The sequence below is a fragment of the Aliirhizobium wenxiniae genome (assembly GCF_014201355.1).
GTDB classification, from domain to species: Bacteria; Pseudomonadota; Alphaproteobacteria; order Rhizobiales; family Rhizobiaceae; genus Neorhizobium; species Neorhizobium wenxiniae.
In genome coordinates, this window is record NZ_JACHEG010000002.1 from 284022 (window position 1) to 735617 (window position 451596).

Here is a 451596-nt window from a genome sequence, read left to right on the forward strand (position 1 = left end):
AGGCGTAACGGCGACGGATCGATGACATCCTTCAGCTCGTCGCGCAGCGCAAGTACGGCCGCCAGCGCATCACGATTGACCACGGCCTCCATGCGCGTCTCGTCTACAGAGATCGACAGGGATACCTGGATATTGCCGCGGGAAAAGGCCTCACCGACCATGCGGCGGGTGTCCGGCTCCAGCCGCTCGAGCCCGGGCGGCAGGCGCAGACGTGCATCCAGCCCCTTGCCGTTGACCGATCGCAGCTCCCAGACGAAGCGGCTGCGCCCGCTGACACCTTCGCTGCGGGCAAAACCGGTCATCGACTGCAATGTCATTCAATCTACTCCATATGCGTGCCACCGCTTGGCGCGGTGGCAAAAATCCTGGTCAGTTGCCTGTCGGCCTTTCGGCGTCCGCGCCGTCCGGCTGGCCGTCAACAACCTCTTCCGCCGCGTTTGCTGCAGCAGCGGTGCCTGCCTTGCGCTCGGCCTCGATCCTGCGCCAGCGCTTGACGTTGGCATTATGCTCTTCGAGCGTCGGCGCAAAGACGTGACCGCCGGTGCCGTCGGCAACGAAATACAGATCCTTGGTGCGCCACGGGTTAGCAACAGCTTCGAGTGCCGCACGGCCCGGATTGGAAATCGGAGTCGGTGGCAGCCCCTTGATCTTGTAAGTGTTGTACGGCGTCTCTTTCTGCAGGTCGGACCGGAAGATCGGGCGATCGGATGGTTTTCCATCACCGCCGAAGATGCCGTAGATGATCGTCGGATCGGACTGAAGGCGCATGCCTTTCTGCAGCCGGTTGAAGAAGACTGAGGCGACGTGAGCGCGCTCGTCATCCTTGCCGGTCTCGCGCTCGACTATCGAGGCCAGGACGACAAACTCTTCCTTCGTCTTGATCGGCAGGTCCGGGTCGCGGCGCTCCCAGATCTGGTCGATCAGCTTCTGCTGGGCAGCGTGCATCTGCGACAGGATTTCGGAACGGTTCGTCCCGCGGGAGAATTTGTAGGTATCCGGGCGAAGCGTGCCTTCCGCCGGCAGGTCGGCAGGAAGATTGCCTTCGAGGATTGTGTCCTCTCTCAGTCTCAGCGCCATCTGGCGGACGGTCAGGCCTTCCGGCATCGAGATCGAATAGAGGATTGACTTGCCGGATTCCAGAAGATCGGCGATCTCCTGCATCGTGGCATGGGCCTTGATCTCATATTCGCCGGCCTTGAGGCTACGGCGATTTTCGGCCGAACCGGCGTAACCGAGATTGACCGAGGTAACGTAACGGAAGACCCGTGCATCCTCGATGATCTCGTTGCGCTCAAGGCTTGTGGCGATCTCGGCAATGCCGGCGCCTTCGCGCACGACGAAATTGGTATTGGCTGCCAGAGGGCCAGGGCTGTGATAGCTGGACAGCGCGTAATAGAAGATCGCAGCGCCGGCGAGGCACACAAGCACGAGCATCGTCATCACGAAGTTGAAGAAGATGATGACCTGGCTGCGCGCCTTTTTCGAACGCCGCGGCGGATCCGGCACGCGTTCCGGCTTCAGGGCTTCGTTCGGTGATTTCGGAATGATCGGGCCGCGGCTGCTGCCGTTGTTGGCTGCATTGCCACCGCTGGGCGGAAGCTCGCCACCATTATCGGAATTGCTCAACCGCACCCCCCTTTGCACTAATCGGAATCATTGCCCGCTGTTTGGCCAAGCAATACGGCAAAAAGCAGGTTCAGAATATGATGTCGGCCAGACAGTAACGTCCAGCCGACGATGGAGGCGATCACAATTACGCGTCGTAACGCTTCAGAACGAGCGACGCATTGGTGCCGCCGAAGCCGAAGGAGTTCGACAGCGCGACGTTGACGTCACGCTTGCGGGCCTGATGCGGCACGAGATCGATTGCAGTCTCAACGTCCGGATTGTCGAGATTGAGTGTCGGCGGCACGATGTTGTCGCGGATCGCAAGCGTTGCGAAAATCGCTTCGACGGCACCGGCGGCACCAAGAAGATGGCCGATCGCCGACTTGGTCGACGACATGGAAACCTTCGAAGCCGCATTGCCGACCAGACGCTCGACTGCGCCGAGTTCGATCGTGTCGGCCATGGTCGAGGTACCATGGGCGTTGATGTAGTCGATGTCCGATGCAGACAGGCCGGCGCGCTTCAGCGCCATGGTCATGCAACGGAAAGCGCCATCGCCGTCTTCCGACGGTGCCGTGATGTGATAGGCATCGCCCGAAAGACCGTAGCCGACGACTTCGGCATAGATCTTGGCGCCGCGCGCCTTAGCGTGTTCGAGTTCTTCGAGAACAACAACGCCTGCGCCCTCGCCCATGACGAAACCGTCGCGGTCGCGGTCATAAGGACGCGATGCCTTTTCCGGATTGTCGTTGTGCTGGGTCGACAGCGCCTTGCAGGCGGCAAAGCCGGCAAGACCGATGCGGCTGACTGGAGATTCAGCGCCGCCGGCGACCATGACGTCGGCATCGCCGAATATGATCAGCCTTGCGGCATCGCCAATCGCGTGGGCACCGGTGGAACATGCGGTGACGACCGCGTGGTTCGGGCCGCGTAGCTTGTGCTTGATCGAAACCTGCCCGGAGACGAGGTTGATCAGGCGGCCGGGAATGAAGAAGGGAGAGATACGGCGCGGTCCTTTGTCGCGCAGCGTATAACCCGCCTCGACAATACCTTCGAGACCGCCAATGCCCGAGCCGATCATCACGCCGGTCATGATCTGGTCTTCATCCGTCTGAGGATGCCAACCGGCATCTTCCAGCGCCATATCGGCGGCGGCCATGCCGTAAAGAATGTAGGGATCGACCTTGCGCTGTTCTTTCGGCTCCATCCATTGATCGGCATTAAATGTGCCGTCGGAGCCATCGCCGACCGGAATCCGGCAAGCAATCTTAGCCGGCAGATCGTCAACTTCAAATTCGGTGACCAGTCTTGCACCGCTCTGGCCGGCGAGAATACGCTGCCAGGTAACTTCCGTTCCGCATCCAAGCGGTGATACCATGCCGGTACCGGTGATAACGACACGCCTCATCGCCAACAACCCACCCCGTATTTCATGATCCATTTGCTGAAACGGCCCGAACTAGCGGGCCGTCATGTGAGATCGATGCCCGCGAAACGCGGGCGATCGTCCCATATATGTCGTCGATTAGGCCTGTGCCTTCTCGATAAACTTGACAGCGTCGCCGACGGTCAGGATCGAGTCAGCAGCGTCGTCCGGGATTTCAACGCCGAACTCTTCTTCGAACGCCATGACCAGTTCGACGGTGTCGAGCGAATCCGCACCCAGATCGTCGATGAAGCTTGCGCCTTCAACAACCTTGTCGGCATCAACGCCGAGATGATCAATAACAATTTTCTTAACGCGTTCTGCGATATCGCTCATGTCGGTTTCCTCGACCTTTATCTTTCACCGGATACCCATTGAGGCATCCTCGTCCTGTTAAACCTTCAACTGCACCTTATCGGGTGCCGATGCCGGCAAACCCCGCCACCCCTTTTCCGGTTCCGTGCATCATTGCTCACGCAATATGACGACCTGAATTTCAGGGTGACTTTTCACAGTCATGGCCCGATTAACACGGTTTGACTGTTCCGAAAAGCCAGAATTTGTTCCCTCCCACAGCGCAGAACCCTTGTTCTCCACTGGTTTTACGAACAAAGCCCAGCAATCAGATCATTGCCATGCCACCATTGACGTGAAGCGTCTGGCCGGTGACGTAGCCTGCCTCGTCCGAAGCGAGATAAAGAACCGCCGCTGCGATGTCCGATCCGGCGCCCATGCGCTTCATCGGGATCGCGCCCATGATGGCTTCCTTCTGCTTGTCGTTCAGCTTGCCGGTCATGGCGCTTTCGATGAAGCCCGGAGCCACGCAGTTGACCGTCACGTTACGGGTGGCAATTTCCTGGGCGAGCGACTTGGAGAAGCCGATCATGCCGGCCTTCGACGCACAGTAGTTGGTCTGGCCAGGATTGCCGGTAACGCCGACGATCGAGGTGATGTTGATGATGCGGCCGTGGCGGCGACGCATCATCGGATGGGTCAGCTCTCGCGTCAGGCGGAAAACCGAAGTCAGGTTGACTTCCAGAACCGCATCCCAGTCCTCGTCCGACATACGCACGAACAGGCCGTCCTTCGTGATGCCGGCATTGTTGACGAGAATATCGACGCCGCCGAGTTCTGCTTCCGCCTTCTCACCGAGCGCCTTGACTTCGGCGCGGTCCGAAAGGTTTGCCGGGAAGATATGGACGCGTTCGCCTAGTTCTGCAGCCAGCGCTTCGAGCTTTTCGACGCGGGTGCCGTGCAGGCCGACGATTGCACCCTGCTTGTGGAGAAGGCGGGCGATCTCTTCGCCGAGGCCACCGGTAGCTCCGGTAACGAGAGCCTTACGGCCGGTCAGATCAAACATCTTTAAATCCTTTTCTTCAGCCGAGAATGGCAGCGATTGCCGCGTCGATATCGGCCGGGGTGTTGACGGCTATGCCAGAGATATTCTTGTCGATGCGGCGGGCAAGACCCGTCAGCACCTTGCCGGAGCCGATTTCATAAAGCGTGGTCACGCCGTTCTGACCGAACCACTCGACAGTTTCGCGCCAGCGGACCTGGCCGGTAACCTGGGTGACCAGCAGCTGGGCGATTTCCTCTGCGTCGGAAACAGGAGCGGCGCGCACATTGGCAACGACCGGCACGACCGGGCTCTTCTTCTCGACCTTGGCGAGCGCGTGACGCATGGCGTCGGCGGCAGGCGCCATCAGATCGGAATGGAAGGGAGCGGAGACCGCGAGCAGGATGGCGCGCTTGGCGCCCTTTTCGGTCGCAAGCGCTGCTGCCTTTTCGACAGCCGCCTTGGAGCCCGAGATGACGAGCTGTCCACCGCCGTTGTCGTTGGCGATCTGGCAGACGCCTTCAGCCTTCGCTTCGGCGCAGATTGCGTCGACATCGGAGTGTTCGAGGCCGATGATCGCAGCCATCGCCCCCTGCCCGACCGGAACGGCCGACTGCATGGCATCACCGCGGATGCGCAGAAGCTTCGCCGTATCCGACAGCGAGAAGGTGCCAGCGGCACAGAGCGCCGAATATTCACCGAGCGAATGACCGGCGACATAAGCGACCTTGTCGGCCAGTACGAGACCACGCGCTTCGAGAACCCGCATCGTAGCGATCGAAACAGCCATCAGCGCCGGCTGGGCGTTTGCCGTCAGCGTTAGCGTCTCTTCCGGGCCATTCCACATGATGTCGGAGAGTTTCTGGCCAAGCGCCTCGTCGACTTCCTCGAAGACCGCGCGGGCTTCCGGATAGGCTTCCGCGAGATCCTTGCCCATGCCGACGGCCTGGCTGCCCTGACCGGGGAACGTGAATGCAATGCTAGATGAATTGCTCATTGGGGGACGATCCTTCCCTTATGTTTTGCCTCTCCATTCACATTTGAACCTTGAGAGTCAAGGGCGACGCCCTGCGGCGGCCCTACCATTCCAAAGCAAATCGGCCCGGAGCGGTGGTTTGTCGAAGCCGTTTGAAGCGAAATCGCGACCGGGCAGACAAGTTGATCGCGTGATGCCCTTGCGATTCATCAACCGGGCGCTAAAGTCCCCCGCCTTGCCTTTCCTCCTCGGCCCCTCCCTCCCGGCCTCCTCATCCAGGACTGCATTGATGAAATATAACAAACTCGGCCGCACAGACTTTTCCGTGTCCGAAATCTGCCTCGGCACCATGACCTGGGGCACCCAGAACACCGAAGCCGAAGCACATGCCCAGATGGATTATGCCGTCGAACACGGCGTCAACTTTTTCGATACGGCTGAACTTTACCCGACAACGCCTGTCAGCGCCGAAACCTATGGCCGCACCGAACAGTATATCGGCACATGGCTGAAGAAGAGCGGCAAGCGCGACGATATCGTGCTCGCCACCAAGATCGCCGGCGCCGGCCGTCCGCATATCCGTGAGGGCCGCCCGATCGAGGCTGCCACCATTCGCGAGGCGGTCGATGCCAGCCTCAAGCGCCTGCAGACAGACCATATCGATCTCTACCAGATCCACTGGCCGAACCGCAGCCACTATCATTTCCGCAATTCCTGGGATTTCGATGCGACGACGCAGGACCGCGAAAAGTCCGTCGCCGACATCCTGGAAAAGCTGCAGACACTGGACGACCTTGTGAAGGCCGGCAAAATCCGCGCCATCGGCCTTTCCAACGAGACTGCGTGGGGTACGATGCAATATCTGCGCCTGGCGGAAGAAAAGGCACTGCCGCGCGTCGCTTCGATCCAGAACGAATATAATCTGCTTTATCGCACCTTCGATCTCGACCTTGCGGAAGTCGCGCATCACGGGGATGTCGGCCTGATGGCATATTCGCCGCTCGCTGCCGGGCTTCTGACCGGCAAATACCTGAACGGCGCCCGTCCGGAAGGTTCACGCGCGACGATCAACAAGGATCTCGGCGGACGCCTGCAGCCCAAGCAGGAACCGGCAGTGAAATCCTATCTCGAAGTCGCCGCAAAACACGGAATCGATCCGGCGCAGATGGCACTCGCTTTCTGCCTCAAGCGTCCGTTCATGGCTTCCGTCATCATCGGCGCCACATCGATGGAACAGTTGAAGGCCGATATCGGCGCCGCCGACATCACGCTTTCCGACGAGGCAACGGCCGATATCGCCGAAGTTCACCGGCACTACCCGATGCCTATCTGAGTATCGCCAATCGATGAAACGCCCCGGCTCGGTCCGGGGCGTTTCTCTTTGCAATTCGCCCGGACCTCAGGCGACCAGCGCTGGTGCGACGAATTCACCCGAGGACTGAAGGAAGCTGATGGAAGGTGCGAAAAAATACTCCCCGCCCATCAACGTAACGCTCTGCTGGAAATCGAATGTGGCAACATTCGGCGGCACCCGCCATTCGTCCGGCCATTTATTCTGCTCGTCTGTCGGAGCGTTAGGTGATTGCCCGATGACGACATCGATACCGACATTCTCTTCCGGAAAGCCAGGATTGTTGGCCCAGGCGCTCTGGGTGAACTCGAACTGCTCGTTGATATCAGCCATATAAGTAAGCCATGAAGAGCAGGCCGACACCGCCGGTAGGCCGGTCATCTTCGGCAAAGTCGGCGCCTTCCGGTCGCGGCGCGCGCTCGCCATAGGTTATGCCGCGTCGCGCCATGATGCGTGAACGGACGAAATTGCTGCCCGGCGTGCGCGGGTTGGTCTTTCGGATATGGGCCCGGAAGGGACACTTCGGACCATTTGTCCCCTCGTAATCGAAATCATTGGTCGGAGCGACACCAACCACCGGCCTGTCGGACAGGACGACAGGCGTCCCGTCTTCGAAGCGCCCGACCACGAGCGCGCCTGCACGCTCTCTAGCGTCATCGGCCAGGCCAAGCCTATCGGCCAGTTCCTCCTCCTGCTCCTTGAATTTCTTCACATTCTGCTCCAGCTTGCGGTAAACGAAATAGCTGCCACAGGAGAATGTCGTCGGATTGCCGGGATCAGGCACGATGAACTGCGACGGTTTGAATTCTTCAATCCAGGCACCCACGCGTTTCGGCTTGCCGTCATCGTCGAGAAAATCCTCTGCCAAAAACAGCGGCTGGCTGCGCCCATCAACATAGCCGAAATGCTCAATTCCCTCCCCCTTTTCATCTCCGCCCGGCTGTATTCGCCGCTGCGCCAGTCCAATGTCCCTCCCGAGAACAGTGGCGCCTCGCGTCATGAAAACCTCGTTCAGGTTTTCCGCGTACAGATCGACGAGAGCCGCGTCATCATCTGCAATCAGCACCATCGCATCCGGAGCGCTATTGGCTGGATCCCATGCCTGGCCGGTTTCCCAATCCTGGCTATCCGGGTCATTGATCGACGGAAACGGACCGGAGATGGTCGAAAACGTCATCGCGTCGAGTCTTCCCCTCACCCTCATGCCGGCGCGAAAGGCATGGTCGCCGGGAATATTGCTGCCGGAAATTCCGAGCTTGGCATATCCCGCAGCGCTCAGCATCACGCAGACCACAGCCCCGCCGCTCACTTTGGCCACACCGAATGCCTCCGCTTCGCGCAACTGCTCCAGCGCCGATGTGGTAACGAAGGAGAGATCTCGCAAAAGCCCCGAGACCTGCATTGGCGCCATGCCGTCGAAACTTAAAAATATATTCTGCGTATGGTCGCGCCCATGTCCCTTGAGAATATTTGCCTGAAGATCGGATAACAGCGACAGAAGATCTCCGTCCGTCGTCCAGCCTTTCCACTTTATCGGGTTGTCCAGAAGTGCCTGCAAGTTAGTCATGTCCCCAACTCCCTCAGCAAAACAGGTCAAATAATTTTGACCAATAACTTAAATACAACCTATGCGTTATTTCTGTCAAAGGAACTATTACCGCGAGCTTGAATTCAACAGCTCTTGCCTTTCCCGCAAAAATCCGTATAAGCCGCCCTGTTCGAAACACCCGGTCTTCTGGCTGGTGGCTGTACGGAGGGCAGGTTCGCTCAGGTGAACCTCAGGGACGAAAGCGTTCCGGCCTCCCGTGTCTCCGCTCTCGACCGTCTCGAAACAACAACTTTTCTTGCCGGCCTTTTGGTCATCAGGAGCAGTCGTTGAGGCTTAGCCGCCGAAACCGGGTGCAAAACAACCGCAAGAAAAGGCAAAGCTTACATGGCTCTTTACGAACACGTATTCCTTGCCCGGCAGGATATGTCCGCTCAGCAGGTTGATGCCCTCGTCGAACAGTACAAGGGTGTCATCGAAGCTAACGGCGGCAAGGTCGGGCGCGTCGAAAACTGGGGCCTCAAGTCCCTGACGTACCGCATGAAGAAGAACCGCAAGGCTCACTACGCTCTGATGGACATCGATGCTCCGGCTGCTGCCGTGCACGAAATGGAACGTCAGATGCGCATCAACGAAGACGTTCTTCGCTACATGACGCTTGCTGTCGAGAAGCACGAAGACGGTCCGTCTGCAATGATGCAGAAGCGCGACCGTGACGACCGTCCGCGTGACGATCGTGGCCCGCGCCGTGACTTCGGCGACCGTGGCCCGCGCCGCGAATTCGGCGATCGTCCTCCGCGTGAAGGCGGCTTCGAGCGCGCACCGCGCCCGTCCGCTCCGCGCGAATCCTAATTCTGGGTCTAAGGAGAAAACACAATGGCTGACGTATCCTCGTCCCCGGCACGCCGTCCTTTCCATCGTCGTCGCAAGACCTGCCCCTTCTCGGGCGCAAACGCACCGAAGATCGACTACAAGGACGTTCGTCTCCTGCAGCGCTACATTTCCGAGCGCGGCAAGATCGTTCCTTCGCGTATCACCGCAGTTTCCCAGAAGAAGCAGCGCGAACTGGCCCAGGCCATCAAGCGCGCCCGTTTCCTCGGCCTGCTGCCGTACGTCGTATCGTAATTCTGCATAGAGCAACTGCTTAGAAGGCAGATGCTCTAAGTGGCTCGACAAAGAGCAACTGACTTTTAATCAGTAGGTCAGTTGCTCATTCTCCCTTCCGCGTTGGGCGCGGATCGGAAACGAACTGCAAACCCCATGTTGGGGATGAAGTGCCTGTCAAAATGATTCAGGCCCGTCCCCTAACTGCTTGATCTGGCAGGACAGCGAGAGAATAATGAACAAGACACAGACAGTGCTGCCCACCGGCATTCTGGCCGGCGTCGTTGCCACCCTCCTCGTGATGGGTGCCGGCACGCAATCGTCTTTTGCAGCCGTTCTTTATGCCGCCTCTGCTCTTCCGATCTTCATCGCCGGCCTTGGCTGGGGCAACCGCGCAGCAATTACCGGCATCGTTACGTCGGGGATTCTCGGCGCAGTTCTCATCTCGCCGATCTTTGCCGTCACCATGGCGATCTTCACGCTGATCCCGGCCGGCTGGCTGTCGCATCTCGCCAATCTGGCGCGCCCGGCTTCCGAACTCGGCGGGCCTGACAACCTGCTCGCCTGGTATCCGATCTCAGATATCCTGCTGCATCTTTGCGGTCTGGTGACGATCGCCGTCATCGCGCTTGGCGTCGCCATCGGTTACGGACCGGAACTTGTCGGGCAGATCGTCGACGTGCTCGGCTCCGCACTGCAGACCCAGGAACCTGGCCTGTCACTCACCGTTGCCGATATCGGGCACCTGAAGGGCACGATGCTGCTCACGTTGCCGATGGTTCAGGGCGGCATATGGGTGATCCTGCTGTTTGCAGCCTTCTATTTCGCCGTACGCATCGTCTCGCGCTCGGGCCGCGCGCTTCGCCCGCGTGAAGACATGCCGTCGGCACTGCGCATGAACCGCCATGCGATCTACATTTTTCTCGCCGGCATCGTCATGACCTTCTTGGGCGGCGTACCTGCAATGGTCGGCGCCACAATCTGCGGTACCTTCGGCGCAGGTTTCCTGATGTCGGGTTTCGCCGCCATCCATTTCCGCAGTCAGGGCAAGGACTGGCGCCTGCCGGTCCTCGTGCTCGCATACCTCTCCTCCATGCTCGTCATTCCTGCCTTCGCGATCCTCGCTTTCGGTCTCACGGACACCCGCCGGACCATTGCGCTGACGCCGGCAAAGGGCGGCACGGATCAGAACACAACCAATCCAGACAATTGAGAACTAGAAAGGAACTCTAACATGCAAGTCATCCTGCTTGAACGCGTACCGAAGCTCGGCCAGATGGGCGAAACCGTAAAGGTTCGCGACGGTTACGCTCGTAACTTCCTGCTGCCGCAGGGCAAGGCACTTCGCTCCAACGAAGCCAACAAGAAGCGCTTCGAAAACGAGCGCGCAACGCTCGAAGCCCGTAACCTCGAGCGCAAGGGCGAAGCCCAGACGGTTGCCGACGCTCTGGGCGGCAAGACCTTCGTCATCGTTCGTTCGGCTGGCGAAACCGGTCAGCTCTACGGTTCTGTTGCTGCTCGCGACGTCATGGACGCACTGGCTGCAGAAGGCTTCAACGTCGGCCGCAACCAGGTCGACCTGAACCACCCGATCAAGGCTATCGGCCTGCACGAAGTCACCCTGCACCTGCATTCGGAAGTCGAGATCCAGATCTCGGTCAACGTTGCACGTTCGGCTGAAGAAGCTGAGCGTCAGGCCCAGGGCGAAAGCCTCACCTCCGCTGACGCCATCTACGGCGTTGACGAAGACGCACTGCGTCCGGAAGACTTCTTCGATCCGGAAGCTGACCGCGACGGCGACGACGAATAATAGACATTTCGCAGATCCGTCTGCGATGGCGCCCGGCCTCTCAAAGGCCGGGCGTTTTTTTGTCTCTTTTTCCGGGTAGGATAGTGCTTGCTCCGGTGAGTCGCGGACTGTTCGCGCCACTCCTGCGACGTCGGCCCGAATGAGGCACAGTCAACCGGATTCGTCGTTTCATTGTGTTTTTTGTTTCGCGTAAATAACGCTCGCTGTGGATATCTGTGGGTAACATCCGAAGGCAAAATGCACGGTTTCGGGGCGGTCCAGTTATCACTAGAACCGAGACCTTGAACGGACAGGACGGGTAGAAGATCATGAACGAAGTTCCGCGCAACATGGGGTCGCTCAGCAACAAGGATGCAGCGCCGCATTATCGCGAAGCGCCGAACAATATCGAGGCGGAGCAGGCGCTGCTTGGCGCGATTCTGGTCAACAACGATGCCTATTACCGCGTCTCGGACTTCCTGAAGCCGCCGCATCTCTACGAACCGCTGCATCGCAAGATCTACGAGGTTGCCGGCGACATTATCCGCATGGGCAAGACCGCCAACCCGATCACGCTGAAGACCTTTCTTCCGGCCGATGACAAGGTGGGTGATCTGACTGTCGCGCAGTATCTCGCACGCCTTGCCGCCGATGCGGTGTCGATCATCAATGCGGAAGACTACGGTCGGGCGATCTACGACCTGGCGCTTCGCCGGGCGCTGATCACCATTGGCGAGGATGTCGTCAACATCGCCTATGATGCGCCGCTCGACATGCCGCCGCAAAGCCAGATCGAGGATACCGAACGCCGCCTGTTCGAACTGGCGGAAACAGGCCGTTACGACGGCGGCTTCCAGTCGTTCAATGATGCCGTGGCGATCGCCATCGACATGGCGGGCCAGGCATTCGAGCGCGACGGTCAGCTTTCCGGTATTTCCACCGGCATCATGTCGCTCGACGGCAAGATGGGCGGCTTGCAGCGTTCCGACTTGATCGTGCTTGCAGGGCGCCCCGGCATGGGCAAGACCTCGCTTGCTACCAATATTGCCTACAACATCGCCGCGGCTTACGAGCAGGAAATCGCCCCCGATGGCTCATTCAAGGCCAAGAATGGCGGCGTCGTCGGCTTCTACTCGCTCGAAATGTCGTCAGAACAGCTGGCCACCCGTATCATCTCCGAGCAGACGGAAGTGTCGTCGTCAAAAATCCGCCGTGGTGACATTACCGAGGCCGATTTCGAGAAGCTGGTGGCCTGTAGCCAAATGATGCAGAAGGTGCCGCTGTTTATCGACCAGACCGGTGGTATCTCGATCGCCCAGCTTTCCGCCCGTGCCCGCCGCCTGAAGCGTCAGCGCGGCCTCGATTGCCTGGTGGTGGACTATATCCAGCTGATGACCGGTTCGGGCAAGTCGGGCGAAAACCGCGTGCAGGAAATCACCCAGATCACCACAGGTCTGAAGGCGCTCGGCAAGGAACTCAACGTGCCGATCATCGCGCTGTCGCAGCTGTCGCGCGGCGTCGAAAGCCGTGAAGACAAACGCCCGCAGCTCTCCGACCTTCGTGAATCCGGCTCGATCGAGCAGGACGCCGACGTCGTGCTCTTCGTGTTCCGTGAGGAATATTATGTAAAGAACATGGAGCCGCGGGATCTTGCCGATCCGAAATACCCGGAATGGGAAGCGCAGATGGAACGCGTGAAGGGCACGGCCGACGTCATCATCGCCAAGCAGCGTCACGGACCGACCGGTACTGTCAAGCTCGCCTTCCAGTCCGAATTCACCCGCTTTGCGGACCTCGCCGAACCGAGCTTCACCCAATACGAAGAGCCGTGATCGAACGGCCTCGCCGGCATTACACCGGCGAGGCTGCAAGTCGCGGGCTGGCTCAGGCCGCGTTGTAGAGCCGTCGTGTAACGAAGCCTGAACCGTTCAGAGCATTCAGGGTCTTGGCGATGGCAAGCACGGCCAAATCAGCCAGCGGCTCGATCAGCACGACCGACATATAGGCAATGCCGAACGTGCCGATCGCCATGAGATTTTCGCTTGCGAAACCGGCACCATAAAAGGCCCAGAACGCGACCCATGCGACGACACCGGCCTGATAGGCGGTGGATAGTTTGAGCGCCTGCAGATAGGTGAGATCGACGTATGCGGTTCCCGGCGCGATGATACGATCAGCCAAGGCTTTCACCGCAAACAGCGGTACAAGCAATGTTGTGACGTTCATTCCGTATTGCGGCAGGTCGGCCGGCGCAAAGAACAGTCCCTGTATCGCCAGACCAAGTGCCAGCCCGATCGCCGCCGGTGCTGCGCCGAACAGCAGGAACAATGTCGATCCGAGAATGAAATGCACCTCGGACACGCCGACCGCATAATGCGGCAGAAGTTCGAAGAAGGAAAAGACTGCTGCAGCGGTGATGGCCGTACGCGCGGCCAATGATGCGAGACCCTGTTGCCGAATCGTATCCTTTGCCAGCTTCAAGGTAAAAAGCCCCGCCCCTGCTGCAGTGGCGTAGCTCAGAATGATTTTGGCCCCGTCTACGAGGCCCGGTTCGATATGCATGTGTGCTCCTGTCCGTCACACCCGACGGTCGTTGATTGATAAGATGCACACGGTCGGTCTCCTGACTCACGGGTCGATGCCTTGTCGAACCTTCCCATGGCGCGAGGCCACAGTGGTGTTTCGCAAAGCTCGCCGCTCACAGTCGCGGGGGCGGTCGGGTTCAACAGATGCTGCCCTTGTTCCCATGCGGTCAACGGATGTCGGCCGCACCATGTGCGGGAATGGGGTAGCAATTTCCCGCAGAGGCAGCAAACAACCGCAGCCGAAATCGCACCAATCTACCGCTGTCATAGGGTCGCATGCAGCAAGACTGGGTCATCGGCGTTGCTACGCGCACTCCTGGGCCTTCAGCCATTTGCGAATGCGCGCCCTTGCATTGGCATAGGGCGACGCGGTGTTGAACTGGATCATGCGCCCCTTGGTCCACTTGCCGTACCAGCCCTTGCCGTAAAGCTCGTCATCTGACCGGTTGCTGATTGTCGAGACCAGTTGCTCTTTCACCGTCCTCAGTCGTTCCAACCGCTCGGGCCAGTCCAGTGCGTCATGGTCTGCATAGAATTTTTGGGCAAGCGGCCCCAGTTCGTTCCACTTGAACCCCGTCTCCGGAAAATCGACCGCCTCCCCCCGGTCATCCCGATCGAGCCATTTCAGCACCAGTTCGTTCCAGCCGATGAGGTATGCGACGAGATCGGCCGGGCTCATCATCGAGCCTGCCATGTGGCCTTGCATAGATGCCTCCCTCGCCCGGGCCTTCTGAACGCGGGCAAGATCGTCCCAAAGCCTGTTGAAGGTCGTGGAGACCGCCGCAAGAAGTTCCTGCCTGGAACCGGGTACAGCCATGGAGCGCCTTCGTATGCGGTTCAGATACAGCATCTAAGCTACGCCTCTGCGCACGGGATATGAAGCCGTCCGGCTGTCGCAGCCGGACACCGATCCTAGGATTGCTGCACTATTATTGTGGTGTCAAAAGCCTGTACGGAGAACCTTATTCTTCACCCGCGGCCTTTTTCCAGCCGGCAAAAAGGTTAGGATCGGCCACTCCGCCTTTCAAAAGCATATTCAATTGAGACCGCCATGACAGAACAGACCGATTTTGACAGCGACGAAACCTATCCGGATGATTTCGATATCGCGCCCGTGAGATTGACGGTCGATCTCGGCGCACTTGTCGACAACTGGAAGGAAATGGCGCGCCGCTGTGGAAAGGCTTCAACCGCCGCAGTCGTCAAGGCGGATGCCTATGGTCTCGGGCTTGAGGACTGCGGTACCGCGCTCTATGAAGCCGGCGCACGGGATTTCTTCGTCGCCGCGGTGCAGGAAGGCGTAACCTTGCGCACCTACGCGCCGGATGCCCGCATCTACGTGCTTTCCGGCATATGGCCGGGCCAGGAACGGATGTTTTACGAAAACGATCTGGTCCCGGTGATCATCTCCGAGGAACAGTTGGCCTTCTGGATGTCGGTCACCGCCGAACATGGCGACCATCCCTGTGCGCTGCATATCGATACCGGCTTCAACCGGCTCGGCCTTCCAGCGGAAGAAGCGATCGCCTTTGCCGAGGATGTCTCGCGGCCAGCAAGTTTCTCACCCGTTCTCGTCATGTCGCATCTTCACAGCGGCGATTCGCCGGCCTCGCCGCTCAACCGATCACAGCTTGAGTCTTTCCAACGGGTTGCTGCGGCTTTCGAAGGCGTTCCGACAAGTCTGTCTGCTTCCGCAGGCATCTTTCTCGGCCCGGAATATCACTTCGACCTTACCCGTCCCGGCATTGCCGCCTATGGCGGCGAGGCGGTCAACGGCATGAAGGCGCTTAAACCCGTGGCCAAGGCGGAGGCACGCATCATCCAGATCCGTGATGCGCCGTCCGGTTCGACCGTCAGCTACGGCGCCACCCATCAGCTGTCGCGCAACAGCAGGCTTGCCGTTGTGTCGGCCGGTTATGCCGACGGCTACCTGCGTTCGCTGTCCGGTTCCGGCGTACCGCTTCGGGCTGGCGGCGCACCCGGCGCTTTCGGCTTCATCGCCAACAGGCGCGTGCCCGTGATCGGCCGGGTCACGATGGATCTGACGATCTTCGACGTGACCGACGTTCCCGAAAACGAAATCCGCACCGGTGACTATATCGAACTGTTCGGCCCCAACATTGCGCTCGACGACACCGCACGCGCCGGCGGCACGATCGGTTACGAACTTCTGACTGCGCTCGGGCTGCGTTATGAACGGCGCTACATTTATCCGGACGATTGATATCACCGCCGTCTTGTCATCACCTGCCAGTTTCGCTTAAAAGGCCATTGGTTCCGCTTTTGTTCTTGCGGGTATCCAAGGTATTCAAGGCGGCGATCAAATCTATGGCAAAAACCAAAACCCAATTCGTGTGCCAGAACTGCGGCACGGTCCACAGCCGCTGGGCCGGCAAGTGCGATGGCTGCGGCGAGTGGAACACGATCGTCGAGGAAGACCCGATGGGCGGCATCGGCGGCGGCCCCGGCAAGGCGCCGAAAAAGGGCCGCGCAGTGGCGCTGACCACTCTGTCGGGCGAGACCGAACAGGCTCCGCGCATCTTCACCGGCATTTCCGAACTCGACCGCGCCACCGGTGGCGGCTTCGTGCGCGGTTCGGCGGTGCTGATCGGCGGCGATCCGGGCATCGGCAAGTCGACGCTTTTGATGCAGGCAGCCGCCGCCCTTTCGCGCCGCGGCCACCGGATCATCTATGTATCGGGCGAAGAAGCGGTTGCGCAGGTGCGCCTGCGTGCACAGCGCCTCGGCGCGGCGGATTCGGATGTGCTGCTTGCCGCGGAAACCAATGTGGAAGACATCCTTGCCACGATTTCCGAAGGCAAGCGCCCCGATCTCGTCATCATCGATTCCATCCAGACACTCTGGAGTGATACGGCCGACAGCGCTCCCGGCACCGTTACCCAGGTGCGCACCGGTGTGCAGGCGATGATCCGCTTTGCCAAGCAGACGGGAGCGGCCATGGTTCTCGTCGGGCATGTGACGAAGGAAGGCCAGATCGCCGGACCGCGCGTCGTCGAACACATGGTCGATGCCGTGCTTTATTTCGAGGGCGATCGCGGCCATCACTACCGCATCCTGCGCACAGTGAAGAACCGCTTCGGACCGACCGACGAAATCGGCGTGTTCGAAATGTCCGATAACGGATTGCGCGATGTCTCCAACCCGTCCGAACTGTTTCTCGGCGAGCGCAATGCCAAATCTCCGGGGGCAGCCGTCTTCGCCGGCATGGAAGGCACGCGACCGGTTCTGGTCGAGGTGCAGGCGCTGGTGGCGGCCACTTCACTTGGCACGCCGCGCCGCGCTGTGGTCGGCTGGGATAGTTCGCGTCTCGCAATGATCCTTGCCGTGCTCGAAGCTCATTGCGGGGTCAGGCTCGGTCAACACGATGTGTACCTCAACGTTGCCGGCGGCTATCGCATTTCGGAACCGGCAGCCGACATGGCCATTGCTTCTGCACTCGTCTCCTCGCTCGCCGGCACGGCCCTGCCTGCCGATTGTGTTTTCTTCGGCGAAATCAGCCTTTCAGGCGCCGTTCGCCCCGTATCTCAGACATCACAGCGCCTGAAAGAAGCGGAAAAGCTCGGTTTTGCCGGCGCGATGTTGCCGGCCACTTCGGCGGAACTGCCGAAGAATGGCAGCGCGCGCTGGACGATGATCGAGGACCTTCCCGATCTTGTCGCCCGCATTGCCGGATCCGCCAAGAAACTGGGGAAAGGCCATGAAAATGCCGGAGAAGATGATTGATCTTCCGTTAATGAGTTGGCTGATGTAAGACACTGCGCCCAATGCTGGAATGCCGGGCGAAAATGCCGGCTCCCCCGGCAGGTGTGGAACGGCAGGTTCTGGAGTAGAGTTTACATGCCCATTACGATCTTCGACGGTGTTGTCATCGGCGTCACCCTGTTTTCTGCGGTGCTTGCCATGGTCCGCGGCTTTTCCCGCGAAGTGCTGTCGATCGCCAGTTGGGCCGGCTCGGTTGCCGCCGCCTATTATCTTTATCCGCTGGCCGTGCCTTACGCGGAAAAATACACGTCCGATCACCGCATCGCGATTGCCGCGTCTGCCGGCGTGATCTTTCTCATCGCACTGATCGTGATCTCCTTCATCACGTCGCGGATTGCCGATTTCATCATAGACAGCCGCATCGGCGCGCTGGACCGCACGCTCGGTTTCCTCTTCGGGGCTGCCCGCGGCATCCTGCTGCTCGTCATCGCCACCGCCTTCTGGAACTGGCTGGTGCCGGTCAAGGCGCAGCCGACCTGGGTGGTGGACGCCAAGTCGAAGCCTTTCCTCGATACGCTTGTCGGCCGTCTGGAAGCCGTATTGCCCGAGGATATCGAACCGCAGATCCGTGCCCGCATCACCGGCAAGGAAGAAGCGCCGGCCGATGTTCAGCCCGGCCAGGAACTGCCGCCGGTAGGCGACGCACCTCAAACAAATAATTGACGCTGTGTTGCGCTTGATGCAGCGCAATTCGTCACCATTTGTGGTATGACTTGAATTCAGGTAGAGAGCGGGCTGGCACCGGGGACGAAATTCCCCGGCCGGCCTTTCCATTTTAAGATCAAGGGCACAGGCTCACGATGGACCAGTCGGCTTCACAATCCTTCGACATCAACCATTCCAACGAATGGGAAGACGATACGCTGCATGAAGAATGCGGCGTGTTCGGCATTCTCGGCCATCCGGATGCGGCAACGCTGACGGCACTTGGTCTGCATGCCCTTCAGCATCGTGGCCAGGAAGCCGCCGGTATCGTTTCCTTCGACGGCCTGCGCTTCCATTCGGAACGCCGCATGGGCCTCGTCGGCGACCATTATACGGACCCGGCGACGCTGGCGAAGCTGCCGGGCAACATCTCCATCGGCCACGTCCGTTATTCGACGACCGGCGAAGTGGCGCTCCGCAACGTGCAGCCGCTGTTTGCCGAACTGGAAGTCGGCGGTATCGCGATTGCCCATAACGGCAACTTCACCAACGGCCTGACGCTTCGCCGTCAGCTGATCGCCGGTGGCGCCATCTGTCAGTCGACCTCCGATACCGAAGTCGTCCTCCACCTCATCGCCCGCTCCCGCTATACATCGACGGCCGACCGCTTTATCGATGCTATCCGCCAGATGGAAGGCGGTTATTCGATGGTGGCGATTACCCGCACCAAGCTGATCGCCGCCCGCGATCCCACCGGCATCCGCCCGCTGGTCATGGGCGAACTCGACGGCAAGCCGATCTTCGCGTCGGAAAGCTGCGCACTCGACATTATCGGCGCAAAATTCGTCCGTGACGTCGAGAACGGCGAAGTCATCATCTGCGAAATCCAGCCGGATGGCTCGATCTCGATCGACGCCCGCAAGGCCGGCAACGGCCAGCCGGAACGCCTCTGCCTGTTCGAATATGTCTATTTCGCCCGTCCGGATTCGGTCGTCGGCGGCCGCTCGGTTTATGTCGCGCGCAAGAACATGGGCATCAATCTCGCCAAAGAAGCTCCGGTCGATGCCGATGTCGTCGTGCCGGTTCCCGATGGCGGCACGCCGGCGGCGCTCGGTTATGCTCAACAGAGCGGCATTCCGTTCGAATACGGCATCATCCGCAACCATTATGTCGGCCGTACCTTCATTGAGCCGACGCAGCAGATCCGCGCTTTCGGCGTGAAGCTGAAGCATTCGGCCAACCGGGCGATGATCGAAGGCAAGCGCGTCGTGCTGGTCGACGATTCGGTCGTTCGCGGCACCACGTCGCTGAAGATTGTGCAGATGATCCGCGATGCCGGCGCCAAGGAAGTGCACCTGCGCGTTGCCAGCCCGATGATCTATTATCCCGACTTCTACGGCATCGATACGCCGGATCGGGAAAAGCTGCTCGCCAACCAGTATGAAAGCCTGGAAGCGATGTGCAAATACATCGGTTGTGACAGCCTTGAATTCCTGTCGATCAACGGCCTCTACCAGGCCGTCGGCGGCGAGGATCGCAATGACGCACGTCCGCAGTTCACCGACCACTATTTCACCGGCGACTACCCGACCCGTCTTCTCGACAAGGACGGTGAAGCTGTGGGCCGCAAGGTCTCGCTGCTTGCAAGCAACGGCTGAGCCTTAAGGAACGGGTGAGGCAAGCTGCCGCACCCGTTTCCAATATCGGATAAACGCTTTAGAAGGCTGCGGAAACGCGGCCTTCTTTTTTGCCGCAATGACAAGGGACAGGGAGCGGGACATGACGATTGACCTCAAGGGCAGGATTGCGCTTGTAACCGGCGCATCGCGCGGTATCGGCTATTTCACGGCAATCGAACTGGCAAAGGCGGGCGCGCATGTGATTGCCTGCGCTCGCACGGTCGGCGGGCTGGAGGAGTTGGATGACGTGATCAAGGCTGCCGGCGGCTCGGCGACGCTCGTCCCCTTCGATCTTTCCGACATGGAAGCGATCGACAGGCTGGGGGCATCGATCTATGAGCGCTGGGGCAAGCTCGACATTCTCGTTGCCAATGCCGGCATTCTCGGTGTCATCGCACCGGTAGCCCATGTCGAGGCGAAGACCTTCGATCGCGTCATGACCACCAATGTCACCTCTATGTGGCGGCTGGTCCGGTCGCTGGAGCCACTGCTCGTCAAGTCCGACGCTGGCCGCGCGATCCTGCTTTCTTCGGGTGTCGCGACCAATCCCCGCGCGTTCTGGGGCGCTTATGCGATGTCGAAGGCGGCGGTCGAGACCATGGGCCGGATCTGGGCCGAAGAAATGGCGCATACGCCGCTGAAGATCAACATGGTCAACCCGGGCGCCACCCGCACTGCCATGCGCGCCCAGGCCATGCCTGGCGAAGACCCGGAAACCCTGCCGCATCCTTCAGAGGTCGCCGCAAAAATCCTGCCGCTCGCTTCGCCCGAAACGACCGACAGCGGTCGCCTGTTCGTCGTGCGCGAGAACCGGTTCGTCGATTACCGGCTGCCGGAGTGAAGAAAGCACGGCGCGATAAGATCCGGCATGACTTTGGCTGCGGCTCCCCTAACTTGATGACGCAGACCTGAAACATCACACCATGCCGGAGACTTGTCCTTGCCGTTCGAACATTTCTCGCTTGAACATCTGATTTCCCAATATGGCGTGCTCGCCGTGTTTCTGGGGGCAGCCTTCGAAGGCGAGACGGCGGTATTTCTTGGCGGAATTTTCGCTCACCGGCATTTCATGTCCTGGTGGGAAGCGGCGGCGGCTGCAGCAATAGGTTCATTTGCGGCGGATCAGGCGTGGTTCTTCGCCGGGCGTTATGCCAACCGGCTGGCACTGGTTCAACGCTTCCTGAAAACCGATGCGGCACAGAAGGTCAGTCAGCTTCTCGAAGCCCATCCGACCGGCTTCATCCTCGCCTTTCGCTTCATCTATGGCATGCGAACGGTCAGCCCGATTGCAATCGGCCTAAGTTCCGTGCCGGCGCTTCGCTTCGTGATCCTCAATTTCATCGCGGCCGTGGTCTGGGCAGTGCTGATCACCACGATCGGTTATCTGTTCGGCAATGCGGTGGAGATGCTGTTCGGGCGATTGAAGCTGCATCTCCATATGCTGATCGCCATCGCCGCGATTGCAGTCATCCTCGCCGCCCTCGCCTATCTCATCCGCCGGCAGATGCGCGGAGGGTCAGCCACGCGATGAAGGGGTTGCCCTTCCTCATCCGGCTTTCGTGAGACCGGCTGCCACAAGCGGCTCGATCAGCAGGCAGGCGTCATCGACCAGCCGTTTCGACAGCGCCGGATGTTCCTGGTCGAACTGTCTTATCGCTTTCAATGCATAGAGCAGCATCCAGGCGCGCTGATCGACATCGGACGGTATCGAGCTGCCATCGACGAGCGCCAGCACAGCCGTCAGCTTCTCCAGCATCTGGCGGCGCAGGCCGGCGCGGCGAAGCGAACCGTCCTCGCGGGCATCGGCCAGAACAAGAGCCGCCGCCCTCTCCGTCTGAAGCCCGCGCATCATCGCCACCAGTGCCCGGGCAACCTCGCGAGCCGATGCGCTTGCGGCAATCGCCACCACCTTTTCCAGCTCGTCGGTCAGATGCGCGCCATACCGGTCCATGATCGCCTGGGCGAGCGCATCCTTTGTCGGGAAGAAGCGGTAAAGCGAGCCGATCGCCGTGCCCGATTGTGCGGCCACTTCCGACATGGTCACGGCTCGATAGCCAAGCGTGGCGAACAGGCCGATCGCGGTTTCGACGATGGCCGCCACCCGTTCGTGACCACGTTTACGCTTGGGTTCCACCGCCTTTGGCGGCTTCGCGGTTGACATTTGCGAGGCGATCCTCAAATAGGAGTTATGCGAGTACATCCTCGCATAACATGATGCAGACCTCTCGTCATCCCGCCGCGGGATTATCCCGCGCCGCCCTGCCGATCCGGCCTGTTGTTCATCTTGCACGCATCCGACCCGAATTTGCGAAAGACGTCACATGCTCGCACTCGATCCCAAAACCACCGCGCTTGTTCTCATCGATCTGCAGAAGGGTATTCTCGCCATGAATACGGCGCCGCATGCCAGCGCCGATGTTCTCGCCAGAGGCCGCCAGCTGGCGGATGTCTTCCGCAAGGCAAATGCGCCGGTGGTTCTGGTCAATGTCGATTTCGGCCCGGACTTCGGCGATGCGCCGCGCGGCCTCACCGATGCCGCTGCCGGTCGCGACTATCCGGAGGACTGGACGGTGCTGGCCGAAGGCCTGCAGCAGCCGGGAGATCTCATCGTGACCAAGCATCAATGGGGTGCCTTCCACGGTACCGATCTCGACGTCAAGCTTCGCCGTCGCGGCATTCGAACCGTCGTGGTCGCCGGCATCGCCACCAATTTCGGTGTCGAATCGACGGTCCGCGCCGGTTGGGAGCATGGCTATAACATGGTCGTTATCGAGGATGCCTCGACCGGCGTTTCGGCCGAATTGCACGAGATGGCCTTCAAGTTCATCTTCCCTCGCATCGCACGCGTAACAACAACCGCGGACCTCTCACTTGACTGATCGCCCGATATCCGAGGAGCCCGACGACGTGTCCTCAAACCACCGCTGGCTGAGGCAGGCCGCGGCCCTGCCGCCGGCGGCGCGCTGGCTGGTCCTTGTGGCAGGCTCGCTGCTTATCGGCTGGCTTCTCGAACTCCTGCATCTGCCGGCCGCATTGCTGCTCGGCCCGATGGCAATGGCAATCGCCATGGCGTTGTCGGGCATGAGTTTCCGCATGCCGAAGCTGGCGTTCAACGGCGCTCAGGCGGTCATCGGGGTGATGATCGCCTCCAACATGCCGCCGTCGATCTTCTCGGAACTGGCGGCCCAATGGCCGATCTTCGCACTCGGCATCCTCGCCACCGTGATCGCTTCGGCGGCGCTCGGTGCGCTGATGGTCCGGGCGCGGATCTTTCCGGGCACGACGGCAGTATGGGGTTCTTCGCCCGGCGCCGCCTCTGTCATGGTGCTGATGTCCGAAAGCTATGGCGGCGACATGCGGCTCGTCGCCTTCATGCAGTATCTGCGCGTCGTCTGCGTGGCGCTTGCCGCGACCATGGTTGCGCGCCTCTTCGGCGTTACGCCGGCCGCCTCACAAAGTATCGACTGGTTCCCTGCCCTTTCCCCTCTTGCCGTTCTGGCAACCCTGGCCGTTGCCTTCGGCTCGGCCTGGATCTGCGGCCTGATGCGCGTTCCCGGAGCATCGTTTCTCGGGCCGCTGGCCGGCTGTCTTATCGCCAAGTTCGGCTTCGGCATGCCGCTCGTGCTTGCGCCATGGATGCTCGCCATTGCCTATGCCCTGGTCGGCTGGGCTATCGGCGGGCGGTTCACGCGCGAGGTCGTCGCTTATGCTGCGCGCAACTTCCTGCGCGTGCTCGGCTCGATTATCTGTCTTCTTCTGATCTGCAGCGGGTTTGCCGCCATACTCGTATTTTTCGCCGGCATCGATCCCTTGACGGCCTATCTGGCGACCAGCCCCGGCGGGGCCGATTCGGTCGCCATCATCGCCGCCTCGACCAATGTCGACGTGCCCTTCGTGATGGCGATGCAGATCGGTCGCTTTCTTGTCGTGGTGCTGACCGGGCCGATGCTCGCCAAGGCGATCGTGCGCCATATGTCTGGTTGATCAGACGGCTCTTGTGCACTTGACCAAACAGCCGGCACACGCCATAACCGACCCCATGAAAACGACGATTTCCATTTGTGGGAACATTATCCGCTAGCGTTCGCGCTGGTCCGGCCGTTTTCGTCTCTCGAAAAGCCTTGAAGACAAACGCCCCGGTCCGGTACCGGCCGCGGCATGTCTGGCTGACCTTGGGAGAATTTTTCGATGAGCGCCACGCTCAAGCTATACAATACCTTGATCCGCGAGAAATCGGTGTTCCAGCCGATCGATGCCGACAACGTGCGCATGTATGTCTGCGGCCCGACGGTCTATGATTTCGCCCATATCGGCAATGCCCGCCCGGTCATCGTGTTCGACGTGCTGTTCCGGCTGCTCGGCCATGTTTATGGCGAGACCCATGTCACCTATGCCCGCAACATCACCGACGTCGACGACAAGATCAACGCGCGGGCGCTGCGCGATTTTCCGCATCTGCCGCTCAATGACGCGATCCATGCGGTGACGGAAAAGACGGCGCAGCAGTTCCATGCCGATGTCGCGGCGCTGGGCTGCCTCGAGCCGACCATCGAGCCGCGCGCCACCGACAATATCACCCAGATGATCGATATCATCGAAAAGCTGATCGCCCGCGGCCATGCCTATGTGGCGGAAGGCGAGGTGCTGTTCGACACCAAGTCGATGACGGATTACGGCCAGCTTTCCAAACGCCCGCTCGACGAGCAGCAGGCAGGCGCGCGCGTCGCCGTCGATGCGCACAAGAAGAACCCCGGCGATTTCGTCTTGTGGAAGCTGTCTTCCGACAACGAACCCGGCTGGGAAAGCCCCTGGGGTCGTGGCCGGCCGGGCTGGCATATCGAATGCTCGGCGATGAGCGGCCGTTATCTCGGCGAGGTGTTCGACATCCATGGCGGCGGGCTGGACCTGATCTTCCCGCATCATGAAAACGAGATCGCCCAGTCGCGTTGCGCCCACGGTACGCAGGTAATGGCGAATGTCTGGATGCATAACGGCTTCGTGCAGGTCGAAGGCAAGAAGATGTCGAAATCCGACGGCAACTTCATCACCATCAACCAACTCCTGGAGACCGACACGTTCGGCGGTCGCAAGTGGCCGGGCGAAGTGCTACGGCTTGCGATGCTGATGACGCATTACCGCGAGCCGATCGATTTTTCGGTGAAGCGGCTCGAGGAGGCCGAAAGGCTTCTGGCCAAATGGCCGGCGGTCGACCCGTCCGAGATCCCGGCAGGCACCGCCCCCTGCCCGATCGTGCTCGAGGCGCTTGCCGACGATCTGAACACAGTGGCCGCCGTACAGCGTATCCACGCGCTGGCGCAGGAAGCCAATGCCGACAAGACGCTTCTGCCGATGTTTGCCGCCAGTGCCGCACTTCTCGGTGTGCTGCCGAAGAAAACGGAAGTCGACGAAGCGCTTGCGGGTGCCGTCGATGCGCTGGTCGCCATGCGGCTCGAAATGCTGAAAGCAAAGAACTTTGCCGAGGCAGACAAGATCCGCGACGAACTCTCGGCCAAGGGCATCCAGCTGAAGGACGGCAAGGATGCCGCAACCGGCGAGCGGGTCACGACCTGGGAGCTGAAGCGGTAGGATGGTTACGGCAGCGGCAGTTGTTACCCCCCTCTGCCCTGCCGGGCATCTCCCCCACAAGGGGGGAGATCAGCAGGTGGCACCGTCTCTGCTTAAAAAAGACTATAGTGCCGTGTTCGCCTCACCGCGAGAGGAAAGCTGCAATCTCACCCTTGGATTGACGTGGCGGGTTCGCTACTCTCCGATCTCCCCCCTTGTGGGGGAGATGTCCGGCAGGACAGAGGGGGGTGATCTCCACTGCGCAGCAGAGCTCAACGAGGAGCATGACATGCCGCATGCCCCTGTTCCGCCCAAGCTTCGCAACAATGCCAAGAGCATGCGCAAGGTGATGACCAATGCGGAGCTGAAGCTCTGGAACGCCATCCGCGCCCATCGCCTGATGGGCCTCGGCTTTCGCCGCCAAGTGCCGATTGCGGGATACATTGCTGATTTCGCGTGTCCTACTCATCAACTTATCATCGAGGTCGATGGCTCGCAGCACGGCAGCGATCACGACCTCGCTTATGACACCGCAAGAACGCAGCGCCTGCAAAAGGACGGCTGGACGGTTTTGCGTTTCGGGAACGACGATGTCTTGACGGATATCGACAATATCTGCCTGCATATCCTCAAGACAGTCGGGGAGGCATGATGATGACCCAGATCCATACCGGTGGCTGCCAGTGCGGGGCGATCCGTTATCGTGCGGAAGGCGAGATAGGCTTTCCGCATGTCTGTCACTGCCGCATGTGCCAGAAGGCGGCGGGGAGTTATTTTCTGCCGTTCGGCGGCGTTCTGTATGAGAATTTCAAACTCACCCGCGGCGAGCCGGCATGGTTCAGGTCCTCCGACACCGTGCGGCGCGGCTTCTGCCGCGATTGCGGCACGCCGCTGTTTTACGACGGCGGGCACGATCATGTGAGCATTACGCTCGGCTCCCTCGATGCTCCGGAAACCGTAAAGCCGGACATGCAGACCAATCTCGAGTGCAAGATGCCCTGGTTCGGCGAGCTTGACGGCCTCCATCATGAGCCCGGCATGGATACGACGCCGGAACAGGCTGCCGAGATTGCCAAAGGCAGCCGGCAGCATCCTGACCACGATACGCAACATTGGCCCAAAACGGCATCGGAGCTCTGGATTTGACCCATCACGTCCATACCGGCGGCTGCCAGTGCGGAGCTGTGCGTTTCGTCATAGAGGGCAAGCCGAGCCAATCGTCGATCTGTCACTGTCGCATGTGCCAGAAGGCGTTCGGCGCCTATTACGCGCCGCTGATCTCGACACGCGGCGCAAGTTTTCGCTGGACGCGCGGAATACCGAAACAGTTTCCGTCGTCGAACCATGTCGTGCGCGGTTTCTGCGGCAATTGCGGAACGCCGCTAACCTATGAGGCTGCCGACGGGCTTGCCGTTTCCGCCGGTGCGCTGGACGATCCTTCGGCGCTGCCGCCATCGATCCAATATGGCGTCGAGGCGAAGGTGCCGTTCGTCGATCACCTCGGCGCGCTTCCGGCGCACCACACGATGGACGATATCGCGGAAGCCCCCTTCCTTGCCGATATTGTTTCCAACCAGCATCCCGACCACGACACGGAAACCTGGCAACCGGTTCCAGCCTTAGGCGGAACCAACAAGGAGGATGAGGCATGAGCGAGACGACAGGAACTGTTGCCCCAAGAACCGGCGGATGCCAGTGCGGCGCCGTGCGCTTCAGGATCCATGGCGAACTCGGCCGCGCCTCGATCTGCCATTGCCGCATGTGCCAGAAGGCCTTTGGCGGTTTCTTCGGACCGCTTGTCGGCGCGCCTCAGGACGGTCTTGAGTGGACACGTGGCGAGCCGACCTATTTCCAGTCGTCGGTCAATATCGACCGCGGTTTCTGCAAGCGCTGCGGCACGCCGCTTACCTATCGCCACCCGCAAGGCATCGAGATTGCCATCGGCGCTTTCGACGAGCGCGATGATCTGGCGCCGCAGGTTCAGGTCAACCACGCCTTCCGGCTGCCCTGGGTCGAAACGATCTTCGATGCGCCGGTGCATGGAGACGTCGATTATTACGACCGGCAGGAGCAGATCATCTCCTTCCAGCATCCAGACCACGATACCGAAAACTGGCCCGAGAAAGGCTTGCATCTGTGACCGACATTCTGCGCACGCTCTATCCCGTCTCCGCTCCCTACGGCACCGGCACGCTGGATGTCGGCGACGGGCACGTGATCTACTGGGAACGCCATGGTCGCAAGGGCGCAAAACCCGTCGTTTTCCTGCATGGCGGACCGGGCGGCGGGATAACGCCGATCCAGGCACGCCTGTTCGATCCGGAACTTTACGACATCCTTCTTTTCGATCAGCGCGGCTGCGGTCGCTCGACACCGCATGCGGGGCTTGAAGCCAACACGACATGGCATCTGGTCGCCGATATCGAACGGCTGCGCGAAATGGTCGGCGTCGACAGATGGCAGGTCTATGGCGGTTCCTGGGGATCGACGCTGGCGCTTGCCTATGCCGAGACACATCCCGAGCGCGTCACCGAGCTTCTCCTGCGCGGCGTCTATACGCTGACGAGGCCGGAACTCGACTGGTACTACCAGTTCGGCGTCTCTGAAATGTTCCCCGACAAGTGGGAGGCCTTCGTTGCGCCCATTCCAGAAGCCGAGCGCCACGAGATGATGGCCGCCTATCATCGTCGTCTGACTGGCACCGACCGCGCCGAGCAGATCGCCTGCGCCAAGGCGTGGAGCGTGTGGGAAGGCTCGACCATCACGCTTCTGCCGGAACCGGACCTGGCGTCGAAACACGACGAAGACCATTTCGCGCTCGCCTTCGCGCGGATCGAGAACCATTTCTTCGTCAATGCCGGCTGGCTGGATGAAGGCCAGCTCTTGCGGGATGCGACAAAACTTGCCGACATTCCCGGCGTCATCGTGCATGGCCGCTACGACATGCCCTGCCCGCTCAAATATGCCTGGCAGTTGTCGAAGGCCTGGCCAGACGCGGATTTCCACATCGTCGAAGGCGCCGGTCACTCCGTTTCCGAACCGGGAATTACCGACCGGCTGATCCGCGCGACGGATCGGTTTGCGGGAAAAATGTAGCTTCGGCTGAGCTCTGTGGCAGCCCCTCATCCGGCTGCCGCCACCTTCTCCCCGTTCATAGGGGGAGAAGGGATCCGCCGCTCTCTCACCGCCTGGCGCTCCGTCGCGTTGGGCATGTCCCCTTTCCCCGCCTGCGGGGAGAGGGTTAGGGTGTGGGGCAGCTTCACACATAACAACCAGCTCCATGGGAGGAGCATCGATGACGACCCGAGACCGCATATACCTCTTCGACACGACCCTTCGCGACGGGCAGCAGACGCCCGGCGTCGATTTTTCCGTCGAGGACAAGATCGCGATTTCGGCCATCCTGGATGAATTCGGCTTCGAATATGTCGAGGGCGGATATCCCGGCGCCAATCCGACAGACACAGCCTTCTTCACCGACAAGCGCACGGCAAAGGCAAAATTCGTCGCATTCGGCATGACCAAGCGGGCCGGCATTTCCGCTTCCAACGATCCGGGGCTTGCTACGCTTTTGCAGGCCAAGAGCGATGCCGTCTGTTTCGTCGCCAAGAGCTGGGACTATCACGTCAAGGTCGCGCTTGGCTGCACGAATGAAGAGAACCTCGCCTCCATCCGCGAAAGCGTCGAAGCGGCAAAGGCTGCGGGCAAGGAGCCGCTGGTGGATTGCGAGCATTTCTTCGACGGCTACAAGGCCAACCCGGAATATGCGCTTGCCTGCGCCCGCACCGCCCATGAGGCTGGAGCGCGCTGGATCGTGCTATGCGACACCAATGGCGGAACGCAACCGAACGAAGTGCGCCAGATCGTCTCCGCCGCCATCGCGGCCGGCATTCCCGGTGCGTCGCTCGGCATCCATGCGCATGATGATACCGGTCAGGCGGTTGCCAATTCGCTTGCCGCCATCGAGGCAGGCTGTCGTCAGGTGCAGGGCACGCTGAACGGCATCGGCGAACGCTGCGGCAATGCCAACCTGATCACGTTGATCGGCACGCTCTGTCTGAAGGAGGCCTATGCCTCCCGCTTCGAGACCGCGATCGACCCGGAGCGCCTGTCGGGGCTGACGCGCCTGTCGCATTCCTTCGACGAGCTTCTCAATCGCTCGCCCAACCATCAGGCACCTTACGTCGGCGCATCCGCCTTCGCCACCAAGGCCGGTATCCATGCCTCGGCGCTGCTGAAGGACCCGCGCACCTACGAGCATGTGACGCCGGACAGTGTCGGCAACCTGCGCAAGGTCATGGTGTCGGACCAGGGCGGCAAGTCGAACTTCATCAATGCATTGAAGCGCCGCGGCATAGAGGTCGCCAAGGACGATCCGAAGCTCGATCACCTGATCTCAATCGTCAAGGAACGCGAGGCGTCGGGCTATGCCTATGAGGGGGCCGATGCGAGTTTCGAACTGCTCGCCCGTCGCACGCTCGGCACGATCCCCGAATTCTTCTCGATCGACGGTTTCCGCGTCATGGTCGAGCGCCGTTTCGACAGTCTCGGGCGCATCAAGATCGTGTCTGAAGCCGTGGTGAAGATCGTCATCGACGGCGAGAGCCATATGTCGGTGGCGGAAGGCGACGGCCCGGTCAACGCGCTCGACCTGGCGCTCAGAAAGGATTTCGGCAAGTACCAGAACGAGATAGACGATCTTGTTCTGGCAGACTTCAAGGTGCGTATCCTCAACGGCGGCACCGAGGCCATCACCCGCGTCCTGATCGAATCCACCGACGGAAGCGGCGTGCGCTGGTGGACGGTCGGCGTGTCTGAAAACATCATCGATGCGTCGTTCCAGGCGTTGATGGATTCGGTCATCTACAAGCTGATGAAGAACCGGGAACTGGCGGGTCGGATTGCAGCGGAGTGAACTCTACCGCCGCAAGACATCCGCCAGCGATGCGACAGCGATTGCCACAGTCGTATAGGCCTTGTTCAAGTCCGGGGAGCTCTTGCCGAGTTCCAGCAGGCGCGCCTGAGTGGCGTCGAGCACCTTGAAGGCGTCGGCTCGGGTGGCCTCGTGGCTGTCGGCTTTAGTCGCTGCGTAATAACGCCGTGTCTTGAAGCGCGGATTGGTGCCGGGTTTGACTTCCAGCCTGTCCTGATCGCCGTCAGCATTGGAATTTATAATCGGCGTGACCGATACAGCACCGGATCTGAGTGCCTCGCGCATCGGCCCGTAATCGCCATGATACGGCGTGCGCCGCGAGGTCAGTTCCAGTCCCTGACGAATACAATCCAACCGATAAACCGGAGAGGCCGCCATGCACTCGTTGCGCACCGAGCTCAGATCCCTGACGATGCTCTGCGTGACAAGACCATTGAGGCTCTGGTCGTAATCCGACGCCCCGTCACGGCCTTCGGCGCGGGCATCCTGCGCATGGACCGACGGCGTCATGGACATGGATTGAACCGACGCCATCAAGATGAAGAACAGAAAACCCCGAACACCCATTATCGCCCCTTCCGATTGCCATCGGAGCCTCATCCGTGCCCCCGCACATTCGACGCCCCCACATGATGCTTAACCTATCGACGCGACAACCGGAACGGTTTTCGGGCGGCGTAAGAGGCGCCGCCCGAAAACAAGAGCATCCTACTTGAGCAAGGTCCGGTCGAGAAAATCATTCATCAGCGGCGCGATCTCGTCGAGCTTGTCTTCAAGGGCGAAATGGCCGGTGTCGAGGATATGTATCTCCGCATCCGGCAGATCCTTCAGATAGGGATGAGCGCCCTCTTCCGGGAAGATGAAGTCGTTCTTACCCCAGACGATCAGGGTCGGCGGCTTGCGGTCGCGGAAGAACTGCTGGAACTGCGGATAGAGCGGCACATTGGTGCGGTAGTCATAGAACAGGTCGAGCTGGATATCGTTGTTGCCGGGCCTGTCGAGCAGAGCCTGATCCTGCAACCAGTTGTCAGGGCTGATGCGGGAGATATCCTTCACGCCGTCGGTGTACTGGAATTTGGTGGCGTCCAGTGTCAGCAATGCCGCCTGAACCTGGCGATCCTTCTCGGAGCCGCTTGCCCAATAGGTCTTGATCGGATCCCAGAACGCCTTCAGGCCTTCTTCATAGGCATTGCCGTTCTGCACGATCAGCCCAGTCACCCTTTCCGGATGCTTCAGCGCCAGCCGGTAACCGACCGGTGCGCCGTAATCCATCACATACATGGCGTAGCTCTTCGCTCCGAGCTGACCCATCAGGTCGTCTACCATGTCGGCATAATGGGCAAAGCTGTAGGCGAATTTAGTGTGGTCGGGGGCATCGCTGTAACCGAAACCCGGATAATCGGGCGCAATCACCCGGTAACGGTCGGCAAGCAGCGGGATCAGGTTGCGGAACATGTGTGATGAGGTCGGGAAACCGTGCAGGAGGAGCACGACGGGGCCATCCTTGGGGCCGGCCTCGCGATAGAACATGTTTACGCCATCGACGGTGGCGGTGCGGTAATGCACGGTGACAGGTACAGAGCCAGTCTTATTAAATTGAGTCATTTCAGTTCTCCAAGTTGTTGACATTACAATCGAAACTTTCGACGTTGACGCAGGTCTTTCGACCGGCGGCATGAGTGTCCGGCACAGCCGGCAGACGGGGAGACGATGGACCGCATAGAAGCCATGTCGATGTTGATCGAGGTTGCCGACACAGGCAGCTTTTCAGCCGCCGCCAGGTCACTCAACGTCCCGGTCACCACGCTTTCCCGCAAAATCTCGGATCTCGAAGCGGCGCTGGGGGCGAAGCTCCTGGTCCGCAGCACCCGCAGGATCAACCTCACCGATGCCGGCAGCAGTTACCTTGCCGCCGCCCGGCGCATCATCGAGCAGGTCGAGGAAGCCGAACGCGAGGCTGCGGGCGAGTTCACCGTGCCGAAAGGCCGGCTCACCATCACCGCGCCGATCCAGTTCGGCCAGTTGCATGTCTTGCCGGTCGTCACCGACTTCCTTGCCCGTTTCCCGCAGATCGACGTCAGCCTTCTCTTGCAGGACCGGAACCTGCAGCTCGTCGAAGACCATATCGACATGGCCGTGCGCATCGGCCGGCTGCCGGACAGCTCGATGATCGCGACTTCGGTCGGATCGGTCCGCATGGTGGTCTGCGCCAGCCCAAGGCTCATCGCAGCACAAGGCATGCCGGAGACCCCTCAGGATCTTTCCCGGTTCCCCTCGGTCACGATCGAGACACCGCTCTCCCAACCCGGCTGGCAGTTTCACCAACCGGGTGACCGGTCGCCTTTCTCGATCTCGCCCACCCCTCGCCTGTCGGTCACCACGGTCGAGGCGACATTGCAGGCGGCGATCCGCGATACCGGCGTCATCCGCCTGTTCCACTACCAGGTCGCCGATGCGGTGCGGGCCGGTGACCTGAAGATCATGCTTGAAGACTACGAGATCGATCCGGTACCGGTGAGCCTGATCCATGCATCGCGGGGACAGATGCCGCTGAAGATGCGCAGCTTTCTCGACTTTGCGGTTCCGAGATTGCGAGCCGTCTTTCCGATCCGGTCTTAGGCTGCTCCCACCCCTGCCCGAAGCGCTGCATTTTCCTTTTCAAGTTCGGCGAGGCGCTCCTGAAGCGGACGGACGGCGGCTGCGACCTCCTTTTCGGTGAAGCGTGGCGTGATGTGCTGCGGGCAATTCCAGTCGAAGGCTTCCAGCCGCACCTTGAAAATGCGCTCCGCCTTGCCGCGATAGCCGGCATCGGTAACGAGAGCGGTGATTGCCGGGTCTTCATCCAGCGCCAGTTTCTCGACATGCGCATAGATCTTCAGCCGGGCGCGGCGCGGGTAATCCATCAGGAAAAGGCTGGCCTTGTCGCTGGCGGCCAGATTGCCGGTGGAAATATACTGGCGATTGCCGCGATAATCTGCGAAGGCGAGCGTGCGGTCATCGACGACCTTCAGGAAACCTGCCGGCCCGCCGCGATGCTGGATATAGGGCCAGCCCGTTTCGGAAACGGTGGCCATGTAAAAGCTGTCGCGCTCGGCGATGAAGGCCTTTTCGCCCTCGGTGAAGCGGTCCATCTTGCGGTCACCGGAAAAATCCGACCAGAACTGGTCGATGCCCATTTCGGCTTGCGCAGCCCGCACACTCGGCGTCGAGGCGATATCGAGAAATCCGTAGGACATGGCGTTCTCCCTTAAAACCTGAACCGTGGATCGATGATGATCCCATTTGGTTCGTTGGGAGAACTATGCCTCTTTTCACTCGATGCCATAATCAGGCGATTTTGGAGACCATCTCTCCGAAAAATGGATAGATGAAATCAGGGCTCGTCGAAAGACAGACCCCAGTCTTTCTCGCCATACCACTCTTCGCCTGTCGCCTCCTTCTTCCAGCGCAGGCTTCTTACCTTGCGCAGGCCCCGCGCCCGGAAAGCGGCCTCCAGCCCGGCGTGACGACCTTCCGGCACCGGTCGCGTGCTTTCACCCCAGATGAAGGAAACGATCTGCAGGAAATGCGCGCCAAAGCCTCGAGCCTGACGGTCGATCATCAGGTATCCTGCATGACGGGTAAAACCGGAGCGGCTTTTTTCGATCGCCGGAATGCCGAGCGGGAAGATCAGGCGACCATAGGGCGCGAGTTTTTCGATCCAGGCCTCGGGCGGATGGTCGAGCGCGAAATTGGCGTAGATGACATCGGCTTCTTCCTTCGGCCAGTCGAAGGCGTCGCCCTGTACCACTTCAACATTTTTGTAACCGGCGAGATTGGCCTTCGCTCTTTGCGCCAACGAAGCATCGTATTCCACGCCGATCACCCGACCGGACGGGCCGACGAGTTCGGCCATGATCGCCGTGTAATAGCCGACGCCGGCCCCCATATGGACGACCGTCTCGCCCTCGCGAATCTTGAAGGCATCGAATGCCGCCGCATGCAGCGAGGGTGAACCGTTATTGATCCCCTTTTCCGTCTTCAGCCCGACAAGCACGTCCTGATAGAGCACGATCGGATCGGTCGAGGCGACGGGGCGGTATCCACCACTATAGACATCATCGAATATCCAGGGCGGCGGACCGACATAGTCCTCGCGCGGCACGCGCGCAAAAGCGGCAAGCAGGCGCTCATTGTCGTCCACGCCAGCCTTGGCGAGAAGCTGGAGCGCATAGTTGCGACGATGCGCGGGCTGGTCTTCCAGGCTCATATGTCATTCTCCGGTCTGTATCCATCTGCCGCACTCCCCTCTCGATCGGATTTGCGAGCCCGCTTCGCGCGATAGTGGCAAGATGGATGACTTGTCTCAATGCAAGGTTCAAAGAAATGAATTGGTAGCACAGGGCACGATCCTGTAATTGCGCCATGATAATTACAAACAACAATTACAACAGAATGCCGGAAGCACCCCATGGCCACTGAAAACGCTGCGTCCCCCGCCGACACCCCTGTTGCGGTCAATGAAGATACGCCGCGCGGTTTCGCCTTCGGCCTGACGGCCTATTTCATGTGGGGTTTTCTGCCCTTCTACCTGAAAGCGGTGGCTCATCTTCCGCCGATGGAGGTGCTGGCGCACAGGGCGATCTGGTCCGTCCCTGTGGCGGGTATCGTGCTCGTCATTCTCGGACGTTTGAAAGATGTCCGGGCAGCGTTCGCCAATCCGCGCATGCTCGGCATGGCCTGTGTCACCGCGACATTCATCACCCTCAACTGGGGCGTCTATGTCTGGGCGGTTGCAGCAGGACACGCGCTCGATGCCGCTCTCGGCTATTTCATCAACCCGCTGTTCAGCATCTTTCTTGCCGCCGTCATCCTGAAGGAAAAACTCGCGCCTTTGCAGATGGCGGCAATCGGCCTTGCGGTCGTGGCGGTCGCCATCCTCGCCTGGGGCGCCGGCGGGCTTCCATGGGTATCGCTGGCGCTGACCTTCACCTGGGGCATCTATGCGCTTTTGCGCAAGACGCTGCCGATCGGCCCCAACCAGGGGTTCTTTCTCGAAGTGCTTTTGATCAGCATTCCGATGCTGCCTTATGTCATCTGGCTCGAAGCGACCGGACAGGGCCATTTCCTCGGTGGAACCGGTTTCGACATGGGCATGCTGGCGCTTTCCGGCCTGGTGACGGCGGGGCCGCTGATGATCTACGCCAACGGCGCCAAGCTGCTCAAACTGTCGACCATCGGCATCATGCAGTATATCGCGCCTACGATGATCTTCCTGATCGCGATCTTCGCCTTCGGTGAACCCCTGAGCACGATAAAGCTTACAAGTTTCGTGTTGATCTGGGCGGCACTGGCGCTCTACACCGTCGCCATGCTGCGACAGTTGCGCGGCCGCTGATTTTCAAGGACAAAATTTCATGCAGATGTCAGACATTCCCTTCGGCACGACCGACTGGTCGAGCATCGAACCGACCGTGCACAAGGGCGACACGGGTCATTCGACCTGGCGGACGCAGCATTTCGGCGGCATCCGGGTGCGGATGGTCGAACATTCGCCGGGTTATCTTGCCGATCACTGGTGCGAAAAGGGCCATATCCTTCTGTGCCTGGAAGGCGAAATGACAACGGAACTTGCCGACGGGCGGGTCTTCGTGCTGACACCCGGCATGAGCTATCAGGTTGCCGACAAGGCCGAGCCGCACCGCTCCTCGACCACGACCGGCGCAAAACTGTTCATCGTCGACTAAGACACGCAAACGGGGCGCATAGCGCCCCGCCGAACCTTCCGTATTGCCGTCTCACAGCTTTGAAATAACGGCCTCTTCACCCTTGGAAGACGCCGTGATCTCGTCGCGTTCCAGGATTGCCGGAACGATATCGTCCACCTCCTGAATGACCAGCGGCTGTACTAGATGGGCGCGGTGGATGAAACCCTCGCCGCGCATGTGATTGACGAGCGACAGCATTGGATCCCAGAAGCCGCCGATATTGGCAAAGACCATTGGCTTTTCATGGCGACCAAGCTGGCCCCAGGTCATGATCTCTACGATCTCCTCCAGCGTGCCGATGCCGCCGGGGAGCGTAACGAAGGCGTCGGAGCGCTCGAACATCTTATGCTTGCGCTCATGCATGTCCTTGGTGATGATCAGTTCGTTCAGCTGACCAAGCGAATGGCGGGTCGCCTCCATGTCGACGAGGAATTCCGGGATGATGCCAGTCACTTGGCCGCCATTTGACAACACGCCGGCTGCGACAGCTCCCATGATACCCTTGGTGCCACCGCCATAGACGAGCCGCAGACCATGTGCGGCAATCGATTTTCCAAGCGCGCGGCCGGCAGCGATATAGGCAGGGTCACGGCCAGGCTGGGAACCGCAGTAGACGCAGATGGATCGTATTGGCACAGTTTTCTCCGTTGGGCATTCAAAGGTGCGACAGTTGTGGCCGCACCACACAAAATTGACGGGAAAATCCCGCAAGAGCAAGGCTTTATGACGTGAAAAGCTTGTTAAGAAGGGTGGAAAGAGCTAATCGGTAAAGTAGCGGAAACTCAGGCCTGATGAGGCAACAGACGATGAAGAACCGTGCCGGCTGGCTCGCACTGATTGTACTTGCAATTGCTTCGCTGCTGATGATCTTCGTTGTCATGCCGAGGATTAACCAGGAAAGCAAGCCAGTCGCAGCCGCGATCAATGCTGCCGGCGATGCGGTCAAGGATGCCGTGACCGAGGGCAACAAGCCTCCGGAAACCGCAAAGGCCGAGGCACAGACGGCTGCTCCATCTTCTGCCGCGTCAGCCAATGCGCCTGAAGCCGCCGCTGCGCCACAGGCTGCGTCCAACGATACGCCGACATTCGATGTGCTTCGCGTCGAGCCTGATGGCTCCGCGGTCATCGCCGGCCATGCAGCACCGAATTCCACACTTGAGATCACCAACGGCACTTCCGTCATCGCCAAGGTCAATGTCGGCCCGAGCGGTGATTTCGCCGCCGTGCTGGACAAGCCGCTTCCGCCCGGCGACCATCAGATCGTGCTCAAGGCAACGGGCAAGGACGGCAAGGTCTTCACCTCGGAAGAGATCGCAACTGTTTCCGTGCCCGCCGACAAGAGCGGCAAGCTTCTCGCCATGGTGACAAAGCCCGGCAAGGCAAGCCGCCTGATCGCCGTTCCGGAAGAAGCCGGCAAGGTTGCACCCGCTCCGGCAGCGCCCCAGCCTGCGACAGGCACCGAGGCTTCTGCCACCCCCGCCGCTTCCCAGTCCACCGATGTTGCTTCGGCCCCGGCTTCAGGCACCACTGCCCCGGCGGCAGCACCTGCCATGTCGAGCGAGTTGCAGATCACGGCGGTCGAAATCGAAGGCTCGAAAATCTTCATTGCCGGCGTCACGAAGTCTGGCCGTCAGGTTCGCGGCTCCGCCGACGGCTCGGTTATCGGCCAGGCCCAGGCCGGTGGTGACGGACATTTCGTCATCGACGGAAACGCCAACCTCACCGTTGGCGATCACCGCATCGCCGTCGAAGCGCTGGGCAGCAACGGGCAGGTTCTGGTCCGTGTCGAAGTGCCGTTCAACCGGCCGGCAGGCGATCAGGTTGCGGCCATCGCGTCGCCCGCTCCGGCAAGCCCGGTCACCGTTGCCGATGGCGGCGCCTTCGACAATCTGCGTGGACAGGTGGCCAAGGCCTTCTCGCTGCTCAAGAACCTGTATGAAGCCGGCAAGGTTCCGACCCTCGAAAGCATGACTGCTGCCCGTTCGGCAACATCGATCGCGCTGCAGTCGCTTGGCGAATACAGGCTGCCGGCCGGTGCTTCCATCAATGCGACAGAAGCTGTCGGCGTCACTGCCGGCCATGCCAATGCGGCGCGCAAGGCGCTGGAAGACCTGCCGCGTGACGTGGCAGCGGTCGGTGCAGCCCTCGACAATCTGACCAAACTGATTGCCGAAACGGTCGGCCCGGCACTGGCGCAGCAGTTCGGCGGCGCACCGCAGACAATGGCTTCGTCCGATGGCACGCGCACGTTCCAGCAGGCACCGCTGACACAGAGCAACAGCAACTCGGTCATTATCCGCCGTGGCGACACGTTGTGGCAGATCGCACGGCGCGCCTATGGCCAGGGCGTGCGCTATACGACGATCTATCTCGCCAACGAGGAACAGATCGCAAATCCGGACGTCATCCAGCCCGGCCAGATCTTTGGCGTGCCAGAACAGTTCCGGCCGGATTCTGAAGAACTGCATCGCGAACGGCTGCAACATCACAAGGGCTGATCGGCGCGCATCATCGATTTTCTCCGGCCGGCGGTCACAACAGGATCGTCGGCCGAAGTGTTTCTGAGAACATGCAGTGCAGAAACGGATTGAGGGTCGAAGTGTGGTTTGCGGAACTTTCGCACTCCCGCTTGCGCAGGAAAGCGGGGACGGCGGAAGGTTCTTTGAAAAAATCTTCGGAGCACACCCAATCCCTTAGCGGTTCCGTCGACACCTCTTCATCCCCGCCCTCACCGTCAAGCCGATAATCAAGTCGTCATCGGATGGGAACCGGGCTCGCGAACCGGCCTCCTTCATAACGGGTTGCCACTCGGTCTCCGGTGATGGTCGCGATTGCGATCCAACGGGAACTGACAAGTCCCGCAGGATCAAATAAGCCGGCCGGGGCAGGCGGAAAGCCTGAAATACCAAATACCCGATACCCCACCGCCTGCCCCTTCCCTTTTCACCGAACCGGTCTTGCCGGTGCGGCGGTACGCGTTTGCCTATTGATGGCGGCAGAGAATTGCGAGCCCTGATCAGCTTCGCGCATGCCAGCCGCGGGAACCTCGGCTGATTGAAATGCCCGAATCGATTGACGCCAAGCCGATATTTTTCGCGAGGACAAAATGATTTCCAGCATCAGTTCCAGCCAGATCTGGTCACGACAGGTCGTATTCAAGGCTTTCAACGACACGTCGGGCAATCCAGAAAATCCGACGCCCGGCTCATCGGCCGCGTTGCTATCCCGTTTATTTTACTCGGAAAGTTCCGATGAAGACGATGATTATGGCTATGAGAGCGAGCTTTCCTCTCGTTTCGGATCAATCCGGCAAACAGCAGGTGAAAACAGCTCGGATCAGGATGTCGAGGGAACAATCGACGATATATCCTCGAATGCCTTCATGAAGGCGATGCAGCAGAAGCTCGATGTACTGAAAGCCAGCGAAGATACATCTGCTATGGCCGAGACAATGCAGGCTGCGCTTGAAGCTGGCCAGTTGACGATCACCAATGTTGTTACCGGAGAGCAGGTCATCGGTCGCGATGTTGCCATTGGCGATACGATATCGGGTGAGATCACCCAAGTCGCAAAGTCCGAATGGAGCAGCTTTCTCAAGGAAAACCTGTTGCGCGATCCTTACGGACTTTATGTCCGTAACGACGATTCCAGCCATATAGATAAGGCAAGCGGGGCCAGTTCGTATTTCGGCATGATCGGCGAGACGCACTATTACCTGACATGGACGGCAACGCCGAATTACTGACACCGACCACGTGCGCACACCAGGATTGACAACTCCGGCGGCGGCTGGAACACAGGCTCCGTCGCCTGCCTGAAACAGAGCCTATGGGGAGTTGTCGTCATGCTGCGCTCGCTCTTTCTCACGATCGCGTTCTGTTTGCACGCCACGAATGCACTTCAAGCGCAAGAAGCGCAGGAGAACGTTATTCTCTCCGTAGAACGGGACGTGGTGCGATGGGCCGCTGTCTACAAGATGCAGCCGGCGCGAGAGGATGATCCCTATTTCCACGTTCGTGTCTTCGAACATAGGAAAGGTTGGCAACCTTGGAAATTCAAGCAGCTCATCTTCCATATGGCCGTTACACCAAAGGCGCTGGAGGCCAGCCGCATTGACGGTCAGGCCAAAATCTACAACTACAAGGATGTTGAGATCCGCGCGGCTTATCGCCGCTGGCTGGATGGTTCCGAAGCGCGCACCAACGTTCCCATCTGCGATACGAATATCCTGAACTGTATTGCAAGACTGCCGTAACGCAGCGTTTCATACCTTCCTTAGTGCACTGTCACCTGAGACGGGCCTTCGTATCTGAGCGGCTCTGATACCCAACGGTGTCGGCCAGCGTGCATCTCGATGGAACGCCCAGTCCTTGACATCCTCTGATGTCGGTTTCTCTTTGAGGCAGGCCTCCTTCAACTGCGTTGGCATTAGGTGGCCGCATCAGGATTTGTCAGCAGCCACTCGCTTATCGCTTGCCGAATTTATGGAAGCATCTGTTGTCGACGCGACAGCAAGCTGTGGTCGCTCTCGCTCTCATAGGATTGCCAAATTGAACAAAAAAATCACATTCAGAGCAATTTCGCGCATCGCTCTAATCAACGTTTTCATCGCTGTTGGACTATTGTCGGTCTCTCCTGCTTTCAGTTATGCGCAGGATGCGCCACGACCGGAAATCGCAAAACATGTAAATGCGTATGCGGGCTATGAGGGCACGCGGGTCTGGGTTTTGCGCATTGGACCACGCGAAAACAACACGGCAATCGTCCAAATCGGTGGCGTCGATCACCCGTTCGATATGAAAATAGTTCTCTCGCATGTCGAGGAAACTGCCAAGGACAAGCGATACAGTGTCGAGAATGCAGGAAAGAAGTTTGTTCTGCTGATAGTCAACGACTATGGCGGCGAGCTTTATTTGCCGGAAACGTCGAAAACCGTTTCCTTGCGCTACGACGACAATCTTTCGCAAAGCTCGAATGCAGAACACTTTCTGACCGAGTATCTGAACCAGTCAGAATGATGGCACTGCAACTGACGAAAGCTCACACGATTATTTTCCCGCTAGGTGTTTAGCGGGAAAAGGCATGCAAGGGTCAAGCACTGGTGGCTCGCGCTGTTTGCAAGCGTCACCGATTTATAGGGAGTAAAGGCCCGACGCCAAGAGTACCGCGGCAGCCAGAAAAACCGGAACCGACCAGTATTCCATCCGGATGAAAAACAGGTCGTGTCGCGCGCCCGGCAATCCTGTCCTGTTGAGATAACGCCCGAGCTTCCAGTTGAGCAAACCGGCCACGAGAAAGATTGCGACGAACTCGAAAATCTTCGTCCAGTCCGGCAGCTGCAGCGTTTCCGTCACCCAAAGCGCGGCGAAAAGCCCGGCAAAGATTACAACTCCGATAAGAGGGATGGTGAGAAGGCCCCATCCGCGCCAAATAAAAACCATTTCAGTCCATCCAATTCCATCAAATCCGGTTTTCCTGCCCTCGTATGCGCAAATCGCGTCCGGCAGGGGAAGCAACGCCTAAGGCATGGCCGGTGTCTCAGCGGCTCATTGAAGCTCTGCGAGAATATCGTCGTAGAGCTTGCAGGCGCCATTCGGATCAGTTGCGGTCTGAGCCTGCCCGGCCGTCATCTTCTGGGCTACGGCTGCAGCTTTCTGCGGATCCTTGGCTGTCAGTTCCTGCATCTTCTGAGAGACCTCAGTGGCCTTTGCCGTCAGATCTTCTGCAGTGCAGGCGAAGGAGGGAGTTGCCGCGATAATAAGAGCGGCGGTCAGGAGGTACGTTTTCATGTTATTCCTTATCAAATCCCCCGTTGCAAACGGGGCGCCGCGGTGGAATTCGCGCGGCCATTTTCCGGTCCATGTGCGGAGGCAAAGCCACCGAAGCCCATATGGGGCGGCAATCGTTATAGGATGGTAGCTGCTGACGGGCGAATTCTTGCGGCCCCTCGATACGTTCGTTGAGGGCTGGGATCGCATCAGCACTTTCGAGCCCATTCGGTGAAAGCCCCGAAACCACCCCATTTCCAGCGGAAACACCCGGCCCGACATTGCATCTGCAGGCTTCGCCGCCTATGTGCCGGGTGGCGCATTTTTCCCGCGCGCCCCGGAGACCTGCATGTCAGATAAAAAGAAGATCGTTTCGGCGGATGACGGCAATCCGCTCGGAACACTTGTCAACCTGTGGCCCTATATGTGGCCGACGGGCCGTGCAGATCTCAAGGCGCGGGTGCTCTGGGCAACGTTTTTCCTGATCCTCGCAAAGCTCGTGCTGCTGTCGGTTCCCTATTTCTTCAAGTGGGCGACCGACGCGCTGAACGGCAAGCTGGACATGGTCGGCCTTCTGCCCGCCTTCCTGCTCGGCGCCGTGGTGCTGGTCATCGCCTACAACTTCACCCGCATCCTGCAGGTGGGACTGAACCAGTTGCGTGACGCGCTGTTTGCCTCGGTCGGCCAGCATGCCGTACGCCAGCTCGCCAACAAGACCTTCGTGCACATGCACCAGCTCTCGCTGCGCTTCCACCTGGAGCGCAAGACGGGTGGCCTGTCGCGGATCATCGAGCGCGGCACCAAGGGTATCGAAACGATCGTCCGTTTCACCATTTTGAATTCGGTGCCGACGTTGATCGAGTTCGTGCTGACGGCCATCATCTTCTGGGCGGCTTACGGTTTCTCTTACCTCGCCGTCACGGCTATCACCGTTGCCGCCTATATCTGGTTCACCATCAAGGCCAGCGACTGGCGCATCGCCATACGCCGGACGATGAACGACAGCGATACCGACGCCAATACCAAGGCGATCGACTCGCTTTTGAACTTCGAGACGGTCAAGTATTTCGGCAATGAGGAGATGGAGGCCAAGCGCTTCGACGTGTCGATGGCGCGTTACGAAAAGGCCGCCACGCAGGTCTGGACCTCGCTCGGCTGGCTCAATTTCGGCCAGGGCGTGATCTTCGGTCTCGGCCAGGCCGTCATCATGATCATGTCGGCGCTGGCGGTCCAGCGCGGCGAGCAGACGATCGGCGATTTCGTCTTCGTCAATGCGCTTTTGATGCAGCTGTCGGTGCCGCTCAACTTCATCGGCTTCGTCTACCGAGAAATCCGTCAGGGGCTGACCGATATCGAACAGATGTTCGAGCTTCTGGAAGTCGAAGCGGAAGTGAACGACCGGCCGGATGCCAAGCCGCTCGCGCTCAACGCGACGGGAACGCAGAAAGGCGCGATTGCCTTCAAGGACGTCCGATTTTCCTACGATCCCGAGCGGCCGATCCTCAAGGGCATCTCTTTCGAGGTGCCGGCCGGCAAGACGGTTGCGATCGTCGGCCCGTCCGGTGCCGGCAAATCGACGATTTCCCGCCTACTCTACCGTTTCTACGATATTCAAGACGGCTCGATCACCATTGACGGCCAGGATGTGCGTGACGTGACGCAGAGGTCGCTGCGCGCGGCGATTGGCATGGTTCCGCAGGATACGGTGCTATTCAACGATACGGTCGCCTACAATATCCGTTACGGCCGGCCGAACGCCGGTGATGCCGAGGTGCAAAAGGCAGCCGAGATCGCGCAGATCGACACTTTCATCAAACAGCTTCCCGACGGTTATGAAACCAGGGTCGGCGAACGCGGCTTGAAACTTTCCGGCGGCGAGAAGCAGCGTGTGGCGATCGCCCGCACGATTTTGAAGGCCCCGCCGATCCTGATCCTCGACGAGGCGACGTCTGCGCTCGACACGACGACTGAACATGAGATTCAATCGGCGCTCGACAAGGTTTCGGAAAATCGCACGACGCTTGTCATCGCCCACCGGCTTTCGACCGTCATCGGCGCCGACGAGATCATCGTGCTGCGCGCCGGCGAGATCGCCGAACGCGGCACGCATGCGGGCCTTCTGGCAGAGGGCGGGCTCTACGCGTCGATGTGGAACCGCCAGCGGGAAGCGACACAGGCGGAAGAACATCTGCGCCAGGTGCGCGAAAGCGACGATCTGGGCGTGGTCATACGCGGTGCGCCGGCAGCAGAATAACGAGTCTCAACAGAAAGTTAGGCCGAGTCGATGAAACGACGGATGAATTATTCCTGGAAACGGATGGCGGTGGCGGGCAGCCTCGTGCTCGCCTACCTTCTCGTGCTTACCTTCTGGGGCTCACCGCTTCTGGCGCTGACGACCTGGCTCGGTCTCGTCGATCCGGCGAAAATCTGAAACCCCAGCAAGCCGAGGGGCGCCCGCCGGGCAACTGGACCGATGCTGTGAAGGCTACCTGCCGGATGGCAATCTACCAGCCAAGACATGGAACACCTGCCTTAGGCTGGGTCTTGCCAACCGGAATGCTTTCGCGTCGTTCCGGCGCAAACTCCGCCGTCTCGCATAACACGAATGTCGTCTTGTCGGAGCGGCGCGGAGATTTGCCACCACCATAGATTTGCGCTGCCGCATGCAGCAGCTGCGCAAATTCCGGCGTGGAAATGCCATCGGCCCGCCGAAGCTGGGCGATCAATGGGTCGGATAATACATCTTCGATGGTCAGGTCGCGTTTCATGGTTTTGTTCCTCTATCAAAACCTGTACACGGGGCGGACTACAGTCACATTGCAAAACTACGGCCAAAAAGCGGCATTTTCGATGTGGCAAATTCTCCCTATGCGGGAAATCGCGTGTCAAATTCACGCAGGCCATCACATCATAAAAGACCTTGGTATCGATCCCGGATCAGCCTTCGGCTGAAGGACAGCCGAGAAAACGCAAAAGGCCGCCAACCGGGCGGCCTTGGTCAAGAAAAGGGCGGCGGTAGTGAAGGTAGCGGAAGCCGGATCCGCTCGACAGAAAGGCGTGCTCCGAGCGAGGACGAAACCTCAAGCCCGGTCTTTCGCCTAGCGGCGTGACGAACCGAAACGCATGCGTTCGCGGTAGCGACGCTGGCTCCAGACCGTATAGACCACTGCGGCGATCACGATCGCAATATCCACCGCTGCTATCAGGCACCAAGTAACGCTCATTTCTCCAACTCTTCCGTGTTCCAGCCGAAGCGAATATACGAAAAGTGCTCCCAACAATGGTTTAAGCGCATCCGTAACATTCGACTTTGATGTAAGTCAGCTGCCTCCTGACCGACTTTTGTGACAACCATATGAAAATCGAAGCAAAAGCCATGCCATTTTGCTGCATTGCAGCAAAAATCTGATTCACCTTCATATCCGGCAACGTATCCGCCGCGTGATGGTTGCAATCCCCATACGGTTTGGTGAGGAACACGGAACCGCATTGCCGCGAATACCGTTTTTCGATAGTCAGTGCCGCTAACACAGGACTTTACGCCCCAGGGAGAAACAGTTGATCAACCTCTTCGACACCATCCGCAACACGCTCGTGCCGATCCACAAGGAAGGCTACGTCTTCGTTGCGATCTTTTTTGTCGTGTCACTGATCCTTGGTTATTTCGCCGAACCGCTGTTCTGGATCGGCCTCGTGCTGACGCTCTGGTGTGCCTATTTTTTCCGCGATCCCGAGCGCGTCGTGCCGCAGGATGACGATCTTATCGTCAGCCCGGCCGATGGCCGTATCAGCCATGTCGCCATGGTCGTTCCGCCGGTGGAACTGGGCCTCGGCTCCGAACCGCTGTTGCGCATTTCCGTTTTCATGAACGTCTTCAACTGCCATGTGAACCGCTCGCCGGTCCGCGGTGAAGTCAAGGTAATCGAATATCGCGCAGGACAGTTCGTCAACGCGGAACTGGACAAGGCAAGCTCGGACAACGAGCGCAACGGCCTCGTGATCGAAAGCCGTCACGGCAATGTCGGCGTCGTGCAGATCGCCGGTTTCGTGGCGCGCAGGATTGTCTGCTGGGTCAAGCCCGGCGAGCCGCTCAATGCCGGCGAACGTTTCGGCCTGATCCGCTTCGGATCGCGCCTCGATGTGTTCGTGCCGAATGGCGGACAGGCGCGTGTGTCGATCGGACAGCTTGCCATTGCCGGCGAGACGGTGCTGGCTGAATTCGGCTCGACCAAAGGCCCGTCGCTCGGCCGTCGCAGCTGATAGATCGCATCAAGGAGAAAACGGATGATGGATATGCCCCCAGGAGAGCCGAACCGCTCGACCGACGAGGCCCGCGGTCCACGTCTCAGGGAAATCCCCATCCGCTTGATGGTGCCGAACCTCATCACGGTTCTGGCCATCTGCGCGGGCCTGACGGGTATCAGGCTCGCCTTCGAGGCACGCTACGAGCTGGCCGTCGCCATGGTTCTCCTGGCCGCCTTCCTCGACGGCATTGACGGGCGGATCGCACGTCTGCTGAAGGCAACGTCGAAATTCGGCGTGCAGATGGATTCGCTTGCCGACATCATCAATTTCGGCGTCGCTCCTGCTCTCGTTTCCTACGCATTCCTGCTCGACGGCGCCCGTTCGCTCGGCTGGATAGCGGCGCTGCTCTATGCGATCGCCGCGGGCCTGCGGCTGGCACGTTTCAACGTGATGGAAGATCGCGGCATCAAGGCGCCCTGGCAGTCGGAATTCTTTGTCGGCGTGCCAGCGCCGATGGGAGCCTTGTTGATGCTACTGCCGGTCTATCTCGGTTTCCTTGGCGTCGAACGCACGCCGTTGTTCATCTACGGCAGCGTCGTCTACACGGTCGGCATCGGCTATCTCCTGGTCAGCCGCCTGCCGGTCTGGTCCGGCAAGTCGAGCAAGATCCGCCGGGACATGATGTTTCCGATCATGCTTCTCGTCGTTCTCTATGTCGCGCTCCTGATGAGCTACACATGGGAAGTTCTGTCGGTCACCGTCGTCGCCTATCTCTGCGTGCTGCCATTCAGCGCAAGGGCATGGAAGCGACGCTATGGCACAATCACCATCGAAGACGAACGCACGCACGTCTGACGCGTATCACGAAAACAAGGCACCCGCTGCAATGCACTGAAATTGCTGCATTGCAGCTCCCGCCTGCGGCAAGTTGCCACGCGTAGACTCACCTCATCGAAAAGCGGCGGATAAGCCTTTATTCCGCCCCTATTGCCGGTGATTTCCCGGCGCCCCGCAGCACAGAAGAATCATGCGGGTGAAGTGATGAGGATAAAGACGTGAGCAATACCCCAAAGACCGAAAAGCCGGAACCGAAGCCCGACTTCACTGCACATTTCCGCCCGCTCGGCATCAAGGCCGTTGCAGCAGCAGCCATGATGCTGAAGCGGAAGCCGAAGCTGACACCCGTCCGGTAAGCTGCTCAGAATTCGCTGAGCGCACTCCACAGGAGACCGAGCGCCAGTGCGCTCATGACGAGGCCGATCAGGCCGTCCAGAACCCGCCAGGCGGCGGGTCGGGCGAAGATCGGCGCCAGAAGACGGGCGCCGTAACCGAGCCCGAAGAACCAGACGAACGAGGCGGTGGCAGCACCGGCCCCGTAAGCGAGCCGTTCATGTCCTTCGAAGCCTGCAGACAGGCTTCCGACGAGCAGGACGGTGTCGAGATAGACATGCGGATTGAGGAAGGTGAAGGCAAGGCAGGTCAGTACCGCCGCCTTCAGCGACAGGCTTTCCGTTTTTCCCGCCACCATGGCCGCGGGCCGCAAGGCGCGCTTGAAGGCCAGCGCCGCATAACTTCCCAGAAATATCGCGCCGCCGATCGTAACCAGCAGGATCAGCGTTTTCGATTGCGACACGATCGTGCCCATGCCGCCGACGCCGGCTGCAATCAGCGTCGCATCCGACAGGGCGCAGATCAGGCAGAGCAGGAAAACATGCCGGCGCAACAGGCCCTGGCGCAGGATGAAAGCGTTCTGGGCGCCGATCGCAATGATCAGCGAGCCCCCGAGGGCAAAGCCGGACAGGCCGGCTGACATAAGATTCATTGAAAAATTCCGATGATGGGAAGAACTGGAAGGACGGGATCCGCCTAGAAAAGCGACATCTGGGAAGTGTCCTTGCCGGGTTTCGGAGGCTTGTCCTCAAGCTCTGCGACGGCAACCGGCTTTTGCACATCCGGTCCCATGTTGGAAACCTTGTTGACCAGATCCGAGACAGGGATCGCCTCGAAGAATTCGTCTTCGACCGGCTTCAGGAGATCGGCGACCTGCCGCGGCTCCTGTGTCTTGCATTCCAGCCAGCGCTCGAAATCTTCGGGCCGGATGACGACCGGCATCCTGTCATGAATGCCACGGAACGCCCGATTGGCTTTGGTCGTCATGATCGCCGCTGTATCGACTTCCGATCCGTCGGCCGATGCATAGGTTTCCATAAGGCCCGCGAAAGCGATGACGCCGCCATTCTTCGGCCTGATCCAGTAGGCCTGCGAACTCATCCCGCTTTCCTTCGGCGGACGCTTCCACTCGTAGAAACCGGAGGCCGGAACGAGGATGCGGCGATGGCGCATGGCGGCGCGGAAGGAAGCCTTGTCGATCGCCGTTTCCGAGCGGGCGTTGATCAGCAACGGAAAATCCCGCATGTCCTTGACCCAGCCGGGGATCAGCCCCCAGCGCGCAAGCGTTGCCCGCCGGTCCGGCAGGTTGCTGCCCGGCTGGCGATCGGCCTGGCCAACCACGAGAATGGGCTGCGTCGGCGCGATGTTGAACCGCGGCGGAAAATCGTCCTCGAAATCGGCGACACCAAGAGCGCCGAGAACCTCGTCCGGCTTGTGGGTCAGGGCATAACGTCCACACATGGGATCTAGATGGCACCGGGTTTGAGAGCGGTCAAGAAATTCAGGCGAACAAATCAGGCGCTGCGCGGGCCGAACAGGATGATCGCCCCACCGACGAGGCAGACGACGGCGCCCGTTATATCCCAGCGATCGGGCGAACGCCCCTCGACACCCCAGAGCCATAAAACCGAGGCGACGATGTAAATGGCGCCGTAAGCCGCATAGGCACGCCCCGCCGCCTCTGCCGGCACGAGCGCCAGCGCCCAGGCGAAGGCTGCCAGCGACACCATTCCCGGCGCCAGCCAGAGCGCCGACCTGTCGAGTTTCAGCCAGGCCCAGAAGGCAAAACAACCGGCGATTTCGGCAAGCGCTGCGAAGGCGTAAAGGAGATAGGTTTTCATGATTTTATTCGAAATCCTGACGCTTCACGTCCTGAGCCATGTGCAGCACACGTAGGATCACGATTCGATCTACGTAGGAACGATAATAGATACAGCGTTGCCGATAGGGTAAAGCCCGCAATCCCGGAGAAATATGGTCGCGAGGTGAGCCGGTGTAATCGGCCTCTGCAATCCAGATAATCTTTGCCGTCAGGTCCGTCAGGAATTCCTGTGCATAATAGGGGCTGGAAGCAGCAATGAAACGCCTGATGCCGCGCAGGTATCCACGAGCCAGCGGAGAAACGACAAGCAGCTTTACCCGCCTACCGCTCTTCGTCATCGTTCATTACATCCGCAAGCAAAGCTTGATGAGTTTCATATTCGATACCAAGGCCGCCTTCGATCTCGGCATCGGCGGAATGGATTGCCTGACGAAGCGACTGCATACGCATCTCGTAGTCGGCAAGCATACGAATACCCGCTCGAACGGCCTCTGTTTCCGTACTAAAACGGCCATGTTTCACAAGATCTGCCAAGATGCCGTCATAGGCATCACCAAGGGAAAAGGTCTTTGCGCGCGCCATGGGATGCTCCTTGAAACCGGCAATATGGCATTTTACAATACTTTTACAATATCGCTTTGTGCTTCTATGATCTTGCGATCGCCTCACCAAAACGTTTCCAGTAATGGACAACCTCACCATGCACCTCTCTCCCCAAGCCGCCTCTTCCGCAATCCTTGAACGTGACGGGCGCTTCCTGCTGATCCGGCGGAAGAACCCACCCATGGCCGATCTTTTCGCCTTTCCCGGCGGGCGGGCGGAGCCGGGCGAGGCACCGGCGGATACGGCGGTGCGGGAATTTTTTGAAGAAACCGGCATTCGGGCGCGCAATCCGGTTCTCTTCACCACCTACGATCTAAAGAGCGAGAAGGATGGCGGAAGCCATTTCTTTCTTTCGGTCTTCAGGATCGAGGCCGATCATGATGTCGAGGCGGTCGCCGCCGACGATGCCGCCGATCCCGGCTGGTACACGGCGGAAGAGATCCGCCGCCTGCCCTGCCCGCCCAGCGTTCGCGATTGCGCCGAAAGGCTGGCGGCGCTCGCGGCCGACCGGTAAGATCGACGCGCCGGATCATGCCGAATCATGGACAAGCGAATCGGTGCTCCGACCCGGACACGAACCCAAGGAATTCCGTTTGAAATCCGCAGCCTGCTTCGCCCTGCCGCTTTTTCTTATCATCGCCTCGCCGCTTGCCGCGCAGGCGACGAAGAAGCCTGCGGCCGAGACCAAGGCTCCGGTTCAGCAGCAGGCACCGGCCGAGACCTCCCTGCCGGCGCCTTATGATGCCCAGCTTTTGCGGCTTTCCGAAGTTTTGGGCTCGATCAGCTACCTGCGCGAATTGTGCGGCGCGCCGCAGGAAGACTGGCGCCGGACGATGCGGCAGCTGCTCGATTCCGATGCGGCAAACGAGCCTGCGCGGCGGGAGCGGTTGACGGCCGCCTATAATCGTGGATACCGCTCCTTTGCTGCCGTGCACACATCATGCACGCTTGCGGCGCGCACGGCGGAAGAGCGATACCGTAACGAAGGCGCAACACTTGCGACGGAAATAACCTCGCGCTTCGGAAATTAGCGGATTATTTACCTCTTTCGTCAGGAAGGCGTGTCGTTTCGATAAAAGGCTGATAAAGTTCTTAACGGCGCAGTAATCAAATCGGCCTCATTGGCCGGCACCGAGGAAAGTTCAGTATGCAGTCAGGCCGCAACGAAATCGATGACATGATCGTCCACGAAAAGATGCAGGTCGCGCTCGAGTATCAGAACGACGCCTGGGCAGACGGACGCGCAGACGGTATCGAGCCGGAAATCATCGCAGACGCAGCAATCGCCTTCGCCATGCGCGAAACGATCCGCCAGCGTGGCGAAGAAGGTGCGGAGGCCCTGCTCGAATCACTTCGCCAGCGTATGCTGGCCGGCGAGTTTTCTCCCGAACGCAACATCCAGTAATATCCGAGCTTCCCATGCGGAACGCGACTTTCAAACCCGTTATGATCCGGCTGCTGGCAACGGCGGCTATATGCTGCGTTGCTGCAAACGCATTTGCGGTTTCGGACGCAAGCATGGCGCCTGCCGCCGAGGATATCAGGCCCCAGGAAACGCCCCTGATGCAGGCGTTTGAAGGCGCTGCAGAAACGCGGCCGGGACTTGCGGAGAACCAGGCGCCGGCAGCCGATGATAAAAGCGTGCCCAAGAGCGATGGGACCGATGCCAACCCGACGCAAGCTGGGTCGACCAATGCTGCCGCCGATCAGCCCTCGGCACAGATCATCCGCGACCTCTCCACCCTGCCCGCGCCGGTCAAGGCCATGCGCGAGAGGCTGGTGGAGGCGGCTGCTTCCGGCGACATAGAACGGCTGCGGCCATTGATCGAAGGCACGCCGAAACCGCCGCAGATCATGAATAACGAGAGCGACGATCCGATCGATACGCTGAAGAACTTTTCCGGCGACCCGGAAGGTCAGGAAATTCTCGCAATCATGCTCGATATTATGGCAACAGGTGCCGCAAGGGTCGATGCAGGGACGCCGGACGAGGCCTATGTCTGGCCCTATTTCATCGGCAAACCGCTTTCCGAACTCACGGCGCCGGAACGGGTCGAGCTGCTGCGTATCGTCACCGCGGGTGATCTGATGGGTATGGAAGAGACCGGCAATTACAATTTCTACCGCCTGGGCATTTCGCCGGACGGACAGTGGAAATTCATGGCCGGCGGCGACTGATATCGCCGGCATGGCGATCGGGTTGATCGTCAAACCGGCATATTTGGGGTTTTCGAACACGATCTTTTTCGAATATGGAGGATGCGGCTCAAGTTTGGCTGCTTCCTTTCCGGCGCTCTGTCGCCAAACCACATTCCAGAGATGCCGTAATGCTTTCCCGTTTCTTCGCCTATTACCGCCCCTACAAGGGATTGTTCATTCTCGATTTCAGCTGCGCGGTCCTGTCCGGCCTTCTGGAACTCGGCTTTCCCATGGCGGTCAAGCTGTTCGTCGATCGGTTGCTGGTGACGCAGGAATGGTTCCTGATCGTGCTCGCGTCCATCGCACTTCTCATCTGCTATGCGCTGAATACCGGCCTGATGGTGGTGGTCACCTATTGGGGCCACATGCTCGGCATCAATATCGAGACCGACATGCGCCGGGAAGCATTCAACCACATGCAGAAGCTTTCCTTCCGTTATTACGACAACCACAAGACCGGGCATCTGGTCGGGCGGCTGACCAAGGATCTGGAGGAGATCGGCGAGGTTGCGCATCACGGGCCGGAAGACCTGTTCATCGCCATCATGACCTTTATCGGTGCCTTGGCGCTGATGATCTCGGTCAACTGGAAGCTCGCCTTGATCACCGCACTGGTGGTGCCGCTGACAGCCTGGGTAACCAGCCGCTACGGCGCGCGGATGAGCGCCAATTTCCGTCGGCTTTTCGACCGGGTGGGCGATTTCAACACCCGGATCGAGGAAAATGTCGGCGGCATGCGGGTCGTGCAGGCCTTTGCCAACGAACCGCATGAACGGGCGCTTTTCGAGCGCGACAACCAGAATTATCGCCGTGTGAAGCTCGAAGCCTACAAGATCATGGCTGCCAGCACCTCGCTCAGCTACATGAGCATGCGCCTGACGCAGATGATCGTGATGATCGCCGGCGCGTGGTTCGTGCTGCAGGGTGAATTGACCGCCGGCGGCTTCATCGGCTTCCTGCTGCTCGTCACCGTGTTCTTCCGTCCGGTCGAGAAGATCAATTCGGTGATCGAAACCTATCCCAAGGGCATTGCCGGTTTCCGCCGCTTCACCGAGCTTGTCGATACCGAGCCGGATATTGCCGATGCGCCGGATGCGGTAGCCGTCGGTGCGCTCAAGGGCGCGATCGACTATAATGGGATTTCCTTCGGCTACAGCGCCGACAAGCCGATCCTCAAAAATGTCAGCCTGTCCATCCAGCCCGGCGAGACGATCGCCTTTGTCGGCCCCTCGGGTGCGGGAAAGACGACGATGTGCTCGCTTCTGCCGCGTTTCTACGACGTCACGAGCGGCTCGATCACGATCGACGGCGTGGATATCCGCAAGATGACCAAGGCGTCGCTGCGCCAGCAGATCGGCATCGTGCAGCAGGACGTGTTCCTGTTCGGCGGCACGATGCGGGAAAACATCGCCTACGGCCGCCTCGGTGCCAGCGATGCGGAAATCATGGATGCAGCGCGCCGGGCCCGTCTCGAAGACATGATCGCCGACCTGCCGGACGGGCTGGACACGGTTGTCGGCGAACGTGGCGTCAAGCTTTCCGGTGGCCAGAAGCAGCGTGTGGCGATCGCCCGCATGTTCCTGAAAAACCCGCCAATCCTGATCCTCGACGAGGCAACCTCGGCACTCGACACGGAGACCGAACGGGCGATCCAGCGTTCGCTGTCGGAACTTGCCGTCGGGCGCACGACGCTGATCATCGCGCACAGGCTTGCCACCATCCAGGGCGCCGACCGGATCGTCGTGATCGATGAAAGCGGCATTCTGGAACAGGGTACGCATCAGGAACTGATTGCGCGTCGCGGCGCCTATAACCGCCTGCACTCGGCCCAGCACGGCGGCTGACGAAAAAGCCGTCACGTTCGGCGTCAGATTCGCCACGGTTGAAGATGCGTAAAAAACTTGATAAAATAGGGATAGTTTTCTCGTGGTCATTTGCACGAGGGTGGAGCCGCGGGGTCGGAGCATGACGTTTCAGCCGAGAATGCGTAATCAGATCGAAGGGTTTTCGGTTCTGGGCGGATTGCGTCGGCGATACTGGAACGGAATTACCGCCGACCTGTGGGACGTGGAATGCGCCACCTACGCCGGCGGTTACTACGTTGCGCGTGATCCTCGCCTGTTCATCCTTCTCGACCAGCGTGGCCAGGGCCGACCGGCATTGAAGCGCACTCCGAGGGAAACCGGGCTGATGCAGGATGCCAGCCTCAGCCCGATTTCCTACATCCCGGCCGAAATGGATCTGTGGATCGACATCAAGGACGTGCAATATGTCCGCCATCTCGACATCCATTTCGAAACCGACACGATGAGCCGCAGGCTGGGCGACAATCTCGACCCGCGCCGTCTTAAAGACCCGCAGCTCGTCTTTGCCGATAGCCGCGTCATGGCGCTTGCCGAACTGATCGCCGCCGAGATCGCCAATCCCGATCCGCTGCACGATCTTTACGGCGACGGGCTGGCGCTGGCGCTGCTGATCGACGTGCTGAAGCTCGCCAAGTCGGAGCCACGCAAGCGCGGTGCATTGGCACCTTGGCAGTTGAAGCGGGCGAGCGAATTCATCGAACAGCATTGCCTGCGCAATATCAGGCTGGAAGAACTGGCGGTGCTGACCGGACTGTCACAGTCGCATTTCTCGCATTCCTTCAAGGCTTCGACTGGCATGGCGCCGCACGAATGGCAGATGAATGCGCGGCTTTCCCGCGCCAAGGACATGCTGAAATCCGGTGACCAGCCGCTGACGGAAATCGCCGCCGAGACGGGGTTTTCCGACCACGCGCATTTTTCCCGCGTGTTCCGCAAGCATATCGGGCTGGCGCCATCGCAGTGGAAAAAGTCACAGTCGGAATAAAACATCCGAGCAAACGCGCGACGGCCGGAACTTTGCCCAATATCGTTCAAGTCCCGCGCATCAGAACAAGCGTCAACAAGAAATCTGAGTTAACCACTCATCTTATGATTTTGCCGCGGGAAAAGCGGCGCGAGTGGGGCAAATAATGAAGAAAACCATCAAGTCTTCCGCCATGAGAGCGGGTGTCGTAAAGGCCGGCCTTTGGGCGGGCGTGGCTGCCATCGGGCTTGCTGCCGCCTGGAGCGCACAGGCGCAGGAGGCCGGAAGCCAGAGCAGCACGACACTTGCACCGATCGTTCTTCAAGGTGAAAGCGAACAGGGCGGCACCGGCCCGGTCAAGGGCTATGTCGCCAAGCAGACGACGACCGGCTCGAAGACAGATACGCCGCTGAATGAAATCCCGCAGGCTGTCTCAGTCGTCGGCCGCAGCGAGCTGGATGACCGCGCTGTCGTCAACAAGGTCGATGAAGCGCTGCGCTACACGCCAGGCGTTGTCGCTCAGCCTTACGGTACAGACCCCGATACGGACTGGTTCTACGTGCGTGGCTTCGATGCCAGCCAGACGGGTCTATACATGGACGGCCTTAACCTTTTCGGTTACGCCTTCGGCAATTTCCAGATCGACCCGTTCATGCTGGAGCGCGTCGAAGTGCTAAAAGGGCCGGCCTCGGTTCTCTACGGCGGCGCCAATGCAGGTGGCGTCATCAATCTGGTGCGTAAGCAGCCGACGGACGCCCCTTATTATTACACCGAGATCGGCATCAACAGTAACGGCAATGCCTTCACCGGCTTCGACTTCTCCGACAAGCTGGGTGACAGCGGCGTCTACAGCTATCGCCTGACCGGCAAGCTTGCCGGCGGTGAAGGCTATACGGATTATACCAACGACATCCGCGGCTTCATCATGCCGCAGCTGACCATTTCACCGGACGACGCCACCAAGTTGACCGTTTTTGCCTATGCGGCAGGTCTCAACCAGCGTCATACCGGCAACGGCTTCCTGCCCTACGAGGGCACCGTCGTCGACGGCCCGTTCGGCGGCAAGATCTCCCGTCGCTTCTTCCCCGGCGAGCCGGATATCGATAACGGCCACTACGACCAACAGATGCTCGGCTACGAACTGGAGCACGAGTTCGAAGGCGGCTGGAAGGCGACCTCGAACTTCCGTTACAGCCATCTCGATAAGTGGGAGCATTTCGTCTACCCCTATCTCTACACGGCAACCGGCGACCTCAACCGCATCAACTTCTCCGGCGACACGAGCGTCAACAACGTTGCCTGGGACAATCGTATCGAGAACGATTTCGATATCCGCGGCGCGAACCACAAGATCATGGTCGGTGCCGATTACCGTTACTATCACATCAAGAACATCCAGAACTCGACATTCGGCGCAAGCACGATCGACCCGACGGATCCTGTCTATGGCCTGCCGCAGACACCGGCCGGAGCTCTCTACAACCAGGATGCCACGATGCATCAGGTCGGTATCTATGCGCAGGACCAGATCCGCTTCGGCGGCGGCTGGCTGGTGACACTGAACGGCCGCTTCGACTATATCGACAGCGATTTCAAGGATAAGCTGCCGGTTACCGCCTTCGATGCTGACGACAGCTACAAGGATACCGATCACGCCTGGAGCGGGCGTGCCGGTCTCGCCTACGAATTCGACAATGGCGTGACGCCTTATGTCAGTGCCGCAACCTTCTTCAATCCGCAGATCGGCATGGGTGCGTCCGGGCCGCTCAAGCCGGAAGAAGGCCAGCAGTACGAAGCAGGCGTCAAGTACGACCCGACCTTCATGGATGCCTCCTTCACCGCCTCGGTCTTCCATATCAAGAAGCGCAACAACACGGTTTCCGTCGGTTTCGCTCCTTGGGTGGACCAGCTCGGCGAAGTGGAATCCAAGGGCGTAGAACTGGAAGGCAAGGTCAATATCGACGAGAACTGGAAAATCCTCGGCTCGCTTGCCTATACCGACATGGAAGTGACAAAGAACGATCCGAACCCGGCGCTCATCGGCAAGTCGCCCTATATCGTACCGGACTGGACGGCATCGCTGTGGGCCGACTACACGGTTACGACAGGTGCGCTAGCAGGCCTCAGCCTCGGCGCCGGCCTGCGTTACAAGGGCGAATCATGGGCTGACGAACTCAACACTCTCAAGGTTCCGTCCTCGACCGTCGTTGACGCCGCGATCCGCTACAAGAAGGATGACTGGACGGCTTCGCTCAACGTGACCAACGTGTTCGACAAGGAATATGTCGAGGCATGCGGCGGTGTCGGCGCTTGCGGTTACGGCGATGCCCGTACGTTTACTGTCAAGCTCAGCAAGGTCTGGTAACCCGACCAAGCGAACCACTAAGTTGACAAATCCGGTTGACTTAATCAGGAAGGCCCCGTTGGGGCCTTTCTTTTTGTCTTCGCCACCCCTCATCCGCTTGGAGGAAAGATCGTGAACGCAGCTGCATTTCCGCATCGGGATTTCGTTCTGACCGGCACGGCCATTCCGGTCGATGCGGAAGACATGCTTGCAGAAATCTGCGAGCATTTTATCGACCATGCCGAGGTTTTTCGCGACGGCGATCATGTGACGCTGTCGAGCGAGATCGGCGAGGCCTATATCTCAAAGGTCAGCGAGCAGCTCGACATCCGGCTTGCCTGCTCGACCGAAGACATGCTGTCGATGACGCGCGGGATCATTGCCGAACATCTGTTCATGTTCGCCGGCGACGATCCGCTGACGCTCGAATGGGCAGACCAGCCGAAGCCGGAAAAGCTTGCCAATCTGAGCGAGATTACCGTGGTCTCTGCGGAAAATGTGACGCCAAGGATGCGGCGCCTCACCGTCTCCTGCGCGGATACCGCCCGTTTCGATACCGCCGAAGGCTTGCATGTGCGTCTGCTGATGCCGCCGAAGGGGCGTGAGCCGATCTGGCCGGTGACGCTTGCCGATGGCCGCATCGGCTGGCCGGAAGGCGAAGACGAGATTGCGGTGCGTTATTACACGATCCGCAGCATCGATCTCGAGCGCCGCGAGATGGTGATCGATTTCGTCGTGCATGACGATTGCGGCAGGCGCATGCCGGGTGCCGAATTCGGCCTCACCGCACAGCCGGGCGACCGGGCTGCACTGCTCGGCCCCGGCGCGGGCGGCATGCCGGAGGCGCGCGATCTGCTGCTTGCCGGCGACGAGACCGCACTTCCCGCGATCGCACGGATGATCGAACTCGCCACGCCTGAGATGAAAGTCCATGCGATCATCGAGGTGGCGGACAAGGCAGAGGAACAGGCGCTCGTCTGTGCTGCCAAGGATTTTTCCATCGAATGGCTGCATCGCGATGGCGCGGAGCCGGGCACGGCGAAATTGCTGGAACCGGCGATTGCCGCGCGGCTTGAGACGCTCGGCCCGGAGACATTCGTGTGGGCTGCGTGTGAAAAGACGGAAGCGCAGGCAATTCGTGCAAGGCTGAAGGATGGCGGCCTCGACCGAACGCGGATGAGCTCGATCACCTACTGGCGTCGTGGCCATACGGACTGAGCGAAACGCATTCGGCTTGCTCCGTTCACCACGAAGACTTATCTCCGTGGTGAGTAGAGGGATTCCCGTTCCATGACCAAAGCCTATCTTCCGACCCGCAGCCTGATCCGCATTTCCGGCAAGGATGCCCAGGATTTCCTGCATTCGCTGATCACCACCGATGTCGAGGGACTACCGGAGAACGAGGCGCGTCCCGGCGCGCTTCTGACGCCGCAGGGCAAAATCCTGTTCGATTTCCTGATCTGGCGGGATGGCGAGGTTTTTGTCGTCGAGACCGAGGCCGGGCAGCGTGATGCGCTGATGAAACGGCTGATGATGTACAAGCTGCGTGCGGCGGTCGATCTCGCGGCCCTGCCAGATAATGGCGTGACGGTCTTCTGGGGCGACGAGACGGATCAGGGTGCGGTCGTGGATAGCGCATTCGTCAAGGCAGGCATCTCGCTTTCGCGGGCACCGGGCCAGCATGCCGATGATACGACTGAGGCCTATCAGGCGCTCAGGATAAAGGCCGGTCTGGTCGTCTCCGGCGAGGACTATGCGCTGCAGGACGCGTTTCCGCATGACATCCTGCTCGACAAGAATGGCGGGCTTTCCTTCCGCAAGGGTTGTTATGTCGGCCAGGAGGTCGTCTCGCGCATGCAGCATCGCGGCACGGCTCGCCGCCGTGTGGCGCATGTGACAGCCGAAGTCGCGCTTCCGGCAGCGGGCACCGAGATTACGGCAAGCGGAAAACCTGTCGGCACGCTGGGATCGGTCTCGGATAAAAACGCGCTTGCCATCGTGCGGATCGACCGCGTCGGTGATGCGGTGGCCAATGGCGTGCCGCTTCTGGCCGGCGATGTGCCGGTGACGATCGAACTGCCTGCATGGACCGGCCTCACCTTCCCTGCCGAAACCGAAGGGGCCGAGCCTTGAGTGCGACAACCAGCGCGCGCGCTTGGCAGCGCATGCTTTCGGGCCGGCGGCTCGATCTGCTCGATCCCTCGCCGCTCGATGTCGAGATTGCCGATATTGCCCACGGGCTTGCCCGCGTTGCCCGCTGGAACGGCCAGACGCGCGGCGACCACGCCTTTTCGGTCGCCCAGCATTGCCTTGTGGTGGAAGAAATCTTTCGCCGCTGCAACGAGGCTGCGTCTTTCGAAGCGCTGCAGATGACGCTTCTGCATGATGCACCGGAATATGTGATCGGCGACATGATCTCGCCGTTCAAGTCGGTGGTCGGCGGCGGCTACAAGACGGTCGAAGCGCGGCTGGAGGCCGCCGTGCACATCCGCTTCGGCCTGCCGCCGCATCCGAGCAAGGACCTGAAGGTGCTGATCAAAAAGGCCGATACGGTCGCGGCCTATTTCGAGGCGACCGAGCTTGCCGGCTTTACCACGGCCGAAGCGCGCAAATTCTTCGGCCAGCCGCGCGGCATTACCCGCGAGATGCTGCCGCTTCAGCCGCTTTCGGCCGTCGAGGCGCAGGCGCTGTTCATTGCAAGGTTCGAGGCGATCGAGGCGGGACGGACGAAGGCGGTGACCAAGTGAGCACTATCGTCGTCTGCCCGCTTGCCAGCATTGCCGAGACCGCGGTTCGCCACGGCGCAAAAGAGATGGTCAGCCTGATTGCCGAGAAGCAGGACTTCCATCGGCCGGGCGTTATCCGCGCCGAGCGGCATCTGAAGCTTGCGATGAACGATATCGGCTTTGCCGGCACCGGCGGGCTGATTGCTCCGAGCGAGGCGCATGTCGCCCAGTTGATAGAATTCGTCCGTGACTGGGACCAGTCGGCACCGCTTATCGTACATTGCTGGATGGGTGTTTCCCGTTCTCCGGCTGCCGCCGTCATCGCCATTCTGGCGCTCAATCCGGATGAGGATGATGCTGCCCTGGCGCAGCGCCTGCGCAAGGTCGCCCCCCATGCGACGCCGAATACAAGGCTGATCGAAATTGGCGACCGGATGTTGCAGCGCGATGGCCGGCTGGTTGCAGCGATGAAAGCTATAGGACGCGGCGCTGACACCGATGGCCGCGCTTCGTTCTCGATAGAATTGAATAGGTAAATTCTCCAAATAGTTGAAAACACTGCTATCTTCAAAGAAATACGGAAAACCTTCCGCGATTTCCTTGACCTCCTTGAGCTTTGCGCCAATTACGGGCCGAAGTGAAAAACAGGAGTTGTTTACGGAATGGATCAGGCATCCGATTTTGTCGTCGCGACACGAACGGCGCTTGCCCAGCTGACGGCCCTCGCCGTTCAATATTCCTTCTCCGTCATCGGCGCGCTCATCCTTCTGGTGCTTGGCTGGCTGGTCGCGGGGCTGCTCAGCCGCTGGGTCTATAACGGCCTGTCGCGCATCAGCGGTATCGATGCGACGCTTTCGCAGTTCTTCTCCAATATCGTGCGTTATGCAGCGCTGATCCTTGTCGTCGTCATGGTGCTCGGCCAGTTCGGCGTACAGACGGCATCGATCCTTGCCGCACTCGGCGCGATCGGCCTGGCCGTCGGCCTGGCGTTGCAGGGCACGCTACAGAATATCGCCGCCGGCATCATGCTGCTGGTGCTGCGTCCCTTCCGGGTCGGTGAAAGCATCGAGACCGGGTCCGTTACCGGCACGATCGTCGATGTCGGCCTGTTCGCGACCGAGTTGAAGACGGCAGAAGGGGTCTATCGGCTGGCGCCGAACTCGACGCTTTGGAACGTGCCAATCACCAATTACAGCCGGCTTGCTTCCCGCCGCCACGAAATCACCATTTCGATCGGCGCGGACGAGAATGTCGATGTGACCGAAAGCAAGCTCGTCAATCTGGCGGCAGCGGACAAGCGCGTGCTGAAATCTCCCGCACCGACCGCGTTCATTTCCGATTTCGACGCGGGCAGCGCCAAGATTACACTGCGATACTGGATCGGCAGCAAGCAGTGGTGGGAGGTCAGCCGCGACATGACCAAGGCCGTCAAGCTCGCTTTCGGCAAGGAGCCGGAACCCGAGGTGCCTCAATCGCCCGAGGAGGTCACGGTCTAACAGGGATCCCTATCCATCGTGTTGCGTGACAGAGTACCGGCCGAGCGGACCTCCGCTGCCCTTTTCAGGGCACGGACGAGCCGGAGCCAGGCACAGACGATGGCGAGGATGTATCGGGTCCGGTTACGAGGACTGGACCCGATACCTTTTGGATCTATCCGATCGTGACAACGGCTTTTTGACGAGCGTCATTCTTCAGACACTCACAATCCAGACATTGCAAACCTAGTCATGGCCTGTGGAAGGCCAACTCGGCCCCTTTTTTCGCCGGGTCGATCCTCTACATTGACCTCGCCTGGCGCTGCGACATTCTCGCACCGGCATAGGGGGAGTAAACGTGTTCTTGATCGATATCCTGCTGGTCATCCTTGTCTTCTTTCTGGTGTCGCAAAACCGAAAGATGTCTACCCGTGTCGACGGGGTGGAAACGGAACTTGCGGCTCTCAAGCAGATGATCTCGGAAGGCGGGCTCGGCCCGGCTCTCGCACCACAGCCGGTGCGACAAGAGGCTGCCGACGCGGTTCTGGAAGAGATGCGAGCCGAAGAGCCGGATGCCGTGCAGGCAGCCCAAGCTGATGAGAACACCCCGGAGACGACGGCTGCCGAGACCGGGGCCGACGAAACGATATCGGAGCCACCTCGTCCGGTCCGCGAAAAACCGTCACGGGAAAATCTGGAAAGTTATCTCGGTGCCCGCTGGCCGGTCTGGGTCGGCGGCGTGGCGCTGGCATTTGGCGGCATCTTTCTCGTACGGTATTCGATCGAGGCCGGCCTTCTAGGTCCGGCGGCACGGCTTATGCTGGCGTCACTTTTCGGCCTTCTGCTGATGGCCGGTGGCGAGATCGTGCGGCGGAAAGCACTGCCGAAGATTTCCGAAATCTATGCCAATGCGATGATCCCCGGCGCGCTGACGGCAGCCGGTGCGGTGACGCTGCTGGGAACGGTGTTCGCGGCCTATACCTTTTACGAGTTCATCGGCTCCGGCACGGCCTTCGCGCTGCTGGCGCTGGTCTCGTTTGCGGTGATTGCGCTGTCCTTGCTGCACGGGCAGGCGCTTGCGGGTCTCGGCCTGCTCGGTTCGCTCGTCACGCCGCTTCTGGTAACGACGGACGCGCCGAACGCCAATGCGCTGTTCCTCTTCCTCGGCATCACCTGGCTTGCGGTCAATGCCGCCTCGCGCATTCGCCGTTGGACCGTCGTTCCGATGCTCGCCAATATCGGCACCGGGCTTTGGGTGCTGGTCTATGCCGCAATCGGCACGGGTTTCGATCCGCTGCCGCCCACGCTTACCATGCTGGTGATGATTGCCGGCACGATCTTCCTCTGGCCAGGCCAGCAATATTCCGCAGCCGCCGGCACCGGCTGGGCTTCGCTGCTGAAACGGCCGCCGCTGAAGATCACCCTGTCGCTATCGATCATGATCGTGCTTTGTGCGCTCGCCACCGTTGCCAGCGGCACCAGCACGGGGATCGACCCGCAATTCGCATTCCTGGCAGTCATCGCCACGCTTGCGGCACTGGGTGCGGCTCGCGCCTATGCATTCTGGCCGACCATCATGTCGGCCGCAGGTGCGGTTCTCGGCACGTTGATCACTGCACTTTCGCTGCTCGATTATATCGCGCCGGAAGGTCTGGACGGCACGCCGATCCCGCTTCCGCTTTCCGGTAACGAGATTGCGGTCAGCCTGCTGCTCGGCGCGATCTTTACCCTTCTGGGTTTCGCTGCCCTGAGGCGCTTCCGCAGAGAGGAAAAGGAATTCTCTATCGCCTGGGCCCTGCTGATGGGAGCGATGCCGGTGACGCTCGGCTTCATCTCCTTCCTCAACTTCGGCAACTTCTTCCGAGACTGGACGCATGGGCTTTACGGGCTGGCTATCGGTGCGGCTCTCATTGCCGCCGCCGAATGGCTGTTCCGGAAGGGTGAAGACGACAGGATCGACTGGCCGGCCAATCTTGCCGTCGCCGGATCGTTTGCAGGCCTGACGCTGGGGCTGCATGCGCTGACCAACGGCATCGTCACCACCGTTCTCGTATCGGTGCTCGGCTTTGCCTATCTCATGGCCATGCGGGTTCGCGCATGGCCGGCGCTGCCATGGATGATGGCGGCAGCGATCGTGATCGTCTTCGGCCGGATTGCCTGGGAGCCGACGCTGATCGGCGCCAACAGCCTCGGCACGACGCCGTTCTTCAACGCGCTTCTGATCGGCTACGGCATCCCTACCCTGCTTGCGATCGTCTCTGCCTGGCTTTTGCGCGGTTCTTCCGATTTCCGCGTGCGCAACATCATGCAGGCACTCGCCTCGCTCTCGGCGCTGATCACGATTGCGGTTCTCGTGCATCACGCGATGAACGGCGGAAAGCTTTCCGGCGATGTGCCGACGCTCGGTGAACAGTCGATCTATACGCTGATCACCATCGGCTTCTCGGGCATCCTGATGACGCTGGACCTGAAAACTCCCTCGCCGGTCTTCCGTTTCGGCTCGATGATCGCCGGCGTGGTGGCGACGGCGAATGTGCTGTCGCTGCATGTGTTTGCGCTCAATCCGTTCTTCTCGGGCGAGGACACCGGGCCGTGGCCTTTCGTCAATCTTCTGCTGCTCGGTTATCTCCTGCCGGCTCTCGCCTACGCGCTCGTCGCCTATCTGGCGCGCGGACGGCGGCCGGTGCCTTATGTGGCGATGCTTGCCGTCTCGGGCGCCGTGCTCGGTTTTCTCTGGGCAACGCTTTCGGTGCGGCGCTTCTGGCGGGGAACCAATATCGCCGACTGGAAGGGGTTCATTCCCGGCGAAACCTATACCTATTCGGTCGTCTGGCTGATCATGGGTGTCGGGCTTCTGGTGCTCGGCTCGAAGCTTGACGCCAAGAGCATCCGGCTTGCCTCCGCCGGACTGGTGCTGATCGCGGTGTTGAAAGTGTTCCTGATCGACATGTCGAACCTCGAAGGTATCTTGAGGGCGCTCTCCTTCATCGGGCTTGGTGCGGTGCTGATCGGGATCGGGCTTTTCTACCAGCGGATATTGGTGAAGAAGAGCGACGAGCCTGATACCGATTCCAAGGAAAGCACTGCATGACCCTCACCCTCGCCGCCGCGTTTGCCCCTTACGAAGAACTGGCGCGGCAGCTTATTCCGCACGCCACCGATAGCGACGACGGAAGCCACGACATCGCTCATATCCTGCGGGTGTTCAGGAATGCCTTGCGCATCCATGCGAAGGAAGGCGGCGATGGTGAGGTTCTGGCCGCCGCGGTGTTGCTGCATGACTGCGTTTCGGTGGAGAAAAACTCACCGCTGAGAGCACAGGCCTCGCAGCTGGCGGCAGACAAGGCCAGCGGCATTCTGGCCGGCATGGGCTGGGAGACGGCAGCGATCGAAGCGGTCGCACATGCGATCACGACCCATAGCTTCTCTGCCAATATTCCGCCCGAAACTGTCGAAGCGAAGATCCTGCAGGATGCGGACCGGCTGGACGCGATCGGCATGGTGGGTGCGGCGCGTTGCTTCTACATTGCCGGACGAATGGGGTCGGGCCTTTATGACCCCGCAGATCCGCTTGCCAAAGAGCGGGCGCTGGACGACAAGAGTTTTGCCATCGACCATTTCGAGGTCAAGCTGTTCAAGCTCGCTGACGGGTTTCAGACCGCGGCCGGGCGTGCGCTGGCCGGTGAGCGGAACGAGCGGCTGAAACAGATAAGGGATATGTTCCTGGACGAAATCCAGGGCTGAGATCCGGGAACAGCAGTTGAGGACGATATGATGAAGGTCGCGGAACTGAATTTCTACCCCCTGAAGAGCGGCCGCGGCATCTCGCTCGATCAAGCGGTGATGACGCTCGCGGGCATTCCCGGCGACCGGAAAATGATGGTGGTCGACCCGTCCGGCCAGTTCATCACCCAGCGGGAATTGCAGGAACTGGCGCAGGTGGAAGTCGAACCGCGCGATGTCGGCTACCGGTTCGCGGTCGAGGGCAAGGGGGAGATCCTGGTTGCGATTCCGCCCACTGATCGGCGCATGGACGTCGTCGTGTGGAAATCCCCCGTCAGCGCCGCGATCGCCGATGACGGGGCGAATGCGATCCTTTCCACCTGGCTCGGCCGCGAGGTAAAGCTCGCCTTTTTCGACGAGAAGGCCGAGCGCATTGCAAGTGCGGAATGGGCGGGGCCGGATACGCCGGTGACCTTTGCCGACGGTTATCAGGTGCTCGTCACCACGACCGGTTCGCTTGCAGCGCTTAACGCCGATATGGCGAAAAACGGTGAAGGCTCCGTGGGAATGGACCGGTTCCGTCCGAATATCGTGCTCGACCATGACGGGGCCTGGGACGAGGACAACTGGGAAGGCATCGAGATTGCCGGCATCCGGTTCGATTTCGTCAAACCCTGTGCCCGCTGCATCATGACCACGCAGGACCAGCAGACCGGTTCGCGCGAAGGGCCAAGCCCGATCCCGGCGATGGGCCGCATCCGCATGTCGGGCGACCGGCGGGTGCCCGGCCCGCTGTTCGGCTGGAATGCGGTGCCGCGCAGCGAAGGGACGATCAGGCTCGGCGATGCGGCGACGATCACCGGCACGCGCGATGCCTGGGCGATCAAGCGGCGGGCCTGACGCCGCACAGGGCGAAATTCCAGGGCAGAGCGTTCCGGGGACTGCGATAGGCGTCTTGACGCATGGCAGCCATGCGGAATGATATGTTGCCTGCATGGCGTGCTGACGGCCAAAACGGCTGCATTCTCAAAAAACAAGATTCGGGCCTTGCGTTGCCATCAAGCTTCCTGGGCGCTTTCTGACCGGAAAACGCTCAAGAGCTTTTATTCATGACACCACGCACCCAAGGCCTGTTCTTCGCGCTGACCGCGGTTTCGATCTTCGCGGTTCAGGACGGCATTTCCAAACATCTCGGCCAGGCCTATCCGCCGGTTTTCGTGGCGATGATCCGCTACTGGTTTTTCGCCGCCTTCGTGCTGGCTCTGGCGACCCGCAATCAGGGCGGAATCAGGCAAACGGCGAAGAGCAGCAGGCTGGTGCTGCAGATCATCCGCGGCGCGCTTCTCGTCTTCCAGATCGTCGTGTCGATCTATTCCTTCGCCAATGTCGGGCTTGCCCAGACCCATACGATCTTTGCAGCGGCACCGCTGGTGGTTGCCTGCCTTTCGGTGCCGTTGCTCGGCGAAACCGTCGGATGGCGCCGCTGGGCTGCTATCGGCGTCGGCTTCATCGGCATTCTTTTGATCATCGACCCGCTGCATGCAAGCTTCAGCGCCAGCATCATCGTGCCTATCACCTGTACCCTGATGTTTGCGCTCTATTCGGTTCTGACGCGTATGGTCAGCAGGACCGATACGTCGCAAACCAGCTTCTTCTATACCGGCATTGCGGGAGCCGTAGCGATCACGTTGATCGGGCCGTTCTATTGGACGACGATCACACCCGACTACTGGTTCTGGATGCTAGCGCTCTGCGTTACCGGCATGACCGGACACTATCTGCTGATCCGCGCCTTCGACGTGCTCGATGCGGTCGTGGTACAGCCGATTTTCTACTGGCAGACCGTGCTCGTCTGCCTGATCGGTACGTTCATTTTCGGCGAGGTGATGAGCTGGAACATGATCGGCGGCTGCGTGATCGTCATCGGTGCCGGCCTGTTCACCATCCTGCGCGAGGCGCAGCTCGGCAAGCGCCGTCCGCCTGTCCAGCCGCCGGGGTCGCTGTAAAAAGGGTCAACCGGTCGAGCGACGGTTTCAGTTGAACAGGCTGAGGATATTCTGCGGCTGCGAGTTGGCGATCTGCAGGCTTTGCAGCGCGAGCTGTTTCTGCGTCTGAAACGCCTGAAGACGCATCGACGCTTCTTCCATGTCTGTATCCACGAGACGGCTCACGCCGCTCTCGACTTCGTCCATCATCTTTTGCGAGAACGCCGCCTGCATCTCGATGCGTTGCTGAATCGCTCCTAGCATGGCTCCGCTATCGATCGACTGGCTGAGCATGTATTCCACCCCTTCGATATATTCGTCGATGGTGAAATTGCTGGTGGTGACATCAATCTCGGAAAGATCGAAGCGCAGCGTGAATGGTGGATCCGGCCGGAACGAGCTGATGTAGAAATCCACCGCCTTGTTGCCATAACCCGGATAGATCGCCTGATCCGCCTGGAATGTCAGACGGTTGCCTGAGACGGATACGGCAAGGCCTTCGAAACCTGGAACGAGATAGTCGACAATCGTCTTTAGATCGGCAGCACTGCTGATCCGGCCGTCGGTTGTTCCAAGTGCTGTATCAACGGCCGTCCGATCAATCACGAAAGTCTGGAGCGGCGCGTTATCGATGCTCAGGTCAAATGAGATCGTCGCGTCCAGCATCACCTTGAAACTCCAAAGAAAATTCATCGAGGAGCTGGTGATCATGTTGTCATGGTCGATCCGTGGCACCGAATCGAGGCCAAGCGTGCGCTCTGTCACCGTTGGTCCGAATGTGCTGGTTATGCCACTGATATAGATGCTGGATCCAACATTCGGAGAAGTTTCCAGTGTGCGGATTTCGTAATTGTATCCATCTGTGGGCGACGTCGCCTGCGTGCCGTAGACGTCTGCGTAAGCGTTGGCGCCGACATTGGTGAAAGCCTGCTGAATGACCGTGCGCAATTGAAAGACATTGTCTATCTCGCCGTCATTCGTCCCAAGTGCCGCATCGATAACACTCTTGTCGATCGTGATATGGAAAGACATGCCAGCAGATTCGGGGCTGTTGTCGATAAGCAGATCGAACTGCACCGAATCGGTGGTGCTGAAGGTGATCGGTCCGTCGAAATAATGGTCTTCATGCCCTTCGTGATAGAAGCTGCTGGTGCTCATTCCACCGAGCGGCATGTAATAATCCAGATCGTCCTTCTGCAGGATGCCGCCGCCGAAATCGTTCAGCATGCTGGTTTTTCTCAGATCAACCTTGCTTGTGTTGATCGTCGTCGCACCGTCCACGTTGCGCGTGAACGAATCCACGACGACATCGTCCAGCTCATTGATATTGTTGATGTGATCGCCGGCGTAGGTCTGCAGATAATTGATGCCGCTGAAGCTGGAGGACCTGACGATGCTGTCGGCCTGCTTGCTCAACTGAGAAATCTGGTTCTGGATCTGAGCCTTGTCGACACTGTCTTCCCTGGCGGTGACGAGTGTCGCCTTCACATCGGTCAGCAGATCAATTATCGCGCCGGTGCCAGCATAAGCGGTATCCACCTTCGCTGCACCGACACCAAGCGCATCACTTGCAGCGGAAATCGATTTGTTGTCGGATCGCATGGTGGTCGAAATCGCCCAATAGGCGACGTTGTCGGAAGCCACCTTCACCCGGAGGCCGGAGGAAACCTGTTCCTGGGTTTCATTCAATCCAGAAGAGACTGCCCGCAGCGTCTGAAGCGCCGACATGGCGGAAATATTGGCTAAAATACTTGTCATGACGTACCGGATAAATCGATTGAAATATGGCGTCGTCATGAGCCGAATCGCGGAAATCGCGAGACTTGAATTTTGTCAGTTATGGTTAACGAAATCTTGCCAATTGGCAAGCCTCGATCCTTCGTACGTAATCGTACGAACTTGGCTAGGCGCGTGTCCGAGCGCTCAATTCGAGCCCGGCGCCATCAATTGCGCTGATGGATGACGTTCGCAAAACTCGTTTCACCAACGCGTGATGAGAGTATATGAACATCTTCCCATTATGGAGGACACCCATGTCTCAAGCTGCTCCCGTTTCCGCTCGAGCGACGATGCCCTGGCTTATTATTTGCGCCGGCGCGCTCGTTGCGCTTCTGACATTCGGGCCACGTTCGGCCATGGGTTTTTTCCAGCTGCCGATGCTCGCCGATACAGGCTGGGACCGCACGACCTTCGGGCTTGCCATGGCGATCCAGAATCTTGCCTGGGGTCTGGGCCAGCCGGTCTTCGGGGCGATCGCAGACAAATGGGGCACTGCCCGGGTCCTGACCTTCTCGGGTCTGCTTTATGCGGCGGGTCTGGCGCTGATGTCGACAGCGCATTCGGAGAGCATTCTCTATCTCTCAGGCGGAGTAATGGTGGGGCTTGCGGTAGGTGCCGGATCGTTCGGCACGATCCTCTCGGCTTTCGCCCGCAACGTGACGCCCGAACAGCGCTCGTTCGCTTTCGGCATCGGGACTGCTGCAGGGTCTGCCGGCATGTTTCTCTTTGCACCGCTGAGCCAGGCCCTCATCTCCACTTATGGATGGTCGGACAGTCTTGTCATCATGGCCGTGATGATGCTGGCAATCCCGCTGCTCGCCATTCCGCTGCGCGGCAATTCAAGCTCGGGAACACAGTCACAAGCCGCGTTCAAGCAGACCGCCGGCGAAGCTCTGAGAGAGGCGTTCGGCCACAAGGGATATCTGCTTCTGACCAGCGGCTTTTTCGTTTGCGGCTTTCAGGTGGCCTTCATCACGGCACACTTCCCGGCTTACTTGCGCGATATCGGTATCGATGCCCGTTATGCGGTGATCGCCATGGCGCTGATCGGCTTCTTCAACGTCATCGGTTCGCTGTCGGCCGGGGTGATCGGCCAGCGATATTCGAAGCCCTATTTCCTTGCCTATATCTATCTCGCGCGCTCTGTTGCGGTGACCGCCTTCCTGCTTTTGCCGCAGACGCCGCTTTCGGTGATCATCTTCGCCATCTTCATGGGGCTTTTGTGGCTTTCCACCGTGCCGCCGACGAACGGGCTGGTGGCGATCATGTTCGGCACACGGCATCTCGGCCTGCTGGGCGGGCTCGTGTTCCTGTCGCATCAGGTCGGTTCATTTCTCGGCGTCTGGATGGGCGGTACTCTTTATGACCAGCTCGGCTCCTACGATACCGTCTGGTGGTTCGGCGTGGCGCTTGGAATCTTTGCCGCGATCGTCCACTGGCCGATCCAGGAAAAGCCTGTCGACCGGCCTGCAGCAATACAGCCGGCGGAATAAGAGTCAGCCGACCTGACGATCCACGGGCGGCGCGGAGAGCGCCTTCAAGGCTGCCTGAACGAACCCTTCACGGGCATCGTTCGCGGTGATGCCGCGCGGCTCGTAGACATGCCGGTGAAGGAAGAACTGTGTAAGCCGGAACGCTGCCAGCATGCTCTCACGATCCGCTGCGGGTTTTGGCCCCTCCCCGAGGAATGCCGGCAGGGCCAGCATACGATCGGCATACGGGGCACCGGCCTCGCCGCAGACCGCCCGGCCGCTTTTTGGCGATACATATTTGAGGTTCTGCCGCACCCCGGTCGCAGCACATTCGGTCAGATCGAGGCCGTAACCGAGGTCATTCAGGACTGCCAGTTCAAACCGGACAAACAGTTCACCCGCATCGGCGGGATCATCCATCGTGTCGAGAATGATATCGAGCGCATCGAAGAGATGCGGGTGCGGATCGCGCTCAGGCAAAAGGCGCAGCAGTGCCCCCATGGCCTGCACACCGTAGACGGCGGTGGCGGTCTCCATCAGTTTTGCGGCCCTAAGCCTCACAGGTTCGAGCTTCAGTTCGCCCAGATGCTCGTCGAGCCTTGCGCGCCAGACGGCTTCGACCCGATTTCCCGGCTGCAGGACCGGCTGCATGGAGCGAGAGCGGCCAGAGCGGACAAGGCCCAGATGGCGACCGCGCTCGCGCGTCATCAACTCGGCGATGACGCTGGTCTCGCCATGCCGCTTGACACCAATAATGATCGCCTCGTCCTGCCACTGCATCGATGCTTGAAGTCCTTTCCGAACCGATTCAGTTCTACCGCATAAGTCTTTCAGATTGAATCGGTTTCGCGATCTGCAACACATCTCGAAAAACTGCGATCGGGTGTCATCTCCATTGGAACAAATTGACCGTCAGCGGAATTCTCTCGCCAAACAAGAACGGGTTCAGGGAGCTCCCATGAGACATATCGTTTTCGCTGCCGCCTTGGCATCTGCGGCACTTGCCGGTTTCCTGCCGGCAAATCCGGCTGCGGCGCAATCACCCCAGCTGGAACAGGCCTGCATGGCGGTGGCAAAGAATTTCCTGCTGGTTCCCTCGCTCAAGACCGGGATCGTGCAGTCCTTCCCCGAACTCGATCCACCCGGCGCGCGGCTGACCTATTCCACCCGCGAGGATGCAAAGCCGACAGACTATAACAACGAGATCGAGTGCCAGTTCGACAAGGCGACGCCGCCCTTCGGGCTGGTGCGCTTCTGTATCTCTAAAACCTGCTATGGCCCGGGCGAGCAGGAACCCGACAATCGCCGCCGCTTCGAGGAAGTCAAGGCGCTGATGGCGCGGCAAAAATAACGGCAAGCGCCGGCGGCACGCCAATCGTTGCCGCCGGATTTACCTTTTTGGGTCCATCAATTCTCGGCCCGTCGGCCAAGCGCTCCCAGCGCCGAAGTCAAATAACGTTCAGCCAAGGCATGGCGGCGGCGCTTGGCAAGCTTCAGCGCCTCCATACAATGCGAAGCCAGCGGATCCGCGTCGTTAGACTTCACACCGTTTTCCTCTGCGGTCACCAAACCGGTATAGATCGACGGCATGCCTTCGCCATTGCGCAGGCAGCGCCCCTGCCCCGTGACGACAATGCTCTTTCCGCTCGGATGACTGATCTTGTAGGTCTGGTGACACGGCTTGCCGGAGACGATGGTCTCGTGCAGCGCCTTGGCCACGCGCGGCATGTCGTCTTCCGCAACATGCTTGATCACCTGCTCGATCGGAGCTCCGATCTCTAGCTCGTGAGGCGGAATACCGTAGATATAAGCGAAAACACTGTCGGCGAAGACTTTGTTTTCGCCTAGATCCCAGCTGAAGAACCCGACAGCGTCCTTCAGATCCACGCCCTTGTCTCGTCCCGTATATTTGCTGGTGGCCATGCGGCTCGCAATCCTTGTGGCGCTTTTTTTCCATCCCTAATCGCCACAATCTGAATCAGACTGGTGACAAATCAGATCAAAGTTCCACAGTTGCGCCGTGTCAAGTTCACCGCGTATAGTTGTGCGCATATATAGGATATATCACGTTTGCCTGTGGACTATATACATGCACATCGGGCGTACCTGAAGGAAATCAAGAGCACGGAAGGTGAGATAAATCTTTAGTTTATCAACCTTTTGGGAATTCCAGGCCCATCTCGCGGAAGCGTTCCGGGTCATCGCCCCAGTTCTCACGAACCTTGACGAACAGGAAGAGATGCACCGGCTGCTCGAGAATTTCGGACAGTTCCTTGCGTGATGCCGTCGAGATTGCCTTGATAGCTTCACCATTCTTGCCCAGCGCGATCTTCTTCTGGCTGTCACGCTCCACATAAATGACCTGCTCGATGCGAACCGAGCCATCCTTGCGCTCTTCCCACTTTTCCGTCTCAACGTGAGAAGCATAGGGCAGTTCCTGATGAAGGCGCAGGAACAGCTTTTCGCGGGTGATTTCGGCTGCCAGCTGGCGCATCGGCAAGTCGGAAATCTGGTCCTCGGGATAATACCAGGGGCCTTCCGGCAGGGTCGTGGCGAAATAATCCATCAGGTCGTCGCAGCCGGAGCCGGTGGTGGCCGAGATCATGAAGGTTCGCTCGAAATCCACTCGCTCATTTGCCGCTGCGGCAAGCGCCAGAAGGTCCTCGCGCTTGACCTGATCGATCTTGTTCAGAAGCAGGATCTTCGGCTGACGGACTTCCTTGAGGCCTTCAAGAATGGTCTCGGCATCACCGCGGATGCCGCGCTCGCTGTCGATCAGGAGCGCGATCACGTCGGCATCCTTGGCGCCGCCCCAGGCGGTCGTCACCATGGCGCGGTCGAGCCTGCGGCGCGGCTTGAAGATGCCGGGCGTATCCATGAAAACGATCTGGGCATTGTCGTGAATGGCGATGCCGCGGACGATGGCGCGGGTCGTCTGCACCTTGTGGCTGACGATCGAAACCTTGGCGCCGACGAGCCGGTTGACCAGCGTCGACTTGCCGGCATTGGTAGCGCCGATCAGCGCGACGAAGCCGGAATGGGTCGGGCCGCCGGCAGCTTCATTTTCTTCGCCGGCAATGTTGTGGTCTTCGGTCATATCGATCCAATCAATCCTGGCTCTTCGGCCAGATGCCCTCGCGCTCGAGGAGCTTCGTTGCGGCAACCTGCTCGGCTGCCCGTTTCGACCGGTCGGTGCCGGTTTCGGGCGCGACGCCCTTGATTTCCACCGTCACCGTGAAGCGCGGATCATGATCCGGTCCGGAGCGGTCGTCCACCCTGTAGGACGGGGTGGTATTGAATTTCGCATGCGCCCATTCCTGCAGCTCTGTCTTGGCATCGCGCCGCGCAGCATCGGGCTTGCTGGCACGATCCTGCCAGTAACGCAGGATAAAAGCACGGGCAACTTCCAGACCACCATCAAGATAGAGCGCAGCGATGAGGCTTTCCACCACGTCGGCACGAACATTGAGCATGCGCTTGCCGGTCAATTTCTTGACGTCGGCGCCGGTGCGGATGAAACGGTGCAGTTCCAGCTCATCGGCGACGGTGGCACAGCTTTCCGCGCTGACCAGCTGGTTGAGGCGCACCGACAACTCCCCCTCTTCCGCCGAGCGGAAGGTGGTGAAGAGAAGTTCGGCGACACACAGGCCAAGCACGCGGTCGCCGAGAAACTCAAGACGTTCGTAATTGGCATTCTTGGCGGTGCCGGTGCTGGCATGGGTCAGCGCCCGGTCAAGCCATTGCTTGTCGGCGAAGACATGACCGATCGCCGTTTCCAGCTGGCCTCGCTCTTCCGCCGACAATTGTTTCATCTTCATCAGTTGACGCCCTTGAACAGACGATCCCAACGCATGTTGGACGGCCACTTCCAGATTTCGCGGAACGAGGTGTCGTTGCCGAGCGAGAAGAAGATGACGCTGGCGCGACCGACCAGGTTTTCAGCCGGTACGAAACCGACGTCGAAACGGCTGTCGAGCGAGTTGTCGCGATTGTCGCCCATGAAGAAGTAATGGCCTGCGGGAACGTTGAATTCCGGCGTGTTGTCACCGCGGGAATTGGGGATCTGGTCGAGCGTGTCGTAGGTCTTGCCGGTGTCGAGCGTTTCGCGGAAGACCGGAACGTTGGAGCCGGGATCGAGGCGATAATCTGACGTGAAGCTGCCGTCAGCCTGCTTCGGAACCGCCTGGCCGTTGACGTAGAGAATGCCGTCACGCATCTGGATCTTGTCGCCCGGCAGGCCGATAAGACGCTTGATATAATCGATATCCGGCTGCTGCGGCAGGCGGAAGACGATGACGTCACCGCGCTTCGGCTCGCTGAATTCCAGAATACGGCCATCGAACAGGTCCGGCGAGAAAGGCAGCGAATATTTCGAATAACCGTAAGCGAACTTGTTGACGAAGATATAATCGCCGACGAGCAGGGTCGGCATCATCGAACCCGAGGGAATCGTGAAGGGCTGGAACAGGACAGTACGGATGACCATAGCGAGCAGCAAGGCCTGGATGATGACCTTGATATTCTCCCAAATGGCATTCGGCTGCTTCGTCTCGGCTTTGTCGGACACGTCAAAAATCTTTCTATCTCGGGGCGAGTGGCTGAACTGTCTAAACGCTTAGCCAAGCCGCGGCAATGGTGGCGAGATTACTAAACGTTCATGCATTGTCGGAAGCATGCATTTCCGCGCCGGCATCAGGTGGATATCGGTTTCGCCTCGATGATCACGAAGGCCTGGGCATAAGGATATTCATCGGTGATGGTGATGTGGATGACGGGCTCATGGCCGGCAGGGATCAGTTCGGCGAGCCGGTCGCCGGCACCGCCGGTCAGGACCATTGTGGGCTTTCCGCCGGGCAGGTTGACGACACCCATGTCCTTCCAGAACACGCCATTGGCAAGCCCCGTCCCCAATGCCTTGGAACAGGCTTCCTTGGCGGCAAAACGCTTGGCGTAGGATTCGGCCCGGTTCTTGCGGCGCTCCGATTTTGCCCGCTCGATCTCGGTAAAACAGCGGTGGGTAAAGCGTTCGCCGAACCGCTCTATGGATTTTTCCACGCGCCTTATGTCGATGAGGTCGCTCCCCATGCCGATAATCATCAAGCTGATCCTATACCTAAATTGCCGATCCGGTTTCGGCTGACTTGAGGCGTCTTGCCCTCTCCGTCAAGCGGCCGAGGCGACGATCGCGAAAACCACGCACGGCAAGATAGGTCACGGCATAGAAGAAAAGCGCACAGAGCAGGCCCAGAGGCAGCGAGCCGACAAGCATAGGCTCAAGCACCGGTCCCCAGAGCTGAGAGACGTCAAGATGGGCGAACAGGGCCTCAAGATCGATATGGCGCGAGGTCGGCTCGGCGCCAAGCATGAACTGCCCCACTTCCCAGGTCAGCGGCCAGATGATCGGACAGGTCAGGGGATTTGCGAATGTGGTGCCGATTGCGGCGGCGATCATGCTACCGCCAAAAAGCCAGGCGATCGGGATGGCAAACAGGACGTGAAATCCGAGAAAAGGTGTCCATGCACTCAGGACGCCGACCGCCACGCCAGCGGCGACGGCATGGGGAGAACCGCCGATGCGCATGACCTTGAGGCGATAATAACCGAGCGTACGGCGAAACCCTCTTTTCGGAACGAACATCCCGAAAAGCCTCTGACTGAGTGAAAGAGGAGTACGACGGCGAAACGGCATTCCAGTTAACCTGTCCAATCGATCCGGACAGGGCCGGCCGTGCTGGCTATATGATCAAGCGATACTATAGCGGAAACCGAAAATCGTGGCGAATTTGGGGATGAAGATCCACGCCGACCTTAAGCCAGCGCCGGGAAACCCCAAAGGGTCGCCATCAGGCTGTCACCCTATCCAGCATCTCGTGCCCCGGCTCACTGGCCAAAGGCACGACTACGGTCAGACTTAGAACTGCGACTTGCGGAACATGCCGCGGTCGACCTGGCGCATGCGGTACTCGAGATCGATCCGATCACGCGATTCATTGAGATAGGCCATTTCACGATCCTGGGCCGAGGGAACGCGCAGGGCGCGTGCAAACTTGCGTACTGTGTCAAACATCGTCTTATCTTTCGTTCCTATTACTTTGCTGCTGCTAAAATACGACTTCCCGAGCTCTTTTACCAACGCCTGCGAAGCGATGCAGACTTGCTCCCAATGCATGGCAAGCGCTTTGACAGCCGTCAAACTGACCAAATAACCGGCGACAACGAGCGCAGCACGGCAAAAATGTTCAAAAAACAACCGCGGGAGCCGGCAAGCCCCCGCGGTTGGACATATCGTCGCAGTCAGAAGAGCAGATGCCCCCTAGTACATCTCAGGCCTGACGCTCAAAACTCTTCCCAGCTGTCGCTCTTGAGTGCCGTGTTGCCGGAGAAGGCACCTGCCAGCTTGCGGCCCAAAGCGCGTGCCGGCGAAGCGGTGGGCGTTTCATCCACCTGCGCAGAGCGCACAGGTTTGGTCGGCACCCTTGCCGAGCGTTCTGATAGGGCTCCGGAAAGCCTGAACTGCGCCAGCAGGGCATTGAGCGATGCAACGTCGCGGGCGAGACCGTGACTTGCCGCCGTCTGCTCCTCGACCATTGCCGCGTTCTTCTGCGTATCCTGATCCATCGTATTGACGGCTGTGTTGATCTGCTGGAGGCCCGAGGATTGTTCCTGCGCACTCTCCACGATGGCGGCCACGTGCCGGTTGATCTCCTGGACCTCCGCCACGATCATCTCCAGCGCCTTGCCGGTCTCGCCGACCAGATGCACGCCGTTCTGGACCTGATGGTTGGACGCGGTGATCAGTGTCTTGATCTCCTTGGCGGCATTTGCGGACCGCTGGGCCAGTTCGCGCACTTCCTGTGCGACAACGGCAAACCCCTTGCCCGCCTCACCTGCACGCGCGGCCTCGACACCGGCGTTCAGCGCCAGAAGATTGGTCTGGAAGGCGATGTCGTCGATGACGCCGATGATGTTACCGATCTCGCCGGACGACCTCTCGATCTCTTCCATAGCCTTGACAGCGCTGCGCACGACTTCACCCGACTTTTCGGCACCTTGACGGGTACGCGTGACAAGCGAGCCTGCCTCGGTGGCGCGGCGGGCTGCGTCCTTCACCGTGGTGGTGATCTCTTCTAGAGCGGCAGCCGTTTCTTCGACCGAAGCGGCCTGCTGTTCGGTGCGCTTGGCGAGATCGTCGGCAGCGGAGCGGATTTCCGCCGAACCGGCCTCGATGCTGCGGGCGTTGCCTGCAACCTGCTCAAGCGCTTCCTGGAGCTTGGAGGCAGAGGCATTGAAGTCGTTGCGGACGCCATCGAGCGCCGTGGTGAACCGCGCTTCTATACGATGCGAAACATTGCCATCGGACAGCTGGCTCAGCGCCTCGGCGAGACTGTCGACGGCAAACTTGACGTCGGCGGCTTCACGCGCCCTGGCGGCTTCACGCTCGATACGTTCCTTTTCCGACAGGCTACGATTGTCGTCGGCTTCCTGTTCAAGCCGAATGCGCTCCAGTGCATTGTCGCGGAAGACGGCGACAGCTTCGGCCATCTGGCCGATCTCGTCCTTGCGGTCGAGACCAACGATCTCAGCTTCTGTTTCGCCGACTGCAAGCGAAGCCATACGCTCTCGAAGCTGGGCCATCGGTGCCGTTATGCCCGCCTGAGCGATCATCATGGCGGCCCCCATAGCCAACAAGATGCCGGCAACCATGCCGCAGATCGCGTAAAGGATCGTTGACGAAACGGACGCCGACATTTGGGCGGCACCGTTGTTGAGGATCTCCGTCATGGCAACGTTATTGGCGGCGAACTTTAATGGCAATGCAACGATCACCCCGTCGAGCTTGGCCGAGAAATCATGAACTCCAGCCGCATCACCGGCAACGTAAGCTTTCAACAGGCCATCACCAACCGCCTTCAGATTGTCGACACCGACAAGCAATTCATCGATTGCCTCTTTACGGCTTGGGACGATCGCGGGGATTTTGGTCAGGCGATCACGCGCTGCGGCAAATTCCTGACCAAAGCGCTCAGACAGTTCCTTGAATTTTTCGGACTTGGGGTCCTGCACGAGCGCACGCCCCAGCCAGGTGGTTGACGTCCACATGCCGGCGGCAGCGCGCGGGCTCAAGGTCGCTGCGTTGCTTTCGTTCTGCAGGAAGTTGGAATAGGCGCCGTTGGCAGCGCTGAATTTGCTTGTAACGTGCAGTAGGCCAGTCAGAGAAATGATCCCAAGGATGGCAATCGCCATCAGAAACTTGGTCTTGATCCGTAGATTTTTGAGCATAGGGAAACCTCGATACGTGCTGGAAAATCCATGCGAGAGGACAGATGTACGAACGAACGCAGGAACCGCCGGACGAAGGCGGCGCGTGTCATACGCGCAAAGAGCGGGGCGCTTCTCAAATTTCCCGGAACAATATGTAGAACTTCCGGCTATAATAAACCGTTACGTTTCGATCATCGGAATCCTGTTCCGATAAAAAACTGCAACATGCGATTGCCGCCGCCCCCATAATCAACCACGAACATGCGACCTACCGGCAGCGAGACTGCGTTGCTCACCAAACGAAAGCGGCCGAAGACACCATGTCCCCGGCCGCGACCGCTTATTTCGGAGATAGCGGGTTGCAGAAACCGCTATCGATCAGACACTCAGAACTCTTCCCAGCTGTCGCTCTTGAGTGCCGTGTTGCCGGAGAAGGCTCCTGCCAGTTTGCGGCCCAAAGCGCGCGCCGGCGAGGTAGTGGGCGTTTCGTCCACCTGAGCAGAGCGCACAGGCTTGGTCGACACCCTTGCCGAGCGTTCTGACGAGGCTCCGGAAAGCCTGAACTGAGCCAGCAGGGTATTGAGCGATGCAACGTCGCGGGCGAGACCGTGGCTTGCCGCCGTCTGCTCCTCGACCATTGCCGCGTTCTTCTGCGTATCCTGATCCATCGTGTTGACGGCTGTGTTGATCTGCTGGAGGCCCGAGGATTGTTCCTGCGCACTCTCCACGATGGCGGCCACGTGCCGGTTGATCTCCTGGACCTCCGCCACGATCATCTCCAGCGCCTTGCCGGTCTCGCCGACCAGATGCACGCCGTTCTGGACCTGATGGTTGGACGCGGTGATCAGTGTCTTGATCTCCTTGGCGGCATTTGCGGACCGCTGGGCCAGTTCGCGCACTTCCTGTGCGACAACGGCAAACCCCTTGCCCGCCTCACCTGCACGCGCGGCCTCGACACCGGCGTTCAGCGCCAGAAGATTGGTCTGGAAGGCGATGTCGTCGATGACGCCGATGATGTTACCGATCTCGCCGGACGACCTCTCGATCTCTTCCATAGCCTTGACAGCGCTGCGCACGACTTCACCCGACTTTTCGGCACCTTGACGGGTACGCGTGACAAGCGAGCCTGCCTCGGTGGCGCGGCGGGCTGCGTCCTTCACCGTGGTGGTGATCTCTTCTAGAGCGGCAGCCGTTTCTTCGACCGAAGCGGCCTGCTGTTCGGTGCGCTTGGCGAGATCGTCGGCAGCGGAGCGGATTTCCGCCGAACCGGCCTCAATGCTGCGGGCGTTGCCTGCAACCTGCTCAAGCGCTTCCTGGAGCTTGGATGCCGAACTGTTGAAGTCGTTGCGCACTCCATCGAGTGTTCCCGTGAAAGGCTGCTCGATGCGATAGGAGACATCACCGTTGGAGAGCTGGTTTAGTGCCTCGGCGAGATTGTCGACTGCATATTTGACGTCGGCCGCTTCGCGAGCCTTGGCGGCTTCGCGTTCGATGCGTTCCTTCTCCGACAGGCTACGATTGTCATCGGCCTCCTGTTCGAGACGCTGACGTTCAAGCGCGTTGTCGCGGAAAATAGCGACGGCTTCGGCCATCTGGCCGATCTCGTCCCTGCGGTCGAGACCGTCGATTTCAGCTTCGGTCTCGCCGGCGGCGAGAGATGCCATGCGTTCCCGCAAACGCGCCATCGGCGTGGTGACGCCCTTCTGCGCGATCAACATGGAGAAGGCGATTGCAACGGCAATCCCGATTAACATGCTGACGATCGTGACCCGAATTGCGTCGGTAACACGCGCATTGAGCTGGTCCGAACCATTCTTGATCAGATCCGCCATGGCAGTGTTGTTGGCGCCCGACTTTGCCGAGAAATCGATGGTGGCCTGTTCGAGCTTGACCGTCATGCTGTCGAACAGTGCCTTGTCACCGACGGCATGGGCCTTGATCATTTCGCCGCCGATCTGCCGCATGGCGTCTATGGCGCTCACCAACTCGTCGATTGCGGCCTTTCGGCTGGGAACGATGGCCGGGATCTGCTCCAGACGGCCGCGGGCGCCGCTCAACTCGTTATTGAAGCGGGCAGCGAATTCCGTGAATTTGTCAGACTGTGGATCCTGGCTTACGGTACGGTTCAGCCAGTTGATAGCCGTCCACGCGCCGGCAACACCACGAGGCCCATAGACAGCCGCAGTGCTCTCGTTCTGGAGGAAGTTGTAATATGTGCTGTTCGCCTCTTCGAAGCGTAGAGTGACGAAAGCCAGGCCTGCCAGCGAGATGAACGCCAGGATCGCAATCGCAATCAGAAATTTGGTCTTTATTTTTAGGTTCTTGAGCATCGGATACCTCCACAACGCGATGAACTCAGCGCATTGAGCCGAGAACCGGGCTTGGTTCTCGGAGACACTATGCGCAAGTCTATTTGCTGCAGCACCAGCCGCCGCGGGATCCCGCGCTTGGCGCAACAGTGCGGACTCCCGACGAAAGAGCCAACCAAACAGGAGCCGTCCAACCATGTGATCTGGAGGAACGACGCACATCATGCGCGCTTGAGAGCAAGGGGGTATCTCGAATGTCCCGGGCAGAGCATAGAACTCGGTCCGATAATAAAATCTTACGTTGTATCGAATTTTATAAAACTCACGGCAAAATGCCGCACCGTCCGTTCAAACGCCTGTCTTGATACCAGTGAAAGGCGACTTCGGAGAGATTTACCTAAAGGAAAGGCCGCAGACGGGTTGCCTGCGGCCTTTCGTGATCTTGAGAATGGATCGTCCTCAGGACGAGCTGGGCTTAAAACTCTTCCCAGCTTTCGTTCTTGACGGCAGCATTGCCGGAGAAGGCACCGGCCAGCTTGCGGCCGAGAGCGCGTGCCGGTGAGGCGGCAGGCGTTTCGTTTGCCTTCACTGCACGGACGGTTGACTTGTAGGTCTGTACCGACAGCTTGAACTGGGCGAGAAGAGCGTTCAGCGACGCAGCATCGCGAGCAAGACCATGGCTTGCAGCGGTCTGCTCTTCGACCATGGCAGCATTCTTCTGAGTGTCCTGGTCCATCGTGTTGACCGCGGTGTTGATCTGCTGCAGGCCTGAAGACTGTTCCTGCGCGCTCTCTACAATCGCGTTGACGTTGCGGTTGATCTCCTGGACTTCGCCGACAATCGTCTGCAGTGCCTTGCCGGTTTCGCCGACGAGATGCACACCGTTCTGGACCTGCTCATTCGACGCATTGATCAGCGTCTTGATTTCCTTGGCGGCGTTTGCGGAACGCTGGGCCAATTCGCGAACTTCCTGAGCGACGACTGCAAAGCCCTTGCCCGCCTCACCCGCACGCGCGGCTTCAACGCCGGCATTGAGCGCCAGAAGGTTGGTCTGGAAGGCAATGTCATCGATAACGCCGATGATGTTGCCGATCTCGCCGGAGGACTTTTCGATCGCCTCCATGGCCTGAACAGCCTTCTGGACGACCTCGCCGGACTTTTCTGCGCCCTGACGGGTGCGGGCAACGAGGTTGCCTGCTTCGGTGGCGCGGCGGGCAGCATCCTTCACCGTGGTGGTGATCTCTTCCAGAGCGGCTGCAGTTTCTTCGACGGAAGCGGCCTGCTGCTCGGTGCGCTTGGCAAGATCGTCGGCAGCCGACTTGATCTCGGCCGAACCGGCCTCGATGCTGCGGGCATTTTCAGCGACCTGTTCGAGTGCACCCTGCAGCTTTGCAGCCGAGGCGTTGAAGTCACCGCGGACACCATCAAGCGCTGCCGTAAACGGCTGCTCGATACGGTAGGAGACGTTGCCATCGGAAAGCTGGCTCAGTGCCTGGGCGAGATTGTCGACGGCGAATTTGACGTCGGCAGCTTCGCGGGCCTTGGCGGCTTCGCGCTCGATGCGTTCCTTTTCCGACAGGCTGCGGTTGTCGTCGGCTTCCTGTTCAAGGCGGGTGCGCTCGAGAGCGTTGTGACGGAAGACTTCGACGGCTTCAGCCATCTGGCCGATTTCGTCCTTTCGGTCGAGACCATCGATCGCAGCGCGGGCATCGCCGGCGGCAAGCGACGCCATACGTTCACGAAGGCGCGCCATCGGAGCGGTGATACCCTTCTGGGCGATCGTCAGTGCCAACACGATAGCAACGGCGATACCGATCAGCATGCCGATGAGAGCAAGCTGGATTGTGGAGGAAACCTCATCGGACAGCTTTTGGGCACCGTTCTTGATGAGATCGGCCATCGCGGTATTGTTTGCACCCGACTTCGCCGACATGTCATTGGTAATCGCTTCGAGCTGCTGAGACAGGGTGTCAAAACGGGTTCTGTCACCCGAGACATGGGCCTTCAGGATTTCTGCGCCGACGGACTTGATATCGTCGATGCCCTTCAGCAAATCACCGACAGCGGACTGACGGCTCGGGACGATTTCGGGAATCTGCGCGATGCGTGCGCGGGCGCCTGTCAATTCCTTGTCGAAACGGCCGGAATATTCGGAAAATGCGCTGGACTTAGGGTCCTGATCAATGGCCCGGTTGAGCCAATTCACTGCTGTCCACATACCTGCCGCGCCACGCGGGCCGAAGGTAGCCGCCATGCTCTCGTTCGAGAGAAAGTCTGAATATGATTGATTTGCCGCGCTGAAACGCTGGGTCACGAATAACAGACCGGCAAGCGAAATGACGCCAAGGATGGCGATCGCCATCAAAAACTTGGTCTTTATTTTTAAGTTCTTGAGCATGGGGGGACCTTCTCAGGAAGACTGAAAACACGCATTCGGGGGAGGAGGAAAATGCAGGAACCGTTTTTTTGACGGCGCGCGTCATGCGCGTGGAGGATCGACAAGGCGATCTCTGTGTGCTTGTCGCACCCTAGGGCGAATTTCATAAAAAAATCTTACATTTGCTGCATTGCATTATAGTTTTTGACAAAGGCGAGAAAACTGCCCCTCCTTTCCGATTATCGGCCTTCATGCCTCCTTAATCATGGGGGGAGAATGCATCAGATTTATATTGCACCGCACAATGTTGCGACGTTAACAGGGCACCAAGGCGATGATTGCCGCCTCCCGCAGAGCGGGCAGATTGATATGAAATCAACGACTATTATCGAAGGAATTTTCCCGTGGATCTTAGCCGCCGCAACCTCATGACATTCGGTGCCGTCGCAGCCGCAACTGCCGTCACCATCAAAAACGCCTCCGCCCAGGCGATCAGCTTCACCCCCTCCCCGATCTACCCCGATCCGGCCATTCAGGTTCTCGACCCGAGCTTTGCGAAATACCGTGTTGCCAGCGCTTCGCTGGAACAGGTTGCCACCGGCGCTCGCTGGCTGGAAGGTCCGGTCTATTTCGGTGACGGCAAGTATCTGCTGGTCAGCGATATTCCGAACAACCGCGTCATGAAGTTCGACGAAACGAACGAGACATGGAGCGTGTTCGACGCCAATTCGAACTATGCCAACGGCCATTGCCGCGACCTGCAGGGCCGCCTCATCGCCTGCGAGCATCTGACCCGCCGCGTTACCCGCACCGAGCATGACGGCTCGATCACGGTTCTTGCCGACAACTACAAAGGCAAGAAGCTGAATTCGCCGAACGACATCGTCTGCAAGTCAGACGGCTCGCTGTGGTTCACCGATCCGCCATTCGGCATCGGCGGCATGTGGGAAGGCGAAAAGGCGGACCCGGAACTGCCGCACTCCGTCTACCGCATTTCCGCCGAAGGTGAACTGTCGCTGATCACCGACGAACTCAAGGGCCCGAACGGGATCGCCTTCTCCGAAGACGAGAAGAAGCTCTATATCGTCGAAGGCCGCGCGCAGCCCTACCGTATCGTCTGGGCTTACGACGTCTCGAAGGACGGCAAGACGGTTTCCAACAAGAAGGCGCTGATCACCGCCGACGACAATGGCGGCCTCGACGGCTTCAAGGTTGATGTCGACGGCAACCTTTGGTGCGGCTGGGGCTCGTCCGGTGCTGCCGGCGCAAAGCCGGAAGAGCTGAACGGCGTGAAGGTGTTCAACAAGGAAGGCAAGGCGATCGGCTTCATCAAGCTGCCGGAGCGCTGCCCGAACCTCGTTTTCGGCGGCAAGAAGAAGAACCGCCTCTACATGGCGTCGAGCCACTCGGTCTACGCACTTTATGTCGAGACCCGCGGCGCCGTCTGATCGCCTTTACCAGCATCACTGAATTGAGAAACGGGCCGGAGCAATCCGGCCCGTTTCCATTTCACCGGATAGCAAATGTCAGCCGGAAGCCGTTTTCGGGGTGACAAGCCGGGATTGCGCCAATAGGAGACATTCTCACATTCTGCAGATCATGTATTTTCAGATGATCGACGCCTTTCCTGAGCGGAACTCCGGGCGCAGATGAATAAGTCCCCAGGCATTTCAACAGATCGAGGGGAGAACGGTGCGCGCCTGATAACCATGGCTTGGCTTGAGCCATCGGACGCCACCAGTGAAGAGGAGGTAGTTGGAGCGGATACCAGACCCAAAACAGGATGAACCCTGATCGGTCCGAGACGCTGACCAAGTGATCTTGATATAGCCATCCGATATGCGAGCTGCCGATCCTGCGGTTTCAAGCTGATATTTCAAACGAGGACAATTTGATGAACACCGGAAACATGATCCGGTCGCTGGCCGTTGCGGCCTGCGTCCTGACGCTTTCTGCATGCGACGAAAGCAAGACCAGCAATAAAGAACAGAACCAGCCATCTGCCGAACAAGCTGAAGTGCTGAAATACAACGCCTATGTCGAAGTGGCGAACTCGTTCCAACGCTCCTATGCCAAGGAGCTGGCGACCTTCCAGAGCTATGTCCAGCCCGTGCTCGAGGGCAAGGACAAGAACGACAACCTGTTCTACTCGACCAACAATCTGGACAGGCTCAAGAACGCCCTTGCCAAGGCACGTGAGATGAAGCCCGACATGGCCGAGCTCGACGGTTCGGCGGATGCGTATCGCGACGCGGCCGAAAAGGCCGAACCGCTCGATCGGGACATGGGCAATTATATCGTCGCCAAGACCTATCTGAGCGACAAGGGCGCGCATGGGCGCGAGATCCAGCCAGCCTTCATCGCCGCCATGGAAACTCTCGCCGCAGCTCAGGGCAATTTTATCAGCGCCATCGACGCCAAGGACCGCGCCCGGATCAAGGCCGAGTTCGAAAGTGCGCAGAAGGATACGCGCGACTATTTCCGCATCGGCATGATCTACCATATCAAGGAAAGCATGGACGCCGCCGATGGTTTTCTGCAGGGCAAGGGGCTGGGCGACAGGAAGGATACGCTGAAGACTTCCCTCGATCAGTTCAACGCGATGGCAACGGGTTACGACGCCAAGGTGCGCGAGAAGAACAATGCCGGATGCTCGTCGATGATGCTCAACGTCAACGCCTATCTTGCCACCGGCCGCCAGATCATCCTGCGGACCGAAAACGGTCGTTATCAGGAAGACAAGAAGGCGCAGTTCCAGATGATGTCGGCGGAACGGCAGGACGCAACGCAGTTGCTGCAGGACTATAACAACGTCATCAACGCGATCAATTTCAACAAGTGCTGACGCGACGTGGCGTCATGGGCGCCGCATCTCCCTGTTGATGAAGAAACCTTGCGGGCCGGAGCGATCCGGCCCGTTCGCGTGCATGGCGGAAGATTTGAGGGCGATGCGCAGACAGCGGGAATAGCCGTGATATGTTTGAGACATGGACCGTCTACCGTAGAATCGTCACATTGAGCGGTTCCAAGCTTTGCAGCTTGACGATCGCAAGCTGCCAGACCTATGCCAAACATGACCTTCAGCCTGCCTTCAGAAATCCCTTCTATCCTTTAAAGCCTATCCCCAAGCTTCGGAGCTGCCATGAGCGTGAGTTGGACTGATGCCGCCATTCTTGGACTTGTCCAGGGATTGACCGAATTCCTGCCGGTTTCCTCCAGCGCGCATTTGCGCATTCTCGGCGAATTCCTGCCCTCGGGCACCGATCCTGGCGCCGCATTCACGGCCATCACCCAGCTCGGCACAGAGACTGCGGTTCTCGTCTACTTCTGGAAAGACATCATCAATATCGCCACCGCCTGGCTACGTCAGGTGTTCAGGATCGGCGATTACGACAAGGATGCGGCCCGCATGGGCTGGCTCATCATCATCGGCTCGCTGCCGATCATCATCCTGGGGCTTGGTTTCAAGGACCAGATCGAACACGGCTTGCGCAACATGTATATCACCGCCGTGATGCTGATCGTCTTCGGCCTGATCCTGGGCTGGGCTGACCGCATCGGCAAGAAGAAATATGCGCTTAGGCAGCTGATCTGGCGCGACGGCATCATCTTCGGCTTTGCCCAGGCGATGGCGCTTATCCCCGGTGTCTCCCGCTCCGGCGGAACGATCACTGCCGGCCTTCTCCTTGGCTACACGCGCGAGGCGGCGGCGCGTTACTCGTTCCTGCTCGCTGTTCCTGCCGTGTTCGGCTCGGGCTTCTACCAGCTTTTGAAGACAATGGGTGAAGACACGGCGGTAGCCGCCGGCCCCACCGCCCTTGCAACGCTAATCGCCTTCGTTGTCGGGTACGGCGTCATCGTCTGGTTCCTGAAGCTCGTGTCGACCAAGAGCTACATGCCGTTTGTCTGGTACCGCCTGGTGATCGGCGTGGCACTGCTTGGCTTGCTCGGCTTCGGCTATGTCAGCCCGATCTGAGGATGAGCGAGATATTCAATGATTTGGGGGCGCAGTGGCGCCCCTTCGCATTTGGATGGCTTGGACAGGTAGTGCCGTCAGCCGAGGCGGCACCACCCGTCTACACACCGGCGTGATGATCGCTGTTTTCACAGCATTTTTTGAATTTAAGCAACTCATCATTCATCTATTGTCGACTAGATCATGCGGAAGAGATGCAATCCGTATGAGGTCATAGCATGTTGAAGGTCAGTCGAGCAGGTGTGCTGGCCATCGCGCTGGCTAGCTCCCTGGCCTTCCTGCCTCCGTTCAACGGCATGCTGAGCGATGGAATACGCTCACTGAAAGACATGCTGGACACAAGGCCAGAGCAGCGGGTGCTGTTCATCGGCAACAGCCGGACATTCTACCACGCGATGCCCTTCATGGTGCGCTCGATTGCCGATTCGGCGGGATATCCGGAAAAGCTGCATGTGGAAATGGACGCACAGCCCGGTGTGAGCCTCGAGTATCACCTGGAGAGCGGCAATACGCAGGCCCAGCTCGAGCGCCGATGGGATCATGTCGTGTTGCAGGTGTTGAGCAGCGACCAGTACAGCGCCGAGAAGGCCAATGGGGCATGGGACACCGCCGCAGCGATGATCAAGGAGGTGCAGGCCAACGGGTCATCGCCTGCCATGTTCGTAACCTGGAGATACACCGACCAATGCACCCAGGGAGCGGGCATGCCACAGACGGCAACCGGCATGACGCCGGCGGGCTATGCCAACATGCATGTGAACATCCAGCAGCAGCATGCGCGCCTGGCCGCCCTGACCGGGGTCGATCTGGTCAATGTCGGCCTTGTCTGGGAGGAACTTCAGGATCGGCCGAGAGATTTCAGACTCTACGATGATTGCAACCATCCCTCGATCTACGGCAGCTATCTGTCGGCATTGATGTTCTACGGTTATTTTTCCGGAGACGAGGTTACGGATGTAAAATTCAAACCGGATGAAGTTTCATCCGAGGATGCGAAAATGCTTCGCACAATCGTCTCTCAATATTTCAAGCAGAAATCCAAAGATCACACAGCATCACTTGAGGCTGTTACCTCCCGATAAATTATCATCCCGGGACAATTCTACGAGATTCCCCCAGATATATACAAATTCAGCGGCCGCATTAAGAGACATTAAATTGTATTCTGCTTGCATGAAACCGGCTGGGGAACCATTTCATGACAGAGACTAGACCGGGCGGGCGACGGCACGACCTCGATGCGCTGCGTGTGATGAGCTTCGGTACACTCATCATCTACCATACGAGCCTGATATACGGCACCAAGCCGTGGCTGCTCAATGCGGCTGAAGGCAGCCGTCTGATCGACCTGATCTCCATCGGCTCCCATCCGTGGCGTATGAGCCTGTTATTCTTCATCTCCGGGCTCATCACGACATCGTTGCTCAAGCGGAAATCTATCGCGCAATTGCGCAGCGAGCGGACCCGGCAGCTTCTGTTACCATTCGTGCTGGGCATTCTCTTTGTCGTTCCGCCCCAGATGTATTTTTCAAATCCCGACGCGTTTTCCGAGGTATCCTACCTGGAATTCTGCACGCTCTACCTGGTGTCCGGCGCACCGCTCGGGCACATGTGGTTCCTCGCCTACCTGTGGATCTATGCGTTCCTCTGGCTGCTCGTCTTGCCATCGATCAGCCGATATCTGCCCAAGATATCCACTTGCTTTGCGTCGTCGCTGCAAGGTGCATACCTATATTTGATACCGATCCTGTTTCTCGCGGCAATCCGGCTTTTCCTCTATCCAATATTCGGTGAAACACTGATCATCGCCACCGACATCTACTCGCATCTCCTCTATTTTTCGATGTTTGCCGCGGGCGCATTGCTGATGGATGAACCGCGCTTCTGGCAGGAGATCGATCGGCAGAGGTGGAGAAGCCTTGGCCTATCGGCCATTTCCCTGCTGATCATCACGACAATCGTGGTGTCAGTGCCTCGCGAACAGTGGCCCGACGCAATTGTCACGTCGATGCGGATCCTTCGGTCGATCTTTCAATGGAGTGCGATCATCGCATTGCTGGCATTCGCCGCCCGGATTGCCAACAAGCCCAACCGCGTTGTTACCTACCTCAACAAGTCGGTCCTGACTTACTATGTCGTGCATCAGACCGTGATCGTGATTATCGGGTATTATGTTGCTCAGGCCGGCATGCTGAATATGCATTCCTTCCTTCCGATTGCCGTAGCAGTGACCGCCACTTGCCTGGTCATCGGAGAATTGCAAAAGTTCACGATGAGATATCTGAAGGCCATGGCGACCAAGATCGCAACCTCCTTACGGATAGGCGCCAAGCCCTCTTCGTCCGGCGCGACCAGCTGACACGCGCCTCTTCAGACGAGATTTGCACCACAAGGCGTCCCCGCGGCTTGCCTCAATCATAAACCCGCTTCAGATTGGCCACGCAGTCCAGTTCTTTCAACTGCGAAAGAAGTTGGTTGAGCTGACGCAGGTCCCAGACTTCGATTTCCATCGCGATCTCGGAAAAGTCGTCGGCGCGATTGGAGCCCATGGACATGGTGCGGATATTGATGTCGAGCGCACCGATCGTCTTGGCGACGGTTGCGAGCGTGCCGGGTTCATTGATCGTGTTGATCTCGATCTTTGCCGGGAAGCGTGACTTGTTGGCTTCGTCGAGATCCCAGCGGACATCGATCCAGCGTTCTGGCTCGTCGTCGAATTTCTGCAGCGCAGGCGCCTGGATCGGATAGATGGTAATGCCTTTGCTCTTGCCTGCATCCATGATGCCGACGATGCGATCACCGGGGACCGCGCCGCTCGGGGCGAAACGCACCTGGGTATTGGCGGCAAGGCCGCGGATCGGCAGCAGCGTCGCCACGAGATCTGCAGCCTGGGCATTTTCCAGATCGGTCTGGGATTTCGCCGGCAGCTTGAACATCATGCCGGTTGCACTCGGGACGTTGAACCAGCCCTGATCGGCTGCTGGCTTCACGGTTACGCGCTCGTCCTTGTAATCCGGGAAGACGGCGCGCAGCACGTCGAGCGAGGAAAGTTCACCGCGACCGACAGAGGCGATCGTATCCTCGACATCCTTCTGCGCCAGACGGTGCAGCGCCGGCTTCAGCGCGTCGCGAGAAAACGTCTTGCCGGCACGCTCGAAGGTGCGCTCCAGAATGCGGTGACCGAGGCCGGCATATTGCTTGCGGATCGCCATGCGGGTGGCGCGGCGGATTGCCGAGCGCGCCTTGCCGGTGACGACGATCTCTTCCCAGGCGGCTGGCGGAACCTGGACGCCGGAACGGATAATCTCGACTTCGTCGCCGTTATTCAAACGCGTGACGAGCGGCATGATGCGGCCGTTGATCTTGGCGCCGACGGTGGTGTCGCCGATATTGGTGTGCACCGCATAGGCAAAGTCGATCGGGGTTGCGCCGCGTGGCAGCGCGATAAGCTTGCCCTTCGGGGTGAAACAGAAAACCTGGTCCTGGAACAGCTCGAGCTTGGTGTGTTCGAGGAACTCTTCAGGATTATCACCTTCGGCCAGCGATTCGATCGTGTGGCGCAGCCAGGAATAAGCGTTGCTCTCCTTCGGCAGAAGCTCTTCGCCTTTGGCCGGTCCCTTGCCTGCAACAGACTGGCCGTCCTTGTAGAGTGTATGAGCGGCGATGCCGTATTCGGCGATTTCCTGCATCAGCTGGGTGCGAATCTGCAGCTCGATACGCTGGCGGGACGGACCGACGATGGTGGTGTGGATCGAACGGTAATCGTTCTGCTTGGGGTTCGATATGTAATCCTTGAACCGGCCCGGAACGACGCGCCAGCGTGTGTGAACGATGCCGAGCGCCTTGTAGCAGCAGGCAACGTCGTCGACGATGATGCGAAAACCGTAGACATCCGAGAGTTGCTCGAAAGAGAGCGACTTCGACTGCATCTTGCGGAAGACGGAATAAGGTTTTTTCTGCCGTCCCTTGACGAAAGTTCCATTCAGGCCGTTGGCGACCAGAAGCTCACGCAGCTCATCCTCGATCTTCTTGATCAGGCCTTCATTGCGGGCCGACAGATCCGCCAGACGCTGTGTAACCGTCTCATAGGCTTCCGGGTTGATGTACTGGAAGGACAAATCCTCCAGTTCGTCACGCATGTCCTGCATACCCATGCGGCCAGCGAGCGGCGCATAGATATCCATCGTTTCCTCGGAAATGCGCGCCTTCTGCTCGGCCTTCATGTGGTCGAGCGTGCGCATGTTATGCAGACGGTCGGCGAGCTTCACCAGCAGGACGCGGACGTCATCGGAAATGGCGAGCAACAGCTTGCGGAGGTTCTCGGCCTGCTTGGCCTTTTTCGACACCAAGTCGAGGCGTTTCAGCTTGGTCAGGCCTTCGACGAGCCGACCGATATCCTCGCCGAACAGTTCGTCGATTTCGGCGCGGGTGGCTGTCGTATCCTCGATCGTGTCATGCAGAAGCGCGACCGCGATGGTCGACTCGTCGAGATGCATGTCGGTGAGGATGGCCGCTACTTCGAGCGGATGGGAAATGTAGGGATCACCAGAGGCGCGCTTTTGCTGGCCATGCTTCTGCATGGCGTAGACATAGGCCTTGTTGAGAAGAGCTTCATTGGCGTCGGGCTTGTATTTCTGAACCCGCTCAACAAGCTCGTACTGCCTCATCATTCCCGGAAATGCCCTTCAAATACGGTGTGGCGACAAAAGAAAATGGCGCGCCAACCATCGGTTAGCGCAGCCATCATAATTGAGACAACCAGATTAGGGCGATAGGATGAACGATACCTTGCCGCAGCGCACTATCATTCCGATCGGAGCGATTATTCCGACCATTTTATCCAGGCCAAGCGGATATGGATCGAAATCCGCTCAGGCACACTATACCAATCAGTAGTCGTCGCTCTTTTCCGGCGGAACCAGACCTTCGATACCGGCCAGCAGTTCTTCTTCCGACATCTGGTCGAAATTGACGGTTTCCGGAGCATCTTCATCTTCAGAATCGGAGGCAACCGATACGCCGCCAGCGGCGATAAGAGCCATAGCGGCCGGATCGGGCTCAGGCTCATCAATTTCAACATGCTTCTGCAGCGAATGGATCAGGTCTTCCTTCAGGTCGTCGGGAGACAGGGTCTCGTCGGCGATCTCGCGAAGGGCGACGACCGGGTTCTTGTCGTTATCGCGGTCGATGGTGATCGCGGCGCCCTGCGAAATCTGGCGAGCGCGATGGCTTGCGAGCAGAACCAGCTCGAAACGGTTGTCGACTTTGTCAATGCAATCTTCTACTGTGACACGGGCCATTGCCTGTCCTTTGCGGTCCTGGATTTCCGGAATTGATACGCCCGATACAGCCATTGTGCGGGAAATTCAAGTTTTTCCTAAACCCGGGGCCAATCGAGTGGTGAGTTACGGAGCGTTTACTGAGGAGAAAACGCTCCATTCCAAGGCGCAAAGCACTGACAGCATGATCTCTGTCAAAGCCTGGCGGCAAAGAAACGGGTGAGGTTAACCTGTTTATCCGGATTCTAAATCCGGCAAGCGCTGCGCCCGAGAACTCATAGTCGAATGGTCCGCGCCTTGGACATAAGACTAAAGTGCTTGGGATGGAGGAATATATTCAATCAGCACGTGCTTGGAATATTGCGAATCGTAACTTACATGACAGATATATGAATAGTTCGTAATGTAAGAATTATTCCGATATCGTCGGTACATATTTCGTTTTACCGATCTGCTCGGAAAACGGGCATAAAAAGGGATGGAGACATATGTTTGACCCGAGAGAGAAGATTGCTCTCTTTATCGATGGCGCGAATTTGTACGCCGCCTCAAAAAGCCTCGGCTTCGATATCGATTATCGAAAGCTTCTGAAGGCTTTCCAGAAACGCGGATACCTGCTTCGAGCCTATTATTACACGGCGCTGATCGAGGACCAGGAGTATTCCTCCATCCGCCCGCTGATCGACTGGCTGGACTATAACGGCTACAAGGTCGTGACCAAGCCCGCGAAGGAATTCACGGATAGTCTTGGCCGTCGCAAGATCAAGGGCAATATGGATATCGAACTGGCCATCGACGCGATGGAACAGTCGGAAACTGTCGATCATCTGGTGATTTTCTCCGGCGACGGCGACTTCACCAATCTGGTGGAAGCGTTGCAGCGTCGTGGCCGTAAGGTTTCGGTCGTCTCGACGATGCAGACGCAGCCTCCGATGATCGCCGACGACCTACGCCGTCAGGCCGATCACTTCATCGACCTGATGACGCTGAAGGCGGAAGTCGGCCGCGATCCGAGCGAACGCGCGGTACGCCCGACCGAACCCACAGAGCCGGCCGACGCGTAACTGTCGAAGCAGACATCATTAGAAAAATAGGCGCCCGTTTTTCGGCGGCGCCTATTTTTGTTTCGGGCTAGAAGAGTCTCATGCTGTTTCAACGCCCTTCCGACGATATTCTTTATGATGCGCTGATCGCCCGCGATCCTTCCTATGAAGGGTTTGCCTGGGTTGCAGTGAAGACGACCGGCATTTTCTGCCGCCTCACCTGCCCTGCCCGCAAGCCGAAGCGCGAGAACTCAACTTTCTATGAGACGATCGCCGAGTGTCTCGAAGCGGGTTTTCGCCCCTGCAATCGATGCCGGCCGATGCTGAAGCTTGGCGAGACCGATCCAGTGGTGACACGGCTGATCGATGCGCTGGACGCCGATCCGCTACGGCGCTGGAGCGAAGACGACGTGACTACCTTAGGCGTTGATCCGTCAACCGTGCGGCGCGCCTTCAAGCGGCAATTCGGCATGAGTTTTCTGGAGATGGCGCGGCTGAGACGCATGGGCAAGGCCGCAGAAGTGCTGAACGATAGCGGCAACGTCATCGATGCCCAGCTCGATGCTGGCTACGGTTCCGGTAGCGGCTTTCGGGCCGCGATCGCAAAATTGTTCGGGGAAGCACCGGCGAAACTGCGCGGCAAGGCGCTGCTGCGTGCCGACTGGATCGATACGCCGATCGGCCCGATGATCGCGATCGCAGACACGCATGCGCTGCACATTCTGGAATTTGCCGAGCGCAAGGCTTTGCCCGCGGAAATCCGCAGGCTACAGAAGGCGAGCGGCAGCAGCATCGTGACGGGACGGTATCCGCCGATCGACGAGATCGAGGCCGAGCTGAAGGCCTATTTTTCCGGCGAAAACAACGGGTTCAAGACGCGTCTTGCCGAGCATGGTTCGCCGTTCCAGCGGCAGGTGTGGCAGGCGCTGCGAGAAATCCCCGCCGGAGAGCTTCGCACCTATGGCGCACTCGCGGCCGACATGAACATGCCCTCCTCCACCCGCGCGGTCGCAGGCGCCAACGGCGCCAATCAGATTGCCATCGTCATTCCTTGCCACAGGGTGCTTTCAGCCGATGGCAGCCTGACCGGCTATGGCGGCGGCCTGTGGCGCAAACGCTGGCTGATCGAACATGAACGCCGAATGGCGGAAGGCTATCCGGCAGAGACCGCGGCTCGCTGATCTCCGTTTGACTGCGGACGGCTGCCCGACTTTGTCGCCCGGAAGATGGCCTCGACGACGAGCGACAGCGGCAGGCCGATGAAGAGCGGGATGAAGAAATAGATCACCCGGAAGGCGACCAGCGAGCCGATCGATGCCTGATCGCCCATGACATGCCGGACGGTCGCCTCCAACACACCGAGGCCGCCTGGCGCATGGGTGATGAGGATAGCAACATTGGCGAGCACGAAGGCGGTTGCGGCCTTGAGATAACTGACATCGGCGCCCGCCGCCATAACCTCGCGCAGGCAGGCAGAGACGAAGGCGAAGTTGATAGTGCCGATGACCACCTGAGCGACGGCAATCTTCCATGTGGGCATCTGGAAGGTCCAGCTACGGATTTTCAGTGGCGCGCGCAGGAAGATGGCGAGTGCGATATAGAGCGCAGTTGCGAGGAGACAGCCTGCGCCGATGGCAATCACGACCTCCTGCTTCAGACGCAGCACTGCGGCAGCATCCTGCGGGTTAACCACCATGACGATGCCGGCAAGCACGGCCATGCCGAGCCCTACCGTGACGCCCGAGAGCAGTACGATCTTCGCTACATCTTCAGTCGTCATGCCCCAATGGGCATAATACCGATAACGCAGGGCACCGCTGCTCAAACCCGACATGCCGACACTCTGACCGATGGAGAGCGCGATGAAGGAAGCGAGTGCGATCTTGGGATAGGGCAGATCGTTCTTCACATAACGCACGCCGCACCAGTCAAAGCCGGTGAGGCAGAGATAGGAGCCGAAGGCGAAGAGGAGCGCCAGAGCCAGATTGGCAGCTGGGATATCGCGGACCGACTGGACGATCTCGGAGAACGAGTGCTCGCGAAAAACCTGATAAAGGAGCCAGGCAGCAAGGCCGAAGCCCACAACCAGCATGAGGTAGGTGAAAAACTGCTTCTTCGTCATTATCCGCTTGCCCGCATGAACGTGCGGGGAAACGGTGGGGATGAGGTTTGGTTCCGATTGGACAGGTACGGATGCGGAAGCAGTGACCAAGCTGCGCCAGTGTCAGCCCCTGCCCCTTCCCCGTAGACGGGGCAAGGGAACGTTCTCTACTCGACATTCGAGAGAGGCTGAGGCGGAGCAGGTTTTGACCTTCTGCCCGTTATCACGGGGAGAAGGTGTCGACAGGCGGATGATGGGCCGGAACCCGGTGCAGAAAGTCTCTGGCCGATACAGCCGTCAGCCGCCCTTCAGCAGCCGCGACTTCTGGCGGTTCCAGTCGCGTTCCTTCTCGGTCTCGCGCTTGTCATGCAGTTTCTTGCCCTTGGCGAGCGCCAGTTCCAGCTTGGCACGGCCGCGGTCGTTGAAATAGATCTTCAGCGGTACGAGCGTCATGCCTTCGCGGTTGATGCCGTTGCGAAGACGGTTGATCTCGCGCTTTGACAACAGCAGCTTGCGACGGCGGCGCGGCTCGTGGTTGAAGCGGTTGGCCTGCAGATATTCCGGCAGGTGGCTGTTGATCAGCCAGATCTCGTTACCTTCGTCAGACGCGTAGGATTCCGCGATATTGGCCTTGCCATCGCGCAGGGACTTGACCTCGGTGCCGGTCAGCATGATGCCGGCCTCGTAGGTGTCGATGATTTCGTAGTTGAACCGAGCCTTGCGGTTTTCCGCAACGATCTTGTTGACTACGCGCTGGCTGCCTTTGGGTGCCATCAGACGAATTCCATTCCGCTTTATCCATAAAAGAACCCCGCCCAAAAGCGATGAGCGGGGTTCAGACATTCATATAATGCGGCCAGCAGCGAATGTGAAGCTTATGCGTCAGCGCAGCCGACGCTTAAAACCTCAGTTCAACAGGCCCGCATGGCGCAGCGCGGCATCGATTGCGGCTTCGGTTGCGGGCTCAAGCTCGGAGACCAGGGGCGAGCGCACGGTGCGCTCCATGCCGCGCAGCTTGCTCAGACCGTATTTGGCACCGCAGAGGCCCGGCTCCATGAAGATTGCCTTGTGCAGCGGCATGAGACGATCCTGGTATTCGAGCGCCTTCTTGTAATCTCCGGCCAGCGTCGCCGCCTGGAATTCAGCACAGAGGCGCGGCGCGACATTGGCTGTGACCGAAATGCAGCCGGCACCGCCATGCGCATTGAAACCGAGCGCAGTAGCATCCTCGCCGGAGAGCTGGATGAAATCGGTACCGCAGGAGATACGCTGTTCCGAGACGCGCTCGATCTTGCCGGTCGCATCCTTGACGCCGACGATGTTCTTATGCGCCTTGGCGAGCTTTCCCATGGTTTCCGGGCTCATGTCGATGACGGAACGCCCCGGGATATTGTAGATGAAGATGGGCAGGGAAACCGCATCGGCGATTGCCGAGAAATGGGCGAAAAGCCCCTTCTGGGTCGGCTTGTTGTAATAGGGCGTGACGACAAGCAGAGCATCGGCGCCGGCCTGTTCTGCGTGCTGTGCCAGCTCGATCGCTTCTGTCGTATTATTGGAACCGGCACCAGCGATGACCGGCACGCGCTTGGCAGCGACCTCCACACAGAGCTCGACCACACGCTTGTGCTCATCATGGGAAAGAGTCGGCGATTCACCCGTCGTGCCGACCGGGACGAGGCCCGAGCTGCCCTCTGCAATCACCCATTCGACATGATCTGCAAATGCTTTTTCATCGACAGCCCCGCCAGCGGTGAACGGCGTTACGAGCGCGGGGATCGATCCCTTGAACATGCAAAACTCCCAATGGCCGCAGTCCATGCTTCGGCCGTAATCAATGACTAAGGTGGCGCACCATAAAGCGGAGGCAGATCGCCGACAAGCGCAAGCTCACGGGAAACTGATCACCGGCCATCGCTCATCGATGCGTATTTTAGAGGTCGTGGTAAGGTTTCGTTAATGCCACCGGAGCCTAATGGGAGAACCCGATAGGGGTATATGTCTTTTTCGCGAGTCGCCGGATGAAGAAGCCCGCTCTGATCCTCACCTTAGGATTGAGTGCAGCCAGCATATCGAGCCTTGTGCTCGCCCAGAGCGATGGCGCTGGCAGTGGCATCGTGCCGCTTCCCTTTGCCCGGCCGAACGCACCGATAAGCGTGCCTGTGCCAACGCAACCGGGCTCCCAGGCTATTCCCACGCCAACGGCCATGCCGATCCCCGAGATTACCGGCTCCATTCCGAGACTCGACCGACCGCTGGCATCTTCTGCACTGAAAACCGGTCTAGACGCGCTTTCCGGCAATGATGCGGCGCAGGCGATTGCTGCACGCGACAGCCTGCCGGCAGGCTCACTCGACCGCAAAATCCTCACCTGGGCGATTGCCAGTTCGGGAATGAAGGATGTGCCCTATCGTGAGATTGCTGGCGCTTCACGCGAGCTGACCGGCTGGCCGGGGCTCGGCGGATTGCGCGAGCGGGAAGAGCGCGCGCTTTATCGCGAAAACCCGCCTGCTCCAGCCGTGCTTTCCGCCATGGGCAATTCACGCCCGCAGACGCCGGAAGGTGCGATGATCCTTGCCCGAGCGCAGACGGCAGCCGGTAAAACCGCTGAGGCCGCCCGGACCCTGCGCGGTCTGTGGTCTTCCGAAACACTCGATGTGGCGACCGAAGACAAGTTGCTTGGCGAATTCGGCGGGATGTTTACCGCGGCCGATCACAAGACCCGCATGGACTATCTCATGTATCGCGGCCGCGTGGCGCAGGCAAAGCGGTTTTCGGGTCTGGGCAATGCGCAGTCGCTTTACAACGCGTGGGCGGCCGTTGCGAACAATGCCAGGAATGCCGATGCGCTGATCAATGCCGTTGCAGGCTCGTGGACGAGTGATCCCGCGTATCTCTTCGCCAAAATAGAATATGCAAGGCGACAGAACGATTATGCCGGAGCGGCAAAGCTGCTTGAGCGCATACCGCGCGATCCTGCAAAACTCGTCTATCCGACGGAATGGTGGAACGAGCAACGGATCGTCTCACGCGGGCTTGCGGATCTAGGGCAGTTCAGCACCGCCTACAGGCTGGTCGCAAATCATGTGGCGCAGTCTACCGTCGACCGCGCCGATGCGGAATTCCATGCCGGATGGTATGCGCTGAGAGCGCTTCGGGACCCGACCATGGCGGAGACACATTTCCGCAAGATCTACGAGGCCTCCAACCGGCCGCTTTCCGCGTCGCGGGCGCTCTACTGGCTCGGTCGATCGGCTGAGGCCGGCGGACCGGGAGAGGCGCGTAACTTCTATGAACAGGCGGCGCGTTATTCCGGCACGTTCTACGGGCAGTTGGCTGCCGCAAAGCTCGGCAAATCAACGCTCGATGTAAGCTACCCCTCCCCCACGGCGCAGGACCGTGAGCGCTTCGCTTCGCGTGAGGTGGTCCGTGCCATCGCGCGGCTTGACGCTGTCGGCCATGACCGGCGATCAGCAGCACTTTATGCAGCACTCGGCGAGCAGATCGACAGCCCTGGCGAACTTTCGCTTTTGACCGCACGCGCGGAAGCACAAGGCGACCATGCACTGTCGCTGCGAATCGGCAAGTCGGCTTTTTCCCGTGGCGTCGATGTGGCGGCACTCGCCTATCCGATCGGTGTCATTCCGGCCGGCGCCAATATTGCCGGTTCCGGCAAGGCGCTTGCCTATTCGATCGCAAGGCAGGAAAGCGCATTCAACCCGGCAGCCGTTTCCGCAGCGAATGCCCGCGGCCTTCTACAGCTTTTACCAGGGACGGCACAGGGCGTTGCCAAGCGGCACGGGATGAGCTTCAAGGCGGACCGGCTGACCAGTGACGCTGGTTACAACGCCACACTTGGTGCGCATTATCTCGGTGAGCAGATCGACGCTTTCGGCGGCTCCTATGTACTGACCTTCATAGCTTACAATGCCGGGCCGAAGCGTGTGCCGGAATGGATTGCTCGTTATGGTGATCCGCGTGGCAAGTCGCTCGAAGAGGTGATCGACTGGGTTGAACGCATCCCCTTCCCCGAAACGCGCAACTATGTTCAGCGCGTGCTGGAGAATTATCAGGTCTACAAGACCCGGCTGGGGCAGAAGGCGGATATCGACGCTGACCTCAGATTTGGCAGGCAGTGAGGCCGGAAGCCCTAAACAGTCGTGCCTTCAGTTCTCGGACGGTTCGATGGCAGGACACCCTGATAGCGACAAAAAGCCCGGCCAAGCCGGGCTTTTCAACTTCTGTCGATCAGAAATCCCGCTGCAGACGCAGGAAGCCGTCGAAACGGTCGCCATCGCCATAACCGGCAGTGTCGATGTCAACATTGTTGTAGTTGAAGGTCGCCTTAGCCAGGAGGTTCGGCGTGACCTGGTAATCCGCCGTCACGCCGACGCGCCAGGCACTGCCGCCCGTATAATCGTCGCTCGTGGGAATGATGTTATCCCAATACTGAACGCCGGGCGTGAGCTTGAACTTTTCGGAAACAGCGAAGGCGTACTCGGCGCCAATCGTCCATTCCGAATAATCCCAATAGCGGGTCGGGCCGGAAGAATAGACACCGAAAACACCCAGCTTGCCGGGTCCGATCTCGGCGGACAGAGTGGATGCGACGACGCCGTCTTCGTGGTCGAACTCATAGGCGCCGAACAGATCGATGGAAAACGCGTCAAACTTGCCGCCTACCAGACCGCTGAGACCGATCTCATCGGCACTGCCATCGGCGTCCGTCTTCCAGCCGGCCTGCGAATTGAAGAAATCAGCCTGTCCGTAGGCCGTGAATGCTCCAGATTCGAAAGTGTAGCGAATGGAATTGTTCAGCGTATCGCCGCCAATATAGTCCCCGAAAATATCGGTTGCGCTGCCCGAAAGCGGGCCTTCGTCCGACAGCACGGTCTCACCCGGCAGGCCGGTATCGAAGTAGTTATAGAAGTAACCGATACGGAAACCGCCCAGCTCGATATAGGTCTCGTTCAGCGCGAAGTCCGAGCTGTCGGAATTGTTGTTAGCGCGTAGCGTGACGCGGGAGCCGAGGGCGCCAAATTCGGTGTCGGACTTAGCTTCGAACCGGAGCTGCGCACGCGTATTGGTGCGATAGCCGGCGTCATCGTCGAGTTCGACCGCGCCAGCGCTTGTATCGATGTCGTAATTGCTGCGGCCATCCAGCTGCAGACGAATATAACCGCCGATCTTGAGACAGGTCTCGGTGCCGGGGATATAGAAATAGCCGGTGCCGAAAGCATCGCAGACGCGGACATATTCCAGCGGCTCCGGCTCGGCGGCGACAATGGCGTCAGCGGCGTGGGAAACAGAAGAAGCAACAAGGCTTGCTGCCGATGCGATGAGAAAACTGGTCAGCTTCATTGGGATTTCCTCGGTGAGCTGCATTCGCATATTGAGCAAACGCTACTCGCGATCAGAATAAGCGCAAGCGGCTTCTTATATGCAGATCCACTACATCACGCAGTTGGAAACTGACAGTTACCAATTTATCACGGACGAATTTCGACGCCGCCATAACGAGAAAAGCCCGGCGCGAGGCCGGGCTTTCCAGGTTAGATCCGAAAACCGGATTAGAACGAGCGCTGCAGACGCAGGAAACCATCCCAACGGTCAGCAGAGTCAACGTCGTTGTCAACGTCGGTATAGTTGACAGTTGCCTTGGCAGACAGGCCAGTGGTGATCTTGTAGTCAGCCGTGATACCAGCGCGCCATGCATTGCCGCCGTCGAAATCGCCATCGGCGTCGAGAACAACGTTATCCCAGTACTGGATGCCCGGTGCGATGGTGAACTTGTCGTTCACGGCAATCGCGTATTCCGCACCGATCGTCCACTCAGAGGCGTCGAAGTAACGGTTTTCGCCGAAGGAGTAGGCAGCGAAGACGCCGAGCGAACCCGGGCCGATTGCAGCCGTCAGCGTGGAAGCGAGAGCGGCATTTTCGCGGTCGAAGTCGTAACCAGCGAAGAAGTCGAGTGTTACGCCACCGAACTTGCCGGTGATGACGCCGTTGATGCCGATTTCATCCTGGCCGCGACCGGTGCCTGGTACGTCGTCCTTCCAACCGTCCTGCGAGTCGAATGCATCGACCTGACCGTAGACGGAGAAAGCGCCGGCGTCGTAGGTGTAACGGATGCCGTTGTTCAGGGTGTCGCCACCGAAGCCACCGTTACCATACGGACCAGCGTCGGAAAGAACGGTTTCGCCCGGAAGTCCGGTATCGAAGTAGTTGTAGAAGTAACCAACGCGGAGGCCGCCGAGTTCGATGAAGGTTTCATCGAGGAAGAAGTCGTTGTTGGCCACAGACGTTTCATAAGTCGTAAAACCGCCACCGACAGCATCCGGGATTGTGACCGAATAGGTGTTCGAGCTGTTGGTGTTAGCTTCCAACGTCATGGTCGCAGTCAGCGTGCCGTACTCGGTGTCAGACTTCGCGTCCAGGGTCAGGTGACCACGGGTGTTGGTACGGTAACCGCCTTCACCACCAAAGTCGTCATCGCTACGTGCGTCGATCTGGACGCGGACGTAACCGCCGATCTTGAGGCAGGTCTCGGTACCCGGAATGTAAAAATAGCCCGTTCCGAACGCGTCGCAAACGCGAACATATTCCAGCGGCTCAGGTTCGGCAGCGACGATAGCATCGGCAGCCTGGGCGACAGTGACGCTTGCAAGCGCCGCGGTCGATGCGATGAGAAGGCTCGTGATTTTCATTGTGGGGTTCCCCGGTCAACTCTAGGCTTTACAACCGTCAAGTTACAGGCGGGCGGCGGATGCTTACAAGCATTTCTGCATCTGCGACCGGTGAACATCAGGCAGTTGCAACGTGGTCGTTACTTATTTGTCACAAATTTGACGAGTAAACCGGACTCAAAGCCGCCTGTCCGTGCATTTTCATCCACTAATTCTTGCTGGAATTCTGCGACTGCATCCGAATCAACAGAAACAAAAAGCCCGGCGCAGGGCCGGGCTTTTCGCTCATATCTGAAAGATCAGATTAGAAAGAACGCTGCAGACGGAGGAAACCATCCCAACGATCAGCAGAGTCCGTACCGGAGTCTACGTCGGTGTAGTTGATGGTTGCCTTGGCAGCGAGGTTGGTGGTGATCTTGTAATCAGCCGTTACACCAACGCGCCATGCGTCGCCCTGATCGCCTTCGCCGTCGGCGAATACGATGTTATCCCAGTACTGAACGCCAGGAGCGATCGAGAACTTGTCGGTGACCTTAATGGCGTATTCAGCGCCGATCGTCCACTCGGAAGCGTCGAAGTAGCGGTTGGCACCAGTCGAGTAGGCAGCGAAGACGCCGAGCGAACCCGGGCCGATAGCAGCCGTCAACGTGGAAGCGAAGGCAGCTTCTTCACGATCGAAGTCATAACCAGCGAAGAAGTCGACGGTTACGCCACCGAACTTGCCGGTAACAACGCCGTTGATGCCGATTTCGTCGTCAGAACCGTTGTCGGTCTTCCAACCAGCCTGCGAGTTGAACGCGTCAACCTGACCGTAAACCGAGAACGAACCAGCGTCGTAGGTGTAACGGATGGAGTTGTTGAGCGTGTCGCCGCCGAAGCCGCCGCCACCGAAGCCAGGGCCGCCGTCAGAAAGAACGGTTTCGCCCGGAAGGCCGTTATCGAAGTAGTTGTAGAAGTAACCAACGCGGAGACCGCCGAGCTGCAGGTAGGTTTCTTCCAGGTAGAAGTCGTTGTTAGCCTGCGAAGTGCTGTAGGTCGTAGAACCAGCAGTCGGATCGGCCGGATCATTAGGAACCGTCACCGAGTAGCTGTTCGAAACGTTGGTGTTTGCGCGAAGAGTAACCTTCGAGGACAGCGTACCGAACTCGGTGTCGTTCTTTGCTTCAACAGCGATCTGGCCGCGGGTGTTGGTGCGGTAGCCGCCCTGCTGACCGTTCAGGTCGAAGTCCGAACGACCGTCAACCTGTACGCGGACGTAACCACCGATCTTGAGGCAGGTTTCGGTGCCCGGGATGTAGAAGTAACCGGTGCCGAAAGCGTCGCAAACGCGAACGTATTCCATCGGCTCGGGCTCAGCAGCCACGATAGCGTCGGCAGCCTGTGCGCCAGAAACTGCTGCGAGGGCAGCAGCGGAGCCGAGAAGAAGGCTCTTGATGTTCATTTTTGACCTCCAGTCAAAGTTACGTATGGGTCTAGGTCTTGATTTACCGAAGGACAAAAATTCCTTGGGCCCATCCCCGTGTTCTTAAAGCTGACGAACCACCGCCGCGCTTCGGAGTTGAAAATACAAATCGCCGTGAGCTGCGCAATGCCGAACTGTGGATGAGTGAGAGTTTAAAGGCAGCTTCACAAAACCATGTTGCCGAAAGGACACAAAACCGCAGTCAGGGGTCATTAAAAATTTAGTTTTCGTTAAGAAAGCGGTTTTGTGACAGCAACTTAGGGACAGGTCACATTCGAATACATAGCTTCGCGAGAATGTTGCCGACAGGCAACACGCATAACTCGCAGGCGCTTCGTGCGCTCACGCTAATGATCCAAGGATTTCATGAAGGATAGTGGCGGAGAGGATGGGATTCGAACCCACGATACGCTTTTGACGTATACTCCCTTAGCAGGGGAGCGCCTTCGACCACTCGGCCACCTCTCCGGTGCGGCCTGATTATTGCGGATAAATCCCGAATGCAAGGTCTTTTAGCAAAAAGTGGCGTCGCAGGCTGGGGATGAACCCCAGCCGCAGCATTATTTCGGTGCACAGAGGACGAATCTACGAGATTGCCGGCTCAATAACCCGAGCCTGCCGGGCCTGCGCCCGGGCCGCGGCCGTAACGGCCGGCAAGGTTTTTCAGCGTCGCAGCAAGCTCGGTGACGTCTGCGCCAACGGCAACAAAGCTTGCACCGAGTTCGAGGTAACGACGGTTGAGTGTTTCGTTGAAGGTCAGGATGCCTGCGGGCTTGCCGGCGGCGATGATTCGGCCGATCGCCGATTCGATGACGTCCTGCACTTCCGGCGCCTCGATTCGGCCGAGGTAGCCCAAGTCGGCCGAAAGATCCGCCGGGCCGATGAAGACGCCGTCAACGCCGTCAATCGCGGCAATCGCCTCGAGATTGTCGATGGCGACACGCGTTTCGGCCTGAACCAGCAAGCAGATCTCGTCATCGGCTGTCTGCGCATAATCGGGAATGGCGTTAAAGCCCGAGGCGCGTGCGACGGCGGCACCGAGTCCGCGCGTGCCGCGCGGAGGATAGCGCACAGCCTGAACCAGTGCTTTCGCCTGTTCAGGCGAATCGACCATAGGAATGAGGAGCGTTCGCGCACCGGCATCCAGCAACTGCTTGATGAACCAGGTTTCGCCTGAAGGTGGGCGCACGACGGGTTCGACGGCAAAGGGAGCCAGCGCCCGCAACTGGGCGATAATGCTGCGCAGATCATTCGGCCCGTGTTCCGAATCGATCACGAGCCAGTCGAAGCCGGCGCTTGCGGCAATCTCCGCCGGAAGCGCCTCGCCGGTATTCAGCCACAGGCCGATCTGCTGGCGGCCGGCACTGATCGCGGCCTTGAAGTCATTCTTCGGTACCGGCATTTCTCCTCCTATGCCTTTTCGTCACAAATCACGGCCCAAAATAAGGGCCATATAGAATCAGGATAACAGCAACTTGAGATCAGTGGCCGGATCGGCCAGCTGGGATCTGTCCGGGTTGATGCCGGTTTCCAGCATCTTCTTGCCGGTTACATAGGCCTTCGCATCATTGATCGCATCGACAGCAATCAGCGTGCCGCTTCGGAAATACCAGACCGAGACGGCTCCCTCGCGGCTGCCTGCGCGCACCAGCGTCTCGTCATAGCCGAGATTAAAGCCGGCGATCTGCAGCTTCACATCATACTGGTCGGACCAGAACCATGGTTTTGGCGCATAGGGCTTGGCGTCGCCAGCAAGCGTCGCGGCGACCGATTCGGCCTGGTCGACGGCGTTCTGCACCGATTCGAGGCGAATACGTCCTTCTTCCCACGGCAACAGGGCGCAATCGCCCATGGCGAATATCGAGGGATCGGAGGTGCGGGCGAATTCATCGACTATGATGCCGTTTCCGACATCGAGGCCGCAATCCTGCGCCAGACGGTCGTTCGGGGTGACACCTATGCCGACGATGACGAAATCCACATCGATGACCGTGCCATCGGAAAGCTCGGCGGCACGTACTTGGTCATCCTCGCCGATCAAGCGGGTAAGGCCGGTCTTTTCGCGAATCACGACACCGCGCTCTTTATGTATCGCGCGCATGATGTCTGCAGTCTCCTTCGAGGCAACACGGGCGAGGATACGGTCGGCCATTTCGATCAGCGTCACCTCGAGACCGAGATGGCGTGCAACGGCCGCCGCTTCCAGCCCGATATAACCGCCGCCGATTATCAGCAGGCGGCGACCGGCCTTCAGTTCATCGGCCAGCCGATCCGCGTCACGCTTGTCGCGGACAGTATATACGCCCTTAAGTTCGCCGCCGATGCTGGCAGGCAAGGTCCGCGGGGTGGAGCCCGTCGTCAGCGCCAGGGTTTCATATTCGAGCACCGAACCATCCTGCATGCGGACGGTCTTTTTCTCGCGGTCGATTTCCTCGACATAGGTGGAGAGCCGGACTTCCACGTCGTTTTCGGCAAACCAGTTATCCGGGCGAAAGGTCAGGCGATCGAAACTCATCTCGCCAAGAAGGTATTTCTTGGAGAGCGGCGGCCGCTGGTAGGGATAAACCTCTTCGGCGCCGATCATCGTGATGGGCCGCGTATCCTTCAATGCCCGAAGTTTCGCAGCAAGCGCAAAGCCCGCCTGCCCTGCCCCGACGATTACCAGCCTGCCTGTCACTCGCTTGCTCCATTCCTGTTCGACCGCCAAGAGATAGCACCTCGAACGGCCGCAAAGGCGTATCGTCGCGACGCCTAGGCGTCAACAACGCGACATTGTGTCCAGTACGCGGGAATGAGGCGAATAAGGACACCATAGATCGAGAAAAATTTACCAATCAACTTTAGAATGCATCAGAATTGCAGGAATAAAATCATATTCGTGGGACGAGTCAGGAGGATACCATGGCCCCATTGATGAACGGGACCGAAACTCAGGAGCCGGCAGGCCTGCGCCGTGTCTTTGAAAAATTTGCGATCGATCGACCGGGCAAGATCGTGCTCGTCGAACACCATTTAAGCACCAAGACGAGTATTCGCTGCCTGATCCGTACGATCTCCCTGCAGGGAGCAGAGCTTGAGGTCACCCCGCACATTCCGGTGCCATCTCATTTCTTCCTCGCCATCCTGGGCATACGCGACGAGATCGGATGCACGGTCATGGCGCGAGAAGAGGAGAAGGTGACGGTAGGCTTCAACATGCTGATCAACCCCGAATTCCTGCATCACGTCATTCGGTTGAGCTTCGAAACGAGCCACTGAGTCGGAATACGGAGTTGGTGCCGCAGGCGGCTCCGGCAAAAATCAGCGCCGCGCTCGGCGCCATCCAGCCGCCTGGGCATCCTCCTCGGAGCAGAACCAGCGCTCACCATACTGAGGGCTGATCCTTGTTTCGTCGTAATATTCCTGCCCGGGAACATGATAAATGCGCTCACCGGAGTTGATCGAGATATTGCCCTTGATCCGGCATGACGTGCCGATATTCCCCTGTGGGTGACGTGCAATCCCCGGAAATAGTGTATGCCCGCCCGTGGCGAGGAAAGTCACCGTCGCTGCTCCGAGAACAATCAGCACGAATTTGCTCATTCAATAAGGATGGGCCGAAAAGATTGATTGCTCGCTTCAGCAATCCCTAAAATTGCACTTCACAGAAACAAAACCTGAAGATGCACAGAGGCGTCCGGCATTCCGCGAATCATCGCCCAGAGGGCTGACGGTCGAACTCCTGCCCTTGCACAGCAGCGAAAGCTTTCTATTGTGTCCCGGCTTTCAACCGGACTTATCCCACATGCCTGCATTTTCTCGTTTTACCCCGCTGATCAATTCACTGCCCTCGACCGTGCCCTTTGTCGGCCCGGAAGCGCTGGAGCGAAAGAGCGGTGCGGTCGTCAAGGCGCGTATCGGCGCGAATGAAAACAGTTTCGGCCCCGCGCCATCCGTGATCGCCGCCATGACGGAAGCCGCGACGGGGATCTGGAAATATGCAGATCCGGAAAATTTCGACCTCAAGGCAGCACTCACCGCACATCTCAACTGCAAGCCGGAAAACCTGGCGATCGGCGAAGGTGTCGACAGCCTTCTCGGCCAGATCGTGCGGCTCGTCATCGACCCGGCAGCAGCTACGCCGATGCCCGTGGTGAATTCCTTCGGCGGTTATCCGACCTTCAATTTCCACGTCGCCGGTTTCGGCGGCCGACTGGTCACCACGCCTTACGTGAACGACCGGGAAGACCTGAACGGGCTGCTCGACGCCGTGCGCCGGGAAAATGCGCCGCTGGTCTATTTCGCCAATCCGGACAATCCGATGGGCAGCTGGTGGGAGGCCGATGAGGTCGTGGCCTTTGCAAAGGCACTGCCGGAAACCACGCTTCTCGTGCTCGACGAGGCCTATTGCGAAACGGCACCGGCAAGCTCGACGCCGTCGATCGAGGCGTTGATCGGCATGCCGAACGTCATCCGTACGCGCACGTTCTCGAAGGCTTATGGAATGGCTGGCGCACGCGTCGGTTACGCGATCACGACAGAAGGCACTGCGAAAGCCTTCGACAAGATCCGCAACCATTTCGGCATGAACAGGATAGCCGTTGCAGGCGCAATCGCGGCCCTGAAAGACACGGCCTATCTCGGCCAAGTGGTCGGCAACATCAAGGCATCGCGCGAGCGCATCGGAGCGATCGCGGCCGCCAACGGCCTCAAGGCACTGCCTTCGGCCACCAATTTCGTCGCGATCGATTGCGGACGCGACGCGGCTTACGCCCGCGCTATTGTCGATGGGCTTTTGGGCCACGGGGTCTTCATCCGCATGCCGGGTGTCGAGCCGCTCAACCGCTGCATCCGCATCAGCGCCGGCCAGGAGACGGACATGGCGCTGCTGGAGGCCGCGTTGCCCCAGGTTCTGAAATCGCTTTAATAACAAAGGCCGGGCACAAAAGCACCCGGCCTTTTCATTTCGATCCCCGACGCCTGCCGATATCAGACGACGCCGCCATTGGTATAAAGCGTCTGGCCGTTGACCCACCAGCCATCCGGGCTGCAGAGGAAGGCAACCATGGCGGCTATATCCGACGGTTCGCCAATACGGCCGTGCGGGGTGCGCTGGGCAAAACCGGCAACCTGCTCATCCGTCTTGCCATCGAGGAAGAGCGAGGTCGCGACCAGTCCGGGCGCGATCGCGTTGACGGAGATCTTTCGGCCGGCCAGTTCCTTGGCAAGGATGTTGGCATAGATTTCCATCGATCCCTTGCTGGCCGCATAGGGACCATAGGTCGGCGAACGAAGCTGGACGATGCTCGACGAGGTGGCGATGATCCGCCCGCCGTCGCGCACACGCCGGGCCGCTTCACGCAGCGTGTTGAAGCTGCCCTTGACGTTGGTATCGACCATCTTATCGAAATCCTCGTCCGACATGTCGCGGAACGGGGCGAGGTGCATCACGCCGGCATTGGCAACGACGACATCGACGCCACCAAATTCGCGTTCGGCAACATCGAACAGGCGACGCACCGCCGTCGGTTCGCGAATATCGGCCTGCTCCCAGACCGCCTGCCCGCCTGCCTTTTCGATATCCCGCACGACAGCGGTGGCAAGATCGTGATTAACCCGGCAATTGACCACCACCTTGAAGCCGTCGGCAGCAAGGCGCCTGGCGGTTGCCGCGCCGATGCCGCGAGAAGAACCGGTGACGATCGCCACCTTGTCGGCTGTCTGGAACTGCTGGGCCTGAGCGGTGCCGGACGCCGCAGCAGCAGCGGCAACGACGGCCGGGGCGATGGCGGCTGCGGACAGAACAGTCCTGCGCGAGAGTACCGACTTCTTCGAATTATCGTCCATGATGAGCTTCCCTAGTTGCTGCGAGAGCTAGTGTTTTCAGGGCAGACGGGAGCGTTCCGGGGAGATGCCTGCCCGGTTCGTCACGCCTGCATTTTTCGGCATCACCTTGTCGTCGCATGACGATACGGCGTGCAGTACAGCCATGCGCGGATTGCGACGGCGGTACGCACTCACAGTTATTGACTAACTCTCTTTTGGAAAGTAGGCACCTGAAAGTACTGGACTCACCCGGAAGAAAGAAATGGGAAAACCGAACGAATCCGTGTTCACGGCCGAGGAACTTTTTCGTGCGCAGTCCTACAAGGCCCGCGACTATCCAAAAAATGTCGCGCCGGGCGTCGAGAACATGGCGCGGGAAATGATCTCGGGCTTTGCCGACAAATGGACCGTCGTCATCCTCGATACGCTTTGGGATGAAGGGACCTTGCGGTTTTCGGAACTGGCCCGGCATGTGGAAGGCATCAGCCAGAAAATGCTGACCCAGACATTGCGACGGATGGAACGCGACGGGCTGGTCATCCGCACGCTTCATCCCTCGGTGCCGCCGAAAGTGGAATACAGGCTATCGCCGCTCGGCCTGACGCTTGGCGCCGCCTTCTGCAATGTATGGATCTGGGCGGTGGAGAATCACGACGCCGTTCACGAAGCGCGCAAGACCTTCGACCGGAAAGACTGACCGGAACACCATAAGCAGAAAACCGCGCCGGCCTTGTTTCTGCCGGTCGCGGTCAAGGATATCGCGACATCCGAAGCGGACGCGCCTTTGTTCTATCCGACCGCCCTCTCGCGGGGCGGTAAAAAATTGTCGTGCTCAGTGCACCGTCATCCATTCGCGGGCGGCGCGCAGTGCCTCCGCAAGCTGCATCTTCGTCAATTGCGGGGTCAGATCGGCACGCAGTTCGGCGGCGCGGTCGGAGCCCTTGATGGCGGCAATATTCAGCCATTTGTGGGCGGACACGAGGTCGATTTCGACCCCGCGGCCCGTTGCATACATCAGTCCCATATCGCAGAAGACTTCTGCGCGGGCATCGCCACCCATGGTGGCCATTTCAGTCGTCGAAATTTCAAAGCGTGCCATCGGTTTTGATCCCTGTTTAAGACCTTGTTTCTTCTTCTGCCCTGTTCATCATTCCCTTCCAGACCACCGTCTTATGCGGCTTTGTTAATCCATCAGGGTGGCGGTTTTTCCCGCTCGTTTGATGAGACCAATATGATCCCAAGATTCGAAAATCCGACTAAAAAGAATGCTTAACTTGCGGAAAACAAAGTTCAAATGCTTCGTAAATTTGAGTTTTCGTTAAGCACTACAATGCCTGCATGTTAAGGGTTTTCGGCTTTCGTTTACGATACGTTAGGATTTCGATCGAAACCCTTTGTTAGCCATGCTTTCCGCTTCCGTTTTCAGAAAAGAGAAAGTCCGCCCCCACGCGGGCCGGCTGAAAACATCTGAAAACGGGCACACTGCCAGCTTTCCGCAACTTTACCTTTACGTACTGGTAAGCTAATTTAGATGCGAGGCTTCGATTGCTGGAGGGCTTTCGGACGCTGCAATAACGAGGATCTGAGGAGGGATCTCATGCTGAAGACTTTTGTCGCGGCTGCGGCATTGCTGGTGAGTGCTGCGGCGGGCCACGCCGCGGAGCCGATCGAGGGTAACTGGAAGACCCAGAGTGGCGCGACCGCCGAGATCGGCAAATGCGGATCGGCTTATTGCGTAACGCTGAAAACCGGCAAACATGCCGGCAAGCAGATCGGAAAAATGTCCGGCACCGGCGACGAATATTCCGGCGAGATCACCGACCCTGATAACGACAAGACCTATAGCGGTTCCGGCTCCGTCGCCGGCAATACGCTGAAAATGAAGGGCTGCGTGCTGAAGGTTCTGTGCAAGTCACAGACATGGACGCGGCTCTAACCTAATCCCGATACGATCGAAGCCGGCTGTCATAGCCGGCTTTTTTCTACCCGGAAGCTGGAGCCCAGCCCGTTAACAACCCTGAACGCCAGATGAAACGGGCTCTCAGCCTTCATACAGGCGGTTGCCATTATTCTGCCCTCATTGAGCCAGGAACCGATCGGAGCCTGGCATTACGGGAGCAGGATCATGACGACCATTGCACGCCGCCTGACCATCGTCACTTTGATGATGACGGTCTTCGCATTGTCCTTTGCCGCACTTGCTGTGCACCCGTCCAAGCGACCGTTGGGTTTCAACATCAGCACGGGCGGCCTGTGTGTCTACTCCAACAGCGGCGAATGCGTCGCCACGCTTTGAAGAGGCACAATCAAGGTGAAAAGAGGGACGGTGATCGCCGTTTGATTGTCATGGAGTTCTCCTTATAATGGCTCATGAACACACGAATCTCTCCCTTTTCTCCGCTTTCCTACATCAGCCCGAGCGCGGTGGAACCGCAGGCTTTCGACAATGCCGAAGCGGCCGTCGATGCCCTGACCGCGCTTTATGAGCGTAATACGAAATTCCTGATCGACAGTTTTGGCGCGCTGGCCAAGAGCGGCACGATGACCGGCCGTTATCGCGCCTTCTATCCGCAGGTCTCGATCGAAACGACCTCGTTCGGCCATGCCGATTCGCGGCTTTCATACGGCCATGTCGCGGCCCCCGGTATCTACACGACGACCGTGACGCGGCCAAAACTGTTCCGCCATTACCTGATCGAACAGCTGGATCTGTTGATGCGCAATCACGGCATTCCCGTCACCGTGTCGGAATCGACCACGCCCATCCCGCTCCATTTCGCATTCGGCGAAGGCGCGCATGTGGAAGCTTCGGCCGGTCACGCGATGGCCGATATCCCGATGCGCGACCTATTCGACACGCCGGATCTCACCAATACCGATGATCTGATTGCCAATGGCGAATATGAAGCTCCGGCGGGAGAACCGGCGCCGCTTGCACCGTTTACCGCACAGCGCATCGATTATTCTCTGGCTCGCCTCAGCCACTATACGGCCACGGGTGCCGAGCATTTCCAGAACTTCGTGCTGTTCACCAACTACCAGTTCTATATCGACGAATTTGCTGCCTGGGCCCGCAAGCTGATGGCCGAGGGTGGTGGCGGCTACACAGCCTTCGTCGAACCGGGCAATGTCATCACGCTTGCCGGCAAGGATACGCCGGAGACGACGCCGATTACCCGCATGCCGCAAATGCCGGCCTACCATCTGAAGAAGGACGACCATTCCGGCATCACGCTGGTCAATATCGGCGTCGGCCCTTCGAACGCGAAGACCGCCACCGATCATATCGCCGTGCTGCGGCCGCATGCCTGGTTGATGGTTGGCCATTGCGCCGGGCTTCGCAACAGCCAGCGTCTCGGTGACTATGTGCTTGCCCATGCCTATGTGCGCGAGGACCATGTGCTGGACGACGACCTGCCGGTGTGGGTGCCGATCCCGGCGCTGGCGGAAGTTCAGCAGGCGCTGGAAAGCGCCGTCGAGGAAGTGACCGGTTATGAAGGTTTCGAGCTGAAGCGGATCATGCGCACCGGCACGGTCGCGACGATCGACAACCGCAACTGGGAACTGCGCGACCAGCGCGGGCCGGTGAAGCGGCTGTCCCAGTCGCGCGCTATCGCACTCGATATGGAATCGGCGACAATCGCGGCCAACGGCTTCCGTTTCCGCGTGCCATACGGAACGCTGCTTTGCGTTTCCGACCGTCCGCTGCATGGCGAACTGAAACTGCCGGGCATGGCGACCGCCTTCTATCGCACACAGGTCAGCCAGCATCTGCAGATCGGCATCCGCGCCGTGCAGAAGCTCGCCGCCATGCCGACCGAAACGCTGCATTCCCGTAAGCTCAGAAGCTTCTACGAGACAGCGTTCCAGTAATAATTCCAGCCACCATGCCCATGGTGTATGATCTCAAAATTCATACACCATGGGGTCAGCATGCGCGCCAATATCGAACTGGATGACGACTACGCTCAGATCACTCATACCGCGCGAAGTTGTCCTGCTCTGCGATGTCATCATGATGGAAGTGCTTCGGGGGCACGGGACAGTCATCAGGCCCGTTGGATGGAACAGGATTTCCGGGATTTCCCCATCGTGCAGATATTGTCGGCCGAATTGGCGACAACGTTGCGTGCCGATGGCCGATCATCTCGGTTTGAAATTGGCCTGATCCGTTACCTGTTCCCCCTCGCAGCAAACAGCGACAGCGCCGTGCCCATCAACGAAGAAACAATGACGAGAAGGTGGGTGTTGACGGCGGCCTGAGCGAGGTCTTCGAAAGCAGGCCCCGAGGCTGCGGCACCGAAGGCGACGGCACCGGCGCTGATGCCGGCGGGATAGGTGCCGACACCGGCGGGCGCATGGACCGGCAGGACGGAGGACAGTTCCCCTCCGAGCGCACCTCCGAAACCGGGCGCCATCGAAATGCCTCCGAGCAGGCCGAGCACCCAGGCAAGGACTGCGATCTTGGTGAACCAGTTGATCAGCGTTGCGCCCCAGGCCCTCGCAAAGGCTGCGGCATCGACGGGAAGGCCCGCTTCAACTTCGGCAAGCAGTCTTTCAGCCTTTGCCGGCAGTATCTTTGCAGCAAACCGAAGGCCGATGCCGCGCAGGGCAAAACCTGCGACCGGCAGGACAAGGAAGCAGAACCAAAGCGCCCAGGCCCATGACGAATGATGCTGCAGGACCAGACCGATGCCGGCTGCGGCGAGCAGAGCATGAAGATCGAAAAGCCGCATGACGAAAAGAGCGGCGGTGCTTCTTGCCAGCGACAGGTCGAACTCGCGTTTCATCAGCAGCGGAAAGCTTGCCTCGCCCGAACGGAAGGGCAGCATGATGTTCAAAAGATTGTGCACCTGGGTGAGGCGCAGCAGCGTTCCGAAGCGGCCGCCGGTCTCTGTCGGAAAATAATCATAGATGCGCCAGGTGCGCAGGACATAGGTGCCAAGCAGTGCCGCAAGCGCGAGGAAAGCCGAGCCGAGGCCGGCACCTTTCCATAGAGCCAGCACGGTCGCCCAGCCCCAAACCCACTGTATGAAGATCGCATAAAGCACGACGGTCGCCAACGTCAGCAGCGTCATGGCGTTACGAATTATCCACGCTCTCTGGCTGGCAACGGAATAATTCTTCATATAGTAGGTGGCCCCAATGCGATAAATTCGGGTCTATGCGACGATGCTGCGCCATGGCGCGCCGCCCGTATAAGCCCGCACTTCTAGGAGAAACACACGGTGGGTACAACAGCAGAGTCAGTCACCCGCCTCGTCGAGACGACCAGCCCGGTCGAATTGTCGCTGGTCGTGCCGCTTTTCAATGAAGAGGAAAGCGTCGAGCCGCTGATCGAGCGGATCGCGACGTCGATGGCCCGTTATGCAGCCTCGTGGGAACTGATCCTGGTCGACGACGGCAGCACGGATGCCACGATCGCCAATGCGCGGAGAGCCCTCAATCGCCCCGGCCTCGACCTGAAGATCGTTGCTTTGCAGCGCAATTTCGGCCAGACGGCCGCCATGCAGGCAGGCATCAACCAGGCAGAAGGCCGGCTGATCGCAACGCTCGATGGAGACCTGCAGAACGATCCCAAGGACATCCCTGCGATGGTCGCCGAACTTGAGCGCCGGGAACTCGATCTGCTCGTCGGCTGGCGCCAAAACCGTCAGGACGGCCTGCTTTTGCGCAAGGTTCCATCCTTCATCGCCAATCGGCTGATAGGCCGCATCACCGGCGTGCGCCTGCACGATTACGGCTGCTCCCTGAAGATTTACCGTTCGGCGGTCATCAAGCAGGTGAAGCTGATGGGCGAAATGCACCGTTTCATCCCTGCCTGGGTCGCCGGTGTCGTGCCGAGCTCGCGCATCGGCGAAATGCCGGTAACGCACCACGCCCGCCAGCACGGCGTATCAAAATACGGTATTTCCCGGACGTTCCGGGTTATTCTCGATCTCCTGTCGGTGATGTTCTTCATGCGCTTCAAGGCGCGGCCGGGACATTTCTTCGGTTCGCTCGGCCTTGGCCTCGGTGCGATCTCGGCACTGATCCTGTTCTACCTGTTCATAGACAAGTTCATCATGGGCAACGACATCGGCACCCGACCGCTGTTCCTGATCGGTGTGATGCTGTTCCTCTCGTCCGTACAGATGATCACGACAGGTATTATCGCGGAAATGATAGCCCGCACCTACTACCGCGAGGATAGTGCCCTCAGTTATATCGTCAGAGAAATTTACCAGGCAGATCCAACCGCCGAGTGAAGTTTCGCCCGGGACGACGATTATCCGGGCCGGCCTCACGGATCACGACGCATTCTTGCTGGAGTCAATCTTGCCGAAAATTTCCTCGCCAACCCATGTGCAAGGCGCACCGGTTTTCGCCGACCGGCTCCGTTCCGGACAGACCTTGACCCTGGTGCTTGCCGCCTATTTCGTTGTCCAGGTCGTCTTACGCTTCATTCTTCCCCATGGGCTGGAACTCGACGAGTCCGAGCAGGTCTATGTGTCGCAATGGCTGCTTGCCGGCTATGGCGCGCAACCCCCCTTCTATAACTGGCTGCAGCACGGCGCGATCCAGATTTTCGGCATCTCGATCATCACGCTTTCGGGCATGAAGGCGCTGATGCTCTTCCTGTCCTATATCTTCTATTATCTCGCGGCACGGCAGGTGCTGGAAGACAAGCGGCTGGCGGTCGTTGCTGCACTCGGGCTTCTCACCATTCCGCAGGTCTCCTTCGAGGCGCAGCGCGACCTTTCACATACGGTCGCTGCCATTTTCGGCGCATGCCTGTTTCTTTTTACCCTGCTGAGGGTCATTTCCCGGCCAACGCTTGTGGCCTTCCTGCTGTTCGGTATTGCCATCGGCATCGGCGGCATCACGAAATACAATTTCGCGGTCCTGCCGGTTGCCGCCGGACTTGCCGTGCTGATGGACCGCGACATGCGCCGCACGATGCTTTCGTGGAAGCTGATACCCGCCGGGGTTCTGGCTCTGGCGATCGTCGCACCGCATGCGCTATGGCTTGTCGACAATTTCAGCGATGCAAGTCAGAGCACGCTCAAGAAGCTCGGCGGTGACGATGCAGGCCTGATCGGCGGGATTGCCAGCGGCCTGGGCTCACTGACGATCGGCTTTTTCAGCTTCACTGCGCTCACGCTGATCATCTTTGCAGCCGTCTATCGCGAGCACCTGAAAGCGATCGTCAGCGCTCATAGCCGCTGGACGCGGCTTGTCGGCCGCATTCTCGTGCTTTCGCTCGCGCTGATCGTGCTGATGATCCTGTTTGCCGGTTTCGAGAATGTGCGTGACCGCTGGCTGACGCCGCTTCTCTTGGCCACACCGCTCTATCTCGCGCTGAAGGTGGATGCTGCAAAAATCCCGGTCGAGGTGAGTTTCAAGCGGCTCTGGGGCGTGGCTATCGTCATCATGCTGCTGATCCCGACGGCGCTGGCGCTTCGTGCCAATATGGGCCGCATCAACGGCAATTACGGCTATGTCAACATTCCGTTCGCGGCCCTTTCGAAGACCGTTGCGGAGAAGGCTGCAGGTGCCAACACAGTCGTCGTCGCCTCGGACAGGCAGCTTGCCGGCAACCTGCATTTCAGCCTGCCCGAACAGCCGGTTGCCGTGGAGCCGCCGCCGCCGGGACTGAAGAACCGGCCGCTTACGGATTTCGACCGGGTCGTTTTCGTCTGGCGCACGAAGGATGGCAGCATGCCGGTCGCCTTCGACAAGGAGTTTTCCGGGTATCTGCTTGAACAAGGGATCACCACCGCACCGCAGGATGTCGCGATCGTCGGCTACCCCTATCAATGGGGCCGGCCGATGGACCAGTACCGCTTCGGTTATGCCGTCATGGACCTGCCGCGTTAAAACCTATTCCTTGACCGTATCGCGCAGGTGATCGAGCGCATTTCGCAGTTTGTCGATCACCTCGTCGATTTCCGATCGCGTGATCGTCAGCGCCGGCGAGGCCAGCATACGGTCGCCGGTGGCGCGCATGATCAGACCGTTCTCGACGCAGTGATTACGCACCAGCGTGCCGATATCGTCCGGCTTTGCGTAACGGCGGCGGGTGGATTTGTCAGCGGCAAGCTGCAGTCCGCCGATCAGACCAATACTCTCCGCCTGACCGACCACTTCGTGATCCTCAAGGCTTGTCCATGCCGAGGCGAAATACGGGCCGATATCGTCGCGTACCCGCTCGACCAGGCCTTCCTCCTCGATGATGCGCAGGTTTTCGAGTGCTGCGGCGGCAGCGACCGGATGGCCGGAATAGGTATAGCCGTGGGCGAAATCGCCGAATTCGCTGATCATCACTTGCGCTACGCGATCCGAGACCAGCACGCCGCCGATCGGCAGATAACCCGAGGACAGCCCCTTGGCGATCGGCGCGAGATCCGGTTCGACGCCAAAATGCTGGTAGCCGAACCATGACCCGAGACGGCCGAAACCGCAGATTACTTCATCCGAGATCAGGAGGATGTTGCGGGCCTTGCAGATGCGGGCAATTTCCGGCCAGTAGGTGTCCGGCGGAATGATAACGCCGCCGGCGCCCTGGATCGGTTCGGCTACGAAGGCGGCAACGCGATCCTCGCCCAGTTCGTCGATCTTGGCTTCCAGTTCTCGGGCCATTTTCAGGCCGAATTCGGCAGGCGTCAGATCGCCGCCATCGGCATACCAATAGGGCTGGCCAATATGGTGAACGCCTTCGATCGGCAGGTTGCCCTGTTCGTGCATGTGCTTCATGCCGCCGAGCGAGGCACCGGCGACGGTGGAGCCGTGATAGGCGTTCTTTCGGGCAATCACCTGAGTCTTTTCCGGCTTGCCCAGCGCCTTCCAGTAGACGCGGGCGATGCGGAACCAGGTGTCGGTCGCTTCCGAGCCGGAATTGGTGAAGAAGACGTGGTTCATTTTACCACCGGTCTTCGAAGCGATCTTCTGGGCAAGCAGCGTAGCCGGTGGTGTCGTGGTGCCGAAGAAGGTGTTGTAATAGGGCAGTTCCTGCATCTGCCGGAAGGCAGCGTCGGCAATCGACTTGCGGCCGTAACCGACATTGACGCACCACAGCCCGGCAAAGGCATCGAGATATTTCTTCCCCGTGGAATCGTAGATATGGACACCTTCCGCGCGCTCAATGATGCGCGTGCCTTTGGCGTTCAGTTCCTTCATGTCAGAAAAGGGATGGATGTGGTGGGCGGCATCGATGGCTTGAAGATTGGAAATGCCAGGATTGGAAATGGCCGGCTTGTCGTTCATCGCGTCGCTCTCCTGAAGATTGTGCGACCAATTCTTATCGGCTACGAACGAGGTTCCGCAACCGTTGAGATGATGCTTCATGACCGATCGCATTGAGCCCCATACCGAAATCCTGCTCGTCGGCATGAACGGGGATCTGCGCGGCAAACGCATTCCGAAATCGAAGGAAAAGAAAGTGTGGGACGGGCTCGTTCGGCTGCCTTCCTCCACCCAGTCGCTCGACATATGGGGCGACGACAATGACGATATTACCGGCCTGTCTCTGACCATCGGCGACCCCGACGGGCAGTGCGTTCCAGACTCGCGCAGTGCGGCACCGATGCCATGGGGACCTGAAGGCTCAAGCCAAGTTCTGGCGACGATGCACGAGATGGATGGCTCTCCGAGCTTCATGGACCCGCGCGCCATTCTCGCCAGTCTGCTGAGACGTTTCGAGGAACGCGGGCTGACACCGGTGGTGGCGACCGAACTGGAATTTTACGTGATGCAGGACGACTGGCGTGAGACCGGCCGCCCTCGTCCGCCTGAAAAGCTGATGTACAAGGATCAGCCGAACGGCTTCCAGCTCTATGACATGGGCGCCGTCGATGCGCTGGACGAGTACCTGCAGACGGTACGCCACTGGGCCAAGCTTCAGGATATCCCCGCCGACGCGACGACGGCGGAATTCGGCCCCGGCCAGTTCGAGATCAATCTTCTGCACCGGGCCGATGCGCTGGCTGCCGCCGATGACTGCATCTATCTGAAGCGCATTGCCGAACAGGCCGCGCGAAAGTTCGGGATGAAGTCCACCTGTATGGCCAAGCCCTATGGCGATCAGGCAGGCTCCGGCCTGCATGTGCATGCCAGCATCATCGACCGCGACGGCAACAATATTCTCGATGCCAAGGGCGGCGATCCGGTGAAATTGAAATCCGTCACTGCGGGCATGCTGAAGACGATGCGCGATGCGCAGCTGATCTTTGCGCCCTTTGCCAATTCCTATCGCCGTTTCCAGCCGGGATCGTTTGCGCCGGTCGATATCGACTGGGGGTTCGGCCATCGCGGTACGGCGGTGCGTATCCCGGATGCCAATGGGCCGGCAGCGCGTGTAGAGCACCGGGTCGCTGGCGCGGATGCCAACCCCTATCTGCTGCTCACCGCCATCTTGGGTGGCATGCTTATGGGATTGGATGAGGTGCTCGATCCCGGTCCGGCAACAGAGCCAGGACAGGAACCACCCGAAGGCACAAAGCGACTGACGCATGATTTTCTGACCGCCGTCGAGGATTTCTCCGTCTCACCCTTCATCAAGGACGTGTTCGGAGAACGCTACCGGAAACTCTATGGCGATACGAAGCGTAAGGAGGCGATCACCTATCTGCGCACGGTAAGCGATTTCGATTACCAGACTTACCTGCCGAGGATCTGATGAGGTCGTGCTCGAAGAATGCGCTCGGGCGAAACGTTAGACTTAACGTATGTACCTCTTATTGCTCCCTAACTCTGACAAACAGCAAGAATACGACCAGTCTTTAATCGTTTCATTCAGCCCTCGTTAAAATTCCGACCTCTAATCACATCCCTTATATTTGATTGGTTTAGGGGTGGGGCATGCGCGTTATTCTGGCGAAATCGATACTGATCGGAATATTGGCCACGCTTGCCTCGCTTGGCCTGTCTTTTGCGATCGTGCCGCATCTTGGCGGACAAGTGGCCGGCGCCGGACTGATCATGACAATCGTCTGCCCTTTCGTGATCTCCATTCCCGCCTCTCTCCTGCATCTGTGGCAGGCAGACCGGATCAGGCGCGCCAAGGCGGAGACGACCGAGGCTCTGGAAAAGCTTGCAGTCGCCTATGAAGACTTAAAACAGCTTGCTCGCCATGACGGGTTGACCGGCCTGCTCAACCGCACCGCATTTCTCGATGAGTTGGCCTCCCTCAGCCGGCAGGGAGTGACGGGCGGCCTGATGTTTCTCGATCTCGACTACTTCAAGTCGATCAACGACCGGCACGGGCACGCCACCGGCGACGAGGCACTGCGCCTGACGGGCGATCTGCTGGCGGCCCACCGGATGGAACAGCGCGACATCTCCGGCCGGCTGGGTGGGGAGGAATTCGCGCTTTTCCAGGTGGGACTGACATCGAAGGCGCTGGCACGGCGCTGCGAGGATGTCCGGCAGGCGATACAGGCAATCGACCTGCGCTCCTCATCCGGGGCCCGCATTCCGCTTTCGGCCAGCATCGGAGCACTGATGTGCAGCCCCGGATTCGATCCGGACGATTGCCTGAAAGGGGCCGACGAGTATCTCTACCAGGCAAAATCACGCGGGCGAAACCAGGCTGTCGCGTCGATATAAGCATCGCAAAAGTCCCCATTCGCGCCGGCCCATCTTGCTGATATAAATCGCAGGTACGGATTGTCGCACCGGTCTGTACGGAAGGCGACAGCGTCGTTGAGGACGTTGGCCATGGACATGATATTCGCATTTCTCCGCACCACATTCGCCGCCATCGTCGTGACGATCGCCCTTGGCGGTTCTGCCATCGCGGATGACACGCCGCTCAAGATCATCGTCCATCCCGGCCAGAGCGAGGCCGATGTCGAGCAAATCCTCGATTTCGCGGCACGAAGCGGCAGGCCTGTGGCGATCGAGGTCGGACAGGCGACAACGGTTTCACCCGGGACCGGAACGACTGTGCCGGCAGCGACAGCAGGCAATGCCAGCACAACGTCGGCGACATCCACGCAAATCACATCCACCCAAGCTAAATCCCAGGCACCCGCATCTTCGCCACCACCGGCACCTGCAGCAGCCGCACCCTCGCCTGCCCCTATGACACCGACGCCCGAAATGATGGCGACAGACATGGGCATGGCGAAGTGGAGCCAGTTTTCCGCTGCCTTCATGCGCGGCGCGACGACAGCTCTCTCCGGCGTCGGCAGCCTGCCCACGGCGATGGTGATGGCAGACGAAAAGCTGACCGAGGAAGGCAGCAGCCATGGCCGGGTCCTGTTTCTTGCGCTCTCGACGATCGCAGCCGCGGCCGCCGCGACACTCATTCTGCGGCGTCTGATCGCGGCTGCATTCACGCGGGAAGTGCCGCAGGGTGGGCGAATGACCGGGATTATCGGTCAAAGCCTCAGGCGAATGATCGGAGATCTCGCCTCGGTGGCGTTTTTCCTCGTGGCCACGCGTTTTGTGTTTGATCTGCTCGGACCGCAAGGGGAAGCCACGACCCGCATGGTGAGAAGTATCTTGACGGCCACCATCGTGGCGTCGCTCTATGTCTCGCTTGCGCGGCTTTTGTTCAAGAGAAACTACCGCGGGCGCAGTCTGGTGCCGATCAACCGGCCGGAATGGCATTTCCGAATTCTGGTGACCTACGGCCTGATCAGCGCGGCGATTGCCGAAATGGCAAGGCTTGCAGGCGCTATCGGGATAGACAGCCTGATTATCGACGGCTGGTTCCTGACCGGCAATACGCTGCTGACACTGTTGAAGCTCTACTGGTTCATCGGTGGGCGCAACGATATTCGCGACGCCTTCATCAGCGACAATCCCGGCATCGTACGTCGGGTGGCCGGAAATCTTCTGCCGGAATTTTACGTCGTGACGGCGCTGGCGCTGTGGTTGATCTGTGTTCTGTTTGCCGGAACGCCGAACAGCGCCCGCTGGATCTTCGCCGCCGGCACGACCCAGATGGCCCTGCTGGCGCTTCCGATCCTTGCGCTCGGCGCGCATGCGCTGGTCGACGACTTCACCCGGCATCATGAGCGGGTTCACGGCGCGGGCCTGGCTTCCTCGCTTCTGGCCAGCCTCAGGGTGATCTGTGCCGGGGCGGTGTGGATAGGCGGCCTGCATCTGATCACCGCCATATGGTCACCCTTCATGGGCGGACAGGCAGCGGACGCGACGAGCTGGATCCTCTGGCTAGAAAGGCTGAGCTTTGCGGTCGTGGCAAGCTGGGCGGTGGCGAGTTTCATCTGGCACTATTCGGAAGCGCTTGCCCCTTCGCCGGCCATCATGCTGCCGGGCCATGAGGACCAGAACGAGAAACGCCAGACCAGCAGGCTCTCGACGGCGATGCCCGTCGTGCGCAATCTGGCGCTCGGTGCGGTGCTTGCCGTCGGCGCGCTGGTCATATTGAGCGCTCTCGGGGTGAATGTGGCGCCGCTTCTTGCAGGCTTCGGTGTGCTGGGCCTGGCGCTCTCCTTCGGCTCGCAGGCGCTGGTGAAGGATATCGTGTCAGGCATCTTCTTCATCGCAGAGGACGCATTCCGCATCGGGGAGTATATCAGCACCGGCAGCCAGCAAGGCACGGTGGAGCAGATCGCCATCCGTTCAGTCAGGCTTCGCCATCATAACGGGCCGATCCATACGGTGCCCTTCGGCCAGATCAGTTCGGTCAGCAATTACAGCCGTGACTGGGGCACGATCAAATTCCAGCTGAAATTCGAGCGGGAGAGCGATCCCGAACTGATCCGCAAGACGGCCAAGAAGGTCGGCATCGCCATGCTGGACGATCCGGAATTCGGGGCCGATTTCCTGGTCCCCCTGAAGATGCAGGGCATTCAGGACATTACCGAAACATCGATCGTAGTGCGCTTCAAGTTCACCTCGCTGCCGGGCAATCCGAGCATCATCAAGCGCGAGGCGATCAAGCGGCTGATTTCCGCCTGCAAGGCTGCGGGGCTGGAATTTGCATCCAATGCCGTCACGGTGAAATCACGCGGTGAGATGCATGACGATGCAGCTGCAGCGACGATGCTTCAGCCGCTGGCACCGGTCGCATCGTCTGCATGAGGCCTATCAGATGCCGCTGCCCTGCTGTTCGGTGATCTCCTTTTGCGGGATCTGGTCGACAAGAACCTTCAATTCGCCGGCATGGATCTTCAGCAGGATGTCGCGATCCATCGGCAGGAGTTCGCCGTCGATGACGCAGCGGACATCGTTGCGGTGGCGGGGGAAATGCAGTTCCAGCTCGGTCACGGTCATCGCCGTCACCGCCTCGTTATCCTTCAGACGTCCACGCAGGATATCGAGCGTGAGTTTTGCGACGCCGGCAGGTGTCAACGGATCGGCAATGTAGAAGCCGAGATGGCCGCGCGTGACATCGTCGGCATACATCAGCGCATCACTGCCGAATTCGTTGTTCGACACCGAGATCGCCGAAACGCGGCGGACACCTGTCTTGCCCTCGGCGTTGAACTCGACCTCGAATTCCGGCGGATTGAGCATGACGCCGATCGCGGCGCGGGTGCTGGCGCGGATTTTGCCAAGGCGAGAGGCATAGCTCATCGAGTTCCGATAGCGCACCATGCGGGCATGCAGGCCGGCGGAGAACTGATGGACGAAGCTGCGGCCATTGGCGCTGGCGATGTCGACATCGCGGACATGCGAATGGGAAAGCGTGTCGATCGCATCCCAGATATCCAGCGGGATTTTCAGCGAACGAGCAAATAGGTTCATCGTGCCGGCGGGAACGATGCCGAGCGCGATTCCGCTTTTCCAGGCAATCGAGGAGGCGGCCGAAATCGTACCATCGCCACCGCCGGCGATCAGGCCATCAACGCCGTTCATGGCGGCGGCCCTCTCCATCGTCTCGACAACCTTGTCGCCGGACACGACGTGGCACTCGATCTCATGTCCCGCCCCTTCGAACGCTCTCAGCGCATGGGCGCAATAGGCGTCCATGTCGGTGGTTCGAAAGGTGCCGCCATCGCGGTTGAAGACTGCATAGAGATTCATGAAATATCCGGTTTGAAATTCGGGCGGCGAGACAACGGGTGGATCACGAAATGGTTGCGGGACGCGGTCTTATCAAGAGCGTCGCTTTGACAGATGAGCAGAAGATATGCCGAACGCCTATGAAAATTTGACGAAATACAATGTTCATCTACCGCACTGCACAATGACGTGGTAGGCTGATAGCAGCGGTCGGATTTGCGACCGCAACGGCCAATCGGGCGGGACGGTTCCTGCCTGTCCCATTCTTCAAGACGATCCGACATCATGACCGACAGCGTACATTCCATGGATGCCGCACGCGCTTCATCCAGCCATCAGACCCTATCTCCCCTCGCCGTCCTGCTGATCACCTTCGCGCTCGCGGTGGGTGGCTTCGGTATCGGTACCGGTGAATTCGTCATCATGGGGCTGTTGCCGGACGTGGCGAAGACCTTCGAGGTCAGCATCCCTATGGCAGGCTATGTCATCAGCGCCTATGCGCTGGGCGTCGTCGTCGGTGCGCCGATCATCGCGGTGCTTTCGGCACGGGTGCCGCGCCGCACGCTGCTGCTCTGGCTGATGGGCGTATTTGCGGCGGGCAACATCCTGTCTGCCATGGCGCCAGACTTCTGGAGCTTCACTTTCCTGCGCTTCCTGACCGGCTTGCCACACGGCGCCTATTTCGGCGTCGCATCGCTGGTGGCAGCGTCGATGGTGCCGCCGAACAAGCGCGCACGCGCCGTCGGCCGGGTCATGCTGGGCCTGACCATCGCGACACTTTTAGGCACGCCGCTTGCGACGTTCATGGGCCAGCTTCTTTCCTGGCGCGCCGCTTTCTATCTGGTCGGAGGCATCGGCGCCCTGACGGTCGCGCTGGTCTGGTATTTCAAGCCGAAAGATAAGGTGCAGGAAGGTGCGAGCATCCTGCGCGAACTCAGCGCATTCGCCAAACCGCAGGTGTGGCTGACGCTCGGTATCGCAGCCGTCGGCTTCGGCGGCATGTTCTCGGTGTTCAGCTACATTGCCTCGACGACGACCGAGACGGCCGGCCTGCCGGCGAGCATGGTTGCAGTAGTGCTGGCGCTGTTCGGCATCGGCATGAATGTCGGCAATATCGTCGGATCGCGGCTCGCCGATATCTCGCTGAAGGGTACGATCGGCGGTTCAATGGTGTTCTACATCATCGTGATGCTGGTCTTCGCCAATTTCGCGCAATACCCGATCGTGCTCTATGTCACCGTCTTCCTCGTCGGCTGCGGTTTTGCACCGGCACCTGCACTGCAGACACGCCTTATGGATGTTGCGGCCGATGCGCAGACGCTCGCCGCCGCCTCCAACCACTCGGCCTTTAATATCGCCAATGCACTCGGTGCAGCCCTCGGCGGTCTGGTGATCTCCTGGGGCTGGGGTTTTGCGGCAACCGGTTATGTCGGCGTATTGTTTTCGCTGCTCGGGCTTGGCGTATTTTCCGTTTCGATCTGGCTTGAGCGCAAGACCGGCCACGCCTGAGATCTTCCTTCCCAGGATTTGACTGGGCCGTACCGTGTGCGGCCCATCGCTCCTTGCGCCACGCCCAAGTCCGCGCCATCTCTAGTCCTCGATACAGCAAGGGAGATGATCGATGCGCGCCGTGGGTTTCAACCAGAACCAGCCGATTTCATCCGAAACAGCACTGGTCGACATCGACCTGCCGATGCCGGAGGCCAAAGGGCGTGACCTGCTGGTCGAGATCAGGGCGATTTCGGTCAATCCCGTCGATACGAAGACCCGCAAAAATGCCGTTCTCGAACCCGGCCAGTACAAGGTTCTGGGCTATGACGCGGCCGGTGTAGTCAAGGCGGTCGGCCCGGATGTCAAACTCTTCAAGCCGGGCGACGAGGTCTATTACGCCGGCGCGATCAATCGCCAGGGCACCAATGCCGAATTCCATCTGGTCGACGAACGGATCGTCGGGCCTAAGCCGAAGACGCTGAGCTTCGAACAGGCCGCCGCACTGCCGCTGACCGCGATTACCGCCTATGAGACGTTGTTTCATCGGATGCGGGTTCAGGACAAGGTGGCGAGCGCGTGGAACGCCGTCCTTCTGATCGGCGGCGCAGGCGGTGTCGGCTCGATCGCCATCCAGCTTCTGCGCGAGCTTTCAGACGTCACCGTGATCGCCACCGGCTCACGGCCCGAGACGCAGGACTGGATCAGGCAGCTCGGCGCGCATCATGTCCTCGACCATTCAAAGCCGCTTGCCCGACAGATCGCAGAACTGGCGATCGGTGCACCAGCCTTCGTCTTTTCGATCACCGAGACATCGCAGCATATCGGCGACATTATCGAACTCATCGCGCCGCAGGGCCGTCTTGGCCTCATCGACGATCCGAAGGAGCCGGTCGACGTGCGCCAGTTCAAGCGCAAGGCACTGTCGATCCATTGGGAAACGATGTTTGCCCGGCCAGTTTTCCAGACGGCGGACATGATCGAGCAGCACAAGCTTTTGAGCCAAGTGGCGGAACTGGTCGATGCCGGGAAGATCAGGACGACGCTGTCCGACGTCCTCGGTCCGATCAATGCGGCCAACCTCAAGGCGGCACATGCCCTAATCGAAAGCGGCAAGACCCGCGGCAAGCTGGTTCTCTCGGGCTTCTGACGACAAAGCCGGCCTGCATCGGCGGCGGCGTATACTTACCAAAACGCAAATTTCTCGCTATGATTGTCCCCTTGAGCCTAGGGGGATATCATGGCTACGTCACAGACATCATCATATGGCAATCCCAACCCGATCAGCGCGCTGACAAGCTCCACCTGGTTCGGTTATCTGGCGCGCACCGTCCTGACCTTCATGTTCTGGGCGAGCGGGCTTTCCAAGCTGATCGATTTCAATGCCGGGGTCGCCGAGATGGCGCATTTCGGGCTGGAACCGGCCGTCGCCTTCAATATCGCGACGATCATCACTTAGCTCGGCGGCTCGATCCTGATCATCCTCAATCGTTGGACATGGCTTGGTGCGGGGGCGCTGGCCGTCTTCACCGCGCTGACGATCCCGCTGGTTCACCACTTCTGGACCATGGAAGAGCCGTTCAAGACGATCGAATTCTATGTGGTGATGGAACATATCACGGTGATCGGCGCGCTGATGGTGGTCGCCTGGAAAGCCCGGACCTGAAATGCAAAAGCCCGCCGCGATCACTGCGACGGGCTGCCAGAAGTCAGAGTGTCCGAGGCTTAGGCCTGGATGACGACAACCTTGGCGCCGACCTGAACGCGGTTGTAAAGGTCGATCACGTCGTGGTTCATCATGCGGATGCAGCCGCTCGACATGGCGTGGCCGATCGATTCCGGCTGGTTGGTGCCGTGCAGGCGGAACATCGTATCGTTACCGTTGCGGTAGAGATACATGGCGCGGGCGCCGAGCGGGTTGTTCGGGCCGCCCGGGAGGCCACCGGCGAGCTTGCGGTAACGCTCCTCGCGGCGCTGCATGTTGGGGGTCGGGGTCCAGGACGGCCATTCGGCCTTGCGGCCGACATAGGCATTGCCGGAAAGAGCCATGCCGGCGCGACCAACGCCGACGCCGTAACGGATCGCCTGACCGCCGCCTAGGACGTAATAGGCACGCTTGGCCGGGGTGTCGACCACGACGGTACCAGGTGCATAATTGCCGGAGAAGGCGACCTGCTGGCGGCGCAGTTCCGGTTTGATCTTGTCGATCGGTACGCGGTGAAGGGGGAACTCTTCTTCCGGCAGGGCAGCGTAATTGTGCTGCTCGTTATAGGTCGAAGCGCAACCGGCCAGCAAAAGAGGCAAGCCAGCCAGAAGGCCGCGGCGTGAAATCGGCATGATCGTGTCCTTGATGCGTCGAAAAGATGACGCAAGCTAAGGACGTTATGGTTAATGCTTCGCTAATGACGTGTGTCGCCGAAGCCTCGGCTGGTAACAATCGTGTTGATGTCACTCGTCTTCGCAGGGCCATGAGGGCGGCGTCTTTAATCCCTCCGGCAGCTGCGTCCTGTCGTCTCCGCAAGCCAGCGCGATCTGGTCCTGTTCGAGGCCTGTCGCCTTCGACAGGTCAACCCCTTCGATGCGGGTCAGGAAAAGGAAAGCATTGGTGAAATCGACCGGCCCGCTCATATCGACATTATGGAAGGTCGCGCGGGAGAGATTGACCAGCGCGAAGCGGGTGTTCGCCAGCTTTGCCTTGTAGAAGATCGCCCGCCCAAGCTCGGCCTTGGTGAAGTCGACATTGGTCAGGTCCGCGTCGGAAAAATTCGACCGCTGCATTTCGGCCGAAACGAAACTCGCGCCGGAAGCAGAAATGCCAGAAAGATTGCTGCGGTAACCTTCCGCGCGCTCGAAACTCGCACTTGTCGCATCGGAACCGGCAAGTGAGGCACGCACCAGCATGGCCTTGCTGAAATTAGATTTCTTGAGGTTGGTGCGGCTGAGATCGGTCATGCTAAAATCAACGCCGGAGAGATTGGCTCCCTCAAAATTGCTGTTGTCCAGCATAAGCAGCCGCTTCTTGCAGTTGCTCCAGTCAACACCGGGCGTCGGATAGGCACGGCAATCGACCGCCGCCGCTTCACCCGCAACGAAGAACGCCGGCATGATCGCGATCGCGGCGAAGAAAAAAACACGCCTGATGGCCCCGATGACGGAGGCGACGCCGAAGACGATATCTCTGTTGCTCATCACATGCTGACCTGTTGGCGCGAAAGAAGCCGATTTTCCTATCCTGAACCATACCTATTCTTCTTTCACGCGACACGAAAGAGATAGGCGATCAGCCAGATGTGATCAGATATAAGAATGAACTCAGCGTTACCAAGGTCTTTTCATCCCCGGATAATAACCGGCAGATGAAACTGACAAACGGCAACTTAAGAGTTGCCATTCATCATCGATGTTGCACGAGGCATTCTCGCAACCGGACCGAAGATCACATGTTCGGATAGACCGGTCCCTCGCCTCCCTGGGGCGGTACCCAGTTGATGTTCTGGTTGGGGTCCTTGATATCGCAGGTCTTGCAGTGGACGCAGTTCTGGGCGTTGATCACGTAGACCTCTTCCCCATTCTGCTCGCGCCATTCGTAGACCCCGGCCGGACAGTAGCGGGCAGAGGGACCGGCATAGACGTCGTGCTCGGAGCGCTTCTGCAGATCCATATCCTTGACCTTGAGATGGACCGGCTGGTCTTCCTCGTGATTGGTGTTGGACAGGAAGACGGAAGACAGTCGGTCGAAGGTCAGAACACCATCCGGCTTCGGATAGTCGATCTTCCTGTGCTTCGCCGCCGGCTCGAGCGACTGGGCATCGGTCTTGCCGTGTTTCAGCGTGCCGAACAGCGAGAAACCGAACAGCTGGTTGGTCCACATGTCCAGACCGCCGAGCGGAATGCCGATCAGCGTGCCGAATTTCGACCACAGCGGTTTGACGTTGCGGACGCGCTTCAAATCCTTGCCGATCGGGCCTGAACGCCATTCGTTTTCGATCTCGACCGGCTCGTCATTGGCGCGGCCGTCGGCAATTGCAGCCGCGATCTTGTCAGCGGCGAGAATGCCGGAGAGCACGGCGTTATGCGAGCCCTTGATGCGCGGCACGTTGACGAAGCCTGCCGAGCAACCGATCAGCGCGCCACCGGGGAAGGAGAGCTTCGGCACCGACTGGTAACCGCCCTCGGTTATTGCCCGAGCGCCATAGGAAATGCGCTTGGCGCCTTCGAAAGTCGGCGCGATTGCCGGATGGGTCTTGAACCGCTGGAATTCCTCGAAGGGGAAGAGATAGGGGTTCTTGTAGTTCAGGTGCAGGACGAAGCCGACAGCAACGAGATTGTCTTCCAGGTGATAGAGGAAGGAACCGCCACCGGTCTTCATGTCGAGCGGCCAGCCAAAGGAATGCTGGACGAGACCCTGTTTGTGGTTCTGCGGCTTTACCTCCCACAGTTCCTTGATGCCGATGCCGAATTTCTGGACATCGCGATCCTTTTGCAGATCGAACTTCTCGATCAGCTGCTTGGCGAGCGAACCACGTACGCCCTCCCCGATCAGGGTGTATTTGCCGAGCAGCGCCATGCCGCGGGTATAGTTCGGGCCTGGCTCGCCATTCTTCTCGATGCCCATGTCGCCGGTGGCGACGCCGATCACATTGCCTGCATCGTCATAAAGCACCTCGCTTGCGGCAAAGCCCGGATAGATCTCGACACCGAGTTCCTCCGCCTTGGTCGCAAGCCACCGACAGACATTGCCGAGCGAGACGATATACTTACCGTGGTTGTTCATCAGCGGCGGCATGGCGAAGTTGGGCAGTCGGACGGAGCCTGCTGGCCCTAAGAACAGGAACTGGTCGTCGGTGACCTTGGTCTTGAACGGATGCCCCTCCTCGTCCTGCCAACCCGGCAGGAGCGCGTCGATGCCGACCGGATCGACCACCGCGCCGGAGAGAATATGGGCGCCGACTTCCGCGCCCTTTTCCAGCACCACGACGGTAAGATCAGGATTGATCTGCTTCAGCCGGATTGCAGCGGACAGGCCGGCCGGGCCGGCACCGACGATCACGACGTCGAATTCCATCATCTCCCGTTCGGGAAGTTCCATCTCTTCGCTCATTCCATATGCCTCCGCCTTGGCGGGATCCCCTTTTGTCACATTACTCCTTGGCAAATGCCAGGAAGGTTGTCGAGCCGAGATGCGACACCGACTGACCAGACACGAAGACCCACTCCCTTATCTGCAGGACAAATAACGTTTACGTCAACGTCAAAATGCCACACAATCCTCCAAGCCCTTGTTGTCATACAACCTGACAAGTCGCAAGCTCTCTTCGAGACGGGATATCCGTAAAGTCAAACCGCACCGCAAGCCAAGGCCTCATGCACCATTGCGTCCTAAAGCCGCCCCGCTTCGTCCGACGCCTGGTCGAGCCGATCAGAGGCCGGATCAGGCTTCCAATGTGAGCCGCGGCCATTATAACCGCATGCACAGACAACATCGTCACAGGAGAACGGAATGGATCTGGGAATTTCGGGCAAAAGGGCGCTTGTCCTCGCCTCTTCGCGCGGCTTGGGCCTCGGCATCGCAACGGCGCTCGCCAATGAAGGCGCCAATGTTCTCCTGGTGGGGCGTTCGGGCGACAAGCTTGCCGAAAATTGCAAGACGATCAACGCAGCCGGCAAAGGCAAGGCCGATTGGGTCTGGGGCGACCTTGCCGACGATAATTTCGTCGAGGCCATGGTTGAAGCGGTCAAAGAAAAGCTCGGCGGCATCGATATCCTCGTCAACAATACCGGAGGCCCGACGCCCGGCGGCACGCAGGACATGAGCGCCGACAAGCTGGACACCTTCTTCCAGTCAATGGTGCTCAGAGTAATTTCGCTCACCAACGCGCTTCTGCCGCAGATGAAGGAACAGGGTTGGGGCCGCATCCTGACCGTCGCTTCTTCCGGCGTCATAGAGCCGATCCCGAATCTCGCCCTTTCCAACACGCTGCGCGGCGCGCTGGTCGGCTGGAACAAGACGCTTGCAACCGAAATCGCCGGCTCCGGCGTCACCGTAAACATGCTGCTTCCGGGCCGTATCCTGACGGACCGTATCGAGGAACTGGACGGCGCCAATGCCAAGCGGCTGGGCAAGAGCCTTGAAGAAATCCGCGAAGCTTCGGTAAAGACCATTCCGGCCGGTCGCCTCGGCACGGTCGAGGAATTCGGCGCGGCGGGTGCCTTCCTGTGCTCGGAACCCGCAAGCTACATTACCGGCACGATGCTGCGCGTCGATGGCGGCGCGGCAAAGTCGCTCTGAAGATATCGGGCCCGGTGAACAGCCGGGCCTTTTCATCTGCGGAGGTCGGTTTGCCGCATCCGTGACCGCCACCCGGCATTGATGGCAGCCGCATTCGCCATATCTTCCTGCCTATGGAAGGACATGAGAGAGCGGCAATGCGTTTGATCAGGCTTATCGCCGGTATTTTCGGTTTTCTCGTCGGCGTCATCGGGCTTGTCTGGATCGGCCAGGGCACAGGCGTGTTCCCCTACCCGCGCTCCAGCTTCATGATAAACCAGACGCCCTGGATCTTCTGGGGATTGCTGGCAACCGTCATCGGCGTTCTCATCGTCTGGGCATCGCGCCGCTTCCGGATCTGACGGGCTTCGGCTATCATCTGATTCCGGCGCGGCCCGCGCCTCCCCCCTCCGACCGGGAAAGCAGATTTCATGCCGGGCACTGGCGATTTCAACCGACTGTCCGGGCAGCTGCAAAAGGAGGGATTGCGAATATTGCTCGCATCAGGAGGTTTTCGTCGATGAAACTTTCGGCACCCATCTATCACCTGAAGCGCAAGGCCAAGGCCCTGTCGCGCCAACAATCCATTCCTCTCAATGCCGCGCTCGATCGTATCGCACGCGGCGAAGGCTGCGAAAGCTGGAGCCTGCTTGCGGCGCGCCATGCCGCGGCGTCTCCGGCCAGCGAACTGTATCAACAGCTGAAACCGGGCGATCTTCTCCTGATCGGCGCAAGGCCGGGGCTCGGCAAGACGCTCATGGCGTTGGAACTGGCGATCGAGGCGATGAAGACAGGCAGCCGCGCCTTCTTCTTCACGCTGGAATATACGCAGGCGCAGATCGCCGACCAGTTCCTGCGACTGGGAACGGAGCTTTGCCGTTATGGCGACCGGTTCGTTTCGGATTGCTCCGACGGGATCAGCGCCGATTACGTCATCAAGGCCGCGGAAGATGCTGCCCCCGGCACATTGATCGTGATCGACTATCTGCAATTGCTGGATCTGCGGCGCTCGACGCCGCCGCTCGATCTACAGGTTTCGGCACTTCAGTCCTTCGCAAGATCAAGGGGGCTGGTCATCGTCTTCGTATCGCAGATCAGCCGAAGCTATGATCCGCAAGGGAAGCCGTTTCCGACGCTGGAAGACGTGCGACTTGCCAATCCGCTGGATCTGGCCGCATTCGACAAGACCTGCTTCCTCAACGAAAGCGGCGTGCGTTTTCAGGCAAACGCCTGACAGAATATGCGAGCCGGGTCGATACTCCCGGCTCGCATCCGATTTCAATTCGGCCGACCGGAAGCCAGTTTCGGCAGATCCGCAATCAGGCCGTCACGAACGGTGAAGCTGATCGGCTGATCGGTATGCCGCTTGTTATCCAACAACATGCGGGCAAACACGACCTTTTTGCCGCCCTTCTCTGCCCAACCGACGAACCAGCCGAGCGGGCGGTTGCGATCCGGCTTGCCCTTGGCATCACGCAGCCATCCAGCGCCCGTCTTGCCATGAACAGTCCAGCCGTCGCCGGCCGCAAAAGTCGGCACGATCGCCTGCGTCATCGTCACGGCCTTTGCCGAAATCGGTAGCTTGCCGGTGATGAAGCGCCGCAGGAAACTCACCTGCTGGTCGGGCGATATTTTCAGCGATGAACTCAGCCAGGATTCCGTCAGCCCGTCGGTTCCGCCCGGTCCGCCGGCAACATCGCGGTTGCCGTAGTCGAAGCTGCGGACATAGTCGGCAAAGGCCTGTTTGCCGAGGCGGCGGGTGATCTCCTGCGAATACCAGACGATCGAGTCCTTCTCCCATATGGTCGGATCGGTCGCCTTCCGCTCCCGCTCGGAGCGATTGAACTTGGCCTGGTATTCCCAGCGGGGATTATGATCATCCACAAGAATACCCTTGTCGTATCCCATCATCGCCAGCGGCAGCTTGAAGGTCGATTGGGGATAGAAGGCCTGATCACATCCGCCCTGCCGGTGGATGACCACGCCGGTATCGACATCCAGAATGACGGTGCAGTGCACCGGCTCGGCGGCGCGAGCGGGGGCCGAGACAGAAACGGCGGCAGTGGTGAAAAGAGCGAGAAAAGAGAGCGTTCCGGGGTTCACGGCAGATCAACTCCATGCATTCGACAAGAGCCTTGCGATAGACATGAGCGACCCGGCCAAAACATGGCAGAGCAGGCATCCGGACCATGCCTTCAACAACATGAGAAATCTATCATTCAATCATATTTTCAGATGCTTAAATATTGATTTTATTTGTTCTTCGCGCGTTGAAGCCGCTTCAATCCGAAGCTGCTAGAGGCCGCTCCGCATTCGTTAACAGCGGAGAATATAGTGTTTCTCGAAGGTATTTTCGGTGGCGGAAGCCAATCCGGTTCACCGAGCCAATCATCGCCATCGTCCGGTTCTTCCGATGTGAAGGACGACGAAACGACGACTGGTAAAAACAACACGGCACCATCAAGCGGCAGCCAGTCCGACACAGTCGAAAACTACTCACCGGAAGAAACCGATGACGGCACCTATGGCCCGATGCCGCCTGCCGAAGCGGGAACGGACGAGCCGGTAGACGAGAGTGCCTCTCAGCCTGCGGACGAGGCCGAGGTCGAGGCAGCCCATGCGGCAGACGGCGATGTTCCAACCGATGAAGCCGTCGCCGAGCACTCCACCTCTGATGAACCTTCGGCACCGACCGAGGACGATAGCATGTCGGGCAGCGAGCCTGATGCGGACGCATCTGCCGGTCAGGTGGACGGTTCAGCGTCAACAAGCGCACCCACGGCAGGTTCGGGTGTCCGTGATTTCGTCACTCCGCTGCTGGCCGATCTTCAGGCGATCAGCCAGCGTTCCTCCATGAAGGCCAATGAGGACGTCTCCGCCAGCCAGCGGCGCGCTGCGGCCAATGTGCATGACCAGATGATCCGGCAGATGCTCGACCAGATCTCGGCAACCGGCACCAGCGGTTCCTCGACACAGCTGTTCAAAAGCAAGGACGCCGAACAAACGCAATCCCTGCAGGCCCGCTGGTATGCCGAAGCCTGACCGACCCGATCAAGATCGGGCCGAAGCAAGGGGCGCAGCATCTGCGCCCCTTCTGCTATCGGGAAATGTAATCGATGTCTGCTATCGGCCCGAAGCGGACAAAGGATGTCATGTGGACGTAACTGTAAGTTGCTTTAACCAGACATGATGCACCAAGATGACCTCCCCGTAACAGATGTGCTGATCCATCAGCTTTTAGAGAGGCACACGCCTCAGTGGGCTAACTTGCCTTTGGATCGGGTAACTTCGTCCGGCACCGATAATGCGTTGTATCGCATTGGCGATGAATTAGTCCTTCGGATACCGCGAAGAGAAAGTGCGGCCCTTTTGGTTTCAAAGGAGCTGGATTGGTTACCTCATCTCGGGGGATTGCCCTTGATGACACCAACCCTCCGGTATCGAGGGCGCGTTGATCTTGGTATGGATTGCGAGTTCGGAATATTCGATTGGATGGCGGGGAACATCGCCATCCCCGCAAACATCGCAGACGCCGACGAGGCTGCAATCTCATTGGCAAACTTTTTGAAGGCTCTCCATCTTAAACCAACGGCAGGCGCACCGATTGCAGGGCCAATCAATAAACTACGAGGCATTCCTCTCGCAGAGATATCTGAGCGCACCCTTCCGGCTATTGAAATAGTGTCGGATGAAATCGATGCAAAAGTGGCTGTGGAACTTTGGAACGAAGCCCTCGCGGAGAAATATGACGCCCCACCCGTATGGTTGCATGGCGACCTCAAGGCAGACAATCTTCTGACCGTTGGCGGAAAACTGGCGGGGGTTATAGACTGGGGTCTATCTGCGGTAGGAGACCCTGCGGCCGACTATGCAACCGCGTGGTCTTGGATGCAGCCATCTGCCCGAGATGGCTTCAGGAGCGTTTTGGGCTTGAGTGAGGGCGAATGGCTTCGGGGCAAAGCTTGGGCATTGTATGGAGCGGTGATTGCGCTGAGCTATTACCGTGGCGGCAAGAACGAACCGCTATGTGAACAATGCCGACTTACGCTGTCGCGTTTGGACCTGATGTGTTGACCGCTCGTGGCGCCTAGCGGACATCCACTTCTGGCTGAATTTACAATCGAACCCGCCAGCGCCGCAGCGCTCACGATTGATGGCGTCCGGCACGTAATTCCGCATCTCCCCCCCTTCCCGCTTGCTTTGGCGCCTAGCCTGTGGCATCAGGCGCGCTCTCAAAAAGGGCGAGGCAGCGGCTTCGCCCTTATCGCGTCCGGGAGCGTCCCGGCTCAATCATTTTTGCAGACCACAAGGAGCACGGCCATGGCACGGGCGCTCGGGCTTGATTTCGGCACGACCAATACCGTTCTGGCGCTGGCAGACAGCGGCAGCACTACCCATTCGATGCAGTTTTCGAGCAGCGCCGGCGAGACGGATTCGATGCGCACGGCGCTCTCCTTCATGAAGGATGCCCAGCTCGGCGCTCAGGCACTAAAGGTCGAGGCCGGACAGGCGGCGATCCGCCAGTTCATAGACAATCCGGGTGACGCCCGTTTCCTGCAGTCGATCAAGACCTTTGCCGCAAGCCCGCTCTTCCAAGGGACGCTGGTCTTTGCCCGTCGTCACACGTTCGAAGACCTGATGGAAGTGTTTCTCAAGCGGCTGAAAAATTATGCGGACGGCCATTGGCCAACAGAGGTTTCGCGTCTGGTTGCCGGCCGGCCGGTGCATTTTGCCGGCGCCAGCCCGGACGAGAAGCTTGCGACGGATCGCTATAACGAGGCGCTGACACGGCTCGGTTTTCCCGAGATCCATTATGTCTATGAACCGGTCGCAGCCGCCTATTACTTCGCCCAGACCCTGAAGACCGACGCCAATGTTCTGGTCGCCGACTTCGGCGGCGGTACGACGGACTACTCGCTGATCCGCTTCGAACGCGTGGCCGGCAAGCTGACGGCCAAGCCGATCGGCCATTCCGGCGTGGGCATTGCAGGCGACCATTTCGATGCGAAGATGATCGAACATCTGGTGGCCCCGGAAATTGGCAAGGGCACGTTCTTCAAGAGTTTCGACAAGCTCTTGGAAGTGCCATCGAACTACTACGCCAATTTTGCGCGCTGGAACCAGCTGTCAATCTTCAAGACGACCCGCGAGTTCAACGACCTGAAGTCGCTGGTGCGCTCGGCGATCGACCCGGACAAGCTGGAACTGTTTATCGAACTGGTCGAGCATGACGAAGGTTATCCGCTCTATCAGGCGATCTCGGCCACCAAGATGGCGCTTTCTTCCGCGGAAGAAGCCGAGTTCAATTTCGCACCGCTCGGCAGGGCCGGCAAGAAGATAGTCAAGCGTGCGGATTTCGAGACCTGGATCGCCGACGATCTGGCAAAGATCGAAGGCGCACTGGACGATGTGCTGACCAAGACGAATACCGCACCGGCCGAGGTCGACAAAGTGTTCCTCACCGGCGGCACCTCCTTCGTTCCCGCAGTGCGCCAGATCTTCACCCGGCGTTTCGACGCATCGAAGATCGAAAGCGGCGGTGAGCTTCTGTCGATCGCTCATGGTCTGGCTCTGATCGGAGAGAGCGAGAATGTCGGTGAATGGGCGGCGTAAGGCTTTCCTGCGAAGTTCGGCTTCGTTAAGGTGAAAGCATGAACGCCGCCTCAGACCTCAATCCGGCCGAACTTGCCGCGCTTCTGCATTTTTATGCGGATGCGGGCGTGGAATGGCTCGTCGACGACGAACCTGTCGATCGGATTGCCCAGTTCGAGGCGCAGAAGGCGGCAAGGGCTCAGGCAAAAGCCCCAGCGAGTGCCAGGGAGCGCAGTCCGCAGGACGGCGCATCTTCGGCTTCGAATGGTGGGAGTGCGCCCTCGCGGCGGCCGGGTGCTGCCGCCCCTCCCCCGGCAACCACGGCACCGGTCTCCGTGCCGGCCGGGCAGGCGGTGGAAGCCGCGCGTTCGGCGGCGAATGGTGCCGGCTCACTGGCCGAGCTGAAGACGGCGATCGAGACATTCCACGGCTGCAACCTGAAGAACAGCGCCCGCTCGACTGTGTTTGCCAGCGGTGATCCGACTTCCGGGATCGCGATTATCGGGCCGATGCCGAATGCGGACGATGATCGAGATGGTGCCCCCTTCTCCGGTCGGGCCGGAGATCTTCTCGACCGGATGCTTGCAGCAATCGGCCTTTCGCGCGAGGGCGTGCTGATGACCAATGTCATTCCCTGGCGCCCGCCGGGAAACCGCATGCCGTCGGCGGCCGAGATGGATATCTGCCAGCCTTTTATCGAGCGCCAGATCATGCTTGCCCGGCCAAAGGCGCTGCTGCTGCTCGGCAACTTCCCGGCCCGCTTCTTCATAGGCGGCAATGGCACGATCCATACGATGCGTGGAAAGTGGCAGACCGTGAGCTTTGCAGGCATGGAAATCCCTGCCCTTGCGACATTCCATCCGCAGGAGCTTCTTGCCATCCCTGCCAACAAAGCCCTGACCTGGCAAGATCTGTTGGCCTTTCAACACGGGCTTCAATAGCCGAAATTGCACATATTTCATGCAATCAAGCTGACGAAATGCAATTTATTACCATTATGTGAAGCAACCCATGCGAGAAACGCATGGCAGCGTGGCGTTCTGCCACATTGCTGAATCGGTGCATTTTAGCAATATTACTAATGTCTTGGGAGGGACCCAGACACAAGGACTAGACCAATGACCACCCGCTTCCGCCCGATCCATTCGGGTTTTGAAACACTTCGCGCCGCAGGCGTCGGCCCGCGCTCCACGCAGGGCTATCACAGGTTCGGCTCGGCAACCAACGAGCAGATCACATCTCGCGCCATGGTGCGCCCGGGTGGCGTTTCCCGTCCTTCGGCCATGTTTGCCGATTTTCGCGAACGTTGAGGAGGATGTGCGATGAGATCGATATTTAGTCCTCTTCGCACTCTCCGTGAAAACTTGCGTCAGATAAACGCCGCCGTAAACGCATCTCGTGAATTTTCCGAGGCAAGCAGGACCCGAGGCGAAGCGATCGGTTCCGTCAGTCCGCTTTCCGGCATCCCGCTCTGATTTTCAAATCCCTGGTTCTCATGCACCCGGCGGAGAGGCTTTGCGCGCGGCCCTGCGCTCCAGCCCAAGCTGGTGTTCGCGGTAGATGATGAAGATACCGGCCGAGACGGTGATTGCGGTACCAATCAAGGTATTGATCGCCGGGATATCACCGAACAGCGTGTAGGCAATCGCAATTCCCAGAATGATTGACGTGTATTCGAAGGGCGCGATCGTCGAGACGTCCGCGTGACGATAGCTTTCCGTCAGCAGGATCTGTCCTAGCCCTCCGAAAAATCCCGAGGCGATCAGGCATAGGCGCGCGTAACCACTCAGGGAAGACCAGCCGAAGGGCAGGCTGATGATCGAGAAGATCGCCGCGGTCAGCGAGAAATAGAGCACGATTGTTGCGGTCTTTTCCGTCTGAACGAGTTGGCGTACCTGGATCATCGCAAAGCCGCCCATGACGGCTCCCAAGAGCACTGCCATCGCGCCCATTGCCTGCTCTGACCCCATGCCATCACCACTGAACATGGTCATCTTGGGCCATGAAATGATCACCACGCCGACCATGCCGATAGCAACCGCGGTCCAGCGATAAAGCCTGACGGTCTCCTTGAGAAATACCGCGGCAAAAATGACGGCGATTAGCGGCATAGAATAACCGAGTGCAATTGCGTCGGGCATTGGCAAATGCACCAGGCCATAAAAGCCGCATATCATGCCCATGATGCCGAGCACGCCGCGCTTGAGATGACCCGACAGGCTATTCGTATGGAAGGCGTGAAACAATTCCCGCCGAAAAGCCAGATATCCCATGATCGGAACAAGCGCGAAAGCCGATCTGTAGAAGGTGACCTGCCCCGCGGGGAGATCCGGCCCGGCTGCCTTGATGCAGGTCTGCATCATCACGAATACGACAACAGACAATACTTTCAGCATAATCCCGTGCAGGGGATTTCGGGCATCGGGGGCCATAAGGGAACTCATTGGGGTTCAGGCCTTGGGCCTTGATCCGGAAGTAGGCGGGGTGGATTCGCAAGGACATTAACGCAAAAGTGGAGCGCCGTGTGTGAAAATTGACGAAAGTTCGCCAGTGCGCCAATCGACGCAGCCGACAGCCAGATTTGCGATCTTTTGCCTACAGCCCCGAAATAGCGCTGTATGAAAATCGATCACTATACTGACAGTGCGACACTTTATTTTAGCCGCGGTTCAACAATCGTTTAGCATTGAATGTAAATATGCCCGCGGCGCGGGGGCCAAACCAGTCTTTTCGGGGACAGGTCTCACGTCGTCACGTCCAGTCGTTAAGCCGTTTCAGGAAACATCATGCGAACAGATACGGGCCAGATCGTGCATCTGGCGGATTACCGCCCCACTGACTTTGTTCTGGAACGGGTCGACCTGACGTTCGAACTCGATCCGACCAATACAAAGGTCGAGGCCCGATTGATCTTCCATCGGCGCGAAGGCGTCGACGCATCGCTGCCGCTGGTCCTGGATGGTGACGAACTTAAGCTTTCCGGCCTGCTGTTCGACCAGAAGGAAATGCCGGCAAACCAGTATGACGCGACGCCGGAAAGCCTGACGATCCGCGACCTGCCGGCAGAAAGCCCGTTCGAGCTTACGATCACCACCTATATCAATCCGGAAGCCAATACCCAGCTGATGGGTCTTTACCGGACCAACGGTGTGTATTGCACACAGTGCGAGGCCGAGGGCTTTCGCCGCATTACCTATTTCCCCGACCGCCCGGATGTTCTGGCGCCCTACACGATCACCATCATCGGTGACAAGACAGCCAACCCGGTCATGCTGTCGAATGGCAATTTCCTCGGCGGCGCCGGTTATGACGAGGGCCGCTCCTTCGCCGCATGGTTCGATCCCCATCCCAAGCCGGCCTATCTCTTCGCACTGGTCGCAGGCGATCTCGGCGTGATCGAAGACACGTTCGAGACGATGTCGGGCCGCGAAGTGACGCTGAAGATCTACGTCGAGCACGGCAAGGAGCCACGTGCCGCCTATGCCATGGATGCGCTGAAGCGCTCGATGAAATGGGACGAAGAGCATTTCGGCCGCGAATACGATCTCAACATCTTCCAGATCGTCGCCGTCTCCGATTTCAACATGGGGGCGATGGAGAACAAGGGTCTCAACGTCTTCAACGACAAGTACGTGCTGGCCGACCCGGAAACCGCGACCGACCAGGATTATGCGAATATCGAGCGCATCATCGCGCATGAATATTTTCACAACTGGACCGGCAACCGTATCACCTGCCGCGACTGGTTCCAGCTTTGCCTGAAGGAAGGCCTGACGGTCTATCGCGACCAGGAATTCTCTTCCGACATGCGTTCGCGCCCGGTCAAGCGGATTGCCGACGTGCGTCATCTGAAGTCCGATCAGTTTCCGGAGGATGGAGGCCCGCTGGCGCATCCGCCGCGCCCGGACAGCTATCGCGAGATCAACAACTTCTACACGATGACGATCTACGAGAAGGGCGCCGAGATCACCGGGATGATCGCGACCATTCTTGGACGCGACAACTTCCGTAAAGGCATGGACCTCTATTTCGAGCGCCATGACGGACAGGCTGTCACCGTTGAGGACTATGTAAAATGCTTCGAGGATGCGAGCGGTCGCGACCTCAGCCAGTTCTTCCGTTGGTATGTTCAGGCAGGAACGCCGCTGGTCAGCGCCTCGGGCGCCTATGATGGCGCCGCCGGCACCTTCACGCTGTCGCTCGAACAGACGACACCGGCAACGCCGGGTCAGCCGAACAAGGAGCCGCTGCATATCCCGCTCTCCTTCGCGCTGATCCTCGACAATGGGCAGATCGCCGAGCCGAAATCGGTTACCGGCGGAGAAGTGACAGGTGACGTGCTGCACCTGACCGAGCGTAGCCAGAGCTTCACCTTCTCGGGCGTCTCGTCGCGGCCGGTTCTGTCGCTCAACCGGTCTTTCTCGGCACCGGTCAATCTGGCATTCGAACAGTCGCCGGAAGATCTCGTCCATATCGCCCGCCATGACAGCGACCTGTTCTCACGCTGGCAGGCCCTGACCGACCTTGCCATGCCGAACCTGACGCAGGCGGCGCGCGATGCGCGTGACGGCAAGGATGTGAGCTGCGATCCGGCATTCGTTGCAGCCCTTCTGGAATGCGCCGGCGATGCATCGCTGGAACCCGCCTTCCGGGCTCAGGCGCTGAACCTGCCGAGCGAGGCCGATATTGCCCGCGCGCTTGGCGGCAATAACGATCCCGACGCGATCCATGCCGGCCGCAAGGCTGTGCATGAAGCAATCGCCAAGGCCGGAGAGGAAATCTTCGTCCGCCTTTATAACGAGATGAAGGTCGAAGGTGCCTATTCGCCGGAAGCCGAGGATGCAGGCAAGCGCTCGCTGCGCGGCGTCGCCCTCTCCTATCTCATGTATGCCGAAAACAGCCCGCAGCGTGCTGCAGAAGCTTTTGCCGCTGCCGACAACATGACGGACCTTGCGCAGTCGCTGACGCTGCTTGCGCATCGCTTCCCGGATGTCTCGGAGGCAACGGCTGCTCTCGCCAGCTTCCTCACCCGTTTCGACGGCAATCCGCTGGTCATCGACAAGTGGTTCTCGATCCAGGCGACGATCCCCGGCGTCGATGCGCTTGAGCGGGTCAAGGCGCTGATGGAAAACCCGCGCTACAACGCGGGCAATCCGAACCGCGTGCGTTCGCTCGTCGGCACGTTCGCCTTCGGCAATCCGACCGGCTTCAACCGCGCCGACGGCAAGGGCTACGACTTCCTCGCAGACCAGATCCTTGCGATCGATCCGAAGAACCCGCAGCTCGCCGCGCGCCTCCTTACCTCGATGCGTTCCTGGCGTTCGCTTGAACCTGTGCGCGCTGAAAAGGCACGGTTGGCGCTTTCGAAGATCGCCAAGGCATCCAACCTTTCGACGGATGTCGGCGATATCGTTGAGCGCATGCTGAAGGACTAACACTCTTCTGACCCGCAGTGCTTTATGCGCTGCGGGTCACACTTTAAACGCTTGCCACATTTTTGGCCGCGTTTGACACATTTTGAAACACTTTGCTTGACGCACTCCGAAATCTCGCATCCGGGTTTCGACCACCAGCACAGCTGATTTGCGACGCAAAAATCCGCAAATTGCAGCGTATTTCAAATGGTTAACAAAATATTACCAACCCTCTGGACACGAAGAATCACTCTATGATTCATTAGGGTAGATTCGGACGGGCGGCGTACCGGATCATCACGAGGGACTAGATGAACACGGTATCGGACGTGCAGCGGGAAACCGCGGCCGGCGCTTGGCTGCGCCCTAAATTTCCGAAGGTTTCGGGCCTGCAGAAGGCGCTTTCGAAAGACAGCAATTTCGCGGTCAAGCCGATCGCACGTCAAACGCCGAAGGTGGAACTGGTGCTCAAGCGATCCATCCCCCTTCTCATCATCGCATTCCTCATGGTCGTGGCAGCGTCGCGCATTCTCGGCATCATGGGCGAGAACAGCCGCATGGAAGATGCCGCGAGACAATCGACGGCGCTGATGGCCGCGACCGCCAAGGCGATATTCGTCGGCCAGGAGAGCCTGTTCAGCACTGCTGACCGCGTCGCGGCGGAGGCTCGCCTTTCATCCTATCTGTCTTCCAATCCGCAGCCGCATGGTTCGTTCACCCTTTTCATCGACAAGTCCGGCGTCGTATTCGGCGGATCGAACGGAGCAGCGTCTGCCTATATCGGGCACCGCCTTGCTGCACTTCTTCCCGAAACCGCAACGCTCCGTCGCGTCGGCGGCGTGATTGAAACCTATCTTGGCGAGACCCCGCACTATGCCGCAATCCAGCCGATAGGCGACGAGGGTGCGCTGATTGTTTCTGCGCATTCGCTTGATACGACCAACCGTTTCCTGCGCGGTGAAATTTCTCTCAACGTCACCCTCTTTACCGGTATTTCCGCCATTCTTCTCGTCATCCTTTATGCCTACTATACGCAGGTCAGGCGCGCACAAGACGCCGACGAGATCTTTGCTGAATCCAATCTGCGGATCGAAGCGGCATTGTCTCACGGGCGTTGCGGACTTTGGGATTTCGATGTTGCCAACCGCAGGCTCTTCTGGTCCGGTTCGATGTACGAAATGCTTGGCCTGCCTGCTGCCGGCAGCATCATATCGTTTTCCGATGCCGCAAGGATGATGCATCCGTCGGACGGCAATATCTACGCTCTGGCGCGTGCCATCGGCCGCGGCAATGCAAAGCAGGTCGACCAGGTATTCCGCATGCGCCACGCGGCTGGCCACTATGTCTGGATGCGCGCACGGGCACAGGTCATTCGCAACGCGTCCGGCCGCATCCACGTGATCGGCATTGCCATGGACGTCACCGAACAGCACCGTCTGGCACAGCGTTATGCCGAGGCCGATCAGCGTCTTGCCGACGCGATCGAATGTACCTCAGAGGCCTTCGTGCTATGGGACAAGAACGACCGCCTCGTCATGTGCAACACCCACTTCCAGCAAGCTTACGGATTGCCTGAAAGTGTACTGGTGCCGGGAACCGAACGCACAACGGTCAATACAGCAGCCGCACGGCCGGTGATCGAGCGTCGCATCGCGGATGCGGATGGCAGTGGTTTCTCCCGCACCACCGAGGTTCAGCTTGCCGACGAACGCTGGCTGCAGATCAACGAGCGCCGCACCCGAGACGGCGGCACGGTTTCGGTCGGCACCGACATCACGCTTCTGAAACGCCACCAGGATCGCCTGCGCCATAGCGAGCGCCGCCTGATGGCAACGATTGGGGACCTTTCAGCCTCGCAGAAGACGCTGGAAAAACAGAAGGCAGAGCTTTCCGTCGCCAATGCCAACTATCAGGCGGAGAAGGAACGCGCGGAAGCAGCCAACCAGGCAAAGTCCGAATTCCTCGCCAATATGAGCCACGAGTTGCGCACGCCGCTCAATGCCATTCTCGGCTTCTCCGAAATCCTGATGAACGGCATGTTCGGACCGCTCGGCTCACCGAAATACGGCGAATATTCCAAGGATATTCACGATAGCGGCAAGCACCTTTTGAACGTCATCAACGATATCCTCGACATGTCGAAGATCGAAGCCGGCCACATGCGCATACAGTCGGACAAGATTGATCTTGTGCCGTTGATCGAAGAGAGCTTGCGCCTCACCTCCATCGCCGCACAGGACAAGCATATCGCGATACATCAACGACTACCCGAAGTCCTCGACATGATCGGTGACAGACGCGCGCTGAAGCAGGTGATGCTCAATCTCCTCTCCAATGCCGTTAAATTCACCGACGAAGGCGGCAGCATCGAGTTGCGTGCTCACCGGATGGAAAAAGGCCTGATGCTGACGATCGCCGACAGCGGCATCGGTATCCCCAAGGATGCTATGCCCAAGATCGGCCAGCCCTTCGAACAGGTGCAGAGCCAGTATGCCAAGAGTAAGGGCGGATCGGGCCTCGGGCTTGCCATTTCCCGCTCGCTGGTGGCGCTGCATGGCGGCCGGATGCGCATCCGCTCGAAATGCGGCAAAGGCACCGCCGTGTCGCTTTTCATCCCCGACCGGCCTTTCGTGGAAGCGCGCAAGAAGGCGGCGTGAAAGATCAGCGGATCGCGCGCTGAAACACGTTCCTCACCTCACCCGACAGCCGCTTTACCTCTCTCTCCAGCGTGGCTAGATCGGGGCAGTCTCCGGCACGGCAGATCCGCTCCACGAGGCCGGCGGGTGCATCCTTGGCATCGAACGGGCCATCCACACAGAGGCGGATGATCTGCGAGAGTTCGGTGAACAGACGCAAGGCTTCAAGGCATGTATCGAGATCGGCTTGTTCCGGCAGGTCCTCACCGAGTGCCTTCAGTGCTTGCGCAGTCGACAGACCGTAGGTATCGACCGACAGATCCTTGCCCCCTGCCCGCGCCGGCGCCGGCGCCGGCGCGATCAGCCGCAGATATTGGGCGATGAACTCGATGTCGATCAATCCGCCGGGAATGAGCTTGAAATCCCAGATATCGCGCGGCGGTTTCTCTTCTCCGATCAGCGTCCGCATCTCGGCCACGTCCTTGGTGATCTTCTTCACGTCCGGCTTGGCGGACAGAACCTCGCGGATGACAGCCCTTGCCTCATCACCCAGGCTCTTGTCGCCGCAGACGATGCGTGCGCGGGTGAGCGCCATATGCTCCCAGGTCCAGGCCTCTTCACGCTGATATTTGCCGAATGCGGTGATGCGCGAGGCGACCGGCCCCTTGTTGCCGGAAGGACGCAGGCGCAGATCGACTTCGAAGATCACGCCCTCCGCCATCGGTGCGGAAAGCGCTGCGATCAGTCTCTGCGTCAGGCGGGTGAAATAACGCTGCGCATCGAGCGGTTTTTGACCGCTGCTCTCGAAGGCGTCGCTGTCGTAATCGTAGAGCAGTATAAGATCGACATCCGATCCCGCCGTAAGCTCGAAGGAACCGAGCTTGCCCATGCCCATGACAGCGACACGTCCACCCGGATAGGTGCCATGCGCCGCCTCGATCTCGCCTTTCACCGCCGTCAGTGCCGCGTCGATCAGGAGATCCGCCAGATGGGTAAAGGCACGGCCGGCATCGTCGCCGGAGATCGCTGCGGTGAGCAACCGGATACCGATCAGAAAGCGCTGCTCGGCAGCAAAGATGCGCAGCCGGTCGAGCCTGTCCTCGTAATGGCGCGAGCCGGAGAGGAACGTATCCAGCCGCTTCGACAAATAGTCGCGCGTTGGCACTTCCGACATCAGGCCGGGATCGAGCATGCCATCGAAGACATGCGGCTTGGAGGCGATGATATCGGCCAGACGCGGCGCCGATGCCATGATGGTGACGATGAGAGAGAGAAGCGGCGGGTTCTTGCCGATCAGCGAAAAGAGCTGGATGCCGGCCGGCAGCGCCTTCAAAAAGCTGTCGAAGCGCAGCAGCGCCTCGTCCGCACGCTGGCTTTCGCCGAAGGCCTTGAGCAGCGCCGGCATCATCTGTGTCAGCCGCTCGCGGGCCTCGACCGATTGCGTCGCACGGTACCGGCCGGAATGCCAGGTGCGGATCATCCGCGACATGTCGGCGGGTCGCTCATAACCGAGTTCGGCCAGCGTCTTCAGCGTATCGGGATCGTCCTTCTGGCCGGTGAAGACGAGGTTGCCCTCACCGCCTGACAGGCCCTCCTCCTGTTCGAACAGCCGCGAATAGCGCCTCTCGACCGTCTTGAGGATGCTCTCCAGCCGCGTGGAAAACGCCGCGACATCGGCAAAGCCGAGCATGAAGGCAATTCGCTTCAGTTCCGCATTGCTGTCGGGCAGGCGATGCGTCTGCTCGTCATGCACCATCTGGATACGGTGTTCGACATCGCGCAGGAACCAGTAGGCTTCGGTCAAGGCCGTTGCGATCTCCGGCTTGATCCACTTGGCTTCTGCCAGCGCATGCAGCGCCGTTTCCGTCTCGCGTGTTCTCAGCGCCGGCATGCGTCCACCGGCGATCAACTGCTGGGTCTGGGCGAAAAATTCGATCTCGCGAATGCCCCCGCGTCCGAGCTTGACGTCGTGGCCCTTTACCGCGATCGCCCCATGGCCCTTGTGGACATGGATCTGCCGCTTGATCGAATGGATGTCGGCGATCGCCGCATAATCGAGATATTTGCGGAAGACGAAGGGGGTCAGAAGCTTGAGGAAGTTATCGCCGGCAGCCATGTCGCCGGCCACCGGCCGCGCCTTGATATAGGCGGCCCGCTCCCAGTTCTGCCCCCTGCCCTCGTAATAGATCAGGGCTGCATCCATGGAGACGGCGAGCGGCGTAGAGCCGGGATCCGGGCGCAGCCTCAGGTCGGTTCTGAAAACGTAACCATCGGCGGTGCGGTCCTGCAGGATGCGGATCAGCCGGCGCATCATCCGGCCATAGATCTCCGACGCATCAAGCGGATCGGCAAGAATGCCCACCTCGGGGTCGAAGAAAACGACGATATCGATATCGGAGGAATAGTTGAGTTCGCGCCCGCCGAGCTTGCCCATACCGAGCACGATGAGGCCCGAGCCACGGCTCGGTTCTGTCGGGTCGACAAGCTTGAGCTTGCCGCTTTCATGCGTCGCGAGCAGAAGATGGTCGACCGCGGAGGCGACGGAGGCTTGCGCAAATTCGCTCAGCCAGCATGTCGTTTCCTTCGCCGTGAAGATGCGGGCGAGATCAGCCAACGCCAGGATGAAGCTGAAGGCGCGCTTGGCCGACCGCAGGACGGTCATGACCTCGCTCTCGGAAGGAATCTTCTCATCCACCGGCCGCCAGGCATCGCGTGCCTTGTCGATCAGGGAGGAGAGCGCCGGTTCCACCGGTTCGCCGATAGCCTGAGCCAGGAAAGAGGGAGAGACCGAAGCCGTGTCGCGCAGATAGGGCGACAGGCTGAATGCCGCGACGATAAAATCCTTCAGCGCCCCGCCTTCTTTCAGCATTTGCGCCACCGAAGCCTCGGATTGTCCAATATCTTTCAGCGCCGCCAGAGCAGTCTTGGCTTCCGCCTGCGACAGGGGACGAATGACATCCGCTGATACGGTGTCGAGCCGTTTTACGCTTTTCATGCCGTTTCCTCCCTTATGCAGCTTTTAGTTTGCGCGGAAGGAGAAGACAAACCGGAATGAAGGGAAACCACAACCCATGAACGATTGCGGTTTATCAAGTGACGCAATCTAATTAGGGCGCTATCTATCTGGAGACTTTCGTACTCCATGCCTTTGCGGGTCGCTTCCCGCTCTTCGGTTGAACGGAGTCACCGAATTGCCTTGCGCTCCCGCGTCCATCTTCGGGAGAAACCATGAATTCCTCAGACATTGCGCTTCTAGCGACCGCGCTCGGCAGCGTGATTTTCCTCGTTGTGCTGATCGTATCGCGCATCCGGCTGCATCCGCTTCTGGCGCTGATCATCACCTCCATCGGCGTCGGGCTCGTCACCGGCATGCCGGGCGAAAAGCTGATCAAGTCGATCGAGGCGGGTGCCGGCCACACGCTCGGCGCTGTCGGCCTCGTCGTTGCGCTCGGCGCCATGCTCGGCCGTATCCTTGCCGCCGGCGGCGTGACGGAGAGCATTGCCAATCTCATCATCACCAGGACATCCATCCGCATGCTGCCCTGGGCCATGGCGGGTGCCGCCTTCATCATCGGCATTCCGATGTTTTTCGAAGTCGGTCTCGTCGTGCTCCTGCCATTGATCTTTAGCGTTGCGCGCAAGCTCGACGAGACGGGGAGCATCAAGGGCTCTGCCTATGTCTATGTCGGTGTCCCGGTCATTGCAGCGCTTGCCTCGATGCACGGCATGGTGCCGCCGCATCCCGGCCCCCTGACGGCAATCGCCTCACTCAACGCCAATATCGGCGCGACCATGCTTTACGGTTTCATCGCCGCCATTCCGGCGATCATCCTCGGCGGACCGGTCTATGGCGCGATCGTCACCCCACGCCTCAAGGTCAAGCCGGATCAGGCTCTTATCGACCAGTTCTCACAGGACGCCTCGGAGGGCGCATCGACCGGCAAGGCGCCGCCCAGCCTCGGCCTCAGCCTTTTGACGGCGCTTCTACCGGCGCTTCTGATGCTCTGTCATGCCGTTGCGGAACTGGTCCTGCCAAAGGGTTCGGCACTGCTGTCGATCACCGACTTCCTCGGCGATCCGGGTATCGCCATGCTGGTCGGCGTGCTGTTTGCAGCCTGGACCCTGGTCATCGGTCGCGGCGGAAACAGCGAGCTTCTGCGCACGCAGCTTTCGGCCAGCGTCAAGCCGATCGCCAACGTCCTTTTGATCATCGCCGGCGGCGGGGCCTTCCAGCATGTTCTGGGAGATGCCAAGGTCGGGGATGCGATCATGCATCTGAGCCAGCAGTTCTCGCTCTCGCCGCTGCTTCTCGGCTGGATCATCTCGATGCTGCTCTCGGTCTCGACCGGTTCCGCCACGGTCGGCATCGTCGGTGCATCGGGACTGCTCGCACCGCTCGTCGGACATGACCCGTCGCTCAACGCCTCGCTTCTGGCACTCTCGGTCGGCTGCGGCTCGTTGTTCTTCAACTATGCCAACCATGCCGGTTTCTGGCTGGTGAAGGAATCCTTCGGCATGACGATGGGCGAAGCAACGGCAACCATCTCGATCATCCAGTCGATCGTCTCGGTCGTCGGGCTGGTGATGGTGCTGCTGATGAACCTGGCGCCGCCGCTGGTGTGAAGCAGCGGATACCTGTCTGTCCCGCCAGCCCCTCATCCGGCTGCCACCACCTTCTCCCCGCTCGCGGGGAGAAGGACACAAACCTCAAGGTCTCGGACCTCTCAAGCGTTAAGCAAGGCCGAGCGCAGCAAGCTGCGCTCCGGGTAAGAGGCAGCCTCACCTCACCCCTTTACAACCGGAAACACCATCGTCACGGTCAGGCCTGGAGCCTCGGTCTCCGTCTCGTCGGTTGCGGAAAGCTCCAGCTTTCCGCCATGCAGCTCCATCACCGCTTCCACCAGCGACAGACCAAGACCCGTACCGGGTTTCGAGCGGCTGGCATCAAGCCGGAAGAAGCGCTTCGTCACCTCGCCACGTTTGTCGGCCGGCACGCCCGGGCCGTTGTCGCAAACCGAAAGCCTCACCTCGTCGGCCGCAGACGTCAGCTTGACCTGGATGATCGGAGACTGACTGCCTTCGCTTGCATATTTGATCGCGTTGTCGAGCAGGTTGAAGATCGCCTGACCGATCAGTTCGCGATTGCCGTTGACGGCAATACCCTGATCGATCTCGGTGGTCAGTGTTATGCCCGCCTCTTCCGCAACCGGCTCGTAAAGCTCGGCGCTGTCGGCGGAAACGGCAGAGAGATCGACGCTCGACATTTCCGCCGCGATCGATCCCGCCTCGACGCGGGAGATCATCAGCAGCGCGTTGAAGGTGCGGATCAACTGATCGGATTCTGCGATGATGCCTTCGAGCGCGGCCCTGCGCGCATCCTCATCATCCTCGCCCAGAGCGTCAGCCGCCTTGTTGCGCAGCCGTGTCAGCGGTGTTTTCAGGTCATGGGCGATATTGTCGGAAACCTGCCGCAGGCCTTCGTTCAGCTTCTCGATCCGGCCCAGCATGGCGTTGAGCGATCCCGACATTCTATCGAACTCGTCACCGGAGCGGCCGACGGGAAGTCTCTGAGAGAGATCGCCCGCCATGATCTTCTGGCTTGCAGCCGACATCCGGTCGATGCGCTTCAGCGCATTGCGGCCGATACCGAACCAGATGACCAGTGCGCCAAGCCCCATGATCGCCAGCGCCACCATCAGCGCCTGCCGCACGATATAACGGAAGCGGCTGGGGTCACCCAGATCGCGTCCGATCATCACGCGCAAGCCGTTGTCGACGCGCAGTACATTGGCGATGGCGAGATGTTTGCGCGAACCGCCGATCTCGGCATAGGGCTCGTAGGAAAAGGGCATGTTCGTCCAGCCTTCCTGGTCGAGCACGCCAGGCTGGACGGAAGAGACGTTGCCGGCCAGCATCTCGCCGTTCGGTCCGGCGATGACATAGAGATTTGCACCTGGCTGGCGCGCGCGCCGCTCCATGATGCGCAGCAAGAGGTTGACGCCGCCGCGCTCATAGGCGCGCTGGATATCGGCCACTTCCTCGGTAATCGTCTGGCGCGTCTGCTGCACCAGCGTCTTTTCGGAAAGAGCGGTCACATAGATGACGAGAAACCCGGCGCAGATCGCGAAGAGGAGAATATACAGCGCCGAAAGCCTCACGGCCGTCGAGCGGAACATGAGGCGGGCGCGCTTGACGATGCGGGAAAGCATTACCCCTCGTCCTTGATCATGTAGCCGGCGCCACGAATGGTCTTCAACAGCGGCTTGTCGAAGTCCTTCTCGATCTTGGAGCGCAGGCGCGAGACATGCACGTCGATGACATTCGTCTGCGGGTCGAAGTGATAGTCCCAGACGTTTTCGAGCAGCATGGTGCGGGTCACGACCTGACCGGCATTCTTCATCAGATATTCGAGCAGGCGGAATTCGCGCGGCTGCAGCAGCACATCCTTGCCGGCGCGCTTCACCTCGTGAGAAAGCCGGTCGAGTTCCAGGTCGCCGACCCGGTAGACCATATCCTGTTCCGGCGTGCCCTTGCGACGGCCGAGCACTTCGACACGCGCCAGAAGCTCGGAAAAGGCATAGGGTTTCGGCAGATAATCGTCGCCACCGGCGCGCAGGCCGGTCACGCGGTCATCCACCTGGCCGAGCGCCGAAAGGATCAGCACCGGCGCATTGACGCCGCGCTTGCGCAACTCGCTAATGACCGACAGGCCATCACGGCGCGGCAACATGCGGTCGATGACCATCACGTCGTAGGAGTTTTCCGAGCCCATGAACAGGCCGCTTTCACCGTCGCTGGCGTGGTCCACGATGATGCCGGCCTCGCGAAAGGCCTTGGTCATGTAGGCTGCCGCCTCGAGGTCGTCTTCGATAACCAGAATCTTCATGTGCGGGACAATAGCCTCGGCGGAAACATTTGCACTATCGGAATCTTCTGTCTTTGCCGAGGAAAACGACGGGGTCTGCATGATGGTCTCCGTTACAAGAAGGGCGCCGACGTTTCCGACGGCGCCCCTTGATGAAGTTGATCCTGCGGTCAGGCCTGGAGGTGCCACCTCCGCAGTGTCACTCGAATGGTTTGCCCGGCATCAGCCTTCGTTGATCGGCAGCGCCACGAAGCGGCTCGAACCGTCGGCCTCGACCTGGAAGAGCGCACGGGTGCGTCCGTCCTTCTTGGCCTGTTCGAGAACCTTGCCTACATCGGCTGCGCTTTCGACCTTCTTGTTGTTGACCGAAAGAATCTTCTCGCCGTTCTTCAGGCCGCGGGCAGCAGCTTCACTGTCCGGATCGACATCGGTGACGGAAAGGCCGGAACCGTCCTCAGCCGGGGCAACTGTGATGCCGAGGCTTGCCAGCGCCTGTTCGCTTGCCGGAGCCGGATCGTCCGGCTGCGTGGGTTCAGCCGAAGCTGCCTCATCGCTTGCCATGTTGCCGAGCGTCACCGGAATGGTCTGCTTCTTGCCATCGCGCCACAGATCGACGTCGACCTTGGTGTTCGGCGCAAAGGCTGCGACACGGCGGGCAAGATCACGGGCATCCTTGATCGGCTGGCCGTTGACCGCCTGAACGACGTCACCCTGCTTGATGCCGGCCTTCTGGCCCGGAGAGCCTTCCTGCGGGGCAACAACGAGCGCACCCGAAGCTTCCTTCAGGCCCAGCGAGTCGGCGATGTCCTGCGTTACCGGCTGGATTTGCACACCGAGCCAACCGCGTTCGACCTTGCCGTCCTTCATCAGGTCGGCGATCACGTCCTTGGCGGTGGAGGCCGGGATGGCGAAAGCGATACCGACATTGCCGCCCGACGGCGAGAAGATCGCGGTGTTGATGCCGACGACCTGACCGTTGAGGTCGAAGGTCGGGCCGCCCGAATTGCCGCGGTTCACGGCTGCGTCGACCTGGATATAGTCGTCATAGGGACCGGAGCCGATGTCACGGCCGCGGGCCGAAACGATACCGGCGGTTACCGTGCCGCCGAGGCCGAACGGGTTACCGACAGCGACAACCCAGTCCCCGACGCGAACCTTGCTGTCATCGGCAAAGGAGACATAGGTGAACTTGCGGGCCGGGGCATCGACCTTCAGCAGCGCGAGGTCGGTACGGCTGTCCTTGCCGACGAGCTTGGCATCGAGTTCGGTGCCATCGTTCAGCACGACCGTATAGGCTTGGCCATCGGAAACGACGTGGTTGTTGGTGACGATGTAACCGTCTTCGGAAATGAAGAAGCCGGAGCCCTGGGCGGTCGGACGCAGGTGGTGCGGGCGATTTGGCCCGCCGGGGCCACCGCGCTCTGCGCGGTCACGTGGGCCTGCGCCTGGGCCACCGGGACCACCTTGGCCACCCTGACCGCCGAATTCCTTGAAGAAACGCTTTAGCGGATGATCGTCAGGCAGCTGATCGAAGCCACGACCGCCGAAGTTGAAGGAGAAATTACTGTTGTCGTCGGAGACCGGCTGTGCGTCGGACTGGACGCGAACGGAAACGACTGCGGGGGAAACCGCAGACACGACGTCCGCGAAGCTCGGTGCCTGCGGCGCCGTTACCGAAACCGGAGCAGCAAATGAGGACATGACCTGGCCTGAGATGCCAGTGGACAGCATGACGGCGGCAAGGCCGGCAACGGTCGAGGTCTTCAGCACTGTCTTGAGGGAGGGACGTCCAAACGTCATGGTGAAAGCTACCTTCTTCTCTTCGTCACTCAATCTTGGCCAGGCTGCCGATGGGCAACCCGCCATTGTTCGATGAGACAGATATAGGCGCCGTCACCTTAACTGCAGGTGGCTAGAGCATGAAATGTTCGTAATATTTCGAAATATGCGGCCCGTTGGTCCAAGACCTACCTGCCGAGCAATTCGTCGATTTTCGCTTTCTCTTCTGCACTTAACACCTCGGAAGAACGCCGCGCAGGCCTGCTCCTGACAAAAATGACGAGAGCGAAAATACCCGCGATCAGAAGTCCGATCGGCATCGACCAGAGAATGATCGTCTTGCCGCTGAGCCGCGGATTGAGAAGAACGAATTCGCCGTAACGCGACACGACGTAATCGACAACCTGTTTGTCCGTATCGCCATCGGTCAGCCGCTGGCGGACAAGAACTCGCAGATCCTTTGCAAGCTCGGCGTTGCTGTCATCGATCGACTGGTTCTGGCAGACCATGCAACGCAACTGCGCCGAAATCTGCCGCGCACGCTGTTCCAGCGCCGGGTCTTTCAGCACCTCGTCGGGGTTGACGGCGAAGGCTTGGATGGGAGTGAAAAGGAAAAAGAGGGCAAGCATCAGCTTCACTAGGAAGCCTCGCAGCCCCTCATCCGCCTGCCGGCTCCTTCTCTCCGCAAGGGGGGAAAGGGTTACTGTGAGGGGCAATCGCAGACGTTCCAGTTCCATCATTCCGCCGGCTCCATCACGGCTTTCACCGGCTTGGCCTTCCTAGACGGTGCGCCGACGCGCAAGCGTCGATCCGACAGAGACACGAAACCACCGACCATCATGATCAGGCAGCCGCCCCAGATGCACAGGATCATCGGCTTCCACCAGATACGCACGACAATGCCACCGCCATCCATCGGATCACCGAGAGAGACATAGAGCTGGCTGAGCCCGAAGGTGAGGATACCGGCTTCCGTGGTCGGCATGCGACGCGCCGTGTAAAGCCGCTTGGACGACCAGACATCGGAGACCACAGCGCCACCGGAGCGTACCGTGAAGTGCCCCCGCTCCTCGGTGTAATTCGGCCCGACCGCCTCACGGAAACCGTCGAAAGTCAGCGAATAACCACCGGCGTCCGCTGTCTGCCCCTGCTTCATCTCGACGACGTGCTCGGTGCTGAAAGCCGATGCGGCAACAATACCGACAACGGTCACGCCGAGACCAAAATGTGCAAATGCCGTGCCCCAGGCCGAGCGTGGCAGACCTTTCAGGCGGCGCAGCGAGGTCATCACCGGCAGTTTACCGAAATTGCCGCGATACCAGAGGTCGGCGATTGCGCCGAGCATGCCCCAGCAGCCAATCGCCAGTCCGAAGATCGCGAGGACCGGGCCGCCGTTCTGCATATACCAGAGCAGCAGGCCTAAAAGCAGCGCGAGGCCGGCGAAAACCCAGAGCCGCTGCAGCGCCCCATAAAGATCGGCCCGCTTCCAGGCAAGCATCGGCCCGAGCGGCACGGCAATCAGAAGCGGCAACATCAACAGACCGAAGGTCATGTTGAAGAACGGCGCGCCGACCGAGATTTTTTCGCCCGTCAGGGTCTCCAGCACCAGCGGATAGAGCGTGCCGGTCAAGACGGTCGCAGTCGAAACCGTCAGGATCAGGTTGTTCAGCACCAGCGAACCCTCGCGCGAGATCGGCGCGAACAGGCCACCAGCCTTCAAGGTCGGCGCCCGCCATGCAAACAGCATGAACGCTCCGCCGATAAAGATCGCCAGAATGCAGAGGATGAAGATACCGCGCGACGGATCGGTGGCAAACGCATGGACCGAAGTCAGCACGCCGGAGCGCACAAGGAAGGTACCGAGCAACGACAGCGAAAAGGTCATGATCGCGAGAAGCACGGTCCAGATTTTCAAGGCCTCGCGCTTTTCCATGACCAGTGCCGAGTGCAGGAGGGCCGTGCCGGCAAGCCAGGGCATGAAGGAGGCGTTTTCGACCGGGTCCCAGAACCACCAGCCGCCCCAGCCGAGTTCGTAATAGGCCCAGTAGGAGCCCATGGCGATACCGGCGGTCAGGAAGGTCCAGGCGGCAAGCGTCCAGGGGCGAACCCAGCGTGCCCATGCCGCGTCGATGCGGCCTTCCATCAGTGCCGCCACCGCAAAGGAGAAGCAGACTGAAAAGCCGACATAACCGAGATAGAGAAGCGGCGGATGGATCGCGAGGCCGAAATCCTGCAGGATCGGGTTCAGGTCCTGACCTTCAGCCGGCGCCGGATCGAGGCGCAGGAACGGATTGGAGGTCAAAAGGATGAACAGCAGGAAAGCCAGGCTTATCCAGGCCTGCACGGCCAGAACATTGGCCTTCAGCGTTTCGGGGATGTTGCGGCCGAAGACGGCGACCAGCATGCTGAAGAACACGAGGATCAGCAGCCAGAGCATCATCGAGCCTTCGTGATTGCCCCAGACACCGGAATATTTGTAGATCAACGGCATCAGCGAATGGGAATTCTCCCAGACGTTCTTCACCGAAAAATCGGAAACCACATAGGCCCAGGTCAGCGCGGCGAATGAGAGCGCCACGAGGCCGAACATGACGAGCGAACCGGTCGTCGCCACCGCCATCATGCTGGCGTCACGCCGATGGACGCCGATCACCGGAAGAACAGAAACGATGATTGCGGTCGCGAGCGCCAGTACCAGCGCGAAATGGCCGATCTCGACGATCATGGCGTGGTGCTCCCGACAACCTGCCCGCTCTTGGCTCCAGCCTTGTCGCCCTCGCCATCCTTGGCCGGCGCCATGCCCTTGCCGGTTCCGTCTTCCCAGACGCCGTCCTTCTTCAGCCGGTCGGCCACTTCCTTGGGCATGTAGTTCTCGTCATGCTTGGCAAGCACGCTGTCGGCGACGAAAGCATGCGTCGCGGCATCGAAGGAACCTTCGGTGACGACCCCCTGCCCCTCGCGAAACAGGTCGGGCAGAATGCCGGTATAGCTTACCGGCACGGTCGCCTTGCCATCGGTCACGGCAAAGCTCACCGTTGATCCCTGGCCGCGTTTCACCGATCCATCCTCCACCAGACCGCCGAGCCGGATGCGGGTTCCGGGCTGCAGATTGGCCGTGGCCAGATCGCCCGGCATGAAGAAATAGGCGACGGACTGCGAGAAGGCGAACATCACGAGAAAAACGGCGATGATGATGAAGCTCATGCCGCCGGCGATTACGGCCAGTCGTTTCTGCTTGCGCGTCATTGGGTTACTCCCATCTTGGGGGTTGCTCCCGGATTTGCCGCGCCTTCGGCCGACAGTCCTATTTCCCGTGCGAGCGCGACAAGCTGCCTGCCCTCGCTTCCATCGGCGGAGAAATGCTCCAGCCCGGTCTTCAAGGCGGCTTCCGCCTTATCCCTGTCGCCGAGCACCATGTAGGATCTTACCAGCCTCAGCCAGCCCTCGATATTGTTCGGATCCGCTTCCAGCTTTGATGCGAGGCTGTCGACCATGCCGCGGATCATGTCCTGACGGTCGCCCTGCGACATATCCTGCGCTGCCGCTACATCATCAGCGCTCGGGGCGCCCAGAGAAGGCGGCGCGGCAGGCGCCGCAACGGTGCCGCCATTCTTGGCGATATGTTCGTTGATCAGGCCCATCCACGGAGCATCGCGGGGCGAAGCCTTGGCGATCTCCTCGAAGGTCGCTTTCGCGTCAGCCGCCTTGCCGGCCTGTTCCTGTGCCACGCCAACATAAAAGCGCGCGCGCACATCACCCGGCTCCAGCCGCACCGCTTCCTCGAAGGCAGAGCGGGCGTCCTCGGTCACTATACCGTCATTGGCAACGACCAGCGTCTCGCCGAGGCCCGACAGACGTGCCGCACTGGGTCCGATCAAGCGAATCGCGTTTCGATAAGCAAGTTCGGCGTCTCCAAGCCGTGCAGTACGGAAATAGATCGGCGCCAGAATATCCCAGCCGGAACCATCGTTCGGATTTTGCGCCAGGTGCCGCTCGGCTTTCGCCACCAGCAGCGACATGTCATTGCCTGGGTTCGCCAGCCGCGCTTCCAGCGGCTGATCGGGCAAACCCGGGCTGCCCAGCATGATGTAAAGACAGAGCCCGATAGCAGGCGGCGCGACAGTCACGATACCGATCGCCATCCTGCGTAATCCGCTCGCCTTTGCCGCGTCCGCAGCATCTACATTTTCCTTACCCGCAGCGGCCAGCAACCGGCGACCGATCTCGGCGCGCGCATATTCCGCTTCCTCGGCGCTGATCAGGCCGCCGGCGCGATCCCGGTCCAGTTCCTTCATCTGGTCACGATAGACCTCGATCTCTCCGGCATTGTCAGGCGCAAGGGCCTCGGGACGCCGATAGAGCGGATAAAGCAGCGCTGCCGCGACGATCGCCGTCATGAGCGCAAGAAGGATCCATAAAATCATGTTCGCCAATTACTGCAACGGCGGTGACATTCCAATCGGTCCCATGCCGTTGACGTGAATTTGAGAGATCTCTGTGGCCCATGGCCACGTCACAGGTCAGGTCTTTAGAACGTTTCAAGACTGATGGGAATGTCTATCGACGGCTATGACCTGTATCAAATTCACGAATCCGTGCGGGCATATCCGACACGAGTTCAGTTGAGCGGCGTCCAGGTCCCGTCGGAATTGCGGCATGCGGCGCCCCTCGCGAGCATGTCCCGGCCATCGACAGTAACCGTGTGCCGGTATTGTCGGCAATTCTGTGCGCCTACCTGATAAGGCGCGTTGGCGATGACCGTGCCGTTGGCGTTATCGCCCTTCCATTGAACGGACTGCCCGCCGGCCATCTCTTCCAGAGCCCGGTATTCAGCTTCCAATGCGCGTGAACGGTCGCTGGATGAAAGCTCTGCACCACTGCGCCCAACAATACCGCCCTGCAGGGCCGTAATATAGCCTGCCGAGGCAGACGGCTTGGGAGACAACAGCCCTCGCGCACCGGCCGCAGAACGCGACGTCGACGTGCATCCGGAAACGACCGCTATTCCGCAAAGGGTCAACAGCACGGTTGAAAAGCTCGTGGGGCGCATCGCTTGCTTATGGTCTCCGACTTGCATGCTCGGCAGAAAACAAGGTCTTCACATCAGCATCTCCGCCCGCCTGGAAAACAATTCCCTGGCCAGGTTGATCGAGACCGTTGCTGAGCCTTGTTCGTCCGCCTTTCACTTCAATGATATAGCAGGCGATGCGATCGTCCAGAAGATATGACAGCAAGTCTTTAGCAGTTGCTCATTGGCCACAGGTTTCCTGACCTGCGTCAGGCTGCGTCACGGGTCACGCCGGGCAGCAGAAGTCTCGCTCGCAATCCTCCGTGCGCACCACGGTCCAGATTGAAAGTACCGTTGTATTCAGAGGCGATTTCGCTGACGATCGAAAGGCCGAGACCGGCACCGGGCTTGCTTTCGTCCAGCCGTTTTCCGCGTTTCATCGCTATGGTGATCTGCTCCGGCTCGAGACCGGGACCATCATCCTCCACAATCAGCTCTACCCATGCCCTTCGGGCTGCCTCGCCTTCGGAACCCGGCGGCGGAGACGACGGGGCGATCGCTACCCAGATATCGGTCTTGGCAAAACGCGCGGCATTTTCCAGAAGATTGCCAACCGTCTCTTCAAGGTCCTGCTGTTCCAGCGCCACCGCCAATGACGGCGGTGAAACGGAAAGGTGGAATTGCGTGTCCGGGTTTAACCTGCGCATGACGCGCACCAGCCGCTCCATCACCGGTTCGGCCTCGCTTCTGGCGAGAAGCGAATCGCGCTGAGCGGCGATCCGGGCGCGATTGAGATAGGACTGGACCTGGCTCTGCATCGCTTCGGCCTGCGAGCGCACCAGATCGGACGGCACTTTCTCGCCCAGCCGCCCTTCGTTAAGCAGCACTGCAATCGGTGTTTTCAACGAATGGGCAAGATTACCCACCTGCATGCGCGCACGCTCCACGATGCGTCGATTGCTTTCGATCAGCGCATTGATATCGTTTGCCAAGGGCATGATTTCGCGAGGGAAACGTCCCTCCAGTCGTTCGACTTCGCCGCGGCGCACCCGCTCCAGTGAACGGCGTGCGCCCTTCAACGGCAACAGGCCGAAAAGGATCGCCAGGCCATTGACGATCAGACTGCCAACGCCGAACACGGCAAGCGTGATATAGAGATTGCGCGAAAATCCGTGCACGTCATCTTCCACGACTGCCAGATTGCCCGAAACGCGAAACCGCGCCGCACGCCCTTCACCGTCGAGAACCACTTCGGTCTCGGCCACGAGCACCGTATTCCCGAAAGCATCATTGGTGCGGTAGAACCGTTCGTACCGATTGTTGAACGGCACGCTCAGAATGGTCGGCACCTTGATGTTCGAGGTTCCGAGCGAAGAAGACGACAGCGGCGTCGCCGCGAAAGTGCCGAGCGGCTCGATGATCCAGTACCAGCCCGTCTCCGGCTGCGAGAAACGCAGGTCACCGAGTTGCGGATTGCCCGAAAGCTTGTTGTCCTCACCGATCGTCATCGAGTTGATGACGTTATAGAGTTGCGCACGCAGCAGATCGGTAAAAGCCCGTTCCGACGATTGCCGGTAGAGCTGCGAGATGACGATCGCGATCACCACCAGCGCCACGGCAGACCACGCGGTCGCCATCAGAAGCACGCGTGCGGTGAGTGACCGAAATCCTCCCATGCCCAGGCTCGGGGGCTGTTTGGGGAGACTATTGGGCATCGGCCGGCGCTTGCATCCGGTAGCCAAGCCCACGCACGGTCTCGATCAGATCAACACCGATTTTCTTGCGCAGTCGACCGACAAACACTTCGATCGTGTTGGAATCGCGATCGAAATCCTGGTCATACATATGCTCGACCAGTTCGGTTCGCGATACGACCGTGCCCATGTGGTGCATAAGATAAGACAGAAGGCGGAACTCGTGGGAGGTCAGCTTCAGGGCAATGCCATCGACCGTTGCCTTAGAGGCCTTGGTGTCGAGGCGTACCGGGCCACAGACGATCTCTGACGACGAGTGACCAGCCGCGCGACGGATCAGCGCCCGCACCCGCGCCAGCACCTCTTCGACATGGAAGGGTTTTGCCACATAGTCGTCAGCACCGGCGTCGATGCCGGCCACCTTGTCGCTCCAGCGATCACGCGCCGTCAGCATCAAAACCGGCATGCCCTTGCCGTTGGAACGCCATTTCTCAACGACTGTGATGCCGTCCATTTCAGGCAGGCCGATATCGAGAATCACCGCGTCGTAAGGTTCCGTATCACCAAGGAAATGACCTTCCTCGCCGTCGAATGCGGTATCGACGACATAGCCGGATTCTTTCAATGCGTCCGAAAGCTGGCGATTGAGATTGACGTCGTCTTCGACCACGAGAATGCGCATGAACCGTCCCCTGCATAAAATCTTGCAAGTATCTAGCGCATCAACCCGAAAACCGCACCCGGTTTCGGATCCAAAAAGGCGCTGATGTCTAGTATACCTCGCCTACATCGGCACCCGGACGGTGACCTTGCGCGGCCGTTCGCTGCCATTGCCCTGCACAAGGACCGTCACAATGCAGGTCTGGCCATCCGAGGACGGCTGGGCCGACAGAAGCTGTCCACCCGTGTCACGGACAACGCGCGAGGCGGCTGTGCCACAGTCGCCTGCAACAAGAACGAGATAGTCTCGAGCAGTCGCAGGCTTCCCAGGCAATGCTGCGAGTGCAGTGCCGGCAGCCAAAATCGCTATGATCGGCAGTCGCGCCATGTTTACCTGTTTCCACTCAACCGACGAAAGGTCATGTCCAATGCATGTTATGGATTATGTATCGGATGACGGCTGAATGGCAAATGAATGCTCCGTAATCCTCCCCTTCAGGATGGCCTGGAGGGGGCTTTTCCACCGATTGAGCCGGTTGCCACAAGGCGTCCGTAAAGCGCCAGAAGGCCACCCGCCGCCCCCGTAAGCGTCACTGCGATATCGGCCAGTTCCGCCTGATCCGCAGCCCCGATCTCAAGGCCAGCAAGCTGTAGCGCGGAGGCTGCAACAGCAATCAGGGCACCCCAGATCGTCTTCGACTGATACCAGTTCTTCATCAAATCCATCTGTTCATCTCCTTGTTATCAAAGATTGATCGAAGATCGCGCAGGAATGCCCAAAGGAACCGCGCGTCCCATCTGCCTGACTGCGAAATCGATACTTGTTTGCCGTTCACCGAAATCGGTAAGCTCGTCTTTTGCGGCATAGGAAAAGGACGGTTCGGCCACTTCAACGCTCCTCACCACATCGCCATATGCCATCAGATCGATGCGATATCGCTCCTGTGGTTCGTCCATCGGGATGTCCAAGGCCTCCCAGCCATCTGCGTCCACCCGGCCGCATCGCGTCCAGCCTATGACGATGTCTCCATCAGCTCTCCTGTCGGCCCAAAGATGCACAGGTGCCAACGGAGTTTCGGCGCGCTCACCACCCGTAAACACCCGAGGTCCGGCCTGACCGCCACCGCTGCCAAGGCTCTCGGCGAGCCAGTTCAGCGACCGCCCGCGTTCCTCGCTGCCAAGCCCAAGCGACACCACCGCTTCATCCAGCACGACAAACGGACTACCAGACACGGCACCGGCCACCGTCGCATCCTGCGTGCCTGCAAGCCCCCGCAGCAGACCGGACAGCCGCCAGCGTTTTGGCGCGATCTCCTGCGCCGACAGAAAACCAATGATTTCCCAGGCACCATTCTGCGCCTTCACCGCGATCCGGTTTTCGCCGGAAAGAACCGCGCCTTCATCGGCCGATGCCAGCCCGCCAAAATGAAGATCCAGCTCCAGTACATTCGCATGATCGAACCGGCCAGAGACGCCGGGCCGCAGCGGCGAATACAGCGACCCGAGCCGTGCAGGGCGATCAATCGTCACCCGTGTGCGATATGCCTCGCTGGTTGCCGAGGAGGAGACCACCATGCGCCGCCACGGCCGGCAGTAACCGGCAACGCAGGCGAAACTTTCTGATGCGGCATCGGTCAGGCGCGGAAGGTCCATGAAGTGCAGGAGGGGCTGAAAGGCATCGGAAACGCCTCCGCCGCTTGTGTGGCCCCGGCTGATCGCCACATGCGAACCGGAAGGCGGCACCGCCACATGATGGCTCGCCTCGATCCGGCGGATCGCGCCGTCTTCGATACGCTCAACCACGAATATCCCATCAGGCCCATCAACGAGCCGGATCGCGTCACCCGTCCCGATTGCCTGGTCGGCCGGTGAAATCGCAAAATTCACGGTCCGCCTGGCAATACGGTTTGCCCGCAGGGCAGCTTCAACCGCAGCAAGCGCCGTCTCCTCAAAAAGCGTCGCCGGCAGATCGTAGCCCAGCACCCGCTTGCCTGCGGCCACAACCGGGCGCGAGCGCACGCTTGCCTGCTCGTAGTCCAGCACCGGATTGAAGAAACCCAATGCCGTCTCTGCAGGGAAATCGCTGTCGTGCCCCCGGTTTTCCGTCCATAGCGGTTCATCCTCGATATCAGCCAGAACATTGATTTCATGCGGTTCAAGGCTCGAGGCTAATCGCGAGCGAAACCGTATCCGTCCGCCGTCCTCGACCGCATCGATCTGAAAGGCCTCCATCAGCGGCTCGATCAAGGCCCGCGCCGAAGTGAGGTCCGCCTGCACGAAACCGGTCAGGTCACCGCTGACTGCGGAAACATCGAAATCCTCGATGCCATGGTCAACAAGGATCGCGGCAATCGCATCGGCAAGCGTGGTGCCGCCAATACGCCCGTTAAGCCAGTGCCCGGTCCGCCAGTTGCTGCCGTCGCTCCAGAACGACAGATCATCCGGAAAGGCCGGCTGCGGGCGCGCGTCCCATGTCCAGACAAAAACATGGTCCGGATCGACCATGCCCTGCGGCGCTGTATTGCCTTGCCAATGATCGTGGTGCGCCTGAAGAAAACGCCGCTGCTGGCTGTCAGATCTTCCACCCGAAGAGAAGTACGGCAGATTGCTTTCTGCCGATTTCGGATCGACGAAGACATTCGGTTGATTGGCGCCCTTGTCGACCGCGGGACACCCCAGTTCGGTAAACCACACGCGCTTCATTCCCGGCATCCAGACCGTCGGCGTCGCCCGCTCAGCACCGTCTACACGATCGAAATGCAGGCTCGACCACCAGCTTTCGATATCCTTGTAACGAAAGACCCAGGGCTTGCCCGCCAGCCCGTCGGTTATGGGTGAACGAAGGCGATTTTGCCGGTCAGCCTCACTGGCATAATACCAGTCGTAACCTTCACCGGCAGCAATCTGCCCTTTCATGCCCGTCACGTCGTCGCGCGCAGCAAAGCCATCGGGGTTACGCTTTACGAGGTCATCGTCGCGCCAGTCGGCGAGCGGCATGTAATTGTCGATGCCAACCGCATCGATGTCCGGAGAGGCCCAGAGCGGGTCAAGATGAAAGAAAACGTCGCCGCTATCGTCCTGCGGATGATAGCCGAAATATTCGCTCCAGTCGGCACCATAGGTTATCTTCGTCTCCGCTCCGACCCTCGCCCTGACATCCCCGGCAAGTTCGACCAGTTCATCAACAAAGGGAAACCGATCCGCCTCATCGCGCAATTGCGTCAGCCCGCGCAGTTCAGAGCCAATGATAAAGCCGTCTACACCACCCGCATCGCCCACCATATCCGCATAATGCAGAACCATGCGGCGATAACCCTCGCTGTCTTGGCTGAAGGCCTCCACCTGGGCCCGAGCAACCGCCGTCCGGTCCACCGACCCGGCTTCTCCCGGGGCAGGATGACAGGTGATCCTGCCCCGCCAGGGATAGGCCGCCTGTTCACTGCCGCCATAAGGATCGGGCAAACCGTTTCCCGCTGGAACATCCATCATCACGAACGGATAAAGATAGACCTTCAACCCACGCGCCTTGAGGTCCGCGATTGCCGCCCTGACGCTCCTGTCGCTTGGTGTACCACCATAGGCAGGCGCGCCGTCGCGCCGGCTGACCAGGTGGGCCTCACCGCGCCCGATGCCCGCTGCCGACCAGGTATCGCTTTCATCGCGCCGCGCCTCCACTTCGACACCCGGCCTGATCCGGCAGTGCCCTGCACGGAGATCCGTGCCGAACCACGAGACGACCAGCGCCACCCGCTGAAGGTTCGGGCAAAGAGCCTGCAACTCATCGAGCGAAGCCTGCCAGTCGGTCAGCGCCGTCGTCGTATGCCGGTTGATGATGCGGCCGCTGCCTTCACCGGTGCTCTCCGTTACCTGAACGGTCTGATATCCATGCTCCGTTGCTCCCGGAATGAGCGTTACCGCCCGGATCTGCGCCTCCAGCCTGCCAACCGGTCTCAGCACCTCGAATTGCAGGAGCGGAATACGATTGCCGAACGCATCGAGCGGCAGCCTTTCGAAGACGACATAGGCCAGCCCACGATAAGCCGGCGCCAATCCTTCTCCCTGTTTCGCCTCGATCAGCGGATCGGGCAGCTGCTCCTCGTCGCCGCGATAGACGCGCATTTCGATCGCAGTCAGGTCGATTTCTCGGCCATCGGCCCAGACACGCCTCACCGAAGCGATCGGCCCCTCGCACAACCCGATGGCGAAATTGGCAAAGTAGCGAAACGTCTCGACGCGCGGCCCCGTCACCTTGCCGCCAGTGCGTTCACGCGTCACCTCCTCCTCGAAACGCGTCGCCCATATCAGCGTACCGCCGATCCGCGCCGTCCCGTAAAGCCGGTTGATGGCAGCGCCTTCGTCTGCCCCCGGAATACGGGCCGTACCCAGCCTCGCGCCCGAAATCGTGCGATTTCCGTTGATCAAGGCCCGATCGACGACACTGCCGGCGAGAGCACCCGCAGCCCGTCCGACAATCGCGGCGATCGGACCGAACACGCCGCCTAGGGCCGCACCGGCTGCCTGGAAAAGAAGAGTAGCCATGGTCTCTCCTCACGCATCCGTCTTCACGACTGGATGCGCGCTAAAATTGCAATAACGTATCAATGTTTAGAAGCAAAAGCAGAAGTGCCGCAGCCAGCGCGGCACATCGGTCGAGACGGGCTCCACCGACTTTGGCAGAAGCCCTGCTTTCAAACCCGGAGGTGATGTTATGAGGCTCAAGCCGATTGGCTTTACGCTTATCTGGAGGGTGACCCGGACGGGCTGGTCAATAGCCGTCCGGATCCACTTTACCAAGTAAGTCCACGGTGGCCGGGGTTGCACCCCCGCTCACCACTTCAGCAATATACGCCAGTTCATCGCCGTTTCAATCAATCCGGGTCCCCGGAAACCGATGCACGGCAGCGATCCGCCGCTTCCACGAGGGCACCAGCGCCGAACGCGTCACCGCCACCTGCTCATAGGCATGAATGAAATAGGTCGGCGCGACAAGAATACCGGCATGCTTGGCCGCACAATCCGGCCTCCAGCGAAATAGCAGCAGGTCTCCGGGCCTTGCTTCCGCGAACGGCAACGCCTTTCCGAACAGTCGCAGCGCTGCATCCGTCAGCCGGTCCTCGCCGCTACGTTCGGCCCAGTCCGGCGCATAGGCCGGCACCGCCTCCGGCTCATTGCCATAAAGCTCGCGCCAGATACCGCGGATCAGACCGATACAGTCGCATCCCACATGCTTCGTCGCGCCCTGATGCCGGTAAGGCGTGCCGATCCAGCTTTCCGCCAGTACAACCATCCTGTTCGCCGCCCCGCTCATTCGAAGATCGGTCCACCGTCATGGATCCGCTCGCCGTCCACATAGGAATAGGCAAAGTCAGAACCCGGCACATGCGGGAAACCGCGGAAATTCAGCTGGTTGGCAAAACGCTCCCGACACGTCGAGATGGTCTTGTCGCAGCCGGCCGTCACCACGAATGCCCGTCCGGGCTCGACATCCTCCTCAAGCGGCAGCCAGAGTGAGAATACCACGCTGCCGTCGTTGCGCCTGCCATGCGCGTCCACCTCGGCGAACAGACCGTCCGAAAAGACGATCCTGCCCTGGCGGAAGAAACCATCGGCGAAATGCGCCAGCCCCGAAACGAGCAACCGGCTCCGGTCCACCATCTCGACGACCGATCCTTCGCCGCGCCAGGCGGCAAGATCCATTCTGCACCTGCCATCTCCAAGGCTCGCGTCGCAACGGCGATTGTAAAGCCTGCCCTGCGGCTGGTTCAGCCTGTGTGCCAGGCTGCGCAATTCCGCCCGAAACTGGCCACCGGCGCGCACCACTTCGCCGATCTCGCGCACATTCAGCAACATATGCTCATCCGGCGCTGCCCAGTTGACGAAAAACAGCTCGACCCGGGCGCCATCGTAACGCCCGGCCGCCAGATCGCCCTCGTCGATCGCCGCATTCGAAAATCCGCCGGCAACCTCGTCGGCCTCCGCGCCGAGCCCGGACGCCTGCTCGCTTTCGCTTGCCGCAAAGCCGCTCGCCGCCAGAAAATTCGTGCCGTCGAAGCCAAGATCCCGGTCATGATCGGTAAAACCGATCACCACGCCATCGCGCCGCGTCACCCGCCAGCAATGGCAGGTCGTCGTCGCCTGCCCGTCGAGATGCGTCTTCAGCGCGGGAGGGATCGTCCTCATGCCAATATCTCCGTCAGGGGAATGGTCGGAATACGCCCGGCATCGAAATGCGCGAGATTGACATCGATACGATCGATATCGAAGCGCACCGGCACATCGAATTCGAAGCCCGCCCCGACCAGAGCGCCTGCCGCCGGCACATGGCCGGCAAGAAAGGTGAGCACCCCGGTCGTTGCATCGACCGACCAGGCGGTGCCTGCCGCTTCCACGCCATCCACGGAGACCCGCACCGTTGCCAAAACCGGTTTCACGATCCGCCGCGTCCAGCCACCGCCGGCGTCCTGATAGGCCTTCACCAGCTGGAAAGCCGCCGTCATGCCGTCGCCGGTGCCGATGATCTGGTCGGTCGCGGCAACCGTTCCGCCCGGCGGGCACGAGGCCCAGTCGACCGGATCGCGAAAACGAAAACCATAAAGCTGCCCGCGGCGGGCCTCGAAGAACTCCAGGACCGCATAGAGATCGGCAAGTGACCGGATGCCCGATCCGGCATCGTAACTGCGCCGGCTGTCGCGCCAGCGCTGATTGCGCTGTTCCCGCCCGTTCGAAAGATTGACGATATCCGTGCGCCGCACAGGCCCACCGCTCGCCCCGAGCGCCACCCGCAGCGGAAAGCGCACGTCATGAAATCCGCTCATCGCATTCTCCCGTCAAAGCCCTCTGCGGCCACGCATGACACTGCGCGCCAGCATGGCCGAAACCTGCGCCTCGCTCTTGCGAAAGCTTGCCGCATCGGTCGCCGTCACGTTGAAGACCACCTGCGGCACAGCCCCGCCGCCGGCCGATGCCACGCCAAGCGAGCCGTCCGCGCCGCGTTTCAGCGGCAGGATCGCTTCCGGTCCAGCCTCGCCCATCAGGCCAGTGCCGCCATTCATCGGGAAATAACTCGGCGCCCGAACGACCCCGCCATCGGCAAACGGTGTCACCGACCCGATCAGCGATCCCACGGCATTGCCGAGCAATCCTTCCAGCGGCTTCAGGCCGGCCGAGAGCGCAATATCCGTCAACCGGTTGCCAAGCCCCCGCAAGACATCCTCGAGGCCCTTGCCGCCCGTCGTTGCCGATCTGAGCGCTCCGGTCAGCGCGGCCCCAAAACGCTGCGACCGCGCCTCCAGATCAGCCATCACATCGGACAGTGCCTCCGCGCCGGCGAACGTTGCAGACAGATTGGTATCGTCGTTTTCCATTGTTATTCACTCCATGGGGCAGACCTCGGTAAAATTCATGCTCAATCCGGAAACACCCGCATCAACGCATCCAGCTCCGCCCTGCCGACCGCCATCGTGCGAGGCCGTGCACCACCAGCCATGAGAAAGAATTCGACCGGCGTCAGTGCCCAGAAATCCCGTGAGGAAAGCCGCAGCAGGCAGAAGCCGACATGCATGACGACATCCCAGGGAAATGGCGCCGATGCGCCTGCCCTGTCGTCACTTGCGCCCTCTCCCGCTGCGGCATTCAAGGGTTTGCGGCCGTGCCCTCCCCGCGCCCGGCAAAGGTCGCCGTCAAAAGGTCGGCGACAATGCCGGCATAGGTCGCAATCCCGCCCTCGACACTCATCGCAGCCACCTCGTCATCGGAGAGAAGATTGCCGCCGCCGCGCAGACCGGCACCGATGATGCGGATCATGTCGGCCGCTTTCAGCCTGCCGGATGAAAAGCGCGCAGCCAGCCGGTTGAGGTCTTCAACCGCAAAGGCCGTCTCCAGTTCCGCCAGTGCCCCGAGCGTCAGGCAAAGGATGCGGCGCTCGCCGTCCAGTACCGCCTCCACCTCGCCGCGTCGCCGGTTGGCCCGGCTGCCAATGACCACAGCCCCGGCCATCACAGCGCACCGAATGCCAGTGCACCGGCAGATTCGAGCGCCAGTTCAAACCGCACCTCGCCATTGTGCTCGCCGGAATATTCGAGTGCCGTCGCCTGGAACGGCCCGGTGATGGTGCCGAAACCCGGAATGATCACCTGCCAGTCGAGGATCGCCGCAGAAAAGAAGGCGGCCCGCACCTTCTCGTCACTCGCCTGGTCCTTGAATATGCCGGCCCCGGTCAGGGATGCGCGCTGGACACCCGCGCCACCCAGCAATTCCCGCCAGCGCCCCACACTTTCCGCATCCGTTACATCCACCGTCTCGGCGTTGAAGGCGAGACGTCGTGATCGCAGTCCTGCCACGGTCATGAAAGTCCCGCCTTCATCGACCTTCAGAAGCAGGTCCCTGCCCTTCTGCGCTGCCATGTTGCCATTCCTTCCTGATTGCTTGTCGTCTTCGGCCGCAAGGCCACTTTCCGCTGTTACGAGGACCTGCTACAGCCGTTGTCGCCAGTTCCCTTCGCGATGTCCCCGCCATGCCTCATTCCCCCAGTTCGGTCAGAACCGTGAGCGTCCTCGCCATTGGGCAGTTGATCGGATGGGGCACGACATTCGAAGCGGTCGGGGCCATCGGCCGCAAGCTCGGTTCTGATCTCGGCCTTGCAAACGAGATCGTCTTTGCCGGCCTCTCGGTCATGATGATGACGAGCGCCTTCGCAAGCCCGCTGACGGGCAGAATGCTGGAGCGTTTCGGCGCCTCGCGCGTACTTTCCATCGGAACCCTATTCTTCGCCGCAGGACTTTGCGTTCTGGCCAGCGCACAAGGGGTGATCGGTTACATAACCGCCTGGATCATCCTCGGCCTTGGCGCAGCCCTTGCGCTCAATGCACCGGCTTTCACGGCCGTGGTCGAACGCGAGGGCGTCGAGGGAAAGCGCACGATTGCCATCCTGATGCTGTTCACCGGCCTGTCGCCGACGATTTCCTGGCCGCTGCTCAACCTGCTGCATGATCTTATCGGCTGGCGTTCGACCTTCCTCTGGGCCGCCGGATTGCAGGTCTTCGTCTGCCTGCCGCTCTATCTGTTCGGCCTGCCGAAACCGGTCGCCCGCGAAGCGGCCCGCATATCGGCCAACACCGCACCGGTACCGCTGACTGCGGCCGGCAAGAAGGCAGCCTTCATCTTCGTGGCGCTCTCAACGGCAATCGCCTCCTTCGTCACCTTCGGCCTGTCGCCTTCTCTTCTGGAAGTGCTGCAACAGTCCGGCGCCACGCCCGAACTCGCCCTGCAGCTTGCCGCAGCGCGCGGCGTGCTCGGCATTTCGGCGCGCGGGTTCGATATGCTGCTCGGCAAGCGGGGCAATCCGTTTCTCACCTCGGTCAGCGGGATCAGCCTGATGGTTGCCGGCTTTACCAGCCTCCTCCTGTTACCACCGTCAACCGTCAGCCTCTGGATTTTCGTCGCACTTTACGGCTTCGGCTCGGGCATATTGGTCGTCGCCCGCGCACTTCTGCCGCTGGCGCTGTTTTCGCCGAGCGAATACGGCCGTCAGGCATCACGGCTGATGATGCCGCAGAATATCGCCAACGCCATCGCCCCGATCCTGTTTACCGCACTGCTTGACCGAACCGGCGTATCCACCGCGCTCATTATCTCCATAATGCTCACGCTTGTCGCTCTCTGCTCGGTCATCCTTTTGATCTCGCTTGTCCGAAAAGCGCGCCGAACGGCGGGCACCATTACTCCGTCACAGCCCTGAACCGTATCTCGCTGAGATAGTACCTGGTCTTCTGCTCACGACGGCTGCGCGTACCGATCCTCAGCAGGCTCACAAGCACAGCATCGTCGAGCGTCAGATCCGCATCGTTGAGAAGCGCCGTCACCTTCGCGGCGATCTCCTGGGCAAGTTTTCGCCCTTCGCCTTCCGACCAGATCTCCAGTACGAGAAAATGCTCCTCGCCGGCTTCCGTCACGGTGGAAAGATCACGCGTCTCCATTTCGCCGAAGATGATCGCCGGCAGTTTCGGCCGTGCCAGCAGACGATCGCGAATGCCGTCCGGCCCGATCAGCTCCGTCAGCCCGGCATCGCCGGAAAGCCGCTGGTGGATCGCCTTCAAAAGAGCATTTGCCGCGCTCATGCCGCATCCTCCTCGCAGAGGCAGGTCAGGTAACGCCCCGTTTCATCCGGGTCCTGCACCAGCTTTATCGCAAACAGCCGTGCTCCCTTGCGCAAACGCTGTCCGGCGGAAACCCCTTCACGAAACCGCAGCCAGATGCGGTGGGTGATCGTGCCGATCTCGGCACCTGCCCGTTCCACAAGGCTCGTCGACACCGGCTCGATCTTCGCCCACATGGCGGCAGTCTCCATCCAGCTCACCGTGCCGCCGCCCTGCCCGTCCGGTGTGCTCGTCTGCTCTTCCAGCGACAACCGTGCCGTCATCTGGCCCGGATCGAAAAAGACGACCATCACAGCCTCCGCATCCGGAAAGGGGCAATCAGTCGCTCGTAACCGTCAGGAACACCTGCCGGCTGCTGGTCGGCGGAGATGACACCGCGGAAGGCAAACATGTGGCCGAGATGGATCAGCATCGCCCGTTTCAGGGTGTCGGGCACATCCGTTCCCGCCTCGCCATAACCGGCGGAAAAGTCGATCTCGATACCGTTCACGGCCCGGCCCGGCGAAGGCACATCACGCAGCCACAGCCTTGCCGGGCGTCCCGCAGCATCGAGCAGATGATCTTCAAGCGAAACATCAATGGCCGCCCCATCCGCGTCATAAACCGTAACGGATTGAATCGCTTGCACCGGCGACTTCAAGATACGTATCACCCCGTCCTTCGGCCATCGGTCGAGATAAAACCGCCAGCCCTGGGCGATCAGGCAAAGCCCGGTCTCGCCTTCGAGAAAATCGCGCGCAGTCTTCACGAGCGACAGAAGAAGCGCATCCTCATCGTCACCATCAAGCCGCAGATGCGCCTTCACCTCGGCAAGCGTCAACGGCTCCGCCAGAGGCGGATCGGTCAGGGCATAGGTCATCGGAATCCTTTGATGGGTAAAAAGCCCCTCATCCGCCTACCGGCACCTTCTCCCCGTGATGAAGGGGAGAGGGCTAGGGTGAGAGGCAGACTTTGATCGGGATGGAGCAGAAAGCCCCGTCAGCTCGCCGCGAATTTCACCAGCTTGATCGCCTCGAAATTCTGCACCCCGCCGCCGACGCGCTTGGTGGTGTAGAACAGAACATAAGGCTTGGCCGAATAGGGATCGCGCAGGATACGAACTCCCGCCCGATCGACGACAAGATAACCCGAGCGGAAATCGCCAAACGCGATCGACAACGAACCGGCCGCGACATCCGGCATCTCCTCGGCTTCCGCCACCGGAAAGCCCATCAGCGTGGCGGGCTGGCCGGCCGATGCCGGCGGGCGCCACATGTAATTGCCGTCGGCATCCTTGAACTTGCGGATATCGGCCTGCACCTTACGGTTCAGCATGAAGGTGCCGTTCTGCCTGTGCCCGGCCTTCAGCGAATAGATCGCATCGACCAGCGTGTCGGAAGGACCGGTGGATTTCCAGGCTCCCGCTGCCCCGGTCGCGATATAACCGAGATTGCCCCAGCTCCAGGCGCTGTCGGCCACCGTTGTGTAGGACAGAAATCCCTTCGGCTTGTTGACGCCATCGCCGCGAATGAAGGCGTCGCCCTCCTGTTCGGCAAAAACGATATCCACCTCGCCGGCGATCCAGGCCTCGATATCGACCGCCGCATCGTCGAGCAGCGCCTGAGTGGCCGCCGGCATGGCATAGAGTTCCATGGTCGGGAAGGACAGTTCGGCCAGCTGCGGCGCATTGGTCTGCGGCCGCGCCGCCGCCTCCGCCACCCAGCCGGTCGCAAGGCCGGTCGTGGCAAACGGCTTCTTCAGCACCGCGGAGGAAACGGTCCGCACAGTCGAGAGCGCCCGCATCGGCGAGACGACGGAAACCCGCCGGCCGATCTCCGTGTCGGTCTCGTCCGGCACCAGATAACCGCCATCGGCACCGCTGCCCGCCGACATCGCCTTGGCTTCCAGCTCGCGCAGCCCCGCCTCGTCGCCGCGGCGAACATAGGCATCGAAGGCCGCCTTGTGCTCCACCACGTCCGGCGACAGCTCGGCCCCACGGGCCGATCCGAGCTGCGGCCGTGCCTTCTTCAGAACAAGCTGGTCGACAAGCTTCTTCTGGTCGTCCATCGCCCGGTTGATCCGGTCGACCTTGTCACGGGTCACGATATCCGATGTCAGCTTCTGCTCGATCTCGCCGAGCCTGCGGTCGTTGACATCCTTGAAGGCCTCGAATGCCTCCATGAATTCGTCGAAAGCCGCCGTTACCGTCTCGGGTATGGCCTTCACTTCGGGCGCCACCTTGTTTGCCTGCATAACCTGCTCCGTCATATCGATTTTCCCTTGAAGCTTGAGGTGAACATCATCTTCGCCGCCCGCCGCATCTGGCGGACGAGTTCGGTTTCCCGGTCGCGGAAGAACCGGGCATGCTTGACGTCGGAGACCCTGGCCGATGGCAGCATCGGAAAGGTCACGACGGAAATTTCCCAGAGATCGGCTTCGAGAATGCGCCGCACGCCGGTCTTGGCATCGGTGCGCGCCTTGACCGTGCGAAAGCCGATAGACAGCCCGTCCAGCGCACCGGATTTCATCAGCGAAAACACTTCGCGCGACCGCCCGACACCCGGCGCCAGCACACCCTCGACATAAAGCCCGCGGGCATCCTCGCGGATCGTCTTCCAGGCGCCGATCGGCTCGTTCGGATCATGCTGGTAGAGCATCCGAACCCCCGGCGCGCCACGGGCGACAAGCGAGTTCAGAAATGCCCCGCGCTCGATCCTGTCCTTGCCGAGATCGACCTCGCCGAAGACGCTGGCATAACCGGAAAACGTGCCGTCGCCGGTAATGCCAGCCAGTTCCAGATTGGCGAATTTGCGTGCCGTTGGGCGCGCCGGAATACGCATGGGGGCGCGGTGCCCGCGGTCAGCGTGCATGGAAATCTCCTGAATTGAATGAAACCTTTACCCGGCCGCAGGGGCCTTAAGGATTGAGCCGCGACCCGCATCGCGGTATCCTGCACTGCGCCTCTCTTGAATGGAGGACGACATGCAGATGCTCTTTTTGATCGCACTCGGCATCGTATCCGGCACCGCCCTGATCGCAGGCGCGATCCGGCTGGCCCTTTATCCGCCCGGCATTTTCAAAAAGGCCATCATGGCTGAACCGCTCGACAGGCCGGACCACGCGCTGGGAGACGCCGCCATGTATGCCGGCAGCGAAGGAAGCCACGGCAGCGGCGAGAGCCACGGCTGACAGCCTAACGCCGCCCGCCATATCTTTCCGCCACGCGAGACAAAGCCCCCAGTACCCACCAGGCACAAAGGCTCGCCGCCGCCGAGCCTGCCAGCATCGTCTCCGCCCCCGACAACATGCCGGAAAGGCCGAGCCGTTCGGCCAGCCACAATCCCGTCGGCCCACCGAAGATCAGCCCGCAGGTCATGCCCGTCGCAAAACGGCTTGCCGCCTCACGCCGGCTCTTCGGCAGAAGATAGATCAGCGACACGCCGGCCCCGGCAAAAGCCCCAGCCGTCTTCGCCGCCAAGACGCCAAACATCGCGCCCGGATCATGTCCAAGGTCAGCCATTGTTAATTCCTTGTCCGTTAGAGGGGACGGCGCTCGGCGCTGCAATGATCGAACGCCACTCCGTTCGGGCGAACGCTCAAGGCGTGCAGAACCACATGCGGCATTCTGTTACCGCCAAAGTCGTCGAGACTTTCACCAATATTCAGAATCGCTTGGGCGATAAATTTGAAAGGTTGAGTCCGGCACTTCACGGGTTGAGTGAAGGCGCTCATTCCACAGCCTCTTCACCCAAAGATACAAAGCGCATTATTCGAATGCGTCGTCGTCATCCTTATCAAGATCAGCTGGTCCCTGCCTGCCATGCAGGACCGAGACGATCGTGATGCGATCAAGCTGAATTACGTAATCCAGATTATAGGGTGCCGATACGAACCGGCGAACGTCATCTGCAGGTGCGACGACGACACCGACATGGGGATGATCGCCAATCAGGCGAGCAGCCTTCTTTATCTGATCCGAAAAGGCCACGGCAGAACGCCTGCCAAACTGGGCCAGATAGTGCCGTTACCTCTCGACATAGCGATCGCTTCCTGAGAGAAGCGCACTTGCATCAGGCGGCATCCTCGCGGTTGAGGCAATCAAGTTCCGCGAAGAACTCTTCCGCGTCTACCGTTCGTCCGGCCTCCACGTCCTCAAGCCCCCGGCGGATACTGAGCATTTCCGCCCCCTCCGCCATGAGGTAATATTTCAGCGCCCGAACAATCACCCAGCTGCGGCTGCGATCGGCCGTTTCGGCGATCTTCTCGATATCGTCCAGATGTCCTGCGGCACGCGCAGGGTGATCGGATCGGATAGAACCGGCTTTTCTGCCGATTTGTCTGACTTTGCCTTTTCAGCCATCGTATCCTCCGAGTTTGTAATACGGCGTATTACAAATCACACCCGCGGCGGTTTTCCATCAATAACCCACCGCCTCGCGCTTCTCCTCGTCCGAGAGGAAATCCGCCGCTCCTACCCGCGCCCACAAGGCTTCCCGTTCCGCACCCAGCCCGGCGATCCGGTCGAGATCCGGCTCCAGCCGCAATTCCCCGAAGATCTCGGAAAGCCAGGCGGAGAAGCTCGCGGCAGTCCGCGCAATCAGCGGCAGCACGGTCAGCCTGTAGAAGGCGCGGTTCGCCTCCTGGTAATTGGCATAGGTATTGTCGCCGGGAATGCCGATCAGCATCGGCGGTACACCCAGGGCAAGAGCGATATCGCGCGCGGCACCGTTTCTCGCCTCGATGAAATCCATGTCCTTCGGCGAAAGCCCCATCGCCTTCCAGTCCAGGCCGCCTTCAAGCAGCAGGGGCCGACCGGCATTGACGGCGCCGGAATACCCCGCCTCCAGCTCGTCCTTCAGCCGCTGATACTGGTCGGCCGAAAGATTGCCGCCATCCTTCGGCTGATAGACGAGTGCGCCGGAAGGCCGCGCGGAATTGTCGAGCAGAGCCTTGTTACAGCCCGCCGCCGCATTGGAAAGATCGAGTGCTGCCCCCGCCGCGACAAGCGGCGAAAAGCCGGAATGGTCATCGAGCGGGTGAAACAGTTTCAAGTGCAGCAGCGAAAGCCGCCCATCCTCGGCTTCAGCCGCTAGCCTGCGCGTTCCTCCGCCTGCGCGATAATCATACCCCGTCACCCAGCCATCACGCCCCTCGACGACGCTCACCCGATCGGGCCGCAACAGGTGCAGTTCGCGCAAACTGCCGCCGATCGCCAACGGTTCGACATAGGCATTGCCGGAGAGGAGCAGATGCCCGTAGAGCGCCTCGAAAAAATCCGGTCCGCCCTGCCGTCCGTTCGGGCGCAGAAGCAGTGAGAGCGCCGGATGATCCGCAACTTCCGCAGCGCCCTCGTAAGCCAGCCACGGTACAGCGGCCGCCGCCTCCGCAATCATCCGCACCGCCCGATATGCCACCGGATTGCGCATGAACCCTGTCCGCGCCAACGCCGCATAGGACCTGCCGGACCAATGCGGCGTTCCTTCGCTCGCAAGCACCGCAAAAGCGGACGCGACGCCCCCCGCCATCTTCACCTCGGCCACGGGCTCGCCGCCCGTCCCCTGATCTGCAGACACGGCTTTGCGTTCCCCCGTGGAAAGCCACGGCAGGCGAAAAGGAGATTTCATTCCTGTGATCCTTCTTGGGTAAGACTTGAGCCTACCTGAGCGGCGTCTTTACCGCCTTGTCGCTGTCATAGTCTGCGGCAATGCGCATCTCGCGAAGCGGCCGCACGGTTTCAGTCGATTTATGATAGATCGGATGCGCCTTGTAGGCTGCCAGCGCCGCCTCGTCCTCGAACTCGCCGTAGACGATGAAATCGACTTCCCGGTCCCACTGGTCGGTCTTCACGTTCGTGCCGATTTCCAGAAGCGACGCATGCGGATTTGCGGTCAGCATCGAAAGCCCTGCCCGGACATCCTCGAGATTTTCGGACGTGGCCGTGAAAAACACGATATGGCGTATCATCGAAACTCCGCAGCACCTCATTCGGACAGGTTGCCTGCTAACACGCGTCCCCGCCCGCATCAATGCGCCTCGGCAAAGCCAGCCGAAATGCCTTGGCGTATCCCGCCACAAGTTCCGCCCGATCCGTCCCGTTGACGATCTTTCGCGCACCGGTCCAGTCTCTCCTGCCGTCAGCGAAATAATCGCCGAGCCTGCGGCCGGTAAACGAACCCTTGAGCATGCCACTGACAAGGATCGCGACTGCAACGCCCATTTCCATCGCACGCCCCGGCTCGGAGACGAGATCGATCCCGGTCAGTGCCGACATCGCCTCGTAATTTCTCCGATGCGTCAGTTGCACGAAGCCGCGGCCAAGCCAGGTCCTGCCTTCGGCATCCGGGCGCCAATAGGGGATCTTCACCGCGGGAATCCGACCTGCCTTGAAGGCTTTTTCCAGCCGGGCAATCGCTTCCTCATCATCGAGCGCCAGCGTCTCACGCACCGGCTGCATCGTCGCTGCTGTCTCATGGAAAGCTGTCGCCAGCACATAGGCCAGCGCATCGTCGCCACCCGCAGACTTTCGAGCGGCCACGCTCAGTTTCGTCCATCCGTCGAGAATCTTATTGAGCCCGTTAACCTCGCGCCATTTCAAACGCCCTGAAAACAGGCTCTTACGCACCTCGTCGAAGAAAATGCGACGTTCCGCCGCATTGTTAAGCTTACCCATTTACCGCTCGCCTTCACCTTGTTGCGACTTTCAATCGGTTTAAGAAAACTAAATCGTTTTAACGACTTAAAGGCTAATTTACTTTTGCCTCGGGCTATGGAACCAATATGGCCATGCGACGTTATGTCGACGCTTTTCCATGATGGTGCAGCGCAACAAAAAAGGAGATCATGATGATGCCGCAGCCCGCTCAGGCAGCCCCTTCGAAACCGATCCCGCAGGAAATCCTGGATCGCATGGAATCCGAATGGAAGCAGATGCAGGAAAACAATTCCCGCCAGCCGAACCAGCGCTGAGCCAGATAACCCATCCGGATATCGCCGATGTCCGGATGGCGTAACTACGTGGCACCGGTCCTTATGGGAACGGTGCTTTTGTTTGGTGCAAGCATGCTGGTCAGGGTGGCCATGGATCCATCCTGCGCCCCGCGACAAGCCGAGCATTCACGCCGAATGCAACAATCCGAACAAGCTCTCTTGCGGCTGTCGTCACTGCCGCGAAAACAACAATGCCTGTTCTATCGCGAGCGCGCCGCACTCCTCGCCGAACAGATAAGACCAGGCGATCGGTGTTTCGGGCCGGGCCGCAACGGTGAAGCGCTGAGAAGGCAGACAGAGGCTCGACTTTACAAGGACCTTGCCGAAAGCTGTACGCTCTAAAGCGCATTGCATCATATCCCCCGCACCCGCGGTTCGCCCTGCCCTTCCAGCACCAGCGCTGTCAGCGCCCAGACCAGCGCATCCAGCCTGTCAGGTGAACGCCCCGATGACAGCCCATCGGGACCAAAATCGCACATCTGGTCCTCCAGTTCGATAAACCGCCCTGCATGCGCCACCCTTCCCTGTTCATAGAGCGCCGCCACCGGCTCGGCACGCAGAAACTTTCCGCGTGTTGCGCGCACCATGGTGATCGGCAGTGCGACGTCGACGCTTCGAAGCATCGCCGTCACCATCTCGCCGCCCTGGTTGACCTCGGCGACGATCCTGTCGGCAGCAAACCGCCGATAGGCCTTCACGACAGACTGCGCCCACTGGGCGGGCGTTGCGCCCTCAATGGAACAATCCGCCAGCACCACGGCACGCCCCTCCGGTTCCAGCCCGGCCACGACGATGCCGCAACAGGAATTCTGTCCTATGCCTGCGGGCGGATCGACCGCAACGACGATCCGCCTTAATGCCGGTACGACCCGGATCACACAGGCCTCGATCTCTAAGCGGCGCCACAGCGCGTCCTCGCGGTCCTCGATCAGTTCGCCCGCCAGTTCCTGCCGGCCCAGCCTCGTGCCGCCATACCGGCGTTCCAGTGCCTCGATGAAACCAGGCGCCAGGTTTTTCCGGTTGTCGCCGGTCGCGATCCTGACCAACCGGGTGGAAGGATCGGCGATCAGCCGTTTCAATACCGGCACCGGTCGCGGCGTCGTCGTCACCAGTTGGCGCGGATCGGTCCCTAACCGCAGGCCGAATTGCAGCATGTCGAAAGTCTCTTCCGCATGTTTCCATTTTCCAAGCTCGTCGCACCAGGCATAATGAAACTGCGGCCCGCGCAGCGCCTCGGGGTCTTCGGAGGAAAATATCTGCGCCACCGCTCCGTTCGGCCAGACAAGCCGACGCCGCGAGATTTCAAAGTCCGGAGAGTTCCCGCGCGCAATCCGGCAGATACCGGATACGCCGTCGATCATCACCTCGCGGGCGTCACCCAACGTTTCCGCCACCAGCGCAATCCTCAGATTGGACCGCTCCTCAGCAGAAGCCAGCTTATGCACCCATTCGGCCCCGGCCCGCGTCTTGCCCGATCCGCGTCCACCCATGACCAACCAGGTGCGCCAGTCACCTGCGGGCGGCCTCTGTTCCGGTCGACCGTTGACGTCCCAGTCCCGTTCATAGCGAGAGACGAACCGTGCCGGTACGACAAGCCCTTCCACCTCGACGACCGCTGAAGGTTGCGCCGCCGCTGTCGAAGATGCTTCAGCCGTCTCTATTTCATGCGCATGGCTTGCCCCTCGCGCCAATATGTTTTCCGCGCTGGTGACCGCCATGCATTCACTCTCATGCTGCTCGTCGATACCCTGCATGCCTGCCTGATGTTGGGCAGCGATACGATTTTTCTGCTTGGCGAGACGCCTCGCGTCGGATGCCCGTGCACGACGCTCAGCCCGTGCCCGATGGCGGATCGGTGCCCGCTCGTCGAGGCTCGGCATCAGAGGCAGCACCGTTTCGGATCCATGTAGCAAGAAGACTTTTGGCCCGTTCATCCGCCTTGTCCGCTATCAGCCTCTGCAGGCGGTCTTTCGCCTCTCCATAACCGCCCTCATCGGCCACGCGCTCGGCCTCGATCTCGCGATCCCGCGCCAGCTGCCTTTGAAGACTGTCGACCTTTTCGAGCGTGCGCACGATCAGGCTCATTGCGTCGGTCGCCGCCTTCACGTCGGCGCGCGCCAGCTTTTGCGCCGCGTCGTCGCCATCCGTCAGCGCCCCGGCCGCGCTCTCGCGCATCTTTCTGAAGGTGGAAAACTGTTCGCGCATCTCCACCGTCATGTCGTTTAATAGCTTGCGCAATTCGTCGCTCGCAGAAACGCCGCCATCCGCCGACTTGATCTCCAGCGCAATCCGCACTTCATCCGCCAGCGCGACATCCTCCGTCGGCATCTCGTCGCCATAGGCCGCGCGATCCCGCCAGATGCCGAACAGGCCCGGATCGAAACTGTCGAACTCATCCATGGCAGGCTCCATGAAGCGCACAGGCAAATCGCCACCAGCCTCTTCGGCTGCAGCGTTTCGTTCCCGTATCGCAATGTCGGATTAGAATGATTGCACAAGGCCTGACGCGCAAACACAGGCGCACGCCCTTCGAAGCCTGTGCCTTCAAGCGCAGCTCTTCGACTATGCCTGAACCCTATCAAAGCACCGTCACGCCGTCAAGGATTATTTTCCTATTCCGATGTTTTTCGTAAAAAGTCGCGGCGCCCCCTGTTCCCACGGTCTCAAGCCCTTGCGATCGTGTTGCAATCGCTCATAGTGGCCGCCTGTTCGTTTCGCCGGAGAATTCGATGCCGACCACACCGCCCGCCTTTACCGGCCTTTCCGCCTTCCCGCTGACGCCTGCGGACGAAGCCGGCCGCGTCGATACCGATGCCCTGCAGCGACTGCTTTCTCGCATTGTCGAAGCGAAGACGAATTCGATCGGCCTGCTCGGCAGCACCGGAACCTATATGTACCTCTCCCGTGAGGAACGGCGTCGGGCTGTGGAAGCCGCGGTCGAATGCGTTGGCGGCAGGCTCCCGCTGATCGTCGGCGTCGGCACGCTGCGCACCGACGATGCGGTGGCGCTCGCCCGGGATGCGGCGGCAGCCGGCGCCCAGGCACTGCTTCTTGCGCCGGTCTCCTACACGCCGCTCACCGAGGAAGAGGCGTTTCGCCATTTCGAAGCGGTCGCCGCCGCAACCGACCTGCCGCTTTCAATCTACAACAACCCCTCGACCACGCATTTTTCTTTCAGCGAGGCACTGATCGAGCGCCTGGCCGGCCTTGCCAATGTGAGCGCCGTGAAGATGCCGCTGCCCAAGGGCGGCGATTTTTCAGGCGAGATCGCACGGTTGAGAGCCGCCACGCCGGCCGATTTCGCCATTGGCTATAGCGGTGACTGGGAGTGCCCGCATGCACTGCTTGCCGGTTCGGATTGCTGGTACAGCGTCGTCGCCGGTCTATTCCCCAAGCCGTCGCTGGCCCTGACCAGCGCGGCGATCAGCGGCAACGTGGAAGAAACGACACGGCTGGATACTTCCTTCCACCCTCTCTGGCAGCTGTTCAAAACGCATGGCAGCCTGCGCGTGGTCTATGCGGCAGCGAACCTCATGGGCATCACCAAAGCCCAGCCGCCGCGCCCGGTCCTGCCGCTCGGTTCGGAGGCCGTTCGGGATATCGAAGCCGCCATCTCGCTTCTGAAGGACTAGGTTCCGCAGAAGGTTCGCGTTACCCTTTCTTCAGCTGTTGGCGGCGTCATGTAATCGGCAAATCCGGGACGCTCCTCATAGGGCTTTTCAAGCGCTGCGAGCAGTCGGGCAAAGAAAGAAAAGTCGCCGTAATTGGCAGCCGAAATCGCCTCCTGAATGCGATGGTTACGCGGGATGATCGCCGGATTGACGGCCCGCATCGCACCTGCCCGGCGAGCGTCATCTTGAGGCTCCAGCGCCAGCCGGTCGCGCCACAGCCCCAGCCATTCCACAGCCTTGGAAGGATCGGCGAACTGGCTCAGGAACCGTTCGTCCAGCCCTTCTGCCGCATCTGCCAAGCCGCGGAAAACAAGCGTGAAATCCGCTTCCTGATCCTGCATTGCCGAAAGCAGTTGCTGAACCAGTTCGCCATCACCATCGGCTTCACTTGAAAGCCCGATCTTGGCCCTGAACACCCTGATCCATTCCGCCTGAAATCGCTCGCCGAACTCTCCCAACACCTCGTTCGCCGCGTCGACTGCCCTGTCCTGATCCTGGTCGATGACCGGCAGCAGGCATTCCGCCAGTCTGGCGATGTTCCACTGGCCGATGCCCGGCTGGTTGCGATAGGCATAACGGCCGCCATGGTCGATCGAGGAAAACACCTTCATCTGATGGTATTCATCGAGAAAGGCGCAAGGGCCGAAATCGATCGTTTCCCCGGATATGGTCATGTTGTCGGTGTTCATCACCCCATGGACGAAACCGACGCCGAGCCAGCGCGCGATCAGATCCGCCTGCCGGAATGCCACGGACTGCAACAGTGCCGCATACGGGTTCTCAGCCGTCTTCAGCTCGGGGTAATGCCGGTCGATAACGTAGTCGGCCAGTTCCCTTATGCCATCCGTGTCGCCGCGTGCAGCAAAGAACTGGAAAGTGCCGACCCGCACATGGCTTGCCGCGACACGAACGAAAACGGCTCCTTGCTCCACCGTCTCGCGATAAACCTGCTCGCCTGTGGTCACCGCCGCCAGCGCCCGTGTTGCAGGAATGCCGAGCGCAGCCATGGCCTCGGACACGATATATTCCCGCAGCACCGGCCCCAAAGCTGCCCTGCCGTCGCCACGGCGTGAAAATGGCGTCGGGCCTGCGCCTTTAAGCTGGATATCGCGGCGAATACCGCCCTGATCCACCACTTCGCCAAGCAGGATCGCACGACCGTCGCCAAGCTGCGGCACGAAACTGCCGAACTGGTGGCCGGCATAAGCCATGGCAAGCGGCATAGCCCCTTGCGGCACCACGTTGCCGGAAAATGTCGCCGCCAGCCGGTCCGGATCGGAGAGATCGGCCTCGACGCCAAGCTCTTTCGCCAAAGCCTCGTTGAACACGATCAGCTTCGGCCCCTCGACCGGCTCGGGGTAAACCGAGGCGTAAAACCTGTCGGGCAGGCGGGCATAGGAGTTGTCGAAGTGGAACAAGCATGTCTCCATCGGGCACATCGGGCCTTTTGCCCAATATGGGAAATAGCAGGCGACGAACAAGCCGAAACATCAGTGCCTGGCCACACCGAATGATAAAGCGCCCACACTATCTTATTGAGCACCCTTTCCTTTTCCGCATCGTCTCATAATTACAGTTTCGTGATCGGCGCAGGACGCGCCGCAAATTATGGAGACTGGGGCTATGGGTTTGTCGCTTCTGATCAGCATCCTGATCACCTTCCTCGTGATCGTGCTGGTACTTTATCTTGTCAACATGCTGCCGCTTGACGCCAAGGTCCGCCAGATCGTGCGGGTTGTCGTCATCATCATCGGCATCATTTCGCTTCTGAAATATCTGGCGGTGTTCTAGCCCTTCCCGACCCAACCATTTGCCCGGGCGGATCATTTGGGTCTGCCCGGGCAATGGCGGCTTTCGCCTTGGGAGCCTGCCATCTCGAAATGTCAGGAATTCATCGATTTCAGATGGGTGACGACTTCCGCCTGACGCTTGTCATCGAGAACTTCCACCCGGTCGTGCCAGAAGCGTGATGCCTCCTCGGGTTCGTCGTCCCACTTTCGGGTCGTGACGAAATTATCGTCGAGCTTGGCAAGCCGCGTTCCGCCGAGCCTGCGATATTCCTCGGCCAGTTCCAGAGCATGCGTCTTTTCTCCATGTGCCTCAACCATGTGCATTCCTTTCCTTTGTGCCTCTGAAGGTTAGAAACAGGAAGGTCGCCGTCCGGTTCCCGCGTGACGCGGGAGGAATGCTGAAGGCAGGCTAGTTGGTCAGCCGGTTCACCGGCTTGATCGCGTTGTCTGCAATCGACTTGAACGATGCAACCAGTGCTTCCATCGTGTTGGGTTCGTAATAGTTGCCAGCTGCCGAGGCGCAGTATTTCAACAGTTCCTGCCCTTTGATCGGCGCCATGAAGGCGACGGTGTAGATCTTTATTCCGGCCGTCTTTGCTGCCGCGCATCCGTCACGCACGTTCTGGTCGAGCCTCGGGCTCCAGTCCACGCTATTGCCGGTCATATCACCATCGGTCATCAGGATCATGATGCGATCCGATGTCTTGTTACCTTTCTTGGCCTGCTCGACGCTCTCGGTGTCGGTACCGTAGATGTTGCTCTTGATGTTGGAGGTCGCGGTGGTAACTGCCGCTGTAGCGTCCGTTCCACCAACCGGGTTAAGCGTCATGGCATTGACGTAATTCCTTGCAGCCGTCGTTCCCCAGGCGACCGCCGACTGCCCCTTGATGCCGTTGGTATAGGAGATCGTGCCGGTGCGGACAAAGCGGGTCTTGGGATCGGATTTGTCGAGCGCGTCAAACATCGTGGCTGCAGCCTGTTTCAGCGCCTCCACCTTGGTCACATAAACGGTCTGCTGGCCGATACAGATACCGAGCAGGTTGATGACGCATTTCGTGCCCTTCACCGTCGTCGTGTTCTCCGCCATCGAAGCCGATTCATCGAGCAGGATTTCCATCGATATGCCGTTGCTTGCCGCCGCCGCTCCGTCAGCCCCAGTACCGCTTCCCGTGCCCGATATCGTGTTGCTCGAGGCATTCACGGGATAGGTTCGCCCGGCGAAAAAACTGGTAAGCGGCGTCAGCGGAATATTGGCAGAAGAGGTCACCGAGACCGAATAGCTCTTGGCCCCCGTCGATGCGTCCGTGTTGGTGACGATTGCCACAGTCGTCGCGTTCTTGATCGTCGCTGTGTCGGTGGTGTTCATATAATTGGCCAACTGGCCCGCCAGAAAATCCTTGCCAAGCTTCTGGCCGGCCGCGGTATCGGAACCGTTGGCCATAGCACCCGAAACAGCAAGGGCCGCGGCATCCGTCGCCTCCTGCAACTGGCGTTTCGAAACCATCAGATTGGCGGTGTCGACCGCCAGCCCGGCGCCTCCCAGCAACATGGGCAGGATGAGCGCAGTCATCATCCCGAAGTTGCCAGCCGGGTCGGAAACGATGCTGCGATTGGCTCTATCGAATATTAGCATGACGGCATTTAACGCAAAGAAGCGCTATTCGTGTCGCCATACATTCAAACTTGCTTAATTAACGATAATCGGGACTCAAGACGTTGTTCTGCAATGGGAATACCAGGCTCCCGGCCGCCTCAGGTGAGATAGGGCGCAAGCTCAAGCAGTTGATTTTCCTGTCTCACGCCGATCCTGTAAAGATAGATGAGATTGGCAGCCAGACGCCGGGGCTCTCCGCCGTCCTCCCAGCCCTCCGCCCGCAGTTGGCAATAGACACGCCGGATCATCAGGATATCTCCCGCAGCAATGACGCTTTCGGCCATCATGGCCGCCCTCCTCGAAAGCATGCTGAAACCGGCCCGGCTCACAAGCTGACGCAGCTCAGGGCACCGGCATTAATGCTATAAAAAGGATTTTGTATACTGAACTTGACACTTTCAGCCCGCAAAACAATAAGAATTTATATTATTAATGAAGCGGGTATATTATGCAACAGACACTGCATGCCAACAACATTGGTTTTCTTCGACTGCTGTTTGCTTCTCTCGTAATAGTCTCTCACGCGTCAGAGATCATCGACGGTAATAGATCCCGAGAAATATTGTCTGGCGCGCTTGGAGCGCGGACATTCGCGGAGCTTGCCGTGGACGGGTTCTTTCTTCTTAGCGGTTATCTGATCACTCAAAGTTATGACCGCTCCAGCAACCCAATTTCATTTCTGAAAAAACGCGCTTTCCGTATCTATCCGGGTTATCTGGTCGCGGTCTTTATTTGCCTGGCGCTTGCACCTTTGACAGGCGCTGCAATCGGTTATTACGGGATGGGTGATCTGCTTCGCCTCACCCTGGAAATCGTAACGCTTCACGGCCCCTCGCAACCCGGCTTCATAGGATTACCCTATGAAATCCTGAACGGTTCGCTTTGGACGATCTCTTACGAATTCCGTTGCTACATATTCGCCTTGCTCGTCGGCCTCGTCGGTCTGAGCCGAAAACGCTTTGCCTTTGCTGCGATATCGGCGGCACTGCTCCTCATGACGATGATGCCTTTGGATATCCAGATCCCCAACAGGATCGCATTTTTCACCGGTTATTATTCCGAAAGCGTCCGTCTGTTTGCGAACTTCTCTGTCGGCGCATGCTTCTATCTGTTCCGCCGGGAAATTCCGTTCACCAAAAGCCTTGCCATTGCCAGCACCGCCGCTCTTGTTGTGATGATGTTCCTTGAACACTTCGAAATCGCAGCTTTCGCCGTCTTTGGCGGCTATCTGATCTTCTGGTTCTCCTTTGCAGTAAAATCAGAGGTGATATCGCGGATAAACAGTGACGATGACGTTTCCTACGGAGTGTATCTATATGGCTGGCCGATTTCGGGCGCCCTTCTCTATTTCGCTGGCGTCCAATCACCAGCCATGATGATCGCGCTGAGCCTGCCCTTGGCCTATATGGCTGGTTATTTCAGCTGGATCCTCGTGGAACGGCCATTCCTCCGCAGGTCACCGAAAACGATAAAGACCTGATCGCCTCCGCTGGGAGGCTATTCAGCGAGACGCAATGGCGAGGGTGGCGCTGTGTGTGAAACGCTCCGTTGAGGATGCCACAGAGATCAGGACACGGCTCATCACCGCATGCCGTATCCTGCCGCCTGGGCAGGATACGGTCGATATTCGTCATTTGGAGGTTTACGCCCGGCCGTAGCTCCGAGCGGCATGCCGCCAACGGCTAGCGTTGAGCCGCCGTTATAGCATCGGCCATGATCTCGACGCCGCGGTCGATCTCGGCGTCAGAAACAGTCAATGCTGGAGCGATGCGGAAGACGCCGCCCATGCCGGGCAGCTTGACGATGTTCATCGAGAGACCCCGAACCATCGCTTCTTCCATGATCTTCGCACCAAGCTCGAAGCCGGGCGCCTTGGTGTGGCGGTCGGTCACCACTTCCAGCCCGAGCAGAAGACCACGGCCGCGGACATCGCCGATGCATTCGAAACGCTGCTGCAGCGCCAACAGCCCGTCCTTCAGGCGTTTGCCGCGCGTTATCGCCTGCTGGACCAGATTGTCACGCGCCATCACATCCAGCACGGTCACACCGACAGCAGCCGGCAGCGGGTCCGATACGTGGGTCGTGTAGAAGAGGAACCCCTTCTCGAATGCTTTCTGCTCCACTTCCGCGCTTGTCATGACAGCGGCAAGCGGCAGGCCGGCGCCGAGTGTCTTCGACAGCGTCATGATATCGGGCGTCACGCCGTCACGCTGGAAGGCGAACATGTTGCCGGTGCGGCCGACGCCGGTCTGCGCCTCATCGAGAATGAGCAGCATGCCGCGCTCTTCGCATTTCTTCTTCAGGGCCGCGAGATAGCCGAGCGGCAGTTCGAGAATGCCGCCGGACGACAGGATCGGCTCAGCGATAAAGGCGGCGAGATTGCCGGTCGACTGGCTGTCGATCAGATGAAAAGCATCGTCCAGCTCGGCCTGCCAGTCGTTCGATCCATCCGGGTTCCTGAAGCGCGGGCGATAGGCATTCGGCGCCGGGATGACGAAGGAGCCAGCCGAGACCGGGCCATATCCCTTGCGACCGGCGCTGTAGGTGGCGGAAGCCGCAGCTCCGGTCATGCCGTGCCAGCTCTGGGCGAAGGCTACGATCTCATGCCCGCCGGTAACGAGTTTCGCCATGCGGATCGCCGCCTCGTTGGATTCGGCACCGGTCGTCAGCAACTGGACACGGTCGAGACCCGGGGCGAGCGCTGCGAGTCTTGCTGCCAGCTCCACCACCGGGCGCGACAGCATGCCGGAGAACAGATGCGCGACCGACGCCATCTGGCGGCTCACCGTCGCAACGATATCCGGGTGAGTGTGGCCGAGCACGGCGCTCATCTGGCCTGAGGTGAAGTCGAGAATGGCACGGCCATCGGCATCGTAGACGAAGCTTCCCTCGGCGCGTTCGATGATGACCCGTTCGAAGGCGCCGCCGTAGCGGGTCAGATGCTTGTTGGCATCGGCCCAGAAGGCTGGATCGTCATTGCGCGACGTGAGGTTTCTGGCGGCGTTTTCCATGACGGTTCCCCATTGTGATTGATTGGCCGGGAGGGTAACAAGCCACTGGCACCTCAGTCCAATTGATAGTATTTTAATCCGATATCCATTTTTCTGATATTGCCATGCTTGATCTCGCGCTTCTGAAGAATTTCGCGGTCGTTGCCCGAACGGGTTCGATCAGCCTTGCCTCCACCCAGGTGGGGCGCACCCAATCTGCACTCAGCATGCAGATGCAGCGACTGGAGGCTGAGGTCGGCCAACCGCTTCTGCAGCGCACCGGCGCCGGTGTGCGGCTGACATCAGCAGGCGAAAGGCTGCTCGCCCATGCCCAGCAGCTGATCGCCCGGCATGACGAGATCCTCGCCGATATGAGCGGCGTCGCGCTTAAGGGCACGGTCAGCCTCGGCTGTCCCGAGGATTATTCGATCGCCTTTTTGCCGGAACTGCTGAAGAGCTTCTGCGCCGCCAATCCGCAGGTCGAACTGAGGCTGGTCTGCGGTCCGACGATCGGGCTTCGGCCACTCATCCAGCGCCGACAGATCGACATGGCACTGGTTTCTCTGCCAGATGCGCAGGATGCTGCCGTGATCCGCCGTGAACGCTTCGTCTGGGTGGCGGACCGGCCGAACACGCCGGTGCTGTCCAGCGACATCCTGCCGCTCGCGCTATCGGCTCCGACAACACTCGATTATCGGGCCGCCTGCGATGCGATGGAGGCGGTCAACCGCCGTTACCGGGTGGCCTTTGCCAGTGACAGCCTTGCCGGGCTGATCGCCATTACCCGCGCCGGACATGCGGTCAGCGTATTGACCAGCACAGCCGTGCCGCCGGATCTTCACATCGTCGAGAATGGGCTGCCGCTTCTGCCGACGATCGGCATTGCGCTGGAATTTTCCGAAAACCGCCCGTCATCCGCCGCGGCAATGCTGGGCGAGCATATCAGGCGGCATCTGCCGTCCCTGAAGGAACCGGCGGTCGCGCGTGGTCTTTGACCCGTTTCAGCCGAGCCGGATATCGGGATCGAGGCTGATCTGGTTGCGGCCGCGCATCTTGGCCGCATAAAGCGCCAGATCGGCGCGGCGATAGATCTCATCCGCTTTCGTACCCCGTTCAGCAAAGGAGATGCCGGCCGAAAAAGTGTAGCGGAAACTCGTCTGCTCCGGCAGTGGCCGCGAGAGCCTGACCGCCTCGAGCATGCGCCCGACGATCACCTCGGCATCCTCCGCCGTGGTATTGGGCAGGATGAGGACGAATTCCTCGCCGCCAACGCGGCCAAGGACATCCGTCCTGCGCACATGCTGTTGCAGGGTGGTGGCGAAATCGCGCAACACCGCATCTCCCACCGAATGGCCGAAGCGATCGTTGATATATTTGAAATTGTCGATGTCGAGCACCGCGACACAACCGACAGAACCATGCTCGTCCTCCACCACACCAGCGGGAGCAGCGAGCATGTCGGCAAGCTTGGCCATGACGAAACGGCGGCTCGGTATGCCGGTCAGTTCGTCGGTATGGGAGGCCTTGATCGCGTCGTCGCGGTCCTGCCGCAAGGCACGCTCGTCGGGACGGATGGAGGTGATGTCGCTCGCCACGCAAAGCATCCAGCCGTCATCCTGCGTCGTCTCTGTCATCCACAGCCAGCGGCCATCGTGGAGGTCGGTTTCGAAGGCGCGAAAACCGGCCTTGCCGCGCCGGGAGATGGTGGACGCCAGCCATGCCTCGAAGTTCTCTACCTTGATGACGGTGCCGCGCCTTGCGTGGAAATTGCGACGCATCAGCTCCGACCAGAGCGGATGTTCGCTTTCTTCAATGAACCATGCCGCGCGAAAGGCGCGGTTGGCATAACGCAGCCGGTCCCCTTCGTCATAGACGGCCACGCAAACGCCGGCGGCTTCCATCAGCCGGGCGGCCTGCAACATCGTTCTGCTATCGTCCAAGGCTTTCATGCCCTCAGGAATGGTGTAACTGGTCGGCGTCCGTATATCCGATACCTATGAAAGATCGGTTATGGCAGGTTCAGCTGCCCCTCATCGAGCTTGTTTTTCAAGGTTTGCCCAGACTTTCGGACATCCGTTGCTCCTCGCTGATATAAATACCAGAAATGTGCAGAATTCGAATGAGGGCATGCTGATATTCAGCGCGCCAATTCCCCGGCAACTTCCCCGATTAACCCACGCAGCCAGCGATGCGCCGGGTCGTTGCGGTGGCGGACATGCCAGGCCATCTGGACGGGAAAAGTGCCGAGATCGACTGGCGGGGGAAGCACCTTCAGCCGCGGATCGAGCGCGATACGCCGGCAGATCAATGCCGGAAGTGTGGTGCAGTAATCAGTGACGGCGACAAGTTCCGGGATGGAGAGGAAATGGGTGACTGACACCGCCACCTCACGCTTCAGCCCCTGTCTTTCCAGCGACTGGAACAGACCGGCGCGCAACCGGCCGGGCGGCAGCATGTTGACATGTTTCAGCCGCTCATATTGCTCCTTGGAGATGCTGTCACCTATATCGGGATGATCGGCACGGACAACGCAGGCAAGTCCATCCTCCATCAGATGCTGGACGACGAGATTATCCGGAGGATCGGTCATGCGGCCGAGCACCATCGCCGTCGTGCCGGACATCACGCCCGTCTCGGCGATATCGCTGCCGAAGGGCGTCAACCGCAGGCGGATGCCGGGCGCCACCTGCCGTAGCCGCTCGACGATGGCCGGCACCAGCACGAATTCCACATAGTCGTTGGGCGCGATGGTGAAGAGGCGTTCAGCGCTCGACGGGTCGAAATCCTGCTGGCCGAGAATGACGTCATCCAGTTTCGCCAGCGCCTCGGCAATCGCCGGCGCAATCTCTTCGGCGAGTTCGGTCGGCCGGATGCCGTATCGCTCACGCACGAAAAGCGGATCGCGAAAGGTCTCGCGCAACCGGTTGAGCGTGTTGGACAGCGCCGGCTGGGTGATGCCGAGGCGTTCGGCGGCGCGGGTGACATTGCGCTCCTCCATCAGCACAACGAAGACCGGCAGCAGGTTGAGGTCGTATCTCATTCAAGCACAACGCCTATTCAGTTATAACGCATGGATTATGCCTGGAATAAATTAAATAAATTTCCGAAATGTGTCGAGGAGGCGCATCGTCAGGCTGTCCAAAACGGACGGGGTACTTATCATCGGGTCCAATGCGACCCGTATCGAAACCAAAGACGGCCGCACCGGTGCGACCGGCCAATATCTCAACGAAACGGTGGTGCCGATGCTGGCGCTGATCAATGCAGGCTACGAGGTCGTGCTGGCAACGCCGAACGGAGCGAAGCCGCATATGGACGAGGCATCCGACAGCGCCGAACATTTCGGCGGCGATGTTTCTGCCTACGAAAAGGCCAGGGCCTTCTGGGCAAACGACACGTCGATGAACAGCGGCCTAACCCTGCGCGGCGCAATAGAACAGGGGCTCGACAATTTTGCGGCTATCTTCGTTCCCGGCGGCCAGGGTCCGGTCGTTGACCTGATGATCGACCCCGACATGGGCGAAATCGCACGGCATTTCCACGAAAAGGGCAAGCCTTCCGCCTATCTGTGCCACGGCCCGATGGCGACGGTTGCCGCCATGCGGCATGCCCGCGAATTCCGCTCGGCACTGGTGGCCGGCGATGAGGCCAAGGCCCGCGAATGGGCCAAGGGCTGGCAATATGCGGGCTACAAGATGACAGTCTTTTCCGACACGGAAGAAAAGGTCGTCGAGGACTATATTCTGCATGCCAAGCTCTATTTCAACATGATCGAGGCGCTGACGGCGGCAGGTGGTGATGTAAGCAAGACCAAGGTGGATTTCGAACCGAATGTCGTTATCGACCGCGAACTGATCACCGGCCAGAACCCACGCTCGGACCACCCGATCGCTGCGGCACTGATCGAGGCGCTGGATCGCAGGCAGGGTGTTTGAAAGGCCGATCTCGTCCGGGGGCGGCCTGAGAGACCACGCCCCCGGTTCCGTTTCAGTAAAAGGAAGACGCCATGATCGAGAACAACACAAAAATCGTCGCCATCCTCACCGCCCTGCCCGGCAAGGCCTCTGAACTGCAGGCGCTACTTTCCGACACCGCACCTTCCTGCCGTGCCGAACCGGGCAATCTGCGCTGGGATGTCTGGCAGGACCGGGCCAATCCCGAGCGCTTCATCCTCGACGAACTCTATATCGATGCGGGCGCGGTTGAAGCCCATCGCGAGACGCCCCATTTCAAAAACTACGCTTCAAAGATCAATAGCCTCGCCGAGCGGACCGCCTATGTGGTCACTCCCGTCGATCTCGGCTGACACCCCTGAAAACAAGGATAGAACCCATGGCACTCAAGGATATTCTGCCGAGCAGGCTCGGTTTCGGCGCAGCCCCGCTCGGCAACATGTTTCGCGATATTCCCGAGGATGAGGCGCGCGCCACGGTGGAAGCCGCCTGGACCGACGGCATCCGTTATTACGACAACGCTCCTTTTTATGGCGCAGGCCTTGCCGAAATCCGCATGGGCGATGCGCTGAAAGACAAGCCGCGTGGTGAGTATGTGATCTCGACCAAGGTCGGCCGCTATATTCTCGACGAGCTCGAGGATGTCAGCGCCCGCGAGCAGGGCGAGAAGGCAGGTGTGTTCAGCCATGGCCTACCAAACAAGGTGGTCAACGATTACAGCCATGACGGCACGCTCCGCTCGATCGAACAGAGCCTGAAACGGCTGAAGACGGACCATATCGAGATCGCCTTCGTGCATGATCTGGCGCAGGACTTCTGGGGCGACCGGTGGCTGGAAAAGTTCGAAGAGGCCCGCAATGGCGCCTTCAAGGCGCTCGACCGGCTGCGCGACGAAGGGGTGATCAAGGCCTGGGGGCTTGGCGTCAACAAGGTCGAGCCGATCGAGCTGGTTCTGGAACTGGACGAACCGAAGCCCGATGCCTTCCTGCTTGCCGGTCGCTACACGCTGCTCGACCATGACAAGGCCTTGCAGCGGGTGATGCCGATGGTGGCCGAGCGGGGCTTGGGTGTCGTCGTCGGCGGGCCATACAGTTCCGGCGCTCTGGTCGGCGGGCCGAATTTCGAATATGCGCCGATCAAGCCTGACATGGCTGCGAAGATCGCCAGGATCAAGGCGATTGCCGATCGCCACGGGGTGAGCATGAAGGCCGCCGGCCTGCAGTTCTCGCTCGCCAACCCCGCCGTTGCAGCCGTCATACCCGGCGCCAGCCAGCCCTCGCGTATCGCCGAGGACAGCGCTGCCCTGAAGGAAATCGTGCCTGCCGATTTCTGGCGCGAGTTGCGGGCGGAAAAGCTGGTGAACCCGGCTGCTCCGCTGCCGGTATAAACCCCGCCTCGAAGACAATGCCCCCGATGGGCCCCGGCGAAAATCGCCGGGGCATTTAGTTTCAGTTCGCCATGGTCGAGCGGTGCGCCCAGCCGGTCATGCGGCGTTCGATCCATGCCATCAGCGAATACATGGCGATGCCTTCAACGGCGAGCGCCAGAAGGCCGGCGAAGACCAGCGGCACGTTGAACTGGCTCTGGGCCGAGGCCATCATGTTGCCGAGGCCGTAATTGGAGGCGACTGTTTCACTCAGGACCGAGCCGACAAAGGCAAGCGTAATGGCGATCTTCAGCGAGCCGAAGAAATAGGGCATGGAGCGCGGAATGCCGACCTTCAGCATGATGTCGAGCTTCTTTGCTCCGAGCGCCCGTAGAACATCCTCCGTCTCCGGCTCGATCGTCGCCAGACCCGTCGCGACATTCACGACGATCGGGAAGAAGGAGATCAGGAAGGCGGTGATGACGGCCGGAATGGTGCCGATGCCGAACCAGATGACGAGGATCGGCACGACGGCGACCTTCGGGATGGCGTTGAAGCCGATCATGATCGGGTAGAGCCCGGCATAGATGGTCTTCGACCAGCCGATGAACAGGCCAATCGCCAGCCCCCCGACCACCGCCAGACCGAAACCGAGCGTGGTGGTGAACAGCGTCTGCGCCGAGTTCTTCAGAAGCGGCGACCAGTATTGCACGACCGCCTGAAAGATGCGGCTCGGGGCCGGCAGGATGGTGACCGGCGTGCCGAGGCCGCGCACCAGCAGTTCCCAGAAGAGAAATAGGCCAAGCGTGAAAAGCCAGGGTGCTGCCTTGACCCAATTGATGCGGGCGGGCTGTTTTGCGACGATCGCCGGAGCGGTGGAATTCTCTGTCGTGATGGTCATGCTACCGCCCTCGCCTGCGCGATCTCGCCGTGCAGTTGATGTACGAGGTCGTTGAACCTCGTCTCATACATGATTTCCAGATCACGCGGCCGCTCGAAGGGAACGCGATGTTCCTTCAGGATACGGCCGGGACGCGCACTCATGACAAAGATCTTGTCGGCCAGAAAGGCCGCTTCGCGCAGGTCATGGGTAACGAGCACGATGGTGACACCCTGTGCCGCATGAAGGTCGCGGATGACGCACCACAGTTCTTCGCGGGTAAAGGCATCGAGCGCCCCGAAAGGTTCGTCGAGCATCAGCAGTTCCGGCTCGTGGATGAGCGCGCGACACAGATTGGCGCGCTGCTGCATGCCGCCGGAAAGCTGCCAGGGGAATTTCGCGCCAAACCCTTTCAGGCCAACGAGTTCAAGCAGATGCTCGACCTTTTCGATGTATTCTCGTCTGTTGGCGCGCAGACGGTGGCGGTGCCTTTCAACGATTTCGAGCGGCAGGAGGATGTTTTCCAGCGTCGTGCGCCAGGGCAACATGGTCGGGTTCTGGAAGGCCATGCCGACGATCGAGACGGGCTGCGTGACATGCTGGCCGGCGACGATGACGGTGCCGACCTGCGGGATATGCAGACCGGTGACGAGCTTCATCAGCGTGGACTTGCCGCAGCCGGACGGCCCGACAACAGCGGCGAAATCGCCCTTGTCGACGCGCATGGCGAGGCCGGAGACCGCAAGCGTGCCTTCCGCGCCGCCATAACGCATGTCGACATCATCGATGGAAACGAGGTGTGCCATGGGGTGTTCTTTCGATTTGGTATTTGCGGCTGCCCGCCATTCGGCTGGTGTCGGTGCTGCCCCTCATCCGCCTGCCGGCACCCTCTACCCGTTAGGACGGGGAGAAGGACACAAGCCGAGACCTCTATGTCCCTCTCCAGCATTGAGCAGGGCAAGTCCCCTCTCCCCGCATGCGGGGAGAGGGTTAGGGTGATGGGCAAAGCCGAGAGCTACGAGCGCTACTTTACGGCAGCATCCGCTCCGCCTTTTCTGGCAGGAAGCTGGCGTCGAAGACCTGTTCGGCCTTGATCGCGCCCTTTAGCCCCATCGAGATCTTCAGCGTTTCGATGGAGGCGGAGAGCCTTGCCAAGTCGACACCGCCGAACCCGTTTTCAACGACATAAGGCGTCTTGATGTTCATGGCGTTGGCCATGTTCAGACGCTGGATCTCGATATCCGGGTTAAGCGTCTCGTTGCGCTTCAGAACGGCATCGACACCTTCCTTCGGGTTGGCGACTGCGGCGGCAAAGCCCTTGGCCAGCGCCTTCATGAAACCCTTCACGGCTTCGGGATTTTCCTTGGCAAAATCGGTATTTACCAGCACCGAGTTGCCATAGAGATTCAAGCCGTGCTCGGCCATCAGGATGGTCGCGATATCGTCGTCGGCAATCCCTTGCGCCTTCAGGTTGAGGATGACCGAGAAGGCGAAACCGAAGACGGCATCGACATCGCCCTTGGCCAGCATCGGCTCGCGAACCGGGAAGCCGATCGACTCGATGGTAATCTTGCTGTCGTCGATCTTGGCCACCTGCTTGAAGGCCTTCCACTGGGCGAATGCGCCATCCGGCGGCGGAGCGCCAAGCTTCTTGCCTTCGAGCGACTTCGGATCGGTGGTAACGCCGAGCGACTTGCGGCCGACGACTGCAAAGGTCGGGCGCTCATAGATCATCATCGCCGCCTTGACCTTCTGCGACGGGTCCTCGTCGAGGAACTTGATCAGCGAGTTGATGTCGCCGAAACCCATCTGGTAGGTGCCGGTTGCGACACGCGGGATCGCCTCGACCGAACCATTGCCGGTATCGATCGTGACGTTGAGACCTTCTTCCTTGAAATAACCCTTGTCGACGGCGAGCAGGAAGCCGGCGGCCGGGCCTTCGAATTTCCAGTCGAGCGTGAACTTGATGTTGGTTTCGGCAAAGGCCGGGGCGGAGAAACCGGTGCCCAAAGCCACCGTAGCCAGGGCGGCCAGTTTAGTCAGATATCTACGAGTCAGCATCATGTTCCCCTGCTGGTTGTTATTGACCCATAGAAAACGACAAATCGCCAACCGCGCAAGTCTCCCTGCACATTTTATCATCAATATTTCGCGTGCTTATTTTCAAATCACAATTCTGGAGACATCGGCTTTAAGCCAGCCGTTCGCGCACCCCGGCGCGGAGAACACGCCCTGTCATCAGCGGCCAGTTAACTGTGACGGAAAAGAATAAAAGCGGACTCTAAAATAGATTTGCCGAACCGGGCATTTGGCCTATTTTCTCCAACTGGAGGACGAAGAATGCGCATAAAGCTGTTTCTGGTCTGCGTCGCGGTTTTGACCATAGCTTGGCTTACAGGCCTGTTTGCACTCGTATGGTCTCTGTTTTGAAGCCGGAAATTATCTTCTACGGCTTTTTTCCGCGAAGGACAGGGCGACGACGGCACCGAAGTAGCCGACCTGCATGAAGACGAGAGAGGCAATACCAAAGCCGGCAGCCCACCACGCCCCATCGCCTGAAATCAGACTAGCGCAAGCAACAAAGGCAGACGCGAGCAACATCTTGAGGAAACCGCAAGGCAGCTGAAGGTGACGAAAAAGCTTTTCCATGCACTCCCCCAATAGTTAACTAGAATTTAACCATACCTTATATTGTAAACGGGTCATACCCCATATGAGGGAGATTACTTCGAATCATCGAAGCACCCTTTCATCTACCCGCACAGCCCTGTCGGGGCACAATAACGCGCTGCCGGTGCAGCCAGCATGAGGCATATTCAGCTATGGATGCGATCCGTCCACGCAACGGAATATGAGCATGGCGAAATCGCCGCCTTGCGGGGAGAGGAATACAGGTCGGATGCGGGACGTGAGCCGGCCTGAGGCCTGAAACCTCAAGCCGGGCCACGCGTTTTTTTCAGGGCGCTTCGCCAGCAAGCCTTGCCAACGCCTCGCCATCCAGCCGGTAGAACAGCTTCTCCGGTTTTGCGACGCCGCCGATCTCATCATAAAATGCCAAAAGCCTGTCGTCCTGCGCGTCTGCGGTCCAGTCTATCCTCGACAATCCCTGCCGGCCGGCCAAGGCGGCAAGTTCCCGCATCAGGGCCCGCCCGACGCCGAGACCGCGAGACATTCTGCCGACATAAAGCTCCTTGAGGAAAATGCCCGGTTTCAAGCCCGGTCCCGGATAGATCGCACTGAATGCACATAAGGCAATCACGTTTTCTTGCTGCTCAGCGACGAGAATTTCTGCACCTTGCGGCCTCGCCTGCAGCCCGGCAATGATTTCCGCACGCGCAGGACACGGCACCTCATAGTGAGCCTGCATCTCCTCCATCAATGCCGCCAGCCGCGGCAGCGCGGCATCATGCTTCTGCAAGAGGCGGATGCGGGCCGCAGCCCTGTTCGGATCTTCTTGCGAATTGGACATGAAACAGCCTCTGAAGAATATCTCCCATATCATTGGCACCTATCCGTTACGGGCAACTTAAGGCAAGAAGCTCAATATCGGTGCCATGCTGCAGCGTCTTCGGACGCAGATGGGCATCTCGGGAGGAGTGAGGAGCGCGGCGCTCGTCAAGGCACTCGACGCTGGCTTTTGGCCGATCAACTGCCCCTGATCGACTTGACTGCGCCTATTTCAAACCGAAAGCCCAGCGGGCGGTCCTGCACTCGGGATCTCCGGGGGCGCAAGCGCGGCATACGTCGGGACGAACCTCGTAGACCAGACATGAGGTACTCTCACCAACACGGCCGGACAGCGCCGAACATCGCTGATCCTCGCACCGCATACCCCGCTGGTCCGCAGCAACAAACTGCGGCGGAACCAAGTCGAGAGCTTCATCGGTTTCCATTGTGAAGCGCGGCCATTCGGAGGAATAGGAACAGCAGGCGCCACAGGCCTGGCAATCCGGAAGGTCAGCAACACCCGGATCGTCTGAAGACTGGTTGTCGTCAAGGGCGTCATCAAAATCCCGCCCAATGCGGCCTGATGAGGCGCCGTCTGTCGTCATTTGTGCTTCAGCAGCCACATCTTGCCCGCCATGGTTATTCCGTACGGGGTTTCGCCGGCCTCGGCATCGGGGTCAAGCCCCTTGAGAAGGCCGTAGCCCGTTAGCTGTTCGAGAGTGGCGGTCGTCGCGAACTTTACCTTCAGCGGCCGCTCCTTGAAGCGATCGGATTTCGCGTAGGTTTCGGTGGCGCCAAGATGGGTCCAGCGCTTCCCGTCCTGAGGGTGGAGGTCGCCGAATTTTGCGAGCTTCAATCCCCTGATCTGGGTCGGTGTCAATTCAACGGTCAACGCAGCAGTTGTCGTGCTGTTCATGTCTTTGTTTCCTTCTCTTCACAACAGGCGTCAATGCCGCTCACGACCAGCTTCAAGCAGGTCTGTTTCGAAACCGCTCAGGTTTTCCGGACGGTCGCGTCGGCCGCGTTTTGCGCCTCCATGGCGAGACGCGCCTCGCGCAACCGGGACGTCTTTTCCTGACGGGCCTTGGTAACTGCATCGAGCTCATCGCGGGTACGGTTGCCGGCAGTACTCGAAGCCTGTGTCTTGTCGAATGCCTTCTCGGCAATCTGTCGTGCTTTGCTGTGATGCTCGGTCATTGTCTTCCTCGGTTTGTGCGCCGTGGCGCTTCGATCAGAAGTCCGGACCTATTTTCCCAAATCCGGATGTACAGACCTGAAACTGCTACAGCGCCATTTGAGCACCATCGACAGCGTGATCCGCTCTTCAACGGCAATAAAAAAGGCCAGGCAGCTGCCTGACCTCCTGTGGCCCCATGCTTTCGACAGTGCCGGTACATCCGTGGTCACACGAAAGCGGATACCAATTCAGACAGCCTGAAGGTTGCAGGCCGACATCTTGCCGGACTTGCGGTCGCGCTCCAGATCGAAGGAGACCTTCTGGCCTTCTACGAGTTCGCGCATGCCCGAACGCTCGACAGCGGAGATGTGGACGAATGCGTCAGCTTCGCCGTTGTCAGGCTGGATGAAGCCGAAGCCCTTGGTGGAATTGAACCATTTAACTGTGCCAGTGGTCATGATGAACCCTTTCATAGCAACATAGAGGGACCGCAACGCCAAAGCGCCGCGGATGATGATAACGATGCTTTAAAGGGAGGGTCGTTCAATACGCGGTGCCATTCGCGCAGTAACCAAATCTCGGCAAGAAAAATATCGATAAGCTTTAGATAATGGAGCGGAGGCGGAAAGTCAAATTTCGGCCCGCCGACGAGAACAGAGGCCGAGCCATGTCACGTCGTTTTTGGATTGGACTTATCCGTCACGGTCTGCCAAAAGCCCCGCCAAGGACGCGACTGCCGTTAACTTTAGAACGGGGTCGGGCGATAGATTGACGTCACGTCGTTGCCGCGAGATCACGCTGGCCGTCCTTTAAACTCCTTGAACCTTTGTCATCCCCTGCCCTCGACGACCTTGATCAGGTCTTCGCGGACGGAACCGATATGGGTGACGAGCAGTTCGCCGGCCTTTTCAAATCGGCGAGCGCGGATGAGGCCGATCAGTTCGGCATGTTCGAACATCGCCTTTTCCATCGCCGCCTCGTTGGAAAGCTGCAGGCGGGTATAGCGGTCGCTGGTCTGCAGAAGCGAGGCGACGATCTGCTGGCTTCTTGGCATATCGGCGCGGTGATACATGGCCATGTGCAGGTCGGCATTCAGCCGGCCGTATTCATCCCGCTCGCCCGAGGCGATCGCCTTGACGTAATCGGCCTGACGCTCGTCGAGCTCGGCCAGATCCTTCTCGTTCAGCGCCGGAGCGGAAGCCAGAAGCAGCCGCGGCTCCAGCATGATCCTCAAGTCGAACACGTCGTCGATTTCGGCGCGCGACAGTTCCGAGACGATCGCGCCCTTTTGCGGCAGGATTTTCACCAGCCCTTCCGCCTCCAGCTGGAACAGCACCTCGCGCACCGGAATGCGGCTGACGCCGTAGGTTTCAGCCAGCGCGTCCTGCCGCAGCTGCGTGCCGCCGGCATATTTGCCGGACAGGATCGCCTGGCGGATTTCGGTGATGAGGGCGCCGGAAAGCGTCTTGTGTTTCAGTTTTAAGGCCATGCAACCCCGCTACACCATTTCCATCGAAAAGCCAGTTGACTCTCGAAATGTATAAAATCTACATTATACCCAATAAAGAGGGAACTGAAATTATGACGACTGCCTTGACGGAGAACGGGCTGCCGCCCGGTTCGCCTCCTATAGCCGCACGCGCAATCATCGGACTGTCGGAAGGCGTGCTTGCCGTGGAAAAGCTCCTTGTCGGATTTTTCATGGCGCTGGTGCTTTTCCTCATCCTGCTCAATGTGGTGACCCGTTATGGCGGCATGCCGCTTTACTGGGTCGATGAGGCGGCAGTTTACGCCATGGTCTGGCTCACCTTCATCGGCGGTTCGGCTCTCACCCGCCTGCGGCTCGATTTCGCCGTGACGCTCCTGAGCGACAAGTTGCAGAGGAAGAATGCCGAACGCCTGCAGGCCTTCGCGACCTTGCTTGCCATGCTGTTTTCCATCGGGCTCGGCGTGATGTGCTGGAACTGGATGGACCCGATCGGCATTGCGGCTGCCGGCTTCGACGCCAAGGAATATGCCGGCGAGAGCTTCAACTTCCTCTATACCGAATATACCCAGACGCTGAACTGGCCGGTCTGGGCGATCAGCCTCGTCGTGCCGCTGTTTGCCGTCACCATGACGATCCATACCGCCGCCAATCTCGTCGAGGAAATGAAGTTCGCTCCGAAACGGCAGCGGCTTGCATTTGCCAATGCAGAAGGGGTCAACTGATGGTCACGACCGCTTTCTTTACCTTCTTCATGCTGGTCGGCGTGCCGATCGGGCTCTGCCTCTGCATGGCGGCGGCAGTCTATATCTGGGCGACGGGCAATACGCTTCTGTTCGCCAGCTTTCCGGTTCAGCTTTTCGGTGGGGTCGACAATTACGGCCTGATCTCCATTCCGCTTTTCGTGCTGATCGGCGAAGTGATGAATGGCGGCGGCATTACCCGCCGCATCATCGACATGACCATGGCCTTTGTCGGCGCGATGAAGGGCGGGCTTGCCTATGTGAACCTGCTCGCCAACATGTTCGTCTCCTCGATCCTCGGCTCGGCCACGGCACAGGTCGCCATCATGGCGCAGATGATGGTGCCGGAGATGGAAAAGAAGGGGTATGACAAGACCTTTGCGGCCGGGCTAACCGCTTATGCCGGTATGCTCGGGCCGATCATTCCGCCGTCGATCATGTTCGTCGTCTATTCGGTCCTGGCGCAGGTTCCGGTCGGCGACATGCTGACCGCTGGGATGCTGCCCGGCATTCTGCTGACCGCGATCTTCTGTGTCGTCATCGCGCTGATGGGCTGGTTCTGCTACGACTACCCACGCGGCGACGTGATGACGCTGAAACAGCGTTTCCGAATCGTGCTCGGTGCATTGCCGACGCTGTCCATCCCGATCATCATCGTCGGCTCGATCATGGCGGGCATTGCCAATGCGACGGAAGCTGCCGCCGTCGGCGTGGTCGCGGCGGTTCTCGTCGGGCGTTACTGGATCGGCGACCTGAAATTCTCCGACCTGCCGCTGATGCTGTTGAAAGCCGGCATCTATTCCGCCGTCGTGCTGCTGCTGGTCGCCGCCGCCGCCGTGTTCTCCTGGGTTCTGGTCTACGGCATGGTGCCGCAGAATGTCGCCGCCTGGGTGCAGACGATCGCTTCCGACCCGATCACCTTCATGCTTCTCGTCAACGTCATCCTGCTCGTCATAGGCACCGTCATCGACGGCGCGCCGGGGCTGATCATGACGGTGCCGATCCTGTTGCCGATCGCGACCGAGGTCTACGGCATCGACCCGATCCATTTCGGCGTCGTCGTCACGGTCAACCTGGTGCTCGGCTTCCTGTCGCCGCCGGTCGGCCTGTGCTTCTTCGTCGCCTCGGCGGTGACGGGGGCGAAACCGGGCAAGATGTTTATCGTCACCCTGCCCTTCTTCTTCGCCTCCTGCGTGCTGCTCGTGCTTCTGTCGATCTTTCCGATCCTGTCGACCTATTTCGTCAGATAACTGCCCCAAAACCATAAAACTCCAGAGGATTAGACCATGACCGTTACCCGCAGATCATTCCTCCGCAACTCGACGATGGCGGCAGCCGGCGCCGTTGCCGCCGGTACGCTCTCGATGCCGAACGTGCTACGCGCGCAGGAGGCAAAAACCTTCCGCCTCGGCATCACCACCCCGCCCGGCCATCCGTGGAACAATGCGGCGCTGAAGGTCGGCGAAATGCTGAAGGCCGAGACCAAGGGCCGTCTCGACCTCGCCGTCTTCCCGGCAAACCAGCTCGGCACCGAAGCGGTGATGATGCAGCAGATGCAGGCCGGTTCGCTCGATTTCGGCTGGATCATGACCGCCGAACTCGGTTCGCGCATTCCCTCGATTGCCGCGATCAACGCGCCTTATGTCGTCGATTCCACCGCAAAGGTGGCAAAGCTGGTGCGTGATCCGCTGGCGATGAAGATGCTCGACGTCCTGCCGAAGGAAACCGGCACGCTGGGTCTCGCCTGGGGCATCACCACGATGCGCGTCGTCTTCACCGCCAAGGAGATCGGCGGCATCAACGACCTGAACGGCATGAAGCTGCGTATCAACACGACGCCGGCCTATCGCGACTTCTACCAGTTGCTTGGCACCGCGCCGACCCCGATCCCGACGCCGCAGGTGTTCGACGCGATGTCGAACGGCCAGGTGGACGGGCTCGAGGCCGATCTCGACTTCTCGTGGAACCAACGCTTCGACAAGGTTTCGAAGACGATGCTGAAGATGAACGCGATCTTCATGCCCTGCGTGGCACTTGCCTCCGGCCGCGTGTGGAAGGATGTGCCGGCCGCCGACCGTGAGCTGATCACAAAGTTGACCAAGGAAGCGCTCGACGCCCAGATCGATGCGACCGTCGCCAACGAAGCAAAACTGCTCGACGAGTTCGGCAAGGTCATCGCGGTCAAGGATGTACAGGTCGCCGATGCGGGCAAGGTGATTGCCGAATACGACAAGATCTGGCTGCCCAAGGCTCCGATCCTGGCCGACCTGCGCAAGCTGGGCGCAACTCTGTAAGGACTGGTTTTCGAGGAAGCCTGCCAAGGGCTTTTATGCGGCGCGCCTCCGGTGGGGGCGCGCCGTTTTTCTTGCTGTTGGCGCCGAACGCTCCGACTGATCTCTCCCCTTGTGGGGGAGATGTCACGAAGTGACAGAGGGGGGTGATACGGCGAACTCGGCTGGCAATGGGTGTGTGGCGAAGCGCCCCCCTCTGCCCTGCCGGGCATCTCCCCCACAAGGGGGGAGATCAGCCAGACGCCAAGCCTTCGCTCGCCACGCCTACCGCGCAAACCTCTTCGCCGCGGCGACGCAGAGGATGACGCCGAGGGTGACGATGAACATGGAGGAGGTCACCTGCTCGCCGAGCAGGAGCGCTGCCAGTGCCAGACCGAAAAACGGCTGGATGAGCTGCAGCTGGCCGACTGTCGCGGTGCCGCCCTGCGAGAGGCCGCGATACCAGAAGATGAAGCCGATCAGCATCGAGAAGAGCGAGACATAGGCCAGACCCGCATAGGCCGGGCCACCGACGCCTGCGAATGTCTCCGGCATCAGCGCAAGCGCGCCGACCAACATGACCGGTAGAGAAATGACCAGCGCCCAGCAGATGACCTGCCAGCCGCCCAGCCGCTTCGACAAGGCTGCGCCTTCGGCATAACCGAGGCCGCAGACGATGATCGCCGCTAGCATCAGCCAGTCGCCGAAGGAGAGGCCGATCGAGGCTACCGTTCCGCCCTGCGCCAGAGCAAAACCGGTGACGAGAAGGCTGCCGAGGATGGCGAAAATCCAGAAGGCAGGCTTTGGCCGTTCACCGCCGCGAATGACGCCGAAGATCGCGGTTGCAAGCGGTAGAAGCCCGATGAAGACGACCGAATGGGCTGACGAGATATGCTGCAGCGCCAGTGCGGTGAGCAGCGGAAAACCGAGGACGCAGCCGAGCGCGACGATGACGAGCGAGACGATCTCGCTGCTTTGCGGCCGTTTCTGCCGGAAGGCGAGAAGCAGGAGAAGCGACAGGAGACCGGCGATCGTGCCGCGGGCGACCGTCAGGAACAGCGGATCGAAACCGATCACAGCAAGCCTCGTTGCCGGCAGCGAACCGGAAAAGATCAGCACGCCGATAAAACCGTTGATCCAACCCGACAGACCGCGATCCATGTCATTCTCCAGTATTTCGATCGACTGGGGTGCCGATATCGAGTTCATTGCGATGGTGCGGCATACGTCCTTCTCCCCGCATGCTGGGAGAGGAGGCAAGACGCATCATCCTTATCCTCCCGAAACCATGGCTTCACCAGAAACAGTCTGATACAATTATCCAAAACTGTTATGGTTCAATCACCAGTACGGATGAGGCAAAAGCATGGATCTGACGACAGGATCAGCGGCGACCAAGGCCGAGATGGTGATGCGTTTCGTTCGCCAGAGAATAAGCGGACGGACACTGACGCCCGGGGCAAAGCTGCCTTCGGTGCGGTCGCTTTCGGGCACGCTTTCGGTTTCCACATCGACGGTGGTCGATGCCTATGAGCGGCTGGTGGCGGAAGGGGCGATCGTCTCGCGGCCGGGATCGGGGTTTTATGTCGCCAACCAGGCGGCGCCCTTTTCACCTGCCGAGGCGGGGCCGAAACTCGACCGGGCGGTCGATCCGTTCTGGATCTCGCGGCAATCGCTGGAAAGCAGCGAAGACAGCCTAAAACCCGGCTGCGGCTGGTTGCCGCCTTCATGGCTTCCGGAAGAGGCGATGCGCAAGTCGCTCAGGGTCTTGTCGCGGGCAGAGCCTTCATCGCTTGCGGATTACGGCACGCCGCTGGGGCTTTATCCGCTGCGACGGCTGATATCACGCCGGATGGGCGAGCGCGGCATCGAGGCCTCGCCGGAAGAGATCATGCTGACGGAATCCGGCACGCAGGCGATCGACCTTCTCTGCCGGTTCCTGATCGAGCCCGGCGATACCGTACTGGTCGACGATCCGTGTTACTTCAATTTTCACGCATTGTTGCGGGCGCATCGGGCGAAGATCGTCGGCGTGCCCTACACTGCAAACGGGCCGGATCTCGCGGCTTTCGCGGCCATTGTTTCCGAGCATCGGCCAAGGCTCTACATCACCAATTCGGCGATCCACAATCCGACCGGGGCCGTGCTTTCACCGGTCACGGCACATCGGGTGCTGAAGATCGCGGAAGAGTTCGACCTGACGATCGTCGAGGACGATATCTTTGCCGATTTCGAGACGGTTGCGGCACCGAGACTTGCCGCATTCGACGGGCTGGAACGGGTGATCCATATCGGCAGTTTTTCGAAAACGCTGTCGGCTGCGGCGCGCTGTGGCTTCATCGCGGCGCGTCCGGACTGGATCGAGGGGCTGACGGATCTCAAGATCGCCACATCCTTTGCCGGCGGGCGGATGACTGAAGAGGTCGTTCATGCAGCGCTGTCCGATGGCAGCTATCGCAAGCATCTCGACACATTGAGGGCAAGGCTTTCCAAGGCGATGGCCGAGGTGACGGAGAGGCTTGCCGCAATCGGCATCGAGCCGGTGCTGCGGCCGCAATCGGGCATGTTTTTATGGTGCCGGCTTCCCGGTGAGACCGACGCTGCCGAGGTGGCGCGCGCCTGCCTGCAAAAACAGATCGTGCTCGCCCCCGGCAATGCCTTCAGCCTATCGCAATCGGCGAAAAACTGCATGCGTTTCAACGTCTCGCAAACGCTCGATCCGCGCATTTTCGAGACGCTGAAAGGCGTGTTGAAGGCCTGACGATCAGTTCGCCTTGAGCTTCACGCCGAAGCCGAGAAGGAAGCTCACCAGCGCGCCGAGGGCGGCTGTGCCGTAGAGCCATGCGGCGGTATCGCCTGCCGTTCCCGTTGCAAGGCTTGCCGTCAGGCCGGTTGCGGTGGCGATCGTGCCGGAAAGGGCGGCACCGACCGCATAACCTGCCGTCGACATGGTGGGCAGAAGCGCGCTGGCACGGTCGCGGTCAGCGCCTTCGGCAGCAGTCATCGCCGCTTCGTTGACATTGGCCCAGGCGAGGCCGAAGCCGATGCCGATCAGGACCTGGCCGAAGATTACCAGCGGCAGCCATTGCAGGCCGATGGCGATTGCCAGCGCGACAAAACCGATGAGATGGAAGAGCGGCCCGACCCACATGGTCGCATGCCGCCATGCCAGCGCCTCGTAACGGCTGGCGAACATGGCGACGAGGCTCCAGACCAGCGCCATGGTGACGACGATATAACCGACGACCGCGGGGCCGAGGCGGAAAACCTCGCTGACAAGAAGCGCCAGATAGGTGCTGCCGGCGGAATGCCCGGCCGACATCAGGAACAGCATCACGAAGGCACGGCCGAGCACCGAACCGGAGCGAAAGGTGCCGGCGGGGAAAAGTCGCGGACCGAAACGGCCGTCGAGGACGACGACCGAAAGCAGCGCCAGAACGCCGAAAACCAGAAGTGCCGCCTGCCAGACCGGCTCTCCGCTTGCCGAGGAGAGCGCGAAGATGAGCGCGGTGACGACGCAGAGCCCGACGGAAACGGGCGCGAAACTTGCCGCCCTGCCCTCGCCGGTCTTCGGCTCGGTCAGGAAGGTGAACAGCGCAAGGGTGATGAGAAACGGCGTCACGGCCAGGAATGAGGAACGCCAGGAGATCGCCTCGGTCATCAACCCGCCGATCAGCGGCCCGAGCAGCGCCGTTACCGCCCAGACGGTCGCTTCGACGGCAAAGACTCGGGCGATCAGGGAGGAGGAGAAATTCGCCGGGATAAGACTGTAGCAGATCGCCACGATCAGGCCGTCGGCGATGCCCTGCAACAGGCGCCCGAAGACGATCCAGCCGAAGTCGGGTGCGAAAAAGGCGTTAAACCCACCGAGCGCAAAGAGGAGAGACGAGAGGGCGAGTGCCCTGCGCACGCCGAGCAGGTCGCGGAGGGAAGCAGCCGCCGTGCCGCCGGCGATCGAACCGATAAAATAGAGGCTGTAGACCCAGCTGTACCAGTCCCGCCCGCCAAGCTCGGCAGCGGCAAGCGGCATGGCGGCGACGATGGCGAACTGGTTGAAGGCATGCAGGCCGATGCCGCTCGAGATCAGCGCCAGCATGCGGCCGCTTTCTCCGCTCAACAGGCTCGCATAACCCGAGGCTTCGGCCTCAGCCGGTGCTCCATCCCGCCTGATATCCCCCATTGGGCCATCCGGCTCCCCGATCACTTCCGTCATTGCATTCAGACCTTTTCATGCGCGCCTGCTTCAGCCAGGCCTTTCCTGTTCAGGATCGGCACCGTAAAATCTCAACCTTGGTTGAGGTCAACGGTAAAAAATGACGAAATCCGAAAAGATCAAAACGCTTCAGGGGATCAGTGTGGGAGAGGTTGCGGAACGCTCCGGCGTGGCCATCTCGACGCTGCATTTCTACGAGGCGGAAGGGCTGATCGAGAGCTGGCGCAATGGCGGCAACCACCGGCGCTACAGTCGTGATGTTCTGCGGCGTATCGCCGTTATCCGGGTGGCGCAACGGGCCGGCGTGCCGTTGAAGGAGGTTGCCGAGGCGCTGAAAACCCTGCCGCAGGGACGCACGCCGAATGCAAAGGACTGGGCGCGGCTTTCGGCCGTATGGAAGGCGGAACTGGACCAACGGATAGAGACCCTTTCGCGCCTGCGTGACGAATTGACCGGCTGTATCGGCTGTGGTTGCCTGTCCTTGAAAGCCTGCCCCTTGCGCAATCCCGGCGACCGGCTGGCTGCCGATGGAAACGGCCCGCTGCTGCTTTCCGGCAGCGGAGAAAATTGATTCGCGAATCGGATTAAGCAAAATGCTCCAGCGCACAAATCAAAGGCAAATTGCTCAGGCAATCAGCGCCTCATGATTGATTTTTCGGCGCGTGACATTTTTGCTACAGCCTTTTTAGCAATCGCTCCTACATCCTGATCATCACGCAATGCTTATGGAGGGAAAATCCATGAAGGGTCTTTTCATTCTCGCCGCTTCCGTCGCCGCTCTCAGCGCATCGACCGCAGCCTATGCAGCAGACGCCGTGGAGCAGATACCGACCGCACCGGTTGCGGTCGAAACCGCGCCGGCCTTTACCTGGGAAGGTTTCTATCTCGGTGCCCATACCGGTTATGGCTGGGGTGATGGTGACCTTGAGGGCGTGGGCTCGGACAATTTCGATGGATGGCGCCTCGGTGCGTTTACCGGCTATAACTGGCAGTTCTCCAACGGTTTCGTTGCCGGTATCGAAGGTGACGTGAACTACGACTGGAACAACGAAGACATCGGTGCCGGCTTCGATGCCGAGAGCGGCTTCTCCGGTTCCGTGCGCGGCCGTGTCGGTTACGCCTTTGACCGCACGCTGGTTTATGCCGCCGGCGGCTGGACTGCGACCAATGTCGAGGTTAACGGGCCTGCCGGCTTCAACGACGACGACACCCTGCATGGCTGGACGATCGGCGCCGGTGTCGACCATGCCTTTACCGACAAAATCTTCGGCCGGCTGGAATACCGCTATAACGACTATGGCAACGGCGATATCGGCGGACTGGACGTCGATTTCAACCAGCACGTCTTCCAGGTCGGCGTGGGTGTGAAGTTCTAAATTTATCGCCTGAACAGGCACGAGGAGAAGCTGTCTGCACGAGGTGTGCGGGCGGCTTTTTTTGTTGGTGATACGCCGGATGAACCTCAGGAACGGCGCTTTGTCAGGCGGATATCGAGATGGCCGATATCCTGCTCATTACCCCAGCCGAGAGACCGATAAAAACCGGCCGCCCGGGTCTCTCTGCCGGTTTCGAGCCAGATTTCGCTGTGGTGCCTGAAAAGCTCTGCCTCGGCGGCGGAGACGAGCTGCCTGCCAAGTCCCCTTCCCGCAAAGGCTGGAAGAACGAAGGCAGCAAAAAGCGATGCTTCATCGATATCGATCATCGAGAAGCCTACGACCTGATAATCAACGACCGCCACCCAGGCGCAGGAAGATGCGGCGATCATTTCGGCAACCGCTTCCTTGGTAATGCCCATCTGCGAAAGCTGCTCGATGGAGAGATGGTTCTCCCGTACCGAGGTGCGCACCCGGAACACGGCCGGGATATCGGATAAAAGGGCGGGTCTGATTTCTGCGGGCATGGTTCGGGCTCTTGGCAAACGGGGTGGATCGCAATCCGGGAGAAGATTGACATGGCGGGTATGGAGCACGATAGCGGCAACAGGCCGACACCGCGGGACGCGTCGAAGCGTTTCCGCTTTTCTTTGAAACGCGAAATCGCTCTATCTCTTTGTTTTGACGCAATTCCGAACGCAAAACCGGTTCTCACGTTTGCTGAAATTGCTCTAAAACCACAGGCAGCACCATGCAACCCATCAGCACCGAACGCACCCTTATCACCCTTGTCCGGACAGACGATGCGGAGGATCTTCGCACCTATTATCTGCGCAATACCGAGCATCTTGCCCGTTGGGAGCCGTTGCGCTTGGAGGATTATCATTCAGTGGATGCATGGAAGGATCGCGCGCGCGATTTCGCCGGCGAGGCGCTCAGGGGTTTTGCCTACAGGTATGTCGTGCGGTTCAAGGGCAGTCGCGAAATCATCGCGGTCGCAAATTTCACCAATGTGGTGCGCGGCGCCTTCCTTGCCTGTCATCTCGGCTATTCGATCGATAGCGAGATGCAGGGCAAAAACATCATGTTCGAGGTGCTCGATACCTTAATCCCGCATGTGTTCAACACTTATGGACTGCACCGGGTAATGGCGAATTACATACCGGAAAACGCCCGCAGCGGCGCGCTTCTTGCCCGCCTCGGCTTCGAGGTGGAAGGACGCGCCAGGGACTATCTCAAGATCAACGGAGAATGGCGCGACCATGTGTTGACGGCGCGGATCAACGATGCCCGATGAGCTTATCTAAAAGAGGCAGGGAGAGGTGAATGATCATTGTCATCGAGGGTATCAGTGCTGCGGGCAAGACCACATGGTGCCGGAAGCATGCGCAGGCTCATCTGATCCGGGAAAGCTATCCGGCCGATCGCAAGGAACAGCCCGAGATTGGACTGGCGACAGCGCATTACTGGGCGGACTGGAATGCCAAACGGTGGAGCGATGCGCTTTCGATGGAACAGGCGACCGGCCATGCAATCTGCGACACGGATCCGCTGAAGCTGCATTACAACTGGTGCATGTTGCAGATCGGCGCTCTTGCGAGGTCCCAATGGGAGCTGCAGCTTGAGACGAGCCGCGCAACATTTCTGGAAAGACGGATCGGTTTTGCCGACGCCTATCTCGTCAAGATGATAGACCCGGTGATCGCCCGGCAACAGCGGGACAGCGATACGTCACGCCAGCGCGACCGGTTCGATCAGAATGTGCTGCTGCAGCCGGCGCTGATCCGATGGTACAAGCAGATGGAAAAAGTTCTCGGCGGGCGCATGTGCTGGGAATTGCCCGAGACAGGTTTTTCGCCCGACGACATTTCCGCCAACCCGTTCCGCTACGATATCGGCGCGTTCGATGCGTTCATTGCGTCACTCGACGAGTGATCCAGCGGAATGCCGATCGGGCTTCACCCGTGGCTCGAATTGTTCGGCACGACCGGCTCCTCATCCTTCACCTTTGCGCGGTGGAAGATGAACATGCCGGCGATGACGATGATGGCGGCGCCAGCAAGCGTCTGAGCATCGGGGAAATCGCCGAAGAAGGCCCAGCCGAAAACGATTGCCCATAACAGCAGCGTATATTGCAGCGGGGCGAGAACCGAGGCCGGCGCGAGCTTGAGCGAGCGGGTGATCAGGAGATGCGCCGAGCAGGAGACGACGCCGAGCAAAAGCAGCGCGAAAAGTTCGCTGCCGGTGAACGGGCTCCAGTTGCCGACGCTGAACCAGATGCCGGCAACAAGGGCGCCGAGTGTCTGCCAGGTCACCAGCGTCACATCGGGCGTCGAGCGCAGCACGCGGCCAAGCACAAGCGAAAGGGCGAAGGACAGGCTGCCGACCAGGGCGAAGACCGACGGCCAGGATAGCATCGCCTCCGACGGGCGAAGCGCGATGATGACGCCGATGAAACCGACAAGGACCGCCAGCCAGCGCCGCCAGCCGATCCTCTCTCCGAGGAAGAAATGCGAAATCGCCGCGACATAGATCGGTCCGGCCATGTAGAAGGTCATCACGTCGGCAAGCGGCAGGTAGACGACAGCGGCGTAAAACAGCCCTGTATCTGCGGTCGCCATGACCACACGAGCAAACTGCAGGCCCGGCTTTTCGACCTTGAAAAGCGAGGCTGTCGAATTGCGGGCCAAAAGCGGCCCTAGAACGAGAAACGCACCGAGCGAACGCAGCAGCAGGACCTGCCCGACGGAAAAACTGGCGACCAGCCATTTGCCCATGGCATCGTTGAGCGCGAACATCAGGTCGCCGAGCAACATCAGAAGAATGCCGGTCAGAATGACGTTGCCGCCGATGGCATAGGCCGTTGTTGCTTTCATGATCTTTCGGCGCTCCGCGACGCCATTTTCGATGGCGACCGGGAACAAGCCGGGAAAAAGACCCCGAGCCATACCGGGATCGTCTCGATACCTGTTGGAATGGGCGCTCCATACTCCTCGGGCCAACCTGATTGCAAGGGATATTAAAGCAGGACGTCATATTGTCCTGCGGCAATCAGGGTCAGAGCCGACAGAAGCTTGCCTCAACCCCGGCGAGCGGCATCGATTGCGGCAACGTCGATCTTTTTCATCGTCATCATCACATCGAAAGCACGTTTGGCCTCGGCGCCGCCAATTCCAAGCGCCTCCATCAGCGTGCGCGGCGTGATCTGCCAGGAAATGCCCCAGCGATCCCTGCACCAGCCGCAATCACTTTCCTCGCCGCCATTCTCTACGATGGCATTCCAGTAACGGTCCGTCTCCTCCTGATCCTCGGTGGAAATCTGGAAGGAGAAGGATTCGTTGTGCTTGAAATGCGGGCCGCCATTGAGGCCAACGCAGGCCACACCGGCAACGGTGAATTCAACCACCAGAACATCGCCCTCGACGCCATCCGGATAGTCGCCGGGTGCGCGGATCACGGCGCCAACGGCGCTATCGGGAAATGTCTGCGCATAAAACCGGGCCGCATCCTCGGCATCCTTGTTGTACCACAGGCAAATGGTGTTCTTGTTCATGGCAGGTCTCCCGTTGCTGCTGCGTCCGGCTCTCCCATTTTGGGCGGATCGCAGATCCATCTCGCATTGAAGACGTAGGGCTGATCGCCGATCCGACAGCAGGTTTGATTTTTTCCGATGAAATAGTGATCGGCGATGTTGCGGCCGCTCGCTTGAAGGATTATCGCAAGATCCATGGAATAGAGGTATATAAATGAAATTTATCAATATCTTGACATCAATATCGGTGGTGGCTGCCTTGAGTGCCTGTGCGCCTACGCGCGCGCAATATGATGCGCTGCAGACGACGCTTGAAGGCAGCCCCCAGGTGCGTGCGCAGGCAATTGCCGATTGCACGAAGAGGCACTGGTCTTCGGAAAGAACCGGAAATCTGGCCAAGCTGATGAATGTGCGGGAAAAGCAGGCGAAATCGACATTCTGCAACAGGTTGCACGGCGGATTGGCGAGCGGCCGCATCACCTATGAAGATGTGAAGTCTGTCTGGAGCACGCCCACTCCCAACATGATAAGGGTGATGCAGGGGCGTTGACATCCACCTGCGGCCAAGCTTCTTCAGGCCGGAGATTTATCTGCACCGGGTTCCACCTTTGCGCCGATAAAATAATGATCGACGATGTTCTGGCCGTTCTTCAGGATATGAGCGGCCAGTTCGGGGTCGCCGCCCTGAAAGGTTTCGGGATCACCGCCGCAGAGGTGGACGAAGAGCTTCTGGTGGGCGACCGAGACGAAATATTCGTATGCTGGCGGCGCATCCGTCCACTCGGTCGATTTCAGTTCTTCGGCCGCCTGCGCTGTCGCATCCTCGATCGCCTTGTAGATCCTGGCCATCATGGCATGCCGGACCTTCTCGTCGATCTCCATATATTGCCTCTCTAACGGGGTCAGGACGGGACGGCTCTCGTTCATCGAATGGATCTCCCTGCATGGGTTTCGGTGGCGGGATGCCAATGGGGGCTGTTTCGCACCGGAATGCGTCGGTTATGGGCCGACGACATCATTCAAGCCGCAAGCTTTTCCATAAGGTTGTGCGCTGTGGGCCATTGATAGCGTACCAGTTCCACACCCGGATTGCCCGCTCGTGTGACCTCCCGCCTTTCGATCACCAAACCGCCAAGCCGGTCATAGACGGCTGTCGCCGGGATATTTTTCGCGAAGGCGACGAGATGGACCGGCAGGTCTTTTCGCCAATTCTCGAAGGTGGAGAGTGCCTCGCGAAGAAGCGTTTTCGCTACGCCCTTTCCCTGGAAAACCGGCGATACGTAGAGGTTATTCAGATAGGTGCCGAATTCGGTTTCCTCGTTGAAGACGAAGCAGCAGAAACCGGCGATTTCCGCTCCGTCGCAGGCAATGATGATGAGGTGATCGGGAGACGGCAGCACGGCGCAGCGCGTTTGCCAAAGCTCCTGCTTCTCGGCCGGAAGAACACCCTTCAGGTAGGCTTCGGGCAGGATATGCGCATAGGCGCTGCGGCTCATCGAGACATGCAGGTCGATGATCATCTGGGTGTCGGACGGGTGTGCCGGGCGGTATTTCAACATGGTGGCGGGGCTTTCTGCATCTACTTCACCTGCAAGATCATATCCCAGCGATCCAGCCCCGGCGCGTATCCGTTCGGCGTTACCTTGGTCGTGGTGAAACCGAGCTTTTCGTAAAAGCCTCGCGTATGCTGACTGGTATTGAGCGTGATGGTCTCGACCTCCCTAATGCTTCTGGCGAGGTCGAGACGGGCTTCGGCGAGGAAGCGACCGATACCCTTGCCGTGGTAATGTCTCGCAACCATGCCCCAGGAGAGGAAGGCGGTATTCTCTTGCGCAATCACCTTCAGCCCTCCGCATCCCACGACCTCATCCCCCTGCCGTAAGACGAGATAGGGGCGTTTCAAGACGAGAGATTGCAGAAACTCGGAATATTGCGGCCGCTCTTCGGGAGCGAAGAAGTGAGGTGTGTTGGAATCGAAGACGGCCAGGCAGGCGGGCCGATCTTCAATCGCATATGGCAGAGATCTTACCGACAACACTGCGCACCTCAAATCCCGATTTTCAACCTTACAGCAAACCCTTGGCCCCCAAGGTCACGCGCGTCGCGGCATTCAGATCATAGGCATTAAATTCGCCGGGGCGCACCCAGGCAAAATCCTCGAACTCGTCGTTGATGGCGATGTCACGGTTTTCGGCGCGGCAGTCGAAGATGAGATAGATCATGTAGATCTCCTCCGTCGAGCCGTCCGGATAGGTCTTCGTCCTGACATCATCGCGAAAGGTCCAGGGCGTGACTTCGGTGATGCGAAGCCCCTCGCCCAGTTCCTCGCGGATTTCGCGGCGCAGTGCCTCCTCGATCTTCTCCCCGACCTCCATGCCGCCGCCCGAAAGCGCCCACTGACCGGGAAACACGCCCCGGTCGGAGGGCATCTTGCAGAGCAGATAGGCGCCGTCATTTTCGATTAGCGGGCAGACGATGATCCGTTGCCTCATAGTCCCGTCCCCCATGTTCAGCCGCTCAGGCGGCGGCTGCTTCCGGCGTGTAGCCTGCCTCGCGGATGGCTTCCTCGGCCTTGGCCTTGTCGCCTTCTACCGTAACCTTGTGGGATGGCAGGTCGATTGTGACGGCGACACCCGGCAGGGCTTCGGAAAGAGCGGCGCGGACGGTCTTTTCGCAATGGCCGCAGGTCATGTCGGCTACGGTGAAAATGGCGGTCATCTGAAAACTCCTTGGTTGTTCATGTCTTTATGCGTGTTCGATACGGTACTTGACTATGCGGCGCTTTCGCCCGCCAGATCATCCAGGATCGGGCAATCCGGCCGGTGGTCGCCACCGCAGCAATGGCTCAGGTGTTTCAGGGTCTTCACCATGCCCTGCATTTCCGCGATGCGGCGTTCGAGGTCGTTGATATGGGTCGTGGCGATTTCCTTGACGGCAGAGCTCGTGCGGCTCTTGTCCTGCCAGAGCTTTAGAAGCGTCTCGGTCTCGTCCAGCGAAAAACCGAGCGAGCGCGCCCGCTTGATGAAGCGCAACACATGCACCTCTTCCTCGCCATAAACCCGGTAGTTGCTCTCCGTGCGGCCCTTGGGCGCGATCAGGCCGATCTGCTCGTAATAACGGATCATCTTGGCCGAGACGCCGGATGCGCCCGATGCTTCACCTATGTTCATGCGGCATCCTCCGCCTTGAAGGTTTTCAGCCTCAGCGCATTGCCGAGTACGAAGACGCTCGACAGCGCCATGGCGCCGGCGCCGATCATCGGCGACAATGTCAGGCCAAAGGCCGGATAAAGCACACCGGCGGCAACCGGGATCAGCGCCACATTGTAACCGAAGGCCCAGAACAGGTTCTGGCGGATGTTCTTCATCGTCGCGCGGCTGACGGCGATTGCCGAAACCACGCCGGTGAGTTCTCCGCCGACCAGAACGACATCGGCGCTTTCGATCGCCACATCCGTGCCGGTGCCGATCGCAATGCCGATATCGGCCTCGGCCAATGCCGGGGCATCGTTGATGCCGTCGCCGACAAAGGCGAGTTTTCGCCCGTTGGCCCGCAATTCATGGATCGCCTCAACCTTGCCTTCCGGCAGGACCTCGGCAACCACCTTGTCGATGCCGACCTGTCGGGCGATGGCGTTTGCCGTGCGGCGGTTGTCGCCGGTGACCATGACCACCTCAACGCCCATCGCCTTCAGGGCCTGGATGGCGTCTACGCTCGACGGTTTCAGCGGGTCGGCAACCGCAATGATGGCGGCAAGTCTGCCATCGATGGCGGCATAAAGCGGTGTCTTGCCCTCATCGCCAAGGCGGCTGGCGGCGTCCGCGAAGGTTTCGACGGAAGCGCCGAGCTTTTGCATGTAACGATCGGCGCCGACCGCGACCTCGCGGCCGCCGACCTTGGCGCGGATGCCGTAACCGGTGACGGAGGAGAAATCCTCGGCACTGCCGGTTTCAAGCCCCCTCGCCTTTGCCGCCTTGACGATGGCATCGGCAATCGGATGTTCGGAGCGCGCCTCGACGGCGGCGACCAGTGCCAAGGTTTCGTCTTCGCCAAAACCTTCGGCGACACTGAAATCGGTCAGTTCCGGCCGCCCCTTGGTGACGGTGCCGGTCTTGTCGACGACGACGGTCGCCACATCCTGCAGGCCCTGCAGTGCATCGCCCTTGCGGAACAATACACCGAGTTCCGCCGCGCGGCCGCCGCCGACGACGATCGAGACCGGAACGGCAAGCCCCATGGCGCAGGGGCAGGCGATTATGAGAACGGCAACGGCCGCGATCAGCGCATGGGTGATCTTCGGGTCGGGTCCGACGATATACCAGACGGCAAAGGTGATAACGGCGAGCGCTATGACCGCGGGGACGAACCATGCGGTCACCCGGTCGACCAACGCCTGGATCGGCAGCTTTGCCCCCTGGGCCTGCTCGACCATGCGGATGATGCTGGCGAGCATCGTATCGCGACCGACCTTTTCCGCCGTAAACCGCAGCGTGCCCGTCGTATTGACCGTGCCGCCGATGACGGTGGCGCCGGTGGATTTAGCGACCGGGATAGGCTCGCCCGAAATCATCGATTCATCGATATTGGACTGGCCGTCGAGCACCGTGCCGTCGACGGGGATACGCTCGCCTGGACGGATGACGACGATATCGCCCGGAACGACCTCTGCCGTCGGGATATCAAGCTCACGACCGTCGCGTTCGACGCGGGCGGTTTTTGCCTGCAGGCCGGCAAGCTTTTCGATCGCGGCACCCGTGCGGCCGGTGGCGCGGGCTTCCATCAACCGGCCGAACAGGATCAGCGTGACGATGACGGTGGCAGCTTCGTAATAAACATAGCGGGCGGTTTCCGGCAGCAGGCCGGGGGCAAAGGTGGTAACGAGCGAATAGCCGTAGGCAGCAGCGACACCGACCGCGACCAGCGAATTCATTTCCGGATGGCCGCGGAAAAGCGCCGGCAGGCCCTTTTTGAAGAAGCGCAGGCCGGGCCAGAAGATCACTGCCGTGGCGAGGACGAAATAGAGATAATAGAGGTTCTGGGTGTCGATGACGCCCATCAGCCAGTGGTGGAAAGGCTCATAGGCATGGCCGGTCATTTCCAGCACGAATAGCGGCAGGGTGAGGATGAAGGCAATCGCCAGATCGCGCTTCAGCGCGGCCTCTTCGCCCTGGTGCATGTGGGCGTGGTCGTGGGTGGAGTGAGCGGCTTGGTCATGTCCTGCATGTTCCATCTGGTGGTCGTGATGCTGACCTGCCATCTCCGCCGTTTGATGAAGCTCGGCATGGCCGGTCAGGGGGCTCTCAGCAGCCACGGTCCTCCCAGCCTCGCGCAGTGCATGCTCCATCGCACCCGCAGGTACTTCATAACCAAGCTTGTGGATCGCTTTTTCAAGCGCCTGCGGATCAAACCCCTCGCCCGTTTCGACAGTGAGCTTCTTCGTCGCGAAGTTGACGGCGCTCGTCTTAACGCCCGGCAGCTTGGCAGCGCCGGTCTCAACCCGGCGCACACAGGAAGCGCAGGTCATGCCCTCTACGGGAATGGTCAAAGGTTCGGCGATACCGGAATGGGTATGTCCAAGGTGCTGATTCATGAGATGCGATCCTTTCGCATCCGCATGTAAGGCTTCCCATCATGGGAAGGTCAAGGACAGAACGAGATAATTTCGCAGCGACGAAAACGCACGGGCCGAACTTCTGCCTAACGCCCGCCTTGCCCGACGCCCGGCGCGTTGAGGCCGGAGAGAAGCAGGACGAGTTCAGCCTGCCGGGTCGTGCCGGTTTTCTGCATGATCCGCTTCAGGTGCGAGCGCGCTGTCTCAAGCGAGATGTTGAGGGATGCGGCGACCATTTCCGGCGTCTGTGCCAGGGCGATGCCGCGCGCCACCTTGGCTTCGGCGGGCGTCAGATCGAAGAGACCGCAGAGAACCCGCATGTCCGGCGGCCCCACCTGCCCTACCTGGGTCACCACCAGCACCGCCATGGAGCGGGAGAAAATGTCGCGCGCCGCCCGGCGAACAGGCATGAGGTGCAGGATGAGCGGCGGCGTTCCGTCGCGTAGCGAAACCATGGGCACCGATTGGACGGTCGGCACGGCTTGCGCCTTGTAGCGTTCGATCGCCTCGTCGAGCAGCGCGCGAGCGCCGGCGCTTTCAAGCGCGATCTTGTCACCCGCGCCGGTGCGGATACGCGGAGACAGAGCTTCAAGTTGCGGATTGGCGGCAAGCATCTGGCCGCCATCGCCAATCACGGCGGCCGGCAGTCCAAGCATGGACAAGGTCTCGGTCATCGAGCGCGCTTCATTGAAGGCCAGCCTCGAAGCCATATAGGCTGCGCGGGCGAGATCCGGCTTCAGATCATTCAGCTTGGCAATCTGTGCGTGGGAGAAATTATCGAGGCCGCGCGTGCGCATGAGGGTGATCACGATCACATGGCCGGTCGGCTCCTGGAAGGCCCAGCCCGCCTCCCAGTCGATACCATGCGGCTTCAGGAATTCGCGATCTATGATGTCCTCCTGCATCTCTTCCGGCGTCAGGAGGTCGGATGTGCGTACGAAGGAAAAGGGCGACGCCTGCATGGCCCTTGCCGGGCGCGTGTTCTTCAATCTCAGGTCGCTGGAGACGAATTTGGCGAACAGGTCTGCGATGTTGGGTGTGGTGACGTACCGATGATTGCCGCTCGCATCGACGGTGAAGATCGAGGCCGTTGATGACCCGGCCTCCGCCGCCAGCCGTTCGCAAGTCTCCGTCCAGAGTTCGGGGACCAAGGCTGCCTCATAAAGGCGATCTGCGAGAGTGCTTTGAGCATTCATGAAGTGAAATCACGATTTTCAACAGTTGCAACGATACATATCAGCACATGAATAGACAATATATGCGCCGAACAACATAGAAGAAGATCGTTTTAGTCGTTCAGAATGCTTGGTACGGTTTCGTACACCCGCAGCAGAAACCTGCGCTTTTCCTCGATTTAACGTTCGCCGCCGACTTTCAGCGGCCAGTCGACCACGTAGTCTTCGAAGTCCTCCACATCGACATCCTTTTCGCTGACGGTACGTCCGCGCGCTGAAATTCCCGCCTGATGCACAGTTTCCGGATCGCCTGAGACAAGCGGATGCCACCAGTACAGATCCTCGCCATCGCGAACCAGGCGATAACCGCAGGTCGGCGGCAGCCAGTGGATCTCTCGCACTTCCTGCGGTGTCAGCTGGATGCAGTCGGGTACGGTTTTCTGCCGGTTGGGATAGTCGCTGCAGCGACAGGTCGAGCCATCCAGCAGGCGACAGGCGACCGAGGTGAAGACCACATCGCCTGTATCCCAATCTTCCAGCTTGTTGAGACAACAGAGGCCGCAGCCATCGCACAGGCTTTCCCATTCGCCCGGCGTGAGCTCGTCGAGGGACTTCAGTTTCCAGAAAGGTACGTCGTTCATCATCACTTTTGCGGCAGTCGGATACAATTCGTGTCGGCCGCCCTTTTCACGTTGCGATTTTACAATCGCGCATCAACCAATTGTCAGCTAATGCTGATTAACCGTGGCAAGCTTATGCTCTTGATCGTTGTCAGGGGCTACGTCAAGCCAAACGCAAAAGCTAAAATAATGGCGTTGCGGACGGGAGGAAAGATTGCAGGACGAACCCAAAGCACCCGAGGGCCGGCCGCGCAAGAAGCGCCACATCCTGCTGCGTGTCGACAGCTGGATCGATTCCACCGTCTGGAACCTTGGCTTCAAACTCGCCGAAGCCTGGGAAGAGATCACCATATTCTTCCGTCGTTTTCGCGTGCGCGGCTGGAAAAAGCTCGCCTTCGAGGTGGCTGGCGAGGCCATGACGCTTGGCACGGCAGGCTTTGTCGTGCTTCTGGCGCTGGCACTTCCCGCCTTCGAAGAGACCAAGGAAGACTGGAAGAACCGCGGCGATTTTGCCGTCACCTTTCTCGACCGTTACGGCAATGTGGTCGGCCATCGCGGCATTATCCATGAAGACTCAGTGCCGATCGACGAATTGCCGGATCACCTGATCAAGGCGGTTCTGGCAACCGAAGACCGACGTTTCTTCGACCATTACGGCATCGACTTCATCGGGCTTGGCCGGGCACTGACGGAAAACGCCAAGGCGGGTGGCGTCGTGCAGGGCGGCTCGACGCTGACCCAGCAGCTGGCGAAAAACCTGTTCCTGACCAACGAACGTTCGATCGAGCGCAAGATCAAGGAAGCCTTTCTGGCTGTATGGCTGGAAGCCAATCTGTCGAAGAAAGAGATCCTGTCGCTTTATCTCGACCGCGCCTATATGGGCGGCGGCACGTTCGGGGCAGCGGCGGCTTCGCAGTTCTATTTCGGCAAAAAGATCACCGATGTCAGCCTGGCAGAAAGCGCCATGCTTGCCGGCCTGTTCAAGGCGCCGGCTAAATACGCGCCTCATGTCAACCTGCCGGCGGCGCGCGCCCGCGCCAACGACGTATTGTCCAATCTGGTGCAGAGCGGCCTGATGTCGGAAGGCCAGGTGATCGGCGCGCGGCGCAACCCGGCAACCGCTATCGACCGCGCCGACGTGAAAGCGCCCGACTATTTCCTCGACTGGGCTTTCGACGAAGTGCAGCGGCTGGCCAAGGAAGGCAAGATCAAGGAACATTCTGTCGTGGTTCGCACCACCGTCGACATGGGCCTGCAGCAGGCAGCCGACGCGGCAATGGAATCCAGCCTGCGCGAGTTCGGCGAGGGCTACAAGGTCAAGCAGGGCGCCATGGCGATGATCGAGAACGGTGGCGCCGTTCGCGCCATGGTCGGCGGCCGGGATTATGGCGAAAGCCAGTTCAACCGCGCCACCAAGGCGCTGCGCCAGCCGGGCTCGTCCTTCAAGCTGTTCACCTATTCGGCCGCGATGGAACACGGCATGACGCCGGAAACGATGATTTCCGATGCGCCGATCACCTGGCGCGGCTGGTCACCGCAGAACTATGCCCGCTCCTACAAGGGCCGTGTTTCGCTGCTGACGGCGATGTCGCAATCGCTCAACACCGTGCCCGTGCGGCTGGCCAAGGATGTGCTCGGCACCAAGGTGATCGTCGAAACGGCGAAGGCGATGGGCGTCGAGACGCCGCTGCGCATGGATAAGACCATTCCGCTCGGCACCTCGGAAGTGACCGTACTCGACCAGGCAACGGCCTATGCCGTGATGCCGGCCGGCGGCATGCAATCGCGTCGCCACGGGATCGAACAGGTTCTCGGTTACGGCGGCGAGGTTCTCTACGATTTCAACCGCGACGAGATGCCTGCCAACCGCGTGCTTTCGGAAAAGGCAATGTCGTCTATGAACCGCATCCTGACGCAGATCCCGGTGATCGGCACGGCGCGGCGCGCAGCGCTTGACGGCGGCATCGTCACCGGCGGCAAGACCGGTACGTCGCAGAGCTATCGCGACGCCTGGTTCATCGGCTTTACCGGCAATTACACGACCGCCGTCTGGTTCGGTAACGACGACTTCACCTCGATGAACAACATGACCGGCGGCGCGCTGCCGGCGATGACGTTCAAGAAGCTGATGGACTATGCACATCAGGGCATCGAACTCAGACCCATTCCCGGCATCGAAAATCCGCTTCCGACGGGGAACCATAAAAAGGGCGATACGCCGGCCGAGCAACGCCAAGAGGATCCGGCACTGATGGCGTTGACGCGCCCGCGGTCGCTCTCGGGCGAATCGACCCGCGTTCTGAAGCAACTGGCACAGGCGTTGAAGGCCGCGCCGCCGCTGGTGGCGGGTGTCGAAAAGGTTGCCGAAGCCACGAGATCCGCAGCAGGCCTGCGACAGGGTTCCGGCAGCGATCTGCGCAAGGGTACGGCGACCGTAAGCCCGGTGGTGACGAATTCGATACCGTGAGAGGATCTACGCTCCCCACAGCGGAATGGCATCTCGGCATTTCCCCACAAAAGAATCAATGCTAATCCTCCCTGCACCGTTCTGCCGAGGACCAAGACTGCTCGTGTTCCGTGTTCCCTTTCTCGTCGCAATCGCGCTTGCAATCGCCTTCGGAGGCGGGATCTGGTCGACCCGGCTGGCGCTCGATGCCACGATCGGTTTCGGCGCGATCAAGCTCGGATCCTGGGAAGCATTTCCTGAAGCGCAAACGGCGGATGCGGATCCTTATGCCAAGTCTCACCGCGCCAATGCCGGCAAGCTTCTTTATGCCACGGCAGAAGGTTTGAGCTTCACGGCAACGACCGATGACAGCGGCGCAAGACTTTCCGGAAGCTGCACCTATCAGTTGACCGGGCAGACGCCGACCGCGCGCTTCTGGACGCTGTTTGCAACAGGACCGGACGGGCGTCCACCGGCTGCGGATGCGGACCTGCCCTCTTCGCTCAATTCCCGAATGGTGGGGCGCCAACCGGATGGTTCTCTCGACATAACGATCGCCTCGCGTGCTCGCCCCGGCAATTGGCTGGCAAGCCCTCAGCAAGGCCAGTTTCGCCTGACACTGACCCTGCTCGATACGCCGGCGGCCGGAAGCTCCGGCCTGATCGACCTTTCCATGCCGGCCATCCGCAGGATCGGATGCGGCAATGTCTAGGCTGTTCAATTTCCTTTCGCTGCGACGCGACTTCCTGTGGCTGAAGATCCTGTTTGCGATCTTCACCGGGCTTGTGGGTGCCGCCCTGCTGCACCTGATCATCGTCTTTTCACTGCCGCAGTTTTCCCAGCGGGACGCCTATACGCGCATCATTGCCGAGGGAGAGAGCCACCGCTTCTATCGTCTCGGCGAGCAACCGGACCTCGCCGGGCTTTCCAAGGAAGACCCGATGATGGAGATGTCGGTCTGTTCATTTGACATAAGCGAAACACCGGTGAGGCTGACGGCGCCGAACATTGGTGTTCCGTTCTGGTCGCTGGGCGTGTTCGATGCTTCGTCCGACGAGATATTCTCGATCAACGACCGCACATCGGCGGATCATGTTCTGGATGTGGTCGTGGGAACACCGGCACAACTTGCCGCTCTTCGAAAGAGCCTGCCGAGAGGCTTTTCACAGACCGTGCTGGTCGAGGCGCAGCAGACGGAAGGTTATGCGGTCTTAAGAAGTTTCGTGACGCATAAAAGCGTCGTTCCGGTCATCTCGAGATTTCTCGAGCAGGCGACCTGTGCTCCATTCCAGTGGAGAACCAGGGTCCAGTTCTAAGCGTGTCTCGATCTTCCGGATCCGCTCGCGACGCCTAGGTTCACCGTATTCTCGCGTGCCTTGAAACGAATGCCGCCACGCGTCTTTGCGCAGCATTCCTCAGCATCTCACAAGATCAGGTTTTCGAATTCACTTCTGTTCGATACGGGCGGCGTGATTTTCGGCCTTGCGGTCCATACGATCGTCAAAACGTTCGTAACGGACGCCGGTGAACATCACGATCTCACCCGCAAGAGCAAGGTTGGAAGCATCCGTCGGGCTCGAAACCTTTCGGCCTTTCCGATCACGCCATAAATTCATTACCACTATCTCTGCCATGCTCGTCTCCATTCAAGGGATCGAGAGGGATGAAGGCGGCTCTATTTCATCCTGCCCAACTGGGCCGACGCGCCCGTGCCTGCCCCGAAGGGTTCACGGACATCCGCGTCTTTCTCGTCAAAGCGTCTTTTCTCAAGACGCTGCGACATTTCACCTGCCCGTTCCGCCTGAACCAGCAGCTGCAGCAACAACCAAGTCTACTGCCCTTTCCGGCTTTATTGCCGGCCACTGCCGAAATTCAGACATAAGACGGTTAACGAGATGTTAACGCTAAAGTAGCGCCCGCTGGAAATCCGCTTTGAAGGCCCGATCATTAACGCGGTGTTGCAGATTTGGTTCATTATCAGGGCCGCAGAATTCAGATTTCTCTATTTATCCGCCGGGCGGCGCAGCGGCGGAGGCCAGCTGGCGGGATACGGACCTGTCCCAGACAAGCATATCTGCTGTGGACAGGATGTCCCAAAACGAGCCGTCTTCACCAGACATTAACCCTATTGAGCCTAGCATCAAATCGACCTTGAGCGGGTGACGAAACCAGCGGAAACGCCGGCTGAAACTTCCCGCCCACCGGGAGTTTCCAAGGTAAGGTAGATGACGTGTCGGCTGCCCTGCGGCGGCCAAACGCATTTGTCGGCACCTCTGTTTGTATTGCGTTCGAAGAGTTTGCCCGTGACGAGTGAGTTTCGAGACCTTGAGAGACCGCAGGCGCTGCGCAGGAAGGACGTCGTGCTGATGGCAACGGTGACGAGCTTTGAAGCGCTGTCCCATCCGACGCGTTCGGAGCTGCGGCAGTTCGCCGAACTCTTCATGCCGATCTTTTCCGCTTCATCCGACGAGGCACGCCGGCAAGCGGTTGCCGCCCTTGCGCAATCTCCGAACGTCCCTGCCGCCGTCGCCTTCTTTCTCGGCAGCCAGCCGATCGCCGTCGCAGCCCCGTTTCTGATGACATCGACCTGCCTCTCCGACGAGGCGCTGGTAACCATCGCGCGCTGCCAGGGCACCGAGCATGCGCGCGCTATCGTTAGCCGTGCCGCGCTTTCTCCGACGGTCATCGATGCACTTGTGGGCCTACGTCCCGATATTTCCCGGCAGGCCAGAAGCGCCACAGCCGAACCCTATCCCGGTTCGGCCCCCGTGGAGATGTCGAGGGCGGAAGTCGACACCTCCATCGATACCGATAAACGTGCCCGTGAAGAAGATCTGCGCCGCCGGATCAAGCTGCTTGCCGGCCATGTGGAACGTGTCGAAGGTGATCGTCTCGGCCTGCGCAGCCTTTCGGAGGTGCAGGAAGCGCTTCTGGTGCGGTTTGCGCGCAACCGTGAAGCGACCTTTCTCGTCACCGCGCTTTCGGACATCCTGACGACCAGCCGCTGGCTGGCCGAACGTGTCCTGCTCGATCTCTCCGGCCGCCAGCTTGCCACCGTGCTGAAGAGCCTGGGCATGCAATCGGCGGACGCGACCTATATCCTTACCCGCCTCTACGGCCACCTGGCGGAAGCGACGGGTGGCGTGTCGGAGGCAGAAAGCCTCTGGCAGTCACTGGACGAAGAAGAGTGCAATGCGCGGGTGGAAGCCTGGCGCAGGGCCGATCGTTACACCTATGGTGCGGATCAGGCGGCTTCCAGCCTGTTTTCCGGCGCAGATACCGACACTACGCAAGCCGAAGCCTTTGTCGAGGAGAGGCCTGTGCGGAGCTCGGCCACGCTGCGCCGAAGCGCCTCCGGTTTCAGGATCCGCTGAGGATCAGGGATCCGGCTTTACCACCGGGAAGAGATCGCCGATGTCGTCGATCTCCAGCTCGACCAGCCACAGATCGGGATCGAAACGCAGTTCCCTGTCGAGCGCCTCGCGCATGAGATCCGGCTCGGCACGCTCAAGCCGCATCTCGAACTTGCGGCTGCCGTCATCCTCGCTGGCAAAGAAGTTCTGCGGTGCCGGAGCATAGAGGCTCTCCAGCCCATCGCGAAAACGCTGCCGGATAAAGATCGCCCCCGCCTCGTCCGCCCCCTTGTGCTCGACCGCCGCGAAACCGCCGAGACCAAAGACGCGGCGGATGAGAGCGGAGACATACATATCAGAACGGAGACGCATGGAGAGTGAATAGGATGGATTGGCGGCGGAGGCAAATGATGTGAAATGGCCACATCTTGACGGGTGACCAATCGGTCACATATTCATCTGCATGGATGATATCTTCAATGCCTTGGCACACCCGCTCCGGCGCGAACTTCTAGACCATCTCCGTGAACGAGATGGCCAGACGTTAAACGAACTTGGGCGCAGTCAGTCCATTACCCGTTTCGGGGTGATGAAACATCTCAACATACTCGAAGACGCCAATCTCATAGTGACCCGCAAGATCGGCCGGGAAAAGCTGCATTACCTCAATCCGCTTCCCGTCCAGGAGATCGCGGATCGCTGGATTTCGCGCTTTGCCGCACCGTTTGCTCAAACGATAAACGACATCAAAGCTGTCGCCGAGAAAAGGGACGCAACCATGGCATCAGCAATACCGAAGCACGTCTGGGAAATGTTCATTCGTGCCACACCGCAAGATGTGTGGGCCCTTCTCACGGATGATGAGAAAACGCCGCTCTGGCAACACTTCAACATGACCTCACGAACGGAATGGGTCGTAGGCGGCGCGATCACATTCTTTGTCGGAGATCGCGAAATGATTGTCGGCAAGGTCCTGGAGATCGATCCTCCGCACCGCTTCGTACATTCCTTCAGCGCCCAATGGTCGCCGGATGTCGCTGTCGATCCGGCTTCGCGCGTCACCTGGCTCATCGAAGCTGTCGGGGAAAATGCCTGCAAGCTGACGCTGACACACGACGATTTCGGCGGTGACACCGCCACAAGCAAGGCGGTTGGTGGTGGATGGCCCGAAGCCCTGTCGCGGCTGAAGACGCTCGCAGAAACGGGCGAGCCTTTTTACATAGCTGCTCCCATGCACGGATGATGGGGCAACTAAAGGAGATCGGCGGAATGGCGTTTGCCCGATTGGCTGTCTTTAATGCTGCCAGCTCGACGGTGCCTTCATCTTCCTGCCCGTCTGAGTGACCGCCGGCGGATGCCCCCTCCCCCCTACAGCGCGCCGATAGCCTTCAGCTTCTGCAGCACGACCTCGTCGGGTTCGCCGGTTTCGGGCAGGCGGTAGTGCTTCTGGAAACGACGGATGGCGGCCTTGGTCTGGGTGCCGGCGACGCCGTCGATCTCGACATCGGTATAGGCGATGTTCGACAGGCCCTTCTGGATCTGCAGCACCATCTGCGAGGCGGGCAGTGGATCGGATCGTCTGGCGGCGGCCTGTACGGGCGCAGCAGCAGCCCGGCGCGCGCCTGGAATTTCGGCCGGCGGCATCATGCCCGGCTGACGCTCGGAGGAGCGAATTGCAGCGGTGACCGGATCTTCGTTGCGGGCCGGAGCCTTTATCTGCTGGACGACAGGCTGGGTCGCGGGTCGAGCCGCAGTTCTTTGCGCCTCAGCCTTGGGCGCCTCGGCTCTGGATGCATCCGCTCTTGGAGCCTGACGCGGGATCGGCAACGGCGCGGCCGCGGCCTGTGATTGAGCCTGGCTCCGACTTGTAGACTTCGATTGAAGAACGGCCAGAAGTTCCGGCGTGGCTACGCCGCGCTGCGGAAGGCCGGAGGCTTCCTCGAAGAAGAGAATGGCGCTTTCGGTACGGGGGCCCATCAGGCCGTCATCGGTGCCCTGATAGATACCGCGGCGCGCAAGCTCGCGCTGGATGCCGGCAACCAGCACCGCATCCGTCGTCGTGCCGGGAGTGGATTGCGCCGCCGGCGTCTGGCCTGCGATGATCGAACGGATGTCGTCAGCGGGTGCCGCCGCGGGTACCGTTGTCACGGGCTGCGTCGCGGGTGAGGCAACCGTCTGTACGGAAGACGGCGGGCGGGCGGCGGACCTCTCAGGCGCAGTCTGCCCTCCTGTCGGCGCGCGCTCGATCCGGAAAGTGGTCACGTCAGCGGGATCGGCCTGGCGAAACTGTCGATAACCGGCAAGCGCGTTCGGATCGTGAGCATCACGCGTGGCAAGGAAGGGGGCCGGATGGCCACCCGGCTGATACCAGAGCGCATTGGCAGCAACGAAGGAGAAAGCGACGATGAAGGTCGTGGCGTAGAGCGTGGCCTTGGGATTGCGGAGGATGGCGCCGCCGATACCGCGTGCGGAGCCGGTCGCGCCGTAAAGCACGGCGGAGCCCGTGCCCGCAAGGATGCGGGACGGAAGGCTTTGCTCCTTCGCTGTCCGTCGCCCCTTAGGCGCTTTTCGCTTCCGCGTGGTCATTTGCACATCCCAGCTGAATTTCGGACCGCTCCATCGCGGCCCCTTCCATCATGGCCTTTTCATCCGAATTCTTCAACTGCACGGTCTTCAGCCGCGGCGGGAACTCCACCGTTTCCGCCATCGGCTCGTCGGCACCGGCCGTATCGGGGCCGCTCATCGGCAAGGTGATCGTCACGACGGTGCCCTCGCCCGGCTTGCTGGCGATCGCGAACGTGCCGCGATGGAGTGCAACCAGTCCCTTTGTCAGCGCCAGGCCGAGGCCGGTGCCTTCGTAATTGCGGCTATAGCCATCTTCCACCTGGGTGAAAGGCTGACCGAGCGTGCCGAGCTTCTCCGGCGCGATGCCGATGCCGGTATCGCTGACGGTGATGACAAGATCACGGCCACGGACGGCTGCATCCATCGACACGACGCCGCCGCGATCGGTGAACTTGATGGCATTGCCGGCGAGATTGATGAGGATCTGCTGCAGGGCGCGGCGATCGGCCTGCACTTCTGGCAGGGCGCGGGAGACGCGCGCCGTCAGCGTGATACCCTTGTCGCGGGCCTGCAGGTCCAGCATTGCGCGGCAGGTCTCGATCGCTTCCGAAGCCTCGAAAGGCTCGATCAGCAGTTCGTAGCGGCCGGCCTCAATCTTCGACATGTCGAGCATGGTATTGACGACGGAAAGAAGATGACCGCCCGACTGGCGGATGAGCCCGACATATTCGCGCTGGCGGTCGTTTGCCAGCTTGCCGAAATATTCGCCGGCCAGCACGTCGGAAAAACCAAGAATGGCATTGAGGGGCGTGCGCAGCTCATGGCTGACGGCCGCGAGGAAGCGCGACTTCGTCTCGTGAGCGGTACGAGCCTCTTCCTGGCGACGCTCCGCCTCGCGGCGCAGCGCATCGTATTCGGAGACATCGCGCGCCTGGGCGATTACCTGGACAAGGCTACCCTCGGCGTCGCGGATAGCGGTAAAATCGAAACGGACGAGAATGAACTGGCGTCCATCGGCAACCGAAAACGTCTTCTGCACCCGAACGTCCGTCTCCGCACGCGATGCGCCCTGGCGCAGCATGTCGAAAGCCTGGAGAAGCGCGATCTGATCCGAAACATGAACGCGCTCGGCGAGCGTTACGCCTGCGCAATCACGGATCGTTGCGGGAAACGAATGGGCATCGCGGCCGCCGACCTTGTGCACCTGTCCCTGGGCATCCAGCGACAACATCAGGCCGGGGCATGCATCGAAAGAAAGATCTTCGCTGGCTGTCGGCTGCGGCAGCGGGCGGGGACGCGAAAAGGCGATCGCAGCGGCGACAAGGAAAGCCGAGGCGGCGATTGCAACACCGACAGGCAGCGCCAGAACCGGACGCAGCAGAGCGGTCAAGGCCATCGGGATCGCGACGAGCGAGACGGCGGCGGTCAGCACCATACGGCGCAGCAACGTGATGTCGGTTCCCCGAACCACTTCGCCACCAAGGCGCGCCAGCCAGCGTTCGGCAGTCTTGTCGACCACCTCAACAGCCTTCCCGGCAATGTTACCCAATACGCGCACTCAATACCCTGACACGAACTCGTTTTACGCGGTCACATTAGGCTTCCGCGACTTAAAGAAAGGCTAAGGATGCGCGATTCGACACTCTGTCAGAAGCCGGGTTTTCCGGCTTTGGCACATAATCGGACACCCATCTGCAATCGTGGTTAACGACAGGTAAGCGGTGGATTTATCTCGATTTTTTGTGTGCTGTTAACGATTGTGGCAGAACGTGCCGGGCGAAACGCCTTGCCTTTCGGACCGCCGCCCCATTTATGCTTAACGGCATTCGCTAAAGTTTGAGACAAATGCCGCGCTGGACGGCGAAAATGCGGGGCGTGTGTCGATTTAGATCAAATTTTAGATAAATCCGAGCGGTCGCGTCAAAGGGGTATTTGCTTCCCCCCGGTACGGTGGTGTTCAAGAGCGGCACAGATCGACGCCCGGCAGAAATACTCTGCTGTGGAAAAAACAAGTGGCGAAGCCGGACCCAGGGTGGGACAGGCCAGGTCGGACGGAATAGGGCAATGTGGTTTCTGATCAAGGGAAGTATCTTCTTCGCAGCCGTGCTGGTGGTGCTTTCATACTTCAGCAACAGGCCGCTTGAGGTCAGCGAGGGTGCCGGCGCCGTACAGATGGGCGACGCAATCTCGGCTGCGACAGGTGCCTACAGCTATATTTCGGGTCTATGCGCCGAAAAGCCGGATGTCTGCGCGAAAGGCGCGGAGACGCTTTCCGTTCTGGGCGTGCGCGCTGCCGAAGGAGCGCATGTTGCCTTTGAACTGCTCGACAGCCATTTCAACAACAAGCCAGCCGATGTGGCGCTGAAGCAGGATCCCGATCCCACGCCTTTCCCGGGGGATGTGGTCAAGACCCAGTCGATCGCGCCTTCTGCCCCGGTCTATACCGGTTCTGTGCCGCTGCCGCTGAAACGCCCCGCGCAATAAACAGACCATTCTTTGAATTTTACGACTTGCGCCTGGCCCCACAGCCAACGGTTCCCGGCGCCTGACTGCCCGCCCTGAAATCAGCAATTGCTGGCGCCGCAAGGAAGAAACTCCTTGCGGCGATTTTTTTGGCTTCAGCCGACAGTCACACCGGACGCCCTTTGCGACGACCAAACACCATCAAGAAGATTGCACCGAGCAAGCCGGAAACGACAGATCCAAGCAGGATGCCGATCTTGGCGTGATCCTGCATGGCGGGATCGTCGAAGGCGAGAAGGGCGATGAACAGGGACATGGTAAAACCAATTCCGCAGAGAAGCGCGACACCAGTCATCTGGCCCCAGCTAGCCTGCGCCGGCAATTTGGCAAGCCTGAGCTTGGTAAGTACGGCGACGGTTCCAAGAACCCCGATGAATTTTCCAAGCACCAATCCGGTGGCGACACCCAGGGTCAGTGGCTCGGCAAGGACTGACAGGGACACACCGGCAAAGGAGACGCCCGCATTGGCAAAGCCGAATAGCGGGACAATCAGGAAGGCGACCGGTTTTTGCAGATGATGTTCTAGCTTGTGGAGCGGCGATTCCGCATGCGTCGCCTCCGGCGCGCCGGGTGTGAGTTTCAACGGAATGGTGAGCGCGAGAATGACGCCCGCAAGCGTGGCATGGATGCCGGAGGCGAAGACGAGCACCCAGAGGACTGCGCCGAGTACCAGATAGGGCCACAGCTGCCTGACGCCCGAGCGGTTGAAGATGATGAGATTGCCGATGACGATGGCGGCCACGGCAAGGGCGAGCAGGTTCAGCGCGTCCGTATAGAAAAGCGCGATGACGACGACCGCGCCGAGATCGTCGATGATCGCCAGTGCCGCGAGAAAGATCTTCAGCGATGCGGGAACACGGTTCCCGAACAGAGAGAGCACGCCGAGAGCAAAGGCGATGTCCGTCGCCGTGGGAATGGCCCAGCCGTGGATCGCGGCAGGATCGGCCCCGTTGAAATAGAGGTAGAACAAGGCCGGAAATGCCATTCCGCCAGCGGCTGCGGCGCCTGGCAGGATGCGCCTGCTCCAACTCGAAAGCTGGCCATCAAGCATCTCTCGCTTAATCTCTAAACCCACGAGAAGAAAAAAGACCGCCATAAGAGCGTCGTTGATCCAGTGCTGGATACTGAGCGGCCCAAGATAGATGTGCAGGACATGGAAATAGGTTTCGGCCAGCGGCGAGTTTGCCGCTGCGATGGCGAGTGTTGCAACGACCATAAGAACGATGCCACCGGATGCCTCATTATCCAGAAAGTGACGAAGAGTGGATTGAATGCGGCCCTTGGCAATTATCGAAGACACGGGTTCGCGCTCCTTGTGAGAGGTTGATCGAAGTCTCCGTGGATTTCGGGGGAACCCGCAGCACCGCAGCACGCGCTTTGGGTAAGATATACAGGATTGTTCAATTCGATCTCCATCGGAATCGGCGCCTGACAACCGAATGTGAGTGAGCCGATAAAGGCCGATCGCCTTGTCGAACGTCTCAATCCGGGCGGGAAAGCTCGATTTTTCTGTTATCGGCGCGCAAAACACCTATATGGAGAAAACAGAAAAACACCGGACGAGACCATGGCAGAGCTTTCCCAGATCATCGACGACTTCGCTTTCCTGGACGAATGGGAAGATCGATACCGGTATGTGATCGAACTCGGCAAGGCCCTGCCCGACCTGCCGGAGGAGCAGAAATCGGCTGAGAACAAGGTGCAGGGCTGCGCCAGCCAGGTGTGGCTGGTAAGCCATGTGAAGGATGCAAGCGCCGATCCGGTGATGACGTTCGAGGGTGATTCCGATGCCCATATCGTGCGCGGGCTCGTCGCTATCGTGCTGGCCACATATTCCGGCAAACACGCCTCGGAAATCGTTGCTACCGATGCGATCGACATCTTCAACCAGATCGGGCTTGTTGAACATCTTTCCTCGCAACGCGCCAACGGACTGCGCTCGATGGTCAAGCGTATTCGCGAAGAAGCACGCCTGAAGGCTGCAGCCTAAAGCGAAGAGATCCGCTGAGAGCCGCTTGCCGTGCTTTAGCTCGTCGTTTGTGCTGGTCTTTACCCCGAAACCGACGACCACTTTCAGGAGACATGCCGTCATACGTCTATGACGACCCGCTGCTGCCATAAGCCTCGGCGGCGGGACGAAAATCCTCCGTCCCCCAATGATGGGCGTAGCGCCTCGGCGCGTGACGCGGCGGCGGGGCATAATGACGGGCAAGGGCAAGAAGTGCTGTCCTCAACATAAGCTTGGCGGAGCGCACGGGCCATTGCCGTTCCCGCTCAACCAGTTCCAGCCCCTTGCCGAAACAGCAGACATCGGCCGCCACACCTGAAAGCTCCGGTCCCATGGCCTCCATCGCGTGGCCGAAACGCCGGCGCGCTTCCAGCGCGCTTGCAGCGATATCGGCAAGGCCGCCCGCCTCGCCTTTGCCGCGCGAAGACAGGCGCGGCTCCCAGGACGAGGTGATACGCGGCTGCAACTGGCCGCGAGTAAAATCGCCCAGCAGCCTTTCGCCGGCGTCGAGCGCCTCGGAGGGAAAGAAAGGGGCGCCCGCTTTGTCCTTCAGGCGCGCCAGGCTCGAAAGCGGCGTATCATCGAGATTACGGCTGACCTGTTGGCGCGCACCGTCGATTTCCACCGCCGTTCTGACGATCTCGCCATGCTGCCCGGCAAAGCCACCCTCACCTTCCATCCCCGCTGCAGCAAGCGCGCGGCGCAGGAAATTGCGGGCCTCGGTTGACGCCTGCACGAGGCCGGCTGCACGAGTGACAAGGCCGAGCGAAACGGCTTGTCTCAGCACCGTCTCGGGATAACAACGACGCTCCTCGCCAAGGTGAACGGTACCGGCAGAGCCGTTCGCGATCACCAGCCCGGCCTTTCCGGCACTCACGGCGTGACGCACCAGGCGCATGAGGCTTTTGACGGATACGGCCCGCCCCAATGTTGTGGATGGGCCCAGCGGCACTGAACGGTCACGCTTCGATCCTTCAGTCATGACCAGCCTCGCGTCCGAAAAGGTCCGAGGACTGGAAGACTGCCGTCGCCATGCGTTCGATTGCCGAGACGAACTCGTCAAAGGCCAGATCGTCACGCCGGTCCTCGACCACGTGGCAGGCATGGCCTACAGTCGTGCGGTCCCTGCCGAAAGCCGCGCCGATATCGCTGAACGACATTCGCAGCGCCACATGGCAGACATACATGGAAATCTGCCGCACATGGCAGGAAGGCCGACGCCGCTCGTTGCGCACCATCACCCGATCGCTCAGAAGCGAGATCGTTTCCGCCGTGATCTGGCTGACGATACGGCAGACAATACGCGCAGGAAGGCTTGCCGGATAGACGGGTTTTGCGTCGGCAACCAGAGGAACTGCACCTATGTTGCAAGCTAGCGTATCGGAGCGTCTCCCGTTCGTCGGCTCCTCTTGTTTGGTCGAAGTCTCAAAAGGCATGACAACTCCTTCTTGAATAGGAATTAATTCATACACCTTGAGCGCAAATGGGGAATGAAGGCGAAAGCAGCTTTTTATATAATCATTGATAATGCTTGTATTTTTTTAATTTTCGTATGCGGAAATAGGATTTATTTCCTCAATCCATCCCTGCTTTCTGGCAAAAAGGCAGATCAGGACCAGCATTCGGACATCTGCCGGATGCGCAAAAGCCGAGCGATAGCCCGGCTTTTCGTGGCGCCTCAGGGCGCACATTGTTACCAAAGCAGACTGGCTACGAGAGATCACAGCCATTGCTCAAGCTTTGGTTTCCGACCCAATCCATATGCAGAAGCGCGCGACAGTGGCTCACCAGAAGACGACGCTTGCCCGAAGTGGCCTCTGGCTGGATTTGCTTTTGGCCGGACGAAGCCCGGCCAGTATCTACAGATCAGTTACGGGCGCGCTTGCGGCGCTGACCGAGGCCCATTTCCTTCGCCAGACGCGAACGAGCTTCGGCGTAGGCCGGAGCAACCATCGGATAATCGGCCGGCAGGCCCCACTTTTCGCGGTATTCATCCGGCGTCATGTTGTAATGGGTCATCAGGTGGCGCTTCAGCGACTTGAACTTCTGACCATCCTCGAGGCAGATCAGATAATCGTCCTCGATCGACTTCTTGATCGGCACCGGCGGCTTCGGCTTTTCAACCGCTGCGACAACCGGGGTCGGGGAGGATGTGCCGCTCAACGCGGTATGTACGTCTGCAATCAGGTTGGAGAGATCGCCGACGGGAACTACGTGGTTACTCACATAGGCAGCCACGATATCTGCGGTGAGTTCCACCAGCAGCTCGGGACCTTTGCCCAGTGCCATATCTGTCATTTCCGGTCTCCTGTTCGACTTATGTACGGAGCCTGCCGCGACCTCCGCGGCTTCTTCCGTAGTCGAGCGATGGCGACGTGAACCCAACCTTCGCACAGCGTCCAAGGACAGAAGCCTACCCCTAAGCTTCCTGCGAGAAAAACGGATCGTCACCAGATGCTGCATGTAGCCTCCGTAAACCGCATATTCGTCCAGTTTATCCGAAGCGGCCTTATCAAGGCCGATCTAATTCAGATAAATACGCGGTAAAACGTTAGTCTACAACAGCATCATTGCTCTACTTCTATTCAATTATCACTACAATCAGGAAAGTCCAATTGCGAAATCTAGTAATGCCGAGTGCTTTCTCAACGAATATCGCATATTTCTGACATTTATTGCTGGCAATAAGGCGATTTTACAATCATCGCGCGCTTATAAATACCGTTTGAAAAATATTATTCATTGTTGACCACTGGCATTTCGTTGCAGACAGACTGATTCGCCATTGAATACCCCGCCTTCAACGACGCGATAGCCAGCAAATGCGCAGATACCGGGGCGGTCAGCACGAAGAAAAAGAAGCCGGCGAGTGCCCGTGCAAGCACCGCGATCTCGCCTGATTGGAGCCCAACGGCAAGCAATAGCAGCCCCGAACCGACCGTCCCGGCCTTGGATGCCGCGTGCATCCTTGAGTAGATATCGGGCAGCCGGTTGAGGCCGATTGCCGCAACCAGGGCAAATGCCGCACCGGAAAGCACGAGAGCGGAGGTCAAAAGCGCCACGACGAGTTCCATCACTCCCCCTTCCCCGGCTTGGACGACCGCGTTGATCGGGAAGATTTGCCGGGTGTCTTTGTGCCGGATTTGGGCACAGTCTTATCTGCGGTTTTGCTTGCGAGCTTTTCGTTCGACTTGCCGGTAATCTTTCCGGCACTCTTTGCCGCGGCCTTGGGCGAAGCCTTGCGTGACTTGCCCTTTCGCGCAGTCACCATGACCGCCGGCTTTGCTTCGGAAACGCCTTCCGGCTTCTCGACCGCACTCGCCAAAATGAAGCGGGCAAAGGCGACGGTCGCCAGGAAGCCGACAAGACCAAGCGCAATGGCGATATCGATATAGAGCGTAAAGCCGGTGCGGATGGCGATCAGCGCGATGAAGCCGATGACGATGCCGACCAGCATATCGAGCGCCACGACACGATCGGGCAATGTCGGACCTTTGACCACCCGCCAGACCGTTAGCAGGAAGGCGACAGCGAGAACGGCAAGCGCAATCCAGATCGAGGCATGGAGGATCGTCTGCGCAAAGGTCATACCCGACGTGTTCATCGGAATGCCTCCATGATCTTGCGCTCGAAACCTTCGGCAATCTCACGCTTCGTCGCTTCGACATCGGAGCAATCGATGGCATGTACGTAGAGGAACTTCCTGTCCTGCGACACGTCGACCGACATGGTGCCGGGAGTGAGCGTGATGAGATTGGCGAGAAGGGTGATCTCGAAATCCCTGTCCACGGTCAGCGGGAAGGCGAATATGCCGGGCTTCAGGTCCATATCCCGACGGGTGACGAGCACAGCGACCTTCCAAGCGGACAGGGCCAGTTCCTTGAAGAAGAGCAGCAGCAATGACAGGATCCGGCCGAGACGCAGAAGATAACCCGCCGCGCTCATCTCGTCGCGAACAATCCAGAGCGCGGCCGCCGACAGGACGAAACCGAAGACAAGGTTGTGGATCGTGGCGCTGCCGGTGATAGCCGCCCAGATGATCGCCAGCATCAGCGACAGGACGTAGATGATCATGGCGCCGCTCCTTCAGGAAAGACCGAGCGGATATAGGCAGACGGATCGGCGAGGCCATCGGCTGCGGCCTGGCTTATCGCCAAAAGGGGCTCGGGATAAATTCCAAAGAAGACGGTCAGCGCCGCCAATAGGCCGATCGGCAGGGTGGAGTGCCAGTCAGTTGCCGCCACGGCTTCGCTCTCCCCACCCGGTGCCGGCCGCCAATAGGCGAGAAGGAAGGTACGGGCGAGCGTAAGCGTGACGAGAAAGGCGGAGACGAGGATCGCCGCCGCCAGCCACCAGGCGCCGATATCGAGCGAGGCTTTCAAAAGCATGACCTTGGGCCAGAGGCCGGATAGCGGCGGCAGGCCCGCAGCCGCCAGCATCAGCGCCAGCGATGCCGCGGAGAACCACGGCGCGCGGCGCCAAAGCCCGCCGAGGCGCGACAGTTCGAACGTGCCGGCCAGCCGTCCCGCCTCGCCGATGACCAGATAAAGCGCGGTCATGGTGACGATCGAATGCAGCGCATAAAGAATTGCACCACTGACCGAAGTGGACGAGCCGATCGCCACACCCGCGAGCATGTTGCCGATGCCGACGATGACGACATAACCGACCATGCGGCGCAGGTCGTTCTGGGCAAGCGCACCGAGCGCGCCGAGGATCATGGTAAGAACGGCGGATGCGGCAATGACAAGGCTGATCGCCTCCCGCTCGACCGGCAGAAGCATGATCGTCACACGGATCAGGGCGTAGATGCCGACCTTGGTGAGCAGGCCGCCGAACAATGCCGATACGGTGATGCGCGGCGTATGGTAGGAGGCAGGCAGCCAGAAATTCACCGGGAAGGCTGCCGCCTTCATGCAGAAGGCAAGCACGAACAGTGCCGACAGCGTCATCAGCGGCGGCGCGTTTTCGGTCACGCCGCGCAGCGCGCCTGCCTTTCGGGCGATATCGGCCATATTGAGCGTGCCGAAGATCGCATAGAGATAACCGACAGTAATGAGGAAGAGCGTCGTGCCGATAAGGTTGAGAATGGCGTATTTCAGCGCCCCTTCGATCTGCTTCGGCTCGGAGCCCAAAATGAGCAGGCCGAAAGACGAGATCAGCAGGACTTCGAACCAGACATAGAGGTTGAAGATATCGCCGGTCAGAAAGGCGCCGGAAACGCCGGCCATCAGGAGCAGCAGGAAGGCGAAGAAGCCGTGGCGCAACCCACTCGTATCGATATCGCGCAGCGAATAGACCGCCGCCGACAAAGCCGCGAGCGCCGAAACGAGCGCCATGACGGCTCCGAACATGTCGGCGGTGAAGGATATGCCAAAAGGTGGCAACCAGCCGCCCATGGTCATAGTGACCGGCCCGTTTGATGAAACCTGCCAGAGCAGGAGCGCGTCAATGAGAACGAGCAAGGCCAGCGCTGCGATGGCAATGACCGCATGAAGGCGGACAGACTTGCGGATCATCATGAGAGCCGCGCCCGAAAGTATCATCAGCGCTGTCGGCAGGATGACGAGCCAGTCGGCGAGCGCCGGGGCCGTCGTGACCATGGCGGCAGCAAGATCTACGGGGGTCGATGGTGATGCCATCAGGGCTGGGCTCCCGGTGTCGGTAAATCTCGGCGGGGAGCGGGTTGGGGCACAGTCATCAATTCAATACCCCGTCGGCGGAAGCGGTTCGTCGCGTGGTTCTGCGAGCCGCATTTCGTCGGTGCTATCGGTGCCAAGCTCCTCGAAGGCGCGCCAGGTCAGCACCAGAAGGAAGGCGAAGAAGGAAAACGAGATGACGATCGCCGTCAGGATCAGCGCCTGCGGCAGAGGGTTGGCGGCTACGGAACCGAGCGTCGACGCATCTGCGGGGATGATCGGAGGGACTTCGCGGGTGATGCGGCCAGCGGTAAACAGCAGAAGATTGACGCCGTTACCAAGGAGCACGATGCCGAGCAGGATGCGGATCGTGAATTTCGACAGCATCAGATAGACAGCCGCCGCAAAGAACAGGCCTATGAGCCCGACGAACAGGATTTCCATCAGCCGCCCCCCTCGCCTTCGCCGGCGCCGCCATCCGGTTCGGTCTCAAGTGCCAGGGCAATCGCCGTGACTGAACCGACCACGACGAGATAAACGCCGATATCGAAGGATATGACCGTCGAGAGCGGCACTTCTGTGCCAAGAATATCGGGATAGATCCATAGCCCGCTCATGAAAGGAACGCCGGCTGCGATCGACACAAGACCGGAGACGGCTGCGAGAGCCAGGCCGGCGCCGGCAATCGCCATCGGATGAAACCGGATTGCCCGCTGCACGGCACCCGGTCCATGCGCTATGCCGAAGATTGCCAGCGCCGAGGCCGCGATCAGTCCGCCGATAAAGCCGCCGCCCGGCTCGTTATGGCCGCGCAGCAGGACGAAGACCGAGAAAAGCAGCATCAGGGCAGTGATGACGGGCGCGACGGTGCGCAGGATGAGGGTATTCATGAGGCGCCCCTCCCGGCCCGCAGCTTGATCAGCGCCAGGACCGCAAGGCCGGTGACCATCACCACGGCGATCTCGCCCAGTGTGTCGGTGCCGCGGAAATCGACGATGATGACGTTGACCACATTGGCGCCGTGGGCGATCGCCTTTGAATAGGTATTGAAGAAATCCGTCATGAACGGATCAAAGGGCGTGCCGACCGCCTTCAGCAGCATGAGCGCAAAACCGAGGCCGCAGGCAATAGCGATCGTCCCGTCCAGCAGGATCTGGCCTGGCGGGCGGTGATCGCTGACCGACAGCCTGAGCCGCGTCATCACCAGGGTCAGGATGACGACCGACAGCGTTTCCACCATGAACTGGGTGAAGGAGAGATCCGGCGCACCGAACAGCAGAAAGATCACCGCGACCGCAAATCCCTGGATGCCGAGTGAAACGATCGCGGTCAGGCGGTCGGCGGCGCGCAAGACGGCAACGATGCCCAGTGCTGCAATGACGAAAAAGGCGATTTCCTGAACGAGGGCTCCGGCCGGCCATGACGGCATGCCGGGGAGTTCGTCAAACAGGAAAAGCGGCACAAGCAGGGTTACCGCCACGGCGATGAAGGTTGCGGTGATATAGATTTCCAGCCGTCCTGGCTGGATGATACGGACGAGGCCCGCGGAAAAACGGACAAGGCCGCTGATAAAATAATCGAACCAGCGATCCGGCCCAGGGCCGAGGCCTTCCAGCATCTGCGCAGCCAGAGCGCGAGCCCGGTCGAACCCCAGATAGACAAGAATGCCGAGCGCCACGGTGAGCAGCGACAGGCCGAATGGCAAGCCCAAATGTGGCATCGCGCCGATGGTGATCACCGTCGGTTCGTCGATGACCGCGCTTGCCATGGGCGATGTCAGATAAGCGTGAAGCAGCGGCGAGAATATGCCGAAGACGAGGCCGAGCGCGGCCAATATCACGGGGCCGAGCCAGAGCGCGGCCGGCGCCTCATGCGGCGTGAGCGGTGTTTGTTTGCCTTCTCCGACAAAGGGTTTCAGGCCGACGGCAAGGGCTACGGCAAACATCAACGCGTTGCCGACAAGCGCCGCAGCGGTGAAGAAGACGGCGCGCGGATTGCCGGTGGCAAGGGCTGCGTAGATTTCCTCCTTGGCGAGAAAACCGGCAAAAAGCGGCAGCCCTCCCATCGAGCAGGCAGCCAGAAATGCGGCTGCGAAGGTGATCGGCATGGCGCGGCGAAGACCACCCAGAAGCGGCAGCTCTCTCGTGCCTGTCCCGTGATCGACCGCGCCCGCAACCATGAACAGGGCGCCCTTGAAGAGCGAATGAGCGACAAGATAGAGCACCGCCGCCTCGATGGCATGCGGCGAGCCGAAACCGGTCAGCATGGTGAGCAGGCCGAGCGAAGCCATGGTCGTGTAGGCGAGCATCAGTTTGAGATCGGTCTGGCGAATGCCGATCAGCGCTCCCGCAACCAGCGTTACGCCGCCGAAAAAGGGAAGCAGGATTTCCCAGGCAGGCGTGCCGCCCAGAACCGGATTGAGCCGCATCAACAGGTAGACGCCAGCCTTTACCATGGTTGCGGAATGAAGATAGGCGGAGACGGGTGTGGGCGCCTCCATCGCGTTCGGTAGCCAGAAGTGAAACGGGAACTGCGCCGATTTGGTGAAGGCACCGCCGAGCACGAGAAACAGGGCCGGCAGATAGAAAGGGCTCATCCGCAGCGCATCGCCGAGGTGGACGAGCAGCGACAGCTGGGTCACACCGGTGACGTTCCATAGGAAAACGAGGCCGGCCAGCAGCGACAGCCCCCCTGCCCCGGTGACCAGCAACGCCTGCAGCGCGGCACGCCTTGCTGCCTCCCGCTCATGATCGAAACCGATCAGCAGGAAGGAGGCGATCGACGTCAGCTCCCAATAGACGAAGAGCATCAGGAAACTGTCGGAGACGACAAGGCCCAGCATTGCTCCCATGAACAGGAGGATGAAGGACAAGAACCTTCCCAGATGCCGGTGCCCCTTCAGGTAACCACCGGAATAGATCACGATCAGTGTGCCGATGCCGGTGATCAGGAGCGCGAAGGTCAACGACAGGCCATCGATGAACCAGGAGAATGAGAGGTTGAGGCTGGGCACCCACGCATATCCGCCGGTCGCGACCTCACCCGCCGAGATTTCCGGCAGAAAACCGCAGAAATGCAGAAAGGACAGTGCAGGAGCAAGTGCAACGATCCAGGCTGCCTTGTCACCAAGGCGCGAAACGAGGAATGGTGCCAGGATGGCAGCAAGGAACGGCAGGAAGAGCGCAATAAACGTCCATGCCGGCGCTGCTGCGGCCATAATCTCTCCTACCCCCACCCGGTCGATCATCGAACGCGTGTGATCGTCTTAAGTGAAACGGACGGTCGCCTCAAGCTCAACCGGGCACAAGGCTGTGACATGCATCTTTATTCACAGCATCACGACGCCTATCTAGGGAGCAAACGAAAGGAACGGCTATGTCCTCGACCAGCACCCCAAAGACCTCAAAGAGCGACGCCGAGTGGCGTGAAGAACTGACGCCGGAACAGTATTACATTCTGCGGCAGGCGGGCACCGAACGTGCCTTTACCGGCCCCTACTGGAATTCCAAGGAAAAGGGCGTTTACAGTTGTGCCGGCTGCGGCGAACATCTGTTCGTGTCCGACACGAAATTCGATTCCGGCTGCGGCTGGCCGAGCTATTTCGAAGCGTTGACGCCGGATGTCATCACCGAAATCCGCGACACGTCGCATGGTATGGTACGCACCGAAGTGCGCTGCACCAATTGCGGCGGACATCTCGGCCACGTTTTCCCCGACGGACCGCCGCCGACGGGCCTGCGCTACTGCATCAACGGCCACGCAATGAATTTCACATCAGTTGAATAAGCCGCCAAGGCATCCGGCGGGGCATTTCCTGACGGGTGCATTTTTTCGGAAGGCGGCAAAACGCGCCTCCCGCATATCGAGTTGTGGATCGTGACATAGCAATCGCTGTCGCCACCGCTGAAACGACATTCGCAACTGCCGAGGCAAAGTCCCACCCGTTCCCTGCACTGACTTCCGAAACGGCCGCCGCGACTGGCTTGCAGGAGCGGAAAACCAGCCCCGGATCAACCAGTTACCGAAACCGAAAACGCGAAGCGCGCCTTTTCGCCTGGAGGCAGGATTGTCGTGTAGGGACGGTTTGCCATTTCAGCCGAACCTCCCGCTTCTGCCGCCGTGCCATGCCAGGGTTCGACGCAGAGAAACGGCGCGCCGACCTTTTGCCAGAGCGCCAGGTTAGGCAGGTTGTCGAACGCGAATTTGAGGCTCGGGCCGCCCTCGGCTGCATAGGTCAGGCCCTTGCCTGCGCCTTCGGCAAAGATCATCGCATCGGCTTCGAAGAGGTTATGGGCTAGGGTGAGGTGCCCTCTCGAAAAGGGTGACGGCAGCTTGTCCCTTGTGACGAGACCGTCTTCAAGGCGGGTCAGGAGCGGCTCTGCGCCATTGTCGAGCGTTACCGTATGCGGCTTGCCTTCTCCACCCGGCAGTGGCCAGAGGAAGGCCGGATGATAGCCCAGGCCGAAGGGCATCGGGCGACTGTCACGGTTTTCGACTTCGGCAGTTACCGTCAGGCCGTGGCCTTCGAGTGAATGGGTGAGCGAAAGCAGGAACGCGAAAGGATAGGTTTTCAGGGTGTCCTGCGAGCTTTCAAGCTCAAAACGGCAGGTGGAGGTGCTGGCGTCGGCCAGCACCCATTCGGCCCTTCGAGCAAAACCGTGCTGGCCCATTTCGTAGGACAGGCCATCGACTGCGATGTGATTGCCAAGCGCCTTTCCGACGATCGGGAACAGGATCGGGGAACGGCCGGTCCAGAAGGCAGCATCGCCGTTCCACAACCAGTCCCGGCCATCGGTCGTCTGCAGCGACTGCATTTCCGAGCCGAGCGAAGAAATCTCGGCGACGAGTTCGTCGCTGGTGATACGGACGATATCGGGCATGCTGCTGTTCCTCCGGCGCATTGGAATCGGTGCGACATATTTGCCCGACATGCGTTGAGGTTCAATGACGATCCGATGGCCTGAAACCATTCAGTCGTCGAAATCCATGGCAAGCGTTGTTGCCTTATGTGCTTCAAGCTCTGACAGGCGGCTCTCCAGTGCGGCCTTTATCGACGGATAGGTGGCACCGCCGAGGGCGAGGCGAAGCGGTGGATTTTCATGGCCGGCATAGTCAATCATTGCGTCCGCCATCCTGTCCGGGTCGCCCTTGATGTCGAAACCACCGTTGAAGATCGCGTGACGGACCTGGCCTGCAGGCGTGTCGGCATAAATGCCCATCGGTTCTGCGATCGAAAGGCCCTTGGCGAAATCGGTGCGGGTCGGCCCCGGTTCGACGATGGTAAACCTGATGCCGAAGGGGGCGACCTCCTTGGCGACGGCATCGACAAAACCTTCGATACCCCATTTCGTGGCGTGATAGAGCGAGAAGCTGGGATAGGTGATCTGGCCACCTTCCGATGAAACCTGCTGGATGAGCCCGCCGCCCTGGGCGCGAAGATGCGGCAGCGCAGCGCGGACCACCTGAATCGAACCGATCAGGTTGGTGTCGATCTGGCGACGGATTTCCTCGTCACTCACCTCTTCCGCCGCGCCGAACAGGCCATAGCCGGCATTGTTGACGACGACATCGATACGGCCGAGTTCGGCAAAGGCGCGGTCGATGGTAGCGCGAATGGTATCCTGCTCGGTGAGGTCAAGGTTTGCGATCCACAATCGATCACCATAGGTTTCGCGCAGATCGTCCAGCGCATCGATGCGCCGCAGGGTGGCGGCGACACGATCGCCTCGGGCGAGAAGCTTTTCGGTAAGCAGGCGGCCGAAGCCGGAGGATGTGCCGGTGATGAACCAGGTTCTGGACATGATCTTTTTCCCTTGCTCTGCGGCTTGCCGAGTTTTTTGGAAGCCGGGTTTCTGCAGGGAAGATAGCCCTCGCCCTTTCATGCTATAAGCCGTTCAATCCCGCATAACCTGGTGAAAATATCCCATGAATGAAAAGCCGACGCTCAACGACCTTGCGGCCTTCACCGCGATCATCGCACATCGCAGTTTTCGCAAGGCGGCAGAGGAACTGGGGCTTTCGCCCTCGACGCTGAGCCACATGATGCGCGGGCTGGAGGCGCGGATGGGCGTGCGCCTGCTGAACCGCACCACGCGCAGCGTTTCGCCTACGGAGGCAGGTGAGCGGCTGGTGGCAAGGCTCGGGCCGGCACTGCGCGAACTCGATGCGGCACTGGAAGCGGTCGACGATTTTCGCGGCGGACCAAGCGGAACGATCAGGATCAACACCAGCAGCATTGTCATTCGCAGGCTTCTGGAGAAGGCCGTACCGACCTTTCTTGCCCGTTATCCGGACGTGGCGCTGGATCTGGTCAGCGACGGGCGGCTGATCGATATCGTCGCCGACGGGTTCGATGCCGGGATCAGGCTGCGGGAATCCGTGCCGCAGGACATGATCGCCATCGCGTTCGGCGGTCCTGCCCGCTTCATCACCGTGGCCTCGCCGGACTATATCGCCACCCGCGGAGAACCACTCGTGCCGCAGGACCTTTCAGGGCACGATTGCATCCGGCTGAGAATGCCGAGCGGCAAGCTCTATAGGTGGGAATTCGAGCGGCGCGGCGAAGAGATTGTCGTGGATGTTTCCGGTCCGCTGACGCTCGACGATACCGAGCTGATGGCAAAGGCTGCCGCGTCCGGCCTAGGCATCGCGTATGTGCCGCAGCATGTGGCGGAAGACTATATTCGGCAAGGCAGGCTGGTCGCTGTACTTTCCGACTGGTGCCCGGAGATCGACGGGCTTTGCCTTTACTATCCGGGGCACAGGCACGTGCCGGCCGGATTGCGTGCTTTTATCGACCTATTGAAGGAGATAGACGGAAAGCTCAGTCCTTATCGGCCGGACGCAAATAATCCTCGTCGCTGACCGGCTCCAGCCAGTCGGCGGTGACGCCATCCTGCGCCTCCTGGATGGCGATATGGGTCATGGCCGTGTCGACGCCTGCGCCATGCCAGTGTTTTTCGTCCGGCGAAAACCAGACGACATCACCCGGACGCAATTCCCTGACCGGGCCGCCTTCGGTCTGGGCACGGCCGAAACCAGCGGTGACGATCAATGTCTGGCCGAGCGGATGGGTGTGCCAGTTGGTACGGGCACCGGGTTCGAAGGTGACGCTTGCGGCGCGCACCCGCGCCGGCTCCGGCGCCTCCATCAACGGATCGAGCCGCACCGTGCCGGTGAAATAATCCGCCGGCTGTTTCTTCGAGGCCTGCGAGCCGTTGCGCCTGATATCCATGTCGGGTGTCCTCCGCTTCCAGGTATTTCCGGCAATATAGGGCGTTTGATGGGAAACGCAGGGGAAACCGGACGGTTCAGACCTTGGTGAGCTTCAGCTCCATGCAGGTCAGGTCCAGCCAGCGGCCGAATTTCGTACCGACTTCGGAGAATGTGCCGGCGATGCGAAAACCGAGCGCGTTGTGGAGCGCTATGGAGGCCTGGTTTTCGGATTCGATTGCGGCGATCATCACATGCACGCCGTTCGAGGCGGCGCGGGCGATCAGCTCTTCCATCAGCTTGCGGCCGAGACCGTGGCCGCGGAAGGACTTGTGGACATAGACCGAATGTTCGACGGTGAAGCGGTAACCGTCGAAGGCACGCCAATCGCCATAAGAAGCGTAACCGGCAACCTCACCATCGAGCTGTGCGACGATAACCGGGAAACCCTTCGCCTTGCGGGCATCGAACCATGCGCGGCGGTTGTCGATATCGACCAGAGTCTCGTTCCAGATCGCCGTCGTGTTGAGAACCGCGTCGTTATAAATCTCCATGATGCCGTGCAGGTCGGCCTGGGCTGCATCACGAATGATTGGGGTGTTGCTCATGAACTTGTCCACTATGATGTAATTTCGTCCACTTTAGCAGACGAAAACTCCGTGTCGAGAAGCATTGCCGGACACACGGGAAATTCACAGGCCGCCGCCGGTGAGGCTGAAACAGGTCATCACCGCGCCATAATGGACCGCGGCGGCGGCAACGACGAAGCCGTGCCAGATTGCGTTCTGGAAACGCAACTTTTCCCAGATATGGAAGATGACGCCGAGCGAGTAGATCAGCCCGCCGATGACGATCAGAAGTGTGGTGACCGTCGGGAGATATTGCGAGACTTCTTCCATAACCACCACGCCGCTCCAGCCCATTGCCAGGTAAAGCAGAATGGCAAGCCTGTCATAGCGGCCGGGGAAGAGGCATTTCAGCGATACGCCGACGATGGCGGTGATCCAGATGGCCGCCAGCATTGCGGCAATCCAGGGATCGTGAGCCGCACCGCGCTGCAGGAAAGGCGTGTATGTGGCGGCAATCAGGATGAAGATCGCCGAATGATCAAGCCGGCGCAGAATCCATTTGGTGCGGGAATGCGGCCAGATATTGTAGGTGAAAGAGACCGACAGGCAGAGGATCAGCCCCAGCCCGTAAATCCAGGCGGCGGCGAGTTCGCCATAGCTCGACCAGACGGTGGCATAAAAGATCAGGGCCGTGGCACCAACCAGGGCAAAAACTATCCCGATCCCGTGGACAATACCGTCCGCGATGATTTCGTGCAGATCGTAACGCCGTCCGAAGTTGAAGAGTTCACTCATTCCAAAAGCCGTCTCCGTCCGACGACAGAATGCTTGGCGTCGCCGGTTAAGGCAAGACTTGTGAGGCGGGTGCCGCCTCACATTCGGTTTAAAGCCGTAAGATCAGAGTATCCGTCTACCGGCGCGGCGTCACGATTTCAGCGGTCGATCAGCACCGAGCATTTGGCGTGGCGGACGACGCGGTCGGCAGTGGCGCCGATAATGTAGTTGCTGAGATCGGGAACATGCGAGGCAACGATGATGAGATCGGCCTTTGCGTCTTCGGCGGCGGCTAGTATTTCGCGCGCCGGCGCGCCCTGGCGGATCTCGATATCGGCCTTAACTCCGGCCGTGTTGCGAAGTTCGCTCAGTTCTGTTTCAGCCCTCTTGCGGGCATCGACGAGCATGTCGACGGAGAGATCCGACACGACATAAGCGGGCAGTTCCTCCACGACGTTGATCATCAGAATGCGGCCACCTGCAGCAGACAGCTGTGCAGCCTGCTTCAATATACGTTCAGCCTTTTCCGCCTGGGCTATATCGACTGCCACAAGGATCGTTTTGTACATTTCAATCTCCTTCAACTGTCCAGCATTTTTGCCCAGCTTACACCTGCTGCCTTGATTCGCATCAAGCTTCATTGTTCACCTTTTAAGAACGAAGCTTCTCCCATTTTTCGACTTTCGTGAACGGTGGGAATGGGCGATATTCCGGCATCGCGGCTTTGCCGCCGCAGACGTCTGCGGCCATGCAAACTCGCCCCGGAGAGCATCAATGAGCAATTCTTCTGAAGCAGCTTTCGCCCTGACACGCCCGGCTCATGTAGGTCGCGCGCATCTGGTGGTTACCGATCTCGATACTACATCGAAATTCTATCAAGAGATCATCGGCCTGTCGGTGCTGGAAAAGAGTGCCAGCGGCGTGCTGCTTGGCGCCCATGGCCTGCCTCTGTTGCAGCTTACGACCGACAGCACTGTTACTCGCGCACCGCGTCAGGCTGCAGGTCTTTTTCACACCGCGTTTCTGATGCCGAACCGTTTGGAACTTGCTCATTGGCTGGCGAATGCAGCGCACAAGGGCGTGCAACTCGACGGCGCGTCGGACCATCTGGTCTCGGAAGCACTCTATCTGTCGGATCCGGAAGGCAACGGCATCGAGATCTATCGTGACCGCACGCCGGCTGAATGGACCTATTTTCCGGATGGAACCGTGCAAATGGCAACCGACCGGCTGAACCTCCAGGCGCTTTACGACTCGGCGCCAAAGAGCGACTGGAATGGCATGGCTCCCGGCACATCCGTTGGTCATATCCATCTGCAGGTCGGCGACATTCCGCAAGCGGACGCATTTTATCGCGACGTGCTGGGCCTGAAAATCATGGCGCGCTATCCGGGTGCGAGCTTCTTTGCCACCGGCGGCTACCACCATCATATCGCTGCCAATATCTGGAACAGCCGGGGCGCTCAGCCACGCCAAGACAACATGACCGGCCTTTCCGACTACACGGTACGCTTCAACGACAAGGAAGCGCTGACCAAGGCACTTGCAGCGCTGGAAACCCAGGAAATCTCAACGACGAAGACAGCCGAAGGACATGCGCTGAAAGATCCGTGGGGTATCGGCCTGACGTTGGCAGCTTGAGGCCCGCCGTCTCGACCTGATTGGCAGGATTACCAGAAAGCTAATAAACACTCGGCGCTCCGGAACCGGAGTGCCGTTTTTGCGTTTTGTCGCAGGTTCGGGGCACTCAGGGGAAAAGATGACAACGACCAGCGCGCGCGGCGGCGGCAAGCCGAAGAAGCATTTCGTAGATTTTTCGTCGCGTCGGCGCGAGGCATTCGCTGTCGTCGAAGAAGAAGATCTGAGCTCGATTGAGGATGCCCCGCTGGGACGTGATGCACTCAATGTGGCCATGGCCTGGGCCGTGATCGGCATATTTGCGATCATCTTCTTCGCCATCCTTCATTATATGGCGCTGATCCTCATACCCGTCACACTTGCCGTCGTCGTGGGACTGATCCTCGGGCTTGTGGCAGACAAGCTCGGCCGTGCGGGCATGCCGCGTTTCGGCATTGCCGTAATCCTGTCGACGCTTGTGTTTCTCGTGCTGTTCCTGATCGCCAATGCGCTGGCGGAACCGGTTGCGACGCTCATGCGGGAGGGGCCCACATTCGTCGAACGCTCCTACGATCGCCTCATGCCTTTTCTGGAACGTCAGCACTGGCTGAACATCTCCCCGGCCACGTTCCAGACCGGTACGATGTCGATGGACAAGCTGCTGGAAAACTCCACCAACATTCTGGGCGTGGTAACGGCCAGCCTGACGCCTGCGATCATTCAGGGGATGATCTTCTTTGCTGCGCTGCTGCTGTTCCTTTATGGACGTCTGAGGCTTCGCAGAACGCTGATCATGGCGTTTCCGAACCGCCGCCAGCGTCTGATCACAATCCGGGTACTGAACTCGATCGATGAGGTCCTTGGCTATTATTTCGCGACAGCCAGCGTGATGTATTTCTGCCTCGGTATCGTAATGACGGTAATCGCGTGGATGTGCGGACTGAGCATGCCGGTGCTGTGGGGCATGTTCGCGTTTCTCTCAAGCTTCATCCCGTTCCTCGGGATCACGCTGATGACCATCTCGGTGGCGATTGCCGGCATTATCACCCATGACGCCATTTTCCTGGCGCTGCTGCCGGCTTTCCTGTTTTTCACCGTGCATCTCGCGATGGAAAACCTGATCTTTCCGGCGGTGATGGGGCGTCAGTGGGAGATCAATCCCTTCGTCGTCTTCCTCGCCATCCTGTTCTGGACCTGGATGTGGGGAGCTGTCGGCGCGATGCTGGCACTGCCGCTCTCGCTAATTCTCATGACGGTGCTGGCGGAACTGTTTCCCGAGCGCAAGGCAACGCCAAACCTGCCGGGTTGAGGCTGGAGAAGCACCGCAGCATTATCGATGCTGCGGCGACACAGGATCAGTCGTAGAGATAATATTTGTCCCACAGGTCACGGGTGACCTTGGAGCCGATCGTATAGTCGAAGGACATAATCTTCAGGCCGGCCTCACCGGTTTCGCATTTGAACTTGAGCCGGTACCAATCCCCCGCGCTGCGGAAGACGGCGCCTGGTGCCTTCAGTTTGTTTCCGTCCTCGATCGTATCGGAAAAGGTGTAGGCGATGACCTTGTCGGGGCGGAATTCGCCGGTTTTGCGAATCTGGTCCATCGCTTCCATGTCGCAACGCTGCTCGCGACGTTCATCGGGGTCCAGGGCGTTCAATTGCCTGGTAACGCGCGCATCCAGCGCATGTGCCGCAGACGCGGAAAACAGGACAAGAGCCATCACCGACAGCTGTTTCTTCATGTGATCCCTACTCATATCGACTTGGATGGCGCGGAAACTAGGAGACGTGCAGTCAATTGACCACCAACCGAGGCGCGAAATACCATGATGTGAACAGACGAGGTGGTGAGCGGAGAAAAATGGCTGAACAGGTGCTTTCGGATGCAAAGAAGAAGTAACGCGCGGCGTCATCACCGCTTGCCTCTCAGGCGCCCACAACCTATCTCTGGCACTCCTTCCTTTCATACCGGAGTGCTCCCTTGGCCCCCTCCCCTAAATCGCCTTTCGCTAATCTTCCTACAGCCCCTGTAGCGCCCAAGAAGCCGGTCAGCGACACGCGTCACGGAATTACCCGCTCGGACGATTATGCCTGGCTGCGGGCCGACAACTGGCAGGCGATGTTCAAGGATCCGTCGATCCTCGACCCTGAAATCCGCAAGCATCTGGAAGCCGAAAACAGCTATATGGAAGCAGCACTCGGCGACACGGAAGAGCTGCAGAAAACGCTGTTTTCTGAAATGCGCGGCCGCATCAAGGAAGACGACAGTTCGGTGCCGACGAAGGACGGACCTTACGCCTATGGCTCCCTGTTCGTGACCGGCGGCGAGCAGCCGCATTATTTCCGCACCCCGCGTGACGGCGGCGACAAGCAGACGCTTTTCGACGGTGACAAGGAAGCGGAGGGCAAGGATTATTTCCGGCTGGCCGGTATGGACCACTCGACCGATCATAGCCACGGCATATGGGGTTATGACGACAAGGGATCGGAATATTTCACTTTGCGCATCCGCAATCTTGAAACCGGCGTGGACCTCGATGACGTGATCGAGAACACTGCTGGCGACGGCGTGTGGGCGCCCGATGGCAAGAGTTTCTTCTACACGCTGCAGGACGAGAACCATCGCCCGTCGAAAGTCTTCCACCATATCGTCGGTGAGCCGCAGTCTTCCGATCGGCTGGTGTTCGAGGAGACTGATCCAGGCTTCTTCATGGGTGTCGGAGGCTCGCTGCTCGACGACTTCATCTATATCGACATCCACGACCACGAGACGTCCGAATACCGACTGATCCCGACTTCCGATCTGACTGCCGAGCCGACGCTGGTTGCGGAGCGCGAAGAGGGTATCGAATATTCGATGACCGAGGGCGGCGACGTTTTCTACATCATGACCAATGATGGCGACGCCAAGGATTTCAAGATCGTCGAGGCGCCGATTTCCGCTCCCGGCAAGGAAAACTGGAAGCCCGTCGTGCCACATGAACCGGGCCGGCTGATCATCTCGCACATGGCCTATGCGCGCCATCTGATCTGGCTGCAGCGCAAGGACGGCTTGCCTCAGATCGTCATCCGCGACCGCAGGACGGGCGAAGAACATGCGATCGCCTTCGATGAAGAAGCCTATTCGCTCGGTCTTTCGGGTGCAGCCGAATACGATTCCGATATGATCCGGTTCTCCTATTCGTCGATGACCACGCCGACGCAGCTCTATGACTACGACATGGTGACGCGCGAACGGGTGCTGCTGAAGACCCAGGAAGTGCCATCGGGGCATAACCCGGATGATTACGTCACCCGCCGGGTGATGGCGCCGGCGCATGACGGCGAACTGGTGCCGGTCTCGCTGCTCTACAAAAAGGGTACGCCGCTCGACGGCTCGTCGCCCTGCCTGCTCTACGGTTATGGCGCCTATGGCATAACCATCCCGGCATCGTTCTCGACCAATGCGCTTTCACTTGCCGACCGCGGCATCGTCTATGCCATCGCCCATATCCGCGGCGGCAAGGACAAAGGCTTCGCCTGGTACGAAAACGGCAAGATGGAGAACAAGCAGAACACCTTTAAAGACTTCATCGCGGCTGCCGACCATCTGGTTGCGACCGGCTTTACCGCGTATGACCGGATCATTGCCGAGGGCGGCTCCGCCGGCGGCATGCTGATGGGCGCGGTTGCCAACATGGCGCCGGAAAAATTTGCCGGCATCATCGCCGCAGTGCCCTTCGTCGATGTGTTGAACACCATGCTCGACGACACGCTGCCGCTCACTCCACCGGAATGGCCGGAATGGGGAAACCCGATCGAGTCCGAGGAGGAATATCGCTGGATCGCGGCTTATTCGCCTTACGACAACGTCACGGCCCGAGCCTATCCGCCGATCCTGGCAATCTCAGGTCTTACCGACCCGCGCGTAACCTATTGGGAGCCCACCAAGTGGGTGGCCAAGCTGCGCGAGCATACGTCCGGGACGGCGCCGATACTGCTCAAGACGAATATGGCAGCCGGCCATGGCGGCAAGTCGGGCCGTTTCCAGAGGCTTGAAGAGATCGCCTTCGAATATGCATTCGCGATCAAGGTTGCAGGCAAGATGTAAACGAATACGGGTACCCGCCTTATCCGGATAATTGACAATCGGGCCAGCATCTTGCTGGCCCGAATTGCAATGTGCCCTCGCCCTGCGTGATTCTTCAGACCACGCCGCCCAATACTGACAAAGAGGCGGAAAAGCGGTTGCGCCGAACATCGGGGCTCGCCGGAACGGTTGAATTCCAGACATAGATTCAAATTTTCCTGGTCGCGGCAAAGCTGAGCGAAATCGCGCAAGCTTGCGGTTTTACAGGCGTTTAACCGGTTCGAACAAGCAGGTTGCAGCCTGTCAAGCCCTCTTCAGGCTTTGCGCCAGCTCGACGCAAGCTTCGCGCAAGGTTCCAGCGTTAACTCTTCGTTAACTAACTGGACGTGGACCAAAGCGATGAAGATCGATAGCGGCCTGAGTGGCTATCAATATCCGAACCGAACCGTTGAAGTGGAGCGCACGGCTGAGGAAGCGCCTCAAGCTGCCGCCGTTTCGTTTACACGTTTCGCGGATGCATTGACCGGCAGCAGCACACAACTTTCCAGCTCGCTTGCAAGTGCGCTCTGGATCATGGGCGCAGAAGATGCGGACCCAAGCTTCAGCACGAGCGTAGCACCGCAAGCCTGGGTGCAGAACCTCTACCAGGAATTTGCCTGACCGGCATTGCAATACCAGAGACAAGAAAGGCCCGAACCGGATCCGGTTTCGGGCCTTTCTTTTGGTTCAGCCGGAACCTGGCCGAGGTCAATCAACCGAGCGCGGTTACCTCTACCGTCACGTGCGACAGGCCGGGAATGGATTTCAGCTTTTCCTTGTAGGACGCCGGCGCCCTAGGGACTGTCGTTGCGACTGATACGATCGCTGCATTGTGCCCGGGACCAAGCTGCCAGACATGCAGATCCATGACCGTATCATCGGGCGTTTCCATGACCTTCCTGATCCTGACCGCCAGATCCCCGTCATCCGGCTGCGCATCGAGCAATACGCGAGAGGTAGCGCGGACAAGCCCGAAGGACCAGCGCGCTATGACAATGCCGCCAACGATGCCCATGATCGGATCGAGCGCATTCCAGCCATAGAGCCGACCGAGAATAAGTGCGGCGATTGCCAGCACCGATGTCAGCGCATCGGCGAGAACATGGAGATAGGCGGCGCGAAGATTATTATCTTCGGTGCCAACATGTGCATGATGACCGGAATGAGCGTGATCGCCATGATGACCGGCATGGCTATGGCTGCCATGATGTCCATGGTGACCGCCATGATGATGATCGTGGTCATCGCGCAGCAGCCAGGCGCTCAACAGGTTTACGGCCAGACCGATGACAGCCACGAAGATCGCCTGATCGAAATCGATCGCCACCGGATTTGCCAGGCGCACGAAACTTTCCCAGGCGATGAACAGCGCCACCAGCGCCAGCACCACGGCACTGGCGAAACCGGCGAGATCACCCAGCTTGCCGGTACCGAAGGTGTAACGCGGGTTCTTCGCGTTGCGCCTTGCATACATATAGGCCAGCGCCGAGATCAACATGGCTCCGGCATGGGTGGACATGTGCCAGCCATCGGCCGTCAACGCCATAGACCCGAAGATCGAGCCGGCGACGATTTCCGCGACCATCATCGAGGCGGTCAGCGCGATGACCAGCCAGACCTTCCGCTCGTTGCGCTCATGATCCGCGCCGAGAAACACGTGCTCATGCTTCAGACTATCGATACTGCTTGCCATGACAGGCTCCATTTCCAAACATTACCGGCCGAAGCCGTATTCAAACTGTGAGCGGCCATTCTCACCGGATGTAGGTACGCAAGACATCGGCGAGTTCGGCGGCCGCCTTGTCCCGCTCGGCATCGTTTTCGGCATGCACTACGTGCTCATGCAAATGGCCCTCTATGACCTCTCCGGTCAGGCCGGCCAGCGCACCGCGGATCGAAGCCAGAAGCTGCAAGACGTCGCCACAGGGAGCTTCCGCCTCCAGCGAGCGTTCAACCGCCTCCATCTGCCCCTTCATCCGGCGCACCCGCGCCAGGAGTTTTGCCTTGTCTCGAACTGTGTGCGACACATCTCACTCCAATTATAATATAGGGGGGTATACTATATTGAGATCAAAAGAAGCGCAATCCACCAACTGAGCCACCTTGCAACGCCGTGCTTTAGCCCCGGGCAAGCCTCGATTTGCAATCATGTGTCAGAAAATTGAGGAGACAACCATGATCGTTACGTCAAGTTCGAGTTCCAGTGCCTATACAGGCTCTGCCGGCAGATCCGCGAAGAGCGGAACGGAGATGTTCGTGCTGGATGAAAATCGACAGCAGGGAAGCGGCAGCAATAGTCAGGGCAATGCCTTGACCAGCGGCGACACATCGTTCAGCGCCAGGCTGGCAGCCATGTTCCTGGTGCCTGAAAGACCAGAAGCAGAGACCGCCAAGGACGCAATCGAAACGGGAACCGAAAAGAGCGCCTACAGCCAATACGAACAGGAATTCATGGATCTTGCCGACAAGACGCTCGCTGAACGGATCCGCGAACAGTACCTGAAGGATAACGACCTGACCGAAGATGATGTCAATGCGATGTCGCCCGAGGACCGCAAAGCGGTAGAAGACGATATCCGCAATGCAATTCTCGAGGCGATGGGCGTCAACGAGGACAAGCAGGCCATAGCGGTCACCATCAACGTCCCGAACGCGACCGACTTCGTTGCAAAAAGCGCGGAAGACGAGACGCAGTTGTAACGGCACAGGCTGCGACCCGAGCATTCAGATCGGGTGTGCGCAACCTTGAACAGCAAGGGATCGCCGATTAGATATCTCCAGAGACTATAGGTTTGGAGTGTGTCATGCTGTCGATTGGCGATCTTTCGAAACGGACCGGCGTAAAGGTTCCGACTATCCGCTATTACGAGCAGATGGGCCTGCTTGCCGCGGCGGAACGATCCGAGGGCAACCAGCGACGTTATGAGCGGCAGGATCTCGAGCGGCTCGCCTTCATCCGCCATGCGCGCGATCTGGGGCTCGACATTTCCGCCATCCGGGAACTGATCGCGCTTAGCCAGCATCCGCACCAGCCCTGCGGCAATGCCGACCGGATCGCCGCCGATCACCTCAAAAGCGTGCGCGACAAGATCGAGAAACTGAAGAAGCTGGAACAGGAGCTGGCGCGCATCGTCTCCCATTGCGACGGCGATCACGCAATCGAGGACTGCTACGTGATCCGCTCGCTTTCAGATCACGGACTTTGCGACAGTGAGCATTGAACTGAAACAATGCGGCTGTATGGACAATGCCATTACGGCCGCTCGGATTGCCTATGACCAACCTGTTTCCCAGCCTCTCCCCTTATCAGACGGGCTTTCTCGAACGCACCGACGGCAACCGTATCTTCTTTGCAGTGTCCGGCAACCCTGAAGGAAAGCCGGCAGTACTTTTGCATGGCGGGCCGGGCTCGGGCCTTTCGGAAGGTGCAAGGCGGCAATTCGACCCCGCATTGTGGCGCATCGTCCAGTTCGACCAGCGCGGATGCGGCAGAAGCATGCCGAGTGCGGCTGATTTTGCTAACACTTTGGCCGACAACACGACGGACCACCTGCTTGGCGACATCGAGGCGTTGCGCGACATGCTGGGCATCGATCGCTGGGTGGTTTACGGTACATCATGGGGCGCAACTCTGGCGCTCGTATATGCCCAGGCCTTTGCGCATCACGTCGAGGGTATCGTGCTTGCCGGTGTCACCACAACCCGCTGGGAGGAGATCGACTGGCTTTACAATGGCATGCGCCTTTTCCTGCCGGAAGCACATCAGCGTTTCATCGCCGCCATCCCCGCGCAACTGCGCGAATACCATCCGGTGACGGCCTATCATGCATTGCTCAATGACAGCGACCCGACCGTGCGCCAGAAAGCGGCATTCGACTGGCATCTCTGGGAGGCCGGGTCGATTTCTGCGGAAATACAGGGTGGCGGGATGACTGATCTGCCGGAGCGCTGGCGCGATCCGGGATTCGTACTGGCCCGGGCCAGACTTTGTGCCCACTATTTCCACCATCAGGCATGGCTTGCCGACAGGCAGATTGTCGACAATGCCTCGAAGCTCGCCGGGATAGCCGGCGTATTGATTCAAGGACGGCTGGACCTGCAGGGGCCACCGAAGACCGCCTATGAGCTTTCCCGAGTATGGCCGGCAAGCGAGTTGATAATGCTTGACGAAGCCGGACACTCGACCGGCGACCGCGGAATGGCCGATGCAATCATGTCGGCGATTGATCGCTTCGCAAAGACGGCTTGACAAGTTTTTCGGACAGGCGCATGAGAGCTGTCATGATCAATACGCGCATAACCACCGCCGCAACGTATTTTTGGGCCTACCTGTAAAGGGCGGCTCGACAGATCATCATGTCAACAAGCCGCCGTCAGGCGGCTTTGTTGTTTCACGGCACCTGACGGCACCACAAGATCAAAGGATGCCGAAATGCCGCAAGTTCTTCTCGAAGACAGCGAAATATCCCTTCCCCGCCCGGCCGTGCTGACCATCCGTCATGCCAAGCGCCACGACCTGCCCGAACTCAACGAGATGATCGCTGCACTTGCAGCGCATCACCATGATGCCTCGGCCATGACGCCCGATATTCTCGAACGCGACCTGTTCGGCGACAGGCCGTGGATTACCGTGCTTGTTGCCGATACCGGTTCGGAACTGATCGGATACGCCATTCTCGTGCCGCTCTACCGCGCCCAGGAAGGCACCCGCGGCATGGACCTGCATCATCTCTTCGTGCGCGACGGCCAGCGTGGACACGGCATCGGCCAGCATCTGGTTGCCCGCGCCCGCGACATCGCCAAAGGCGCCGGCTGCGGCTACCTCTCCGTCAGCGCCACGACCGGCAATTCCGCTGCGCACCGTTTCTACGAACATCTGGAATTCAAGCCGCGGCCGGTGACCGGCATGCGCTATACACAGGCGCTCACCTGAGCGCATAATCCTGTTTCGAGGAGGATGGACGAATGACAGCGATCGTTGTGGCGCTCACACCGGAATTCGCCGATTGGGAATGCGCGCTGCTGATGGCGGTGGCGCGTAGCTATCTCGGCGTGACGGTAAAGACTGCGACAGGCGATGGCCGCCCCGTCACCTCGATGGGCGGGCTGAACGTCACGCCAGACCTTTCTTTCGCGCAGGTAAGGCCGGAAGATTTCGATGCGCTCGCGGTGCCCGGCGGGCTTGCCTGGGAAAAAAATGTCGTGCCTGAAGGCCTGCATAATCTGGTGCGGGCGTTCCGGAGCGAGAAAAAGATGGCGGCCGGCATCTGTGCCGCAGCCAGCATGCTGGCCGGCGCCGGCGTGTTGAACGACGTGAAGCATACCGGCAATCGGGTGGCCTCGCACCAGAAATACCCGGACTACCGTGGCGAGGAGCTCTATGTGGACGGCCCGAAGGCGGTGTTTTCCGATGGCGTCGTGACAGCTGCAGGAACCGCCCCCTTCACCTTCACGGTCGAAATCCTCAAAGGTCTCGGGCTGTGGGATGCAACGGCGCAAGAGGAATTGTCGCCGTTTTCCGCCGAGCATAGGTAATATTCGAAACGATCAAAGCGCTGGCACGGCTTTCAGATAGGCGGCAATGGCTTCCAGGTCGCTTTTCGGCAGATGAGCCATGTTCTTCTGGACTTCAACCATGGAACCGCCGGCAGAATCGTATTCCGGGGTAAAGCCGGTTTCGAGGTAATTGACGATATCGGCTTCACTCCAGGAGCCGATCGGGCCTGACGGGGTGATGCCGGGAATTCTGCCCTCGCCTTCCGGATTGGGACCGCCGGCGAGCCATTTGCCTGACTCGAAGCCACCAAGGACGTTGCGCGGCGTATGGCATTCGCCGCAATGTCCCGGGCCTTCGACGAGATACTGGCCGCGGCGGACCTTTTCGTCGGCTGACGCGAGTTCAACCCGGGGTGCCTCGCTGAAATAGAGGAGTTTCCAGCCGCCGACCGCCATGCGGATATTGAACGGGAAGCCCAGCTCATGCGGCGGGGCAACATTGGGGCTTGTCGGCAGGGTCTTCAGATAGGCGAAGAGATCGCCGATATCCTTCGGCGACATACGCGCATAGGAGCCATAAGGGAAAGACGGATAGAGATGCTCGCCATTCGGCCCGACGCCGCGGGTCATGGCATTGCCGAACTGAGCCAGCGTCCAGCCGCCGATACCGGCATTCGGATCGGGAGAAATATTGGGAATATGGAAGGTGCCGAACGGGCTTGGCAGCGCCCGGCCGCCGGACATGACCTTCAACGCATCGCCTTCGGCCCCGGCTGCGGCATGGCAGCTGGCGCATCCGCCGGTCCAGAACAACTGCTCGCCATGCGCCAGATCCGGCGTGCCGGCATTCGCCCAGAAGCTTTCCGGATGCGGCGCAGGTTTTGTCAGCGCCCATGCGGTGACCGCTCCCAAACCTATCACCGCGACGCCAGCCGCCGCTATCTTCGACCAGGTCGAGGCCATGGCAAGTCTCCGGATATCCATTCTGCAGGTTCATGAAGCGGATCAGCGCAGCCGAAACTGCGCCGATCCCTTAACCGGTTCGCTTATCGCTTCAGGCGGTAAGTCTGGTGGCAGGTGCCGCAATTGGCGCCGAGCGTCTGCACCGCCTGCTGCACGCCGGCCTGATCCGCCGGCATGGAGGCAAGAAGCGTATCGGCATCGCTGGCGAGCTTCATGGACTTTGCCTTGAAGTCATCCATGTTGTCCCATATTGCCGGTGCGGCTGCGGAATTGACTTCGGAACCGGCCGGGAACTGATCCGGAAAGACCTTCATATCGGTGCTAATCGTCGTCAGAGCGGCCTTGACCGCCTCTGCGTCGTAAGGCTTTTCACCCTTGGCGATAGCACCAAGTGCGCCCACGGAGGCGCCGACCTGCTTCATCATCTGCTCGCGCTTGGCGACAGGATTGTCCTGCGCGACGGCTGCAGCCGCCAAGCCAAGACAGAGTGCGGCAGTGGTGATGGCGGTCATCCTGATCTTCATGAAGAAGTCTCCTCGTTATGCGGCAAGACGCCGGCAATTGCGCGAGGATATTGGACCGGCTTATCCGTTTGAAAGAAATCACGTTCCTGTCAGGATTGCGGAATGCTGTGGACCCTTCATTGAACACAGTGTTCACAAATACAGCACAGTGACAGACAGATTACAGCTACCGATGCAATGCTTCCCATAAAGCAAGGGCGGCGATCAGCAACAAGATCCCGCCACAGCAACGGCCGATCCATACTGTGCTTGCGCGATTGCCGACGAGCATGTTTCTTGCCCGGCCGGCCGCGACAGCGATGGCGCCATAGACGAACAGCTGGGTTGCCGCGGTCATCGCAGCCATGACAGCCGCCTGCGGCGCGAGCGGACCGAATTCGGGTTTTAGAAACTGCGGATAGACGGCCAGCATGAACATATAGGCCTTGGGGTTGATGAGACAGGTAATGGCGCCACGACGAAAGGCTTCCCAATTGCTTTTCGTATCGGCACGCCCGACATTATCGACGACGATGGCGCTTCTGATCAGGGTGAGCCCGATCCAGGCCATATAGAGCGCGCCGACCAGCATTAGCGGCGTAAACAGGACGGGCAGGAGTTTTGCCAGCAGGCCAACACCCAGGGCGCCATAGGCAGAATGGACCAGGCCACCCAGCATCATGCCTGCTGTGGCGGCCAGCCCCGCCGCCCGGCCACGGGTAAGCGAATTCGCCAGGACGAATATCATATCCATGCCCGGCAGGATGATGATACCGAAGAGAAGGGTGAAGAAGAGCCAGAGGTTTTCGCCGTAACTCATGTCAGTTGTCGCGCCATCCCGTTTTTGAAAGTTCGCCGGTTATCCTTGTTTTTCAAGCCGGCAGGAGGCGCTATAAGCCAGTGCAACTGACAGCGTTCTGTCAGTTGAATCAATAATGACTGAGAAATCTCATGCGCAAGGCGTCGCGGCTGTTCGAGATCATCCAAATCCTGAGACCGGCGAGAAAGCCGGTGACGGCGGCGGCAATCGCCGCGCAGCTGGAAGTCACGATTCGATCGATTTACCGGGACATTGCAGCGCTTCAGGCCATGCGTGTGCCGATCGAAGGCGAGCGCGGCATCGGCTATATCTTGAGGCCCGGCTTCACCCTGCCGCCGCTGATGCTGTCGATCGAGGAAACCGAGGCAATCGTGCTGGCTCTGGCGCTTCTCGACCGCACTGGAGATACCGAGCTGAGACGCGCCGCCAAGCGGGTGAACCGCAAGATCGCAGCGGTCGTTCCTGAGCCACTTGGCCGAACGTTTTCAGCGGATGCACTGCATGCCTGGGGAACAGTTGCCCCTGCCCCGGACGCAGTGGATCTGGCCCTTGTGCGCCGGGCTATCCGTGACGAGCAGAAGCTGCTTATCGGCTATCGTGATGAAGTGGGAAATGCGACCAAGCGGGTGATCCGCCCGATTGCCCTCATCTACTATTCGCAAACTGCCAACATCGTCGCGTGGTGCGAAATGCGTGACGCGGTCCGCAATTTTCGTGCGGACCGCGTGAGCCATTGCGAAGCGAGGGAAGATTTCTTTCCCGGGCAAGGCGACCGGTTACGCCAGGTCTGGATCGACGGATGGCAGCAACCGATCGCCTGATACCCGAATGCATGGGGCGCTTTAGCACCTCTCATGCATCCGGTGCCGCATGATCGGCTTAGTCTTTTTTCGGCAGCATGGCCGTCAGCGTTTCGTCCTTGTCGATGAAGTGGTGCTTCAGCGCGAAGGCGGCATGGCCGGCGACGACGAGGCCCAGTGCCCAGGAAAGGTAGAAATGGGCAGAGACGAGATAGGGCGTCAGTTCCGGGTTCTTTCCGCCGAGACCGGGAATGGTGAAGAGACCGGCGACCGGGATTGCATAACCGGCAGAAGAACTGTTCCACCAGCCGGAAACAGGCACTGCGACCATCAGGAAGTAGAGGGCGAAATGGCCAAGATGGGTGGCCGTCTTCATGATTGCCGGCATGTCGGTCAGTTCCGGCGGGCGGTTATAGGCGCGCCAGATGATACGCCCGACGATCAGGAAAAGCGTCGTGGTGGCGATGGACTTGTGCAGCGTGATGGCCCAGATCTTCTGCGCGGTTTCACCGTCGCTGACGCCGTAATGCAGCATGGCGCCGCCGTAATATCCCACTCCCCAGGCGACCACGATGATGGCCGCCATAAGCCAGTGAAGAAATTTTGAGGTTGCATTGAAATTCCGCGATCCGGGTCGCGTCAGGGTTCCCGTGTCTGTTGTGCTGGCCATATCGTTTCGCTCGTTCCCAGTTGAATACACTCGCGAAGACGGCCCGAACTTTTCCTGCAGAAAATCAATAAATACGCTTTAGTTGAACCTTCAAATCAATTCGAAAATTGACAAATAACATAAGTCATTCGGGCCGTTACTTGCGATTGTGAGGAAACAGATTGAAGTCACTTTATCCAAGTGTACAGAGTGTCGCAGAACGTGCGAAGACATCTCTCGTTACTTCAACGAGAGGCAGGAAAAACCGGCTTAAAGCGTTTTCAATGAAAGGCTTTCTTGTTTTAGCTGCGGTTGTGGCGCGATTTTCAATCGCGGCGCTTTGCCTCACCCAGAGTTGAGCCGGCAATTCACCGAGAGGCGTTCCTGCTTGCCGGCATTACTCAGAGAGCCAAGCTGCGATTTTCCTCGCGACCGTAGCCGATCACATCGATCCGCTCGTTGTAAACCTCGACGACGGCAAAGGTGTTTTCCGTCTCGGTATCGACCATGCCCTTGAAATTGACATACCAGGTGGAGCCAGTGCGTCCGAGATTGCCGACATGGTTATGGCCATTCAGATAGGCGATGACGTTGCCCGAGCGCTCGAACAATTCCGTAACCCGCTCGCCATTCCAGAGATTGTGCGAGTTCTCGGGATAGAGCGGATAGTGCCCCATGACGATGACCACCTCGCCGCGTTCTCGCGCATCGGAAAGCGTCTGCTCCAGCCAGGCTAACTGCCCATCGCCGATGCCGCCATTCCACGGCATGGCATTGATAGCGCCGGCAGCTTCCAGTGCGTCGAGACGGTTGCGTGCCTCGGCGTGGCGCGCATGCCCCTCCGGAGTGGAGAACAGGCTCACCTCGTTACCGTCGATGACCACGAAGCGGATGCCGCCGCGCAAGAAATGATGCCAGGGGGCAGGCATGCCGAGACGCGCATGAACCTCTGTCAGCCGTTGCGGCGCAATAGAAAAATCGTGGTTACCGGGAAGCAGGACGCTCTCGTGGCGCAGTCCTTCATAGACGGACAGAATAGGGTCAAAGCTCTCCCAGTCGCGGTCAATCAGATCCCCGAGCGTGACGACGAAAGCGAGATCCTCGCCGTTCAGCGTATCGATCGCGTCCGCCAGCTTCTTCGGGCTGTTGCGGTAATACCGGTCGTATTCCAGCCTCGGTTCGACATCAGCATATTGGGGATCGGCGATGACGCCGAAGCGGAGGAGAGGTTTTTCAGAAGACATGGCGCGCAGTTAGGCTCGATCTGTGACAGGGGTGTGACGGACGATATGCAGAGTGGCTGCTCATCCGCGATAAAGACGACGTGAACATAATCGTCGGCATTGTGATCGGGTCTCGTGGTCATTGCGGATAAGAGGATGCATGTGCGTCATCGCGAAGATACGCTCTTTTGCCTGATTATTCCGGAAGAACGATTTGCCAGCAATCACCCGCCGAACCCTTCTCATCGCAACTCCCCTGTTCGTGACAGGATGCGCAACATCAGCGGTGCAGCCAGTCGCCCTCAAACCGTCGGCCGACCCTCACTATACGGCCATGTATGCCGCGATCGAGGGGGAGCAGTTTCCGATCAAGGCCGCGGACCTGAAGCGCGTCCATCCGCAATATTACCGCCGTGAGGTCGTCTATCCAACGCGTGAACTGCCCGGAACGATCGTCGTCGACACCAGAAACCGGTACCTCTACCTCGTTCAGGAAAACGGCGGGGCGCTGCGTTATGGCATTGGCGTCGGAAAGGCCGGACTGGAATTCGAAGGCGTCGGCAGGGTTCAATACAAACGGCAATGGCCGCGCTGGACGCCGACACAGGACATGATCGCCCGCGAACCGGAGCGCTATGGTCCGCTTGCCGGCGGCATGGAGCCGGGCGTGCTCAATCCGCTCGGTCCGCGCGCGCTTTATCTGTTCAAGGACGGTCGCGACACGCTCTACCGCATTCACGGCACGACCGAGGACTGGACGATCGGCAAGGCGGTTTCGAGCGGCTGTATCCGCCTGCTCAACCAGGACATCGTCGATCTTTACCGCAGGGTTCCGGACGGCACCCGCGTCGTCGTTCTGCAGGATGCTCCGAGCGAGACATTCGTGCCGCAGGCCGTTTGAAACAAATCCGCCAAGCGTCTCCCAGGCAATAAAAAACACCCGGCGCCGCGAGACGCCGGGTGTTTTTTTGAAACTTGAAAAGGCCGAAGCTTACTTGGAAGCGGCTTCGTACATTTCGAGCACGTAATCCCAGTTGATCAGGCTGTCGACGAAGGCTTCGAGATACTTCGGACGCGCGTTGCGGTAGTCGATGTAATAGGAGTGTTCCCATACGTCGACGCCGAGGATCGGGGATGCGCCGTAAACCAGCGGGTTTTCGCCGTTCGGGGTCTTCGAAATGGCGAGCTTGCCGTCCTTGACCGAAAGCCATGCCCAGCCGGAGCCGAACTGCGTCGTGCCAGCGGCGATGAAATCAGCCTTGAACTTGTCGTAGCCGCCGAGATCGCTGTCGATTGCAGCCTGCAGCTTGCCGGGCAGCTTGTTGCCGCCGCCGTCCTTCTTCATCCACTTCCAGAAATGGATGTGGTTGTAGTGCTGGGCAGCGTTGTTGAAGAGACCCTGGTTGGTGCCGAAGGACTTCTTGACGACTTCTTCGACCGACAGGTCGGCCAGGCCAGCTTCCGCTGCGAGCTTGTTGCCGTTGTCGACATAGGCCTTGTGGTGCTTGTCGTGGTGATACTCGAGCGTCTCCTTCGACATGAAGGGAACGAGCGCTTCGTAATCATAGGGAAGTGCGGGAAGTTCGAAGGCCATTGGTCTACTCCTTTTAGGCAAAACCTTGGGTAATCGTCGTGCGGGAACATAGGAGCGGACCGGAGAAGAGGCAACGCCCCCGATGCCAAAATTATGGCAAAAATCAAAGATGCAGCGCAGCAGCTTTGCTTGGTAACGCCATGTCGTGGAACATCGTTCCAGCGATCCCGAAATCGCACCGCCAACACATGAATTTCTCCGCGCGTCACAGGGCTGCCGCCAATCGGTGGCAATCGGAACACTCCAAAAGGAGGATTTGATTCGATGACAATCACGACCGCGCCGTTTGCCGCGCTGAGCATCTTTCTTATTGCCGGCAGTGTTGCCCATGCTTCCTCGGATGACGCCTGGGCAAAGTTTCAGACGGATGTTTCCAGAGCCTGCGTAAAAGCTTCCAAGGGACTGATCGAAAAAGGCGATACAGTCGTAGACCCCTATGGCAGCCAACATTACGGGATGGCCGTCGTGACCGGGAAGGCTGTCGGTGCGAAAACCAGGATCAGCACCATCTGCGTTTACGACAAGCAGAAAAAAACGGCCGAAATCGGCGGTGAGATCAGCGCAGAAAAGTTGGCGGTGAAACCGTAAGCCAAAATGCGATCAACAATCAGCTTCGCGCAGGATTGCATTTCTATGGTTGGTCATTGTTTGCGTTTCCGTTTGCGATTTTGACATTTGACCGATGAGAGCAATGTGATCACCAACGATATTCCAGCAGTTCCGCAATTTCTTATGCGCGAAACCGATCATCATATTCTTCAGGCCATGGTGACCGATGAATTGGACAGGCGAGCTTCCGATATCGCCTGTTCAGACGATGCAAATGATACGGCTACACCCTCGCCCGCGTCCGACCTCTCTTCGGTCGATCTTTTTGTGCCGGATACAACTGAGGTTTCCGACACGCTAGACAAAGCGAGCCCGCCCCCGATTGCGCTCAATGCGACCGCTGCCGCATCTACAAGCGGGTATTCCACAAGCGAACTTATCCTCTTCCGTACGCTTACCGGCTATCGCCTGGATACGCATACGCCGATATGGCGGGCTGTGGACGATAACGGGAACCGCGTCTCAACGGCCGATCGGCTTTTCACCACATTGGCTGAAGAAGCGTTTCGTTTTGCCGACAGGCAGCGGCGCCTGGACGGCTCTGCTCAAGGAAATCTGGCGATCGAGGATCTTGCCCTGACGCTATCGTCGATCCGGCGTGCCGCCAGCTCAATCGGGTCGCGGGGACTGATCGCATTCGAGCGATTGGAGACGGCAATCATGAGGGTGAAGGAAGAGACCAGCGCACAAGCGTTTGGCGCCTCGTGAACACTCCTGCCGATATTGTCGGATTTGATATATTTTGATTATCTAATATTTAAGCCGTGAGGCCTACAGTTTTCCCGATCACGGGAGCAAGGCATGACCACGGCAAAGACGCGCGGGTTTGCAAACGACACTGCAATGCTGCAGGCGGTGATGGCGGCAATGGACAACCTGCCGGTCGCCGTCGGCATTTTCGAACTGGAAGGCCGGCCGCTCTACGCCAACCGTCGCTTCCAGGAACTGCATGACCTCGACAACCGGTGGCAGAACGAGGACGAGACTTTCGCCGATGTCGTTGCCGATGGCCGGATGGCCGACTGGAAAGAGGACCCGATCGCCTACTTCGAGCGTCTTATCCGCAAGCTGCTCGAAGAGGGTTCTTCCATCACGCAGGTGGAGATCGGCGACAAGATCATCGACGTCCAGGATGTGCTGCTTGACGGGAGATATCTGCTGAGCACACAGCAGGATATTACCGCGCGGGTGAAGGCGGAACAGCGGGTTTCCTATCTCGCCCATCACGATCCGCTCACCGACCTACCCAACCGCATGCGGTTTGCGTCGGAGCTTGCCAAGCTGATTGCGGAAAGCCGGGTGCTGCGCCGCCAGTTTGGCGTGATGAGTTTCGACATCGATCGTTTCAAGGATATCAACGACGTGTTCGGCCATGCAGCCGGAGATACCGTGCTGGCGGAACTGGCCAGGCGCCTCAAGAGCGTGATCAATGAAGACGATGTGGCTGCGCGCCTTGGCGGTGACGAGTTTACCGTGATCAGCGTGAGTGACGACCAACCGGAAACCATGACATGCCTTGCCGAACGGCTGACGCGGGTAATGGAAGAGGAAATGGAAGTGGACGGGCGCTCACTTCGGGTGAGCCTCAGCATCGGCATCGCGATGTTTCCGCAGGATGGCGCCGATGCCGCGACATTGCTTGCCAATTCAGATGCGGCGCTCTATCGCGCCAAGGCGGAAGGGCGCGGTCGCTTCTGTGCGTTCAACTCCCGCATGGACCGCCGAATGCATGACCGGCGCGTGCTGCAGCAGGACCTGCGCCATGCGATCAAACGTGGCGAACTGATGCTGCATTATCAGCCACAGGCCGCCGTTACCGGCGAGATCTTTGGCTTCGAGGCACTCTTACGCTGGCATCATCCAACCCGCGGCCTGATCACGCCCGACGAATTCGTGCCCTTGGCGGAGGAAAGCGGCCAGATCGTCGAAATCGGCCGCTGGGTGCTCAACGAAGCCGGACGAGAAGCGGCAAGCTGGTCGAACCGGCTCAAGATCGCCATAAACATTTCACCGATCCAGTTTCGCCAAGACAGCCTCGTTAGCGACGTTCATGCGATGCTTCTGGAAACGGGGCTTTCCGCCAACCGGCTGGAACTTGAAGTCACAGAGGGCGTGCTGGTACAAGATTTTGCCCGGGCGCTGCAAATCCTGCGAGGCCTCAAGGCACTTGGTGTGCGGATTGCCATGGACGACTTCGGTACCGGGTATTCGTCGCTCTCCTATCTGCAATCCTTCCCCTTCGATACGATCAAGATCGACAGGTCATTCACCTCCAAGCTTGTAGCCGACTCAAGCGCCGACGAGATCGTGCGCGCGGTGATCGGGCTCGGGCGCGGATTGAACATTCCGATCGTGGCGGAAGGTGTGGAGACGGAAGAACAACGCGCGTTTCTGGAAGACGCGCAGTGCCAGAACCTGCAGGGCCACCTGATCGGCCGGGCAGGCCCGATCGCACAATATGCCGGCCTGACCGGCGCGGAAGACATCCCGTCTCCTTCGCAGATCGACACGGATGAATTTCACGCAATGCAGGGATCGCGGCAGCGCTGAAGCACAGCAAGATCCTTTTGCCCCGGCGCAAGACACCGGTCGGATCATCCAAGCCGCGCAACCGATCTCCATCTAGGTATATATCGGTGAACGGAGCGGTCACAGGCTGCGGCCTATCTCCGTTCCGGTTCCTGTCGTAGACCGATATTTTGGCGATGCGGACGATCCGCGTCCCTTATGCATAAGGTATTGTCATGACCGCCCTGCAGAATTCCCTTCTTGTCATCCTGCTTCACGGTGTTGGATCCAACGGCGCCGATCTCGCGCCGCTCGGCGAAAATTGGAAATCGCGCCTGCCTGGTGCCGTATTCGTTGCGCCGAATGCGCCGGAACGGTCGAGCTTCGGGACAGGTTACCAGTGGTTCAGCGTCGCCGGCGTGACCGAAGAAAACCGCCCTGCCCGCATTACCGCGGCCCGACCGGCATTCGATACGGTGATTTCCGATATCATCGAGGAAAACGGTTTCAACGGGCGTCTCGACCGTGTGGTGCTGGTCGGTTTTTCGCAAGGCACGATCATGTCGCTGGATGCAGTCGCTAGCGGCAGATGGCCAGTCGCAGCCGTCGTTGGTTTTTCCGGAAGACTGGCAACCGAACAGCCGCTGACGCCATCGACAGCAACGAAGATTCTGCTCGTTCACGGCACGTCCGACCCGGTTATCCCGTCTTGGGAAACGGAGAAGGCTGAAACCGAACTCAAAGCCGCAGGCGTGGCCGTCGAGACGGTCATCGAGCCGGGTCTCGGCCATACGATCTCGATCGGCGGCGCGGATCGTGCTGCGGACTTTCTGGAAGGCATCGCCCGGAACTGAGCACCGGGCGGCTTATCTATTGATAATCGGCTCGCCGTGGAAACGGCGGCGGGACGGTTTGGATACGCCGAAGCCGACTTCCATCATCAGCCGCGGCTTCGTCACCGGTACCGTGCCCATGTGGAAGCCGAAAGGATCCTCGACGAAACCGGAGCCGGCCGGGCCAGTCAACGTGACAGCCTGATCGGCACCGTAATAATCCAGCACTTCATCCGCCGGATGACCGACGAGCAGCGTGTACTGGTGCTTTGCCTTGCGCCGGTTGTGACTGCCCTTGACGAAGACATGCGGACCGGTGCCGTCGTCGACATTGACGAGGTTGAAGAAGAACTTCAGCATTCGCCAGTCATCGAGATCGAAATGGAACTTGTCGAGAGAGGCCAGACTACGGTCGGCTTCGGAAGAGGTCTTGGTCGGGAAACTCCACCAGATGCGAGTGGTGATAAGCTGGGCGCTGGCGCCAAGATAATGTTTTGCGATATCCATCAGCAAAGGGTCGGCCTGGATGGCGCGTACACCCGGGCTTTTCAGCGATCGCTCGAAGAAATGGCCGCTTAGCAGTGAGCGACCGAAACTCTGCTCGGCCTCTCTGTGCCGGGGTGCGACAAATTCAAGAGATCGGTCGAAATTGCCGAAACACGGGGTCGTCAAGGCAAAGCGGCTGATCTCCTGCTGGATTTCGGCCGGCATCTGCAGGCCGGTAAAAATGCCGTCGCTACGCAACGCATCCGCAACCGCCGTTGCATCCAGCGCACCGAACAGGGATGGCTGCGGATCATCCGACGGCTTGTATTTTGCCGACAAGGCCCAGTGGGCACGACGGCCGGGCATCGTGCGGGCAAGCATGAACATCGGCAACCAGGCCGGATTTTCCTTCACGTCCGCAAGATAGGTTGGAATTCTAACCGCCATCCGGCGGAACCGGCTGCCATTTCGGGCGGTTGTCTCAAGGTCGGCTGGCTGCGATGCACTCGATGATGATACGTCTACTGACATTGCCACTCCTGAGGGGTTCATATTCCCAAGGGGGAGAGAGGATGCAGATATTACCTGAATTCCTTCGGCATACTTTTACTGCAATGCGGCAAAAATATGAGGTCAATTCATCATATACTTTCTACATCGCAATACAATTGACAGAAACGACTACATAATACTCCATCTTAATCGAATAATTGATACACCAAAGAAGACCAGTGCCCGGGTATTATTCTACCCGGGCATTGGCGATATCAGACTTGGATTATTTCAACTGCAGGCACAATTGACTTTAAACCTCTAAGTCTTTGTTTTCATGAAAGCCTATACCTACAACGATCTCTGCTTTCATTGGTTTTGCCTGACGATCAGATGTCGTTGCGACCACCTGAGCGAGCCCAGCCCATGTAAAGCTCCAGAGCCTTGCGGGCGACCGGTCCTTCCTGCAGTGAGCGTTCCTCGAACTTCGTCACGGGTGCGATCTTGGAATAGTTGCCCGAGGTGAAGATCTCGTCGGCAGTTTCGAAATCCTTGACCGTCAGCGTTACTTCACGAACGTCGAAACCGGCTTCACGCAGCAGGCCAATGACACGCGCGCGGGTGATGCCGGCAAGGAAGGTGCCGTTGGCGATCGGCGTCATGACCACGCCGTCCTTGACCATGAAGATGTTCGAGGACGCGGTTTCCGCGACATTGCCGTTCATGTCCAGCGCCAGCGCATTGTCGAAGCCGCGCGAATGGGCCTCGATGATCATGCGGCCGCTGTTTGGATAAAGGCTACCGGCCTTGGCGATGGTCATGGCGACTTCCGGGCTGGGGCGACGGAAGGGCGACAGCGTCAGCGAAGAGGGCTTTGCGGTTCCCATCGGCGCCTCGAACAGGCAGAGCGCAAAGCGGGTCGATTCCGCGTCGGGTGCGACGACGCTGTAGGACGTGCCGTGCTCGGCCCAATACATCGGCTTGATATAGATCGCCGTCTTGCCATCGAATTTCTTGACGCCTTCAAGTGCGAGCGCCTCGATTTGTTCCGGGGTCATCGTCGGCTTCATGCCCATATTGGTGGCAGAGCGGTTGACGCGCTGGCAATGCAAGTCAAGGTCCGGCGAGATGCCATCGAACCAGCGGGCGCCATCGAAGACTGTCGAGGCAAGCCACATGGCGTGCGAGGTCGGGCCAATGAGCTTCGGATTGCCATCAATCCATTCCCCGTCCACATAGGTCCAGGTGATTGAGCGGGGGGATGTATCGACGGCCATTATCAGTCTCCTTCAAAGCAGGCACGAAAAGTGGCGCGAATGAAGGCTTCGGACGACGTAAGGTCAAGCGATAATCTGAGATGAAACATCACAAAAATTGATATTTCTTCATCAATCACCGATCAGGGATTGGCGCTGGGCTGGCTCGGCGTGGGCGGCTGCCCGGTCAGAGGGTTCTGCTGTGTCGGGTCTGCGCCCTGCAGATGGCCGCCGGCAGGAAATCGATTGGCGTCATTCATCCAGATAATGCTCAGCACGCAGGCAACCAAAAGGCCAAGAACAAGGATAAACAGCCAACGCAACGGGACACCTCTTCATTTCGTTCACGGATCTATATCGAACTGACATGATCCGTGATCTTTCACCAGAACAATCGGGCGTCTATGCGGCAATACAAATAAACATGGGGCGGCACTGCGTTGACAGGCCTGCAAAGGCGGCGCAATTTCAAGCTTCGCTGCTCTCCCGCAAGTCTAGACACTATAAACGCCATGCCCAAATCGTCTCCAATGTCCCTGACCCAGCAGATGGTCGACCTATGCTTTCGCAAGGAGGAAGATCCGGGGTTGCCTGCGGCCTGGACCCCGTTGACCGATGCCGACTATACCGCACTGACCGAGCGTCTGGTCGAGGAAATCGGTGACGAGCCGTTGTGGATCTTCGCCTATGGCTCGCTGATCTGGAAACCGGGTTTCGCGTCCATCGCGTGCAAGCGTGCGACCGCCTATGGCTGGCACCGATCGTTTTCGCTGCGTATCGAGCGCGGACGCGGCTCTCCCGCTCAACCTGGACTGATGATGATGCTATCGCGCGGCGGACGTTGCGACGGGTTGATCTACAGGGTGGCCGACCACGACAAGCGCGAGCAGATCGAAAGTGCGCTCAGGCGCGAACTCAGCAACAAGGACAGCTTGTCGACGTTTCGTTTTCTGCCGGTCAGGACGGAGGACGGCGGCACGATCCCGGCCCTGACATTCTGGGCGGGAGGAGACAGTCCGCGGATCGTCAAGCCGCTACAGCCACTAGAAGAGGTGGCTCCCATTCTGGCGCGCGCCTGCGGGCATCGCGGTTCCTGCGCCGAATATCTCTATAATACCGTGGTCCATCTGGCGGAATTCGGCATTCGCGACCGCAATCTCTGGCGGCTGCAGGAACTGGTGGCCAAGGAAGTGGAAGCAATACATGGAGAGGCCCCTACCAATGCTGCCGATACCCTGCCGCCTGACACATCTGCGCGTCTTAACTGACGGTAGAGGTTCGGATCTTCGCATCGAGGCTCATCGGATTGTGCAACCCGGCGGACTATCACTCAAATGGGTGAAGACGTTGCGCTTTGATCGTGATTGAACTCCTCAGGGGGCCTTGTCAGCCCTTGACTGAAATGGCTGGCTCCCTCGACAAACCTTTTCGGGGCACTCCACGAGAGGGCCAGCCATACGATACATGAAGAAAGACTGGCAAAATCCATGACGACGACGGTGCTTATCCTCTATTTGCTGATTGCGAAGATTTTCTTCGTCATCACCCTGATCGAGGGAGCGTTGCGCAACCTTCCGTGGACGGCTGCTCGGTTTTCGGGGCTGTTGCTGACCACTGCATGGCCTTTTCTCATACTTGCAGTCGCCTTTGCCAGCCGCCGGAACGGCAAGAAGAGCGCATAAGACCCCGATCCTCGAAACACTGCCAACTCCCCCATAGAAGACCTGTGCCATCGCCCTATATGCGCCCGTCGATATCAATTGACGGCGGGCAACGGGGCAGATGCAGAGCATATTGAAGGAAGGCGAGACCTGCTGGCGGATCGCACAGGCAGACAGGCTTTCGATCATCATCGATGCCGCCGACTTCTTTCGTTACGCCAAGAGCGCCATGGCAAAGGCGAAACACTCGATCTACCTGATCGGCTGGGATTTCGACACGCGGATCGACCTGATACCCGGCAATGGCGACGACCGGCAACGAAACCGCAAGGCAACCGACGAACTGCCCGACCAGCTCGGCAAGTTTCTCAACGCGATCGCTGCGCGCAATGAAAATCTCGATATCCGCATCCTCAAATGGGATATCGGGCTGATCAACTCTATCACCCGCGGCGAGACGCCGTTCTACATTCTCAAGTGGATGTTCGACAAACGCATCAACCTGAAGCTGGATGGCGCGCATCCATCGATTTCATCACATCATATGAAGCTGCTGGTAATCGACGACGAGGTGGCATTCTGCGGCGGGATCGACATGACGGTCGGACGCTGGGATACGCGCGACCATGCGGAAAAAGAACCGCTGCGCAAGTCTCCCATGGGTTTCGCGCAAGGCCCCTGGCATGATGCAACAACGTGTCTTTCCGGCGAGGCGGCACGGGCGCTGGGCGAAATCGCGCGGCTGCGATGGAAACGTGCAACGGACGAGGAACTGCCTGCGCCGCATGCCCTGGCGCAGAAAGATACGCCCTGGCCGGATGGCCTCGATGTCGGTTTCCATGACATCGCAATCGGCATCGCGCGAACCGCCCCGGAATATGACGATCGCGAGCAGGTCGTCGAGATCGAGACCGCCAAGCTTGCAATCATCGCCGCGGTGAAAAAGACGCTCTATGTGGAAAGCCAGTATTTCGCTTCCCGGCGGATCGCGGAAGCCATGGCCGAGCGCCTGAAAGAACCGGACGGCCCGGAGATCGTGCTGATCAATCCGGAAGGCTGCGAAGGGTTTCTGGAAGCGAAGGCAATGGACGGCGCCCGTATCCGGCTGATGAAGCTTGTCAGGGAGGCGGACATCCACAACCGGTTCCGCCTTTATTATCCGGTCAATGCGGCGCGCACACCGATCTATGTCCACGCCAAGATGATGTTTGCCGACGACCGGATCGTGAAGATCGGCTCGGCCAATCTGAACAACCGGTCAATGGGCTATGACACCGAGTGCGACCTCATTCTGGAGGCTTCCGAAGGGCAGACGGATCTCACGGACAAGATCATCGCCACGCGGGACGACCTGATTGCCGAACATCTGGGACGCGATGTATCGGAGGTTTCGGCAGCGATTGCGGCGCGTGGCGGGTCGATCATCGCTGCAATCGAAGCGCTGAACCGGGAAAGTGGACGCGGGCTTGTGCCAGTGCCGATGCGGGATCTGACGGCGGACGAGGAGCTGATTGCCGAATCCGATATTGCCGATCCGGAGCGCCCTGCCGGTGTACGCTATCGAACCTCCAGCTTCCTCAAGCGGAAGTTCGGGCACAAGGTGAAAAAGGCGCTCTGAATCCATCGCGCAGGATGCGTTCAGAACCGTTCCGCGAGAAAATCGATAAAAGCACGGATGCGCACCGCCAGATGTTCATGCCCGGCGTAAACAGCGTGGATGTCTTCGATATCTTCGGGATTGAAATCCTCAAGGATGGGAACGAGGCGGCCGGCCTGGATGTCCGGTTCGACATGGAAGCGGCCGACGCGGCCGATACCAAGACCATCAACACAGAACTGACGGATAATCGATCCGCTTGAAGCTCTAAGGCTTCCGGATACGGGGCTCAGATCGATCTTGCCGGTCAGCGGATCGCGGAAAGGCCAGCCTTCTACCGAACGGCGGAAATTGAAGTTGATGCAGTTATGCGCTTCAAGATCGGCCGGTGATCGCGGCAGGCCGCGCTCGGCAATATAGGCCGGCGAGGCAATCACCACCTGGCGGGTCTGACCGAGCTTTCGCGCCATCAGCGACGAGTCGCGCAGCGGTCCGTGGCGGATGGCGATATCCACCCGCTCGCGGATGAGATCGACCGTATCGTCGGTCAGTGTGACATCCAGCTGGACATCCGGAAAGAGCTGCAGAAATTCGCGGGTCATCGGTAGAATGTAGAGTTCACCAAAGCCGACCGAGGCATTGACGGACAGCGGTCCGCGCGGCAATGCCCGCCCGCCGCCGGAGACGATCTCTTCCGTATCGGCGATCTCGGCGAGGATGCGAGAGGCGCGCGCCAGATAGGTTTCGCCTTCCGGCGTCAGCTGCAGCAGGCGGGTGGAACGCACGACGAGCCGCGTACCCAACCGGTCTTCCAGACGGGTGACGAGTTTGCTGACTGCCGAGGGTGACAGCTTCAACCGTCGGCCTGCCGCCGAAAAGCTCTTCAGCTCGGCGGCGAGAACAAAGACTTCCATTTCTCCGGCACGGTTGTCCATTTCGCTGTTCCCTGCTTTCGCTTTCCTATTTGCCCGGCGTGCCGCAACACCCGCTCGTTCGACATCTCATCTGTGACTTCATTTCACAGATGATTATCCATCTATGCCGCTACACAGGCAAGTATCCAGCAACGATATTGCGGCGCATCGAACGATCTTCCCTTGGCCCCTCCTACCAAGGGATCAGGACAAGGATACCCCAATGCCTCTCGCTCTCTATGCGTTGACGGCCGGTGCATTTGGCATCGGCGTCACGGAATTCGTCATCATGGGTCTGCTGATCGATGTCAGCAAGGATCTCGGCGTTTCGATCTCGGCTGCCGGCCTGCTTATTTCCGGTTATGCGCTCGGTGTCGTCATCGGTGCGCCGATCCTCGGCGCCATTTCCGGCAAGTGGTCGAAAAAGACCCTGCTAATGGCGCTGATGGTGGTGTTCACCATCGGCAATCTCGCCTGCGCCATCGCGCCAGACTACTGGACGCTTATGGCCGCCCGCGTGCTGACCGCCTTTGCGCATGCCTCGTTCTTCGGCGTCGGTTCGGTGGTTGCGACCAGCCTCGTCGCGCCGAACAAGAAGGCGTCCGCCATCGCCATCATGTTCACCGGCCTCACGGTCGCGAACATTCTCGGCGTACCATTCGGTACCTGGCTCGGTCAGGCCTATGGCTGGCGCTCGACCTTCTGGGCCGTGACACTGATCGGCGTCGCAGCATTTGCGGTGATCGCACTTCTTGTACCGAAGGACAAGGCATCCGACACACAGGAAGAAGCCTCGCAGGGCGTGCTTGCCGTGCTCGGCCGCCGCGCCGTTCTTCTCGGCCTTCTGACCACCGTGCTCTCCTGGGTGGGTGTTTTTGCCGGCTTCACATATATCGCGCCGATCCTGACGCAGATTACCGGTTTCTCTGAAGCCGCAGTTTCGCCGATCCTGCTCGTCTTCGGTGGTGGCCTGGTGATCGGCAATCTTGCCGGCGGCTGGCTGGCAGACCGTCACCTCATGCCGACCATCGTCGGCAGCCTGATCGCACTTGCCGTCGTGCTTCTCGCCATGACCGTCGTCATCCACCAGCCGGTGCTTATGGTCATTGCGATTGCCCTGTTCGGTGCCGCTGCATTTGCCACCGTCGCACCGCTGCAGATGTGGGTACTTGCCAAAGCCGAAGGCGCCGGCCAGGGGCTCGCCTCGTCCTTCAACATTGCCGCCTTCAACCTCGGCAATGCGATCGGCGCATGGCTCGGCGGCGCCGTCATCGACCATGGCCCCGGTCTCGGATCCGTTACCCTGGTTGCCGGCCTCGTTCCGATCGCAGCCCTTGCAGTCGCCCTTATCGCGATCCGCATGGACAAGAGCCGCAGCGGCAATGTCACCCAGCTTTCACCGGCAGAATAACAGTTAGGAAGGATGACGGTCATGGATTATCGCAACCTTGGAAAATCCGGGCTGAAAGTACCGGTCCTCTCCTTCGGCGCCGGAACATTCGGCGGGTCCGGCCCGCTGTTCAGCGCATGGGGGAATACGGATGTCGAGGAGGCCCGATGCATCGTCGACATCTGCCTCGAGGCCGGCGTCACCCTGTTCGATACGGCTGACGTCTATTCGAGCGGCGCATCGGAAGAGGTGCTGGGACAGGCGATCAAAGGTCGTCGTGACGACGTGCTGATCTCCACCAAGGCTAGCCTCCCGTCCGGCGATGGACCAAACGACTGGGGCTCGTCGCGGTCCCGGCTGATCGGAGCTGTCGAGAAAGCACTCAAACGGCTGGGCACCGAGCATATCGACATTTTCCAGTTGCATGCTTTTGATGCGTCGACCCCGGTGGAGGAAGTGGTGTCGACGCTTGACCGGCTCGTTCAAGACGGCAAGCTGCGTTACATCGGCGTTTCAAACTTCTCCGGCTGGCAGATCATGAAATCGCTGGCGGCGGCGGAAAAGAACGGTTGGACGCGTTATGTAGCCAATCAGGTCTATTATTCGCTGATCGGACGAGATTACGAATGGGACCTGATGCCACTCGGCGAAGACCAGGGCCTTGGCGCACTGGTGTGGAGCCCGCTTGGCTGGGGCAGGCTGACCGGCAAGATCAGCCGTTCAAAGCCTATCCCGGCAGGAAGCCGTCTGCATGAGACAGCAAGTTTCGGCCCGCCGGTGGAGGACGAGCATTTCTACCGGGTCATCGATGCGCTGGAAGAGGTTGCCGCGGAAACGGAAAAGACCGTGCCGCAGGTGGCGCTCAACTGGCTGATTTCCCGGCCGACAGTCTCCTCCGTCATCATCGGCGCCCGCAACGAGGAACAACTGAGGCAAAATCTCGGCGCAGTGGGCTGGTCGCTGACGAAAGAGCAGATCGCAAGGCTGGACGCGGCAAGCGCGGTGACGGCGCCCTATCCGCATTTCCCCTATTACCGGCAGGACGGGTTTGCGAAGCTCAATCCACCGCTTGCCGGGTGATTGCCGCGACACGGATCTGCATCCGACAAAATCTCGCAGTTGATCCGCCCGTCAAACAGCCCATGTAAAGAGGGCTTCATTTCTGGCCCGGCCCACTTTTCGTCTAGTCTCGGCCGGGCTTCGCTTTCCAAAGGAGTTTTCATGTTCGACGTCAGCGCAAACGGCGCAAATATCCCCGCCCTCGGTTTCGGCACTTTCCGCATGCCCGATGCCGATGTGCATCGCGTCCTGCCGGAAGCCCTGAAGCTCGGCTTCCGCCATGTCGATACCGCTCAGATCTACAAGAACGAAGCCGCCGTCGGCGATGTTCTGAAGTCTTCGGGCATTGCCCGGCAGGACATCTTTCTCACCACCAAGGTCTGGGTCGATCGTGTCGGCCACGAAGCGTTCATCGCTTCGGTGGATGAAAGCCTGACCAAGCTGAAGACCGATCATGTCGATCTTCTTCTGCTGCATTGGCCGCAGAGCGAGATGCCGCTTGCCGACCGGATCGGCGCGCTCAACGAGCTTCGCAAAGCGGGCAAGGTCAAGAATATCGGCGTCTCCAACTTCTCCACCGCGCTGATGGCGGAAGCGGTAAAACTGTCCGATGCGCCGATCGTCAACAACCAGGTCGAATACCACCCCTATCTCGACCAGACGAAGGTGCTGAGCGAGGCCGCAAAGACCGGCATGTCGGTGACCGCCTATTACCTGATGGCCGATGGTGCCGTGCCGAAGGACGAGGTGCTGAAGGATATCGGCGCCAAGCATGGCAAGACCGCCGCACAGGTGGTGCTGCGCTGGGCCGTGCAGCAGAAGGGCGTGATCGCGCTGTCGAAGACTGCCACGGAAAGCCGTCTGCCGGAGAATTTCGACATTTTCGACTTCGCGCTTTCGGAAGACGAGATGGCTGCGGTTCACAAGCTTGCCCGCGCGGACGGCCGCATCGTCAATCCGGGGCACCTCGCGCCGGAATGGGATAAGTAGTTTCCGATCCCGGTTTTCTATTGAATGACTGAAGCTTCGGAGAGAACATCTCCGGAGCTTTTTTGTCGGAGTGATCGTGGGTGATAAACCTTGAATAAAAAAGAAAATCCGGACAGCACGCATCCGCTCCTGCGTCGGGTGGAAGGCCGCTTCTTTCGTTCTGTCCCGACGCCCCGGCTGGACAAGATTCTCGATCCGCCCGATCCCAAGAGCGCCGGCCGTTACCATCGTCCGGGCGAACGGATTCTCTACACCAGTGCGACGTTCGAATCGGCTGTCGCGGCGATCTCCGGCTATATGCGTCAGGATGGTCTGCCGCGCATGATGGTGCCGCTCCAGATCGGCGAAGCCTTCGTGCTTGACCAACATGACGAAGAGGCCTGCAGGGCATTCGGCATCGAAAGGGATCTTTCCAATGAACCTTGGCAGGCAGCGATTGCGGAAAACCGGGAACCGGCCTCTTGGCGCAATGCCGATATCGCCCGCATGGCCGGAGCCGGAGGGATCATCGATCGATCCCGCAAGATGCCCGGTGCCTGGCATCTCAATCTGTTTTACTGGAATGAGGCCGGTGGTCCCAACGTGGAGATCTGCGGCGAACCGGTCGAGATCTTTCTCTCCGCCGAAGGACCGACATGGGATCGGAGCCTGACCGACTGAAACCCGGATGGGTGAGAAACCACCCGTCCCGTCTCGCGTTTGGGAAAGAAACCACCCAAATGCAGCGCGCAGCAGCCATGATTGCGCCTGACTGTTCTGGCCAAACATTGCCTCCCCCGGCCCTCGCCATATTTTTCGAGCGGGCTGGAGAAAGAGGAGTTTTCCATGCTTTTCAGAACCTTGTTGATATCGGCGGCGGTGATCGCCACGACGACGATGCCTGCTGCCGCACAACGGCGCGGTGCCGAACCGGCGCCGAAGGATTGCCCGAAAAGCCTGCCGGCCGGCACCGAATGCTTTGCCGGCCAGGATATGCGGGGCGCCTATTACTGGATTGCCAGACCGAAGAACTGGAACGGCGTGCTTGTCGTCCATGCCCATGGCGGGCCCCGGACAGCCAAGCCGAAACCCGACGATCCGGTGGAGGATCTGGAGCGTTTCGCCGTGACGGTTCAGGAGGGTTATGCCTGGGCGGGGTCCAACTATCGCCGACAGGGTTATGGCGTGCGGATGGCCGCGGCGGACACAGACAATGTGCGGCGCATCGCCGAGCGGCTGCTTGGGGAACCGAAGACCGTGCTGCTGCATGGCCAGTCATGGGGTGGCAATGTGGCGGCAAAGACCGCCGAGCTTTATGCGCTCGACTGGCGTGGCCACAAGAATTACGACGGCGTGGTGCTGACCAGCGGGCTGCTTGCAGGCGGAAGCAGCGGCTATGACTTCCGCGCTGATCTGCGCGCCGTCTACCAGTATTACTGCAAGAACCATCCGCGTGCCGACGAGGTGCAATATCCGGTCTGGCAGGGCCTGCCCAAAGGTGCCTCTATGAAGCGCGACGAGCTGGAAAAGCGCGTCGATGAATGCACCGGCCTGTCGCTTGCAAAGGACAAGCGTTCACCGGAGCAGGCCAAGAACCTCGCCAATATTCTCGCCGTCACCCATGTGCCGGAAAAGACCCTTGTGGCGCATCTCGCCTGGGCGACGGGGATGTTTCAGGACATCGTATGGCGCAGGCTCGACGGAAAGAACCCGTTCGACAATTCCGAAGTCCAGTACAAGGGTTCGGATGACGATGCGGCGCTGAACAAGGGCGTCGAACGGTTCAAGGCCGATCCGAAGGCACGCCGGGCGATGGTCTACGACGCCGATCTTACCGGCCAGATCATGCTGCCGACGATCACGCTACATGCCAAGGACGACCCGACGGTGTTCGTCAACCACGAGGCCATCTACCGCCAGACCGTGGAAAAGGCCGGCAATGGCGACCTGCTGCAACAGAACTTCTCCGATGAGGCGGAACATTCGAAACTGTCGACCCCGCAATATGCAGCCCTTTTTTCGGCCATGCTGAGTTGGATCGACAAGGGAGAGAAGCCGACCAAGCAGTCCGTCGCGGCTCTCTGCGAGGAGAAACACAAGACCTATGACGAGGCTTGCAAGCTGTTGCCGGAGTTCGAGCCGGGGCTGGAATAAAAGCACACCGGAGGCTGCCGATACCCCCTCTGTCCTGCCGGGCATCTCCCCCACAAGGGGGAGATCAGCTGGACGTGCCGCCCTGCCCCAAACGAGTTTCGTCAAGGCAATCCACTCGGAAGATGGTGGATAGCTGGGCGAAGATCATGACGCTTGCCATCTCCCACTTGGGGGGAGATGGCCGGCAGGCAAGAGGAGACCTAGCGGCACTGACGCTGAACGGGGCAATCAATCCTTGGCAAAGGTCGTCGCCGTCTGCGAGGTGGTGACCATGGTGTTGTAGTCCGAGACGATCCACTCGATGTCGTTGCCGCCGGCCTTGCGGGCGTCACCCTTGACCTTCGCGAGTAGCTCATCGAGATTACGCAGTTTGGACAGAAGCGAAGCCGGGCGGCTTTCGAAGACGTGGAAACTATCCGGGTGATCGATGGCATAGTCGTCGAATTCGCGCACCGCGCTTGCATAGGCGTCGAGTTCACCCTTAAACACGGCCATATCGACGACCGGTTTTTCGTTGTCCGGCATCAGGTCCATCATCGCTTCGGCACGGATCATGACGTTGCGGACATGCCAGCGGGATTTGCGGCCCTCCATCTGTTCCAGCGCCTTCAGCGACGCCAGGTCGAGCTTCACCTTTTCCGCCCGCAGCGTCAGATCGGCAGCATCGCGGCGCTCCCCATAGGTCGGAGCAAGCGCTGCGATATCCTTATGATAGGCCTTGGCGCCTTCCATCTTGTCGGACTTGTAGTCCAGCCGCTCGTAATATTTGTTGGCTTTCTCGATCACCGGCGCGAGCTTCTGGTAGATCTCGACATAGGCGAGCATGGCCGCATCAAGCTCCGACATTTTCGGCTCGGCCTTGGCTGCCTGCTCGACAGCTGCGATCTCATCGCGCACATCGTAAAGGGAGTAGAGTCCGTAAATGACCCTTTCCTTGCCGGTCGGCCCCTTCTTCATATCGACCCAGCTGCCGTAACGCTCGAGCGATTCCGAGGCGCGAATGGAGCGGTTCAAGAATTCGACATAGGCATTCATCTTGACGATCGCCGCGTCGGAGAGGTCAACCTCCGCTTCAGGCGCTGTAGAGGATTGGGCAAAAGCAGGCGTGCCGGAAAGAACCGGCGCCATCGTCGGTACCTGCAGCAAAAGCGAAACCGCGGCGACGGCAAACGCCCTCGACGTGAAAATGCGCATTCTGATTACCCCCAAAGACATAGAATATTAACTAACTGAATTTGAGGTTCAAACCGCGAAGGTCAACTACGAAAATTCGCACTTGAGTTGGATCTGCCGGATAAAAGTCGCAGACATCGGCAAGCGAACTCGAAATATCAATCGGCGTTTGCATCGCGATGTCACCTCAACTTTGTTTCCTAACAAATATTCAGTTTTGCAACATTTTTTTCGCTTCCTGCGCATTTGATTAAATTGCGATTAAGCAACCTTGCCATAGCGTGCGGCCAAGCCCATGACAGGCCTGCATGAAAGCCCAGCCCGCGCCTCCCCGGCCTCGATAGCTTCCACTCGTGCCTTCCCTCCCCTGTCCGATCGTCCCAGGCGACCTGCGTCCACGCGGTCCATTCTCACGGTGCATGCTATGAGTTTTCTTTCAAACGCGACAATTAGAACAAAGATACTGTCCCTGATCGTGCCGGTCTGTCTGATCGGCGTGGCCGGCATCGGTACCGCCGCCTACAGCTTCAAGCAGGCGGATAAGCAATATACGGCCTTCATCGCAGAAGACAGCGTCGCTGCGACCCAGGTATCGCGCGCCTCGACCTCGATGAATTCGGTCGCCTACAGCGCCTATCAGCTGACGGTCTATCCGCAGGGCTCCACCTTCCGCGCCGTGGCGCAGAAGAACTACGAAAGCGGCAAGAAAGTCATCGGCACGCTACTCGCATCTGCCAAGCAGCTTATTCCCGGGCAGGCGAGTGACCTGTCGGCGTTCGAAACCCGCGCGGCTGCAATCACCGCGATGACAGACAAGGCGGTTGCCTTGACCGAACAAGGCCAGATGCAGGATGCGCAAGCCGTTCTTGCCCAGGTCGACCCGGATATCGCCAAGATCCGTGACGACTTCAAGGACTGGAATGTCGCAAATACGAAGAGGGTTCTGGACAATAGTGCCGGGATCACCGCGCAAATCAATTCAACCCTCATCACCCTGATCACGACGCTCGGCCTGCTGTTTGCCGCTGCGATCGCCGCCTCGCTGTTCGTTGCCTCGCGCGGCATTTCCGGCCCGATCGACATGCTGCGTCAGCGCATGGCGTCACTTGCCGGCGGTCAGACGAGCCAGGAGGTTCCGGGCCTCGGCCGCAAGGACGAAGTGGGCCATATGGCTGAAGCAGTCGCGGTGTTCCGCACCAATGCGATCGAGCGCGCCAAGCTTGAGGAAGAGGCTCGCGCCAACCGCAGCCTTTCCGAACAGGAACGCGCCGCACGCGAAGAGCAGAAGGCAAAGGAAGCTGCTGACGTAAAGTTCGCGGTCGACAACCTGGCAAATGGCCTTTCGCATCTGGCAGACGGCGACCTTGCCTACCGGATCGGCAAGACGTTCACCGAAACGCTCGACGGCGTGCGCCACAACTTCAACGCCTCAGCCGACAAGCTGCAGGCAGCCATGCGCGGCGTTGCCCAGAATGCCCGCGGCATCGATGCCGGCGCCAACGAGATCAAGTCGGCCGCCGACGATCTGGCCAAGCGCACCGAACAGCAGGCCGCGGCCCTGGAAGAAACGGCCGCAGCGCTGGAGCAGATCACCACCACTGTGAAGGATGCCGCCAAGCGTGCTTCCGAAGCCGGTGCGCTTGTCGCCCGTACCCGTCAAGGTGCGGAAAAGTCCGGAGAAGTCGTCCAGACCGCCGTGAAGGCGATGGAGGAGATCGAAAAGTCGTCCGGCGAGATCGGCAACATCATCGGCGTCATCGACGATATCGCCTTCCAGACCAACCTGCTGGCACTGAACGCCGGTGTCGAAGCAGCACGCGCCGGTGAAGCCGGCAAGGGCTTTGCCGTCGTCGCACAGGAAGTTCGCGAACTTGCGCAGCGCTCGGCCAATGCAGCCAAGGAAATCAAGGCGCTTATCACGACCTCGAACGAGCAGGTTCGCAACGGCGTGGAACTGGTCGGAGAGACCGGCAAAGCGCTGAAGAACATCGTTTCTGAAGTTCAGGAGATCAACCGCAACGTTGCAGCGATCGTCGAGTCCTCGCAGGAACAGTCTTCGGGTCTTCAGCAGATCAACACGGCCGTCAACCAGATGGACCAGGATACGCAGAAGAACGCGGCGATGGTCGAGGAATCCACTGCCGCCAGCCATAGCCTGGCCCGCGAAGTCGCGTCTCTGAATTCGCTGCTGGCGCAATTCAAGCTGGCCGATGGCCATGCTCCGGCAGCCGTTCGCCCGGCGGCAAGAAACGATGCCCCGGCCGCTTCGCCGGCCCGGTCCCTCGCCCGCAAGGTCGCAGGCGCGTTTTCCGGCAATGCTGCCGTGGCGCAGAACTGGGAAGAATTCTGAGCCTGACGGTTCAGCGCAATCCAGACGACAGGAAGGCGGGGCAGCGATGCCCCGCCTTCTTCATTTCCAGACCTGCCTCACAGCCAGCCTTTCCGCTTGAAATAGAGGTAGGGCACAGCCATCGAGAAGATCATCATGATGATCGCCGAGTGATATCCGTAATGCCATTGCAATTCCGGCTGATAGGCGAAGTTCATGCCGTAGACGGAAGCAACCAGCGTCGGCGGCAGGAACATGACCGAGGCGACGGAGAATATCTTGATGATCTGGTTCTGCTCCAGATTGATCAGGCCGAGCGTCGCATCGAGCAGGAAGTTAATCTTGTTCGACATGAAGGCCGAGTGATCGCCAAGCGAGGTGGCATCGCGCTGCAGCAGCTTCAGCCGCTGGCGGACTTCCTTTGACAGCTTGCGGTCAACGCCATCAAGCGCCGCATAATAGGCGACGACACGGGAGACGCTGACGAGGCTTTCTCGCACGACGGTAATGAACTCGCCCTTCTGGCCGATGGCGCGGATCAGTTCCTGCAGGTCGCGCTGTTTCTTGTTGGCCTTCGATGCTTTGGCCTCGAAAACGTCACGCGAGATCTGGTCGATATCGGCGCCGAGCCTTTCCAGCGTATCGGCCATGCGGTCGATGATCGCCTCGACCAGACCGCTCATGATCAGCTCGCCGGTGGCCGTATGCGTGCCGAGGCCGTTTGCCTTGCGGGCACGCGCCATGAAGGCATCGAACGGACGCGGTTCGGCATGACGGACGGTGACGAGGATCGAGCCCTTGATGATGAAGGTGACCGGTACCTTGATCGGCGTGCCGGCATCCGGGCGGGTCAGCACGGTCATGGTCATGAACTCGGCGCCGTCCTCCTGATAAAGACGGGCGGAAAGCTCGATATCCTCCATCTCGTCCATGGTGGGCACGACGATGCCGAGGCATTTTCCGACCTCGTGTTCCTCTTCGGCCGTCGGGCTGACCAGGTCGTACCAGACGACGGAAGGGGCACGTTCCGTGGGTTGGATCTCAGCCTGCGCAATGGCATTTTCGCCCTCGGACTGTTCGTCAAAGGCTGCAGGTACAAGGCGATCAAGGTCATAGGCGTGGATGCGCAGCATGACGGCTCCTTTTCGGACCATCTGGTCCCCGGAGCGCATCACCGAGAGAACGGATCAGAGCCCCGAAGCGGCAGGTCTATCTGTTGACGTCGAACTTCGACTGTCGGGGTTCATCTCGATTTGTCCTTTGAAAGAGCGACGCCCGGACGGGCAGCCGCTTCAGGCGTCACATGGGCCTGTCGCATCGGAAAGTCAATGGGAATGATGGCGGTCGAAAAGATGGCAAGGAATGAGACCTCGGCCGCCTGCAATCACCTCTTGTAGATTAGGCAAATCTAATATAAATTCACCCTGTCGCCATTTCCCAGATCAACCGGCGATGGTCCGAAGCACAATCTTCGGCCGGGCACACCCCTGCCCCATTCGGCTTGGCATTCCCCCGATTGGCCACCCGACAAAAAAGCCGCCGGAACAGGAACCGGCGGCCTTTTTGTTATGCGATCCGTCTATCGAGTCGATCCGGCTGGCTCAAACGAACTGAGACAGGCCCGGCACCGAGGCGATAACCGTGTCGACCACTTCGTCACCTGCATGTTCGCGGGCAACTGCCATGGTTTCCTTGGCAAGTGCCGTGATCTCGCCCATGCCGAGGCCCTGGGACATGAGCTGCTGACCGAGCGCCATGACGCCGCCGCCGAAGCTTGCCATCAGGCCGCCGAGCAGACCGCCGCCGCCGGCGCCTTCGCCGTTGAACTGGGCTACCAGTTCCGGGGCGCCCGGGATTGCTTCGATCATCTTTGCTACCGCGCCGTCATCGGCCTCGCGCTGCAGGAAGCCGAGCATCATGCCGATTGCTTTTGCGGCCACATCCGGCGTGATGCCGACGCTGTCGGCGACGCGGGAAACCAGTTCGTTCATCAGGATGTCTCCTCAAAATTCTGACGTTGACGTCAAAGTAATACACATTCAGCCATGGCAAGACTAGCCATGACAGGAGATTGGAACATTGTTATTCGCGATCCGGGGATGGCGGCGCAAGTGCTTAATTGCGGTCATCGATCAATCCCGCGTTTCTCCCAGTGTATCGGCCATATAGGCACCGCGTTCTCCCATGGGCCGCGGCGTGCCGGTGGTCGAATCGCGTGTCGTCTGGTGTTCGAGTTCGGCGTTGATCTCGGCCCCGACGATCACGATGATGGCCGATATCCATGTCCAGACCATGAAGCCGATCAGCGCGCCCAATGTACCGTAGGTCGCGTTGTAGTTGGCGATATTGGAGAGATAGAAGGAGACGCCGAGGGAGGCGGCGAACCAGAGGAGCGTGGAGAAGACAGCGCCCCATGTGAGCCAGCGGACCTTGGCCGGCTCGCGGCTGGGGCCGAACCGATAGAGAGCCATGATGCCGAAACCGACGAACACCATCATGATCGGCCAGCGGGCGACGCGAATAATGAGTTCGGCCCAGCGATCCAGCCAGAAATAGTTTAGCACGGCCGGCACGACACCCATCGAAAACAGGATAACGATGGCGATCAGGAAGGCGCCGAAGGTGAAGACGAGCGAAACGAGATTGAGGCGGACGATGCTGCGCTTTTCCTTTTCGCGATAGGCAACATTCATCGCATCGAACAGCGCCTTGATGCCATTATTGGCGCTCCACAGGGCCAGCGCCAGACCACCGACGAGGCCTGCGGACAGGGTGGCGCCGCCTTCCGCCGACAGCGCCCTAACCTGATTGAGAAAGATGTCGAGCGCATCCGCCGGCATCACGGAGCCGAGCGAAGCGATACGGTCGGCGATCGCCGCAGGGTCGGCCAGAAGCCCGTAAAGAGAGACGAGCACGCTGGCGGCAGGAAAGAGAGCCAGAAGCAGATAATAGGTGACGCCGGCCGCAATCAGCGTGACCCTGTCTTCCATCACGCCGGAGACGATACGCCAGAAGACATCCTTCAACCCGCGGGCGGGAATTTCTGCGGGCGTATCGGCCTCCCTTCCCCTACCCTGATGCGGCTGAGAAATCCGGCCTTTCCCGAGATGTTCGGCGTCATTCTCCAGCAGGTTGCCGCTCGTCGTCATATGGCCCTCGCTTTCGCGTGATCTGATCGCTCGGGGCCTCGGGAAATCGTTGCCGCCCGCCAAAGCCCGCCGTATAAGCATTTGAGAACAAACGCCGCGAGGGAGCGCAGAGTTGCATGACTGACGAGATGGGTAAGCTCTTCATCGGTGGCAGCCGCAAGCCGGACGACACGCTGAACAAGGCCGAATATCTGGACCTGAAATTCGGCAACCGCCACGGCCTGGTGACTGGAGCAACCGGCACCGGCAAGACGGTGACGCTGCAGGTTCTGGCGGAAGGTTTTTCCAAGGCGGGCGTTCCGGTTTTCGCCGCCGACATCAAGGGTGACCTTTCCGGTGTCGCCGCCAAGGGAGAAACCAAGGATTTCCTGCTGAAGCGCGCCGAGCAGATCGGTTTTCAGGACTATGACTTCGAACAGTTTCCGGTGATCTTCTGGGACATCTATGGCGAAAAAGGCCATCGGGTGCGCACCACGATCGCCGAAATGGGACCGCTTCTTCTGGCCCGGTTGATGAATGCATCCGAACCGCAGGAAGGTGTCTTGAACATCGCCTTCAAGCTGGCCGACAAGGCAGGCCTGCCGCTTCTCGACCTGAAGGATCTCACCTCGCTTCTCAACTACATGGCAGAGAATGCGACCGAGCTTTCCAAGGAATTCGGACTGATTTCCAAAGCCTCCGTCGGTTCGATCCAGCGCGCGCTTCTGGTGCTGGAACAGCAGGGTGCGGAACATTTCTTCGGCGAACCGGCGCTGAAGATCACCGACATCATGCGGGTGAACCCGAATAACGGTTACGGCCAGATCTCGATTCTCGCTGCCGACAAGCTGATGATGAACCCGCGGCTTTACGCGACCTTCCTTCTGTGGCTGCTTTCGGAACTGTTCGAAGAACTGCCGGAAGTGGGCGATCCGGAAAAGCCGAAGCTCGTCTTCTTCTTCGACGAGGCGCATCTTCTGTTTGATGAGGCGCCGAAGATCCTGATCGACCGTGTGGAACAGGTGGTGCGCCTGATCCGCTCCAAGGGCGTCGGTGTCTATTTCGTTACGCAGAACCCGCTCGACGTGCCGGAAACGGTGCTGGCCCAGCTCGGCAACCGCGTGCAGCATGCGCTGCGTGCCTATACGCCGCGCGAGCAGAAGGCAGTAAAGACGGCGGCCGATACGTTCCGCCCCAACCCCGATTTCGACTGCGCGACCGCCATCACCCAGCTCGGCACCGGCGAGGCGCTTGTCTCGACGCTGGAAGCAAAGGGCGCACCTTCGATGGTGGAACGCACACTGATCCGTCCGCCGTCGGGCCGGATCGGGCCGCTCACCGATGCGGAGCGTCAGGGGATCATGGATCGCAGCCCCGTTCTTGGGCTTTATGACGAGGATATCGATCGCGAGAGCGCCTTCGAGATCCTCGCCTCGCGCGCCAAGCAGGCGGCCGATGCAGCAGCTGCCAGAAACGCAAAAGACGAACTCGATCCAGCGCCGCCTGCCGGTTCCGGCGAGACGACCGGCTGGACTTTGCCGGGCTTCGGCGGCGGTGACGACGATCAGGACCAGCAGCGGGGGCGCAAGACTGTCGGCCGCTCGGGTTACCAGCGCGAGACGATCGTGGAAGCAGCGATGAAGAGCGTGACGCGTACGGTTGCCACGCAACTCGGCCGGGCGATCGTGCGCGGAATCCTGGGCAGCCTCAAGCGCTGATTGCGGCACCCTTAGCGCCCCACCACCCAAGGCTGCTGCCGTCACGATGGCGGCAGCGGATTTCTGTGCGATGTCGAAAAAGTCAGCATTTCAACCAATTATCGATAGGTTGCCTTAACCCCTTATCGCTATGGGTGCAGCATACTTTATGTGACTTACTGCACACGAGATATGTACTTGAAGCGATCAAGGGTCATAGCAGAAGCCATCCTCCTCGCCTTTGTGGGCGTGCTTCTGCCGTTGTCGGCAGCCATTTATGCCGCGTGGGCGCTATCGGTAAACACCGAAAAGGGACGGCTTGAACTGGTCGCCAGCCAGGCTGCCGCCCGTACGCATCTCTCCATTCTCAATACCGCCGCCATGCTGCGCGAGCTCGACAATCAGAAGCTCGCCCCCTGTTCCGATGCTCATATCGGCGAAATGCGCCGCCTTTCGATCAATGGCCGGATGATCGAGGAGATCGGCTATATCGATGACGGTCTGCTCAGATGTACGTCCTGGGGACAAACGACGAAGCGGATCGCGAAGCTTCCTCCCGATTTCATGAGCGGCGACGACATCGAAACCTGGGTGGCGGTACCGCCTCTGGTCAGCGGTGCGGACCCGCTCACCGTCGTGCAGGTGGGCAAACATAATGCGCTGATCGATCCGGTGCGCCCGATAGACCTGCTCTCGGACAACCGCATTCTTGTTACCATCGTTGCGCCGAATGGCCGTGTTGCGGCGATGCTCAACGATCTCGACACGCAAATGGCTCTGTCCCTGGCGAAACAAGGCAAGAGCGGCGTCAACGATGACTACGTCTATGGCGTGGCGACCGATGCAGGCTGGACCGCGATCGCCGTCGGTCATCGGGAGGAGCTGATTGCCCAGTTCCGCAGCCAGCTCTGGGTTTTCCTTCTGTTCGGCGGCTTTGCCTCGATCTTCATCGTGGCGATGATCATGCGCCAGTCGCGCAAGCGGCTCTCTCCGCTCAGCGAATTGCAGATCGCTGTGCGCAAGCGCGAATTTATCGTCCACTACCAGCCGATCGTCGAGCTTGCCACGGGCAACTGCGTCGGAGCCGAAGCCCTGGTGCGCTGGAAGCGACCGGACGGAAGCCTGGTGCGACCAGACCTGTTCATTCCGCTTGCCGAGCAGAGCGGCCTGATCCAGCCGATCACCGACCAGGTGATCGATGCAGTGGCAAGAGATCTCAACGAGCTGCTGGTTCAGTACCGTTCTGTCCATGTGACGATCAATGTCTGCGCCGAAGACATCAAAAGCGGGCGTATTCTCGAAGCGGTCGCTGCACGCATCGGCCGAACGGGGATCGAAAACAGGCAGATATGGCTTGAAGCGACCGAACGCGGACTGCTGGATATCGAAGAGGCGAGCCGCACGATCGAGGAAGCCCGTACTCGCGGCCACAAGGTGGCGATCGACGATTTCGGCACCGGCTATTCCAGCCTGCAATATCTCCAGAACCTTCCCCTCGACACGCTGAAGATCGACAAGTCGTTCATCAATACGATCAACCGGCAGAGCGCCACGAGCTCCGTCGTGCCTCACATCATCGACATGGCGAAGGCGCTCAATCTCTCGGTTGTGGCGGAAGGCGTGGAAACGGTGGAGCAGGCCGAATATCTGATCGAGCACGGTGTCGAATACGGGCAAGGCTGGCACTATGGCAAACCCATGCCCGCCGACATATTCATCGCCTACCTGTACGAAAACATGAAACGCAGACGCGCAGATGTCATCCCGCTACGTCGTTTGAACGGATAGCTCCATTTCCCCGTCAGCCAGAATTGCTTCCGACCCTCAACGTTTCGGCGCCACCAGGGAGAAGAATGCTCCCTGCGGATCCGTCGCGTTGATGATCCAGCTGTCACCGGGTACGGATTGCGGACCGAAGACCACCGTGCCGCCATTGGCCTTGACCCGCTCAACCGCGGCATCGATAGCCTCGACGTTGAAGTAATAACTCCAGCAGGGCATGGGCACGGTTTCCGGCCTCGTCATCATGCCGCCGATGGCTTTGCCTCCGTGGGCGAAGATGCGGTATGGCCCCATCGGCCCCATGTCGAAATCGTGGTCCTTCGTCCAACCGAACACCTTGCCGTAAAAATCGAAGGCTTCATGCACTTCGCCGGCATAAAGCTCGCGCCAGCCGACATTGCCACGATCTTCCGGTCCCAGTTCACGTGGCGGATTTTCCGGAGGGATCGGCGTCATGATGCAAAGCACTGCGCCATGCGGATCGGCAACCACGGCAAACCGGCCGATGCCTGGAATATCGTCCGGCTCGCGCTGAACGCGGCCCCCGAGTGAAACATATTCCTTCGCCGTCTCATCCACGTCATCGACCGCGACGTAACCCGTCCAGTTCGGCGGCAGCTTGCCTTCCAGTTCGGGCGGGAAATTCATCATGCCGCCGATGCCGGGGCAGTTTTCCCCCTCGCCCATTTCGAACAGATAATAGTACGGCAAATCCGGCATCTGTATGGAATTCACCTTCCAGCCGACAACGGCGGAATAAAAATCGCCCGCAGCCCTGGTGTCGGAGGTCATCAGCTCGCACCAGATGAATTTTCCATGAGTAGCGGAACGCGTGTTGGATGCAGTCTGCAGCATGGCACTATCCTCGTGATCGGTTAGGGAAAGGAAGCCTCTCAGCCTTTGCGGCGATAATGCGCTTCCATGAACTGTTTCCAGCTGCCATCCGGTTGCCTGGCGCTGGAGGTGAAAGTGCGGTGGTCATCGGACAGGAAGGTGACCTGCTCGCGGTAATCGGCCATGCCCTCACCGCTCATCGTTGGCCCCGTCGTATAGAGGCTGAGCGTCTTGCCATCCGGCTCGACTTCGCCTTCATAAACCCAGAGATAGTCCATCATTGAACCAAACCAGGTGCCGACATATTTGCCCTTGGCGGCGTCATATCCGAGGGTGAGCATGGTGGTTGCAGGACCTCCCCCTTCGCCTCCCTCTCCCTTGGGCATGTCACCCGTGCCTTCGGCCACGATCCAGATGCCTTGAAGCGACCGGACATTTTCCACCCAGGGCGTTTCGCCGCTCATGTCCGAGGTGACGTCCCAGCTGCCGACCATCTTTTCCAGAAAGCCGTGCTCAGCACGCGGTTTTGCCATGACCATCGTCATTGTTTTCTCCTCCCTGATTATGAAATCTGCGCCGCCTTAATGGCAGCAGGATGAACCCTTCTCTTTCGGAGCGGTTTCATATTCATCGTGGCGCTTCAGGAAACTCATGGTCGAGGTTTCGTTACGGCCGAGCGGCGCACGATCGAGCAACATCAGCGTGCCGCAGACCTCTTCGCCGCCGCGGGCGTAGGTCGAATAGGTGTGAAAGATCTCGCCCGCCTCGTTGCGGTAGAAGGAGGACATACCGTGTTCCTCATCGGCGATCTCGCTCGTCGGCACCTTGCGATAATTGTATTCGACGGCACCCGATGCCCGCTCCTCATCCGAGAAAGAGACATCGTAATCGTAGTTGAAAGCGTCGCCGAAGGACGAGACCCAAGGGAAATTCCAGCCCATGCGCCGGCGATAGGCCTCGATCTTTTCGAGCGGTGCGCGGGAGACGGCCACCCAGGTGACGTCGTGATTGTTCAGATGCGGCAGCGCACCTTCGACATGATCGCAGAAGAAGGAGCAGCCGATACAGCCCTCGTCCCAATCCGGGCCGAGCATGAAATGATAGACAAGCAACTGGCTGCGGCCATCGAAAAGCTCGGCAAATGTCTTTCTACCGGCAAGCGTATCGAAGGCATAGTCCTTGTCGACCTTCACCCAGGGAAGCGCCTGACGCGCCGCCCGCACCTTGTCGCGCAGGCGGGTCTCTTCCTTCTCCAGTTGCAGAAGCTTCAGGCGCGCATTGCGCCATTCATTCTTCTCAATGATCGGATTGTCCGGCGCGGTTTTCGCGGATGCGGTGATATCCATGTCTTGGACCTCCTCTTCCTTGACAGATTACGTTGATATCAACATGATTATTCCATGCTGTCAAATATCGAATCGATTCCGTTCTCCACGACGCTGCATGTGCGGGACACCTGCCTGTGCCTGCATGTGCAGCGGGCGGCACGGGCGCTTGCCCGGCGTTTTGATGTGGCGATGAAGCCTATCGGGCTGAATAACGGGCAGTTTTCGTTGATGATGTCACTCAACCGGCCGGTGCCGGCGACGATGAAATCCGTCTGCGATCTACTCGCCATGGACCGCACGACTTTGACGGCGGCGCTCAAGGTTCTGGAACGGCGCGGGCTGGTCAAAACCGAGATCGACCCGAAAGATCGCCGCGGGCGACTTCTGACGCTGACCGAAGCGGGGATGGCGATGCTTTCCGCAGCCTTGCCGATCTGGACACGGGTTCATGCCGAGATCGATGCTGAACTGGGTGACGGCGGATCGGATGGGGTGCGACGGTTGCTGGCAAGATTGAAACAGGCCTCCTAGACACGTTTTGCGTTCAGAGTGCCGTCAGGAAACGGTCCTAAGTCTCCCGCGGGATAAACCTGAGGAGATCCAATGATGCGCAGGCATTTCCTGGCACTAGGCACAATCGCATTTATGTCGCTGGCCCCACAGGCCTTTGCGGCCACTGCCATCAATGTCATCGAAGATGGCGAAGGCGGTGGCACCATGAGCCTCAAGTTGGACCAATCCATCATCAAGGCCGGTGAAGTCGTCTTTTCGGTGCACAATGCGGCGATGACCGAGGAACACGAGATGGTGCTGGTGAAACTGAAGTCTGCGGGCCAGAAGCTTCCCCTCATGGAGAGTCGACATCGGATTGATGAAAAGCAGCTTAAGAACCTTGGCGAGGTCGCAGATCTCAAACCAGGCGCGAACGGTTCATTGAAAGCCAGACTTTCACCCGGCCATTACATGCTCTTCTGCAACATCATGGGCCACTATGAAGCGGGCATGCATGAGACGCTGACCGTCACGAACTAGAGCAGTCGCCGGACGACCAGTTCTGCCAAATCGAAAGCGAATTCAGATGACATCGCCGATTACCTATTCTCTGCCGCAGCGTATCCTCCACTGGCTGACTGCTGTACTCGTGTTATTCAACCTGCTTTTGCCGGACGGCATGAATGCCTGGCAACACGCCATGCGGCGAACCGGAGCCGCCACCGTGGGTCAGATCGCCTCGGCCAATATCCATGCCTATGCCGGTCTTGCGGTACTGCTTATGGTGTTGTTTCGGCTTTTATTGCGCAATATCCAGGGCGTTCCTGCTGCGCCGGTGAGTGAGCCTTCGATATTCAGGCTCGGGGCAAAAATCGCGCATGTTCTGCTTTACGGATTGCTGCTTATGATGCCCTTGACGGGTATCGGCGCCTATTATCTGGGCTGGGGCAGTGCCGGAGACCTCCACGCGGATATTCTCAAAGTCATTCTCTGGCTGATACTGGCAATGCATGTCGCTGGCGCACTGGCTCATCATTTCTATTGGAAAACCAATGTGCTGCGGCGCATGACGATAGGCTGACGGATCGAGCAATTACACAGCAACGAAACGCCCGGCTCATCACCGGGCGTTTTTGATGTTGATGTCGCAGCCGCTCAGGCTGCTTCAGTCTTGTCGAAATCCGTCGACACGGAGATCGCCCTTACCCGCTCCAGCAGCGCAGTGTCGGAGGCGATCTTGGCTTCGATGGCGGCGACCGTATCGCTGCCGAGCGGCAGGCGGACGGGCGGATTTTCCATGTCGACGAAATCGATCAGCACCTCGGCCAGTTTCTGCGGATTGCCGGGCTGGTTGCGGCTGATGTGTTTGGCCTTTTCGCGCACCACGCCGGCAGTTTGCGCATAATCGGCGATTTCGACCGGGCTTACGCTGAGCGAATTGCCTTCGAGGAAATCGGTGCGGAAATAACCGGGTTCGATGGCGGTGGCATGGATGCCGAGCGGGCTAAGTTCGTCAGCCAGAGCTTCCGTCAGGCCTTCGACGGCGAATTTTGCCGAGCAGTAGACGCCGAAGCCGGCTGAACTGCGATACCCGCCGATGGACGAGAAGTTGAGGATATGGCCCGAGCGCTGGCGGCGCATATGCGGCAGCACGGCACGGGTAACGGAGAGAAGCCCGAAGACATTGGTGCGGTAGATCGCCTCGACTTCCTCAGCACTCGCTTCCTCGATCGCACCGAGCAGGCCGAAACCGGCATTGTTGACGAGAACATCAATGCGGCCGAAGCGGGCAATCGCAGCCTTGGCGGCATCATGGGCCTGGGTCTCGTCGTTGACATCGAGTGCGACGGCGAGAAGGTTCGGATGATCGCCAAAACGCTCTGATACCGATTTCGGATTGCGGGCGGTGGCGACGACATTATCACCCTTTGCCAATGCTTTTTCGGTGATCAGCGCGCCAAAACCGCGGGATGCACCAGTGATGAACCATGTACGCATGTTGAAATCTCCTCTTTCGTGATGCCGTTCCGTTGATCGGCGGCTGAGGAGATTTTTACGTCGGCATGGCTCGTGAGATAATCGACTGGATTCTCTTCAAGCTGATGAGTAAAATTCAGTAATGGCAATTTTCTCACCCACCGATTTGTCGCCGTTTCTGGCGCTGGCGCGACACAAGAGCTTTCGTCGGGCGGCCGACGAACTTGGCTGTACACCGTCTGCGCTCAGTCATTCCTTGAAGGCGCTGGAGGAAAGGCTTGATGTGCGGCTGTTCAACCGCACGACGCGCAGCGTGGCGCTGACGGAGGCCGGCGAAAGGCTGCTTTCCCGTGTCGCACCGGCCTTCCGCGATATCGAGGATGCGCTGGACGACCTCAATAATTTTCGCGGTACGCCGGTCGGAAGGCTGCGGATCAATGTCTCGCGGCCGTCGGCGCGGATGGTGCTTCTTCCGTTGGTCGCGCGGTTTCTGGAGGCGCATCCAAGGGTCGGCATCGAGATCGTCATCAACAACGAACTGGTCGACATGGTGTCGGAAGGGTTTGATGCAGGCGTGCGTTTCGGCGAGATCATCGCCCAGGACATGATCGCCGTGCCGATCGGCCCAAGACAGCGGACCGCGATCGTTGCGACGCCCGACTTTTTCGAAAAACATCCGAAACCGGTTACGCCGGAACAGTTGAAATCCCTGCCCTGCATTGGCTTTCGGTTCGGCACCGGGCGGCTTTACGCCTGGGAATTCGAGCGCGGCGGCGTGGAATTGTCGGTGGAGGTGGATGGCGCACTTGTGCTCGACGATCAGGACATGATGGTGGATGCGGCACTTGCAGGCGCGGGCATTGCCTTCACCTTCGAGGACCAGGTGAAGGATCTGGTGGCAGATGGTCGGCTCACGCGCGTGCTCGAAGACTGGTGCCCCTATTATTCCGGGTTCTATCTCTATTATCCGAGCCGTCGCCAGATGCCGGCGGCCTTGCGCGCTTTCGTGGATTTCGTCAGGGCGGACAGAAGCGGGTAATCCGTATGATACGCGGAAAACGCGCATAATTGCCGCAGATAGCAGTTAATCTTGATTTCAACACAATCATGGATTACATAAGCTTCATCGGCATTGCTGATGAGCGCTTAACCTATGTGCTGCTCGCAATTGCCGCCGCTGCTTTCAGCTTTTGACCACGGATGTACTGGCACTGGTGGATAAAGCGGCGATGAGAGAGGTCGGAGCAATATTGCCCCGGCCTTTTTTCGTTTCTAGGCTCCCGATTTTGGAGCTGATTATGCCTTGAGAGCCGCCGCGATGCGCGCATCATCGGCGAAATCGGTGACGGAGAAGCCGAGCCGCAGCAGCGGGTAATTCCGGATCGCCTGCACGCCTGCCCGCGACAGGCGAATCCGCCATGTCTGCCGTTCCGATGGTTCAGGCGCTGCAAAGGCGGATGCCGTCAGCAGCGCGATATTCAACCCACCCTCAGGATCGCGAACGGAACGGTAGACGATCGCTTCGGCATCGGCGCTGCGGGCGGCTTCAGCAAAAGCCTGGCAGGCAGCGTAATCCTGTCTATCTTCCCAGGCCGCACGGTCGCGATCGAATGGCGCTGCGGTGAGGTCCAGGATCTTCGCGCTGTCGATGGGCACAGCAAAAGCCGTGTATTCGGCGGGATTGGACGGCAGCGGCGTGGCCGGAGATTCTGCGAAAAACAACAACCGGTAAAACGCCATTTCGGCAATCGCCGTCGAAATCCCGAAGGCGGCGTAAAAAACGCCCGGCGTCTTCCCGGCGCGGCGAAAACGCGAGCCATGCGGATAGGCGGCACCGTAGCGAAAGGGTGTCTTCAAAAGATAATCCAGGCCTTCGCATTCCGGCGGATAGGCAGGCTTGGTTTCTTCCAGAAGGTTTTCAAGCAGCGCCTGCTCATCGACATGATCGACCAGCTTCATCGTCGAGACACGATGCTGCGCCTCGACGAGACGCCAGACAGTCGTGCTCAGCCGCCTGAACTCAGACGAGAGCGCGGCGGGCATCCAGATAGGCAAGGACATCAGTCAGACCGGAAATGGAGAGGATCTTGTCGGCGGGAATGCCGGAGAGTGCCGTATTGTGGTTCTTCAGCCAGGCGCGCGCCACCTGCTCGTCGCCGCCCGTGATCGCATCGAGAGAACGGAAAAGGCGGATCAGCAACAGCGCCAGTTCGAAGGGCTTCGTGCCCTTTTCAAGCAGATGGTCCAGCCGCTTCATGCGCGACACCGATGCTTCAGACACCCCGACAATGCCGGCCAGCGTGCGGGCGCTAAGGCCGAGCCGGTCGGCAGCCGCAACAGTTGCCTTTGTCACCACCTGCGCTTCAGAGATTACGAGATCCGGCGTTTTTGATGCGTAAGCCATGGCCCTTATTCCTTTCTCAAGAAATAATATAGTCGATATCTTTCCAAAGACAATGGATTTGCAAATTTTCGTATCAGATGGCCTGATGGCTTTTGGCCGGCGTAGAGAATAGTGTTTCGCTACTATTCTCGCCAAGGATCAACCGATGCCATCTGTCGAATTGCTGATCACGTTCTTCATCACGACCGCGGTGTTTGCCTATATTCCGGGGCCAGCGATGCTCTATGCCGCGGCCCAGACGATGGCGCGCGGGCGTAAAGGTGGGCTGATGGCAACGCTCGGCATTCATCTCGGCTGTTATGTGCATGTGGTGGCTGCCGCGGCCGGGCTTTCCGTTCTGTTTCACGCGGTGCCGACGCTTTATCTTGCGGTGAAGATGATCGGAGCGGGATATCTGATATGGCTCGGCATCTCGCTTTTCCGGGCGAAGACGAGTGGTGATCCTTCACTGCCCTTAATCGGCCAGAAATCCGCCCGCCGCGCCTTTCTGGAAAGCATAACCGTCGAGGTTCTGAACCCGAAGACGGCGATCTTCTTCATGGCCTTCCTGCCGCAATTCGTCGATGCGTCGGCTGCCTTTCCCGTCTGGCTGCAGTTCCTGATCCTCGGCGCGGTGGTGAACATGACGTTTTCGTCGGCCGATCTCGTCTGCGTGTTTCTCGCAGGTGCCGTCGTGAAGGGCCTGAAGAAATCGGCCGCGGCACAAAGGATGATGCAGCGGGCCGGCGGTGCGGTGCTGATCGAGCTTGGCGCTCACCTCGCCCTACAGCGAAACTGAAATGACAAAACGGCCGGAAGCCCCGAGGCCTCCAGCCGTTTTCAGAATATGGCGGATGCCGCCCGAAGACGGCATCTTACTGGCCTATGATATTCAGGCAACCGTGACCGGAACTTCGGTGGCGGTGCGCATGGCGTGGCTGTAGGGGCAGACGATATGCGCCTTGGCGACCAGATCTTCGGCCTGCGCCTTGTCCATGCCGGGGATCGAAACGGAAAGCGAGACTTCGATGCCGAAGCCGGTGCCGTCTTCACGCGGGCCGATGCCGACCGTTGCCGTCACCTTGGCGTCTTCCGGGATCTTTACCTTTTCCTTGCCGGCAACGGCCTTCAGCGCGCCGAGGAAGCAGGCGGAATAACCGACTGCGAAAAGCTGTTCGGGGTTGGTGCCGGTTGCGCCGTCGCCGCCGAGTTCCTTCGGGACAGTCAGCGTGACATCGAGAACGCCGTTTTCAGAGGCGCCGTGGCCTGCACGGCCGCCGGTGGCAGAACCCTTGGTTGTGTAGAGAATGGGCATGTTCGTACTCCCTTCGGTTAAATCGTTCGCAATTCAATTGCGTGCAATAGATTTATGCGCATTGCATTCTGACGTCAAGTCTGTGAGAATAGATTATGAAAGAGATAGAGCACGGTTTCGTGATGACAGGGGCAGAGCCGAATAAAAACGACGGGGTCGAAAACCGCGAGGCAGCGACCGGCGGGCTGGATGTTATGTTGTGTTTCGCCATCTATGGCGCCGCGCACGCGTTTACGCGTGCCTACAAGCCCCTGCTCGAACCGCTGGGGCTGACCTATCCGCAATATCTGGTCATGATGGCGCTCTGGGCGGAAGACGGGCAGAAGGTGAAGGCGCTCGGCGACAGGTTGGGACTCGATTCCGGCACGCTCTCCCCTCTCCTCAAGCGGCTGGAGCAATCCGGCCTCGTCAAGCGCAAGCGCGATGCGGAAGACGAACGTCAGGTGAAGATCACGCTGACGCCGCAGGGTGTGGAACTGAAGGAACGGTCAGCCGGCGTGATGGAAGCCATAGGCGAGGCGACAGGATGCAGCCTCGAAGAAGTGGGTATGCTGAGGGCGGCGCTTGTGGGGCTGAAGGATCGGCTTGAGGGGGCGGAGGAGCGGTAGCAACAGGCCCTGACCGGGGCCATCCAACCTTCTCTTCGCGAACCGGATTTGACGACCAAGCGCTTGACCGATCCGCGCCTGCGGAACTGAACAAGACCATCGAGTGCGAGCGCCGAACTTGCCCAGGGATATCTGCATATGTCGCGAACGGGTCGATTATTTGAACTACTCGGCATACTGCGAGCACGCAGGATACCCGTCACGGCCCTTGATCTCGCGGATCGGCTGGGTGTGTCGGAGCGGAGCATATACCGGGATATCGACACGTTGCGCGCGTTAGGAGCGCCGATCGATGCGCAAGCCGGCATTGGCTTTTGCCTGAGGGATGGTTACTTCCTTCCAGAATTCGCATTTTCACAGGACGAACTGGACGCGATCAAGCTCGGCTTGAGCTGGGTGCAGCAACGCGCAGATCCGGCCCTGGCACTTGGCAGCGAAAGCGCATTGGCAAAGATCCTTTCCGTTGGAAAGGCAGCTTCTGCGACGAGCGACGAAGCATCTGGCCTTATAATGGCGGCTCCATCCTCGGAGTTTGTTGACCCTCCACATGCCGCATCATTGCGCGAGGCCATTCGCCGGCAGCGCAAAGTCGAGATCAGCTATGAAGACGCTCATGGCTCATTGTCGGATCGCACCATCTGGCCGATAGCCATCGTCTATTTCGACGGTGTGCGGGTACTCGCGGCATGGTGCGAACAGAGATCGGCCTTCCGTCACTTCCGCATAGATCGGTTGCAACTGACAACCGTTTTGCAGGAGCGTTATCCCGGCCGACGACAATCGATCGTGAAACACTGGCACGAACAGGATCGCGACTGGCGTTCACTCCTGACAGTTTCTGACAAATGAACACGCTATTCGTTTGCCGGTGCACGTCCTCCGAGCAAAGTGTTTAAGAAAGATAAGCGAATGGCTGAATTGTCCCCAGCTGCTGTCGAAGCCTTCCTGAGTGAAGCCGACGACACGCCCATCGTCATGTTGAACCTGATCAACTTCGAACCCGATGGCGGACGGGAAAGGTATGGCCGATACCATCAGATGGCCAAACCGATTTTGGCACGCTTTGGCGCGCAAATCCTGTTTGGCGGTGACGGCCTGCCTGTGCTTACCGCAGGGCCGGCAGCGGGGTGGGATGCTGCCGTGCTGGTTCAATATCCAAATCGGTCGGCATTCAAGAATATGATCGCTGATCCCGAATATCAGGAAGCATTCAAGGTTGGAATCTCGGCCATCGCGGATATCGCGTTGCAGCCCATGAAGCACATGAGCGGCCTCATATAAAAGGATCATTTACGGGTGGCCCAGTTGGCTGCCCGCACAGCTCGATCACCCTCCGGCAATCCGCTTCGACCACAAGCCAGCCGTGATGCAAAGCCCCTGCATCACGGCACGACCAATTCATCAGGCCGAGAATTTTACCGCCACGCCGCGCTGGCGAAAATAGGCCTGCATCAGCTTGCGGCCGGAACGATTGTTCTGCGAGATTTTGGCCGGATCGAAGACGGCCTCCTTCTGGCCGGCCTTAGCAAGCGCTGCCTTGAGAGAGGCGATATGGGTGTCGATATCGGCATTGTCCGCGTGGAGCGATTCATAGATGCGGTTGGTTGCGTCTTCTACGGTCAGATCAGTCATGGTTTCGCTCCTGTTTTTGTGTGGCAGGCGCTTAACACATGTTTTGGTGCGAGCCTAGAAATGTCTCTTGATTGTAGCCGCCCTTGAAAACCGGTAGATTGGTACTCGCATGATGCGGTGAAGGTCGTGCCAAGATGACAGACGTCATGGAAGCAGAATCGCCGTCCCAGCTCGACGACGTGCGATCATTGATAACTGCCTTCGTGGCGTGGCATCGCCAAAGGCATGTCGAGGATATTGCTCTGATCGAGCGCTATTTCGATGCAGATGCCTTCGACCGCGAACTGGAAACGCTTCCCGGTTATTATGCCCCTCCGAAGGGTAGTCTACTGATTGCCTATGAGGACAGCCGACCGGCCGGATGCGTGGCGCTGCGTGATCTTGGAGACGAGATCTGCGAAATGAAGCGGATGTTCGTGCGGCCCGAATTTCGCGGCAGGGGCATCGGCTTGGCACTCGCCAACCGAGTTTTGGAAAACGCCCGTTCTCTCGGCTATCACCGCATCAGACTGGACACGAGCCATCGGCAGGATGAGGCGATGAACCTGTACCGGAAGCTCGGCTTCACCGAGATCGAACCTTATTATGACGTCTCGGACGATCTTCGGGCGTGGCTGGTATTTTTCGAGATGAGACTGTGACCTAATTTCGGGCGGCAGATCCCCGGCTCGCGGCCGGGGACGATATCTCACTCAATTGCTGAAGCTATTACTGCCACACCACGATGCGGGTCTTGGCGGGAACGCGTTCATAAAGGTCGATGATGTCCTGGTTCATCAGGCGCACGCAGCCCGACGATACGGCCTTGCCGATGGAGTTCCATTCCGGCGAGCCATGCAGGCGGTAAAGCGTGTCCTGGCCGTTCTGGAAGATATAGAGCGCGCGGGCGCCAAGCGGGTTCGTCAGGCCCGGAGCCATGCCGCCGTTCCTGGCGGAATATTTGACCAGTTCCGGCTGACGGGCGACCATTTCGTCCGGCGGGGTCCATTTCGGCCATTTCTGCTTCCACTGGATGACGCCCTCGCCTGACCAGGAAAAACCTTCGCGGCCGATGCCGACGCCGTAACGCATGGCAGAGCCGCCCGGTTCTACCAGATAGAGGAAGCGTGAGGGCGTATCGACGACGATCGTGCCGGGGCGCTCGCCGGTCGGATCAACGACGCGCTGGCGATAATAACGCGAGTTGATCTTCTGATAGGGGATGGCAGGGATGACGAAACCGCCATCTTCCAAGCTGCCATACATCTGGGCCGCATCGGCATCATATCCGGCCGGCTCAGGCGGCTGGGTGCTGATGCCGTCTCGATAGGTGATGACCTGCCCGCCATATGGCGTGGTCGAGGCACAGCCGGCAAGCGTCGAGGCCGCGCCCGCGCCGAGAAGAGTAAGGAAGCTCCGGCGAGAGAAAGAAGTGTCGAATGTCATGTCAGGGAGAACCATCCAGAGGAACGCGATAACGCAAAGCTTAATCGAACGATCTCGAAGGCGAAAGGTTCCGGTAGCATATGCCCCACCTCTAAGAGACAGGCCTGCGGCAAATCGGCAACGTTTCCATTGAGCCAAGGAAACGCAAGAAGCCGCCTTGCGGGCGGCTCCAGGCTTATAATCAAAGGATATTCGGTCAGGTGACGACGATCGGAGTGCCGTTCGGAACACGATCGAAAAGATCGATGACATCCTGGTTGAACATGCGCACACAGCCCGAAGACGTGGCCTTGCCGACAGACTGCCAGTCCGGCGTTCCATGGACGCGGTAGAGCGTGTCCTTGCCGTCCTTGAAGATATAGAGCGCGCGGGCACCGAGCGGGTTGTTGAGCCCCGGCGTCGCTCCACCTTCAGCAGCAGCGAACTGGCGCAGGCCCGGATCACGGGATACCATTTCATCGGGCGGCGTCCAGCGCGGCCATTTCGCCTTGCGCTGGATCACGCCACGACCGGACCATGCGAAGCCGGCCTTGCCGAGCCCGACGCCATATCGCATCGCCTTGCCGCCCGGCTGAACCAGATAGAGGTAGTGTGCACGGGTATCTACGATGATCGTGCCCGGTGCCTCGTTGGTGCGATAGTCGACTTGCGACCTTAGGAAACGCTGATCGACGCGCGAATAGGGGATCGCCGGAAGCGTGTGGTCGGCGTCGCGCGTGACGTCGTACATCGTTCGATAGACAGGATTGGAAACAGGCAGGCCGTAGGTCGCGCCGAGATCGTATTTCTGGTGGAAATCCGACGGGTAGAGCTGACGCTTCTGCGGGATCGCGCCCGGCATCGGCGGCGGCTGATTCGACGGAGGATCCTGATAGGGCGGCACGTAGAAAACCGGCGCCGTTTCCTGAACGAAAACATTCGGGTTCACGCGGCTGGTATCGGTGACGAACGGAACCTGGCAACCGGCGAGCGCCGTCGTTGCAATCAGTGCAGTCGCAAGACCGGTGGCGCGGCGAAACGATGAAAATGTGTTCGGCATAAAGACCCGCTCGAGCAGATGACGTCTGCGTACACTCTGGCAGGTGGCGCTGGCGCGAAGCTGGTGTGTCTGGCGCTGCGCGCATTCCTGCGATCAGGAACGGTTCGAAACATGTTTAATCAAATTTAAATGCGCCCAGGCTAGATCTCACACGACGGTGCAAGAGGTTCAGCCGCGATGGGAGCGGTGGTGATCGTCATGTAATCGGTTCAGACAGCATCCCTGCGTATGACAGCATTTTCGCACGGGATCGCCCTTTCCCAATAGGAAGCGAAATGCAGTTCCTCGAAAATGCAAAAATCCGCACGAAGATCGTCGCGGTCATCGCACTGATGGGTGCGATCGCACTCATCGGGCTTTTCTATGTCAGCATGCAGTTCAAGAATGCCGACGAACGATACTCCTATTTCATTTCGCACGAGAGCACGGCTGCAACGCTGAATGCGCGCGCAACGGCCGGATTGCTGCAGATGGGCCTGCAGCTCGGCCTGATGCAGGTCAATGATCCGGCCTCGCCGGAATTTGCAGCTGCCGTGAAAAAATACGAGGGCGACCGCGACCTGATGAAACAGCGCGTCGGCATGACCGTGGATCTCGTACCCACACGCCGCGCTGCCGCCGACGCCATATTGAAGGCAGTCGATGAATTCGACCAGCTGGGCCAGCAGGTCATCACGCTGGCCAAGAGCGGCCAGGCGATCCAGGCACGCGCCGCCATGCGCGATGCCGGCGCCAAAGTCATGCAGGTCCTGCCGCTTTTCGCCTCCGGTAATGACGAGTTGATGAAGACGGTCGATGCCGGCACCGCAGAACTTCAGGCCGACACCAACGACACGATCATCACCGGCATGATTGCATTGGGCATTTCGCTTGCAGTGCTGATCCTGCTTGGCCTCTACGTCGCCTCGCGCGGTATTACCGGCCCCATCGCTCGGCTGAGCGACCGCATGGCGGAACTTGCTTCGGGAGAAACCAATCGCGAGATCCCGGGCCTCGACCGCCGTGACGAGATCGGCACGATGGCGCAGGCGGTTCAGGTGTTCAAGGACAACGCCCTGAAGACGCAGGCGCTTGAAAGCGAAGCGGAAGCACAGCGCAGCCTCACGGAAGAGCAGCGCCAGCGCAATGCCGAGGATGCCCGCATCCGCGCCGAAGCGATGGCTGAAGCCACGAATGGCCTTGCCACAGGTCTCAAGCACCTCTCCTCCGGCGATCTGACATTCCAGCTCAGCCGGGCCTTCGCCCAGGAATTCGAAAGCCTGCGCGCAGATTTCAACGCCACAGTTTCGCAGCTGCGTGGAACGCTCGGTTCGGTCGCCCAAGCGACAAGCTCGATCGATTCGGGCTCGCGCGAGGTCAGCCAGAGCGCCGACGACCTTTCCAAGCGGACCGAACAGCAGGCCGCTTCGCTGGAAGAAACCGCCGCCGCCCTCGACCAGATCACGACCAACGTGTCGAACTCGTCGAAGCGTGCGGAAGAAGCTCGCACCGTTGCTATCCAGGCAAATGAAAGCGCCCGCCAGTCCGGCGTCGTCGTTGCCAACGCGGTCAACGCCATGGAACGTATCGAGGAATCGTCCGGCCAGATTTCCAACATCATCGGCGTGATCGATGACATTGCCTTCCAGACCAATCTTCTGGCACTCAACGCCGGCGTCGAGGCCGCGCGTGCGGGTGAAGCGGGCAAGGGCTTTGCCGTTGTCGCACAGGAAGTGCGCGAACTGGCACAGCGTTCCGCCCAGGCCGCCAAGGAGATCAAGGATCTCATCGGCAAGTCGTCCGTCGAGGTTGAGACCGGCGTCAAGCTGGTCAGCGAAACCGGCACGGCGCTGAAGACGATCGAGAACTATATCGTCACGATCAACCAGCATATGGATTCGATCGCCACCTCCTCGCGCGAACAGTCGGTCGGCCTCGCGGAAGTCAACACCGCGGTCAACCAGATGGACCAGGTGACCCAGCAGAATGCTGCGATGGTGGAAGAAGCCAATGCCGCAGGCGCTACGCTGGCGACAGAATCGGGCCGCCTTCGCGAACTGGTGTCGCAGTTCCAGCTCGGCCAGGGCTCAAGCGCAGGTTTCTCGCAACAGACAGGTGCGCCGCGCCAGACGGCTTCGATGATGCCAGCACCGGTGAAAGCCGCCTCGCGCAGCACAGCACCGGTCGCCTCGCCAGCACGCGGCATGGTCGGCAAGCTTGCCCAGGCCTTCGGCGGCGGTCGCAGCGGCGCTGCAGCGGCACCGGCAGCAGACAACTGGGAAGAGTTCTGATCATTAGATCAGCGTCATAAAAAGAAGAGGCGGGATCTTGATCCCGCCTTTTTTATTGGCCGACAAACAGTTTCCGGAGATCAGGCAAACTGGTTGAAAAAATGGATGCTCTCGACAACGGCACCAGGAACGACACCGTTATGCGTGCCGGGTAGAAGTTTCTTTTCGATCGAGACGCTTGCCGATCTGGCCCGCTCCATCAGCAACTCATGGTCCTTGTCAAACGGACGTTCCTCGGAGCCGCGCAGCAGATATGTCGGGCATTTGAGGCTGGCGCCGAAACAGGCGGAGGAGCGCATGACGAATTCCATCGGATCCGCCGGATCAAAAGGCATTTCGTTCGAATAGCGGCCGAAATAGCGCCAGGCGCTGACACCGGCCGAGATCGGCGCGGCGGCGCGGAATTTACGCGTCATTGAGGCGAGCAGCGCCAGCGTGCCGCCATTCGAATGACCGGCGATGAAGAGGCGATTGCGATCTATTCCGGGCAGATTTTCCAGATAGGTCGCAGCCGCCAGCGCATCGGCGGTTTCATCATAGAAGCCGGAATAATAACCGGCCTGCCCGTTCTCCCCACGGAAGGACGGCAGAAGAACAACAAAGCCTGCTTCCCAATAGGGTTTCATCAGTTCCCAATGGCCGTCGCCGGTGGCATTTCCGCCGTGAAGGAAAAGCACTGCGGGTTTCAGTTTATTCGACGGCTCGTAATGGGAAAGCCAGGCGATCAGCTGGATCGAGCCATCCGGGCCGCCCGGATAGGTAACGCGTGTGGCACCCGGCGGCGTGCCGAGCGGGGCAGAGACTTCCGGCGACGGCCCCTTGCGCAGGAGAGAGGTGCGAAAATGTTTGCGCGCCTGCGCATAGTCCCGGTTTTCAAGCGGCGGGATATCAGGCGTCGGGAAGGGAGTGGCAGCGAGAGCATTTCTGGAAAGGGCACTGGCGGCGATGCCGGCAAGCACGATGCGGCGGGTCACTATCATGGGCGAAACATCCGGAAGCGGAACGAACACATGGCACTCTTAGCAGACGATAAAATGCTGCGTGTCACATGTTCGTCAATGGGGCCTGAGACGTTCAAGAAAACGAAAACCAGACTTCCCCCTACTTCCAGCTCAGATGATCGGCACCGGAGCAGCCGCGCGGTGCGCGGTCATCGCCGAAACGCTTCTGCAACTGGCCGCAGCCCCACTCGTTGAGCGGCCCGGGCATGACGTTATTGATCTCCATGCCGATCTGGTCGAATTGCGTCGGCGACGTGGTGACGTACCAGGCCCAGTAACCGAGCGCAGCGACCACGACGAGAACGATGCCGACGAGAAGCGTCTTGAGGCCCTGCATCCATTGAAGCTTCCTCTTCGGTGCGGCTTGCATCACGATTTCATCGGCATCCGCCTCAGCAGCACGGATCGAGGAGAGTGCGGCCTCGCGCTCTTCTGCAGTCAGGGCGATGCGCTGAAGCCCGGCATCGATCATCACCGGCAGAGCCGTCTTTCCATGGCGGACGGCGGCACCGACCAGATTACCCCGCGGATCGGTCAGGAACAGAGGTTCTTCATCGCGCCCGAACAGCGTGTAGGCCGTGCGCTTGGTCATGCCGGGTGCGAGCTTGTCCGCGTAGGTGACGAACAGACGCTTGCCGCTCTTCTTCGCGGCCGTGACCGCGACCGGAATCAGCGTCAGCTCAGCCGGCTTGCCGATCTGGCCGCGCACGCGCCAGACGCGAATCGCCAGAAACACCATTGCGCAGCTGAGAAGCACCATAAGCCCCCCAAGGATGGCGAAGCAGATGGCGCGGTTCCAGATCTTTTCGAGGCCGAGTGTCAGCGTGGCGAGTTCCGGGCGATCGCCGGAGATGACGAGTTCGGTCAGATAGCTGCCGGAATGCATATCGACGAAGAGGAAATGCGTCTCCGTTTGATAGGAGCGACCCTGGTAAGTATAGGCAAGCTTTGCCTTGCATTCGGTCATCACGCCCTTTCGCGTGGTGCACTTGCCGTTACGGATGTCGCCGTCCTGCAGCACGACCGGATTGAGACTGATCTGATAGTCACGCCACAGGCCCGGCCCCTGCCACCAGATGATGAAACCGGCAAGCACCATGATGACCGGCACGAACCAGAAGAAGCCGCGCGGCAGGGAAACCGCGCTGGAATTGAGAGATAGCGGGCGGCGAGGCAGTGCAATTTCAGGAATGGACATCGTATTTCTCAAATATGCGCGTAGGCGATCTCGCCAACGGGGCTTTGAAAATGCAAGGCGACACGAGAAGCCGCCGGGCGGGACAAGCGGATTGGTGCGTCGCAGAAGGCGCAACCGCTGCGGTCAAAATAATCGCCTTGGCGTGAGAGGCATCAGCTAACTGACGTCATGCACAATTTAAGCACGATCGAATGTCAGGTTTTTGCTTCGCGTGTCTCGATCATGGCGACAAGCGTTTCCAGCCGGTCGGCATCACGCGGCAACTTATCCTGCCGAAGCCGGGAGATGCGGGGAAAACGCATGGCGACGCCGGATTTGTGACGGGTGGAGCGGGCAATGCCCTCGAAGGCGACTTCAAGCACGAAACCGAAATCAGGCGTCGCCTTCACTGCCCTCACCGGGCCGAAACGATCGATCGTGTTGTCGCGGACGAACTTGTCGAGCACTTCCAGTTCCGCATCGGTGAAACCGAAATAGGCCTTGCCGACCGGCACAAGCTGCTCCCCCTCCTCCGTCGTGGTCCAGACGCCAAAGGTGAAGTCGGAATAATAGCTCGACCGCTTGCCGTGGCCGCGTTGGGCATAAAGCATGACGGCATCGATATTATAGGGATCGCGCTTCCACTTGAACCACGGTCCCTTGAGGCGACCGGCCTGATAGGGACTATCCTTGCGCTTGATCATCACGCCTTCGATGACCGGATCGGGGGGATCGATGCGCAGGCGGTCGAGTTCCATCCAGTCGGTGAAGGGGACGAGATCGGAGAGGTCGAACCGGTCATGCGGCGCCCTGTCGATCACCTCGGAGAGACGGTCGCGACGGGTAAGGAAACCGTCGGCGCGGATATCCACCTCGCCCTGAAACAGAAGATCGTAAGCGCGGACGAAGGCGGGGTAGTCGTCCATCATCTTGCCCGTCACCGTCTTGCGGTTGAGGCGCTGTTGGAGGTCGGAGAAGGTGCGGGTCGGAGCATTGGTGCGTTTCGTACCGCCGACCAGAAGTTCGCCATCGATAACGCCGTCGAAATTGATCGCCTCGACGACATCGGGGAAAGCGCCGGTAATATCATCGCCTGAGCGGGAATAGAGTTTCTTCGTGCCGCCGTGGCTCGACATCTGGACACGGATGCCATCCCATTTCCATTCGGCGGCATAGTCTGCCGGATCGAGCTTTTCGAGATCGCCGTCTTCCACCGGATTGGCGAGCATGACCGAATGGAAGATCGCCGGGGTGGCGAGCACCGGCTTGTCCGCCCGGCCCTCCAGCCAGGCGAACAGGCTTTCGTAGGGTGGCGTCAAGCCATGCCACAGGGTTTCGATCTCAATGATGTCCTTACCGCTCATATCAGCCAGCGCCTGCTTGGCGAGACGCGCGGATACGCCGATGCGCAGCGAACCGGTAGCGAGTTTCAGAAAGGCGAAGCGGCCGGATGTATCGAGCCGATCGAGAAGATCACGCACGGCACCGCGAACTTCGGTACGGCCGAGCGAGTTCATCCGTTTGACGACCTCCGAAAGGCGGGGCTGCGGGGCATGATCGGCGACGTCCTTGGCGCCGCCATCCCAGACGAGCGAGATGGTTTCGGCAAGATCACCGACATAGTCGTAGGAGTAACGGAACAGGACTTCGTCCATCCGTTCCATGACCAGTTCGCGCAGCATGGCGGGTTTGACGCTTTTGAGATCCAGAACGCCGGCGAGAGCGGCAAGCCCGTAACCGCGATCGGGATCGGGCGTGGTGCGGAAATAGTCGACAAGCAGGGTGAGCTTGCCGTTGCGCGATGGGGTGAGGACGAGGCGGTCGAGAAGGGTTGCGAAGGGCTTCATGGTGTGGCCCCGCCGATAGTAAGCGCGGTGCCGTGCCGGCCCCCCTCTGGCCTGCCGGCCATCTCCCCCACAGGTGGGGAGATCACAAGAGGCGGGCTCTCCGCCCAGCTACCTCCCATCAGTGGAGTGGCCCGCCATTGCCATCTCTTCTTGCCCCGAGTTTTATCGAGCCAGATCGGTGAGCCCAGCTGATCTCCCCCCTTGTGGGGGAGATGGCCAGCAGACCAGAGGGCGGTGTCGCGATGCAGACGGCTGACCATCAATCCCCCTCATCCTCATAGCCCACCAGATGCAACGGTCTTGCCGGGATGCCCTGCAGCTCGCACCAGCGTACCAGTGCCTCCTCACGGCCGTGGGTGACCCAGACCTGTTGCGGGGCAATCTCCGTGATGGTGGACAGAAGTTCCGGCCAGTCACAATGATCCGAGACGACCAGCGGCAGTTCGACGCCGCCCTGTTTGGCACGCTGGCGGACCATCATCCAGCCGGAGGCAAAGGCGATCAAAGGTTCGTTGAAACGGCGCGCCCAGCGATCCTGAAAGGCGGAGGGTGGCCCCACGACGATGGCGCCAGCAAATTCGGTCGGCTTGCTCTTTTCGATCGTGGCCGGACGGATGTCTCCAAGCTCGATCCCCTGCCCCTGATAATAGTCGCAGAGCCGAGCCAATGCGCCATGAATATAGATCGGGTCGGAATAGCCGTTGTCGCGGATCAGGCGGATGACGCGCTGCGCCTTGCCGAGCGCATAGGCGCCGACGAGATGGCTGCGCTCGGGAAACTGTTTCAGCGATGTAAACAGCTTTTCCATCTCGACCTTCGGATCCGGGTGATGGAAGACCGGCAGGCCGAAGGTCGCCTCGGTGATGAAGACATCACAGGCGATCGGCTCGAAGGGATCGCAAGTCGGGTCGATGCCGCGCTTGTAATCGCCCGAGACAACTATGCGCATGCCGTCCTTTTCGATGAGGATCTGAGCCGAGCCTAGGACATGGCCGGCCGGCCGGAACATCACCTTGACGCCGTTTACTACGATCTCCTCGCCCCAAGCGGCCACCTGCTCCGATCCGGCAAAATCCTCGCCGTAACGGATCGCCATGATGTCCAGCGTCTGGCGAGTGGCAAGCACATGGCCGTGGCCGGAACGGGCATGATCGGAATGCCCATGGGTGATCAGCGCCCGTTCGACGGGGCGGACCGGATCGACGTGGAAATTTCCGATGGGGCAGAACAGCCCGGCGGGGGTCGGATGAAGCAGAGCCTCGGGTTTCATGCCTATCAAGATAGGCGACAGCCCGAGAGTTTCGAGAGGTCCAGCCGTGCAGGAGGTTCAGGCGGCAGCCTTTTCCTCTTTCGGCTGGGCTGTGGCCTGCATCGTTGGAAGCTGGATCGGTTTGAGGCAAAGGGCTGCGACGAGGCCGATCAGCGCAATCAACGCCGCGACGAGGAAGAGCGGTGAAAAGACATCGTGATAGACAGCCGCCACGGCCTGGCGCGATGCTTCGGGCAAGGTTGCCAAGATCTTTGGCGTCAGCGTCTCGATATCGGGAAGGCCCGGGATTTCAACCGGATGAGATTTCAGGCCGGTGCCGATAATCGCACCAAACAGTGAGATGGCGATCGAAGCGCCGCCCATGCGCATCAGCGCCACCGCGCCGCTTGCTGCACCGACATCGCCGCGCGGCACGGCATTCTGCACGCCGATGATCGGCGCCTGCTGGCCGAAGCCGACAGAGAGCCCCTGCAGGAACATGATCGTCGCAACCATGACCAGAGAGACATCGTGACCGATCTGTGAGAAGCAGAAAAGCATGATGACGCTCATGGCGAGGCCGATCACGGTGAAGGGCTTGTAGCGGCCTGTGATCGAGATCAGCCGGCCGGCCGAGATGGAGCCGGTGACGATGCCGCCGGTCAGCGCGATGAAGAACAGGCCGGCAGCAGAGGGTGAAAGGCCGGTCGTCGTCTGCAGGAACAGCGCATAATAGTTGACCAGACCGATGCCGACCGAGCCCGCGCAGAGCGAGATGATGAGGTAGAGCGAAAATGTGCTGTCGCGGAAAAGTTTGAGCGGCACGATCGGTTCCGGCACCCGGCTTTCGACGAAGACCCAGAGGCAGGCGCAAACGATGCCGCCGGCCAGAAGGGCGAGCGAGGCGGGTGCAACCAGCGAGCCGAAAATCTGGCGGCTGTCGGCAAAGGCGACGAGGCAGGTAATCGTTGCGGCCAGAACCGCGGCACCGACATAATCGATCTTCGGCTGACGCGTCGGGCGGCGATAGGGCAGCATCAGGACGAGGCCGGTGATGACGATGACGCCGAGCGGCAGGTTGATAAGGAAGATCGAACGCCAGCCGAAGAGATCGCTCATCGTGCCGCCAAGGACAGGACCAAGACTGCCGGATGCCATGATCATCAGGCTGGAATAGCTCTGATATTTGGCGCGCTCGCGCGGCTCGAAGAGATCGGCATTGATCGAGAAGATCGACACCATGATGCCGCCGCCGCCCAGCCCCTGAAAGACACGAGCTGCAATCAGGCTGTCCATCGACCAGGCAAAACCGCAGGCAAGCGATCCGAGCGTGAAGATGACGATCGCCGCCAGCATGACGTATTTGCGGCCGAAGAGATCGCCCAGCTTGCCATAGATCGGCATCACTGCGCTGGTTGCGAGCAGAAAGGCGGAACTGACCCAGCCGAAACGTTCCATCTGGCCGAATTCACCGACGATCGTCGGCAGAGCCGTCGAAACGATCTGGTTGTCGAGCGTCGCCATGAAAAGCGCCGCCATCAGGAAGCAGAAAACGATCAATCGCTGGCGGTGGCTGGCAACCAGCGGGACGACGGGGGATGCGGGAGGTGTCATGGCGTATCCAGTGTGAGCCGAATTTATGTGCCTTTAGCATATAATTGTCAATCGCACCCAGATGCGGGCAGCAGATAATTCTTGCCCGGATATACAGCTCTGCTATTTTCCTTCGCCATGACAAAGACAGTGACCGAAGAACACTCCATTCAAGCCGCCGCCGATATTGCCCATATCAGCGAGGTGATGGGTAGGATGCGGCTGCTGATCGGCCGCAGGGTGATCAGCCGGACGCTGGTCGACAATCTTGCTCCGAGCCTCGAAATCTCACACCTGGATGCATTACGGGCAATGAACCGTATCGACGGCGAGGTCACTGTCGGTGCAATCGCGGATGTGATGCGGCTCGATCCATCACGCGGGAGCCGGCTGGTTGCGGAACTGGTGACGCAAGGGCTTTTGCGCCGTGATGCATCGCAAGCTGACGGACGCCGGTCGATCGTCGTGCGCACGGAACTCGGCGACCAGCTGATGGCACAGGTCGATGCGACCAAACGACGGCTGCTTGCCTCCATGCTTGACGGTTGGACGGAAGACGAACTCAACGTCTTCGCCGGGCTGTTCGACAAGTTCGTCAGCAAGTTCGAGGAAACCTATCCGAACGAGAAGGCCGGCAGCCCGAGTGCTGCGCGTATCCTTACCGGCGCGTGACAATCACCCACAGATAGTCAGCCTGTCGCGGCCGAGCTCCTTGGCTTCGTACATGGCGCGGTCAGCGCTTGCCAGGAGATCCTCTGCAAGCTCACCGTCCTCGGGATAGAAGGCGACGCCCATGCTACACGTCGCGCCGATGCTGCTCCCCTCAACCAAGACAGGTTCGGCAATGAGGGTGCGCAGCTTATCCAGACGCCGCAACACGCCGCTGCGATCGCCATCCGGATTTGAGAAGACGATGGCAAATTCATCGCCGCCCAACCTGACGATGAGATCGCTCGCACGGATACAGTGAGCCATGCGATCCGAAAGCGTCTTGAGAACTGCATCACCAGCCGCGTGGCCGTGGGTATCGTTGATCAACTTGAAATTATCGAGGTCGATATAGGCGACCGTCACCTTGCGGCTTTCGCGCCTCGCCTCGTGCAGGCTGCGATTGAACTGGCTCCAGAAAAGCGTGCGATTGGGCAGGCCGGTGAGCGGATCGTGATGCGCCATATGACGGATGCGGCGTTCGCTTTCAGCACGCTCTATGGCAATGCCTGCAAGATCGGTAGCGATCGCCATCAACTCGAGTTCAATCGCCGTCGGCTCGCGCCTTGTGGGCGAATAAAGCGCGAAAGTGCCAAGCACGCGCGCCTCTGCACCAATGATCGGCGTCGACCAGCAAGAGCGAAAACCGAACAGGGGACCAAGCTCACGATACGGTTCCCAGAGCGGGTCGGCCTCTACATCCGCGACCGTCACGAGCGTACCCGTCCAGGCCGCCGTACCGCAAGAACCACGGCTTGGGCCGATTTCGATGCTCTCGATGAGCTGCACATAAGAAGGTGAAAGACCGGGGGCAGCGCCTCCTGAAAACCGCTTGCGGTCCTCGTCAAGCAGCATTACGGCGCCCTTAACATCATGAAGCTGCGCCTCGATAAGCCGGACGATCGCATTCAACACCACATCCAGCGGCTGACCACGCGCGATCATTTCCAGCAGGCGCGCCTGGCCGTGGCGCAGCTCTTCCTGCCGTTTTCGTTCGCCGATATCACGCGAAATGCTGACCAGACCGACGATCTGTCCGGCAGAGTTCCTGAGCGCAATTTTCGAGATGGACAGCCAGAACGTCTTGCCGTCATGGCGGACGAGATATTCGTCCTGCTTCTCAACGGCCGAACCACTTTCCATCACCAGCTGCTCCATGGCGAAAAGCCGGTTGGCGGTCTCTGTGATGAAGACATCGAAATCTGTCTTGCCGATCAGGCTGGAGTAATCGCTGATATCGGCCGCACGGCAGGCTGCCTCGTTGGCGAAGACAAACCGGCTGCGGCGGTCCTTGATCGAAATGAAATCGGGCAACTGATCCAGCACCCTCAGCGCCGTCAGCTCCTGCAATGCTTCCGCAAGGTCCAGCGCGCAACCACTGTCCATGACGGTGCGTCGCAATCGCTCGCACGCATCTTCCAATGCTTCCCTCGGTGTTTCCACCGTCATCTCATATGATACGGGAATTACCATGTCCGTCTCCAAGCCCCCGAAACGTCCAGAAATTGCATGCCCCACGCAATGCACCTTAAAAAGCAATTACTACCCCTTGCTTAATAAAATTGTGCGACTGCATGTCTTGTTGAGATGATTGCAAAGTTTTTACCCGGATACGCAAATATTTGTGACGCAGGTCGATCACAGATACTGCAATGGGAAACTATTTATTGACGCGGTGAGGCAAGCTGGATGATTTCGAAACGTCGACTGTTGGCAGGGCTGGTCGCAGCGGCCTCGACTGCGGCTATTGCCCGGTCGGCGGCAGGCCGATCACCGGTCATTTCCAGTGGCGAGTTGCGCGGCTCCATTGATGCAAACGCCCACGGCGTCGTGCCGGGTGGAGGGGAAACGACGCGACGCAACCTTCAGCGTCTGCTTACTGAGGCTGCAGAGCGCAACATGCCTGTCTATCTGCCGCCCGGGGACTATCCGATGTCCGGCATAGACCTGCCCGATGGCGCCCGCCTGATCGGGATTGCCGGAGCAACCCGCCTGCTCCTTTCCGGCTTCGGCGTCTTGTTGCAGGCCGAAAACGCTCGTCACATAGAACTCTCAGGCCTGATCATCGATGGCGCTGGACGTGCGCCCGCCGGAGATGCGCCAGCGCTTGCGCTGTTTCGCAATGTGGCGGACCTCGTCATCGAAAATTGCGACGTGGTGAATGGAGCCAGGACAGGGCTGCACCTGGAGGCTTGCGGCGGCAGGATTTCGCGCAACCGGATGACCCGCGCTGCCGAATACGGGCTTTACGCGGTCAATAGCGCCAATCTCACGGTCGCCGACAACATCGTCTCCGATTGCGCCAATGGCGGCATTCTCATTCATCGTTGGGAAAAAGGTCGGGATGGGACGATCGTTTCCGGCAATCGCATCTCGCGCACCGGCGCGGGTAATGGCGGCACCGGCCAGTATGGCAATGCGATCAACCTTTACCGCGCCGATGACGTCATCGTTTCGGGAAACCACATTTCGGATTCGGCCTTCTCCGCGATCCGCGCCAACAGCGCCTCGAACGCGATGATATCGGGCAATCACTGCACCGCATCCGGCGAGACGGCGATCTATGCGGAGTTCTCCTTCGAAGGCGCGATGATTTCGGGCAATCTGGTGGATGGCGCGGCGAACGGCATTTCCGTAGTCAACTTCAATGAGGGTGGAAGACTTGCCACGATCGCTAACAACATCGTGCGCAACCTGCGCCCGGTCGGCCCCTATACGGTCGAGGACCCGATCTTCGGCGTCGGCATCAGTGCCGAGGCGGATACGGCAGTGACGGGCAATGTGGTCGAGAACGCGCCCTATGGTGGCCTGGCTTTCGGTTTCGGACCTTACCTGCGCAATGTCACGGCGACCGGCAATATCGTGCGCGACGCCAGCGTGGGCTGCGTCGTGACCGTGGTGGAAGGAGCAGGTGACGCTATCATCGCCAACAACATCTTTCAGGGTGCGAGACGGGGCGCGATCATCGGGTATCGGTGGAGAGAAGCATCAACCGGGGATCTGGCAAAGGGCGGCGCAGAGCGATTTTCGCATCTGACGATCGAGGGCAATCGAGTGAGCTAGAAATCGAGGTCGAATTCGTCTTCATCAAAACCCATTTCACCGGATGCCACCTTGGCCTTGAGTAATGTCGCCATTTCGATCGGAGGCGTAATGCTGAGGACCGGGTGGGGCCTCCTGTGAGACTCATTAAGATTGTCCGACACGATTAGTCCCATCGAAAACTTTCATGGGCGTCCAACGCAGGAGGACCTTCCGTTCGTCATCGAACCTGATTAGCTTCGCGCCAACTCATCAAGGAGATATCGATGCTGAAGATCTACGGGGTTTATCGTTCTCGCGCGACGCGGCCGCTCTGGCTGATCGAGGAAATCGGCCTGCCATTCGAGCTCGTGCCGATCATCCAGGCCTATCGCTTGGCCGACACGTCTGCCCCTGGCTGCCCCGTGCATACCCGCTCGGACGAGTTTCTTACCGTCAATCCGATGGGATCGATCCCGTCGATGGACGACGACGGCTTCGTGCTGCATGAGTCACTCGCGATCTCGCTTTATCTCGCCCGCAAATATGGCGGCGAACTCGGCCCGAAGAATATCGAAGAAGAAGCGCTGATGGTGCAGTGGTCGCTGTTTGCGGCAACCAGCATCGAAACGGATGCGCTGAAGATCCAGTCAACCAAGGGCGACACGCCGGAAGGCATTGCAGCGATCGACGATGCGGCCGATTGCCTTGTCCGGCCCCTCGATGCGCTCGAAAAGCATCTCGAGACAACACATTATCTCGTTGGCGATCGGTTTACCGCCGCGGATATCAATGTCGTCGAAATCCTGCGTTATGCACGCGGTTATCACCCGCTGTTCGACAACCGTCCATCGCTCAAGGCCTGGTATGAGGCCTGCACCCATCGTCAGGGCTATCAGGCGATGTGGGCAAAGCGGAACGCCGAACCGGCAAATCCGTAAGACTATTCAGGCTGCAAGGCCTCAAGCTCCTGCGTCAGCCATCGATGAAAGGCCTTGACCTTCGGTGGCTGGCGAATTCCGGCGGGCGTGACGAAATAATGCCCGAAGCCGGTCGCGGCGCGAGTGGCAAAGGGTTCAACCAGCTTGCCCTGCGCCAGCGGATAATCGGCAAGCGTCTGCCAGGCGATCATGACGCCCTCGCCTCTTATCGTTGCGTCGAGACAGAGCGAGGCTTCGTTGAAGACGTGACGGACCTGCATCTGCCGTCCCTCAAGCCCCACGCAACGAAGCCAGACATCCCAGGAAAACATGGCGTGGCCATCGATGATGGTCGGCAGGTTGAGAATATCCTTCGGCTCGCGCAGTCGCTCAGCCAGAGCAGGCGCGCAGACGGGAAAAACGAGCTGCGGCAACAGCAGGTCCGCATTCACACCCTGCCATTTTCCCGCGCCGACACGAATGCCGATATCCACGCCATCGGTGACGAAATCCGCCAGGGCGGTGGTGGCATCGATGCGCAGTCGGATCTCGGGATGCAATGCCGTGAACCGGTCGAGCCGGTGTACGAGGAAACGGGCGGCGAAGACCGGTGCGACGGAGATCGTCAGCAACTTATCATCGCGCGGTCGACCAACCGCCACCGCTTCCGAGAGGCTGCGGAAGCCGTCCGTCAGTCGCGCCAGCATCGGCCTTGCGGTATCGAGCGGCACCATGCCTTTCGGCAGGCGCTGAAAGACGGGGTGGCCAAGCTGCGCCTCCGCCTTGATGACCTGCTGGCTGACGGCACCGATGGAGACGCCGAGTTCGCTTGCTGCAGCCTGCAGCGAGCCCAAACGCGCGACGGCTTCCACGGCCCGCAGGCCATTCAGATGAACGAGGTTCAGGTTGCTCATATAGAAAATCTATAACGAGTTGCTGAGAATGTCGATTGTAGAAGCGCCCTGAACAACCCATATTCAGCCTGCAAATGAAACCACCATTTGCGAGGTGAATAATGAACCCCCTCAAGATTTTCTTGAACTCCTTAGCCCGATCGATCCGATCGCGCCTGGCGACCGAGGTTGCCGAAAAGAGCCCATTGGACCATCCCGACATTCAGGCGATGGATCTGCTGCAGCTCGCAGACCTGCCCATGCCCCATCTTCCGATGCCGGCACCGATGGTAGCCGACGCCGAAGGTCAACCGGAAAGCATGCCGCTCGCGCGCTGCGCATAAAGCGTTTCAGCGCAATTTGGGATGCAAACCGGTTGCGGCCTGTGCTTCAGGCTGCTTTTTCTTCCGCCAATGCCTTCTGCACGGCGGGACGTTCCAGCATCATGCGGTAATGTGCGTGTACCCGCGGGAAATCCGCGATCTCGACACGGTCGCTCTTCAGCCATCCGGACATCAGAAAGAGATAGGGATCAGCGGTTGAATAGTGTTCTCCGAGCACATAGGGGCCTTCGAGCATGCCGTCTTCGATCAGACGGAAACACTCGCTCATCACCTGCGGCAGCTTGTTCTTCATGTCCTCGAATGAGGTTTCCTGATCGGCCCAGCGATAACCGCGCCGGCCATGCGCATGCGCAACGTGCACAGTGGACGCCATATAGGCGTTGAAGGCCTGCATCTTGGCAAAGAGGAAGGGATCGGCAAGCGGCGCAAGCCTGGCTTCCGGCGCCGCCTGGGCGATATAACCGAGAATGGCGACGGTTTCCGTCACCACACCCTTATCCGTGACAAGCGCCGGGACACGCCCCTTGGGATTAATCGCCAGATAGGCCTCAGACCGCTGCTCGCCCTCGGCGAAATTCAGCCTCTTCACTTCATAGGGCAGACCGGATTCGGCGAGTGCGATGTGACTGGCAAGCGCGCAACTGCCGGGCGAAAAATAGAACGTGTTCATCAACATCCTCCAGATCTGCGACAGTCATAACATGACAGGAGACGCAGACCAGCGCCGAGCGATGCCGATACGCTTCTATCAGGCGAACATGGCGTCGGTTACGCGGACATCACCGACAGGCATGCCGTTCCAGTTCTTCATCTGGCGGTTGGCCATGCCCATCAGCTTCGTCTGGACCTCTCCACCCTTTTCGAAATAGCGGGAGATCAGCGCATAGATCATCGCTTCTGCGGCACGGGTCGTGCCGTCTTCGCATTTGACCGCCATGGCGAGGCCCTGATCCGGAAGTGCCGCAACAAAGACGCCCTCGGCACCGGTCTTGGCAAAGATCTTGCCCGGCGCCACTTCCATCAGCTTCGTGCACGCACGGTCAGTGCCGGCGACGTAAAAAGGCTCGGCCATGCAGGCATCGATCAGGCGGCGTGACGCCTTGGCACGCGATGTGGCAAGCCCTTCGCCAGTCAGCATTTTCGCGAAACCATGGGCCAGTCCCTTGAGCGGCACGGCATAGGTCGGGATGGAGCAGCCATCCGTGCCGCAATTGTCCGCGCCCAGCACCGCGCCCGTCAGGCTCTGCATGACATCGCGGATTTCCCGCTGCAGCGGATGATCGTAACCGACATAACCTTCGAGCGGCGTACCGGAATGAACGCAGGTGCAGACGAAACCGGAATGTTTGCCAGAGCAGTTGTTATGCAGCGCCGTCGGCTGGTCGATGGTGCGGGCCTGGTGAATGAGGGTTGCCTGATCGGACGACCAATGTGCGCCGCATTCGAGCGCGGACACATCGCGGCCCGCTTTCTTCAGCATGGATGCCGCCATTTCGACATGGCGGTCCTCGCCGGAATGCGAAGCGCAGGCGAAGGCGAGTTCAGCATTGCCGAAACCGTAAGCATCCGCAGCACCGCTCTCGATCAGAGGCAGCGCCTGCATGGCCTTGCAGGAGGAACGCGGGAAGACGCCGGCCTCTGCATCGCCGAAGGAAAACACGGTCTTTCCGCTTCCATCGACAACCACACCCAATCCTCTGTGACGGCTCTCGACGGAAGAACCGCGGGTCACTTCAACGGTAACGGGATTTTGCATGGTCTGTCCTGATTTTGCTGGCTTCTATGGCAACAAGAGATTGGTGGCAGGCTCTTATCCTGTTCGCGGAAGACTTGCACGGGAAATGCTTATGAAATCGGTAAAACGTCTGCTGATCGTCATCTTCATCGTCTACCTGCTGCCGACCTTCGCGTCTGCGGGGCTTTGGGCAATGAAGGATCACCCATCCGGGTGGAGTGCGGCGCGGTGGACATCGGCGGGCATCCTGCCCAAGCCCGAGGACAACAAGGATGCGGCGATCTATATCTTCTCCGCGATGACGGGTGGCCTGAAAGGCTCCGTTGCGAGCCATGCCTGGATCGTCACCAAGGAAAAGGGCGCTTCGGCCTATACCCGCTACGACAAGGTCGGCTGGGGATCGCCGATCCGGCGCAACCATCGGGCGCCGGATGCCTACTGGTATTCGAACGAACCGCAGCTGGTCGCGACGGTCACGGGATCAAAGGCCGAGTTATTGATCCCGAAGATAGAAGGCGCGATCGCCGCCTACCCTTATGCCGAGCCGGGCGGATACACGATCTGGCCCGGCCCGAATTCCAATACATTCGTTGCCTATGTACTGCGAACCGTGCCGGAGATCGGCGCCGTACTGCCGCCGCATGCGGTGGGGCGTGATTACCTGCCGAACGGTGAGTTCGTTCATCTGGACGAAGACAGGCGCGACCTTCATGTAACGCTGCGTGGACTTGCCGGTTTCTCTGTCGGCCAGCGCAGCGGTCTGGAAGTGCATTTTCTCGGACTTGTCGCGGGCTTCGATCTTGCCCGGCCCGGGATCAAGATACCGGCACTCGGGCGGATAGGCATCTGATCCGGCGGGCAATCCCACAAAAGCAAAACGCCCGCGTCATGGCGGGCGTTTTCATCGAAGTATTTGCCTGTTTTTCGATCAGAAACCGTGGGCGGTCCGAGCGAAGCTGCGGATCTCGTATTGGGTGATCCCGAGATCTGCCAGTTCGCGCGTCGTCATCCGCTCCAGTTCGGCAACCGTCCGACGGTAGTTGCGCCAATTCGTCAAAGTGCGTTTCACGTTCATGATGGTCCCCCTTTCCTGGGCTTTTCGAAACGGCGGCCGGTTCGTGGCGCCCTCTTGTTTCGATGCGTTTGTTATACGCGCGAAGACCGTCTTGAAGTAGCAATCAATTAGCAGCACACCCCTGCCAAATGAGCAGGTATTTTTGTGATCTCGGTCAAAGCGAACGCGCCAAAAATAGGCATAGCTGAAAGAATTAAGCTTAAAAAACGCGCATGCATTTTGCGAAGTGTCGCCGAGGCCATGCCGCGCTTGTGTGCCTGTCGCAGAAAAGGAAAAGGGCCGCCGAGGCGACCCTTCCATGAAATCTGGTCCGTTCAACGAACCCGGCCCGTCTCTCGACAGTCCGAAGGAAGATGTGGTTCAGGCCGAGGGCTGCCCCGTCAAGACCGCCACCTTTCCATTGCCCGTTACGCAGACCGAAATCTCATTAGACATTGGATCACCTTCCTTTCACTACGTTGACGATGACTAGAAGGTAGGTGTCTTACGCATGTCTTGCAAGGCAAGTTATGTAACGCTGCGCGAATATAAGTGCTTTGCAAAATCACCGATCCCGGCTTAACATTCGCATGCCTGAACCGGATTGTGATTCCTTCAAGCCGCCTTTCCTTCCCCTATCCTCAAAACAATCTTGCCGATATGGCTGCTCGTTTCCATCAGCTTGTGGGCTTGCGCTACCTGATCGAAGTTCAACACCGAATGGATGACCGGGGCGATATCGCCCTGTTCCAGCAGCGGCCAGACTTCGGTGACGAGATCATCGCGAATGGCGCGCTTTTCGTCGGCGGTGCGCGGCCGCATGGTCGAACCGGTCACCGTCAGGCGCTTGACCATGATGGGTCTCAGATCGATGGCGTCAGTCTTGGCTCCCCCTAAGAAAGCTATGATCGACAGGCAGCCATCCTTGGCCAGCACGGAGAGGTTCTTCTCGAAATAAGCCGCCCCGATCATGTCGAGCACGACATCGACGCCCTGACCTTCAGTCTCTGTCTTGATGACTTCGGTAAAATCTTCCGACTTGTAGTCGATCGCTCTCGTGGCGCCGAGCTTTTCGCAGGCGTCGCATTTTTCCTTCGATCCGGCCGTTGCATAGACGGTTGCGCCGAAGGCCTTGGCAAGCTGGATTGCGGTCGTGCCGATACCGCTTGAGCCACCATGGATCAGCACGCTCTCACCTTCCGTCAGGCCGGCCATCTGGAAGAGATTGGCCCAGACGGTGAAGAAGGTTTCCGGCACGGCAGCCGCCTTGACCGCATCATAGCCCTTCGGCCAAGGCAGAGCCTGGCCGGCCGGCACTGCGCAATATTCGGCATAACCGCCGCCATTCGCCAATGCGCAGACCTTGTCGCCTAACGAATATTCCGAAACACCTTCTCCGAGAGCCACGACTTCGCCGGCAATCTCCAGGCCGAGGATCGGGCTTGCATCCTTGGGCGCTGGATAATTGCCCTGACGCTGCGCCACATCGGGGCGATTGACGCCCGCCGCCTCGACCTTGACCAGAATTTCGCCGGGACGCGGTTTCGGCAGCGGCCCGCGGGCCACCACCATCACGTCGGGGGAACCGAAGGACGGCAGATCGATGAAACGCATCTCATTGGGAAGCGGCATAAAAGTCTCCTGTCAGCATGAGAGCACTGACTTAGGACACGACCTCTGCCTTAGAAAGGGACCGGCGGATGTGGCCGGTCACTTTGTCTCACCAAAGGACGAGAAGACGAGACCGCCTTCGCTCTCCTTGGCGGTTGCCTTGACCGATGCGATCTCGACGCTAATGCGGCCGATATCATCGAGAAGCAGGCCCTTGGGCAGCTCCAGAACGCCGATAGAGCAGCGCAGCAGCGGGAAGTCCCGCTCGCGGCCCGAGCGGTCATGGCCGCGAATCCTGCCGGAAGCTCGTTCTTCTTCGGAATAAAGCTCGATCACATCGCCGTGAAAATCCGACAGCAGGCGCTCGAGGATTTCGTCCAGCTCCTCGCGTGTCCAATCGCGAACGCCGATGAAGAAGTCGTCGCCGCCGATATGGCCAAGGAAGTCACCCTCCGAGAAGAAGTAACGCTTCATCAGCGCGGCAAACAGCGAGATCGCGTGGTCGCCCTTCTGGAAACCGTAGTGATCGTTGAACGGCTTGAAATTATCGAAGTCGCAATAGCAGAAAAAGCGGCTTTCCTCGTCGTCGCGGCCAGCTTCCTGCATGAAATCGCGTACAGCACGGTTACCCGGCAGGCTGGTCAGCGGGTTCTGATCCTGCGCGATCTTCAGCTGCTTCTCGTTCACCACCTTGATGAGCGATGCGGCCGAAACGACGCCGGCATAACGCATGTTTTCGGTGAGGATGACGCAGGCGCTGTTTTCCATGTTGGCAAACAGGCTCATCAGCTCTTCCGCCTCGGCATCCAGCCCAATGATCGGAGCGCGCTCGACGAAGTGAGCGATCGAGCGTTCATAGACCTTGTTCTTCAGAAGGTCGCGACCGAATGGCTGATAGATGAATTCCTTCAGGTGGTATTCGTTGATGACGCCACGCGGTTCACCATTGGCGTTCAGGACCGGAAAGAATGCCTGGCGCGGATTACGCCGGAAGAGTTCGAAGACCGAGTCGATCGCGTCATTCTCGAAAACCGTCGGCAGTCTTTCGATCTGCTTGCGGATGAGGATCTCGTCCAGCGACTGGCTGGAACGGCGCGCACGGCCGATATCGGCAAGATGCGGAAAGGCCGGCTGCAGTTCGGTCAGGAAGGTTGTCGGCTTGGCGATGAAATAGCCCTGAACGAGATCGACACCATATTCGCGGCAGGCCAGGAATTCGGATTCCGTCTCGATGCCCTCGGCGATGACCCGGATACCGAGCGTATGGGCGATGTTGACGATATTCTTGACCAGATGGCGCTTGCGCGGATTGCGGTCGATATCGGACACGAAATGCCGGTCGATCTTGAGGTAGTCGACGGGGAAGTCACAAAGCAGCTTCATCTCGCCGTGACCCACACCGAAATCGTCGATGGCGAGCTTGAAGCCCGCCTTGCGCATATCGGCCACCAGATCGGCAAACTCCGGTACGCTGGTATTGTCGAAGCGTTCGGAGAATTCGAAACAGACCGAAGACGGCGCGATCTCGGCCGCACGCAAATGGTGCAGCACTCTTTCGAGGAATTCATGCCCCTGACGGATCAGCCGGACATCGAGATTGAGGAAAAGCGTGGCTGACGAATAGTCGGGAAGCGTCGCGAATTTGGCGAGCGCGCGGCCGGACATCATCTGCTCCAGCGCCAGAAGCTGGCCTGCCTGCTGCGCCTCGTCGAGCAATTCCGGCGGAGAGGAAAAGCCGATCCGTTCATGGCCACGCAACAGCGATTCGTAACCGAAGACCGATCCTGTCGCCACTTCGACAATCGGCTGGAAGGCGTTTTCGAGAACCAGTTTTCCGAGGGTAACAAGCTGGTCGCCTGCATATCGCCGGACAACACCCGGTTCGAGAACAGCCGCAGACGACATACGCATTACTCCACTGCACGAGCGCTTTTCGAAATGCTCGAAAAAAGGCCTTAAATGACGTTGCGCAGGTTGCAGCGCTACCCGTCAACAATCCGTTGCTCCTCTATGAAAATCGCATGAAGGTTTTGTGACGACCTTCCGGTATTTGCTTAAAATTCAATGAATTAAGAGGGTTTTCCGATGTTTGGATAGTGTGCGGCAAGTGCCGGCGCGAAGGTTGCCCAGTCTTGGACAATCATGTCCAACTTTAGGAAATACCAAGCACTGCCAAGCTGTTAACCGGCCAGCCGGACGCAATGACGAGACCGGCAAATGCCGCGATCACACTGACGGCAAACGCTAGCTGCATTTCTGTTGAATATCCAAATCCGCTGCGGCACTTGGTAGCGTCAATCGCGCGGATCAGGCTGCATGATTGGGTGGCCGGGCGCGTTCAATGCGCTCTACGCATTTGGGATAGCGCGTTTCGCAATCATCACTTGATCGAAAACAAGATCGAAAATAACTCCTTACATTGCCATTCCTGCCTACAGAGGTCCTGCCGCGATCATGTACCGCCCGAATTTTCTTATCATCATGGTCGACCAGCTGAACGGCACGCTGTTTCCCGATGGACCCGCGAAGTGGCTGCATGCGCCGCACATGAAAGCACTTGCCGCGCGCTCGGCGCGGTTTGCCAACAACTACACGTCCTCGCCGCTTTGCGCCCCTGCTCGCGCATCCTTCATGGCCGGGCAATTGCCGAGCCGGACGCAGGTTTACGACAATGCCGCGGAATATGTGTCGTCGATCCCGACCTATGCGCACCATCTGCGCCGCGCCGGTTATTACACGGCACTTTCGGGAAAAATGCATTTCGTCGGCCCCGACCAATTGCACGGCTTTGAGGAGCGGCTGACGACCGATATCTATCCGGCCGATTTCGGCTGGACGCCCGATTATCGCAAGCCGGGCGAGCGGATCGACTGGTGGTATCACAATATGGGATCGGTGACCGGTGCAGGTGTCGCCGAGATTTCCAACCAGATGGAATATGATGACGAGGTCGCCTTCCTCGCCAACCAGAAGCTCTATCATCTGGCGCGCGAGAACGATGACGCCGACCGTCGACCCTGGGCGCTGACGGTCTCGTTTACCCATCCGCACGACCCTTACGTGGCGCGGAAAAAGTTCTGGGATCTCTATAACGACTGCGAGTATCTCATGCCGGACGTCGGCATGCTGGAGAGCCAGGATCCGCATTCGCAGCGCATCCTGAAATCCTGCGATTATGCGAGCTTCGACATTACCGAGGACAATGTGCGCCGCTCGCGTCAGGCCTATTTCGCCAACATCTCCTATATCGACGAGAAGGTTGGCGAGTTGATCGATACGCTGACCCGCACCCGGATGCTCGATAACACCTTCATCCTGTTCTGTTCCGACCATGGCGACATGCTTGGCGAGCGCGGATTGTGGTTCAAGATGAACTTCTTCGAAGGCTCCGCCCGTGTGCCGCTGATGGTGGCGGGACCGGGTATCGCCCCTGCCCTGCACAAAGCTCCCGTTTCCAACCTCGACGTGACGCCGACGCTTTGCGACCTTGCCGGGATATCGATCTCCGAGATTGCGCCGTGGACGGATGGCGAGAGCCTGAAGCCGGTGATCGATGGCGGTGAACGGACCTCGTCGGTGCTGATGGAATATGCGGCCGAAGCGTCCTATGCGCCGCTCGTCGGCATTCGCGAGGGCAAGTGGAAATATATCCATTGCGAACTCGATCCCGAGCAGCTTTTCGATCTTGAAGCCGATCCGAAGGAGCTCACGAACCTTGCCGGCGACCCGGCTCATGCAAAGGTTCTTGAAGGATTTCGCAGCAAACGGGATGCCAAATGGGACATGGCGGGCTTCGACGCCGCCGTGCGGGAAAGCCAGGCGCGGCGCTGGGTGGTGTATGAAGCACTGCGCAACGGCGCCTATTATCCGTGGGATCACCAGCCTTTGCAGAAGGCCTCCGAGCGCTACATGCGCAACCACATGAACCTCGACAATCTGGAAGAGTCCAAGCGCTATCCCCGTGGGGAGTAAGGTACATTGGGCGGAGACAAAAGAATGAAAGCACAGCCGAAAGCCAGCCACTTCATCGATGGCGAATATGTGGAGGATACCACAGGCAGCGTCATCGAGAGCCTTTACCCCGCCACCGGCGAGGTGATCGCAAGGCTGCATGCGGCAACGCCGGCGATTGTCGAAAAAGCGATCGCAGCGGCCAAACGCGCCCAGCCGGAATGGGCGGCAATGAGCCCGACCGCCCGGGGCCGCGTCCTGAAACGCGCCGCCGAAATCATGCGCGAGAGGAACCGCGAGCTCTCGGAACTCGAAACGCTCGATACCGGCAAACCGATCCAGGAGACGATCGTCGCCGACCCGACCTCGGGGGCGGATAGTTTCGAATTTTTCGGCGGCGTGATCGCAGCCGGAATGAATGGCCAATATATCCCGCTCGGCGGTGATTTTGCCTATACGAAACGGGTGCCGCTCGGCGTCTGCGTCGGTATCGGCGCGTGGAACTATCCGCAGCAGATCGCCTGCTGGAAGGGCGCTCCGGCGCTCGCCGCCGGCAATGCGATGGTGTTCAAGCCGTCGGAAAATACGCCGCTCGGAGCGTTGAAGATCGCCGAGATCCTGATCGAGGCCGGGCTGCCGAAAGGGCTCTATAACGTCATCCAGGGTGACCGCACGACCGGGCCGCTGCTCGTCAATCATCCCGATGTCGCCAAGGTTTCGCTCACCGGTTCGGTGCCGACCGGCCGCAAGGTGGCGTCAGCGGCTGCCGGCCAGCTCAAGCATGTGACGATGGAGCTTGGCGGGAAATCGCCGCTGATCGTGTTCGACGATGCCGATATCGACTCGGCCATCGGCGGGGCGATGCTCGGCAATTTCTATTCGACCGGTCAGGTCTGCTCCAACGGCACCCGCGTTTTCGTGCAGCGCAAGGTGAAGGACCAGTTCCTGTCGCGGCTGAAGGAGCGGACAGAAAAGATCACCATCGGCGAGCCCATGGATGAGGCGACACAGATGGGGCCGCTGATCTCGTTTGACCAGCGCCAGAAGGTCTTGAGCTATATCGACAAGGGCAAGGCCGAGGGGGCGACCGTTCTGACCGGTGGCGGCATTCCGAACGACGTGACCGGTGAAGGTTATTATATCCAGCCGACCGTATTTGCCGATGTGACCGACGAGATGACCATTGCGCGGGAAGAGATTTTTGGCCCGGTGATGTGTGTGCTGGATTTCGACGACGAGGACGAGGTGATCGCGCGGGCGAACGCCACCGAATTCGGCCTGTCGGCGGGGGTATTCACCGCCGACCTTTCGCGCGGGCACCGGGTGGTGGACCAACTTGAGGCCGGGACCTTGTGGATCAACACCTACAATCTCTGCCCGGTGGAAATTCCCTTCGGTGGATCGAAACAATCCGGTTTCGGACGGGAAAACTCGCTTGCGGCGCTGGAGCATTATTCCGAGCTGAAGACGGTTTATGTGGGAATGGGCAAGGTCGAGGCGCCGTATTGATGGCGCGTTGGGTGGCCTTGGAGCAAGCGGCACTCTCTGGCCTGCCGGCCATCTCCAATAAACCACGCGGAGCGAACTGACATGCAGGCAGATTTCGTCATCATCGGTTCCGGCTCGGCAGGGTCTGCCATGGCTTACCGTCTCTCGGAGGATGGCCGGTATTCGGTGATCGTCATCGAGGCGGGTGGGTCGGACTATGGCCCGTTCATCCAGATGCCGGCAGCGCTGGCATGGCCGATGAGCATGAAGCGGTACAATTGGGGTTATCTTTCCGAACCCGAGCCAAACCTCAATAACCGCCGCATCACCGCGCCGCGCGGCAAGGTTCTGGGCGGTTCATCCTCGATCAACGGGCTGGTTTACGTGCGCGGCCATGCGGAGGATTACAACCGCTGGGAGGAGCTTGGCGCGCGAGACTGGTCCTATGCCGACGTGCTGCCTTACTTCAAGCGGATGGAGCACAGCCATGGGGGAGAAGAAGGCTGGCGTGGTACTGACGGGCCTTTGCATGTGCAGCGCGGGCCGGTGAAGAACCCGCTCTTTCATGCCTTCATCAGGGCCGGTGCCGAGGCCGGCTTCGAAACGACGGAGGATTATAACGGCTCGAAACAGGAAGGTTTCGGGCTGATGGAACAGACGATCCATCAGGGCCGCCGCTGGTCTGCCGCCAATGCCTATCTGCGGCCAGCGATGAAGCGGAAGAATGTCGAGATCGTCTATGGTCTGGCGCAGAAGATCGTCATCGAGAATGGACGGGCGACCGGTGTCGAGGTGTTGCGGCGCGGCGTGCCGGAAGTCATCAAAGCCAACCGCGAGGTGATCGTGGCGGCCTCGTCGTTCAACTCGCCAAAGCTTCTGATGCTGTCAGGCATCGGGCCGGCGTCGCATTTGAAGGACATGGGGATCGAGGTGAAGGTTGACCGACCAGGCGTCGGCGCCAATCTGCAGGACCATATGGAATTCTATTTCCAGCAGGTCTCGACCAAGCCGGTTTCGCTCTACTCCTGGCTGCCGTGGTTCTGGCAGGGGGTGGCGGGGGCGCAATGGGTGCTGTCCAAGGGTGGCCTTGGCGCCTCCAACCAGTTCGAAGCCTGCGCCTTCCTGCGCTCGCAAGCCGGGTTGAAGCAGCCGGATATCCAGTATCATTTCCTGCCGGTGGCGATTTCCTACGACGGGAAAGCTGCCGCCAAGAGCCACGGCTTTCAGGCGCATGTCGGCTACAATCTTTCCAAATCGCGTGGCAACGTCACCCTTCGTTCGGCGGATCCGAAGGATGATCCGGTCATTCGCTTCAACTACATGAGCCATGAGGAAGACTGGATCAAATTTCGTCATTGCGTGCGGCTGACGCGCGAAATTTTCAACCAGAAAGCATTTGACGACTATCGCGGACCGGAAATCCAGCCCGGCGAAAACCTGCAGTCGGATGACGAGATCGACGCTTTCCTGCGCGAACATCTGGAAAGCGCCTACCATCCCTGCGGCACCTGCCGGATGGGAAGCGCTGACGACAGACATGCTGTCGTCGATGCAGAATGCCGGGTCATCGGAGTGGAAAGCTTGCGCGTCGCGGACAGTTCGATCTTCCCGCACATCACATATGGCAATCTCAACGGACCTTCGATCATGACCGGCGAGAAGGCGGCGGATCATATCCTCGGAAAAATCCCCCTGCCCCGGAGCAATCAGGAACCCTGGGTCAATCCGCGTGCGGTGCTCAGCGACCGCTGATGCAACCTGCATCACCCTTTGGTTGCGCAAGAAATTGTCGCAATCTTAAATAGCGGTAATATTCTCGCCTCAGGCAAAAGTTGGGGGCGAATCATGATGGGCAAGATCCTGGCGCTGGCGCCGGAAGAGTTTGTGCGTGCGCTTGAAAAGCAGTCGTCCGTCTGGCGCGGAAGCGGCGGTTTTGCAGGAAAACGCCACCGGCGAGATCTCAGGCGGCGCTGGATCCGCCTTTATAAGAACAAGCGCGGTATCCAGTCGCTTGCGCAGTACAGCCGAAGGGAGATCAGCGGGCTTGCTGCGGATATCGAGGTTTCTCCCAAATCGTCCGTGATCATTCTTCTTCCGGACAATCGTTATCTGGACGAACAGAGCGACAAGGCCAGCCCGGGTTCGGAAAACAAAATCACCTTTCCGCACACGAGCGAGACAGATTCCCGCAAACAATTGCGGCGGCTGATGCATTTGGCGATGACGTCCCGATCGCAAACGACATTGGATCTCATCAACGCCTCCAACACCTATCGGCAGGCTTTGCCGGCGGTTGCGCGGGTGAGCCGCGGCGATCGACTGTTTCTGCGCGGGGTCTATCTCGAAGCCCTGGGAGCAGTGATCCTGCCTCGACTGGAACAACCGATGATCGATATCCTCGAGGAACAGGGCGTCGAGGTCGTTCCGAACTCGGAAATCCTGGTGCGGCCGCCGGAAATCCAGGAGTTGCAAACTCCACCCGACTTCTGGCACCGTCGCATTCTTCCCAATGGAGGCGCACTTCCCCAGGCATACCAAGGCAACGGCATCTCCATCGGCCTTCTGGATACAGGCATAGATGTCGATCATCCGGAATTTTCGCATAGGACAGGCGACCATATCGTCTACCGGCAGTTCGACCTCAACGGCGTCGAGGTGCCGGGCGCGAGCCCGCGGGATTTCGGCAGCCACGGAACACATGTGGCAAGCATATGCGCCGGCCAGAACGCCGGCATATCACCGCAGGTCCATCTCTCGGTTGCGGCCGTGCTGACGGAGCAGTCGGAGAACGGGGCATTGCGAGGTTATTTTGCCCAGTTGCTTGGCGGTCTGAACTGGCTCGTCAACGAAGCCGGCCCTCATGGCGACGGCGTCCAGATCGTCAACGCATCGCTCGGCACACGACACCTGACCCGAGAGGATATCCGCAGCCTTTACAAAGCGATCGGCAATGCTGCCGACCAGGGTGCGGTGGTCGTGGCAGCAATCGGCAACAACGGCAATCTGGGCATGGGCAACCATTGCTTTCCCGCCAAGCTTGAGCATGTCGTCGCCGTCGGGGCGATCGACAGGGACGACCGCGTCGCCCCCTTCAGCGACTGGGGGTATTCCTACGGCGATGCAGCGCGGCAAGCTCCGAGCAAACCGAATATCGTAGGACCGGGCGTGGATATACACAGTGCTCTCGCCGGTGGCGGCTACGCCTCCATGAACGGCAGCTCGCTCTCGGCGCCGTGTATTTCATCAGCTTTGGCGCTCATTCTTGAGAAGTATCCGGAACTCACCGGCCAGCCTCGACGTTTGACGGAAACGCTGATGGAGTTTACTAGATGTAATCAAAATTGGGCCAACATTGCCCCAAGAGTGGGGCGTGGCTGCATTGACCTGGAAGGCCTGCTGCCATGACGCTGGCTCTTCCATCGAAAGGACTGACCATGCTGAATGCCAGAGTCAGGAACATCGTTTCGAACTCGTCGCCACAGGACTCGATCGTTTTCATCGTCGAGGTGAATGCCGATCAGGAAATGTCGCAGGCTCGAGAGATTTCGGACATCATGGCCCGCAAGGCGGCGTTGCGGGAGGTATCTTCGCGCGCCAAGGCACCGGTCATCAATGCCTTGAATGCCTATGAGCCGCTCGGACTGAAGGTCGTCAACCCCATGAACGGTTCACTGCAACTGATCGCCCAGGGACCCGCAGCGGCCTGGGAACAGGCGATCGGCGAACATTCGGACCTGTTCGATGGACAGCAGGTCGATCTCCTGCCCAACGAAGCAAGCTTCGCGGCGATCTAAAACACGTCGCGATCTTTCGGTTTCGCTTGCCGTGGTGACAACCAAATTTCAAAGTCACATCACTGACAGAAGCTGGCTCAGTCGATCAACGATCAGTTGATTGAGCGCGCGGTAATCGCCGTCGAAATGATGTCCGCCTTTGCGCGGCTGTATGTCGACTCCCTGGATTTCACCCAAATCCGGGCAGGCCGTATCTTCTTCCTCAATCCCGTAGACACACTGGATCTTAAGAGGCTCGATCGCTCTTAAGTCATCCACCGGGTCGCCATGCTTGCCCACACCGGCGTAACCGAGCCATCCGGTGACGGCGATTTCGAAATCGGCCTGATGCGACAGTGCAAGCAGCGACATGAGGCGAACTGTATCCTGGTCATCTTTCGGCAACAGCCGGTAAGTGGCAGGCAGAATATTAGCGCCGAAGGAATAGCCGATCAGAACGACATTCTCGACATTCCAGCGCTGGCGGTAGGTGGCGATGATGCGGGAAAGATCGGTTGCTGTCTGTGCCGGCGTCTTTTCGTTCCAGAAATAGCGCAGGGCGTCGACGCCGACGACCGGGATTCCTTCATCTTTCAGATGTGCCGCAAGTTTCTGGTCGATATCACGCCAGCCGCCATCACCGGAATAAATGATCGCCATGGTATTGCGGCGCGGCACGGTCTCGATCGGCACGATCGGAAGGTCCAGCGGAGAACCGTTGGTCTCAGCGGCTGTCATCACGCTGCGTGAAACCGCAAGCAAAGCTTCCTCGGACGCCTCGTCATCCGCAATCACCTCAATGTCGGGGTGGGTGCGTTTCAGATCTTCGACATGCTCGCGCCCCGCCCTGGCGGCTTCCGGCGTGAATACGACATCGATATTGTTCGGCAGCTCGCCTTCGGTCAGGCCATAGCGCATACCGCCATCGACATGATTTTTCGGCGCTGGCGTGCAGAGTATTTTCGACAGGGCGATCGACGGATCCGGGTCGACCGCCAGCGTTGCGCCGATGGTGGAGAACGGTGTCTGGGCGGCAATCGCCAGAGCCAGTGATCCGCCGGCGCCGATGCCTGCCACCAGTGGAGCGCGATAGGTCGTCATATCCCGGTCGCGATGGATCTGGCGGCTCAGTTCCTCGATATCGGAGACGAGATAGAGGCAGTCGCGCTTCTCTTCGCCAAGCCCGGCGTAATAGTCGGGCAGATCGACGCCGACGACCACAGCACCATCGGCTGTCAGCGCATCCGACATGCGGTCTTCCTCGCTGCCCCAGCCATCGGCATCCGACAGAAGCACGACGATGCCTTTTTCCTCCACCTGCGGATCGCTGATGCGGGAGGTCGGCAGGCTGACGATTTCATTCTGGGCGAACTGCGTGTGATAGAGTTCAACGGCACCGGCAACCAGCGTGAGCGCTGCAACGATAACCGGCAAAGCCCTCATCGGCGCAAGATCCCGCGCAACCCGCCGCCGATCAGCATCGTCACATCGAAGATGGAAGTGAGCGGAAGACCGCGGCCAGAAACGACGAGATAACGCGGCTGCCAGACCGGATCGAACTTCGACTTGAAAGCCTGCACGCCGCGGAAATTATAGAAACGCTCGCCGAATTCGAAGATCTCCCGGCCGAGCCGGTTCCACAGCGGCGCATAGTGATGATCGGCCAGGCCCGCGAGAGGCGCCATGCCGAGATTGAGCGTGCGGAAACCCCGCGCCTTCATATGCTCCATAATGCGCACGAAAAGCAGATCCATCATGCCGCGATGCGTCTCGGGAATGTGACGCATAAGGTCGATGAAGGCATCGCCATGCTGGCCGGCTTCGAGAATGTTTGCAAAAGCGACGATGCGCCCTTCCAAGCGGATGATCGCCACCGGGCATGCCTTGACATAGGCGAGGTCGAATGTGCCGAGCGAAAAGCCCTTCTCAGAGGCATTGTGCGAGGCAAGCCAGGCACGCGAAACCGAGAGCAGTTCGTCTATGACCTCGGGCACCTCATCGGGTGAAAGCATGGAGAATTCCAGCCCGTCGCGTTCGGCGCGATTGATCGAGCGGCGCAGTTTCAGCCAGGCACCGCCCTTGAGGTCGAAACGGGTCAGATCTACCACTGCCTGCTCGCCGAGCTTGTAAGGACGCAGGCCGCAGTCGAAGGCGTGCGGCAGGAAAGCTTTCGAAACCTGATAGAAGACCGGTCGGCTGCCTTGATGACGCGCTGTCGCCATGAACTTTTCAAGCAGGTCCGGCCACAGTTCCTGCGGGCCGACAGGATCGAACAGCGCGACCAGCGAATGGCCGTGCCGGGCATACATGACAAAAGCCTGCTCGCAATCGGAAAACAGGATCTGCTTGTCTCCAAGCCGAACAAGCCCAGCGCTGGCATTCGGCTGGTTTGCAAGGATGGCCAGCGCCTTCGCCATATCTTCCGGCGGAGGGCCTTGCCGAAGGGTGCGCCCTCTGGATTGCGCCTGGCCAGCGCCGCGCAAAAAGCGCCCGAACAATGGCTGACGGGATGCCGAAACTGTATCGACTACAGGTGGGGATAGCAGCTCATGCTGCTTCGGTTGGCAGGTTTCATCGACATGCGCCGACATTTTAAGCCTATTAAAGACGTTGAACCGCAATTGCCTTAGCGTATTTCTATTTATCGAATCTTACGCCTTAAAGATGTAGCGGCTGCGACACATGAGCCGGATATACAAACCGATGCGGGCAAGACGACAGACAAAGCTTGGATGGAAATAGCATTCCAGCCCCCCTTGATCTTCGGACAGGCTGGAACATCAAAAAGGTCAACGGGCTCCGGACGTAAACCGCGCTGCAGTTACTTGTTAAAGATCTTCCAGCGGGTCGGGCGGAAACGGGCTTCCGAACCAAGCTCGACCGGAGCATGCAATGGCACCTCCACCTCGACATGGAAGGGATCATGGCCGTTGTTGGCGATGTCGATCTCGGCAATACGGGTGCCGGCAAGACGGCGACAGGCAGTGACCTTGCCGAACAATGCGTCCTTCTCGTCGGTCAGGACCACGTCTTCCGGACGGAAGAACAGGTCTCCGGCCGCATCGGTCTTTTCCGAAATGCCGATCGGCTCACCCTGGAACAGAACCGTGCCATTCTTCACCTCCACCGGCAGATGCGAGGATTCACCGATGAAGGAGAAGACGAAGGGCGACTGCGGGCGATCGTAGACATCATCCGCCGAACCGACCTGCTCGATCTTGCCCTGGCTCATGACGACGACACGGTCAGCGAGTTCAAGCGCTTCTTCCTGGTCGTGGGTGACGAAAACGGTGGTGTGGCCGGTGCGGTCGTGGAATTCGCGCAGCCAGCGACGCAGCTCCTTGCGCACCTTGGCATCGAGCGCGCCGAAAGGCTCGTCGAGAAGAAGGATGCGCGGTTCGATCGCCATGGCACGGGCAAGCGCCACGCGCTGGCGCTGACCGCCGGAAAGCTGGTTGGGATAGCGGTTTTCAAGCCCCGAGAGCTGCACCATGTCCAAGAGATCGGAAACCCGCTTTTTGATCTCGCTTTTCGGCGGGCGGCTGGCGGACGGACGGACCTTGAGGCCGAAGCCGATATTCTGTGCCACGGTCATGTGGCGGAACAGCGCGTAATGCTGGAAAACGAAGCCGACATTGCGCTCCTGGACCGAATGGCGCGAGGCATCTTCCTCACCGAAGAAAATCTGGCCGGCAGTCGGGAAATCGAGGCCTGCGATCAGGCGCAGCAGTGTGGTCTTGCCGGAACCCGACGGACCAAGAAGCGCGATCAGTTCACCGGACGCGATGTTGAGCGATACGTCATTCAGCGCGGCGAAACGGTCGAATTCCTTACGGATATTGTTGATTTTGACTTCCATACGCGGGGTATCCTAGTGCCGGCCGCCGGCAGCGCCGGCACCGAACCGAAGTTCGAGAAAGGTTTTCAATGCGAGCGTGACGAGTGCCAGAAGAGCCAGCAGGGATGCCACGGCGAAGGCGGCGACCATGTTGTACTCATTATAGAGTATCTCGACATGCAGCGGCATGGTGTTGGTGAGGCCGCGGATACGGCCGGAAACGACTGACACAGCGCCGAACTCGCCCATGGCACGGGCGTTACAGAGCAGCACGCCGTAAAGCAGGCCCCATTTGATATTGGGCAGCGTCACATACCAGAAGGTCTGCCAGCCGGACGCGCCGAGCGAAAGCGCCGCCTCCTCATCTCCCGTGCCTTGTTCCTGCATCAGCGGGATCAGCTCGCGTGCGACGAAGGGAAAGGTGACGAAGACGGTGGCGAGCACGATGCCGGGCACGGCGAACAGGATCTCGATGCCGTAGCTTTTCAGGAAGGGGCCGAGCAGGCTGCCGGAGCCGAAAAGAAGGACATAGACCAGACCCGAGATGACCGGCGAGATCGAGAACGGCAGGTCTATGAGGGTGATGAGGAACGCCTTGCCCTTGAATTCGAACTTGGCAATCGCCCAGGAGGCGGCAAGGCCGAAGACGAGATTGAGTGGCACGGCAATCGCCGCCACGGTCAACGTCAGCTGGATCGCGGCCCAGGCATCGGGTTCCAGCAACGCTTCCTCATAGGTGACCCATCCTTCGCGAAAGGCTTCGTAGAAGACCGAGACGAGCGGGAGGAACAGGAAGAAGGCGAGGAAGACGAGCGTCAGGGCGACAAGAATAAGCTTGGTGGAGAAGCTTTCGTCGGCCGGGTTGCGGAAGGAGATACGGCGGTTATCAGACATTGCCATACCTCCTGCGGCTCCAGGCCTGGATGAGGTTGATCACCAGAAGCATGGCAAAGGAGATCAGAAGCATGATCGTGGCGATGGCGGTCGCGCCGGCATAATTGAACTCTTCCAGCCGGATGACGATCAGCAGCGGCGCGATTTCAGAAACGTAAGGGATGTTACCGGCGATGAAGATGACCGAGCCGTATTCGCCGACACCGCGGGCAAAGGCGAGCGCAAAGCCGGTCAAGAGCGCCGGCGTGAGGCCGGGCAGAAGCACGTTGAAGATCGTCTGGAAACGGTTGGCGCCGAGCGTGGCCGCCGCCTCTTCTACTTCCTTGTCTATCTCCTCCATGATCGGCTGCACGGTGCGCACGACAAAGGGCAGGCCGATGAAGATCAGCGCGATGACGATGCCGATCGGCGTGAACGCGATGCGGAACGGCATGAACAGCGAGCCGATCCAGCCATTCGGGGCATAAAGCGAGGCAAAGGCGATGCCTGCCACCGCCGTCGGCAGGGCAAAGGGCAGATCGACCATGGCATCGATCAGCCGGCGTCCGGGAAAGCGATAGCGGGTGAGTACCCAGGCGAGAAGCGTGCCGAAGATGACGTTGACCAGCGCGGCGATAAAGGCCGTGCCGAAGGAAACGTAGAGAGCCCTGATCGTCCGTTCATCGGAGAGGATGGCGAAAAAGCCGGACCAGCCAAGCTCGGCCGTGCGCCAGAGCAGGCCGGCAATGGGTATAAGGATAATGAGCGACAGGTAGGCGAGCGAAAAGCCGAGCGTCAACCCGAAACCCGGGATGATGCTCGGCTGCTTTACTCTCCAGCCCGCTCTGGAAGCGGTGGCAGATGCGGTCATGCTTGGTTCCGAATTCTGAGTTCAGGCCCGACATGGCTACGGTGCGGGTCAAAACTACCGCACCGTGCCTTCAGAGTCACTTAGCCAAGTTCAGGGGCTGAAATTACTTGGCGCCGGGCTTGTAGATCTGGTCGAAGATACCGCCGTCACCGAAATGCTCCGGCTGCGCCTTCTTCCAGCCGCCGAAAAGCGGGTCGTCGATGGTGACGAGTTTGATCGGCGGCAGCTGCTTCAACAGTTCCGGCTTCACCACTTCTGGCTTGGACGGACGGTAGAAGTGCTTGGCCGCGATGTTCTGGCCTTCGTCGGAATAGAGATATTGCAGATAGGCTTCGGCGACCTTGCGGGTGCCCTTGGCGTCGACATTGGCATCGACGACGGCGACCGGCGGTTCGGCGAGGATGGAGATCGGCGGAACGACGATGTCGAAAGCGTCCTTGCCGAATTCCTCACCAGCCAGATAGGCCTCGTTTTCCCAGGCGAGCAGGACGTCGCCGATCTGGCGCTGAGCGAAGGTTACCGTCGAGCCGCGAGCGCCGGTATCGAGAACCGGTGCGCGTTTGTAGAGATCACCGATATAGGCCTTGATCTTGTCCTGATCGCCCTTGAATTCTTCGTTGGCCCAGGCCCAGGCGGCCAGATAGTTCCAGCGGGCGCCACCTGATGTCTTCGGGTTCGGCGTGACGATCTGCACGTCGCCCTTCACCAGATCGCCCCAGTTCTTGATGCCCTTTGGATTACCCTTGCGAACGAGGAAGACGATCGTCGAGGTGTAGGGCGAAGCGTTGTTGGGCAGGCGGGTGCGCCAGTCCTCCTTGATCTTGCCGGTCTTCTGGATGGCGTTGATGTCGCTCTCCAGCGCCAGCGTCACGACATCTGCTTCGAGACCGTCGATCACAGAGCGGGCCTGCGCGCCGGAGCCACCATGCGACTGGCGGATTGTGACATCCTCACCGCCTTCAGCCTTCCAGTGCTTGGCGAATGCCGCATTGAAATCCTTATAAAGCTCGCGTGTTGGATCGTAGGAGACGTTGAGAAGCTGGGTCGCGGCAAAGGCCGGAGCAATGCTTCCTGCTGCGAGCGTGACGCCGAGCGCAAGCACTGCTAGCCGCTTTCCAATCCCATCGGTGAAGTTCAGCATAGGGTCTCTCCTGTGATCCATGTCCGATGACCCGGGTCTTAGTTTTCACTGGGCCATTTGATCTGGGCTAAACTCTATCGGTCAGGTCGTCTTAGTCAATTCACGGCGAAAAGAAGGCAAAACTGTTTCCCTCGGGCGGGTTCGCGCGACAAAGAATGCGTTCCATGAGCATGAGTTCACAGAACAGCAGCATCGGGAAAACACCGAACGGCAAAAACGCAATCCGGCCGAAATTCGTTCCAGAGGGTCGATTTCAGCCCGGCGGAACGTCGCGCCTGAGGAAGATCTCCGTATGGCCGACAGCTTTAGGCACTTCTCGAAAGGGTGGGCAGAAGTCGAAACCACAGGCGCGATAGATCGAGATGGCATCGGTCATATAGATGGTGGTGTGCGCCAGCAGCGTGCTCTTCCGACGCGTTTCGACAGCATGAATGACCGCTCGCATCATTGCGCCGCCTATGCCTCTTTGCCGGAAGTCGGGCGCCACATAGAATTTGTGAAGTTCGTCGGCCGTATCGTCGAAGACGGAAAAGGCCAAACATCCCGCCGGCCGGCCATCCCATGATGCCAGCAGCATTCCTGTCCCCGGTTGCGCGTAACGCCGGGCAAGGCTTGCCGTGGTCTCACCATGATAAAGATCCGTCACCAGCTGAGGATCGACGCCATGGGTCGCGGCCATGGCGATATCCCATTCCGCCAGTTCCCGGCACAGCGCCGCGGCGATCTCGAAATCCTCCGGTGATTTTGCTATGGACACAGAAAACATGCCAGCCTCTCGACAAGGAGAGTACATTAGCATGCCCTGCTGCACGTAGGCAGACGCCAACATCAATTAAGGAAGAGGGCTTTACGCCGTCAGAAGTTCTCTCACCTGGGCCGGCTTCTGTGTACCCTCGCCTGCTCCCTCGATCGCATCGGCAATCGTGGTGTTGAACAGGACGTCGCGGGTGGCGTCGGCTACACGGGCGAAGACGTGGCGGATTTCGCACAGGTGTTCGCCATCGCAATCATCGCATTTGCGGTAGGCGGTTTGCGACAGGCAGGGAAGCGGAGCGATCGGGCCGTCCACCAAGCGCAGCACCTCGCCGAAGGAAATCGCGTCGGCAGGCTTCAGCAGAAGATATCCACCCTGCTTGCCACGGCGGCTCATGACGATGCCGGAGCGCTTCAGGTCGAGCAGGATCTGTTCCAGAAATTTCTTCGGGATTGACTGCTGGACCGCGATCTCCGAGATCAGCATAGGCTCATCCGGGTCGGCCTGCGCCAGAGCGGCCAAGGCTCGAAGCGCGTATTTCGCTTTCTGGGATATCATCACGCAACCATCAACAGCAACGCCGCCGCGAGGCTTTTTTGCCCTCACGTCGCCGCTTCACATTTCGTATCCCTGCGCCTCGCGAATATCTTAGATGCGACATCCGCGGTCGCATTCATGCACACGGCTATGCCGCATTGCACACTCCATTCTGGAGTACCGCAAACATGCAGAAATTACAAACCTATGCGGGCATCTGCTGCCGCAAAAACAGTCACATTTGGTTAAGGCGGCAGGTTTTCTGTGTAGGCCCGGCTTTCTAGAGATATTTGCTCCCCAGAACCGGCGGAAGAAACGGCTTTTCCTGTCATCAGCCCCTGCAAGTCGCAATACTACAGCACTTGCTGATGAAAGAAGAACCATGACCTCGCATGATGTGATTGAGCGTACCACGTATGCAGAAGGCAACGAGAGCCTTGCCGCAGAATTGAACGGCAGAATTGCGAGCCTCGATCTTGCCGGCCGTCTTTCCGCTGCTGCCGAACTTGGCCACGCCGTTTTCACCACCTCGCTTGGAATAGAAGACCAGGTCATCACCGCCGCAATCGGTACGCATCGCCTTCCGATCGAAGTTTCGACGCTGGAAACCGGACGTCTGTTCAAGGAAACAGTCGAGCTCATCTCGGAAACCGAGGCGCGTTACGACATGACGATCCGACGGTTTTATCCGCAAGAGGACGATATCGATGCCTATGCGGCAAAATACGGCCTGAACGGTTTCTACGACAGTATCGAAGCCCGGCACGCCTGCTGTCATGTGCGCAAGCTGATCCCGCTCGCCAAGGCGCTTTCGCAAGCGCAGGTATGGGTGACCGGCTTGCGCCGCGGCCAGTCCGGCAATCGCGCTACGACACCGTTTGCCGAATATGATGCCGAGCGCGGCCTCATCAAGGTCAACCCGCTGGCCGACTGGGATATCGACACGATCAATGCCCATGTGACGGCAGAGCATATCCCGGTCAACCCGCTGCATGCCCGCGGTTACCCCTCCATCGGCTGCGAGCCCTGTACCCGCGCCATCAAGCCCGGCGAGCCCGAACGCGCTGGACGATGGTGGTGGGAAAACGACGAGAAACGCGAATGCGGACTGCATGTCCCGGAAAGCGCGTCTCAGCCGATACCGGCTTCAGCATCGCTCGCGAGTTCCATCGCCCGCTGAGGCCCAAATCCCCACTCTTTGTGTGTAACATTCAAAATCTACCGGAGACCGAAATGTCCCTGTCTGCACAGGAAACGGAAATCAGGAACCCACCCGTTTCCCGCCCGCCGCTCGATCCGCATCTGAAAGCCCTCGAAAACGAAGCGATCCATATCTTTCGCGAGGTTGCCGCGGAGTTCGAAAACCCGGTCATGCTCTATTCGATCGGCAAGGATTCATCCGTGCTGCTGCATCTGGCGCGCAAGGCATTCTTCCCCGGCCGCGTCCCCTTCCCGCTTCTGCATGTCGACACGACCTGGAAGTTCAAGGAGATGATCGAGTTTCGCGACCAGATCGCGGAAAAATACGATCTCGATCTCGTGGTCCATACCAACAAGCGCGGCGTCGAAGAAAACATCACACCGTTTACCCACGGATCGGCCTTCTATACCGACGTGATGAAGACGGAAGCATTGAAGCAGGCGCTCGATGCCGGCGGCTATGATGCGGCCTTCGGCGGTGCCCGTCGCGACGAGGAAGCCTCCCGCGCCAAGGAACGCATCTACTCGTTCCGCACGCCCGACCATAAATGGGATCCGCGCAACCAGCGGCCTGAACTGTGGAACATCTATAACGGCATGATCAAAAAGGGAGAGAGCGTTCGCGCCTTCCCGCTGTCGAACTGGACCGAGGTTGATATCTGGCGCTACATTCAGGCGGAAGACATTCCGCTGGTGCCGCTCTATTACGCCGCCGAGCGCCCTTATGTGGAGCGCGACGGGATGATGATCCTGGCGGAAGATCCTCGGCTGGAACTCAAGCCCGGCGAAGAGATCCAGCACGGCATGATCCGTTTTCGCACGCTCGGCTGCTTTCCGCTCACCGGTGCGATCCGCTCGACGGCGTCCAACCTTGAAGAGGTGATAGCGGAACTGGAAATCGCAACCGTTTCCGAACGACAGGGCCGTGCCATCGACCGCGACCAGTCCGGCTCCATGGAAAAGAAGAAGCGCGAGGGATATTTTTAAGATGAGCGCCACAGCTACAGCCACAACTACGCCCGTCGCTGCTTCGGCGAATGTCATTCCTTTCGCCGAATCCGCTGCCCGCGTTTCGCGCGATACGCGGCCTCTGCGCCTGATCACCTGCGGCTCCGTCGATGACGGCAAGTCGACCCTGATCGGCAGGCTTCTCTGGGACACCAAGGCGGTCAAGGAAGACCAGGCGGCGACGCTTGCGCGTGACAGTGGCGCGCAGAACGATCTCGGCCTGCCCGATTTCGCACTGCTGCTCGACGGTCTTCAGGCGGAACGCGAACAGGGCATCACGATCGATGTTGCCTATCGCTATTTCTCGACCGACCGGCGCTCCTTCATCGTCGCCGATACGCCCGGCCACGAGCAATATACCCGCAACATGGTGACCGGTGCCTCGACCGCCGATCTCGCCATCCTTCTGGCTGACGCCCGCGTCGGCCTGCTTGAACAGACCCGTCGGCACGCAACGATCGCGGCGCTGATGGGCATCAGGCAATTCGTGCTGGCGGTCAACAAGATCGACTTGATCGGTTACGACAAGGCAGTGTTCGAAAAGATCGCGGCCGAATTCCGCGAATTCGGCCTGGCACTTGGCGTCAGGCAGATCACGGCCATCCCGATGTCGGCGCTCAAGGGCGAGAATGTCGTTCTCTCCGGCACTGAGGCAATGCCCTGGTATGAAGGACCGACGCTGATCGAGGCGCTGGAGCTTGCCACCAGCCGCTCCACACAGGCAGGCGGTTTTCGCCTTCCCGTGCAGCGTGTCGTGCGCCCCGGCGAGAGTTTTCGCGGTTATCAGGGTACGGTATCGGGCGGTGCGATCAAGCCGGGTGACTCGGTTGCGGTTCTGCCTTCGGGCACTGTCGCGAACGTGAAGCAGATCGTCACCTTCGATCTCGTGCGCAATGCTGCCGTGGCCGGCGATGCGATCACGCTCGTTCTCGACCGGCAGGTGGATGTGGCGCGTGGAGACATCATTGTCTCCATCGACGGCCAGCCGATGACCGGCACATCCTTCGACGCACAGCTCGTGTCGCTTCAGCCGGGCGGCATCGAGCCGGGCAAGCGTTACTGGCTGAAAAGCGGCGCGCGCCGACAACGGGTAACGATCGAACCTACGTCGCAGCTCGATCTTTCGACCGGCCAGTGGAAACCGCATGCCTCGCTGCTTTCAATGAACGCGATCGGCAAAGTGCATCTTTCCTTCGAGGAACCGGCGGTGTTCGATGCCTATGAGCAGAACCGCGCCACCGGCGCCTTCATCCTGATCGACCCCGACACGCTGAATACGGTTGCTGGCGGCATGGTTACCGCAAAGCGCGCAGATATCGGCGGCATCCATCGCGGCAAGGAAGGCGAACAGCGCGTCGTGCTTTCACTGCCCGCGGATCTGGCCGAACAGCTGATGGCAAGCGAACTGTTCGCATCACGCCGCGACGAAGCGGACATCAGGAGACTGACGGCCGCAGAAGCAGCCGAGTTCTTCTCCAATGCCGGAAGCGATATCTGATCGCAAGAACGTCACGAGGGCGGCGCAAGCCGCCTTCCTGTTAGACAACGGCGTTGTAACTCTCAGTGCCAGCGCTCTCAGATCACAAATTACAGAAACAAAAAAGCCCGCGAAAGCGGGCTTTTTCATCTGCGTTCATTGCCTAGCCGCCGAATAACGCCTCAGCTGAGCTGCTTCTGCTCAATGGGCGCAACATCAGTGGCTGCGGCTAGAAAACAAACATGTACAGCAGAACGATTACAAAGACAGGAACACCCATTGCCCACAACGCAATACCTTTAAGCATAGTCACCTCCATCGGTTTAGATGGGCTGATAACGCCGGGTCTCTTCAGCTGTTCCCAAAAATGAGAATACAGGACTTGCCGGTCGAGCTTCATCGATCTCGGAGGTGATGGTCGAGGCGGCAGCGAAAGGGTTTAAACAGACTACTCACACGCAAACCGAGGCTTCCGGATCGTGCCGACAAACGCGTTCTAAACGCCCAAATGATGAAACAGTCCGCAATCGGTCCGTTTATGAGAAAAGGGCTTCTGTGGGGAAAGTCTTTCGGGATCTAAAACCTTTGCTCTGAAAGGTTTCTAACTGGTCGGAGTGGCAAGATTCGAACTTGCGACCCCCACGTCCCGAACGTGGTGCGCTACCAGACTGCGCTACACTCCGTGACCAGTGGCGCCTCTATAGAACAGCATTTTTCCTTCGACAAGCACCGTTTTCGAAAAAAATGTGACAAGGCCTAATTCGTTTGTCGCACCTTGTGGAACTGTCGTGAATCCGTTGCAAAAAAGCGGCGCTTCAAGAATTTGATGTCAAAGCCGTCCCGTGATCTCGCGGTGAGCCAGGAAAATCTGCTAGCTGGAACATGACATATGTTCCGCAGGCATTGCTTGGGGACAAGCCCATCACACAAGGATTTTCACGGATCATGAGCCGCCGCCTCATCGCATCGACCGCCCTTCTCGCGCTTGCACTTTCCAGCTGCACGACCGTAACCATAACCGACAGCCCGATATCCAAGCGCTGGGTCGGCCACTCCGCCGGCGAGTTCTTTGCAAAATACAATCCGCCGATCGATGACGTCGCATCCGGTTCCAGCACCGTCTATAGCTGGCGCGGCGGCTACAAGCGCATCAAGCTGGAGAACGGCAAGAGCGCCAGCGTCAGCTGCTCGGCCAAGATCACCGTTTCCTCCGATTACACGATCCGCAATATCGAGATCACTGCCGACCGCCCCGGCGCGACCGGACCGAGCTATTGCCAGGAACTACTGGCCGGCGCGTAACAGCACCTGTAGAGACTTGCGTAGCACCGCTTCTCCGGACCGGTGCTACGCCTCAGAACACGCGCGATGGCTGCAAATCTTGGCAGCCCTCTGGAGCCGCCACTGTTTTTGGTAGCATAAACCGCCGATTTGACATAATTTAGCGGCAGTTTCCGGCAGTTTTTCAACCAGGGTTCCCAGACGCGCTTGTCCTATTTAGCAACTCACGCTCGTGTCGTCAGCGCATTGGTAATGCGCGAAATGTCGACGCGCTTCGGAGCAAAGCCGGGCGGGTATCTCTGGGCTTTTCTCGACCCGGTCAGCCATATCGTCTTCCTGTCCGTCATATTCATGGCGATCGCCCATATGCCGCCGCTCGGCACCAGCTTTCCGCTGTTCTTCGCCACGGGTTATATCGGCTTTCAGTTCTATCAAGCGATGGCCGGTTATCTGAACAGCGCCGTCAGCGGCAACAAAGCTTTGCTCAGCTATCCCAGCGTGGCACCGATCGATACGGTTGCCGCGCGCTATGCGCTGCAGCTCGTCACGACCGCGATCGTCGCTATCGTCGTACTCGGATATATTGTGTTCACGGTTCGCCATCCCGTTTCCATACATCTACCACCGATACTGGAAGCTATCGCTGCGGCAAGTCTGATCGCGCTCGGCATCGGGCTGGCCAATACCGTCCTGTTCATCATGTACCCGATCTACGAAAAGCTGTACGGCATTATCACACGTCCGCTTTTCCTCGTGTCCGGCGTCTTCTTCCTGCCGGACTCATTGCCGCCGATCGCCAAGGATGTAATACTTTTTAACCCTTTGGCCCATATCGTCATGCAATTCAGGACCGGATTTTATCCGCAATACCGGGCCGCCGGGTATGACGGGTTTTACGTCTGGTGCGTTGCAGCCAGCCTTATGTTCGTAGGGCTTGTGCTGTTTACGTCGTGCAGAGCAAGGCTGAGAGACAGATGATACGATTGGAACGCGCGACCAAAGAGGTGCGCATGAAGGGTGTCAGGAAAATGATCCTCGACGACGTGTCGGTGACCTTTCCGCGCGGCAAGAGCATCGGGCTTCTCGGGCGCAACGGCGCCGGCAAGTCGACCCTGCTACAGATCATCGCAGGCACGCTCGAACTCGACCGCGGTCGTGTCATCCGCCAGGGAAAAATCTCATGGCCGCTGGGCTTTCAGGGCAGCTTTCAGGGAAATCTGTCCGGGGAGCAGAATGTCCGCTTTGTTGCCCGCATCTATGGCGTCGATACCGATGAGCTGGTTGCCTATGTTGCCGAATTCGCCGAACTCGGGCAATTCTACCATGCGCCGGTTAGAACCTATTCTTCGGGCATGAAGGCCAGGCTGGCATTCGGGGTAAGCATGGGGATCAATTTCGACTATTATCTGGTCGACGAAATCACCGCCGTGGGCGATACCAATTTCAAGCGGAAATCGCAGCAAACCTTCAAGGAAAAGCTGAGCGATTCAGACGTGATCATGGTCTCCCACAGCACCGGGACGTTGCGCGACTATTGCCAGACGGGCATCGTTCTGGAAAATGGGCAGATGACCTACTACGATGACATCAACGAGGCCATCGCCGTGCATGAAAGCAATATGAAGAGGCACTGATTTTGAACCAGACGGCTCCAAACACCGTATCAGGCAATCAAGTTGCTCTGCCCTCCGAGAACGGCCAAGCCGCGCCGAAGAGCAGAAACCTGCGCCTGCTGGAATCGCTGCTCGAACGCCCTGCGTCCGTGCCGGCTCCGTCTGTACAGCCTGCTCAACCGGCATCGCCTGAGATCACGATAGACACCGTATCGCCGGAACCTGCTAAGCGGGGTTGGCTGTCAGCACTTAAAACGCGGCATATGGCGATCGTTGGCGGTTTTCTCGCTCTGGTCGCAGTGCCTTCAGTTGTCAGCACCGGTTACATGGCCTTCATCGCGGCCGACCAGTATCACAGCTTTTCGTCCTTCTCCGTGCGCAGCATCGAAGCCGCCCCGTCGAGCGACCTGCTCGGCATGTTCTCGCAAAGCTCATCAGGCAGCACGCTTTCCGATTCCTACGTACTGGTCGACTTCATCCTGAGTGAAAGGATGGTGCAGATGATCGACGAGGCCTTTGGCCTTGATACGGTATTTGCACGCCAGGGCATGGATTTCTTCTATGGTATCAGCCCGGATATGCCGATCGAAGACAGGCTGGCCTACTGGCGCAACATGGTGACCGTGAATTTCGACCAGACCTCGGGCATCATGGACCTTCAGGTGAAAGCGTTCAGCCCCGAAATGTCGCAAAAGGTCGCCGACTTCGTCATCGCCCAGAGCGAAAAGCTGATCAACGACCTGTCGCTGACAGCCCGCAACGAGGTGCTCAAGACGGCGCGGGACGAGGTTCAGACTGCCGAAGACCGCCTGACCCAGACTCGCGCGTCGCTCAGGAGCTATCGCGACGCCTCCCAGGAAGCCGATCCGGTCGAAGGCGCAAAGCTTGCGGCCCAGCTGATCGGCTCACTTGAAGAACAGCTGGTCAAGCTCAAGACCGAGCTTTCGACAGCGCTGACCCAAATGGGCAGCAACACTCCGCGCGTGCGTCTCATCCGTTCGCAGATCTCCAGCCTGGAAGACCAGATTGCAAAGGAACGCCAGCGCTTCGGTAGCGGCGTTTCCGGAAAAGGTGGTCGCTCGACAGGTCAGGCAACCGATGTTGCCGGTCGTATCGCGCTTTATGAATCGATCCAGACGCAAAACGAGTTTGCCGAGCGCGCCTATACGGCCTCGCTCGCCTCTCTCGAAAAGGCCCGTGTAGAAGCGGGCGCGAAACAGCGTTATCTGGCGGTCTTCATAAAGCCGACCCTGTCGCAGATGGCACAATATCCGCACCGCCTGCTGAACCCGATCCTGGTGACCCTGGCAGGGCTGCTGCTCTGGGGTGTTGCCGTGATGGTCTTCTATAATATCCGCGACCGACACTGACGGTATCCAGACGGTGCGGAAACCTGATCCGCACCGACGGCAGTTCCCTTCGCCTGAAGACGAGGCACGTCCTTGAACTACCTGACCACCCATATCCGCATCGTCACGGCTTTCGTGATCCGCGAAATCGCGACCCGATATGGCCGGAGTCCGGGTGGTTATGTGTGGGCCCTGCTGGAGCCGGTTGCCTTCATCGGGCTGATGTCGATGCTTCTGGGGTCACTTGGAAGGTTGCCGGCGCTCGGGACCAGCTTTACGCTGTTTTATGCCACGGGCTACCTTGCCTTCAGCATGTACAAGGGCATGGAGGGTTATCTTGTATCGGCGATCAGCGGTAACAAGGCCCTGATGAGCTACCCGAAAGTATCGCCATTCGATGCGGTGGTTTCGCGTTTCATCCTGCAGGCAATGACGTCGTGTGTGGTGACCTGGATCATTCTTTACGCGGCATTGTGGACGACGAACCAGCCAGTCACCATCCAGTGGACCTATATCGTTGAGGCGATTGCATTTGCCTGGATCATGGCGCTCGGGGTGGCGCTCGGCAACACCGTGCTGTTCTTCAAGTTTCCGCTTTACCAGAAGATCTTCGACATCGTCATGCGGCCGCTTTTCCTGCTATCGGGCGTGTTCTACGTGCCATCGCATATGCCGCATCCGTTCTCGGACGTGCTTCTTGCCAATCCGATAACCCAGGTCGTTGTGCTGTTCCGCGAAGGGTTTTACGTCCAGCACGGAGACACCGGGCTGGATATGCCCTTTCTCATCACGACATCGACAGGACTTCTGTTTGTCGGAATGCTTCTTTTCACGGTTTTCCCGGTCGCGCGCGCGCGCGACTAAACGATCTCTGGCTACCGCCGGAAAATCGCCTTGATAAGCCCCATGGCGGAACGGCTGTGCGCCTGCATTCGATAATTGACTACGCGCTTTGCCCGTTCGGATGAAAGCATGAAGGTCAGCGCGAAAAAGACTGTCATCGAAAGTTTGACCTTGGCGGAATATGGATAGGTCCACAACAGCGACAGCAGAAACAGCAGCTGGCGCAGCCCAACACGTGCGCTGTTTGCGATTGCCAGATAGAAGCTGCGTTCCTGATGAAAATAGGCGCGATTGGCGGTCACAAGGCGGGATCCGAGACCTGTCTTACCAAGAAGCGAGCGCAGATGCTCCAGCCGGTGTTCGAAACGCTCCGCCTCGCGCTTGAGCGGGATCGGGTTCAATTCATTGCCGAACCCGGAATCATTACGGTCATGCACCCGGTAAAGGCCGAGCGGCCTGGAAAGACTTATGATGTCACCCATGAAAGGAGCCACGAACAGGATGACGCCATCGACAGCGCGTTCGTAATCAGCTCCTTCTATCAGTTGGCAGACATCCCTGCGAAACACATTTCCGGATGTCGGAGGGCTTGTATACGATCCGGTTTTCAGAACTTCCCGGATGAGCAGTTCCCTTTCGCGAAAATCGGAAAGCGGCGGGACGGGGCCGCTCACGACCCGCCGCTGCGCATCCATTCTCAGCAGCGGGAACTGAAGTTTTGCCACATCCTTGTCGAGGTGCCAGAGGACTTCCGTCAGGGCGCCGGGCAACAATTCATCGTCGGCATCGAGAAATAGGACAAAAGGGGCCGTCGTCTCCTGTAGCCCGCGAAGGCAGGCGAGCCTTTGCCCTGCATTTTCGATATGGTACGCCCGGACGCCAGTTCGGCATATTTCGTCCCAGGAATTATCCGTCGATCCATCATCGATGACGACCAGTTCACAATCCCGCCGACCCTGCCTCACAACGCTTTCAATGGCATCGGTGACATAATCGGCGTAATTCCAGCAGGTTACGATCACCGCCAATTTGGGAGAGCCGGCAGCCCGCATATCCATGGAAATGTTTTTGCCCTGACCCGCCACCATAGCCTCAAGCGTTTTCAAGGCAATGTCGTCGGTCATGACCGTTGCCTGTTGATGATATAACCGACAAGATTGGCTCCGGCCCTGCGGAGCTGCTGCTCCGCGTTTTTCACGGCTTCCTGCGTCGTGCGACCCCATCGTGTCACGAGGACGACGACATCGGCTTGAGACGCAAGAGCCAGGGCGTCCAACGAACTATCCAATTCCGGAAGATCGATAATAACATCACCCTTCTGACGCGCCGCCTCAATGATCTCCCGGATGCGCGGGTGACGGAAATTGGAATAGATATTGGTCACCGCGTCACGCGAGAGGACCGGCAAAATCGCAATCCCTTCCCGCTGCTCGAAAGTTATCTCCGCGATATCCGCTTCCGAAATTGCGGCATCTGCAAGCGATGCGAGCGGGCCGCCCGATACGCCCCTGGTCTGTTCACCGCACCAGAACACGGTTGCGTGACGCCCGCTGCGATTGAGCATATCTGCAAGGTTGAGCGCGAGCGCCGATCCGCCAGCGTCACGGGAATAGCCCGCCAGCGCGATCACGGCGTTCTTGTCGGCCTTCTTGTGGGTATAGGAGATATCGATCAAGGTGCGCAGGTCACGGATGGCCGCCGCATGGCGCTGCATCCGCTGTCCGGCCCCGACCCGCTTCGCAAGCTGCAATCTGCCTCCGACCTCCGGTATCTGAGCCATGCAAGGCATCGCGGTTTCAGTTTCCAGATCCTTGGGACTGCGGACCTTGCGATCGAAAGCAATACTCATGGCCAGTGCAGCCATACCGAAAAACAATCCCAGCACGCCGCCGAATGCCACGATAAGAGAGGTTTTTGGACTTGACGGAGCAAGAGGGGGAAGTGCGGCACCAGTGATCTTGGCATCGGCATCCGGTGTCGCGGCCTTTGGCAGCGTGCCTTCCTTCATCGCTTGGGTGGCCGTCGCGATCTGGGCGGACAATGCATCAAGTCGCCCCTGCAGGGTTTCCGTGCCGGCGCTGGCAACCTGTTCCTTCGAGGTGACGGATTGCAGGATATAACCGGAGATGACGGCATTGGCGACGCGCGCGGGCTGAGTTGGGTCCGTGGACCAATAACCGACCGCAACAACATAGGACTGCCCGACACGGCGTGCGGACACTCTCTCAACGAAGTTGGCGAAAGCAACGCGCTTGAGATTTTCTTCCGGGCTCTGGGTGAGCGTGGAGGCGTTATCTTCCGCCGGCTGCCCCGAGAAAGTCGACCGGACCCACTCGATCGGGCCGATAATGGCCGACTTGAGCAAGCCCACAGGCTGGGGCGCAAGCTCCGGGCTTTCATACAATTTCAGGCTTTCGAAAACAGCCGAGAGAAGCCGCTCCGAGAGAATGATCTGCAGTTCACTTTCGGCGCTGTTCAGATCAAGCCCCTGCTGCAATATCGAGCTGGCATTGGCGAACTGGCGCGGTTCGAGCAAGATCGTGGCTGTCGCATCATAGGTGCGCGGCAGAGAATGCGCGTAAAGCGCTGCGGCAACGATACCTGAAAACATGCAGGCAAGCAGGCGGAGCTTGTATCGCCACGCGATGACAAAAACCAGTTTAAGGAACATGACAGGGCCATCGACCCTGTTATCCTTTGCCAAGTTATCTATCGGCCAGATGCGCGACGCTCGCTCGACGGGACCAGGTCTGTCAAAAGTCATCGTGTGGCACCTCCGCCAAGGCGCTCGAGTTTGGTGGGCGGAACATCCAGAGAGGCCGCTCTTTCCGGGTTGATTTTGCCGCACAGAAGATCAGCCAAGGCCGCTAGATTTCCCTTTACCCTGCCCCGCCGGTCGATAAACGGTTCCGGGACCACGGACTTTGCGAAATTCATCGACATGTTGCGCCAGATCTGGCCGATCGCCTGTTTGGTCGTCATCGTTCCCTTCCGACGTAGATAAACGGGGTTTATTACCTGCGAATATCCCAGGCGCTGGCCACTAACCCGGCCAACCTTCACGCCCATGTGAACACCATAGGCTTCGGCGCATTTGACCAGGTCCCCGCCCTTTTTCGCCAGTGATGCACCAAAGTCGCGATCCTCCAGCCAGCCATAAAGAACGAGACGTTCGTCGAAGCGATTATCACCTATCGCCGATACTCTGTACGCCATGTTGCAGCCGTAAGGGCTGAACGGACGTTCCCAGACCGATCCCTCAGTCGCAGGGGCCTCATCGACAAGCTTGACCGCCTCAGCAAAGGGTATGCCCGGCCCCTTGATACCATCAGCGACCACACGCCCCGTAAAGCCCACCACACTGCTTTCATCCGCAAAGGCGCGCGCCGCGGTAGCAAGCCAGTTCGGGTCGGCAACGAAATCGTCGTCCAGAAACACGAGAACGTCAATTCCCGCCGGCAAATGATCCAAGGCGTTGTTGCGCTGGGCCGGCAAGCCCGCCTTTCCGGTGAGCACCTCTACACGATCATCATCGGCAAGATCTCCAGCATCACTGCTATCCACGCAGGAAAGAATTACCCGCTCTGGCGCCAATGTCTGCGTTTCCAGAAGGTGACGGACGGTCTGCGACACGACCTCTGGACGACCGCGGGTGGCGATGGCGACAGCGACCCTGGCAATGGGCGGCGCTGCCGGCGCAGGAGGCGCCAGACGGGCCGTCGGCTCTTCAAGCAGTTCGCAATATCCTGCTGCGGTCTCGCGCCAGGAGAATTTCTGCATCTGGACGAACCCCTTCGCACGCAGGTCGTCCGTCAGCGAAGCCGAGTCCCTCAGGGCCTCGACGTAAGCTATCCATTGAGCCGGGTCGAAGGGCGAAGCCATCAGCGCGGCATCGCCACAGACTTCCGCCATGCTCGAATGGTAAGACGATATGACCGGGCATCCCAGTGCCATCGCCTCGACGACAGGCAAGCCGAAACCCTCATTCAGCGAGGGAAAAGCAAGACACAGAGCATGTTTCAGAAAATAGGCGATGTCGTCATCGGAAACCCGACCGGCCATTATGACATTGTCATGCTGCCCCGCAGCACTTTCGCTGAAAATACCGAAATCCCCCCCGGCGATGACGATATCTATTCCAAGCCTATCCAGGTCCGCGGCGATCTTCGACAGAAGCGCCAGGTTCTTGTGCCTGGCGCGGGATCCGAGTGCAAAAACATACCGGCGGGACCGCGCTGCGATCGCCTGAACGACCCCCGGCGCAATGTCGGCCGCATCGGCATTCCATTGCAGGACATGTTCGTAGCCGTTCGGCAGGACGGCGATATCCTTTGCCTCTATCGGCAGGTAACGGGCAAGCTGGCGCGCCGAGGCATGCGAAACCGTCGCGATCCGCATCGCCCTTCTGGCGAGAACCGGCTGGATAGACTTGTAGGCCGTCCGGAACGCCAGACTGTAGCTGTCAGGCGCTGCAAAAACGTTGCCGTCATGGATACAGACGATCTGGTTTTTCTTGGCGACAGGAGCCGTATTGCAGAGATTGAGCAAGGGGCCACGCCATTTCCACGGCAGAACGCATTGTTCCCACGCATGTCCGTTGAGGCGGCTGGCGACTTCAATCCGCGAAAATGCGTTCAGACCTGGATCGGCAGCGCCCGAAGGAACAAGAAGCGGAGCGACCGCCTCGCCACCATTTGCCTCATCCAGGGCCTTCAGCACATTCAAGGCGTAGCGCTGCACGCCGGTTGGCGTCTGGGTCAGAAAGCGGCCGTTAACTGCAAAACTATCCTTCAGGCCCATCGATAAATTCCAACGCTTTCCCTGCTACAGAAACTATTGTTGAAATCATTTTCCAGTAAAAATACCGGACACTTCAATAACAATAGCACGATAAATTCCAGTTTCAGCACTGAATATTTGAAATAGTTAATCCCGAAGGGAGTACAGCCCGATTTTTCGACGAGATATCTATTGGACCCACCAGCGCTCGAATGATCCGCGCAATGCCAAAAGGCATTATTCCTCAATAGCTTCCACGCGCATTCAAAACAGCAGGTATGGTCTTGGCCATAATCACCAGATCGCCGACAAGACTGCGATTGGCGACATAAAGCGCGTCGAGCTGCACGCGCTTGACGTAATCGGCATCGCTTCGCCCGCTAACCTGCCACAATCCCGTCAGCCCCGGACGCACGCGAATATAATCGGCGTAGTTCTGGCCATAATAAACCGTCTCGCTGGGAACGATCGGGCGGGGACCGACAATGCTCATATGGCCGAGAACGACATTCACGAGCTGCGGAATCTCGTCAATGCTGCTCTTGCGCAGGAAAGCGCCGAACGGCGTGATGCGCGGATCGTTCTTCAGCTTGCGCGTGGCCGCCCACTCCGCTTGCTCCGCTGGATTATCCGCCAAGTATTTTTCAAGCAACGCTTCGTTATTGTTGACCATGGTGCGAAACTTAAGGCACGGGAACATCCCCCCGCCGCGCCCAATTCTGCTATGAGCAATGAAGATTGGCCTTCCCTGGATCAGCAGCAATACGAGAGCCGTTATAAATATTAATGGCACAAGAACAAACAAAGCCGTTAGAGATAAAAGAATATCTAAAGCTCTCTTAGCAAATAAAGACAGCCCAGGAGACAGCTTTAACTTGAACTTGTCGAAAACAAATAATCGCTGAACGCCACTTTCCCCGGCGTTTGCATTGACGTCACGCATTGACGCACTCCATATCAGCAGATGTGATTAAAGGTCAGTCGATTTGCATGCACTGCGTAGCACTGTTAATCATTGCTAACAAATGCTTAAAAGTTTGACAATATATTTATTGACTGTAGTCTATTGAAAAATGTTAGAAACTCCAGAAAGTCTTTACTGAAGCTTTCCGGACCGTTCTCCCTTAGTTCTTCTTTGGAACAACCAGCATTACAGGTTTATCCTCAGAACTATCGGACGCTAATACGATTTATAGAATATAACGATTCTCGTGAGGTGGCTCATGCGCGTGGCAATTATCCACTATTGGCTCGTCGGAATGCGAGGCGGCGAGAAAGTCCTTGAGGCTATCTGCAAGATTTATCCGCAAGCTGACATTTACACACATGTATATGACAAGGCTTCTATATCAGCTGCAATCAATTCACACACAATTTATCCAACGTTCATCAATTCTTTGCCATACGCAAAGCGTATGTATAAAAAATACCTTCCCCTGATGCCGATGGCGCTGGAGCAACTGGATTTAAGTCAATATGATCTTGTCATCAGTAGCGAATCCGGCCCCGCCAAGGGCGTTATTCCGAATTCTCCGGCCGTGCACATCTGCTATTGTCATTCACCGATGCGATACGTCTGGAACATGTATCACGAATACTATCGGAAGTCAGGTATAATGACGCGGCTAATGATGCCGCCGCTCGCGCATCGCCTCCGGGCGTGGGATATCGGCACGGCAAGCCGGGTCGATCATTTCGCCGCCAACTCGGTCACGGTCGCCAACCGGATCAGAAGCTATTATCGCAGGGATGCCGATGTCATCCACCCGCCCGTCGACACTCAGGCCTTTCGCCCGGTGCCCATGCAGGAGGTCGGCGACTATTATCTGATGGTCGGCGAGCTCGTCGGCTACAAGAGGCCGGATCTGGCAGTAGAGGCATTCAATCTGATGAAGAAAAAACTCGTCGTCATCGGCGGCGGCGAGATGCTGGACTATCTTCGCAAGATTGCCGGCCCGACAGTGACGATCATGGGCTCACAATCTTTCGACGTGCTGAAGTATCACTATGCACGATGCAGAGCCCTGATCTTTCCGGGCGAAGAAGATTTTGGTATAGTCCCGCTGGAAGCCATGGCAAGCGGTCGTCCTGTCATCGCATTTGGGCGCGGCGGAGCAACCGAGACGGTCATCGATGGCAGGACGGGCGTTTTCTTCAAGGATCAAACCGTAGAGACGCTTATCGACGCCATCGACCGGCTGGAGCGTATGGACTTCGATCCGGCCGATGCCGTGACACGCGCCGCAGATTTCGCCACACCTGTGTTCATCAGGAAATTCAGTAACTTTGCGTACAAGGCGCTAGGCACCGAGCCGCCGCCGGCCGTGAGACCCGCACAGATAGCATGACACAGGTGAAATAGCCGAAGGAGCATAGGGAACGTGACGCATACCAATTCCTCCTGCCGCCGTAACCGCAAAGCACTCTTTTCCTTCCCCGCAGGCGCTTGGATACTTGCGCTTGCCTCGGGCATGCTCGCATCGACCTTCGGGCAGGCCCTTGCAGCCACCTATCTTCTCGGTCCGCTCGACGTGTTGAAGATCCGTGTTTTCGAATGGCGGCCGAGTGCGGGCATTGCCTATGAGTGGGTGCCGCTGACGGGGGAATTTACGGTTTCGGCCTCGGGAACGCTGTCACTGCCGATCGTGGGTACAATTCCGGTTGCCGGCAAGACGCCGGAGGAAGTCTCCGAGATCATCGGCGAGCAACTTCAGGCCCAGATCGGCCTGCAAAAACGGCCGAATGCATCGATCGAAATCTCCAGTTACAGGCCATTTTTCGTTACGGGCGCAGTTGGAACACCCGGCAAGTTCAATTTCCTCCCCGGCCTTACCGTAACCCAGGCGCTCAGCATGGCGGGAGGAAGCGGAAGCGTTGACCCTCGGGTCATGGAGGTCCAGCGCGAGGCCCTTGTGAACCAGGGAACGATGCGAGAGCTTGAAGCAGAGCGGCTTGGTCTCATAGCCAGACAGGCCCGCGTGGATGCCATGCTGGCGAAGAACAGCAAGATCAATTTTCCGCGCGAACTGACGGAACGCTCGTCCCAGACCGCTGTGATGCAGGTGATGCGAAACGAGCAGGCGCTTCTGGACAGCCGCCTGCGCTCTATGGATTCCGATCTTACCGCGCTTGAACAGTCCAAGGTTCTTGCCAAGAACCAGATCGAAGGACTTAAGCAGAAGGAAGCGTCGCTGACGAAGCAGATCGATCTCGCCAACAAGGATCTGAGCTCGGTCAACAAGCTGGTTTCACAAGGGCTGACCGTGTCATCACGCCAGCTTGGCGCGAACCAGAATCTCGCGGATCTCGAGAGCCGCAATCTCGACGTATCGCTTGCCCTTTTGACTACGCAGCAGGATCTGACGAAACTCGACCAGGATGCATTGGCCGTCGTGGAGAAGTTCAAGGCATCCGCACTGATGGAAGCATCAGAACTCAGAGACAAGCTTGCAGCCAATGACGAGAAAATGAGAACCTCGCAGGCACTGCTCCTGAATATCGAGATGCGCGTGCCGGCGGCCCTATCCGCGCTGAATGCCGAAGGCCGCCCGCGTACGATCACGAAAATCAGCCGCACGATCAACGGCGCGGCGGAAACATTCGTGGTCAAGGACGACGACCCTGTCCAGCCAGGCGATGTCATTCGTGTAGAGCCTCAACAGAATGCGGTGACGCAAAACGGGAGTGCCTCGCAGTAACCGGCATCAACCTTAATAGAGAGGAAAACTCGCCACGGCAGCGTTCGGGGCTTGATCCAATACGCATAGACATGCGATATTAATATTAGAGAATCCTAATTAAAATTGGGTAATGAATGGCTACTTGGGTCCTGATCCTTTCCGCCGCCATTGGCGCCGTTTGTGGAATCTGGCTTCATGTCGTTGTCTTCACAATACTTTCCGTATTCGTCGCGATCGTCTATCTCTTGACCGCAGTCCTATCGGGACTTTCATTGGCATCTACCTTCATATGGGTCATGATGCTGAGCACTGCGCTTGGCGCTGGTTATATTGCCTCTCATTTCGTGCGTTACGTCGCCCATACCCGGGCACATAAAGCCAAGCACCGACATTCGGAACTGGATGCCGGCACCAAATATCTTCACGATCAGCAACAACCCTGACCGGCACAACAAATAGCCGAAGGCGTGTTCAGGCCGGATACGGATAATTTTAGCATATTCGAAGCGAATATTCATTTTTTGCAATCGAAATCCAAGCCACGCGTTGGCTATACTGATGATTCTTACTTAAATCAAATATACGTATCAGCGTTTATTTTCGATGGACGCCATGTCTATCGCTAGTCTAACTTATCAATACATACAGAAACACTGAATAACCGGTGATCAATCTCGTGAGGAATTCAATCCATTTCACGAACATCGGGAAATTGATAAATCAGGCGATCATCCCAGAGCCGCTGACCTGCCAGGACACACGTAACTTCCTTGAAGATAGGATCGGACATGTCGAAGCTGCCGCGTAGAACATTCGTCAAGGCATCGGTACTGGCAGGGGCCGGGGTGATGCTGGGTGGCCGGGCACTGGCAGCAAGTGACCCGACCAGCGGACGCCGCCTGATCTTTGACGAGCAATTCAGAACGATCGACTGGACGATTTGGGAAGCCGGGCGGAAAGCGACGACATTCGATCCGGGCTTTTACGGTAATTCCGCCTTTGCCCGTAGCACCGGCGAGGAGGGTTTCAATCCTTACGCAATCGTCGACGACGACGCGACGGCAAACGGCAAGGCGCTTCGGATCTCGGCAAAATATATCGGACGGCAAATGTCCGTGCCGCATTATTACGGCAACGCGGAACCGCAGAAGCAATGGATCTCCGGCAATCTTCAGACCGCCCGCGGAGACGGGACAATCCTGAAGGGCTGGCGGACCGGCTATTTCGAAACCCGGATGATCTTTCCCAAACATCCGCTCACATGGCCCGCCTTCTGGCTGATGAATGGCCGCAGCATTCTTTTCCCGAAAACCAGTATCGAGATTGATGTCGTCGAGCAGAAGGGGTTCGAACCGACGAATTACGGTGCCTACTTGCACGAGTGGGGCGAGCCAGGGGAGCGGCACGCCGAAGTCGGCGTCAGAACGCCGGTCGATATGACGACGCAATATTGCCGATACGGCATGCTGGTGACCGAGAACGAATGCAGACCGTATTTCGAACGGGAGCCAGTGATCGACCCCGCGAGCGGCAGACCGACCGTCTGGTCGATCGGGCGCGCCGCGGAAATCAAGTCCAATAACGATGTCTTCTGGCCGCTCGTGACCCTCGCGCTGCGTGCGGACGTGCCTTACCCGGATCCCTTGCTTCCCGAACACATGGAGACATCGATGCGGGTGGACTATGTGAAGGTCTATGCGTGAGCAGGCACCGGCGGCGCGAACGACGTCTCACGCTCTTCGGCCGGCACCGCTGTCGCAAGCCCCGCCATGACGAAAAATAAAAGTCCGGTATCCACGGTTGATCCTGATACCGAAGCGCCGATGAGAAGACAAAGGCAACCGTTGCGGCCCGCAAGCCGGACATCACTGTCGAATGTCCGCGGCGTTCCCCGCCTGGTGTAAAAGGCAGACAAAAAGAACAGGCCGAAGAAAATCACACCCGGAATGCCGACATTGGAAAGAAGCGCAATAATGAAGCTCGATGTGCGAGAGGTGCCGAGCCCGACGCCGAGGCCATACGAGTTGATAAAATTGCTCCAGCCATAGGCATTCCACATGCCCCGTTCGATGCCGGATGCAGAGTTCGCCTTGCTGAAGAGCAGAAGATCAAAATAGGCATAAAGCTGGCGGAAAAGATCCTCGTTCATAACGATCATCATGCCGACGAGGACGAGGACGATCGGCGCGAAAAGAACGATACCGCCACTGATCCGGGTGCCGGACCGGCCGCCGCAGCGGAAAAAGCAGGTCATGTAAAGGATCGCGAGGCAGACCGGCAGACCGAACAGGCCGGCGGACGAAGTGGATCTGATCACCATAATCGATGTCAGCAGGAAGAGAAAACCTGTCAATTTGCTGTAGCGCCCGCAAATGCGCATCGTTCCGGCAAAACCCACCACACCCAGGCTGACACCGGCGAATGTGGAAGCCTCCGGCCAGGAACCGACGACGCGTTTGACGCCGGCGACAATCGCCTCGTCATGGAAAGCGTAAGGTGCGTTGCGGATATAGCTGAAGAGTTCCTGGATCGGGGTTCCGTAGGTGACGAGATCGGCAATGCCGAAGAGCAGGTTGGCGGAAGAGAAGGCCAATACGGTACCGGTCGCCGCGCGAAATCCTGCCATGGTAGAGCCCATCGCAACAATCATGACGAAGGTCACAATATTGGCGGTGTTGTAGATGGCCTGGGTGAGATTGCTGGAAACCGGACCGAGCGGCACCGCACCGCCGGTCTCGGGATATTCGGACGAGCCGAGCGGAATGATGTTCATTGTCTCTGCCCACAGCCTCGGAGCGAAAAACCCTGCAAGCACGCCATAGGTCAGAAGGCAGAGAAGCCAGAAAGCGGGTTGCGGAAAGGCCAGCGCGTTGAGTGCGACCTTCATCTTCTCACGGTAGGAGAGCGTTGCAAGCGCCAGGAAGCCGACGAAGAGATGGCCGGGCTGAATGCCTGCCCCGCCGATCATCACCGCAGCCGCTCCGCCGAATATGGTCATCACGCCGAAGGCAATCGCTGTGGCGCGATAACCGGATATCAGGCAGAGGATGCCGACGATAAGCGTGAAAACACCGACGGGCGGGATACTCATCACGGTAACCCCGCCGTTGTGGTGAAGTGGGTTTGGCGCGCCGTCGAGCGAGTACGTTTCCGCGTTTCCTCAAAACGCGACCTCGCTCCATCTCCCTGTTCTAACGCAATTCCGGCCGTAAAACCGGTTCCCACCTTTAGTCGAATTGCCCTACTCCTCGACCGTACCGGTTAGCCCGAGCGCTGCACGTGCGGCTCGCTCACCGCTCAGGAAGGCGGCGTCGGTCCAGATATAGCCCCACTGGCCGAAGCGGCCGCAATATTCGATGCCCATCTCGTCGAGATAGGCATGCACGGTTTCGACGGCGGCTTTTCGATCAAGATCGAAGATCACGTTGCCAAAGGGCAGCATGATTGCGCTCTTGTGAATGATCTCGGCGCGCGACTGCACGATGCCGGACTTGATCAGCGCATCGATGGCCGGTTCGATCCACTCGTCCGGGCTGCCGGTCAGCGGCCGGTATTTTTCGCTGAAGTAGATTTCCGCCTGCAGAGCCCCACAGCCATCGGGAACACTTTTCTTCGACAGATTGCCACGGTAGCTGACGCGCGCGAACGGGATATCCTCATCGTAGAAATAGGACCATTGCGGCTTGGTCTCGATCGGGCGATTGAGCCCGATATTGACGACCACGACCTGGGTACAGGCGAGCTTAGCGGCAGCTTCGCGAACGTCATCAGGCACACCCTTGATCAGAGGAATGACGATCGGGAGAGGCAGGGACGAAATCAGCTTCTTGAAATCATGCGTCGTGCCGTCCTTGAAAGTCAGCTGTTTTTCCTTCGTGTCGATTGCCGCGATCTCGTGGTCGCAGAGCACTTCGGCCTTATCGTAAAAGCCGCTTATGAAGGATTCGAAACCGCCTTCCGTCGGATAACGGAACTCATTGACGTAAAAAACGTCAAGCGGCTCGTGTTCCAGCGCGCCGCGCAGCATCTCTTCCAGATTGGGGCGATAGAGACGCGGTCCCAGCCAGTCCGTCGACATGTTGCTGGCATCCGTGGTGTGATACTTGCGGGTGTAAACCGCCGGGAAGGTTTCGGCGAAGGTCTTGCCGAAAGCGGCCAGCAGCCAGTCTTCGTAATTGGTGATCTTCGGGTTTTCGATCTGGCGCGCCTCAATGAAATCCTTGATGCAATTAACCACCAGATCGGCTGGCAAGCCGTGGAGGTTGACCTGTGCCGGATGCTTGATCCAGTGCCCCTGCCAGTAGTTGTTGCAATAGACATTGCCGACTTCGAATTTCTGGCCGGTCGACTCCGCAAACAGATCCTTCACGCGGGGATTTTTCGTGAACGAGATATGCACGCCCTCGTCGAAGACGAAGCCATCACCATTGCCGAAGCTCGAGGTCAGGCCGCCCGGCCTGGAGCGCTTGTCGTAGATCCTGGCCCGTATGCCATTGGCAAACAGAACGTTGGCGGCGCCGAACCCGGCCATTCCGCCGCCCAAGATCGCATATCCCTGATGCTCCATCATCGTTCCCTTATCACCACTCGTCTCTTCTGGTCCTGGCCCTTCAGTTTACCCAGCGAACATCGTCCGACAGACGTCCCGCATCCATGAGGCGCTCAAGCGTGGTCAGTCGCTTTGCCGCAGCCGGAATGACTTCACGTCCCGCCTGTTTTGCACTCGTCAGACCGTCCACCAACCGCGTGATCGATTCAGACAGGGAGACAGCCGGCTGGTGGTCTGGGGCTGCCTTGGCATAGCGGGTGAAATCCACCTGATAGGAGCGCAGATCCGGCAGTGCGTCCTTGTTGATCGAAACGCGCGTGCCGGGGATCGCCTGGGCCACTGCTTCGGCAAGCTGGAAGACCTGATAATTGTTCTCGTTGCGGCCGGCATTGATCGACACGAAGCGGCCGCCGTTGTCGCTATCGCGCTTGATTGCCCATTCCATGGCTCGCGCCATGTCCTTAACATCGATCAGCGGGCGCCAGGGCGTGCCATCGCTCAGGACCTTGATCTCGCCGGTCGAAAGAGCCGTTGCGACGAAATCGTTCAACACCAGATCCAGTCTCAACCGCGGGGACTGGCCGCATGCGGTGGCGAAGCGCAGGCAGGTGATCGCCATGTTCGGCGCTTCCAGCTGTTCCAGCGCCTGTTCGGTGGCGATCTTGGACCTTGCATAGGCTGTCAGCGGTGTCAGCGTATCGTTTTCCTTGCGCGGCCCACCCTCGGCAAAGCCGTAGACGCTGCAGCTGGAGGCAAAGACAAAGCTCTTCACACCCGCCTCGGCGGCTGCCGTGGCGATATCGACGCTGGCGCGGTAGTTGATGCCTTCCGTCTGCTTTTCGAAACGGGCACCGATCGGATCGTTGGAAAGAGCTGCGAGATGTACGACCGCATCCACGCCTTCGAGCAATTCCACCGGAAAGTCACGGACATCGCCGAAGACCTGTTTGTCGAGCACACGCTCGGGAAATTCATCAGGCAGCGTCAGGCATTGGGCGAAATAACCGGTATCGAAACCGATAAGCTCCGCGTCCGGCCAGACCGAGCGAAAATGTGCTGCCACGACCGGGCCGACATAACCCATATTTCCGGTGATCAGGATACGCATGTACGAACCGCCTCTATCTTGTGGTTGTGGTTGTCGAAAGAACGGTGACGGCGGGGCTCGCCCCGACCACCTTTTCAAGCTGCACCGGCCGGTAGCCGATCTGGGTGAGCGTGCGTATCAGCATGCCGTAACCCGCCCTTCTGGCTTCGCGCGGTTTGCGCATTGCACTTGTGGCGCGCAGGAGATGCAGGCCGTTGCGAATATTGGCGGCGATATGGCTGACCTTGCGGCCGCCATCGGTTATGCCGCCATAGATCAGTTTCGGCTGCGGAACTCCCCGGAACGTGCTTCGGACTTCCTTCAGGTCGCCTTCAGGGTCCATGCCCAGCCTCTCGAACGTCTTGTAGACAGCGCCGGTATAGAGCGGCCTCGTATGCAGGATCGGCGAGGCATCGATGAAGGCGGCGCGATAGGCGGGCTTTGCCATCATCATGGTCCAGATATCATCCAGCCCCCAGCCGGTCGGCCAACGAGCAAGAATGGGAAGGAGCGTGCGCAAATAATCCGTGCGGATGATCGGGCACATCGGTTCGACATAATTCGAATATCGCAGCGTAAATCCCGGGCAATGCGCCGTGACCGGATAGGAGATATGGCTCGACGGGAGGAGTGACGGTTGACCTATATCCAGGTCGTTAGACGTCATGAGGTCGAACAGGTTCGACAGGCCATTCGGCTCGAACAGCAGGTCGTCATCGGGAAACATGATGTAGTCGTAGCGGTCAAGCAGATCGGGATTGGCCCGCAGGTATCGACAGGCGCTATCCCATTTCGTACCGGTGTCGACGGAGAGCGGAAAGTCTCCGTCATCGAGATCCGACTGCTGCTCATCGTAAGTGCTCAGCTGCAGATCCCAGTTTCGCGACGCCTTCGGCTCGACCAGCCAGTTGCGGTGCAGCGACAGGCGGCCGACGCGTGCGAATACAAGGTTGCGGACTTGGTTGGCGTCAGACATCAGCCCACCTCGATCTCCTGAGGATAGGGAATGGCCTTGAGGAAGGTTCCGCCCTTCTTCTTGTAATCCGCCTGCTGGGCGACGATTTCGTCGGCAAAATTCCAGGGCAGGATGAGCAGATAATCGGTCGGCGCGGTAACCAGTTCTTCCACCGGCCGGATCGGCAAGCGGACGCCGGGCATGAACTTGCCTACCTTGTGGGTGTTGCGGTCCACGACATAGGAGATCGTGCCGGCCGGCAGATCCGCATAGTTCAGAAGCGTCGCGCCCTTGGCAGCCGCGCCATAAGCGGCGATCGTCTTGCCTTCCTCACGGAAGGCACCGAGCATCTTCCTCAAGTCATCACGGATGCCGGAAACGCGCAGGCCGAAATCACGGTAGCAATCGAAGCCAGTCAGGCCCATTGCATCTTCTTCCGCCTGCATCTTCTGCAGCCGTTCGGACTTGCCCTCGGTCTTCGAGACCCGCAGGCGCAGCGAGCCGCCATGGATATCGAGTTTCCTGGCATCGTTGAGATAAAGCCCGTGGCGGCCCATCAGCGGCTCGAGGGCTGCCAGCGAATAATAGAAGAAATGCTCGTGGTAGATCGTGTCGAAGGCGCAGGTTTCGATCAGATCCTTGACGTAAGGGAACTCGAATTCGGCAATGCCGTCATCGGCCAGCAGAATGGCGAAACCTTCGACGAAATAATTGATGTCGTTGACATGGGCGAGCACGTTATTGGCCAGCATGACCGAGGCGCGCTTGCCTTCGGCAACCAGCTTCGTTGCCACGTCCTTGCCGAAGAAATCGATGACCGTCGGCACGCCGATCTCGATCGCCGCCTTGGCCGGGCCGCTGGCAGGATCGATGCCCAGCACCGGAATGCCATGCTCGACGAAATTCTTCAAAAGATAACCGTCATTGCTGGCGATCTCGACGACAAGATTGTCGGCCCCGAGACCCCGCTCGGCGATGAGATCAAGCGCATGCTCGCGGCTATGGGCAAGAAGGGCCGGAATGAAGGACGAGAAATACGGATAATCTTGGCCGAAAAGGATTTCCGGCGGCACATCCTCGCTGACCTGCAGGAGGCCGCATTCCTGGCAGAGCACCACTTCCAGCGGAAACAGCGGCTCCAGAACGCCGAGCTGTTCGGGTTCGAGCAGCGCGTTTGCAAGCGGCTGATTGCCGAGATCAAGGATCGTATCGAGATGATTGCCGCCGCAGGACCTGCAGGCTGTGATACGGCCGGACTTCGGCGTTGATGCTTCCACCTGAATGCTTGCGATAGTCATGGCCGAACCTCCGTGATTAATTCAGCGTTCAAACATAGATCTGCGGCTTTCCGTATTCTGGAAAACGGCGCCTTGGCGCGTTCCGCGATATCGAGGAGCGAGCGGTTGCCGTCGCATTGGTTCAGGACCCAGAGCAGGTCCATCTGCGAGGCACCGCCTGCTTCTTTCTGCCCGGCTATGGCGCGATAAAGCCCGCGCCGCCCGAGTTGTGGTTCGCCCCTGCCGTCGACGCGGCGATAGTTGGCGTTCTGCTGGAGCAGCTCGAGCAGATCCACCAGCAGCCGAAAGGACTGGCCGAGCGCCTCCGATGTGACGAAGTCGCAATTGTCGAGCGAGGTGTGATATTCCGGGAAAGTGCCATGGATGGCGCGCATCAGGCAGCCGACAGGCAGGGCGATGCCCGGCGAACCGTATTGCCGCTCATCGTAACCGTAGGGCGAGAATTCGAGCATTCCATAAGCATGACCGCTATGCCGCAGCACATGCTCGGCTGCGAGATCCACCGGCGCACCGTTGACGGTCTTCTTGTAGTGGAACGGACCACCATCGCCGATGCAGGTCAGGACCAGGCCGTGGGCGATCCGCCCGAGGTACGTCTCGTTTTCGGCCAGCCATGTGATCGCGCCGATGGTTGCCGGCAGGAAGAGGAAGCGGATGCCGAAACGCTGCCTGGGCTGCGCCAGAAAATGCCGGCCAAGTGCCGTCGCGACGACGATGCCGGACAGGTTGTCGTTGGCAAGGCTCGGATGACAGACATGGACGGAGATCAGGATCTCTTCATCGGTTTCGCCGGGGATGAAGAACTCGCCATAGGTCAGTGCACCATCGGCAAGCTCGCTGTCGATCTCGACCTCGTAAGCTTCGTCCTGCATCGTCACCCAAAGCGAATGCGGCAGGCAGAAACCCCAGTTCTCTGCGTAATAGGAGGTGCGGTATGGGATCGCGTCCGGCTGGTCAGGCAGCGTGTGGATATGCGCCGCCAGTTCCTCGCGGGTGAAAGTGCCGCGAACCGGCACGCTGTAGCCGACAACATGCAGGTTGTTGTCAGCGAAATCGACAAGCACCCGGCCATCGAGCGTCTTGATCGTCGCTCCCCGGATATTCCATTCGCGCGGCACTTCCCAATCGAAGACAGGCGTGCCGGTCGCCACCTCGCGGATGTCGAGCGGGATATGCTGCTTCAATGCCTTGAGCGTTGCACGCACGCCGTCGCCGGTGAGGCTGCGCGGCAACGGGAATAGGGTGCGAAGCAAGGACATCATGTCGAGGGGCGGCAGGATGCCACCGTCGTCATTGCCTGCAGTCTTGAACACACCATCCAGCATCATGCGGCGCTCCGTTGGAGCCAGGGCATTCTCGCCTCAAGATCCGGCCATTCCCGATCCCTTTCGGAGATTTCCGTCACAGGCTCCGGCCATTCGATCGACAGAAGCGGATCGTCGTAACGCGCTCCGTCATAAAGTTCCGGGTAATAGGCCTCACCCATCAGGTATTCGACGATCGCGTCCTCGCTCAGCGCCTGAAACCCGTGTGCAAAACCTGCCGGAATGAACAGCATCCTTCCATCGTCGGCACCGAGCTCGACATGGAAGGTCTCTCCCAAAGTCTTCGATCCCTCGCGAAGATCGACGATCACGTCATGGATACGTCCATGACTGCAACGGACGACCTTGGCATCGGCATGCGGCGCCCTTTGAAAATGCATGCCGCGAACGGCGCCGCGCGTTTTCGTCAGGGACGTATTTCCCTGAATGGGCGTGAACGCGACACCGGCATCATCAAAAAGCTTCGTGCACCATGTGCGGGCAAAACTGCCGCGGCTGTCGCCGTGAACCTTCAGATCGATAAGTTTCGCATCCGAGCCGCCGAGAGAGGTGAAGTTCATGACGCCTCCTCAAGCCTGCGGCTACCAGACTTTCCACTCAGCCGAACGGGATGCCCACATCTCGTTCAGCACCGTCTTGTCCCGCAGCGTATCCATCGGGTGCCAGAAGCCATGGTGACGGTAGGCCATCAACTCGCCCTGCTTGGCCAGTTCGTCCATCGGCCCCCTCTCCCACATGATCTCATCGCCCTCGATGAGATTGAGGACAGACGGGTCCAGGACGAAGAAACCGCCGCTGATCCAGGTGCCGCCATTTTCCGGCTTTTCATTGAAAGTATGGACCCGCGGATCCTGATCTTCCAGATACATAGCACCAAAACGGCCGACCGGCTGCACTGCAGTCACGGTTGCGCTTTTGCCGTGGTCATTGTGGAATTTCAGAAGCGCGGTCAGGTCTATGTCACCAACGCCATCACCATAGGTCATGAAAAACGGCTCGTTGCCGAGAAGATGCCGAATCCGGGCAAGCCTACCGCCGGTCATCGTGTCTGCGCCCGTATCCGCCAGCGTGACGCGCCAATCTTCGCAAGGCGGGTCGAGATAGGTAACTTCCGATGTTGCAAGATCGAAAGTCACGCTCGATCCACGCATCCGGAGGTCTTCAAAGAACTTCTTGATCAGATGTCCCTTGTAACCGCAGCACACGATGAAGTCTTTCACGCCATGAGCGGCGTATATCTTCATGATGTGCCAGAGAATTGGCTGCCCGCCAATCTCAACCAAAGGCTTTGGTACAGTCGACGTCTCTTCAGAAAGTCTTGTTCCAAGACCTCCCGCCAAAATTACAGCTTTCATAGTAAAACACGCCATCCGCTCTGTGAGATCCGCAAATGGAACTCACATTGAAATACTAAGGATACTCGAATGCTGGCAATTTCACGTGATGACCCAAGCAAAACATAATTTAACGGAGCGAGCAAGAGGTTTTTAATTATTGTTAAGCTTTAAATAATAACTCGACAGTAATAAAACCGTCACCCAGACAATTGGGCTAAGTTATCCATCACTCGACGTGATATTAATGGCCATCGCGCTTACGTTGCGACTGCCTTGGCAGCCAGGCACGCATCGGACGCCAGAGCCAGAAGCCTTGCCCTTGAGCACGCCACGACGACGTTAGTGTGCGTCAAACAGCTCAAAGCGGCCACCGCCGAGCTTCAGCCTCAGGCCAAGACCCAGCAGCGTTGCGCCGTAAGCTGCCGCGCCGAAACCGGCAATCATGACCATCTCCAAGAAATCGGGGATTTCCAGACCGGCGAACTGCATTCGCAACCAATAGACGGCAACGACCATCACTGCGCCGGCCACCGCGACCTTCCACAGATTCCGGATCTGCCGTCGGAACCCGAGATTGAGGAGCTGCCGCAGCTGAAACACGTAGTAGCCCCCCATTACTGCGGCCATCAGCAACCTTGCGTAGATAACGCCCTCGATCGAAAAGAAATAGAAACCGGCCGTGACAGCGATTGTGCGGAGGATGAAATCGATCAGATTTATCCGAAACAGAAGATCTGGACGATCAAGGGCAAGACTAAGAGAAGTCAGCGTCTGGAAATAAGGCACCGGCAGCATGGAGATGGACAGCATGGCCAGATAAGGGGCAGCCTCGGCCCATTTCGGCCCGAGCAGAAGATTAGTGACCAGATCCGCCGTCAGGGCGATGCCGAGCGTGGCAGGCACGCAGATCAGCATGGCGATGCGGATTGCCTTCAGAAATGCCTGGCCGACCCTTGCCCGGTCCGAACTCATCTTCGAAAATGCAGACATCAGAGGCTGCAGAGCCGGACCGATGAAGCTTTGCGTCGGTATCAACGAAACGTCATTCGCCACCGTATAGCGGCCAAGCAAAGCTTTCGGAACATATGCACCGATCATCAGCCGGTCATATTGCCAGTTCAGCGCAGACACGACCTGCGATGCGGTGAACCACCCCATGAAACCGGCAAAATCACCAAGACGCTGAAGAGAGAGAGCCGGGCGATAGCGGGCAAAAACATAGGACATTATTGTCGTTACGCTTGCCGCGACGACGTAATTGGCGACGAGCGCCCAATAACCGCCCTCCGTATAGACGATGACGATTGCGGCGATCAGGCCGCAGACCTTACTGGTCGTCTCGGCAATAAAGGTCGGGCGGAAATCGATATTGCGGGCGAAGTAGACCATTGCCGGACTGTAGAGCCCCTTGACCACCGTGCCGATCGCCAGAATACAGACAACGGGTACCAGCTCCGGATCACCATTGATCCAAGAATATGGCCACGCGCAGCCGATTGTGAGCGCCGCAACAGCGATGCCTCGCAGAACGGCGAGCGTGAAGCCCGTATCCAGATGCTGCTTGTCTATCGTGGGAAGGCGCACGAGTGCCTGGGTAACCGGCACCTCCAATATACTGTCGATAATCAGCACCAGCGCCATGGCCAAAGCCGTGACGCCGAAATCGGCGGGCACGAGCAGGCGCGCCAGGATGAGAAGATTGATAAAGTCGACAACGCGGCCGAACAGGCGCGAGAAGATCAGCCAGGACGCGCCTCTTAACGTGGCAAATGCAAGCATCGACGACCCAACCCTCAAACAAAAGAGACCGTCAGCAAGCCTTCGAGAACAAGGCTCACTTACCTAGAAAACGCCCTTCCGTCCGACACGAAGAACCGGCACGGAAGATGTGACAGACGCGAATTCAACCTAGTCGAAGCGGAGCGTCACCGATCGATAGATGTCGATAAAGAGCGCCAACAGACCTTTCGACTAGATCAACGATACACACAAACGGCCGATAATCTATACTGAAATCAAAGATATCTCGAAATATGTCGTGATTTATGAATTGTTAAATTCAAACTTATTGTGCATTTCCTGCATTGACACCCCAGTAATTATAGTGCGGATTTGATATATGTGATATTTATTGAAAGTATTGTTAGCCTTCTGGCCAACTATGGGGGAGAATCGATGCTTGATTCTTACAAGTTGCAGCCGGAAACGGCATCCGAAGCTGACGTCTACGATGCAATCATCCTGGGCGCGGGCATAACCGGCCTTGTTGCTGCATCCGTACTCCTTCGACAAAACAGCACGCGCATTGCGATTGTCGACGAATATCAACACATTGGCGGAAACCACATCGACTGGTCGGCCAATGGCTTCACCTTCGACATCGGCAGCCTGATCTTTCAGGATGACTCCCCACTGCTAAAGCATTTTCCGGAACTGCTCGAACATTACGTTCATATCCATCCGACGTGGGGAAGGCTCAACCCTCAGAGGAAGATTACGCGCTACCCGATTTCGATCGTTGACGACATCCTTCGCGCCGGCCCGGTTGGTATCTGCCGAATTGCCCTCTCCATCATCCATGCGCGGATCCGGCGCCGTCGGCTGCGCAACGCCAAGGATTTCGCCAGGTTCTGGATCGGCGGCTACCTGCTCAAGCGTTCTGGGCTGGAGAACTATATGGCACGCTTTTACGGCGTTCCACCCGAACATATCGACCTGGAACTGGCCGAAAAGCGCATGATGTGGATCAAGGAGCACTCGTCGCTGCGAGGCTTGCTCCGGAAAATGCGCCAGAGGAAATTGCCGCATCTAAAGAACAAGCAGCTGGCAAGGCCAAAGGCAGGCTATGCGGTGCTTTACGAGCCAGCCAAGATAGGCCTCATCGAAAAAGGGGTGACCTTCAGGCTTGGTACGCTGATATCCAAGGTGGCGAAGGACAATGAACAGTTCATCCTAACGCCAGCACAAGGCAAGAGGATAGCGGCTGCGCGAGTGATCTCGACCATGCCGATCAACATCATGTATCGACTTTGCGGGCTGGAACAGGAAAAGCCGCTAGAGACAATCACGCTTATCAGTCTCTATTTCAGCTTCTCGGGCGATCGCGGGTTTACCCAATCCATCCTTTACAACTTCTCCTATGAAGCTGCATGGAAGCGGCTGACGATCTATTCCGATTTCTATGGCCGCAATAACGGCCGCGAATATTTCGCCGTCGAGGTCGTCAGCAACGACACGATCACCAGCATTGAACTTGCAGAAGCAGAATTCAGGGCGCATGTTGCCAGCAACGCCATATTTAACGGCGACCTGAAGCTGGAGGGCGGCCAGGTCCTTAAAAACGCCTATCCGATCTATACGCACGGCGCGCCGGCGGAAGCTGCCCGGCAAATCGATCGACTGAAACAGTTCGGGATCGAGTCCTTCGGCCGCCACGGCGCATTCAACTATCAACCTACAGCCAGAGTTTCGACATTAGAAGCGGAACGGGCTTTGGGCTATCGTCACCCTGAACCCGCAGATAATCCGGAACGTCGGGAACAGCAAGACAAGAGACTTGAGCTTATTCCATGTAAAAACGGATAGTAACCGAACATGCGTATTATGCATCTTCTTAACCACACTTACCGGCTGAACGGACACGTCCATGCAGCAGTCGATCTGGCATGCGAGCAAAGAAGGCTCGGTCACGAGGTGTGCATCGCCAGCGGCGGCGGCGATTTCGACGAGCTGCTGGCAAGCAACCATGTAGCGACCCGCATCGTCAATCACGAACGGAAACCTCTGACGGTTCTCCGATCGGTCGCGACATTGAAACATCATGTCAACGAGTGGAAACCTGACGTCATCCATGCGCATATGATGACGAGCGCCGTATTCGCATATCCGGTCTGCAAGCTGTCCGGGATTCCGCTGGTCACCACCGTTCACAACGAATTTGAAAAAAGCGCCATACTGATGGGGCTTGGCACAAGGGTGATCGCCGTCAGCGAATCCGTCAGCCGCTCCATGCAGCAGCGCGGAATTTCGGCGAAAAAGCTGCATGTCGTGCTCAACGGCACGATCGGCACTGCACGTTTTGCCAATAGGCAAGCGGCGCCTGCAGATCTTGCGCATCCGAGCATCCTGTTCGTTGGCGGATTACACCCGCGCAAGGGGGTCGTGGACCTCATACAGGCATTCAAGACCGTTCACGCCACATATCCCGCAGCGCGGCTTTTCATCGTCGGCGGCGGCCCCATGGGCGAAGAATATCGGGAACTGGCCAGGCAGACGGGCTGCGGCGACGCAATCACCTTCGTCGGCTCGCTCGAAGATCCCTATCCCTACATGCTGGCGGCGGACATATTCGTGCTGCCGTCGCTCGCCGATCCTGCGCCTCTGGTGATTTCCGAGGCGCGCGAGGCGCGCTGCGCCATCATTGGCACAAAGGTCGATGGGATTCCGCAGTTGCTGGAATTCGGCGAAGCCGGGATACTCGTGCCTCCATCGGCACCGGAGATGCTGGCCGCGGCCCTTGCCGACCTCCTTGCCGATCCCGCCACTCTTCGCGAATGGCAGGAAAAGAGCCAGATTCGCATCGACAACCTGACCATAGAACGCGTCGCCTTGGAAACGACGACGGTCTACCGGTCCGCCATGGCAAAACCGAAATTCATCGGCGCGACGCGTCAGGCTGTCTGATCCATATTTTTCGGCCGGTCATCGAATCCCGCTCTGAAGCAAGGACGCGGCAGGTTTCACTCACCTGCCCCCGGAAAACTGTGCCTTTTTGCCTGACCCGCAGGCCCATAACCCGAAGCGATCTACATTCTTCTGACAACCACCGCGCCGACAGCCGCCACAGGCCAGTCGGCAAGTCATTGATTCATCGAATTAATATTTCTACTTAAGCCACGACCTATTTTATTTGCAGCGCAACAATTAAACTTGAATCAATAAATATGGATGCTCTTATTCACATTAATTAATTTTCGTTTAACATGACGCCACAAATACAGTCTAAATAACTCCGACAGATACCCACTCAGCAGGCATAGTTCAGAATCTATAGTACTGAGGTTAGGTTCGATGATCACGCGTAGCAAGAGTATTGACCAACAGGGTCAGTTAAAAGCGGCAGCAGAGATGGCGTTCAACAAGCTGACGCCGACAATATTTCACGAACAATGGTGGCTGGAAGCTGCCACAGGCGGGCGGGTCGAGTTCGTCGAGGTAACCGATGGCGGACGAACGGTCGGGCGCCTTCCCTATACGGTCAACTCCCGATACGGCCTGACGAGCAGCAACATGCCGACGCTGACGCATTTTCTCGGCCCCGGCATCGATGACGGTGGCGGCAGCGAAGCCAATCGCTATGTCAAACGCCATTCGATCACGCAGGAACTTATCCGCAAACTCCCGCCGCTTTCATCCTTCCGTCAGAAGATGCATCGCGGTGTATGTGACGCCCTGCCCTTCCAGGCACAGGGTTACAATGTCCAGGTTCAGTTCACTTTCGAGATCGAGCCTTACCCGGACGCCGTGATCTGGAAGGCGATGCGCGACAAGACACGCAATGTCATCCGTCGTGCCGCGGAGAATTTCGACGTTTACGAAAGTTCGGATCCGGAAGCCTTCTTCCACCTTTCTGCGGCCCATCTCGAAGAAAGGAGCCTGCAGGCCAATATCGATTTCGGCGCTTGCAAGGAGGTCGCGATCCAGGCGGTCACTCACGGACGCGGCCACATCTGGGTCGCGCGCGAGAGCGCAACCGGCAGGCCAAAGGCGGCAATTTTCTGCGTCTTCGACAACAGCACTTATTATTACCTGATGTCGACCCGCGCACCGGATGCCGGCAACGGCGTCGTACCGCTTCTGCTCTGGAACGCGATCCAGTCTGCGGCGGCTATGGGCCGTGTCTTCGATTTCGACGGGATCGTCAACGCGGGATCGATCCTGCTGTTCTCCGGCTTCGGCGGCAAGACATCGCCCCGCTATATCGTTACCAAAGCCAGCATGCCCTATCGCGTGCTGCGACAGATCCGCCGGATGGATTCCTCGGTCACCAACACATTTTGCTGAAATGTGGCTGGGGCGCCAGGATTCGAACCTGGGAATGCCGGTACCAAAAACCGGTGCCTTACCGCTTGGCGACGCCCCAACACTTCCGTGACCGCATGAAAATGCCGCACGGCAGGCGCTTCCTCTAGCAAAGCTTTATCCCGCCCTCAACGGCTATCTTCGTTCATCCGCCTATTTTCCTTGCGATAGTTTTTGGAATAAAGCGGGATATGGCGAAGGAAAAGGCTGACAAGACGCAGGGCATGGCAAGCGATATGGATTTCGACACCGAATTCTCTCCGGACTACGGCCATGCCGTACCGATTGCGCAGGGCGTTCAGCGACTGACGGTCAACAATTCCTCACCCTTCACTTTTTACGGTACCAACAGTTATATCGTCGGCAAATCCTCGCTGGCCGTCATCGATCCCGGCCCCGACAACGAAGCGCATTTCGATGCGCTGATGCGGGCCATCGATGGTCGGGAAGTCAGCCATATCTTCGTCAGCCATACGCACAGAGATCATTCGCCGCTGGCAGCGCGCCTGAAAGACGCTACGGGTGCATTGACGGTAGCAGAAGGTGCACATCGCGCAGCACGGCCATTGCACGAAGGGGAGATCAATCCTTTTTCCGAAAGCGCCGATACGGATTTTCTGCCGGATATCGCGATTGCCGACGGGCAGGTGATCGAAGGCGATGGATGGGCGCTTTCGGCCATTCACACGCCCGGCCATACGGCGAACCATTCCGTCTTCGCATTGGAGGATACCGGCATCGTGTTTTCGGCCGATCACGTGATGGCCTGGGCGACAACGATCGTTGCGCCGCCGGACGGATCCATGGCCGATTTCATGGCCTCTGTCGAAAAGCTGCTAGCCCGCAAGGACCGGATCTATTTTCCCGGCCATGGTGGCCCGGTGCGCGAGCCTGCTTCATTCCTGCGGGGCTTGCGGACCCATCGGCGGATGCGGGAACGAGCCGTGATGGAACGCATTCTGGCGGGCGACAGACTGATCGCCGACATGGTCAAGGCCATCTACGTGAACACCGATCCCAAGCTGCATGGCGCGGCAGCGCTTTCGGTTCTTGCCCATATCGAAGACCTTCTTGAAAAAGGTCGAGTAGCAACCGATGGGCCACCCTCGCTGCACGGGATCTATCGGCCGGCCTGACAGAATTGCCTGTCGCTTTGCTTACGCAATCCGGTTGCGACTTTAGAGCATTTCCGCCTTTCTTCGAAACGCGAAACGGCTCTATCGCGTTGTTTTAACGCAATTCCGGACGCAAAACCGGTTCCCACTTTTGCTGGAATTGCTCTAGCCGCCAGAGAGCCCGAGCAGTTCGGCGTCGAGGCGGTCGAGAAAATCCTCGGCGATCTCCGCACCGAAACCGAGATCATGCGGCCCATAGCGAGAGACGACACGGATATCGACAAAGGTCGTTTCGGCATCCTCGCGCAAACGGATGACAACATCGAACCGCAATCCGGCGATCAATGTGCGGGTCGCACCCTGCAACACGACCTCGGTCGGATTACCGACAGCGCCGTCCAGTGATGGTTCGGGCCGTGGCAACGGCACTGGCGCGATATCCGGGACCGGCGCTTGGTCATCCTTCGGCGCGCTTCGCTCGGTCCGGTCAGGCTCGACCAGCGAAAGCCCGTCGGTCTTTGCAATCGCAATTCTGGCGGACAGGGATGCCTTGCGGACCCCATCATAAACACGGTCAAGCGCACCCTCATACCGCCTGCCGATCAAACCCGGGTAAGCTGCGAACTGGGCACGCCGCTCGCCTGCCGCAGGCACCGGGGGTCTGGGAAGCCAGCGCTGGGCGAAATGCAATTCGGAGATAAAAGCCGGCGGATCAGCCAGATCGGTGGAAATGTCGTAAATTGCCGGCTTCGCATAATATTGCACGGCCCCATAAGCGACTGTGCCAAGCGGCAATGCCGCATAGATCAGCCCCTTCATGGCCGCAACGCCGCCATCGGCCCCAACCTGCCACAAGCGAACAAGGCCAACGAGCGAAAGCGGCAGGGATACGGCAGCGATGGCTGCGGACAGGAACAGAAGCGCCAGGAAATCCGGTTCGTTCAACGGGCCGAAACGATGGGCCAGAGCCACAATCACGAACAGCAGCAATGCCGACAAAGCCAACCGCCGGCCAAGATAAGCGGATTGGGAAACGGGCCGGACGAAACGGACAGTCATTTTGCGGCGCAAGCTCCGGACGAAACAATCAAGACTGTGTAGGACAGGTGTCGCAAGAATGGAATCTCAAAGCATCGTGGGCCACTGCTGACGCCCTCTGCTGCCGGTTTTTCCACCTCGATTTTTTTCATGCCCCGCGCATTTCATCGTCGAATGCTCTACATACCTGTTCGCGGCTCTTCCGTGCGACCTGATGGAGCATGACCATGCGTCTTTACCGAATTCTCATCCCCTCGGCACTGCTTCTCATTCTGGCCTCGTGCCAGACGATGACACCGGAGGAGCGGCGAGCGGCCGACGAGCGCGCCTGCGCAGGCTACGGTTTTCGTGCCAAAACGGATGCCATGGCGCGATGCCTGCTCGATATCGAACTCGACCGACGCGCACAGACCCGCTCGATGATGGAACGCAACGACCAGATGTTCTGGCACTCGCCGATCGTGGTCGAACGGCGCGTGATCGTTCACAGACCGTAAGACCCCGCTACTGCCTGTACTGCAGCTCTATCCTGATGCCTTCGGGGCCATAGACGAATATCTGACCGATACCTGCTCCCGGTATCTCATCGTGTTCGAGACGATAACCGGTCGCCGTCGCCCGGCTGATCGCATCGTTCCGATCGAAAAAGGCGAAGGCTGCGTGGTTGAGCATACCTTGCGGAAAATCCTCCGGGCGCTCCACGACATTCAGATGGATGGCGGGATGGCCCTCGAGATAGAGCCAGTGGCCCGGCATGCCGAATGGCGGGCGATACCCCTCCTCCACGCCGAGAAGCGTGGTCAAAAAATCGATCATCACAGCCGCATCGCGGGTGTGGATGTTGACATGATCGAGATTCGGCATCGTCCCCTCCCCAGGCTTTCCGCCAGGGGCATACTAACATGAACGGCCAAGTTCACGCCATCCTGAGCCCCCTTCACGGCTGAAGGGTCAGGTGCTGCGTTTGGCGATAGCGGCCTGGGCTGCAGCGAGGCGCGCCACCGGCACACGGAAAGGCGAGCAGGAGACATAGTCGAGATCGGCATTTTCGCAAAAGTGGATCGATGCCGGGTCGCCGCCATGTTCGCCGCAAATGCCCATCTTGAGATCAGGCTTGGTCCTGCGGCCGCGCTCTGCGGCAATCTGGATCAGTTCGCCGACGCCATCGAAATCCAGCGAGACGAAGGGGTCGTGTTCGATGATGCCCTTTCGCTGATAGGTCGGGATGAAGGTTGCCGCGTCATCGCGCGACATGCCGAATGTGGTCTGCGTCAGGTCGTTGGTGCCGAAGGAGAAAAATTCGGCGGTTTCGGCAATGACATGGGCGCGGATCGCAGCGCGCGGCAGCTCGATCATGGTGCCGGCGAGATAACCGATTTCCATGCCGGTCTCGCTCCAGACGTGGCCGGCTACGGCATCGATGACGCCCTTGACGTAATCGAGTTCGGCCCTGAGGCCGACCAGCGGCACGAGAATTTCCAGCTCCACCGGCTCGCCGGTTGCCTTTGCCGCCTCTGTCGCAGCCTCGAAGATGGCGCGCGCCTGCATCTCGGCGATCTCGGGATAGGAGATCGCAAGGCGACAGCCGCGATGGCCGAGCATCGGGTTGAATTCGTGGATCGCATCGATGCGGCGGGCAAGGAAATCGGCGGACATGCCCATGGCACGGGCAACGTCGTCGATCTCGGCTTCCGTCTTGGGCAGGAATTCATGCAGCGGCGGGTCGAGCAAGCGGATGGTGACCGGCAGGCCGTGCATGATGGTGAAAAGCTCGGTGAAATCCGAACGTTGCAGCGGCAGAAGCTTTGCAAGCGCGGCGCGGCGGGCAGCCTCGTCCTCGGCAAGGATCATCTCGCGCATCGCGTGGATGCGATCCCCTTCGAAGAACATGTGCTCGGTGCGGCAAAGACCGATACCTTCCGCCCCGAAGGAGCGCGCGGAGCGGGCGTCCTGCGGCGTATCGGCATTGGTGCGCACCTGCATGCGACGCGCCCTGTCGGCCCAGGCCATCAGTTTGCCGAAGTCACCGGAGAGTTCCGGCTGTTGCATGGCGACGCGGCCCTTGAGGATTTGGCCGGATGAGCCATCCACGGTAACGATGTCGCCTTTTCTGAGCGTCACGCCGCCGGTTCCGGTCAGCGTTTCGTTACGCAGATCGACCCGCATCGAGCCAGCGCCGACGACGCAAGGGATGCCCATGCCGCGCGCGACGACCGCCGCGTGGCTGGTCATGCCGCCGCGTGTCGTCAGGATCGCTTCTGCCGCGTGCATGCCGTGAATGTCTTCCGGACTGGTCTCAATGCGCACGAGCACGACACGTTTTCCTTCGGCTTCCGCCGCGACCGCCTGTTCGGCGGTGAAAACGATCTCACCGGTCGCAGCCCCCGGCGAGGCGGGAAGGCCCGAGCCGATCTGGTGGCGGGGAACGCGCGGATCAATGGTCGGATGCAGTAGCTGATCGAGCGACGGCGGGTCGATACGACAGACCGCTTGTTCCTCGGTAATCAGCCCCTCCTCGACCATTTCCACGGCAACCCGCATGGCGGCCTTGGTCGTGCGTTTTCCCGTGCGCGTCTGCAGCATCCAGAGTTTTCCGCGCTCGACGGTGAACTCTACATCCTGCAGGTCCTGATAGTGCTGTTCGAGACGATCGCAGATGCCGCGGAATTCCTGGAACGCCTCCGGCATCAGCTTTTCCATCGACGGCTTTTCGGAGCCGGATGCAAGCCGGCCTTCCTCGGTGATCGACTGGGGCGTACGGATGCCGGCGACGACATCCTCACCCTGGGCATTGGCGAGAAACTCGCCGTATAGGGCCTTTTCGCCGGTGGACGGGTTGCGGGTGAAGGCAACACCGGTGGCTGAGGTGGAGCCGAGATTGCCGAAGACCATGGCCTGGACATTCACGGCAGTACCCCAGGTTTCGGGGATGCGATGGAGCGTGCGGTAGGTGACGGCACGGGCATTGTGCCAGCTGGAAAACACCGCGGCGATCGCCTTCCAGAGCTGGACATGCGGGTCCTGCGGAAAACTCTCGTCCAGTTCGTCCTCGATCAGGCGCTTGTAGAGCGTGACGACATGCTGCCATTCAACGGCGGACAGATCCGTATCGTGCTGGCGGCCGAGGCGGCCCTTTTCGTCTTCCAGCACCTCTTCGAAGATTTCGTTATCGAGGCCCATGACGACATCGGCATACATCTGGATGAAGCGGCGATAGCTGTCCCAGGCAAAACGGGCGTCGCCGGCATCATGGCCGAGCGCCTGCACCGTTTCATCATTGAGGCCAAGATTGAGGACGGTATCCAGCATGCCGGGCATGGAGGCGCGCGATCCGGAACGGACGGAGAGAAGCAGCGGCCTCTCGCTGCCGCCGAAAATACGGCCGGTTTCCTGCTCGACGGCTTTCAAACCTTCCAGCACATCGGCCTTCAGGTCGTCGCAAATCTTTTTGCCGTTTCGGAAAAATTCGTGGCAACAGTCACAGGTAATGGTCAGTCCCGGAGGTACGGGAAGGCCAAGGCTCGCCATCTCCGCGAGATGCGCCCCCTTGCCACCCAGCAGCGCGACATCCACGGCACCGCCGTCTGCCTTGCCGCCACCGAACCAATAAACCCGTTTCGCCATACCTGCCTCCCCGCTCTTTTTCTCCGAAATTCGGAGCTTTTGCAACAGCTTGGGAAATCAAGGCGGCAGGATTATGTGCGCTGCAGCATTATGCAACAGGCAATTTGGCGCAATTCTGAGGCGAACCCGAACGAGAGAGGGATAAAAGCTTTGCGGGGCCGGATCACACTCGGCCCCGCAAAGCCTTCCGCGCAGGACAGGAAACCCACGCGGGGGGTACATATTCGCCGAATGGCCTTTGCGCCCAAAGACGCCCCCCAGCCCCCGCCGAATCCGTAATTCTGCATAGCCATATACCACATCCGGCGCATCCCCTATATGGGTGAAACAACGTAGATGTGACTAGAAACAATTATGACAGGAAAAACTGTCGATAATTTCAGCTTGCCTCGCGCAGCAGTTCGGCAGCCTGCAGGTCGACGGAAACCAACTGCGAGACACCCTGCTCCGCCATGGTTACGCCGAACAGCCGATTCATGCGCGCCATGGTGATCGGATTATGGGTGATGATGACGAAGCGCGTCTCGGTCGAGGCGGCCATCTCGTCCATCAGGTTGCAGTAACGCTCGACATTGTGGTCGTCGAGCGGCGCATCCACCTCGTCCAGCACGCAGATAGGTGCTGGATTGGTCAGGAAGACGGCGAAGATCAGCGCCATCGCGGTCAATGCCTGTTCGCCGCCCGAGAGAAGCGTCATGGTCTGCGGCTTCTTGCCTGGCGGACGGGCGAGGATTTCAAGCCCGGCTTCCAGCGGATCCTCGGATTCGATCAGCTGCAATTCTGCCGTACCGCCGCCGAAGAGATGGGTGAACAGGCGCTGGAACTGGGCGTTGACCACATCGAAGGCGGCGATCAGGCGCTCGCGCCCTTCCTTGTTGAGGCTCTGGATCGCACCACGCAGCTTGCGGATCGCGTCGACCACGTCGTCACGCTCGCGGGTCAGGGTCTGGAGCTTGTCGGAAAGCTCCTTCTGTTCCTCGTCGGCACGCAGGTTGACGGCGCCGAGCCGCTCGCGCTCCATCTTCAGGCGATCGACCTCGCGCTCGATGGCGCGGATATCCGGTAGCGGCTGCCCAGGCTGTAGGCCGGCGAGACGCAGGACCTCCGGTGGCGAGACATTCAATGCCTCGCGAATGCGCTGCTCGCTTTCATGGCGGCGCTCGGCGGCGGACACCAGACGTTCCTCGGCACGGCCACGCTTTTCGCGCACATCCGCCAGTTCGGAAAGAGCGATGGCGGCACGCTGGTCGGCCTCGCGCTGGCGGGTTTCGGCAATAGCCAATTCGTCGGCGGCACGCTTTCGCGCCTCTTCCGCCTTCTGCAATTCGGAAAGCAGGCTGCGACGGCGGTCGTCGACCTCCTCGGGAGCGGCCTCAAGTTCGACGATCTCGTCGCGGGCCTCTTCCTCGCGCTCGCGCAGGCTTTCGATATGGGCGGCGGCGCTGTCGGCGCGAGCCTTCCAGGACGAGCGTTCCTGGGCGATAGCTGCGATACGGCGCTTGCGGGCTTCGAGCTCCCGGCTCAGGCCTTCATACCGGGCACGTGCTTCCGCCAGCCGCCCGCGATCGGTGGCGACGGTTGCCTGCTGGTCACGCAGGCGGTTGTCGAGATCAGACAGGTCCGGCGCGTTTTCGAGTTCGATACGGGCGTTTTCGCCCTGAATATCGACATCCTCGATCTGCGTGTCGACCTGATTGAGCGCTTCGGTCACCACATCGCGGCGACGCATGAGATCACCCGAGGCGCGTTCGGCTGCGGCCAGCGCCTCACGCGCATCGGCAACCTGGCGCGTGGCAAGCCGCACCCGGTCACGCGCATCCGCAAGCATGCGCTCGCTCGTCGCAATTTCGGCGACGGCATCGGCGAGCAGGCTTTCGCATTCGGCCAGAACATCGCGGGCTTCATCGATCTCGGCTTCGAGTTCGGACAGGCGGTTCTTCTGCGACAGGCGCAGGGCGGCGGCACCGGGCGCTTCCGATCCGGTCACATGGCCATCCCAGCGATAGACGGCGCCTTCTTTGGTCACGAGCCGCTGGCCGGGCTTCAGCGATGCCATCAGGCTCTGCGCGTTGCCGGCCGAGGCGATGCCGATCTGCGCCAATGCGCGGTTAAGTTCCGGCGGGGCCGTTACACGAGCTGACAGTGGTTCGACGCCATCCGGCAGGCGCGGATCGCCGGAGGTATCGCCACTCACCGACCAGTAGCTCGGAGCTGCGTCATCGACCGGGCTTTCGAGATCATCCCCGAGCGCCGCACCAAGCGCCGCCTCATAACCGCGCTCGACATGCATCATTTCGGCGACCGGCACATAATCGCCGGAAGCGGCACCGGCAGCGAGCATCTTCCTGATCGTACGGGCTTCGGTCTCCAGACCGTTGACCCTGGTCTTTGCATCCTCGACCGGACGGCGGGCGGAGACTTCGGCAGCGCGGGTGGAGTTGAGTGCGGCTTCCGCCTCTTCGGCAGCGGCGGTCGCATCCTCCAGAGCGATCTCGGCGGCTTCGACCAGCTCGGCCTTTTCAGCCGGGTCATCCAGCGCGTCCAGACGTTCGGAAACGGCATCGAGTTCGGCCGCCGCATCCTGCCGCTGGCGATCGAGGCGCTGGCGGCGTTCGGCAAGATCGCGGATCAGGCGTTCGAGCTGGTTGCGACCGGCCGCGGCTTCGGCGCGCTCGCCGGTGATCGTCGCCAGCAGCTGTTCGCTTTCGGCAAGGGCTGCACCCGCTGCCTCGAATGCTTCGCTGAGCTCGGCGCTTTCGGCACCGCTATCGGCCAGCATGTCGTTCAGCTCGGCCTCTTCCTCGTCCAGTTTTTCAAGGAAAGACGTATTGTCGGCGGCGAGCTGTTCCTCGCGGCGAATATCTTCGGCCAGTTGCGCCAGACGACGGGTCAGTTCGTCGCGACGCTTGAGCAGCCGTCCTGCTTCTTCTTCCAGCTGGCTGCGGGCGATCTGCAGGCGCTGCAGGGCGGCACCGGCTTTCGCCTCTTCCTCGCGCAGTTCCGGCAGCTTGAGGCTGGCGACGGCCTGATCCTTGGCCGCTTCCATCTGACCTTGCGCCTTTTCGGCGACCGTGACGGTGATCTGGTTCAGCGCGGTCTGGGCTTCCAGTTCCGCCTGCTCGGCCTCGACCCAGCGGATATGCAGCAGCATCGCCTCGCGGGCGCGGATATCGGCGGACAGCGACTTGAACCGGTTTGCCTGACGGGCCTGGCGTTTCAGGCTTTCGATCTGGCTTTCCAGCTGGACGACGACATCTTCCAGCCGTTCCAGATTGGTTTCGGCGGCGCGCAGGCGCAGTTCCGCCTCGTGGCGACGCGAATGCAGGCCGGAAATACCGGCTGCTTCTTCCAGCAATTGCCGGCGGGCCTGCGGCTTGGCGTTGATCAGCTCGCCGATACGGCCCTGCCCGACCATGGAGGGCGAGCGCGCGCCGGTGGAGGCGTCTGCAAACAGCAGCTGCACATCCTTGGCACGGCTTTCCTTGCCGTTGATGCGGTAGACGGAGCCGTTCTCCCGCTCGATACGGCGGGTGACCTGGATCTCGTCGGCATCGTTGAAAGCAGCCGGTGCGGTGCGATCGAAATTGTCGAGGTAAAGCCCGACCTCGGCGGTATTGCGGGCGGGGCGATTGCCTGAACCGGAGAAGATGACGTCGTCCATGCCGGACGCGCGCATGTTCTTGTAGGAGTTTTCGCCCATCACCCAGCGCAGCGCTTCGACAAGGTTGGACTTGCCGCAGCCGTTCGGCCCGACCACTCCGGTCAGGCCGCGCTCGATGAAAAATTCGGTCGGCTCGACAAAGGACTTGAAACCGACGAGGCGCAGCTTGTTGAACTTCATGCTGCGCCCCTCACTCTCCCGATGGAGAGAGCGTTATCAGATGCTGTCGAAAAGCGCCGACATGGATTCAACCGACATGTCCCCAGAATACTTCTTCCCGTTGATCAGGAAGGTCGGCGTGGAGTTGACGGTGAATTCATCCGCGCCACGCTTTACCGAAGCATTGATTTCATCGAGAAGCTTCTGGTTCGTCAAGCAGGCTTCGAAAGTCTGCTGTGTGTAACCGGCAATCTTGACCGTCTGCATCAGCGCATTGCGGACATCCTTGTCAGCCGGGGCCGCCCAGGCGCGCTGCTGCTTGAACAGCATGGAGACCATCGCGAAATACTGTTCCGGCGTTGCCAGTTCTTCCGGCTTCTGCGGGTTGCTGCGTGCCAGCATGAAGGCGGCAGTTGCGACCGGATCGAACGGGAATTCGCGGATGATGAACTGCACCTTGCCGCTATCGATATACTTGGTCTTGATCGGGTCGAAGGTGACGTTGTGGAAGTTTGCGCAATGCGGGCAGGTCATCGACATGTATTCGATGACCTTGATCGGGGCATCTGCACTGCCGAGCGCCATTTCCGGCAGGGTGCCGGGCTTCAGCGCTGCAGCCATGTCGACATCGCCCTGCGATTCCGGCTTTTCCTGAGCGAGAGCATCGGTAACGCTGAGCGGAAGGGCAAGAGCGAGCGCTGTGACGGCCACACCGCCGAGAAGCGCGCGTCTGGTCATGGTCATATCGTTCAAAAGCATAGGACACCCGTTTGAGAGCAAATAAGGAAAGATTGGAACCTCCGTATCCCGGCGCTCAATCCTCGGCAAGTTGCCGATAGGTAACTTACTTCAAAGAATTGTGACGAAAGCTGGGAAAACCGGGGCTCAAGCCCAGCTTCACCTCAACGTGTGCGCTTTTGCTGCATCACTGCGGTGCCCAGACGCTCGACCGCCTTGCGCAGCGCCTCGCTTTCGATGCCTTCCATCATGTTATGCAGCTTGCGGGCCGGCTCACCCTTCAAGGGGCGCGGCGTGCGCGGATGCTTGAGTTGCGGCGAGACCGGTTTCTGGACGATGCGGATCTGGCGCACGGCCGGAAAACCGAAGAAGCTGTTGATGCGGCCGATCAGTTCGCCCTGGGCATGGGTCAGGAACAGCGCGCGTGCGCCCTCGCAGGCAATCGTCAGCACGCCGGGCGTGTAACCGTCGTCCCGGTAACCGTCATTGCGCGCCCAGGTGATCTTTTCAGGCCGGGTGCAATCGGCGAACTCCTCGCCGGCGATTTCGTCCCAGGAACCGAGAAGCGCCGTCGAGATGCCGGCGCGCTTGGCCAGCACCGGATCGATGATGCCGTTGGCGATCTCGGCGATCTGATTTGCACCCTTGCGGTTGAAAGGCGTCTTCTTGGATGGGTAATTCATCGCTGGATAACCGGTCTCACAGACTTGAGCCGTCCTTGATGCCGGCGCATTCATCTTCCAAGTATAGGGCACGCACCCCTAAAACGGCAAACGATGCTCGATACGTTATCCCCGATACCCACGCTCACCCACGCAGCAAAACTGCTTTCCTGGTATGACCGCCATCACCGGGAACTGCCGTGGCGCGTCAGTCCGTCCGCGGCGAAGGCCGGGAAACGGGCCGATCCCTATCATGTCTGGCTTTCCGAAGTGATGCTGCAGCAGACGACCGTTCAGGCGGTCAAACCGTATTTCGCCAAGTTTCTGGAGCGCTGGCCGAAGGTGACGGATCTGGCGGCCGCACCTTCCGAAGACGTGATGGCCGCATGGGCAGGGCTTGGATATTACGCCCGCGCCCGCAACCTGAAAAAATGCTCCGAGGCGGTAGCCAACGACTATCGCGGCATATTCCCTGATACCGAAGAGGGACTGCGCGCGCTTCCCGGCATCGGGGACTACACGTCCGCGGCCGTTGCAGCGATTGCCTTCAACCGGCCGTCGGCCGTCATGGATGGCAATGTCGAGCGGGTCATCTCGCGGCTCTATGCTATCGATGCGCCACTACCCGGCTCCAAGCCCGAGATGAAGGCAAGGGTGCGCGAATTGACACCGACCGACCGACCCGGTGATTTCGCTCAGGCGATGATGGACCTGGGGGCCACGATCTGCACGCCGAAGCGCCCTGCCTGCGCGCTCTGTCCCTTCCGCGATGACTGTCTGGCGCTGGCGGAACACGAGCCGGAGCGTTTTCCGGTCAAGGCGGCGAAAAAGGAAAAGCCGATCCGCGTCGGCGCAGCCTTTGTCGCCGTGACCGAGAATGGCGAGATCTTGCTGAGACGGCGCGTCGAAACCGGCCTGCTCGGCGGAATGACCGAAGTGCCGACCACCGCATGGACGGCGCGGATCGATGGCGGAACCGATGTCGACCATGCGCCCTTCTACTCGGATTGGCATTCGTGCGGCGCCATTACCCACGTCTTTACCCATTTCGAACTCAGGCTTTCGGTTTTCCGCACGCGGGTTCCTGCCGGTAAAGAGCCGACAGGCTGGTGGGTGCCTGTAGAAAAGCTCGATGACGAGGCTTTGCCGACTGTCATGAAAAAGGTAATCACTCAGGCTATTCCGACAGCCTTTGCAAAACACTGACCGCAGGAAACATTATGGCAGACAAGATCGACCACATCGTCTTCGATATCGGCAAGGTTCTCATTCACTACGATCCGAACCTGCCGTTTTCGCGCATCATTCCGGATGCCGAAGAGCGGAAATGGTTTTTCCAGAATGTCTGCACCCATGACTGGAACCTGGAGCAGGACCGCGGCCGCAAGTGGGAAGACGCAGAAGCTCTGCTGATTGCCCAATATCCCGAGCGGGAAGAGCATATCCGCGCATTTCGCAAATACTGGCCCGAAATGGTGTCGCATTCCTATGACGACAGCGTCGCCATCATGCTCGGGCTGATCGACAAGGGCCATGACGTGACGATGCTGACGAATTTTGCGGCCGACACTTTTGTCGAGGCACGCAAGATGTATCCGTTCCTCAATTCGACGCGCGGTATCACCGTGTCGGGCGAGATCGGACTGATCAAGCCGGACGTGGCGATCTACGAACGGCATGCGAAGGATTTCGGACTTACGCCGGAAAACTCGATCTTCATCGACGATACGATGGTCAATGTCGAGGGCGCGCGCGCCGCAGGCTGGAAGGCCGTGCAGTTTACCGGCGCCGAGAAGCTGAAGCAGGATCTCATCGCTCACGGCATCGATGTCTAGGTAACACCGGCTTGGCGCAGCTATCGTCAGCAGGCGAAGGCTGCGCTGCGCACGCGACCGATGACATGGAGATCGGCGGATAGTGCTTCGCCGATTTCCTGTGGTGGATAGGAGGCGTTGTTGTCGGCCAGAAGCTGCAGCCCTCCCCCGACAAGTCGCTGGATGCGGCGGATGACGAGGCGCTTTTCGATCCGCAATGCGTAGATGCCGCCATCGGCCAGATCACGGTCACCGGTATCGACGAAGACCGGAGACTGGTCGGCGATCGTCGGGACCATACTGTCGCCTTCGGCCAGCAATGTGGTGACGGTGTCCGGATCGAGGCCAAGCCTTGCCCAATAATCCTCGATCACAGCGGCGGCAGCGGCAGATGACGGCCTGATCTCGTCATAACCGTGGATATAGGGCCGCGACGGGGTATCCATCAGGCCGGGCGGCAAGGGCACGCGCGTGGCTGCTGCCTGGTCGAACAGGTCGATGCGGATGCCGTCGTCTTCGAAGGACCAGTCTCCGCCGAGATAACGCGAGGCAATACCGGCCTTTTCCGCCATCAGGCCCAGCGTGGCATAGGTCGGATCCTTGATGCCATGGCGATAATTGTCGAGCGTATTGTCGGAAAGTTCCGCCGCTTCGGCAGCCTTCGTGCGGCCGCCCAGCATTTCGCAGAGGACCAGAACCTTGAACGACGTGGCGCGCCGCAGAGCATCCAGCTGCAGCTTTTCCCAGCCGCGCGAAAACTTTGCCAGCTTGGCCTCTATCTTCGCGGCGACATCGCCCTCAAGTGGAATTCTCATTTCCATCAAACCCTGAGTAGAAATCAGTTTACAGGTGAAAATATTTTTACTAGCCTGCCGAGGATTTCACCACTGGCGGACGGATATGCAAATCCAGATTAGCCGGCGAAATCACAACTGCAAGTGGATTTCATCCTTTCGAGCTGCCGTCATTGTCGCGAGCGGCGGTGAGCTTTTTTTGCCAACATGAAGCGATTGCAGTCTCCGATGTCTCATCCTGACGAACTGACGCAGACCTTCGAGGCATCCGAAGAAGAATTTGCTCGCACCTATGCCTTCGAGATGACGGACGGGCTGCGCAAGCGTGTCACGCTTGTCCGCTCCGGCCGTGGCCTCACAGTCGAGATCACCTATGTGGATGGAGCGGTCACGGATGCGACGAGCGAGACATTCGAGGCTGACGGCCCAGTGCGCATCAGCATCACGGAAAGTGGTGTCTATCTGGCGGGTTGCCGCGATCTTCTGGCCGGACGCGTGCGGCTGCGGCGTACCCGCTTCTTCTGAAAAAGTATGGCGCCCGGGTACAGCCACCCGGGCGCCGATCATCCTCTTCAGGGACTAGAGGTACAAAACCCGAAGAGGAACTCTGCGATACTCCCCAAGGTCAGGGGTCCGACTGGTGGTTCAGTCGAGCTTGGCGAGATCGTTGCGGATGACGACGCGGAGTTCATCGATGGGACGCAGGGACTGGCCGTCGTCGAAGTGCCAGAAGGTCCATCCGTTGCAGGCATCAAAGCCCTGTACCTTTGCGCCGAGCCGGTGGATCGAACCGGCATCACCGCCGGATGCCAGCGTGCCATCGGCGCGGATGATCGCGCTGTAACGACGACGGACATCGGTCAGAACCTGGCCCGGCTTCAGCAGGCCGGCCTCGATCAGCACGTTGAAGGCAACACGCGGCTCGGCCTTCTTGCCGGTCATCACGGTCAGTTCCGCCTTGCCGAGCGGCTCTACCGCTTCGATGCGGGCGGAAGCGGCGTCGATATAGTTCTGTTCGCGCTCGATGCCGACGAAGTTGCGGCCGAGGCGCTTGGCCACGGCACCGGTCGTACCGGAGCCGAAGAACGGGTCGAGAATGACATCGCCCGGCTTGGTCGAGGCCATGATGACACGGGCGAGCAGCGCTTCCGGCTTCTGGGTCGGATGCACTTTCTTGCCGTCTTCGCCCTTCAGGCGTTCACCGCCCGAGCAGATCGGGAACAGCCAGTCGGAGCGCATCTGCACGTCGTCGTTGGAGGCCTTCAGCGCATCGTAATTGAAGGTGTAACCCTTGGCCTTGGCATCGCGGCTGGCCCAGATCATCGTTTCATGGGCGTTCTGGAACCGGCGACCCTTGAAGTTCGGCATCGGGTTGACCTTGCGCCAGACGATATCGTTCAGGAGCCAGAAATTCAGGTCCTGCATAATCGCGCCAACGCGGAAGATATTGTGGTAGGAGCCGATCACCCAGATCGTGCCTGCCGGCTTCAGCACGCGGCGGCAGGCGAGCAGCCAGGCGCGGGTGAAGGCATCGTACATTTCAAACGAGGCGAACTGGTCCCATTCGTCATCAACCGCATCGACGACCGAATGATCGGGACGGTGCAGCGTGCCGCCGAGCTGGAGGTTATACGGCGGATCGGCAAAGATCGCATCGACGGAATGGTCGGGGAGCGCTTCCAAGGCTGCAACGCAATCACCCTTGATAATGGAGTTAACCCATGCGTCGGGACGGACCTGATGCTTCAGGTCAGACAGCGGAAGAACAGCAGCCATATCACACTCGCTACGCTATACATAAAACGAATTTATCGGCTGTTATGGTTACCCAATCTGGTTACCAAATGCTGAAGCTGCTGAATTATTTCGGGAAAACTTTGGGAAAGCCGTCGCTATTTTGTTAATGCGGCTCTCCGTTCACGGCTTATTCCGGGTAGTCCAGCTCGGCGTCCTGAGCCCATTCTCCGGAGAAGCGCTTGAAGGTTACGGCGGCAAGCGGCCCGGCCGTCATCAGACCGAAATCGAAGTTCGAGCGCCGGTCCGACGCCAGCACATATTGGCGATGCACCCTGAGGAAATCCAGTTTGATCCTCTTGTAACGCTCGGCGAACAGCATGTTCTTGATCCTGAGGAAGACCAGACGCGGCTGAGGCGCATCAGGATGGCCGGTCAGGGCGGTGACCGAGGATTTGTAGAAACTGATCACGTCGGTCAGACACTGGACTTCGAGCCAGGTGACATTTTTTGCACGGGCGATCGCGCCGACACGGGCCCGAAGGACGCTTGCCGAGCGCAGCAGCGCACATTGAAGCGTGGCGCCGCCAAGGGTGACGAAGACCACACGCTTGCCATCCAGCAGATCGGGTTCCCTTTCGAGCAGAAGGCCGATCGTCTGGGCGGCCATGCTGGATCCCATGCTGTGGGAGCTTATGACATATTCATCGGCCTGCAACTCGAAGGCCTGGCTTGCCGCTTGCGCGGACTTCTCTATCCAGTCGTTGACGATGGCGTTGTCGAGGCGGGACACGGCAACCGCCATGTCCCAGTCGGAAAACAGATGCAGGGTGTGGAACCGGTCCGACCAGGGGATGAACAGCTTTGCGAAGAACAGGTAACCGAGGGCAATACCGATCGGGAGCTGCCACAGGCCGAGGCCAAGCCATAGCGGATAGGTCGCCAGCGCAAGGCTGATCGCCATGCCGAGACCAACCAGAAGAAACGGGAAGATAAAGAACAGGCCAAAACGCCAAGCGTGGCGGAAGTAACCGAAGGCGCCGCCTTCCATGACAACGGCTGCAGCAGTTCGAAAACCTTGAACCAGACGCGTAGCCAGCGGTCGCGCGGCCAGATGATCGACGATCGCTCCATGATCGAACACGAAGAAGCGACTTGATGTTCGCCAGGCATCTTCCGGGCGGCTGGTTTCGATGTCGAAATAGGCTCGCCCGTCCTCTTGCTGCAAAGTGCCTACATCTGCGTCGAGCCCCCAGAGTTCCGCAGTCCTCTGCATCGCCCTTTCATAGCGGGTCCGGTGCCTTTCCGCGTCAAGCGGTTCAAATCCGGGAAAATGCAGGACGACGCGCTTCTTCACGCGCGCGGAGGACGGTATTTCGGGCACTCAATTTTCTTTCGACGACAGGCGGCTGCATATCGGAGCGCAATGATATCAACCCTGTGGCGAGATTAAGGTGGGCCGGCAGGCGCTCTCTCGAACGCCTGCCGGTATTGCGGGCTTTCCCGTCAGATCGCGAAGCCGCCTGCCACATCGAAAATGCCGCCGGTCATGTAGCCGCCGTTCGGGCCGGAAAGATGCGTGACGAGCGCCGAGACTTCCTCAAGCGTCGCAATACGACGGATCGGATGCATGTCCAGCAGCGCTTCCGGCACCTCGTCGCCCAGAGCGCCCTTGGCCATGTCGGTGGGCATGACACCGGGCTGAACCACATTGACGGTGATGTTGCGCCTGCCCAGATCGCGCGCGACACCCTTGGCATAACCGAGAAGCGCCGACTTGCTGCCTGCATAATCCGCAACACCCGAAACCGGTATGCGGGTGCCAAAAAGCGAGCCGATGAAGATGATGCGCCCGCCATCCGTCAGGACCGGCGCTGCGGCGCGGGTCGCTGCTACCGATCCCATGACGTTGATCTGCCACTGGCGATCGAGATTGACCGTGTCAAGCTCCGGATCGTCGACGGTCTTGCCCTGCACGGCAATCGCCGCGTTATTGATGAGGATATCGAGCTTGCCGAAATGCGCGACGACCTTGTCGACCAGCGGCTTTGCGGCTGCCATATCCGCCTGGTCGCTTTGGATCGCGAGTGCACGCACGCCCTTCGCCTTGAGTTTTTCTACGACGGCCTCGGCCTTTTCCGCGGAGGCGACGTAACTGATCGCAACGTCAGCACCCTCGTCCGCCAGCGCTTGAGCTATTGCCGCGCCAAGGCCGCGAGAACCGCCTGTAACGAGGGCAACCTTGCCCTTCAATGTCTTCGACATGGGAAACCTTTCCATAAACACGAAGGCGTTTCCAAATGTCGGAAGACGCCAGGCTGATTTACGTAATGACCATTACGATAACGATCGGTATGAAATTTGACCTCAGACGTCAAGCCGTTTAATAACGATCGTTACGAAATGTAGTTGAGTTGATCGAATGGGACGACATCGCGAATTTGATGTGGAGAAGGTGCTGGATGCGATCCTGTGCGTCTTCTGGAGCAAGGGCTATGAGGGAACATCGTACACCGACCTTACAGAGGCGGCCGGAGTTGAGAGACCTGCCCTTTACTCCGCCTTCGGCAACAAGGAAGCGCTGTTTGCCCAAGCGCTCGACCGCTACTACGAGCGGTATCTGGACTATATCCCGGATGCGCTTCAGAAACCGACGTCGCGGGAAGTCGCCGCTCACATGCTCTACAACGCGATCGATCTCAACACGCGATACCCAAAGCATACGGGCTGTTTCAACATCACCGGCCTGCTGGCCGGGTCGGATGATGCCGAACCTGTGCGGCAGATGCTGATCGAGGTGCGCGCGCGCGGCGAAGCACTGTTTCGCGAGCGGCTGGAGCGGGCAAAGGCGGAAGGCGACCTGCCCGAGACGGCCAAACCCGATGCGCTGGCGGCATATCTGATGGCCGTACTTCACGGCATGGCAGTACAGGCCAAGGCCGGGTTCAGCCGCGAGACGCTGGAAGCGGTTGCCGAACAGGCACTTGCGGCGTGGCCGACCAGGGGCTCCTAACCTTGGAAAGCAGGCCCGTCGCCCAGGAGACGTCGGGGTTCAAGAGGCTGCGGTTTCGCCCCGCTTCGATGCCGGAGCGGCATGGCACGGCGGTTCGCAGGGCTAAGCTGAATGCCTTGCAATGGGGATGTCATGCAGGTGCCGGCGCAATGCGAACGCCCAGCCGGCGAAATAACCGATCGAGCCTCCGGATAGCGCATAGCCCGCCATGGTGAGGATTTGAGCCCCATCAGGGCTAAGGGCGAGCGCGACGGCAAGCGCATAATGCAACACGAAAAGCGTCATGTTCCTGACGAAAGGCACCACGCTTCCAGAAATCGTCACCTCGCGGCTCGTTGCGTCCCGAGCGATCACCCTGGGACTAGTGACGAAGCCCGGCAACGCCAACAGAAGGCCTGCACCGAGCCAGATGCCGACCAGTTTTATGTCCGATGCCGATTTTCCGATCAGGGGCCAGATGCCCAGCACCATGAAGATGAACGGGACCGTCAGAAGCCGCCAAAGCGGACGTATTCTCGTCCTTGTCGCGGCCACCCCCTGCCAGACAAGATAGGAAAGCAGGAACCACACATAGACCGGTGTGTGAGCCAAAATCTGAAATGCGCCGACCATAGTTTATCCAAAATCCACAAAACAATCAGGCAATTCGCGACACATGCGGAGGCGGCAATCACAGCGGAATTCTTCAAGTCCGCGGCCGATGAAAAACATAACCTGTGCGCCGGAAGATAACGCCCCCAACTCCTCGACAGCCAGTTTCCACACTTGCCTAGAGTGGGCGGCTTTCCTATTCAGGGCCTTGATTTGGAACAGCAGGGAATGAAAAACCATGGACAGTATCACGATAGCCCTGGTCCTGCTGCTTGCCGTCATCCTCAGCGGCACGATTTCGCGGCTTCTGCCGCTTCCTGTTCCTCTGCCGCTGATCCAGATCGCATTCGGGGCGGCGATCACCGGGATTACCGGTGAAGGGGTGGTGCTGGAGCCGGATATCTTCTTCCTGCTATTCCTGCCGCCGCTTCTGTTTCTCGATGGATGGCGCATTCCGAAAGAGGGGCTGTTTCGCGACAAGGGCGTGATCCTCGAACTGGCGCTCGGGCTCGTGGTGTTCACGGTTGTCGGCGTCGGGCTTCTGATCCACTGGATGATCCCGGCCATGCCGCTTGCGGTCGCCTTTGCGCTTGCCGCCATCGTATCGCCGACCGATCCGGTGGCGGTCTCGGCGATTGCGGCGCGCGTGCCGATCCCTCCCCGGCTGATGCATATTCTTGAAGGGGAATCGCTGCTCAACGACGCATCCGGCCTCGTCTGCATGCGGTTTGCGGTTGCGGCAGCCGTCACCGGCACGTTCTCGCTCACGGATGCGCTGGGCACGTTCCTGTGGGTCGCGATCGGCGGCATCCTCATCGGTTTCGGCGTGACATGGCTGGTGGTGCGGATAAAGGATGTGGTTTCGCGCAAGCTCGGCGAAGATCCCGGCGCGCAGATCCTGATCAGCCTGCTCATTCCCTTCGGCGCCTATCTGGTTGCCGAACACCTGCATTGTTCCGGCATTCTTGCCGCAGTCGCCGCCGGCATCACCATGAGTTACGCGGAATTGCGCGGCAAGGCGCTCGGCATTACCCGCGTTCGGCGCAATGCCGTGTGGGATACGGTACAATTCGCGCTGAACGGCATCATATTCGTGCTGCTCGGCGAGCAGTTGCCGGGCATCGTTTCAGGTGCGGCGCGGGTCGTTACAGAGACGGGACATGTCGACCCGATCTGGCTGATCGGCTATGTGATCGCGATCAATGCAGCGCTCGCAGCACTTCGTTTCGCCTGGGTGTGGGTGTCTTTGCATTTCACCCTGTTCCGCGCCGCCCGCCGCGGCCAGGAAATCCGCAAGCCGCACTGGAAACTGCTGGTCGCAACCTCGCTTGCCGGCGTGCGCGGCGCCATCACTCTTGCCGGTATCCTGACGCTGCCGTTCTTTCTCGATGACGGCATCACCCCCTTCCCGGCCCGCGATCTGGCGATCTTCCTTGCGGCAGGCGTGATCATCTTCTCGCTGATTGCTGCAAGCGTCGGCCTGCCCTTCCTGCTCAAGGATATCGAACTGCCGCCGGAGCCAGACCACCATCAGGAAGAAGATACGGCTCGCATCGCCTCGGCCGAGGCCGCCATCCGGATGATCGAGAAACTGCAGCACGCGATGAGCGAGGGCCGCACGGATGCCGATCTTTATGGCGAAGTCGGCACGCGGCTAATGGAGCTCTACCGCCAACGTATCGACGGGCGCTCGAAGATCGGCGACGAGGCCGAGGAGGCACGGCGGATGGAAGAGGTGGACAAGCGGCTGCGTCTTGCCGCGCTGCGTGCCGAGCGCGACGAGATCTTTCGCCTGAGCCGCGCCCGGAAAGTCTCCGAGGAGATCGCCCGCAAGCTTATCCGCGAGATCGACCTTGCCGAGGCCCGTTACACAGTCTGATAGGGTTTAGGCGGCATGCGTTTCACGGCTATCCTGTGGTGCTTCCTCCCGCTCGAACATGCCGTAGTCGCGCAGCACATGGCCGATTCGCAGGCGGTAATCGGCAAAGATGCCGTTGCGACCCGCAGTTTGCGCGGCGCGATGCGCCTCGACATTGCGCCATGCCTTCACCGCGTCTTCGTCCCGCCAGAACGATAGAGACAGAAGCTTGCCGCGAAGGGTGAGGCTTTCGAACCGTTCGATCGAGATGAAACCATCGATCTTTTCCAGTTCGCTGCGCAGGTCGCCAGCCAGATCCAGATAACGATGGCGCTCGCCCATATAGGGTACGACTTCGAAAATGACGGCGATCATGGCTTCGTTGCCTTCTCCATCGGCGCACCGTGCGGTAGCGACATGTTCTTGAGGAAGATGCGGTCTTCCTTCAGGATGAAACGTTCGCGCTTGGCGAATTCGTAATTCTCCCGCCCCAGCGGATCGGCGGCCAACCTGGCGCGATACGCCTCATAGGCTGCGAGGTTCTCGATATTGTAGACGCCATAGGCGGTTGTGGCCGATCCTTCGTGCGGACCGAAATAGCCGATCAGTTCGGCACCGTTGCGCGGGATCGACTGACCCCAGGCGCGGGCATATTGCTCGAAACGGTCGCGCTTGAACGGGTCGATCTCGTAACGGATAAAACAGGTGATCATGGCATTTCCCTTGGTTTGTTTTCCTCGTGACGGGGGTGTTTTGCCATGCCGTTCAACGACGATGCTTCGATAGCGATCGAAGTATCAATGGTAAAAACATGCTAGAAGCTCTCGCATGAACGAAGGTCCAGACATTGCACAGATCGCCTCCCTGATCGGCGATCCCGCCCGCGCCAACATGCTGGCGGCGCTTTCCGGCGGGCGGGCGCTGACCGCCACCGAGCTTGCGGGCATCGGCGGCATCACGCTGCAGACCGCAAGCACGCATCTTTCCAAACTCGAGGCTGGTGGGCTTCTTTCTCAGCGCAAGCAGGGGCGGCATCGGTATTTTGCACTTGCCGACGAAGCCGCAGCCCGGCTGATCGAAACGATGATGGGATTTGCCTCAAGCCGCGGACATCTGCGCTACCGGCCCGGACCGAAAGACCCGGCGCTCAGAAAGGCGCGTGTCTGTTACGACCACCTTGCCGGCGATTTCGGCGTGCGGATGCTCGACAGTTTCGTCTGCCATGGCGAGATCGCATCGGATGGCGAGAACCTTTCGGTGACGGAAAAGGGCCGTGTGCAGCTAGCGACATTCGGCATCGATCTTTCAAGCCTTGCCTCCAGCCGCCGCCCCTTGTGCAAATCCTGCCTCGACTGGAGCGAGCGCCGGTCGCATCTGGCCGGCACGCTCGGCAAGGCGCTGCTTGCCCATATGCTCGACAAGGGCTGGGCGCGACGCAGCGAGGAGAGCCGTGCGGTCCTCTTTTCGCCCGAAGGCGAGCGAAAATTCCTGCTGCAGTTCCCGCTCGATACCCCCACGTTGAAGTGACCAGCCTCCCACCCCGATTGACCCAGCCATGCGACCGTACTGGTTGAGCTTCCGGCACCCATCCGCTAGAAGGCGGCTGACGTCTTAAAAGGGTATATCTCCATCATGAGCGGTTTCGACCTCATCCTCTTCGATTGCGACGGCGTGCTCGTCGATTCCGAAATCATTGCTGCAAGGGTGGAATCCCAGCTGCTGACGGAAGCCGGTTACCCGATCAGCGTCGAGGAAATGGGCGAGCGTTTTGCCGGCATGACCTGGAAGAACATCCTGCTTAGCATCGAGAAGGAAGCCGATATTCCGCTTTCCGCCTCGCTGCTCGACAAGTCAGAGAAGCTGCTCGACGCCCGGCTGGAACGCGATGTGAAGATCATCGACGGCGTGAAATTCGCGCTCGCCCGGCTGACCACCCAGCGCTGCATCTGCTCCAATTCGTCCAGCGCACGGCTGGACATGATGCTGACCAAGGTCGGCCTGAAGCCCTATTTCGCGCCGCATATCTATTCCGCCAAGGATCTTGGACCGGATCGGGTCAAACCGAAGCCGGACATCTTCCTGCATGGCGCGCAGCAGTTCGGTGTCGATCCGTCGCGCTGCCTGGTGGTCGAGGATTCGACCCATGGCGTCCACGCAGCCCGGGCTGCCGGCATGCGGGTCGTCGGCTTTACCGGCGCATCGCATACCTATGCGAGCCATGCGGACCGCCTGACGGATGCCGGAGCCGAAACGGTGATCTCGCGCATGCAGGACCTGCCGGCCGTGGTTGCGGCACTCGGCGAATGGGCCGACGCGATCTAAAATTCAGAAATCGACGACGAGACTGGCCTTTGCCGCATGCGCGGCAAAGGAATGGGCGAACTCGCCCGAATAGCTGAGCTTGACACGTGCCGTCTTGGAGACCTGCGCGGTGAGCGAAGCCTCCAGCACGGCCGTATCGCGCGGCAGTGAGACGCCTTCAATGACGAAGGGGCTGCCAGACGAGAAGGCAAACCGCGAAGACGGTGTCAGATCGCCGATCGCGTGACGCCAGCCGAGCATGCCAGAAAACGTCGCCGGCAGATCCGCATTGCCGATATCGGTGGACCACCTGAGACCGAGGGTCGTCAGAGTGACGTCATCCGTGCCGCCATTTGCCGAAAGTGCCGCCGCTCCACCATCTTCGCGAAGACCATCGGTTTCGAGATTGATATAGGCGAGGTTGGCAAAGGGTTCGAGCGTGGTGGCCCCGACCTTCTCGCGCCAGCCGAGATCGGCGAATACCTGCCGCGTCGCGCTCTGGTAGTCAGCCTGAAGCTGGTCCTCGAATGTACCGAAAGCGATATTCCGCTCGGTGGAGATATCGTTTTTCGAATAGATCGCGCCCGTCGTGAAATTGAGCTTTCCCCATTCCGCTGCCGCATAAAGGCCGGCACTATAGCTGTCCCAGTCGGCATCGGTGCCCGCAGACGCGTTCGTGTAACCGAACATGCCGCCGATACGCCATTGCTCCGAGACGTCGGCGTCGATACCGGCAAACAGGCCTGCAACATGGCCATTCATACCTGCAGCATTGCCATCGCTGTCGAAGCGGTCGGTCGCGGCGATACCGGTCATCCAGAAGCTGGCACCGCCTTCGATTTCCTCAACCGGCACATTGCCTTTGATCCGGTCGATCACCGCCTCGCGGGCAAGGCCTGCCTGCTGCAGCAACTGGCTTTTAAGCGAGGCATGCAGCTCGCCGCTCAGTTGCGAAAAGGCATCGCGGGCGCCGGGGGCGTTCAACGGAAGCACGCCGAGGAAGACGGAATTGGTGACCCCAAGAGACTGGACCGCCTCCGCCGTTGCGCGTGTGTTGCGCGTCTCGGTCACATCGGCGAAATCGACGTCGTTGCGGTAGAGACCTAATGTGACCGAGGTCGGGTCATAGGTCAGGATTGGCGAGAGGAAGGCCAGATCGGAATTGATCTCATCGAAGGCGCCGGTGACGCTGTCGCCCGTCAGGATCGTGTAGGTGGTGGCAAGAGAATAGGTACCCGCCCCGGCCAGGACATCCACCGTGCCGCCGTTTATCGTCACCGTGCCAGCTGCATCAAGACGATCGGACAAACCGGATGCATCGGTTTCCACCTGATAGGTTGAGCCTTCTTCGAAGGTGACATTGCCGTTGACAGCGACTGTCGCGATGCCCGGCCCCGGAGCGAATGTGCCGCCGGCACCGACTATCAGCCCGCCGATCGCGCCCGAACCGGCGAGCGTGCCATCTACGCCGATATCGATGGCGCCGCCAACGGTCCCGTCGTTGACCAGCGTGCCGCCGACGACCGTTGCGCCGCCGGTGATGGTGCCTGTGTCATTGTTGACGAAGGTGCCACCGGTATTGGTGAGCGAGGCAATCGTTCCCGCATTCGAGGCGCTGCCGGCATTGGTGACATCGCCCGCCGTCGCGCCCGAATTGTTGACGAAGCTGGCTGCTGCCGCAACGTCGACGTCAGTGACGACGAAGTTGTTAACAACCGTACCGCCGGATAACACGGCATGACCGGTGATCGTGCCGCCGTCATTATTGGTGAAGGTGCCGCCGGTATTGGTCAGCGAGGCGATGGTGCCGGCGTTTGAGGAATTGCCGGCATTCGTGACATCACCTGCCGTCGCACCGGTATTGTTGACGAAGATTGCAGCCGCCGCGACATCGACGTCGGTAACGACGAAATTGTTGGTTAAAGTGCCGCCGGAAATCACGGTGGTTCCAGTGATTGTGCCGCCGGCATTGTTTGTGAACGTTCCACCGGTATTGGTCAGTGAAGCGATCGTGCCGGCATTCGATGACGTGCCAGCGTTGGTGACGGCACCTGCAGTCGCGCTCGAATTGTTGACGAAAATCGCCGCAGCCGCGACATCCACATAGGTGACGACGAAATTGTTGGTCACCGTGCCACCGATGACGTTCGTATCGCCGGTAATCCTTCCGCCGCTATTATTGGTGAAGGAGCCGCCCGTGTTGGTCAGTGACGTTATCGTACCGGCATTCGACGACGTGCCGGCACTGGTAACATTTCCTGCTTCAGCGCCCGAGTTGTTGACGAATTCGGCAGCGGCCGACACATCGACATCGGTTACGACGAAATTGTTAGTGAGCTTGCCGTCATCGATGGTCGCTGTGCCGATAATCGTGCCGTCATTGACCGTCTCGCCGCCGGTCATATGCAGGTCGCCATCCAGCGTGCCGGAATTGGCGAGATTGCCGCCACTCATCCCGACATCCGAGGAAAGCCTGCCACCGGTGGAGATCTCTATGCGGCCCGGATCGGAAACACTGGTACCGCCGACGGCCGAAAGATCGGCGTCAACATGCAGCGTGCCGCCGGAGACATCGACCGTGCTGACCGTCGTATCCGTCGAGACGGTCGGTGCGCCGGAACCGATTGCGGCACTGCCGGTCGCACCGGGCGCTGCCGGTGTCCAGTTGGCTCCGTTGGAGAAGTCATTATCGGAGCTGCCGGTCCAGGTGGATTGCGCCGAGGCGGCAGCCGGCAGCAGCCAGGCCACCGAGACGATGGCCGTGCATAGCTTGAGACGCCGTTTCGCGCCCGCCGAGATCGCCGGAGCAGACATTCCCACCTCACCCAGAGCCGTTCAGGGCGAAGCGCCCTTAACGATCTGCTAATATGAGTTAAGGAATTATGGTTAACGGAGCCTTAATGGCGACCGTTTCCCGCAGCGACAGGCTGTTCTTTCATAGGGGCGAAATCAGGACCGGCGGGGCTTCTTGGCCGGGCCGTTGTCGAACCCGAGACGAACGCGCGTAAAGCGTGTTGCGCCGCCTGCATTGTTCGGTATCTGGACGTCGGCCTTGGAGAAGATGAACTGCGTGCCGCCGACCGGGATCTCGACCGGGAAGGCCACCTTCTGCGAATAAAGCACATTGTCGCCATCGACCACCTCGACGAGAACCGGCAAGCTGACAGAACCCGGCGTTCCGGCTGGTCCCTGCACAACACGGCCCTGAGCGATGAGATTAATGGTCATCGTGGTTTCGTTTGCCGTGCACTGGCGCGTCGCGTCGTTGAACGAAGCCTGGTAGAGAAGCTTGTCAGCATTATCCTGCCCGCCGCGCGCATAGGAGCGGTAGACGGCATCCTGGTCACGCATCACCACCTGCGGGCAGTAGGCCTGCACGACAGCCTGAACCGGCTGGGCATTGGCAGGAGCAGCGTTGGAACTCAGGTCCAGTCCCTGCGAAGCAGAATTGCAGCCGCCTAAGCCAGCCACCAAAGACAACGTCAGAAAACCGCGAGAGAACTTGCCAACCACGTTACTCAACCCTTTGCAGCCTCGTTTCCGATACGGTACCGACCCGACATTTTCCGGTCTTTCACCGCCGATTTCGATAGTCTATATCAGCGGTCGGAACAAAAATCGATTAGGGATTCAAGGTCGTGGAATACATTTCTACCCGTGGTACAGCACCCGCTCTCGGCTTTCGTGATGCGCTCATGGCCGGGCTTGCAAAAGACGGCGGCCTGTATGTCCCGCGCAAATGGCCTACCCTTTCGAAAAAACAGATCCGTGCCCTGCGTGGCAAATCCTACCAGGAAGTCGCGTTCGAGATCCTGTCGCTTTTCGTCGATGGCGAGATTGCCGATGACAAGCTGCGCGGCATGATCGACGAGGCCTATGCCACTTTCCGCCACCCGGCCGTGGTGCCGCTGGTGCAGGTCGGGCCGAACGATTTCATTCTCGAACTCTTCCACGGCACGACGCTCGCCTTTAAGGACGTGGCGATGCAATTGCTTGCGCGCCTGATGGACCACGTGCTTGCCGAGCGCGGTGAACGCGCGACGATCGTCGGCGCCACATCGGGCGATACCGGCGGCGCTGCGATCGATGCCTTTGCTGGCCGCGAGCGCACGGACATTTTCATTCTCTTCCCGCATGAAAAGGTCTCGCCGGTGCAGCAGCGGCAGATGACCTCTTCTTCCGCTTCCAACGTGCATGCGATTGCTGTGAAGGGCAATTTCGACGACTGCCAGAACCTCGTCAAAGAAATGTTCAACGACGCGGCCTTCCGCGATAAGGTCAAGCTTTCGGGCGTCAACTCGATCAACTGGGCGCGTATCATGTCCCAGGTGGTCTATTATTTCACCGCCGCTCTCTCGCTCGGCGGACCGGACCGGAAAATCTCGTTCACCGTGCCGACAGGCAATTTCGGCGATATCTTCGCCGGCTATGTCGCGAAGAAAATGGGCCTGCCGATCGATCGCCTCGTCATCGCCACCAATGACAACGACATTCTGGCGCGCACGCTGAAGACCGGCCGTTACGAGATGAAGGGCGTCAAGGCGACGACTTCGCCTTCGATGGATATCCAGATCTCGTCCAATTTCGAACGGCTTCTGTTCGAAGCCTATGATCGTGACGATGCAGCAGTGCGCCGCTCGATGGATGGATTGAAGCAATCCGGCTCTTTCGAGATCAAGGAAAAAGCGCTGAAAGCGATCAAGCGCGAGTTCCGCGCCGGACGTGCGACCGAACGCCAAGTTGCCGCCACGATCCGCGAGACGCTTTCGGTCACCGGTTACCTTCTCGACCCCCATACCGCGACTGGTGTCTTCGTCGCGGCGAAGAATGCCAAACCATCCAGCCCGATGGTAACGCTGTCGACGGCGCATCCCGCCAAATTCCCGGCTGCGGTAAAATCCGCTTGCGGAATTGATCCGGCGCTTCCATCATGGTTGTCTGATCTTATGCAAAGGGAGGAGCGCTTCGACATACTTGAACCGGAGCTGAAAGCCGTCGAGACCTTTATCGGCAGCAACGCACGGGCCAAGTAACGGCGCGCCGGAAAGACATAGTATGAATGTAGAGATTACCCGGCTCCCCTCCGGGCTGACTGTCGTCACCGAAAGCATGCCACATCTAGAAAGCGTGGCACTCGGCGTGTGGATCAAGTCGGGTTCTCGCAACGAGACCGAAGAAGAGCATGGCATTGCCCACTTGCTCGAGCACATGGCCTTCAAGGGAACGGCACGACGCAGCGCCCGCGACATCGCCGAGGAGATCGAGGATGTCGGGGGAGAGCTGAACGCGGCAACCTCTACGGAAACCACGTCTTACTATGCCCGCGTGCTCAAGGATCACGTGCCGCTGGCGGTCGATATCCTTGCAGACATTCTGACGGAATCCGCCTTCGACGAAGAAGAGCTTCGCCGCGAGAAGCATGTGATCCTGCAGGAAATCGGTGCGGCGAACGATACGCCTGACGATGTCGTCTTCGACAAATTCTCCGAAGTCGCCTATCGTGGCCAGACGATCGGACGCGCCATCCTCGGCACACCGGAACGGGTGAAAAGCTTCACGCCGATGCAGATCCGCGGCTACCTTTCACGCAATTACACGACCGACCGGATGTTCGTGGTGGCCGCCGGTGCGGTCGACCACCAGACCTTCTGCAAACAGGTGGAAGAGCGTTTTGCCGGCCTGCCGACTTCGCCCAGCGCACCGCCCGTCTTTGACGCGGCACGCTATATCGGCGGCGATATTCGTGAAGAACGCGACCTCATGGATACACAGGTCCTGCTCGGTTTCGAGGGCAAGGCCTATCACATGCGCGACTTCTACTGTTCGCAGATTCTCGCCAATATCCTTGGCGGCGGCATGTCTTCGCGCCTGTTTCAAGAAGTGCGCGAGCATCGCGGTCTCTGTTATTCGGTCTATGCCTTCCACTGGGGCTTTTCCGATACCGGCATTTTCGGCATTCACGCGGCAACCGGTGCCGACGATCTGCCGAAGCTGATCCCGGTCATCATCGACGAGTTGCACAAGTCTGCCGACACGATCCATCAGGTGGAAATCGACCGGGCTCGCGCACAAATTCGCGCGCAACTCCTCATGGGACAGGAAAGCCCGGCCGCCCGCGCCGGCCAGATCGCCCGACAGATGATGCTTTATGGTCGCTCGATCCCCAACGAAGAGATGATGGAGCGTCTCGCCGGCATCACTACCGAGCGGCTGACCGATCTGGCAGGGCGCCTGTTCTTCGACACCGTACCGACCCTTTCGGCCGTCGGCCCGATCGAGAAGCTCGCACCGATGTCCGATATCGCCTCGGCTCTATCCTCACCTGTCATCAAGGCAAAAGCCGCCAGCTGAACAGAGGCTCCGAAGCACAATGGGTAGATCGGTGTTTCGGTTTCTGTCCCGTCAGCCGGACACGCCCGAGTTATCCGGGCCTCAGCATATTTTGAGGCTGCCGCATAATTCCGATTACAAGCAATGGTATCGGCTGCGTTCCGAGAGCCGCAGCTTCCTTCAGCCGTGGGAACCGACCTGGCGGGCCGACGAACTGACGGAAAGCTCGTTTCGCGCCCGAATCCTGCGCGCAAACCAGGAATGCGCCTCCGGTCTCGCCATGCCGATGCTTCTTTTTCGCAAGGACGACATGACCCTGCTCGGGGGACTTACCATCGGTTATATCCGCCGTGGTGCAGCACAAAGCTGCATGATCGGATATTGGATGGGCGAAAAACATGCGGGCCAAGGCCATATGTTGGCCGCATTGAGAGTGGCAATCCCCTATATCTATGGCGGACTTCAGTTGCACCGGATCGAGGCAGCTTGTATTCCGGACAATTGGAAAAGCATGCGGCTTCTAGAAAAAGCCGGCTTCGAGCGGGAAGGTCTTTTGCGGAAGTATCTCAAAATAAACGGCGAATGGCGTGACCACATGATGTTTTCCCGGTTGCCGGAAGACGGCGAATTCGGGAAAATGGTCGGACCATGATTGACGGTATGCGTTTTAGTTCTGCGTATCGGGCTTTTGGCCTGAAGTTTCTGCTGCTGATGATCGTCGCCATTCTGGCCTTCGGGCTTAACGGTGCGCGTGCCGCCGAGCCCGTGAAAATCTCGCGTGACGACACGGCGCTCGACCTGACGGCCACGACCGACATCTATACCAATCAGGGCGAGGCTTTCCAGGTTTCCACAGCAGCGGGCGGTGACGGGATTCGGCGACGCATCGAAGTCAGATCCAGCAATCCCGGGCATCAGGGCGACTGGGCAGTTTTTGCACTTTCCAACGTCTCGGAAGAGCAGCTGGAGCGCGTCATCGTCGCACCGCATTTCCGCCTTGTCGGATCGAAGGTGTTCTGGCCGGATCTCGGTTCGCAGCGCATCATCGCGATCACGCCCTCGGAAGGTTTCTCGCTCGACCGTTTGCCAAGTCCCGATGCCGACGTGTTCCGCATCACGCTCAATCCGGGATCAACGATCACGTTCGTTGCCGAACTAGCCAGCCCTTCGCTGCCGCAGATCTACCTTTGGCAGCCTGATGCCTACAAGGATACGGTCAACTCATTCACGCTCTATCGCGGTATCGTGCTTGGCATCGCGGGTCTTCTGGCGGTGTTTCTGACGATCCTATTCGTCGTCAAGGGAACCTCGATGCTGCCGGCAGCGGCTGCGCTTGCCTGGGCCGTGCTCGCCTATATCTGCGTCGACTTCGGTTTTCTTGACAAGCTGATCACCATCACATCCAGCGACCAGCGCATATGGCGCGCGGGTGCGGAAGTGGCGCTCGCCTCGTCGCTCGTCATCTTCCTGTTCACCTATCTGAACCTCAACCGCTGGCATGTGCATCTGGGTTACGCGACGCTTGCCTGGGTCGTCGGGCTGGTGCTGCTCGGCGGCGTGGCGATCTATGACCCTTCCGTTGCGGCCGGTATCGCTCGGCTTTCCTTCGCGCTGACGGGTACGGTCGGCATCCTGCTGATCATCTATCTCGGCTTCAACCGCTACGACCGGGCGATCCTGCTGGTGCCGACCTGGACCCTAATCCTCGTCTGGCTGTTCGGCAGCTGGCTGACGGTGACAGGGCAGCTCGACAACGACATCATTCAGCCGGCGCTCGGCGGTGGTCTGGTGCTGATCGTTCTCCTGATCGGCTTTACGGTCATGCAGCATGCCTTTGCCGGCGGCGCCTATCAGCAGGGCCTGTTCTCCGATCTGGAACGGCAGTCACTGGCGTTGACCGGCTCCGGCGATACCGTATGGGACTGGGATGTCGCGCGTGATCGTGTCGTCACGACGCCGGATATTTCGGGCCGTCTCGGGCTTGAGGCCGGCGCCATGCATGGTCCGGTGCGCAACTGGGTTCCCCGCCTCCACCCCGACGACCGCGACCGGTTCCGCGCCACGCTCGACGTGCTGCTCGAACATCGCCGCGGCCGCCTGCATCACGAATTCCGCATTCGCGCAGAAGATGGTCATTTCCATTGGCTGCAGATCCGTGCGCGGCCGGTGCTCGGCTCGAATGGCGAGATTATTCGCTGCGTCGGCACGATCGTCGATGTGACGGAACAGAAGAATTCGGTCGAACGACTGCTGCAGGATGCGTTGCACGACAACCTGACAGGCTTGCCCAACCGGCAGATTTTCCTCGATCGCCTGCAGGGCGTGCTGACGCTTGCCGCCAGCGGCGACACCGTGCGCCCGACCGTGATGGCAATCGATCTCGATCGCTACAAACAGGTCAACGACAGCCTGGGGATTGCAGCCGGCGACAACATGCTGATCGCGATCACCCGGCGCCTGCGCCGCCTGATGAAACCGCAGGATACGCTGGCACGGCTTGCCGGCGACCAGTTCGGCCTGATCCTGGTTTCCGAACGCGACCCGGCCAAGATCGCCGATTTTGCCGAGGCCGTATCGCAGGCCATCATGGTGCCGATCAATTATGCCAATCGCGAGATTGTGCTGACCGCCTCTATCGGGCTTGCGTCCTTCGTCGACCAGCAGGAAAGCGCTGCCGGGCTTCTTGCGGATGCGGAACTTGCAATGTATCGGGCCAAGCGCGGCGGCGGCAACAAGGTGGAGCCGTTCCGGCCGATCTTCCGCACCTCCGGCACCGACCGGCTGCAGATCGAGACCGATCTTCGCCGCGCATTGGAGCGCAAGGAACTGTCGCTCGCCTATCAGCCGATCATATCGCTGAAGGACGGCGAGATCGCCGGCTTCGAGGCGTTGATGCGATGGGAACACCCCAAGCGAGGCAGCATTCCGCCTGCCGAATTCATCCCGATCGCCGAAATGTCGGACCTCATTGGCCCTCTCGGCGTGTTTGCAATGGAGCGTGCGGCGTCGGACCTTGTTTCATGGCAGGAGCAGACCGGTGAAGTACCGATCTTCGTTTCCGTCAACCTGTCTAGCGCACAGCTTTTGAATGCGGACCTTTATAACGATGTCAGAGCACTGATTTCGAAGACGGAGGTCAATCCGCACCAGTTGAAGCTGGAACTGACCGAATCCCTGATGATGGAAAACCCGGAGCAGGCTCGCCTGATCCTTGCCAAGCTGAAAGAGACCGGGCTCAGACTTGCGCTCGACGATTTCGGCACCGGTTATTCCTCACTCGCCTACCTGACGCAGTTCCCGTTCGACATGATCAAGCTCGACAAGACGCTTGTCAGCGACATGAGCGAAAAGGGCGCGATCCTGTTGCGCTCGGTTATCGCCATGGCCCGCGGGCTGGAAATGACGGTTGTCGCCGAAGGCATCCAGACGGATGAGGACGCTATGGAACTTGCCAAGATGGGCTGCCATTACGGCCAGAGCTACCTGTTCGGCCCGCCAGCTACCAGCGAGGCCATGCTGCGTCTGCTGAAGGAGCGGTTTCCGCTGACCAAGAGGGCTTAAGGTCGGCTCTTTTCGATCTCCCTCCTTGTGGGGGAGATGTCAGCCGGCGGCACCCTATCGACCCTGTACCAGATCATGCACGAACTGCAGCTTTGCCGTCACCGCCGGCGTCAGGATGAACGGATAAAGATCCGGAACACCCATCGAACGGTGGATGCCGTTGATCGCCAGGCTGAAGGGGATCCAGGCGGACACGAGCTGTTCGGCGCTGTCGGCGCGATAGGGATTGAAATCCACTTCCGCCGATAGTTCCTCGTGCCGGCGCGGGTCGATCGACATGCCGTAGGATCGTGCCGTTTCCAGCGTGTCGACGATATGGACATAGTGGGCGAAGCTTTCGGCGAAATCCTCCCATGGATGCGAGCTGGCATAGGTCGAGATGAAGAAGTCCTGCCAGTTCGGCGGCGGACCTTCCTCGTAATTGCGCCTCAGCGCCTCGCCGTAATCTACGGTCTCGTCGCCGAATACCTCGCGAAATTCATCCAGCCTGCCGCCATCGCGGACCATCTTGTCCCAGATGTAATGGCCGGTCTCGTGACGAAAATGGCCAAGCATAGTGCGGTAGGGTTCGTTCATCGAAACGCGGATCTGCTCACGCGTCGCATCGTCCGCTTCGGCTGCGCGGATCGCGATAAGGCCGTTTTCGTGGCCGGTCATTGCGGCCTTTACCGTGCCGTCGGCTTGGATCTCGTCAACGAGAAAATCGAAAACGAGACCGCCTGCAGGATCCTCATCGCGGTTGATGCGCGGCAGGTTCCATTTCAGCATGGAATAAAAGAGGTGACGCTGGGCCTGGCTGATGCGCCGCCATTGTCGCAATCCCTCCTCGGTGGAGGTATCCGGTACCAGACGGTTATGGCGGCAGGCAGGGCAAAAGGGATTGGGATCGTCTGCGAGAACCGTCCAGTTGCAGATATCCATACCGGCATTGGCGCATAGCCGGACCCTGCGCTCCGGGCTGGCGAATAGCGACCAGACCTCCTCGCCTTCGACAGGCTGCAGCGCATGCATGGCAAGCACCTCCGGCACGAAGGCGAGACGTGAGCCGCAATTCATGCAGTCCCGGTTGTCGAAGTGGATAGGCTGTCCGCAGTGATCGCAGTCATAGAGGCGCATGGGCTGGTCCGCGTCGATGGAGGGAGGGGAATAGAGAAAACCTGCTCCGGCAGCGCCGAAACAGGTTTATCAAATGACTGGAGATCATTTTTTCGGACTATGCCGTCCGACATCATTGGGATTTGGTCAGGTCCCAGACATTACAAGCGGTCAACGAAATCCTTGCCCGCTTCCTTGATCTTGCCCTTGGCCTGCTGAGCATGGCCCTTGGCTTCCTGGGCGTTGCCCTTCGCCTTGAGCTTAGGATTATCGGTCATATCACCTGCGGCCTGCTTGATCTTACCGGCAACTTCGTTGCCCTTGCCTGCCATCTTATCGCTGGTGCTACCCATTCCTTGTTCTCCTTATCTCATTCGACGCTGTTCAACGCCTTGCGATAGTAGAACTCTGAAGGGTGGATATCGTTCCACCGAAACAGATCAGGCATGTCCTGCTTCGGTCGACAGCATTTCCGGGCTGACGCCCATAAGGGCCAGCGCGCGTTCATATTTGGCATCAACGCAAGGATCGAAAATGATGTCATCCTGCGATGCGCAATTGAGCCAGCCGTTGTTGCTGATTTCGGCCTCAAGCTGTCCCGGTCCCCATCCGGCGTAGCCGAGAAGCAGAGTTGCCCGCGCCGGCCCCCGGCCTTCCGCGATCGCCCTTAGAATATCAAGGGTTGCGGTGAGCGAAATCTCGTCACTGACAGGGATCGAGGACTCGCAGGAAAAATCGTCGGAATGCAGAACAAAGCCCCTGCCCGTTTCCACCGGACCGCCGTAAAGGACCGGGAAATAACGCGCCTGTTCCGAAAGAAAGGCGGTGTGAGGTTCCTCGACGATCTTCAGATGTTCAAGCACGTTCGGGAACGAGAGTTCCTGCTGCCTGTTGATGATGAAGCCCATCGCGCCGGTTGATGAATGGGCGCAGATATAAACAACACTGCGAGCGAAATTGCCGTCCTGAACACCGGGCATGGCGATCAGGAACTGGCCGTCGAGAAATCCGCGTTCACGCTTGTCTTTGAGCGCCGTAATTCCCATCGAGCCTCCCGTGTGCCTTTAAAAGCGCCGTGTGGCGGCGGCCGCATCAGGCGACCCTTCCAAGGCAACATGGGGCAGTCTACGGCATCATTCAACCGAAAATGATTGGTTTTCATCAGACGTGGCTGGCGAGCATGAGATTGCTGGGATAAATCCGTTCCCATGATCTCGACCGCTGTCACAACCCGCCGCCTTTTCATTGCCACCTCGCTTCTGCTTGCCTCTGCCGTCATGCCGGCCTCCGCACGGGCGGAAACAACCGACTGGGTGAGCAATGAAGGTGGGCGCATGAGGATCGTTGCGCTGGCACCCGATGCGCGCGGCACCGTGCGCGGCGCGCTGCAGATCGAGCCGAAGGCCGGCTGGATCACCTATTGGCGCGAACCAGGCGATGCGGGCATACCGCCGCACATCTCGTTTTCCGAGACATCCGGCGTCAGCCTCAGCAAGATGTCCTATCCGGTGCCGCGTCGTTTCGACAATGGTGACGTTCGCGATATCGGTTACGACACGGCCGTCAGCTTTCCCTTCGAGCTTTCGGTGAAGAACCCGAACCAGTCATCAGCAATCACGGCCTCTGCCTTTATCGGCATCTGCCGCAATATCTGCATTCCCTTCCAGGCCGAGTTCAACCTGGGGCTCAAGGCAGATGGCGGCACGTCCTTTGCCGAGGCGATGATCATCAACGATGCGGAAGGCAAGCTGCCGGAACATCCGTCCGATGATTTTGCCGTTACGCATTATTCCGTTTCCGCCGATGGCGATACGCTGCGGTTGCGGCTGCAACTGCCCAAGGACGCACCGAAGAAGCCGCAGGTGATCGTCACCGGGCCGGAGGGGCATGTGCTGTTCAGCGAGACCAAGGGCGAACGCATCGAAGACAGTTATTCCGTCGATATGCCGGTCGGCAAGCTGCCGAAAGGCTATGACATGAAGGGCAAGCACTGGGGCATTCTCGTGCTTGCCGGCAAGCGCGCCATGGAAACCTCGCTGGCCTTCGAGTGAGCCTTTCTGGGCGCCGCATGCCGTGATCGCAAACCGGTCGACAGTTCTGTCTGCCCTCTCTTGTCTTGTCATTCGCCAACTTTATAGTGCCGCGGACGATCGCATGGGCGATCATTGGCAGGAGAGACGACATGACGATCGCAGTAGGCGAAAAGCTTCCGGAAGCAACGTTCAAGGAAAAGACCGCGGATGGCCCGGTGGAGGTTACGACCAGCGGTCTTTTCGCCGGCAAGAAGGTCGTGCTGTTTGCCGTACCCGGCGCCTTCACGCCAACCTGCACGCTCAACCACCTGCCCGGCTACATTGAAAACCGCGATGCCATTCTTGCACGCGGCGTCGATGATATCGCCGTTGTTGCGGTCAACGACTGGCATGTGATGGGTGCCTGGGCGCAGCAGTCCAACGCGCTCGGCAAGATCCACTTTCTCGCCGATTTCGACGCCTCCTTCACCAAGGCCATGGGTCTCGACATCGACCTCTCCGGCGGCGGCCTCGGCGTGCGCTCGAAGCGCTATTCAATGCTGGTCGAGGACGGCGTGGTGAAATCGCTCAATATCGAGGAAAGCCCCGGCCAGGCCACCGTTTCGGGTGCTGCGGCGATGCTGGAACAGCTCTGATTTGACGAAACGGTATTGGCGGAAACACGGAGGGCGCCAAACGGCGCCCTTTTGTATTCCACCAGAGTGGTGAGCTATATGGCCAGATCGTAGACGATCAGCCCCGACAGGCCGCCATCGGCGGAGGCGACGATGCGTTCGGCAACAGTGAGATGGTCCGGGGCCGCTAGATAGGTGTCACGCGCCTCCGGGCTTTCGAATGTCACGATAAAGCCATCGAGAAAGCCACCGCTCAAACCTTCGGACGACATGTTCGGGCCGAATTTAACATCGACAATGCCCGACAACGTATTCTTGAGGGCTGCGATTGCGGCGTATATTTCCTGTTTTTCGGCGTCCTGTACCGACGACTTGAAGCGCAGAAAAACACAGTGAAGGATCATGCATAGCCTCCTGTTGTCTTGCCCTGATTTCGCCGCGATCACCATAGGCAGTCACACGGCAATGGCAAGATGGGTCTGATGCGGCCCAGCGACGCCCAGCCATCCTGCCTGACAGGTGTGACAGCTGGCGGATCGCAAGCGACTTATTTTACCAGCAGCGACCTGCCGAGATTGGGTTTCTTGAACGGCGCCATACCGAGGCGGGCCAGTTCATCCGCCCGTTCGTTTTCCGGATGGCCGGCATGGCCCTTGACCCAGTGCCACTTGACCTTGTGGCGCTGGTTGGCGGCATCGAGCTGTTGCCAGAGTTCTCCATTCTTGACCGGCTTCTTGTCCGCGGTCTTCCAGCCGTTCTTCTTCCAGCCGAAGATCCACTTGGAAATACCGTCCATGACATATTTGCTGTCGGTGTGGAGATCGACCTCGCAGGCGCTTTTAAGCGCATTCAGCGCGCTGATCGCGGCCAGAAGCTCCATGCGGTTGTTGGTGGTTTCCGCCTCGCCGCCGTTCAGTTCCTTGGTCGTTTCACCGTAACGCAGGATGGCGCCCCAGCCGCCGGGGCCGGGATTGCCTGAGCAGGCGCCATCGGTAAAGATCTCGACATGCTTCATGGCGCCACCTCGATTGCCGGCGCATATTCGGCAACGGAAGAAATCTGGCGGTGGAAGCGCAGCTTGCGCAGGTATTCGAGCGGATCCTTCTTGACCACCAGCGCGCCTTCCGGCGTCGTCAGCCAGTCGTAAAGGCGGGTGAGGAAGAAGCGCAGGGCAGAACCACGGGCGAGAACCGGCATGGCATCGCGTTCTTCATCCGAAAGCGGACGCACCGAGCAATAACCTTCAAGCAAGGCCGAGCCCTTGGTGACATTGTAGGAGCCGTCCTTCTCGAAGCACCAGGCATTGAGGCAGATCGAGACGTCATAGGCGAGCAGATCGTTGCAGGCGAAATAGAAGTCGATCAGGCCGGAAAGCTCGTCGCCGAGGAAAAAGACGTTGTCCTGAAAAAGATCGGCATGGATGACGCCTGCGGGCAGGTTTTTTGGCCAATGGGCTTCGAGATAAGCGAGTTCGGCGGTGATTTCCGCTTCAAGGCCCGTCTCGACCTCGTCAGCACGCTCGACCGACTTTTCCCACAGGACCTTCCAGCCTTCGAGCGACAGTGCATTCGGCCGCTTGATCTCGAACCCCTCACCGGCAAGATGCATCCCGGCGAGCGCCTTGCCGACTTCGCGGCAGTGCTTGGCTTCCGGCTTTCTCAGCCACATGCCTTCGAGGAAGGAGATGAGTGCTGCCGGACGGCCGGAAAGCTCGCCTAAAAGTTCGCCATCCCGACGCGGCAGCGGCAGTGGGCATGAAAGGCCACGTTCCGACAGATGCTGCATGAGGCCAAGGAAAAACGGCAGGTCCGACTTTTCCACCCGCTTTTCATAGAGCGTCAGGATCAATGGGTCCTTCGTCGTATGCAGCAGGAAGTTGGAATTCTCGACGCCTTCGGCAATGCCCTTGTAGGAAGTCAGCTCGCCGACTTCATACTGTGCCAGAAAGTGCTTCAGGTCGATTTCGGTGATGTCGGTATAAACGGCCAAGGCGGTCTCACAGTCGGTCAGAGGGCAGAATCACCTGCCCGGAAATGGTGACTTACCTATCGCGCTGTTTACGGGGTCGCGGCAAGCGGCCGATCGCCATTTACCCAGGCCATATCCTCGACCGTCAACGGCACGGAGCGAAGCTCGCGGTTGACGAGGAAGTTTTCGGTCTCCTCGGCGGTGATCGCCAGTTCGATCTCGGCGGCAAACCGTTCCTTGAAGGCGGCGATGATCTCGTCGACGATGACTTCGGGTGCAGATGCGCCTGCGGAGAGGCCGAGCGTGCGGATATTACCGATTTCGTCCCAGTTCAGTTCGGAGGCGCGCTGCACGAGCAGCGAGCGCTTGGCCCCTGCCCGCAGTGCCACTTCGACGAGACGCTTGGAATTGGAGGAGTTCGGAGCGCCTACGACGATGAAGAGATCGCAGCCGGGGGCTGCTTCCTTCACCGCTTCCTGACGGTTGGTGGTGGCATAGCAGATACTGTCGGCGGCCGGCGCCGTCAGGTTGGGAAACCGTTCCTGCAGCTTGGCGATAACGCCCGCCGTGTCGTCGACAGACAGGGTCGTCTGGGTGACATAGCCGAGATTGTCGGGATCTTCCGGCATATAGGCTTCGGCATCGGCGATCGTATCGACGAGCGAGACCGTGCCTTCCGGCAATTGCCCCATCGTACCGATGACTTCCGGGTGGCCGGCATGGCCGATCAGCACGACATGGCGGCCGAGACGCTGGTGACGCATGGCCTGCTTGTGAACCTTGGAGACCAGCGGGCAAGTCGCATCGAGATAGAAGAGGTTGCGCGCCTGCGCATCTTCCGGCACCGATTTCGGCACGCCATGGGCGGAAAACACAACCGGCTGCTGGCGATGTTCTTCCGGGATCTCGTGAAGCTCCTCGACGAAGACAGCGCCCTTGGCTTCCAGTCCCTCGACGACATAGCGGTTATGAACGATCTCGTGGCGGACATAGACCGGCGCACCATATTGTTTCAGCGCCAGCACGACGATCTGGATCGCCCGGTCGACACCTGCGCAGAAACCGCGCGGACCGCAAAGCCTGATCGAAAGAGCCGGTTTGGTGACCTGAATGTTCATTCCGCATCCGCTGTTGGAAAATGCCTAAGGCCTCATATAGGCGAGGCAATCGAGGCGCGCCAACAGAAAATGTCGTTATCGCGCTTCTCCGGCCGGTGATGATGCGGACTTGCGGCTGCGCCACCACATGGCGAAAACCACGGCCAGCAGCGCCGCGGCCAGCCCGTACCACGTCGCGGCATATTGCAGATGGTTGTTGGGAAGCTCGAATTGCGTCACGCCGCCCTTCGGCCAGCCGCCGGGATTGGTAACGGATGCATCGACATCGACGAAAAAGGAAATGACGTCGGAAAGCCCGGTGCTTGCGGCCATGGCATCGAGGTCTTTCCAATAGAAGATGTTCTTGGAGAGATCGTTATCCGGAACCAGCATGGACGGCTTGCCGGAAAGTTTTGCACGGGCGTAACCGGTGATCGCCTGTTCGCCGAACACCTCGCCTGCCGCCCGCGTCGCCGGTTCCTTCATCTCGTAGGGCACAAAGCCGCGATTGACGAAGATTTTGCGGCCGTCCGCCAGCGTCATAGGCGTGTAGACATAAAAGCCGGTACGGCCTTCGAACGTGGCGAAGAAATGCCGTTCCTTCGTGTGATCGAATGTGCCGGAAAGCGCGATGCGGCGATATTCGATGTCGTCACCGGCCGCAGCCCTCTGTTCTATCTCGGATAGCGGCGCGGGATCCCTCGAGCGGCGCTCGGCGATATCGGCGAGAAGGCCCTCCTTCCAGTGCAGTCGTTCGACCTGCCATGTGCCGAGAGTGAGCAGGATGGCGAGGGAGAAGAGAACTACAGTCCCTGTCAGTATGGTGCGAATACTGCTGCGAGAAGTCTCTATCTCGGTCGTCATGGCCTGATCTCGATAGGCGTACCGTTCTCCACTAGCGCCCAGATTTCGTCCATGTCGGCATTGGTCACGGCAATGCACCCATTGGTCCAGTCGAACCATTGGGTGATCGGTGAGAGCCAACCGAAATAATTGCGCTGACCGTGGATCATGATCATGCCGCCCGGATCTTCGCCGATTTTGCGGGCGCGTTCGATATCGGTCGCATTCGGGTAGGATAGGTGAATGGAGCGATGATAGCCGCTTTTGCTGTTGCGCCAATCTAGGACGTAACTACCCTCGGGTGTGCGCTCGTCGCCTTCCTTTTCCTTGTGCCCGACCGGGGAGCCGCCAAGAGCGATGGAATAAGTCCTGACCACCGCATCGCCGTTCATGATCTGCATCCGGCGTTCACCTTTGCTCACCAGCACAAGGGTGGCCTGCTGCGCCATCGCAAATTCCGCCGAGCAGAAAAACGTCAGCGCCAAAGCAATCCATCGCATGATGGCAATTCTCCATTTCGATCGCAGAGCAGCGATCGATCATAAATGAAAAAGGCGGGCGCATGACCGCGTCCGCCCAAATATCTCAAATAGCTCGAACGGTCACAGATGCGCCAGCGGCGCGCCCCAGCCGCCCCAGATATAGATCGAGAAGAACAGGAACAGCCAGACCACGTCGACGAAATGCCAGTACCAGGCGGCGGCCTCGAAGCCGAAATGACGTTCGGGGGTGAAGCCGCCATTGATGGCGCGGATCAGGCAGACGATCAGGAAAATCGTGCCGATCAGGACGTGGAAACCGTGGAAGCCGGTCGCCATGAAGAAGGTGGCGCCGTAGATCGAATTGGCAAATTCGAAGGGGGCGTGGGCATATTCATAGGCCTGCACGGCGGAGAACAGGATGCCGAGGGTGACGGTCAGCGCAAGACCGGTGACCAGACCCTTCCGGTCATTGTGCAGGAGCGCGTGATGCGCCCAGGTCACGCAGGTACCGGAGAGAAGCAAGATGATGGTGTTGTAGAGCGGCAGATGCCAGGGATCGAGAACCTCGATGCCCTTGGGTGGCCATTGCCCGCCCAGCGCCTCGACGCGGGCGGCCTGGATCGCTTCGCCGGGATAAAGGCTGGCGTCGAAAAAGGCCCAGAACCAGGCAACGAAGAACATCACCTCTGAGGCGATGAACATGATCATGCCGTAGCGCAGGTGCAGCGAGACGACCCGCGTGTGGTGGCCTTCATCGCCTTCCTTGATCGTGTCTGCCCACCAGCCGATCATCACATAGAGGATGATCGCCAGACCGATGAAGAAGACCCAAGGGGTGGCCCAATTGAGGCCGAACATGTGGAACTCGGCGCCCTTGAGGTAGCGCATGTAACCGACGCCGCCGAAGGTGATGACGAAAGCACCGATCGCGGCCAGAAGCGGCCAGGGACTCGGATCGATGATGTGGTAGTCGTGATTTTTCTGATGCGCGTCTGCCATGTCAAAATCCCCGATAAATGCCTCTCCACCGCCTGCGGAATTTTCCGCCGGCGTTCCTCTCAAAGCTTGCTGTCCACTTCATTCTTCTTCACCGCCGCGACGGGCTTTGCCGGTTCGCTCGGGTAGAAGGAATAGGACAGGGTAATCGTTCTGATATTCTTCGTTTCCTCCGCCTTGACGATCTCCGGATCGACGTAAAAGACGACGGGCATGGAAACGCTTTCGCCGGGCTGCAGCGTCTGTTCGGTGAAGCAGAAACACTGGACCTTGTTGAAATAGGCACCGGCTTCCATTGGCGTGACGTTGAAGACGGCGGTGCCGGTGGTGGCGACCGGCGAGCGATTGGTCGCCGTATATTCGACCTGGATGGTCTCGCCGATCTTCGGCTGTACCGTTTTCGCCGCCTTGAAATCCCAGTTCAGGCCGCTCGATATGTTGGCATCGAAGGTGACCTGCATGGTGCGGTTAAGCACGGTTGACGAATATTGTTCGACGCGCTGGGTGGTGCCGTTATAGCCGGTGACCTGACAGAAAAGACGGTAGAGCGGAACCGACGCGTAAGCCGCACCGACCATGCCGATAACGAAGACGGCGCAACCGGCAAAGATCGAGGCATTGCTGACCCGTTTCGCCTGCCTTGTCTGACCGCCCTGAATTCCGCCTGCCATGTCGCTCCTCCCTTAGCTCCATTCGGCTCCGTCTACCGGCCTAGTTCCAGAACCCGCCGACCTTGACGAGCGTGATGATGTAGAAAAGGACGCAAAGCCCTGCGAGAACAAGGCCAAGCGCCACATTGCGGTTTCGCCGTGACTTCTTCTGCGTCTCGCTGAGCTTTACGGTTTCGATCACAGAAGTCCTCCGAGGAACCGACCGAGACCGGCCGCCATATGGTCGAAGAGAAGCGCGGAGAAGACCGCGAAGAGATAGAAGATCGAATAGAAGAACATCTTCTTCGCCGGCACCATCTTTTCGTCATCCTCGGGCATACGCAGGACCAGGATGGAATAGTAGATGAAGATGAGGCTCAGAATGCCGGTAAAGATGCCGTAACCGATGCTGGCGAGACCGGTGAAGGTCGGCGCGGCAACGACGGCCGCCATCAGGACCGAATAGACGACCATCTGGATCTTGGTCGAGCGCTGGCCGACGACATTCGGCATCATCGGAATGCCGACGGAGCCGTAGTCACGCATCTTGAAGAGAGCCAGCGCCCAGAAATGCGGCGGGGTCCACATGAAGGTGATCATGAACAGGATAACGCTGTCGAGCGATACGCCACCGGTGACACAGGCCCAGCCGAGCATGGGCGGGAAAGCGCCGGCAGCACCGCCGATCACGATGTTCTGCGGCGTCGAGCGCTTCAGCCACATGGTATAGACCACGGCGTAGAAGAAGATGGTGAAGGCGAGCAGGCCGGCAGCGAACCAGTTGACGGCAAGGCCGAGGATGACAACCGAGAAGGCCGAGAGCGTCAGGCCGAACGCAAGCGCCTCGTTGGGGCGAATGCGGCCGGCAGGGATCGGGCGCTTTGCGGTGCGCGTCATCACCGCATCGATATCGGCATCGTACCACATGTTGAGCGCGCCGGAGGCACCGGCGCCAACGGCGATGCAGAGAATGGAGATGATCGCCAGAACCGGGTTGATCTCACCGGGCGCGAGAACCAGGCCGGCGAAGGCGGTGAAAACCACCAGCGACATGACGCGCGGCTTCAGCAGCGCGAAGAAATCGCGCGCATCGGCTTCCGAAAGGAGCTTTCCTTCCTCGGGCGAAATCGCATGGGTGGGGTCGATAACGGTCATTACACTTCAGATCCTGACGAGATACCGGGCACTGCCAAGGCAGCACCCGGATCGGAATTCCTACTTGATGCGGGGAAGCTGTTCCCATTGGTGATAGGGCGGCGGCGACGACAGCTGCCATTCCAGCGTGGTCGCACCCTCGCCCCAGGGGTTATCACCGGCAACCCGCTTCTTGGCGAAGGCTTCCCATACGCCAAACAGGAAGATGAGTACACCCACGAAGGAGATATACGAACCGACAGAGGAGACGTAGTTCCAGCCGGCGAAAGCATCCGGGTAGTCGATATAACGACGCGGCATGCCGGCGAGGCCGAGGAAATGCTGCGGGAAGAAGACCAGGTTGACGCCGATGAACATGACCCAGAAATGCAGCTTGCCGATCGCTTCGTTATACATGTAGCCGAACATTTTCGGGAACCAGTAATACCAGGCGGCGAAGATGGCGAAGACCGCGCCGAGCGACAGGACGTAGTGGAAATGGGCCACGACGTAATAGGTGTCATGCAGCGAGCGGTCGAGACCGGCATTGGCCAGCTGCACGCCGGTGACGCCGCCGACGGTGAACAGGAAGATGAAGCCGATCGCCCACATCATCGGTGTCGTGAACGTGATCGAACCGCCCCACATCGTCGCGATCCAGGAGAAGATCTTGATGCCGGTCGGAACCGCGATGACCATGGTTGCGAAGACGAAGTAGCGCTGTGCATCGAGCGACAGGCCGACCGTGTACATGTGGTGCGCCCAGACAACAAAGCCGACGGCACCGATCGCCACCATCGCATAGGCCATGCCGAGATAACCGAAGACCGGCTTTTTCGAGAAGGTCGAGACGATGTGGCTGACGATGCCGAAGCCGGGCAGGATCAGGATATAGACTTCCGGATGGCCGAAGAACCAGAACAGGTGCTGGTAGAGGATCGGGTCACCGCCGCCTTCAGGCGAGAAGAAGGTCGTGCCGAAATTGCGGTCGGTCAGCGCCATGGTGATGGCACCGGCAAGAACCGGCAGCGACAGGAGCAGAAGGAAGGCGGTCACCAGCACCGACCAGGCAAACAGCGGCATCTTGTGCAGCGTCATGCCGGGCGCGCGCATGTTCAAAATGGTGGTGATGAAGTTGATCGCGCCGAGAATGGACGAAGCACCGGCAACGTGAAGCGAGAAGATCGCGAGATCCACTGCCGGCCCCGGATGGCCCGAGGTCGAAAGCGGCGGATACATGGTCCAGCCGCCACCCGCGCCATAGGCGCCTGCCGGTCCTTCGACGAACATCGACAGGACAAGCAGAAGGAAGGCCGGGACGATCAGCCAGAAGGAAATGTTGTTCAGACGCGGGAAAGCCATGTCCGGCGCGCCGATCATGATCGGCACCATCCAGTTGGCAAAACCGCCGATCATCGCCGGCATGACCATGAAGAAGATCATGATCAGCGCGTGAGCGGTGGTGAACACATTGAACATGTGCTTGCCGCCATCAATCGCGGCATCACCCTCGAAACCATAGACGATAGAGGCGAGACCGTGGAAAATCTGGATGCCGGGTTCCTGCAGCTCCATGCGCATCGCGACCGACAGAAGACCGCCGATAATACCGGCCATGATCGCGAAGATCAGGTAGAGCGTGCCGATATCCTTGTGATTGGTCGAGAACAGCCAGCGGGCGGCAAAACCCGGCTTGTGGTGATGTTCGCCATGCGCATGCGCGTCGTCATGGGCTGCGCGATGGGAATGGTCGTCGTGATGTGTCGTTTCAGCCATTGATCTCGCCTCCCCTTACTTGACGTCGTTTGCAGCGACATCGACGCCGGCTGCAGTTTTGTTGTCCGCAGATGCCAGAAGCGCCTTGTAGGCTCCCGGCAGATCATTTGCGGCGGCGGCAAGCCAGGCGGTGTATTTGTCTTCGGAGACGACGCGGATCGCGATCGGCATATAGGCGTGGTCCTTGCCACAAAGCTCGGAACACTGTCCGTAATAAAGGCCCTCGCGTTCGGCGCGGAACCAGGTTTCGTTGAGACGCCCCGGCACGGCGTCGATCTTGACGCCGAAAGCCGGCATGGCGAAAGCGTGGATGACATCGGTCGGAGCGGCTGTCACGAGAAGGCGCACGGTCTTGCCGACCGGGATAATCATCTCATTGTCGACGGCGAGAAGGCGCGGATAAACGGCTATGTCCGTCTTGCCGGCAGCAGCGCGATCGGGCTCTTTCAACAGGTAGCTGTCGAAAGCGACAGGCGATGCCCCCTCGCCTTGGCCGGATCCTTCATATTCGTAATTCCACTGCCACTGGGTCGCGGTGGCCTTCACCGTCATGTCAGTCTCGGGAATTTCCAGCTGGGCGTTCAGAAGATTGAAGGACGGGATGGCCAGCATGAAGAGAATCAGCACCGGTGCCACCGTCCAGACGATCTCGATCGTCGTGTTATGGCTGGTGCGCGACGGCGTCGGGTTCTTGTCGGCACGGAATTTCACAGCGACGACGATCAACAGCGCCAGGACGAAAAGCGTGACCGGAACGATGAACCAGAGCGTGTACTTCTCGAACCAGCTTATCTGGTGCATGATCTCGGTTGCCGGCGCCTGAAGCCCCATCTGCCAGGGATGCGGTTGGTCCGCATGCGCCACCGAAGCGCTTACCAGCCCCGCAATCGGGGCGGTGATAAGACAGATGATCGCCATCATCATCGCATAAGCCCTGTTCATCACAAACTTTCTCCCCACGCATGTGATCCAGATCAACTCTTACGCAGTCTCCAAGCTATAGGCTTGGTTCAACCATAGTTTGCTTATATCCGCAACGTCTTGCGACAAATGCCCCTGCGGCATTTTGCGCATTGTGGACGCGCGACATCCTCTGGTTGATTTTCCTCCGTAACAGACCACACCTCCCTCCACAGAGTCGCAGCCTGAAATGAGGATATGCTCTTTCGGCTTACAAATTCCACCAGATTTTGAAGCTGGCGACGTCGTTGTGACTTGAACAGGGTCCTACTTTCGCCGTACTCCGCTGAAAACTCGGCAAGGCTTTCCAATTCGCACCGCGAAAGACAGGATAAGCCGCATTGATTCGAACCAGAGGTTTCCATGGGTCGTCCCTCCCTCATCGGCGCAAGCCTTATTGCCCTCCTTTCGCTGGGCTCGGTCTCTACCGCATTCGCACAGCCGGCACAGACGCCGCCGGTGCCGGGTGCCGCACCGAAAGGTCCCGCCCCGAGCGCGCAGGCTCCGGCACCTGCCCCCACCCCTGGCCCTTCCGGACAGCAGCCTGGCAATGTGAAGGAAAGCCATGGCGCGTGGTCGGTGATCTGTGATCGCCCTGCCGGCGCTTCCGCCGAGCAATGCGCGCTGATGCAGAACGTCATTGCCGAGGACCGGCCGGAAGTCGGGCTTTCGGTCGTCGTGCTCAAGACCGCCGACCGAAAGGCTCGCATCCTGCGCATCCTCGCGCCGCTCGGCGTTCTCCTGAAGGACGGCATGGAGCTCTATGTCGACAACAACAATATCGGTCGCGCCTATTTCACCCGCTGCTTCTCGGAAGGCTGCTATGTGGAAGTGGATATCGACGAGGAACTGATGCGTATCCTGCGCGCCGGCAAGAACGCCGTCTTCGCACTGCGCGAATCCTCCGATCAGGACCGTGTCGGCATTCCCGTCGAACTCAACGGCTTCGGCCCCGGTTACGACGCGCTTCCGTAAAGCGTGAGCGGCGCAAGGCTCGACAGCGCTTGCGCCTCACTCCCGACAGACCTACATCGGTTTTCAGACATTTCGGCCTGAGCGCTAGCGACTGCCGCCAAGGAGTATTTCCATGAACACCGATCTCTTGAGCCTGTTCGACACAGACGAGGCAAAGCTGCGGGCGATCGTCGCCAAGGCGCTTTCAGGCGCCGATGACGGTGAACTCTTCGTCGAACATGCACAGGCGGAATCGCTGACTTTCGACAATGGCCGGCTGAAGGGCGGGTCCTTCAACACCGACCAGGGTTTCGGCCTGCGCTCGGTGGCGGGAGAGGCTGTCGGTTACGCCCATGCGGGCGATCTCAGCGCTGCAGCGCTCGAGCGTGCATCGGATGCTGTTCGTGCGGTCACGGCCGGTTATTCCGGCTCCTATGCGAGCGCCCCGCAGCGGACCAACAAGAAATATTACGGTGATGAAAACCCGATCGGTTCCCCTAGCTTCGAGGCCAAGGCCAAGCTTTTGACCGATATCGACGCCTATCTGCGCAACAAGGATGACAAGGTTCGACAGGTCACCGCGACGATTTCTGCCAGCTGGCAGGTGGTCGACATCCTGCGTGCCGACGGGCACCGGGTGCAGGACATCCGCCCGATGACGCGTATCAACATTTCCGTCGTCGTGGGTGATGGCGACCGGCAGGAATCGGGTTCGTTCGGTACCGGCGGCCGCATCGGCTTCGGTGATTTCGTTGCCGATGGCAACTGGCAGGTCGGCGCAGACGAGGCACTGCGTCAAGCGCTGGTCAATCTCGAAGCAATCGAAGCGCCGGCCGGCACGATGGATGTGGTGCTTTCCTCCGGCTGGCCGGGCGTGATGCTGCACGAGGCAGTCGGCCACGGGCTGGAAGGCGATTTCAACCGCAAGAAAACCTCGGCCTTTGCCGGACTGCTTGGCGAAATGGTCGCCGCTCCAGGCGTCACCGTCGTCGATGACGGAACGATCGACAATCGCCGCGGCTCGATCACGATCGACGACGAAGGCACGCCTTCGGCCTATAACGTGCTGATCGAGAACGGAAAGCTCGTAGGTTACATGCAGGACCGGCAGAATGCCCGGCTGATGGGCATGAAGCCGACAGGCAATGGCCGCCGCCAGGGTTACAGCTCCGTGCCGATGCCGCGGATGACTAACACCTACATGCTCGGTGGCGACAAAACCCCGGAAGAAATCATCGCGTCGGTGAAGAAAGGCGTTTATGCCGTTTCCTTCGGCGGCGGTCAGGTGGATATCACGTCCGGCAAGTTCGTCTTCGGCTGCACCGAGGCCTATCTGATCGAAGACGGCAAGATCGGCCCAGCGATCAAGGGCGCCATGCTGATCGGCAACGGGCCGGATGCGATGAAGCGCGTCTCGATGGTCGGTAACGACATGAAGCTCGATACCGGTATCGGCAATTGCGGCAAGGCCGGCCAGTGGGTTCCGGTCGGTGTCGGTCAGCCGCATCTGCGCATGGATCAGGTCACCGTCGGCGGAACGAAGGCCTGAACATGAGCGACATCGTGATCCGCTCCTTTGACTCCGGCGACGAAGAGGGCGTGATCGGCGTCATCCTGCCTATCCAGCGCGAGGAATTCGGTGTCGCGATCACCGCCGCAGACCAACCGGATCTCGCCGCCATTGCGGATTTTTACCAGTCGGGCAAAGGCGGGTTCTGGGTTGCGGAGAAGGCCGGAAAAATCGTCGGCACGATTTCGCTGAAAGATATCGGTAATGACGAGGCCGCGCTGCGCAAGATGTTCGTCGCAGCAGAGGTTCGCGGCAAGGAATTCGGCGTGGCCGCCCGCCTGCTGGAAACACTGATGGCGCATGCAAGTGCTGTCGGGCTGAAGACGATCCTGCTCGGTACGACCGACAAGTTTCTGGCCGCGCATAGGTTTTACGAGAAGAACGGATTTTCCGAGATCACCGCCCCAGAACTGCCGGCAAGTTTTCCCCGGATGGCGGTAGATACGAAGTTTTATCGACGGATGGTTTGAGGGCGCAAAACTTCGGTGTTGCCGAACAGAATCTCGGCGATATGCTTCGGACATGACAATCTCTCTACATCGCGTCTACGTCTTTCGAAGCCAGGGGTTCGCCCCTGCTGGCGACACTCTGGTATGTGTGGCGCCCGCTGACTGCGTGATTGCCGTTTATGGTGGTGGTGGATCCTTCGACATTGACGGAATTTCCTCAGCTTTCGGCGGTGCCGTTGTTTTCAGGAATGACGAAACAGAACGGTGTTTTTTAGGTGTATGGGGCAAGCGCTACGCATCACGATTTCGCAGCGACTTGCGCCGCCACATGCCGATTTCAATCTGCAATGAGGCTCCCGACGCGCGGCTGACGATGTGGCAAACGGTAGACAGCCGCCCCAAGAAGATCGGGCATACCGGCCTTGATCGAAAGTACGAGAGCGATGCCACCTGAGACATTCGTTCTGAAATTCCTGTCGCCGGAAACGGGATGCTCTGCGCACGAGAAGCGCTTTGAAGCCGAACGGGCGGTTATAGCTTCAATCCTTGATGCAGATATCAGCCAGATAGCGACACACTCATTCTATCCCGAGGAAGTGCAATTGATTGCTCTGACCTCTGCAATCGAACTGCCTCTACCCGAATGGAACGGCGAGGTCATGCTGACGCGGCCACACCGGATCTATGAAGCGCCTTATCTCATCCATACCAATTTCGAGTTGCCGCTGATGCTGGAGGGGCGCAAGCCGTTTGCCATTATCGATGGAGAAGAAGGGTTTGATTGGTTTGAAGCCATGCGCGACCGTTTCAGACCGCATGTCGAAAGCGGCAGGTTCATCGAGAAAATCAAGGCGTTGCATGGCGGTGGGCGAACATTCCTGACTGTCTATTATGCCCTGTCTGGCGAAGAATGGCGTTTTCAGGCCTATGACGACCTGATGGACGGTCCGCGGCCATGGACGGAAGAGATGGAGCGGCGGCAGGGGCATCTGTTTGGCTATACGCCAGAGCAATGTCACTGGTGGATCGCAAACGGCTTTCGGCGTCCATCCCTGATTGCAGGTTCTTGACAGACTGCGCGAAACCGCCACAGGTGGGCGCTCTTTCTCACACCGCAGACCGCCGCCTTGATGACATCCCCTGATCCGTTTTCCGCCTTTCTCGCCACATGGCTTCCAGGTCATTCCGTCGGCGAACTTGCCTTCGTGTTTTTTGCCGCGATGGTCGCGGGGCTCGCGCGTGGTTTTTCAGGGTTTGGCGGGGCGCTGATCTTCGTGCCGCTGGCAAGTGCTGTGACCAGTCCGGCAATCGCGTCCGCCCTGCTGCTCGTCATCGATGGGGTGATGACGCTCGGCATGGTGCCGGAAGGCTGGCGCAAGGCCAACAGGCGCGAGGTGTTTACCATGCTTGCAGGTGCCGTCGTCGGCGTACCGGCGGGAACGGCGGTGCTTTCGCTGCTTCCCTCGATCACGCTGCGCTGGATCATCTCGATCGTCGTGCTCGGCCTGCTCATTTTCCTGATGTCCGGCTGGCGCTATCACGGCCGGCCGAAGACCTGGCTGACCGTTGGTGTCGGCGCGCTTGCCGGGCTGTTCGGCGGGGCGGCGCAGATGTCGGGCCCGCCGATCGTCGCCTATTGGCTGGGCGGTGCGATCGAGCGCAATGTCGTGCGCGCCAATCTGGTTCTCTATTTCGCGCTCGGCACGATCATCTCGGCGACATCCTATATCGTCACCGGCATCCTGACGCTGGAAGTGCTGCTGATCGCGCTCGTCGCCGGCCCCGGTTACGGCATCGGACTTACTTTCGGTTCGCGGATGTTCGGCATAGCCAGCGAAACCACATTCCGCCGCATTTGCTTCATGCTGATCGGCGCAGCCGCGATTATCGGCCTTCCGCTGCTCGACGGTTTGCGATCCTGATAAGCTGCTTGATCGATGTCATCTTCAGCAAGACTTAACCGGGTCTGCATTAGCCTTCGTTATCTGCAGACGGGGCGATAACCGAAACAATGAAGGAACGAGCGAAAGCGATCTGGCGTCGCAACCTGAAGCGATGGATGATCGGCGCCGGGCTGGAGGTATCCTCACTTGCGACCGGAGCCGGCCTGTTGAAGTCGGCGCGCGGTTCGGGCGTTATCTTCACCATGCATCATGTGAGGCCGGAATCCGCCTCGGTCATCGGGCCTAACCGGCATCTGGAAATCACGCCGGAATTCCTCGATGCCGCGATCCTTCGGCTGAAATCACTCGGCTACGATTTCGTAGCACTTTCGGATTTACCGGCACGGCTGGCTGCCCCTTCGACCACGCCGTTTGCAGCCTTTACGCTTGATGACGGGTACCGCAACAATGCGGAATATGCACTGCCCGTTTTCGCCCGACATGGCGTGCCCTTCACCGTCTTCATCGCACAAGGGCTTGCCGAACACCGGCAGCCTCTGTGGTGGGAGATCATGGGCCGACTTCTGCGTGAGCATGATCGCATCAGCTTCGATTTCGGGCGTGGCCTTGAAACGGTGCACTTGAAGACGCCGGTACAGCAGCTCGACACGTCTTTCCGCTTTGCCAGCTATGTCTGGGCTCGCAAAGAGGCCGAAGCCGTCTCAGACCTCTGTCTCCTGGCGGAACGATACGGCATCGATCCGCTTGCCATCACCCGCGAACTTATTATGGGGCCACAGGAACTGCGAGACTTCGCGGCGCATCCGCTCGTTTCGCTCGGCGCTCACACCGTGACACATCGCAAGCTCAGCCGACTTGGCGCCGAAGAAGCCTTGAGAGAGATGCGCAAATCGGCGGAATGGCTGACGGAACTCACGGGCGAGCAACCAACAGCAATTGCATATCCCTATGGAAGCCGGGACGCGATCGGACCGAGGGAATTCCAATCCGCCCGCGATCTCGGTTTTGTGATCGGCCTTACCACACAACCTGGAATGCTGACTGCCGCCGACCTGGGCCGGCCAACCGCCCTGCCGCGCGTCTCGTTGAATGGTTATTATCAGAAGGCGCGCTACGTTGCCGCGCTCGCCTCCGGTATTCCTTTCGCCCTGAAAGGCTAGGGATCAGTTTTTACGCAACCAGACGCAAAACCGGCTCCCACTTTTGCTGGAATTGCTGCTCAGGGGTACATCCGCACCTTGTTCCAATTGCCGGACGGATCGTCGCGACGGAACTCGACGCGGTCATGCAGGCGGAACTGGCGGTCGTGCCAGAATTCGATCGATGTCGGCTGGATACGGAAGCCGGACCAGTAGGACGGCCGCGGGATCTCACCGATCGCATAACGCGCTGCGTATTCGGCGACAGACTTCTCCAGAGCAAAACGCCCTTCGAGCGGACGCGACTGCTTGGACGCCCAGGCGCCGATGCGGCTGCCACGCGGGCGCGACGCATAATAGGCATCCGCCTCGGCATCACTCACGACTTCTACAGGGCCTCGGATACGGACCTGGCGGCGCAATGTTTTCCAGTGGAAACACATGGCAGCTTTTTTCTGCCCGAGGATCTCCTGGCCCTTCTGGCTCTCGAAATTGGTGTAGAAAACGAAGCCCTGCGTATCAAATCCTTTCAACAGGACCATGCGCACGTTAGGTAGGCCATGTTCATCAACCGTTGCAACCGCAACGGCGTTTGGATCGTTAGGCTCGGAGCCTTCCGCATCCTTCAACCAGCGGGCGAAAAGAGCGAAAGGTTCGGATTCTTCGGTGAAGTCACCGGTTGTTAACTCACTTCCAGACATATTGACTTAAATACTCCCAATCTGCTCGAACATGCCCGAGACGAAGCGCCGGACAGGATACAAGGTTGTCAGTGATATCAAAGTGGACCGAAATGACAAAGTGCTGGGGCCGCAAGAGCGGCGCTGCAATTTGCCTCGCCACGCTGACGCTGTCGCTTGCGGGATGCACAAGTAGTCTGGATCTGTTTGGCGGATCGAGCAAGGTCGATCGATCGCTTGCGACGGGAACCGTTGCCGGCAAGCCCCAATCCGAGACAAGCCTTTCCGACGAAGCGACTGTGCGAAACGCCGTCACTTCGGCCGATCTCGTGAAAATGGGCAACACTCCCCTTCCCTGGGCCAATGCCGCGACCGGCAGTGCCGGCGTGGTTTCCGTCATTCAGGAAGACAACGCCCAGGGTCGCGTCTGTCGTGCCTTCAAGACCACGCGTCATTCCTATGAAGGGATCGCCGTTTTTGCTGGCCAGACCTGCATGACCGGAAGCGGCGACTGGATGCTGACGGCTTTCGACCGGCAAGGCTGAGCCAAATTGTCACCCTTGGCCCAATTGTTTCCAAACCACACACCACGTTAACTGATCCTTCACCATGCCTCAGCTGTGAAGCAGCGCTGTAACCACTGATTCAGGACTGCGCCTCTACTCTCTCAATCCGAGAAAATCGGAGCAGCGAGCAGTGCATGATGGCCCTGTGTTGCCCGTGTTTAAGTTTATTATCGGCAGGTTCGCGATTATGCCGGATCTGCCGCCAAAAGCGTAACCGGTGGTCTCACGATGCGTGATCCATATTCCATCCTCGGCGTCAGACGGAACGCCGATGCAGACGAAATCAAGGCGGCCTGGCGGACGAAGGCCAAGACGATTCATCCCGACCACAATCGCGACGATCCGAGTGCAACGGACCGGTTCGCGGAGATCGGGCAGGCTTATGAATTGCTCAAGGATCCTGAGCGGCGCCGGCGTTATGACCGTGCAGCCGACATGCACCAGACGATCATGCAGCAGCGCGATGCGGCAGAGCGCGCCAAGGCTGCGCGCGCCAATGCGGAAAAGGTGATGGAGGAACTGGCAAAGGCCCAGGCTGCCCGCGCCCAGTCCGACACTGCCAAGGCCGACGCCGCCAAGGCTGAACCGAAGGCCGATGCGGCAAAGGCGAAAGCCCAGGGCACCGCAAGCGGACAAGCCAAGCAGCAGACGGGCAAGAAGCCGAGCGAAAGCCCGGAAGAAACCATCGAACGCATTTTCGGCGGCAGCCCCGAGGCACGCGAGCGCGCCAAGGAACATGCCGACACGTCTGAGACCAAGGTCGAAGAAACGACCCCGAAAGATGCGCCGGGGCCGGAAGTCCGCTCCCCGCTGCCGATGATGGCCGTCGACCTGATAGCCAATCTGATGAAGCGTATCCGCGGCACAGCGCCAGTGCCCGAAAAGGCGCCGGATCTTCTGGTCGAGGCGAAGGTGACGGTTGCCGAACTGCTGGCGCTGAAACCGATAACGATCAAGCTCTCGGACGACCGGGAAGTTCGCGTTCCGATCGAGCGGGGCACCACCGACGGACATCAGGTAAGGCTTGCGGGCCAGGGCCTGAAACTGCCCAACATGAAACAGGGCGATCTCGTCGTGACGCTGAATGCGGCCCGCGACGACATCTATATCGTCAGGGATTTCAACCTTCATATCGTGCTGCCCATCTCGCTGCAGGATGCCGTCCTCGGCGGCGAGGCGCAGGTGGAGACACCGGCGGGCCGGCGGACGGTCGAAATTCCCAGCTGGTCCGGATCCGACCGCACGATCACGATCGAAGGGCTCGGCCTTCATGACGCGGCTGGACGCGGCGATCTCGTGGTCGAACTGAGGATCGTGCTTCTGGAAACGCCGGATGCCAAGGTCACCGACCTGATGCGACTGATGCGCGACGGACTGTATCTGTGAGACGGAAAGCGTGACAAAGGGATGACATCATCCCCAGTCACGCATCTATTTTAGGCCATCTTCACAGTTGATGATTTGACGCATGCTTGAACCCTGATGCGGCCTATGCCATAGGCAACATTCATTTTTTCGTGTCAGGGATTACACAATGGTTCAGGCATCCGGCCTTATGGCAGGCAAGCGCGGGCTCATCATGGGCGTTGCGAACAATCGCTCGATTGCATGGGGCATTGCCAAGGCCATCGTCGACAATGGCGGCGAAGTGGCCTTCACCTATCAGGGCGATGCGCTGAAGAAGCGGGTAGAGCCGCTGGCTGCCGAACTGGGCGCCTTCATGGCCGGCCACTGTGATGTCACCGACGAGGCGACGATCGACGAGGTCTTCACCAATATCGAGAAGCATTGGGGCAAGATCGATTTCATCGTTCACGCCATCGGCTTTTCCGACAAGGATGAACTGACCGGCCGTTATGTCGATACCTCGGCTGAAAACTTCGCCAAGACGATGCAGATCTCGGTCTATTCGTTCACCTCGGTTGCACGCCGCGCCGAAAAGCTGATGACCGATGGCGGCTCGATGCTGACCCTCACCTATTACGGTGCGGAAAAGGTCATGCCGAACTACAACGTCATGGGCGTTGCCAAGGCGGCGCTTGAAGCGAGCGTCAAGTATCTCGCCGTCGACCTCGGCCCGAAGAATATCCGCGTCAACGCGATTTCGGCCGGCCCGATCAAGACGCTTGCCGCATCCGGCATCGGTGACTTCCGCTACATCCTGAAATGGAACGAGTATAATGCGCCGCTGCGCCGTACCGTCACCATCGAGGAAATCGGTGACGTCGGTCTCTACATGCTGTCGGACCTGTCGCGCTCGGTGACCGGTGAAGTACACCACGCCGACAGCGGATATCACACGATCGGCATGAAGGCGGTCGACGCCCCGGACATTTCGGTCATCAAGGACTAAGGGAAGTTTGCCGTGCTTATCTATGTGATCCGCCACGGCCAAACGGACTGGAATGCCGAAGGCCGCCTGCAGGGACAGAAGGACATACCGATCAATGCGATCGGGCGTGGACAGGCTAGCCGTAACGGTGAAACGCTTCGCGAACTCGTCGGTTCAGCCGACGGGTTCGATTTCGTTGCTAGCCCCCTTTGGCGCACAAGGGAGACAATGGAACGCATACGGACAGCCATGGGCTTGGACCCGGCGGGCTACCGTACAGATGAACTCCTGAAAGAGCTTTCGTTCGGTGACTGGGAAGGTTTTACCACCGCCGAGATAAAGAAGACGGCTCCGGAGCGACTGCGGGAACGTTCAAAAAACAAGTGGAGCTTCATTCCACCGGGCGAAGATGCCGAGAGTTATGAAATCCTTTCCTGGCGTATAGGCGCATGGCTCGCTTCGCTGAAGGGACCGACGATTTCCGTCAGCCACGGCGGAGTGCTTCGCTCGCTTTTCCGCATCATAGGCAATGTCGATGAAAATGAAGCCGCCAACATGCCGATCCATCAGGACCGTATCGTCAGGATCGAGTTGAGTGACGGTGATGCGGATGACGGAACGGTTGCCAAAGGTTCGATCACCTGGATTTAAGCTGAACGGGCGTCAAATACGTTGAAAGCGCCCGCATTCTCTCACCCCGCTATCAAACGATTTCCAGATCGTCGACGATACGGCTGCCGTCTATCATGGTATAGAAGACCAGAACCTTTACGCCTGCCTTCAATCCTTCGAAATTAAACTCTTCCGGAACCTTGTAGGTCTTGCCGTCATCAAGCGTCAAGCTCAGCGCATTGACGTCCACCTTCTTGATTGTCGCCTCGATATCCGCGCTCTGAGCGAAGCTGTTGAGCGGCGAGAAGATACTTGCGGTAGCGAGCAGCGTGGCGATGAGCATGCGCATCTTGGAGGCCTTTGACGAGGTCCGTGTGTTTCGTTTCGAAGCAAAGATAGCCCTCAGAATGTGGCAAAAGTTGCCCTTGATCATGGCATTTCGCGCGTGAAACGAGGCATTATTATTAACAAAAATATAACAAATACCTTTTTTCAACTTTCCCCATCAAATTCAAAACATCGAAGTCAAGTATTGATTAAACATAATTCGTGGCTCGAAACACGCTGTATCGCGAAATGATAAATTAACACCCCGCCAATACACTATTTCTCGGGCATCCCGGGTTAGAGAAGGGCATTCAGCAGGTGAAATTCAGGCCGCCACACTATTTAAACTGGCACAATATCATTGCCTCGAATCCAATTTCCCTGCTTGCGGCGTTAACAATTTCGCTTTGCATATTTGCGATCGCACTAGGTCTTGATCGGCGCAATACCGAATTCGGGCGTGCCGCCTTGCGCGCAGATGTGGAAAACACAGCCTCTGCTGTGTCGCGTAACCTGACCGGGCGCATCGAGACCGACATCAAAGATGCGCAAGCGCTTGCACAGCGTCTTCTGCGCGAACGGAATGCAACCTCAGACCACCTTAGACATCTCGTCGAGGCAACATTCGACAATCATCGGCATTTTACCGCGGTAGCCTTGGCGCCAGATCTTTCCATATCGCAGATCCACACACCCGAGGGTATTTCGAGCGCGGACGCTTCGCTGCCATTCGACGTCAAACGGTTAAACGCGGACCTGATGGATACCAGGGACAAGACGTCTCCGAGTATCGTCACAGGTTCGCAGGAGAACCATTTGACGCTGGTCGTACCGATTGTGCTGGACGATCAAACGCTTCGCCAGCCCTGGGGCGCGCTTGCCATCGTCATCGACAAGGCTGAGCTTCTGAAGGAAGCGGGAATGATCGTCGACGATGACGCGGGCAGGCCCAGCCCGGTCGATCTTACAAACGTAAACTTCTCGCTGCGAGACAGGGCGAAACCAGACTATTTGGCGTTTTTCGGCGATGACACGGTCGACGATCAATCGCCGTTGACCAAGACGCTGGAGATTGCCGGCTCGCGCTGGGATCTTTCACTTGCCCCGAAGAGCGGCTGGGCTACCCCCCCCGGAAAACCAGTATCACTTCCGGCTATTTCTTGCATTCGGTGCGGTTGCGCTCATCGTGCCAATCGTGGTGGCGACCGGGCTGCTTTCCGAGCGCAACCGAAATATTGCCGAACTGAAAACGCGTGAATCCAGCCTTCTTGATCTTTCGCAGCGCTTCAATCTCGCGATGGAGGCCTCCAACATCGGCATATGGGAGGTCAGCGGCGATGGACTACAACTATTCTTGGACCGACGTGCCAGACTGCTTCACGGCGTAAACTCTCCCCAGGATGTGCAGCGACTGAAGGGGTTGCTGCAGCACGTGGCCATTGAAGACAGAGCGAAGGCGGAAGCCCATTTCCTGAAATGGGCGCGGCTCTACGAATCCTGCACCGAAACCTATCGCATAACCTTGGCTGACGGCGAGGTTCGGCACCTGAGATCCGCCGGCGCACGTTACGAAAACATCGACGGCAGCCACCGCATGACCGGTATCGTCTGGGATGTGAGCGCCGACATGCTGATGGCGCAGACGCTGCGCGACGCCAAGGCCAATACCGAGGTCAAGAACGCCGAGCTCGAGCTAGCGCTGGACGAATTGTCGAGCCGCGAGCGGGAGCTTGAGGAACTGTCCGGCAAGCTCGATCTCGCACTTGCCTCCTATGGCTGCGGCATATGGGAATATACGCCCGGACAGGGCACCGAGACCTGGGACGCACGCATGTGCCAGCTATATGGCATCCCTTTCACCAACGGCATCATAACCCAGGAAAGCTGGCTCAATCTGCTCTTGCCCGAAGACCGGCCGATCGCGATCAACGCATCGAGAGCGTATCTCAGCGGCCAAACGAAGGAGGCATTGGTGGTTCGCGTAGCGCAGGCGGACGGTACGATCCGCTACGTGCGCTCCGTCGGTCAGCTTCACATGGGTAAGGACGGCTCGAAGAAACTCATCGGGCTGGCCTTTGATGTGACGAAGGATACGGCACTCACGGTGGAACTGCAGAAGGCGAAGACGGAAGCAGACGCCAAGAACAGCGAACTCGAAATTGCCAAGAGCAGGATCGAACACAACGCGCTGCATGATCCTTTGACGCTGCTGGCCAATCGGCGCAAGCTCGACATGGAGCTCGACGCTCTGTCGCGCGCTTCCGGCAGACGCAAATTCGCCCTGCTTCACCTCGATCTTGATCGTTTCAAGCAGATCAACGATACGCTGGGACATGCCGCAGGCGACGCGATGCTCGTGCACGCCTCCAAAATCCTGACCCGCAATATCACCGAAAGAGATACAGTTGCTCGCATCGGCGGCGACGAATTCGTCATTTTGGCGCACGACCAGGCAAGCTCGAAGGAGCTTGCGCAACTTGCCGCCCGTATCATTTCCGAGTTCCGCCAGCCGCTTGATTTCGACGGTTTTTCCTGCCGCTGCGGCGTATCGATCGGGATCGCCGAAGCCAATGGCAGTCATGTCGACGCAAGACGTATTCTCGTCAATGCCGATCTGGCGCTTTACCGAGCCAAGGGCATGGGGCGCAACCGCTTCGAATTCTTTACACAAAACCTGCATGCGGAGATTATCGACCATAAGCGGACGGCGGACGAGCTGCTGGCGGCAATCGAGAACCATGAGTTCTCCGCCTGGTACCAGCCGCAGATCAGCGCGGGCACACATAAGCTGACGGGCGTCGAAGCGCTTATCCGCTGGCGGCATCCCCGCCGGGGCCTGCTTGCTCCCGACCAGTTCCTGAAGATCGCAGACGACCTTAACGTGACCGCGACGCTCGATCAGCTGATGCTGGAAACGGTGCTGAAGGACAAGATGCGGTGGGCGGCGATGGGTGTCGCCGTGCCCAGGGTTTCTGTCAACGTGTCGTCGCGACGGCTGCATGACGAACACCTGATCGACATGCTGCGCGGCCTGCAGATCGCACCCGGCGAGATCGCCTTCGAACTGGTGGAATCGATCTTCCTCGATGACAGCGACAGCGCCGTCGTGGCCAATCTGGAGCAGATCAAGGAACTCGGCATCGATGTGGAGATCGATGATTTCGGTACCGGGCACACGTCGATTGTCAGCCTTTTGCGGCTGAAGCCGAAGCGGTTGAAAATCGACAAGCAACTGGTTCTGCCAATCCTTCATTCGCCGCAAGAGCGCGCGCTGGTTCGATCGATCATCGATATAGCCCGCTCGCTCGGCGTCGAAACGGTTGCGGAAGGCGTCGAGACCTTCGAACACGCAAGTCTGCTCGAGGACCTCGGCTGCGATCTTCTGCAGGGTTATGCCTTCGCGCGCGCCCTGCCCTTCGACGATTTCACGCTGAGAGCACAGGAAGGCTGGCAAAGGTCGGTGGCCTGAGCCGCCGGGCCTTAGCCAATTGACCGGACTGGTCACTGGGCTGCTCAACCCAAGGGGTACCGGCGGCGAGCAAGAAAGGCTTGTCCGCGCCCCTGCTTTTGCCTAATAAAGCCTCGATAAAACCGGCGGTTCAAGCGCCCTTGCAGCCAGGCAGCATTCATGTCCCACAATTCGTTCGGCCATCTTTTCCGCGTTACGACCTGGGGCGAAAGCCATGGTCCCGCACTCGGTTGCGTGGTCGATGGCTGCCCTCCCGGCCTGCGTTTCACCCATGCCGACATCCAGGCCTGGATGGACAAGCGCAAGCCCGGCCAATCGCGTTTCGTCACCCAGAGACGCGAGGATGATATCGTCAAGGTTCTTTCCGGCGTGATGTTCGACGAGGATGGCGAGACGATGATCTCGACCGGCACGCCGATCTCGATGCTGATCGAGAATACCGACCAGCGCTCCAAGGATTACGGCGAGATCGCTCGACGCTACCGTCCGGGGCACGCCGACTATACCTACGACGTCAAATACGGCATTCGCGATTACCGCGGCGGCGGACGTTCGTCTGCCCGCGAGACGGCGGCCCGTGTAGCCGCCGGCGGCATTGCACGACTGGTCGTGCCGGGTGTCACCGTGCGCGGCGCGCTCGTCCAGATCGGCAAACACAAGATCAACCGCAATAACTGGGACTGGGTGCAGGTCGACCAGAACCCGTTTTTCTGCCCAGACCCGGAAATGGTGCCGGTATGGGAAGAATATCTCGACGGTATCCGCAAGTCCGGTTCCTCGATCGGCGCGGTTGTCGAAGTGATCGCGGAAGGCGTGCCCGCCGGTCTCGGAGCGCCGATCTACGGCAAGCTCGATCAGGACATCGCCTCGCTGCTGATGTCGATCAATGCGGTCAAGGGCGTCGAGATCGGTGAGGGTTTTGCTTCGGCTGAACTGACCGGCGAGGAGAATGCCGACGAGATGCGGATGGGCAATGACGGCAAGCCGATCTTCCTCTCCAACCACGCGGGCGGCATTCTCGGCGGGATATCAACCGGCGAGGCGGTCGTCGCGCGCTTTGCGATCAAGCCGACCTCGTCGATCCTCACCGAGCGCCAGTCGATCGATGCCGACGGCAACAATGTTGATGTGCGCACCAAGGGCCGCCACGACCCTTGCGTGGGCATCCGCGCCGTGCCGATCGGCGAGGCGATGGTCGCCTGCGCCATTGCAGATCACTATCTTAGGGATCGCGGCCAGACCGGCCGCCTGAAATAGGAATTTTCCCATGGCCTACGATCAGAAGTCCGTCGTTGAAGCCATCCGCGCCTTCGAGGCCGGAGAGATTGTCGTCGTTACCGATGATGACGACCGCGAGAACGAGGGCGACCTGATCGTCGCCGCCGTGCATTGCACGCCCGAAAAGATGGCCTTCATCGTGCGCCATACATCAGGCATCGTCTGTGCGCCGATGCCGCGCGAAGAGGCCAAGCGGCTTAACCTCAATGCCATGGTGGCCGAAAACGACAGCGCCCACACGACGGCCTTTACCGTCAGCGTCGATTTTAAGCATGGTACGACGACCGGCATTTCAGCCGACGATCGGACGCTGACGGTGCGCAACCTTGCCAACCCGAATGTCGGTGCTGCGGATTTCGTCCGCCCCGGCCATATATTCCCGCTGATTTCCCGTGAGGGCGGCGTGCTGATGCGCTCCGGCCATACGGAAGCAGCGACCGACCTCTGCAAGCTCGCTAACCTGCCGCCGATCGGCGTGATTTCCGAGCTCGTCAATGACAACGGCACGGTGATGCGCGGCCAGCAGGTGGCGGCATTTGCCGTGGAGCACGGGTTGAAGCAGGTTTCCGTCGCGGACCTAATTGCCTACCGGCAGCGCAAGGAAACGCTGATCGAGCTGATGTCGTCCTTCGACGTGGTGACCCCGGTCGGCCGCGCCAAGGCGCATGCCTATTCGTTGCCCTGGGATCCGATGCAGCATGTCGCCGTGATCTTCGGCGACATCCGCGACGGTGTCGACATTCCGGTTCGCCTTCATCTCGAAAACGTGGCGCAGGATGTGTTCGGCGCCGAGCGCTCGGTCGAGCGCTACATGAAGATGATCGAGAACGAAGGCCGCGGCGTGATCATCTATCTGCGCGAAGGTTCCGTCGGCGTCGGCCAAACCGAACACGGGCGCAAGATGCGCCAAGACCAGGAAGCCCATGCCGAAGCGCAGGCGCGCGAAAGCGAATGGCTTGAGATCGGGCTTGGCGCGCAGATCCTGAAAGATCTCGGCGTCACTTCGATAAAGCTTCTGACCCGTAGCGAGCGCCACTATGTGGGGCTGGAAGGGTTCGGAATTAGGATCGCCGAGACGGTGATCTGCTGATCTTTCCGATCAAAACCCCTACAATCCCGGGATTGTAACGTCTTTCGTTTCGTCGGATCGTCGCTCATTGTCGGGCGTCGATTTTTCGTGTACGAATAATGGTTAGATTTGTTTGGGATGAGATAAAACGGCAGAGAAACATCGCTCTGCATGGGCTGGATTTCGCCGTTGCTGCTGCGGAATTCGATTTTCGAGATGCTTTGATCGAGCCCAGCTACCCGGGGAAAGATGGTCGTCACCGGTTTCTGGCAATAGGCCCATTGGGTGACGATCTGACCTCGCTCGTTTTCTCAAGACTGGGAAACGAAGCTATCGCAATCATCAGTTTTCGGCCTGCCAGTCGAAGGGAAAGGAAACGTTATGATGAAGCCTAAACCACGTTTCCGGGAGCTTACCGACGAAGAAGAAGAACGTATTCTGAAGGCCGCGGAGGAAGACCCGGACAATCCGCCACTAACCGATGAAGAACTCGCTCGGATGCGGCCGGCACGCGAAGTCATGCCGCCGGAATTCTTCGAGGCCATAGACGAGATGCGCAAAACCCGCGGCCGCCCCAAGGTCGAGGCGCCGAAGGTTGCCGTGACGTTGAGGCTCGATCCTGACGTGCTCGACAGGTTCAAAGCCTCGGGCAAGGACTGGCGCAGCCGCATGGCCGAGGAATTGCGCAAGGCCGCAGGGCTTTAGATCAGCGGCTGGCCGCCAATATCTTCTCGATAAAACGATGCGCCTGCAGCGCATCGTGACCGGAGACGCGCAATGTCTCCTCGCCGGTGATCGAACCGATAAAATTGCCGATCAGGGCGCGATGCATCTCATGACCGAAAGCCATCGGATCGACGCCTGTGCCGATCGACTGTTCGCCGCCCACCTTTGCCACCGTACCATCCATGAACGCCGCTTCCAGCGTGTCGCCGGAGAGGGTGGCCGTGCCTTGCGTGCCGATCAGCTCGATCCGGTCGGGCAGGCCGGGATGGGCCGAGGTCGTGGCGTTCAGCGTGCCGATCGCGCCGCTTTCGAAGGAGAGGCAGGCCGCGACCAGATCCTCGGTCTCCATCCGGTGGATGGGCGTGGTGCGAACGAAGGAGGAGACATCCGTGGGCACGCCGGCATAACTCAGGAGAAGGTCGATCGTGTGGATCGCCTGGGTAAGCAGGACGCCGCCGCCGTCACGCGCCCGCGTTCCCCTGCCCTCGACATCGTAATAGCTTTGCGGCCGCCAGTTGCGAATGGCAGCCGAGGCGCCAACCAGCGTACCGAGGCGGCCGGTGACGACCAGAAGATCGAGCGCGAGTGCGGCCGGGCGAAACCGGTTCTGCAGCACAACGCCCAATTTTACCTTCGCCTTCTCAGCCGCAGCCACAATAGCCTCGGCCCGTTGAAGGCTGATATCCAACGGCTTTTCCAGGAGGATATGTTTTCCTGCCGTTGCGGCTCGCTCGACAAGCTCCAAATGGCTGCTTGGAGGCGTGAGGATCAGCACAGCATCGATATCCGGATCGTCGAAAATGGCGTCGAGACTGTCGGTGACCGGGATCGGGTATTGTGCGGCGAAAGCCTCGCGCCGTGCCGCTGTCGGGCTATAGGCTGCAACGCATCCGACCTGATCGGCAAGATCGAGCAATGCCCGGGCGTGGTGGCCTGCCGCCATGCCAAGACCAATCATCGCCACCTGTAGTTTTGCCATGTCGTATTCCTCCCGATATGCAGCGTCCAAGACTTAACCGGATCTTCGCTGCTTTGCGATGCCGGAACATTCGTCAGTGACATCGGCCTGCCGTGACGAATGGACGCCTTTCATAAACTGCTGCGAAACCGAGCAGGAAAGCGCTCCCGGCGCAATCCCTAATTGCTGTTTATCTTCAACATCTTCGGCGCCGAAGAAAATGACGAGGCCGCGCGAACGGATTTGATTGCTGCGATTTTATCGGAACCAGCCATGCGGGGTTGCAGTTAGTCGAGGGACTTCGTGGATCCGATCACGTGCCCCCAACCATCAAAGGCAAGGCAGGACCGATGAACACGCGCCCTCAATTTGCATCCCGCATTCCGCTGACCGCTCTGCCACCACAGATCTATTATGTGCATCCGCTTGCGCTCCATGGAATGGATGCGTGGGAGGAGGTTTTTACTCATGCCCGCGCCCTGGGCTTCGACACGATCCTGTCAGGTCCGCTGTTTGATCGCGGCAGTGGTGCAAGCATCTTTACGACATCTGACTACGATCGTCTGGCCCCCTCTCTCGGACTAGGCTCGGACCCGATGGAGGCGATTACCGCACTCACGCAGGCCGCGCGCGAATGCGAGCTGAAATTCATGCTCGATCTGGTTATCGATCAGGTCGCGACAGCCCACCTCCCCCATCCGCCGGTCGCAGCTGATCCACGCCTGAAGCCGCATCAGATGGGCGCGCAGAAGCTCGATTTTTCCGCGCAGCCCCGTCATGTCGAAGAATGGAAAGAGCGGCTGGTATCTCTGGCCGAAGCCGGTGTCGCCGGCTTCCGCTGTATCGGCATCGGTAGCGTTGCCCCGGAAGCATGGCATGATCTGGTCGCTCATGCGCGCCGGTCCAGGCCCGAGACGACATTCATTGCCTGGACGCCCGGAAGCTCGTTTGCCGATCGCAAGGCACTAAAGGGCAGCGGATTCGACGGCAGTTTTTCCTCGCTCGCATGGTGGGACATGGAAGAGCGCTGGATCATGGACGAATATCAAATCCAGCGTGATCTCGGTTACCAGATTGCCTTTCCCGAAGCGCCCTTCGGCAGGCGCATCGCTCATGGCACTGATGGTTGCGAGGTACTGAAGCGCAAGGCTATGCGGGCGCTGAAGCTTGCCTCGACCTTTACCAGCGGGCTGATGATCCCGATGGGGTTCGAATATGGCGTTTCACTTCCACTTGATCCGCTCCATGGAGACGGATCGGGGCTGCGGGGTTTGAAAGACCAAGGTTCCTACGAGCTCTCGGCCGAAATCCGCGAAATCAACGGCGCGACAAACAAAACGACCGCCGGTTTTGCCCGGCGCCCGCTGAAGCTCGTTTCCGCGAGCCAGGGCCCCGTCGTCGGGCTGTTCCAGACGGATGAAGAGGACAGCCGCGCATCCGAAAAGATGCGCGTCGTGCTTTTGAACCGCGACCTGCGCAAGACTGCTCCGGCCCCGTTCAACGTATTGCGTGAGGCCGCCTCGCCATTCCTGCCCCTGGTCGCACCGGAGGACGGGATAGAGGTTTTTGACGCGAAACTGAAGCTCAGGCCCGGAGAAATCCGCATCTTCGAGGGTTATGTTTCCGAACCGATTGTCGATGCCGTTCCGGTTCCCAAAGCCGAAGCGGCGGCAGCTTCCCCAAGGCTGGCGATCGAGAAAATCACGCCTGCCGTCGACGAGGGCCGCTTTGTCGTCAAGCGCGTCGTGGGCGAGATCCTGAAGGTCGAGGCCGACATTTTTGGCGATGGGCATGATCCGCTTTCGGCCGCCCTGCTTTATCGCTGCGCCGATGACGAAGGCTGGCAGGAAGTACCGATGCAGCTCGTTCTCAACGACCGCTGGCAGGCGGAATTTCCGCTGAAGCGCATGGGCCGGCACGAATTTGCGGTCGAAGGCTGGAAGAACCCGTTCCAGATCTTCCGCTACGAATTCACCAAAAAGCATGAGGCCGGCCTGGATCTGCGGCTGGAGATTCAAGAAGGCATCAATCTGGTGCTCGATGCGCTGGATCATGCCTCCGGCGGTTTGAAACCCCAACTGCAAAAGCTGTTCGACCGGCTGACGGCAGAACAGGACAAGCAGCGGACGCAGACCCTGCTTCTGCCGGAAACCGCCGAGCTGATGGCAATGGCCGACCGTCGACCACATCGGGTACGCTCGCAAGCGATCCCCGTCGATGCGGAACGGACGGCGGCGAGCTTTGCCAGCTGGTACCAGATCTTTCCGCGCTCGCAGAGCGGCGATCCGGGCCGCCATGGCACATTCGATGACGTAATCGCCCGGCTGCCCGCCATTCGCGAGATGGGCTTCGACGTGCTCTATTTTCCGCCTATCCACCCGATCGGCAAGACCAACCGCAAGGGTAAGAACAATACGCTCACGCCCGCACCGGAAGATCCGGGCAGTCCTTACGCAATCGGCTCGCCGGAGGGCGGGCATGACGAGATCCATCCCGAACTCGGCACGTTCGACGACTTCCGCCGGCTGGTGGATGCAGCCGCTGATCATGGGCTTGAGATTGCCCTCGACCTCGCCATCCAGGCCTCGCCGGATCACACGTGGTTGAAATCACATCCGGGCTGGTTCGACTGGCGGCCGGACGGGACGATCCGTTATGCGGAAAATCCACCGAAGCGATATGAAGACATCGTCAATGTCGATTTCTACGCGAAAGAGGCAGTTCCTTCGCTCTGGATCGAACTGCGAGATGTGGTGCAGAAGTGGGTCGATAACGGCGTCAAGCTGTTCCGCGTCGACAACCCGCACACCAAACCGTTTCCCTTCTGGGAATGGATGATCGCCGATATCCGCTCGCGGCATCCGGATGTTGTGTTCCTGTCGGAAGCATTTACCAAGCCGAAGGTGATGTATCGGCTCGCCAAGGTCGGTTTCTCGCAGTCTTATACTTACTTCACCTGGCGAAACGCCAAGTGGGAACTCGAACAGTATATGCGGGAGATCACCACGGAAGAGCCAAAGGATTTCTTCCGACCGCATTTCTTCGTCAATACCCACGACATCAATCCGGATTTTCTGCAGAACGCGCCGCGCCCTGCCTATCTGATCCGGGGCGCCCTTGCCGCCACGCTTTCCGGTCTGTGGGGTGTCTATAACGGCTTCGAGCTTTGCGAAGGCCGGCCGGATGCCAAGCGCAAGGAATATGCGGATTCGGAGAAATACGAGATCCGCGCCTGGGATTATGACCGGCCCGGCAATATCAAGGGCGAGATCGCACTTCTAAACCGTATCCGCCGCGAGAACCCGGCGCTGCATTCGCATCTCGGCCTGCAGCTTCTGACGGCCTGGAACGACAATATCATGTTCTTCGAAAAGGCCAGTGCAGGACGCGAAAACGTGCTGCTCATCGCGGTCAATCTCGACCCCTACAATGCGCATGAGGCGGATGTCGAAATCCCGCTCTGGTCGTGGAACAAGCCCGACTACGCTTCGCTTCAACTGGAAGACTTGATCGCCGGCAACCGGTTCACCTGGACAGGAAAGATCCAGCGCCTGCGGCTCGACCCGCAGGCAGGACTGCCGTTCGCCATCTGGCGTGTCAGATAAGGGAGGAATGAGCCGTGGATTTCATGACCAACAGCCTTTCGGAGGCGATCAGCCAGAACCAGCAGCAGAATGACGATCCGCTATGGTACAAGGACGCGATCATCTACCAGCTGCATGTGAAGTCGTTTCACGATACGAACGGCGACGGAATAGGCGACTTCAAAGGGCTGACCGAAAAGCTCGATCACATTGCCTCGCTCGGCGCCAATGCGATCTGGCTCCTGCCCTTCTTTCCCTCGCCGCGCCGTGACGATGGTTATGACATCGCAGACTACGGCAACGTCAGCCCCGACTACGGCACGATGGAGGATTTTCGTGCGTTTGTGGAAGCCGCACACGAGCGCGGAATCCGGGTCATCATCGAGCTCGTCATCAATCACACATCCGACCAGCATCCCTGGTTCCAGCGGGCACGGCATGCGCCGGCCGGTTCGCCGGAGCGGGATTTCTATGTCTGGTCCGATACCGACCAGAAATTTCCCGAAACCCGGATCATCTTTCTCGATACGGAAAAGTCGAACTGGACCTGGGATCCGGTCGCCGGCGCGTATTACTGGCATCGGTTCTATTCGCACCAGCCGGATCTCAATTTCGACAATCCGGCCGTGCTGGAAGAGCTTCTGCAGGTGATGCGCTATTGGGCCGATACCGGGATCGACGGGTTCAGGCTCGACGCGATCCCCTATCTGATCGAGCGCGAGGGCACGAATAACGAGAACCTGCCCGAGACCCATGACATATTAAAACAGATCAGGGCTGCACTCGATGAAAGCCATCCCGGAAAGATGCTGCTTGCCGAGGCCAATCAGTGGCCGGAGGATACGAGCGAATATTTCGGCGATGGCGACGAATGCAACATGGCGTTCCACTTTCCGCTGATGCCGCGCATGTACATGGCTATCGCCAAAGAAGACCGGTTCCCGATCACCGACATCATGCGCCAGACACCGGAAATTCCGGAAAACTGCCAATGGGCGATCTTCCTCAGGAACCATGACGAGCTAACGCTGGAAATGGTGACCGACGAGGAACGCGATTACCTCTGGAACACCTATGCCGCGGACCGTCGCGCCCGCATCAATCTCGGCATCCGCCGGCGCCTTGCACCGCTGATGGAACGCGACCGGCGGCGGATCGAATTGATGAATGCGCTGCTCCTGTCCATGCCCGGCACGCCGGTCATCTATTATGGCGACGAAATCGGCATGGGCGACAATATTTACCTCGGCGATCGCGACGGCGTGCGCACGCCGATGCAATGGTCGCCGGATCGCAATGGCGGGTTTTCCAAGGGCGATCCTGCCCGTCTCGTGCTGCCGCCGGTCATGGACCCGCTCTACGGCTATGAGGCGGTGAATGTCGAGGCGCAGGGAGCTGACGCCCATTCGTTGCTCAACTGGACCCGGCGCATGCTGGCGCTACGCAACCGGCATCCGGCTTTCGGCCGTGGTTCGCTTCGGTTCCTGACGCCGGGCAACCGCAAGATCATGGCCTATCTGCGTGAGCATGACGGCGAGACGATACTCTGCGTCGCCAATCTTTCGCGACTGCCGCAGGCGGTGGAGCTGGACCTTTCCAAATTCGAAGGGTCCGTGCCGATCGAACTTACCGGCATGTCGCCCTTTCCGCCGATCGGGCAGCTGACCTATCTTCTGACGCTGCCGCCCTATGGTTTCTTCTGGTTCCAGCTGTCGCCGGAATCCGATGGGCCGAGCTGGCGCAAGGCGCCGCCGGAACAGGTGCAGGACATGGTAACCATGGTTGTGCGCCGCGACCTGCAGGAACTGGTCGACCAGCCGAAGCTGGCAGACACGATGTCTAACGAGGTGCTGCCGGGATATCTCACGATGCGGCGCTGGTTCGGCGCGAAGGGAGAGATCCTGAACCACGCCGCGCTCATCTCGGCAACGCCCCTGCCCTTTGCAAACAACATCCTTCTCGGCGAACTGGAAGCCGATATCGCCGGCCGCATGGACAGCTATCTCCTGCCGCTGGCGGTATCCTGGGACGACAGTTTTCCGAGCGCGCTTGCCCAGCAGCTTGCCATGGCGCGGCTGAGACAAGGGCGTCGGGTTGGCTTCCTGACCGACGGCTTTGCGCATGAAAGTTTTGCACGCGCTATCCTGCGCGGCCTGTCAGAGCGTGCCGTGATTACCGGTCGCACGGGGGCCCTCGAATTCATCGGCACGGATCATCTCGACAGATTGGAGATCAGCGACGAACTACCGGTGCATTGGCTTTCCGCCGAACAGTCCAACAGCTCACTGATCGTCGGCGATCTGGCGATGGTCAAGCTGATCCGCCATATCTTTCCGGGGATCCATCCGGAGGTGGAGATGACGCGGCACCTCACCAAGGTGGGGTACCTGAACACGGCGCAGCTTCTCGGCGAAGTTGCCCGCACGGGGCCGGACGGCACGCGCCACACCCTGATCATTGTACAGAAGGCAATCCGCAACCAGGGTGATGCGTGGAACTGGATGCTCGGAAATCTACGCCGCTCGATCGACGAGATCGTCGTCACCGGGCTGGAGAACGAAGCCGCCGACGAGCATTTCAAACCGCTGGTGGATTTCGCAGCAACGATAGGAACACGGCTTGGCGAGCTGCATGTGGCGCTGGCGGAAAATACCGATGACGAGGCCTTTAAGCCCGAATGGGGCACGAAGGAGGATGTGGCCGCAGCGCGCCGTGCAGTCGCCGAACAGATCGGCCAAAGCTTGGCCATTCTGGAGGGCACCCTGCCGGGACTGGAGGGCGAGATGGCCGAGATCGCGCGGTCGCTGATCGCCCGCCGTGACGAACTTACCGCACTTGCAAGCCGCCTGACGGAAGCGACCGGCGGCACCTTGAAGACGCGCCACCACGGCGATTTTCATCTCGGCCAGATTCTGGTTGCCGAAAGCGATGCCTATATCATCGACTTCGAGGGCGAGCCGACCAAGACGCTTGGCGAGCGCAGGGCAAAAACCAATCCGCTGCGCGACGTGGCAGGGCTCCTACGTTCACTCAGCTATCTCGCCGCTGCGGCCGACATGGACCGCGAGATTGTGAGCGAGGTAGACGATATCCGCCATCGCCAGCTGATTACCCGCTTCATCGAACTGGCCGAGCCTGCCTTCCTCAGCGCCTATTTCACCGCAGTCGAGAAATCCGATGCGCTGATGCAATCGAACGACAACCGAGACCGAGTGCTCGATCTCTTCCTTTTGGAAAAGGCCGCTTACGAAGTCGCCTATGAGGTTCGCAGCCGACCGCACTGGCTGCCCCTTCCGCTTGCCGGTTTTTCGGCGATCGCCTCCCGACTATTGGAGACTGACCGATGAGATATGAACGCGCAGAGCTGATGACCGGCATGGTACAGGAAGGCCTGCAGGCGCTTGCCGAAGGGCGTCACGGAGATCCGTTCTCCATGCTCGGACAGCATCAATATGGCGACCTCACCGTCGTCAGGACACTGCTTCCCGGCGCGCTGTCCGTGTCGGTGATCGAAAGCGATACCGGACGGGTGGTGGCAGAGCTTGAGCCGATCCATGACGTCGGCATTTTCGCCGGTCTTGTCGGTGGCCCGTCACCCTACCGTTTGCGGATCGAATGGCCGGACGCGGTTCAGGAGACGGAAGACCCCTATTCATTTTCACCGCTGCTCGGCGAACTCGATCTGCATCTGATCAGCCAGGGCACCCATTACGAACTCGGCCGCACGCTCGGGGCCATCCCGATGGAGATCGACGGCGTTTCGGGCGTGCGCTTTTCCGTCTGGGCGCCGAATGCGCGGCGGGTTTCCGTGGTCGGTGATTTCAACGCCTGGGACGGGCGGCGCAACCCGATGCGGCTTCGCCCTCAGGCGGGGATATGGGAGCTGTTCATTCCGCGGCTGACGCATGGCGAGCGCTACAAGTTCGAGCTGCTCGACAGCCACGGCAACCTCTTGCCGCAACGCGCCGACCCGGTGGCGCGGTCATCGGAAGCGGCGCCTTCAACGGCATCCATCGTCGCCTCGTCGCGATCGTTTCGCTGGCATGATGCGGACTGGATGGAACGGCAGGCACAGGATCGCAGCCGCGACGGCGCGATGTCTGTCTATGAAGTGCATCTCGGTTCCTGGGTGCGGATTTCCGAAGAGGGCAACCGCTCGCTGGACTGGGTAGAACTCAGCCAGCGACTGATCCCCTATGCGCAATCCCTCGGCTTTACCCATATCGAAATGCTGCCGATCATGGAGCATCCGTTCGGCGGTTCATGGGGTTACCAGCCACTTGGCCTGTTCGCACCGACCGGGCGTTATGGCACGCCGGAGGACTTCGCCTATTTCGTCGACCGCTGCCATCAGGCAGGCATCGGTGTCATTCTCGACTGGGTGCCGGCGCATTTCCCGACCGACGTCTGGGGTCTTGCCCGTTTCGACGGAACCGAACTTTATGAACATTCCGATCCTCGCGAGGGCTTTCACAAGGACTGGAACACGCTGATCTACAATCTTGGCCGCAACGAAGTGAAAGGGTTCCTGATCGCCTCGGCGCTCGAATGGCTTGAGCATTTCCATGTCGATGCATTGCGCGTCGATGCAGTCGCCTCGATGCTTTACCGCGACTATAGCCGCAACGAGGGTGAATGGATCCCGAACCAGTATGGCGGGCGAGAGAACCTTGAATCCGTCGAGTTCTTCAAACACCTGAACAGCATCATCCATGACCGCTGCCCGCATGCCTTCACCGTTGCGGAAGAATCCACCGCATGGCCTGGCGTGACGAGGAAACCGGAAGACGGCGGGCTGGGCTTCGATTTCAAGTGGAACATGGGGTGGATGCACGACACGCTGCATTACGTCTCGGACGACCCGGTCTACCGCAAGTATGAACATGGCGGCATGACCTTCGGGATGATCTATGCCTATTCCGAGCGTTTCATGCTGCCGATTTCCCATGACGAAGTGGTGCATGGCAAAGGCTCGATGCTTAGCAAGATGCCGGGCGACCGGTGGCAGAAGCTTGCCAACCTGCGTGCCTATTACGGCTTCATGTGGGGACATCCGGGCAAGAAGCTGCTTTTCATGGGCTGCGAGATCGGTCAGGAAAGCGAATGGGACCATGACGCTTCGGTCGTCTGGGATCTCCTCGATCGGCCGGAACATGCCGGTATCCAGTTCCTCATCCGCGACCTCAACCAGCTTTATGCAACCGAGCCGGCGCTGCAGTTCAGCGACCTGCATCCCGAGGGATTTGAATGGGCCGTGGCGGATGATGCGGAAAACTCCGTCTATGGCATGCTTCGCTCATCACGGGACCGTTCATCGCCTATGCTGGTCATGTCGAACATGACGCCAGTGCCGCGCTATGGCTACCGTGTCGGCGTGCCCGAAGACGGCCGCTGGGAGATCGTACTCAATACGGATGCAGCAACCTATGGCGGCTCGAATTTCGGCCAGCTGGATGCTTGGGCGCAACGCTCCCCCCAGCACGACAAGCCATACTCGATCGCGCTTGACCTCCCGCCGCTTTCGACGGTGTTTGTGAGGTGGCGGGGGTAACTATCCTCGCCAACCGGGCTGATAGATAACCTTTTCGACACCGGCAAACCTGCCCACCCGCTGCAGCTCCGCATCAAGCTTTTCCAGCCTGCCGGTAGAGGCACGCACGCCCTTTTCCAGCCACAGGCGCTTGACGTCGAGCACGCCCGTCTTGCGGTCCGCCTTCATGTCGACGCGGCCGATCATCCGGTCGCCTTCCAGAAGCGGGAAAACGTAATAACCGTATTGCCGTTTCGGCTCGGGAACGAAAACCTCGATACGGTAGAAGAAATTGAAGAGGCGTTCGGCGCGGTCGCGGTTGCGCAGCAGCGGATCGAAGGGGCTCAGCACCCGGATGCGGGCCGGCGGATCGGGAATGTCCCCGAGATGATCGGGAAAACCGAGAAGCGCGAAGGATGCCCGCGGACGGCTGCCGTCGGCGGCTTCGATCACGACCTCGGTCAGTTCTTCGCGGTGGCTTGTCACCCATGCCTTCGCCTCTTCCGGCGTGACGATATCCCAGAAGGCGGCGAGTTCGCCGGATGTGGCAAAACCGAGCTTTGTCATGGCGCTGCGGCAGGCCCAGTCGATGAATTCTTCATGCTCCACGTCCGGCTCATGATGGTGGGCAGCGATGACGCGTTCGGTCAGATCATAGATCTTCTGGAAATTCACCCGTCCGGCAATCGCCAGCCTGCCGGTGTGCCAGTGATATTCGAGCGCGCTCTTGTTCGGATGCCAGTTCCACCAGCCGCCGGACTTGTGATCCTCCACCTTCATGTCGCGGGACATGATCGCGCCGTTTTCGGAAATGTGGCGAAGCGTTTCCTCGAAAGCGCTGTCGAAACCCTCGCCCTGCCATTTGCGCCAACGTTCGGCAAGAACCGGGCCGCGGCGGCGAAAGCGGTGTTTCCAGTAACGGAAAAGCCGCGCCGCAATGATCGAGGCGTCGTGGGTCCAGTGCTCGAAAAGCTCGCCGTCCTTTTCGAGAAGCGCTGTCAGGTGCTCCCGTCGATAGGTCTGGTTGCGGGAAAACAGGATCATGTGATGGGCGCGTTCGACGGTGGCGATACTATCCACCTGGACGAAGCCAAGATCGTCGATCAGTTGCAGCAGACCGGACTTGGCCAACGCGCGACCGGGCGGAGCGCAAAGCTGCTGCCGTTCCAGGAAGATCCGCCGTGCCTGCTCGTTGTCGATCAAAATAGCCATGACGGGAGACTATGGGCTTAATGCAACCATTGCAATGTTCTTTTTTTGTTCCGAATTCCTTTGTGGCCGATGGCGGTTTATAGACGCGGGAGAATTTTGAGGATCTGGCTTGGATATCCATTTTGAAAAGGTCGAGGTTCGTTTCGAGGGCCGCACCGTCATCCATCCGCTCGACCTGGCACTGAACGGGCGGCGGGTCGGCATTATCGGGCTGAACGGTTCCGGCAAGACCACGCTTGCGAGAATGATCAACGGGCTGGTCAAGCCATCGGCCGGCCGGGTCACGGTCAACGGTTTCGATACGGTCGAAAGGCAAGATGAGGCGCGCGGACAGAGCGGTTTCATCTTCCAGAACCCGCAGAACCAGATTATCCTGCCGCTGCTGCGCGAAGATATCGCGCTCGGCCTCAAATCACGAAAGCTGCCGAAGCAGGAGGTGACGGCAGCGGTCGAGGCCATACTCGACCGCTTCGGCATCGGGCATCTCGGTGACCGGCGCGCGCACGAGCTTTCCGGCGGGGAATTGCAACTTGCAGCGCTTGCCTCGGTGCTCGTTACAGAACCGAAAATCCTGGTGATGGACGAGCCGACCAACCAGCTCGACCTGAAGAACCGCAATCTGGTGGAAAGGACGATCCACACGCTGCCGGAAGACGTGATCGTGATCAGCCACGATCTCGATCTTGTCGCCGGTCTGGACCGGGTCCTGCTGGTTCATGAAGGACGGATCGCGGCGGACGGCGAGCCGGGTGAGGTCATCGGCCAGTACAGGGCGATGCATGAGGGAAAAGACTGATGCGCTCGCTGCATATCGACGGCGACAGCGCTCTGCACCGGCTGCCTGCGGGTGTGAAACTGGCGACGCTGTCGGTTATCAGCCTCGCCCTCTTCATGATCGGCAATTCCGCATTTCTCGCCGGTGCGGCGCTTGTCGGGCTTGCCGGCCACACGCTGCTGCGAATCAGCGCTGCGGAAATCTGGCGACGGATGCGCCCGTTTGCACTGATCGTTGTCGTCGTTGCGCTGTTTACGGCGGTTTTCAACGGCACGACCGAGGGGTTGATCGCACTTTTCCGGCTGGCGGCACTGGCGCTGTTCGCCAGCCTTGTCACCGCAACGACGACGACCGGCGATTTCATTGATGTGATCACCAGGGCTGCGATGCCGCTCGAGCGGCTGGGCATTCTGAAGGCGCGAGATGTCGGGCTTT

The 451596-nt window shown here is 59.5% G+C and carries 444 protein-coding genes, 3 tRNA genes, 6 pseudogenes and 1 riboswitch (2 of these 454 running past the window's edge); of the genes and pseudogenes, 211 read left to right on the forward strand and 242 right to left on the reverse strand.

Going from position 1 to position 451596, the window contains the following annotated elements:
* From HNQ72_RS09340 to fabD, 6 genes are all read right to left on the reverse strand, one after another.
* A protein-coding gene (locus tag HNQ72_RS09340) for a YicC/YloC family endoribonuclease (protein ID WP_183991889.1) crosses the window boundary here: on the reverse strand, positions 1-317 show its 5' end (the start). The gene continues 571 nt to the left of window position 1, outside the view; only the first 317 of its 888 coding nucleotides appear in the window; it begins with the start codon at positions 315-317; its stop codon lies beyond the left edge, outside the window.
* 52 nt (positions 318-369) lie between these two features.
* On the reverse strand, positions 370-1626 hold the full coding sequence (gene mltG, locus HNQ72_RS09345; RefSeq protein ID WP_183991891.1) for an endolytic transglycosylase MltG: 1257 nt from the start codon (positions 1624-1626) through the stop codon (positions 370-372).
* Between the two features lie 127 nt (positions 1627-1753).
* The gene (gene fabF / locus HNQ72_RS09350; protein ID WP_183991893.1) at positions 1754-3016 is read right to left on the reverse strand and encodes a beta-ketoacyl-ACP synthase II; all 1263 of its coding nucleotides are present in this window, start codon (positions 3014-3016) and stop codon (positions 1754-1756) included.
* A gap of 117 nt (positions 3017-3133) precedes the next feature.
* Positions 3134-3370 (reverse strand): acyl carrier protein, encoded by a 237-nt coding sequence (locus tag HNQ72_RS09355; RefSeq protein WP_003502080.1) that lies wholly within the window; start codon positions 3368-3370, stop codon positions 3134-3136.
* Between the two features lie 286 nt (positions 3371-3656).
* Positions 3657-4394, reverse strand: a complete 738-nt coding sequence (gene fabG / locus HNQ72_RS09360) for a 3-oxoacyl-[acyl-carrier-protein] reductase (RefSeq protein WP_183991895.1) — start codon at positions 4392-4394, stop codon at positions 3657-3659.
* Between the two features lie 16 nt (positions 4395-4410).
* Positions 4411-5367 (reverse strand): ACP S-malonyltransferase, encoded by a 957-nt coding sequence (gene fabD, locus HNQ72_RS09365; RefSeq protein WP_183991897.1) that lies wholly within the window; start codon positions 5365-5367, stop codon positions 4411-4413.
* A 268-nt stretch (positions 5368-5635) separates the two neighbouring features.
* Between fabD and HNQ72_RS09370 the strand changes: the two genes are divergently transcribed.
* The gene (locus HNQ72_RS09370) at positions 5636-6679 is read left to right on the forward strand and encodes an aldo/keto reductase (protein ID WP_183991899.1); all 1044 of its coding nucleotides are present in this window, start codon (positions 5636-5638) and stop codon (positions 6677-6679) included.
* 66 nt (positions 6680-6745) lie between these two features.
* Here HNQ72_RS09370 and HNQ72_RS30505 read toward each other — a convergent pair whose 3' ends face one another.
* Both HNQ72_RS30505 and HNQ72_RS09375 read right to left on the reverse strand, forming a co-directional pair.
* Complete coding sequence (locus HNQ72_RS30505; RefSeq protein ID WP_244654238.1) at positions 6746-7030, reverse strand: hypothetical protein; 285 nt, start codon at positions 7028-7030, stop codon at positions 6746-6748.
* Positions 7023-8264, reverse strand: coding sequence for a Dyp-type peroxidase (locus HNQ72_RS09375; protein WP_244654237.1), 1242 nt, complete (start codon positions 8262-8264; stop codon positions 7023-7025). Before HNQ72_RS09375 ends, HNQ72_RS30505 begins: the two co-directional genes overlap by 8 nt.
* A gap of 366 nt (positions 8265-8630) precedes the next feature.
* On the opposite strand from HNQ72_RS09375, the gene rpsF reads away from it, so the two are divergent.
* The 5 genes from rpsF (at position 8631) to HNQ72_RS09400 (ending at position 12968) form a co-directional block, all read left to right on the forward strand.
* Positions 8631-9095: a 30S ribosomal protein S6 gene (gene rpsF, locus HNQ72_RS09380; protein ID WP_183991901.1), complete on the forward strand. Its 465-nt coding sequence runs from the start codon at positions 8631-8633 to the stop codon at positions 9093-9095.
* A 24-nt stretch (positions 9096-9119) separates the two neighbouring features.
* Positions 9120-9368: a 30S ribosomal protein S18 gene (rpsR, locus tag HNQ72_RS09385; protein WP_112457119.1), complete on the forward strand. Its 249-nt coding sequence runs from the start codon at positions 9120-9122 to the stop codon at positions 9366-9368.
* A 214-nt stretch (positions 9369-9582) separates the two neighbouring features.
* Positions 9583-10560: a YybS family protein gene (locus HNQ72_RS09390; RefSeq protein WP_183991903.1), complete on the forward strand. Its 978-nt coding sequence runs from the start codon at positions 9583-9585 to the stop codon at positions 10558-10560.
* 21 nt (positions 10561-10581) lie between these two features.
* Positions 10582-11157, forward strand: coding sequence for a 50S ribosomal protein L9 (rplI, locus tag HNQ72_RS09395; RefSeq protein ID WP_183991905.1), 576 nt, complete (start codon positions 10582-10584; stop codon positions 11155-11157).
* A 308-nt stretch (positions 11158-11465) separates the two neighbouring features.
* A complete protein-coding gene (locus HNQ72_RS09400; protein ID WP_148145412.1) occupies positions 11466-12968 on the forward strand; it encodes a replicative DNA helicase in 1503 nt (500 codons plus the stop codon).
* Positions 12969-13020: 52 nt separating this feature from the next.
* Here HNQ72_RS09400 and HNQ72_RS09405 read toward each other — a convergent pair whose 3' ends face one another.
* Both HNQ72_RS09405 and HNQ72_RS09410 read right to left on the reverse strand, forming a co-directional pair.
* Positions 13021-13698: an energy-coupling factor ABC transporter permease gene (locus HNQ72_RS09405; protein WP_183991907.1), complete on the reverse strand. Its 678-nt coding sequence runs from the start codon at positions 13696-13698 to the stop codon at positions 13021-13023.
* Positions 13699-13732: 34 nt separating this feature from the next.
* Positions 13733-13927, reverse strand: a riboswitch (cobalamin riboswitch).
* 98 nt (positions 13928-14025) lie between these two features.
* A complete protein-coding gene (locus tag HNQ72_RS09410) occupies positions 14026-14538 on the reverse strand; it encodes a ClbS/DfsB family four-helix bundle protein (protein ID WP_183991909.1) in 513 nt (170 codons plus the stop codon).
* Between the two features lie 234 nt (positions 14539-14772).
* Here HNQ72_RS09410 and alr point away from each other — a divergent pair, with 234 nt between their 5' ends.
* The 6 genes from alr (at position 14773) to HNQ72_RS09440 (ending at position 21359) form a co-directional block, all read left to right on the forward strand.
* Positions 14773-15945 (forward strand): alanine racemase, encoded by a 1173-nt coding sequence (gene alr, locus HNQ72_RS09415; RefSeq protein ID WP_183827353.1) that lies wholly within the window; start codon positions 14773-14775, stop codon positions 15943-15945.
* A 104-nt stretch (positions 15946-16049) separates the two neighbouring features.
* Positions 16050-17465 (forward strand): DNA repair protein RadA, encoded by a 1416-nt coding sequence (radA, locus tag HNQ72_RS09420; protein WP_183991911.1) that lies wholly within the window; start codon positions 16050-16052, stop codon positions 17463-17465.
* A gap of 114 nt (positions 17466-17579) precedes the next feature.
* The gene (locus HNQ72_RS09425) at positions 17580-18167 is read left to right on the forward strand and encodes a CvpA family protein (protein ID WP_183991913.1); all 588 of its coding nucleotides are present in this window, start codon (positions 17580-17582) and stop codon (positions 18165-18167) included.
* A gap of 137 nt (positions 18168-18304) precedes the next feature.
* Positions 18305-19807, forward strand: coding sequence for an amidophosphoribosyltransferase (gene purF / locus HNQ72_RS09430; protein WP_183991915.1), 1503 nt, complete (start codon positions 18305-18307; stop codon positions 19805-19807).
* 121 nt (positions 19808-19928) lie between these two features.
* Positions 19929-20669 (forward strand): SDR family NAD(P)-dependent oxidoreductase, encoded by a 741-nt coding sequence (locus HNQ72_RS09435; RefSeq protein WP_183991917.1) that lies wholly within the window; start codon positions 19929-19931, stop codon positions 20667-20669.
* A 99-nt stretch (positions 20670-20768) separates the two neighbouring features.
* Positions 20769-21359, forward strand: coding sequence for a DedA family protein (locus HNQ72_RS09440; protein ID WP_244654236.1), 591 nt, complete (start codon positions 20769-20771; stop codon positions 21357-21359).
* Positions 21360-21374: 15 nt separating this feature from the next.
* Here the strand turns inward: HNQ72_RS09440 and HNQ72_RS09445 are convergent, their stop codons facing one another.
* Positions 21375-21989 carry a TetR/AcrR family transcriptional regulator gene (locus tag HNQ72_RS09445; protein ID WP_183991919.1) on the reverse strand — a complete coding sequence of 205 codons (615 nt, stop codon included), beginning with the start codon at positions 21987-21989 and terminating at the stop codon, positions 21375-21377.
* Between the two features lie 160 nt (positions 21990-22149).
* Between HNQ72_RS09445 and HNQ72_RS09450 the strand changes: the two genes are divergently transcribed.
* The 9 genes from HNQ72_RS09450 to cimA all read left to right on the forward strand — a co-directional run bounded on the left by HNQ72_RS09450 (position 22150) and on the right by cimA (position 30308).
* On the forward strand, positions 22150-22707 hold the full coding sequence (locus HNQ72_RS09450) for a hydrolase (RefSeq protein ID WP_183991921.1): 558 nt from the start codon (positions 22150-22152) through the stop codon (positions 22705-22707).
* Positions 22708-22735: 28 nt separating this feature from the next.
* Positions 22736-23812, forward strand: coding sequence for an AbrB family transcriptional regulator (locus tag HNQ72_RS09455; RefSeq protein ID WP_244654235.1), 1077 nt, complete (start codon positions 22736-22738; stop codon positions 23810-23812).
* 204 nt (positions 23813-24016) lie between these two features.
* Positions 24017-25414 (forward strand): cysteine--tRNA ligase, encoded by a 1398-nt coding sequence (cysS, locus tag HNQ72_RS09460; RefSeq protein WP_183991923.1) that lies wholly within the window; start codon positions 24017-24019, stop codon positions 25412-25414.
* A gap of 268 nt (positions 25415-25682) precedes the next feature.
* Complete coding sequence (locus HNQ72_RS09465) at positions 25683-26045, forward strand: endonuclease domain-containing protein (RefSeq protein WP_183991925.1); 363 nt, start codon at positions 25683-25685, stop codon at positions 26043-26045.
* 2 nt (positions 26046-26047) lie between these two features.
* Positions 26048-26539: a GFA family protein gene (locus HNQ72_RS09470; RefSeq protein WP_183991927.1), complete on the forward strand. Its 492-nt coding sequence runs from the start codon at positions 26048-26050 to the stop codon at positions 26537-26539.
* Positions 26536-27045: a GFA family protein gene (locus HNQ72_RS09475; RefSeq protein ID WP_244654234.1), complete on the forward strand. Its 510-nt coding sequence runs from the start codon at positions 26536-26538 to the stop codon at positions 27043-27045. The genes HNQ72_RS09470 and HNQ72_RS09475 overlap by 4 nt, the downstream gene beginning before the upstream one ends.
* Positions 27042-27533, forward strand: coding sequence for a GFA family protein (locus HNQ72_RS09480; protein WP_183991929.1), 492 nt, complete (start codon positions 27042-27044; stop codon positions 27531-27533). The genes HNQ72_RS09475 and HNQ72_RS09480 overlap by 4 nt, the downstream gene beginning before the upstream one ends.
* Positions 27530-28489: a prolyl aminopeptidase gene (pip, locus tag HNQ72_RS09485; protein ID WP_183991931.1), complete on the forward strand. Its 960-nt coding sequence runs from the start codon at positions 27530-27532 to the stop codon at positions 28487-28489. The genes HNQ72_RS09480 and pip (HNQ72_RS09485) overlap by 4 nt, the downstream gene beginning before the upstream one ends.
* Positions 28490-28688: 199 nt before the next feature.
* Positions 28689-30308 (forward strand): citramalate synthase, encoded by a 1620-nt coding sequence (gene cimA / locus HNQ72_RS09490; protein ID WP_183991933.1) that lies wholly within the window; start codon positions 28689-28691, stop codon positions 30306-30308.
* A 3-nt stretch (positions 30309-30311) separates the two neighbouring features.
* Here the strand turns inward: cimA and HNQ72_RS09495 are convergent, their stop codons facing one another.
* Positions 30312-30893, reverse strand: a complete 582-nt coding sequence (locus HNQ72_RS09495; protein WP_183991935.1) for a hypothetical protein — start codon at positions 30891-30893, stop codon at positions 30312-30314.
* Positions 30894-31034: 141 nt separating this feature from the next.
* Entirely contained in the window at positions 31035-31931 is an 897-nt protein-coding gene (locus tag HNQ72_RS09500) for an alpha/beta fold hydrolase (RefSeq protein ID WP_244654233.1), read from the reverse strand.
* A 105-nt stretch (positions 31932-32036) separates the two neighbouring features.
* On the opposite strand from HNQ72_RS09500, the gene HNQ72_RS09505 reads away from it, so the two are divergent.
* Complete coding sequence (locus tag HNQ72_RS09505; RefSeq protein WP_183991939.1) at positions 32037-32945, forward strand: LysR family transcriptional regulator; 909 nt, start codon at positions 32037-32039, stop codon at positions 32943-32945.
* Here HNQ72_RS09505 and HNQ72_RS09510 read toward each other — a convergent pair.
* Positions 32942-33562 carry a pyridoxamine 5'-phosphate oxidase family protein gene (locus tag HNQ72_RS09510; protein WP_183991941.1) on the reverse strand — a complete coding sequence of 207 codons (621 nt, stop codon included), beginning with the start codon at positions 33560-33562 and terminating at the stop codon, positions 32942-32944. The two genes, HNQ72_RS09505 and HNQ72_RS09510, sit on opposite strands and share 4 nt — an antisense overlap.
* A 137-nt stretch (positions 33563-33699) precedes the next feature.
* Positions 33700-34575 carry a protein-L-isoaspartate O-methyltransferase family protein gene (locus HNQ72_RS09515; protein ID WP_183991943.1) on the reverse strand — a complete coding sequence of 292 codons (876 nt, stop codon included), beginning with the start codon at positions 34573-34575 and terminating at the stop codon, positions 33700-33702.
* Between the two features lie 201 nt (positions 34576-34776).
* On the opposite strand from HNQ72_RS09515, the gene rarD reads away from it, so the two are divergent.
* A complete protein-coding gene (gene rarD, locus HNQ72_RS09520) occupies positions 34777-35703 on the forward strand; it encodes an EamA family transporter RarD (RefSeq protein ID WP_183991945.1) in 927 nt (308 codons plus the stop codon).
* A 19-nt stretch (positions 35704-35722) separates the two neighbouring features.
* Positions 35723-36052 carry a DHCW motif cupin fold protein gene (locus HNQ72_RS09525; protein ID WP_183991947.1) on the forward strand — a complete coding sequence of 110 codons (330 nt, stop codon included), beginning with the start codon at positions 35723-35725 and terminating at the stop codon, positions 36050-36052.
* 51 nt (positions 36053-36103) lie between these two features.
* On the opposite strand, the gene HNQ72_RS09530 is transcribed toward HNQ72_RS09525, so the two are convergent.
* Positions 36104-36709 carry an LOG family protein gene (locus tag HNQ72_RS09530; protein WP_183991949.1) on the reverse strand — a complete coding sequence of 202 codons (606 nt, stop codon included), beginning with the start codon at positions 36707-36709 and terminating at the stop codon, positions 36104-36106.
* Between the two features lie 155 nt (positions 36710-36864).
* Here HNQ72_RS09530 and HNQ72_RS09535 point away from each other — a divergent pair, with 155 nt between their 5' ends.
* The 4 genes from HNQ72_RS09535 (at position 36865) to HNQ72_RS09550 (ending at position 41091) form a co-directional block, all read left to right on the forward strand.
* Positions 36865-38571 carry a LysM peptidoglycan-binding domain-containing protein gene (locus HNQ72_RS09535; RefSeq protein WP_244654232.1) on the forward strand — a complete coding sequence of 569 codons (1707 nt, stop codon included), beginning with the start codon at positions 36865-36867 and terminating at the stop codon, positions 38569-38571.
* 608 nt (positions 38572-39179) lie between these two features.
* Positions 39180-39818, forward strand: a complete 639-nt coding sequence (locus HNQ72_RS09540; RefSeq protein WP_183991951.1) for a hypothetical protein — start codon at positions 39180-39182, stop codon at positions 39816-39818.
* 99 nt (positions 39819-39917) lie between these two features.
* Positions 39918-40328 (forward strand): DUF5086 family protein, encoded by a 411-nt coding sequence (locus HNQ72_RS09545; RefSeq protein ID WP_183991953.1) that lies wholly within the window; start codon positions 39918-39920, stop codon positions 40326-40328.
* A gap of 295 nt (positions 40329-40623) precedes the next feature.
* Positions 40624-41091: a hypothetical protein gene (locus HNQ72_RS09550; protein ID WP_183991955.1), complete on the forward strand. Its 468-nt coding sequence runs from the start codon at positions 40624-40626 to the stop codon at positions 41089-41091.
* Between the two features lie 114 nt (positions 41092-41205).
* Here the strand turns inward: HNQ72_RS09550 and HNQ72_RS09555 are convergent, their stop codons facing one another.
* Both HNQ72_RS09555 and HNQ72_RS09560 read right to left on the reverse strand, forming a co-directional pair.
* Complete coding sequence (locus HNQ72_RS09555; RefSeq protein ID WP_183991957.1) at positions 41206-41514, reverse strand: hypothetical protein; 309 nt, start codon at positions 41512-41514, stop codon at positions 41206-41208.
* Between the two features lie 105 nt (positions 41515-41619).
* Positions 41620-41862: a hypothetical protein gene (locus HNQ72_RS09560; RefSeq protein ID WP_183991959.1), complete on the reverse strand. Its 243-nt coding sequence runs from the start codon at positions 41860-41862 to the stop codon at positions 41620-41622.
* Positions 41863-42190: 328 nt separating this feature from the next.
* On the opposite strand from HNQ72_RS09560, the gene HNQ72_RS09565 reads away from it, so the two are divergent.
* Together HNQ72_RS09565 and HNQ72_RS30940 are read left to right on the forward strand one after the other, a co-directional pair.
* Positions 42191-44095: an ABCB family ABC transporter ATP-binding protein/permease gene (locus HNQ72_RS09565; RefSeq protein WP_183991961.1), complete on the forward strand. Its 1905-nt coding sequence runs from the start codon at positions 42191-42193 to the stop codon at positions 44093-44095.
* Between the two features lie 42 nt (positions 44096-44137).
* Entirely contained in the window at positions 44138-44272 is a 135-nt protein-coding gene (locus HNQ72_RS30940; RefSeq protein ID WP_280518249.1) for a hypothetical protein, read from the forward strand.
* Between the two features lie 73 nt (positions 44273-44345).
* Here the strand turns inward: HNQ72_RS30940 and HNQ72_RS09570 are convergent, their stop codons facing one another.
* Positions 44346-44609: a hypothetical protein gene (locus HNQ72_RS09570; RefSeq protein ID WP_183991963.1), complete on the reverse strand. Its 264-nt coding sequence runs from the start codon at positions 44607-44609 to the stop codon at positions 44346-44348.
* Positions 44610-44939: 330 nt separating this feature from the next.
* Positions 44940-45065, reverse strand: a complete 126-nt coding sequence (locus HNQ72_RS30945) for a hypothetical protein (RefSeq protein WP_280518248.1) — start codon at positions 45063-45065, stop codon at positions 44940-44942.
* Positions 45066-45402: 337 nt separating this feature from the next.
* On the opposite strand from HNQ72_RS30945, the gene HNQ72_RS09575 reads away from it, so the two are divergent.
* The 3 genes from HNQ72_RS09575 (at position 45403) to HNQ72_RS09585 (ending at position 47279) form a co-directional block, all read left to right on the forward strand.
* Positions 45403-46101: a phosphatidylserine decarboxylase gene (locus HNQ72_RS09575; RefSeq protein ID WP_183993067.1), complete on the forward strand. Its 699-nt coding sequence runs from the start codon at positions 45403-45405 to the stop codon at positions 46099-46101.
* A gap of 27 nt (positions 46102-46128) precedes the next feature.
* Positions 46129-46941, forward strand: coding sequence for a CDP-alcohol phosphatidyltransferase family protein (locus HNQ72_RS09580; protein ID WP_183993068.1), 813 nt, complete (start codon positions 46129-46131; stop codon positions 46939-46941).
* A 200-nt stretch (positions 46942-47141) separates the two neighbouring features.
* Positions 47142-47279 carry a hypothetical protein gene (locus HNQ72_RS09585; RefSeq protein ID WP_183991965.1) on the forward strand — a complete coding sequence of 46 codons (138 nt, stop codon included), beginning with the start codon at positions 47142-47144 and terminating at the stop codon, positions 47277-47279.
* A gap of 5 nt (positions 47280-47284) precedes the next feature.
* On the opposite strand, the gene HNQ72_RS09590 is transcribed toward HNQ72_RS09585, so the two are convergent.
* From HNQ72_RS09590 to HNQ72_RS09610, 5 genes are read right to left on the reverse strand one after another with little or no spacing between them, the layout of a single operon-like run.
* Positions 47285-47908, reverse strand: a complete 624-nt coding sequence (locus tag HNQ72_RS09590; protein ID WP_183991967.1) for a LysE/ArgO family amino acid transporter — start codon at positions 47906-47908, stop codon at positions 47285-47287.
* Positions 47909-47952: 44 nt separating this feature from the next.
* Complete coding sequence (locus HNQ72_RS09595; RefSeq protein WP_183991970.1) at positions 47953-48717, reverse strand: SOS response-associated peptidase; 765 nt, start codon at positions 48715-48717, stop codon at positions 47953-47955.
* A gap of 53 nt (positions 48718-48770) precedes the next feature.
* Entirely contained in the window at positions 48771-49097 is a 327-nt protein-coding gene (locus HNQ72_RS09600) for a YnfA family protein (RefSeq protein ID WP_183991972.1), read from the reverse strand.
* A gap of 4 nt (positions 49098-49101) precedes the next feature.
* A complete protein-coding gene (locus HNQ72_RS09605; protein ID WP_183991974.1) occupies positions 49102-49416 on the reverse strand; it encodes a type II toxin-antitoxin system RelE/ParE family toxin in 315 nt (104 codons plus the stop codon).
* Positions 49400-49660 carry a type II toxin-antitoxin system ParD family antitoxin gene (locus HNQ72_RS09610; protein ID WP_183991976.1) on the reverse strand — a complete coding sequence of 87 codons (261 nt, stop codon included), beginning with the start codon at positions 49658-49660 and terminating at the stop codon, positions 49400-49402. Before HNQ72_RS09610 ends, HNQ72_RS09605 begins: the two co-directional genes overlap by 17 nt.
* A gap of 118 nt (positions 49661-49778) precedes the next feature.
* Between HNQ72_RS09610 and HNQ72_RS09615 the strand changes: the two genes are divergently transcribed.
* From HNQ72_RS09615 to HNQ72_RS09690, 16 genes are all read left to right on the forward strand, one after another.
* Entirely contained in the window at positions 49779-50195 is a 417-nt protein-coding gene (locus tag HNQ72_RS09615; protein WP_183991978.1) for an NUDIX hydrolase, read from the forward strand.
* Between the two features lie 79 nt (positions 50196-50274).
* Positions 50275-50712, forward strand: a complete 438-nt coding sequence (locus HNQ72_RS09620) for a TIGR02301 family protein (protein WP_244654231.1) — start codon at positions 50275-50277, stop codon at positions 50710-50712.
* A gap of 116 nt (positions 50713-50828) precedes the next feature.
* Entirely contained in the window at positions 50829-51086 is a 258-nt protein-coding gene (locus tag HNQ72_RS09625) for a hypothetical protein (protein ID WP_112457080.1), read from the forward strand.
* A 14-nt stretch (positions 51087-51100) separates the two neighbouring features.
* On the forward strand, positions 51101-51859 hold the full coding sequence (locus tag HNQ72_RS09630) for a hypothetical protein (RefSeq protein WP_183991982.1): 759 nt from the start codon (positions 51101-51103) through the stop codon (positions 51857-51859).
* A gap of 149 nt (positions 51860-52008) precedes the next feature.
* Entirely contained in the window at positions 52009-53724 is a 1716-nt protein-coding gene (locus HNQ72_RS09635; protein WP_183991984.1) for an ABC transporter ATP-binding protein, read from the forward strand.
* Positions 53725-53845: 121 nt separating this feature from the next.
* Complete coding sequence (locus tag HNQ72_RS09640; RefSeq protein WP_183991986.1) at positions 53846-54730, forward strand: AraC family transcriptional regulator; 885 nt, start codon at positions 53846-53848, stop codon at positions 54728-54730.
* Positions 54731-54875: 145 nt separating this feature from the next.
* A complete protein-coding gene (locus HNQ72_RS09645; RefSeq protein ID WP_373289327.1) occupies positions 54876-57074 on the forward strand; it encodes a TonB-dependent siderophore receptor in 2199 nt (732 codons plus the stop codon).
* A 111-nt stretch (positions 57075-57185) separates the two neighbouring features.
* The gene (locus HNQ72_RS09650; protein ID WP_244654230.1) at positions 57186-58271 is read left to right on the forward strand and encodes a siderophore-interacting protein; all 1086 of its coding nucleotides are present in this window, start codon (positions 57186-57188) and stop codon (positions 58269-58271) included.
* Positions 58272-58343: 72 nt separating this feature from the next.
* Positions 58344-59186, forward strand: a complete 843-nt coding sequence (gene ygfZ, locus HNQ72_RS09655) for a CAF17-like 4Fe-4S cluster assembly/insertion protein YgfZ (RefSeq protein ID WP_183991987.1) — start codon at positions 58344-58346, stop codon at positions 59184-59186.
* Between the two features lie 32 nt (positions 59187-59218).
* Positions 59219-59800: a YfbR-like 5'-deoxynucleotidase gene (locus HNQ72_RS09660; protein WP_244654332.1), complete on the forward strand. Its 582-nt coding sequence runs from the start codon at positions 59219-59221 to the stop codon at positions 59798-59800.
* Positions 59797-60315 (forward strand): tyrosine phosphatase family protein, encoded by a 519-nt coding sequence (locus HNQ72_RS09665; protein ID WP_183991991.1) that lies wholly within the window; start codon positions 59797-59799, stop codon positions 60313-60315. The genes HNQ72_RS09660 and HNQ72_RS09665 overlap by 4 nt, the downstream gene beginning before the upstream one ends.
* 126 nt (positions 60316-60441) lie before the next feature.
* Positions 60442-61275, forward strand: coding sequence for a mechanosensitive ion channel family protein (locus HNQ72_RS09670; protein WP_183991993.1), 834 nt, complete (start codon positions 60442-60444; stop codon positions 61273-61275).
* A gap of 400 nt (positions 61276-61675) precedes the next feature.
* Positions 61676-64345 carry a DUF2339 domain-containing protein gene (locus HNQ72_RS09675; RefSeq protein WP_183993071.1) on the forward strand — a complete coding sequence of 890 codons (2670 nt, stop codon included), beginning with the start codon at positions 61676-61678 and terminating at the stop codon, positions 64343-64345.
* Positions 64342-64998, forward strand: a complete 657-nt coding sequence (locus HNQ72_RS09680) for an HD domain-containing protein (protein ID WP_183991995.1) — start codon at positions 64342-64344, stop codon at positions 64996-64998. The genes HNQ72_RS09675 and HNQ72_RS09680 overlap by 4 nt, the downstream gene beginning before the upstream one ends.
* Before the next feature lie 30 nt (positions 64999-65028).
* Positions 65029-65877, forward strand: a complete 849-nt coding sequence (locus tag HNQ72_RS09685; protein WP_183991997.1) for an MOSC domain-containing protein — start codon at positions 65029-65031, stop codon at positions 65875-65877.
* A gap of 209 nt (positions 65878-66086) precedes the next feature.
* Positions 66087-66983 carry a DMT family transporter gene (locus HNQ72_RS09690; RefSeq protein ID WP_183991999.1) on the forward strand — a complete coding sequence of 299 codons (897 nt, stop codon included), beginning with the start codon at positions 66087-66089 and terminating at the stop codon, positions 66981-66983.
* Between the two features lie 27 nt (positions 66984-67010).
* Here the strand turns inward: HNQ72_RS09690 and HNQ72_RS09695 are convergent, their stop codons facing one another.
* Positions 67011-68720, reverse strand: coding sequence for a flagellin N-terminal helical domain-containing protein (locus HNQ72_RS09695; RefSeq protein WP_183992001.1), 1710 nt, complete (start codon positions 68718-68720; stop codon positions 67011-67013).
* A gap of 275 nt (positions 68721-68995) precedes the next feature.
* Between HNQ72_RS09695 and HNQ72_RS09700 the strand changes: the two genes are divergently transcribed.
* On the forward strand, positions 68996-70234 hold the full coding sequence (locus HNQ72_RS09700; protein ID WP_183992003.1) for an MFS transporter: 1239 nt from the start codon (positions 68996-68998) through the stop codon (positions 70232-70234).
* A gap of 3 nt (positions 70235-70237) precedes the next feature.
* Here the strand turns inward: HNQ72_RS09700 and recO are convergent, their stop codons facing one another.
* Positions 70238-70993, reverse strand: coding sequence for a DNA repair protein RecO (recO, locus tag HNQ72_RS09705; protein ID WP_183992005.1), 756 nt, complete (start codon positions 70991-70993; stop codon positions 70238-70240).
* A 178-nt stretch (positions 70994-71171) separates the two neighbouring features.
* Here recO and HNQ72_RS09710 point away from each other — a divergent pair, with 178 nt between their 5' ends.
* Complete coding sequence (locus HNQ72_RS09710; protein ID WP_183992007.1) at positions 71172-71564, forward strand: hypothetical protein; 393 nt, start codon at positions 71172-71174, stop codon at positions 71562-71564.
* A 56-nt stretch (positions 71565-71620) separates the two neighbouring features.
* Here the strand turns inward: HNQ72_RS09710 and HNQ72_RS09715 are convergent, their stop codons facing one another.
* The 10 genes from HNQ72_RS09715 to HNQ72_RS09760 form a co-directional block, all read right to left on the reverse strand.
* Entirely contained in the window at positions 71621-72136 is a 516-nt protein-coding gene (locus HNQ72_RS09715) for a PAS domain-containing protein (RefSeq protein ID WP_183992009.1), read from the reverse strand.
* Between the two features lie 229 nt (positions 72137-72365).
* On the reverse strand, positions 72366-73310 hold the full coding sequence (era, locus tag HNQ72_RS09720) for a GTPase Era (protein ID WP_183992012.1): 945 nt from the start codon (positions 73308-73310) through the stop codon (positions 72366-72368).
* A gap of 10 nt (positions 73311-73320) precedes the next feature.
* Positions 73321-74031, reverse strand: a complete 711-nt coding sequence (gene rnc, locus HNQ72_RS09725) for a ribonuclease III (RefSeq protein ID WP_183992014.1) — start codon at positions 74029-74031, stop codon at positions 73321-73323.
* Positions 74031-74780: a signal peptidase I gene (gene lepB / locus HNQ72_RS09730; RefSeq protein ID WP_183992016.1), complete on the reverse strand. Its 750-nt coding sequence runs from the start codon at positions 74778-74780 to the stop codon at positions 74031-74033. Before lepB ends, rnc begins: the two co-directional genes overlap by 1 nt.
* A gap of 125 nt (positions 74781-74905) precedes the next feature.
* Positions 74906-75310 (reverse strand): holo-ACP synthase, encoded by a 405-nt coding sequence (gene acpS / locus HNQ72_RS09735; protein ID WP_183992018.1) that lies wholly within the window; start codon positions 75308-75310, stop codon positions 74906-74908.
* 16 nt (positions 75311-75326) lie between these two features.
* Positions 75327-75851, reverse strand: coding sequence for a DUF2062 domain-containing protein (locus HNQ72_RS09740; RefSeq protein WP_183992020.1), 525 nt, complete (start codon positions 75849-75851; stop codon positions 75327-75329).
* 273 nt (positions 75852-76124) lie between these two features.
* On the reverse strand, positions 76125-76280 hold the full coding sequence (locus HNQ72_RS09745) for a DUF3563 family protein (RefSeq protein ID WP_148145467.1): 156 nt from the start codon (positions 76278-76280) through the stop codon (positions 76125-76127).
* A 269-nt stretch (positions 76281-76549) separates the two neighbouring features.
* Positions 76550-78493 (reverse strand): methyl-accepting chemotaxis protein, encoded by a 1944-nt coding sequence (locus tag HNQ72_RS09750; protein ID WP_183992022.1) that lies wholly within the window; start codon positions 78491-78493, stop codon positions 76550-76552.
* Positions 78494-78861: 368 nt separating this feature from the next.
* Positions 78862-80805, reverse strand: coding sequence for a methyl-accepting chemotaxis protein (locus HNQ72_RS09755; RefSeq protein ID WP_183992024.1), 1944 nt, complete (start codon positions 80803-80805; stop codon positions 78862-78864).
* A 454-nt stretch (positions 80806-81259) separates the two neighbouring features.
* Entirely contained in the window at positions 81260-83182 is a 1923-nt protein-coding gene (locus HNQ72_RS09760) for a methyl-accepting chemotaxis protein (protein WP_183992026.1), read from the reverse strand.
* Between the two features lie 383 nt (positions 83183-83565).
* On the opposite strand from HNQ72_RS09760, the gene HNQ72_RS09765 reads away from it, so the two are divergent.
* The 5 genes from HNQ72_RS09765 (at position 83566) to HNQ72_RS09785 (ending at position 89496) form a co-directional block, all read left to right on the forward strand.
* The gene (locus HNQ72_RS09765; protein WP_210334165.1) at positions 83566-84609 is read left to right on the forward strand and encodes an SMP-30/gluconolactonase/LRE family protein; all 1044 of its coding nucleotides are present in this window, start codon (positions 83566-83568) and stop codon (positions 84607-84609) included.
* A 446-nt stretch (positions 84610-85055) separates the two neighbouring features.
* Positions 85056-86006, forward strand: coding sequence for a DUF3829 domain-containing protein (locus tag HNQ72_RS09770; protein WP_183992028.1), 951 nt, complete (start codon positions 85056-85058; stop codon positions 86004-86006).
* A 297-nt stretch (positions 86007-86303) separates the two neighbouring features.
* The gene (locus HNQ72_RS09775) at positions 86304-87137 is read left to right on the forward strand and encodes an undecaprenyl-diphosphate phosphatase (protein WP_183992031.1); all 834 of its coding nucleotides are present in this window, start codon (positions 86304-86306) and stop codon (positions 87135-87137) included.
* Between the two features lie 218 nt (positions 87138-87355).
* On the forward strand, positions 87356-88219 hold the full coding sequence (locus tag HNQ72_RS09780; protein ID WP_183992033.1) for a hypothetical protein: 864 nt from the start codon (positions 87356-87358) through the stop codon (positions 88217-88219).
* 116 nt (positions 88220-88335) lie between these two features.
* Positions 88336-89496, forward strand: coding sequence for an acyltransferase family protein (locus tag HNQ72_RS09785; protein ID WP_183992035.1), 1161 nt, complete (start codon positions 88336-88338; stop codon positions 89494-89496).
* Between the two features lie 52 nt (positions 89497-89548).
* Here HNQ72_RS09785 and HNQ72_RS09790 read toward each other — a convergent pair whose 3' ends face one another.
* Entirely contained in the window at positions 89549-91807 is a 2259-nt protein-coding gene (locus HNQ72_RS09790; RefSeq protein WP_183992037.1) for a RelA/SpoT family protein, read from the reverse strand.
* A gap of 219 nt (positions 91808-92026) precedes the next feature.
* Positions 92027-92437: a DNA-directed RNA polymerase subunit omega gene (rpoZ, locus tag HNQ72_RS09795; protein ID WP_183992039.1), complete on the reverse strand. Its 411-nt coding sequence runs from the start codon at positions 92435-92437 to the stop codon at positions 92027-92029.
* Between the two features lie 467 nt (positions 92438-92904).
* Here rpoZ and HNQ72_RS09800 point away from each other — a divergent pair, with 467 nt between their 5' ends.
* Positions 92905-93480: a LabA-like NYN domain-containing protein gene (locus HNQ72_RS09800; RefSeq protein WP_112511088.1), complete on the forward strand. Its 576-nt coding sequence runs from the start codon at positions 92905-92907 to the stop codon at positions 93478-93480.
* Between the two features lie 80 nt (positions 93481-93560).
* Complete coding sequence (locus tag HNQ72_RS09805) at positions 93561-94640, forward strand: bifunctional transcriptional activator/DNA repair enzyme AdaA (protein WP_183992041.1); 1080 nt, start codon at positions 93561-93563, stop codon at positions 94638-94640.
* Here the strand turns inward: HNQ72_RS09805 and HNQ72_RS09810 are convergent.
* From HNQ72_RS09810 to dapA, 3 genes are all read right to left on the reverse strand, one after another.
* Entirely contained in the window at positions 94613-95581 is a 969-nt protein-coding gene (locus HNQ72_RS09810) for a lysylphosphatidylglycerol synthase transmembrane domain-containing protein (protein ID WP_183992043.1), read from the reverse strand. The two genes, HNQ72_RS09805 and HNQ72_RS09810, sit on opposite strands and share 28 nt — an antisense overlap.
* 276 nt (positions 95582-95857) lie before the next feature.
* Positions 95858-96334: an SsrA-binding protein SmpB gene (smpB, locus tag HNQ72_RS09815; protein ID WP_183992045.1), complete on the reverse strand. Its 477-nt coding sequence runs from the start codon at positions 96332-96334 to the stop codon at positions 95858-95860.
* A 132-nt stretch (positions 96335-96466) separates the two neighbouring features.
* A complete protein-coding gene (dapA, locus tag HNQ72_RS09820) occupies positions 96467-97351 on the reverse strand; it encodes a 4-hydroxy-tetrahydrodipicolinate synthase (RefSeq protein ID WP_183992047.1) in 885 nt (294 codons plus the stop codon).
* Between the two features lie 227 nt (positions 97352-97578).
* Between dapA and HNQ72_RS09825 the strand changes: the two genes are divergently transcribed.
* Complete coding sequence (locus tag HNQ72_RS09825; protein ID WP_183992049.1) at positions 97579-99696, forward strand: lytic transglycosylase domain-containing protein; 2118 nt, start codon at positions 97579-97581, stop codon at positions 99694-99696.
* 109 nt (positions 99697-99805) lie between these two features.
* Here HNQ72_RS09825 and HNQ72_RS09830 read toward each other — a convergent pair whose 3' ends face one another.
* The 6 genes from HNQ72_RS09830 to HNQ72_RS09855 form a co-directional block, all read right to left on the reverse strand.
* Entirely contained in the window at positions 99806-100918 is a 1113-nt protein-coding gene (locus tag HNQ72_RS09830; RefSeq protein ID WP_183992051.1) for a porin, read from the reverse strand.
* Positions 100919-101127: 209 nt separating this feature from the next.
* Positions 101128-102264, reverse strand: a complete 1137-nt coding sequence (locus tag HNQ72_RS09835) for a porin (protein ID WP_183992053.1) — start codon at positions 102262-102264, stop codon at positions 101128-101130.
* A gap of 283 nt (positions 102265-102547) precedes the next feature.
* Complete coding sequence (locus HNQ72_RS09840) at positions 102548-103684, reverse strand: porin (protein WP_183992055.1); 1137 nt, start codon at positions 103682-103684, stop codon at positions 102548-102550.
* A 398-nt stretch (positions 103685-104082) separates the two neighbouring features.
* A tRNA-Ser gene (locus HNQ72_RS09845) sits at positions 104083-104173 on the reverse strand.
* 133 nt (positions 104174-104306) lie between these two features.
* Complete coding sequence (locus HNQ72_RS09850; protein WP_183992057.1) at positions 104307-105107, reverse strand: aldolase/citrate lyase family protein; 801 nt, start codon at positions 105105-105107, stop codon at positions 104307-104309.
* 57 nt (positions 105108-105164) lie between these two features.
* Positions 105165-106382 (reverse strand): NAD(P)/FAD-dependent oxidoreductase, encoded by a 1218-nt coding sequence (locus HNQ72_RS09855; protein ID WP_183992059.1) that lies wholly within the window; start codon positions 106380-106382, stop codon positions 105165-105167.
* A 224-nt stretch (positions 106383-106606) separates the two neighbouring features.
* On the opposite strand from HNQ72_RS09855, the gene HNQ72_RS09860 reads away from it, so the two are divergent.
* Entirely contained in the window at positions 106607-106963 is a 357-nt protein-coding gene (locus HNQ72_RS09860; RefSeq protein ID WP_244654409.1) for a hypothetical protein, read from the forward strand.
* A gap of 42 nt (positions 106964-107005) precedes the next feature.
* Here HNQ72_RS09860 and HNQ72_RS09865 read toward each other — a convergent pair whose 3' ends face one another.
* Positions 107006-107287, reverse strand: coding sequence for a sunset domain-containing protein (locus HNQ72_RS09865; RefSeq protein ID WP_183992061.1), 282 nt, complete (start codon positions 107285-107287; stop codon positions 107006-107008).
* 202 nt (positions 107288-107489) lie between these two features.
* Here HNQ72_RS09865 and HNQ72_RS09870 point away from each other — a divergent pair, with 202 nt between their 5' ends.
* A complete protein-coding gene (locus HNQ72_RS09870) occupies positions 107490-108611 on the forward strand; it encodes a pyridoxal phosphate-dependent aminotransferase (protein WP_183992063.1) in 1122 nt (373 codons plus the stop codon).
* Positions 108612-108673: 62 nt separating this feature from the next.
* Here HNQ72_RS09870 and HNQ72_RS09875 read toward each other — a convergent pair whose 3' ends face one another.
* Positions 108674-109531 (reverse strand): SDR family oxidoreductase, encoded by an 858-nt coding sequence (locus HNQ72_RS09875; RefSeq protein WP_183992065.1) that lies wholly within the window; start codon positions 109529-109531, stop codon positions 108674-108676.
* A 241-nt stretch (positions 109532-109772) separates the two neighbouring features.
* Here HNQ72_RS09875 and HNQ72_RS09880 point away from each other — a divergent pair, with 241 nt between their 5' ends.
* Complete coding sequence (locus HNQ72_RS09880; RefSeq protein ID WP_183992067.1) at positions 109773-110207, forward strand: winged helix-turn-helix transcriptional regulator; 435 nt, start codon at positions 109773-109775, stop codon at positions 110205-110207.
* A 135-nt stretch (positions 110208-110342) separates the two neighbouring features.
* Here the strand turns inward: HNQ72_RS09880 and HNQ72_RS09885 are convergent, their stop codons facing one another.
* Positions 110343-110609 (reverse strand): sel1 repeat family protein, encoded by a 267-nt coding sequence (locus tag HNQ72_RS09885; RefSeq protein ID WP_183992069.1) that lies wholly within the window; start codon positions 110607-110609, stop codon positions 110343-110345.
* Positions 110610-111107: 498 nt separating this feature from the next.
* On the opposite strand from HNQ72_RS09885, the gene HNQ72_RS09890 reads away from it, so the two are divergent.
* From HNQ72_RS09890 to HNQ72_RS09900, 3 genes are all read left to right on the forward strand, one after another.
* Complete coding sequence (locus HNQ72_RS09890; RefSeq protein WP_183992071.1) at positions 111108-111446, forward strand: DUF2147 domain-containing protein; 339 nt, start codon at positions 111108-111110, stop codon at positions 111444-111446.
* A 189-nt stretch (positions 111447-111635) separates the two neighbouring features.
* Positions 111636-111806 (forward strand): hypothetical protein, encoded by a 171-nt coding sequence (locus HNQ72_RS09895; protein ID WP_183992073.1) that lies wholly within the window; start codon positions 111636-111638, stop codon positions 111804-111806.
* Between the two features lie 74 nt (positions 111807-111880).
* On the forward strand, positions 111881-113383 hold the full coding sequence (locus HNQ72_RS09900; RefSeq protein ID WP_183822512.1) for an AMP nucleosidase: 1503 nt from the start codon (positions 111881-111883) through the stop codon (positions 113381-113383).
* A 299-nt stretch (positions 113384-113682) separates the two neighbouring features.
* Here the strand turns inward: HNQ72_RS09900 and HNQ72_RS09905 are convergent, their stop codons facing one another.
* Positions 113683-114639, reverse strand: coding sequence for a lysylphosphatidylglycerol synthase domain-containing protein (locus HNQ72_RS09905; RefSeq protein WP_183992075.1), 957 nt, complete (start codon positions 114637-114639; stop codon positions 113683-113685).
* 99 nt (positions 114640-114738) lie between these two features.
* On the opposite strand from HNQ72_RS09905, the gene HNQ72_RS09910 reads away from it, so the two are divergent.
* Positions 114739-115758, forward strand: a complete 1020-nt coding sequence (locus HNQ72_RS09910; RefSeq protein ID WP_183992076.1) for a glycosyltransferase family 2 protein — start codon at positions 114739-114741, stop codon at positions 115756-115758.
* 70 nt (positions 115759-115828) lie between these two features.
* The gene (locus HNQ72_RS09915; protein WP_183992078.1) at positions 115829-117370 is read left to right on the forward strand and encodes an ArnT family glycosyltransferase; all 1542 of its coding nucleotides are present in this window, start codon (positions 115829-115831) and stop codon (positions 117368-117370) included.
* A 3-nt stretch (positions 117371-117373) separates the two neighbouring features.
* On the opposite strand, the gene HNQ72_RS09920 is transcribed toward HNQ72_RS09915, so the two are convergent.
* The gene (locus HNQ72_RS09920; RefSeq protein ID WP_183992080.1) at positions 117374-118756 is read right to left on the reverse strand and encodes an aspartate aminotransferase family protein; all 1383 of its coding nucleotides are present in this window, start codon (positions 118754-118756) and stop codon (positions 117374-117376) included.
* Between the two features lie 79 nt (positions 118757-118835).
* On the opposite strand from HNQ72_RS09920, the gene HNQ72_RS09925 reads away from it, so the two are divergent.
* From HNQ72_RS09925 to HNQ72_RS09935, 3 genes are all read left to right on the forward strand, one after another.
* Positions 118836-120167 carry a glutamine synthetase family protein gene (locus tag HNQ72_RS09925; RefSeq protein WP_183992082.1) on the forward strand — a complete coding sequence of 444 codons (1332 nt, stop codon included), beginning with the start codon at positions 118836-118838 and terminating at the stop codon, positions 120165-120167.
* 182 nt (positions 120168-120349) lie between these two features.
* A complete protein-coding gene (locus HNQ72_RS09930) occupies positions 120350-121096 on the forward strand; it encodes a GGDEF domain-containing protein (RefSeq protein ID WP_183992084.1) in 747 nt (248 codons plus the stop codon).
* 111 nt (positions 121097-121207) lie between these two features.
* On the forward strand, positions 121208-123544 hold the full coding sequence (locus tag HNQ72_RS09935; RefSeq protein ID WP_183992087.1) for a mechanosensitive ion channel family protein: 2337 nt from the start codon (positions 121208-121210) through the stop codon (positions 123542-123544).
* Between the two features lie 6 nt (positions 123545-123550).
* Here the strand turns inward: HNQ72_RS09935 and HNQ72_RS09940 are convergent, their stop codons facing one another.
* Positions 123551-124489: a diacylglycerol/lipid kinase family protein gene (locus HNQ72_RS09940; RefSeq protein WP_183992089.1), complete on the reverse strand. Its 939-nt coding sequence runs from the start codon at positions 124487-124489 to the stop codon at positions 123551-123553.
* Positions 124490-124753: 264 nt separating this feature from the next.
* Here HNQ72_RS09940 and HNQ72_RS09945 point away from each other — a divergent pair, with 264 nt between their 5' ends.
* The 3 genes and pseudogenes from HNQ72_RS09945 to HNQ72_RS09955 all read left to right on the forward strand — a co-directional run.
* Positions 124754-125977 (forward strand): MFS transporter, encoded by a 1224-nt coding sequence (locus HNQ72_RS09945; RefSeq protein ID WP_183992091.1) that lies wholly within the window; start codon positions 124754-124756, stop codon positions 125975-125977.
* A gap of 112 nt (positions 125978-126089) precedes the next feature.
* Positions 126090-127106 carry a zinc-binding alcohol dehydrogenase family protein gene (locus tag HNQ72_RS09950; protein WP_183992093.1) on the forward strand — a complete coding sequence of 339 codons (1017 nt, stop codon included), beginning with the start codon at positions 126090-126092 and terminating at the stop codon, positions 127104-127106.
* A 90-nt stretch (positions 127107-127196) separates the two neighbouring features.
* Positions 127197-127502, forward strand: a pseudogene (locus HNQ72_RS09955) (DoxX family protein); the annotation flags it as partial.
* A 179-nt stretch (positions 127503-127681) separates the two neighbouring features.
* Here HNQ72_RS09955 and HNQ72_RS09960 read toward each other — a convergent pair.
* From HNQ72_RS09960 to HNQ72_RS09970, 3 genes are all read right to left on the reverse strand, one after another.
* A complete protein-coding gene (locus HNQ72_RS09960; protein WP_183992095.1) occupies positions 127682-128293 on the reverse strand; it encodes a L,D-transpeptidase in 612 nt (203 codons plus the stop codon).
* Positions 128294-128404: 111 nt separating this feature from the next.
* The gene (locus HNQ72_RS09965; protein ID WP_373289450.1) at positions 128405-129061 is read right to left on the reverse strand and encodes a pentapeptide repeat-containing protein; all 657 of its coding nucleotides are present in this window, start codon (positions 129059-129061) and stop codon (positions 128405-128407) included.
* 331 nt (positions 129062-129392) lie between these two features.
* Entirely contained in the window at positions 129393-131057 is a 1665-nt protein-coding gene (locus HNQ72_RS09970) for an electron transfer flavoprotein-ubiquinone oxidoreductase (protein ID WP_183992098.1), read from the reverse strand.
* A 399-nt stretch (positions 131058-131456) separates the two neighbouring features.
* Between HNQ72_RS09970 and HNQ72_RS09975 the strand changes: the two genes are divergently transcribed.
* The 3 genes from HNQ72_RS09975 (at position 131457) to HNQ72_RS09985 (ending at position 133458) form a co-directional block, all read left to right on the forward strand.
* A complete protein-coding gene (locus tag HNQ72_RS09975) occupies positions 131457-132245 on the forward strand; it encodes an SDR family oxidoreductase (protein ID WP_183992100.1) in 789 nt (262 codons plus the stop codon).
* A 137-nt stretch (positions 132246-132382) separates the two neighbouring features.
* Positions 132383-132586, forward strand: a complete 204-nt coding sequence (locus tag HNQ72_RS09980) for a hypothetical protein (protein ID WP_183992102.1) — start codon at positions 132383-132385, stop codon at positions 132584-132586.
* 158 nt (positions 132587-132744) lie between these two features.
* Positions 132745-133458 (forward strand): DNA helicase, encoded by a 714-nt coding sequence (locus HNQ72_RS09985; protein ID WP_183992104.1) that lies wholly within the window; start codon positions 132745-132747, stop codon positions 133456-133458.
* 44 nt (positions 133459-133502) lie between these two features.
* Here the strand turns inward: HNQ72_RS09985 and blaOXA are convergent, their stop codons facing one another.
* Entirely contained in the window at positions 133503-134327 is an 825-nt protein-coding gene (gene blaOXA, locus HNQ72_RS09990) for a class D beta-lactamase (RefSeq protein ID WP_183992106.1), read from the reverse strand.
* A 231-nt stretch (positions 134328-134558) separates the two neighbouring features.
* Between blaOXA and HNQ72_RS09995 the strand changes: the two genes are divergently transcribed.
* From HNQ72_RS09995 to HNQ72_RS10015, 5 genes are all read left to right on the forward strand, one after another.
* Positions 134559-135266 carry a hypothetical protein gene (locus tag HNQ72_RS09995; protein ID WP_183992108.1) on the forward strand — a complete coding sequence of 236 codons (708 nt, stop codon included), beginning with the start codon at positions 134559-134561 and terminating at the stop codon, positions 135264-135266.
* 147 nt (positions 135267-135413) lie between these two features.
* The gene (locus tag HNQ72_RS10000) at positions 135414-136298 is read left to right on the forward strand and encodes an aminoglycoside phosphotransferase family protein (protein WP_183992110.1); all 885 of its coding nucleotides are present in this window, start codon (positions 135414-135416) and stop codon (positions 136296-136298) included.
* A 246-nt stretch (positions 136299-136544) separates the two neighbouring features.
* On the forward strand, positions 136545-137837 hold the full coding sequence (locus HNQ72_RS10005) for an Hsp70 family protein (RefSeq protein ID WP_183992112.1): 1293 nt from the start codon (positions 136545-136547) through the stop codon (positions 137835-137837).
* A 38-nt stretch (positions 137838-137875) separates the two neighbouring features.
* On the forward strand, positions 137876-138757 hold the full coding sequence (locus HNQ72_RS10010) for a uracil-DNA glycosylase (protein ID WP_183992114.1): 882 nt from the start codon (positions 137876-137878) through the stop codon (positions 138755-138757).
* Positions 138758-138934: 177 nt separating this feature from the next.
* Positions 138935-139126 carry a hypothetical protein gene (locus tag HNQ72_RS10015; protein WP_183992116.1) on the forward strand — a complete coding sequence of 64 codons (192 nt, stop codon included), beginning with the start codon at positions 138935-138937 and terminating at the stop codon, positions 139124-139126.
* Positions 139127-139309: 183 nt separating this feature from the next.
* On the opposite strand, the gene HNQ72_RS10020 is transcribed toward HNQ72_RS10015, so the two are convergent.
* Positions 139310-140248 (reverse strand): DMT family transporter, encoded by a 939-nt coding sequence (locus HNQ72_RS10020; protein WP_183993074.1) that lies wholly within the window; start codon positions 140246-140248, stop codon positions 139310-139312.
* A 354-nt stretch (positions 140249-140602) separates the two neighbouring features.
* Here HNQ72_RS10020 and pepN point away from each other — a divergent pair, with 354 nt between their 5' ends.
* On the forward strand, positions 140603-143251 hold the full coding sequence (gene pepN, locus HNQ72_RS10025; protein ID WP_183992118.1) for an aminopeptidase N: 2649 nt from the start codon (positions 140603-140605) through the stop codon (positions 143249-143251).
* Positions 143252-143541: 290 nt separating this feature from the next.
* Positions 143542-145887 carry a PAS domain-containing sensor histidine kinase gene (locus HNQ72_RS10030; RefSeq protein WP_183992120.1) on the forward strand — a complete coding sequence of 782 codons (2346 nt, stop codon included), beginning with the start codon at positions 143542-143544 and terminating at the stop codon, positions 145885-145887.
* 4 nt (positions 145888-145891) lie between these two features.
* Here the strand turns inward: HNQ72_RS10030 and HNQ72_RS10035 are convergent, their stop codons facing one another.
* Positions 145892-148861, reverse strand: a complete 2970-nt coding sequence (locus tag HNQ72_RS10035) for a bifunctional [glutamine synthetase] adenylyltransferase/[glutamine synthetase]-adenylyl-L-tyrosine phosphorylase (RefSeq protein ID WP_183992122.1) — start codon at positions 148859-148861, stop codon at positions 145892-145894.
* Between the two features lie 233 nt (positions 148862-149094).
* Between HNQ72_RS10035 and HNQ72_RS10040 the strand changes: the two genes are divergently transcribed.
* Positions 149095-150489 carry a GntT/GntP/DsdX family permease gene (locus HNQ72_RS10040; RefSeq protein ID WP_183992124.1) on the forward strand — a complete coding sequence of 465 codons (1395 nt, stop codon included), beginning with the start codon at positions 149095-149097 and terminating at the stop codon, positions 150487-150489.
* Between the two features lie 161 nt (positions 150490-150650).
* On the opposite strand, the gene HNQ72_RS10045 is transcribed toward HNQ72_RS10040, so the two are convergent.
* From HNQ72_RS10045 to HNQ72_RS10140, 20 genes are all read right to left on the reverse strand, one after another.
* Entirely contained in the window at positions 150651-152075 is a 1425-nt protein-coding gene (locus HNQ72_RS10045; protein WP_183992126.1) for a sensor histidine kinase, read from the reverse strand.
* Complete coding sequence (locus HNQ72_RS10050; protein WP_280518271.1) at positions 152075-152833, reverse strand: response regulator transcription factor; 759 nt, start codon at positions 152831-152833, stop codon at positions 152075-152077. Before HNQ72_RS10050 ends, HNQ72_RS10045 begins: the two co-directional genes overlap by 1 nt.
* Before the next feature lie 120 nt (positions 152834-152953).
* A complete protein-coding gene (locus HNQ72_RS10055) occupies positions 152954-154531 on the reverse strand; it encodes a Do family serine endopeptidase (RefSeq protein WP_183992128.1) in 1578 nt (525 codons plus the stop codon).
* Between the two features lie 167 nt (positions 154532-154698).
* A complete protein-coding gene (locus tag HNQ72_RS10060) occupies positions 154699-155139 on the reverse strand; it encodes a cytochrome c-type biogenesis protein (protein ID WP_244654430.1) in 441 nt (146 codons plus the stop codon).
* Positions 155140-155246: 107 nt separating this feature from the next.
* Positions 155247-157235 carry a heme lyase CcmF/NrfE family subunit gene (locus tag HNQ72_RS10065; RefSeq protein ID WP_183992130.1) on the reverse strand — a complete coding sequence of 663 codons (1989 nt, stop codon included), beginning with the start codon at positions 157233-157235 and terminating at the stop codon, positions 155247-155249.
* On the reverse strand, positions 157232-157756 hold the full coding sequence (ccmE, locus tag HNQ72_RS10070; protein WP_183992132.1) for a cytochrome c maturation protein CcmE: 525 nt from the start codon (positions 157754-157756) through the stop codon (positions 157232-157234). The genes HNQ72_RS10065 and ccmE overlap by 4 nt, the downstream gene beginning before the upstream one ends.
* A complete protein-coding gene (ccmI, locus tag HNQ72_RS10075; RefSeq protein WP_183992134.1) occupies positions 157753-158934 on the reverse strand; it encodes a c-type cytochrome biogenesis protein CcmI in 1182 nt (393 codons plus the stop codon). The genes ccmE and ccmI overlap by 4 nt, the downstream gene beginning before the upstream one ends.
* 194 nt (positions 158935-159128) lie before the next feature.
* Positions 159129-159560 carry a hypothetical protein gene (locus HNQ72_RS10080; RefSeq protein WP_183992136.1) on the reverse strand — a complete coding sequence of 144 codons (432 nt, stop codon included), beginning with the start codon at positions 159558-159560 and terminating at the stop codon, positions 159129-159131.
* A gap of 227 nt (positions 159561-159787) precedes the next feature.
* Positions 159788-161194: a sensor histidine kinase gene (locus HNQ72_RS10085; RefSeq protein WP_183992138.1), complete on the reverse strand. Its 1407-nt coding sequence runs from the start codon at positions 161192-161194 to the stop codon at positions 159788-159790.
* Positions 161195-161222: 28 nt separating this feature from the next.
* On the reverse strand, positions 161223-161894 hold the full coding sequence (locus HNQ72_RS10090) for a response regulator transcription factor (RefSeq protein ID WP_148145533.1): 672 nt from the start codon (positions 161892-161894) through the stop codon (positions 161223-161225).
* 102 nt (positions 161895-161996) lie between these two features.
* Positions 161997-162260: a hypothetical protein gene (locus tag HNQ72_RS10095; RefSeq protein ID WP_183992140.1), complete on the reverse strand. Its 264-nt coding sequence runs from the start codon at positions 162258-162260 to the stop codon at positions 161997-161999.
* Between the two features lie 107 nt (positions 162261-162367).
* Complete coding sequence (locus HNQ72_RS10100) at positions 162368-162598, reverse strand: hypothetical protein (protein ID WP_183822590.1); 231 nt, start codon at positions 162596-162598, stop codon at positions 162368-162370.
* A gap of 18 nt (positions 162599-162616) precedes the next feature.
* Positions 162617-166411: a baseplate multidomain protein megatron gene (locus HNQ72_RS10105; protein ID WP_183992142.1), complete on the reverse strand. Its 3795-nt coding sequence runs from the start codon at positions 166409-166411 to the stop codon at positions 162617-162619.
* Between the two features lie 325 nt (positions 166412-166736).
* Entirely contained in the window at positions 166737-167180 is a 444-nt protein-coding gene (locus HNQ72_RS10110) for an NlpC/P60 family protein (protein ID WP_183992144.1), read from the reverse strand.
* Entirely contained in the window at positions 167177-168052 is an 876-nt protein-coding gene (locus tag HNQ72_RS10115; RefSeq protein ID WP_183992146.1) for a DUF2163 domain-containing protein, read from the reverse strand. The genes HNQ72_RS10110 and HNQ72_RS10115 overlap by 4 nt, the downstream gene beginning before the upstream one ends.
* On the reverse strand, positions 168049-168687 hold the full coding sequence (locus HNQ72_RS10120; protein ID WP_183992148.1) for a DUF2460 domain-containing protein: 639 nt from the start codon (positions 168685-168687) through the stop codon (positions 168049-168051). Before HNQ72_RS10120 ends, HNQ72_RS10115 begins: the two co-directional genes overlap by 4 nt.
* Positions 168688-168699: 12 nt before the next feature.
* Positions 168700-169236: a phage tail tape measure protein gene (locus HNQ72_RS10125; RefSeq protein WP_183992150.1), complete on the reverse strand. Its 537-nt coding sequence runs from the start codon at positions 169234-169236 to the stop codon at positions 168700-168702.
* A 41-nt stretch (positions 169237-169277) separates the two neighbouring features.
* Entirely contained in the window at positions 169278-169508 is a 231-nt protein-coding gene (locus HNQ72_RS10130) for a rcc01693 family protein (RefSeq protein ID WP_280518270.1), read from the reverse strand.
* The gene (locus HNQ72_RS10135; RefSeq protein ID WP_183992152.1) at positions 169505-169867 is read right to left on the reverse strand and encodes a gene transfer agent family protein; all 363 of its coding nucleotides are present in this window, start codon (positions 169865-169867) and stop codon (positions 169505-169507) included. The genes HNQ72_RS10130 and HNQ72_RS10135 overlap by 4 nt, the downstream gene beginning before the upstream one ends.
* Positions 169867-170274 carry a phage major tail protein, TP901-1 family gene (locus HNQ72_RS10140; protein ID WP_183992154.1) on the reverse strand — a complete coding sequence of 136 codons (408 nt, stop codon included), beginning with the start codon at positions 170272-170274 and terminating at the stop codon, positions 169867-169869. Before HNQ72_RS10140 ends, HNQ72_RS10135 begins: the two co-directional genes overlap by 1 nt.
* A gap of 140 nt (positions 170275-170414) precedes the next feature.
* On the opposite strand from HNQ72_RS10140, the gene HNQ72_RS10145 reads away from it, so the two are divergent.
* Positions 170415-171608, forward strand: a complete 1194-nt coding sequence (locus HNQ72_RS10145; protein WP_308422346.1) for an MFS transporter — start codon at positions 170415-170417, stop codon at positions 171606-171608.
* Here the strand turns inward: HNQ72_RS10145 and HNQ72_RS10150 are convergent.
* From HNQ72_RS10150 to HNQ72_RS10170, 5 genes are all read right to left on the reverse strand, one after another.
* Entirely contained in the window at positions 171589-171987 is a 399-nt protein-coding gene (locus HNQ72_RS10150) for a DUF3168 domain-containing protein (protein WP_183992156.1), read from the reverse strand. The genes HNQ72_RS10145 and HNQ72_RS10150 overlap by 20 nt on opposite strands.
* Positions 171984-172316, reverse strand: coding sequence for a phage head closure protein (locus HNQ72_RS10155; RefSeq protein ID WP_210319560.1), 333 nt, complete (start codon positions 172314-172316; stop codon positions 171984-171986). Before HNQ72_RS10155 ends, HNQ72_RS10150 begins: the two co-directional genes overlap by 4 nt.
* Positions 172316-172885, reverse strand: a complete 570-nt coding sequence (locus tag HNQ72_RS10160; RefSeq protein WP_183992158.1) for a head-tail connector protein — start codon at positions 172883-172885, stop codon at positions 172316-172318. Before HNQ72_RS10160 ends, HNQ72_RS10155 begins: the two co-directional genes overlap by 1 nt.
* Before the next feature lie 119 nt (positions 172886-173004).
* Positions 173005-174273, reverse strand: a complete 1269-nt coding sequence (locus HNQ72_RS10165) for a phage major capsid protein (protein WP_183992159.1) — start codon at positions 174271-174273, stop codon at positions 173005-173007.
* Positions 174270-174875 carry an HK97 family phage prohead protease gene (locus tag HNQ72_RS10170; protein ID WP_244654408.1) on the reverse strand — a complete coding sequence of 202 codons (606 nt, stop codon included), beginning with the start codon at positions 174873-174875 and terminating at the stop codon, positions 174270-174272. Before HNQ72_RS10170 ends, HNQ72_RS10165 begins: the two co-directional genes overlap by 4 nt.
* A 112-nt stretch (positions 174876-174987) precedes the next feature.
* On the opposite strand from HNQ72_RS10170, the gene HNQ72_RS10175 reads away from it, so the two are divergent.
* Positions 174988-175194, forward strand: a complete 207-nt coding sequence (locus HNQ72_RS10175) for a hypothetical protein (RefSeq protein ID WP_183992160.1) — start codon at positions 174988-174990, stop codon at positions 175192-175194.
* Between the two features lie 4 nt (positions 175195-175198).
* On the opposite strand, the gene HNQ72_RS10180 is transcribed toward HNQ72_RS10175, so the two are convergent.
* The 7 genes and pseudogenes from HNQ72_RS10180 to HNQ72_RS10210 all read right to left on the reverse strand — a co-directional run bounded on the left by HNQ72_RS10180 (position 175199) and on the right by HNQ72_RS10210 (position 178675).
* Complete coding sequence (locus HNQ72_RS10180) at positions 175199-175525, reverse strand: DUF6107 family protein (protein ID WP_183992161.1); 327 nt, start codon at positions 175523-175525, stop codon at positions 175199-175201.
* Between the two features lie 17 nt (positions 175526-175542).
* Positions 175543-175737, reverse strand: coding sequence for a hypothetical protein (locus tag HNQ72_RS10185; protein ID WP_183992162.1), 195 nt, complete (start codon positions 175735-175737; stop codon positions 175543-175545).
* A 34-nt stretch (positions 175738-175771) separates the two neighbouring features.
* Positions 175772-176020: a type II toxin-antitoxin system RelE/ParE family toxin gene (locus tag HNQ72_RS10190; protein WP_246450350.1), complete on the reverse strand. Its 249-nt coding sequence runs from the start codon at positions 176018-176020 to the stop codon at positions 175772-175774.
* 159 nt (positions 176021-176179) lie between these two features.
* Positions 176180-176365: pseudogene (locus HNQ72_RS31075) on the reverse strand (CopG family ribbon-helix-helix protein); the annotation flags it as partial.
* A gap of 58 nt (positions 176366-176423) precedes the next feature.
* Positions 176424-177629 (reverse strand): phage portal protein, encoded by a 1206-nt coding sequence (locus HNQ72_RS10200; RefSeq protein ID WP_183992164.1) that lies wholly within the window; start codon positions 177627-177629, stop codon positions 176424-176426.
* A 31-nt stretch (positions 177630-177660) separates the two neighbouring features.
* Entirely contained in the window at positions 177661-177969 is a 309-nt protein-coding gene (locus HNQ72_RS10205; RefSeq protein WP_183992165.1) for a Dabb family protein, read from the reverse strand.
* A 37-nt stretch (positions 177970-178006) separates the two neighbouring features.
* On the reverse strand, positions 178007-178675 hold the full coding sequence (locus HNQ72_RS10210) for a hypothetical protein (protein WP_183992166.1): 669 nt from the start codon (positions 178673-178675) through the stop codon (positions 178007-178009).
* Between the two features lie 173 nt (positions 178676-178848).
* Between HNQ72_RS10210 and HNQ72_RS30950 the strand changes: the two genes are divergently transcribed.
* On the forward strand, positions 178849-178971 hold the full coding sequence (locus HNQ72_RS30950) for a hypothetical protein (protein ID WP_280518269.1): 123 nt from the start codon (positions 178849-178851) through the stop codon (positions 178969-178971).
* A gap of 374 nt (positions 178972-179345) precedes the next feature.
* Here HNQ72_RS30950 and HNQ72_RS10215 read toward each other — a convergent pair whose 3' ends face one another.
* Positions 179346-180884, reverse strand: a complete 1539-nt coding sequence (locus HNQ72_RS10215) for a DNA-packaging protein (RefSeq protein ID WP_244654407.1) — start codon at positions 180882-180884, stop codon at positions 179346-179348.
* Positions 180823-181392, reverse strand: a complete 570-nt coding sequence (locus tag HNQ72_RS10220) for a hypothetical protein (RefSeq protein ID WP_183992167.1) — start codon at positions 181390-181392, stop codon at positions 180823-180825. Before HNQ72_RS10220 ends, HNQ72_RS10215 begins: the two co-directional genes overlap by 62 nt.
* A 329-nt stretch (positions 181393-181721) precedes the next feature.
* On the opposite strand from HNQ72_RS10220, the gene HNQ72_RS10225 reads away from it, so the two are divergent.
* Positions 181722-182624, forward strand: a complete 903-nt coding sequence (locus tag HNQ72_RS10225; RefSeq protein ID WP_183992168.1) for a dihydrodipicolinate synthase family protein — start codon at positions 181722-181724, stop codon at positions 182622-182624.
* Here HNQ72_RS10225 and HNQ72_RS10230 read toward each other — a convergent pair.
* Positions 182621-184102 (reverse strand): protein adenylyltransferase SelO, encoded by a 1482-nt coding sequence (locus HNQ72_RS10230; RefSeq protein WP_183992169.1) that lies wholly within the window; start codon positions 184100-184102, stop codon positions 182621-182623. The genes HNQ72_RS10225 and HNQ72_RS10230 overlap by 4 nt on opposite strands.
* Positions 184103-184286: 184 nt before the next feature.
* Here HNQ72_RS10230 and HNQ72_RS10235 point away from each other — a divergent pair, with 184 nt between their 5' ends.
* Positions 184287-184454, forward strand: a complete 168-nt coding sequence (locus HNQ72_RS10235; protein WP_162713894.1) for a Thivi_2564 family membrane protein — start codon at positions 184287-184289, stop codon at positions 184452-184454.
* 92 nt (positions 184455-184546) lie between these two features.
* Here the strand turns inward: HNQ72_RS10235 and HNQ72_RS10240 are convergent, their stop codons facing one another.
* The 3 genes from HNQ72_RS10240 to HNQ72_RS10250 all read right to left on the reverse strand — a co-directional run bounded on the left by HNQ72_RS10240 (position 184547) and on the right by HNQ72_RS10250 (position 186394).
* The gene (locus HNQ72_RS10240; protein WP_183992170.1) at positions 184547-184771 is read right to left on the reverse strand and encodes a hypothetical protein; all 225 of its coding nucleotides are present in this window, start codon (positions 184769-184771) and stop codon (positions 184547-184549) included.
* A gap of 91 nt (positions 184772-184862) precedes the next feature.
* The gene (locus tag HNQ72_RS10245; RefSeq protein ID WP_244654406.1) at positions 184863-186026 is read right to left on the reverse strand and encodes a vWA domain-containing protein; all 1164 of its coding nucleotides are present in this window, start codon (positions 186024-186026) and stop codon (positions 184863-184865) included.
* Positions 186027-186205: 179 nt separating this feature from the next.
* A complete protein-coding gene (locus HNQ72_RS10250) occupies positions 186206-186394 on the reverse strand; it encodes a hypothetical protein (RefSeq protein ID WP_183992172.1) in 189 nt (62 codons plus the stop codon).
* A 161-nt stretch (positions 186395-186555) separates the two neighbouring features.
* On the opposite strand from HNQ72_RS10250, the gene HNQ72_RS10255 reads away from it, so the two are divergent.
* Positions 186556-187587: an acyltransferase family protein gene (locus HNQ72_RS10255; RefSeq protein ID WP_183992173.1), complete on the forward strand. Its 1032-nt coding sequence runs from the start codon at positions 186556-186558 to the stop codon at positions 187585-187587.
* Between the two features lie 202 nt (positions 187588-187789).
* Here the strand turns inward: HNQ72_RS10255 and HNQ72_RS10260 are convergent, their stop codons facing one another.
* Positions 187790-189118: an aspartate aminotransferase family protein gene (locus HNQ72_RS10260; protein WP_183992174.1), complete on the reverse strand. Its 1329-nt coding sequence runs from the start codon at positions 189116-189118 to the stop codon at positions 187790-187792.
* 104 nt (positions 189119-189222) lie between these two features.
* Between HNQ72_RS10260 and HNQ72_RS10265 the strand changes: the two genes are divergently transcribed.
* Entirely contained in the window at positions 189223-190092 is an 870-nt protein-coding gene (locus HNQ72_RS10265) for a LysR family transcriptional regulator (RefSeq protein ID WP_183992175.1), read from the forward strand.
* Positions 190093-190098: 6 nt separating this feature from the next.
* On the opposite strand, the gene HNQ72_RS10270 is transcribed toward HNQ72_RS10265, so the two are convergent.
* Together HNQ72_RS10270 and HNQ72_RS10275 are read right to left on the reverse strand one after the other, a co-directional pair.
* Positions 190099-191019 (reverse strand): GGDEF domain-containing protein, encoded by a 921-nt coding sequence (locus HNQ72_RS10270; RefSeq protein ID WP_183993079.1) that lies wholly within the window; start codon positions 191017-191019, stop codon positions 190099-190101.
* Between the two features lie 215 nt (positions 191020-191234).
* Entirely contained in the window at positions 191235-192137 is a 903-nt protein-coding gene (locus HNQ72_RS10275; protein ID WP_183992176.1) for a LysR family transcriptional regulator, read from the reverse strand.
* Positions 192138-192207: 70 nt separating this feature from the next.
* Between HNQ72_RS10275 and HNQ72_RS10280 the strand changes: the two genes are divergently transcribed.
* The 3 genes from HNQ72_RS10280 (at position 192208) to HNQ72_RS10290 (ending at position 194437) form a co-directional block, all read left to right on the forward strand.
* Complete coding sequence (locus tag HNQ72_RS10280) at positions 192208-193032, forward strand: type 1 glutamine amidotransferase domain-containing protein (RefSeq protein ID WP_244654405.1); 825 nt, start codon at positions 192208-192210, stop codon at positions 193030-193032.
* A 71-nt stretch (positions 193033-193103) separates the two neighbouring features.
* Complete coding sequence (locus tag HNQ72_RS10285; RefSeq protein ID WP_183992177.1) at positions 193104-193403, forward strand: putative quinol monooxygenase; 300 nt, start codon at positions 193104-193106, stop codon at positions 193401-193403.
* A 26-nt stretch (positions 193404-193429) separates the two neighbouring features.
* On the forward strand, positions 193430-194437 hold the full coding sequence (locus tag HNQ72_RS10290; RefSeq protein ID WP_183992178.1) for an aldo/keto reductase: 1008 nt from the start codon (positions 193430-193432) through the stop codon (positions 194435-194437).
* Between the two features lie 61 nt (positions 194438-194498).
* Here HNQ72_RS10290 and HNQ72_RS10295 read toward each other — a convergent pair whose 3' ends face one another.
* From HNQ72_RS10295 to HNQ72_RS10340, 10 genes are all read right to left on the reverse strand, one after another.
* Positions 194499-195317, reverse strand: a complete 819-nt coding sequence (locus HNQ72_RS10295; protein WP_183992179.1) for an ABC transporter permease — start codon at positions 195315-195317, stop codon at positions 194499-194501.
* Positions 195314-196102, reverse strand: a complete 789-nt coding sequence (locus HNQ72_RS10300; RefSeq protein WP_183992180.1) for an ABC transporter ATP-binding protein — start codon at positions 196100-196102, stop codon at positions 195314-195316. Before HNQ72_RS10300 ends, HNQ72_RS10295 begins: the two co-directional genes overlap by 4 nt.
* Positions 196103-196325: 223 nt before the next feature.
* The gene (locus tag HNQ72_RS10305; RefSeq protein ID WP_183992181.1) at positions 196326-197360 is read right to left on the reverse strand and encodes an ABC transporter substrate-binding protein; all 1035 of its coding nucleotides are present in this window, start codon (positions 197358-197360) and stop codon (positions 196326-196328) included.
* A 375-nt stretch (positions 197361-197735) separates the two neighbouring features.
* Positions 197736-197945, reverse strand: a complete 210-nt coding sequence (locus HNQ72_RS10310; protein WP_183992182.1) for a hypothetical protein — start codon at positions 197943-197945, stop codon at positions 197736-197738.
* A gap of 307 nt (positions 197946-198252) precedes the next feature.
* Positions 198253-198765: a GNAT family N-acetyltransferase gene (locus tag HNQ72_RS10315; RefSeq protein ID WP_244654404.1), complete on the reverse strand. Its 513-nt coding sequence runs from the start codon at positions 198763-198765 to the stop codon at positions 198253-198255.
* A 205-nt stretch (positions 198766-198970) separates the two neighbouring features.
* Positions 198971-199318, reverse strand: coding sequence for a YkgJ family cysteine cluster protein (locus tag HNQ72_RS10320; RefSeq protein WP_373289449.1), 348 nt, complete (start codon positions 199316-199318; stop codon positions 198971-198973).
* Positions 199319-199344: 26 nt separating this feature from the next.
* Positions 199345-199659 carry a hypothetical protein gene (locus HNQ72_RS10325; RefSeq protein ID WP_183992184.1) on the reverse strand — a complete coding sequence of 105 codons (315 nt, stop codon included), beginning with the start codon at positions 199657-199659 and terminating at the stop codon, positions 199345-199347.
* Positions 199660-199736: 77 nt separating this feature from the next.
* Entirely contained in the window at positions 199737-199940 is a 204-nt protein-coding gene (locus HNQ72_RS10330) for a hypothetical protein (protein WP_183992185.1), read from the reverse strand.
* A 228-nt stretch (positions 199941-200168) separates the two neighbouring features.
* A complete protein-coding gene (locus HNQ72_RS10335) occupies positions 200169-200378 on the reverse strand; it encodes a cold-shock protein (RefSeq protein ID WP_148143885.1) in 210 nt (69 codons plus the stop codon).
* Positions 200379-200749: 371 nt separating this feature from the next.
* A complete protein-coding gene (locus HNQ72_RS10340; RefSeq protein WP_183992186.1) occupies positions 200750-201409 on the reverse strand; it encodes a GntR family transcriptional regulator in 660 nt (219 codons plus the stop codon).
* A 92-nt stretch (positions 201410-201501) separates the two neighbouring features.
* Between HNQ72_RS10340 and HNQ72_RS10345 the strand changes: the two genes are divergently transcribed.
* The 3 genes from HNQ72_RS10345 to HNQ72_RS10355 are packed head-to-tail and all read left to right on the forward strand — an operon-like array spanning position 201502 to position 204443.
* The gene (locus HNQ72_RS10345; protein WP_183992187.1) at positions 201502-202131 is read left to right on the forward strand and encodes a TRAP transporter small permease; all 630 of its coding nucleotides are present in this window, start codon (positions 201502-201504) and stop codon (positions 202129-202131) included.
* Entirely contained in the window at positions 202131-203399 is a 1269-nt protein-coding gene (locus tag HNQ72_RS10350; RefSeq protein WP_183992188.1) for a TRAP transporter large permease, read from the forward strand. Before HNQ72_RS10345 ends, HNQ72_RS10350 begins: the two co-directional genes overlap by 1 nt.
* A 36-nt stretch (positions 203400-203435) precedes the next feature.
* Positions 203436-204443 carry a TRAP transporter substrate-binding protein gene (locus HNQ72_RS10355; RefSeq protein WP_183992189.1) on the forward strand — a complete coding sequence of 336 codons (1008 nt, stop codon included), beginning with the start codon at positions 203436-203438 and terminating at the stop codon, positions 204441-204443.
* A gap of 261 nt (positions 204444-204704) precedes the next feature.
* Here HNQ72_RS10355 and HNQ72_RS10360 read toward each other — a convergent pair whose 3' ends face one another.
* The gene (locus HNQ72_RS10360) at positions 204705-205580 is read right to left on the reverse strand and encodes a DMT family transporter (protein ID WP_183992190.1); all 876 of its coding nucleotides are present in this window, start codon (positions 205578-205580) and stop codon (positions 204705-204707) included.
* A gap of 205 nt (positions 205581-205785) precedes the next feature.
* Here HNQ72_RS10360 and HNQ72_RS10365 point away from each other — a divergent pair, with 205 nt between their 5' ends.
* On the forward strand, positions 205786-207180 hold the full coding sequence (locus HNQ72_RS10365) for an aminotransferase-like domain-containing protein (protein WP_183992191.1): 1395 nt from the start codon (positions 205786-205788) through the stop codon (positions 207178-207180).
* Between the two features lie 3 nt (positions 207181-207183).
* Here the strand turns inward: HNQ72_RS10365 and HNQ72_RS10370 are convergent, their stop codons facing one another.
* Complete coding sequence (locus HNQ72_RS10370; protein ID WP_183992192.1) at positions 207184-208599, reverse strand: MFS transporter; 1416 nt, start codon at positions 208597-208599, stop codon at positions 207184-207186.
* A gap of 133 nt (positions 208600-208732) precedes the next feature.
* Here HNQ72_RS10370 and soxR point away from each other — a divergent pair, with 133 nt between their 5' ends.
* A complete protein-coding gene (gene soxR, locus HNQ72_RS10375; protein ID WP_183992193.1) occupies positions 208733-209203 on the forward strand; it encodes a redox-sensitive transcriptional activator SoxR in 471 nt (156 codons plus the stop codon).
* 169 nt (positions 209204-209372) lie between these two features.
* On the forward strand, positions 209373-210008 hold the full coding sequence (locus HNQ72_RS10380) for an outer membrane protein (RefSeq protein ID WP_183992194.1): 636 nt from the start codon (positions 209373-209375) through the stop codon (positions 210006-210008).
* 86 nt (positions 210009-210094) lie between these two features.
* Here HNQ72_RS10380 and HNQ72_RS10385 read toward each other — a convergent pair whose 3' ends face one another.
* Complete coding sequence (locus HNQ72_RS10385; protein ID WP_183992195.1) at positions 210095-210532, reverse strand: GNAT family N-acetyltransferase; 438 nt, start codon at positions 210530-210532, stop codon at positions 210095-210097.
* Positions 210533-210756: 224 nt separating this feature from the next.
* Between HNQ72_RS10385 and HNQ72_RS10390 the strand changes: the two genes are divergently transcribed.
* Together HNQ72_RS10390 and HNQ72_RS10395 are read left to right on the forward strand one after the other, a co-directional pair.
* On the forward strand, positions 210757-211302 hold the full coding sequence (locus HNQ72_RS10390; RefSeq protein WP_183992196.1) for a GNAT family N-acetyltransferase: 546 nt from the start codon (positions 210757-210759) through the stop codon (positions 211300-211302).
* Positions 211303-211331: 29 nt separating this feature from the next.
* Positions 211332-211940, forward strand: coding sequence for a hypothetical protein (locus tag HNQ72_RS10395; protein WP_183992197.1), 609 nt, complete (start codon positions 211332-211334; stop codon positions 211938-211940).
* A 23-nt stretch (positions 211941-211963) separates the two neighbouring features.
* Here HNQ72_RS10395 and HNQ72_RS10400 read toward each other — a convergent pair whose 3' ends face one another.
* Both HNQ72_RS10400 and HNQ72_RS10405 read right to left on the reverse strand, forming a co-directional pair.
* Positions 211964-212881: a DMT family transporter gene (locus tag HNQ72_RS10400; protein ID WP_183992198.1), complete on the reverse strand. Its 918-nt coding sequence runs from the start codon at positions 212879-212881 to the stop codon at positions 211964-211966.
* 203 nt (positions 212882-213084) lie between these two features.
* Positions 213085-213558, reverse strand: coding sequence for a VOC family protein (locus tag HNQ72_RS10405; RefSeq protein WP_183992199.1), 474 nt, complete (start codon positions 213556-213558; stop codon positions 213085-213087).
* Between the two features lie 193 nt (positions 213559-213751).
* On the opposite strand from HNQ72_RS10405, the gene HNQ72_RS10410 reads away from it, so the two are divergent.
* On the forward strand, positions 213752-214087 hold the full coding sequence (locus HNQ72_RS10410) for a hypothetical protein (protein ID WP_183992200.1): 336 nt from the start codon (positions 213752-213754) through the stop codon (positions 214085-214087).
* Between the two features lie 23 nt (positions 214088-214110).
* Here the strand turns inward: HNQ72_RS10410 and HNQ72_RS10415 are convergent, their stop codons facing one another.
* From HNQ72_RS10415 to HNQ72_RS10455, 9 genes are all read right to left on the reverse strand, one after another.
* Positions 214111-214464, reverse strand: a complete 354-nt coding sequence (locus HNQ72_RS10415; protein WP_183992201.1) for a hypothetical protein — start codon at positions 214462-214464, stop codon at positions 214111-214113.
* Positions 214465-214556: 92 nt separating this feature from the next.
* Positions 214557-215096, reverse strand: coding sequence for a GNAT family N-acetyltransferase (locus tag HNQ72_RS10420; protein ID WP_183992202.1), 540 nt, complete (start codon positions 215094-215096; stop codon positions 214557-214559).
* 20 nt (positions 215097-215116) lie between these two features.
* Positions 215117-215572, reverse strand: a complete 456-nt coding sequence (locus tag HNQ72_RS10425; protein ID WP_210319561.1) for a GNAT family N-acetyltransferase — start codon at positions 215570-215572, stop codon at positions 215117-215119.
* A gap of 31 nt (positions 215573-215603) precedes the next feature.
* Positions 215604-216029, reverse strand: coding sequence for a nucleoside triphosphatase NudI (gene nudI / locus HNQ72_RS10430; protein ID WP_183992204.1), 426 nt, complete (start codon positions 216027-216029; stop codon positions 215604-215606).
* A 25-nt stretch (positions 216030-216054) separates the two neighbouring features.
* Positions 216055-216255: a heavy-metal-associated domain-containing protein gene (locus HNQ72_RS10435; RefSeq protein WP_183992205.1), complete on the reverse strand. Its 201-nt coding sequence runs from the start codon at positions 216253-216255 to the stop codon at positions 216055-216057.
* A gap of 53 nt (positions 216256-216308) precedes the next feature.
* Complete coding sequence (gene cueR, locus HNQ72_RS10440) at positions 216309-216707, reverse strand: Cu(I)-responsive transcriptional regulator (protein WP_183992206.1); 399 nt, start codon at positions 216705-216707, stop codon at positions 216309-216311.
* Positions 216704-219127, reverse strand: a complete 2424-nt coding sequence (locus HNQ72_RS10445) for a heavy metal translocating P-type ATPase (RefSeq protein ID WP_183992207.1) — start codon at positions 219125-219127, stop codon at positions 216704-216706. Before HNQ72_RS10445 ends, cueR begins: the two co-directional genes overlap by 4 nt.
* A 107-nt stretch (positions 219128-219234) precedes the next feature.
* Complete coding sequence (locus HNQ72_RS10450) at positions 219235-220299, reverse strand: helix-turn-helix transcriptional regulator (protein WP_183992208.1); 1065 nt, start codon at positions 220297-220299, stop codon at positions 219235-219237.
* A 203-nt stretch (positions 220300-220502) separates the two neighbouring features.
* The gene (locus HNQ72_RS10455) at positions 220503-220964 is read right to left on the reverse strand and encodes a YcgN family cysteine cluster protein (RefSeq protein WP_183992209.1); all 462 of its coding nucleotides are present in this window, start codon (positions 220962-220964) and stop codon (positions 220503-220505) included.
* 193 nt (positions 220965-221157) lie between these two features.
* On the opposite strand from HNQ72_RS10455, the gene HNQ72_RS10460 reads away from it, so the two are divergent.
* The 3 genes from HNQ72_RS10460 (at position 221158) to HNQ72_RS10470 (ending at position 224705) form a co-directional block, all read left to right on the forward strand.
* Positions 221158-223410, forward strand: a complete 2253-nt coding sequence (locus HNQ72_RS10460) for a transglycosylase domain-containing protein (RefSeq protein ID WP_183992210.1) — start codon at positions 221158-221160, stop codon at positions 223408-223410.
* 103 nt (positions 223411-223513) lie between these two features.
* Positions 223514-224101, forward strand: a complete 588-nt coding sequence (locus HNQ72_RS10465; protein WP_148143911.1) for a DUF1214 domain-containing protein — start codon at positions 223514-223516, stop codon at positions 224099-224101.
* Entirely contained in the window at positions 224094-224705 is a 612-nt protein-coding gene (locus tag HNQ72_RS10470; protein WP_183992211.1) for a DUF1254 domain-containing protein, read from the forward strand. The genes HNQ72_RS10465 and HNQ72_RS10470 overlap by 8 nt, the downstream gene beginning before the upstream one ends.
* Before the next feature lie 129 nt (positions 224706-224834).
* On the opposite strand, the gene HNQ72_RS10475 is transcribed toward HNQ72_RS10470, so the two are convergent.
* Entirely contained in the window at positions 224835-225023 is a 189-nt protein-coding gene (locus tag HNQ72_RS10475) for a hypothetical protein (protein ID WP_183992212.1), read from the reverse strand.
* 29 nt (positions 225024-225052) lie between these two features.
* Between HNQ72_RS10475 and HNQ72_RS10480 the strand changes: the two genes are divergently transcribed.
* Both HNQ72_RS10480 and HNQ72_RS10485 read left to right on the forward strand, forming a co-directional pair.
* Positions 225053-225271 carry a hypothetical protein gene (locus HNQ72_RS10480; protein ID WP_183992213.1) on the forward strand — a complete coding sequence of 73 codons (219 nt, stop codon included), beginning with the start codon at positions 225053-225055 and terminating at the stop codon, positions 225269-225271.
* 421 nt (positions 225272-225692) lie between these two features.
* Entirely contained in the window at positions 225693-226763 is a 1071-nt protein-coding gene (locus HNQ72_RS10485) for a DUF2336 domain-containing protein (RefSeq protein WP_183992214.1), read from the forward strand.
* A 3-nt stretch (positions 226764-226766) separates the two neighbouring features.
* Here the strand turns inward: HNQ72_RS10485 and HNQ72_RS10490 are convergent, their stop codons facing one another.
* Positions 226767-227114, reverse strand: a complete 348-nt coding sequence (locus HNQ72_RS10490; protein WP_183992215.1) for a DUF1491 family protein — start codon at positions 227112-227114, stop codon at positions 226767-226769.
* Positions 227115-227205: 91 nt separating this feature from the next.
* On the opposite strand from HNQ72_RS10490, the pseudogene HNQ72_RS31230 reads away from it, so the two are divergent.
* Positions 227206-227514, forward strand: a pseudogene (locus HNQ72_RS31230) (ArsR/SmtB family transcription factor); the annotation flags it as partial.
* 54 nt (positions 227515-227568) lie between these two features.
* A pseudogene (locus HNQ72_RS31235) lies at positions 227569-227985 on the forward strand (SRPBCC family protein); the annotation flags it as partial.
* A 125-nt stretch (positions 227986-228110) separates the two neighbouring features.
* On the opposite strand, the gene HNQ72_RS10500 reads toward HNQ72_RS31235, so the two are convergent.
* The gene (locus HNQ72_RS10500; RefSeq protein WP_183992217.1) at positions 228111-229328 is read right to left on the reverse strand and encodes a peptidoglycan-binding domain-containing protein; all 1218 of its coding nucleotides are present in this window, start codon (positions 229326-229328) and stop codon (positions 228111-228113) included.
* Entirely contained in the window at positions 229300-230865 is a 1566-nt protein-coding gene (locus HNQ72_RS10505; protein WP_244654403.1) for a sensor histidine kinase, read from the reverse strand. The genes HNQ72_RS10500 and HNQ72_RS10505 overlap by 29 nt, the downstream gene beginning before the upstream one ends.
* Before the next feature lie 506 nt (positions 230866-231371).
* Between HNQ72_RS10505 and HNQ72_RS10510 the strand changes: the two genes are divergently transcribed.
* Positions 231372-231791, forward strand: coding sequence for a DUF5330 domain-containing protein (locus HNQ72_RS10510; protein WP_183992218.1), 420 nt, complete (start codon positions 231372-231374; stop codon positions 231789-231791).
* Positions 231792-231936: 145 nt separating this feature from the next.
* Here the strand turns inward: HNQ72_RS10510 and nhaA are convergent, their stop codons facing one another.
* Positions 231937-233130, reverse strand: coding sequence for a Na+/H+ antiporter NhaA (gene nhaA / locus HNQ72_RS10515; RefSeq protein ID WP_183992219.1), 1194 nt, complete (start codon positions 233128-233130; stop codon positions 231937-231939).
* 267 nt (positions 233131-233397) lie between these two features.
* Here nhaA and HNQ72_RS10520 point away from each other — a divergent pair, with 267 nt between their 5' ends.
* Positions 233398-233820 carry a SufE family protein gene (locus HNQ72_RS10520; RefSeq protein WP_183992220.1) on the forward strand — a complete coding sequence of 141 codons (423 nt, stop codon included), beginning with the start codon at positions 233398-233400 and terminating at the stop codon, positions 233818-233820.
* Between the two features lie 106 nt (positions 233821-233926).
* Here HNQ72_RS10520 and HNQ72_RS10525 read toward each other — a convergent pair whose 3' ends face one another.
* The 10 genes from HNQ72_RS10525 to HNQ72_RS10570 all read right to left on the reverse strand — a co-directional run bounded on the left by HNQ72_RS10525 (position 233927) and on the right by HNQ72_RS10570 (position 242694).
* Positions 233927-234820: a DUF6456 domain-containing protein gene (locus HNQ72_RS10525; protein WP_244654402.1), complete on the reverse strand. Its 894-nt coding sequence runs from the start codon at positions 234818-234820 to the stop codon at positions 233927-233929.
* Entirely contained in the window at positions 234813-235274 is a 462-nt protein-coding gene (locus HNQ72_RS10530) for a helix-turn-helix domain-containing protein (RefSeq protein WP_308422345.1), read from the reverse strand. The genes HNQ72_RS10525 and HNQ72_RS10530 overlap by 8 nt, the downstream gene beginning before the upstream one ends.
* A 430-nt stretch (positions 235275-235704) precedes the next feature.
* Positions 235705-236136: a Ros/MucR family transcriptional regulator gene (locus tag HNQ72_RS10535; protein ID WP_183992221.1), complete on the reverse strand. Its 432-nt coding sequence runs from the start codon at positions 236134-236136 to the stop codon at positions 235705-235707.
* Positions 236137-236573: 437 nt separating this feature from the next.
* Positions 236574-236915: a monovalent cation/H(+) antiporter subunit G gene (mnhG, locus tag HNQ72_RS10540; RefSeq protein ID WP_183992222.1), complete on the reverse strand. Its 342-nt coding sequence runs from the start codon at positions 236913-236915 to the stop codon at positions 236574-236576.
* Positions 236912-237442, reverse strand: a complete 531-nt coding sequence (locus tag HNQ72_RS30510; protein ID WP_373289432.1) for a cation:proton antiporter — start codon at positions 237440-237442, stop codon at positions 236912-236914. Before HNQ72_RS30510 ends, mnhG begins: the two co-directional genes overlap by 4 nt.
* Positions 237439-237912, reverse strand: a complete 474-nt coding sequence (locus tag HNQ72_RS10550) for a Na+/H+ antiporter subunit E (protein WP_183992223.1) — start codon at positions 237910-237912, stop codon at positions 237439-237441. The genes HNQ72_RS30510 and HNQ72_RS10550 overlap by 4 nt, the downstream gene beginning before the upstream one ends.
* Positions 237909-239480: a Na+/H+ antiporter subunit D gene (locus HNQ72_RS10555; RefSeq protein WP_183992224.1), complete on the reverse strand. Its 1572-nt coding sequence runs from the start codon at positions 239478-239480 to the stop codon at positions 237909-237911. The genes HNQ72_RS10550 and HNQ72_RS10555 overlap by 4 nt, the downstream gene beginning before the upstream one ends.
* A gap of 63 nt (positions 239481-239543) precedes the next feature.
* Complete coding sequence (locus HNQ72_RS10560; RefSeq protein WP_183992225.1) at positions 239544-239921, reverse strand: Na+/H+ antiporter subunit C; 378 nt, start codon at positions 239919-239921, stop codon at positions 239544-239546.
* Entirely contained in the window at positions 239921-240367 is a 447-nt protein-coding gene (locus HNQ72_RS10565) for a Na+/H+ antiporter subunit B (RefSeq protein ID WP_183992226.1), read from the reverse strand. The genes HNQ72_RS10560 and HNQ72_RS10565 overlap by 1 nt, the downstream gene beginning before the upstream one ends.
* Positions 240364-242694, reverse strand: coding sequence for a putative monovalent cation/H+ antiporter subunit A (locus HNQ72_RS10570; RefSeq protein ID WP_183992227.1), 2331 nt, complete (start codon positions 242692-242694; stop codon positions 240364-240366). The genes HNQ72_RS10565 and HNQ72_RS10570 overlap by 4 nt, the downstream gene beginning before the upstream one ends.
* A gap of 158 nt (positions 242695-242852) precedes the next feature.
* On the opposite strand from HNQ72_RS10570, the gene msrB reads away from it, so the two are divergent.
* Entirely contained in the window at positions 242853-243263 is a 411-nt protein-coding gene (msrB, locus tag HNQ72_RS10575) for a peptide-methionine (R)-S-oxide reductase MsrB (protein WP_183992228.1), read from the forward strand.
* Positions 243264-243487: 224 nt separating this feature from the next.
* Here msrB and HNQ72_RS10580 read toward each other — a convergent pair whose 3' ends face one another.
* Together HNQ72_RS10580 and HNQ72_RS10585 are read right to left on the reverse strand one after the other, a co-directional pair.
* On the reverse strand, positions 243488-244357 hold the full coding sequence (locus HNQ72_RS10580; protein ID WP_183992229.1) for an aldose 1-epimerase family protein: 870 nt from the start codon (positions 244355-244357) through the stop codon (positions 243488-243490).
* A 90-nt stretch (positions 244358-244447) separates the two neighbouring features.
* Positions 244448-245278 carry an SDR family oxidoreductase gene (locus HNQ72_RS10585; RefSeq protein ID WP_183992230.1) on the reverse strand — a complete coding sequence of 277 codons (831 nt, stop codon included), beginning with the start codon at positions 245276-245278 and terminating at the stop codon, positions 244448-244450.
* 124 nt (positions 245279-245402) lie between these two features.
* On the opposite strand from HNQ72_RS10585, the gene HNQ72_RS10590 reads away from it, so the two are divergent.
* On the forward strand, positions 245403-246341 hold the full coding sequence (locus HNQ72_RS10590; protein WP_183992231.1) for a LysR family transcriptional regulator: 939 nt from the start codon (positions 245403-245405) through the stop codon (positions 246339-246341).
* On the opposite strand, the gene HNQ72_RS10595 is transcribed toward HNQ72_RS10590, so the two are convergent.
* The 4 genes from HNQ72_RS10595 to HNQ72_RS10610 all read right to left on the reverse strand — a co-directional run bounded on the left by HNQ72_RS10595 (position 246301) and on the right by HNQ72_RS10610 (position 248601).
* Positions 246301-246711 (reverse strand): (R)-mandelonitrile lyase, encoded by a 411-nt coding sequence (locus HNQ72_RS10595; protein WP_183992232.1) that lies wholly within the window; start codon positions 246709-246711, stop codon positions 246301-246303. The two genes, HNQ72_RS10590 and HNQ72_RS10595, sit on opposite strands and share 41 nt — an antisense overlap.
* Positions 246712-246787: 76 nt before the next feature.
* Positions 246788-247297 (reverse strand): GNAT family N-acetyltransferase, encoded by a 510-nt coding sequence (locus tag HNQ72_RS10600; RefSeq protein ID WP_183992233.1) that lies wholly within the window; start codon positions 247295-247297, stop codon positions 246788-246790.
* Positions 247298-247381: 84 nt separating this feature from the next.
* On the reverse strand, positions 247382-248053 hold the full coding sequence (gene trhA / locus HNQ72_RS10605; protein ID WP_183992234.1) for a PAQR family membrane homeostasis protein TrhA: 672 nt from the start codon (positions 248051-248053) through the stop codon (positions 247382-247384).
* Positions 248054-248190: 137 nt separating this feature from the next.
* Positions 248191-248601 carry a universal stress protein gene (locus tag HNQ72_RS10610; protein WP_183992235.1) on the reverse strand — a complete coding sequence of 137 codons (411 nt, stop codon included), beginning with the start codon at positions 248599-248601 and terminating at the stop codon, positions 248191-248193.
* Between the two features lie 205 nt (positions 248602-248806).
* On the opposite strand from HNQ72_RS10610, the gene HNQ72_RS10615 reads away from it, so the two are divergent.
* Complete coding sequence (locus HNQ72_RS10615; protein WP_183992236.1) at positions 248807-249673, forward strand: VOC family protein; 867 nt, start codon at positions 248807-248809, stop codon at positions 249671-249673.
* 118 nt (positions 249674-249791) lie between these two features.
* A complete protein-coding gene (locus tag HNQ72_RS10620) occupies positions 249792-250958 on the forward strand; it encodes an AI-2E family transporter (protein ID WP_183992237.1) in 1167 nt (388 codons plus the stop codon).
* A 46-nt stretch (positions 250959-251004) separates the two neighbouring features.
* On the opposite strand, the gene HNQ72_RS10625 is transcribed toward HNQ72_RS10620, so the two are convergent.
* On the reverse strand, positions 251005-251391 hold the full coding sequence (locus HNQ72_RS10625) for a DUF930 domain-containing protein (RefSeq protein ID WP_148143945.1): 387 nt from the start codon (positions 251389-251391) through the stop codon (positions 251005-251007).
* Between the two features lie 239 nt (positions 251392-251630).
* Between HNQ72_RS10625 and HNQ72_RS10630 the strand changes: the two genes are divergently transcribed.
* Both HNQ72_RS10630 and HNQ72_RS10635 read left to right on the forward strand, forming a co-directional pair.
* Positions 251631-253739, forward strand: a complete 2109-nt coding sequence (locus HNQ72_RS10630; RefSeq protein WP_183992238.1) for a S9 family peptidase — start codon at positions 251631-251633, stop codon at positions 253737-253739.
* A 378-nt stretch (positions 253740-254117) separates the two neighbouring features.
* Positions 254118-254378 (forward strand): hypothetical protein, encoded by a 261-nt coding sequence (locus HNQ72_RS10635; protein ID WP_183992239.1) that lies wholly within the window; start codon positions 254118-254120, stop codon positions 254376-254378.
* A gap of 91 nt (positions 254379-254469) precedes the next feature.
* Here the strand turns inward: HNQ72_RS10635 and dmeF are convergent, their stop codons facing one another.
* The gene (gene dmeF, locus HNQ72_RS10640; protein ID WP_183992240.1) at positions 254470-255450 is read right to left on the reverse strand and encodes a CDF family Co(II)/Ni(II) efflux transporter DmeF; all 981 of its coding nucleotides are present in this window, start codon (positions 255448-255450) and stop codon (positions 254470-254472) included.
* Positions 255451-255511: 61 nt separating this feature from the next.
* A complete protein-coding gene (dmeR, locus tag HNQ72_RS10645; protein ID WP_183992241.1) occupies positions 255512-255784 on the reverse strand; it encodes a Ni(II)/Co(II)-sensing transcriptional repressor DmeR in 273 nt (90 codons plus the stop codon).
* A 148-nt stretch (positions 255785-255932) separates the two neighbouring features.
* On the opposite strand from dmeR, the gene HNQ72_RS10650 reads away from it, so the two are divergent.
* The 5 genes from HNQ72_RS10650 to HNQ72_RS10670 all read left to right on the forward strand — a co-directional run bounded on the left by HNQ72_RS10650 (position 255933) and on the right by HNQ72_RS10670 (position 259292).
* Positions 255933-256457 (forward strand): hypothetical protein, encoded by a 525-nt coding sequence (locus tag HNQ72_RS10650; RefSeq protein ID WP_183992242.1) that lies wholly within the window; start codon positions 255933-255935, stop codon positions 256455-256457.
* A 104-nt stretch (positions 256458-256561) separates the two neighbouring features.
* On the forward strand, positions 256562-256978 hold the full coding sequence (locus HNQ72_RS10655; protein ID WP_183992243.1) for a MerR family transcriptional regulator: 417 nt from the start codon (positions 256562-256564) through the stop codon (positions 256976-256978).
* Positions 256979-257031: 53 nt separating this feature from the next.
* Positions 257032-258006: a prolyl aminopeptidase gene (pip, locus tag HNQ72_RS10660; protein WP_183992244.1), complete on the forward strand. Its 975-nt coding sequence runs from the start codon at positions 257032-257034 to the stop codon at positions 258004-258006.
* A 183-nt stretch (positions 258007-258189) separates the two neighbouring features.
* A complete protein-coding gene (locus HNQ72_RS10665; protein WP_183992245.1) occupies positions 258190-258690 on the forward strand; it encodes a GNAT family N-acetyltransferase in 501 nt (166 codons plus the stop codon).
* A 32-nt stretch (positions 258691-258722) separates the two neighbouring features.
* Entirely contained in the window at positions 258723-259292 is a 570-nt protein-coding gene (locus HNQ72_RS10670; RefSeq protein ID WP_183992246.1) for a DJ-1/PfpI family protein, read from the forward strand.
* 12 nt (positions 259293-259304) lie between these two features.
* Here HNQ72_RS10670 and HNQ72_RS10675 read toward each other — a convergent pair whose 3' ends face one another.
* The 3 genes from HNQ72_RS10675 to HNQ72_RS10685 all read right to left on the reverse strand — a co-directional run bounded on the left by HNQ72_RS10675 (position 259305) and on the right by HNQ72_RS10685 (position 261539).
* Positions 259305-260216 (reverse strand): cytochrome c, encoded by a 912-nt coding sequence (locus HNQ72_RS10675; protein WP_183992247.1) that lies wholly within the window; start codon positions 260214-260216, stop codon positions 259305-259307.
* Positions 260217-260299: 83 nt separating this feature from the next.
* A complete protein-coding gene (locus HNQ72_RS10680) occupies positions 260300-260734 on the reverse strand; it encodes a c-type cytochrome (protein WP_373289448.1) in 435 nt (144 codons plus the stop codon).
* 172 nt (positions 260735-260906) lie between these two features.
* Complete coding sequence (locus HNQ72_RS10685) at positions 260907-261539, reverse strand: LysE family translocator (protein WP_183992249.1); 633 nt, start codon at positions 261537-261539, stop codon at positions 260907-260909.
* Positions 261540-261670: 131 nt separating this feature from the next.
* Here HNQ72_RS10685 and HNQ72_RS10690 point away from each other — a divergent pair, with 131 nt between their 5' ends.
* Entirely contained in the window at positions 261671-262360 is a 690-nt protein-coding gene (locus tag HNQ72_RS10690) for a helix-turn-helix transcriptional regulator (RefSeq protein WP_183992250.1), read from the forward strand.
* 58 nt (positions 262361-262418) lie between these two features.
* On the opposite strand, the gene HNQ72_RS10695 is transcribed toward HNQ72_RS10690, so the two are convergent.
* Both HNQ72_RS10695 and HNQ72_RS10700 read right to left on the reverse strand, forming a co-directional pair.
* Positions 262419-263009: a cytochrome b gene (locus HNQ72_RS10695; protein WP_148143958.1), complete on the reverse strand. Its 591-nt coding sequence runs from the start codon at positions 263007-263009 to the stop codon at positions 262419-262421.
* 380 nt (positions 263010-263389) lie between these two features.
* Positions 263390-264232 (reverse strand): metallophosphoesterase, encoded by an 843-nt coding sequence (locus HNQ72_RS10700; RefSeq protein WP_183992251.1) that lies wholly within the window; start codon positions 264230-264232, stop codon positions 263390-263392.
* Between the two features lie 265 nt (positions 264233-264497).
* Between HNQ72_RS10700 and HNQ72_RS10705 the strand changes: the two genes are divergently transcribed.
* Positions 264498-265112 carry a L,D-transpeptidase gene (locus HNQ72_RS10705; RefSeq protein ID WP_373289430.1) on the forward strand — a complete coding sequence of 205 codons (615 nt, stop codon included), beginning with the start codon at positions 264498-264500 and terminating at the stop codon, positions 265110-265112.
* 90 nt (positions 265113-265202) lie between these two features.
* Here the strand turns inward: HNQ72_RS10705 and HNQ72_RS10710 are convergent, their stop codons facing one another.
* Complete coding sequence (locus HNQ72_RS10710; RefSeq protein WP_183992252.1) at positions 265203-265805, reverse strand: superoxide dismutase; 603 nt, start codon at positions 265803-265805, stop codon at positions 265203-265205.
* Positions 265806-266069: 264 nt separating this feature from the next.
* Between HNQ72_RS10710 and HNQ72_RS10715 the strand changes: the two genes are divergently transcribed.
* The 4 genes from HNQ72_RS10715 to HNQ72_RS10730 all read left to right on the forward strand — a co-directional run bounded on the left by HNQ72_RS10715 (position 266070) and on the right by HNQ72_RS10730 (position 269776).
* Entirely contained in the window at positions 266070-266393 is a 324-nt protein-coding gene (locus HNQ72_RS10715; RefSeq protein ID WP_183992253.1) for a hypothetical protein, read from the forward strand.
* Positions 266394-266480: 87 nt separating this feature from the next.
* Positions 266481-267122, forward strand: a complete 642-nt coding sequence (locus HNQ72_RS10720) for a hypothetical protein (protein ID WP_210319563.1) — start codon at positions 266481-266483, stop codon at positions 267120-267122.
* Between the two features lie 93 nt (positions 267123-267215).
* Complete coding sequence (locus tag HNQ72_RS10725; RefSeq protein WP_183992255.1) at positions 267216-268964, forward strand: putative bifunctional diguanylate cyclase/phosphodiesterase; 1749 nt, start codon at positions 267216-267218, stop codon at positions 268962-268964.
* 194 nt (positions 268965-269158) lie between these two features.
* Positions 269159-269776, forward strand: a complete 618-nt coding sequence (locus HNQ72_RS10730) for an alpha/beta hydrolase (RefSeq protein ID WP_183992256.1) — start codon at positions 269159-269161, stop codon at positions 269774-269776.
* A gap of 12 nt (positions 269777-269788) precedes the next feature.
* On the opposite strand, the gene HNQ72_RS10735 is transcribed toward HNQ72_RS10730, so the two are convergent.
* From HNQ72_RS10735 to HNQ72_RS10745, 3 genes are all read right to left on the reverse strand, one after another.
* Positions 269789-270772, reverse strand: coding sequence for a hypothetical protein (locus HNQ72_RS10735; protein ID WP_183992257.1), 984 nt, complete (start codon positions 270770-270772; stop codon positions 269789-269791).
* Between the two features lie 350 nt (positions 270773-271122).
* Positions 271123-272010 carry a branched-chain amino acid aminotransferase gene (locus tag HNQ72_RS10740; RefSeq protein ID WP_183992258.1) on the reverse strand — a complete coding sequence of 296 codons (888 nt, stop codon included), beginning with the start codon at positions 272008-272010 and terminating at the stop codon, positions 271123-271125.
* A gap of 122 nt (positions 272011-272132) precedes the next feature.
* A complete protein-coding gene (locus HNQ72_RS10745) occupies positions 272133-272312 on the reverse strand; it encodes a hypothetical protein (RefSeq protein ID WP_183992259.1) in 180 nt (59 codons plus the stop codon).
* 189 nt (positions 272313-272501) lie between these two features.
* Between HNQ72_RS10745 and HNQ72_RS10750 the strand changes: the two genes are divergently transcribed.
* The 3 genes from HNQ72_RS10750 (at position 272502) to HNQ72_RS10760 (ending at position 275268) form a co-directional block, all read left to right on the forward strand.
* Positions 272502-273257 carry a gamma-glutamylcyclotransferase gene (locus HNQ72_RS10750; protein ID WP_183992260.1) on the forward strand — a complete coding sequence of 252 codons (756 nt, stop codon included), beginning with the start codon at positions 272502-272504 and terminating at the stop codon, positions 273255-273257.
* A gap of 219 nt (positions 273258-273476) precedes the next feature.
* Positions 273477-273671 (forward strand): hypothetical protein, encoded by a 195-nt coding sequence (locus HNQ72_RS10755; RefSeq protein WP_183992261.1) that lies wholly within the window; start codon positions 273477-273479, stop codon positions 273669-273671.
* A gap of 100 nt (positions 273672-273771) precedes the next feature.
* A complete protein-coding gene (locus tag HNQ72_RS10760; protein ID WP_183992262.1) occupies positions 273772-275268 on the forward strand; it encodes a phospholipase D-like domain-containing protein in 1497 nt (498 codons plus the stop codon).
* 20 nt (positions 275269-275288) lie between these two features.
* Here the strand turns inward: HNQ72_RS10760 and HNQ72_RS10765 are convergent, their stop codons facing one another.
* Positions 275289-276182, reverse strand: a complete 894-nt coding sequence (locus HNQ72_RS10765) for a LysR family transcriptional regulator (protein ID WP_183992263.1) — start codon at positions 276180-276182, stop codon at positions 275289-275291.
* Positions 276183-276384: 202 nt separating this feature from the next.
* Here HNQ72_RS10765 and HNQ72_RS10770 point away from each other — a divergent pair, with 202 nt between their 5' ends.
* The 5 genes from HNQ72_RS10770 to HNQ72_RS10790 all read left to right on the forward strand — a co-directional run bounded on the left by HNQ72_RS10770 (position 276385) and on the right by HNQ72_RS10790 (position 281733).
* On the forward strand, positions 276385-277572 hold the full coding sequence (locus tag HNQ72_RS10770; RefSeq protein WP_183992264.1) for an MFS transporter: 1188 nt from the start codon (positions 276385-276387) through the stop codon (positions 277570-277572).
* 21 nt (positions 277573-277593) lie between these two features.
* The gene (locus HNQ72_RS10775; RefSeq protein WP_183992265.1) at positions 277594-278631 is read left to right on the forward strand and encodes an aldo/keto reductase; all 1038 of its coding nucleotides are present in this window, start codon (positions 277594-277596) and stop codon (positions 278629-278631) included.
* A gap of 141 nt (positions 278632-278772) precedes the next feature.
* Positions 278773-279600 (forward strand): aldo/keto reductase, encoded by an 828-nt coding sequence (locus tag HNQ72_RS10780; protein WP_183992266.1) that lies wholly within the window; start codon positions 278773-278775, stop codon positions 279598-279600.
* 90 nt (positions 279601-279690) lie between these two features.
* Positions 279691-280260 (forward strand): RES family NAD+ phosphorylase, encoded by a 570-nt coding sequence (locus HNQ72_RS10785; RefSeq protein ID WP_183992267.1) that lies wholly within the window; start codon positions 279691-279693, stop codon positions 280258-280260.
* Positions 280261-280425: 165 nt separating this feature from the next.
* Entirely contained in the window at positions 280426-281733 is a 1308-nt protein-coding gene (locus HNQ72_RS10790; protein WP_183992268.1) for an alpha/beta hydrolase family protein, read from the forward strand.
* A gap of 228 nt (positions 281734-281961) precedes the next feature.
* Here HNQ72_RS10790 and HNQ72_RS10795 read toward each other — a convergent pair whose 3' ends face one another.
* Positions 281962-282927, reverse strand: coding sequence for a YiiG family protein (locus HNQ72_RS10795; protein ID WP_183992269.1), 966 nt, complete (start codon positions 282925-282927; stop codon positions 281962-281964).
* A gap of 403 nt (positions 282928-283330) precedes the next feature.
* Here HNQ72_RS10795 and HNQ72_RS10800 point away from each other — a divergent pair, with 403 nt between their 5' ends.
* On the forward strand, positions 283331-285256 hold the full coding sequence (locus HNQ72_RS10800) for a methyl-accepting chemotaxis protein (RefSeq protein WP_183992270.1): 1926 nt from the start codon (positions 283331-283333) through the stop codon (positions 285254-285256).
* Between the two features lie 77 nt (positions 285257-285333).
* Here HNQ72_RS10800 and corA read toward each other — a convergent pair whose 3' ends face one another.
* From corA to HNQ72_RS10815, 3 genes are all read right to left on the reverse strand, one after another.
* A complete protein-coding gene (gene corA / locus HNQ72_RS10805; protein WP_183992271.1) occupies positions 285334-286368 on the reverse strand; it encodes a magnesium/cobalt transporter CorA in 1035 nt (344 codons plus the stop codon).
* Between the two features lie 468 nt (positions 286369-286836).
* Complete coding sequence (locus tag HNQ72_RS10810) at positions 286837-287226, reverse strand: hypothetical protein (protein WP_148143979.1); 390 nt, start codon at positions 287224-287226, stop codon at positions 286837-286839.
* A 141-nt stretch (positions 287227-287367) separates the two neighbouring features.
* Positions 287368-288384 (reverse strand): YihY/virulence factor BrkB family protein, encoded by a 1017-nt coding sequence (locus tag HNQ72_RS10815; RefSeq protein WP_183992272.1) that lies wholly within the window; start codon positions 288382-288384, stop codon positions 287368-287370.
* Positions 288385-288500: 116 nt separating this feature from the next.
* Between HNQ72_RS10815 and HNQ72_RS10820 the strand changes: the two genes are divergently transcribed.
* Together HNQ72_RS10820 and HNQ72_RS10825 are read left to right on the forward strand one after the other, a co-directional pair.
* Positions 288501-290081, forward strand: coding sequence for a helicase HerA-like C-terminal domain-containing protein (locus tag HNQ72_RS10820; protein ID WP_183992273.1), 1581 nt, complete (start codon positions 288501-288503; stop codon positions 290079-290081).
* Positions 290082-290252: 171 nt separating this feature from the next.
* Entirely contained in the window at positions 290253-291848 is a 1596-nt protein-coding gene (locus HNQ72_RS10825) for an EAL domain-containing protein (protein WP_244654400.1), read from the forward strand.
* A gap of 36 nt (positions 291849-291884) precedes the next feature.
* On the opposite strand, the gene HNQ72_RS10830 is transcribed toward HNQ72_RS10825, so the two are convergent.
* From HNQ72_RS10830 to HNQ72_RS10840, 3 genes are read right to left on the reverse strand one after another with little or no spacing between them, the layout of a single operon-like run.
* Positions 291885-292697 (reverse strand): VOC family protein, encoded by an 813-nt coding sequence (locus HNQ72_RS10830; RefSeq protein WP_183992275.1) that lies wholly within the window; start codon positions 292695-292697, stop codon positions 291885-291887.
* Positions 292698-292735: 38 nt separating this feature from the next.
* Complete coding sequence (locus tag HNQ72_RS10835; RefSeq protein WP_183993087.1) at positions 292736-293215, reverse strand: DUF1579 domain-containing protein; 480 nt, start codon at positions 293213-293215, stop codon at positions 292736-292738.
* Between the two features lie 42 nt (positions 293216-293257).
* Complete coding sequence (locus HNQ72_RS10840) at positions 293258-294022, reverse strand: DUF899 domain-containing protein (protein WP_183992276.1); 765 nt, start codon at positions 294020-294022, stop codon at positions 293258-293260.
* A gap of 57 nt (positions 294023-294079) precedes the next feature.
* Here HNQ72_RS10840 and HNQ72_RS10845 point away from each other — a divergent pair, with 57 nt between their 5' ends.
* The 3 genes from HNQ72_RS10845 (at position 294080) to HNQ72_RS10855 (ending at position 295577) form a co-directional block, all read left to right on the forward strand.
* Positions 294080-294535 (forward strand): MarR family winged helix-turn-helix transcriptional regulator, encoded by a 456-nt coding sequence (locus HNQ72_RS10845; RefSeq protein WP_183993088.1) that lies wholly within the window; start codon positions 294080-294082, stop codon positions 294533-294535.
* 72 nt (positions 294536-294607) lie between these two features.
* Positions 294608-295036 (forward strand): sulfocyanin-like copper-binding protein, encoded by a 429-nt coding sequence (locus HNQ72_RS10850; protein ID WP_183992277.1) that lies wholly within the window; start codon positions 294608-294610, stop codon positions 295034-295036.
* Positions 295037-295076: 40 nt separating this feature from the next.
* Positions 295077-295577 carry a cytochrome b gene (locus HNQ72_RS10855; protein ID WP_183993089.1) on the forward strand — a complete coding sequence of 167 codons (501 nt, stop codon included), beginning with the start codon at positions 295077-295079 and terminating at the stop codon, positions 295575-295577.
* A gap of 74 nt (positions 295578-295651) precedes the next feature.
* On the opposite strand, the gene HNQ72_RS10860 is transcribed toward HNQ72_RS10855, so the two are convergent.
* Positions 295652-296494: an oxidoreductase gene (locus tag HNQ72_RS10860; RefSeq protein WP_183992278.1), complete on the reverse strand. Its 843-nt coding sequence runs from the start codon at positions 296492-296494 to the stop codon at positions 295652-295654.
* A gap of 121 nt (positions 296495-296615) precedes the next feature.
* On the opposite strand from HNQ72_RS10860, the gene HNQ72_RS10865 reads away from it, so the two are divergent.
* On the forward strand, positions 296616-297512 hold the full coding sequence (locus tag HNQ72_RS10865) for a LysR family transcriptional regulator (protein ID WP_183992279.1): 897 nt from the start codon (positions 296616-296618) through the stop codon (positions 297510-297512).
* Positions 297513-297541: 29 nt separating this feature from the next.
* Positions 297542-297667, forward strand: coding sequence for a hypothetical protein (locus tag HNQ72_RS30955; RefSeq protein WP_280518268.1), 126 nt, complete (start codon positions 297542-297544; stop codon positions 297665-297667).
* A gap of 102 nt (positions 297668-297769) precedes the next feature.
* Here HNQ72_RS30955 and HNQ72_RS10870 read toward each other — a convergent pair whose 3' ends face one another.
* Complete coding sequence (locus tag HNQ72_RS10870; protein ID WP_183992280.1) at positions 297770-298534, reverse strand: RES family NAD+ phosphorylase; 765 nt, start codon at positions 298532-298534, stop codon at positions 297770-297772.
* Positions 298494-298877, reverse strand: a complete 384-nt coding sequence (locus HNQ72_RS10875) for an MbcA/ParS/Xre antitoxin family protein (protein ID WP_148143990.1) — start codon at positions 298875-298877, stop codon at positions 298494-298496. The genes HNQ72_RS10870 and HNQ72_RS10875 overlap by 41 nt, the downstream gene beginning before the upstream one ends.
* A gap of 145 nt (positions 298878-299022) precedes the next feature.
* On the opposite strand from HNQ72_RS10875, the gene HNQ72_RS10880 reads away from it, so the two are divergent.
* Positions 299023-299655, forward strand: coding sequence for a LysE family translocator (locus tag HNQ72_RS10880; RefSeq protein ID WP_183992281.1), 633 nt, complete (start codon positions 299023-299025; stop codon positions 299653-299655).
* A 93-nt stretch (positions 299656-299748) separates the two neighbouring features.
* Here HNQ72_RS10880 and HNQ72_RS10885 read toward each other — a convergent pair whose 3' ends face one another.
* Complete coding sequence (locus HNQ72_RS10885; protein ID WP_148143992.1) at positions 299749-300171, reverse strand: organic hydroperoxide resistance protein; 423 nt, start codon at positions 300169-300171, stop codon at positions 299749-299751.
* A gap of 194 nt (positions 300172-300365) precedes the next feature.
* Between HNQ72_RS10885 and HNQ72_RS10890 the strand changes: the two genes are divergently transcribed.
* The 3 genes from HNQ72_RS10890 (at position 300366) to HNQ72_RS10900 (ending at position 302060) form a co-directional block, all read left to right on the forward strand.
* Positions 300366-300779, forward strand: coding sequence for a MarR family winged helix-turn-helix transcriptional regulator (locus HNQ72_RS10890; RefSeq protein WP_183993090.1), 414 nt, complete (start codon positions 300366-300368; stop codon positions 300777-300779).
* Positions 300780-300917: 138 nt separating this feature from the next.
* A complete protein-coding gene (locus HNQ72_RS10895) occupies positions 300918-301628 on the forward strand; it encodes a helix-turn-helix transcriptional regulator (protein ID WP_183992282.1) in 711 nt (236 codons plus the stop codon).
* A gap of 39 nt (positions 301629-301667) precedes the next feature.
* Positions 301668-302060: a DUF1330 domain-containing protein gene (locus HNQ72_RS10900; RefSeq protein WP_244654399.1), complete on the forward strand. Its 393-nt coding sequence runs from the start codon at positions 301668-301670 to the stop codon at positions 302058-302060.
* Positions 302061-302180: 120 nt separating this feature from the next.
* Here the strand turns inward: HNQ72_RS10900 and HNQ72_RS10905 are convergent, their stop codons facing one another.
* The gene (locus HNQ72_RS10905; protein ID WP_183992283.1) at positions 302181-302411 is read right to left on the reverse strand and encodes a hypothetical protein; all 231 of its coding nucleotides are present in this window, start codon (positions 302409-302411) and stop codon (positions 302181-302183) included.
* 134 nt (positions 302412-302545) lie between these two features.
* Here HNQ72_RS10905 and HNQ72_RS10910 point away from each other — a divergent pair, with 134 nt between their 5' ends.
* Positions 302546-303052, forward strand: a complete 507-nt coding sequence (locus HNQ72_RS10910; RefSeq protein WP_183992284.1) for a GNAT family N-acetyltransferase — start codon at positions 302546-302548, stop codon at positions 303050-303052.
* Between the two features lie 67 nt (positions 303053-303119).
* On the opposite strand, the gene HNQ72_RS10915 is transcribed toward HNQ72_RS10910, so the two are convergent.
* Both HNQ72_RS10915 and HNQ72_RS10920 read right to left on the reverse strand, forming a co-directional pair.
* Entirely contained in the window at positions 303120-303836 is a 717-nt protein-coding gene (locus tag HNQ72_RS10915; RefSeq protein ID WP_183992285.1) for a L,D-transpeptidase family protein, read from the reverse strand.
* A 196-nt stretch (positions 303837-304032) separates the two neighbouring features.
* The gene (locus tag HNQ72_RS10920; protein WP_183992286.1) at positions 304033-304875 is read right to left on the reverse strand and encodes a L,D-transpeptidase; all 843 of its coding nucleotides are present in this window, start codon (positions 304873-304875) and stop codon (positions 304033-304035) included.
* A gap of 275 nt (positions 304876-305150) precedes the next feature.
* Between HNQ72_RS10920 and HNQ72_RS10925 the strand changes: the two genes are divergently transcribed.
* Positions 305151-307145 (forward strand): methyl-accepting chemotaxis protein, encoded by a 1995-nt coding sequence (locus HNQ72_RS10925; RefSeq protein ID WP_183992287.1) that lies wholly within the window; start codon positions 305151-305153, stop codon positions 307143-307145.
* An 80-nt stretch (positions 307146-307225) separates the two neighbouring features.
* Here HNQ72_RS10925 and HNQ72_RS10930 read toward each other — a convergent pair whose 3' ends face one another.
* The 5 genes from HNQ72_RS10930 to HNQ72_RS10950 all read right to left on the reverse strand — a co-directional run bounded on the left by HNQ72_RS10930 (position 307226) and on the right by HNQ72_RS10950 (position 314033).
* Positions 307226-308125: an alpha/beta hydrolase family protein gene (locus tag HNQ72_RS10930; RefSeq protein ID WP_183992288.1), complete on the reverse strand. Its 900-nt coding sequence runs from the start codon at positions 308123-308125 to the stop codon at positions 307226-307228.
* Positions 308126-308246: 121 nt separating this feature from the next.
* Positions 308247-309344 carry a hypothetical protein gene (locus HNQ72_RS10935; RefSeq protein ID WP_210319565.1) on the reverse strand — a complete coding sequence of 366 codons (1098 nt, stop codon included), beginning with the start codon at positions 309342-309344 and terminating at the stop codon, positions 308247-308249.
* Positions 309345-309538: 194 nt separating this feature from the next.
* The gene (locus HNQ72_RS10940) at positions 309539-311170 is read right to left on the reverse strand and encodes a cisplatin damage response ATP-dependent DNA ligase (protein WP_183992289.1); all 1632 of its coding nucleotides are present in this window, start codon (positions 311168-311170) and stop codon (positions 309539-309541) included.
* A 259-nt stretch (positions 311171-311429) separates the two neighbouring features.
* Positions 311430-312440, reverse strand: coding sequence for a ligase-associated DNA damage response exonuclease (locus HNQ72_RS10945; protein ID WP_183992290.1), 1011 nt, complete (start codon positions 312438-312440; stop codon positions 311430-311432).
* Positions 312441-312497: 57 nt separating this feature from the next.
* A complete protein-coding gene (locus HNQ72_RS10950; RefSeq protein WP_183992291.1) occupies positions 312498-314033 on the reverse strand; it encodes an MDR family MFS transporter in 1536 nt (511 codons plus the stop codon).
* A gap of 81 nt (positions 314034-314114) precedes the next feature.
* Between HNQ72_RS10950 and HNQ72_RS10955 the strand changes: the two genes are divergently transcribed.
* Entirely contained in the window at positions 314115-314684 is a 570-nt protein-coding gene (locus HNQ72_RS10955; RefSeq protein WP_244654398.1) for a MarR family winged helix-turn-helix transcriptional regulator, read from the forward strand.
* Positions 314685-314687: 3 nt separating this feature from the next.
* Here HNQ72_RS10955 and HNQ72_RS10960 read toward each other — a convergent pair whose 3' ends face one another.
* On the reverse strand, positions 314688-316193 hold the full coding sequence (locus tag HNQ72_RS10960) for a sensor domain-containing protein (RefSeq protein ID WP_183992292.1): 1506 nt from the start codon (positions 316191-316193) through the stop codon (positions 314688-314690).
* Between the two features lie 216 nt (positions 316194-316409).
* Here HNQ72_RS10960 and HNQ72_RS10965 point away from each other — a divergent pair, with 216 nt between their 5' ends.
* Together HNQ72_RS10965 and HNQ72_RS10970 are read left to right on the forward strand one after the other, a co-directional pair.
* Entirely contained in the window at positions 316410-317783 is a 1374-nt protein-coding gene (locus tag HNQ72_RS10965) for a TIGR03808 family TAT-translocated repetitive protein (RefSeq protein ID WP_183992293.1), read from the forward strand.
* A gap of 245 nt (positions 317784-318028) precedes the next feature.
* Positions 318029-318682, forward strand: coding sequence for a glutathione S-transferase family protein (locus HNQ72_RS10970; RefSeq protein WP_183992294.1), 654 nt, complete (start codon positions 318029-318031; stop codon positions 318680-318682).
* A 2-nt stretch (positions 318683-318684) separates the two neighbouring features.
* Here the strand turns inward: HNQ72_RS10970 and HNQ72_RS10975 are convergent, their stop codons facing one another.
* The 3 genes from HNQ72_RS10975 to HNQ72_RS10985 form a co-directional block, all read right to left on the reverse strand.
* On the reverse strand, positions 318685-319575 hold the full coding sequence (locus HNQ72_RS10975; RefSeq protein ID WP_183992295.1) for a LysR substrate-binding domain-containing protein: 891 nt from the start codon (positions 319573-319575) through the stop codon (positions 318685-318687).
* A gap of 369 nt (positions 319576-319944) precedes the next feature.
* The gene (locus HNQ72_RS10980) at positions 319945-320568 is read right to left on the reverse strand and encodes a glutathione S-transferase family protein (RefSeq protein WP_183992296.1); all 624 of its coding nucleotides are present in this window, start codon (positions 320566-320568) and stop codon (positions 319945-319947) included.
* A gap of 78 nt (positions 320569-320646) precedes the next feature.
* Complete coding sequence (locus HNQ72_RS10985) at positions 320647-321654, reverse strand: asparaginase (protein ID WP_183992297.1); 1008 nt, start codon at positions 321652-321654, stop codon at positions 320647-320649.
* A 91-nt stretch (positions 321655-321745) separates the two neighbouring features.
* Between HNQ72_RS10985 and HNQ72_RS10990 the strand changes: the two genes are divergently transcribed.
* Complete coding sequence (locus HNQ72_RS10990) at positions 321746-322483, forward strand: DUF3750 domain-containing protein (RefSeq protein WP_183992298.1); 738 nt, start codon at positions 321746-321748, stop codon at positions 322481-322483.
* Between the two features lie 78 nt (positions 322484-322561).
* Here the strand turns inward: HNQ72_RS10990 and HNQ72_RS10995 are convergent, their stop codons facing one another.
* The 3 genes from HNQ72_RS10995 to HNQ72_RS11005 form a co-directional block, all read right to left on the reverse strand.
* Positions 322562-322708, reverse strand: a complete 147-nt coding sequence (locus HNQ72_RS10995) for a DUF1127 domain-containing protein (RefSeq protein WP_148144014.1) — start codon at positions 322706-322708, stop codon at positions 322562-322564.
* Between the two features lie 594 nt (positions 322709-323302).
* Complete coding sequence (locus HNQ72_RS11000) at positions 323303-324319, reverse strand: NAD(P)H-quinone oxidoreductase (protein ID WP_183992299.1); 1017 nt, start codon at positions 324317-324319, stop codon at positions 323303-323305.
* 78 nt (positions 324320-324397) lie between these two features.
* A complete protein-coding gene (locus tag HNQ72_RS11005; protein ID WP_183992300.1) occupies positions 324398-326203 on the reverse strand; it encodes a bifunctional diguanylate cyclase/phosphodiesterase in 1806 nt (601 codons plus the stop codon).
* Between the two features lie 549 nt (positions 326204-326752).
* Here HNQ72_RS11005 and betC point away from each other — a divergent pair.
* The 5 genes from betC to HNQ72_RS11030 all read left to right on the forward strand — a co-directional run bounded on the left by betC (position 326753) and on the right by HNQ72_RS11030 (position 333531).
* Positions 326753-328270: a choline-sulfatase gene (gene betC / locus HNQ72_RS11010; protein WP_183992301.1), complete on the forward strand. Its 1518-nt coding sequence runs from the start codon at positions 326753-326755 to the stop codon at positions 328268-328270.
* Between the two features lie 24 nt (positions 328271-328294).
* Positions 328295-329758 (forward strand): betaine-aldehyde dehydrogenase, encoded by a 1464-nt coding sequence (betB, locus tag HNQ72_RS11015; protein WP_183992302.1) that lies wholly within the window; start codon positions 328295-328297, stop codon positions 329756-329758.
* 81 nt (positions 329759-329839) lie between these two features.
* Entirely contained in the window at positions 329840-331489 is a 1650-nt protein-coding gene (gene betA, locus HNQ72_RS11020) for a choline dehydrogenase (RefSeq protein WP_183992303.1), read from the forward strand.
* Positions 331490-331582: 93 nt separating this feature from the next.
* Positions 331583-333142 carry a S8 family peptidase gene (locus HNQ72_RS11025; protein WP_183992304.1) on the forward strand — a complete coding sequence of 520 codons (1560 nt, stop codon included), beginning with the start codon at positions 331583-331585 and terminating at the stop codon, positions 333140-333142.
* Between the two features lie 29 nt (positions 333143-333171).
* The gene (locus tag HNQ72_RS11030) at positions 333172-333531 is read left to right on the forward strand and encodes a hypothetical protein (protein WP_183992305.1); all 360 of its coding nucleotides are present in this window, start codon (positions 333172-333174) and stop codon (positions 333529-333531) included.
* A gap of 54 nt (positions 333532-333585) precedes the next feature.
* On the opposite strand, the gene HNQ72_RS11035 is transcribed toward HNQ72_RS11030, so the two are convergent.
* The 8 genes from HNQ72_RS11035 to HNQ72_RS11070 all read right to left on the reverse strand — a co-directional run bounded on the left by HNQ72_RS11035 (position 333586) and on the right by HNQ72_RS11070 (position 341545).
* A complete protein-coding gene (locus HNQ72_RS11035) occupies positions 333586-334953 on the reverse strand; it encodes a virulence factor family protein (protein WP_183992306.1) in 1368 nt (455 codons plus the stop codon).
* Positions 334950-335927 (reverse strand): GNAT family N-acetyltransferase, encoded by a 978-nt coding sequence (locus HNQ72_RS11040; RefSeq protein ID WP_244654396.1) that lies wholly within the window; start codon positions 335925-335927, stop codon positions 334950-334952. The genes HNQ72_RS11035 and HNQ72_RS11040 overlap by 4 nt, the downstream gene beginning before the upstream one ends.
* Positions 335928-336331: 404 nt before the next feature.
* Positions 336332-337369, reverse strand: coding sequence for a sulfate/molybdate ABC transporter ATP-binding protein (locus HNQ72_RS11045; protein WP_148144025.1), 1038 nt, complete (start codon positions 337367-337369; stop codon positions 336332-336334).
* A gap of 12 nt (positions 337370-337381) precedes the next feature.
* Entirely contained in the window at positions 337382-338242 is an 861-nt protein-coding gene (gene cysW / locus HNQ72_RS11050) for a sulfate ABC transporter permease subunit CysW (protein ID WP_183992308.1), read from the reverse strand.
* Positions 338235-339092 carry a sulfate ABC transporter permease subunit CysT gene (cysT, locus tag HNQ72_RS11055; protein WP_183992309.1) on the reverse strand — a complete coding sequence of 286 codons (858 nt, stop codon included), beginning with the start codon at positions 339090-339092 and terminating at the stop codon, positions 338235-338237. Before cysT ends, cysW begins: the two co-directional genes overlap by 8 nt.
* Before the next feature lie 103 nt (positions 339093-339195).
* Positions 339196-340233: a sulfate ABC transporter substrate-binding protein gene (locus HNQ72_RS11060; protein WP_183992310.1), complete on the reverse strand. Its 1038-nt coding sequence runs from the start codon at positions 340231-340233 to the stop codon at positions 339196-339198.
* Between the two features lie 253 nt (positions 340234-340486).
* Positions 340487-340999: a GNAT family N-acetyltransferase gene (locus tag HNQ72_RS11065; RefSeq protein WP_244654395.1), complete on the reverse strand. Its 513-nt coding sequence runs from the start codon at positions 340997-340999 to the stop codon at positions 340487-340489.
* Between the two features lie 81 nt (positions 341000-341080).
* A complete protein-coding gene (locus HNQ72_RS11070) occupies positions 341081-341545 on the reverse strand; it encodes an RrF2 family transcriptional regulator (protein ID WP_183822872.1) in 465 nt (154 codons plus the stop codon).
* 361 nt (positions 341546-341906) lie between these two features.
* Here HNQ72_RS11070 and HNQ72_RS11075 point away from each other — a divergent pair, with 361 nt between their 5' ends.
* Genes HNQ72_RS11075 through cysN form a run of 3 tightly spaced genes read left to right on the forward strand, consistent with a single transcriptional unit; the run spans position 341907 to position 345230 of the window.
* On the forward strand, positions 341907-342704 hold the full coding sequence (locus tag HNQ72_RS11075; protein ID WP_183992311.1) for a phosphoadenylyl-sulfate reductase: 798 nt from the start codon (positions 341907-341909) through the stop codon (positions 342702-342704).
* Positions 342705-342757: 53 nt separating this feature from the next.
* On the forward strand, positions 342758-343711 hold the full coding sequence (gene cysD, locus HNQ72_RS11080) for a sulfate adenylyltransferase subunit CysD (protein ID WP_183992312.1): 954 nt from the start codon (positions 342758-342760) through the stop codon (positions 343709-343711).
* 1 nt (position 343712) lies between these two features.
* Positions 343713-345230, forward strand: coding sequence for a sulfate adenylyltransferase subunit CysN (gene cysN / locus HNQ72_RS11085; RefSeq protein WP_183992313.1), 1518 nt, complete (start codon positions 343713-343715; stop codon positions 345228-345230).
* A gap of 585 nt (positions 345231-345815) precedes the next feature.
* Here the strand turns inward: cysN and HNQ72_RS11090 are convergent.
* A tRNA-Pro gene (locus tag HNQ72_RS11090) sits at positions 345816-345892 on the reverse strand.
* A gap of 262 nt (positions 345893-346154) precedes the next feature.
* On the opposite strand from HNQ72_RS11090, the gene HNQ72_RS11095 reads away from it, so the two are divergent.
* From HNQ72_RS11095 to HNQ72_RS11115, 5 genes are all read left to right on the forward strand, one after another.
* Complete coding sequence (locus tag HNQ72_RS11095; RefSeq protein WP_183992314.1) at positions 346155-346511, forward strand: hypothetical protein; 357 nt, start codon at positions 346155-346157, stop codon at positions 346509-346511.
* Positions 346512-346697: 186 nt separating this feature from the next.
* Positions 346698-347468 (forward strand): ABC transporter permease, encoded by a 771-nt coding sequence (locus tag HNQ72_RS11100; RefSeq protein ID WP_183992315.1) that lies wholly within the window; start codon positions 346698-346700, stop codon positions 347466-347468.
* A complete protein-coding gene (locus HNQ72_RS11105) occupies positions 347465-348124 on the forward strand; it encodes an ABC transporter ATP-binding protein (RefSeq protein WP_183992316.1) in 660 nt (219 codons plus the stop codon). Before HNQ72_RS11100 ends, HNQ72_RS11105 begins: the two co-directional genes overlap by 4 nt.
* Before the next feature lie 242 nt (positions 348125-348366).
* Positions 348367-349473 carry a KpsE/RkpR family capsule polysaccharide export protein gene (locus HNQ72_RS11110; protein WP_183992317.1) on the forward strand — a complete coding sequence of 369 codons (1107 nt, stop codon included), beginning with the start codon at positions 348367-348369 and terminating at the stop codon, positions 349471-349473.
* Positions 349474-349545: 72 nt separating this feature from the next.
* Positions 349546-350316, forward strand: a complete 771-nt coding sequence (locus HNQ72_RS11115; protein WP_183992318.1) for an ABC transporter permease — start codon at positions 349546-349548, stop codon at positions 350314-350316.
* An 11-nt stretch (positions 350317-350327) separates the two neighbouring features.
* On the opposite strand, the gene HNQ72_RS11120 is transcribed toward HNQ72_RS11115, so the two are convergent.
* The 4 genes from HNQ72_RS11120 to HNQ72_RS11135 form a co-directional block, all read right to left on the reverse strand.
* Complete coding sequence (locus HNQ72_RS11120) at positions 350328-351419, reverse strand: glycosyltransferase family 2 protein (RefSeq protein ID WP_244654394.1); 1092 nt, start codon at positions 351417-351419, stop codon at positions 350328-350330.
* Entirely contained in the window at positions 351416-353059 is a 1644-nt protein-coding gene (locus HNQ72_RS11125) for a Wzz/FepE/Etk N-terminal domain-containing protein (RefSeq protein ID WP_183992319.1), read from the reverse strand. Before HNQ72_RS11125 ends, HNQ72_RS11120 begins: the two co-directional genes overlap by 4 nt.
* Positions 353056-355095 carry a glycosyltransferase gene (locus tag HNQ72_RS11130; protein ID WP_183992320.1) on the reverse strand — a complete coding sequence of 680 codons (2040 nt, stop codon included), beginning with the start codon at positions 355093-355095 and terminating at the stop codon, positions 353056-353058. Before HNQ72_RS11130 ends, HNQ72_RS11125 begins: the two co-directional genes overlap by 4 nt.
* Before the next feature lie 223 nt (positions 355096-355318).
* Positions 355319-356017 (reverse strand): sugar transferase, encoded by a 699-nt coding sequence (locus HNQ72_RS11135; RefSeq protein WP_183992321.1) that lies wholly within the window; start codon positions 356015-356017, stop codon positions 355319-355321.
* A 280-nt stretch (positions 356018-356297) separates the two neighbouring features.
* Here HNQ72_RS11135 and HNQ72_RS11140 point away from each other — a divergent pair, with 280 nt between their 5' ends.
* The 4 genes from HNQ72_RS11140 to HNQ72_RS11155 all read left to right on the forward strand — a co-directional run bounded on the left by HNQ72_RS11140 (position 356298) and on the right by HNQ72_RS11155 (position 360457).
* Positions 356298-357422: a glycosyltransferase gene (locus tag HNQ72_RS11140; protein WP_183684982.1), complete on the forward strand. Its 1125-nt coding sequence runs from the start codon at positions 356298-356300 to the stop codon at positions 357420-357422.
* A 33-nt stretch (positions 357423-357455) separates the two neighbouring features.
* Complete coding sequence (locus HNQ72_RS11145; RefSeq protein WP_244654393.1) at positions 357456-358772, forward strand: polysaccharide biosynthesis/export family protein; 1317 nt, start codon at positions 357456-357458, stop codon at positions 358770-358772.
* Between the two features lie 116 nt (positions 358773-358888).
* Positions 358889-359197, forward strand: coding sequence for a hypothetical protein (locus HNQ72_RS11150; protein WP_183992322.1), 309 nt, complete (start codon positions 358889-358891; stop codon positions 359195-359197).
* A 345-nt stretch (positions 359198-359542) separates the two neighbouring features.
* Positions 359543-360457, forward strand: coding sequence for a glycoside hydrolase family 16 protein (locus tag HNQ72_RS11155; protein ID WP_183992323.1), 915 nt, complete (start codon positions 359543-359545; stop codon positions 360455-360457).
* On the opposite strand, the gene HNQ72_RS11160 is transcribed toward HNQ72_RS11155, so the two are convergent.
* The 9 genes from HNQ72_RS11160 to HNQ72_RS11200 form a co-directional block, all read right to left on the reverse strand.
* On the reverse strand, positions 360448-361845 hold the full coding sequence (locus HNQ72_RS11160) for a hypothetical protein (RefSeq protein ID WP_183992324.1): 1398 nt from the start codon (positions 361843-361845) through the stop codon (positions 360448-360450). The two genes, HNQ72_RS11155 and HNQ72_RS11160, sit on opposite strands and share 10 nt — an antisense overlap.
* Before the next feature lie 150 nt (positions 361846-361995).
* Positions 361996-363324, reverse strand: coding sequence for a protoporphyrinogen/coproporphyrinogen oxidase (locus HNQ72_RS11165; protein WP_210319566.1), 1329 nt, complete (start codon positions 363322-363324; stop codon positions 361996-361998).
* 40 nt (positions 363325-363364) lie between these two features.
* A complete protein-coding gene (locus HNQ72_RS11170; RefSeq protein ID WP_183992325.1) occupies positions 363365-364411 on the reverse strand; it encodes an NAD-dependent epimerase/dehydratase family protein in 1047 nt (348 codons plus the stop codon).
* Positions 364412-364424: 13 nt separating this feature from the next.
* Entirely contained in the window at positions 364425-365366 is a 942-nt protein-coding gene (locus tag HNQ72_RS11175; RefSeq protein WP_183992326.1) for a DUF707 domain-containing protein, read from the reverse strand.
* A complete protein-coding gene (locus tag HNQ72_RS11180) occupies positions 365366-366643 on the reverse strand; it encodes a class I SAM-dependent methyltransferase (RefSeq protein ID WP_183992327.1) in 1278 nt (425 codons plus the stop codon). The genes HNQ72_RS11175 and HNQ72_RS11180 overlap by 1 nt, the downstream gene beginning before the upstream one ends.
* Positions 366640-367971 (reverse strand): DUF4910 domain-containing protein, encoded by a 1332-nt coding sequence (locus HNQ72_RS11185; RefSeq protein ID WP_244654392.1) that lies wholly within the window; start codon positions 367969-367971, stop codon positions 366640-366642. Before HNQ72_RS11185 ends, HNQ72_RS11180 begins: the two co-directional genes overlap by 4 nt.
* The gene (locus tag HNQ72_RS11190) at positions 367968-368528 is read right to left on the reverse strand and encodes a dTDP-4-dehydrorhamnose 3,5-epimerase family protein (protein ID WP_183992328.1); all 561 of its coding nucleotides are present in this window, start codon (positions 368526-368528) and stop codon (positions 367968-367970) included. The genes HNQ72_RS11185 and HNQ72_RS11190 overlap by 4 nt, the downstream gene beginning before the upstream one ends.
* Before the next feature lie 21 nt (positions 368529-368549).
* Complete coding sequence (rfbF, locus tag HNQ72_RS11195) at positions 368550-369323, reverse strand: glucose-1-phosphate cytidylyltransferase (protein ID WP_183992329.1); 774 nt, start codon at positions 369321-369323, stop codon at positions 368550-368552.
* 321 nt (positions 369324-369644) lie between these two features.
* The gene (locus tag HNQ72_RS11200) at positions 369645-371084 is read right to left on the reverse strand and encodes a lipopolysaccharide biosynthesis protein (RefSeq protein ID WP_183992330.1); all 1440 of its coding nucleotides are present in this window, start codon (positions 371082-371084) and stop codon (positions 369645-369647) included.
* A 342-nt stretch (positions 371085-371426) separates the two neighbouring features.
* Between HNQ72_RS11200 and HNQ72_RS11205 the strand changes: the two genes are divergently transcribed.
* From HNQ72_RS11205 to HNQ72_RS11215, 3 genes are all read left to right on the forward strand, one after another.
* The gene (locus HNQ72_RS11205) at positions 371427-372890 is read left to right on the forward strand and encodes an NAD(P)-binding protein (protein WP_308422344.1); all 1464 of its coding nucleotides are present in this window, start codon (positions 371427-371429) and stop codon (positions 372888-372890) included.
* A gap of 9 nt (positions 372891-372899) precedes the next feature.
* A complete protein-coding gene (locus HNQ72_RS11210) occupies positions 372900-373988 on the forward strand; it encodes a glycosyltransferase family 4 protein (protein ID WP_183992331.1) in 1089 nt (362 codons plus the stop codon).
* A gap of 387 nt (positions 373989-374375) precedes the next feature.
* Positions 374376-375368 carry a GNAT family N-acetyltransferase gene (locus tag HNQ72_RS11215; protein ID WP_244654391.1) on the forward strand — a complete coding sequence of 331 codons (993 nt, stop codon included), beginning with the start codon at positions 374376-374378 and terminating at the stop codon, positions 375366-375368.
* A gap of 4 nt (positions 375369-375372) precedes the next feature.
* Here HNQ72_RS11215 and HNQ72_RS11220 read toward each other — a convergent pair.
* A tRNA-Gln gene (locus tag HNQ72_RS11220) sits at positions 375373-375447 on the reverse strand.
* Positions 375448-375610: 163 nt separating this feature from the next.
* Here HNQ72_RS11220 and HNQ72_RS11225 point away from each other — a divergent pair.
* On the forward strand, positions 375611-376522 hold the full coding sequence (locus HNQ72_RS11225; protein ID WP_183993101.1) for an MBL fold metallo-hydrolase: 912 nt from the start codon (positions 375611-375613) through the stop codon (positions 376520-376522).
* 144 nt (positions 376523-376666) lie between these two features.
* On the opposite strand, the gene HNQ72_RS11230 is transcribed toward HNQ72_RS11225, so the two are convergent.
* Positions 376667-377560: a DUF1499 domain-containing protein gene (locus HNQ72_RS11230; protein WP_183992332.1), complete on the reverse strand. Its 894-nt coding sequence runs from the start codon at positions 377558-377560 to the stop codon at positions 376667-376669.
* Positions 377561-377766: 206 nt separating this feature from the next.
* Here HNQ72_RS11230 and HNQ72_RS11235 point away from each other — a divergent pair, with 206 nt between their 5' ends.
* Entirely contained in the window at positions 377767-378036 is a 270-nt protein-coding gene (locus HNQ72_RS11235; protein WP_183992333.1) for a hypothetical protein, read from the forward strand.
* Positions 378037-378043: 7 nt separating this feature from the next.
* On the opposite strand, the gene HNQ72_RS11240 is transcribed toward HNQ72_RS11235, so the two are convergent.
* From HNQ72_RS11240 to HNQ72_RS11260, 5 genes are all read right to left on the reverse strand, one after another.
* A complete protein-coding gene (locus HNQ72_RS11240) occupies positions 378044-378403 on the reverse strand; it encodes a VOC family protein (protein ID WP_183992334.1) in 360 nt (119 codons plus the stop codon).
* 87 nt (positions 378404-378490) lie between these two features.
* Positions 378491-381163, reverse strand: a complete 2673-nt coding sequence (gene ppdK / locus HNQ72_RS11245; RefSeq protein WP_183992335.1) for a pyruvate, phosphate dikinase — start codon at positions 381161-381163, stop codon at positions 378491-378493.
* A 379-nt stretch (positions 381164-381542) separates the two neighbouring features.
* The gene (locus tag HNQ72_RS11250) at positions 381543-385004 is read right to left on the reverse strand and encodes a chromosome segregation SMC family protein (RefSeq protein WP_183992336.1); all 3462 of its coding nucleotides are present in this window, start codon (positions 385002-385004) and stop codon (positions 381543-381545) included.
* Positions 385005-385040: 36 nt separating this feature from the next.
* Positions 385041-385742: a DsbA family protein gene (locus tag HNQ72_RS11255; protein WP_183992337.1), complete on the reverse strand. Its 702-nt coding sequence runs from the start codon at positions 385740-385742 to the stop codon at positions 385041-385043.
* 143 nt (positions 385743-385885) lie between these two features.
* On the reverse strand, positions 385886-386404 hold the full coding sequence (locus tag HNQ72_RS11260; protein WP_183992338.1) for a DUF721 domain-containing protein: 519 nt from the start codon (positions 386402-386404) through the stop codon (positions 385886-385888).
* A 93-nt stretch (positions 386405-386497) separates the two neighbouring features.
* Here HNQ72_RS11260 and mutY point away from each other — a divergent pair, with 93 nt between their 5' ends.
* The gene (gene mutY, locus HNQ72_RS11265; protein WP_183992339.1) at positions 386498-387589 is read left to right on the forward strand and encodes an A/G-specific adenine glycosylase; all 1092 of its coding nucleotides are present in this window, start codon (positions 386498-386500) and stop codon (positions 387587-387589) included.
* A gap of 14 nt (positions 387590-387603) precedes the next feature.
* Complete coding sequence (locus HNQ72_RS11270; RefSeq protein WP_183992340.1) at positions 387604-388218, forward strand: HAD family hydrolase; 615 nt, start codon at positions 387604-387606, stop codon at positions 388216-388218.
* Between the two features lie 26 nt (positions 388219-388244).
* On the opposite strand, the gene HNQ72_RS11275 is transcribed toward HNQ72_RS11270, so the two are convergent.
* Positions 388245-389012, reverse strand: a complete 768-nt coding sequence (locus HNQ72_RS11275) for a S24 family peptidase (RefSeq protein ID WP_183992341.1) — start codon at positions 389010-389012, stop codon at positions 388245-388247.
* 207 nt (positions 389013-389219) lie between these two features.
* On the opposite strand from HNQ72_RS11275, the gene HNQ72_RS11280 reads away from it, so the two are divergent.
* Positions 389220-389516 carry a hypothetical protein gene (locus HNQ72_RS11280; RefSeq protein ID WP_183992342.1) on the forward strand — a complete coding sequence of 99 codons (297 nt, stop codon included), beginning with the start codon at positions 389220-389222 and terminating at the stop codon, positions 389514-389516.
* A 120-nt stretch (positions 389517-389636) separates the two neighbouring features.
* On the opposite strand, the gene HNQ72_RS11285 is transcribed toward HNQ72_RS11280, so the two are convergent.
* The 3 genes from HNQ72_RS11285 to HNQ72_RS11295 form a co-directional block, all read right to left on the reverse strand.
* On the reverse strand, positions 389637-390767 hold the full coding sequence (locus HNQ72_RS11285; RefSeq protein ID WP_183992343.1) for a site-specific DNA-methyltransferase: 1131 nt from the start codon (positions 390765-390767) through the stop codon (positions 389637-389639).
* Positions 390768-390915: 148 nt separating this feature from the next.
* Positions 390916-392001, reverse strand: coding sequence for a hypothetical protein (locus HNQ72_RS11290; RefSeq protein ID WP_244654389.1), 1086 nt, complete (start codon positions 391999-392001; stop codon positions 390916-390918).
* A 230-nt stretch (positions 392002-392231) separates the two neighbouring features.
* Complete coding sequence (locus HNQ72_RS11295) at positions 392232-392990, reverse strand: SDR family NAD(P)-dependent oxidoreductase (RefSeq protein ID WP_183992345.1); 759 nt, start codon at positions 392988-392990, stop codon at positions 392232-392234.
* Positions 392991-393147: 157 nt separating this feature from the next.
* On the opposite strand from HNQ72_RS11295, the gene HNQ72_RS11300 reads away from it, so the two are divergent.
* Positions 393148-393738: a TetR/AcrR family transcriptional regulator gene (locus tag HNQ72_RS11300; protein WP_183992346.1), complete on the forward strand. Its 591-nt coding sequence runs from the start codon at positions 393148-393150 to the stop codon at positions 393736-393738.
* A gap of 102 nt (positions 393739-393840) precedes the next feature.
* Here the strand turns inward: HNQ72_RS11300 and HNQ72_RS11305 are convergent, their stop codons facing one another.
* A complete protein-coding gene (locus HNQ72_RS11305; RefSeq protein ID WP_183992347.1) occupies positions 393841-394350 on the reverse strand; it encodes a DUF6622 family protein in 510 nt (169 codons plus the stop codon).
* Between the two features lie 217 nt (positions 394351-394567).
* Here HNQ72_RS11305 and HNQ72_RS11310 point away from each other — a divergent pair, with 217 nt between their 5' ends.
* A complete protein-coding gene (locus HNQ72_RS11310) occupies positions 394568-396208 on the forward strand; it encodes a Na+/H+ antiporter (RefSeq protein ID WP_183992348.1) in 1641 nt (546 codons plus the stop codon).
* Positions 396209-396214: 6 nt separating this feature from the next.
* Here the strand turns inward: HNQ72_RS11310 and HNQ72_RS11315 are convergent, their stop codons facing one another.
* Complete coding sequence (locus HNQ72_RS11315) at positions 396215-396562, reverse strand: antibiotic biosynthesis monooxygenase family protein (protein ID WP_183992349.1); 348 nt, start codon at positions 396560-396562, stop codon at positions 396215-396217.
* Entirely contained in the window at positions 396559-396900 is a 342-nt protein-coding gene (locus HNQ72_RS11320) for an NIPSNAP family protein (protein ID WP_183992350.1), read from the reverse strand. The genes HNQ72_RS11315 and HNQ72_RS11320 overlap by 4 nt, the downstream gene beginning before the upstream one ends.
* A gap of 115 nt (positions 396901-397015) precedes the next feature.
* Between HNQ72_RS11320 and HNQ72_RS11325 the strand changes: the two genes are divergently transcribed.
* Together HNQ72_RS11325 and HNQ72_RS11330 are read left to right on the forward strand one after the other, a co-directional pair.
* Positions 397016-397714, forward strand: coding sequence for an ArsR/SmtB family transcription factor (locus HNQ72_RS11325; protein ID WP_183992351.1), 699 nt, complete (start codon positions 397016-397018; stop codon positions 397712-397714).
* A gap of 105 nt (positions 397715-397819) precedes the next feature.
* Complete coding sequence (locus tag HNQ72_RS11330) at positions 397820-398509, forward strand: HAD family hydrolase (protein ID WP_183992352.1); 690 nt, start codon at positions 397820-397822, stop codon at positions 398507-398509.
* Between the two features lie 3 nt (positions 398510-398512).
* On the opposite strand, the gene HNQ72_RS11335 is transcribed toward HNQ72_RS11330, so the two are convergent.
* Positions 398513-401302 carry an autotransporter outer membrane beta-barrel domain-containing protein gene (locus HNQ72_RS11335; RefSeq protein WP_183992353.1) on the reverse strand — a complete coding sequence of 930 codons (2790 nt, stop codon included), beginning with the start codon at positions 401300-401302 and terminating at the stop codon, positions 398513-398515.
* Positions 401303-401437: 135 nt separating this feature from the next.
* Positions 401438-402001, reverse strand: coding sequence for a PilZ domain-containing protein (locus HNQ72_RS11340; RefSeq protein WP_183993102.1), 564 nt, complete (start codon positions 401999-402001; stop codon positions 401438-401440).
* 125 nt (positions 402002-402126) lie between these two features.
* Between HNQ72_RS11340 and thrC the strand changes: the two genes are divergently transcribed.
* The 4 genes and pseudogenes from thrC to HNQ72_RS11360 form a co-directional block, all read left to right on the forward strand.
* Positions 402127-403521, forward strand: a complete 1395-nt coding sequence (gene thrC, locus HNQ72_RS11345; RefSeq protein WP_183992354.1) for a threonine synthase — start codon at positions 402127-402129, stop codon at positions 403519-403521.
* 22 nt (positions 403522-403543) lie between these two features.
* A complete protein-coding gene (locus HNQ72_RS11350) occupies positions 403544-404839 on the forward strand; it encodes a M16 family metallopeptidase (RefSeq protein WP_183992355.1) in 1296 nt (431 codons plus the stop codon).
* A 19-nt stretch (positions 404840-404858) separates the two neighbouring features.
* A complete protein-coding gene (locus tag HNQ72_RS11355; RefSeq protein WP_183992356.1) occupies positions 404859-405470 on the forward strand; it encodes a GNAT family N-acetyltransferase in 612 nt (203 codons plus the stop codon).
* A gap of 95 nt (positions 405471-405565) precedes the next feature.
* Positions 405566-408379 (forward strand): annotated as a pseudogene (locus tag HNQ72_RS11360) (EAL domain-containing protein); the annotation flags it as partial.
* Positions 408380-408433: 54 nt separating this feature from the next.
* Here HNQ72_RS11360 and HNQ72_RS11365 read toward each other — a convergent pair.
* The 3 genes from HNQ72_RS11365 to HNQ72_RS11375 all read right to left on the reverse strand — a co-directional run bounded on the left by HNQ72_RS11365 (position 408434) and on the right by HNQ72_RS11375 (position 410520).
* Entirely contained in the window at positions 408434-409495 is a 1062-nt protein-coding gene (locus tag HNQ72_RS11365; protein WP_183992357.1) for a zinc-binding metallopeptidase family protein, read from the reverse strand.
* A 140-nt stretch (positions 409496-409635) separates the two neighbouring features.
* Entirely contained in the window at positions 409636-409827 is a 192-nt protein-coding gene (locus HNQ72_RS11370) for a CsbD family protein (RefSeq protein ID WP_183992358.1), read from the reverse strand.
* Between the two features lie 87 nt (positions 409828-409914).
* Positions 409915-410520 (reverse strand): YqgE/AlgH family protein, encoded by a 606-nt coding sequence (locus HNQ72_RS11375; protein WP_183992359.1) that lies wholly within the window; start codon positions 410518-410520, stop codon positions 409915-409917.
* Positions 410521-410682: 162 nt separating this feature from the next.
* Between HNQ72_RS11375 and HNQ72_RS11380 the strand changes: the two genes are divergently transcribed.
* Positions 410683-411525 (forward strand): protein-disulfide reductase DsbD domain-containing protein, encoded by an 843-nt coding sequence (locus tag HNQ72_RS11380; RefSeq protein ID WP_183992360.1) that lies wholly within the window; start codon positions 410683-410685, stop codon positions 411523-411525.
* A 131-nt stretch (positions 411526-411656) separates the two neighbouring features.
* The gene (locus HNQ72_RS11385; RefSeq protein WP_148144079.1) at positions 411657-412142 is read left to right on the forward strand and encodes a peroxiredoxin; all 486 of its coding nucleotides are present in this window, start codon (positions 411657-411659) and stop codon (positions 412140-412142) included.
* A 74-nt stretch (positions 412143-412216) separates the two neighbouring features.
* Here the strand turns inward: HNQ72_RS11385 and HNQ72_RS11390 are convergent, their stop codons facing one another.
* From HNQ72_RS11390 to coxB, 12 genes are all read right to left on the reverse strand, one after another.
* Entirely contained in the window at positions 412217-412525 is a 309-nt protein-coding gene (locus HNQ72_RS11390; RefSeq protein WP_183992361.1) for a Dabb family protein, read from the reverse strand.
* A 143-nt stretch (positions 412526-412668) separates the two neighbouring features.
* Positions 412669-413136, reverse strand: coding sequence for a ribonuclease HI (gene rnhA, locus HNQ72_RS11395; RefSeq protein ID WP_183992362.1), 468 nt, complete (start codon positions 413134-413136; stop codon positions 412669-412671).
* Positions 413133-414110 carry a homoserine kinase gene (locus tag HNQ72_RS11400; protein WP_183992363.1) on the reverse strand — a complete coding sequence of 326 codons (978 nt, stop codon included), beginning with the start codon at positions 414108-414110 and terminating at the stop codon, positions 413133-413135. Before HNQ72_RS11400 ends, rnhA begins: the two co-directional genes overlap by 4 nt.
* Before the next feature lie 68 nt (positions 414111-414178).
* Positions 414179-415207 (reverse strand): 4-hydroxy-3-methylbut-2-enyl diphosphate reductase, encoded by a 1029-nt coding sequence (gene ispH / locus HNQ72_RS11405; protein WP_183992364.1) that lies wholly within the window; start codon positions 415205-415207, stop codon positions 414179-414181.
* A 75-nt stretch (positions 415208-415282) separates the two neighbouring features.
* Complete coding sequence (locus HNQ72_RS11410) at positions 415283-416050, reverse strand: SURF1 family protein (protein WP_183992365.1); 768 nt, start codon at positions 416048-416050, stop codon at positions 415283-415285.
* The gene (locus HNQ72_RS11415) at positions 416047-416529 is read right to left on the reverse strand and encodes a L,D-transpeptidase family protein (RefSeq protein WP_183992366.1); all 483 of its coding nucleotides are present in this window, start codon (positions 416527-416529) and stop codon (positions 416047-416049) included. Before HNQ72_RS11415 ends, HNQ72_RS11410 begins: the two co-directional genes overlap by 4 nt.
* 102 nt (positions 416530-416631) lie before the next feature.
* On the reverse strand, positions 416632-417510 hold the full coding sequence (locus tag HNQ72_RS11420; protein ID WP_183992367.1) for a cytochrome c oxidase subunit 3: 879 nt from the start codon (positions 417508-417510) through the stop codon (positions 416632-416634).
* Positions 417511-417569: 59 nt separating this feature from the next.
* On the reverse strand, positions 417570-418178 hold the full coding sequence (locus HNQ72_RS11425; RefSeq protein WP_183992368.1) for a cytochrome c oxidase assembly protein: 609 nt from the start codon (positions 418176-418178) through the stop codon (positions 417570-417572).
* 40 nt (positions 418179-418218) lie between these two features.
* Positions 418219-418359, reverse strand: a complete 141-nt coding sequence (locus HNQ72_RS11430; protein WP_183993165.1) for a hypothetical protein — start codon at positions 418357-418359, stop codon at positions 418219-418221.
* Positions 418356-419312 (reverse strand): heme o synthase, encoded by a 957-nt coding sequence (gene cyoE / locus HNQ72_RS11435; protein WP_183992369.1) that lies wholly within the window; start codon positions 419310-419312, stop codon positions 418356-418358. Before cyoE ends, HNQ72_RS11430 begins: the two co-directional genes overlap by 4 nt.
* Before the next feature lie 60 nt (positions 419313-419372).
* Positions 419373-421067, reverse strand: a complete 1695-nt coding sequence (gene ctaD, locus HNQ72_RS11440) for a cytochrome c oxidase subunit I (protein ID WP_183992370.1) — start codon at positions 421065-421067, stop codon at positions 419373-419375.
* Between the two features lie 15 nt (positions 421068-421082).
* Entirely contained in the window at positions 421083-422009 is a 927-nt protein-coding gene (gene coxB, locus HNQ72_RS11445) for a cytochrome c oxidase subunit II (RefSeq protein ID WP_183992371.1), read from the reverse strand.
* 381 nt (positions 422010-422390) lie between these two features.
* Between coxB and HNQ72_RS11450 the strand changes: the two genes are divergently transcribed.
* The 7 genes from HNQ72_RS11450 to HNQ72_RS11480 all read left to right on the forward strand — a co-directional run bounded on the left by HNQ72_RS11450 (position 422391) and on the right by HNQ72_RS11480 (position 428064).
* A complete protein-coding gene (locus tag HNQ72_RS11450; protein WP_244654388.1) occupies positions 422391-423002 on the forward strand; it encodes an invasion associated locus B family protein in 612 nt (203 codons plus the stop codon).
* A 112-nt stretch (positions 423003-423114) separates the two neighbouring features.
* Positions 423115-424530, forward strand: a complete 1416-nt coding sequence (gene tldD / locus HNQ72_RS11455) for a metalloprotease TldD (protein WP_183992372.1) — start codon at positions 423115-423117, stop codon at positions 424528-424530.
* 2 nt (positions 424531-424532) lie between these two features.
* Positions 424533-425021, forward strand: coding sequence for a GNAT family N-acetyltransferase (locus HNQ72_RS11460; protein WP_183992373.1), 489 nt, complete (start codon positions 424533-424535; stop codon positions 425019-425021).
* Between the two features lie 52 nt (positions 425022-425073).
* Complete coding sequence (locus HNQ72_RS11465) at positions 425074-425454, forward strand: hypothetical protein (protein WP_183992374.1); 381 nt, start codon at positions 425074-425076, stop codon at positions 425452-425454.
* Entirely contained in the window at positions 425444-426070 is a 627-nt protein-coding gene (locus tag HNQ72_RS11470; RefSeq protein WP_183992375.1) for a hypothetical protein, read from the forward strand. Before HNQ72_RS11465 ends, HNQ72_RS11470 begins: the two co-directional genes overlap by 11 nt.
* A gap of 60 nt (positions 426071-426130) precedes the next feature.
* A complete protein-coding gene (locus tag HNQ72_RS11475) occupies positions 426131-426922 on the forward strand; it encodes a sulfite exporter TauE/SafE family protein (RefSeq protein WP_183992376.1) in 792 nt (263 codons plus the stop codon).
* 89 nt (positions 426923-427011) lie between these two features.
* The gene (locus HNQ72_RS11480; RefSeq protein WP_183992377.1) at positions 427012-428064 is read left to right on the forward strand and encodes a polysaccharide deacetylase family protein; all 1053 of its coding nucleotides are present in this window, start codon (positions 427012-427014) and stop codon (positions 428062-428064) included.
* A gap of 59 nt (positions 428065-428123) precedes the next feature.
* On the opposite strand, the gene pdxH is transcribed toward HNQ72_RS11480, so the two are convergent.
* Positions 428124-428744, reverse strand: a complete 621-nt coding sequence (pdxH, locus tag HNQ72_RS11485; RefSeq protein ID WP_183992378.1) for a pyridoxamine 5'-phosphate oxidase — start codon at positions 428742-428744, stop codon at positions 428124-428126.
* Between the two features lie 65 nt (positions 428745-428809).
* On the opposite strand from pdxH, the gene HNQ72_RS11490 reads away from it, so the two are divergent.
* The 4 genes from HNQ72_RS11490 (at position 428810) to HNQ72_RS11505 (ending at position 432272) form a co-directional block, all read left to right on the forward strand.
* The gene (locus HNQ72_RS11490) at positions 428810-429268 is read left to right on the forward strand and encodes an RT0821/Lpp0805 family surface protein (protein WP_183992379.1); all 459 of its coding nucleotides are present in this window, start codon (positions 428810-428812) and stop codon (positions 429266-429268) included.
* Positions 429269-429517: 249 nt separating this feature from the next.
* Positions 429518-430675 (forward strand): J domain-containing protein, encoded by a 1158-nt coding sequence (locus tag HNQ72_RS11495; protein WP_183992380.1) that lies wholly within the window; start codon positions 429518-429520, stop codon positions 430673-430675.
* Between the two features lie 148 nt (positions 430676-430823).
* The gene (gene fabI, locus HNQ72_RS11500; protein WP_183992381.1) at positions 430824-431642 is read left to right on the forward strand and encodes an enoyl-ACP reductase FabI; all 819 of its coding nucleotides are present in this window, start codon (positions 430824-430826) and stop codon (positions 431640-431642) included.
* Between the two features lie 12 nt (positions 431643-431654).
* Entirely contained in the window at positions 431655-432272 is a 618-nt protein-coding gene (locus HNQ72_RS11505) for a histidine phosphatase family protein (RefSeq protein WP_183992382.1), read from the forward strand.
* Between the two features lie 52 nt (positions 432273-432324).
* On the opposite strand, the gene HNQ72_RS11510 is transcribed toward HNQ72_RS11505, so the two are convergent.
* Entirely contained in the window at positions 432325-432582 is a 258-nt protein-coding gene (locus HNQ72_RS11510; protein ID WP_183992383.1) for a DUF1344 domain-containing protein, read from the reverse strand.
* A 941-nt stretch (positions 432583-433523) separates the two neighbouring features.
* Between HNQ72_RS11510 and HNQ72_RS11515 the strand changes: the two are divergent.
* The 5 genes and pseudogenes from HNQ72_RS11515 to HNQ72_RS11535 form a co-directional block, all read left to right on the forward strand.
* Positions 433524-436029 (forward strand): annotated as a pseudogene (locus HNQ72_RS11515) (sensor domain-containing protein); the annotation flags it as partial.
* Positions 436030-436188: 159 nt separating this feature from the next.
* Positions 436189-437286: a chorismate synthase gene (aroC, locus tag HNQ72_RS11520; RefSeq protein WP_183992384.1), complete on the forward strand. Its 1098-nt coding sequence runs from the start codon at positions 436189-436191 to the stop codon at positions 437284-437286.
* Between the two features lie 10 nt (positions 437287-437296).
* Positions 437297-438397 carry a 3,4-dihydroxy-2-butanone-4-phosphate synthase gene (ribB, locus tag HNQ72_RS11525; protein WP_183992385.1) on the forward strand — a complete coding sequence of 367 codons (1101 nt, stop codon included), beginning with the start codon at positions 437297-437299 and terminating at the stop codon, positions 438395-438397.
* Positions 438398-438495: 98 nt separating this feature from the next.
* Complete coding sequence (locus HNQ72_RS11530; RefSeq protein ID WP_183992386.1) at positions 438496-438771, forward strand: BrnT family toxin; 276 nt, start codon at positions 438496-438498, stop codon at positions 438769-438771.
* Positions 438761-439081, forward strand: coding sequence for a BrnA antitoxin family protein (locus HNQ72_RS11535; protein WP_373289427.1), 321 nt, complete (start codon positions 438761-438763; stop codon positions 439079-439081). Before HNQ72_RS11530 ends, HNQ72_RS11535 begins: the two co-directional genes overlap by 11 nt.
* Position 439082: 1 nt before the next feature.
* On the opposite strand, the gene HNQ72_RS11540 is transcribed toward HNQ72_RS11535, so the two are convergent.
* A complete protein-coding gene (locus tag HNQ72_RS11540) occupies positions 439083-440081 on the reverse strand; it encodes a Gfo/Idh/MocA family protein (RefSeq protein ID WP_183992388.1) in 999 nt (332 codons plus the stop codon).
* A 329-nt stretch (positions 440082-440410) separates the two neighbouring features.
* Between HNQ72_RS11540 and HNQ72_RS11545 the strand changes: the two genes are divergently transcribed.
* Genes HNQ72_RS11545 through glgB form a run of 3 tightly spaced genes read left to right on the forward strand, consistent with a single transcriptional unit; the run spans position 440411 to position 449195 of the window.
* Positions 440411-443665, forward strand: coding sequence for a maltotransferase domain-containing protein (locus tag HNQ72_RS11545; protein ID WP_183992389.1), 3255 nt, complete (start codon positions 440411-440413; stop codon positions 443663-443665).
* A gap of 23 nt (positions 443666-443688) precedes the next feature.
* A complete protein-coding gene (gene treS, locus HNQ72_RS11550) occupies positions 443689-446991 on the forward strand; it encodes a maltose alpha-D-glucosyltransferase (protein WP_183993104.1) in 3303 nt (1100 codons plus the stop codon).
* Positions 446988-449195, forward strand: a complete 2208-nt coding sequence (glgB, locus tag HNQ72_RS11555) for a 1,4-alpha-glucan branching protein GlgB (RefSeq protein ID WP_183992390.1) — start codon at positions 446988-446990, stop codon at positions 449193-449195. The genes treS and glgB overlap by 4 nt, the downstream gene beginning before the upstream one ends.
* Here the strand turns inward: glgB and HNQ72_RS11560 are convergent, their stop codons facing one another.
* Positions 449196-450386: a winged helix-turn-helix domain-containing protein gene (locus HNQ72_RS11560; protein ID WP_183992391.1), complete on the reverse strand. Its 1191-nt coding sequence runs from the start codon at positions 450384-450386 to the stop codon at positions 449196-449198.
* A gap of 109 nt (positions 450387-450495) precedes the next feature.
* Here HNQ72_RS11560 and HNQ72_RS11565 point away from each other — a divergent pair, with 109 nt between their 5' ends.
* Both HNQ72_RS11565 and HNQ72_RS11570 read left to right on the forward strand, forming a co-directional pair.
* On the forward strand, positions 450496-451182 hold the full coding sequence (locus HNQ72_RS11565) for an energy-coupling factor ABC transporter ATP-binding protein (RefSeq protein ID WP_183992392.1): 687 nt from the start codon (positions 450496-450498) through the stop codon (positions 451180-451182).
* A protein-coding gene (locus tag HNQ72_RS11570; RefSeq protein ID WP_183992393.1) for an energy-coupling factor transporter transmembrane component T family protein crosses the window boundary here: on the forward strand, positions 451182-451596 show its 5' portion. Its footprint extends 191 nt past the window's final position; only the first 415 of its 606 coding nucleotides appear in the window; the start codon lies at positions 451182-451184; its stop codon lies off the right edge, out of view. Before HNQ72_RS11565 ends, HNQ72_RS11570 begins: the two co-directional genes overlap by 1 nt.

Bases quoted from the DNA above. Each gene is read 5' to 3' on its own strand.
- HNQ72_RS11045 (WP_148144025.1), bottom strand. From the start codon at position 337,369: ATGGAAGTCAAAATCAACAATATCCGTAAGGAATTCGACCGTTTCGCC.
- HNQ72_RS10555 (WP_183992224.1), bottom strand. From the start codon at position 239,480: ATGGCATCACCATCGACCCCCGTAGATCTTGCTGCCGCCATGGTCACG.
- HNQ72_RS10985 (WP_183992297.1), bottom strand. From the start codon at position 321,654: ATGCAAAATCCCGTTACCGTTGAAGTGACCCGCGGTTCTTCCGTCGAG.
- HNQ72_RS09680 (WP_183991995.1), top strand. From the start codon at position 64,342: ATGACCCTCACCCTCGCCGCCGCGTTTGCCCCTTACGAAGAACTGGCG.
- aroC (WP_183992384.1), top strand. From the start codon at position 436,189: ATGTCCCACAATTCGTTCGGCCATCTTTTCCGCGTTACGACCTGGGGC.
- HNQ72_RS11420 (WP_183992367.1), bottom strand. From the start codon at position 417,510: ATGGCAGACGCGCATCAGAAAAATCACGACTACCACATCATCGATCCG.
- HNQ72_RS11350 (WP_183992355.1), top strand. From the start codon at position 403,544: ATGAATGTAGAGATTACCCGGCTCCCCTCCGGGCTGACTGTCGTCACC.
- HNQ72_RS09925 (WP_183992082.1), top strand. From the start codon at position 118,836: ATGACCGATCGCATTGAGCCCCATACCGAAATCCTGCTCGTCGGCATG.
- HNQ72_RS09775 (WP_183992031.1), top strand. From the start codon at position 86,304: ATGAGCGTGAGTTGGACTGATGCCGCCATTCTTGGACTTGTCCAGGGA.
- HNQ72_RS09630 (WP_183991982.1), top strand. From the start codon at position 51,101: ATGCGGAACGCGACTTTCAAACCCGTTATGATCCGGCTGCTGGCAACG.
- HNQ72_RS10060 (WP_244654430.1), bottom strand. From the start codon at position 155,139: ATGCTTGCCCTCTTTTTCCTTTTCACTCCCATCCAAGCCTTCGCCGTC.
- HNQ72_RS09515 (WP_183991943.1), bottom strand. From the start codon at position 34,575: ATGAGCCTGGAAGACCAGCCCGCGCATCGTCGCAACTATGCGCTCCAG.
- HNQ72_RS10395 (WP_183992197.1), top strand. From the start codon at position 211,332: ATGATCATTGTCATCGAGGGTATCAGTGCTGCGGGCAAGACCACATGG.
- alr (WP_183827353.1), top strand. From the start codon at position 14,773: ATGACAGAACAGACCGATTTTGACAGCGACGAAACCTATCCGGATGAT.
- HNQ72_RS10925 (WP_183992287.1), top strand. From the start codon at position 305,151: ATGCAGTTCCTCGAAAATGCAAAAATCCGCACGAAGATCGTCGCGGTC.
- HNQ72_RS11425 (WP_183992368.1), bottom strand. From the start codon at position 418,178: ATGGCAGGCGGAATTCAGGGCGGTCAGACAAGGCAGGCGAAACGGGTC.
- HNQ72_RS09500 (WP_244654233.1), bottom strand. From the start codon at position 31,931: ATGACTCAATTTAATAAGACTGGCTCTGTACCTGTCACCGTGCATTAC.
- HNQ72_RS10165 (WP_183992159.1), bottom strand. From the start codon at position 174,273: ATGACGGAGCAGGTTATGCAGGCAAACAAGGTGGCGCCCGAAGTGAAG.
- HNQ72_RS11495 (WP_183992380.1), top strand. From the start codon at position 429,518: ATGCGTGATCCATATTCCATCCTCGGCGTCAGACGGAACGCCGATGCA.
- HNQ72_RS09800 (WP_112511088.1), top strand. From the start codon at position 92,905: ATGTTTGACCCGAGAGAGAAGATTGCTCTCTTTATCGATGGCGCGAAT.
- HNQ72_RS09935 (WP_183992087.1), top strand. From the start codon at position 121,208: ATGGACATGATATTCGCATTTCTCCGCACCACATTCGCCGCCATCGTC.
- pdxH (WP_183992378.1), bottom strand. From the start codon at position 428,744: ATGTCTGGAAGTGAGTTAACAACCGGTGACTTCACCGAAGAATCCGAA.
- HNQ72_RS11540 (WP_183992388.1), bottom strand. From the start codon at position 440,081: ATGGCAAAACTACAGGTGGCGATGATTGGTCTTGGCATGGCGGCAGGC.
- HNQ72_RS09905 (WP_183992075.1), bottom strand. From the start codon at position 114,639: ATGAAGAATTATTCCGTTGCCAGCCAGAGAGCGTGGATAATTCGTAAC.
- HNQ72_RS10100 (WP_183822590.1), bottom strand. From the start codon at position 162,598: ATGGATTTGATGAAGAACTGGTATCAGTCGAAGACGATCTGGGGTGCC.
- HNQ72_RS10665 (WP_183992245.1), top strand. From the start codon at position 258,190: ATGCCGCAAGTTCTTCTCGAAGACAGCGAAATATCCCTTCCCCGCCCG.
- HNQ72_RS10880 (WP_183992281.1), top strand. From the start codon at position 299,023: ATGCCATCTGTCGAATTGCTGATCACGTTCTTCATCACGACCGCGGTG.
- HNQ72_RS09535 (WP_244654232.1), top strand. From the start codon at position 36,865: ATGAGGCAACAGACGATGAAGAACCGTGCCGGCTGGCTCGCACTGATT.
- HNQ72_RS10595 (WP_183992232.1), bottom strand. From the start codon at position 246,711: ATGGATATCAGGCGCAACGGCTCGCAGGCCTCGAAGAAACAGCCGGCG.
- HNQ72_RS10915 (WP_183992285.1), bottom strand. From the start codon at position 303,836: ATGACATTCGACACTTCTTTCTCTCGCCGGAGCTTCCTTACTCTTCTC.
- HNQ72_RS10120 (WP_183992148.1), bottom strand. From the start codon at position 168,687: ATGAGCGGATTTCATGACGTGCGCTTTCCGCTGCGGGTGGCGCTCGGG.
- era (WP_183992012.1), bottom strand. From the start codon at position 73,310: ATGACCGAAGACCACAACATTGCCGGCGAAGAAAATGAAGCTGCCGGC.
- HNQ72_RS10475 (WP_183992212.1), bottom strand. From the start codon at position 225,023: ATGGCAGAGATAGTGGTAATGAATTTATGGCGTGATCGGAAAGGCCGA.
- HNQ72_RS09560 (WP_183991959.1), bottom strand. From the start codon at position 41,862: ATGAAAACGTACCTCCTGACCGCCGCTCTTATTATCGCGGCAACTCCC.
- HNQ72_RS10790 (WP_183992268.1), top strand. From the start codon at position 280,426: ATGCTTTTCAGAACCTTGTTGATATCGGCGGCGGTGATCGCCACGACG.
- HNQ72_RS10995 (WP_148144014.1), bottom strand. From the start codon at position 322,708: ATGAACGTGAAACGCACTTTGACGAATTGGCGCAACTACCGTCGGACG.
- HNQ72_RS10885 (WP_148143992.1), bottom strand. From the start codon at position 300,171: ATGCCCATTCTCTACACAACCAAGGGTTCTGCCACCGGCGGCCGTGCA.
- HNQ72_RS10525 (WP_244654402.1), bottom strand. From the start codon at position 234,820: ATGACTGAAGGATCGAAGCGTGACCGTTCAGTGCCGCTGGGCCCATCC.
- HNQ72_RS11545 (WP_183992389.1), top strand. From the start codon at position 440,411: ATGAACACGCGCCCTCAATTTGCATCCCGCATTCCGCTGACCGCTCTG.
- HNQ72_RS09615 (WP_183991978.1), top strand. From the start codon at position 49,779: ATGCACCTCTCTCCCCAAGCCGCCTCTTCCGCAATCCTTGAACGTGAC.
- acpS (WP_183992018.1), bottom strand. From the start codon at position 75,310: ATGATTATCGGCATGGGGAGCGACCTCATCGACATAAGGCGCGTGGAA.
- HNQ72_RS10305 (WP_183992181.1), bottom strand. From the start codon at position 197,360: ATGATGCTGACTCGTAGATATCTGACTAAACTGGCCGCCCTGGCTACG.
- mutY (WP_183992339.1), top strand. From the start codon at position 386,498: ATGCTCGATACGTTATCCCCGATACCCACGCTCACCCACGCAGCAAAA.
- HNQ72_RS10050 (WP_280518271.1), bottom strand. From the start codon at position 152,833: ATGCAGACCCCGTCGTTTTCCTCGGCAAAGACAGAAGATTCCGATAGT.
- HNQ72_RS09830 (WP_183992051.1), bottom strand. From the start codon at position 100,918: ATGAAGCTGACCAGTTTTCTCATCGCATCGGCAGCAAGCCTTGTTGCT.
- HNQ72_RS10655 (WP_183992243.1), top strand. From the start codon at position 256,562: ATGCTGTCGATTGGCGATCTTTCGAAACGGACCGGCGTAAAGGTTCCG.
- HNQ72_RS11185 (WP_244654392.1), bottom strand. From the start codon at position 367,971: ATGATGCTGGATGGTGTGTTCAAGACTGCAGGCAATGACGACGGTGGC.
- smpB (WP_183992045.1), bottom strand. From the start codon at position 96,334: ATGGCACCCAAAGGCAGCCAGCGCGTAGTCAACAAGATCGTTGCGGAA.
- HNQ72_RS09540 (WP_183991951.1), top strand. From the start codon at position 39,180: ATGATTTCCAGCATCAGTTCCAGCCAGATCTGGTCACGACAGGTCGTA.
- HNQ72_RS09970 (WP_183992098.1), bottom strand. From the start codon at position 131,057: ATGAGCGAAGAGATGGAACTTCCCGAACGGGAGATGATGGAATTCGAC.
- HNQ72_RS10760 (WP_183992262.1), top strand. From the start codon at position 273,772: ATGCAGAGCATATTGAAGGAAGGCGAGACCTGCTGGCGGATCGCACAG.
- HNQ72_RS10615 (WP_183992236.1), top strand. From the start codon at position 248,807: ATGAGCAATTCTTCTGAAGCAGCTTTCGCCCTGACACGCCCGGCTCAT.
- HNQ72_RS10175 (WP_183992160.1), top strand. From the start codon at position 174,988: ATGCAGATGCTCTTTTTGATCGCACTCGGCATCGTATCCGGCACCGCC.
- HNQ72_RS10600 (WP_183992233.1), bottom strand. From the start codon at position 247,297: ATGAGCAACACCCCAATCATTCGTGATGCAGCCCAGGCCGACCTGCAC.
- HNQ72_RS11040 (WP_244654396.1), bottom strand. From the start codon at position 335,927: ATGGCGAAGGCGCTGGCCATCCTTGCAAACCAGCCGAATGCCAGCGCT.
- HNQ72_RS11210 (WP_183992331.1), top strand. From the start codon at position 372,900: ATGCGTATTATGCATCTTCTTAACCACACTTACCGGCTGAACGGACAC.
- HNQ72_RS09370 (WP_183991899.1), top strand. From the start codon at position 5,636: ATGAAATATAACAAACTCGGCCGCACAGACTTTTCCGTGTCCGAAATC.
- HNQ72_RS09715 (WP_183992009.1), bottom strand. From the start codon at position 72,136: ATGGCCACCAGCAAATATACGGGACGAGACAAGGGCGTGGATCTGAAG.
- HNQ72_RS10220 (WP_183992167.1), bottom strand. From the start codon at position 181,392: ATGGATGAGTTCGACAGTTTCGATCCGGGCCTGTTCGGCATCTGGCGG.
- HNQ72_RS11190 (WP_183992328.1), bottom strand. From the start codon at position 368,528: ATGAACTTCACCTCTCTCGGCGGCTCGGATGCGAAACTTATCGATCTG.
- HNQ72_RS09660 (WP_244654332.1), top strand. From the start codon at position 59,219: ATGCTTTCGGGCCGGCGGCTCGATCTGCTCGATCCCTCGCCGCTCGAT.
- HNQ72_RS10090 (WP_148145533.1), bottom strand. From the start codon at position 161,894: ATGCGCATTCTCGTGGTCGAAGACGACGTCAATCTCAATCGCCAGCTT.
- HNQ72_RS11410 (WP_183992365.1), bottom strand. From the start codon at position 416,050: ATGACGACCGAGATAGAGACTTCTCGCAGCAGTATTCGCACCATACTG.
- HNQ72_RS09580 (WP_183993068.1), top strand. From the start codon at position 46,129: ATGGATATGCCCCCAGGAGAGCCGAACCGCTCGACCGACGAGGCCCGC.
- cimA (WP_183991933.1), top strand. From the start codon at position 28,689: ATGACGACCCGAGACCGCATATACCTCTTCGACACGACCCTTCGCGAC.
- msrB (WP_183992228.1), top strand. From the start codon at position 242,853: ATGTCCTCGACCAGCACCCCAAAGACCTCAAAGAGCGACGCCGAGTGG.
- HNQ72_RS10370 (WP_183992192.1), bottom strand. From the start codon at position 208,599: ATGGGGGATATCAGGCGGGATGGAGCACCGGCTGAGGCCGAAGCCTCG.
- HNQ72_RS09865 (WP_183992061.1), bottom strand. From the start codon at position 107,287: ATGAGCAAATTCGTGCTGATTGTTCTCGGAGCAGCGACGGTGACTTTC.
- HNQ72_RS11155 (WP_183992323.1), top strand. From the start codon at position 359,543: ATGTCGAAGCTGCCGCGTAGAACATTCGTCAAGGCATCGGTACTGGCA.
- HNQ72_RS09920 (WP_183992080.1), bottom strand. From the start codon at position 118,756: ATGAACGACAAGCCGGCCATTTCCAATCCTGGCATTTCCAATCTTCAA.
- HNQ72_RS09700 (WP_183992003.1), top strand. From the start codon at position 68,996: ATGTCTCAAGCTGCTCCCGTTTCCGCTCGAGCGACGATGCCCTGGCTT.
- HNQ72_RS11025 (WP_183992304.1), top strand. From the start codon at position 331,583: ATGATGGGCAAGATCCTGGCGCTGGCGCCGGAAGAGTTTGTGCGTGCG.
- HNQ72_RS10435 (WP_183992205.1), bottom strand. From the start codon at position 216,255: ATGACCGCCATTTTCACCGTAGCCGACATGACCTGCGGCCATTGCGAA.
- HNQ72_RS09755 (WP_183992024.1), bottom strand. From the start codon at position 80,805: ATGCTCAAGAACCTAAAAATAAAGACCAAATTTCTGATTGCGATTGCG.
- HNQ72_RS11060 (WP_183992310.1), bottom strand. From the start codon at position 340,233: ATGCTGAACTTCACCGATGGGATTGGAAAGCGGCTAGCAGTGCTTGCG.
- HNQ72_RS10810 (WP_148143979.1), bottom strand. From the start codon at position 287,226: ATGAACGAACTGGTTTCCCGCGTCGCCGACAGCGTCGGCATCACGCCG.
- HNQ72_RS10510 (WP_183992218.1), top strand. From the start codon at position 231,372: ATGTGGTTTCTGATCAAGGGAAGTATCTTCTTCGCAGCCGTGCTGGTG.
- HNQ72_RS11280 (WP_183992342.1), top strand. From the start codon at position 389,220: ATGTCTCATCCTGACGAACTGACGCAGACCTTCGAGGCATCCGAAGAA.
- fabI (WP_183992381.1), top strand. From the start codon at position 430,824: ATGGTTCAGGCATCCGGCCTTATGGCAGGCAAGCGCGGGCTCATCATG.
- HNQ72_RS09780 (WP_183992033.1), top strand. From the start codon at position 87,356: ATGTTGAAGGTCAGTCGAGCAGGTGTGCTGGCCATCGCGCTGGCTAGC.
- HNQ72_RS11180 (WP_183992327.1), bottom strand. From the start codon at position 366,643: ATGACTATCGCAAGCATTCAGGTGGAAGCATCAACGCCGAAGTCCGGC.
- HNQ72_RS11275 (WP_183992341.1), bottom strand. From the start codon at position 389,012: ATGAGAATTCCACTTGAGGGCGATGTCGCCGCGAAGATAGAGGCCAAG.
- HNQ72_RS10690 (WP_183992250.1), top strand. From the start codon at position 261,671: ATGCGCAAGGCGTCGCGGCTGTTCGAGATCATCCAAATCCTGAGACCG.
- HNQ72_RS09525 (WP_183991947.1), top strand. From the start codon at position 35,723: ATGCAGATGTCAGACATTCCCTTCGGCACGACCGACTGGTCGAGCATC.
- HNQ72_RS10310 (WP_183992182.1), bottom strand. From the start codon at position 197,945: ATGGAAAAGCTTTTTCGTCACCTTCAGCTGCCTTGCGGTTTCCTCAAG.
- HNQ72_RS11315 (WP_183992349.1), bottom strand. From the start codon at position 396,562: ATGATCGCCGTCATTTTCGAAGTCGTACCCTATATGGGCGAGCGCCAT.
- HNQ72_RS09980 (WP_183992102.1), top strand. From the start codon at position 132,383: ATGCGTTTGATCAGGCTTATCGCCGGTATTTTCGGTTTTCTCGTCGGC.
- HNQ72_RS09985 (WP_183992104.1), top strand. From the start codon at position 132,745: ATGAAACTTTCGGCACCCATCTATCACCTGAAGCGCAAGGCCAAGGCC.
- rpsR (WP_112457119.1), top strand. From the start codon at position 9,120: ATGGCTGACGTATCCTCGTCCCCGGCACGCCGTCCTTTCCATCGTCGT.
- HNQ72_RS10260 (WP_183992174.1), bottom strand. From the start codon at position 189,118: ATGGAAAACGCCGCCAGAAACCTCACGTCGCGCAATGACGATCCAGCC.
- HNQ72_RS10085 (WP_183992138.1), bottom strand. From the start codon at position 161,194: ATGGGAGGATTTCGGTCACTCACCGCACGCGTGCTTCTGATGGCGACC.
- cysS (WP_183991923.1), top strand. From the start codon at position 24,017: ATGAGCGCCACGCTCAAGCTATACAATACCTTGATCCGCGAGAAATCG.
- HNQ72_RS10420 (WP_183992202.1), bottom strand. From the start codon at position 215,096: ATGTTGAAATACCGCCCGGCACACCCGTCCGACACCCAGATGATCATC.
- HNQ72_RS10990 (WP_183992298.1), top strand. From the start codon at position 321,746: ATGAAATCGGTAAAACGTCTGCTGATCGTCATCTTCATCGTCTACCTG.
- HNQ72_RS10695 (WP_148143958.1), bottom strand. From the start codon at position 263,009: ATGGCCAGCACAACAGACACGGGAACCCTGACGCGACCCGGATCGCGG.
- HNQ72_RS11560 (WP_183992391.1), bottom strand. From the start codon at position 450,386: ATGGCTATTTTGATCGACAACGAGCAGGCACGGCGGATCTTCCTGGAA.
- HNQ72_RS11070 (WP_183822872.1), bottom strand. From the start codon at position 341,545: ATGATATCCCAGAAAGCGAAATACGCGCTTCGAGCCTTGGCCGCTCTG.
- coxB (WP_183992371.1), bottom strand. From the start codon at position 422,009: ATGAACAGGGCTTATGCGATGATGATGGCGATCATCTGTCTTATCACC.
- HNQ72_RS30950 (WP_280518269.1), top strand. From the start codon at position 178,849: ATGATGCCGCAGCCCGCTCAGGCAGCCCCTTCGAAACCGATCCCGCAG.
- HNQ72_RS11160 (WP_183992324.1), bottom strand. From the start codon at position 361,845: ATGAGTATCCCGCCCGTCGGTGTTTTCACGCTTATCGTCGGCATCCTC.
- HNQ72_RS11510 (WP_183992383.1), bottom strand. From the start codon at position 432,582: ATGCGCATGCTCATCGCCACGCTGCTCGCTACCGCAAGTATCTTCTCG.
- HNQ72_RS11295 (WP_183992345.1), bottom strand. From the start codon at position 392,990: ATGTCGAAGACATTGAAGGGCAAGGTTGCCCTCGTTACAGGCGGTTCT.
- HNQ72_RS09850 (WP_183992057.1), bottom strand. From the start codon at position 105,107: ATGCCGGTACCGAAGAATGACTTCAAGGCCGCGATCAGTGCCGGCCGC.
- HNQ72_RS10410 (WP_183992200.1), top strand. From the start codon at position 213,752: ATGAAATTTATCAATATCTTGACATCAATATCGGTGGTGGCTGCCTTG.
- HNQ72_RS11235 (WP_183992333.1), top strand. From the start codon at position 377,767: ATGCGTCTTTACCGAATTCTCATCCCCTCGGCACTGCTTCTCATTCTG.
- HNQ72_RS10520 (WP_183992220.1), top strand. From the start codon at position 233,398: ATGGCAGAGCTTTCCCAGATCATCGACGACTTCGCTTTCCTGGACGAA.
- HNQ72_RS10345 (WP_183992187.1), top strand. From the start codon at position 201,502: ATGACGACTGCCTTGACGGAGAACGGGCTGCCGCCCGGTTCGCCTCCT.
- HNQ72_RS10580 (WP_183992229.1), bottom strand. From the start codon at position 244,357: ATGCCCGATATCGTCCGTATCACCAGCGACGAACTCGTCGCCGAGATT.
- fabG (WP_183991895.1), bottom strand. From the start codon at position 4,394: ATGTTTGATCTGACCGGCCGTAAGGCTCTCGTTACCGGAGCTACCGGT.
- HNQ72_RS11215 (WP_244654391.1), top strand. From the start codon at position 374,376: ATGATCACGCGTAGCAAGAGTATTGACCAACAGGGTCAGTTAAAAGCG.
- HNQ72_RS09885 (WP_183992069.1), bottom strand. From the start codon at position 110,609: ATGGCACGCTTTGAAATTTCGACGACTGAAATGGCCACCATGGGTGGC.
- HNQ72_RS10360 (WP_183992190.1), bottom strand. From the start codon at position 205,580: ATGGATCGCGGTCTGTCGGGTTGGATCAACGGTTTTATCGGCGTGCTG.
- rpsF (WP_183991901.1), top strand. From the start codon at position 8,631: ATGGCTCTTTACGAACACGTATTCCTTGCCCGGCAGGATATGTCCGCT.
- HNQ72_RS11165 (WP_210319566.1), bottom strand. From the start codon at position 363,324: ATGATGGAGCATCAGGGATATGCGATCTTGGGCGGCGGAATGGCCGGG.
- HNQ72_RS11230 (WP_183992332.1), bottom strand. From the start codon at position 377,560: ATGACTGTCCGTTTCGTCCGGCCCGTTTCCCAATCCGCTTATCTTGGC.
- HNQ72_RS09605 (WP_183991974.1), bottom strand. From the start codon at position 49,416: ATGACGAAGAGCGGTAGGCGGGTAAAGCTGCTTGTCGTTTCTCCGCTG.
- HNQ72_RS10405 (WP_183992199.1), bottom strand. From the start codon at position 213,558: ATGAACAAGAACACCATTTGCCTGTGGTACAACAAGGATGCCGAGGAT.
- HNQ72_RS10240 (WP_183992170.1), bottom strand. From the start codon at position 184,771: ATGGTTGAGGCACATGGAGAAAAGACGCATGCTCTGGAACTGGCCGAG.
- HNQ72_RS10795 (WP_183992269.1), bottom strand. From the start codon at position 282,927: ATGCGCATTTTCACGTCGAGGGCGTTTGCCGTCGCCGCGGTTTCGCTT.
- HNQ72_RS10170 (WP_244654408.1), bottom strand. From the start codon at position 174,875: ATGCACGCTGACCGCGGGCACCGCGCCCCCATGCGTATTCCGGCGCGC.
- HNQ72_RS11170 (WP_183992325.1), bottom strand. From the start codon at position 364,411: ATGCGTATCCTGATCACCGGAAATATGGGTTATGTCGGCCCGGTCGTG.
- betA (WP_183992303.1), top strand. From the start codon at position 329,840: ATGCAGGCAGATTTCGTCATCATCGGTTCCGGCTCGGCAGGGTCTGCC.
- HNQ72_RS10935 (WP_210319565.1), bottom strand. From the start codon at position 309,344: ATGTCCATTCCTGAAATTGCACTGCCTCGCCGCCCGCTATCTCTCAAT.
- HNQ72_RS09790 (WP_183992037.1), bottom strand. From the start codon at position 91,807: ATGATGAGGCAGTACGAGCTTGTTGAGCGGGTTCAGAAATACAAGCCC.
- HNQ72_RS11305 (WP_183992347.1), bottom strand. From the start codon at position 394,350: ATGGTCGGCGCATTTCAGATTTTGGCTCACACACCGGTCTATGTGTGG.
- HNQ72_RS09600 (WP_183991972.1), bottom strand. From the start codon at position 49,097: ATGAAAACCTATCTCCTTTACGCCTTCGCAGCGCTTGCCGAAATCGCC.
- HNQ72_RS10225 (WP_183992168.1), top strand. From the start codon at position 181,722: ATGCCGACCACACCGCCCGCCTTTACCGGCCTTTCCGCCTTCCCGCTG.
- HNQ72_RS10005 (WP_183992112.1), top strand. From the start codon at position 136,545: ATGGCACGGGCGCTCGGGCTTGATTTCGGCACGACCAATACCGTTCTG.
- HNQ72_RS10930 (WP_183992288.1), bottom strand. From the start codon at position 308,125: ATGATAGTGACCCGCCGCATCGTGCTTGCCGGCATCGCCGCCAGTGCC.
- HNQ72_RS10160 (WP_183992158.1), bottom strand. From the start codon at position 172,885: ATGACCTATGCCCTGACCGATCCGCCTCTGGCGGAGCCGTTGACGCTT.
- HNQ72_RS10250 (WP_183992172.1), bottom strand. From the start codon at position 186,394: ATGATGGCCGAAAGCGTCATTGCTGCGGGAGATATCCTGATGATCCGG.
- HNQ72_RS10045 (WP_183992126.1), bottom strand. From the start codon at position 152,075: ATGCTTTCCCGCATCGTCAAGCGCGCCCGCCTCATGTTCCGCTCGACG.
- HNQ72_RS10740 (WP_183992258.1), bottom strand. From the start codon at position 272,010: ATGGCCGTCGATACATCCCCCCGCTCAATCACCTGGACCTATGTGGAC.
- HNQ72_RS11005 (WP_183992300.1), bottom strand. From the start codon at position 326,203: ATGTCGTCTGCGGCTGTTCTCGAACCGGGTGTTGTCCGGCGATATGCA.
- HNQ72_RS11075 (WP_183992311.1), top strand. From the start codon at position 341,907: ATGACCTCGCATGATGTGATTGAGCGTACCACGTATGCAGAAGGCAAC.
- HNQ72_RS10110 (WP_183992144.1), bottom strand. From the start codon at position 167,180: ATGAGCGGGGCGGCGAACAGGATGGTTGTACTGGCGGAAAGCTGGATC.
- dmeF (WP_183992240.1), bottom strand. From the start codon at position 255,450: ATGGCAAGCAGTATCGATAGTCTGAAGCATGAGCACGTGTTTCTCGGC.
- HNQ72_RS10560 (WP_183992225.1), bottom strand. From the start codon at position 239,921: ATGGAAATCCTGTTCGTCGGGCTCATAGGCCTGTTCTTTGCGGCGGCT.
- HNQ72_RS10155 (WP_210319560.1), bottom strand. From the start codon at position 172,316: ATGGTCGTCTTTTTCGATCCGGGCCAGATGACGGCACGGTTGTCGCTG.
- HNQ72_RS10365 (WP_183992191.1), top strand. From the start codon at position 205,786: ATGGATCTGACGACAGGATCAGCGGCGACCAAGGCCGAGATGGTGATG.
- HNQ72_RS09450 (WP_183991921.1), top strand. From the start codon at position 22,150: ATGCTCGCACTCGATCCCAAAACCACCGCGCTTGTTCTCATCGATCTG.
- HNQ72_RS10700 (WP_183992251.1), bottom strand. From the start codon at position 264,232: ATGTCTTCTGAAAAACCTCTCCTCCGCTTCGGCGTCATCGCCGATCCC.
- HNQ72_RS10755 (WP_183992261.1), top strand. From the start codon at position 273,477: ATGACGACGACGGTGCTTATCCTCTATTTGCTGATTGCGAAGATTTTC.
- HNQ72_RS11365 (WP_183992357.1), bottom strand. From the start codon at position 409,495: ATGCGCCTCTATGACTGCGATCACTGCGGACAGCCTATCCACTTCGAC.
- HNQ72_RS10415 (WP_183992201.1), bottom strand. From the start codon at position 214,464: ATGAACGAGAGCCGTCCCGTCCTGACCCCGTTAGAGAGGCAATATATG.
- HNQ72_RS11135 (WP_183992321.1), bottom strand. From the start codon at position 356,017: ATGCGTGACGTCAATGCAAACGCCGGGGAAAGTGGCGTTCAGCGATTA.
- HNQ72_RS10055 (WP_183992128.1), bottom strand. From the start codon at position 154,531: ATGACGTTTGGACGTCCCTCCCTCAAGACAGTGCTGAAGACCTCGACC.
- HNQ72_RS09435 (WP_183991917.1), top strand. From the start codon at position 19,929: ATGACGATTGACCTCAAGGGCAGGATTGCGCTTGTAACCGGCGCATCG.
- HNQ72_RS11325 (WP_183992351.1), top strand. From the start codon at position 397,016: ATGAACGAAGGTCCAGACATTGCACAGATCGCCTCCCTGATCGGCGAT.
- soxR (WP_183992193.1), top strand. From the start codon at position 208,733: ATGACGAAATCCGAAAAGATCAAAACGCTTCAGGGGATCAGTGTGGGA.
- HNQ72_RS09965 (WP_373289450.1), bottom strand. From the start codon at position 129,061: ATGCCGGCGTTCTTCGTTGCGGGTGAAGCGGCGGCGGTCGATTGCCGT.
- HNQ72_RS09610 (WP_183991976.1), bottom strand. From the start codon at position 49,660: ATGGCGCGCGCAAAGACCTTTTCCCTTGGTGATGCCTATGACGGCATC.
- HNQ72_RS09355 (WP_003502080.1), bottom strand. From the start codon at position 3,370: ATGAGCGATATCGCAGAACGCGTTAAGAAAATTGTTATTGATCATCTC.
- HNQ72_RS11530 (WP_183992386.1), top strand. From the start codon at position 438,496: ATGGTTAGATTTGTTTGGGATGAGATAAAACGGCAGAGAAACATCGCT.
- HNQ72_RS11320 (WP_183992350.1), bottom strand. From the start codon at position 396,900: ATGATCACCTGTTTTATCCGTTACGAGATCGACCCGTTCAAGCGCGAC.
- HNQ72_RS09510 (WP_183991941.1), bottom strand. From the start codon at position 33,562: ATGTCCTACGGATTTCTCGATATCGCCTCGACGCCGAGTGTGCGGGCT.
- HNQ72_RS10865 (WP_183992279.1), top strand. From the start codon at position 296,616: ATGGCAATTTTCTCACCCACCGATTTGTCGCCGTTTCTGGCGCTGGCG.
- HNQ72_RS10970 (WP_183992294.1), top strand. From the start codon at position 318,029: ATGCTGAAGATCTACGGGGTTTATCGTTCTCGCGCGACGCGGCCGCTC.
- cysN (WP_183992313.1), top strand. From the start codon at position 343,713: ATGAGCGCCACAGCTACAGCCACAACTACGCCCGTCGCTGCTTCGGCG.
- HNQ72_RS09875 (WP_183992065.1), bottom strand. From the start codon at position 109,531: ATGGACGATAATTCGAAGAAGTCGGTACTCTCGCGCAGGACTGTTCTG.
- HNQ72_RS11240 (WP_183992334.1), bottom strand. From the start codon at position 378,403: ATGCCGAATCTCGATCATGTCAACATCCACACCCGCGATGCGGCTGTG.
- fabF (WP_183991893.1), bottom strand. From the start codon at position 3,016: ATGAGGCGTGTCGTTATCACCGGTACCGGCATGGTATCACCGCTTGGA.
- HNQ72_RS10800 (WP_183992270.1), top strand. From the start codon at position 283,331: ATGAGTTTTCTTTCAAACGCGACAATTAGAACAAAGATACTGTCCCTG.
- HNQ72_RS10385 (WP_183992195.1), bottom strand. From the start codon at position 210,532: ATGCCCGCAGAAATCAGACCCGCCCTTTTATCCGATATCCCGGCCGTG.
- HNQ72_RS10535 (WP_183992221.1), bottom strand. From the start codon at position 236,136: ATGACAGATATGGCACTGGGCAAAGGTCCCGAGCTGCTGGTGGAACTC.
- HNQ72_RS10105 (WP_183992142.1), bottom strand. From the start codon at position 166,411: ATGGCTACTCTTCTTTTCCAGGCAGCCGGTGCGGCCCTAGGCGGCGTG.
- cysD (WP_183992312.1), top strand. From the start codon at position 342,758: ATGTCCCTGTCTGCACAGGAAACGGAAATCAGGAACCCACCCGTTTCC.
- HNQ72_RS11200 (WP_183992330.1), bottom strand. From the start codon at position 371,084: ATGCTTGCATTTGCCACGTTAAGAGGCGCGTCCTGGCTGATCTTCTCG.
- HNQ72_RS09870 (WP_183992063.1), top strand. From the start codon at position 107,490: ATGCCTGCATTTTCTCGTTTTACCCCGCTGATCAATTCACTGCCCTCG.
- HNQ72_RS10570 (WP_183992227.1), bottom strand. From the start codon at position 242,694: ATGGCCGCAGCAGCGCCGGCATGGACGTTTATTGCGCTCTTCCTGCCG.
- HNQ72_RS09470 (WP_183991927.1), top strand. From the start codon at position 26,048: ATGACCCAGATCCATACCGGTGGCTGCCAGTGCGGGGCGATCCGTTAT.
- HNQ72_RS09835 (WP_183992053.1), bottom strand. From the start codon at position 102,264: ATGAAAATCACGAGCCTTCTCATCGCATCGACCGCGGCGCTTGCAAGC.
- HNQ72_RS10140 (WP_183992154.1), bottom strand. From the start codon at position 170,274: ATGGCAGCGCAGAAGGGCAGGGACCTGCTTCTGAAGGTCGATGAAGGC.
- HNQ72_RS09840 (WP_183992055.1), bottom strand. From the start codon at position 103,684: ATGAACATCAAGAGCCTTCTTCTCGGCTCCGCTGCTGCCCTCGCAGCA.
- HNQ72_RS10150 (WP_183992156.1), bottom strand. From the start codon at position 171,987: ATGAGCGCGGCAAATGCTCTTTTGAAGGCGATCCACCAGCGGCTTTCC.
- HNQ72_RS09770 (WP_183992028.1), top strand. From the start codon at position 85,056: ATGAACACCGGAAACATGATCCGGTCGCTGGCCGTTGCGGCCTGCGTC.
- HNQ72_RS10735 (WP_183992257.1), bottom strand. From the start codon at position 270,772: ATGTCAGTAGACGTATCATCATCGAGTGCATCGCAGCCAGCCGACCTT.
- HNQ72_RS11030 (WP_183992305.1), top strand. From the start codon at position 333,172: ATGCTGAATGCCAGAGTCAGGAACATCGTTTCGAACTCGTCGCCACAG.
- HNQ72_RS09480 (WP_183991929.1), top strand. From the start codon at position 27,042: ATGAGCGAGACGACAGGAACTGTTGCCCCAAGAACCGGCGGATGCCAG.
- HNQ72_RS11480 (WP_183992377.1), top strand. From the start codon at position 427,012: ATGAAGGAACGAGCGAAAGCGATCTGGCGTCGCAACCTGAAGCGATGG.
- ccmI (WP_183992134.1), bottom strand. From the start codon at position 158,934: ATGATTTTATGGATCCTTCTTGCGCTCATGACGGCGATCGTCGCGGCA.
- HNQ72_RS11465 (WP_183992374.1), top strand. From the start codon at position 425,074: ATGACAATCTCTCTACATCGCGTCTACGTCTTTCGAAGCCAGGGGTTC.
- HNQ72_RS10020 (WP_183993074.1), bottom strand. From the start codon at position 140,248: ATGGCCCCCGATGCCCGAAATCCCCTGCACGGGATTATGCTGAAAGTA.
- HNQ72_RS10825 (WP_244654400.1), top strand. From the start codon at position 290,253: ATGTACTTGAAGCGATCAAGGGTCATAGCAGAAGCCATCCTCCTCGCC.
- HNQ72_RS10565 (WP_183992226.1), bottom strand. From the start codon at position 240,367: ATGAATACCCTCATCCTGCGCACCGTCGCGCCCGTCATCACTGCCCTG.
- HNQ72_RS11290 (WP_244654389.1), bottom strand. From the start codon at position 392,001: ATGCAGAGGACTGCGGAACTCTGGGGGCTCGACGCAGATGTAGGCACT.
- HNQ72_RS09645 (WP_373289327.1), top strand. From the start codon at position 54,876: ATGAAGAAAACCATCAAGTCTTCCGCCATGAGAGCGGGTGTCGTAAAG.
- HNQ72_RS10325 (WP_183992184.1), bottom strand. From the start codon at position 199,659: ATGAACAGCACGACAACTGCTGCGTTGACCGTTGAATTGACACCGACC.
- HNQ72_RS10000 (WP_183992110.1), top strand. From the start codon at position 135,414: ATGCACCAAGATGACCTCCCCGTAACAGATGTGCTGATCCATCAGCTT.
- HNQ72_RS09445 (WP_183991919.1), bottom strand. From the start codon at position 21,989: ATGTCAACCGCGAAGCCGCCAAAGGCGGTGGAACCCAAGCGTAAACGT.
- HNQ72_RS10840 (WP_183992276.1), bottom strand. From the start codon at position 294,022: ATGGATATCACCGCATCCGCGAAAACCGCGCCGGACAATCCGATCATT.
- HNQ72_RS11035 (WP_183992306.1), bottom strand. From the start codon at position 334,953: ATGAGGGCTTTGCCGGTTATCGTTGCAGCGCTCACGCTGGTTGCCGGT.
- HNQ72_RS09890 (WP_183992071.1), top strand. From the start codon at position 111,108: ATGCTGAAGACTTTTGTCGCGGCTGCGGCATTGCTGGTGAGTGCTGCG.
- rarD (WP_183991945.1), top strand. From the start codon at position 34,777: ATGGCCACTGAAAACGCTGCGTCCCCCGCCGACACCCCTGTTGCGGTC.
- ribB (WP_183992385.1), top strand. From the start codon at position 437,297: ATGGCCTACGATCAGAAGTCCGTCGTTGAAGCCATCCGCGCCTTCGAG.
- HNQ72_RS09685 (WP_183991997.1), top strand. From the start codon at position 65,029: ATGAAGGTCGCGGAACTGAATTTCTACCCCCTGAAGAGCGGCCGCGGC.
- tldD (WP_183992372.1), top strand. From the start codon at position 423,115: ATGAACACCGATCTCTTGAGCCTGTTCGACACAGACGAGGCAAAGCTG.
- HNQ72_RS09410 (WP_183991909.1), bottom strand. From the start codon at position 14,538: ATGGCTGTACCCGGTTCCAGGCAGGAACTTCTTGCGGCGGTCTCCACG.
- pepN (WP_183992118.1), top strand. From the start codon at position 140,603: ATGCGAACAGATACGGGCCAGATCGTGCATCTGGCGGATTACCGCCCC.
- HNQ72_RS10010 (WP_183992114.1), top strand. From the start codon at position 137,876: ATGAACGCCGCCTCAGACCTCAATCCGGCCGAACTTGCCGCGCTTCTG.
- HNQ72_RS10905 (WP_183992283.1), bottom strand. From the start codon at position 302,411: ATGACTGATCTGACCGTAGAAGACGCAACCAACCGCATCTATGAATCG.
- rnc (WP_183992014.1), bottom strand. From the start codon at position 74,031: ATGAAGATGAAACAATTGTCGGCGGAAGAGCGAGGCCAGCTGGAAACG.
- HNQ72_RS09745 (WP_148145467.1), bottom strand. From the start codon at position 76,280: ATGTTTGACACAGTACGCAAGTTTGCACGCGCCCTGCGCGTTCCCTCG.
- glgB (WP_183992390.1), top strand. From the start codon at position 446,988: ATGAGATATGAACGCGCAGAGCTGATGACCGGCATGGTACAGGAAGGC.
- HNQ72_RS10030 (WP_183992120.1), top strand. From the start codon at position 143,542: ATGAACACGGTATCGGACGTGCAGCGGGAAACCGCGGCCGGCGCTTGG.
- HNQ72_RS09390 (WP_183991903.1), top strand. From the start codon at position 9,583: ATGAACAAGACACAGACAGTGCTGCCCACCGGCATTCTGGCCGGCGTC.
- HNQ72_RS10255 (WP_183992173.1), top strand. From the start codon at position 186,556: ATGCAACAGACACTGCATGCCAACAACATTGGTTTTCTTCGACTGCTG.
- treS (WP_183993104.1), top strand. From the start codon at position 443,689: ATGACCAACAGCCTTTCGGAGGCGATCAGCCAGAACCAGCAGCAGAAT.
- HNQ72_RS10340 (WP_183992186.1), bottom strand. From the start codon at position 201,409: ATGGCCTTAAAACTGAAACACAAGACGCTTTCCGGCGCCCTCATCACC.
- HNQ72_RS10775 (WP_183992265.1), top strand. From the start codon at position 277,594: ATGGATTATCGCAACCTTGGAAAATCCGGGCTGAAAGTACCGGTCCTC.
- HNQ72_RS10380 (WP_183992194.1), top strand. From the start codon at position 209,373: ATGAAGGGTCTTTTCATTCTCGCCGCTTCCGTCGCCGCTCTCAGCGCA.
- betB (WP_183992302.1), top strand. From the start codon at position 328,295: ATGAAAGCACAGCCGAAAGCCAGCCACTTCATCGATGGCGAATATGTG.
- HNQ72_RS10610 (WP_183992235.1), bottom strand. From the start codon at position 248,601: ATGTACAAAACGATCCTTGTGGCAGTCGATATAGCCCAGGCGGAAAAG.
- HNQ72_RS10035 (WP_183992122.1), bottom strand. From the start codon at position 148,861: ATGAAAAGCGTAAAACGGCTCGACACCGTATCAGCGGATGTCATTCGT.
- pip (WP_183992244.1), top strand. From the start codon at position 257,032: ATGACCAACCTGTTTCCCAGCCTCTCCCCTTATCAGACGGGCTTTCTC.
- HNQ72_RS10920 (WP_183992286.1), bottom strand. From the start codon at position 304,875: ATGCCGAACACATTTTCATCGTTTCGCCGCGCCACCGGTCTTGCGACT.
- HNQ72_RS10125 (WP_183992150.1), bottom strand. From the start codon at position 169,236: ATGGAAAACGACGATACCAATCTGTCTGCAACGTTCGCCGGCGCGGAG.
- HNQ72_RS10230 (WP_183992169.1), bottom strand. From the start codon at position 184,102: ATGTGCCCGATGGAGACATGCTTGTTCCACTTCGACAACTCCTATGCC.
- HNQ72_RS11380 (WP_183992360.1), top strand. From the start codon at position 410,683: ATGATCTCGACCGCTGTCACAACCCGCCGCCTTTTCATTGCCACCTCG.
- HNQ72_RS11260 (WP_183992338.1), bottom strand. From the start codon at position 386,404: ATGAATTACCCATCCAAGAAGACGCCTTTCAACCGCAAGGGTGCAAAT.
- cyoE (WP_183992369.1), bottom strand. From the start codon at position 419,312: ATGACCGTTATCGACCCCACCCATGCGATTTCGCCCGAGGAAGGAAAG.
- trhA (WP_183992234.1), bottom strand. From the start codon at position 248,053: ATGAGTGAACTCTTCAACTTCGGACGGCGTTACGATCTGCACGAAATC.
- HNQ72_RS09960 (WP_183992095.1), bottom strand. From the start codon at position 128,293: ATGCCGATTTCACGCCGCGGCCTTCTGGCTGGCTTGCCTCTTTTGCTG.
- nudI (WP_183992204.1), bottom strand. From the start codon at position 216,029: ATGAGGCAACGGATCATCGTCTGCCCGCTAATCGAAAATGACGGCGCC.
- HNQ72_RS09825 (WP_183992049.1), top strand. From the start codon at position 97,579: ATGAAGAAGCCCGCTCTGATCCTCACCTTAGGATTGAGTGCAGCCAGC.
- HNQ72_RS10015 (WP_183992116.1), top strand. From the start codon at position 138,935: ATGACCACCCGCTTCCGCCCGATCCATTCGGGTTTTGAAACACTTCGC.
- HNQ72_RS10765 (WP_183992263.1), bottom strand. From the start codon at position 276,182: ATGGACAACCGTGCCGGAGAAATGGAAGTCTTTGTTCTCGCCGCCGAG.
- HNQ72_RS10355 (WP_183992189.1), top strand. From the start codon at position 203,436: ATGACCGTTACCCGCAGATCATTCCTCCGCAACTCGACGATGGCGGCA.
- HNQ72_RS10200 (WP_183992164.1), bottom strand. From the start codon at position 177,629: ATGAAATCTCCTTTTCGCCTGCCGTGGCTTTCCACGGGGGAACGCAAA.
- HNQ72_RS11110 (WP_183992317.1), top strand. From the start codon at position 348,367: ATGGCGATCGTTGGCGGTTTTCTCGCTCTGGTCGCAGTGCCTTCAGTT.
- HNQ72_RS11460 (WP_183992373.1), top strand. From the start codon at position 424,533: ATGAGCGACATCGTGATCCGCTCCTTTGACTCCGGCGACGAAGAGGGC.
- HNQ72_RS10860 (WP_183992278.1), bottom strand. From the start codon at position 296,494: ATGCGTACATGGTTCATCACTGGTGCATCCCGCGGTTTTGGCGCGCTG.
- HNQ72_RS10960 (WP_183992292.1), bottom strand. From the start codon at position 316,193: ATGGTAATTCCCGTATCATATGAGATGACGGTGGAAACACCGAGGGAA.
- HNQ72_RS10590 (WP_183992231.1), top strand. From the start codon at position 245,403: ATGAATGAAAAGCCGACGCTCAACGACCTTGCGGCCTTCACCGCGATC.
- HNQ72_RS10470 (WP_183992211.1), top strand. From the start codon at position 224,094: ATGTCTAGGCTGTTCAATTTCCTTTCGCTGCGACGCGACTTCCTGTGG.
- HNQ72_RS09810 (WP_183992043.1), bottom strand. From the start codon at position 95,581: ATGACGAAGAAGCAGTTTTTCACCTACCTCATGCTGGTTGTGGGCTTC.
- HNQ72_RS10455 (WP_183992209.1), bottom strand. From the start codon at position 220,964: ATGAACGACGTACCTTTCTGGAAACTGAAGTCCCTCGACGAGCTCACG.
- HNQ72_RS09945 (WP_183992091.1), top strand. From the start codon at position 124,754: ATGACCGACAGCGTACATTCCATGGATGCCGCACGCGCTTCATCCAGC.
- HNQ72_RS10350 (WP_183992188.1), top strand. From the start codon at position 202,131: ATGGTCACGACCGCTTTCTTTACCTTCTTCATGCTGGTCGGCGTGCCG.
- HNQ72_RS09940 (WP_183992089.1), bottom strand. From the start codon at position 124,489: ATGAATCTCTATGCAGTCTTCAACCGCGATGGCGGCACCTTTCGAACC.
- HNQ72_RS11415 (WP_183992366.1), bottom strand. From the start codon at position 416,529: ATGCGATGGATTGCTTTGGCGCTGACGTTTTTCTGCTCGGCGGAATTT.
- HNQ72_RS10335 (WP_148143885.1), bottom strand. From the start codon at position 200,378: ATGACCACTGGCACAGTTAAATGGTTCAATTCCACCAAGGGCTTCGGC.
- HNQ72_RS09635 (WP_183991984.1), top strand. From the start codon at position 52,009: ATGCTTTCCCGTTTCTTCGCCTATTACCGCCCCTACAAGGGATTGTTC.
- HNQ72_RS09675 (WP_183993071.1), top strand. From the start codon at position 61,676: ATGTCTACCCGTGTCGACGGGGTGGAAACGGAACTTGCGGCTCTCAAG.
- HNQ72_RS10095 (WP_183992140.1), bottom strand. From the start codon at position 162,260: ATGGCGCGACTGCCGATCATAGCGATTTTGGCTGCCGGCACTGCACTC.
- HNQ72_RS11065 (WP_244654395.1), bottom strand. From the start codon at position 340,999: ATGTTTTCTGTGTCCATAGCAAAATCACCGGAGGATTTCGAGATCGCC.
- HNQ72_RS11450 (WP_244654388.1), top strand. From the start codon at position 422,391: ATGGGTCGTCCCTCCCTCATCGGCGCAAGCCTTATTGCCCTCCTTTCG.
- cysW (WP_183992308.1), bottom strand. From the start codon at position 338,242: ATGTCTGATAACCGCCGTATCTCCTTCCGCAACCCGGCCGACGAAAGC.
- cueR (WP_183992206.1), bottom strand. From the start codon at position 216,707: ATGAACATAGGTGAAGCATCGGGCGCATCCGGCGTCTCGGCCAAGATG.
- recO (WP_183992005.1), bottom strand. From the start codon at position 70,993: ATGCAGTGGCAGGACGAGGCGATCATTATTGGTGTCAAGCGGCATGGC.
- HNQ72_RS10870 (WP_183992280.1), bottom strand. From the start codon at position 298,534: ATGTCCTTGCCTATCTGGATGCCCGCCGCGCTCTCGTCTGAGTTCAGG.
- HNQ72_RS11370 (WP_183992358.1), bottom strand. From the start codon at position 409,827: ATGGGTAGCACCAGCGATAAGATGGCAGGCAAGGGCAACGAAGTTGCC.
- HNQ72_RS11310 (WP_183992348.1), top strand. From the start codon at position 394,568: ATGGACAGTATCACGATAGCCCTGGTCCTGCTGCTTGCCGTCATCCTC.
- HNQ72_RS11125 (WP_183992319.1), bottom strand. From the start codon at position 353,059: ATGACTTTTGACAGACCTGGTCCCGTCGAGCGAGCGTCGCGCATCTGG.
- HNQ72_RS09565 (WP_183991961.1), top strand. From the start codon at position 42,191: ATGTCAGATAAAAAGAAGATCGTTTCGGCGGATGACGGCAATCCGCTC.
- HNQ72_RS10815 (WP_183992272.1), bottom strand. From the start codon at position 288,384: ATGACGACGAGCGGCAACCTGCTGGAGAATGACGCCGAACATCTCGGG.
- HNQ72_RS11250 (WP_183992336.1), bottom strand. From the start codon at position 385,004: ATGAAGTTCAACAAGCTGCGCCTCGTCGGTTTCAAGTCCTTTGTCGAG.
- HNQ72_RS10950 (WP_183992291.1), bottom strand. From the start codon at position 314,033: ATGACACCTCCCGCATCCCCCGTCGTCCCGCTGGTTGCCAGCCACCGC.
- HNQ72_RS09880 (WP_183992067.1), top strand. From the start codon at position 109,773: ATGGGAAAACCGAACGAATCCGTGTTCACGGCCGAGGAACTTTTTCGT.
- HNQ72_RS09950 (WP_183992093.1), top strand. From the start codon at position 126,090: ATGCGCGCCGTGGGTTTCAACCAGAACCAGCCGATTTCATCCGAAACA.
- HNQ72_RS10530 (WP_308422345.1), bottom strand. From the start codon at position 235,274: ATGCCTTTTGAGACTTCGACCAAACAAGAGGAGCCGACGAACGGGAGA.
- HNQ72_RS10850 (WP_183992277.1), top strand. From the start codon at position 294,608: ATGATGCGCAGGCATTTCCTGGCACTAGGCACAATCGCATTTATGTCG.
- HNQ72_RS11150 (WP_183992322.1), top strand. From the start codon at position 358,889: ATGGCTACTTGGGTCCTGATCCTTTCCGCCGCCATTGGCGCCGTTTGT.
- HNQ72_RS10550 (WP_183992223.1), bottom strand. From the start codon at position 237,912: ATGATCATCTACGTCCTGTCGCTGATGCTGGCGATCATCTGGGCGGCT.
- rpoZ (WP_183992039.1), bottom strand. From the start codon at position 92,437: ATGGCCCGTGTCACAGTAGAAGATTGCATTGACAAAGTCGACAACCGT.
- HNQ72_RS11330 (WP_183992352.1), top strand. From the start codon at position 397,820: ATGAGCGGTTTCGACCTCATCCTCTTCGATTGCGACGGCGTGCTCGTC.
- HNQ72_RS09545 (WP_183991953.1), top strand. From the start codon at position 39,918: ATGCTGCGCTCGCTCTTTCTCACGATCGCGTTCTGTTTGCACGCCACG.
- HNQ72_RS10910 (WP_183992284.1), top strand. From the start codon at position 302,546: ATGACAGACGTCATGGAAGCAGAATCGCCGTCCCAGCTCGACGACGTG.
- HNQ72_RS11475 (WP_183992376.1), top strand. From the start codon at position 426,131: ATGACATCCCCTGATCCGTTTTCCGCCTTTCTCGCCACATGGCTTCCA.
- HNQ72_RS10650 (WP_183992242.1), top strand. From the start codon at position 255,933: ATGATCGTTACGTCAAGTTCGAGTTCCAGTGCCTATACAGGCTCTGCC.
- HNQ72_RS10750 (WP_183992260.1), top strand. From the start codon at position 272,502: ATGCCCAAATCGTCTCCAATGTCCCTGACCCAGCAGATGGTCGACCTA.
- HNQ72_RS10275 (WP_183992176.1), bottom strand. From the start codon at position 192,137: ATGAGATACGACCTCAACCTGCTGCCGGTCTTCGTTGTGCTGATGGAG.
- HNQ72_RS10585 (WP_183992230.1), bottom strand. From the start codon at position 245,278: ATGTCCAGAACCTGGTTCATCACCGGCACATCCTCCGGCTTCGGCCGC.
- HNQ72_RS10285 (WP_183992177.1), top strand. From the start codon at position 193,104: ATGATCGAGAACAACACAAAAATCGTCGCCATCCTCACCGCCCTGCCC.
- HNQ72_RS11355 (WP_183992356.1), top strand. From the start codon at position 404,859: ATGGGTAGATCGGTGTTTCGGTTTCTGTCCCGTCAGCCGGACACGCCC.
- HNQ72_RS11470 (WP_183992375.1), top strand. From the start codon at position 425,444: ATGCCACCTGAGACATTCGTTCTGAAATTCCTGTCGCCGGAAACGGGA.
- HNQ72_RS11140 (WP_183684982.1), top strand. From the start codon at position 356,298: ATGCGCGTGGCAATTATCCACTATTGGCTCGTCGGAATGCGAGGCGGC.
- HNQ72_RS09710 (WP_183992007.1), top strand. From the start codon at position 71,172: ATGAGACATATCGTTTTCGCTGCCGCCTTGGCATCTGCGGCACTTGCC.
- HNQ72_RS10770 (WP_183992264.1), top strand. From the start codon at position 276,385: ATGCCTCTCGCTCTCTATGCGTTGACGGCCGGTGCATTTGGCATCGGC.
- HNQ72_RS11130 (WP_183992320.1), bottom strand. From the start codon at position 355,095: ATGGGCCTGAAGGATAGTTTTGCAGTTAACGGCCGCTTTCTGACCCAG.
- HNQ72_RS09570 (WP_183991963.1), bottom strand. From the start codon at position 44,609: ATGAAACGCGACCTGACCATCGAAGATGTATTATCCGACCCATTGATC.
- HNQ72_RS10685 (WP_183992249.1), bottom strand. From the start codon at position 261,539: ATGAGTTACGGCGAAAACCTCTGGCTCTTCTTCACCCTTCTCTTCGGT.
- HNQ72_RS10390 (WP_183992196.1), top strand. From the start codon at position 210,757: ATGCAACCCATCAGCACCGAACGCACCCTTATCACCCTTGTCCGGACA.
- HNQ72_RS09640 (WP_183991986.1), top strand. From the start codon at position 53,846: ATGACGTTTCAGCCGAGAATGCGTAATCAGATCGAAGGGTTTTCGGTT.
- HNQ72_RS10975 (WP_183992295.1), bottom strand. From the start codon at position 319,575: ATGAGCAACCTGAACCTCGTTCATCTGAATGGCCTGCGGGCCGTGGAA.
- HNQ72_RS11390 (WP_183992361.1), bottom strand. From the start codon at position 412,525: ATGATCCTTCACTGTGTTTTTCTGCGCTTCAAGTCGTCGGTACAGGAC.
- ppdK (WP_183992335.1), bottom strand. From the start codon at position 381,163: ATGGCGAAACGGGTTTATTGGTTCGGTGGCGGCAAGGCAGACGGCGGT.
- HNQ72_RS09785 (WP_183992035.1), top strand. From the start codon at position 88,336: ATGACAGAGACTAGACCGGGCGGGCGACGGCACGACCTCGATGCGCTG.
- HNQ72_RS10400 (WP_183992198.1), bottom strand. From the start codon at position 212,881: ATGAAAGCAACAACGGCCTATGCCATCGGCGGCAACGTCATTCTGACC.
- HNQ72_RS10625 (WP_148143945.1), bottom strand. From the start codon at position 251,391: ATGAAGAAACAGCTGTCGGTGATGGCTCTTGTCCTGTTTTCCGCGTCT.
- HNQ72_RS10945 (WP_183992290.1), bottom strand. From the start codon at position 312,440: ATGAAACCCGAGGCTCTGCTTCATCCGACCCCCGCCGGGCTGTTCTGC.
- HNQ72_RS11120 (WP_244654394.1), bottom strand. From the start codon at position 351,419: ATGACCGACGACATTGCCTTGAAAACGCTTGAGGCTATGGTGGCGGGT.
- HNQ72_RS09595 (WP_183991970.1), bottom strand. From the start codon at position 48,717: ATGTGTGGACGTTATGCCCTGACCCACAAGCCGGACGAGGTTCTCGGC.
- HNQ72_RS10330 (WP_183992185.1), bottom strand. From the start codon at position 199,940: ATGACCGAGCATCACAGCAAAGCACGACAGATTGCCGAGAAGGCATTC.
- HNQ72_RS11175 (WP_183992326.1), bottom strand. From the start codon at position 365,366: ATGTCTGACGCCAACCAAGTCCGCAACCTTGTATTCGCACGCGTCGGC.
- HNQ72_RS10780 (WP_183992266.1), top strand. From the start codon at position 278,773: ATGTTCGACGTCAGCGCAAACGGCGCAAATATCCCCGCCCTCGGTTTC.
- rplI (WP_183991905.1), top strand. From the start codon at position 10,582: ATGCAAGTCATCCTGCTTGAACGCGTACCGAAGCTCGGCCAGATGGGC.
- corA (WP_183992271.1), bottom strand. From the start codon at position 286,368: ATGCTGCGCATCCACGCCTATGACCTTGATCGCCTTGTACCTGCAGCC.
- HNQ72_RS10875 (WP_148143990.1), bottom strand. From the start codon at position 298,877: ATGGCTTACGCATCAAAAACGCCGGATCTCGTAATCTCTGAAGCGCAG.
- HNQ72_RS10675 (WP_183992247.1), bottom strand. From the start codon at position 260,216: ATGGCCTCGACCTGGTCGAAGATAGCGGCGGCTGGCGTCGCGGTGATA.
- HNQ72_RS10965 (WP_183992293.1), top strand. From the start codon at position 316,410: ATGATTTCGAAACGTCGACTGTTGGCAGGGCTGGTCGCAGCGGCCTCG.
- ccmE (WP_183992132.1), bottom strand. From the start codon at position 157,756: ATGACGCGCAAGCAGAAACGACTGGCCGTAATCGCCGGCGGCATGAGC.
- HNQ72_RS10300 (WP_183992180.1), bottom strand. From the start codon at position 196,102: ATGGCACACCTCGTTTCCATCGATGATGTCGACATGCGTTATGGCGGC.
- HNQ72_RS10295 (WP_183992179.1), bottom strand. From the start codon at position 195,317: ATGACCATCACGACAGAGAATTCCACCGCTCCGGCGATCGTCGCAAAA.
- HNQ72_RS10725 (WP_183992255.1), top strand. From the start codon at position 267,216: ATGACCACGGCAAAGACGCGCGGGTTTGCAAACGACACTGCAATGCTG.
- HNQ72_RS10210 (WP_183992166.1), bottom strand. From the start codon at position 178,675: ATGGGTAAGCTTAACAATGCGGCGGAACGTCGCATTTTCTTCGACGAG.
- HNQ72_RS09505 (WP_183991939.1), top strand. From the start codon at position 32,037: ATGGACCGCATAGAAGCCATGTCGATGTTGATCGAGGTTGCCGACACA.
- HNQ72_RS11225 (WP_183993101.1), top strand. From the start codon at position 375,611: ATGGCAAGCGATATGGATTTCGACACCGAATTCTCTCCGGACTACGGC.
- HNQ72_RS10940 (WP_183992289.1), bottom strand. From the start codon at position 311,170: ATGAAGCCCTTCGCAACCCTTCTCGACCGCCTCGTCCTCACCCCATCG.
- HNQ72_RS09805 (WP_183992041.1), top strand. From the start codon at position 93,561: ATGCTGTTTCAACGCCCTTCCGACGATATTCTTTATGATGCGCTGATC.
- HNQ72_RS09740 (WP_183992020.1), bottom strand. From the start codon at position 75,851: ATGTTCGTTCCGAAAAGAGGGTTTCGCCGTACGCTCGGTTATTATCGC.
- HNQ72_RS09690 (WP_183991999.1), top strand. From the start codon at position 66,087: ATGACACCACGCACCCAAGGCCTGTTCTTCGCGCTGACCGCGGTTTCG.
- HNQ72_RS11375 (WP_183992359.1), bottom strand. From the start codon at position 410,520: ATGGGAATTACGGCGCTCAAAGACAAGCGTGAACGCGGATTTCTCGAC.
- HNQ72_RS09930 (WP_183992084.1), top strand. From the start codon at position 120,350: ATGCGCGTTATTCTGGCGAAATCGATACTGATCGGAATATTGGCCACG.
- ispH (WP_183992364.1), bottom strand. From the start codon at position 415,207: ATGAACATTCAGGTCACCAAACCGGCTCTTTCGATCAGGCTTTGCGGT.
- HNQ72_RS09495 (WP_183991935.1), bottom strand. From the start codon at position 30,893: ATGGGTGTTCGGGGTTTTCTGTTCTTCATCTTGATGGCGTCGGTTCAA.
- HNQ72_RS09975 (WP_183992100.1), top strand. From the start codon at position 131,457: ATGGATCTGGGAATTTCGGGCAAAAGGGCGCTTGTCCTCGCCTCTTCG.
- HNQ72_RS10245 (WP_244654406.1), bottom strand. From the start codon at position 186,026: ATGATGACTGCGCTCATCCTGCCCATGTTGCTGGGAGGCGCCGGGCTG.
- HNQ72_RS10065 (WP_183992130.1), bottom strand. From the start codon at position 157,235: ATGATCGTCGAGATCGGCCATTTCGCGCTGGTACTGGCGCTCGCGACC.
- HNQ72_RS09465 (WP_183991925.1), top strand. From the start codon at position 25,683: ATGCCGCATGCCCCTGTTCCGCCCAAGCTTCGCAACAATGCCAAGAGC.
- HNQ72_RS11300 (WP_183992346.1), top strand. From the start codon at position 393,148: ATGGGACGACATCGCGAATTTGATGTGGAGAAGGTGCTGGATGCGATC.
- HNQ72_RS11000 (WP_183992299.1), bottom strand. From the start codon at position 324,319: ATGCCGCTTCCCAATGAGATGCGTTTCATCGATCTGCCGTCCTTCGGT.
- HNQ72_RS30940 (WP_280518249.1), top strand. From the start codon at position 44,138: ATGAATTATTCCTGGAAACGGATGGCGGTGGCGGGCAGCCTCGTGCTC.
- HNQ72_RS10835 (WP_183993087.1), bottom strand. From the start codon at position 293,215: ATGGTCATGGCAAAACCGCGTGCTGAGCACGGCTTTCTGGAAAAGATG.
- HNQ72_RS09900 (WP_183822512.1), top strand. From the start codon at position 111,881: ATGAACACACGAATCTCTCCCTTTTCTCCGCTTTCCTACATCAGCCCG.
- HNQ72_RS10710 (WP_183992252.1), bottom strand. From the start codon at position 265,805: ATGGCCTTCGAACTTCCCGCACTTCCCTATGATTACGAAGCGCTCGTT.
- HNQ72_RS11270 (WP_183992340.1), top strand. From the start codon at position 387,604: ATGGCAGACAAGATCGACCACATCGTCTTCGATATCGGCAAGGTTCTC.
- HNQ72_RS10265 (WP_183992175.1), top strand. From the start codon at position 189,223: ATGCTTGATCTCGCGCTTCTGAAGAATTTCGCGGTCGTTGCCCGAACG.
- HNQ72_RS11255 (WP_183992337.1), bottom strand. From the start codon at position 385,742: ATGCTTTTGAACGATATGACCATGACCAGACGCGCGCTTCTCGGCGGT.
- HNQ72_RS09860 (WP_244654409.1), top strand. From the start codon at position 106,607: ATGGCCCCATTGATGAACGGGACCGAAACTCAGGAGCCGGCAGGCCTG.
- HNQ72_RS11095 (WP_183992314.1), top strand. From the start codon at position 346,155: ATGAGCCGCCGCCTCATCGCATCGACCGCCCTTCTCGCGCTTGCACTT.
- HNQ72_RS30945 (WP_280518248.1), bottom strand. From the start codon at position 45,065: ATGAGCGTTACTTGGTGCCTGATAGCAGCGGTGGATATTGCGATCGTG.
- HNQ72_RS09895 (WP_183992073.1), top strand. From the start codon at position 111,636: ATGACGACCATTGCACGCCGCCTGACCATCGTCACTTTGATGATGACG.
- ctaD (WP_183992370.1), bottom strand. From the start codon at position 421,067: ATGGCTGAAACGACACATCACGACGACCATTCCCATCGCGCAGCCCAT.
- purF (WP_183991915.1), top strand. From the start codon at position 18,305: ATGGACCAGTCGGCTTCACAATCCTTCGACATCAACCATTCCAACGAA.
- HNQ72_RS11535 (WP_373289427.1), top strand. From the start codon at position 438,761: ATGAAGCCTAAACCACGTTTCCGGGAGCTTACCGACGAAGAAGAAGAA.
- rfbF (WP_183992329.1), bottom strand. From the start codon at position 369,323: ATGAAAGCTGTAATTTTGGCGGGAGGTCTTGGAACAAGACTTTCTGAA.
- HNQ72_RS10180 (WP_183992161.1), bottom strand. From the start codon at position 175,525: ATGGCTGACCTTGGACATGATCCGGGCGCGATGTTTGGCGTCTTGGCG.
- HNQ72_RS10635 (WP_183992239.1), top strand. From the start codon at position 254,118: ATGAAGATCGATAGCGGCCTGAGTGGCTATCAATATCCGAACCGAACC.
- HNQ72_RS11285 (WP_183992343.1), bottom strand. From the start codon at position 390,767: ATGGCTGCTGTTCTTCCGCTGTCTGACCTGAAGCATCAGGTCCGTCCC.
- HNQ72_RS10730 (WP_183992256.1), top strand. From the start codon at position 269,159: ATGACCGCCCTGCAGAATTCCCTTCTTGTCATCCTGCTTCACGGTGTT.
- HNQ72_RS10270 (WP_183993079.1), bottom strand. From the start codon at position 191,019: ATGTTGCAGGCCGCCCGGCTGATGGAAGCCGCCGGCGTTTGCGTGGCC.
- HNQ72_RS09555 (WP_183991957.1), bottom strand. From the start codon at position 41,514: ATGGTTTTTATTTGGCGCGGATGGGGCCTTCTCACCATCCCTCTTATC.
- HNQ72_RS09695 (WP_183992001.1), bottom strand. From the start codon at position 68,720: ATGACAAGTATTTTAGCCAATATTTCCGCCATGTCGGCGCTTCAGACG.
- HNQ72_RS10080 (WP_183992136.1), bottom strand. From the start codon at position 159,560: ATGCGCCCCACGAGCTTTTCAACCGTGCTGTTGACCCTTTGCGGAATA.
- HNQ72_RS30505 (WP_244654238.1), bottom strand. From the start codon at position 7,030: ATGGCTGATATCAACGAGCAGTTCGAGTTCACCCAGAGCGCCTGGGCC.
- HNQ72_RS10235 (WP_162713894.1), top strand. From the start codon at position 184,287: ATGGGTTTGTCGCTTCTGATCAGCATCCTGATCACCTTCCTCGTGATC.
- HNQ72_RS09750 (WP_183992022.1), bottom strand. From the start codon at position 78,493: ATGCTCAAAAATCTACGGATCAAGACCAAGTTTCTGATGGCGATTGCC.
- HNQ72_RS10715 (WP_183992253.1), top strand. From the start codon at position 266,070: ATGACAATCACGACCGCGCCGTTTGCCGCGCTGAGCATCTTTCTTATT.
- ygfZ (WP_183991987.1), top strand. From the start codon at position 58,344: ATGACCAAAGCCTATCTTCCGACCCGCAGCCTGATCCGCATTTCCGGC.
- HNQ72_RS10490 (WP_183992215.1), bottom strand. From the start codon at position 227,114: ATGCGTCTCCGTTCTGATATGTATGTCTCCGCTCTCATCCGCCGCGTC.
- dapA (WP_183992047.1), bottom strand. From the start codon at position 97,351: ATGTTCAAGGGATCGATCCCCGCGCTCGTAACGCCGTTCACCGCTGGC.
- HNQ72_RS10185 (WP_183992162.1), bottom strand. From the start codon at position 175,737: ATGAGCGCCTTCACTCAACCCGTGAAGTGCCGGACTCAACCTTTCAAA.
- HNQ72_RS10500 (WP_183992217.1), bottom strand. From the start codon at position 229,328: ATGACCACGCGGAAGCGAAAAGCGCCTAAGGGGCGACGGACAGCGAAG.
- HNQ72_RS10830 (WP_183992275.1), bottom strand. From the start codon at position 292,697: ATGCTGCAGACTGCATCCAACACGCGTTCCGCTACTCATGGAAAATTC.
- HNQ72_RS10620 (WP_183992237.1), top strand. From the start codon at position 249,792: ATGACAACGACCAGCGCGCGCGGCGGCGGCAAGCCGAAGAAGCATTTC.
- HNQ72_RS09400 (WP_148145412.1), top strand. From the start codon at position 11,466: ATGAACGAAGTTCCGCGCAACATGGGGTCGCTCAGCAACAAGGATGCA.
- HNQ72_RS11105 (WP_183992316.1), top strand. From the start codon at position 347,465: ATGATACGATTGGAACGCGCGACCAAAGAGGTGCGCATGAAGGGTGTC.
- HNQ72_RS09625 (WP_112457080.1), top strand. From the start codon at position 50,829: ATGCAGTCAGGCCGCAACGAAATCGATGACATGATCGTCCACGAAAAG.
- rnhA (WP_183992362.1), bottom strand. From the start codon at position 413,136: ATGAAGCATGTCGAGATCTTTACCGATGGCGCCTGCTCAGGCAATCCC.
- HNQ72_RS10820 (WP_183992273.1), top strand. From the start codon at position 288,501: ATGACTGACGAGATGGGTAAGCTCTTCATCGGTGGCAGCCGCAAGCCG.
- HNQ72_RS11335 (WP_183992353.1), bottom strand. From the start codon at position 401,302: ATGTCTGCTCCGGCGATCTCGGCGGGCGCGAAACGGCGTCTCAAGCTA.
- HNQ72_RS10890 (WP_183993090.1), top strand. From the start codon at position 300,366: ATGTTGTGTTTCGCCATCTATGGCGCCGCGCACGCGTTTACGCGTGCC.
- HNQ72_RS10315 (WP_244654404.1), bottom strand. From the start codon at position 198,765: ATGTCCAATTCGCAAGAAGATCCGAACAGGGCTGCGGCCCGCATCCGC.
- betC (WP_183992301.1), top strand. From the start codon at position 326,753: ATGTACCGCCCGAATTTTCTTATCATCATGGTCGACCAGCTGAACGGC.
- HNQ72_RS09760 (WP_183992026.1), bottom strand. From the start codon at position 83,182: ATGCTCAAGAACTTAAAAATAAAGACCAAGTTTTTGATGGCGATCGCC.
- HNQ72_RS30510 (WP_373289432.1), bottom strand. From the start codon at position 237,442: ATGAACACGTCGGGTATGACCTTTGCGCAGACGATCCTCCATGCCTCG.
- HNQ72_RS10040 (WP_183992124.1), top strand. From the start codon at position 149,095: ATGAATTCCTCAGACATTGCGCTTCTAGCGACCGCGCTCGGCAGCGTG.
- HNQ72_RS09405 (WP_183991907.1), bottom strand. From the start codon at position 13,698: ATGCATATCGAACCGGGCCTCGTAGACGGGGCCAAAATCATTCTGAGC.
- HNQ72_RS09375 (WP_244654237.1), bottom strand. From the start codon at position 8,264: ATGACTAACTTGCAGGCACTTCTGGACAACCCGATAAAGTGGAAAGGC.
- HNQ72_RS10980 (WP_183992296.1), bottom strand. From the start codon at position 320,568: ATGAACACGTTCTATTTTTCGCCCGGCAGTTGCGCGCTTGCCAGTCAC.
- HNQ72_RS10290 (WP_183992178.1), top strand. From the start codon at position 193,430: ATGGCACTCAAGGATATTCTGCCGAGCAGGCTCGGTTTCGGCGCAGCC.
- radA (WP_183991911.1), top strand. From the start codon at position 16,050: ATGGCAAAAACCAAAACCCAATTCGTGTGCCAGAACTGCGGCACGGTC.
- HNQ72_RS09590 (WP_183991967.1), bottom strand. From the start codon at position 47,908: ATGAATCTTATGTCAGCCGGCCTGTCCGGCTTTGCCCTCGGGGGCTCG.
- HNQ72_RS09425 (WP_183991913.1), top strand. From the start codon at position 17,580: ATGCCCATTACGATCTTCGACGGTGTTGTCATCGGCGTCACCCTGTTT.
- fabD (WP_183991897.1), bottom strand. From the start codon at position 5,367: ATGAGCAATTCATCTAGCATTGCATTCACGTTCCCCGGTCAGGGCAGC.
- HNQ72_RS10895 (WP_183992282.1), top strand. From the start codon at position 300,918: ATGTCGCGAACGGGTCGATTATTTGAACTACTCGGCATACTGCGAGCA.
- HNQ72_RS10445 (WP_183992207.1), bottom strand. From the start codon at position 219,127: ATGAATCAGCACCTTGGACATACCCATTCCGGTATCGCCGAACCTTTG.
- HNQ72_RS09670 (WP_183991993.1), top strand. From the start codon at position 60,442: ATGGATCAGGCATCCGATTTTGTCGTCGCGACACGAACGGCGCTTGCC.
- HNQ72_RS10670 (WP_183992246.1), top strand. From the start codon at position 258,723: ATGACAGCGATCGTTGTGGCGCTCACACCGGAATTCGCCGATTGGGAA.
- cysT (WP_183992309.1), bottom strand. From the start codon at position 339,092: ATGACCGCATCTGCCACCGCTTCCAGAGCGGGCTGGAGAGTAAAGCAG.
- HNQ72_RS10115 (WP_183992146.1), bottom strand. From the start codon at position 168,052: ATGAGGACGATCCCTCCCGCGCTGAAGACGCATCTCGACGGGCAGGCG.
- HNQ72_RS10135 (WP_183992152.1), bottom strand. From the start codon at position 169,867: ATGGCCGGGGCTGTGGTCATTGGCAGCCGGGCCAACCGGCGACGCGGC.
- HNQ72_RS10480 (WP_183992213.1), top strand. From the start codon at position 225,053: ATGAAGGCGGCTCTATTTCATCCTGCCCAACTGGGCCGACGCGCCCGT.
- HNQ72_RS11385 (WP_148144079.1), top strand. From the start codon at position 411,657: ATGACGATCGCAGTAGGCGAAAAGCTTCCGGAAGCAACGTTCAAGGAA.
- HNQ72_RS10205 (WP_183992165.1), bottom strand. From the start codon at position 177,969: ATGATACGCCATATCGTGTTTTTCACGGCCACGTCCGAAAATCTCGAG.